Here is a 445,880-nt window from a genome sequence, read left to right as displayed (position 1 = left end):
CATCGGAGTTCCGGCGGGTCGCGCAACATAGCCGGCGAAGCTGCCCGTGCCGTCAAGAGTGTCGATCATGTCCGTCATGGCGTCCTCCGTGTCGTGCCTCATGGTCGAGGAGCCAGCGCTTCGTGATCAGGCCCTCACCGGCCGAGTAGTTGTCCCGCAAGCCGCTGGCCAGCACGCGATGGCACGGCACCACGATCGGGAACGGGTTGCGAGCACACAGCTGGCCGATCGCGCGTGCGCTGGAGTTGAGCCGTTGGGCAAGGACACCATAGGTGACGGTATGCCCGTAGCCGACCTGCACCAGTCCGTCGCGGAGTTCGGCGCCTCTTGGAGTACCAGGCATAGCAAGAGTCAGGTCAAAGTGCGCAAGGGTGCCGTCGAACCATGCCACTATCTGCTCGGCGGCCCTGCCGACCGCAGCAGCGGTGGCGGATTGCGGCGTCGCCAGTCCGGGATCGATCACGATGCGGTGCACGACAGCGTCGTCACCCTCGATCCGGATCGTGCCGATCGGCGTTGCGAGCAGGGCGATATCGCGCGCATAGAGCATCGGCGCGCACGATGAGGGGAACGTCCATGAAGATCAATGTCGAGATCGAGTGCACGCCCGAGGAGGCGCGCGCAGCCATGGGGCTGCCCGATCTGTCGCCGATCCATGAACGCTATGTCGGCATGATGCTGGAGACGATGCAAGGGGGAGCATCGCCCGAGATGATGGAGACGCTCGTGCGCAGCTGGGCGCCGATGGGGGAGGCCGGCATGGCTTTCTGGCGCCGGATGTTCGACGCCGCGCCGAAGGGATGACCGACACCATCTTCGCACTGTCCAGCGGTGTCGTGCCCGCGGCGATCGCGATCGTTCGGGTGAGCGGGCCCGTGGCGTTCGAGGCGGCGGAGGCGCTCGTCGGGCCGCTGCCGCCGCCACGCCGTGCAGGTTTGCGGGCGCTACGAGAGCCGTCATCCGGCGAGTTGCTGGATCGCGGGCTCGTGCTGGCGTTTCCGGCTGACGGCAGCGTTACCGGCGATGATCTGGTCGAGTTCCACCTTCATGGCGGACGCGCGGTGGTCCGCGCGGTCGAATCTGCATTGGCGGTGATCGACGGCGTTCGTCCGGCATTGGCAGGCGAGTTCACGCGCCGCTCGCTCGCGTCCGGGCGCCTGGACCTCACCGCCGCCGAGGGGCTTGCCGATCTGCTGAGTGCGGAGACGGAGGCGCAGCGGCGCGCAGCCCTGCGCAGTGCCGACGGGCTGATCCGCCGGCAGATCGAGCAGTGGAGCGCAGCGACGGTCGCCGCCGCCGCTCAGGTAGAGGCGGCGATCGACCATGAGGAGGAGGGTGATGTCGGTGCCGGCGACACGTTGGCCAGGGGCGTCGCTGATCAGATCGCCACCTTGGTTCGCGACATTGAGGTGGTGCTGTCACGACCATCGAGCGAGCGGTTGCACGACGGCCTGCGCGTAGTGTTGGCGGGCCCGCCCAACAGTGGAAAGTCGACGTTGATCAATGCGCTGGCTGAACGCGATGTTGCGATCGTCTCGCCGATCGCGGGCACGACTCGTGACCGGATCGATGCGCCGGTCGTGCGTGACGGACGTGCCTGGCTGTTCACCGACACGGCAGGCTTGACGGAGAGTGACGATCAGATCGAAGCTATCGGCGTTGCACGCGCGCGCGAAAGCATCGCAGCGGCGGACTTGGTGCTATGGCTCGGCGACGGGCCGCCACCGTCAAGCGAAATGATAGCCGTCCATGCTCGTGCGGACCTCCCGCACCGGCGTCACGTCCCGGAGGGACGGATCCCGGCATCGGGGACGAGCGTCAAGGGTACCGCTGCACTATGGGAGGCGCTGGGTCGGGCGGCGTCGACGCTGGTTCCAGCTGCGGATGAGTTAGCGCTCAACAATCGTCAGCGGGCACTGGCAAACGCGGCGGCAAGCGCGCTTCGTCATGCCGATGGTCAATCGGATTTGCTGATTGCCGCCGAGCAACTGCGGATCGCGCGTGAGTTGTTCGACCGAATCACAGCACGAGCATCGGTAGAGCACGTTCTTGATGCGCTGTTCGCACGATTCTGCATCGGCAAATAGGCGTTCCACGTGGAACAGCATTTTGACGCTGTTTGACTAACCGACTAGGTACCAACAATGCACAAGGTTGATGTGGTTGTCGTCGGAGGCGGGCACGCCGGCGTCGAGGCTGCTCTTGCAGCGGATAGGGTAGGTGCGCGCGTCGCACTCGTGACCTTTGATCCGGCGTTTATTGGTGCGATGTCGTGTAATCCGGCGATCGGTGGTGTCGGGAAGGGCCATCTCGTCCGCGAGATCGACGCGCTGGACGGTGTAATGGCGGCGGCTGCAGATGCGGCGGCTATTCACCACCGGATGCTCAACCTGAGCAAGGGCAAGGCCGTTCATGGCCCGCGCATCCAGGCGGATCGTGTCGAATATGCCCGTGCGGTGCAGCACGCCGTCGCGAGTTCGCGCATCCAGGTGATCGCGGATGAGGTCCGCTCGCTGAAGACGGAAGGCGGAAGGATATGCGGGGTCGATCTGTCGGGTGGAGCGGTTGTCACCTGTTCTGCTGTGATCCTCGCAACCGGGACCTTCCTTGGTGGCCGGCTGTTCCGTGGCGATGAGCGCGCGGACGGCGGGAGGGTAGCGGAGCGTGCCGCAACCCGGCTTGGCGTGGAGCTTCGCGCACTCGCTTTGCCGATTGGACGGCTGAAGACAGGCACGCCGCCACGACTCGACGGGCGTACGATCAATTGGGGTGCGCTAACTCCGCAGCCAAGTGATGCCGACCACTGGACGATGTCGCCGCTCACCGCGGAGCGTCGCTTGCCGCAGCTCGCCTGCGCAATCACGCGCACTAACGAGCGAACCCACGATATTATCCGCTCCGGCCTGTCGCGATCGCCGCTGTTCTCCGGAGAGATCAGCGGGCAGGGACCGCGTTACTGTCCGTCTATCGAGGACAAGGTGCACCGGTTCGCGGATCGGAAGGGGCACCAGCTGTTCCTTGAACCAGAAGGGCTAACCGATCCGCTGGTCTACCCGAACGGAATATCGACCTCGCTGCCGGTCGATGTGCAGGTCGCGATGATCAACTCGATTGCCGGTTTGGAGCAAGCCGTCATCACGGTGCCGGGCTACGCCGTCGAGTACGACCATATCGATCCGCGCGCACTCGATCACCGTTTGGAAGTCGGAGCGCTCCCCGGTCTCTTCTGTGCCGGACAGATCAACGGCACGACCGGCTATGAGGAAGCGGCGGGGCAGGGGCTCGTCGCGGGCGTCAACGCCGCGGCGCGTGCATTGGGACGCGCACCGCTGCTCCTCGATCGGGGCAGCAGCTATCTTGGCGTCATGATAGACGATCTGGTCCTGCAGGGCGTCACCGAGCCGTACCGAATGCTGACCGCGCGCGCGGAGTACCGCCTGACGCTGCGCAGTGACAATGCCCCGGCCAGGCTCCACGAGCAGGGGATGGCTGTCGGATGCATCGGTGAAGCGCGGCAGAGCTGGTATCGGCAGCGCGTGGCGGACCGTCACAAGCTGGACCAGGCGTTCGATGCTCAACTGACGGCCGACGACCTCCGCCGCAGCGGGATCAACGTGGCGCGAGACGGTAGTCGTCGCGCAGCTCGTGAGTGGCTTCGCTTGCCTGATGTCGCGCCCGAGCAGCTGGTGCAGGTGCCGGACGTACCCGCGGATGTGCTCGCCGAGTATGTCGAGGATGCGCGCTATGCACCGTATCTGGAGCGGCAAGCCGCCGAGATCGCTGCACGACGCGCGGCGGCAGTGACCCATCTGCCGGACGATCTTCGCTACGATACGGTTCCGGGTCTCTCCAGCGAGATGGTGCAGCGATTGTCGGCGGCGCGTCCGCGCACGCTGAACGATGCGGAGCGAGTGCGTGGTGTGTCGCCGGCCGCGCTCTCGGCCATCCTGCTTCACGTCCGACGTCGCGCGGCGTGAACGAGGAGGAGGCGCAGGGGTGGTGTGCGGCGCAGTTCGGCACACCGGCGCTCGATCGTCTACGTCGCTACGTAGATCTGCTGACCGCGGAAAGTGAGCGCCAGAACCTGATCGCTCCCTCAACCAAGGAGGCGATGTGGACCCGGCACATCGTCGACAGTGCGCAACTGCTGCGGCTTGCCGTTGAACCTAGTGCGGGGGCGACGTGGGTCGACATCGGCAGCGGCGCGGGCCTCCCAGGCCTTGTCATCGCGGCTGCGAGCAACTGGTCGGTTGTCCTTATCGAACCACGCCGCCTGCGAGTCGCTTTCCTCGAGGCCGCGGCAAAGGATCTGGATCTAGACCACCGTGTGACGATCATCGGACGTTCGGCCGACCGTGTGACCTTGCCGAAAGCCGCAATCGTCTCTGCTCGAGCCGTGGCCAAGACCGATCGCCTGTTCGCCGACGCACGCGGCTTCGCGGGACTATCCACGGTTTTTCTCCTACCCAAGGGCGCGTCGGCGTCCGTCGAACTGGAGAATGCGCGGCAGACGTGGCAAGGAGAGTTCCACGTGGAACACAGCCTAACCGATCCCGCTGCCGGCATCATCGTCGCGACCCAGGTGCGGCCGCGATGAAGGTGATCGCCATCGCGAACCAGAAGGGCGGTGTCGGCAAGACGACGACGGCGATCAACGTCGGCACCGCGCTGGCTGCGACGGGATCGCGGGTGCTGCTGATCGACCTCGATCCACAGGGCAATGCGTCTACCGGGTTGGGGATCGATCGCGCCAACCGCGAAGTGTCCAGCTACGATCTGCTGATCCGCGAGGCGACGCTCGACGAGGCTGCCGTGCGCACCGACGTTCCACGGCTGGATGTCGTGCCCGCGACGGTCGATCTGTCCGGGGCAGAGATCGAGCTTATCGAGTTCGACGCGCGTACCCATCGCCTCAACCAGGCGATCGAAGCGGGTAGCAGTCGCTGGGATGTGGTCCTGATCGATTGTCCGCCGTCGCTCGGTCTACTCACGATCAACGCGATGGTCGCCTCCGATGCCCTGCTGGTCCCGCTCCAGTGCGAGTTCTTCGCGCTTGAGGGATTGAGCCAGCTGCTCAGCACGGTCGAGCGGATCCGGTCCCGGTTCAATCCCGGGCTCTCGATCCTGGGGGTCGTGCTGACGATGTACGATCGTCGCAATCGCCTGACGGACCAAGTGTCGGACGACGTTCGCGCGGTGCTAGGGCCCGTGGTGTTCGACACCGTCATTCCCCGCAACGTGCGTCTGTCGGAGGCACCGAGCCATGGCATGCCGGCCCTGATCTACGATCATCGCTGCGCTGGATCGGAGGCGTATATGGCGTTGGCGCGCGAGGTGATCACCCGCCTGCCGCGAATCGCGCAGGCCGCATGAGCGATCAGCCGTCTTCCCCGCGGAAACCTCGCACCGGGCTTGGTCGCGGACTAAGTGCGCTCCTCGGTGACGTGCCGGAGCCGGCGGTTGCGGGTGAGAGCCCGGCGACTGGCATCCGGACGCTCCCGGTCAGCGCGATGCGGCCGCATCCGGATCAGCCGCGCCGGCACTTCGACGAGGAAGCGCTAGACGAGCTCGCCCGATCGATCGCGCAGCGCGGGCTGATCCAGCCAATCGTCGTCCGCCCGCACGGCCACGACTATCAGATCGTCGCCGGCGAGCGGCGCTGGCGGGCAGCGCAACGTGCCCGGCTCCACGAAGTGCCCGTCATCGTCCGGGAGCTTACCGACGCGGAGACGATGGAGATCGCGCTGGTCGAGAACATCCAGCGCGCCGACCTCAACGCGATCGAAGAGGCTGAGGCATACCGACGGCTGATCGATCAGTTTGGTCACACGCAGGAGGCGCTTGGCCGAATTGTGAACAAGTCGCGCAGCCATGTCGCCAATCTCCTTCGGCTGCTCGATCTGCCGCCGCCGGTCCGCACGCTGGTGGTCGAGGGTGCGATCGAAATGGGGCACGCACGGGCGCTGATCGGGGCGCGCGATGCCGAGGGGCTCGCTAGACGAGTCGTGGCCGAGCAGCTGACCGTCCGGGATACGGAGCGATTGGCGCGCGAGGCTAAGCCGTCGGCCGGCAAAGCGCGTGCCCCGACGCCTCCCGTTGCCGCGAACGAGAATGCCGACATCGCCGCGCTGGAGCGCCAGCTCGGTGATCTGCTCGGGCTCAACGTGCGGATCGCGCACGGCGAGAAGGGGGGCGTGCTGTCGCTCTCCTATTCCACGCTCGATCAGCTCGACATGGTCTGCCAGCGGCTGAGCGGCGAGGGCATCTAGCCGCGTCGGGCGGCCGCCCGCGCGAGCGTGACGAGCTCGTGCGCGCCGGTCACGCCCGCACCGCCGCCGCTCATGATCCCGCGCTCGGCGCGCCGTACGCGCGCCAGCGCCTGTGCGATCTGTGGACTGGTCCAGCTGCGAAGCAGCCGCACCGTGCTGTCGCGCTCACGGAAGAAGACGCGGTGGCGCTCGACCGCCACCTCCGGCGACTCGCCGTCGTCAACCGTGGCGCGCATCTCGGCCAGCGCGATCAACCGCCTCGCGAGCGCACGCATGGTCGGCACCATCGTACCGGCGGCGTCGAGCTCAATCAGGTCGGCTGCCAGCCGGTCGGGCCGGCCGCCGATCAGCGCTTCCACCGCCGCGCCGATCTCCGCGCCCTCCACATCCGCACTGATCCTGGCGAGCGTCTCCGCGTCGGCCTCGCGTGGCCGGTCGGGTGCGGCGTCGAGGAACAGGGCCAGCTTCTCGATTTCGCGCGTCAGGATCGCGCGGTCGCCCCCGGCCGCCGCGAACATCGTCGCCGCAGTTTCGCCGGTAAGCCTGACGCCGTGGGCGCGGGCGATGTCGGCGGCGAGCAGGGTGGCCGCCTTTCCCTCCGGCTGGTAGCAGGCGAGCGCCATCGCGGCGGGAGCGGCGACCGCTTCCTTCACCAGCTTGCCACTCGCCTTGACCGTCGGGGCGAGCGCGACCACCGGGTTGCCGCCGGCAGGCGCCGCGAGCAGCAGCTGCACCGCCTCCAGCGACTCCTCGCCCATGGCCGCGACCCGCACCCAGCGCTTGCCGCCGAAGAGGGACAGCGACGCCGCTTCGTCGGCGAGCAGCCCGGGGTTGGCCTTCAGCGCCGCCCCGTCGAGGTCTATGCGCTCGGCATCAGACCCGATCGCGCGGCCGAGCTGCGCGGCATGCTCGGCCGCGCCTGCATCATCGTTGCCGTGAAGCAGGATCAGCCGGACGTCGCCGCCGCCCTTGCCGATCCGGGTGATCGCGGACGCGAGCTGCGCCGCGGTCGCCTTCATGGTTGCGGCGCCGCGCCCGCGGTCCGCTGACCATAGAGCGCGATCCGCGCGACGATCTGATCGGCAACGATCCCGGAGAGACGCTCCAGCGCCGTCTGCTCGGCGGCGATCGTCGCATATTCGGAGCCGACGACATCGATCCCGGCATCGGATCCGGCAGCCGCGTCCAGCAGCGTGTTGCCGCTGGCGAGATCCACCAACTGGTAGCGTGCGCGCAGCGTCCGCCGCTCACGCGCGACGCTGTCATCGCGGCGAACGCCGAGCCCGGAAATGCGATCGTCCAGCCTGACGTCCAGGCGATAGCGCGGCGTTCCCGAGGCCGTCGCACTCAGCCGATCTCGCAGCGCGGTGGCGACCAGCCAACCCGACTGACCCTCGATCGGCGCGACCTCCACGCCCGACAAGGCCGTGCGCGCGGCACTGTCGACCCCGCCATAGAGCGGCCGCATCCCGCAGGCCGTGAGCAGCAGCAGCAGCGCGGCGAGGGGAAGCAGGCGCGTCATGCGACGATGTTGACCAGTCGGTCGGGCACCACAACCACTTTCTTCGGCTCCTTGCCCTCCAGCGTGCGTTGAACTGCGGGGGAGGCGAGCGCGGCCGCCTCCAGCGCGTCCTTCGCGGCACCCTTGGCGGCGGTGAGCGTGTCGCGGAGCTTGCCGTTGACCTGCACCGCGATCGTCACTTCGTCGTCGACCAGCAGCGCGGGATCGACCGTCGGCCAGGTTGCGTCGGCGATCAACCCGTCGTTGCCGCGCAGCGCCCAGGCCTCTTCGGCAAGGTGCGGCACCATCGGCGCGACCAGCTGGAGCAGGGTGGTGATGGCCGCCTCGCGGTCGGTCGAGGGCGCAGCCTTCTCGATCGCGCTGGTCAGCTCGTACAGCCGCGCAACCGCCTTGTTGAACTGCAGCGCCTCGATATCGCTGGCGACCGCCGCGGTGGTGCGGTGGACGCGCTTGGCGAGGTCGTGATCGGGCGAGTCGGTCACGGGTGCGCCGTCCGGCGTGGCGAGCCGCCACAGGCGTTGGACGAACCGCCATGCGCCCTCGATGCCCGCCTCGCTCCACGGCAGATCGCGCTCAGGAGGCGAGTCGGACAGCATGAACCAGCGCACGGCGTCCGCGCCGTAGCGATCGACGATGGGCGAGGGATCCACCGTGTTCTTCTTTGACTTGGACATCTTCTCGACCCGGCCGACCGTCACCGGCTCCCCGGTCGCGACGACACGGCCGTCCGCTACCTCGTCCGGCGACAGCCAGGCGCCGGCAGGGTCTTGATAGGTCTCGTGCGTCACCATTCCCTGCGTGAACAAACCCGCGAACGGCTCCGCTACGTCGATCCGCCCCACGCGCCGCAGCGCGCGCGTCCAGAAGCGGGCGTAGAGCAGGTGCAGGATCGCGTGCTCGACCCCGCCGATATACTGGCCGACCGGAAGCCACTGCTCGGCCACCGCCCGGTCGAACGGCTGGTCCTCCGGCTGGCTTGCGAAGCGGATGAAGTACCAGCTCGAGTTGACGAAAGTGTCGAGCGTGTCGGTCTCGCGCCGCGCGGCGCCGCCGCAGCTCGGGCAGGCGACGTGCTTCCAGCTCGGGTGGCGATCGAGCGGGTTGCCTGGCACGTCGAAGCTGACGTCCTCTGGCAGAACGACCGGCAGCTGCTCCTTCGGCACCGGCACGACGCCGCACGCCTCGCAGTGGATGATCGGGATCGGCGTGCCCCAGTAACGCTGACGGCTCACGCCCCAGTCGCGCAGGCGCCACACGGTGGAGCCTTGGCCCCAGCCGCCTGCTTCCGCACGCTCGATCACCGCGCGCTTGGCATCCGTGACGCTCAGCCCGTCTAGAAAGGCGGAGTTCACCAGGCGACCCGGGCCCGTGTAGGCCTCTTCGCCGGCGAACACCGGGTCAGCGGCGTCGTCGTCGGCGACCACGCGGCGTACCTCAAGCCCGTACTTGCGCGCGAAATCCAGGTCGCGCTGATCGTGCGCGGGCACGCCCATCACCGCGCCGGTGCCATAGTCCATCAGCACGAAGTTGGCGATGAAGACCGGCAGCATCCAGCCGCTGTCGAACGGATGCCGCACCTTCAGCCCGGTGTCGAAGCCGAGCTTCTCCTGCGTCTCCAGCTCGGCTGCGGTGGTGCCGCCGGCCTTGCACTGCTCGATGAAGCCGGCGGCGTCCGCGTTCACAGCGGCGAGCTCCAGCGCAATCGGGTGATCGGCCGCGACCGCCACGAAGCTCGCGCCGAAGATCGTGTCTGGACGCGTCGAGTAGACGGCGATCCGGCGCTCGTCAGCGATCGGCGATGTGGCGGACACGTCGTCGGCCACGGTGAAGCCGAAGGTCAGCCCCTCCGACTTGCCGATCCAGTTCTCCTGCATCAGCCGAACCTTATCGGGCCACTGGTCGAGCGTGGACAGCCCGTCGAGCAGCTCGTCGGCGAAGTCGGTGATCTTCAGGAACCACTGGCTGAGCTTACGCTTCTCGACCACCGCGGCCGATCGCCACCCGCGGCCGTCAATGACCTGCTCATTGGCCAGCACGGTCATGTCGACCGGGTCCCAGTTGACCGCCGACTCCTTGCGGTAGACGAGTCCGGCGGCGAGCAGGTCGAGGAACAGCGCCTGCTCGTGCCCGTAGTAGCCGGGGTCGCAGGTCGCGAGCTCGCGGCTCCAGTCGAGCGCGAAGCCCAGCCGCTTCAGCTGCGCCTTCATCGCGGCGATGTTCTGGTAGGTCCAGGCGCCGGGATGAACGCCCTTCTCCATCGCCGCATTCTCGGCCGGCATGCCGAACGCGTCCCAGCCCATCGGATGGAGCACCTCGTGCCCGGTCATTCGACGAAAGCGCGCGAGTACGTCGCCCATGGTGTAGTTGCGAACGTGGCCCATGTGGATCTTTCCCGACGGGTAGGGAAACATTTCCAGCACGTAGCTTTTCGGCTTGGGGCTCGCGTCGTCGGCCGCGAAGGTGGCGCGCTCATCCCACACCGCTTGCCACTTGGCATCGGCGGTCAGCGCGTTGAAACGCGACATGGCTGTGCTCCGTTCGGGGGCGCCCGGCCCCGCGCTGATCAGTTGACGATGGCCCCGCGGCGCAGGTCGCGCGCGCGGGTGAGGATGATGTCCTCGAGCTTCTGAACCGTCGCCGCCTGGACCGGCGCGGCGATCCACTGGCCGCCCTGATTGACCTGGCGCAGCGCCGCGACCCGAACCGCATCGGCGCGCAGATCCTGGTCGAGGATCGTGACCGTCACCTTCATCCGCTCGGTCGGTGAGTTGGGGTTGGTGTACCAGTCGGTGACGATCACGCCGCCGTTCGAATCGGTCTGAAGTAGCGGCATGAAGCTGACCGTGTCGAGGCTGGCGCGCCACAGATAGCTGTTCACGCCGATGGTCGTGACCTGCGACGCCGCGAGGTCGGCGTTCGGCCGGTTGCCGCCGCGGCCGCACGCAGCAAGGGCGAGCAGAGCGAGGCTGAGGACGGCGACACGCGGTGCGGTGAACATCAAGCAGGTCCTAAACAGGTCGACGCGAGTGGAGCGACACGCCTCTATAGATGGTGGCCGGTGTGCCGCAAGCGCCGGCTGCCCGGCGCGGCCACCTGTGGATAAGGTGCAACACTGTCAGGGGAAAAGATTCCCTGCGGTGGATAGGTGCAACCGAATCATGGTAGCGCTCTTTTCCGGGTGGAGGAGTCTTCGTGGTCGCAACGCGCACCATTGTCGGGATCGGTGTCGCTGCAGCGCTTGCTGTGGTGGCCGGCGTCGCGCCTGCGATCGGCGCGGACGAGGGCCGATTGACCGCGCGTGCCGCCCCCGCCGGCGTGGGAGGCGGGCTGGGCGGGTTCACGCCCTCCGCCGGTGATCCGAAGCTTGCCGCCGCCCTGGCGCGTGCGGGTCTCTCCGCATCCGGCTTCCGCTTCACGCCATCGGGCGCGACCGAGAAGGCATCGCGCGCGGTGACGGTGGCGGTTCGGGCGCGGTCCAACCGGACACCGGCGGCGCTTGGTGAGCGTGTCGCCGCGCCCTCGCCGGTCGCGTTGGCCCCGATCGCCTATAACCTGGGCGTCGCAGTTGGTTGGAAGCGGTTTGCGCTCTCCAGCGAGCTGACCAAGGTCGACCTTGCGGGTCAGCCGGGCAGCCGCGAGTCGGCTGACCTCGGGATCAGCTACACCGGTCGCAGCTTCGGCGCGCGGGTGAAGGCGGAGGCGGTCCGCCCGCTTGCCAACCAGCCGCGCCTGCTCGCCGAAACGCCGAGCTACTCGCTTGAAGCCGGCGGCGCGTACAAGATCACCCGCAATCTCGATGTCACGGCCGGCGTCCGTTACCGGTCCGATCGTGAGCGCCTGCCGCAGCTGACCGATGATCGCCGCGACAGCCAGTCGGTCTACGTCGGAACCGCGTTCCGGTTCTGAAATCGGCGAGCGTCTGGCGCTCGCTTCACCTGTCCGTCGTCCAAGCTAAGGCTCGATCTCTTGCGGCCGAGCTCCACTAAGGGCTGTCAGCGTTCGCTGGCCTGACGAACCGACCCACGCGTCGATTCCCGCCCAACCATGCGCGTCAGGTAGGCGTCGCCAACGCCGCTCGGTCATGCCGCCGAGCGCAATTACCGGGATCGCCGATCCGCGCGCCAGCCACGCGAACCCGTGCGGCCCCAGCACTGCCGCCTCCGGATGCGATCGGGTCGCGAACACCGGCGACACGAAGATCAGGTCGGCGATCGCTCGCCGCGCGGCCAGCAACTCGCGGCGATCGTGCACCGAACGCGACCGCAGCCCTGGTCCTAACCCATTATGTACGCCCGCGGCGCCCGCTCGTTTGCTGTCCGCGCTCAGCAGCACCAGCCGCCGCGCTCGCGCGATCCGGCGTACCCGGACGTAGCGTGCCTCACCCGCCCGATCACGCGCGCGGAACACGACGCCGCTCCCCGGCGGCAGGCGCCGCAGCGCGCACCAGAGGCCGTTACCCAGCCGGTCGTCGACGAACAGCCAGCGGCGCGGCACGGGGTGGCGGGATGGCATCGCCCTCGCCTATAGCGCGCGCGATGCTCCACGACGATGCCGCCGGTCGCCTCCATGCCGTTCAGGACCAGATCGCCCGCGCCACGCGGGTGGCCGGGCGCGCGGCCGAGGAAGTGACGCTGATCGCGGTGTCGAAGACTCACGACGCCGCGGCGATCCGTCCGCTGATCGCCGCGGGACAGCGGGTGTTCGGAGAGAACAGGGTGCAGGAGGCGCAGGGCAAGTGGCCGGCGCTCCGAGGCGAAACGGCGGGGATCGCGCTGCATCTGGTCGGGCAGCTGCAATCGAACAAGGCCGGCGATGCGGTCGCGCTGTTCGACGCGATCCACTCGGTCGATCGGTCATCGCTCGTGACCGCATTGGCGAAGGCGATGGACGCCGCGGATCGGCGGCCTCCCTGCTTCATCCAGGTCAACATCGGCGACGAACCACAAAAGGGCGGCTGCCCTACCGCGGACCTGCCGGCGCTGCTCGGTGAGGCGCGGCAAGCGGCGCTGCCGGTCGCTGGCTTGATGGCGGTGCCCCCGGCCGGCGTCGAGCCCGCGCCCTATTTCGCGTTGCTGGCCAAGCTGGCGCGGGATCATGGGCTGGCCGAGCTCAGCATGGGGATGTCGGGCGATGTCGAGACCGCGGTGACGATCGGCGCGACCCACGTGCGGGTAGGCACCGCGCTGTTTGGGGCTCGCTGATGCTGTTCAAGGCGATTCTGTTCGACTTCGACGGCGTGCTGATCGAGAGCGAGGCGGCCGGCAACCGCCACATCGCCGACTATCTGAGCGGCATCGGTCATCCTACCAGCGCCGAGGAGTCGATGGCGCACTTCATGGGACTGGCCGGCGCGGACTTCATCGGTGCGGTCGAGCGCTGGATCGGGCGGACGCTTCCGGACGATTTCGCCGCTGCGCGCAAGCTGGAGAACGATCGTACCATGCGCGAGGGGGTTGGCGAAGTGGCCGGCGCGGTCGCCTTCGTCCGCTCGCTGCCGCCGACGGTGCCGAAGGCGATCGTGTCGTCGAGCAGCACCGCATGGATCCGTGCGCACCTCGACCACATCGGCCTGCGCGCCGCGTTCGAGCCGCACATCTACTCGGGCAAGGAGCATGTCGCGCGCGGAAAGCCGGCGCCCGACCTGTACCTCTACGGGGCTGCCCAGCTCGGCATCGACATCGCGGATTGCGCCATCATCGAGGACTCGCCGGTTGGCGCGACGGGTGCGGTCGCGTCGGGTGCCTATGTCATCGGGCTGTGCGCCGGCAGCCACTGCGGCGTCGGGCATGCCGAGCGGCTGAAGGCAATCGGCGTGGACGCGGTCGCGGCCGACTTCGCCACGGTCAGCGACCTGCTCGTCTGAGCGCCCATAATCCCGCGACGAGGTCATAGGGCAGCGCCGCCGCCTCGCGTAGCGCCATCCGCCGGCGGTAGGTTGAAAGGCTCGCCAGATCGGCGCGCGCGAAGCGGAGTGGCTCAGCACGCAAGCCGCACAGGCGGAACAGCATCAGCACGCGTGGCAGATGGTACCGATCGGTGCAGGCGACGATCCGGTCGTGTCCACCGGCGTGCGCGTAGGCCGTGGCCGCAAGCACCGTCTGCAGCGTGTCGCGGCTCGCCTCATCCAGGTGCAGGCGGTCCGGCGGCACCGCATCGCCGATCAGTGACGCCATGACCCGCGCTTCGCTCGGGGGGAAGCGACCCTCCGCGCCCGACAGGAACAGCGCGCTTGAGGGATCGGCGCGTGCCGCGGCGAGCGCGTAGCGGGTCCGGCGGGCGAGCGTCGGACTGGCGCGTCCGCCTGCCCACACCGCCGCGCCGAACACGACGATCAGCGTGCGCACGTCACAGCTGGTGGCCGGTCCGGTCGCGCTTGGTCGCGAGATAGCGCTGGTTGTGCGGATTGGCGGCAAGCGCGATCGGCACGCGCTCGACCACTTCGATACCGTGGCTGGCGAGTGTCGCAGCCTTGGCCGGATTGTTGGTCAGCAATTGGATCCGTCGCTGTCCGAGCAGCGCGAGCATCTGCGCGGCGACCGCAAAGTCGCGCGCGTCGACCGCGAAGCCGAGCCGGATGTTGGCATCGACGGTGTCGAAGCCCTGGTCCTGCAGCGCATAGGCCCTGAGCTTGTTGACCAGTCCGATCCCGCGTCCTTCCTGGCGCAGGTAGAGCAGGATGCCCCAGCCCGCCCCCTCGATGCGGCGCAGCGCTTCGTGGAGCTGCGGCCCGCAGTCGCACTTCAGGCTGCCGAGCACGTCGCCGGTCAGACACTCGCTGTGGAGCCGGACGAGCGGCGGCGTCCCATCTGGCTGGCCGATAAGGAGCGCAACATGCTCGCCCGCGGCCTCCGGCGTGCGGAAGGCGACGATCTCCGCTGCTTCCGCCGCCGCGATCGGCAGGCGCGCGCGGGTCGCGATGCGGAGCCGCGACGCATCCTCGTGGGCGTCGATGTCGGCGACCGTCAGCGATACGTCCGCCGGGCCGTCCTCCCGAACGAAGAAGGCGGGAAGCAGCCCCGCAATGCGGGCGAAGCGCAGCGCCGCCTCAGCAGGTGCCGGCGGACCGACCGGGATCGCGCGGAAGGGTCCCTTGAGCGGCGTCGCAAGATCACGCTGCGGATCGGCGAGCGCGGTTGCGGCCGCGAAGTCGAGCCACGGTGCGCGTTCGAGAAGGACCGGGGCGTCGGGCGCGACCGCCGCGTCGAGCTGATTGCCGAGCTTCAGTGTCGCCGCGCGACCGGCCGACAGCAGCACCGCGGCGCGCTCCGCCGGATCGAAGTCGGCCAGCCGGACCGGATCGGCGGTCTCGATCGCGAGCATCGACAATCCGTCGATCGCGATTGGCCAACCGCGCCGCAGCGCATCGATTGCGCGGGCGGCTGCTCGCGGGTCGCTCACAGATCGAACTCGGTGACGAGCGGCACATGATCGCTCGGCTTCAGCCAGCTCCGGCACGGCTCGCATACGCGGTGCGCGACCGCCCTGTCGGCGATCGCCGGGCTCGCCCACATGTGGTCGAGCCGTCGCCCGCGGTCGGACAGCGCCCAGTCTTTGGCGCGGTAACTCCACCAGGTGTGGAGGCGCTGCGGCGCGGGGTAGAAGCGGCGGCCGAGATCGACCCACCCGTGCGCTGTCTGTAGCCGGGCAAGCGCCTCCACCTCGATCGGTGTGTGGCTGACGACATCGAGCAGCGCCTTGTGGTTCCAGACGTCCGATTCGAGCGGGGCGACGTTGAAGTCGCCCACCAGCAGCGTCGGCACGTCCAGCGCCGCCGACCAGGCGGTCATGCGCTCGAGGAAGTCGAGTTTCTGCCCGAACTTGGGGTTCAATTCGCGATCGGGCACGTCGCCGCCGGCCGGCACGTAGACATTCTCTAGCCTGAGCCCGTTCTCCAGTCGGACGCCGACGTGGCGCGCTTCCCCGTTCGCCTGCCAGTCGAGCCGGTCGTCGGCGCTGAGCGGCACCCGGCTGATGATCGCGACGCCGTGGTGCATCCGCTGGCCGTTGATGACCAAGTGCTCGTAGCCGAGCGCGCGAAAGGGTGCGGCAGGGAAATCGCCGTCGATCACCTTGGTCTCCTGCAGGCACAGGATGTCGGGTGACTCTTCCCGAAGGAAGCGCTCGACGGCATCGATGCGGAAGCGGACCGAGTTGATGTTCCAGGAGGCGATGGACAGCGTCATGCGCCGGGCGATGTAGCGGTCGCGCTGCCGCCGCGCAAAGGGCCGGACGTGAAAAGGCCCCCGCTCCGGGGGCATGGAGCGAGGGCCGACCTGGTGTTGGTCACGCAGGCGGGAACGGGAACCGGATCAATCCGGGCAACAGGGGGAAATCCCGAATACAGGGCCCCGCTCCGCACATATTGCCCTAGCACGCTAACCTGTCGCTCAGATGAACACGCCGCTCGATTCGGCTCAACCTTGGCGACCACTCCTCCGCGGATCGTTCCAGCGGAACGTTCCGTCGCTCACGGGCGCGCCGAACTGCTGGCGATTGAGGCGGATGGTGGTGCGGTTGTTCTGCGCATCGAGCGCAACCCAGCCCTGGAGAACCAATCCGGCCGGGCCGCTTGCCGCCTTGTTGAAGACCAGCGTGATGCGCCCGAACTCGGGATGCTTCGGGTCGCGCACCTCCACGCTCAGCACCTCGGGGTTGGCGGTCGGCTGGACGGTCGCGAAGCGTGAGATGTCCTTGGTCGGATCGAGCAGCACGCCCAGTGGCGAGTTGCCGATCGGCCAACGCGACACCTGACGTACCGAATAGTCGATAAAGTGGAGCGACTTGCCGTCGCCGACGATCAGGATCGGCACGCCCTTTTCGTACTGGAAGCGGATCTTGCCCGGGCGCTTCAGCGTCATCGTGCCGGTCAGCACCTTGCCCGCCCGGTCCGTCTGGGTGAACGCAGCCGTCATCGTCGTCACGCCTGCCAGGTGTCGCTGCACCTGTTGCAGGTCGGTTTGCGCAGACTGTGCCTGCACCGGCGCGGCAACGACGACCGCCGCGGCGGCGGCGGAAAACAAGCTCTTGATCATGGGCGTCCTGTGCTCGGGCCGGATTGAACGCGGCGTGAACCCGTGGCGTTCCGGCGTGGTCACGCCAGCGGGCGGCCGTCCTCGTCCATCAGCACCTCGCGGCGGCCGACGTGGTCGGGGCGGCCGACCAGGCCGTCAGTCTCCATTCGCTCGATCAGCCGCGCGGCGGAGTTGTAGCCGATCCGCATCTGGCGCTGGAGCCAGCTGGTCGATGCCTTCTGGCTCTGCGCGACGTGCTGGATCGCCTTGCGGTAGAGCTGGTCCTCCGGATTGTCGTCGCCGCTCGGCGCGCCTTCCAGGCTGAAGCCGCCGTCGCCGTCGGGCTCGTTGGTGACCGCGTCGATATAGTCGGGTTCGCCCTGCGCGCGCCAGAAGTCGGCGACGGCCTGGACTTCGTCGTCCGAAACGAAGGGCCCGTGGACGCGCGCGGTGCCCTTGCCGCCCGGCATGTAGAGCATGTCGCCCTTGCCCAGCAGCTGCTCGGCGCCCTGCTCGCCCAGGATCGTGCGGGAATCGATCTTGGACGTGACGTGGAAGGAGATGCGGGTCGGCAGGTTCGCCTTGATCACGCCGGTGATGACGTCGACCGATGGGCGCTGCGTTGCCATGATCAGGTGGATGCCCGCCGCGCGCGCCTTCTGCGCCAGGCGCTGGATCAGGAACTCGACCTCCTTGCCCGCGGTCATCATCAGGTCGGCGAGCTCGTCGACGATCACGACGATCTGCGGCAGCGGGGACAGGTCGAGCGTCTCCTCCTCGTACAGCGGCTTGCCGTTGTCGTCGTAGCCGACGTGGACCTTGCGCCCGAGCGTCTGGCCCTTGGCCTTGGCGGCGCGGACCTTCTCGTTGAAGCTGGCGAGCCCGCGGACGTTGACGCTCGCCATCATGCGGTAGCGGTCCTCCATCTGCTCGACGGCCCATTTCAGCGCGCGCACCGCCTTCGGCGGCTCGGTCACCACGTCGGCGAGCAGGTGGGGGATGCCCTTGTAGATGCTGAGCTCCAGCATCTTCGGGTCGATCATGATCAGGCGGCACTGGTCGGGCGTGAGCCGGTAGAGCAGCGACACGATCATCGAGTTGAGGCCCACCGACTTGCCCGACCCGGTCGTCCCCGCGACCAGCAGGTGCGGCATGGGCGCGAGATCGGCGACGACCGGGTCACCCGCGATGTTCTTGCCGAGCACGATCGGCAGGCCCTGCGCCTGGTCGAACGCGTCGGAACCGATCAGCTCGTGGAGCGACACCGCCTCACGCCGGGCATTGGGGAGCTCGATGCCGATCACTGTGCGACCCGGGATGGTCGCGACGCGGGCGGAAATCGCGGACATGTTGCGCGCGATATCGTCCGCGAGCGCGATCACGCGGGTCGCCTTGATGCCGGGCGCCGGCTCCAGCTCGTACATGGTGACGACCGGCCCCGGACGCACCTCCACGATCGCGCCCTTGACGTGAAAGTCGTCGAGCACGCTCTCGAGCAGCCGCGCATTGCGCTCCAGCGAGGCCTTGTCGACCGTCGGATTGGCGCTCGGCGGCGCGGGTTTGAGCAGGTCGAGCGGCGGCAGCTTGAAATTGTCGCGCAGATCGAGCGAGCTCTGCCGCTCTTCGCGCTTCGCCGGCGCGGGAGCGACCTGACGGTCGGCGATCACCGGGCCGGGACGGTCGTTCGGCACCGCGACCTTGCGCGGCAGCGGCGGCGGCGGGGCCGCCGGCGCGGTGTCGTCATCGTTCAGGTCGACCGGCACCGGACGCGGGGCGGGCGCATCCTCCTCCCGCTCGCGCCGCCCTAAGCGGGGCAAGGCGAGTCGTCGTTCTGGCAGGTCGATGTTGATGCCGCGGCCCCAAACAACGATGCCGCCGATGCCGAGCGCGAGGCCGACCACCCGCTCGATCCACCGCACCGCCGTTTCCTGTCCGATGAACGCGATTGCCCAGGTCGCCGCGTCGGCGACCGCCAGCCCGATGACGCCGCCCCATCCGCCGGGCAGCGACAGAACGGAGCTGGAGGAGATGAAGGCAAAGGCGCTCGCCATCAGCGCCACGCCGATCGCGGTAGTACGGGTCATCCGCACCCAGCGGCCGAGCGGCACGTCGCGCCACAGCCGGCTCGCGAAGACCAGCCCCAGCGGCAACATCAGCGCGATCGCGGGACCCGCCAGGGTCAGGAGCAGGTCGGCGAGCATCGCGCCCGGTGGCCCCATCAGGTTCCGAACCGGACCGGCCGCTGCGGTGTTGAGCGACGGATCGCTCGGATGATAGCTGGCGAGCGCAAGCGCGACCGCAAGCGTTGCCAGCAGGATCGCGACCGCGCCCAGCATCGCGCCGCTGCGCCGTGCGCCCGCCTTCATCGTGTCGCGCCACAGGAACGGCGCCGCGCGGCTTGCCATGTCAGTTCTCACCCCGGATGTTCGCGCATTGTCCCGATCCTACGGTGTGGCGTCAAGGCAGCGGCATTGTCGCGCGCGCCCGGCTAGGCTAGCGCGGATACATGGAACACGCAGACGTCCTGATCCTCGGCGGCGGACTGGTCGGCAGCAGCCTGGGTGTCGCGCTCGACGCGCACGGCCTCTCCTCCGTCATCATCGACATTGCCGATCGCGAGACGATTCTGGCGGCCGAGTTCGACGGCCGCGCCTCCGCGATCGCCAGCGCGCCGCACCGGATGCTGCAGGCGATCGGCGTGTGGCCGCGCCTCGCTGGCGTGACCTGCCCGATTGAGGGCATCCGGGTGTCCGACGGGCTGAAGCCCGGCGCGCTCGACTTCGAACCAGGCGAGGACGGCGACCCGCTCGGCCACATGGTCGAGAACCGGCACCTGCGCCGCGCGCTGATCGAGGCCGCCGACGCCGCGCCTCTCGTGGACCTGCGCATGAACACGCGCGCGCTGTCCGTTGATCGCGGCGCCGGCGGCGTGGTCGCGATGCTGAGCGACGGCACCACCGTCCGTGCGCCGCTGCTGATCGCGGCGGAGGGGCGGAACTCGCCGACGCGCGAGGCGGCCGGGCTCGCGGTGGCGCGCTGGACCTATGAGCACGCGGCGATGGTTTCGACCTTCCACCACGAGCACAGCCACGAGAACGTCGCGTACGAAATCTTCTACCCGACCGGGCCGTTCGCGCTGCTGCCGCTGGTCGACGACGCGGACGGGCACCGCTCGGCGATCGTGTGGTCGGTACCCGCGGCGCAAGCGGCGGGGCTGATGAAGCTGTCCGACCGCGGCTGGCTGCACGAGGCGGAGGTGCGCATGGGCGGGTTCCTCGGCCGCCTGTCCGGCCTGACCCGCCGGTCGAGCTACCCGATCGGCTTTCATCACGCCGCGACGATCACCGCCGAGCGGCTGGCGCTGGTCGGCGACGCCGCCCACGGTATTCATCCGATCGCAGGCCAGGGCGTTAACGTCGGCTTCCGCGACGTGGCGACGCTGGTGGAGGTGCTGGTCGAGGGCAAGCGGACCGGGCTCGATCTCGGCGACGCGCAACTGCTCGCGCGGTACGAGCGGTGGCGCAGCCTGGATACCTTCATGGTCGCGGTCGCGACCGACGGGCTGACCCGCCTGTTCGGCGTGCCCGGGCGAACCGCCAACGCGGTGCGCCGGTTCGGCTTGTCGGCGGTGCAGCGCCTGCCCGCACTCAAGGACCGCTTCATGGCGGAGGCCCGCGGCGAGAGCGGGCAGGTTCCCAGGCTGCTGTCGGGACTGCGGGTCTGATCCTCTGCGCGGACGTAAGTCGCGCGGCGCGACTTACTGAAGCGTCCCGCTCTCGTCGTCGTGGCGGCCGAAGAAGCTCATCAGCTGAATTGTCAGCTCGGCGCGGTCGGACAGCGTCTCGGCCTCGAGCAGGGCCTGTTTGGCCGCGGGATCAAAGGGCGCGATCTGGGCGATGCCGTTGACCAGCGACTCATCGTCCAGGCGGCTCACCGCCTCCCAGTCGACCGCGTAGCCGCCGGTGTCGGCGAAGCGTCGGGCCTCGCTCTCGACGGCGGCGCGTTCGCCCAGGCTGAGGGTTTCGGGCGCGGCGGCCGGCAGCAGCACCGCTTCGACCTGGCGGAACGGCGTGGTCACGTCGAGTTCGCGGACCATCCGGAACCGCGCCAATCCTTCCAGCACGATGTCGAAGCGGCCGTCCGGCAGCGCCTCGATCTCCGCGATCCGCCCGACGCAGCCGACCTCGAACAGCGGTGGAGGGTCGCCGGGCCCGCGCGGCTGAATCATCGCGATCCGCCGGTCGCGGGCGACCGCATCGGTCACCATCGCGCGGTAGCGCGGCTCGAAGATGTGGAGCGGCAGGTGCATGCGCGGGAACAGCAGCGCGCCGGGAAGCGGAAAGATCGACAGCCTGGTGGTGTCGGCGGTGCTCACCCGAACAGGATCGCAGACAATTTGCGACGTTGCGCCGAGACCCACGGATCCTCCAGCCCGACCGCCTCGAACAGCTTGAGCAGCTGCGTGCGCGCGGCCGCCTCGTTCCAGTCGCGGTCATCGGCGATCATCGCGAGCAGCGTCGCCGCCGCACCATCACGGTCACCCGCCGCCATCTGACCATTGGCGAGGCGGAGCCGCGCGTCCATGTCGCCCGGGTTGGCAGCGACCTCCTCCGTCAGCGCGGCGAGGTCGCCGACCGGTGCGGCGACCAGCGCAAGCTCGATGGCCGAGCGCGCCCGCACGACCTCTGGCAGCTTGGCCGCGTCCGCCGGCAGCCCGGCGATCGCCGCCTGCGCCTCCTCGTGTCGTCCCAGCGCGATCAGGGCTCGCGCGCGCCCCGCCGCGACCACGGCGTGGTCGGGTGCCATTTCCGTTAGCTGATCGAAGATGGAGAGCGCCCGCGCCGCGTCGCCGGCGCCCAGCACCTCTTCCGCCATCGCGATCAGCGGCTCGAGCTCCGCCTCCTGCGCGGCCGCATCGCTCTCGATCGGCAGCTGTTTCAACAACTGGTCGATGATCGCCTTCAGCTGCGATTCGGTGCGGGCGTTGGTCAGGTCGGCCGCCAGCTGGCCCTGGAACATCGCGTAGACGGTCGGGATCGAGCGGATCTGGAACTGGGACGCGATGAACTTGTTCGCGTCCACGTCGATCTTGGCGAGCACCACGCCGCGGTCGGCGTACTCGGCGGCGACCTTCTCCAGCACGGGCCCGAGCGCCTTGCACGGCCCGCACCACTCGGCCCAGAAGTCGATGATGACCAGCTTGGTCATCGACGGCTCGACCACGTCGCGGCGGAACTGCTCAACCGCCTCCTTGTCGTTGGGGGATAGACCAAGGGTCGCCAAGCTGCTGCTCCGATCGGATAGGAGCCGCCTATGTGGCGCGTCTCCGCCGCGACGCCAAGGGCCACCGCGCGCAGGAAAGGGGTTGCGGAGGCGAAAAGGCGTTGCTAATGGCCCGCCTCCACCCGCCCCGACCCTGATCGGGGCCACGCCAGAGCGGGCGTAGCTCAGGGGTAGAGCACAACCTTGCCAAGGTTGGGGTCGAGGGTTCGAATCCCTTCGCCCGCTCCAGCCGCTGCACGAGGTGCAGCGGCGTCAGCACCGATATAGTCGCAGCGGCCCGGCCGGCGGCGCTTCAGGCGCCCACCGGCGACATGGCTTCGCCGCGGCGCTTCGGCCTCGCTATACCCGCTCCATGACCTCTCCCATGATTCGCGTCGGCATCGGCGGCTGGACCTTCGAGCCGTGGCGCGGCGGCGCCTTCTATCCCGAGCACTGGCCAATCAAGCGCGAGCTCGAATACGCGTCACGCCACCTGACCGCGATCGAGATCAACGGTACCTACTACTCCGGCTTCAAGCCGGCGACGTTCGCCACCTGGCGCGACACTGCGCCTGAGGGTTTCGTCTTCACGCTCAAGGCATCCCGCTTCTGCACCAATCGCAAGGTGCTGGCGGAGGCGGGTCCGTCGGTCGAGAAGTTCGTGCGGCAGGGCATTGTCGAGCTCGGCGACAAGCTCGGGCCGATCCTGTGGCAGTTCATGGCGACCAAGAAGTTCGACGCGGACGATTTCGCCGCCTTCCTCCAGCTGCTGCCCAGCAGCGAGGCGGGGGTGGAGCTGCGCCACGCGGTGCAGGTCCGGCACGAGAGCTTCGCCGATCCGGTCTTCGTCGCCATGTGCCGCACGGCGGGCGTGGCGATCGTCTTCGCCGACTCCACCGAGTACCCGGCGATCGCGGACGTGACCGGCCCTTTCGTCTACGCGCGGATCGAGTCGGCGGTCGAGGAGGAGCCGCTCGGCTACGCGCCCGACGTGCTCGACGGGTGGGCGGCCATGGCGAAGGCGTGGGCGGCAGGCGGGGAGCCTGACGGCCTGCCCTATGTCTCGCGTGACGCCGCCGCCGTACCGCGCGACACCTTTATGTTCTTCATCAGCGGCGCCAAGGTGCGCAATCCAGCAGCCGCGCAGGCGCTGATCGGCCGGCTGTAGCGAACTGTGCTCCCGCAGCGGCGGGAGCCTAAGGCCGCAAGTGACGCGCAGGTGATCCTGGACTCCCGCCTACGCGGGAGTACGTGGTCGCTGTATCTCGTAGATGACGTGCGGCTTCAGTTCGCCGGCCATGAGCCGATCGACCGTGCCGGGCCGCACCCGCCCGCCGATCTTCTCCACCGCGCGGCGCGATCGGATGTTGTTGACGCCGACGGTGAAGACCACCGTGCCGACGTACTGAAGGATGTGGTCGAGCATCAGCCGCTTGACCTCCCGATTGTACGCCCCGCCCCAGTGCGAGCGCGCGAGATAGGTCCAGCCGATCTCGATTTCGTCCGCGTCCGCGTTCCAGTTGTCGAACCGCGACGACCCGATCACGGTGTCGCCCGCCCGATCGATGATCGTCAGTGCGCCGCCGCTGGCGATACCCGCCTCGAAGTAGGCGCGGAACACGGGCTCCTGCCAGCGATCGTGCGCCGGGTGTACAGCCCAGAGCAGCGGGTCGGCGGCTACGGTGAACAGGGCGCCCCAGTCGGCTCGCGTCGACGGACGGAGGCGCACCAGCGCGCCCTCCAGCACCGGCTGGCGATCGGGCTTGGTCAGAAGGCAGATAGCCCCGTGATCGCGCGGCCGAGGATCAGGCCGTGGACGTCGTGCGTGCCCTCATAAGTGTTGACGGTTTCCAGGTTGATCGCGTGGCGCATGACGTGGAACTCCGCCGAGATGCCGTTGCCGCCGTGCATGTCGCGCGCGACCCGGGCGATGTCGAGCGCCTTGCCGCAGTTGTTGCGCTTGATGATGGAGATGGCTTCCGGCGCCAGCGCGCCCTCGTCGAACAGCCGGCCGCAGCGCAGCGCCGCCTGCAGACCGAGCGCGATCTCTGTTTCCATGTTGGCGAGCTTCAGTTGAACCAGCTGCTTGGAGGCGAGCGGGACCCCAAACTGCTGGCGGTCGAGCGTGTAGCGCCGTGTCGCCTCCAGGCAGAACTCGGCCGCGCCCATCGTGCCCCAGGCGATGCCGTAGCGCGCGCGGTTGAGGCAGCCGAACGGCCCCTTCAGCCCCTCGACGTTCGGCAGCAGCGCGTCTTCGCCGACCTCCACCCCGTCCATCACGATCTCGCCCGTGACCGAGGCGCGGAGCGACAGCTTGCCTTCGATCGTCGGAGTGGAGAGCCCGGCCATGCCCCGCTCCAGCACGAAGCCGCGGATCTTGCCGTCGTGCGCGTCCGACTTCGCCCAGACGACGAACACGTCCGCGATCGGGGCGTTGGTGATCCACATCTTGGCGCCCGACAGGCGGTAGCCGCCATCGATCCGCTCCGCGCGGGTGCGCATGCCGCCGGGATCGGAGCCGGCATCGGGCTCGGTCAGGCCGAAGCAGCCGACCAGCTCGCCGCTCGCGAGCCCGGGCAGGTACTTCCGTCGCTGCTCCTCGCTGCCATAGGCGTGGATAGGGAACATGACGAGGCTCGACTGAACGCTCATCGCCGAGCGATAGCCGGAGTCGACCGCCTCCACCTCGCGCGCCACGAGCCCATAGGCGACATAGCCCAGGCCGGCGCCGCCGTACTCGGCAGGGATCGTCGCGCCGAGCAGGCCTAGCTCTCCCATCTCGCGCATGATCGCACGGTCGAACTGCTCGTCCAGAAAGGCACGGGTGACACGCGGCAGCAGGCGTTCGCGGGCGTAGGCGTGCGCGGCGTCGCGCACCATCCGCTCCTCGTCGGTCAGCTGCGCGTCAAGCGCGAACGGGTCCTGCCAGTCGAAGCGGGCGGTGCCTGCCATGGGTGATATCCTCAGAGGCCGGGAAGCGGTGCGACGGCGCTGGCACCCGCTGCCGCGACCGGGGGGGCGGCGGGCTGGATCGCACCGCCGCCCGAGATCGCGGCGAGTTCGAGCTGTTCGAGCGCGCGGCGCGCGGCGTTGTAGCGCTTGGCGGCGTCGATCCAGCTGGTCGCCGCGCCGGCGCCGGGCATCCGCGCGACTTCGGCGAGTGCCGCCTCGACATTGCCGGCATCAAGCAGGCGACGGGCGCGGGCGAGCCGGTCGGCGGCGCGGGGCGACGGCGTTGTCTCCTTGCGCAGCACGACCAGGTTGGAGAGTTCGCGGCGAAGCGCGGGCCAGATGCCGGCGTTCCTGCTCGATGACTGCAGGTCGGGCGCGATGGTGTCGAGCGCGAGCCGCAGATCTTCACGGGTAAGCGGTGCGTTGGCGGCCGCGATCACGGTCGCGACCGCCTGCGGCTGGTCGACGCCGAAGCGGGTGCGCAGCTGCCCCTCGACATAGCCGAGCGCCAGCCCGCGATCGAGCGCGCGGCGCGCGGCGAAGGCGATCATCAGCCCCTCAGCCCGGGTCGCGTAGCCGGCCGCGGTGCGCGAGCCCGCATCAGCGGTCGCGAGCCGCCCTTCGATCGCGCGGAGCTGCGCGTCGAGTGCGGCCTCGCGCGCGGCTAACCCCTCCAGCGTCAGCGGCACGCCGGCCGTAACCGTCGTCGGCTGGGCGGCCGTCGCCGCGACGGGCGCCGGCGCCGGGGCCTTCGATTCACGCCAGCGCTGCACGTAGGGCAGCAGCACGATGACCGTCGCGACACCGAGCAGGAAAGCGACGAGCGGCCATGCCCAGCGGCGTGATCGGCGAGGAGCGGTCGCGAAGGAAGGCGGCGGTGTCGGCACCGGCGGGGGATCGCCTGTCATGCGGGGCGTTATCCGCGCGCGCCGCGCGCCCGTCAATCGGCGAGGGTGAGCGCCGCCGCAATCGTCGCTACATCGTCTGGTCGGTCGGCCACCGCGATCGCGCGCCACCCGCTGCCGGCAGCAGCCGCGGCGGCGGGGCTGATCGCGGCCACCGCGATGCCGCGTCGTTCCGCCACCAGCTTGGCCAGGCGCGCGCCCGCCCGCGGCGAGTGAACCAGCGCAACGCCGTCGGAAAGGCCGGATAAATCGGGTGAGAGCGCCACGCTGTCATAGACGATCCGGGTGTCGGCTTCAGGTACGGCGTGATGCTCGCGTCCGGCGAGATGGAGGACGCGCGGCGGCAGCCTGAGCGCGGCGACGCCGGCCTCGCCGATCTGCGTGACGGTGAGACCAGCGTCCCGAGCCGCTCGCGCGGTCGCCGCGCCGACAGCGATGACCGGCAGCGCCCGTAGGCCTGCCAGCTGATCGCCGCCGTGCCGCACGGCGTTGGCGCTGGTGAGCAGCAGTGCGTCGAAGTCGCCCGGATCTGGTGCCTCCCAAGCGACAGGCGTGACCGCGAACAGGGGTAGTCGCAGCGTTCGGTGACCCAGGCCCGCGATCCGCGCCGCGGTCGCGGCGTTGCCCGGCTCGGGCCGCAGCACGCCGAGCGGTCGGCTCACCCGCCGAACAACGCCCGGATAGGCGGCGGCGCCAGAGCGAGCAGCTTGGCGGCGAGCACCCGCGCGACGGCCGGGTCAGTCGGGGCGCCGCTCTCCTGCGCGGCGACGTGCGCGCTGCCGTCCGCGGCATAGAGCGCGGCGTCGATGGTAAGGATCCCGCCTTCGATCCGGGCGAGCGCCGCGACCGGCGAGTGGCAGTCGGCGACCAGCGCGGCGAGCAGCGCGCGCTCGGCAAGCACGCAGGCGTGGGTTGGCAAATGGTCGATGGCCGCGAGCACGGCGCTGGTTCGCTCGTCGGCCGCCCGGCACTCGATCCCGACAGCGCCCTGCGCGGGTGCCGGAAGCATCTCCGCAATCGAGACCGGCACCCCGACGTCTTGGCGACCGAGCCGCTCCAGCCCGGCGGCGGCGAGCAGCGTCGCCTCCACCTCACCCGCCGCGAGCTTGGCGAGCCGCGTGTCGACGTTGCCGCGAAAGGTGACGGGGCAAAGGTCGGGGCGGATTGCGCGAACCTGCGCCGCGCGGCGCGGGCTGCTGGTGCCGATCCGCGCGCCGGGCGGCAGCGCCTCCAGCGACTCCGCCCCGACCAGCCGGTCGCGCACGTCCGCACGCGGCAGGGTCGCGGCGATGACGATGTCGTCCGGGCGGATCGTCTCGACATCCTTCATCGAGTGAACGGCAAGGTCGATCTCGCGTGCGAGCAGTGCGCGATCGAGCTCCTTGGTCCACAGCGCCTTGCCGCCGATCTCCGCCAGCGGACGATCCTGCACCCGGTCGCCGGTTGTGCGGATCGGCACCACCTCGACCATCTCGCGTGTCCAGCCGTGCGCCGCGATGAGCGCGTCGCGCACGAGTCCGGCCTGCACGAGCGCGAGCGGGGAACCACGAGTGCCGAGACGAAGCATCGCGCCCCTCTACCAAGGTGTCGCCCTTCGACAAGCCGCAGCCGAGAAGCTACGACGCGGTCGATGGTGATCCTGGGACTGGAATCGAGCTGCGACGAGACTGCGGCGGCGCTCGTCACCGCCGACCGGCGCGTGCTGGCGCACAAGCTGGCGGGGCAGGAGGCGGCGCACGCACCTTACGGCGGGGTGGTGCCGGAGATCGCGGCGCGGGCCCATGTGGAAGTGCTGGGGCCGCTCGTGCAGGCTGCCTTGGCCGAAGCCGACATGACCCTCGCCGACGTCGACGCGGTCGCCGCGACGGCAGGTCCCGGCCTGATCGGTGGCGTCATGGTGGGCCTGGTCACCGGCAAGGCGCTGGCGCACGCAGCCGCCAAGCCGCTGCTCGCGATCAATCACCTGGAGGGACACGCGCTGTCGCCGCGGCTGGCCGATCCGACGCTCGCCTTTCCCTACCTCCTGCTGCTCGTGTCGGGCGGACACTGCCAGCTGCTGCTGGTGGAGGGGGTCGCGCGCTATCGCCGGCTCGCGACCACGATCGACGATGCCGCGGGCGAGGCGTTCGACAAGACGGCGAAGCTGCTCGGCCTCGGCTTTCCCGGCGGTCCCGCGGTTGAGGCTGCCGCTCGCGACGGCAATCCCCAGGCGGTGCCGCTGCCTCGACCGCTGACCGGGTCGGCCGAGCCGCACTTCTCGTTTGCCGGGCTGAAGGCCGCGGTTGCGCGGGCGGTCGGGACAGCGAGCCCCGCCGATCTCGCCGCATCGTTCCAGCAGGCGGTGGTCGACTGCCTGATTGATCGCACCAGGCGCGCGCTGAAGACGGCACCTGTCGCAACTGCGCTGGTCGTGGCGGGTGGCGTCGCGGCGAACGGCGCGGTGCGCGCCGGGCTGGAGGCGCTCGCCGCGGAGCACCAACTGCGCTTCGTGGCGCCGCCGCTGTGGCTCTGCACCGACAACGCGGCGATGATCGCCTGGGCGGGCGTGGAGCGCTTCCAAGCCGGCTACACCGACCCGCTCGACACGGTTGCCCGCCCGCGCTGGCCGCTTGATCCGGTGGCGGAGCCGGTTCGGGGTGCGGGGGTGAAGGCATGAGGATCGGCGTGATCGGTGGGGGCGCGTGGGGCACCGCACTCGCCCAGGTTGCGGCGCGCGGCGGGCAGCCGGTGACGCTGTGGGCGCGCGAGCCGGAGGTGGTCGCCGCCATCAACGACGCGCGAGAGAACACGACCTTCCTGAAGGGCGCGGCGCTGTCCGACAGTATTCACGCGACCGGCGATCTCGCCGACCTGGCCTACCACGACGCTCTGCTGGTGGTCGCGCCCGCGCAGCACGTCCGCGCCGTCCTTGCCGCCGCGCCGGTCGGGGCGACCCCGCTCGTGCTGTGCGCCAAGGGGATCGAGGCGGGCACGCGGCTGCTGGTGGGCGAAGTCGCGCGCGCGGTCGCGCCCTCAGCGCCGGTCGCGGTGCTCTCGGGCCCGACCTTCGCGCATGAGGTGGCCGCGGGCAAGCCGACCGCGGTGACGCTCGCCTGCGCCGATCCTGGCTTGCGCGACCGGCTTGCCGCGCGGCTCGCCAGCCCGGCCTTCCGCCCCTACGCCAGCGACGACGTGGTCGGCGCGGAGATCGGCGGAGCGGTCAAGAATGTGCTCGCGATCGCCTGTGGCGTGGTGGAGGGCGCAGGCCTCGGGCAGAACGCGCGCGCCGCGCTGATCGCACGTGGTTTCGCCGAGATGACCCGTTTCGGCCTTGCGCGCGGTGCGCGGGCGGAGACGCTGGCCGGGCTGTCAGGGCTGGGTGACCTCGTCCTTACCTGCTCGTCGACCAGCTCGCGCAACTTCTCGCTCGGCGTCGGCCTTGGACAAGGGCGCTCCGCGGCCGAGCTGATGGCGGATCGGCGGACGGTGGCGGAGGGCGCGCATACCGCGCCGGTGCTGCGCGAGGCCGCAGCGGCGGCGAACGTCGACATGCCGGTCGTCGCGGCGGTCTGCGACCTGCTCGGCGGCGCGGCGGCGGCGGCGGTCGTGGAGCGACTGCTCGCCCGCCCCTTGCGCGCCGAATGAGGTGGGCGGCGCTGCTCCGCGGCGTCAACGTCGGCGGACGCAAGCTGCTGATGAGCGACCTGGCGGCGTTCGCGCGCGACCTGGGCTTCACGGAGGTGCGAACGCTGCTCGCGTCGGGGAACCTGATCTTCGAGAGCGAGGAAGGCGATGCCGCTGTGGTTGAGGCGCTGCTGGAGCGCGAGTCGGTGGCGCGGCTGGGGCTGGTCACCGAGTATCACCTGCGCAGCGCCGATGACCTGCGCCGCACGATCGCGGCCAATCCGTTCCCTCACCAGGCGGCGACCGCGCCCAACCACCTGTTCGTCCACTTCCATCGCGATCCCGTGCCGGACGAATGGCTCGCGGTGCTGCGCGCCGAGCACGTCGGGCCGGAGGAGATCGCCGTCGACGGGCGCGAGCTGTTCGTCGACCTGAAGGATCGCGCGGCGGCGGGTCCGAACGGATCGACGCTGCCGGCGCTCATGGGCAAGAAGCGGTTCGCGCGCGCGAACACCGCGCGGAACTGGAACACGGTGGGCAAGCTGTTGACGGCCCTCGAGGCGTAACGTCACCGCGGTCATGAGCCGGAAACCCGCTTTCGGCCTGGCCGCTTGGCAAGCGGGACACCTGATCAAGTTCGGGGTGACGACAGGAGGTTGCGCTTCCCATCGTTCCCGACCTGTTCTAAACGCCGGGGATGGCCACGCTTGCCGCCCCTCCCCTCGTCGCCGCCGACGTCGCGCGCGGCGTCTGCCGGCTGCTGCTCCGCCACGACATCGTCGCGATCGCGGAGGTGACGCTCGACGGTGGGCGCCGTGCCGACCTGATGGGTGTGGGGCCGAAGGGCGAGCTGGTGATCGTGGAGATCAAGGTGTCGCGCGCCGACCTACTCGGCGATGCCAAGTGGACCGACTACCTCGCGCACTGCGACCGCTTCTTCTGGGCGGTGCCGGCCGGGTTCGACGCGTCGCCGCTCGAGGGCGCGGCGTTCCTGCCCGAGCGTGCCGGCGTGATCGTCGCCGATCGCTACGATGCGGCGATCGTGCGGGAGGCGGCGGTGGTCGCGATGCCGGCGCCGGCGCGGCGGCGCTGCACGGTGGCGCTCGCCAGGCGCGCGGCACGGCGGCTGATCGGGCTGGTCGACCCGGACTCGCTGGCGGACCGGTAGCCGCCCGCGCGACTTACCGCAGTCGCGGCCCCGACACCGCCCGCGTGGTCGCCTTGGGCGCCTCCTCCAGCAGCTTGACCAACGCCGGCGAACGCGCGTCGCGGCGGGCATAGTCGCGCGCCGACATGCCGGCGAGCACGTCGGCCTGGTCGGGGTTGGCGCCGGCCGTCAGCAGCGTGCGCGCCAGGTCCAGGTTGCGCAGCTGCACCGCGCGGATCAGCGGTGTCTCGCCGGCCGAATTGCCCAAATTGACGTTCGCGCGCTTGGCGGTGAGCGCGTCGATGCACTCGCCGCAATTGTTGCCGACCGCCAGCAGCAACGGGGTGTTGCCCTGCTGATCCTGCACGTTCGGATTGGCCCCGCGCGACAGCAGGAAGCGGACATAGGTCGCGTCGCTGCGCTTCGTCACTATGTGGAGCGCGGTCTCGCCCGAGCCGCTGTCCTTGGTGTTGACGATGGTGGAGCCGGGCTTGTCCAGGATCTGCGTCACCTTGGTGCCGTCGGCATCGCGCACCGCCTTCAGGAACTCATAACTGTCCGACATGCGCTGCGCCGGCAGTGCGGCAGGAGCGGCGACCAGCAGGGCGAGAACGGAGAAGCGGAGAAGGTGACGCATCGGGGAACCCTGTGGCGGTGAGCTTGCGCGGCCGCGCCTATCAGATCATGGCTGGCGCCGCCATGAACAGAGTCATTCCCGCCGGCCTGCTCGCCGCGCTGCTGCTCGCCGGATGCGGCGGGCAGAGCGCCGCCCCGACCCAGCCGCCGCTCGCCGGCGCGCGGATCGGCGGGCCCTTCACGCTGATCAACCAGGATGGGCGACCGACAAGCGAGCGCGACTTCGCCGGCCGCTACCGCATCATGTACTTCGGCTACACCTTCTGCCCCGATGTGTGTCCGACCGACGTCCAGACGATCGGCGCGGGCCTGAAGGCGCTGGAGCAGCGCGACGCGGCCAAGGCGGCCAAGGCGGTCCCGATCTTCGTGTCGATCGATCCGGAGCGCGACACGCCTGTAGTCGTAAAGGAGTTCGTCGCGAACTTCCACCCGCGCATGGTCGGGCTGACCGGCCCGCTGGCCGCGATCACGCAGGTGGCCAAGAAGTACGGCGTCTACTTCGCCAAGCAGAAGCCGGGCGCAAGCGGCAGCTACTTGATGGACCACAGCCGCCAAGCCTATCTGATGAGTCCGGACGGCCAGCCAATGGCGCTGCTGCCGACGGAAGCGGGGCCGGAGAAGGTCGCCGACGAGCTCGAACGCTGGATCACGTGACCGACGACCGTTTCTGGGAAACCGTCAGCCTCGACCGCATGGACCGCGCGCAGTGGGAGGCGCTGTGCGACGGCTGCGGCAAGTGCTGCCTCCACAAGCTGGAGGACGAGGAAACAGGCGAGCTGCTCGCGACCAACGTCGCCTGCCGTCTGCTCGACCGGCGCCAGGCGCAGTGCGCCGACTACCGCCACCGCCACGCCTATGTCGCCGAATGCGTGCGGCTGACACCCAGGCTGGTGCGGACGCTCGAGTGGCTGCCCTCGACCTGCGCCTATCGCCTGCTGGACGAGGGCAAGCCGCTCCCCGCCTGGCATTATCTGGTGTCGGGTGACCGCGACGCGGTGCACGCCGCCGGCCAGTCGACGCGGGGCTGGACGGTCAGCGAGGACGATGCCGGCGACCTGGAGCACCACATCGTCGACCGCGACCTGTGAGCACCCAGCCCTTCGACGTGGTGCGCAGCCCGCGGGCGCGCCGCATGAAGCTGGCGGTCGATCCGGCGAGCGGGCGGGTGCGGCTGGTGCTGCCCAGGCGCGCGAAGCTCGCCGACGCGCTCGCCTGGGCCGACGGGCATCAGGCGTGGATCGCGGCCCAGCGCGCGCGATTGCCGGAGGCGCGACCGTTCGTGCCGGGTGCAGTGGTGCCGGTCGCGGGTGAGCCGCTGACGCTGGTGTGGCGCACAGGCGCGGCGCGGACGCCCGTATGCGACGGCGACACTTTGGTGGTCGGCGGTGACCCCGAGGGGTTCGCGGGCCGGGTCGAGCGCTGGCTGCGGCGCGAGGCGCTGCGCCTGCTCTCGGCGGAGACGGCGGAGTATGCCGCGCGCGCCGGCGTCACGGTCAGCAAGGTCGGGGTCGGCGACACCAGGAGCCGGTGGGGCAGCTGCTCGTCGTCGGGCGGGATCCGCTACAGCTGGCGACTGATCCTCGCCCCCCGCCACGTTCGCCGTGCGACCGTCGCGCACGAGGTCGCCCACCGCGTCCACATGAACCACTCGCCGCGCTTCCACGCGCTGGTGGCCGAGCTCTACGAGGGCGATGCGGATGCCGCCCGCCGCTGGCTGCGCAGCGACGGTGCCACGCTTCACTGGTTCGGGCGGACGTCCTGATCGCGCGCTAGTGGTCGCTCGGGCGGCGTGCGCCCGAAGTCGCGAACACCCGGGGGCTGGCGGATCGGCGACACCGTGACCCGCGGCGGCGTGCGGCCGGTCACCCGGTCGATAAATTCCTGGTCGAGCTGCGGTTCGTCATCGGGCGGCGGCGCTTCGTCTTGCTCGCGCGGCTCCTCCTGCTCGGCCGCGCGCGGCTGTTCCGGCACCTGCTCGACGGGGTTGCCGTCCGCATCGACGAACACGCCGTTGTCCGGCTCGCCGTAGTAGCTCTCCTCGTCCGGCTCGAGCTGCCATTCGGGGAGCGTCACCTCCGTCTCGAACTGCTCGACCGGCCGGCTGGCGACCGCGCGGCGCATGAAGCTTGCAAAGGCACGTGCCGGTGCGGTGCCGCCCTGCAGCCCCGGTACGGTGCGAGCGTCGTCGCGCCCCATCCAGACGCCGGTGGTCAGCCCGCTGGAGAAGCCGAGGAACCAGCCGTCCTTGTTGGAGGTGGTGGTGCCGGTCTTCCCCGCGGTCGGGCGCCCGATCTGCGCGGCGTTAGCGCTGCCGGTGTTGACCGCGGTCTGGAGCAGGTCGGTGATCCCGGCGGCGACATAGGGAGCGACCAGCACGCGGCTGGTATCGACCTCGTGGTTGTAAATGACCTGGTTGTTCGCGGTGACGCGGGTGATGCCGTACGGGGTCACCGCCACCCCCTTCTGCGAGATGCTGGCGAACGCGCGGGTCATGTCGAGGAGGCGCACGTCGGAGGTGCCGAGCACCATCGACGGATGCGTATTGATCGGGGTGGTGATCCCGAAGCGTCGCGCCATGTCGGCGACGGTGGAGAAGCCGACCTCCAGCCCCAGCTTCGCCGCGATAGTGTTGAGCGAGTAGGCGAAGGCGGTGCGCAGGTCGATCGACCCGGAAAAGCGCCGCGACGAGTTGCGCGGGCTCCAGCCCTCGATCGTTACCGGCTCATCGACGACCTGGTCGTCGGGCTTGTGCCCAGCCTCCAGCGCGGCGAGGTACACGAAGAGCTTGAACGCGGACCCGGGCTGACGCGTCGCCTGGGTCGCGCGATTGTAGATCGACGAGACATAGTCCTTGCCGCCGACCATCGCGCGCACCTCGCCGCCGCGATCAAGCGCGACCAGCGCGCCCTGCGCGCCGCTCGGCGCATTGGCGCGGATCGCCTCGTCCGCGGCGCGCTGCATCGACAGGTCGAGCGTGGTCCAGACGTCGATCGGCTCCACCGTCTCGTCGATCAGCATCTCGAGCTGGGGCAGCGCCCAGTCGGTGAAGTAGCGAACCGAGTTGCGCAAGGGCTCGGGCGCGAGCTTCACCGCCTGCACGTCGGCTTCGTCCACGCCCATCGCGGCCGGAACGCCCTGCTGCTGCATGAGCCGTAGCACCACGCGCCCGCGCTCCACCGCGGCGTCGGCGTCGGCGGTCGGCGAATAGTTGCTCGGCGCCTTCACCAGCCCGGCGATGATCGCCGCCTCCGACGTGCTGAGCGAGGTGGCGGCATGCGCGAAGAAGCGGCGGCTGGCCGCGTCGATGCCGTAGGCACCGCCACCGAAATAGGCCTTGTTCAGGTAGAGCTCGAGGATCTGGTCCTTGGTGAACTTGCGCTCGAGCGCCAGCGCCAGGATGCCCTCGCGCACCTTGCGACCGTAGGAGCGGCTGGACGAGAGGAAGACGTTGCGCGCCAGCTGCTGCGTGATCGTGGACACGCCCGCGACCCGGCGCTTCCGCTCCAGGCTGACCTGGATGCCGCGGGCGACCCCGATCGGATCGACGCCGATGTGGCTGCGAAAGCGGCGGTCCTCCACCGCGATCATGGCGTCGCGCATGACGGGCGGGATGTCGCGGTAGCGGATCCATTCGCCGTAGCTCGGGCCGAGCGACACGATCACCGTGCCGTCGGCGGCGTGGACGCGGATCATCTGGCCGTTCGGCGACGATTTCAGCTCATCGAAGCTCGGAAGCGAAGCACGCGCGGTGTAGACCGCGATCACGAGCGCGAGCAGCCCAAGGAGCGCGGCGCCCAGGCCGAGCCCGAACAGCCACTTGAGCACTGTCTTCCACCGCGCAGGGGGTGCGGACTTGGTTCGGGAACGGCTCGCCATCGCAGTCGTCTCAAGCGACTAGATGGTTAGCAATCCGTGAACAAGCGTTCCCGTCAGCCCTCGCGTGGGTGGAAGTCGAGCGCGACCGAGTTGATGCAGTAGCGCAGGCCGGTCGGTGGCGGGCCGTCCGGAAAGACGTGGCCCTGATGGCCATCGCACCGCGCGCAGCGTACCTCGATCCGGGTCATGCCGTGGCTGACGTCGCGGTGCTCGCTGATCCGGTCCTCGCCCGCCGGCTGGGTGAAGCTCGGCCAGCCGGAGCCGGAATCGAACTTGTCGATGCTGTCGAACAGGTCGAGGTCGCACCCGGCGCAATGATACACGCCGTCCGCCTTGTTGTTGTCGTAGGCGCCCGCGAACGGCCGCTCGGTGCCGGCCTGGCGCAGGACGTGGAACTGCTCGGGGGTCAGCTTCTCGCGCCACTCGCGCTCGGAAAGGGTGATGTGATCCATGACGCGAATGTGTGGTGGGCAGGGGCGGAGATCAACGCCCGATCCGCGTCAGCCGCGCGGCGAGGTCGGTGAGCGTGGCGGACCCGGCGAGCAGGGACATCACCCGTGCGCCGCCCGGTCGCTCCGCGACGCGCCACAGCAGGGCTGCGACGCCGACCGGGCGGCGCAGGCGGCGGGCGAAGGCCGGCTGGAAGCGCGCGGGCGGCTCACCGGCAAGCACCGCCTGCGCGGCCGCCATCCCGCTCGCGAGCGCGATCCCCATCCCCTCGCCGGCGAGCGACGGAATGACGCCAGCCTGGTCGCCGATCCGGTACACGCCGGGTACGGACGCCGTCGCGCGCCAGCCGTAGGGCACGTTGGCAACCGCATCGATCGCGGCAGCGCCGGTCAGCGACTCCATCCGCTCGCCGAGCGCGGGGTGATCACGCGCGAGTTCCCGTAGCAGGAGCGCAGGGCTACCCGCCGCCTGCAGGCGCGAGCGGCGCACCGCGAGGCAGAGGTTGGCGCTGCCGTCCTCCTGCCGTACCAGCCCGGCATAGCCGCCATGGAACAGGTGCAGCTCGATCGCGTCTCCGACGAGCCGGTCGAGTGCCGGTGTGCGGGTCAGACGGATGCGCAGCCCGATCGCCGGATCGGTGGCGACGCTCGGGCGGGGGAGGCCGCGCACGTCGTGCTTGCCGGTCGCGAGCAGCACCGCATCGCCGGTCAGGGCGCCGCCATCCCCGGTGATCGCGGCGTTGCCCTCGACCCGTCGAATCGCGATGCCGCGCTCCACGCCTGCGCCAAGCGCCAGCGCGCGGTCGAGCAGCAGCGTGTCGAGGCGTCGTCGCGAGACGGCGCGGGCGGGCGCGGGCAGCGGCGCCTCCGACACCCGCCCGCCGCCGAACAGGCGGACGCGGGTGATCGCCTCACGGTTGAGCGCTTCGGCCGCGATCCCGAGTCGCTCGAGCGTCCGGAGTGTCCGCCAGCTGAGGAACCCGCCGCACAGCGCGTCGCCGGTCTCGCGCGTGCGCTCGATCACCGTCCCGCGCACGCCGGCCTGCGCCAGCGCGATCGCGGCGGCGCTGCCCGCCGGCCCGCCGCCCAGGATCAGCGCAGCCGCTCGACGCATAGCCGGAACGGAAAGGCGCGGTAGACGCGGGCGTCGCTCACCCTCGCCTCCGCCAGGATCGGCGGCCACTCGGCCGGGCGATAGCTGCGTGCGATCGACAGGGTGCCGTCATGGCGTACGATCTCGTGCCAGTGCCACACGCGCGCGAGCAACGGGTAGCCGAGGTACGCGAACCGATGCCGGTGGAGGTCGTTGACGTGCCAGCCGACGCGGGCATGCGCCTCCATGAACCGCAGAAAGGTGACGAGCTCGGCGTGGCTCATGTGGTGCGCGACCAGGCTGGAGACGACGATGTCCCACGGCTCGCCGGCGAGGGCGGCATAGTCGCCGGTGCGGTACTCGATCGGCAGTCCGGGTGGCGTGTGGGCGCGGGCGGCGGGTGCGCTGTTGGGGTTGAGGTCGATCCCAATCAGCTCGGCCGCGATCCCGCGCTTCGCCGTCCAGCGGGCAATGCGGCGAAGCAGGTCGCCGTCGCCGAAGCCGACATCGAGCAGGCGGACGCTGGTCCGCCCCGACAAGGCGCGCGCGAGGAAGGTGAGCGTCGGTCGCGCCGCCAGCGTCACGCGGTTGACCTGCGCCAGGTCGCTCAGGACGGCGGCGAGCACGTCCGGCGGCAAATCCTCCGCATCCATCCGCTCCTCGGCCTGGACACGGTGGCGAAGGGTCATGCCGCCGACCGAAACCGGAAACCCTCGGCCGCGAGCCCGGGACCAAAGGCGAGCGCGACGCCGCGCGCCGCCGGCCGCTTCAGCAGATCGGCCAGCACGAACATCAGCGTGGCGGACGACATGTTGCCCTTCGCCTCCAGCACCGCACGCGATGCGGCGAGTGCGGACCGGGGCAGCGCAAGGGCGCTCTCCACCGCATCCAAAATCGATCGACCGCCGGCGTGCACCGCCCAGGCGTCGATCGCTTCCCTGCCCGTCACGCGCGTGATCAGGGTGTCGTCCGCGAGCGCTGCCGCGATCCGGGCCGGGACGGCGCCGGACAGGTGCATCGCGAAGCCCTGGTCCGTGATGTCCCAGCGGATCAGCTCGCCGCTGTCCGGCAGCGCGGCGGCGAACGGTGCCTCGATCGCGAAGCCGCCGGCCTCGGCGGTCACCAGCCCCGCTGCCGCGCCGTCGCCGAACTGCAGCATCGCAAGCAGCGGCTCCAGCGTGGTCGCCGCCTGAAGGTGAAGGGTCGACAGCTCGACGCAGACGACCAGCACTCGCGCGTCCGGCTGCGACCGCACGATGTGGTACGCGCTGCGCAGCGCCGCCACCGCGGCGTAGCAACCCATGAAGCCGACCAGCAGCCGCTCAACATCAGGCGCAAGGCCCAAGCGCCGCGCGATGATCTGGTCGATACCAGGCGCGACGAAGCCCGTGCAGCTGGCGGTGACCAGGTGCGTCACGCCGTCCAGCACCACCTGTTCCTCAAGTGCGCGGATCGCCGCCTCTGCGAGATCCGGTGCCGCCTGCGCGTAGAGCGCCATCCGCGCGGCCGTGCCCGGGTACGGTGCCGTGGCGTAGAATCCGCCGGCGTCGACCGGTGAGCCGCCGTCGGCGAGGCGCGGCAGCACCGACCAGCGATGCGCGATACCGGCGCGGGCCGCCATCCGGTCGAACACCGGCTGCTCGCGGGGGCCAAGCTGCGCGCGCGCCCAGCCGATGAATGGCTGGTGGATGTCGTGGTCCGGAACCGCGGTCCCGACCGCGTTAAGATAGGGGATGACCCTAGTCCTTCCATGCCCAGTAGAGCTGGGCCGGCGGCACGTTCCACCATTCCATGTCGTGGTCGATCCGCTCGAAATGCGGGGTGAGGAAATCGCGGACCTTGGGGCTGAACTGATACACCAGGAATGCGCCACCGGGGCGCAGCACCGCATGGGTCGCCGCCGCGATCTCCGCGCCGACGCCCGGCGGCAGGGTCGAGAAGGGCAGGCCCGATAGCACGAAGTCGGCCGCCTCGTGCCCGTGCGCGGCGACGATCGCCGCGACGTCCGCAGCCGATCCATGGACGGCGGAGAAGCGCGAATCGCGGATGCCGTCCTGAAGGTAGGCGACGAAGTCAGGATTGGTGTCGATCGCGATCAGCTGCGCGTCCGGTGCCATCCGCTCGAGGATCGGATTGCAGAAGGTGCCGACACCTGGACCGTATTCGACGAACAGCTTCGTGTCGGCCCAGTCGACGCGTCCCAGCATCTTGCCGATCAGCCGGTCGGAGGACGGGATGACCGAGCCGACCATCACCGGGTGCTTCAGAAAACCGCGAAAGAACATGCCCCATTGGGTCGACCGGCGGCTGCGCTTGCGTGATCCGGCAGCGGTGGTGGCCGAACTGTTCATGAAGGTCCTTGCTCTCTCAACGCGATAAGCGCCGGTGCGTCGCAACTTTGCCGCCAAGTTGCAAGCATCGCTGCCGAACCAAGCGCGCGGATCGGGCGAAAGGTTGCGTCGGCGGCCGACGGTACGGCAGGGTCGGCGCGGCATGGCTCGGCCCGATCGCACCTTCACGCTGATGTTCGTCGTCATGCTGACGATCGCCGCCGGGAACACCGCGCTGCAGAGCGTGCTGCCCGCGCTCGGGCGCTCGCTCGGGGTCGCCGACGCGGCGGTCGCCGCCGCCTTCTCCGTCAGCGCTTTGATGTGGGTGATCGCGGCACCGTTCTGGGCCAACCGGTCGGAGCGCTACGGTCACCGCCGCATGGTGCTGCTCGGCATGGCGGGGTTCACGCTGTCGCAGCTCGGCTGCGGCCTGTTCCTGCTGGCCGGGATCAACGGCTGGCTGAGCGGGGCGGCGGCGTTCGGCGCGTTCGTGGTGGCACGGATGATCTACGGCAGCTTCGGTGCGGCCGCGCCGCCGGCGGTGCAGGCGATCGTCGCCGGGCGGACCAGCCGGGAGGAGCGGACGCGCGCGCTGGCGCTGCTTGCCTCCGCCTTCGGCCTTGGCACGATCCTGGGGCCGGCGCTCGCGCCCTATCTGGTGGTCGGGCATGTCGGCCGGATCAACGTCGGCCTGTCCGGCCCCGCCTTTTTCGCGCTGGTGCTCGGCGCGGTGGTGCTGTTGCTCGTCGCGCGGATGCTGCACAACCCGGCCGCGGCGGCGCCCGGGCAGGGTGCCGTGAGCGCCTATCCCTCGATCGGTGGGCAGTCGAGCGGCGCCAGCGTGACGGCCGCGACCGCCGAGCGCGGCGAGACAGTGACTTTTCTCGACCAGCGGATCCGCGCCTGGGTGCTGATCGGGCTGGTCATGGGGCACGCACAGGCGATGACGGGGCAGGCGATCGGCTTTCTCATCATCGACCGGCTGGCACTCGCGCCGGCCGCTGCGCTGGAGCCGACGGGGCTCGTGCTGATGATGGGGGCTGGCGCAGCGCTGCTGGTGCAATGGGGACTGATCCCGCTGCTCGACCTACGCCCACGGACACTGACGATCGTCGGCCTGGTGCTCGCCGCCGTCGGTTGCGCGGCGATCGCGCTCGCCGACAGCCTGTACGGGATCGCGACCGCCTATGCGCTCTCCGCGATGGGCTTCGGCTTCGTGCGGCCGGGCTACACCGCCGGCGCGTCGCTTGCGGTGGGGCAGGCGGCGCAAGGGTCGGTCGCGGGCAAGATCACCTCGGTCAACGGCGCCTCCTTCGTGCTCGGCCCGTCGATCGGCGTGGCGCTCTACGGGATGGCGCAGCCGCTGCCGTATTTGACCGCGGCGGCTGCGCTCCTCGTGCTGCTCGTCTACGCGCTCCTCAGTCTTCGCCCTTCGGCCCGCGACCCTTGAGCGAGCCGGGCGCGATGAAGCCGATCGGCTGGATCGACACCGCGTCCTGCTTCAGCCGCGCCGACATCGCCCGGTACTCCTCCTCCATCTCGGCCGAGACGGAGGCGCGTGAGTCGTCGAGCGCCGCCTCGAAGTTGGCCATGGTGACGCTCGCCGCGCCCAGGTTGGTGCGCAGCGCGATCAGGCCGGCGCGGCGAACCACGTCTTCCAGGTCGGCACCCGTGAACCGTTCGGTCTGCGCGGCGACCCGGTCGAGGTCGACATCGGCGTCGAGCGGCATCTTCTGGGTCTGGATGCCCAGGATCCGCCGCCGCCCGGCCTGATCAGGCACGCCGACGTAGATCAGCTCGTCGAAGCGGCCGGGGCGGAGCAGCGCCGGGTCGATCAGGTTGGGGCGGTTGGTCGCCCCGATCACCACCACCGACTGCAGCTCCTCCAGCCCGTCCATCTCGGCCAGGATCGTGTTGACCACCCGCTCCGTCACCTGCGGCTCGCCCAGCCCGCCGCCGCGCGCGGGCACCAGCGAATCGAGCTCGTCGATGAAGATCACGCAGGGCGCAACCTGACGCGCGCGGGCGAACAGGCGGGCGATCTGCTGCTCGCTCTCGCCGTACCATTTGGAGAGAAGGTCGCTCGACTTGGTGGCGATGAAGTTCGCCTCCGCCTCGCGCGCGACTGCTTTCGCCAGCAGCGTCTTGCCGGTGCCCGGCGGACCGTAGAGCAGGAAGCCCTTGGCCGGGCGGATGCCGAGGCGCCGGAATGCGTCCGGGTCCTTGAGCGGCAGCTCGACGCCTTCCTTCATCCGATTCTGCGCATCGTCGAGCCCGCCGACATCCTCCCAGCGGACGGTCGGCGCCTGCACCATCACTTCGCGCATCGCCGACGGCTGGACGCGTTTCAGCGCCTCAAGGAAGTCGTCGCGGGTGACCGACAGCGTGTCGAGCACGTCGGCGGGAATCGAGCGCTCCTCCAGATTCAGGCGCGGCATGATCCGGCGCACCGCCTCGATCGCGGCCTCCCGGACCAGCGCCGCCATGTCGGCACCGACGAAGCCGTAGGTGGTGCGGGCCAGCTCGCGCAGATCGACCCCGCCGTCGAGCGGCATGCCGCGGGTGTGAATGCCCAGGATCTCGCGCCGACCCCGCTCGTCGGGGACGCCGACCACGATCTCGCGGTCGAACCGGCCCGGGCGACGCAGCGCCTCGTCGATCGCCTCCGGCCGGTTGGTGGCGGCAATGATGACGACGTTGGCGCGCGCCTCCAGCCCATCCATCAACGTGAGCAGCTGCGCAACCAGCCGTTTCTCCGCCTCGCCCGACACCTGCCCGCGCTTGGGCGCGATCGAATCGATCTCGTCGATGAAGACGATGGAGGGCGCGCTCGCGTTCGCCTCCTCGAACACCTCGCGCAGCCGCTTCTCCGATTCACCGTACGCGGAGCCCATGATCTCCGGTCCGTTGATGAGGAAGAAGGCGGCGTCGCTCTCGTTCGCGACCGCGCGCGCGAGGCGCGTCTTGCCGGTGCCGGGCGGACCGTGGAGCAGCACGCCCTTGGGCGGGTCGACGCCGAGTCGCTGGAACAGCTCGGGGTAGCGCAGCGGCAGCTCGACCATCTCGCGCAGCTGGTCGATGGTGCCCGCCATGCCGCCGATGTCGTCGTAGGTGACGTCGGCCCGGCGCGACTCCTTAGGCTCCTCGTAATCGGCGCGAAGCTCGATCTCCGTATTCTCGTCGATGTGGACCACGCCCTTGGGCGTCGTCGACACCACCGCCATGCGGATTTCCTGCAGCGCATAGGCCGGCGCGTTCAGCATCCGCGCGATGTTGGGTGGCAGGTCGCCGCCAGCGACGCGCTGCTGCCCGACGGTCGCGACCGTGTCCCCGGCCGTGATCGGGCGCCCCGCGAAACTGCGCTGGAGCGCGGCGGGCTGCCCCTGCAACCGCACGTTCTTTGCGGCGGGCGCGAAGACGACGCGACTCGCCGGCTTCGACTCGCCCTTGCGTACCTCCACGAAGTCGCCGGAGCCGACCCCGGCGTTGGCACGCTGGAGGCCGTCGATCCGCAGGATCTCCAGTCCTTCGTCCTCCGCATAGGGTAGGACCGCGGTCGCAGGGGTGGTGCGCTTGCCGACGATCTCGATTACGTCGCCCTGCGCAATGCCGAGCGCCGCCATCATGGAACGGGGAATATGGGCGAGCCCGCGCCCGCTATCCTCCGGCCGCGCGTTGGCGACCTGCAACTTCCTGACCGCGACGTCCGCTTCAGCCACCCGCTTGCTCCCTTGCCGATTGGGCACGAAGCGCGGGAGATAGGGAGCGGGTTCCCTCCGCGCGAGGGGCTGCCCGCTTAACGGAACGGCAAGAAAAAAGGCCGATCCTTTCGGACCGGCCCTGGAAAGTTTTAGGAGAGGATGCCTGAAAGGCACGCTTTAAGTGCGCTGCAGCGACTTTTTGTGCAAGTGCGAAATGATCTAGGTTGGTTGCATTCGCTGCAACTGGTAACGCTCCCAGCGTCCGCTTTTGACAATCTCGTTTGTTGCGGCGCACTATCAAGCCCGTGCGCCGGCTACCACCCCTCACTGCGATCGAGGCGTTCGTCCACGTCGCGCGGCTTGGCTCGATCAAGGCAGCCGCGGAGGAGCTTGCGCTCTCGTCGCCCGCGCTCAGCCGCCGCGTCCAGGCGCTGGAACGCTTCATCGGCAAGTCGCTGTTTGAGCGCCGGCACCAGGCGTTACGGCTGAACAGCGACGGCGAGCGGTTGCTCGCCGGCATCGCGCCCGCGCTCGACGCGATGAGCGACACGGTAGAGGCGATGACCAGCGGTGTGGAGCTGCTCCGCCTGCGACTCGGGGTACTGCCGCTGTTCGCGACACAGCGGCTGCTGCCGCGGCTGGGTGAGCTCAAGAAGCGGCATCCGCACCTTCACCTCGACGTCGACACCGGCGGCCACAGCACCAGCCGCCTCGGCGACGGGCTCGACGTCGCGATCGTGCTCGCGCGGGAGATCGATCCGGCCCTCTACGCGCGCCGGCTCGATCGCAACCGCGTCTACGTCATCGGCGCGCGCACGCTGGTGGAGGGAGCCGACCCGATCACCGACCCGGCGCAGCTCGCCGGTGAGACGGTGCTGCTGCACCGCGACATGCCGGAAACCTTTACCCAGTGGAAGGCGGCGGCCGGGCTGCCGAACCTGGAGCCGCTGGCGATCGACCACTTCGACTCAGGCTCGCTGATGCTGGAGGCGGCGGCGCAGGGCCTGGGTGTCGCCTTTATGCTGGAAACGCATTTCGAATCGGCCAACGACGATCGCATCGTCCACCTGTTCGATATCGCCGTCGACAGCGACTACAGCTACTGGTTCGTGTGTCGTCCTCGCGCGCTCGCGACCCGTCCCGTCCGCCTGTTCCACGACTGGCTGGTGGAGTCGGTCGCGAGCGCGTGAGGCCGGGCGTTACTCCGCCCGCGCGCTGACGATCTTGCCCGGCTGACGCGGCGGCTCGCCCTTGGGCAGCGCGTCGACGTGCTCCATCCCCGACGTCACCTCACCCCAGACCGTGTATTGCCGGTCGAGGAAGGTCGCGTCGTCCAGGCAGATGAAGAACTGGCTGTTGGCGGTGTCCGGGCTCATCGTCCGCGCCATGGAGCAAACGCCGCGTACGTGCGGCTCGGCGTTGAACTCGGCCTTGAGGTCGGGAAGCTTGGAGCCGCCGGTGCCGCGCCCGGTCGGGTCGCCGCCCTGGGCCATGAAGCCGTCGATCACGCGGTGAAACACCACGCCGTCGTAGAATCCCTCGTTGGCCAGCGTCGCGATGCGCTCGACATGGTTGGGGGCGAGGTCCGGGCGCAGGCGGATAACGACGTCGCCGGTCTCCTCCCCGCTCTGAAGCGTCAGGTTGAGGGTCGTGAAGGTGTCAGCCACGTCAGCGTGCTCCTGTTGATCGGAAGGCGGTCACCTAGGGTCGGGTGCGCGCGGTTGCAAATGCCGGACAAACTGCGGCAGAGGGTGCTGCGACTGCGAACGGGAGGCGGCAGATGAGCGAGACCGAGCTTCCCGACGCGCCGACCGCCGCCGAGACCAGCGAGCTGGACGAGGACGACCGCCTCAAGCCGGGCTTCGTCCGTGCGGTGCTGGACGCGGTGGAGGAGGGTGATCCGGAGCGGGCGCGGGCGCTGGTCGAGCCGCTCCACCCGGCCGACATCGCCGACCTGTTCGAGCTGGTCCCGGCCGATCAGCGCGCCGGCCTCGCCCACGCGGTCCATGACCTCCTCGACGCCGACGTCTTCGCGGAGCTGAACGACTGGGTCCGCGAGGAGCTGATCGACGCGCTGGAGCCGCACGAGGTCGCAGACATCGCCGCCGAGCTCGACACCGACGATGCGGTGGCGATCATCCAGGACCTGGATGTCGAGGACCAGCGCGAGGTCCTGCGCGCGATGGAGCCGGACGATCGCGCCGCGATCGAGGAAGCGCTCGCCTATCCCGAGGACTCGGCCGGGCGACTGATGCAGCGCGAGCTGATCGCGGTGCCAGAGCACTGGAGCGTCGGCGACGTGCTCGACTATCTGCGCGGCAACGAGGATCTCACCACCGATTTCTGGGAGATCTTCGTGGTCGACGGCCGGCACAAGCCGGTCGGATCGGTCGCATTGTCGTGGGTGCTGCGCACGCCGCGCGGCATCGCGATCAGCGACGTCATGAAGCGGGAGCAGACGCTGATCCCGGTCGACATGGACCAGGAGGAAGTTGCGCTCCGGTTTCAAAAGTACGCGCTGATCTCCGCCGCGGTCGTCGACGCGAGCGGGCGGCTGGTGGGCATGATCACCGTCGACGACGTCGTCCACATCATCCAGGAGGAGGCGGGCGAGGACGCGCTGCTGCTCTCGGGCGCGGGCGAAGGCGACATCAACGAGCCGATCCGCGATACGTACAAGGCGCGAGTGCGCTGGCTGATCGCGAACCTGTTCACCGCGCTGATCGCCGCCACCGTCATCGCGACGTTCGAGGGGACGATTGAGCGGCTGGTCGCACTCGCCGCGCTCGGCCCGATCGTCGCCGGGGTTGGCGGCAACGCGGGGACGCAGACCATGGCGGTCACGGTGCGCGCGCTCGCGACCAACCAGCTGACCCAGTCCAACACGCTGCGCTCGATCCTGCGGGAGATGCAGGTCGCGCTGCTCAACGGGTCGACGGTCGCGGCGCTGATCGGGACGGCCGTTGCGCTCTGGTACGGCAGTCCGATCCTGGGCGTGGTGATCGGCGGCGCGATGCTCGCCAACATCACCATCGCCGGGTTCGCGGGCGTGCTGGTGCCAGTCGCGCTTGAACGCTTCGACCAGGACCCCGCAGTCGCGTCCTCCATCTTCGTCACGATGATCACCGACTCGATCGGCTACCTCGCCTTCCTCGGCCTCGCGACGCTGGCGCTGTCCCGGCTGGCTTGACCGCGCCACCCGCGCGCCCACATGCCACAGGTGACGCTTCACCTGACCAAAGTCGCGTTTGGACACGACAGCCTCCCCTCGCTCCAGGAACGTGCGCGGCTGCGCGCGGCGGAAGGGAGCGGGCTGCTGCTGACCACCCGCTTCCTCCCCAAACGGCACGCGGAAGTGGCGGGCGCGGGATCGCTTTACTGGATCATCAAGCACCAGCTGGTCGCACGCTCCCCCATCATCGGCTTCGGGGAGGTGGAGGGCGGGCGCATCGCGATTCGCCTGGCGCCCGAGCTGATCGTGGTGGAGCCGCGCCGCAAGCGCGCCCACCAGGGCTGGCGCTACCTGGAGAAGGACGACGCGCCGCCCGACCTGGGCGGGGGCGCGGCGGGCCTCAGCGAGATGCCGGCCGAGCTGCTCAACCGGCTGAGTGCGCTGGCGCTGATCTGACACCCGCCACCCCGGCGCAGGCCGGGAAGACGGTTACTTTGCGAGTGCCGGATACGCCGCGCGGAACGCCGCGATCTTCGGCTTGTCCCACGTGACGATGTAGCCGTGGGTCGGGTTCCGCCGGGCGAAATCCTGGTGGTACGCCTCCGCCGGGTAGAAGGCGCCGCGCTCGATCCGCGTGGCGATCGGCTTGCCGAAGGCGCGCGTCCGGCCGAGCTGCACCACATATCGTTCGGCGACCAGCTGCTGCTGCGGCGTCTGCGGGAAGATCGCGGAACGGTAGCTCGGCCCGCTGTCCGGATGCTGGCCGTTCACCTGCGTGGGGTCGTGCGCGACCGAGAAATAGATGCGCAGCAGCGTGCCGTAGCTGACCACGCGCGGGTCATAGGTGATCCGGATCGCCTCGGCATGACGGGTACGCTCGGTGGAGACCTGAGCGTAGGTCGCCGTGTCGCGAGTGCCGCCGGCATAGCCGCTGATCACGTCGCGGACGCCCTTCACGCCCTCGAACACCGCTTCCATGCCCCAGAAGCAACCGCCCGCGAGAACCGCGGTCTGCAGCGCAGGTGCGGCGGGCACGTCACGGGCCGGCGCCGGGATGGCCACCGCCTTCGCGTGGCCCGCGCCGCCGACCAGCGGAAGGGCGGCAGCGAGCGCAACCGCGGGAATCAGGATCTTCAGCATCGGACTACCTCGTGGGCGGGGGAGGCAGCGACATTGATCAGCGAGTCTCCGCCTGCGCGGCGGGAACGAGCGGGTTGTGACCGGTCTCGATCGCCTGCACCGACACGAGCGTCGCCGCGCCGAGGGCGAAGCCGCCGACGAACAGGCGGATGAAGCTGGGCGGGTTCTTGCGCATGATGATTCTCTACGTTCGTCACTGCCACTGACGACGACGCGCCAGATCGGAAGCCGGATGCCCCGATACAATGTTCGGTACGGTGTGGGGGCTGAACGGTCGCTGGGCGGCCCGTTCACCTGATCGTCAGCGAAGCGCGGCGCACGCTTCCTGGATGCGCTCGCACGCCGCGGTCAGCAGCACCTCCGACGTCGCGTAGCTGATCCGCATGGCAGGCGACAGGCCGAAAGCGCCACCGTGCACCGCCGCGACCCGCGCGTCATCGAGGAAATAGCCGATCAGGTCCTCGTCCGTCTCGATCCGCTTGCCCTTTGGCGTGGTCTTGCCGATCGTGCCCCCGACGTCCGGATAGACGTAGAAGGCGCCTTCCGGCGTCGGGCAGGTGATCCCGTCCGCCGCGTTCAGCATCGCGACCACCAGGTCGCGGCGGACCTGGAAGGCGGCGGCACGCTCCTTCAGGAACGCCTGCGGGCCGGTCAGCGCCGCGACCGCCGCGGCCTGCGCGATCGAGCAGGGGTTGCTGGTCGACTGCGACTGGAGCTTCGCCATCGCCTTGATCAGCCACGGCGCACCGCCGGCAAACCCGATCCGCCAGCCGGTCATCGCATAACCCTTGGAACAGCCGTTCACCGTCAGCGTGCGCTCGTACAGGTCGGGGCAGACCTCGGCGATCGTGCGGAAGCGGAAGCCATCGTAGACGATGTGCTCGTACATGTCGTCGGCGAAGACCCAGACGTGGGGGTGGCGTGCCAGCACCTCGCCCAGTGCCTTCAGCTCGTCCTCGGTATAAGCGGCGCCGGTCGGGTTCGACGGCGAGTTGAGGATGACCCACTTGGTCTGCGGCGTGATCGCCGCTTCCAGCTGCTCCGGGCGCAGCTTGTAGCCCTGCGCGGCGCCGGCCGCGACGAACACCGGCGTGCCGCCCGCGAACTGCACCACGTCGGGGTAGCTGACCCAGTAGGGCGCGGGCACGATCACCTCGTCGCCCGGGTCGACCGTCGCGACCAGCGCGTTGAACAGCGTGTGCTTGCCGCCGACGTTGATGCTGATCTGGTCGGGGCTATAGGTCAGGCCGTTGTCGCGCGCGAACTTGGCGGCGACCGCCGCCTTCAGCTCGGGCGTGCCGTCGACGTTGGTGTACTTGGTCTTGCCGGCGCGGATCGCCGCGATCGCCGCTTCCTTGACGAAGTCCGGCGTGTCGAAGTCGGGTTCGCCCGCGCCCAGCCCGATCACGTCGACCCCTTGCGCCTTCAGCTCGAACACGCGGCTCGTCATGGCCAGCGTGGCGGAGGGCTGGATACGGCCGAGCGCGGCGGAGGGATGCATGATCGGAGGCCTTGGCTGACAGGGACGCGCGCCTATAGCCAGCGTCCGGGCGGCGGGGCAATTGTCGCGTTCGTTACGGCTACGATCAGGGCTGGGTCTCGACCGGCGTCACCTCGATCGCCAGCGCGCCGGTCGGCGACACCAGCAGCCGCACCGTGCTGGCGCCGCGCAGGCGAAAGGTCGCGGCCTGGAGCTCATTCCGCACTGCGTGCCGATCGAACGGGTAACCGCGCGCCGTCGCGTCCGCGCGGATGGTCGCGATATGATCCTCCAGGTCGACCAGCCCGGCAAGCGGATCAAAGGCCATGGTGGCCTCGAGGTCGGGCGAGCGATCGTCCATTGCCGCGGCATGGCCGCTCACGCCGCACGGAGCAAGGGCGTTGCCGCTGACGTGGAGCAGGCCTAGGCTCGGTGCACACGAAGGGGAAACACCATGCGCCTCGCCACCGCCGCCATCCTGCTTGCCGCTGTCGGCGCGCCCGCCGCAGCGCAGGTCGCCAAGCCGGCGGCGATCACCGCCGACGGGGTGCCGGCGCTGCCCGTCAGCCTAGCCGACGCGCTGCGCCCTTATGCCGAGACCCGCTCCGCCGCGCCGGTCGCGTGGAACCCGGTCGACAAGTCGCTGGTGATCACCACCCGCTTCGCCAATGTCGCGCAGCTTCACCAGGTGGCGAGGCCGATGATGGATCGCCGCCAGATCACCTTCGAGGCCGATCGCACCAGCCAGGCCTATTATTCGCCATCGGGCGACGTCATGCTGGTCCAGAAGGACGTCGGCGGAGGCGAGTTCTACCAGCTCTACGCGATGAAGGACGGCCGCCTCACGCTGCTGACCGACGGCAAGAGCCGGAACGGCTTCGGCGCCTTCTCCCGCGATGGCAAGCTGGTCGGTTATTCGTCGACCAAGCGCACGGGGACGGACAACGACCTTTACGTCATGGATCCGCGCGATCCCACCACTGCACGGATGGTCGCGCAGGTGAGCGGCGGCGGCTGGTCGTTCGTCGACTTCCTGCCGGGCGACAGCCGCGCCGTCGTGCTCAATCGCGCGTCCGTGCAGAAGAGCGACCTCTACGACCTCGACCTTGCGACCGGCACGATGACGCCCCTCAATGACCTTAAGCAGCAGGTCGCGTTCGGATCGGCGGAAGTCGCGCCGGACGGTACGTTGTGGGTGCTCGCGGACGCGGGCTCCGACTTCCAGCGGCTCGGCACGCTCAAGGACAACCGGTTCACACCGGTGTCGAAGGAGCCGCGCTGGGACGTCGAGGACTTCGCGATCGCGAAAGACGGCAGCTTTATCGCCTACGTCTTGAATGAGGATGGCACCAGCCGGCTGAAGCTGCTCGATCCCCGGACCGGGCAGGTCCGCGAGGCAGCCGTGCCCAAGGGCGTGATCGGCGGGCTGGAGGTCGCACCCTGGGGCGACGTCGCCTTCTCCGTGAGCGGCAGCACGGTCCCGGGCGACGTCTTCGTGCTCGATCCGAGGGCGATGAAGGTCACCCAGTGGACCGCAAGCGAGACCGGCGGGCTCGATCCGTCACGGAACGTCGCCGCCGAGCTGGTGCGGGTCAAGAGCTTCGACGGGCAGGAGGTCTCGGGCCTGCTCTATCGCCCCGATCCGGCGCGCTTTCCGGGCAAGCGCCCGCTGATCATCGATATCCACGGCGGACCGGAGGGGCAGACCACCGCCAGTTACCGCGGCGCGGCCAACTACTACGTCAACGAACTGGGCATCGCGCTCTTCTACCCGAACGTCCGCGGCTCGACCGGCTACGGCAAGCGGTTCGTCAGCCTCGACAACGGTCCCTTCAAGCGGGAAGACTCGGTCAGGGACATCGGCGCCTTCCTCGACCATTTCGCGCGTGACCCGGGAATCGATGCCGCGCGGATCGGGGAGCAGGGTGGCAGCTACGGTGGCTACATGTGCTACGCGGCTGCCATCCGCTACGGCGCGCGGCTCAAGGGTGCGAACTGCATCGTCGCCATCTCCAACTGGGTGACGTTCCTGGAGAACACGTCCGGCTACCGCCGCGACCTGCGCCGCGTCGAGTACGGCGACGAGCGCGATCCGAAGCAGAAGGCCAAGCTGCTCGAGATCTCGCCCATGACCCGGGTCAGCGAGCTGCGCATCCCGCTGATGGTGGTGACCGGCGCCAACGACCCGCGCGTGCCGGCGAGCGAGGCGGACCAGATGGTGAAGGCCGTCCGCGCGAACGGCGGCATCGCCTGGCACATCCTCGCCGCGGACGAGGGCCACGGCTTCGCCAAGAAGGAGAACCGCGACTACCAGAACTACGCGACGCTGTTTTTCTGGCAAGCCAACCTGCTCGGCACGGTGCCGAAGTGAGCGTCAGCTAGGCGGAACGGCGCGGGGGTCGCCGACGACGATGGTCGTCGGTCCTTTGGCATCCTCGATCGTCTGGAGCAGCCGGAGTTGCGCGAGCTCCGGATTGTCCCGCACCAGCCGCGCGGCATTGGCGAGCGAGCGCAGCGCCGCCTGCTCGCTGCGCGCCCGCTCCAGCGCGGCGAGCCCGCTGCGGCGCGCCCGCTCCACCTCCGTCAGCATGCGGCGGGTCTCCGGCGGCAGCTCCATGCGGGTGACCGCCACCGCCTCGAACGCGAAGCTGGTCGCGCCGGTCGCCAGGATCGCACGCACGGCGTCCCCGAGCGCGACCGGCGCGCCGAGCAGGTCATCAAGTTGGAGGGCACCGGTAGCGGCGAGCGCCGCCGCGGCGACGCGCTCCTGAAGCGGCGCAACCGTGTAGCTGGTGCTCTCCGGCACCTCCTGCGCCTCCCAAGCCGTGCGCGGATCAACGATCGTCCAGGTGACGGAGAGATGCAGGCGAAAGGCGAAGCGATCCGCGCTCAGCACATCGAGCGGACCGAAATTGCTGCGCTGGGCGTGCGCCGGCAGCCGCACGATCCGCACCCGCTGACGAAGGTCGGCGTAATGGTGGGTGCCGGGGTCGAGCGTACGCTCGAACACACCGCCACGGTAGAGCAGCGCCGTCTCCCACGCGTAGACGATCACGCGCCGGCGCAGCGACAGTGTCACCGCCACGACGATCATGATGGCTGTGAGAATTGCGGCAAACGGGCCGAGCACCTCGGTCAAGCCCGTATCACCCGCTCATCCCCGGATGCCACGGCAGCGCGGCGGGGGTGCGAGCACCCGCAAGGCCGCGCCACGGCTGCCCCGAAGGGCCGGCATCCGGAGACTTCATGTTGCGAGCAAATCCGAATTGCTTGTGACCAACCACGTGGCGACGCCTCATCTGTGCTGTCCGGGCCGCTTCCGACCTCGCGGTCGAGAACGTCGCCAATTACCGGAGGAGTCGAACCTCCGCTCACGAGGCTAGCAGCACCCGCCCGGCTGGCAAGCCTGTTGACCCCGTCGCCGCACCCGCCCACCTGTCGCGCCATGACCCAGCCGCCGCTTCGCGCCACCATCATTCCCGTGACCTCGCTCCAGCAGAACTGCACGCTGTTCTGGTGCACCGCGACCATGAAGGCGGCGGTGGTCGATCCGGGCGGTGACCTGCCGCGGATCAAGGCGGCAATTGCCGAGGCGGGTGTCTCGGTCGAGAAGATCCTGCTGACCCACGCCCACGCCGATCACTGCGCCGAGGCCGGAGTGCTGGCGAAGGAAGTCGGCGTGCCGATCGAGGGTCCGCACGAGGCGGACCGTTACTGGCTCGCGCGGCTGGAGAACGATTGTCGCCAATGGGGGCTGCGCGGCGAGGCGTTCGAGCCGACACGCTGGCTCGACGACGGCGACACGGTGAGCGTGGGCGACCTGACGCTCGACGTCTACCTGACCCCTGGGCACACGCCCGGCCACGTCGTCTTCCACCATCCACCCTCCAGGCTCGCGATCGTCGGTGACGTGCTGTTCCAGGGCTCGGTCGGGCGGACCGACTTCCCGCTCAGCGATTCCAACGCGCTCGTGACCTCGGTCGTGACCAAGCTTTGGCCGATGGGGGATGAGACGGTCTTCCTTCCCGGCCACGGCCCGGCGAGCACGATCGGGCACGAGCGGCAGAGCAATCCGTTCGTGGGCGATGCGGTGCTGGCGGGCAGGTGAGTCACGCCCCGTGCCAGACCGTTCGTGCTGAGTAGCGACTGAGTAGCTGCGTAGCAGCGTATCGAAGCATCTTCCCGCGCGTGACCTGTCCTTCGATACGCGCCTTCGTCTGCGCTCAGTCGCTACTCAGGACGAACGGTGTGCAACGAGGGCTCAGGCTGCGGGCACTTGCTCTATCTCGATCGCGTCTCCCCTGCCGGGCGCGGCCCCCTGGTAGGTGGTCCAAGTCGCCTCGCCGATCAGCAGCGCCAGAATCGCCCAGGTCACGAGGATGCCGACCATCCGGGCGCCGCGCGACCGTTCCATGCCGATGCCGTGCGCGACCCGCGCGAGCACGAACACGGCGCCGTACGCCCAGAGGTGCACCGCCGGTCCCTTGGCCAGTTCGACCAGCGCGAGCAGGATCAACACGAAGGGTGTGTACTCGACGAAGTTGGCGTGGGCGCGCATGCGGGCGAGCACCAGCGGGTCGCCGCCGTCGCCGACCAGCACCTTGTGCTTGACCCGCACCTGGCTGACCCGCAGCCCGAGCCAGATCGCGAGGAGCGCACAGGCGGCCGCGGTGGCGAGCGTCGCGGGCAGGAGGATCGTCATCGGCTCGTCATCCTTCCGCTTGGCCCGGCACGGCGGCCAGCCTGTCACCCCGCCGATCGGCTTGCAAGCGCGGCGGAAATCGCTATAGGCGCGCCTTCGCTTTCGCAGGCACCCGTCCGCGCGCTCGTCGCGCATCAAGGATTCCTGCGGAACAGATGATCCGTACACGAAAAGGTTGCCGACATGGCCGTCCCCAAGAGAAAGACCTCGCCGTCGCGGCGTGGCATGCGCCGCGCGCACGATGCGCTGAGCGTCGAAGCGTTCCAGGAATGCCCGAACTGCGGCGAGCTGCGCCGTCCGCACAACCTGTGCACCAGCTGCGGGCACTACAACGGCCGCGAGATCGTCTCGGTCGACGCCTGACACGGTACGGCCTGAAGGTCAGCCTGTATGAACGCTGACGCGCGGATTGCCGTCGATGCGATGGGTGGCGACGAGGGGCTGGCGGTCATGCTGGCTGGCGTCGCGCGGGCGCGGCGCCGGTTCGATGGGATGCGCTTCGCGCTGGTCGGCGACGAGGCGCAGATCCGCGACGGGCTGAAGAACCACCCCAACCTGACCGCCGCGTCCTCGATCGTCCACGCGAGCGAGGTCGTCGGTTCTAGCGACAAGCCGAGCCAGGCGATTCGCCGCGCCAAGAAGACGTCGATGGGCGTCGCGATCGACTTGGTGAAGCGTGGCGAGGCCGCCGCTGCCGTATCCGCCGGCAACACCGGGGCGCTGATGGCGATGGCCAAGCTGTCGCTGCGCACCATGCCGGGCATCGACCGGCCGGCGCTCGCCGCGTTGCTGCCGAGCCTCGGCCGAACCGACTTCGTGATGCTCGATCTCGGTGCCAACACCGAGTGCGACGCGCGCAACCTGGTGCAATTCGCGGTGATGGGCGCGGCCTATGCGCGCACCACGCTCGATCTCGCGAGCCCGCGGGTCGCGCTCCTCAACATCGGAACGGAGGAGCTGAAGGGCACGGACGAGGTCCGCGATGCGGCCGCGGCGCTGCGCGATGCGACTCACCTGCCGATGACATTCGCCGGCTATATCGAGGGCGACCGCCTATCGTTCGGCGACGTCGACGTGGTCGTGTGCGACGGCTTTTCCGGCAACGTCGCGCTGAAGACGGCGGAGGGGACGGCCCGCTTCGTCGGCGACCTGCTGAAGCGCGCGTTCCGCAGCTCGCTGCGCTCCAAGATCGGCTTCCTCATCTCCCGCCCCGCGACCGAGCTGCTGCGCGGGCACCTTGATCCCAACAACCACAATGGCGCTGTCTTCCTCGGCCTCAATGGCCTGGTGGTGAAGAGCCACGGCAGCGCGAACGAGGTCGGCGTCGCGCACGCGATCTCCGTCGCCGCCAAGATGGTCCGCGACGACCTGACTAGACGCATCACCGACGACCTCGCCCATTTCGAGCAGGAAGCGGTGGCGTGAGCGTCCGTTCCGTGATCCTCGGAACCGGATCGGCGCTGCCGGCCCGGCGCGTATCGAATGCGGAGCTGGCACAGACCGTCGACACCAGCGACGAGTGGATCGTCGAGCGCACCGGCATCCGCTTCCGCCACATCGCCGGTTCGGACGAGACCACGGCGACGCTTGCCACCGATGCCGCCAAGGCGGCACTCGCCGCGGCGGGGCTGAACGCCGCGGATATTGACCTGATCGTGCTGGCGACCGCGACGCCTGACCAGACCTTTCCGGCGACCGCCACCAAGGTTCAGGCGGCGCTCGGCACCGGCGACTGCGTCGCCTTCGACGTCGCGGCGGTATGCTCGGGTTTCCTCTACGCACTGCAGGTCGCCGACAGCATGATCCGCGCCGGTGCGCACACCAGGGCGCTGGTGATCGGGGCAGAGACCTTCAGTCGCCTGCTCGATTGGGAGGACCGGGCAACCTGCGTCCTGTTCGGCGATGGCGCGGGCGCGATCGTGCTGGCGGCGGAGGAGAACGGCGATCGTGGGGTGCTCGCGACGCGGCTTCACGCCGACGGTCGCCACAACGAGCTGCTCTACGTCGACGGCGGGCCCTCCACGACCGGAACGGTCGGCAAGCTGCGCATGAAGGGCCGCGAAGTGTTCCGTCACGCGGTCGTCAACCTGGCGGCGGTGATGGGCGAGTCGCTCGGCGTCGCGGGCCTCACCGCGGAGGACGTCGACTGGGTGGTGCCGCACCAGGCGAACGCCCGCATCCTGGATGCGACCGCGCGCAAGCTGGGGCTGCCGCCGGAAAAGGTGATCGTGACCGTCGACCAGCACGCCAACACCTCCGCCGCCTCCGTGCCGCTGGCGCTCGACGCCGGCGTGCGCGACGGCCGGGTCAAGCGGGGCGACCTGCTGGTGCTGGAGGCGATGGGAGGCGGCTTCACTTGGGGGGCGGCGGTGGTCCGTTACTGACCACGGGCGTACTTTGCGACGCCAACTGTCTGTGATAGCTTCACTTACGTACTGGGGGGATGAAATGGACGCGGGGACTCTGACGCGCGCCGACCTGGCGGAAGCGCTGCACCATCAGGTGGGCTTGTCCCGAACCGACTCGGCGCAATTCGTCGAGCAGATCCTGGCGCACATGTGCGCTGCGCTGTCCAACGGCGAGAATGTGAAGATCTCCGGCTTCGGCAGCTTCGTGCTGCGCGACAAGGGAGAGCGGGTCGGCCGCAATCCCAAGACCGGGGTTGAGGTGCCGATCGCGCCTAGGCGGGTGCTGACCTTCCGAGCCAGCCAGATGATGCGCGACCGCATCGTGGCGGGGAAGTAAGGGCCGGACCGGATGGGCGCCCCGGACAAGGCGGCGGGCGCCTTCCGGACGATCGGCGAGCTGTCGCGCGAGACGGGTGTCGCCCAGCATATCCTGCGCTACTGGGAGAGCCGCTTTCCCCAGCTCCGACCGCTCCAGCGGGCTGGCAACCGCCGCTACTACCGGCCGGAGGACGCCGCGCTGGTGCGCCGCATCCAGCTGCTGCTGGAGGAGCAGGGCTACACGATCCGCGGCGTGCAGAAGCTGCTCGCCGGGGAGGCGCCGGTCGCGGAGCCGGTCGGCGCCGACGACCGGCTGAGCGCGCTCCACCGCATCCGCGACACGCTGATCGCTGCGCTGCGTGAGGGTGGGGCGTAGCGTTCGAAGACCTCAGCCCTCGTCCGGCCCCAGTGTCGGGTCGAGATCGCGCGGACGGACGAAGTGGGTCAGGGTCGCGCCGCCGGGCGCCACGTCCGCCCAGTTGTCGACCGCGCACGTCAGCACCGCCACGCTCGCGGTCGGGAACTTGATCGCCACCTCGCCGCGCGCATCGTCGCCCTCCGGCACCAGCGCGAGCACCAGTTCCTCCAACCCCGGATTGTGCCCGGCGAGCAGCGCGGTGTTGGCCGCGGCGGGCAGCGCGTGGATGACCTCCAGCAGGGTCGCGACCGCCGCCAGGTAGAGCCGCCTGTCGAACGCGGGATCGATCGCCGCGCCATAGCCGTGCGCCACCTGGGCCAGCGTCTCCGCCACACGCACCGCAGGCGACGCCACGACGTGATCGAAGCTTAGGCCAAGCGCGCGCAGGTTGCGGCCGACCGTCGTCGCCGCGCGCTGACCCTTGACATTCAGCGGCCGGTCGAAGTCGCGCAGCAGCGGATCGTCCCAGCCGGACTTGGCGTGGCGGAGCAGCGTCAGCGTCTTCATGCTTCGGCCCCATGCCGGATCGGGCCCGCCGACGAAAGGGTGCGCACGGCGGTTTGCGCCTCTTCCAGCGTCATCCGCGCGATCGGCGTGCCCTCCGGAAAGGCCGACAGCAGTCGCGACGGCATGGCGGCGCTCAGCAGCACGAAGGCCCCGGTGTCGTCGGCGCGGCGGATCAGGCGTCCGAACGCCTGGGCGAGGCGCGCGCGGACGATTCGGTCGTCGTACGCGCTGCCGCCGCCGGCCAGGCGCCGCGCGGCGTGGAGCACGCTCGGCTTGGGCCAGGGCACGCCCTCCATCACCACCAATCGGAGCGACTCGCCCGGCACGTCGACTCCGTCGCGGAGCGCGTCGGTGCCGAGCAGCGAGGAGCGCGGATCGTCGCGAAAGATGTCGACCAGCGTGCCCGTGTCGATCGGATCGACGTGCTGGGCGTGGAGCGGCAGCCCTTCACGCGCCAGCCGGTCGGCGACGCGGGCGTGAACCGCGCGCAGGCGGCGGATCGCGGTGAACAGCCCGAGCGTGCCCCCGCCCGCCGCGACGATCAGCCGAGCATAGGCGTTGGCGAGGGCCGGCAGGTCGCCGCGCTTCACGTCGGTGACGATCAGGACGCGGGCGCGGCCAGCATAGTCGAACGGGCTGGGTGCGGCGAAGTGTTGCGGCGGCGACAGGAGGTGCGGCGCCCCGACCCGCGCCTCCGCCACGTCCCAGTCGCCGCCCGCGGTCAGCGTTGCGGAGGTGACGAGCGCACCGTGCGCCTGCCTGAGGACGGTGTCCGCGAACGGCCGGGTTGGATCGAGCCAGTGGCGGTGGAGTCCCACGTCCCACTCGCGCCCCTCCGCCCGGTCGACCGCCAGCCAGTCGACGAAGTCGGCGCTCGCCGGGCCGCCGATCCGGGCGATCAGCGCCAGCCAGGCGGCGACCGTCTCCGTCCGCCAGCCGATGGAGGCGATCGCGCCCTCGATCCGGGCCCGCGCGGCCGCGTCCATCCAGTCGGGTGCGTCCGCCAGCACCGCCTCCAGCCGGCGGCCGAGCACCACCAGCGGGCGGAGCAGCGCGTCGAGCGCCGCCGCTGCCGGTGCCGCCGCCTCGACCAGCTGCGGCGTCGGCTCGGCGAGTTCGGTCTCGAGCGCATAGCCGGCGTCCTCGTCTCCGGCCGCGCGCGCGTAGGTGAGCCCGCGGACCGCCGCCAGCAACGCCTCGACCGGACCGAACGGCGCGCCCTCGTTCAACCGCTGGAGCCAGCCGTCGGAGGGAAGCGCCCGCGCCGCCTCCACCGCGTCGGTGATCGCGCGGCCACCCTCCTCGTCGTAGCTCGCGACGTCGGACAAGCGCGCGGCGAGCCCGCGGCGCCGCCCGCGTGCGGTTCCCTCCGGCCCGGTGATCCAGCGGCGCAGCTCGATTGCCTCCGCTCCGGTCAGCGCGGCCGAGAACATGGCGTCGGCGGCGTCGAACAGGTGGTGCCCTTCGTCAAACACATAGCGGGTCGGCCGGGTCGCCGACTCCCGTCCGCGCGCGGCGTTGACCATCACCAGCGCGTGATTGGCGACGACGATGCTCGCCTGCGCGCTCGCCCGCGCCGCGCGCTCGATGAAGCACTTACGGTAGTGCGGGCAGCCGGCGTAGATGCACTCGCCGCGCCGGTCGGTGAGCGCCGTGGATCCGTTGCGGCGAAACAGCGTCGGCAGCCAGCCGGGCAGGTCACCCCCCACCATGTCGCCGTCGGCCGAGTAGGCCGCCCAGCGCGCGACCAGCTGCGCGAGGATCGCCGCGCGGCCCTGGAACCCGCCCTGCAACGCATCCTCCAGGTTGAGCAGGCATAGGTAGTTCTCGCGCCCCTTGCGGGTCACCACGCGCCGCTTGCGCTCGTCGGCGTCAGGGTAGAGCCGCCGGGTCTCGTGGTTGAGCTGACGCTGGAGCGCCTTGGTATAGGTCGAGACCCACACCGCGCCGTCCGCCCGCTCGCTCCACAGGCTGGCCGGCGCCAGATAGCCGAGCGTCTTGCCGATGCCCGTTCCCGCCTCCGCCAGCACCAGATTGGGTGTGTCGCGCATCGCCCGCGGTGCAAAGGCCGCGGTGGCGGCGGTTGCGTAGGCGGCCTGGCCGCTCCGCTGCTCGGCACCCGCGCCGGTCAGGCGGGTGAGGCGGCTCGCGACCTCGTCGGGCGGCAGCGTCACCGTCCGGGGCGCCGCGCGCGGCGGCTCCTCCGCCCACTCGGGCAGCTTGGCGAACAGCCAGCGCTCGGCGCGCTCGGGCTTGGCCAGGCGCTGGGTCACGGCGGGTCCCCAGGTCCAGCGCAGCCGAAACAGGCTCTGCGCGGCGTGCCACGCGCCCTCCCGCTCCGGCCAGTCGGTGGCGAGCAGGTCCAGCATCGCGTCGACCGCATCACGCAGGAAGGCCGCCACCTCGCGATCGTCGGACGGGACCGGCAGCCCGAGCGCCTCCGCCAGTCCCTTGGGCGTCGGAACCGCGAATACCGCCGGCCGCACAAAGGCGAACAGCTCCAGCAGGTCGAGCCCCGACAGGTCGGCGTGGCCCAGCCGCTGGCCGATCACCGGCGCGTTCAGCACGATCGTCGGCGTGTCCGCGACCAGCCGCACCGCCTCCGCCCGCCCGACCGCGCGCGTGCCCTCGCCGTCAGCGATCCAGGTGCCGCCGTGGCTGGCGTGGAGGGCGGGGTAGGGCAGCATCGGTCCGCTCTAGCGCGCGCGGAACGATTGCGGAACGGGTAGGCTGCCGCTACGCCCGGGCAGCGAACCTTTCGGGAGCCGTCCGATGCGTTACCTGCCCCTGCTGCTCGCCCTTTCCGCCACGCCCGCGGCGGCGGAGGACGGGCGGGTGGACGTCGTGCTGACCGGGGTGGAGGCACGCGGCGGCAAGGTGCTGGTCGCGCTCTTCGATGAAAAAACCTTCATGCGAGCGATGCCGCCGTTCACGGTCGAACTCGACCCGCCGGCCGACGGAACGCTGCGCGCGAGCTTCAGCAACGTGCCCGCCGGCGACTATGTGGTGAACGCGATCCACGATGAGAATGGCGACATGAAGCTCGGCATGGGCGCGGGCGGGATGCCGAGCGAGGGCTATTCGCTGTCCCGCGCCGAAGCGCTCCGCGCCATGCCGACCTTTGCGACGACCAAGGTCGCGGTGCCGGCGGCTGGCGCCCGTTTCGAGCAGAAGATGGTCTACCCGGCGAAGCGCTGAGCCGCGCTCACCACAGCACGTCGCGGTCGGGCTGGAGCGGTTCGGGGGCCGGATCGCCGATCGCCTCCAGCAGGTCGATCTCGATCGTCCGGCACATGGCGTCGAGCGGCACGTCGTGCACCGTGTTGGCGAAGGGGTCGGTCAGGTCGTCGCCGATCTGGAGCACCGCCAGGAACATCAGCCCAGCTACGGTCGACCCGAACGGCGTCGCCCAGCCGAGTGTCTCAACCAGTCCGATCGGCAGCAGGATGCAGAAGATGCGGGTGAACAGGCTGGGGAAGAAGCGGTACTGATTGGGAAGCGGCGTGTTCTTCAGCCGCTCCATGCCGCCTTGCAGGTTCAGGATGTCGGTCATCGTGCTCTCGAACCGCGCGTGCAGGATGGTATCGAGGTGGCCCTGCGCGCGTGCCTTGGCGATCCGCCCGGCGGTGCCATCGACGATGCCGTTGGCGACGTTGCGCCGCCCGAGCGGCCCGGCCGCTTCCTCCGGCGATAGGAACCGCAGGATCTCGGGCTTCGGATCCAGCCGGCGCAGCTGACAGCGCAGGACGTGGACATAGGCGATATGGCGCAGCACCAGTGTACGCTTGAGATCGTACAGCTCGCCGTCGCGCGTGTACGGGAGCAGCGTCACCACCTCGCGCGCGAACGAGCGCGAAGCGTTGATCATCCCGCCCCACAGCACTCTCCCCTCCCACCAGCGCTGGTAGGCGGAGTTGTCGCGAAAGCCGAGAAACAGCGCGAGTGCGGTACCGAACAGGGTCAGCGGCAGCGACGGCGCGCGGAACGGCAGGTAGAAGTACGCAACTGTGACGATGACGTCCCAGACGAACAGCGCGAGCAGCGGTTTCCAGACGTCGTTGAGGATGCGGGCGTAGCGGGGCGTGGCGGTGACGATCATGCGCCGCGGTACTCCTGATTGGCGTTAAGGTTGCGCCCGATACATTCTTTTACGTAAGCGCGAGGTAATGACCGACACAGCTTTGCGCGCCGCCGCGCTCGAATCCAAGGCCTGGCCCTATGAAGAGGCGCGCAAGCTCCTGAAGCGCTGGCCCGAGGGCAAGCCGGCGGGTGCGGCGATGGTGTTCGAGACCGGCTATGGTCCCTCCGGCCTGCCGCACATCGGCACCTTCAACGAGGTGCTGCGCACCACCATGGTCCGCAACGCCTTTCACGCGCTTTCCGACACGCCGACCCGGCTAATCGCGTTCAGCGACGACATGGACGGCTTCCGCAAGGTGCCGGACAACGTGCCCAACCGCGAGATGCTTGCTGAGCACCTCGGCAAGCCGCTGACCCAGGTGCCCGACCCGTTCGGTACCCATGAAAGCTTCGCGCACCACAACAATGCGCTGCTTCGCGCCTTTCTCGACCGCTTCGGCTTCGATTACGAATTCGCCTCCTCGACTGACTATTACACGTCCGGCCGCTTCGACGACGCGCTGCGGCTGGTGCTGCGCCAGTTCGACGCGATCCAGGGCGTGATGTTGCCGACCCTGCGCGATGAGCGCCGCGCGACCTATTCCCCCGTGCTGCCGGTCAGCCCGACGACCGGCGTCGTGCTGCAGGTCCCGGTCGAGGTGATCGACGCGGACGCCGGCGTCATCGCCTTCACCGATGCGAGCGGCGAGCGGATCGTGCAGTCGGCACTCGGCGGCAAGGCGAAGCTGCAGTGGAAGGTCGACTGGGCGATGCGCTGGGTCGCGCTCGGCGTCGACTATGAGATGGCGGGCAAGGACCTGATCGACTCGGTCGTGCAGTCGTCCAAGATCGCGCGCGTGCTCGGCGGGCGACCGCCGGAGGGCTTCAACTACGAGATGTTCCTGGACGAAAAGGGGGAGAAGATCTCCAAGTCCAAGGGCAATGGCCTGAGCCTGGATGAGTGGCTGACCTACGGTCCGGAGGAGAGCCTCGCCTTCTTCGCCTATCGCGAGCCAAAGAAGGCCAAGCAGCTCCACATGGGCGTGATCCCGCGCGCGGTGGACGAGTATTGGCAGTTCCGCGCCAACTATCCGGGTCAGGAGCTGAAGCAGCAGCTCGGCAACCCGGTCCACCACATCCACGATGGCAAGCTGCCCGCGGGCGAGCTGCCGGTCACCTTCGGCCTGCTCCTGAACCTCGTCGGCGTGATGGGCGACGCGACCAAGGATCAGGTGTGGGGCTATCTCGCCAACTACGTTCCCGACGCCACGCCCGAGACTCACCCGGAGCTCGACCGGCTGATCGGCCACGCGCTCGCCTACGCCCGCGATTTCGTCGCGCCGACGCTCCACAAGCGCGCGCCGGAGGACGCCGAGGTCGCCGCACTCCAGCGGCTCGACGCGGAACTCGCCGGGCTGGGTGAGGATGCCGCGGCCGAGGACATCCAGAACATCGTCTACGAGATCGGCAAGACCGGTGACTTCGCCGAGCTGCGCGACTGGTTCAAGGCGCTGTACGAGACACTGCTTGGGTCGAGCCAGGGCCCGCGGATGGGCAGCTTCATCAAGCTCTACGGCGTCGCGAACTCGCGGCGCTTGATCGCGGAGGCCTTGCGGCGATCGTCACCCCGGACTTGACCCGGGGTCCAGGGCGCCGCGGCCGCTGAGCTACCCGACCCGGCGGTGCGCTTGCCGCCAGGCCGGGAGGACAGGCGTGATGGAGCAGCGTTACTGCGCCCAGGCGACCCGAAGCGCCCCTCGCTCGCTTCCGCGCGTTGCGGTTACGCCAGCCTTCGCCAGCGCCTCGGTCACCGCCTCGCCGTTCGTCCCACTGACCTCTACCGCTGCGCCGCGCCGCTGCGCCGCCCAGATCACGCCGGAGAGCTGCGGCACGTCGTCCACCACCTGCACAGCGGGCAGCGGCAATGCCGGCGGCACGATCTGCACCGACCAGCCGCGCACCACCGACCCGACCCGCGCTTCGAGCGCGCGATAGGTGTCTAGCGTCGCTCCCGGCAGCGGTGCGGCCTGCACCACCGCGCGGTGCGCCTCCGGATCGATCGTGATGCGGTCGCGCCCGCCCCCGGCGGCGATCGACAGCGCGTCCGTGATCCGCTCGCTCTCGACGGCGACCGTGCGCGCGGCGGCGGCGCTCTCGCCTGCCTTCTGCAACTCGGCGGCTTCGGCATCGCCGACCCCGACGCGGTACTGCACGACGTTCACCGTTGCCTGGCGGCCTACCAGCCGGGCGAACTCGCGCGCGGCGACGCGGTTGGCGTCGCGGCGGTACTCCGGGGTCAGCACCGTCGCACTCACCCCGATCGGCTCGCGTTCGTAATTCATCTCCAGCTGGCTGATGCGCGCGTTGTCGGGAAAGGCGGCGGCGACCGCAGTCCGTGCCTGGCGCCCGGCCAGATTTTCCCAGGCGATCTGCCGGAGCGAGAAGCCGAGCGGCACGGCGAGCATCAGGAAGGTGACGATGATCGCCGCCGTCTGCCACCAGCTCTGCTTCGGCGACAGGGCGCTGGCGAAGCCGTACAACCGCGCCATCACGGCGGCGGTGATCGCGATGGTCACGAAGTTGGTGACGAACAACAGCAGCGCGCCGCCGAACACCGTGCCGTTCAGCGTCGCGAGCCCGAACCCGACGGTGGCGAGCGGCGGCATCAGCGCGGTCGCGATAGCGACTCCGACGATCGTCCCCGCGCGGCCCTTGATCGTCGCATAAGCGCCCGCGAGCGCGGAGAAGAGCGCCACCAGCAGGTCGAACAGGTTCGGCCGCGTGCGGGCCGCAATCTCGCTGGTGACGTTCTGGAGCGGCGACATCAGCGAGATGACGGCGCAGAACAGGATCGCGGCGACGCTGCCTGCCACCAGGGCGACGGCGGCACGCCGGATCTGCGGCGCGTCGGCGGTCGAGAGCGCGAAGCCCAGGCCGATGATCGGCCCCATCAGCGGCGAGATCAGCATCGCCCCGATAACGACCGCCGGAGACGACAGCAGCAGCCCCAGCACGGCGATGCCCGCCGACATCAGGATCATGAACAGGTAGCGCGGCGTCCAGCCGGCATCGTCGTGAACGCGCTCCAGCACCTCGACGTGGTTCACGTCCGCCATGACGTGCGCTCGCCACCAGCGGCCGAGAACCGCGGGGGTCGAGATGGCGGGCTCGGTGCGTTCGTCTTTGACCCGAGCGGTCGGATCATTAGTCAGGGTCATGGCCGAAACAACCAAGCAACCGCGCCGCGGCTCCCACTCCGCGTTGCGCGACTTCCTGCACAGCGAGGCGGCGGGCGGGATCGTGCTTATCGCCGCGGCCGTGCTGGCGATGATCGTGGCCAACCTGCCCGCCACCGCGCCCGCGTACTTCGCGGGGCTGCACATCATCACCGGGCCGACGCTGAACGATCATCTCGGCCCAATGACGCTGCACCTGTGGATCAACGACGGGCTGATGGCGATCTTCTTCCTGCTGGTCGGGCTGGAGATCAAGCGCGAGGTGGTCGATGGACGTCTGGCACGCGCCGACAAGCGGCGGCTGCCGGTGATCGCGGCGCTCGCCGGCATGGCAGTGCCGGCGCTGTTCTACCTGCTGATCGTCGGCGACGAGCCCGGCCTGCAGCGCGGCTGGGCGATCCCGGCGGCGACCGACATCGCCTTCGCGATCGGCGTGCTGGCCCTGCTCGGCAAGCGTGCGCCCTCGTCGCTCAAGCTTTTCCTGACCACGGTCGCGATCGTCGACGACATGGGTGCGGTCGCGATCATCGCGCTCGCCTACACCGACCACATCAACGTCGTCGCGCTGGCGCTCGCGACCGTCGTCTTCGCCGGCCTCTACGTGCTCAACCGGCGGGGGGAGCGACGGCTGTTGGTCTATCTCGCCGGGTTCGCCCCGCTGTGGCTGTTCACGCTGATGTCGGGCGTCCATGCGACGGTCGCGGGCGTGCTCGCCGCGCTGCTGATTCCGGTCACGTTGTCGCCGGCCGCGCCCGATGACGCAACGTCGCCGCTCCATCGGCTGGAGCACGCGCTGCATCCTTGGGTGGCGTTCGGGATCGTGCCGCTGTTCGGCTTCGCCAACGCGGGCGTGAACCTGGCCAATGCCAGCCTCGCCACGCTTGCCGACCCGCTGGTGATCGGCGTCGCCGCAGGGTTGCTCGGCGGCAAGCAGCTTGGCATCTTTGCCGCGGTGTGGCTGGCGGAGAAGCTCGGTGTTGCCAAGCGGCCCGGCAGCACCGGCTGGGCGCAAATCTACGGCGTCTCGCTGCTCGCCGGCATCGGCTTCACCATGAGCCTGTTCATCGGCGGCCTCGCCTTCCCGGGCAACGAGATGCTGATCGACCGGGTGAAGATCGGCGTGCTCGCGGGCTCGATCCTGTCGGCGGCGCTCGGCTATCTGGTGCTCCGACTCGCGTACAGGGCACCGGCATGAAGTGCTTCTTCGATCCCCGTCAGCTCGTCCACGCGCCGGCGCAGGAGCTGCACAACGGCGCCTGGACGCCCTACAACGAGGTGCCCGCGCGCGCCGAGGCGATCCTGGCCGCGATCGGGCCGGCGGAGCGCCCGCGCGACCACGGCGATGCGCCGATCCGCGCCGTGCATGATGCCGGCTACCTCAATTTCCTGCGCACCGCACCTGCCGCCTGGGCGGCGGCCGGGCGGCCGGGTGACGTGCTCGGCTATATCTGGCCGACCGTCCGACGACGTGCGCTGAACCTGTCGCGCATCGACGCGCTCGCCGGGCAGTACAGCATCGACGTTTCGACCCCGCTCACCGCGGCGACCTGGGACGCGACCTACTGGAGTGCGCAGACGGCGCTCTCCGCGCTCGACGCGGCGTTGGGCGATGGCCGCGGCTTCGCGCTGTGCCGCCCCCCGGGGCACCACGCCGGGGCCGACTATCTCGGTGGCTACTGTTACCTCAACACCGCCGCGATCGCGGCCGAGGCGGCGCGGGCGGCTGGATGCAGGCGGGTCGCTATCCTCGACATCGACTATCATCACGGCAACGGCACGCAGGATATCTTCTGGAGCCGCGGTGACGTGTTCTTCGCCTCGCTCCACGCCGATCCCGCGACCGACTATCCTTTCTACTGGGGGCACGCGGACGAGGTGGGCGAGGGCGATGGCCACGGCACCACGCTCAACCTGCCGCTGCCGCAGGGCACGGCGCTGGACGCCTTCCGCGCCGCACAGGGGCGCGCGCTGGAGGCAATCGCGCGGTTCGGGACCGAGCTGCTGATCGTCAGCTTCGGCGCCGACACCTGGGAGGGCGACCCGATCAGCCACTTCCGCCTGACCACGCGCGACTATGCCGTGCTGGCCCGCGACATCGCCGCGGCGGGCTGGCCGGTGCTGGTCCTCATGGAGGGCGGCTACGCGCTTGACGCGCTCGGCGCCAACGTCTCGAGCTTCCTCGACGGCTTCTAGGCTTCGCGGATCTCGCCCTTTTCGTCGGCGAGCAGCCAGGTCTGCGCCCGTCGCCGGACTCGCGGCAGTATCACGAAGGTCAGCAGCGTCGTCAGCACCGCCGCCGACAGCAGCAGCCGAAGCGGCAGCGGCCAATCGCCGATCAGTGCATTGGCAGTGACGCTGATCACCAGCAGCAGCGGATATACGGCGGCGAGCGTCATCAGCACCTGGCGCGGCTTGCTGGCGCTCGATTCTGAGGGCACCCGGAACCAGATCTGTGCACCCTCCTGCACCTGGCGCTGGCGGATCGAGAAGTCGGCGCCTTCCTCGATCAGCGCGTTGTACGCGTCCGACGATTCCCACGCCGCGAGCGCTGCTCGGTCACGGAACTGCAGGACCAGGTGGAAGATGCCACCCGGCTGCTCCAGCCGCACGCTGGCGCGGTGCCCGTCGATCCGCGCCGCGGCCGCGTCCGCCCGCTCCGCCCAGTCGCGGAACCGATCGACCTCGCCTGCCGACACGACCCGGGTCGCGAGCACGATGACATTCGTTTTCATGCCGCCGGGAACGCGCGAGGCGGTCGTCAGATGCCGAGCCACTCGAGGCCGCCGGTCAGATCGGCGGCGGCATAGTCGACCTGCAGCACGCGGCGCCTGCAATCCCCGACTGAGGCGGCGGAGGCGTGCAGGATTGGGGTGGCATAGGCCCAGAGGTCGCCCGCCGTCGCGAGGCAGGCGTAGGTGCCGCAGCGAGCGGCCACGGCAGGCACGTCAGGTTCGGCGATGCGCCCCATGCGGTGCGATCCGGGCGCGATCAGCAGCGGCGCGTTATCCTCGGGCACATCGTCCAGGTGTAGGCGCAGCGTTGCCATGCCCGCGAGTACCGACATCGGCGGTGCAACATGCTGCAGGCCCCGCTTGGTCGTCCACGGCCCGAAGCCGGGCACGTCGCGGCGCTCCCGTACCACGATTGTGCGATCCTGATGCCAGTCGAGCGACCAGTTCAGACCGGGCGTTTTGTCGAACAGCACCGCCCGGACCGGCCGCGCCGGCGCGCGCAGGTGTACGCTGGCGATCCGCGCGGTCACTCCCGCCTCTAGCAAGGCCGTAAGCGCAGGATTTCCATGGAGCCGAACACCGGGTACCGCCCGAGCCGCCCCGCTCAGCGCCTGCTCGATCGACGGCAGAAGCGACCGGACGGTACCGGCGTGCAGCGCGGCGCCGTCCCGATCGAAGGTCAGCGCCGCCGTCAGAGCTTCTCCGTCAGCTCCGGCACGATCTTGAACAGGTCGCCGACCAGGCCAAGGTCCGCGACCTGGAAGATCGGCGCGTCCTCGTCCTTGTTGATCGCGACGATAATCTTGCTGTCCTTCATGCCGGCGAGGTGCTGGATCGCGCCGGAGATGCCGACCGCGACGTACACTTCGGGCGCGACGATCTTGCCGGTCTGGCCGACCTGATAGTCGTTAGGGACGTAGCCGGCATCCACCGCCGCGCGGCTCGCGCCGACCGCGGCGCCGAGCTTGTCGGCGAGTGGCTCGATGAGGTCATGGAACGCCTCGCCCGAGCCGAGCGCGCGCCCGCCCGACACGATGATCTTGGCGCTTGTGAGCTCTGGCCGCGCCGACTGGGCGAGCTCCGAGCCGACGAAGCGCGACACGCCGGCGTCGTCCGTGGCGGCGCTCACCGCCTCGACCGTGCCGCTGCCGCCTTCAGCCGCCGCCTTCTCGAACGCGGTACCGCGAATGGTCAGCACCTTCTTCGCGTCGCTCGACTTGACCGTTGCGATCGCGTTGCCGGCGTAGATCGGGCGGGTAAACGTGTCCGGCCCCACGACCGACAGCACTTCGCTCACCTGCATGACGTCGAGCAGCGCGGCGACGCGTGGCGCGATGTTCTTGCCGGTGGTGGTCGCCGGCGCGACGAACGCGTCGTGGTCGGCCATCAGCGCGACCACCAGTGGCGCGACGTTCTCCGGGAGCGCGTGGGCGTAGAGCGCGCCGTCCGCGACGTGGACGGTGCCCACACCCGCGATCTTCGCCGCCGCATCCGCGACGCCGCCGACGTTCTCGCCCGCGACCAGCAGGTGTACCTCGCCCAGCTTCGCCGCGGCGGTCACCGCGGAGAGCGTCGCGTCCTTGACGGTGATGCCGTCGTGCTCGACCCAGACCAGCGTCTTCACTTCGCCACTCCCATCGCCTTGAGCTTCATCACCAGTTCGTCGACGTCGGCGACCTTGGCACCGGCCTGGCGCTTGCCCGGTTCGGCGACGCTCACCGTCGTCACGCGCGGAGTCGTGTCGACGCCGAAGTCAGCGGGCGTTTTCTGCGCCATCGGCTTCGATTTGGCCTTCATGATGTTGGGCAGCGAGGCATAGCGCGGCTCGTTCAGGCGCAGGTCGGTGGTGACGATCGCCGGCATGGTGAGCGAAACCGTTTCCAGCCCGCCATCGACCTCTCGGGTGACGGTTACGCTCCCGTCGGCCACCTCGACCTTAGACGCGAAGGTGCCCTGCGCCCAATCGGTCAGGGCCGCCAGCATCTGCCCGGTCTGGTTGTTGTCATCGTCGATCGCCTGCTTGCCGAGGATGACCAGTCCGGGCTGCTCCTCGTCCGCGATGGCCTTCAAGATTTTCGCCACGGCGAGCGGCTCGACCGGGCCGTCGGCGACCACCAGGATCGCGCGGTCGGCACCCATAGCGAGCGCGGTGCGGAGCGTTTCCTGCGCCTTCTGCTCGCCGATCGACACCGCCACGATCTCGGTCGCGGCGCCCTTTTCCTTCAGACGGATCGCTTCCTCGACTGCGATCTCGTCGAAGGGATTCATGCTCATCTTGACGTTGGCGAGGTCGACCCCGCTGCCGTCCGCCTTCACCCGCGGCTTGACGTTGTAGTCAAGCACGCGCTTGACTGGCACCAATACCTTCATGCCATCTCTCCGGCTCGCTCGTCGCCTGTCCGACGAGTGCAACGCCGGACGCCTGTTGAGGCTCCGATAGCGCCAACTTTACGTTTACGTCAACGTCGCGTGCGCCGGAGCGCCGCTGCCGGACGGTAGGGCCGTCCGGCAGCAACCGGCATCACGCCGCGTTCTTTACCTCGGCGACGATCTTTTGCGCGGCATCGCCCAGGTCGTTGGCGGGCACGATCGCCAAGCCGGAGTTGGCCAGGATGTCCTTGCCCTGCTGCACGTTGGTGCCTTCCAGCCGCACGACCAGCGGCACCTGCAGGTTCACTTCCTTCGCGGCGGCGACGATGCCCTCTGCGATGATGTCGCAGCGCATGATACCGCCGAAGATGTTGACCAGGATGCCCTTCACCGCGGGATCGGACAGGATGATCTTGAACGCCGCGGTCACCTTTTCCTTGTTGGCGCCGCCGCCGACGTCGAGAAAGTTCGCGGGGAACATGCCGTTCAGCTTGATGATGTCCATCGTCGCCATCGCGAGGCCCGCGCCGTTGACCATGCAGCCGATGTCACCGTCGAGCTTGATGTAGGCGAGGTCGTACTTCGACGCCTCGAGCTCCATCGCGTCCTCCTCGGTGGTGTCGCGAAGCTCCAAGAGGTCCTTGTGACGGAACATCGCATTGCCGTCGAAGCCGACCTTGGCGTCGAGCACCATCAGCTTGCCGTCCTCGGTCACGGCGAGCGGATTGATCTCGATCTGCTCGGCGTCGGTGCCGAGGAAAGCGTCGTACAGCTTGGATGCGACGTTGGCGGCCTGCTTGGCTAGATCGCCCTTCAGCTCCAGCGCGGCGGCGACCGCGCGGCCGTGGTGCGGCATGAAGCCGGTCGCGGTGTCGATGTCGATCGAGTGGATCTTCTCGGGCGTGTCGTGCGCCACCGTCTCGATGTCCATGCCGCCCTCGGTCGAGGCGACCATGGAGACACGGCCCGTCGCGCGATTGACCAGCAGCGCCAGGTAGAATTCCTTGGCGATGTCGACGCCGTCGGTCACGTACAGGCGGTTGACCTGCTTGCCGGCCTCGCCGGTCTGGATCGTCACCAGCGTGTTGCCGAGCATATCGGTCGCGGCTGCGCGTACCTCGTCGGCGGTCTTGGCCAGGCGGACGCCGCCCTTCGCGTCGGGGCCGAGCTCCTTGAACTTGCCCTTTCCGCGGCCGCCCGCGTGTATCTGAGCCTTCACCACAAAGAGCGGCCCGGGAAGCTTCGAGGCTGCCTCGACCGCCTCCTCGACACTCAGCGCGGCGAAGCCCGCGGGTACCGGGACGCCGAACTTCGCCAGCAGTTCCTTTGCCTGATACTCGTGAATGTTCATGGGCCTCGCCTTCAGCGCCAAAGAGGGACAGCGGGGCTAAAGCACAGGAACGCGCGTTTAGCCACCCTGAAGTCGGACAGGCAGCGGCTTGTTGCGACTACGTCGCAGTATCGGAAAGCCAGGTCTATGCCGGTCAACACCATGTTCTTCGCTGCCAGCGCGCCCGAATCATGAGGATCGTCGACTGGCTCGCGCGTACGACCATGCTGGTACTCGCGAGCATGGCGACCCTCGCCCTCATCGGGGCGCTCGCCAATGTATCGAACAGCCCGCTCGCAGAGACGCTGCCGGGCGCGAGCGTACGCCCGGGCGAGCTGCCCCCGATCGTCGGCGACGAGCCCGCTTCGGCGATATCGCGAGATCGGACCGGTCCGGATGCAGGCGTCGGGAACACGCAGGCGTCCCGGGCCGTCGCGCCCGCGCCATCCCCGCTCGAACGCGAGCAGGTGCGCTGGCTGCGCGCGCTCACCTATGCGGTGGTCGCGCTCGCCGCCTTCGCCGCGGCAGCCGTAGTGGCGCTGAACCGGATCGCGGCGCATCTGTCCCGCCTTGCCGCGCGCTGATTCACCAAGATCTCAGAAGCATCGGAGGCCGCCGCGCAGGTGGCCGCGGCGGCGGCTCGCGCATCTGGGTAACAAGCGCGGTAAATACCTGCAAACGCTCGATGCTTAGCGCTTTGGCAAGGATCAACCGCCTAAAGCAGCGCCATGGACACGGCACTCCGCAATGCCCGCGTCCCTGTTGGGTCGCATTCCGATAACCGGGCCACGCTGCGCAAGGCGGTGCAGCTTGACGCGCGCGTGCGCGACCGGGGATCGTCGCGCTTCAAGATCAAGGTGGTCGACCTGTCGATGACCGGCTTTCGCGCCGAGACCGCCTTCACCGTCCGGCCGGGCAGCCTGGTGTGGATCAACCTCCCCGGGCTGATGGGGCTGGAGGCGGAGATCGCGTGGCAGCGCGGCGAGCATATCGGCGCGGCCTTCCGCCAGGCGCTGCACCCGGCCGTGTTCGATCACATCGTGGCGCTGAGCCGCCAGGGGTGACGATCGATCCCCCAGATCGTCCCGCCAGCCTCTTTCAGTCGAACAGGCTGGATACCGAACTCTCATCCGCGATGCGCTGGATCGCCTCGGCGAGCAGCGGTGCGATGGTGAGATGGCGGACCTTGCTCGACTGCGCGATGGTCTCGTGGTTGCCGATCGAGTCGGTGATGACCAGCTCGCGCAGCGATGAATTGTCGACCCGGGCCAGCGCGCCGCCGGTCAGCACCCCGTGGCTGACATAGGCGACCACCTCGGCCGCGCCCGCTTCCTTGAGCGCCGCCGCAGCGTTGCACAGCGTGCCGGCCGAATCGACAATGTCGTCGATCAGGATGCAGAATCGACCCTCGACCTCGCCGATGATGTTCATGACTTCCGAGTCGCCCGCGCGCTCGCGACGCTTGTCGACGATCGCGAGCGGCGCGTTGTCGAGCCGCTTGGAGAGCGCGCGCGCGCGCACCACGCCGCCGACGTCCGGCGACACCACCATCCAGTTGTGATCGGGAAAGCGGCTGCGGATATCGGCCGACATCACGGGCGCGGCGAAGAGGTTGTCGGTGGGGATGTCGAAAAAGCCCTGGATCTGTCCGGCGTGGAGATCGACGGAGAGTACGCGGTTGGCGCCCGCCATGGTGATGAGGTTGGCGACCAGCTTGGCGGAGATCGGCGTGCGCGGACCGGGCTTTCGGTCCTGCCGCGCGTAGCCGAAATAGGGAAGCACCGCGGTGATCCGCCGAGCCGACGCGCGCCGCAGCGCGTCGATGATGATCAGCAGCTCCATCAGATTGTCGTTGACCGGGTAGGAGGTCGACTGGAGCACGAACATGTCCTCGCCGCGGACATTCTCCAGGATCTCGACAAAGATCTCCTCGTCGGCGAAGCGGCGCACGCTCGCCTGGGTGAGCGGCAGTTCGCAGTAGCGCGCAATCGCCTGGGCGAGCGGCGTGTTCGAATTGCCTGCGATCAGCTTCATAAGTCCTCCCCCGCCCGGTCGCGCGACCCTCTACTGTGACGAGTCCGTGACGGCTAGGCCCATTGCCGCTCCACCGGCCGCAACCTATGCGCCGGCACCATGACCGTCGTCACTCGCTTCGCGCCCTCGCCGACCGGCACGCTTCACGTCGGCAACATCCGCACCGCGCTCCACAATTGGCTTTGGGCGAAGCGGCACGGCGGACGCTTCCTGCTCCGCATCGACGACACGGACCAGGCGCGGTCGGAAGAGCGCTTCGTGGAGGCGATCCGCGCGGATCTCGCCTGGCTCGGGCTGCGGCCGGATGCGGAAGTGCGCCAGTCGGCCCGGTTCGAGCGCTACGAGGCGGTGTTCGCCGACCTGGTCGCGCGCGGCACGCTCTATCCCGCCTATGAGACGCCGGAGGAACTCGACCTTCGCCGCAAGGTGCTGCTCGGCCGCGGGCTGCCGCCGGTGTACGAGCGGACGGCGCTGGCGCTCTCCGACGCGGACCGCGCTGCGCTCGAGGCCGATGGCCGGCGCCCGCACTGGCGCTTCCGGCTGGAGCACGCGTCCATCGTCTGGGACGACCTGATCCGCGGACCGCAGCGGTTCGACGCGGCGACGATGAGCGACCCGGTGGTGCGCCGCGCCGACGGATCGTGGCTGTACCTGCTGCCGAGCGTGATCGACGACGTTGACCTGAGGATCACCCATGTGGTGCGCGGCGAGGATCACGTGTCCAACACGGCCGTCCAGCTGCAAATGTTCGAGAGCATGGGGGCGACACCGCCCGCCTTCGCGCACGGGGCGCTGCTGACCGGGAGCGAGGGCAAGCTGTCCAAGCGGCTCGGGTCGATGGGCGTGGCGCACTTCCGCGAGGCCGGGATCGAACCCGAAGCGCTCCGGGCGCTGCTGGCGCGGATCGGCACGAGCCAGCCGGTCGAGCCGATCGTCGACGCGGACGCGCTGACCGGGACATTTGACTTCGCGCAGTTCGGGCGCGCACCGGCGCGCTTCGATGAGACGGAACTCGCCGGCGTGAACGCGCGGATCGTTCACCAACTGCCCTTCGATCACGTCGCCCAGCGCCTGCCAGCGGGCATGGACGCTGCGGCGTGGGAGGCGATTCGTCCCAATCTGGAACGGGTCGCGGAAGCGGCGGACTGGTGGGCGGTGATCGCCGGCGAGATCGCGCCCGCGATCACCGACGATGATCGCGCGTTCCTAGTCCAGGCTGCAGAGCGGGCGGCGGCGATCGACTGGTCGGCCGATCCCTGGCACGCGCTGACGGACGCGTTGAAGCAGGCGAGCGGGCGCAAGGGGCGCGCGCTCTTTCTCCCGCTTCGCCTGGCGCTGACCGGTCGCGACCACGGGCCCGACATGGCGGTGCTGCTGCCGCTGATCGGGCGGGCGCGGGCGATAGAAAGGTTATCCGCCGCAGCTAATTGACGCTACGGAAACAAGGACTTGCGTGTCTCCTCTTTACAGGCGTAGCCTCATCGAAGCCGCATGAACGGCACCAGGAGCATCGCATCCGAGGAGAGGACCATGTACGCACGTCGTTACCAGCGTCCGAAGACACATCCGCTCGCCATCGCCGCCGCTGCCGCGGTCAACATCGGCATGGTCGCGCTGATCGCCACCTCCGCCCCGCACATCGGCCATGAGGTCGAGCGCACGCTGGAGGCCTGGAACGTGCCGATCGCGCCCCCGCCCGAGCCGACCCCGCCCGAGCCCGCCAAGCGCACGACCGAGACGCCGAGTGCGGAGAGCAAGGTCGTGGTGCCCGAGGCGGTGGTGCCGCTCCCCACGCCGACGACCACGCTCACGACCACCAACATTCCTGTCGAGCAGCCGCTGGTCAGCGATCCAATCCCGCTGACGCCCGGCCCAGCCAACGGTGCGGTCGCGGTCGCGGCGCCAAAGCCCCTGCCGGTGGTGGTCGCAGCCCAGGCCGATCCGCGCGCGACCTTCCAGCCCGACTACCCCGCCGCCGAGCGGCGCGCAGGCACGGAGGGCAGCGTCACCGTGCGCGTCCTGATCGGCACCGACGGGCGCGTGAAGGCGGTGGAGCAGGTCGGCTCCGCAAGCCCCGCCTTCTTCGAGGCGACGCGGCGCCAGGCGCTCGGCCGCTGGCGCTTCCGCCCGGCGACCCGCGACGGGGAGCCGGTGGAGAGCTGGCAGGTGAAGACCCTGCGCTTCGTGATGGAGAGCTGACCGGGGCGCCTGGCCTTGTGGCGCTGGGGTGACGGGTTAGCGGCGAGCTTGGCTGAGAGCGCTCGGGCGGTTCGCCCGATGCTCTTTCCGTCACTCCAGCGAACGCTGAAGTCTGTGTGCGGACATTGATCGGAAGCTCTCCATCTTTCGACAGATGGCAGCCTGCGCTGACATGAAGGACGCGGGCCAAGCGGTCCACCGAGTGGGTTGGTACTGCACACAGCAGACGGCGGGGCTGGTTCCTTGTCCGTCAACGCCTTATCTTCGCCGCATGCGCTATTTCTCGCGGTTCGCGCCAGTGCGCGCGGTCAACGACCTTCGGCTCTATCTGTCGCAGCGTCGCCCCTATGAGGTCGTGTTCCTGGTGGTCGCGATCATGCTGACGGTGACGGTGATTGCCGGCTTCGTGATCGATTCGCACGTCGAGCAGCCTTACAAGCGCGACATCGTGTACGTGCAGAACTGGCGCGCCGACCGCAGCGAGGCGGAGATTCGCGCCGCGCAGTTCCGTGACATGGCGATAAAGACCAAGCGCGACGCGGCGATCGAGAAGGCCAAGGTCGACCGCAAGGCGTCGTTCAAGCGGCTGGACGACAAGCTCGACAAATGGGGGATCTGACCGACGCCCGGTGGATGACGGCGGCATGCGGGCTGGCCGAGCGTGGCCGCGGACGGACCGCACGTAATCCGAGTGTCGGGTGTGTTATCGTGGCCGGCGGCGTGGTGGTCGGCCGCGGCTGGACCCAGCCCGGCGGGCGACCCCATGCCGAGGCGATGGCGTTGGAGCAGGCGGGCGCACGTGCCGCCGGCGCGACCGCCTATGTCACGCTGGAGCCTTGCGCTCACGAGTCGCTGCGCGGGCCGGCCTGTGCGGACCTGCTGGTCGCAGCCGGCGTCGCCCGCGTCGTCGCCGCGCTGGAGGACCCCGATCCGCGGACGGCCGGGCGGGGGTTCGCCCGTCTGCGATCGGTTGGCATCGCGCTGACCACTGACGTGATGGCGTCAGCGGCGCGCGACGTCATGGCGGGCTTTCTGTCGCGCGAGGCCCGGGGGCGGCCGCATGTCACGCTGAAGCTCGCGACCTCGCTCGACGGCTGCATCGCGCTGGCGGGCGGGGCGAGTCGCTGGATCACCGGTGCGCCCGCCCGCGCCCACGCGCACCTGGAGCGCAGCCGGCACGAGGCGATCCTGGTCGGGCGCGGGACCCTCGCGGCCGACGCGCCGAGTCTCGACGTGCGCCTGCCGGGACTGGAGGAGCGCGCACCGCGGCGGATCGTGCTGACCTCGGGCGAAGCGCCCGCGGGCTGGACGGCGATCGCCAGCCCGCACGACATCGCCGCGCTGGACGGGGTCGATCACCTGCTGGTGGAGGGGGGCGCGGCGGCGGCCGCCGCGTTCCTGCGCGCCGACCTGGTCGACCGGCTGCTCCTCTACCGCGCGCCGATCGTGATCGGGGGTGGACTGCCGCCGATCGCCGACATCGGCCTTGGCGCCCTGGGCGCGGCGCACGGGCGCTGGCGGCTCCTCGACGCGCGCGCGCTTGGCAGCGACCGGCTGGAGGTCTACGGCCGCGGCCCATGTTCACCGGCATAGTCTCCGACGTCGGCACGATCACCGCGGTCGAGGATCGCGGCGACCTGCATGTCACCATCGCCACCGCATACGACACCGCCGACGTCGATCTCGGCGCGTCGATCAGCTGCTCGGGCGTGTGCCTGACCGTGGTCGACAAGGCGCCGGGATGGTTCGCAGTCGACGTCTCGGGCGAGACCGTGCGCCGCACCGCCGACCAGTGGCAGGTCGGCCGCTCGCTCAACCTGGAGCGCGCGCTGCGGCTCGGTGAGGAACTCGGCGGGCACATCGTCACTGGCCACGTCGACGGGGTGGCGACCGTGACCTCGCTCGATCCAGAAGGCGAGTCGATCCGCGTCGGCTTCCGCGTCGACGGGGGCCTCGCCCCCTACCTCGCGGCCAAGGGATCGGTGACGGTCGACGGCGTCTCGCTGACCGTCAACGAGGTGCGCGACGAGGGCGACGCGACCCTGTTCGCGGTCAACATCATCCCTCACACACAGGCGGTCACGACGCTCAAGGACCTGGCACCGGGCGCGACCGTGAACATCGAGATCGACGTGCTCGCCCGCTACCTGCAGCGCATGGAGGCCTATCGTGGCAAAGCCGGCTGAGCTCGCGCGGCTCGCCCACGCCTTCCTCTCCTCGCCGGAGGAGATCATCGACGAGGCGCGCAACGGGCGCATGTTCATCCTGGTCGACGACGAGGACCGGGAGAATGAGGGCGACCTGGTCATCCCCGCCCAGATGGCGACGCCCGACGCGATCAACTTCATGGCGAAGTACGGCCGCGGGCTGATCTGCCTCGCGCTCACCAAGAGCCGGGTCGAGGCGCTCGGACTCGAGCTGATGACCCGTAACAACGGCACGCGGCACGAGACCGCCTTCACCGTCTCGATCGAGGCGCGCGAGGGGGTCACAACCGGCATCTCCGCCGCCGACCGCGCCCGCACGGTCGCGGTCGCGATCGACGCGGCAAAGGGTGCGGCCGAGATCGTGTCGCCGGGCCACGTCTTCCCGCTGGTCGCGCGCGACGGCGGCGTGCTGGTCCGCACCGGCCATACGGAAGCGGCGGTCGACGTCGCGCGGCTCGCCGGGCTCAATCCATCGGGCGTGATCTGCGAGATCATGAACGAGGACGGGACCATGGCGCGGATGGACGACCTGGTCGCCTTTGCCCAGTACCATCACCTGAAGATCGGGACGATCCGCGACCTGATCGCCTATCGCCGGCGCTACGACCACCTGGTCGTCAAGCGCGCGGAAGTGCGCTTCCAATCCGAGTGGGGCGGCGAGTGGACCGCCCACACCTTCTGGAACAAGGCGACCGAGACCGAGCAGCTGGTGCTGACCAAGGGCCGGGTCACGCCGGACAAGCCGACGTTGGTCCGGATGCACGCGCTTTCCCCGTTCGCCGACCTGCTGGGCGAAACGGGCAACCGCACCGGCCTGCTCAGCCGATCGATGGAGATCATCGGAGCGGAGGGCGCGGGGGTGATCGTGATCCTCGCCCGTGCCCGTGCTGACCAGTTCACCACCGCGCTCCGCATCAAGTCGGGCGAGGCGAGCGAGGCCGACATGGAGGAGCTGCGCGACTACGGCGTCGGCGCGACCGTGCTCGCGGAGCTCGGCGTGCGTGACATGGTGCTGCTGACCAATACTCATCACACGCTCGTCGGGCTGGAGGGTTACGGCCTGTCCATCGTCGGCGAGCGGCCGATCACTGAGGGGGACGCCTGACATGGCCAAGCTGCTGATCGTGGAGGCGCGCTTCTACGACCATCTGAACGACCTGCTGCTGGCGGGCGCCCGGGCTGAGATCGAGGCGGCGGGCCATACCCACGAGACGGTGACGGTGCCGGGCGCGCTGGAGGTGCCGGGGGCGGTCGCGCTGGCCAGCGACAGCGGGCGCTACGACGCCTATGTAGGCCTGGGCGTCGTGATCCGTGGCGAGACCTATCACTTCGAGATCGTGGCGGGCGAGAGCGCGCGCGGGCTGATGGCGCTGAGCATGGACGGGCTCGCGATCGGCAACGGCATTCTGACCGTCGAGAACGAGGCGCAGGCGCTCACCCGCGCTCGCCCGGACGAGAAGAACAAGGGCGGCGAGGCGGCGAAGGCGGCGCTCGCGATGCTGGCGCTGCGCGCGCGGTTCGCCTGATCGGCCCCGTCCTCTTCACGCCCCGGCTGATGCTGCGGGTGCCGGTCACGGCGGATTTCGACGCCTGGGCCGACTTCTGCGCCGATCCCGGGCAGGCCGCTTTCCTGGGCGGCGCGATGCCCCGCGAAGTCGCGTGGCGCGACTTTTCCATGCGGACCGGCATGTGGCTGACCCGCGGCTTCTCCATGTTCTCGGTGATCGAGCGGGCGACCGGCGCCTGGGTCGGCCGGATCGGGCCGTGGCAGCCCGACGGCTGGCCGGGGACGGAGGTCGGCTGGGGCGTCGCGCGCGCCTTTGCCGGCCAGGGTTACGCGTTCGAGGCGGCGTGCGCGGCGATGGACTATGCGGTCGACGTGCTCGGCTTCACCCGAGTCATCCACACGATCGATCCGGCGAACACGCCGTCGATCCGGCTGGCCGAGCGTCTCGGGTCTAGTAACGGCGGCCGTGTGCAGCTGCCGCCGCCCCTCAAGTCGCTCGCCGTCGACGCTTGGGGGCAGGATGCCGCGGCATGGAAGGCACGACGTGGCTAGCAGCCCGCCGCCGAGCCGCTACCGCGTGGTCGAGCGCGACCGGCGGCTGGTGGTGATCGATACCCGGACCGGCCAGCCGGCGAGTGGCGAGGCTGCGCCACTGCCCGCCAAGCGCGCGCTGCCGAGCCTGCCCGACAGGACCAGCTTCGACGGGCGGGCGACGCTGGTCACCCACCCGCTCTACGACGACAAGGGCCCACGCGAGCTGGTACTCGATCCCGCCGCCAGCACAATGCTCGGGCGGGCCGGGCTTGTGCTGGCGGTGGCGGCGATTGCGACCGTGATTGCCGCCGTCGCCTTTCCGCCGCTGCTGATCCTGGTCGTGCTGCTCCTCAACCCGCAACCGCGACGACGGCTGCGGGCGGCGATCACCCGCTGGCTCGACCGTTACGACGCGAGTTCGAGCGCCGGATAGTCGGTATAGCCCTCGGTTCCGCGCGTGTAGAAGGTGCGCTTGTCCGGCTCGTTGAGCGGGGCGCCGGTGCGCAGCCGCTCGACCAAGTCGGGGTTGGCGAGGAACGGCCGGCCAAAGCTGATCGCGTCCGCCACCCCGTCCAGCGCCGTCTGCGCCTTTGCCAGGTCGAAGTCCTGGTTGAGAATCAGCGGACCCGAGAATACCTCGCGAATCTTCGGGCTGAGCTTGGCGACCTGCGACTGGAGAAAGCTGTCGTCCGGGCCCGACTCACGCAGCTCCAGGAAGGCGGCCCCGACCGAGTCGAGGAACGCTGCCGCCGGCACGAACACCGCCTCCGGGTTCGAATCGTCGCAGCCTTGCACTTCGCCGTTGGGGGAGAAGCGGACGCCGGTCCGCTGCGCGCCCGCCTCGTCGAGCAGCCGGCCAACCACCTCGCGCAGCAGCCGCAGGCGGTTCTCGACCGGGCCGCCATAGTCGTCGTCGCGGTGGTTGGTGCCGTCGCGCATGAACTGGTCGATCAGATAACCGTTGGCGGCGTGGAGCTCGACACCATCGAAGCCGGCGCGGATCGCGTTACGCGCGGCGCGGGCGAAATCATCGAGCGTCCGCGCGATGTCGTCACCAGTCATCGCGCGCGCCGCGACGTTCGGGTTCTCGGTCGCGCCCGGCCGCGCCGGCGCCTGGGTCGCGGAGGACGAGAAGGGCGCCTGCCCCGTCACGTCCTGGCGGGCGAGGCGCCCCAGGTGCCACAGCTGGGTGACGATGCGGCCGCCGGCGTCGTGCACCGCGTCGGTGATCGGCTTCCACGCTTCGACCTGCTCGTCCGACCAGATCCCCGGTGCGTTCGGCCAGCCCAGCCCCTCGAAGCTGATCCCGGTTCCCTCGCTGATGATCAGCCCGGCCGTCGCGCGCTGACGATAGTATTCGGCCATGATCGGCGTGGGGACGTGATCGTCGGTCGCGCGCCCGCGGGTGAGCGGCGCCATGACCAGGCGATTGGGGGCGTCGATCGCGCCGTAGCTGATGGGATCGAACAGGCTGGGCATGATATCTCCGTGGGAGAGGGGAAGACGCGGGGGAGATAGGAGGCTACCGGGCGGCATGCACGCGCCCGCGTCCTCAAATCCTGCTTTGCACCCGCAAAGCAAAGCATGGCCGGTGGCGGCGCTGCTGCTCGGCAACGTCGCGCTGGCGTTCGGGCCATGGTTCGTGCGGCTGTCTGACGTGGGGCCGGTCGCTGCCGCCTTCTGGCGGCTGGCGCTCGCCGTGCCGGTCCTGCTCGGCGTCGCGATCGCGACCAGCGGCGGGTCAATCGCCGCGCAGGCGCGCGGGCTGTGGGGCGTGCTGGTGCTGAGCGGCTTCGCGTTCGCCGCCGATCTCGGCGCCTGGCATGCCGGCATCCACCATACCCAGCTCGCCAACGCGACGCTGTTCGGCAACGCCGCGACCTTCATCTTCCCGATCTACGGCTTCGTCGTCGCGCGTGCCTGGCCGTCGCGGACGCAGGGCGTGGCCCTCGGCATGGCGGCGGTCGGCGCTGCGTTGCTGATGGGGCGGTCGGCGCAGCTTTCCGCCGACAACCTGCTCGGCGACCTGCTGTGCCTATTGGCGGGGGTGCTCTACGCCCTCTACTTCATCCTGATGGCGCGCGCCCGCGTGACCATGGCGCCGGTGCCAGCTCTCGCACTCTCGTCGCTGATGGGCGTGCTGCCGCTGCTGGCGGGCGCGTTGCTGCTCGGTGAGCGGGTGCTGCCCGGTAACTGGTGGCCGCTCGTCGCGCTGGCGGTGGTCAGCCAGCTGATCGGACAAGGGCTGATGATCTACGCGCTCGGGCAGCTGTCCCCGCTAATCATCGGGCTCGCGCTGCTGGTCCAGCCGGTGGTCGCGGCGACGATCGGTTGGATTGGCTACGGCGAGCGCCTCGGCCCGCTCGATTTCACCGGTGCCGCACTGGTCGCGGCGGCGCTGGTGCTGGTACGCCGCGGGGCGGTTGCAAGCGGCGCCGCGGCTCCCCAAAAAGAAGCGTAATGGCACTCGAGGACGCTATCCTGGACGAGATCCGCGCCGCGCTGGCGCTCGACGTCGCGCGAAACGCGGCGTTTGACGGGTGGAGCGCGGAGGCCGTGACGATGGCGGCGGCCGCGCACGGGGTCGATCCGGACGTCGCCCGACTGGCGTTCCCCGACGCGGTCGAGATGATCGATGCCTGGTTCGCGCACGTCGACGCGGCGATGCTGGCCGAGCTGCCGCCCGAGCGGCTCGCGGCGATGAAGATCAGGGAGCGGATCACCGCGCTGGTCGAGGCGCGCCTTGCCCTGCTCGCACCGGATCGCGAGGCACTCCGCCGCGCGCTCGCGATCCTGGCGCTGCCACAGAACATCGCGCGCGCGGCGCGGCTCGGCTGGCGCGCGGCCGACGCGATGTGGCGCGCGGCGGGCGACACCGCGACCGACTACAACCACTACACCAAGCGCGCGATCCTGGCCGGGGTCTATGCCGCGACGGTGCAGGTCTTCCTGGGCGACGAGAGCCACGACTACGCTGACACCCGCGGCTTCCTCGCGCGGCGGATCGATGGGATCATGCGGTTCGAGAGGGTGAAGGGACAGTTGCTCGGCCGCGGGCGGGATCGCCTGAGCCTCAGCCGCTTCATCGGCCGGCTGCGCTACCCGTCGACGTGACGGACACGCGGTTTCGCTGGCTTTCTTCGATCGTTATTGATAATCAGTCGCGGAAATGACGATCGCGACTCACATTCCCCTGCCGCAGCCGCTCGCGTCGCTGCGCCGCCGCGCGCCCGGCACGGTCGCCGGCGTCGACTGGGCGCTGCTCTCCGACAGCGAGGCGCGGCGGCTGCGTGAGTTCGGGCTGGACGAGGGCGTGGAGGTCGAACTGCTCCACGCCGGCCGGTTCGGCAGTGGCCCGGTCGCGGCGCGGATCGGCCGAATGACCGTCACCTTTCGTCGTCACATCGCCCGCGCGATCCACGTCCAGCCCGTCTAGCTCGTGACCGCCATCCCGCTGGTGGCGCTGGTCGGCAATCCGAACGCCGGCAAATCGGCGTTGTTCAACGCGCTGACGGGTGCGCGCCAGAAGGTCGGCAACTATCCGGGCGTCACGGTCGAGCGCCACTCGGGCCGACTCGCCCTGGACGACGGCCGTCCGATCGAGCTGGTCGACCTGCCCGGCACCTACAGCCTCGATCCGTCGAGTCCCGACGAGGAGGTCACGCGCGACGTCGTGCTCGGCCGCCAAGCCGGGGAGCGGCGGCCGGACGCGCTGGTCGTCGTCGCCGACGCGACCAACCTAGACAACCACCTGCGCTTCGTCCTGCAGCTCAAGGGACTGGGGCTGCCGGCCGTGCTGGCGCTCAACATGGTCGACATGGCCAAGCGCGACGGGCTGGCCATCGATCCCGCGGCACTCGCGCGCGAGCTCGGGATGCCGGTGGTGGAAACGGTGGCGGTGCGCCGGCGGGGGCTGGACGATCTGCGCGCGGCGCTCACCGACGCGCTGACTACACGATCCGGCGTCGCGACCACCGTCGATCCCGACATCCGCCAATTTCAACGCGAGGCACGACGGATCGCCGCGGCCGCGATCGTGGCGCAGCCGCGCGGCCGGGCGGTCACGCGCTCGCTCGACTCGGTCGTGCTGCACCCGCTCGCCGGGCCGGTGATCCTGTTCACGCTGCTGTTCGTCATGTTCCAGGCGGTGTTCAGCTGGTCGGAAGCGCCGATCGGCTGGATCGAGGGCGCGCAGGGCTGGCTCGCCGAGCGCGCGATCGCGACGCTGCCCGACGGCTTCCTGCGCAGCCTGCTGGTCGAAGGCGTCATCAACGGCGTCGGATCGGTCGTCGTCTTCCTGCCGCAGATCATCATCCTGTTCCTGTTCATCTTGGTGCTGGAGGCGTCGGGCTACATGGTCCGCGCCGCGATGCTGATGGACCGGCTGATGGCGGGGCTGGGGCTATCGGGACGCGCCTTCATCCCGCTCCTCTCCTCTTTCGCCTGCGCGATCCCCGGGATCATGGCGACCCGGTCGATCAGCGACCCGCGCGAGCGGCTGACCACCATCCTGGTCGCGCCGCTGATGACGTGCTCGGCGCGGCTGCCGGTGTACGCGGTGATCATCGGCGCGTTCATCCCCGCGCGCGACCTGGCGCCGGGCATCGGGTTGCAGGGCGTCGTGCTGTTCGCGCTCTACCTGGCGGGGATCCTGAGCGCGATGCTCGCCTCCGTCCTGATCCGTCGCACGGTGACGCGCGGAGTCGGTGGCGGCTTCCTGATGGAGCTGCCGCGCTATCAGTGGCCGTCCCCGCGCGACGTGCTGATCGGCCTGTGGCAGCGCGCCTATGTTTTCCTGCGCCGGGCGGGCACGATCATCATGGGGGTGACCGTCGCGCTCTGGCTGCTGGCGAGCTACCCGGTCGCGCCAGCCGGTGTGAAGCAGAGCGAGTATTCGGTCGCCGGCCGCATCGCGAGCGGGCTGGAGGCCGTGCTCCGCCCGATCGGCTTCAACCATGAGATGAGCTTGGCGGTGATCCCGGCGATGGCGGCGCGGGAGGTCGCAGTGTCGGCGCTCCAGACCGTCTATGCGATCGATGCGGAGGACGAGGAGCAGGGCGCGACCGAGCTCGGCGGGCGGCTGGCCGGGCGCTGGAGCCTGGCGACGGCACTCGCCTTCCTCGCCTGGTTCGTGTTCGCGCCGCAGTGCCTGTCGACGATCGCCGTCATTCGACGCGAGACCAACGGCTGGCGCTGGCCGCTGTTCGCGGTCGCCTACCTGTTCGCGCTCGCCTATCTGGCGGCGGGCGCGACCTACTGGACCGCAGTCGCGGCTGGGCTGGGCTAGTCCTCGCGCTTCGCGCCGTGGAGAGCGGCGTCCTGTCTGGCGGCTGCCTGCGTGTCCGCCGCCTTCTCCGCCTTGGTCCGCCCGAACTTTCTGCGGTTGGCGTCGGCCTGCGCGGTCCGCTCAGCCTTGGCGCGGGCCTTTCGCGCGCGATTGAGATTGATGACTTCCGCCATGCGTCCGCCTATCGCTGTGCCATACACGTAGCAACGGAGCGGTTATGGCGGGCAGCGTCAACAAGGTCATTCTGGTCGGCAACCTCGGGCGCGATCCGGAGAGCCGCAGCTTCCAGAACGGCGGCAAGGTGGTGAACCTGCGCATCGCCACGTCGGAGAGCTGGAAGGACAAGGGCTCCGGCGAGCGCAAGGAGAAGACCGAGTGGCACTCGGTCGCGATCTTCAACGAGGGGCTGGCGAACGTCGCGGAGCGCTTCCTGCGCAAGGGCAGCAAGGTCTACATCGAGGGCGCGCTGCAGACCCGAAAGTGGCAGGACCAGCAGGGGCAGGACCGCTATTCGACCGAGATCGTGTTGCAAGGCTTCAACTCGGTGCTGACGATGCTCGATGGGCCCGGCGGCGGGCAGGGCGGCGGCGGTAGCCAGGGTGGCGGCAACTGGGGCGGCGACGACGACTTCGCCGGCCAGTCCTCGCGCGGGGGCAGCGGCGGCAACTTCAACTCGGGCGGACAGCGTTCGGGTGCGGCCAAGTCGAACGACTTCGGCGGCGGCTACGACGACCTGGACGATGATGTTCCGTTCTGACCGATGCGGCCGGCGGCGTGCCGCCGCCGGACTCGCACGGGAACGGCCGGCGGGCTGACCAGCCCGGCCGACGACATGGGCTTCGCCCGTGTCCGCCACCGGATATCACCGCTCCGCCGTCACCCAGCCCGGCCCGGCGGGCGTTAGCGTGCCCAAAAACGCCGCCGCCTGCGCGCGGATCAGGTCCTGCTCCGCGGGGGCGAAGCGGTCCCACGTCCGGTACATGTTGCGCATCCGCGGGTTGGCGCGGAACCGCTCCTCGTGGCGGGCGAGAAAGTCCCAGTAGAGCGCGTTGAACGGGCAGGCGTCCGGCCCGGTGCGCTGCTTCACGTCGTAGCGGCAGCGCCCGCAGTAATCGGACATGCGGTTGATGTAGGCGCCGCTGGAGGCGTACGGCTTGGTGCCGACGCGGCCGCCGTCGGCGTGCTGGCTCATGCCGATGACGTTGGGCAGTTCCACCCACTGATAGGCGTCGGCGTAGACCACCAGGAACCAGTCGTCGATTGCCTTGGGATCGATCCCGGCGATGAGCGCGAAGTTGCCGAGCACCATCAGCCGCTGGATGTGATGCGACCAGGCGTGGTCGCGGGTGTCGCGCACCGCGATGTGGAGGCAGCGCATGTCGGTCTCCGCTGTCCAGTAGAAGTTGGGCAGCGGCCGGGTCGCGCCGAGCTCGTTGGCGTCCGCGAACGCCGGCATGTCGACCCAGTACATGCCGCGGATGAACTCGCGCCAGCCTAGCACCTGGCGGACGAACCCCTCCACCGCGTTGATCGGCGCGTCGCCGCGGCGGTACGCGGCCTCGGCTGCCTCGCACAGTTCGCGCGGGAGCAGCAGCCCGCAGTTCAGCATCGGCGACAGCACCGAGTGATAGAGCGTGTCCTGCTCCGCCAGCATAGCGTCCTGATAGTCGCCGTAGCCAGGCAGCGCGGCCGCGACGAAATGATCGAGCGCCGCGAGCGCCTCGGCCCGGGTGACAGGCAGGTTGAAGCCGTCGAGTGAGCCGAAGTGATCGCCGAACCGCCGGCCGACCAGAGCGAGCACCGCCCGCGTGATCTCGTCCGGCGTGGTCCGAAGCGGCGCGGGGTAGTTGAGGCCACGCGGCGGCGTCTCGCGGTTCTCCTTGTCGAAGTTCCAGCGGCCGCCGGCCGGCTGCTTGCCGTCCATCAGCAGCCCGGTCTTCTGCCGCTGGTCACGGTAGAAGAACTCCATGACAGGGGAGCGCTTGCCCTTCGCCCAGGTCGTGAACTCGGCGACGCTGACGAAGAAGCGGGTGTCCTCTAGAATCGTGACGGGCAGCCCCAGCAACTGCTCCCACCCGAGCAGCATCTGCTGGACGCGCCACTCGCCCGCCTCCGTGACGCGGATCGCGGTCGCGGCGTGGCGGGCGGCGACGCGCGCGAGCTCGCCCGAGAAGCTGCCGGTGTTGCCGGGCGCTTCCAGCTCCACATAGTCGACGCGCCAGCCGTCGGCGCTGAGCTCGGCGGCGAAGTGGCGCATCGCGGAGAGGATCAGCGCGATCTTCTGCGGGTGATGACGGACGTAGGTGGTCTCCTCCACCACCTCCATCAGCAGCACGACCGCGTCGGCACGGTCGACGCCGTTCAGGCTCGAGAGCGAGTGGCTCAGCTGGTCGCCGAGCACGGGGATCAGGATCGTCATCGCCGCAGCAGGAACACCGCGTGCTCGGCGCGGAAGTTGGCGGCGGCGGCGCTCGTCGGCCGCCCGTCCGCCAGGAACCAGGCGCCCTCGACGGTAATGCCGCGGGCGCACACGAACGACCGGAAATCATCCACCGTCACGTGATGGATGTTCGGTGTCTCAAACCACTCAAGCGGCAGGAGCCGCGTCACCGGCATCCGCCCGCCCCACAGCAGCGACACCCGCACCCGCCAGTGCGCGAAGTTCGGGAAAGAGACAAAGGCGCGCTTGCCGATCCGTAGCAGATGGTCGAGCACCACGTGCGGGCGCTTGGTGGTCTGGAGCGTCTGGCTGAGGATCGCAAAGTCGAATGTGTCGGACGGGTAGTCGGCGAGGTCGGTATCGGCGTCGCCCTGCATGACGGAGAGGCCGCGGCCAAGCGCGGTGGCCACGGCGTCGGCATCCAGCTCTAGCCCACGCGCGTCGCAATGCTTGTGCGCTTCAAGTGTCTCCATCAGGTCGCCAGTTCCGCACCCAACATCCAGAACTCGCGCGCGCGCAGGGATGTTGTTGGCGATAACCTTGAGATCGGCTCGAAGCGTAGGGGCGTTGAGCGGGTTCACGGCGCCGCCCGCAGCATCGCGGCCGCTTCGGGCGAGAGCTGCTCCATGTAGCGGTCGGGACGCAGCGGCGCGTGAAAACCGAGTGCCTCGTACACGCCGTGCGCGTCGGCGGTGACCAGCGCCATGCGGCGTATGCCGGCGAAATCCGGATGGTGGACGAACCAGCCGACCAGCCGCCGCCCGATCCCCCCACCGCGGTGGCGCTCGTCCACCCATACGTCGGCGATCCAGGCGAAGGTCGCGTGGTCGGTGATCGCGCGGGCGAAGCCGACCTGTTCGTTCCCCAGAAAGGCGCCGAGCGGATGCGATCCCGCGATGGCGCGCTCTACGAGCGCGCGGCTGATACCGGGCGACCAGTAGCTGCCCGCAAGCCAGCCGTGAATGCGCGCGAGGTCGAGTCGGGCACGATCGTCGTCGAGCTCGATCACGCGCCCGCCCCCAGGAACCCGGCCATGACCCGGTCGAGCTCCGGCGAGTCGAGCAGGAACGCGTCGTGCCCGAAGGGCGAGCGCAACTCCACGAAGCTCGCCCGGGCGCCGGCAGCGTTGAGCGCGTGGACGATCGTGCGCGACTCGCTGGTGGGATACAGCCAGTCGGTGTCGAACCCGACGACGCAGAACCGCGTGGCGGTGCCGAGGAAGGCGTTGGCGAGCACGCCGCCATGTTCCTCCGCCAGATCGAAATAGTCGAGCGCGCGGGTGATATAGAGGTAGGAATTGGCATCGAACCGGTCGGTAAAGGCGAGCCCCTGGTGGCGGAGGTAGCTCTCTACCTGGAAGTCCGCGTCGAACCCGAACGTCTTGGCGTCACGGGCCTGCAGCTTGCGGCCGAACTTGGCGGTCAGCCCGGCCTCCGACAGGTAGGTGATGTGCGCCGCCATACGTGCCACGGCGAGACCCGCAGTCGGGGGCGTGCCGCCGTAGTAATCGCCGCCGCGCCAGTCGGGATCGGCCATGATCGCCTGACGCCCGACCTCGTGGAAGGCGATGTTCTGCGCCGAGTGGCGCGCGGCCGACGCTATCACGACGCAGGCGCGGACCCGCTCCGGATAGGTCGCCGCCCAGCTGAGCGCCTGCATTCCCCCCATCGATCCCCCGACCACCGCCGAGAGTCTGGCGATGCCGAGATGGTCCAGCAGCGCCGCCTGCGCGCGGACCATGTCGCGAATGGTAATGACCGGAAAGGTCATGGCGTAGGGGCGTCCGCTCGCCGGATCGATGCTCGCCGGCCCCGACGATCCCATGCAGCTGCCGAGCACGTTGGCGCAGATCACGAACAGCCGGTCGGTGTCGATAGGCTTGCCCGGCCCCACCATCCGCGCCCACCAGCCGGGCTTGCCGGTGCGCGGGTGGGTGGACGCGAGATACTGGTCGCCGGTCAGGGCGTGGCAGACCAGCACCGCATTGCCGCGGTCCGCAGCGAGCGTGCCATAGGTCTCGTACGCGACGTCGATCGTCGCCAGCTCGCCGCCGCCGTCGAGCGCGAAGGCGCCCGGCAGCGTCACCCGGGCATCCAGGCCAAAGCGCGCATCGGTCATCGCCTGCGCGATACGGAGGGTAGCGCCTATCGTCCAGCGCATCGCTTGCCAAGCGCGCGCGAAGCCGCCTAGGCGCTTGCCCCATGAACAAGCCCGCGCCCAAGCCCTGGATCATGGACATCGCCCCTTACATCCCGGGGCGGAGCACCACCGACGACGGCCGCACCGTCGCCAAGCTGTCGTCGAATGAGAACCCGCTCGGTACGTCACCGGCCGCGCGCGCCGCCTTCGCCGCGGCGGCGGGCAAGCTGGAGCGCTACCCGGACGCGAGCGCGACCGAGCTGCGCGACGCGATTGCCGCCGCGAACGGCTTGGATGCCGCGCGGATCATCTACGGCAACGGATCGGACGAGGTGCTGCACTTGGCCGCGGGCGCGTTCGCGGGACCGGGCGACGAGGTGATCCACGTCCGCTACGGCTTTGCGGTGTACGAGATCGCGACCCGCCGCGTGGGCGCGACTCCGGTGATTGCCCCCGACCGGGACTATGCGACCGACGTCGACGCCGTGCTCGCCTGCGTCACCGATGCCACGCGGATCGTCTACATCGCCAACCCCAACAACCCGACCGGCACCTATGCGGCGCGGGACGAGATCGCACGGTTGCACGCCGGGCTGCCGCCGCACGTGCTGCTGGTGCTCGACCACGCCTATGCCGAGTACATCGACGGCGCTGCCGCGGACGGCGGGATGGAGCTTGCCGAGCGAGCGTCCAACGTGCTGGTCACGCGGACCTTCTCCAAGCTCTACGGCCTCGCCGCCGAGCGAATCGGCTGGGGGTATGGCGCGCCCGAGCTGATCGAGGCGATGCACCGCATCCGCCTGCCCTTCTCCATCACCATCGCCGGTCAGAACGCGGCGATCGCGGCGCTCGCCGATACTGACTTCGTGACGCACACCCGCGACCACAATGCGCGCTGGCGGGCGTGGTTCGCGGACGAAATCGCGAAGCTCGGCAACGCCGGGCTGCGGGCGGTTCCCAGCCAAGCGAACTTCGTGCTGGTGGTGTTCGAAGGCGCGGTGACGGCCGAGGTCGCGTACAAGGGACTGATGGACGCCGGCTACATCGTCCGCTGGCTGCCGGGGCAGGGCCTGGCGCAGGGCCTGCGGATCACGATCGGAACGGAGGAGGAGACCCGCGGTGTCATCGCCGCGCTGCGGGGCATCGTCGGGGCCTGATGCTTCCTCCCTCGACTACGCTCGGGACAAGCTTCGCGCGCGTCACCGTCATCGGGCTGGGGCTGATCGGATCGTCGGTCGCCCATGCCGTGCGTGCGCAGATGCCGGGCGCGACGGTAACCGGCTATGACGCCGATCCGGAGGTCCGCGCCGTCGCACAGGCCATGCACCTGTGCAGCGACGTCGCAGACAGCGCCGGCGCGGCCGTGATCGATGCCGAGCTGGTGGTGCTGTGCGTGCCGGTCGGCGCGATGGGGAGCGCGGCCGCGGCCATCCGCGACGACCTGCCCGCCGAGGCGATCGTCACTGACGTCGGCTCGTGCAAGGCGAGCGTGCTCGCGGCGCTCACCGACGCGCTGCCGGGCGTCACGATCATCCCCGCGCACCCGGTCGCGGGGACGGAGCGGAGCGGGCCGGAGGCGGGCTTCGCGTCGCTCTTCCACAAGCGCTGGTGCATCGTGACTCCGCCCGACGGCGCGGACCCGGTCGCGATCGAGCGCGTGTCCGCCTTCTGGCGCCGCCTGGGCGCGGAGGTCGAGCTGATGGCCCCCGACCATCATGACCGCGTACTCGCGGTGACCAGCCATCTCCCCCACCTGATCGCCTACACCATCGTTGGCACCGCCTCCGACCTGGAGGAGGTGACCCGGTCGGAGGTGATCAAGTACTCGGCCGGGGGCTTTCGCGACTTCACCCGCATCGCCGCGTCCGACCCGACGATGTGGCGCGACGTGTTCCTGTCGAACAAGGAAGCGGTGCTGGAGATGCTCCAACGCTTCTCGGAGGACCTGTCGGAGCTGCAACGCGCGATCCGGTGGGACAAGGGCGACCAGCTGTTCGACGCCTTTACCCGCACCCGCGCCGTGCGGCGATCGATCATCGAACAGGGCCAGGATGACGCGCGCCCCGACTTCGGGCGCAGCGATCACTGATCGGGTGCGCGCTCCAGCACGTTGATCGCCCGGTGCGCGGCCTGCTCGATCACGTCGCGGGGCTGGCCGGCGGGAATGACCTCACCGAAGCGGAAGGTGATGGGGGTGTTCGGTCGCTTGGGGCCATGGCGCGGCCAGGCGATGCCGCTGTCGATCGCGACCGGCACGACCGGTAGGGCGAGCGCGCGGTAGAGCCCGGCGAAGCCGGGTTTGAGCGGCGGCGTCTCGCCCGGCGCGACTCGGGTCCCTTCCGGGAAGATCACCACCGAGCGCCCGGTCGCGGCCGTCGCCTTGGCCTCGCGCATCATCTCGCGCATCGCCGTGGCCGACGCCGAGCGGTCGACCACGATCATGCCGTAGCGCCGCGCCGCCCAGCCCCAGACCGGTATGCGGGCGAGTTCCTGCTTCATCACGATCGCCGGTGCGCGGAGCAGTGCGACCATTTCGAGCGTCTCGAACATCGCCTGGTGCTTGGCGACGTAGAGCGCGGGCCCGGTCGGGATGGCGCCGGTGATCCGCGGCCGGATGCCGAGCGTCACCGCGGCGCACCAGCGGTGATAGAGCGTCCAGAACAGCACCCAGCGCCGCAGCGGCCGCTCCCCGAACAGCGCGGCGACGGGCGCGAGCAGCACGATGACCAGCGAGCCGGCGTAGAACACGAGCTGGAACAGGAGGGTTCGAAGGCGCGCTGCCATCAGTAGCCCGCCAGCAGCGCCGCGCGCCGCACCAGATACTTGTTGTACTCGCGCACCAGCATGGCGAAGGGCGGGTTGGTCGGAACGGCATCGCCGATCACCTCCACCGCGTCGTTCGCGAGCGCGTAGCGCAGCTCCAGCTGCGAGCGCGGCATGTGCCAGTCGGCGGTTACCAGCCGGACGGAGCGGTAGCGGTGGGTGCGGACCCAGCGCGCGGTCTCCTCCGCGTTCGAGCGGGTGTCCACCGCCTCCGCCCCCAGATCGATGCAGCAGGCGAACAGCCGGGGCGGCACCCGGTACTCGGCGGCGAGCTCGCGCGGGCGAACGCTGGGATCGGCGCCCGAGATTAGCATCCGACCGGCCGCGCCGTCCTGCAGCAGCTGCAGCGCGTGAGGGATACGGCCGGGACCGCCCGTCAGCACCACGATGGCGTCGGTACGCCGCGCGTCGACCGCACTCGGCAGGGCCAGCATGAATACCGCAAAGCCGAGAAAATAGGCGAGCGACACCAGCGCCAGGACGCGGACGAGCCTCACAGCGTGCGCCTGAGGGCGGCGAGGATCGCCACCCGCGCGAACAGCATGGCCAGCCCGGTGAAGAGGAGCGGCAGCGCCGCGAGCAGCAGCCAGTCCACCGGACCAAGCGCGACCCCGCTCACCAGCACCGCGTCGAGTGCCTGTACCCGCGCGCTGATCAGCGCGATCGCGCCTGCCGCGGCGACCGTCCCGACCGCGCCGCCGACCAGCGTATCGAGCGCGATCCGCCGCTGGAACAGCCGCGATACCTGCACGTCGGTGGACCCGAGCATGTGGAGCACGTTGATCGTGTCGCGGTGGGTGTCCAGCCCCGAACGGGCGGTAAGCAGCGCGATCGATGCGGTGGCAGTCGCCATCAGCACCACGAGGGCGCCCGCCAGCCACGCCAGCGACACGATGAAGCTCCGGACCGGGCCGAGCCAGCGCGCCGCCCGGTCGATCCGGGCGTCCGGCGCGAGCGCACCGACCCGCGCCGTCACGGCGTCGCCGACGCTGCCGGTGTCGCCTGCGACATCGATGTCGATCACCACCGGGATCGGCAGGTCGGCGTCGAGCCCGGCATCCCCCAGCCACGGCTGGAGCAGCGCCGCCATCTCCGCCCGCGGCACCGCCCGCACCGCGCGGACGCCCGGCACCTGCTGTACCGCATCAACCACCGCGCGCACGGCCGGGTCGGTCGCGCCGAGCAGCTGCACCGTCATGCGCCCGGCGAGCTGCGAATCGAGCCCCGCCACCGCGCTCCAGGTGCCGAGCCCCAGCGCGCCGGCGAGCACCGTCAGGAACAGCATGACCGCCATGACCCACCGCATCGCGCGGGTCTGGCGCCCGTTGTCCAGCAGCCGGCGGCCGGCGCGCGAGGCGGTGGCGTCGCTCATGCGTCGCGCGGCGGGAAGCGTAGCGAGCCGGTCGGGTCGGACAGACGGCCCTGCTCGATCCGCATCATGTGGGCGCCCGCGATGCGGTTGATCAGCTGAAGGTCGTGGGTCGCGACGACCACGGTCGTGCCCAGCCGGTTGAGGCTGTCGAACAGGTGAAGCAGTCGTTCGGCCATCGCCGGATCGACGTTGCCGGTCGGCTCGTCCGCGACCAGCATCTCCGGCCGCCCGATCACGGCGCGCGCGATCGCGATCCGCTGCTGCTCGCCACCCGACAGCGTCGCGGGACGGGCGTGGGCGCGATCCGACAGCCCGACCCAGGCCAGCATCTCGCGCACTGGCGCCTCCACGTCGCTCTCCGGCACGCCCGAGACCCGCAACGGGAGCGCGACATTGTCCGCGGCCGACAGGTGGGGGACGAGCCGGAAATCCTGGAACACCACTCCGATCCGGCGGCGAAAGCCCGGCAGCCGCGCGCGTGGCAGGGTGACCGCATCCTCGCCGAACAGGCGGATCATGCCGCGGGTCGGGCGCTGCGCGAGGTAGAGCAGCTTCAGGAGCGAGGTTTTTCCCGCCCCGGATGCCCCGGTGAGGAAATAGAAAGAGCCCGCGCCGAGCGAGAAACTCACGTCGGACAGCGTTTCCGGTCCGGTGCCGTAGCGCAGGCCGACGTTCTCGAACTGGACGATGGTCGCCACGACGGCGCGGTCTGCCCCAACACGGTGGTAAAAAGGAGTGGATAAGTCATCGCACACCCCGGCTTTGTGCTCAAGCAGGGCCGCACGACTCTTGCCCGCGACTCGCGGTCGTGCTTAGATTCTTGGCACTTGGCCGAGCCCTTGCAAGGCTCCTTTGGATCGTTGGGCATATGATCCTCGAATGTACCCAGTGCACCGCGCGCTACCTGGTTCCGGACACCGCGATCGGGCCGGAGGGCCGGACCGTCCGCTGCGCCAATTGCCGCCACAGCTGGTTCCAGCCGCCTGCGCTGCTCGACCTGTCGACCCGCGCGCCGGAGCCGGTGCCCGCGCCCGCTGCGCGGAGCGCCGTACCGGAGCCAGCCCCGGCCGCACCGCCCCCGCCGGAGGTTCGCTCCTACGTCGATGACGGGATCAACCATCCGCCGTCCTACGACGCGTTTGCCCATCGCCCCCCGTTCAAGCCACGTCGCAACCCGGCAAAGCGCTGGACCGCGGCGGCGCTGGTTGCGGGTGTCTCCATGCTGGTCGGGGCGGGAGCGATCCTCTACTCGGGTGCGCCCGGCATCGCCGCGCAGCTCGGGCTGCCGATCGGACAGGCGGACACGCCGCTGCGCTTCACTGACAAGGCGATCGACCGCCGCGACATGGGGACGGGCAGCGAGCTGTTCGCGGTCAGCGGCAAGGTGATCAACCCGACCGGCGCGGCGCAGCGCGTGCCGGACATCCGGGTGGAGCTGCGCGACGCGCAAGGCCGGCTGGTCTACAACTGGATGATCACGCCCGAGCAGCGGACGCTGGGACCGAGCGGGACGCTCGCGTTCAACTCCGGCCGGGTCGACGTGCCGGCGAGCTCGCGCGTCCTGGTGCTGAGCTTCGCCAAGGGGCTGAGCTGACGAAAGCGCTGTTGCCAGCCGGGGAACGCCCTGCTAGGGGCGCACGCCTTACCAGCCGCCGGCACTCGTCCGGCGGATTTCACGTGCGGTCGTGGCGGAACTGGTAGACGCGCAACGTTGAGGTCGTTGTGGGCGAAAGCCCGTGGAAGTTCGAGTCTTCTCGACCGCACCATCACCTGATCGGCTGAACACTCTCCCCTGAAAGGGGCAGCGATGCTGTCCCTATTGGCGCACTCGCCCGTTGCCGCTACACCGATCGAAACAGATCGGGAGAGCGATGTGGCCGGCGACTTCGACTTCGCGCTGGGCGACAATGCGGACATGATCCGCGAGGTGACGGCACGGTTCGCGCGTGAGCGGATCCAGCCGCTCGCCGAGCGGGTCGACCGCGACGACTGGTTCCCGCGCGACGAGCTGTGGCCGGCGATGGGCGAGCTGGGGCTGCACGGCATCACGGTGCCGGAGGCGGACGGCGGCCTCGGCCTCGGCTATCTCGAGCATGTCATCGCCTGCGAAGAAGTTGCGCGCGCCTCCGCGTCGATCGGGCTCAGCTACGGCGCGCACTCCAACCTGTGCGTCAACCAGATCGCGCGCTGGGCCAATCCTGACCAGAAGGCGAAGTTCCTCCCTAAGCTGATCTCCGGGGAGCATGTCGGCAGCCTCGCGATGTCGGAGGCGGGCGCAGGGTCGGACGTCGTTTCCATGAAGCTGCGCGCGGAGAAGACCGACCGCGGCTACGTCCTGAACGGCACCAAGTTCTGGATCACCAACGCGGCCTACGCGGACACGCTGGTCGTCTACGCGAAGACGGGCGAGGGCAGCCGCGGCATTACCACCTTCCTGATCGAGGCGGGCATGCCCGGCTTCGCAATCGGGCAGAAGATCGGCAAGATGGGAATGCGCGGATCGCCGACCGCCGAACTGGTCTTCACCGACTGCGAGGTCGGGCAAGAGAACGTCATGGGGCCGCTGAACGGCGGTGTCGGCGTGCTAATGTCGGGACTGGACTATGAGCGCACGGTGCTCGCCGGCATCCAGCTCGGCATCATGCAGGCGTGCCTCGACGTCGTGCTGCCGTACCTGCGCGAGCGGCACCAGTTCGGCCAGCCGATCGGGGCGTTCCAGCTGATGCAGGCCAAGGTCGCAGACATGTACGTCGCGCTCAACTCGGCCCGCGCCTATGTCTACGCAGTCGCCAAGTCGTGCGACGCGGGGCGCACCACCCGCTTCGACGCGGCGGGCGCGATCCTGCTGGCGAGCGAGAACGCCTTCACCGTCGCGGGCGAAGCGGTGCAGGCGCTCGGCGGCGCCGGCTACACCACCGATTGGCCGGTCGAGCGCTTCCTGCGCGACGCCAAGCTGCTCGACATCGGGGCCGGCACCAACGAGATCCGCCGGATGCTGATCGGCCGCGAGCTGATCGGGGCGGCGGAGCGCGTCGCGCAGTGAGCGCGCCGATCCTCGACAGCAAGGTCGATCCCGGCTCCGAGACGTTCCGTGCTAATGCCGCGCACAATCGCGCGCTCGTCGACGATCTAAGCGCGCGGGTCGCGGCGGCATCGCTCGGCGGCTCCGAAGCGTCGCGGGAGCGTCACGCCGCGCGCGGCAAGCTGCTCCCGCGCGAGCGGGTCGAGCGGCTGCTCGATCCCGGCTCGCCGTTCCTGGAGGTGGGGCAGCTCGCCGCGAACGGCCTCTACGGTGACGAGGTGCCCGGCGCGGGGATGATCGCGGGGATCGGCCGCGTCTCCGGTCGGCAGGTCATGATTGCGTGCAACGACGCGACGGTGAAGGGCGGCACCTACTATCCGCTGACCGTCAAGAAGCACCTCCGCGCGCAGGAGATCGCGGCAGAGAACTGCCTGCCGTGCGTCTACCTGGTCGATTCGGGTGGCGCCAACCTGCCGCACCAGGCGGAGGTGTTTCCCGACCGCGAGCATTTCGGCCGGGTCTTCTTCAACCAGGCCAACATGTCGGCGCTCGGCGTGCCCCAGATCGCGTGCGTGATGGGGAGCTGCACCGCCGGCGGCGCCTATGTGCCGGCGATGTCGGATGAGACGGTGATCGTCCGCAACCAGGGCACCATCTTCCTCGCGGGGCCCCCGCTGGTGAAGGCGGCGACGGGTGAGGTGATCTCGGCCGAGGAGCTGGGCGGGGCGGAGACGCACGGGCGCAAGTCGGGCGTGGTCGACCATATCGCGGAGAACGACGCGCACGCGCTGACGATCGTTCGCGATATCGTCTCGACGCTCCCGCCGCAGCAACTGCCGGGCGTGAACCTGCGCGAGAGCCGCGCGCCCAAGTACGCGGCGGAGGAGCTCTACGGCATCGTCCCGCAGGACGTCCGCGCACCCTATGACGTGCATGAGGTGATCGCGCGGATCGTCGATGCCAGCGAGTTTCACGAGTTCAAGGCGCTCTACGGCAGTTCGCTGGTGTGCGGCTTCGCGCACATCCACGGGGCACCGGTCGCGATCCTCGCCAACAACGGCGTGCTGTTCAGCGAGAGCGCGCAGAAGGGCGCACACTTCATCGAGCTTGCCTGCCAGCGCCGCATTCCCCTCCTGTTCCTCCAGAATATTTCCGGCTTCATGGTCGGCGGCCGTTACGAGGCGGAGGGGATCGCCAAGCACGGGGCAAAGCTCGTCACCGCGGTCGCGACCGCCTCCGTGCCCAAGGTCACCGTGCTGATCGGCGGCAGCTTCGGCGCCGGCAACTACGGCATGTGCGGCCGTGCCTATTCTCCGCGGTTCCTGTTCACCTGGCCGAACGCGCGGATCAGCGTGATGGGGGGCGAGCAGGCGGCATCGGTCCTGGCGACCGTCCACCGCGACGCGGACAGCTGGACGCCCGAGCAGGCGGAAGCGTTCAGGGCGCCCGTACGCCAGAAGTACGAGGACGAGGGCAATCCCTATTACGCGACCGCGCGGCTGTGGGACGACGGCATCATCGATCCGGCGCAGACCCGCGACGTGCTGGGGCTGGCGCTCGCGGCCTGCCTGAACGCGCCAGTGCCGGAAAGCCCACGCTTCGGCGTGTTCCGGATGTGAGTAGGTCTACGGGCCGTCGCCCTGAATTCGGTTCAGGGCCCATCTTTCCGCGCACGCTGTCTGAGCGGCTCAAGTCCGAGCGTCGGGGCCAGGTCGTGCCAGTCTGGATTGTTCGACTCAATCAGGTTGATCTTCCAATCTCGGTGCCAGCGCTTGAGCTGCTTCTCGCGAGCGATCGCCGCCGGCATGTCACTGAACAACTCGTATCTGACAAGAAGGTGCACGCCGTAGGTTTTGACGAAGTCGGACCCGCTACCATCGCGGTGTTGATGGAGGCGACGGACCAGATCGCTGGTCACGCCGATGTACAATGTTCCCATACGTCGGCTCGCGACGCACGGCTGCCTCATCACTCGATCGCTAGCACATCGCCTGCTGCACCATAGATGCTGAAACAAGTTCAGCATGACGGGGAATAATCATGATCACCTCCCTCCTCATCGCCAATCGCGGCGAGATCGCGTGCCGGATCATCCGTACGGCGAACGCGCTCGGCATCCGCACGGTCGCGGTCTACTCGGACGCCGACGCGGGCGCGCTGCACGTGCGGCAGGCGGACGCGGCCGTCCACATCGGCGCAGCGCCTGCGCGGCAGAGCTATCTGGTCGGCGAGCGCATCATCGCCGCCGCGCGCGACAGCGGGGCGGAGGCGATCCACCCGGGCTACGGTTTCCTCAGCGAGAACGCCGATTTCGCGGAAAGCGTGATCGCCGCCGGGCTCGTCTGGGTCGGACCCAAGCCCGACAGCATTCGCGCCATGGGGCTGAAGGACGCGGCCAAGGCGCGGATGATCGCAGCGGGCGTGCCGGTCACGCCCGGCTACCAGGGCGAGGACCAGAGCCCGGAGCGGCTGGCGCGCGAGGCCGAAGTGGTCGGCTACCCCGTCCTCATCAAGGCGGTGGCGGGCGGCGGCGGCAAGGGGATGCGGCGGGTCGACGATGCGGCCGACTTCGCCGACCTGCTCCAGTCGTGCCAGCGCGAGGCGGCCTCGTCGTTCGGCGACGACCGGGTGCTGATCGAAAAGTACGTGCTCAACCCGCGCCACATCGAGGTGCAGGTGTTCGGCGACACTCACGGCCAAGTCGTCCACCTGTTCGAGCGCGACTGCTCGCTCCAGCGCCGCCATCAGAAGGTGATCGAGGAAGCGCCCGCCCCCGGCATGAGCGCGGAAACGCGCGCCGAGGTCTGCGCAGCGGCGGTGCGGGCAGCCCAGGCGGTCGACTATGTCGGCGCGGGCACGATCGAATTCATCGCCGACGCGTCTGACGGGCTTCGGGCCGACCGCATCTGGTTCATGGAGATGAACACGCGCCTGCAGGTCGAGCACCCGGTGACCGAGGCGATCACCGGAGTCGACCTGGTCGAGTGGCAGCTGCGGGTCGCCTCGGGCGAGCCGCTGCCGAAGCGGCAGGACGAGCTGTCGATCAGCGGCTGGGCGGCGGAGGGGCGACTCTACGCCGAGGACCCTGCGAAGGGGTTTCTGCCGTCGATCGGAAGGCTCGATCACCTCCAACTCGCACGACCCGCGTTCACCTGGTCCAACGCCGGACCGTCAATGGCGCCTCAGGGTGTACGCGTCGAAACGGGGGTGGAGGAGGGTTCCGACGTGTCGCCCTATTACGACCCGATGATCGCCAAGCTGATCTGCCACCGCGACACCCGCGAGGAGGCTCTCGCAGCCCTCGCCGACGTGTGCGCCGACGTGCAGGTCTGGCCGGTCCGCACCAACGCCGCCTTCCTGGCGCGGGTGCTCCGCGAGCCGGCGTTCGTGGCGGGCGAGGTCGACACCGGCTTCATCGGCAAGGAAGCCGAGCGGCTGGTCGCGACGGCGCCACTGTCGGCTGCGCGCGGCAGCTACGCGCTGTCCGTGCTCCAGGAACTCGCCGGTCCGGCGGCGCGGGTACAGGTGCCGGCCGGTTTCCGCTTGAACGCTGCGCCGCGCGGCGATGCCGTGGTGGTGATCGACGGCGCACCCGTCCGGGTACCGCTGCCGAGCGAGCGGTTCTTCCAAAGCGCTGATCCCGCCAGCTTCGCCCGCGCGGACGAAGGCGTCGTCGTGTTCGCGGGTGGATCGCCGCATCTGGTGACGCTCGCGACGCGACCATCGGCCGCGGGTGCCGGAGGCGACGGGGCGATACTCGCCCCCATGCCCGGACGAGTCACTGCGGTAGAAATTCTGGCCGGCGCATCGGTCACCAAGGGTCAGAAGCTGCTGACGCTGGAGGCGATGAAGATGGAGCACACGCTGGTTGCGCCGTTCGACGGGACGGTGGCGGAGCTCGAGGTGGAGGCGGGCGCGCAGGTGACGGAGGGCAGGCTGCTGGTGCGGGTCCAATCGTGACCCGTCACCCCAGCGCAGGCTGGGGTCCATGGCTGTTGCGATCAGCCGCGACATTACCTGCTCTCGGCGCAGACATGGATGCCCGCCTTCGCTGGCATGACGATTAGGCGAACGCCCACCTGAGCGTCCGCGCCAGCCCCAGCGTGCCGAGCCGCGTCAGCGGCCGGGCGAGCGGCGCGGGGCTGAGGCCGTGCATCGCGCGCGCCCACGACGGCAGCAGGTCGACACCCGCCGCCATGGCGAGCCGCTGCACCGGTTCGCCGACGCCCGTCGTCGCACGCTGCTCCAACACCAGGCGGCGGACCACCTCCACTCGCTCGTCGACCAGCAGCTCAGCCCGCATCGAGTGGATCAGCGCGTCGAGCGAGCGGCGATCGTGTGGTAGCGGATCGGCGCCAAGCGCCTCGCCCACCCGCGCGACCTCCGCGATGTAGCGATCGGCACCCGTGTCCGACATGCCGGGATCGCCGTAGCGCCGCCAACCGGCCAGAAAGCTCCACGTCTCGGTCGCATGGACCCAGGCGAGCAGGCGCGGATCGGCGGCGTGATAGGGCGTGCCGTCGGGCAGATGCCCGCGCACCGCATCGTGGATGCGGCGCACCCGCGCGATCGACGCCTCCGCATCCCCGCGGCTGCCATAGGTGGTGACGGCGATGAAGCGTGCGGTGCGACGCAGACGGCCGTGCATGTCGGCGCGGAAGTTCGAATGGTCCCACACGCCCGCGAGGACCGCGGGGTGGAGCATCTGAAGCAGCAGCGAGCACACGCCGCCGACCAGCATGGAGGTGACGTCGCCGTGAACGCGCCACGCGATCGTCTGCGGGCCGAACAGCCCGTCCGGCTGGCGTGTGACCGGCCGCTCGCCGCGCTTGGGATCATTGAAGACGCGCACGACCTGTCCCGCGATCGCGCGCTTCAGATTGCGTTCCAGCCCGTTCGTTGCTGCCATGCGACGCCAACGCGCCGCCGCGGGATCAGGTGCCGAAGCGGCCCGCTTTGTACAGTAGCGTGATCGCGACGCGGCGGTTGCGCGGGTCGGCGGCATCCTTGGCGATCATCGGCTCGCGGTCCGCGACGCCCTCGATCCGCTCGAACCGCCGCTCCGCGACGCCGCCGAGCGCGAGCCGCCGCCGCGTCGCCTCCGCGCGGCCGGAGGAGAGCATCCAGTTGTTCATCTGGCGCGGGTCGCCATAGGGCACGCTGTCGGTGTGGCCGCGGATCATGATCGGGCTGTCCGTGCCCTTGATTGCGTCTGCGACCAGCCCCACCAGGCTGGAGGCATCGGGCACCAGCGCGGTCGTGCCGAGCGCGAACATCGAATAGTCGGCATCGTCGACCAGGTCGATCCGCATGCCGTCCTGCGTCATCACAAAGCGGACGTGCTTGCCGAGCTTCGCCAGCTTGGCGTCGGACGCGATCTGCCGCTCCACGCTCTTCTTCAGCTGGTTGAATGCGGTTTTCTCCGCCTCTCGCGACTCGGCGCGCTTGATCGAACCCTTGTCGCCGCTGCCCTCCTTGTTGCCGCCGGTCGCGCCCATCGGAATGGTCAGCGTCCGGGTGCCGGTCTGCGCGGCCTTGTGCGGGTAATTGTCTTTGTCGGTGATCGACGAGCCGCCGAACATCCCGTTAGATCCGGCCGAGTTCTCGCGCAGCTCGATCATCGTCGGCGTGAAGTAATCCGCGATCGACTTGCGCTGCTTCTCCGTCGTCGCGCCGAGGATCCAGAGTAGCAGGAAGAACGCCATCATCGCCGTCACGAAATCGGCGTAGGCGACCTTCCAGGCACCGCCGTGATGGCCGCCGCCGTGATCGCCGACGATCTTCTTGACGATGATGATCTTGGGCGGCTGGTTGTTGCCGTGGGGAGCGCGGGCGGCGGCCATGACTTAGCGCCCGCGCAGCCCGTCGAAGACTTCGCCGAAGCCCGGCTGGTTGTTGTGCGCGATGCCGGAGCGCGCAGCTTCGATCACCAGCGGCTGCGGGTGGCCGTGGAGCGACGCGATGATGATCTGCTTGACCACGTGATAGATCGCGGCATCGGCGTCGATCACCTGCTTCAGCCGGTTGGCGAGCGGGCCGACGATTCCGTAGGCGAGCAGCACGCCCAGGAACGTGCCGACCAGCGCCGAGCCGATCATGCCGCCGAGGATCGACGGCGGCTTGTCGATCGATCCCATGGTCTTCACGACGCCGAGCACCGCCGCGACGATGCCGAGCGCGGGCAGCGCGTCGGCCAGGCTCTGCAGCGTGTGCTGCGGCCCCTCGACCTCGTGATGGTGGGTCTTGATCGCGTTGTCCATCACCTCTTCGACCGCGTGCACGTCGAGCGTGCCGGAGGAGACAACGACCAGCCGCAGCGTGTCGGCGATCAGGTTGATGAGCGTGTGGTCGGCCTGGAGGCGCGGGTATTCGCTGAACACGGCCGACGACTTCGGGTCCTCGACGTGCGGCTCGAGCGCGATGGGCCCGTCGGTGCGCAGCATCTTCATCAGCTTGCTGACCAGGAAGATGGTGTCGAGGTAATCCTGCTTCTTGTACTTCGGTCCTTTAAGCACCTTCATCACGCCGCCGCCGACGGCCTTCAGCTCCTTGCCCGAGTTGCCGATGATCAGCGCGCCCACTGCGGCGCCGCCGATGATCAACATTTCGTGCGGCACGGCGTGCAGCACGGGGCCGAGCGCGCCGCCGGTGATGGCGAAGCCGCCAAACACCATGGCGAGCAGGACGACGAGGCCGATGGCAGGAAACATTGGTGCTGGAGTCCCCGAACGCTTGAGCCCTGACAGGCCGATTCACCGCATCTTTTGCCGCCAAGGGATGGGAATCAGGTTAACGCGGCGGTTGCCGTGACTTTAACTTCTCCGGCCCGAGGAGGCTTTTACCGCAGATAGTCAAACAGCGACAGCGAGGTGAGCTTCGAGAAGCTCGCCTGGGTCGCCTGGAGCACGGTGAGCGTCTTCTGGAGCTCGGTGATCGTCGCGGTCACGTCGGTGTCCTCGATGGCCGAGCGCGCCTCCTCGCGGGTGAGCGCCAGGTCGGTGAGCCGCGATTCCTCCAGCTCCAGCCGCGCGCCGCGCGCGCCGATCGAGGCGCGGGCGTTGGTTACGCTGTTCAGGATGGCCTGGACGTCGCGACCGGCGTCGCCGACGGCCACGTCGTTGCGCAGGTTGTCGGCCATCCCCTCGATGATCGCGAACATGTCCTGCGTGCCGCCGGCCGAGACCGGAATGGCATTGAAGATCGCCGCACCGCTGGTCGTTGCGTTGATCGAGCGGCCGTCGCCGATCGGGATCGCGCCCGCTTCGCCGACGCCGGTGTAGGTCACCGTGCCGTTCACCCGCTCATAGGGCGGCTGGACGCTGGTGCCGCTGAACAGCGGGCCACCACGCGAATCCGACGTGTTGGCGATCCGCAGCAGATCCTCGACAATGACGTCGAGCTCGGTCGCGAGTGCCGTCTTCTGGTCGGGGCTGAGCGTCGCGCTGCCGGCGCTGACCGAAATCTCGCGCACGCGCACCAGCTGCGCCTCGATGCTGCCGAGCGCGGTCGAGGACGCCTCCAGCAGCGAGGTCGCCAGATCGATGTTGGTGAGCTCCGCCTGCGCGTCGGCGCCGGTCCGCTTGAGCAGCGACAGGGCGCGGTACCCGGCGGCGTCGTCTGACGGCGTCTGGATCCGCTTGTTGGTCGCGAGCTGGTTATTGAGCTGGTCCGCGCGGGCGCTGAGCGCACCCATGCGGTCGCGCAGGCGGTCATAGGTGAGCGAGGTGGCGACGCGCATGGCGGAGGTCCTCAGCGGATGTCGATAATGGTCTGGAGGATGTCGCGCGCGACCTGGATCACGCGGCTCGATGCCTGATAGGCCTGCTGAAAGCGGATCAGGTTGACCGCCTCCTCGTCCAGGTCGACGCCGACCGCCCCGTCCCGCGCGGCAACTGCGGCGCTGTGGATCGATCCCTGCGCCTCCGCGACGTTGCGGCGGGTCGCGAGCAGCGCCGCGTTCTCCGTCACCACATCGTCGAACGTGCCTTCCCAGTCGGCGGCGATGCGCAGATTGGCGAGCGCGGTCATGTTGCCGTTGCCGCGTGCGCCCTCGCCCACGGCCGCGGCGGCGATCCCACGCGCGTCGATCAGCGGGTTGACCAACATGGTCGTCGCATCGGTGCCGGTGATCTCGAACAGGGCGACACCCGGCGTGTTGTCGAGCGTGCGACCATTCGCCTGGAGCGCGGTTGTTTGGTCGGTGAAGTCCTTCGCCAGCACGTTCAGGCTCTCGCGCGCGGCCGCGATCCGCCCGGCGCCATCGATCAGCCCGGCGAGCATGCCGCCGCTCGGCTCGATCATGGACGTCGTGTCGGCGTGGCTGGCGGAGATCGCAACCGCACCCGTCGGGCTGGACGCGAAGCTGATCAGCGCCGCATTCTCCAGGTCGGCGATGACCGGACCGGTCGCGCCGCCCGCGCGTACGATTGCGCGGCCGTAATCGTCGAAGGCGACGTTGATGTTGGTGATGCCGGTCATCGCATCGAGCAGCCGGTCGCGCTCGTCGAGCAGCTGCGCCTGCGGCGCCGAGTTGGCGGACGCGCGGGTGAGCCCGCGATTGATCCGGACCAGCGACTGGGCGAGGTCGCCGAGCTCGGTGGCGGCATCCTTGCCCTGTGCGTCGAGCTCGGCCGCGGCGCTGTCGAGCGCGATCGCTGTGCTCGCGAAGCCGGCCGCGAGCGAGCGCGCATCCTCCAGCAGCACGGTGCGCGGCGCGGTGGCGGCGGGATCGGCTGCGAGATTCTTGGCGGAGGCGAAGAACTGCGATAGCCGGTCGCTCAGCTGATTGCCGACCAGCGCTCCCTCGATCCGGTCGATCCAGACGACCCCGGCCTCCGTCCGCGCGAGATCGGCGCCGCTGGAGCGCACCTCCGCCGATTTGAAGCTGTCGGACGCGCGCGTCACGCCGGTCACGTGCGAGCCGCTGCCGGACAGCTTCACCGTCTGGCCGATCGCGATGCTGTTGGTGCGCCCCACTTCGCGGATCAGGGCGGAGCGGCGCGAATAGCCCGGAGTCGCGGCGTTGGCGATGTTCTCCGACGCGACGCCGAGCGCGGTCTGGTAGGTGCGCGCGCCGCTCGCGCCAATCGACAGCAGGTCGCTCATGCCACCGATCCTTCAGTAGCCTGCGACTTGCGGAGGAAGTCGGTCATGGCGCGCCCGATGCCGAGCGGCGTGTGCGCGGCCATGCTCTCCGCGACCTTGGCGTCGGCCATGTCGCGGAACTGCTCGCCCGCCTTGTTGTCGAACAAGCCGTCGGCGAGCTTTGCCGAGCGCATCGACTTCAGCATCATGCCGGTGAAGATCGATTCGAACCGCTGGCCCGCCTTCTCCAGATTGCCCGCGGACGCCAGGCGCGACGCGTCGTTCGATACGCCGCCGGCGGTACCGATGAGCGGGGAGGTGGGGGCGAGCGGCGTCGTCACAGGACGATCAGCTCGGCCTTGAGCGCACCGGCCTGCTTCAGCGCTTCCAGGATCGCGACCAGGTCGGCCGGGGACGCGCCGATCGCGTTCACCGCCTTCACCACGTCGGCGAGCTTGGGGCCGGGATTGAGCAGGAACATCGGACGCCTTTCTTCCTCCACGCTGACCGCGCTCTGCTGCTCCACCGCCGTCTTCCCTTGCGAGAAGGGCGCCGGCTGCGACACGCGCTGGTTTTCATCAATACGAACGGTCAGTTTACCATGTGTTACCGCGGCAGGGCTGACCCGGACCGCAGAGTTGATAACGACCGTTCCCGTGCGGGCATTAACAATTACTTTTGCCGGTGCTTCGGCCGAGGTCACGTCCAGGTTCTCGATCGCGCTCATCGCCGATGCGCGGACGTCCGCGCCGGCGGGCGCGGTCACCGCGATGGAGACGCCGTCAATCGCACGCGCGGTGTTCGCGCCGTAGCGGCTGTTGATCGCGGCAGCGACGTTCTGCGCCGTGGTGAAGTCGGCGCGCGCGAGATTGAAGGTGAGGGTGGGCGCGGACGCGAAGCCCGTGTCGACCGCCCGCTCGACGGTCGCGCCTTCCGGAATACGGCCGGACGAAGGGACGTTGACGACGATCTTGGACCCGTCGGCCCCATCCGCACCAAGTCCACCGACCGCGAGGTTGCCCTGCGCCATCGCGTAGATCTGACCGTCCGCGCCGTAGAGCGGGGTCATGATCAGCGTGCCGCCGCGCAACGACTTGGCCTTGCCCATCGCGGACACGGTGATGTCGAGCTTCTGCCCTGGCTTGGCAAAGGCGGGCAGCTCGGCGGTGACGATCACCACCGCCGCGTTCTTGAGACCGGGGTTGGCACCCGGCGGCAGCTGCAGCCCGAAGCGCGAGGCGACGCCCTTCACCGATTGCACGGTGTATTCGAGATTGTCGTCGCCGGTGCCGGGCAGGCCGACCACCACGCCGTAGCCGGTTAGCTGGTTCGAGCGGATGCCCTGGAACGTGCCAAGGTCCTTGATCCGGTCGGCGTGCGCGGGTGTGGCAACCAGAAGGGCAGCCAGCGCAGCGAGGAGAGTACGAAGCATGGGACCGAACCTCAGAACGGGCTGACGACCTGGAAGAAGCGGCTGAGCCACCCCTGACGGCTGGCGCGGGCGACGTCGCCGCGGCCGGTGTAGGCGATGCGGGCGTCGGCGACGCGGGTGGAGAGGACGCGGTTGTTCGCGTCGATGTCGGCGGGCCGCACGATGCCGCGAATCTGGACGAACTCGTCGCCGCGATTGAGCGTCACCGTCTTCTGCCCCTGCACCACCATTGTGCCGTTCGGCAGCACTTCGGCGACGGTCACGCTGACCTCACCCGATAGGGCGTTCGACTGATCGGCGCTGCCGGTCCCGCCGAAGTTGCGGTTGCCGCTGATGCTGGCGTCGGTCTGGCGGAACAGGTTGAGCGCGCCGGTGGTCGGGGGCGTGATGGAGAAGCCGCCGTCCGAATCGAGCTTGGTGCCCGCCGACTTGGACGCGCTGGTGCGCTCCACCAGCACGATGGTCAGCGGGTCGCCGACCGCGCGGGCGCGGGCGCCCTCGTACAGCCCGGCATAGCCGTTCGACACCTGGAAGATCGCACCGTTGGCGGGCGCCGGAACCGGGGCGGGCGCCGCCGGCAGCACGGTCCGGAACTCGGGCGGAGGGACCGGCTTCTTGGAGCCGAACAGCCCGGCATCGGCCGGGGTGGCCGCCAGCGTGCCGATCGCGGCGCAGGCAAGGAGGAGGGTGCGGATCACGGCGGCGCTCATCAGATGTTCTGGTTGACGTACTTGAGCATCTCGTCGGTCGCCGAGATCATCTTGGAATTGACCTCGTAGGCGCGCTGGGTCTCGATCATGTCGACCAGCTCCTCCACGACGTTGACGTTCGATCCCTCCAGCATGCCTTGGCGGACCTGGCCGCGGCCGTCCTGGCCGGCGATGCCCATGTTGACTGCGCCGCTCGCGGCGGTCTCCATCAGGTAGTTGTCGCCCGCCGCCTGGAGCCCGCCCGGATTGGCGAAGCTCGCGACCTGGATCTGGCCGAGCTGCGTCGCTTCCGTCTGGCCGGCGACGGTCGCCGAGACGGTGCCGTCGCCGCCGATCGTGATCGCGGTCGTCCCCTCCGGCACGGTGATGCCGGGCTGCACCTGATAGCCCTCGCTCGTCACCAGCAGGCCCTCGGCCGAGCGGCTGAAGTTGCCGGCGCGCGTGTAGCCGAGCTGCCCGCCGGGCAGCTGCACCTGGAAATAGCCGTCGCCGTCGAGCGCGAGGTCGAGACTGTTGCCGGTGGTCTGGAGCGACCCTTGGGTGTCGATCCGCGCGGTGCCCTGGATGCGCACGCCGGTGCCGAGGTTGAGCCCGGTCGCGTAGCGCGTCTCCGCCGTGCTCTGCGCGCCCGGCGCGGTCACGACCTGATAGGCGAGCGTCTCGAACGCGGCGCGATCCTTCTTGAACCCGGTCGTGTTGACGTTCGCCAGGTTGTTCGAGATCACGCGCATCCGCGTGTCGTTGGCGTCGAGCCCGGTGCGGGCGATGTGGAGTGCGGCGGAACCCATGGTTCGTGTCCTTCGCTTTGGAGTTTAGCCGGGCAGGCGCATCAGGGAGGCGGAGCTCTCGTCGAGCGACTTCGCTTCCTTGAGCAGCGAGCCCTGGATCTCGTAGCTGCGCTGGTTCTCGATCATGTCGACCAGCGCCTCGGTCAGGTTGACGTTCGACTGTTCGAGCGCGCCGACCTGGACCTTGGCGTTCATGTCCTCGGGCAGCACGCCCCCGCCGCGCACGTGCAGCAGATTGTCCAGACCCTTGACCGTGTCGGTGCCCTCCGCACTCGCCAAGCGGATGCGGTCGATTACCTGCGCGGGTGCGCCCGGCTCCGCGCCCATCGGGATGATGGACAGGGTGCCGTCGTCGCTGATCATCACCTTCTGCGCGGGCGGGACGGTGATGGGGCCCCCCGACCCCATCACCGGGAACCCGTCGCCGGTTTCCAGCACGCCACTCTCGGTAATGCGCAGGTCGCCGCGGCGAGTGTAGGCTTCGGTGCCGTCGGTTGCCTGCACCGCCATCCACGACGCGCCAGGAATGGCGATGTCGAGATCGCGGCCGGTCTGCTGGATGGATCCGGCGCGCCGATCGGCGTCCTTCACCTCTTCGGAAGAAGCCGCGCGCGATTCGTGGCCGGTGCCGCCCTTCAGCATCATCTGCTGGAACGAGACCCGGTCCGCCCGGAAGCCGGTGGTGGCGGCGTTCGCGATGTTGTTCGCGATCGCCGCCTGCGCCGACATCTGGCTCTTGAGCCCCGACAGGGCGGTGTAGACCATCCGGTCCATCGCTTGGCGTTCCTACTCGGCCGTTTGGCTCAGTTGCGGATGTTGAGGATGGTCTGCGACGTCTGGCTGGACGTATCGAGCGCCTTGGCATTCGCCTGGAAGTTGCGCTGCGCGGCGATCAGGCCGACCAGTTCCTCCGTGATGTCGACGTTCGAGCGCTCGACCGCGCCGGACATCAGGCTGCCGAAGCCGTTCGCGCCGGCCTCACCCAGGCGCGCCTCGCCCGACACGCCGGTCGACGTCCAGTAACTGTTGCCGAGCTGGCGCAGGCCTGACGGGTTCGAGAAGTTCGCGAGCACCACCTTGCCCAGCGCCTGGGTGTCGCCGTTCGAGAAGCTCGCACGGACGATCCCGTCCTCGCCTACGCTCACGCCCTCGAGCTGACCCACCGCGCGGCCGTCCTGCGTTTCCATCAGCTTGGAGAAGGGCTGGCCGAGCTGGGTAGTCGCAGTGCCGAAGTCGAGCGTCACCTGCTGCGGCGTGGTGGTGCCGTTGGGCGTGAAGGCGTCGAACTGGATCGCGCTGGACGGCGCGACCTTCGCACCCGAGCTGTCGAAGGTCATGGTGGTCGGGTCGTTCGAGCCCGCGACCTGCATCTGGCGATCGCCGACAAAGGTATAGACCAGCCAGTTGCTGTTCGAACCCGCGCCCGTCGAGACGGTGTCGCGGATGTAGTAGTTGGTCATCGTGGTCGCGTTGCCCACCGCGTCGTACACGATGGTCTGTGACGAGTTGTTGTAGGTCGCCGGGTTGAAGCGATCGAAGGCGTAGGGGTTGGTCGTGGTGTTGAAGACCGGATTGTCCTTCGGCACCGTCGCGTTCGCCGACAGGTTCACGGCCAGGCTGACGACCTCGGTCGGCTTCGGCGTGCCGCTGGTCGGCGGCAGCTGCAGGTTGATGGTCGAATCAAGGCCGGTCGCGACCACCGTGCCCGATCCGTCCACCGGATAGACCTGCAGGTGGCCGCCGTTCGAGTCGGTCACGAAGCGATCCGCGTTGACGGAGAAGCCGCCGTTGCGGGTAAAGGCGACCTTGGCCGAGTCCGGATCGGGCTTCACCGCGAAGAACCCCTCGCCCGAGATCATCAGGTCGAGCGCGTTGGTCGACTGGATCGAGGCGCCCTGGCCGAACTGCTGGCGGATCGCCTTCACGATCGTGCCCGACCCGATCATCTGGGTCGGCGACATGCTGACGCTTGATGCCATGACGTCGGCGAACTCGGTGCGGCTCTTCTTGAAGCCGTTGGTCGCGACGTTCGCGAGGTTGTGGGAGATCGTCGACATTTCGGTCTGCGAGGCCTGGAGGCCGGAGAGCGAGGTGTAGAAGGACATGGACGTGCTCCTTGGAAGCTAGAGGTCGATTGAGTTCAGGCGATCGAGCGGACGGCGTCGGGCGCGACAGCGCCGTTGCCGAGAAGGGAGAGGGACGGGGTGCCGTCCTTGGGCATCGAAACGGAGGTGACGGCCGCCCACACCAGCGTGCGGCTCGCGACCGACTTGGCGCCGTCGCGTGCCTGGGCGGAGACGGTGAACGGGCCGTCGCCGGCGGGCTCGCCCTTGGCGTCGGTGCCGTCCCAGTCGAAGTTGACGGTCCCGGCCGCGTGGGCGCCCAGATCCACCGTCTTCACGATCTCACCATTCTGGTTAGTGATCGTGAGGTTGACCGCGGTCGCCGCCTTGTCGATCTCGACCCCGCCGGCGAAGCCGCCGCCGGTGCGCGGATAGGCGGTCTTGCCCTCCACCAGCACGGTCTTGCCGACGTAGGAGACGGCGTCGGACGTCGTCGCCGCGCCGAGCTTCGCGGCGATCGACTTCAGCGTCGTCGCCATCTCCGTCTGGCTCGACAGGCTGGTGAACTGCGCCATCTGGGCGACCATCTGGCTGTTGTCGACCGGCTCGAACGGGTCCTGGTTCTTCATCTGCGCGGTCATCAGCTTGACGAAGTCGCCCGCGTTCATCTCGCTGGCGTCCTTGCCGGCGCCCTGCACGGCGGTGGTCGAGCGCTTGATGCCGAGGTTGGCGAGGGTCGTGTCGAAGGAAGTGGCCATCTATCAGCGTCCCAGCTTGAGGGTGTCGACGATCAGCGACTTGGCGGTCTGCATGACCTCCACATTGTTCTGGTAGGTGCGGGTCGCCTCCAGCATGTCGACGAGCTCGCGGGTCTCATCGACCGCGTTCTCCCAGACATTGCCCTCGCCATCGGCCAGCGGATTGCCCGGGTCGTAGCGCTTGGTCGGCTCCTCGCCCGCGGTGACGACGCGCTCGACGTTCACGGTCGCCATGCCCGACGCCTGGTCAAACTGGGTGCGGAACACCGGCTTCATCGTGCGATAGGCGCTGGCCGCATCGCTCGCGACGCCGCCGGCGTTCGCGAGATTCGACGCGGTGGTGTTCATGCGGACGAGCTGCGCCGACATCGCGCGGCCCGCGACCTGGAAGATGTTCATGGGATTGTCGGCCATCGTCACTCGCCCTTCAGCGCGCGGGTGATCTGGCCGATGCGGCCGTTCAGGAACGACAGCGTCGTCTGATACGCGACGGCGTTCTCAGCGAAGGCGGTCTGCTCGGTCGCGAGCTCGACGGTGTTGCCGTCCATGCTCATCTGCAGCGGGACGCGGTACTTGGTCGCGTCGGCGATGCCACGGTCGAGCGGACCGGCCTCGGCCGAGCGGAGTGCGGCGGCGAAGTCGATGTCCTTGGCCTTGTAGCCCGGCGTCGAGGCGTTCGCGATATTGGAGGCGAGCATGCCCATGCGCTGCGAGCGCACGGCCAGCGCCTTCCCATGTACCCCGAAAAGATCGTCGATCGGCATCGTTGCCACATCCCGTGTTGGTTGCAGCGAGGTTCCTGCAACGCCCGTGCCAATTGCCGGATTTTGCGTTGGCGACCCGCACCGGCAAGCGCGACCGGCAAGATTTTGCCGCTGCCGGCAGAGGGCTGCCGCGCTGCCCGGGGTGCATCGGCAGCGCACGACCTGCAACCGTTTGGCACCCTAGTTGCAGGTGCGTACGCGATGACTCTCGCGACCACCCTTGCGCCCTTCCTCGATCCGACCGCCTTCGCCATCGTCGGCGGCGGCACCGCGCTCGCGGCCGCGCTGCGCACGCCAGTGCGCGATCTCGCCCGCGGGTTCGTCGCACTGCGGGTGCTGGGTCGGCAACCGTTCTCGGCCGACGCGCTGGTGACGCAGGTCGAGGCGCTCGCCCGCATCTCCGCGCGGCACGGCGTGATGCAGCTCGACCGCTCGGTAATCCGCGACGGCGACGTTGCCGCGGCGATCGCGCGCGTGGTCGACGGCGAGGGTCCGGCGCGCACCGCCGCGGCAATCGAGGAGCGTCGGCTCGCCCGCTACGAGCGGCAGCGCGCCGCCGCCGACATGTGGGCTGCCGCCGCGGAGATCGCGCCAGCGATGGGCATGGTCGGCACGCTGGTGGGGCTGGTGCGGCTCTTCACCAGCATGACTGATCCGGCCGCGATCGGTGGCGCGATGGCCGTTGCGGTGCTCGCCACGCTCTACGGCGCGCTGCTCGGCAACCTCCTGTTCCTGCCAATCGCGTCGCGCCTCAAGCGCCTCGCGCGCGCGGAATACTTGGAGCGCGGCCGCCTGGCCCGGCCGCTCGCGGCACTCGCGGAGCGCGAGGCGCCGCTGCTGCGCGAGCGGGCCGCATGACCCCCGAGCAGATCGTGGAGGACGAGGCGCGGCGGCCGATCTGGCTGATCACGCTCGCCGACGTCATGCTGCTGCTGGTCGGCTTCTTCGTCTACCTCCAGGCCAATCCCCAACTCGATCGGCGCGCGCTCTCCGACAGCCTGCGCGAAGGCTTCGGCGTCGAACAGCCGGTGCCGATGGCGGTCGACGCCAATGTCGTCACCGGCTTCGCGCCTGGCTCGGCCGCGCTGCCCGCCAGCGATGTCGCGCTCTGGGCGGAGGATGCGCTGCGAGACCCTCGCACGATCATCCGCGTGACCGGCGGTACCGACGGCACACCCGCCGACGTCGATCCCGTGACGGGGTCCGCGGCGATCCTTGCCGCCGACCGCGCCCGCGCCGTCGTCGCCACCCTATCCCGGGACGTGCCGCCGGCACGCCTCCTCATCGACACTCGCGTCGGCGCCGGCCGCGCGGTCCAGCTCAATCTCGCTTTCGCAGGGGAACACCCATGATCCGCCCGCTTCTGATCCTCGCCGCGCTGGTGCCGCTGCCGGCCGCCGCGCAGCTCCGCTTCCAGGACACGACCGCGATCGACGTCGCGGTGGCCGCCTTTACCGGCCACAAGGTGGGGGAGGAGGGCGGCGCCCGCACGCTCGTCGATCCGCGGCTGAAGCTCGCCGCCTGCCCGCTGCCCGAGCTGGACTGGCGCGGCACGCTCCAGGACGCGGTGGTGGTGCGCTGCGCTGCGCCCGCCTGGCGCATCTACGTGCCGGTGAAGCTCGCGCCGCAGCCGGTGCGCGCGCCCATAGCCGCCGCCGTCAGCGCCGCACCCCTCGCGGCCAAGCCGGAGCCGGTGATCCGCCGCGGCGATCCGATCACGGTGGAGGCGGGCACGGCGGGCTTCTCCATCACGCGTGACGGGGTCGCGATGGGCGACGCGGTCGCCGGCGGACGGCTGATGGTGCGGGTCGATCCGGCCAAACCGCCGATCCAAGCGGTGGCGGTCGAGACCGGCCGAGCGACGCTTCCCGGATGGGCGCAATAAAAAATGCTAAAGTCCCGTGTCGACCGGTCGTTTAGCCGTTCGCAGAAGCAATTCGAGGACGGAAGCCATGGTGGATCCGGTCGGTACAAAGGCCACAGCAAGCGTCGATCGGCGGTTAGCGCCGGTCGCACCGGTATCGGCCGTCAAGGCAGCCGAGCCGCAGGTGAATGTCGCCGGCACGCAGGCGGCATCGACGCTGCAGGCGCTGTCGCAGCCCGCAGCGGCGAGCGCACCGGTGGACGCGGACCGCGTCGCCAAGATCAAGAAGGCCATTCAGGACGGCAACTTCCCGCTGGTGCCATCCACGATCGCGGACCGGCTGCTCGCGCTCAAGCTCGAGTGGAAGCCGAATGACCCGGCGTGATGCGCTGATCGGGGTGATCGAGGCGCTGCACGCCGAGATCGCCGCGCTGAAGGCGAACGACATCGACGCGCTGGAGCGGGCGACCACGGCCAAGCTGTCCGGGATCGACGCGGTGGCGCAGGCCGGCAACGAGCCGCCGACCGCGGACGTCGAGGCGCTGGCGCGCGAGGCGCACCGCTTGAATGAAACATGCCGCATCTACGTCAACCTGATGGCGGCAAACGTCCGCCGCCGCCTGCAGGTTCTTGCCGGTTCGCCGGCCCAGTCCTACCGCCCGACCGGCAGCGCCGCCTTGGCGTGAGGTGATCGGGGGCATCTGGCACGCCCCTTGCTGATGACGTCCCGAACACAGGGACTTCATTTTGCCGATGACCATTCCGACGTTGGGGCGGATCGCCCAGGGCAGAGTCGGCGTGCAGAACGCCATTGCGCTCGCCGCCGACCGCACCGGGATCGACTTCAACTATCTGCTGGGTCAGGCGCAGGTCGAGAGCGGCCTGAACGCGTCCGCGCGCGCCGGCACCTCGACCGCGACCGGGCTGTACCAGTTCATCGAGCAGAGCTGGCTGGGCGTGGTGAAGAACCACGGGGCGGAGCACGGCATGGCCTGGGCCGCGGACTCGATCCGTAAGACGTCGTCGGGCCGCTACGTCGTCTCCGACCCCGGCGTCCGGCAGTCGATCCTGAACCTGCGCAACAACCCGACCGCGGCCTCGCTGATGGCGGCGGAGCACGCGTCCGACAACAAGGACGCGCTGTCCACCAGCCTCGGCCGGGATGTCACCGGGACTGACCTCTACATGGCGCACTTCCTCGGCATCGGTGGTGCCAAGAAGTTTCTGGGCGCGATGGAGGCGAACGGCGACCGCAGCGCCGCCGCGCTGTTCCCCGCCGCCGCCCGCGCCAATCGCGGCGTATTCTACACCGGCGACGGTCGCGCGCGGTCGCTAAGCGAGGTCTATGACCGGTTCGCCGCCAAGCTCGACAAGGGCGCGGCCGCGGGCGGCGCCACCGGGGGCGCGAGCGGCGCCATCGACGCGCTCGCCATCGATCCGGAGACCGAGGTAGTGCTGGGGAGCGAGGCGGCCGGCGGCGACCGCGCGTGGCTCGCCTCCACGCTCGACCGGTTCGGCAGCAAGCAGGTGACCCGCGCGGCGGCGGCGAGCATGATCCGCCCGACACCGCAGAATGCACGGCTCGCCTACATGATGCTCGCGCAGCTCGGCGGGCAGCTCTAGGCCATGGCGACCGCTTCGTTCATGCCCGCCAAGGCCGGTCCTTTCGCGCGCGGCGCGGCGCTGCCCGTCGCCATGCTGCTGCTCGTCATGCTGATGGTGGTGCCGATCCCGGCCTTCCTGCTCGACGTATTCTTCATCGTGAACATCATCATCAGCCTGGCGGTGCTGATGGTGGCGCTGAATGCGCAGAAGCCGCTCGACTTCTCCGCCTTTCCGACCGTGCTCCTGTTCGCGACGCTGTTCCGCCTGGCGCTGAACGTCGCCTCGACCCGCGTGGTGCTGGTCCACGGGCATGAGGGCGAGGCCGCGGCCGGCCACGTGATCGAGGCGTTCGGCACCTTTCTGATCGGCGGCGACTATGTCGTCGGCCTGTTCGTGTTCGCGATCCTGATCATCATCAACCTGATCGTGGTGACCAAGGGCGCAGGCCGCGTGTCGGAAGTGTCCGCCCGCTTCACCCTGGACGCCTTGCCCGGCAAGCAGATGGCGATCGACGCCGACCTGAACGCCGGCCTGATCACGCCCGACGAGGCGCGTGCCCGTCGGATGGATACGGCGACGGAGGCCGATTTCTACGGGTCGATGGACGGTTCGTCCAAGTTCGTGAAGGGCGACGCGGTCGCCGGCCTGCTGATCCTAGCGGTGAACATCGTCGGCGGCCTGATCCTGGGCGTGGTCAGCCACGGCATGGGCGTGAAGGACGCGGCGCAGACCTATGTCCTACTCGCGATCGGCGACGCGCTGGTTGCGCAGCTGCCGGGGCTGATGCTCTCGATCGCGGCGGCGTCGATCGTTACCCGCGTGACTTCCAGCCACGACCTGGCGGGCCAGATCGGCAGCCAGTTCGGCAGCTTCAAGACGTGGGCGCCGGTCGCCGCGATCCTGGCGCTGCTCGGCGTCATGCCGGGCATGCCCCACTTCATCATCCTGCCGATGGCGGCAGCGGCCGGCTACGCCGCCTATCGGCTGAAGAAGGCCGCTGACCGCCCCGCGCCCGCTCCGGTCGAGGCGCCGCCCGAACCCGCCGACCTGTCCAAGATCGGCTGGGACGAGGTGACCGACGCCAGCCAGGTCATGCTCGACATCGGCTACGGCCTCGTGCCGCTGGTCGACGAGCGCAAGGGTTCGCCGCTGATGGGGCGGATCACCGGCGTGCGCCGCCAGCTCAGCAAGGAGCTGGGCTTCGTCGTCCCACAGGTCCGCGTCCGCGACGACATCGGCCTGTCGCCTTACACCTATCGCATCCTGATCGGCGGCGTGGTGGTCGGCGAGGACCAGGTCTCGCCTGACGAGATGCTGGCGCTCGACACCGGTCAGGCGGTCGGCCGCCTATCGGGCAAGCCGGCCAAGGATCCGACCTTCGGCCTCGACGCGGTGTGGATCGCGCCTGCCGACGCCGATGCGGCGACCGGCGCTGGCTATCTGGTGGTCGATCCGGGCACCGTGATCGCCACCCACCTCAACCAGCAGCTGCTTCAGAACGCCTCCGACCTGCTCGGCCCGGACGAGGTTCAGGCGCTACTCGACGGACTGAAGGAGCGCGCGGGACAGCTCGTCGCGGCGCTCTGCCCGCAACCGGTGCCGCTCACCGTCCTGACTCAGGTGCTGCGCGGGCTGTTGGCGGAGGGCGTGCCGCTGAAGGAGTTCCGCCGCATCGCCGCCGCAATCGCGGTTGCCGCCGGGCGGACGCTCGACGCCGACGAGCTGATCGAGCTGATCCGTCCCGAGCTCGGCGCGCTGATCGTCCAAAAGCTGTGCGGCGTGCGCGAGCCGCTCCGCGTCATGACGCTGGAGGGGCATCTGGAGGCGCTGCTGGGCCAGGCGGTCCGTTCGGACCCGCAGCGGCGCCACACGATCGAGCCCGATCTCGGCCGCCGCATCTCCGATGCCATGCAGCGCGCCGCCGCCCCCCTGATCGCGGAGGCCAAGCCCTTCGCGCTCGTCGTCCAGCCGGCGATCCGCGTCGCCATGCGCAAACTCACCAAATCCATCCTGCCGGATACCCCCGTCATGAGCTTCTTCGAAGTCCCCGAGGACAAGTCGGTCGAGGTCATCGCCGTAATCGGCGCGCCCGAGGCGCCGCCGGCGCTCGGCCAGCAGCAGCAGGCGCTCGCCGCATGAGCTTTCACTCGCGCATCCAGCCCGCCGCGGGCGTGCCCCTGACCTACGGCGCGCGCCCGGCGCCCCGCCCCGATACGGAGGCGCTGGTCCGCAAGCACCTGCCGATGGTGCGCCGCGTCGCCTGGCACGTTCACGGATCGATGAGCACGATCGTGGAGGTCGAGGACCTGGTCCAGATCGGCCTGATCGCGCTGGTCGAGGCGGTCGGCGCGTTCGAGGACCGCGGGCAGGTGACGTTCGAACAATATCTGCTGACCCGCGTCCGCGGCTCAATGATCGACGAGCTGCGCCGCCAGGCGACGCTGACCCGCGGCGCGATGCGGCGGCGCCGCCAGTACAACGACGCGGTGACAGCGCTGACCGACGCCACCGGTCGTCGTCCGGACGAGGCGGCGGTCGCCGAGCGGCTGGGTGTCACCACCGAGAAGCTGCGCAGCGACTATGCGACGGCGGAGGCCGTGCGCTTCGAGAGCGTCGACGACGTCTACACCGACGAGGGCCCCTGGTTCATGTCGAACGAGCCGTCCCCCTTCGACCAGCTCGCCGACGCTGACCAACGCACCGCGCTGATCGCGGCGATTGCCGAGCTGCCCGAGCGTGAGCAGATGGTGATCCAGCTCTACTATGTGGAGGAACTGAACCTGGAGGAGATCGGCCAGGTGATCGGCGTCGGCGCCGCGCGCGTGTGTCAGATCAAGAAGGCCGCGCACGACCGGCTGAAGAAGGGGCTCATTCGCCGCCTGGGATAACGTCACCCCGGACTTGATCCGGGGTCCCGCTGTTGTGGATCCGGGTCAGAAGGAGCGAGACTCCGGGCCAAGCGCGGGGTGACGTTACTTGAGAGCACGGGGGTTGCCCTCCCCCAAGTTTTCGGGGTGGCTGCCGCCCCGCTCGCCGCCTAGTTCCGCGGCGATGACCGACGCGATCGCCGCGCTCACGGAGAAGGAGAAGCAGGCGCTGCGCCTGCTGGTGCGCGGGCACGACGCGAAGTCGATCGCGCGGGCGCTCGGCCTGTCGGTCCACACGGTCAACGAGCGGCTGCGCGACGCGCGCCGCAAGCTGTCCGTCTCCAGCAGCCGAGAGGCCGCACGCCTGCTGCTGGCCCGTGAGGACGCCCCCCAAAGATTTGGGGACAGCATGATCGGGGATGCGCCAGCGCCGCAGTCGGCCGATCCCGCAGCGACGCAGCCGGCATCCCGCCGCCTGCCGATCGTTGCCGGAGGTGTCCTGATGTCTTTTGCTGCTGCCCTGCTCGCCGCGCTGACTGTTCCCGGTAGCGCGCCGCCGCCCGCCCCGGCCTCCCAGACCGACCCCGCGATCGCGCGAACGGTGGAGACCGCGGCGCGCGACTGGCTGGCGCTGCTCGATCGCTCCGACTGGGCGGCGAGCTACGCCGCAACCGCGGCCTCGTTCCGACAGCTCAACACGCTGGAGGTCTGGACGGCAGCGTCCGAGAAGGTGCGCAGGCCACTTGGCGCGGTGCGGTCGCGCGCGCTGGTCGCGCAGGAAAGCGTGCCCGCGCCGCCGAACGGGGTGGAGATGGTCAAGTTCCGCACCAGCTACGCCAACCGCGCCGACGTGATCGAGACCGTGTCGCTGGCGAAGGAGGACGGCGCCTGGCGCGTGGTCGGCATCTACGCCGACTGACGAGGAAAACCCCGGCGGTCCGTGTCGGACCACCGGGGCATCCTTTCGCCCACCCGTGAGGGATAAGCGGTTCGCGGGAGAAGCGGCGTCGGTTAGGGGGGTGACGCCACCCCCGCAAACTTTACGGGTCCGCTACCCTTAGCGCAGCAGCTGGAGGACCGACTGCTGGCTCTGGTTCGCCTGCGCCAGCATCGCGGTCGAGGCCTGGCTCAGGATCTGCGACTTGGCGAGCGCGGCGGTCTCGGTCGAGAAGTCCGCGTCCTCGATCCGGCTGCGCGCGTCGGTCAGGTTGGTGACGTTGTTGGTCAGGTTGTTGACCACCGACTGCAGGCGGTTCTGGCTGGCACCGAGCGTGGCGCGCGCCGTGTTCACCGTGGTTAGCGCCGTGTCGATCGTGTCGAGCGCGGTCGAAGCGTCCGCCGCGTCGGAGATGTCGATCGCGACCGCGTCGGTCAGGTCGACCTCGGCGAGCGAGAGTTCAACGGTGTCCGCCGCATCCGCGCCGACCTGGATCGTGACGACGCCGGCGGTACCGGCAGTGCCGTCGAACAGGTTGACGTTGTTGAACTTGGAGTTGGTCAGGATGCTGGTGATCTGGCCGGTCAGCTCGCCCACTTCCGCCTGCAGGTTGGTGCGGTCGTCGTCCGAGTAGGTGCCCGATGCCGACTGCACCGCCAGCTCGCGGACGCGCTGCAGCATGTTGGTGATCTCGTCCAGGCCACCCTCGGCGACCTGCGCCATGCTGATGCCGTCGTTGGCGTTGCGGACGGCCTGGGTCATGCCCTTGATCTGCGCGGTCATCGACGAGGCGATGGCGAGGCCGGCGGCGTCGTCCTTGGCGGAGTTGATGCGCTTGCCGGTCGACAGGCGCTCCATCGCCGTGTTCAGGGCCAGGTTCGCCTTGGTGGACGCATTCGCCGCGCGCAGCGAGCCGATGTTGGTTCCGATAACGGTCATGTCAGTTCTCCATGTTGGCTGACGATCCCGCCACCCCCCCTATTGCGGAAGTCCGAGCCGTCAGCAGGAGTAACGGCCGCCGGCTCCGCGCTTTTAGAGCTTTGATGGCCGCGCCCGATTTTTCTGGTGACGCCCTCGCGGGCACGCCCGCGCATCGCGGGACCGGAGACTCCCGCGCCCATCGTGCGGGGGCACGCGCCCGGATGCTGTGGCAGGATCTTGCCGGCAGGCTGCCGCACTTTTAGAGGGCGTTAACCATTTGCGGCGCATGCACTCCCGGTCACAGGGGGTTCATTCGTCCATGGTCTCGCTCTTCCCGTCCGCTGCCGTGCTCCGCCAGAATTATGCGCTGGTATCGGGGCTGCGCGCGCAGGGCTTCGCGCTCGGCTCGTTCGAGACCGGGCGGCCGACGCCCGGCGACCTGTTCCTGATCGCCGATGGCGAGACCCCGCCAGTCGCCGGTCGCACGCTGATCATGGGCGAGGGGCCTGCGCGGGCGGTGCCGTTCCGGGATGGCCATCCGGCGCGTCTGTCGTTCACGGGTGAAGACGCGGCGCTCGGCGCTGGCTTCGCGACCGCGATGCTTCGCCCCGGAGCACCGGTCGCCGCCGATCCGGAGAGCCTGGCGCTTTACACGCTCGCCGAGCGAATCGCGCAGTCGGACATCACCGTACTGATCAACGGTCCCACCGGCACCGGCAAGGAAGTGCTCTCCCGCGCGATCCACAACGGCAGCCCCCGCGCGGCCGGCCCGTTCATCGCGATCAACTGCGCGGCGCTCCCCGAAACGATGCTGGAGGCGATGCTGTTCGGCCACGTGAAGGGCAGCTTCACCGGCGCCTCGTCGGGTGGCGAGGGCTTCTTCCGCGCGGCCAACGGCGGCACGCTGCTGCTCGACGAGATCGCGGAAATGCCGCTCGGCCTCCAGGCCAAGCTCCTGCGCGCGCTGCAGGAGCGGGAGGTGGTGCCGATCGGTGCCACAACCCCTGAAAAGATCGACGTCCGTGTCATTGCCTGCGCCAACCGCGACCTCCAGGCGGAAGTCGCCGCCGGCCGGTTTCGCGCCGACCTCTACTACCGCCTGTCCGTCTTCCCGCTCGCGACCCGCGCGCTGGCCGAGCGTGCAGGCGACATCCCCGCGCTCGCCGCGGCGATGATCGTCCGCCACGGTGAGGGGCGGCCTGAGCTGCCGTGGCTGTCGGCCGAGGCGCTCGACGCGCTCATCCGCCACGATTGGCCGGGCAACGTCCGCGAGCTTGAGAACGTGATCCAGCGCGCGATGCTGCTGGCGCGCGGCACCACCATCGAGATCGGCGACATCATCTTCGATCGCCCCGCCGCCATGCCCGAGCGCGTGTTCGAGCCCGCGAACGAGGGCGAGCGCACGCTCGGCAAAGTCGTGCAGATGAGCGAGTTCGCCGCGATCCGTGAGACGCTTGCCGCGTGCGGCGGCAGCCGGATCGAAACGGCGCGCCGCCTGGGCATCTCGGAGCGCACGCTCCGCTATCGCTTGGCGAAGGCGCGTGAGCAGGGCGACGTGATCGTCGGCCAGCATGATCGGAAGGCTTCGGCATGAGCATCGGCAAGATCGACGGCGGGGCGATGGGCATCGATCGGGTGATGGCGCTCCGCAGCCAGATCCTTGAGCGCAATCAGGCGCTCGCCCGTGCTGCGGCCGACGCGCCCGCGTCCGCCACCGCCACCTCCTCGGCCGCCAAGCCGACCAGCTTCGCCGACACCATGTCGGATGCGCTGAAGTCGGTGAACCAGAGCCAGGCCAAGGCGAGCGAGCTCAGCGCCCAGTACGAGCGCGGTGAGGAGATCGACATCGCGAAGGTGATGCTCGCCCGCCAGCAGGCGTCGGTCGGGTTCGAAGCCACCCTTCAGGTCCGCAACAAGCTCCTTGCCGCGTACAAGGACATCATGAGCATGCCGGTGTAATCCATGGCCACGCAACTCGCCCCCATCCCGACCGGTGCCGCGCCAGAGCGCTTCGCCAATCCGCTGAAGCAGATCGGCGGCTTAGTCGCGCAGCCGGCGGTCAAGCGGTCGCTGCCGCTGATCTTCATGCTCGGCCTCGTGATCGCCGCCGGGATCGCCTGGGCGACGCTCAGCACGCCGGCGCAGAAGGTGCTGTTCGCCGGACTGGCCGATGCCGACAAGCAGGCGGTGGTGAGCGCGCTCGACGCCGCCAACATCGACAATGCGGTCGACGGCACCGGCAACATCACCGTCGGCGAAGAGGACTACCACAAGGCGAAGATGCTGCTCGCCGGCCAGGACCTGCCCAAGGCGGCGCCGGGCGGCTACGCGCTGCTCGACCAGCTGCCGATGGGGGTGTCGCGCGCCGTCGAGGGTGAGCGCCTCAAGCAGGCGCGAGAGACGGAGATCGCCCGCTCGATCCAGGAGATCGACGCGGTGGCGGAGGCGCGCGTGCACCTCGCGACCCCAGAATCGACCGTGTTCGTCCGCGATCAGGCGCAGCCGACCGCGTCGGTGGTCGTGAAGCTCCAGCCCGGCCGCGCGCTCTCCGACGCGCAGGTGCGCTCGATCGTCAATCTCGTCGCCTCGTCGGTCCCCGGCATGAAGCCCGACGCCGTCACCATCGTCGACCAGATGGGCACGCTGCTCTCCAAGAGCGCGGACGGCCTGGGCGGCGCGGGCGAGACCGACAAGCGCATCGAGTTCCAGCGCCAGGTGGAGGACAAGGTTCGCCAGCAGGTCGCACAGCTGCTCACGCCCTTGCTCGGCGCCGGCAACTTTACCGCCGAGGTGCAGGCCGACGTCAACCTGGACGAGCGCCAGGCGACGCGCGAGAGCTACGAGAAGCAGGGCACCGTCCGCGCCGAGCAGGGCAGCTGGACCGGCAACCAGCCGAACGCCGGCACGCCCGGCGGCATACCCGGCGCGCTCAGCAACACCGTGCCGGCGCCCGGAACGCCGCAGACCCCGGCCCAGGGCGGGACCCAGCCGGGGCCGAACGGCCAGACGCCTGCAGGCCCGGTCACCGACGCCCTGAAGCAGTCGGACAGCTTCGCCCGCGCCTATGACCTCGGCAAAGAAGTGTCGGTCAGCCGCAGCGCGCCCGGCGACATTCGCCGCCTGTCGGTCGCGGTGCTGCTCCGCGAGCCGGAGAAGGGTCGCCGCACGGCGATGGAAATCCAGCAGATCACCGGGCTGGTGCAGGCCGCGGTCGGCTACAATGCCCAGCGCCAGGATCAGGTGACGGTCATCTCCAAGAAGTTCACCGGCACCGCCGACGCGCCGGTCGCACCCGCCTGGTACGAGGCGGCGTGGCTGCCGATGGTGGTCCGCAACGTGACCGCGCTGGTGATCGCGCTGCTCGTGCTGCTGCTCGGCGTCCGTCCGATCGCCAAGGCGCTGATGAAGAAGCGCGAGGATGCCGGTGCCGGCGCCAAGCTCGCCTTTTCCAATCCGGCGGCCAGTCCCGAGGAACAGGCGGCGATGGCCGCGGCTGCCGCGGCGAACGGCGGGGCGGGTCCGGTCTCGATCGAGATGCTCGACAACGCCCGCGGCTATGACGACCGGGTCGGCCTGGTCCGCGGCTTCACCCGCGAGAACCCGGCTCGCGCCGCTCTCGCCGTCCGCGACATGATCAAGGCGGAGAACGGCCAGTGACCGAGATCGCGACCGGCCCGGCGCGCGCCTACTCGGGCGTTGAGCGCGCGGCGGTGCTGATGATGCTGGTCGGCGACGAGGAGGCCGCCGCCATCCTCCAGAAGCTCGATCCGGAAGAGGTCCGCCTGCTCGGCAAGGCGATGTTCGCCGTCGCCGACGTAAGCGAAGCGGAGGTGGAGGGCGTGCTCGACGACTTCGTCGGCCACGCGCGCCAGCGCACCGCGATCGGCTTCGATCCGCGCCCCAAGATCGAGGGGATGATGACCAAGGCGCTCGGCCCCGACAAGGCCGACAGTGTGCTCGCGCGCATCACCCCGCCGGAGGCTGCGTGCCAGATCGATCTGCTCGACTGGCTCGACGCCAACGAGATCGCCTCGCTGATCGAGGAGGAGCACCCGCAGGTCGCCGCGATCATCATCGCGAACCTCGATTCGGGGGTCGCCGCGCAAGTACTGGAAATCCTGCCCGAGAGCGTCCAGCCCGAGATCCTGCACCGCATCGCCAAGCTGGAGCCGATCACGGCCGAAGCGGTCGAGACGCTCAAATCCATGCTGTCCTCGCGCGTCGGCAAGGGCGGCGGCGCGTCCGGTGCCGCGGTGCAGCTCGGCGGCACCAAGGAAGCGGCCAAGATCATGCAGTCGGCGCGCAAGGCGACCGAGGCGCGGGTCATGCCCAAGCTCCACAAGATCGACAAGGACGTCGCCAAGGCCATCGAGGAGGCGATGTTCGTCTTCGACAACCTCCTCGAGATGGACGACAAGAACCTGGGCGTGCTGATTCGCAACGTGGAAACCGACACGCTGGTCCGCGCGCTGAAGGGCGTGGACGAGAGCGTTCGCGGGCGCTTCCTCGGCTGCATGTCGAGTCGCGCCGCCGACGGCATCCGCGACGAGATGGAGAGCCGCGGGCCGATGCGCCTGTCCGAAGTGCTGGAGGCGCAGAAGGTCGTGATCGGCATCGCCCGCGGTCTCGCCAAGGACGGCACGATCATCATGGGCGGCGGCGAGGACGATTATGTCTGACGCCGCCCTGATCCATACTCTTCGTTAACCGTGATCCGCCAGAGTGGGTCCATGCGTTGCAGGACCTCCGCGGCATGACCGACTTCACGCCAGGCTTCGCCGCGCGCCACGATGCCGCCGCGGCCGTGCTCGGCCAGGCGTTCGCCGTGCCGGGTGCGTTCGAACCGCGTGATCTCCGGACCGGCGTGACGCCGAAGAGCTTCGCGCCGGCGCCCGAGGGCGGCCCGCGCCACTTCACCCCGCTCGATCCCGATGCCCGCGCCACCGAAGGCTGGGACCCGCTCGATCCCGCGCTCGACCAGGGCGAGGGTCCGTTCGTCGATCCGATCGCCGCCGCGCACAGCGCCGGCCACGCGGAGGGCTATGCTGCCGCGCTCGCGCAGATCGCCGCTGACGCCGGTCGCGACCGCGCGCTCGGCGATGCGCTCGGCGCCGCGCTGGGGCAGGGGATCAACTTCGATCGCGAGCGCCTCGCGCGTCAGCTGCGTCAGACGGTGCTGCTGCTGGTTTCGCGGCTGGTGGGGGAGGTCGGCGTCTCGGCCGAGCTGCTCGCCGGCCGGGTCGAGTCGGCGGTCGAGCTGCTCGCCGACTCGGCGGAGAGCGCGCTGCTGCGGCTCCACCCCGATGACGTCGCGCTGGTCGACGGACGCCTGCCCAAGACCTTGTTTCCGGTCGGAGACCCCGCGGTCGCGCGCGGCAGCTTCGTGCTGGAGAGCGCCTCGACCATCGTCGAGGACGGGCCCGACCAATGGCTGGAGCAGCTGTCGGGTGCGATCGAGCGGGTGGCCGTTCCGGCATGCTGACCCGCTTCGCAGAGGATTACCTGGGTGACCTGGGCGCCAGCGGCTTCACGCCGCGCGCGCGGGTGTCCGGGCGGCTGTCGTCCTACGACGGGCTGCTGATGGAGGCGGTCGGCCTGTCGCTGCCGGTCGGCACCGTGTGCGCGATCGGCGACACGGTGGAGGCGGAGGTGATCGGCTTCCGCAATGGCAAGACGCTGCTGATGAACCTGGGCGGCCCGGCCGCGCTCCTTCCCAACGCGCCCGTGCGCCCGCTTGGGCCCCCGGGTGAGGCGGAGGTCGGGGCGGCGCTGCTCGGCCGCGTGGTCAACGGCGCGGGCAAGCCGATCGACGGCCTCGGCCCGATCCGCGGCGCGGGCACCTGGCCGATCGCGGGCAAGCTCCAGTCGCCGCTCGACCGTGGCCGCGTGCTCGAGCCGATGGACGTCGGCGTTCGCGCGATCAACGGGCTGCTCACCATCGGCCAGGGCCAGCGCGTCGGCATCATGGCGGGGTCGGGCGTCGGCAAGTCGGTGCTGCTCGGCATGATCGTCCGCGCGGCAAAGGCCGACGTGGTGGTCGTCGGCCTGATCGGCGAGCGTAGTCGCGAAGTCGCCGACTTCCTCGAAACCAAGATCTCCGGCCCGGCCCGCGCGCGCTCCGTCGTCGTCGCGGTGCCAGCGAACCATTCCCCCGTGCTGCGCATCCGCGGCGCGCTGCGGGCGACCGCGATCGCGGAGGCGTTCCGCGCCGAGGGCAAGCGCGTGCTGCTAATCATGGATTCGCTCACCCGCGTCGCGCATGCGGGCCGCGAGATCGGGCTGGCGCTCGGCGAACCCGCGTCCGCACGCGGCTATCCGCCCTCTGCCATCGCGATGCTGCCGAACATCATCGAGCGCGCGGGCACCTGCGCGATCACCGGCGGATCGATCACCGCGATCTACACGGTGCTGGCCGACGGCGACGACGGCAACGATCCCGTGGTCGACTCGGCCCGCTCGATCCTCGACGGGCACATCGTCCTCAACCGCGCGCTGGCGGAGCGCGGCGTTTACCCTGCAATCGACATCGGCCCGTCGGTCAGCCGCGTGATGACCGACATCGCCGCGCGTCCTCACGTCCACGCCGCCCGCGTGCTGCGCCGCCACCTCTCCACCTACGAGGAGAACCGCGACCTGGTGCTGATGGGTGCCTATCGCGCCGGGGCTGACCCGGCGATCGACGCGGCCATCGCCTACCATCCCGCCGTCATGGACTATGTCCGGCAGGACGCCGATCAGGTCGTACCATTGGACGAGGCGATCACCGAACTGACCGCCGTTTTCGGCGATGGCTAGCCCCAAGCGCCTCGAACGCCTGCTCCGCGTCCGCACGCTGCAGCTCGGGCAGGTGCAGGGGCAGGAAGCGACCGCCGCGGCGAAGCTGACGCAGGAGACGCAGCTCTCCGCCCGCATCACCGCGCTTGCCGACAACATCACGCCGCGCGCCGCCGACACCGGCTTTGCCGCGAGCATGGCGGCCGCCGCCTATTATCGCGATCGGCTGCACGGATCGGCACAGGCGGCGCAGGGCCGGATCGCACAGGCCGAGGCCGGGCTTGCGCGCGCCCAGGAGGCGACGCGAGAGGCACGCCGGGACCAGTCCGCGATCGAGAAGCTGATGGTCCGCGCCGAGGCGCAAGCGGCGCTAAAGGAACTGCGCGCGATGGAAGACGCGCCCGTGTTCAAGAGAAATCGGCACGATCCTTGCTGATGTGACTGCCGAGATGTCTCGGATGAGTACCGCCTGCCCATGATCCAGCTTGCCACCGCCCTGTTGCCGACCGTGCCGACGATGCCGTCCGCGCCGGGCGCTGTCCTGTCGACCACCAGCGACTTCGCGCTGGCGCTGGCGCAGCTGAGCGCCAGTGTGATTGCGCCTGAGGCGGTAGGGGCGGCAACACTGGCGGTGCCGTCTGCGGCCATCCGCGTGGATGCCGCGGCTTCATCGGTGCGGCAGGCGCCCGACCCTGCCAGCGCCAGCCTAGTGGCGGACATCGGTACCGTGCCCCCGCCGGCCGTGCCGACGCTTACGGTAGCAGTCGCATCGATCGACCGGCAACCGCTTGCCGCTGCCGGCACGATCTTGCCGGAAACGGTGCCGCAGATCGAGCTGGCTGCCTCCACGCTCCCGGCATCGCCTGTCCGCGGTGCGGCGCTGCCGACCATCGGCCCAAGCGGGCAGCCGCTCCGCCCCGCTCCAGACATCGCGATTGTCGTGCCTGAGCAGCCATCATCTGCGCAGCCGGTCCGGCTGACACCAGCGAGCGTCGCTTCCGAAGTGTCACCGCTGGCTGCTCCGCGGATGGTTGTAGCCACCGCGACGCCCTCAAGTCCCGTCATGGAGCTAGAGACGCTACCGGTCGCCGAGCAGTCGGACCGCCGGCACGAGCAGCCGGTGCTCGCGCAGGCGACGCTCGTGCCACTGTCACTGCCGACGGCGACGCCGGTGGCTGACCCCGAAGCGCTTGCGGCGGAACCGAAGGCGGGCGAGCGTGCCGCCGATCAGCTGCCCATGGATGAGCCCCACTCCGAGCTGCCCGCCAGTCAGCCGCCGATCGTGCCGGTGACCGTCGTCGTGTCACCCCAGCCTGTGCTCAGCGCGTTGACGCGATCCGACGCGCCGGCCGGAGAGGCTCAGCCGCTGTCCGCACCGCCGGTCACGCCTGCGATGCTGCCCCGTCCGGCTGCGGCGCCGGCGCGTGACGAGGCTGCGTCGCCATCCGGCGGAACGCGCGTGAACGCGGAGAAGGGCGAGGCAGGCGCCTCCGTGCCGAAGTCGACCCTCCGAGCCGCGCCGTCGTCGCTGCTGCCGATCGAACCGGCGTCACGTCCGCCATCGGTGCAGGATGGCGACGTCGCTGCCGTCAATCCTCAGCCGAACGCGCGAGTTTTCACGCAGCCGACAACGACAATCGTGGCCGATCCCGCGGTGGCCGGGCTAGTACCTGCGGTCGCCCCCGAGCCCCTCGTCGGCGACCGACCAGCGCCGGTGATCCCCGTCATCCGCCCATCCCATCCGGTCCCGACGACACCGCCAGTCTTTGCCGAGCCAATGCTTGTCGCAGGACAGCGCCTCGACCTTGTCCTGCCTTCAAATTCGCTCGCCGATCGCCCGCAAGAACCTCAGATCGTGGCCGCAGCCGACCGCGTTGCGCGCACGCTGGTGGCAAGCCAACCCGAAACGGCACTCGTGACGCCACCGGCTCCATCGGTTGCGCCCTCGTCCGTTCTTGCTCCAGCGGGGCTTGCGCCGACCCAGCCACTCGCTGCCTCGACTCAAATTCCATTCCCGGCCGCGTGGAACCGCCCGAGCAGCGAAGTGCGCCGGGTGACGGTCGCCGTGACGCCGCTTCGCGCCGCCCAAGCCCGGCCGATCGCCGCGCCGGTCGAGCAGCCTGCCGCCGCCGCTTTCGCCGCTCAGCTGTTCGCCGCCGCCGCGCCGGCGCGGACCGACGCCGTGGCTGACCCGCTCGCAGAGCTCAGCGCCGCGTTTCCGCTTGCCGGGCTGACCGGCGCGGCGCCGGCGCCCGAGCAGGTCGCCGCGGCCGTGCCCGCGCAGGACGTGGCGCTCGACTTCGCCGACGACAGCTGGATGACCGGCATGATCGACCGCATCGAGACGCTGCGCGATGCGGGCGGTGCGCAAGGTGAGACCCGCATTCGCCTGACCCCCGACGCGCTCGGCGGGATCGACGTCGCGATCACCCGCGACGATGCGGGCACGCTCCAGGTGCAGCTGTCGACCGACACGCCGCAGGCACGTGCCGTGCTGGCCGAGGCCGCGCCGCGGCTCGCCGACATGGCGGAGGCACGCGGGCTGAAGCTCGGCGGCAGCGCGGTCGATACCGGCGCCGGCCAGCCCGGCGGCGAGCGCCGCGACTCGCACCAGCCGACGCCCGCCCGGCCGCGCCCGGCGAGCGCCCGCGCGGACACTCCATCTGAGACCACCGATCACCGAATCGCCTGACCCAAGAGGATTTGACCCATGAGTGACAAGAAGGACGAGGCCGCCGCGCCCAAGAAGAAGGGCAAGCTCGGCAAGCTGCTGGTGCTTGGGCTCGGCACGCTGCTGCTGGTCGGCGGCGGCGTCGGTGCGGGGCTGTATGCCGCGTCGAGCGGCATGATCGGTGGCGGCGGTCACGAAAAGGACGCCGACGCCGACACGCCCAAGCTGGTCCCGAAGTCCGAGCAGAAGCGCGCCGGCGCCGACGGGGGCGAGGGCGGCGATCACGGCGGCGGCGAGAGCGAGGGCGGCGAATCGGGCGAGAAGCACGAGGGGCTGCCGACGCCGGCTGGCGAAGGCGGGGACAAATACGCCTCCACCTACTTCACCATGGAGAAGGACTTCACCTCCAACCTGAAGGAGAGCGCGCACTTCATTCAGGTCGGGCTGGCGGTGTCGACGCCGTACGACGACCGGGTCATCTCCAACCTGAAAACCCATGAGATCGCGGTGCGTTCGGCCGTGCTGATGACGCTCGGCGACACGGCCGAGGACGACATCTTCACCAACACCGGCAAGGAGGCGCTGCAGAAGCGGCTCGTCCAGTCGATCAACGCGGTGCTGAAGCAGAAGGAGGGATTTGGCGGCGTTGGTAACGTCTACTTTACCAATTTTGTGGTTCAGTGACCGTGCATGGTTAACGGCACGGCAACCGAGACGATCGAGCGGCGCGAACGGCCCCGCGGCGCGGCAGAGCATGTCGCGTCGCTGGGCGTCGCCAATCTCAATCCGTTCGGTGATCTCCACACGCTGCAGCACCTGTCCGCGCGGCTCGCGCGGTCCTTGCGCGGCGTGTTCGAGCCGGTGCTGCGCCGCTCGCTCCGCACCTGGGCGGAGCCGCTGGTCGTTCAGCGCTTCGCCGATTACTCCGCGGAGCGCGACGGGCGCCTGACCGCCTGGCTGCCGATCGCGATGACCCCGGACTGCCGGGCGCTCGCGGTGTTCGACGGTTCCTTCGTGGTCGAGACGCTCGACCTGTTCTTCGGCGGCACCGGCGAGCCGCCCAAGACGCTGCCGAGCGAGTTCACCCCCGCGGCTGAGGCGATGATCCGCCGCCTGGGTCAGATGCTTGCGCGCCCGCTCGCGACCGCGTGGGAGCCGCTCGCGCGCCTGACCTTCACCCCCGGCAACCCGGAGGCGAGCCCCGCGATGCTCCAGGGCATCGACGGCGACGACGCGATGATCGTCACCCGCTTCGGCCTGGCGGTAAGCGAGGACGCGCTCGTCTACCTCGACATCGTCTATCCGGTCGCCGCGCTGAAGCCGTTCGCGCCGACGCTGACCGGCAAGGTGCTGGGCCGCTCCGCCGAGCCCGAGCCGAAGTGGCGCGCCGGCCTGACCCGCGCCGCCATGAACGTGAAGTTTCCGGTCCGCTCGGTGCTCGCCGAGCCGGTCATCTCGCTCGCGCAGCTGATGGAGCTGAAGGTTGGGGACGTGATCCCCGTCTCCTTTGGCGCCGACGTGCCCGTGATGGTCGGTGGCGACCGCCTGGGGACCGGCACCGTCGGCACGTCCAACGGCAAGGCCGCGATCCGCATCACCGAACTCACCCGTCTCGACGAAGAGGACTCCCAATGAACGACATGACCGGCGCCTTCCCGGTCGATGCCTCGGTAGCGGCCAACTTCCGGCTGCTCCAGGACGTCGATGTGAAGCTGACCGTGGAGATCGGCTCCACCCAGCTCAGCTTGCGCGAGCTGCTGGCGCTGGGCGAGGCGAGCGTGATCGAGCTCGATCGTCACGCCAACGAGCTGCTCGACGTGTTCGTCAACGGAACCCTGATCGGCCGCGGCGAAGTCGTGACCGTGGGCGAGAAGTTCGGCGTGCGGATGACCGAGCTGGTCAGCCCCGACAAGCGCGCGAGCCGCTGACGCCATGATGTGGTCCTATATTCTCAAGCTGGTCATCCTGCTGCCGCTGGTCTGCGGCCTGCTGGTCGGCTGTCTTTACCTGTGGCGCCGCCTGGAGGCGCGCATGCCCGGCAATCAGGGCGAGCGCCTGCTGAAGGTCAAGGAAACCATGATGATCTCGCCCGGCCTGCGCCTGGCGGTGGTCGATTTCGAGGGCCGTCGCCTGTTGGTCTCGGTCGGTCGCGGCGGCGTCAACCTCATCGACAAGGCTGACGCGCAGTGACCCTGTCCGGCCTGCTCCTCCCCGACGCGCGCAGCGCCTCGGGCCGCACGCTGCGCGGCCTGCTGGTCGTGTTCGCGGTGATGACGCTGCTGCTCGCCGCCTTTCCGGCGTTTGCGCAGGCCGCGCCCGCGGCGCCCGTGGTCGCGCCGCCCGCAGCGCCAGTGACGCCGGGCGTCGGCGACGCCATGGACCGCGCGCTCGGCCAGCTCGGCGGCGGTGAGGCCCCGCTGAGCCTGTCCCTGCAGGTTATCATCATCATGGGACTGCTGACGGTTTTGCCGGGCATCCTCCTCATGATGACCAGCTTCACACGCATCGTGATCGTGCTCGCGATCCTGCGCCAGGCGCTGGGTCTTCAGAACTCGCCGCCCAACCAGGTGATCGTCGGCCTGTCGCTGTTCCTCAGCTTCTTCGTGATGGCGCCGGTCGTGTCGGAAGTGAACGCCAACGCGATCCGTCCCTATGCGGCCGGCCAGATCACCTCGACCCAGCTGCTGGAGACCGGGGGCAAAAGCTTTCACGCGTTCATGCTGAAGCAGACCCGGGTCAAGGACGTGACGATGTTCGCCAAGATTGCGAAGGCGCCGCCGATCGCGCAGCCTGCCGACACGCCCTTCTCCATCCTGCTCCCCGCCTTCGTCACCTCGGAGCTGAAGACCGCGTTCCAGATCGGCTTCCTGATCTTCCTGCCGTTCATCGTCATCGATCTGGTGGTCGCAACGGTGCTGATGTCGCTCGGCATGATGATGCTCTCACCGCAGATCATCTCGCTGCCGTTCAAGCTGCTGCTGTTCGTCCTCGTCGACGGCTGGGCGCTGACGATGGGCAGCCTCGCCAACAGCTTCGTGAGTTGACGCGATGGACGCCGATTACTTCCTGACGATCGCGCGTGAGGCGATGTGGGTGCTGGCGCTCGCGTCCGCCCCGATCCTGATCCCCGCGCTGCTCTCCGGCCTGATCCTGGGCATGATCCAGGCGGCGACCTCGATCAACGAGCAGACGCTGTCGTTCGTCCCCAAGCTGATCGTCGTGGCGGTGAGCCTTGTCGTGTTCGGGGCGATGATCCTGGGCCTGCTCAGCGATTTTACGACCAGCATCTTCGAGCGCATTCCTGAATTGGTGAAGTAGGAATGTTGGGCTTCGGCCTCGCCATCGAGCCACAGCTCTGGGCGCTTCTCTTCACCATGGTGCGTGTCGGGGCGGCGTTCATCGCGGCACCCGTGTTCGGCGCCGTCGCGGTGCCGCTGCCGGTCCGGATCACGCTGTCGGGCGCGATCGGCATCCTGGCGATGAATGCGCAGAACATCACCGCGCCGTCCGAGGTGTTCGCGCTCACCACCTTCGTCGCGGTCGCGGGAGAGGCGCTGGTCGGGCTCGCGATCGGCTTCGTGCTTCAGATCGCGTTCGCCGCGCCGCTGGTCGCCTCCGAACTGATCGGGACGTCGATGGGGATCGGCTTCGCGCAGGCGATCGATCCGGTGAACGGCGCATCGTCGCCCGCTATTGGGCAGTTCCTGTCGATCCTTCTCACCCTCCTGTTCCTCTCCGTCGACGGGCACCTGATCCTGGTCGACCTGATCGTCCGCAGCTACGATGCGTTTCCGCCCGGTAACTGGGTCGCGCCGGAGCGGCTGCGCGCGATTGCCTTCTTCGGCGGCTATGCCTTCCTCGCCGGACTGCTGCTCGCGCTGCCGGTCGGCTTTCTGCTGCTGTGCCTCAACCTCGTCGTCGGCATGCTGTCGCGCTCGGCCCCGGCGCTCAACCTGTTCGCGGTCGGCCTGCCCGCCAGCCTCGCGGTCGGCGTCGTCGCGCTGATCGCCGCCATGCCCGCGATGGGCGACTACATGATGGTCATCGTCCACGAAGTGCTGGAGATGACCGCGAAGCTGGTGTTCGGTTGAGGCGCTGATGTCGGATTTCGGCGAAAAGACAGAAGCCCCAACGCCCAAGCGCCAGCAAAAGGCGCGCGACGAGGGGCAGATGCTGTCGTCGCGCGAGTTCGGCTCGGCGCTCTCCGTCCTGATCGGCTGCGCGTGGCTGGCGACGCTCGGCCCCGGGCTGATGGCGGCGTGCAAGGAAGTGATGGCGGCGGGCTTCACCTTCGGCCGCGCCGACGTCGAGCGGTTCGAGCCCTGGCGCCCGATCGCCGAGGCGGGCTGGAAGCTCGCGCCATCGCTCCTGATGCTGTTCGCGCTGTCGGTCGGCGCCGCGATCCTCAGCCAGGCGGGCCTCGGCTCGCTGCGCTTCAACCCCAAGCTGTGGGGCCCCAAGCCGTCCAAGCTCAATCCCGCGTCGGGCCTGAAGCGCATCTTCGGCGCAAACGGCTGGGTGGAGCTCGGCAAGTCGCTGCTGAAGGTCACCCTGCTCGGCTCCATCGGCGCGTACCTGCTGTGGTCGTCGGCACAGGGCTCGATCGCACTCGTCTCCTCCGACCTCGGCACCGCGGTCGACAGCCTTGGCGGCACGTTCCTGACGCTCCTCTTCGTGATGTCGGGCGGGCTCGTCCTGATCGCGATGATCGACGTGCCGCTGTCCGCCTTCCGCCTGAACAAGCAGCTCCGCATGTCCAAGGAGGAGATCAAGCAGGAGCACAAGGAGTCGGAAGGGTCACCGGAGAACAAGGCGCACATCCGTTCACGCCAGCGCGAGATCCTGAAGGGCGGCTTCCGCAAGGCGGTGGCGGAGGCGCACGTCGTGCTGACCAACCCGACCCACTTCGCGGTCGCGCTCCGCTACGATCAGGGCCGCGATCAGGTGCCGGTGGTGGTGGCGAAGGGCCGCGGGCAGACCGCGCTCGCGATCCGCGAGCTCGCCGCCGAGATGGCGGTGCCGGTGCTCGAATATCCGGCGCTTGCCCGCGGCGTCTACTACACCAGCAAGGAGGGTCAGGAGGTCCGCGACGACCTGTACCTCGCGATCGCGACCGTGCTCGCCTTCGTCTTCGGCGTGAACAAGGCGGCGGGCGGGCTGCAGCCGCTGGTCAGCGTGCCGGAAACCGCGCGCTTCGACGAAAATGGCGTGAAGCAGGGCTAAAGCCGGAGCGCGGGCGGCCGTTTGACGGGGAAAGGGGACGGCCGTGGTCGAATCGATTGCCAAAACGCTGGGAACGGGCTCGGGCGTGGACACCGCCGCGCTGGTCACCAGCCTGGTGGAGGCGCAGTTCGCCGCCAAGACCCAGCAGTACGAGCAGCGCACGGAGACGCTGACCAAGCAGATCTCTACCGTGTCCGAGCTGAAGAGCGCGATGACCGGCTTCAACAACGCGCTGCGCGCGCTGGTCGCGGGCGGCACGCTGTCGAGCCGCCTGACCAGCAGCGCGGAGGGCGTGCTGAAGGTGAGCGCCACCGGCACCGCGATCCCCGCGGTCAACAGCACGATCACGGTCAGCCAGCTCGCCTCCGCGCAGGTTTCGACCACCAACACGCCGATCGATGCGGCGACCGCGTTTGCCGAGGGCACGCTCACGATCCAGCTCGGCGCCGACGTCTACGACGCGGCCGGCACCGTGACCGGCTTCGCTCCCGTCGGCGGCGGCGTGGAGGTGACCGTCCCGGCGGGTGCGACGCTTGCCGACATTGCGGCGCAGATCAACGCGGCGGGCGCCGGCGTGACGGCCAGCGTGATCCAGGACGGCACCGGCCAGCGGCTGTCGATCCGCGGTGCCGACGGCGCTGCCAAGGCGTTCGAGATCGCCGCGGAGGACACCGGCCCGGGCGGCGCGTCGCTCGCGAGCCTCGCCGTCGGCCGCACGGCAACGGGCACCACCTCCGCCACCCGCGCCAACGACGCGCTGGTCGTGATCGACGGCGTCCGCTTCGCCCGCGCAACCAACAGCATCACCGATCTGGTCCCGAACGTGAAGCTCGACCTGGTCGCCCCGAGCACAACGCCGGTCAGGATCGGTCCGAGCCGCGACACCGCCGCGCTGACCCAGGCGGTGAACGACGTCGTCGCGACCTACAACGAACTCTACACCATGCTGCGCACCGCGACCGATCCGATGACGGGCACGCTCGCGCGCGACTCGGGTGCGCTAGAGATGAAACGAACGCTCGGACGGCTGACGCTAACCGACCTGACCGGCGCGACCGACGGTACGCCCAAGACGCTGGCGGAGATCGGCGTCGGCACCAACCGCGACGGCAGCCTCAGCGTCGATGCGACCAGGCTCGCCCGCGCGGTGCAGGCGAACCCGCAGGCGGTCGAGGCGATGTTCAGCGACAAGGTGACCGGCCGCGGCGTGTCGTCCGCGCTCAACGCCATGACGGTCCAGGTGACCAGCCGCAGCTTCGGCCTCGGCGCGTCGGAGAGCCGCTACACCCAGGCGCAGTCGCGCCTGACCGACGACAAGCTCGAGCTGACCGACCAGGCGGACAAGATGCGCACCCGCCTGACGCAGCAGTACGCGAGCATGGACGCGCGGGTTGCCGTGTATAAATCGACGCAGGCGTTCCTGACGCAGCAGATCGACGCCTGGAACGCCGACTGATGGCCCGCTACGCCACCGCCTTCGCGCCAGAGGCGACCTACCGCTCCGTCGACCTCGCCAGCCGCACCGGCGGGGCGGACGCCGGCGGGCTCGTCGCCGTGCTCTACGGCGAGGTTGTCCGCGCGCTGCGCTCGGCCGCCTGGGCGGCTCAGAACGCCCGGTTCGACATCAAGAGCGAGCGAGTCACCCGTGCGATCGCGGTGCTGTTCGCGCTGGAGAGCGGGCTCGACTTCGAGCGCGGCGGCGAGGTGTCGAAGACCCTCGCGCGGCTCTACCAGGGCGCGCGCGGCCAGTTGGTCGACGCGAGCCTCGGCAACGATCCCGCGCCGTTCCTCTCGGTTGCCGACACGCTGGAGGAGATCGGCGCCGCCTGGAACACCGCGCGCGGCGCCTGACGCTGGTCCCCGCACCGCTTTGCCGCTAGCGGTCGGGACCATGAGCCAGCCGCACTTCGTCGCCATCGGCGGAACCACCCGCGCCGCCTCCACCTCCGGGCGGCTGCTCGCGCGGGCGCTGGAGCTGGCGGAGGCGGCGGGCGCGCGCACCACGCTCCTGACCGGCGACGCGATCGACTTCCCGAACTTCGACCCCGGCAGCAACGGGGACGAGCCCGGCATCGCACGCTTCGTCGCGGCGCTGCGCGCGGCCGACGGGGTGATCATCGGATCGCCGGGCTATCACGGCACCTTCTCCGGCCTCGTCAAGAACGCGCTTGACCACGTCGAGCTGATGGCGGGCGACGCCCGGCCCTATTTTCACGGGTTGCCGGTTGGGCTGATCGCCTGCGCGGCCGGGTGGCAGGCGGCGGTCTCCACGCTTATCGGCCTGCGCTCGATCACCCACGCGCTGCGCGGCTGGCCCACCCCGCTCGGCGTCGCGGTCAACACCGCGGAGGGGCCGGAGGCGGTGGCGCGCGCCGACGGGCAGATCGCGCTGATGGTCGGGCAGATGCTGGAGTTCGCCCGCGCCCGCCCGCGTTGACGATCCGTTAACCATGCCGGCCCTAACCTGTGCCACGGCAAGGTGCGGAGGGCTGCGGTGACGGCACGAACGATCCTGGTGGTCGACGACCGCCCCATCAATCTCCGGGTCATGCAGGTGCGGCTGGCACAGGCGGGTCACCGCGTGCTGGCGGCCGGGGAGGGGCGGAGTGCGCTTGCCCTGCTCGCGGCCTGGCCCGTCGATCTCGTGCTGCTCGATGCGGTGATGCCCGGCCTCTCGGGGATCGACGTGCTGCTGACGCTCCGCCGCGATCCGGCAACTGCCGCGCTGCCCGTCATCGTCGTCACCGGCAGGTCGGAGCCGAGCGCCGCGGTGGAGGCACTGGCCGCGGGCGCGGACGACTGGATCGCCAAGCCCTTCTCCTTCGACCTCCTCATCGCCCGCATCGACCGGGTGCTCGCGCGAGCAGCCAAGCCGGGCACGGCTCGCGAGGACACCGGCCTGCTCGCCTCCGTCCAGGCACTCCAGCTGCAGGTCGCCCGGCTGGAGGGCTGAGGCGCTACCGCGTCCAGTGCCGCCGGATGAAGTAGCCGGCGACCGACGCGGCGATTAGCACGCACAGCCCGACGATCGCGTCGAAGGCCCAGGGCTCGTGCGCGAACCACAGCCCTTCGACGTTCATGCCGTAGAGGCCGGTCAGGAAGGTGAGCGGCAGGAACACCATTGCCGCGATCGCGATCACCAGGCTGCGCTGGTCGATCAGCTCGCTGCGCAGGTCCGTCAACGTCTCGTGCATCAGCCCCGCACGCTCGCGGATCGATTCGACCTCCTCCGCCATCCGCGCGGCGCGGTCGGCGGCCGCCGAGAGGTGGAGCCGGTCGTCCGCTTCCAGCCAGTCGGCGTCGAGTCCGGCCAGCTCCTCGATCGCCACGCGCTGGGGAAAGAGGAACCGGCGATAGGCGATCGCCTCGAACCGGACGCGGTTGACGCCGCGGCGCAGGTCGAATGCCTTCCTGGCGTCGAGCTCGCTCTCGCAGTCGTCGAGCTCGTCGCCGAGCTTGGCGACGACCGGATCGAGGCCCGCGGTGATGGCCGTGGCAAAGGCGGCGATCAGATCACCGGGATCGGCGACCTTGCCCTTGCCCACCTCCGCCCGCACGGCCTCCAGCGCCTTCAGCGGGAAGCGGGTGACGGAGATCACGCGCCCCTTGCGGGCGAAGAGCCGGACGGAGGCGAGCAGGTCACTGCCGACGCTGCCGTCCGACAGTCCGCGCATGTTGATCAGCGCGCCGTCGTCCATCGCCGTGCAGCGCGGCCGCGTCTCCGCCGCGGTCAGCCCCTCGATCACGTAATCGGGCAGGTGCGCGACCTCGTCCAGCCAGTGCTGCGCCTCCTCGTTGGTGACGTTGAGGTGCACCCAGACCAGCTCCGCCTCGCGGGTGAGCGCGGCATCGTGATCGACCTCTTCGACCTGCTTGCCCGTGACGACAAAGGCGAAACCGCTCATGCCGGACCCTCAACGCTGACCGATAATCCTGGCGGGAGCGCGGCCGGCGCCGCGCCGACGATGCGCGCGGCGTCGGCGCGGGCGCGGTCGAGGATGGCGGCAGGCACGGCCGCATCGTGATAGACGCGGTCGGCCTGCGCAAGCGCGCGCGCTTGCCGCAGCGTCAGGTCGTCGGGATCGGCGGAGGTAACGCGCACCACCACGAGTGCGGCCGCTGCCTGGTCATCGAGGTTGCGGAGCCAGCCGGCGACATCCGGGTCCGACCCCAGCGGATCGAGCGGACCGCCCGCGCGCAGGCCATCGCCGATCGCGCGGCGCCGGTCGTCGGCCTGCGGGAAACGTTCGCGCAGCACGGCCCGCGCGGCGTGCAGCCTCTCGGCCAGCCGCCCGAGACGAGCCGGCAGCAGCAGCTCCAGTCGCTGGCGCAGCGCGGCGGCGAGTCCGGCGGAAACGCCGCCGGTGCCGACCGCGACGATCACCGGCGAGCGGTCGACGATCGCGGGCAGGGTGAAGTCGCACAGCTCGGGCCGGTCGACCGCGTTGACCAGCACGCCGCGCGCCTTCAGCCGCGCCACCGCGTCCTCGTCGTCGACCACGATGGCGAGCGCCGCCTCTGCCTCCTCCCCGACGATCGTCGCGCCGGCGCGCTCCAGCAGCCGCCGCTTCGCCTCCGCCGCCTCACCCGCGCCCACCAGGATGACCGGGCGGCCGGCGAGTCGGACGAAGACGGGCAGGCTGGGGAGCGTCACAGCCAGTCGGGAACGCGTTCGGCCGCCATGATCGTGCCGGGATCGATCCGGTCGGCGACCACCGCGAACTTGTCGCCGCAGACCAGCACTTCCGGCACCAGCGCGCGGCTGTTGTAGGTCGACGCCATCGTCGCCCCGTACGCGCCGGCGGTGCGGAACACGGCGAGGTCGCCGGACGCGACCGCGTCGATGTCGCGGTTCTTGGCAAAGGTGTCGCCGCTCTCGCACACCGGCCCCGCAATGTTCGCGCTCATCCGCTCGCCCGATGGGCGGACCGCCGCGAAGTCGTGGAACGCGTCGTAGAGCGCCGGGCGGGCGAGGTCGTTCATCGCCGCGTCGACGATCACCCAAGGGTCGCCAACGCCCGGCTTCACCCACACCACCTTCGTCGCGAGCACGCCCGCGTTGCCGGCGATGACCCGGCCGGGCTCGAACATCAGCGTCACGTCCCAGTCCGCGGTGACCCGCGCGACCATCGCCCCGAGCTCGGCGGGGGACGGGAACACGTCGTCGGTGCGGTACGGCACGCCCAGCCCGCCGCCCAGGTCGACGTGGGTGATGACGTGCCCGGCGGCGCGCAGCTCCGCCACCAGCTCGCCGACGCGGGCGTAGGCTCGCTCCAAGGGGGCGAGGCTCTGGAGCTGGCTGCCGATGTGGATGGCGACGCCGCGCAGGTCCAGGCCCGGGAGCGGCGCCAGCCGGTCGAAGATCGCGCGCGCCTCGCTGATCGGCACGCCGAACTTGTTCTCCGCCTTGCCGGTCGAGATCTTGGCATGGGTGCCCGCGTCCACGTCCGGGTTGACCCGCAGCACGGCCGGCGCGCGGACGCCGCGATCGTGCGCCAGTCGCGCCAGGACGACGCCCTCCTCCTCCAGCTCCAGATTGAACTGGCCGATCCCGGCGGCGAGCGCGTCGCGGAGCTCCGCCACCGTCTTGCCGACGCCGGAGAATACGATGTCTGCGGCGCTCATGCCCGCGGCCAGCGCGCGCCGCATCTCGCCGCCCGACACCACGTCGGCGCCGTAGCCCTGGTTGGCGAGGACGCGCAGCACCGCGATATTGGGATTCGCCTTGATCGCATAGGCCAGGTGGACGTGCGGGATCGCGGCCATTCCCTCCCGGAACACGCGGGCGTGACGGGCAAAGGTCGCCTGCGAGTAGATGTACACCGGCGTGCCGACCGCCGCGGCGATGGCGGCGACGGGCACGTCCTCGACGTAGAGCTCGCCGTCGCGGTAGTGGAAATCGTCCATCGGGAACTCAGTTCGGCGGCAGGGTAAAGTCGTCGCGGGGGCGCTGCTCGCTCGATTTCAGCACCTCGTCGCTGCGCGCCGGGCGCGCCTGGATCGACGGGGTGAGCAGCGCCGCCGGCGTCGGCGTCGCCCGCGCGCCGACCGGCGCGACCGGCAGCGGGGTGTTCGACGCGGGCTTCAGGTCGCCGCGCTGACCGCAGCCGGCAAGCGCGACCAGCGCGATGGCCGCCAGGTATCGCGTCATGCTGCTCCTCCCCGCGCCGCGGCGATCGCCTCGCGCACCCTGACCGGGGCGGTGCCGCCGTAGCTCACCCGGCTGGCGACGGAGGCGTCGACGGTGAGCACGTCGTACACCTCTGCGGTGATCCGCCCATCGATCGCCGTCATCTCGCCCAGCGGCAGCGCATCTAGGCTCACCCCGAGCTCCTCCGCGCGCTTGACGACCCGCCCGGTGACATGATGCGCCTCGCGGAACGGCAGCCCGGCGGCGCGGACCAGCCAGTCGGCAAGGTCGGTCGCAGTTGCGAAGCCGCTCTCCGCCAGGCCGCGCATGCGATCGGTGCGGAAGGTCGCGCTCGCGACCATCCCCGTCATCGCCGCGAGCGACAGTTCGAGCAGCTGGTGGCACTCGAACACCGGCGGCTTGTCGTCCTGCATGTCCTTTGAATAGGCGAGCGGCAGGCCCTTCATCGTCACCATCAGCCCGGTCATCAGCCCGACGATCCGCCCGGCATGGCCGCGGACCAGCTCGGCGGCATCCGGGTTGCGCTTCTGCGGCATGATCGAGCTGCCGGTCGACCACTGGTCCGACAGGACGACGAATCCGAACGGCTGCGACGCCCACAGCACGAACTCCTCCGCCAGCCGACTGAGGTGCAGGCTCGTCTGCGTGGCGCTCGTCAGATACTCGATCGCGAAATCGCGGTCGCTGACCGAATCGAGGCTGTTGGTGGTCGGCGCGTCGAAGCCGAGCGCCGCCGCAGTCGCGTGGCGGTCGATGGGGAAGCTCGTGCCGGCGAGCGCCGCGGCGCCGAGCGGGCAGCGATTGGCGCGCGCGCGCGCGTCGCGGAACCGGCCGATGTCGCGCGCGACCATGTCGTGGTACGCCATCAAGTGGTGACCGAGCGTCACCGGCTGCGCGCTCTGGAGGTGAGTGAAGCCCGGCATCACCGCATCGGCATGCTGCTCCGCGCGCGCGAGCAGCGTCTGGCGCAGCGCCTCCAGCCCGCCCAGTGCATTGTCGATCGCGTCGCGCACCCACAGCCGGAAGTCGGTCGCGACCTGATCGTTGCGGCTGCGTGCGGTGTGGAGCCGGCCGGCGGGCGTGCCGATCGCGTCGGCGAGCCGCGCCTCCGTCACCATGTGGATGTCCTCGAGCGCGAGGTCCTCGGGCACACCACCAGCTTCGTAGCCGGCGGCGACCTGCTCCAGCCCGGCGCGGATCGCGGCGCCGTCGTCTGCGCCGATGATCCCCTGCGCCGCCAGCATCGCGGCATGCGCCTGCGATCCGGCGATATCCTGCCGCCACATTTGCTTGTCGAACGGGATGGAGGCATTGATCGCGCGCATCACGGCCGAGGGTCCCTCGGCGAACCGGCCGCCCCACATCGAATTGGAGGAAGTCATGCGCGTAGCGTCTATCCTGGTGCTCGGCGCCGCGCTCGCGGCTGGCGGCTGCGATAGGGCAGCGCCGCCGGCCCCGCAAGGCAACGCGACCGCTGCGGTCAGCGCCGACGAGGTCCAGCCGGACGAGGCCCGTGCCGACGCGCCGGTCGCCAAGCCGGGCGCGATCGATCGCAGCCATGCGGGCGAGGCGGCACCCGATCATCCCTTCGCCGACGCGGGCGGGAAGACGCGGCGCCTGGCCGATTTCCGCGGACGTCCGGTGCTGGTGAACCTCTGGGCCACCTGGTGCGCGCCGTGCATCCGCGAGCTGCCGACGCTCGACCGGTTGGCGGCGCGTGACGGCGCCAGGCTCCACGTACTGGCGATCAGCCAGGACATGGATGCGGCCAAGGTCGCGCCGTTCGTGGCCGCGCGTGGGCTGAAGTCGCTCGCGACCTACACCGATCCCAAGATGGCGTGGACGCCCGCGGTCACCGCGACGCTCCCCACCACGATCCTCTACGATTCGGCCGGGCGCGAGGCGTTCCGCGTCGTGGGCGAGCTCGACTGGGCAGGACCGGAGGCGGCCAAGGCGATCGCGGGCGTCCGCTGAGGTGCGCGTCGGCGTAGGTCGCGCCGCCACCGCGAATCGCGAGCGGTAAGGTGGCGATCGGCTCTACCGCATCGTAAGAAGTTGGCGAGATGCGCATGCCGAGCGTGCGGGAAATCGCGCCTGGACGGGCTTTGGATGCAGGTGGCTTGACCGGCTGGGGCGTCCGGCGGCTGTGGTGGCCCCGCCAGCCGCCGGCCTAAATTCTTGCCGGGTTGGAGAGTGAGATGAAGCTGGTGTTCGGCGAGAAGATTGTCCCTAAACCAGTCGATAGACGCAACGATGACGACAACGCGTGGGGTCAGGCGTGGCATGCCTGGCGCGAGGGCGGGTCGTTCGTGCTGGAATATGACAGCGGCGACATCGGTGGGCACTACCGCCGTGTCGCGCTCAGCGCGGCGGAGTTCCAGCAGCTCCATGCCGAGCCGGACAGTTTCCTGACGATCGTCCGCAATCACGGCGGCTGACGCCAGCGACGGGTTGCGAATCTGAGCTAGTCCGAAACGGCGGCTGCCGGCGCACGACGGTCCGCCGGCCTAGTGGAAGTCGCGCGACTTGATCGGAATGGCGTCCTCGGGGTCGCAGCCGGTGCGGAACGGCGGGTGGTAGTCGCTCCTGACCCGCGGCTCCCAGCCCGGGTCGCCGCGGTCGGGCGCGCCGGCGTGGGTGGCGCCATCGCCGCGGCTGACGAAGCGGGGCAGCTCGGCGTCCCCAACCTCACGCAGCAGGTGGCTGTAGTCGACGATCCGGTCGGTGATGACGTGGATCACCTTGCCCTCGCGCTGCACCCGGCCCTGGATGCCGATCATCGCCGCCGACATCACGGTGCGGCGCTGCGCCTCGAATCGGTCGGGCCACAGGATCGCGTTGGCGACGCCGGTCTCGTCCTCGATCGTGATGAACAGCACGCCCTTAGCGCTGCCCGGCTTCTGGCGGACCAGGATCACGCCCGCGACCTCCACCTTGCGCCCGTCGGGAATGTCGGCGAGCGCGGATGCGGGCACCACACCCAGCAGCGTCAGCCGGTCGCGCAGGAAGGTGAGCGGATGCGCGCGCAGCGACAGTTGCGTCGCGCGGTAATCCTCCACCACCTCGCGCCCCTCCGTCAGGGGCACGAGCGTGACCGGCTCTTCGTGGCCGTCGGCACCAGCCAGCAGCGGCAGCTGGCGCTCGCCCAGCGCTTTTACCGCCCAGAGCGCCTGACGCCGGTCGTGCCCGAAGCAGCGGAACGCATCCGCCCGCGCCAGCCGCTCCAGCGCGGCGACCTTCACGCCCGAACGCCGCCATGCGTCCGCCACCGACGCGAACGGGCCGCGCGCGCGGGCCGCAAGGATCGCCTCGGCATCGACTGTGGCAAGCCCGCCGACCACCTTCATGCCGAGCCGCAAGGGCCGCAGCCGCGCCCAGTCCTCGGCCGTCCCGGCGAAGCGCAGCGGCGCACGGCCTTGAGCGGCAGGCGGCAGCAGGATCGTGTCCCAGTCGCTGCGGTTGATGCAGACCGGCTCCACCTGCACCCCGTGCTCGCGCGCGTCGCGGACGATCTGCGCGGGCGCGTAGAAGCCCATCGGCTGCGCGTTGAGCAGGGCGGCGCAGAACACGTCCGGGTGGTGGCACTTCATCCACGCGGACGCGTACGCGATCTTGGCAAAGGACGCGGCGTGGCTCTCCGGAAAGCCGTAGGAGCCGAACCCCTCGATCTGCTTGACCAGCCGCTCGGCGAAGTCCTGCGCGATGCCGTTGTCGCGCATGCCGTTGATCAGCTTCTCGCGGAACTCGCCGACGCCGCCGGTCATCTTGAACGTCGCCATCGCGCGACGGAGCTGGTCCGCCTCGCCGGGAGAGAAGTTCGCGCCGATGATCGCGACCTGCATCGCCTGTTCCTGGAACAGCGGCACGCCCAGCGTCTTCTGGAGCACGTCCTTAAGCCGCGGGCTGGGGTACGCGATCGCGGCCTGCTGCCGCGGGCTCATGCCGCGCCGTTTCAGATAGGGGTGGACCATGTCGCCCTGGATCGGCCCCGGCCGGACGATCGCGACCTGGATCGCGATGTCGTAGAAGTTGCGCGGTTGCATGCGCGGCAGCATCGCCATCTGCGCGCGGCTCTCGATCTGGAAGGTGCCGAGCGTGTCCGCCTCGCGCATCATTGCAAAGGTCGCCTCGTCCTCCTGCTGCAGCTCGACGTCGTCGAGGCCCAGGCGGGTGCCGTGGTGCTCCGCCAGCAGGTCGAACGCCCGGCGCATGCAGCCGAGCATGCCGAGGCCCAGGATGTCGACCTTCATGAAGCCCAGCTCCTCGATGTCGAGCTTCTCCCACTCGATCACGTGACGGTCGAGCATGGCGGCGGGCTCGATCGGGACCAGGCTGTCGAGCCGGTCGCGGGTGAGGACGAAGCCGCCGGGGTGCTGCGACAGGTGGCGCGGCGTGCCGATCAGTTCCCGGGCGAGCTCGATGGTGAGCGCGATGCGGGGATCGCCGGCGTTGAGGTTGAGCGCCGCGACCTCGCGCTCGCCAACCCCCTCACTCGACCAGCCCCAGACCTGACCCGCGAGCGCCCCGGTCAGGTCCTCCGGCAGCCCCAGCGCCTTGCCGACCTCGCGCACCGCGCCGCGGGTGCGGAAGCGGCTGACAACCGCGGTCAGCGCCGCATGGTCGCGGCCGTAGGTTTCGTAGATCCATTGGATCACTTCCTCGCGCCGCTCGTGCTCGAAATCGATGTCAATGTCGGGCGGCTCGCGGCGCTCCTCCGACACGAAGCGTTCGAACAACAGCTGGTGCTTGATCGGGTCGATCGAGGTGATGCCGAGCACGAAGCAGATCACCGAATTGGCCGCCGACCCGCGGCCCTGGCACAGCACGTCGATCGATCGCGCGTAGCTGACGATCGAGTTCACCGTGAGGAAGTAGGGCGCGTATCCCATACGGCTGACGAGCCCGAGTTCGTGCTCCAGCTTCTCGGCGTAGGCGGGCGGCGGTGCGCCGCCGAAGCGCTGGGCGAGCGCGTTCCGCGACAGTCGCTCCAGCGCGTCCTGCGCGGTGCGGCCGCTCATCACGATCTCGTCGGGGTACTGATAGGCGAGCTGGCGCGGGCTGAACTGGCAGCGCTCGACGATCGCCTCCACCGCCATCAGGGCTTGCGGGTGATCGGCGAAGCGACGCGCCATCTCCTCGGGTGGCTTGAGGTGGCGGTCGACGCTGCGCTCGCGCCGAAAACCCAGCTCGTCGATCGTGCACTTGTGGCGGATCGCGGTGACCACGTCCTGGAGCATCCGCCGCTCGGGATGGTGATAGAGCACGTCGCCGGTCGCGAGCGGGGTGAGGCCGTGGCGGTGTGCAGCCTCCGCCGTCTCGTGCAGGCGCAGCGCATCGCCGGGGCGGCGCTGGTGAGTCAGGCAAACGTGGCCGTGGGTGGACCCGAACAGGTCGGCCATCCAGCGCAAGCGGCGGGCGTCCGGCACCTCGTCCGCGACGAGGGCGCCTACCAAACCTTGGCAGCGCTCGGCCAGATCCTCCCAGTGAAGAAAACAGCGGCCTTTCTCGCCGTGGGCGGTGTCGGCGCGCGCCTTTCCCTGGGTCAGCAGCGCGGTCAGGCGCCCCCAGGCGTCACGATCTTCCGGCCAGATCAGCACCGACGCACCATCGACCAGGTCGAGCCGGCAGCCCGGGATCGAGCGGACAGTGAGGCCCTGATCCTTGTACACCTGCTCGCTGGCGTAGAGCGCGCGCACCACGCCCGCGACCGAGTTGCGATCGACGATGCCGAGTGCGGGCATGCCCATCAGCGCCGCGTGCGCGAACAGCTCCTCGCAGCTCGACGCCCCGCGCAGGAACGAGAAGTGGGTGGTGACCTGCAGCTCGCTGTACGTCATGGCGCGACGTGACTATATGAACTGGTCACAAGGAGTCGCACCCATGAAGTACATCAGCGCCGCCGAGTTCAAGGCCAAGTGCCTGAAGCTGATGGACGAGGTCCAGGCGACCGGCGAACCGATCACGGTGACCAAGCGCGGCAAGCCGGTGGCGGTGCTGCAGCCGCCGGTCAGCGCTTCGCACGACGACGGTGCGCTGATCGGTTGTGCGACGTTGCCGACATATCGGTACGACGATCCGTTCGCACCGGCGGTCGATCCTTCAGAGTGGAATGCGCTCAATCCAGATAAGCGGGATGGCCTGTTTTGGTCCTGATCGACACGCACGTTCTGATCTGGTCGGTTCAGGATGACCCACGGCTCGGACCCAAGGCGCGCGCGGTGATCGCCGAAGAGCAAGAACGATCCGATGGCGCGGTGATGGTATCCGCGATCACGCCGTGGGAGATCGCGATGATGGCCGGTAAGGGGCGCCTGACGCTTGGTCGCGAGCTTCGCGAGTGGATGACGCTGGCGCTCAATCGCAAGCGCGTCCGCATCGCCCCGCTTGAACCCGAAATCGCGATAGATGCAGGCACGCTGCCAGGCGAACTGCACGGCGATCCGGCGGATCGGATCATCATCGCAACCGCGCGTACCTTGGTGTGTCCGCTCCTCACCATGGACGACAAGATCATCCGTTATGCCGAACAGGGACACCTGCGCGTGATACCGGCCGGCAAGTAACCCCCTCACGCGAACCACCCGTGGAGGAACCAGCGGCGGTCGCCCGTCTCCGCCCGCTCCGCATCGCCGCGGCGGTAGAGCCAGAAGCGGCTGCCGCCCTCGTCCTCCACCCGGAAGTAATCGCGTACGCCCGCGCGCTCGGCCGGGCGGCGCCACCATTCGCCGGCGATCCGCTCCGGTCCGTCGGCGCGGACCACCGCGTAGCTGCGCCCGCGCCAGGTGAAGCGGCGGGGCGCGCCGTCCGGCCACAGCGACACCACGTTGTCGAGCTGCTCGGGGCGGCGCAGCAGCCGGGCGGGACGGGGCCAGCGCGGCTGCCACGGGTGGGTCGGCGCGCGCTCGTCGAGGCGGCGGACGTCGTCGGCCTTGAGCGCGGGCGCGTCCGCCTCCGCCGGGTCGAGCGGCGGTACAGCGGCAACCGCACGCTCGGGGACGTCGCTCTCGACCGCGGCGGAGCGCCACAGCCGGTGCGCGCCGATGCGGTTGGCGATCGCGTCGACCAATGGCGCCAGATCTGGCGCGCTCTCCTCCGCCAGCTCGGGCGCAAGCGCCTCCGGCCCGAGCGGGTCGGCGCGGCGGACGTGGAGGGTGAGCGCGTCGATGCCGTAGCCGGGCTCGATCTCCTCGATCCGGCGGGCGAGCAGGCGCAGGAGGTGGCCGGGCTCGCGGGTCGGACGGGCGAGGCCGATCCGCAACCGCTGCACCGCATGGTCGACGCGGTCGGCGGCGAGCTCGAGGAGGCGCGCGCCCTGACCGACCCCGGCGAGCGCGGTGGCGAGCTTCGCCACCAGCCGCGCGAGGCTGGCGGCGATGGCTTCGGGCGTGGCGATCGGCTCGGCGAAGCGCTCCGCGACGACGACCGGCTCGGGCACGGGCACCGGCACCAGCGGCTCGGGCAGGCGGCCGAGCGCCTGGTCCAGGCGGCGGACCAGCGCGGTGCCGAAGCGGCGCACGAGCGGCCCGCGCGGCATGGCGGCGAGCGCCCCGACCCGGTCGATGCCTAATCGTGCCAGCAGTTCGCGCGCGACCGGGTCGAGCCGCAGCGCCGCGACGGGTAGCGGCGCGATCGCGTCGGCATGGGCGCCTGGTGGGCAGAGCTGCACTGGCTTGTCCGCGGGCCCGTGATGCGCCAGCGCCCAGGCCGCGCCCGCCGTGTCCGCCATCGCCATCCGCGCGCCCACGCCGTGGCGGGCGAGCAGCGCGCACAAGCGCCGCCCCAACCGCGCTTCGCCGCCGTGGAGGTGCGCGACTCCGGTCAGGTCGAGCAGCAGGGTCGCGTCGTCGGCGACCATCACGGTCGGCGTCCAGCGCCGTGCGAGCGTTAGCGCCAGCCGCTCCAGCGCCGCGCGGTCGCCCGCCGGATCGGCGTCGCGCACGTCCAGGTCGGGCACGGATGCGCGCGCCTGGGTGAGCGCCATCCCCGGCGTGAGCCCCATCGCGAGCGCCGTGGGCGAGGCGGCGGCGATCTCCACCCGGCTGCCGACTTTCTGCGCGGTGACCAGCGGCGGCTCGGTATCGGCCAAGGGGGCGGGGTCCCGCGGCGCGCCCTGCTCCGGGCAATTGCGTGCGACCACGTCGGCGGTGGTGCGCGCGGTGTCGAAGAAGGGGACGACGCCCGGCGGCTTGGCATGCGGATCGTTGGAGCCGCGCCGCTCCATCCGCTCGAGCTTGTTGGGGTGCGGCCCCTCACCCGGGTAGCGGATCGCCGGCATCGCATTCCACCGCGCGATTGCCCCCATCGCCCGCTCGTCGCCGTTGGGGTCGAGATCGCGGAACGGGGAGGGAGCGTGATCGATCATCCCGTTGGGGTTGCGCCAATGGCCCGCGGGCACGCGCGTCGGGGCGGGGGGCGCGGGCACGACCGGCCCGCCCTCGTCCGGGGGCATGGCGCGGAACGGATGCGCCGCCGCCTCGCTGCGCCGGCCGAGCTCGCGCATCGGCGGGCGCTGGTGGTACGGCAATGCCTCGATCGAGGCCTGGACATCCTCCCGCGCCCAGCGCGCACCGGGGCGCCAGCCGGTGTTGCGCGGCGCGTCGCACTGCACCGCCTGCTCGGCGGCGGCGCTCGCGCCGAGCGCGTCGAGGGTGACGGCGCGCGCGCCCTCAGGCGGCGTGGCGCGACGCGGCTCCGCCCGCCGCAGCAGGTCGATCGACCAGCTGGGCAGGAAGAGCGCAGCGACCCGTGTCATCGCATGCCTCCACGATCCATTCGCCGCCGGGTCCGCCCTTCTGGCGGGTGAGCTCCAGCCGCCAGCGCGCGCGGCCCACGCCCGCGACCGGCAGCGGCGCGGACGGCGCGCACGCCACCCGCCAGCGCGTCACCGCGGCCGACGGAGCACCCAGCGGATCGCCCTTGCCGTGGCGCTTCAGCAGCAGCGCGATTGTCCGCCCGCCCTCCGCCGCCAGCTGCAGCCGGCGGGTGGCGGAGAGCCCCGCGCGCTTCACCTCGCCGATCACCGCGCCCAGCCCGCGGTGACGCAGTCCTTCCTCCATGATCGCCAGCAGCTCGTCGTCGTCCGCCGCCTCGGCATAGATCACCCGCTCGGGCGCGAGTCCGGCCTGCATCAGCCCGGGTGCGAACAGGTCGCGGCGGCGCACCACCCACAGCACCGGCCCCCAGGCGCGCGCCGCCACCCCAGCCAGGAACAGCGTCGCGGCGGCATCATCGCCCATCGACGCCGACGCGCCCGCGACCTCGTGCAGCGCGTCGAGCCGCAAGCCCCCGCTCGCCAGCGCCTCGTCCACCGACGACAGCGCGAACGGCAGCGCCGGCCGCCGGCGAAACCCGCGGCCTTCGATGGCGCTCAGCTCCTCGCGCAGCTTGGCAATGACGGCGGTTTGGGACACGGACACGACTCGGACAACCAGAATGTTCCTATTCTGTTCCGGTGTGCTCCAGAGTCAAGCGGGCGACTCGCCCGCCGTTATCCGCGCACCTGCCCGTTCCCGCGCCCGACCCACTTGTAGGTCGTCAGCCCCTCCAGCGCGACCGGGCCGCGGGCGTGGAGGCGGCCGGTGGCGATGCCGATCTCCGCGCCCAGCCCGAACTCGCCCCCGTCGGCGAACTGGGTTGAGGCGTTCCACAGCACGATCGCCGAGTCGCACTGCGCCAGGAAGCGCTCGGCAACGCCTGTATCCTCGGTGACGATCGCGTCGGTGTGGTGGGAGCCATGCGCGGCGATGTGCGCGAGTGCCTCATCCACGCCGTCGACCACGCGGACGGAGGCGATCGCATCGAGATACTCGGTGTCCCAATCCGCCTCGCTCGCCGCGTCGTAGCCCATCGCCTGCACCGTTCCATCACCGCGGATCGCGCAGCCACGCGCGGCGAGCGCCGCTACCAGCGCCGCGATGTGCGGATAGGCGCGGTCGACCAGCAGCGTTTCCATCGCGCCGCAGATGCCGGTGCGCCGCATCTTGGCGTCGAGCACCACGGATTGCGCCATCGCATGGTCGGCCGCGGCGTGGACGAAGACGTGGTTGATCCCGTCGAGGTGCGCGAGCACGGGCACGCGCGCCTCCGCCTGGACCCGCGCGACCAGCCCCTTGCCGCCGCGCGGCACGACCAGGTCGACCAGCCCCTCCGCGGCGAGCAGCGCGCCGACCGCGGCGCGGTCGGTGGTCGGCACCAGTTGCACCGCGTCCGCCGGCATGCCGCCCGCGGAGAGTCCGGCGACCAGCGCGCCGTGGATCGCCCTGTTGCTTCGCGCCGCCTCGCTCCCGCCGCGCAGGATCGCGGCATTTCCCGCCATCGCTGCAAGCGCGCCTGCGTCGGCGGTGACGTTGGGCCGGCTCTCGTAGATGATGCCGATCACCCCGATCGGCACGCGGACGCGCTGCAGCTTCAGCCCGTTGGGACGGCTGCTCTCCGACACCAGCGTGCCGACCGGATCGTCGAGCCCTGCGATCGCCGCCACCCCGTCCGCCATGCCCGCGACCCGTGCGGGATCGAGCCGCAGCCGATCGAGCATCGCGCCGGACAGCCCACCCGCCTCCGCCGCCGCCATGTCCTCGGCGTTCGCCGCCAGGATCGCGTCCTCCGCCGCGCGCAGCGCATCCGCGGCCGCGCGCAGCGCCCCGGCCTTGCCCGCCGACGGCATGGTCGCGAGCACACCCGCGGCCGCTCGCGCCCGCTGCCCCATGCCGGCGATCAGCGCCGCTGCGTCCACCTGTTCGTCACCCATGCCGCAGACCATAGCACTGCGCGGGTGCACAAAACACGCTCGACCTGTCCCGACCCGTACGGCATGTAACGCGGGGGGAACGGGATGAACGACGCGGTCGACTCTGCGGGCATGATCGCCACCGGCGCGCTGCTGGCGCGCGAGGCGGAGCGCACGCACGCGCCGGGGCACGATGCCTCGCCCGACTGCGCCAACTGCGGCGCCCACCTGCTGGGCCCGCACTGCCACGTCTGCGGCCAGCACGGGCACGTCCACCGCACCGCCGGAGCCTTCGTCCACGACATCCTCCACGGCGTGTTCCACTTCGAGGGCAAGTTCTGGAAGACGCTCCCCATGCTCGCCTGGCGTCCGGGCGAGCTCACCCGCCGCTACGTGCACGGCGAGCGGGCGAAGTTCGTGTCGCCGATGGCGCTGTTTCTCTTCTCCGTGTTCCTGATGTTCGCCGTGGTCGCGAACCTGCCCGGTTGGGACTGGGGCGGCGACAAGCTGCTGACGCCCGGCGCTGCGACCCGCATCAACGAGGCACGTCGCGAGATCACCAAGGAGCGCAAGGACGGCCAGGCGGAGGTCGCGCGCCTCGCCGAGCGGCTGAAGGCGCGCCAGACCGAGGCGGAACCGGACGCGGAGGCGATTACCTCCGCCGAGAAACGTCTGCAACGCGCGCAGCAGCGCCTGCGCGAGGCGACGCAGGCGGAGCAGGCGCTCGCCCGGATCAGCCTGGACGGAGAGGAGACGCTCCCCGACATCAAGGCCGCGCCCGGATCGGCCGGCGGCAACTGGATCGAGGAGAAGTACCAGCACGCCAAGGAGAACCCGAAGCTGCTGCTCTACAAGGTCAAGACGTCCGCCTATAAGTTCAGCTGGGCGCTGATCCCGCTGTCGCTGCCGTTCATCTGGCTGCTGTTCCCCTTCCGGCGCGGGGTCGGCATGTACGACCACGCGGTGTTCGCGACCTATTCGCTGTCGTTCATGTCGCTGCTGGTCATCACGCTCGCGGTGCTCGGGGCAGTCGGGGTTCCCGGAGGGCTGCTCTTGATCGCATGGCTGCTGATCCCGCCGTTCCACATGTACCGCCAACTGAAGGGCGGCTACAGCCTGTCGCGAGCCGGCGCGCTGGTGCGCACGGCGGTGCTGCTGTTCTTCACGACGATCACGTCGACGCTGTTCATCCTGCTGCTCCTCTACCTCGGCGTCGCGGACTGAGCGTGTGAGCGCGACGCGGGAGGAGGCGAGCGCTCCCGCGCGCCTGCCGGGCGGCTGGGCGGATGCGCTCGGCGGCTATGCCTGGGCGCGCGACCGGGTGGGGGAGTCCGGTGCGGCGGTCTACCGATTGCACGGCCGGGCGGGCGCACCCGAGCTGTACCTGAAGCACGGTGCCGGGCCGACCGCCGACGATGTGGTGGACGAGGCCGTGCGCCTGCGATGGCTCGCGGCGCACCTGCCGGCGCCCGCAGTCGTGCGATTTGCAACCTCGGCGGATGAAGCCTGGCTACTCACGACGGCGCTGCCCGGCCGGACAGCGTACCAACTGCTTGAGACGGGAGGGGGCGAGGCGGCCGCCGTGGTCGATGCCCTCGCCGACCTGCTTGTCCGCCTTCACGCCGTGCCGGTCCACGCCTGTACCTTCATCAGCGATCACGCGCGCCGGCTCCTGCTCGCCCGCGCGCGGATCAACGCCGGGCTGGTCGACGAGGACGACTTCGATGAGGAGCGGGAGGGCTGGAGCGCCGAGCAGGTCTGGGACGCGCTGGATGAGCTCCTGCCTCTCGTGCCCGATCTCGTGGTGACCCACGGCGACTATTCGCTAGACAACATCCTGTTGCAGGACGAAGCCGTGACCGGCTGCATCGACGTTGGCCGGCTGGGCATCGCCGACCGCTATCAGGACCTCGCCGTGATGTGGAACTGCCTCGGCGAGTTCGGCTCGGACCTGCAGCAGCGGTTCCTCGCGCGGTACGGGATTGACCGGCTAAACGAGCGCAAGCTGCGCTTCCACCTGCTGCTCGACGAACTGTTCTGAGCGACGCGCCTCAACTGGGCCAGCCGACCCGGATCAGCGTGCCGTCGGGGTCGGAGACGGCGAACTCGCGCAGGCCCCACGGCTTGTGCTCGACCGATGCTCCCACTGCGGCTGCAAGTGTGTCGACGTCGCTGGCATAGAGGTACACGCCGAACGGATTGCGCGCGGGGTCTAGCCAGCCGGACGGCGCGAGCGTCAGGTGAAGTGAGGCGCCGTCCGCGTTGGCGAGGATCAGATAGCCGTGCGCCGGATAGCGCGATGCGACCGTGAAGCCGAGCCGCGCGTAGAAGGCTTCGCTCGCCGCCAGGTCGCTGCACGCGACGATCGCGACCGCCGCGGGTGCCGGCTCGGTCATGCGCCAGTCCCCTGAAGCAAGAAGGCGCCCCGACCGCCTGGTCGGAGCGCCTCCCCTTTCAGGCGCCCTGCGGGGCGGGGGTGCCGAAGGGCCCCTTGGGCCGCCGCGTCTTGGGGATGGAGGTTCCCGCGGCGCCGACCGGTCGGACGTTGGCGCCAGGCTCCGGCCGGTCGATGTCCTCGCCGGCGATCAGCCGCTTGATCTCATCACCCGTCAGCGTCTCGTACTCGAGCAGCGCGCCGGCCAGCGTGTGCAGCTGGTCAATGTGCTCGGTCAGCACGGTCCGCGCGCGCGTCAGCCCCCCTTCAACGGTCGCGCGGATTTCCGCGTCGATCAGCTGCGCCGTCTCGTTCGACATATGGCGCGGCTGCGTCGCCGAGTAGCCGAGGAAGCTCTCGCCCTCCGGCTGAGCGTACTCGACCGGGCCGACCTTGTCCGACATGCCCCACTTCGTGATCATGTCGCGGGCCAGGCCAGTCGCGTACTGGATGTCGCCGGACGCGCCGGACGAGACCTTGTCGTAGCCGAAGATGATCTCCTCCGCGACGCGCCCGCCCATCGACACCGCCAGGTTCGCGTACATCTTGTCACGGTGGTAGCTGTAGCTGTCCCGCTCCGGCAGGCGCATCACCATGCCGAGCGCGCGGCCGCGCGGGATGATCGTCGCCTTGTGGATCGGGTCGGACGCCGGCTCGTGAATGGAGACGATCGCGTGGCCCGCCTCATGGTACGCGGTCATCCGCTTCTCGTCCTCGGTCATCACCATGGAACGCCGCTCGGCGCCCATCATGACCTTGTCCTTGGCCTGCTCGAACTCGGCCATCGCCACCAGCCGCTTGGACTTGCGCGCCGCCATCAGCGCCGCCTCGTTGACCAGGTTGGCGAGGTCCGCGCCCGAGAAGCCGGGCGTGCCGCGAGCGATCACGCGCGCGTCGACGTCCGGTGCCAGCGGCACCTTCTTCATGTGAACCTGCAGGATCTTGATGCGGCCCTCGATGTCGGGGCGCGGCACCACGACCTGGCGGTCGAAGCGACCCGGACGCAGCAGCGCGGGGTCGAGCACGTCGGGGCGGTTGGTCGCGGCGACGATGATGATGCCCTCGTTCGCCTCGAACCCATCCATCTCGACCAGCAGCTGGTTCAGCGTCTGCTCGCGCTCGTCGTTGCCGTTGCCGAGGCCTGCGCCGCGGTGCCGGCCGACCGCGTCGATCTCGTCGATGAAGACGATGCACGGCGCCGACTTCTTGGCCTGCTCGAACATGTCACGGACGCGGCTGGCGCCGACGCCGACGAACATTTCGACGAAGTCGGAACCGGAAATGGTGAAGAACGGCACGCCAGCCTCACCCGCGATCGCGCGGGCGAGCAGCGTTTTGCCGGTGCCGGGTGACCCGACCAGCAGCGCGCCCTTCGGGATCTTGCCGCCGAGCCTAGCGAACTTGGTCGGATCCTTCAGGAACTCGACGACTTCCTCCAGCTCCTCGCGTGCCTCGTCGATGCCGGCGACGTCGTCGAAGGTCACGCGACCTTCCTTCTGGGTCAGCATCTTGGCGCGAGACTTGCCGAATCCCATCGCGCCGCCCGCGCCCGAGTTCTTCTGCATTTGACGCAGCACAAAGAAGGCGATGCCGAGGAAGAGCAGGAATGGCAGCGACTGGTAAAGCAGCACTAGCCAGATCGAGCTGCCCTCCTCCGGCCGCGCGGCGATGGTCACGCCCTTCTCACGAAGCGTCGGAACCAGCGTCGGATCGGCGATCGGATAGGTGCGGAACTTCTCGCCGGAGGTCAGCGTGCCCGAGATGATCTCACGGCTGACGTTCACCTCCCGCACGGTGCCCTCGTTCACCTTGTCGAGGAAGCTCGAATAGGCGATCGTGTTGCCGCTCCCGGTCGTCGTGCGGCTGTCGAACATGGTGACGAACAGCGCCAGGGCGAGCAGGATGCCGACCCAGATCAGCAGGCTCTTCATCCAGGGATTGCCGCCGGGGCCGCTCGGCTGCTTGTTGTCGTCGTTCATGCGAGTCGTGAACCTTTCTTGCGCCCGCAAGATAGGAGCACCCAGGTTAATGGCAATGGAACGAGTTGCCCCGTTCGCACCGATTCAGGGCGTCTCGCCCTCCGTCCGGCGCGGCGGCGCGGGGGCGAAGTGGAACAGCCGACCGCGCTCGCCGTGCGAGACGGATCCCTTGACCCCCGACAGGGTGGCAGCGAGGTCGGCGTCCAGGCGATCAACGAAGCTGTTGAAGCGATCGCTGCGCGGCGCGACGTGGCGGTCGATCAGCCGCAGGGAGCGCAGCGTCAGGCGCCGCAACAGCTCGTCGGGAAGCCGATCGGTGGCAAGCACCACCTGTCCGCCCACCTGCTCGATCAGGACGCCGGCCAGCATGTCGGCGCAGAACTCCAGCGCCTCGTCCGCCCGGCCGAGCGCCCGGGCGGATTGCGCGACCCGGTCGGCGTCGAGCAGGTCGCTGACCGCCAGGAGCTTGCGAAGCCGTGCCCGGTCATAGCGGTCGTCGTCGTTGGTCGGATCGGCGACGACGTCCAGCCCCGCTGCCTCGACGATCGCCAGCAGCTCGTGCCGCCGCCACTCGATGACCGGGCGGATCAGCCGTCCATTGGTCACCCGAATGCCCGCCAGCCCCGCCACCCCGGAGCCGCGATTGAGTCGCATGACTATCGTTTCGAGTTGATCGTCGGCGTGGTGTGCTGTCGCGATCCACTGCGCCCCGACTTCCCGCCGGTGCGCCTCCAGTAGCGACAGCCGCAGCGCGCGAGCCCGGGCGGAGAGGTTCGCCGATCCCTTGGCGCGGGCCGGCAACGGGCCGGACAGGATCGCGTGAGGAATGCCGCGGTTCTGGCAAAAGGCATGCGCGGCCTCGGCCTCGGCGGCCGACTCGGGCCTGAGCGCGTGATCGACGGTGGCGGCGCGGCAGCGGTCACCGAGCGCGGCTCGTGCGAGCAGCAGCAGCGCCGTGCTGTCCGGCCCACCGGAAAAGGCGACGACGACATGGTCGATCATCGCGCCGGTCATCGCGTGCCAGTCGGCGCGGAACCGTTCCACCAGCGCCGGTGGAATCAGCTCCGGCTCAGCCGCACTTCTGCGCGGCACGGCCCTTCTCGACGTCGACCTTCATGGTGGCGGTGAGCTTGTCGCCGTAGACCTCGGTCAGCTCGCCATAGACCTTGCAGACGTCGGCGGCGGGCTTCTTCAGCCGCACCAACGACTGGGCGAGATAGTAGAGGCTGTCCGGCGCGCGCGCGCCGTCCGGAAACTTCTTGTAGCTGTCGTAAAAGGCGAGACTGGCAAGACTCGGCTTGCCCTCGTCCAGATAGGCGCGACCGAGCAGGTTCTGCGCGTAGCTCGCCCGGCGATGCTTGGGATAGCGCTCCGCCACGCTTTTCAGCGCCGCCTGCGCCTCCGGGTACAGCTTCGCCTCCCACAGCCGATAGCCATAGGTGTAGCCGTCCTCCGCGGGATCGCCGGTGTCCGGCCGCGCCACCGCTGCGACCTCCGTCGCGCGGGCGCCGCTGGTCCCGGCGCGCGGCAGATCGGCGTCGATCTCGCTTGGTGCGGACCGGGTCGGGCGGACCGTGGGTGCGCGCGGCGGCGGCGCGGTGTCGCCGGACGCGGCGACCTGACCGGGCAGTGCGTCGGGCGTCGATGCGACGGCAACGCCGGCGCCTTCCAGCGCCTTCAGCCGGGTGTCGGTGGCGGCCTTGTAGGCGTTGAACGCTTCCTCAAGCTGACGAACCCGGAAGTTCGCCTGCTCAACCTGCCCGGTGACGCTGCGCACGCTCGCTTCCAGCGCGCTGACCCGCGCGGTGAGGTCGGTCAGTGCGCCGCCCGCGGGCACGCCGGGCACGGCGGTCTCGACCGGCGGGGCGGTGATCTGCGGCTCCAGCGTCTGCCCGGCACCGCCTGGAAAGACCTTGCGCTGCACCGCGCGCATTTCGCGCTCCAGCTTGTCGACCCGCGGCTCGATCGCGCTTTGCGCCGCGACCGGCACCGTCCACATCGCCGCCGTCGCGACCAGCGCGACCATTATCACTTTACGCATATGCCACCCCCGGTGTCGTTCCGGGGCCCTCCATTGCACGTTTGGCGGGAACCCGAACAGGCGTCCCGGATCACCCGTTCTACCCCGCTCAGTTGAACGCCGGCGGAACGGTACCGCTCGCGGTAGGCGTCGGGGTAGGCGTCGGTGCCGGCGTCCCCCCGGCCGCTCCGCGCGCGAGCAACGCGGCGGCACTGATCTTCACGTCCTTGATCGCGACCCGCCCGTCGCCGAGCGGGGGCACGGCCGATCCGTTGACGGTGACGCGCAGCTGGTCAGGGCGACCGACGTTGATCATGGGATCGTTGGCGCCCGGCGGCACGTCATAGCGTTCGCCCGCTGCCATCGTCTTCAGCAGCAGCGTAGTGTCCGCCGCATCGTAGATCCGCACCCAGACTTCATCGGTCGCGGTGAGGCTGACCTGGCCGCCCGCGACCGGGGTCGGGCTGGCGGCAGGGGCAGGCACCGGCACCACCGCCTGCTCGCTCGCGACCGCGGGCTCGGCGGGCGCGCCGCCGCGGAACAAGTCGGTCCCGTACCACAGCGCCACGCCGACGATCAGCAGCAGCGCGACGATCACGCCGCCCCACACGATCCCGCGCGGCGGGGTGCGAGAGGGATCCTCGACCTCGTAGACCGGGATGGTCACGTGGCGCTCGGGCGCGGTCACCGCCAGTTCGCGGCGTACGTCGGCGGCAATGCTGGCATCGTCGATGCCGACGGCGCGGGCATAGGCGCGCGCGAACCCGACCGCATAGGTGGTGGAGGGAAGCGCGGCATAGGCCCCGCCCTCGATCGATTCCAGATGGCGCTGCGGGATGCGGGTGCGCCCGGCGATGTCGCCGATGCTCAGGCCCGCGGACTCGCGTGCGGCGCGCAGGCGGGCGCCCGGCCCGTGGGGCGGGGAAGTCGCGTTGTCGCCTGCGCCGTCGTTCACTCGCTCATTCCTTCCGCCGGGCGGCCGGTGCCACTCGGCCGTGATCCCGTGTCCCACCGTGCGCGGACTCCTGTCAACGCAGGGCGCACACTTCCTGGCCCATGATCAGTCCAGTTCGACCCCCGCCGCGGCCGCCCAGGCGGTCAGCGTGCCGCGCAGGTCGGCCGGTGGGTCTGCGAGCCAACCCGCCATCGCGGCGGTGATTGCCGCGCGATCGAGCGTGCGCACCATTGCCTTGATCGGTCCGACCGCAGCCGGGGTGATCGACAGGCGGTCGATCCCGAGCCCGATCAGCGCCAGCGCCTCCAGCGGCCGGCCCCCCATCTCGCCGCAGACCGCAAGCGGAACGCCGGCCGCCCGCGCCGGCGCGGTCACCCGCGCAAGGAAGCGCAGGATCGACGGGCTCAGCCAGTCGTAGCGAACCGCGAGCTTGGGATGCGCCCGGTCCGCGGCGAACAGGAACTGGGTCAAGTCGTTGGTGCCGATCGACAGGAAGTCGAGCCGCGGCAGCAGCAGGTCGAGCACCTCGGCGAGCGCCGGCACCTCCAGCATCGCGCCGTAGCGGATCTGGTTGGGCAGCTTGCGTCCGCGATCGGCGAGCCAGGCGCGCTGCGTCTCGAAGATCGCGCGCGCCTCGTCAAACTCCCAGGGCTCGCTGACCATCGGGAACATGACGTTGAGCGTCCGGCCCGCACCCGCCTCGATCAGCGCGCGCGCCTGCGCCTTCATCAGGCCTTCGCGCTCCAGCGCGAGCCTGAGCGCGCGCCAGCCCATCGCCGGGTTCTCCTCCTCGCCCGCCTCGTCATGGTCGAGGTAGGGGAGCGCTTTGTCACCGCCGATGTCGACGGTGCGGAACACCACCGGCTTGTCGCCGGCCGCGTCCAGCACGTCGCGGTACAGCCGCTGCTGCCGTTCGCGCGCGGGGAGCGTGGCGGAGACCAGGAACTGGAACTCGGTGCGGAACAGCCCGATGCCGTCGGCGCCGGTCAGTTCGACCGCGGCCACATCGTCGCGCAGGCCGGCGTTGACCATCACGGTCACGCGGTGCCCGTCGGCCGTTACCGGCGGCTCCGTGCGAAGCGCGTTAAATGCCGCGCGGCGCTTCTGGGACAGCGCGAGCTTGGTCTCGAACGCCTCCTCCATCGCCTGTGTCGGGCGGACGAACAGCGTTTCGGACGTGACGTCGAGCAGCAGCGGATCGCCCTCCGCCACCTGGCGCTTGATGTCCTTGGCGCGGCCGAGCACCGGCACGCCCATCGCGCGTGCGACAATGGTGACGTGGGCGGTTAGCGACCCTTCCTCCAGCACCACGCCCTTCAGGCGACGGCGGTCGTACTCGAGCAGCTCGGCGGGCCCGAGGTTCTTGGCGATGAGGATGGAGTCCTCGCGCAGCCCGATCTGCGCCGCGGTGCCGAGCCTGCCCGACACGATCCGGATCAGCCGGTTGGACAGGTCCTCCAGGTCGTGCATCCGGTCGCGCAGCAGCGGATCGTCGATCTCGCGCATCCGCATCCGGGTGCGCTGCTGCACCCGCTCGATCGCAGCCTCCGCGGTCAGGCCGCTGTCGATCGCCTCGTTGATCCGCCGCGACCAGCCCTCGTCGTACGCGAACATCTTGTACATCTCGAGGATCTCGTCGTGCTCGCCGCCGACCCCGAACTCGGCCTGCTGCTGCATGCGCTCGATCTGGTCGCGCATCTTGTCGAACGCCGTGTAGACGCGGCGGCGCTCGGCCTCCGTATCCTCGGCGACGGTGTGCTCGATATGGATGCGCGGCTGGTGGTAGACGGCGACGCCCGCTCCCATGCCGTCGACCAGCCGGAACCCGGCGACGCGCGCGGTGGCGGTCGATTGCGTGCGGGTGGTCGCGACCGCCGCGGAGTCGACCAGCCCGGCGTTCGCGATCAGCTCCGAGAGCACCATGGCGACGGTCTGCAGCGCCTCGATCTCGATATCGGCGTAGCGGCGCGGCTCGGCATGCTGGACGGCGAGCACGCCCACCGCCCGCTCGCGGCGAATGATGGGCACGCCCGCGAAGCTGTGGAACTTGTCCTCGCCCGTTTCCGGCCGATAGGCGAAATCGGGGTGCGCCGCCGCTTCGTCCAGGTTCAGCGTTTCGACGTTCTGGGCGATCGTGCCGACCAGCCCCTCGCCCAGCGCCAGCGTGGTGACGTGGACCGCCGCCTGGTCAAGGCCGTGAGTCGCGTAGAGTTCCAGTACGCCCTCGCGCAGGAGGTAGATGGAGGCGACCTCGCTGGTCAGCCCGTCGGCGACGATCTCCGTCACCGCGTTCAGCTTCGCCTGCGCGCTGGTGCGGGCCGCCATCACGTCGTGGAGGCGGACCAGGATCTCGCGGGCGGCGGCGGCGGCGGTCAGGACCATGGCGCCACCGCTAACACGTCGCCCGCACCGGTGCGAGTGGGGTGAGGTCGCCGGCGCGCCCCCACCCGATCACGCCTACTCCGCGGCAACTCCGGCGGAGGCGAACATGTCGCCGCCGGTGTCGGCGTCCTCGTTCGCCGCCGGCGCCGCCTTTGCCTTGCGGCGCTTGTCGAAGCTGTCCCAGACGTCGTTCCACTGCCCGCGCGTCGCCGCCTTCGAATACTCGGTCGCGCGCTGCTCAAAGAAGTTGGCGTGCTCGACCCCGTTCAGCAGCGGCGTCAGCCAGGGGAGCGGATGCTCGTCGATCATGTAGATCGGCTTCAGGCCCAGCTGCGACAGCCGCCAGTCGGCGATGTAGCGGATGTACTTCTTGATCTCCTTGGGCGTCATGCCGTTGACCGGCCCCATCTCGAACGCGAGGTCGATGAAATTGTCCTCCAGGCGGATGGTCGTCTGGCAGACGTCGGCAATGTCGTCCTTGACCGCCTTGGTCAGGCAGTTCCGCTCCTTGGTGAAGGCGTGGAACAGGCGGGTGATCCCCTCGCAGTGCAGGCTCTCGTCGCGCACCGACCAGCTGACGATCTGGCCCATGCCCTTCATCTTGTTGAAGCGCGGGAAGTTCATCAGCATCGCGAATGACGCGAACAGCTGCACGCCTTCCGTAAAGCCGCCGAACATCGCGAGCGTGCGGGCGATATCCTCGTCCGAATCGACACCAAAGTTCTGGAGGTAGTCGTGCTTGTCCTTGAGCTCGCTGTACTCGAGGAACGCGCCATACTCGCTCTCGGGCATGCCGATCGTGTCGAGCAGGTGGCTGTACGCCGCGATGTGGACCGTCTCCATGTTGCTGAACGCGGTCAGCATCATCTTGATCTCGGTCGGCTTGAACACGCGGCCGTACTTCTCGTGGTAGCAGTCCTGCACCTCGACGTCGGCCTGGGTGAAGAAGCGGAAGATCTGGGTCAGCAGGTTGCGCTCGTGATCGCTGAGCTTCTGCGCCCAGTCGCGGCAGTCCTCGCCCAGCGGCACTTCCTCGGGCAGCCAGTGGACCTGCTGCTGACGCTTCCAGAACTCGAACGCCCAGGGGTATTCGAACGGCTTGTACTGCTTGGATGCTTGAAGAAGGGGCATGCGAGCTACTCCGTACGTCAGTTAGAATTTATATAGGAAGAAGAGGGCGAAAGCGGCACCGGCGATCACCGCGCCGCACTCCACTGCCACAGGAAGGTCGCGCTCATCGCGAGCACCACGCCGCCCGACAGCGCCATGATCCCGATCATGCGGAACGCGTAGACCTGTCCTTCGCTGCGGGGCCGGGCGAGTGCCAGCAGCAGCCCGGCGCCGAGCAGGATGAAGGCAGCCGCAACGCCGTACATGATGAGCGCCTGCCAGCTCACGACCGCACCCGCCTGGTCACGTAGACGGTCCGCGTCTTGCGTGCGCCGACGCCGAACACGACGATGCCGAGGAAGTAGCCGAAATCGTACCAGCCGCCGTTGTTGGGCACCGCGTACACTGCGACCTCCGGCATGAAGAGCGACAGCACCCAGGCAATCGGAAAGATGAAGCCGTGCCACAGCCCGGGGAGGAAGCCGGGCGACGTGGCGCCGGTGCTCACCGCGGATGACACCTGGGTGGCGCAGCCGGAGAGGATGAGGGCGGACGCAAGCGCCACCGTGCTCCCGCGCAGGGGCACCCCACGAAGTACTACTTCGCGTGGACTCCGAAGGCGGGAGTCCAGGGCGGCAAAGGACCGCACTCTCGACTCTAGGCTCCCGCCTGCGCGGGAGCACGGCATGCGCGCGGCACTCATGCAGCCAACTCGGCGCATGCGCGTTCAGCGGCCGAACCCCACACAGGAGTTGTACCATGGCCGACATCAGCCAGATCAAGGAACATGCCGAAGTGATCGGCGCGGACGGCGTCCACGTCGGCACCGTCGACAAGGTCGAGGGCGACCGCATCAAGCTGACCAAGAAGGACTCGGGTGCGGAGGTCGAGGGAGCGGACAACCCGCACGCCGGGCACCACCACTATATTTCGACCGGGCTGGTCGCGGACGTCGAGGGCGACACTGTCCGCCTGTCCGCCAACGCCGACGTCGCGGTCACCTTCGAAGAGGAAGAGGGCGGCCAGCCGCTCTGATCCGCTGACCGCGTGACGATCCGAGGCGCCGTTCCGCGATGCGCGGGGCGGCGCTTCGTCGTTCCGGGGCTGGTTGGTCGCGATCATCGGATCACCGTTCCTCTAAGTCGCCGCGACGTCGGACGGAGCGGCCGCGCCGCACCGCCGCCCGCCGCGGCATGCCCTAGGATTGCTGGCGCAATCCTAGGCTGCCCGCTTCACTGACACGCCAAACACTCATCGTAATCCGTGCTCTCGCCGAGCGAGAACTGCGGCTTGTCGAGCGTGTTGTCCGCCTCCACGCCGCCCTGGCCCTCGGCACCCGCGAAGCCGGCACGCTGCACCGACTTGGAGCGGAGATAGTAGAGCGACTTGATGCCGAGCTCCCACGCGCGGAAGTGGAGCATCAGCAGGTCCCACTTCTCGACATCGGCCGGGATGAACAGGTTCAGCGACTGCGCCTGGTCGATGTACGGCGTGCGGTCACCCGCGAGTTCGAGCAGCCAGCGCTGGTCGATCTCGAAGCTGGTCTTGAACACCGCCTTCTCCTCCTCGTCGAGGAAGTCGAGGTGCTGGACGGAGCCGCCGCGCTCCAGGATCGAGTTCCAGACCGCATCGGCGTTCTTGGCCTTCTCGATCAGCAGCCGCTCGAGGTGCGGATTTTTGACGCTGGTCGAGCCCGACAGCGTCTTGTGGGTGTAGATGTTGGCCGGGATCGGCTCGATGCACGCGCTGGTGCCGCCGCAGATGATGGAGATCGACGCAGTCGGCGCGATCGCCATCTTGCAGCTGAAGCGCTCCATCACGCCCATCTCGGCGGCGTCGGGGCAGGGCCCGCGCTCGACCGCGAGCTGCATCGACGCTTCGTCGACCTGGGCGCGGATGTGCTTGAACATCTTCATGTTCCACGACTTTGCCATCGCGCCTTCCATCGGCAGGCCGCGCGCCTGGAGAAAGGAGTGGAAGCCCATGACGCCGAGGCCGACCGAACGCTCGCGGCCCGCGGAATAGCGCGCCCGCGCCATCTCGTCGGGCGCGCGCTCGATATAGTCGGTCAGCACGTTGTCGAGGAAGCGCATCACGTCCTCGATGAAGCCCTTCTCGTCCTTCCACTGATCCCAGGTTTCGAGGTTCAGCGACGACAGGCAGCACACCGCGGTGCGATCGTTGCCCAGGTGGTCGCGGCCGGTCGGCAGCGTGATCTCGCTGCACAGGTTGGACGTCGACACCTTGAGGCCCAACTCGCGGTGGTGCTTGGGCATCGTCGAGTTCACGTGGTCGGAGAAGACGATATACGGCTCGCCGGTCGCGAGGCGGGTCTCCACCAGCTTCTGGAACAGTGCGCGCGCGTCCAACGTGCCGCGCGCCGACCCGTCCTTGGGGCTGCGCAGCGTCCACTCGGCGCCCTCGCGCACCGCCTCCATGAAGGCGTCGGGGATCAGCACGCCGTGGTGGAGGTTCAGCGCCTTGCGGTTGAAGTCGCCCGAGGGTTTCCGGATCTCCAGGAACTCCTCGATCTCCGGGTGGCTCACGTCGATGTAGCAGGCCGCCGACCCGCGGCGCAGCGAGCCCTGGCTGATCGCCAGCGTCAGCGAGTCCATAACCCGGACGAAGGGGATGATCCCGCTGGTCTTGCCGTTGAGGCCGACTGGCTCGCCGATCCCGCGCACGCCGCCCCAGTAGGTGCCGATCCCGCCGCCGCGGCTGGCGAGCCAGACGTTCTCGTTCCAGGTCTGGACGATGCCCTCCAGGCTGTCGGGCACCGAATTGAGGTAGCAGCTGATCGGCAGCCCGCGACCGGTGCCGCCGTTCGACAGCACCGGGGTCGCCGGCATGAACCACAGGCGGCTGATGTAGTCGTACAGCCGCTGCGCGTGCGCGGCATCGTCGGCATAGGCGGAGGCGACGCGGACGAACAGGTCCTGGAAGGTCTCGCCCGGCAGCAGATAACGATCCTTCAGCGTCTCCTTGCCGAAGTCGGTCAGCAGCGCGTCGCGGCCGTGATCGACCTCGACGGGATAGGGCTTGGCGATGCTACGCGAATCATTGAGATTCGCGGGACGAGCGGTCGCAGCGATCGTCGCCGTGGCCTCCGCGATCATGGTGGTTGCATCCGTCATCGCGCTCTCCGCACCGTCCCGAAAATCCATGCCACCCGTCCCTTGCTACGCTGAAGCGAACCCGACTCGGGTGTCCGCCCTATGTAATGCCTGTTTGCAGAACAAAACAGGATCATCGGCTCTGTCCGGGGCACCGGTCCCACCTTCGCGACGACCACCGGCCGAAGCGGAAGATCACCAATGCTGGGGTTGGTCCCCCGATCCAACCACAACAGCTTGTGGCCGATCGCGATCCGACGCAAGTCGGTAAATGTCGCGGCAACGCTGCCATCCGTCGCAAGCGAACGGATTGTGCAACCGGAACGAACCGGCGACGCGTGGACAATCCTCACCTCCTGAAAAGGCAAGTGGGGATGGCGGACAGCGAAAATATTTTGCCGTGGATCAAGCTGTGGATGATCGCCGTTGCCCGTCGCCGGACCGCCGCCTAGCCTTGTCCGTTCGTGAGCTTGGAAGGGACGGCGATGCGGTTGGTCGGGACGGTGACGGCGGCGGCACTGGCGGTGGCTCCTGCCGCGGCGCAGGACCGGGCGCGAGTGGAGGAACTCTCGCTCGCCGACCTGAGCACCCGGCTGGCGAGCCGCGCCACGACGTCGGAGGCGGCGACCCGCGCCTACCTCGACCGCATTGCCGCGCTCGACCGCAAAGGGCCGGCCTTGCGCAGCGTCATCGCGATCAACCCGGACGCGGTCGCGCAGGCCCGCGCGCTTGATGCCGAGCGGCGAGCCGGACGGGTGCGCGGCCCGCTCCACGGTGTGCCGATCCTGGTCAAGGACAATATCGAGACGGGCGATGCCGTCCCGACCACCGCCGGCAGCCTGGCGCTGAAGGAGAACATCACCCGCCGCGATGCGCCGGTGATCGCACGGCTGCGGGCGGCAGGCGCGGTGATCCTCGGCAAGACCAACCTCAGCGAATGGGCGAACATCCGCTCGACCCGGTCGATGAGCGGATGGAGTGCGGTCGGCGGGCAGGTGCGCAATCCTTACGCGCTCGATCGGACGCCATGCGGCTCCTCCTCGGGCACCGGCAGCGCGGTGGCCGCGAGCCTGGCGGCGGGGGGGCTGGGAACCGAAACCAACGGCTCGGTGGTGTGCCCGTCCTCGATCAACGGGCTGGTCGGGCTGAAGCCGACGGTGGGCGCGGTCAGCCGCACCCGGATCGTGCCGATCAGCCACAGCCAGGACACCGCCGGCCCGATGACCCGCAGCGTCCGCGACGCGGCGCTGCTGTTCTCCGCGATGGTCGGCAGCGATCCCGCCGACAAGGCGACGGGCGGCGCCGACGCGTACCGGCGCGACTATGCCGCCGGCCTGTCGGTCGATGCGCTCCGCGGCAAGCGGATCGCTGTGCTGCGCCAGGACTTGTCGCCCGACCTCCAGGCGCTCTACACGGCGGCTCTGGCGAAGCTGACCGCGGCGGGGGCGGTGCTGGTCGACGTCAAGGCGCCGCGCGCCGACCTGGGCGACGCACCGCTCACGATCCTGCTCACCGAGCTGAAGGCCGATCTCAACGCCTATCTCGCCGACGCCGCGCCCGCGGTCCGCACTCGCACGCTCGCGCAGGTGATCGCGTTCGACGAGGCGCAGGCCACCGCCGAGATGCCCTATTTCGGGCAGGAGCTGTTCGTGCGCGCCGAGGCGACGAAGGGCCTTGCCGACCCCGCCTACACGGCCGCACTCGCCAAGGCGCAGAAGGCCAGCCGCGACGCGATCGCCGCCATCCTCGCGGAAGCCAGGGCCGACCTGTACGTCGCGCCGACCACAGGTCCCGGCTGGCTGATCGATCCGGTTCACGGCGACAGCTACGACGGCCCGAGTGCGTCGAGCTTGCCCGCGATCGCCGGCTACCCGCACCTGACGGTGCCGATGGGGCTGATCGATTCGCTGCCCGCCGGTCTCAGCTTCATCGGGCGGCCCTGGTCGGAGCAGCAGCTGCTCGCCGCCGGTTACGCGTTCGAGCAGGCCGCGCGCGCGCGCGTGGCGCCGCGCTACCTGCCCACGGCCGACGCCGGACCGGGGATGGAGGGCGCGCGCTGACCGGTTTGGCCGCAGCTTCCGGGATGCCCGGGCGACGGTAAGGGCGCATCGCCCCGGCACACAGCCGGGAGCCGATCCGTATGACCTACCGCATCTCGGGCCTGTCGCCCGCCGCCTTTGCGCCGCTCTACGGCCTGCCTGACGCTCAGCTTGCCGTGCGCGGGGTGGAGCGGGTCCGGGTGTCGGAGCCGTTCAGCGCGCCTGACCGGGTCGCGTTGCGCGACGTCGAACCGGGTGAGACCGTGCTGCTGCTCAACCACGTCCACCAGCCGGCCCCGACGCCGTACCGATCCGCGCACGCGATCTTCGTGGCGGAGGGCGCGACCGAGCAGGCGGTCGTTGTCGGCCATATCCCCGACGTGCTGAGACGCCGTCCGATCTCGCTGCGTGCGTTCGATGTCGGGCACGCGATGATCGACGCCGACCTGGTCGAGGGCATCGTGCTGGAGGCGCTGATCACCCGCTTTCTGGCGGAGCCGCGCGTCGCCTATCTGCACGCGCACTATGCGCGGCGCGGCTGCTACGCCGCGCTGATCGAGCGCGCGTAGCGACGCGCCAGACGGGCCTGCCAGAGCATGAGCAGCGGCACGGCGCCCAGCTCGACCGCCAGGCCGAGCTGGTGGCCGATCGAGGGCACCCCGACGAGGACGAGGGACAGCAGCCGGCAGAGCCCGCCCACCACGACCATCGCGCCAAGCAGCCGAACCCGCGCCGCCTGGCGCTCGATGGCGGGGATCGTGCCGGCGAACAGGACAAGCAGCGCGAGGAAGAGACCCGACAGGTAGCGGAAGTGGCTGTCGAGATCGGCGGAGACGACAGGCGGGTGACCGAGGAAGCGCGGCCCCCCGATGATGCTCGGGATCACGGCGCTCGCCGGCAACAGCAGCACGACCGCCATGACCGCCTGGAGCAGCCGCTTTTCGGCATCGCGGCTCACCGCCGCTGCTCTTCCTCCAGCAGCTCGGCCCGCACGTGAATCGAGCGCAGCGAAATGCGCACCTCGTGCAGAAAGGCGAGCAGGCCGAGGGTCAGCAGGACCATGGCGATGATGAACAGCGCGGCGATCACGGGGCCGAACCGCCAGCTGACGAAGCGCGCGATGAACAACGCGACCACCACCATGCACACCGCAACCGCACTCGCGACGCAGAGGCTCAACGCCACGTTGATCACCGTGATCCGGCGGTCGAGGATGCGCAGCTCCCACACGTGCCGCTCATGCTCTGGACCCGTCGAGCGGGGGTGCAGCGCCTCCAGCGCCCGCACCCGATCGACGACTCGCGCGAGCCGCCCCGCCATGACGTTCAGCACGGCGCCGATCCCGGCGAGCAGGAAGACCGGGGCGATCGCGGTCTGGATCGTGGTGGACACGGTGACGAGACCGAGGGCGGGCGGCATGGCGGCGGTTATGCGGGGTCCGCCGCGTGGAGGCAACTGCACCGGTTGGTAACGCCTCAGCTGCTACACGCGCGGGCGATGACCAAGCCTGTCCCCGCCTCCGCCTTTCGCCGCGCCGCGGCCGCGACGATGGTCGACGGACTGGCGCCCGCAATCGACACGGTGGCAGCGCGCGGGCCGGAGAGCCACGCCTTCCTGCGCCGGCAGTGGTTCGCCGCCGCGCTCCACGCCTACGGCGGGACTGCGCGCACGCTGGTGGTGGAGGACGGAGACGAGCCGCGCCTGGCCATTCCAATTGTGCCGTTCGGTCCACGCGCGCTGGGGCTGGCGCAGGTTCCGGGCTGCTACTGGCCGTTCCGCGGCTTCCCGGCCGTGATCGACGCGGACGATCGCGACTATGGCGCGGCACTAATGGTGCTTGCCCGTTCGAACAGCGGCCTGCGGATTGGGCCGGTCTATGACGAGGACGCAGTGGTGGCGCCCCTGCTGGCGGCGGCGCGGGGGCGGGGCTGGTGCGTGATCGACCGCTTCGTGGCGGAAAGCTTCGTGCTCGACATGGCGGCGGCTGAGGACGGCGGCGGCTGGCCACGCGCATCCACGCTCAAGAAGAACCGCTTCCACGAGAAGCACCTGGCCGCGCACGGTGCGCTCGACTGGGCGTTCGTCACCGGCGCGGACTGGAACGACGCGGCCTTCGACTCACTCGCCCGGGTCGAGCAGCTCAGCTGGATCGCCGAGCGCACCGACGGGCGCGACGCCAAGTTCACGAACGGCGGTCATGGCGCGTTCTGGCGAGCCGCCGCGATCGATCCGGTGATCGCGGGGATGATGTGGGCGGCGGTGCTCCGCATCGACGGCGCGCCCGCCGCCTTCTCGTTCGATCTCAACGCCGGCGCGCTGAAGTACGCCATCGCCAACAGCTACGATCCGCGGGTCGGCAAGCATTCGCCAGGCAAGCTGCTCTACTACCGCAACCTCGTGCGGGCGCTGACGGAAGGGATCACCCGGGTTGATTGGGGCGCGGGTGACAGTGGGTACAAGCGCACGATCGGCGCCGAGGCCGGGCCGGCGATCCGCGACTGGCTGCTGCTGCGCCCCGGACTGCCGGCGCTGGCCGGTCGCCTGCTCGCGCGGGCGTGGCGACGGAGCGGTCACACGCCCGCCTGACGCCGACAGAAGGCGAACGATACGCCGCGCTTCGATCGCCGATCAACGACGCGGCAGGGAACGGCATCGCTGGATTGCGGTCTTGAGGCTCGCCAGACCGAGAACGTCAGGAGGCTCCATGTCATCGCTTCGGCGCTTCGCCATGCTCCTGGAGCATAGCCGTCAACAGACGCTCGACCGACTCACCCCTCGCGTGTCCCATTATCCGGCGGCGGATCGCCGCACCGGACCCGATCGCAAGCGGGCCGGTCGCGGCGAGTAGATCATCCGCCCTCCGGAAAGCGGGCGATGGCCTTCATCTCGACGTCGAAGCCTGCGAGCCAGGTGACGCCTACCGCCGTCCAGGTCGGATAGGGAGGCGTGCCGATCTCCTGCTCACGCAGCGCCATGAAGGTCTCGAACTGCCGCTCCGGATCGGTGTGGAAGGACGTCACGTCGATCACGTCGTGGAAACTGAGCCCGGCCGCGGCGAGCACGGCGTGGAGGTTGGCGAACGCCCGGCGGACCTGCGCGGCATAGTCCGGCTCGGGTGTCCCATCCTCCCGACTCCCGACCTGGCCGGACACGAACAACAGCTCTCCTGCGCGAACGGCGGGCGAGTAGCGGTGCGCATCGTAGAGTGCGTGGCGGTGAGTCAGGGTGACGGCATCACGGGTCGACATGGCTGAACCTTTCGCTGGCGCGCCACGCTGCCCGCAGGCAGCTGGCGCACCTTGATCACGACGCCTACATACGCGCCGTATGAAAGAGCAAATGGGAACATACGAGACGTATGTCAACGGAGAAGATCAAGCGTGATGGCACCGCGCGCCGCGCGGAGCGGGCGGCCGCCAATCGCGACCGGCTGATCGCTGCCGCGCGGGCTGCGTTCGCGAGTCAGGGCTATGCGGCTGCGTCTATGGACGAGCTGACCGCCGCGGCCGGGCTTACCCGCGGCGCGCTGTATCACGGATTCGGCGACAAGAAGGGGCTGCTCGCCGCGGTGATCGCGCAGCTCGACGGCGAGATGTCGGCTCGGCTGGCGGCGGCGCGCGCCGCCGCGCCCGACGCCTGGTCGGGGCTGATGGCGGAGAGCGTCGCCTATATCCGCATGGCGCTTGATCCGGAGGTGCAGCGGATCATGCTGCTCGACGGCCCCGCCGTACTCGGCAATCCGTCCACCTGGCCCGGCGAGCAGGCGTGCCTGGCGGTGACGATCGCCACGCTGTCGCAACTGCACGCGGACGGCGTCATAAAACCCGTCGACATCGAGGCGGCGGCGCGGCTGCTGAACGGCGCGGCGCTGACCGCGGCGTTGTGGGTGGCGGCGGCGGAGGAGCCGGCGGCGGTGCTCGACCGCGCGACGCTCGCCTTCCGGACGATGGCGGAAGGGCTGCTCGCGCCGCGATGACGCCGCTTCAGACCCGCACGTAGCGAAAGTACCAGACCTCGTGACCCTGGCGGCGGGCCTTGCGCTCGTAGCGGGTTTCCGGCCAGTCCGCTGGACGGGTGAGAAAGTCGGCGGCGCAGTCGGCAGTCCACACGAAGTCGCGCCGCCGGGTCATCACCATCATTGCCCAGCGGCAGTAGGTCGGATCGTCGGTTCCCAGCCGGAACTCGCCCCCGGGCTTCAGCTTGGCGGCGATCAGGTCGAGCGGGCCGTCGTTGACCATCCGCCGCTTGGCGTGGCGTGCCTTGGGCCAGGGATCGGGATGGAGCAGGTAGACTCGCTCCAGGCTGGTGTCCGGCAGCCGATCCAGCACCTCGATCGCATCGCCCATGTGGAGCCGCACGTTGCCGAGCGCCGCGTCTCGGACATGGTTCAGCGCCCCGACCACGCCGTTCAGGAACGGCTCGCACCCGATGAAGCCGTGGTCGGACCGCATCGCCGCCTGGGCCGCGAGATGTTCGCCACCGCCGAAGCCGATCTCCAGCTCGAGCGGCCGGTCATTCCCGAACAGCATGCGGGCGTCGAGCGGGCCGCTTTCGGGCACGGCGACGGTCGGCAGCAACTCCTCGACCAGCGCCGCCTGACCGGCACGCAGCTTGTGCCCCTGACGACGACCGTAGAGCTGGCGGTGGGTGGCGGGATCGATCATGGCGGAGGGGCGGATAGGCCGGGCGCCGCCTTGCCGCAACCGCCTGACGTGCCACCCGTTAGGTGCGGATGACCAAGGCAAAGCGTACCGCCAAGAAGCTCCACCACATCGACCGCGCGATGAGCGAGACGGCGGCGGCGGAGCGCCAGTCGGGGCCGATGCGGGTTCTGGCGGCCGTCAACGAACTGTCGGATCAGCCGCCGCTTATCGCGCTTTCGGCGGCGACGCTGGCGGCGGGGCTGGTGCTGCGACGCCCGGCGCTGACCCGCGGCGGCGCGCGGATGCTGGCGAGCCACCTCCTCGCCACCGCGATCAAGACCGCGGTGAAGCGCAGCGTCGACCGTACCCGGCCCCATTCGGTCGACGACGGCTATGATTACCGGCTGGAGAAGGGCGGCAGCCGGTCGCACCACTACAGCAGCTTCCCGTCCGGCCACACCGCCGGCGCAGTCGCCGTCGCGCGCGCGGCGGCGCGGACGTGGCCCGCCCACGCACCGGCGGCTGCCGTGAGCGCGACGGCGGTCGGGGCGATGCAGCTGCCGATCGGCAAGCATTACGCCGGTGACGTGATCGCCGGCGCGCTGATCGGCTATGCGGCGGAAGCGGCGGTCGGCGCGATCGAGGCTGCCGTCCTGCCAGCGATGACGAGGCGTAGCGCGTCCTAGCGCGACGACGGTAGCGTGATCTGGCGCTTTGGCCCGTGGGTCGACGTGCTCGACGCCGGCTTGGTGCGGAGCAGCGCCAACGCGCGTTCGGGCCGCGGCAGGCGATCCTGCGGTGCGAAGTTGATCGTCTGCCCGGGCAGCGCGAGGTCCACCGACCAGCTCGGCTTCGCTGTCTTGTCGAACAGCGGGCCGATCCCTGGACCGACCACGACCCCGCGTCCCGCGTCCGACAGCGCGATGAAGTAGCGGTCGCTCGCACCGTCGGGGCGATAGAGCCCGAACGCCTGATCCCGCTGCCCCTCACGGCAAAAGGTCGGGCGGGTTCCGGACGCGCCCTGGACCGCGAGGCTGCCGAGCGCGCCCGCCAGGGCCGTCTGCATCGACGCCGGCGCATCCTTGGCCGTGCCCTTGTAGCTAAGCTGGTCGGCGCAGGCCGCGATCGGCTGCGCCGCCGCCGTAGCCGGAATGACGGCAGGCCAGCCGAGCCCTGCAATCGCGGAACGGAGGACTTCAGCGACCGCCGCTCCGTCCCTGCTGGTCGAGGAATAGCGCAGCTTCACCAGCCACTCGCCCATGGGCATGATCGCGACGCCGGTTCCGCGATACGCCCCCTCGGTCGTCCAGGTTGCGATCAGACCGGCATCGACCGCTGCTCCCGGCACCCTCAAGGCCGCGGGGAGCTGCGCCGGAGTGAGCCGGCCGTAGACGGGGCGGGTCTCGATCGCCCAGGTCGCGCGATCGAACCAGACCGGCACCGACCCGGCCGTGCTGCGCGTGACATAGACGGTCAGCTCGTCGTCGTCGCGCTGCCATGTCCCGACCACGTCGAGTTCAGGCGCTTCGAACTCGCGGACCTGCGTGCGCGGAAAGCCGAACAGCGTCACCGGCATCGTCATGCCGCTGTTCGCGTGCCGCCAAGGCGCGTCGGCGGCAACGACAATGGGCCGGGGAGCCGGCGCCTGCGCCGCGACCGGCACGAAGGGGAGGAGGACCAGGAACATAGACGCGAGGACGTGCCGCACCGGACTTCTCCCTTGCTCGGCGGGGAGCGTGACCCGCGCGGGCGGCAAAGGCAAGCGGCGATCGGGCGCTGGTCCGGCGCCCAACACTGCTATATCGCGCCGGATATGGATCCAGTTACCCTCGCCGCCATCTGCCTGCTGTTCTGCCTCGGCGCGGCGCTCTATACCTCGGTGGGCCACGCGGGGGCGTCCGCCTATCTCGCGATCATGGCGCTGTTCGGCGTCGCGCCCGCGACGATGAAGCCGACCGCGCTGGTGCTCAACATCCTGGTCGCGAGCTTCACCTCCTGGCGCTACGTCCGCGCCGGGCAGTTCGACCGGCGGCTGATCGTGCCGCTCCTGCTCGGCGCGATGCCGCTCGCCTTTCTGGGCGGTAGTATCACGCTCGATGGCGCGATCTACCGGCCGCTGATCGGCGTCGTGTTGATGATCGCGGGCGTGCGGCTGCTGTGGCCCCGCCCACTCCGGCAGGCGCAGCTGCCTCATGCCGCACCCTGGCCCGGCGCGGCCGCGAGCGGCGCCGGGGTCGGGCTGCTGTCCGGACTGACCGGGACCGGCGGCGGCATCTTCGTCAGCCCGCTGCTGCTCTTCCTCGGCTGGTCGGATGCCCGTCGCGCGAGCGGCATCGCCGCCGTGTTCATCCTCGGCAACTCGCTCGCGGGGCTCGCCGGCAATCTGTCGAGCGTCGGCGCGCTGCCGGCGGCGCTGCCGTTGTTCGTGGTCGCGGTCGGGATCGGCGCGGTGATCGGCACCACGCTCGGGACGGTCAGACTGCCGACCGAGCGGCTGGTGCAGGCGATCGGCGCGGTGCTGCTGATCGCCGCGGCGAAGCTGATCCTGAGCTGACCCGCGCCGTCAGGCCGCGAGCGCGGCCTTCAGGTCGTCGACCAGGTCCGTGCGCTCCCAGGGAAAGAAGTCGCCTTCCGCCTGACGGCCGAAGTGGCCGTAGGCGGCGGTGCGGGCGTAGATCGGCTTGTTGAGCTGCAGGTGCGTGCGGATCGCGCGCGGCGTGAGGCCACCCAGCTTCTCGATGCGGCCGATCGCTTCCTCGATCTTGTCGTCGCCGACGGTGCCGGTCCCGTGGGTGTCGACGTAGAGCGACAAGGGCTTCGACACGCCGATCGCATAGGCGAGCTGGATCGTGCAGCGCTGGGCGAGACCAGCCGCGACGATGTTCTTGGCGAGGTAGCGGGTGATGTATGCGGCCGACCGATCGACCTTGGTGGGGTCCTTGCCGCTGAACGCGCCGCCGCCGTGGGGGGCCGCGCCGCCATAGGTGTCGACGATGATCTTGCGCCCGGTCAGCCCTGCGTCGCCGTCCGGCCCGCCGATCTCGAAGCTGCCGGTCGGGTTGATGTGGTACTCGGTTTCGTCGCCCAGCAGCTCGGCCGGGATCACGTCGGCGACCACCGACTTAACGTAGGCCTTGAGCTCGGCCTCCTGCTCGCCCTTGTCATAGCCCATGGCGTGCTGGGTGGAGACGACGATCGCGGTCGCGGCGATCGCCTTGCTTCCCTCGTAACGGAGCGTCACCTGGCTCTTGGCATCGGGCTCCAGGAACGGCGCGGTGCCGGCGTGGCGGTCGGCGGCCATGCGCTGCAGGATCTTGTGGCTGTAGTCGAGCGTCGCCGGCATCAGGTCCGGCGTGTCGTTCGCGGCATAGCCGAACATGATGCCCTGGTCGCCCGCGCCCTCGTCCTTGTTGCCGGACGCGTCCACGCCCTGCGCGATGTGCGCCGACTGCGGGTGGAGATTGTTCTCGAAGCGGAAGCTCTCCCAGTGGAAGCCGTCCTGCTCGTAACCGATCCGCTTAACCGTCTCGCGCACCGTGCGCTCGATCTCCTCCGGCACGCCCGGCGCCCAGTTACCGGCGGTGTCCATGATTCCCTCGCCGCGGATCTCGCCGGCCAGCACCACGAGCTGGGTGGTGGTAAGCGTCTCGCAAGCGACCCGCGCCTCCGGATCCTTGGAGAGGAACAGGTCGACGATCGCGTCGCTGATCTGGTCGGCGACCTTGTCGGGATGCCCCTCGCTGACGGACTCGGAAGTGAAGAGATAGGTGGAACGCATGAATGTCCTCTGGCCTGGAAGAAGCGGCGAGCAAGCCTCGGGCCGTTGCCATGCCCATATAAAGCTTGCTTTATACGAGGCCGCTTAGCGGCGGCGCGCCACCATCGCAAGCGCGAGCAGGATCAGCACCGCGGCGAGCGCCATCCAGTTGCCGGTACGCGCGAACGGCGTCGGCGGCGCGGCGGGCGGCAGCGGCAGCTCAACCGCGCCGGCGACGTGGCGCGGCACCTCCCCCAGGATCCGGCCGTCGGCGGCGATCACCGCGGAGATGCCGTTGGGGGTGGAGCGGACCACCGGCAGCCCCTCCTCGATCGCGCGCATCCGGGCCTGCGCGAGGTGCTGGGGCGGGCCCCAGCTGCCGAACCAGGCGTCGTTTGAGGGATTGAACAGCAGGCGCGGGCGAACGCCGCGACGGTCCACCACCTGGCCGGAGAAAATGATCTCGTAGCAGATCTGCATGGCGACCGGGCCGAAGCCGGGGACCTTGACGGCGCGCGGACCGGCGCCGGGCAGGAAGTCGATCTCGCCCGCGACGAGCCGTGACAGCCCGAGCGGCTCCAGCAGCTCGCGCATCGGCAGGTACTCGCCGTAGGGCACCAGATGCGCCTTGTCGTAGCGACCGCCCAGCCGTGCGTCGGGCCCGACCACGAAGATGGCGTTCGCCGCGCCCGTGATCTCGCCACGGCGATCGAAGGCGAGCGCGGTGCCGCCGACCAGCGCCCGATCATTCGGTCCCAGCACCCGCGCGATCCCGCCTCGCGTCAAAAGCGGCGAGCCGCGCCAGTACCAGGCGGGCGGGTAGCCGTCCTCCAGGTACGGATCGACGATCCCCTCCGGCCAGACCACCAGCCGCGGGGCGGGGCCCGGCCGGCCGGACAGGCTGGCCAGCCGGCGCAATACCGCCTGCGCGTGATCGGGCGACACATGGACCTGCTGCTCGACGTTGGGCTGCACCACCCGCACGCGGGCGGCGGTCGCGCCACCGGCCGTCACGAGCGGCGGGCGGACCGCGTGCGCGACCAGTAGCAGCGCGAGCACTGCGGCGACGCCGGCAGGCAGCGGCCAGCGCCGCCCGAGCAGCAGCACCAGCGCACCGCTGCACAGCACCAGCAGCCCGCTCATCGCGTAGGTCCCGGCGAAGCGCGCGCCCTCCGCGACCGGCAGCACCGCCAGCCACGCGGTGCCGAGCGGGTTCCAGGCATAGCCGGTGAACAGCGTCGCGCGGCCGTACTCCGTCACGATCCAGGCCGCCGCCGCGACCAGCACGAAGGACGGGCCGATCCGCGCGTCCGCTCCGACGCTGCGCGGGCTCGCCAGCCGCCAGGCGAGCCCGGCCGCCGCCATTGGGTAGACGGCAAGGTAGACCGCCAGCAGCACCACCGCGCCGTAGCCGAGCACTGGCGGCATCCGGTCCTGATAGTCGAAGGCGTGCTGTATCCAGTTGTTGTTGATCGTGAAGTGACCCAGCCCGAACAGCCACCCGGTCAGTAGCGCCTGCTTCAGGCTGGACGCTTGGTGGACGAGCACCAGCCACCAGGCGAACGCCAGGATCGTCGCCGGCAGCAGCGCGAGCGGCGCGAAGCCGGTCGCCGCAACTGCACCGAGCAGCAGGGGAAGGAGGAAGCGCATCGGCGCGCGCTGTAGCGCGTCGGTGTGACGTTGGGGAGGCTACGCGCAGGATCGATGTCCGGTCCGATCAGGAACATGGGCCGCGGCCAGGTCCAATAGTCCGATGCACGTCGCGGACCTCTCGAACGCAATCCGTCGGTGGAACAATAACCGAACTGAATCGTCTGCTTATATGATTCCTAAGCTGTGACGGAGTTCCAATATGAGTCGCGCCTTGTCCCAACCCGACCAGAGCTACGCAGAGGCTACGGCCAAGGTGGCCGACCTGATTGCCGGTACGAAGGTCGGCATGCTCACGACCAGTGACGGCGACGGTGGCTTCGTCTCGCGACCGATGGGCTCGGTCGAGCGCACGTTCGATGGAAGCTTGTGGTTCGTGTCGCGCGACGACAGCCGCAAGGCGGCGCAGATCGAGCGCGAGCCGCGTGTTAACGTCAGCTTCGCGTCGAGCAGCGCCTGGGTGTCGATCAGCGGCCACGCCGCCATCGTGCGCGATGCCGCCAAGCTGAAGGAGCTCTGGGGGCCGGGCGTGTCGGCCTGGTTTCCGGAAGGGCCTGAGGACCCGCACACCGTACTGATCCGGATCGATGCCGATGGTGCGGAATACTGGGACACGCCCGGTGGTCCGATCACCGCATCACTGCTGTCCCTCGTCAAGGCGAAGACGAGCGGCGAGCCATACAAGGTCGAGAACGACCGCGTCGATTTGTAACGACCGCGGCAAACCATGAAGCTGGCTGTGTTCGGGGCAAGTGGGCCGACCGGCCTGCAAGTCGTCCGGCAGGCGCTCGCCGCGGGGCACGACGTTTGCGCGGTGACGCGCCGGCCGGAGGCGTTCCCGATGCACGATCCGGGGCTGACGGTCGCCGCTGCCGACGTGACCGACCCGCGGGCGGTCGCGCGCGCGACGATGGGAGCCGAGGCGGTCATCTCGACCTACGGCGTGCCTTACGGCCGCAAGCCGATCAGCGTTTATTCGGACGGGGCCCGCAGCATCGTCGCCGCCATGCGAGAGCACGGCGGCGCCCGTCTGGTCTGCGTCAGCTCGACAACGCTAGCCGGTCCGCTCCCAGTTGAGAGCTGGTGGTGGCGGACAATAGTCATCCCGACCCTGCGCCAGGTGGTCGGACGAACGCTCTACGACGACATGGCGCGCATGGAGGCGATCGTCCGCGCAAGCGACCTGAACTGGACGATCGTGCGACCGGGCGGCCTCTACGACGTCGATGAGCCGACCGGCAGCGTCTCCGTCTCAAACGAGCGTCTCTCCGGCCGATACACGGCGCGCGCCGACCTGGCGCATGTCCTCATCGCGGAGGCGAGCGGGACGAACAGCCATCCGCGCCAGGTCGTAGAGGCGATTTCCGCGACCGGCCCGCCGTCGCCGCTCCGAACCTTCTGGCGCGAGGCGTTCGGACGCCGGTAAGCTGCGGCGATGGAGACCGGAACGAAGACACGGGGGCGCCCGCGTGATCCCGCCAAGCGCGAGGCGATGCTCGACGCAGCGCGGACGCTTTTCCTTCGACAGGGCGTCGACGCTGTCACCGTCGACCACGTTACTGCCGCTGCCCGGGTCTCGCGAGACACCTACTACAACAACTTCGAAAATCGCGACGCACTGCTTGCCGCGGTGATCGCGCGTGAGTCAGAGCGGATCGCGGGCGACGCTTTCTTGGATGACGATCACGCAGAAGGCGTCAGAGAGGCGCTGATCCGCTACGGCGAGCGCTTTCTTCGCTTTCTGGCCGATCCGGATGCCATGGGTTGGGAGCCGATGATCCTCCACCTCCACCGGCACCGCCCCGACCTTGCCCGATCCTTCTTCGACATCGGGCCGCGCCGCGCCTGGCGGGCGCTGGAGCAGATCATCACCGCAGGCCAGCGTCGGGGTGACCTCTCCCCCATCGACCCGGCTCAGGCCGTCAACGACCTGATCGGGCTCTGGCAGGGCAGCTGGCGTGTGGAGCTGGTGTACGGTTGTCGAGCGCCGCTGGACGAGGGTGAGGTGCAGCGGCGTGCGCGGCAAGGAGTCGACGTCTTCCTCGGAGCTGTCGGAACGAAAGGCGGCTGAGGCCTCCAGTGCCGTCGCGGCAGCAGGAAGGCGACTGATCGCGGTTGTTCATGGTGCAACAACGCTCCGAGTGGCCGTTCGGTATGGAACGAGCGCATCGGCGGTGACAGTGCAGCGCGATTGTGACCTGCAATCGATCGTCGTCGTCGCCAAGAAGCCTTCATCGTTCTGCCACGAACGGAAGCGACGGACCGTCACGCCGATCTGCTCTGGCCTCAGGTGGCTGTAGCCGCGCTGCCGTCGCGATGTCCGGACATAGTCCAGCTCCCGGGCGATCGCCGCCCTCGCCTCAGCCGGGTCGGCATGCTCCCGCGCCAGCCGGGCGACTGTCGAACTCGGCATGTAGCCGGACACGCCCAGGGCAAGGAACAGGAGCGGCACCTGCAAGGCCGACGCGAACATCGCGAGCGTGAACTTGGCCCCCGGCGACATCGGGGCTCACTGGCATGCGAAGGTGAAGAAACCGCCTCAGTCGGTCACGGACAGCGTCGTCGCGTACTTCCGGGCCTTGGCCACATAGACGTCCGCCGACATCCTGAGCTTCGCCACCGCTGCATCGTCAAGGGTGCGGATCGCGCGCGCCGGCGAGCCGACGATGAGGCTGCGCGGCGGGAAGCGCTTCCCCTCCGTGACCAGCGCGCCGGCGCCGACCAGGCTCTCGTCGCCGATTGTCGCGCCGTTCAGGATAATTGCACCCATGCCGATCAGCACCTGCCGCCCGAGCGTGCAGCCGTGCAGGATCGCGCGGTGACCGACCGTGCAGTCCTCGCCGAGCGCGAGCGGCGCTCCGGGATCGGAGTGGAGCACCGCGCCGTCCTGCACGTTGCTGCGCGCTCCGACGACGATCGGCGTGTTGTCGGCGCGGATCACCGCGGCGAACCACACGCTGGCGCCCGCGCCCAGCCGCACGTCGCCGATCAGGTCGGCGGTCGGCGCGATCCAGCAGTCCGCGGCAATCGACGGGGTCGCGTCGGCGAGGGCGTAGAGCGGCACTGCCTCACTGCCGATCGTAGATGAGCGTGACGACCTTCTCCGGCGCGGTCACGCGCCAGCTCCGCTCGGTGAAGGAACGGCCGTCGTCCGCCAGCGTGTTGATCCCGGCCACCCGCGGCGATCCCGCGACGGCGAACAGCCAGCGATAGCTGGTGGGCGATACGGCGGTGACCGCTAGGGTGCGTTCCGCTGCCGCCGCCTTGCCACCGACCGGGGCGGGTGTGCCGTCGAAGCGGGTGACGAGGATGCTGTTCTCCTCCACCGACTCCATCCGCATCGCGCCGCCGCCGGCATCGCTGTAGATCAGCGTCTCTGGCGGCTCGGCCGGGTTCGCCAGCCGCAGCTTCCACGTTCCGAACCACGGGGCTGGAGGGGGATCGGCCGCCGCGGCGAGGAGCAGCAGGAGAGAACAGGCGGCTAGGCGCAGGCTGGTCATCGCCGATCCTCCACGGACGTCCGCAATCGACCATGCGCCAGCGGGGCGACGCTGGCAATCGGACGAGGCGGCGGCGCGCTCTGACCGCGCCGCACCGTACGCGTCAGAAGACGGCCGTGACCGAGAAGACGACCTGCGGCCCGGCGATCGGGCCGCCGTCCTTGGTCGAGCTGAAGTTCGGCAGCAGGTAGGCGCTCTCCGCACGGCTGATGTCGGTATCGACATAGGCCGCACCGAAGGTGAGCGGCCCGACCACCAGATCGGCGCCCAGCAGCCAGTCCCAGTACTTGCCGGTCGGCGCGACGCTGGTCCCGTTGGGGCCGAGGCCAGGGTTGCCGTCCGAGTAGCCGATGTGGCCCTTCAGCGTCAGCGGGGTGCCCGGCACCGCGGTCGCGGCGTCACCCCACAAGTAGAGGTTGTCCTCGCTCTGCCCGCGGCTCTGCGGCGTGTTGGAGAAGTTGCCGAGCGCCTCCTGCTCGGGCGCGTACGCCACGCCGGCGAGCAGCGACACCGGCCCCGCGGTGCCGCTCAACTTCACGTACGGCTCGGCGAAGTCGGTATTATCGGCGCCGCCCGGATAGGTGTACCAGGTGAGCCCGACATCCAGCGCACCGCCGGAGATCGGCAGCTTGTAGCCGCCGATCAGGTCGAGCTCCAGGTTGGGGCCGCCGAACGTGCCCCAGCCGCCGAGGTTCGATCCCCACGCGCCCGCGTAGAAGCCGCTCTTGTGGGTCACGGTGACGCCGCCCTGCAGCGCCATTTCCTCGTCGCTCTGCGAGACGCCGCGAAAGCGGTAGTCGGAGACGAGCGCGACGCTGCCGCTGACCGTCAGGTCCTTAGGTGGATCGGTGTCCTGCGCCAGCGCCGGCGCCGTTGTCATGGTTGCCACCGCCAGGGCGATGGCCGTCTTCTTCAGGAACTTCATGCGCATATCCTCAGGCGGATGGTGAGCGAAGTTCCTCCTGCGCCGATGCCGCCGCCTTTCTCACGCATTCGCACGGAAGGCTGCTGGGAACCGGCGCGAAAACGCTACGCGACAGAAACAAGCGGTGCAAACGTCTTTTTCGATACGATCGTGCCTAGGAGCGGGCGACGGGTAGCCAGATCTCTGCGCTGAGCCCACCGGCAGGCAGGTTGCGGAGCGTCAGGCTGCCCCCTTCCAGTTCCACCGCGCGCACCACGATCGGCAGCCCGAGTCCGAACCCCGGCGTGTCGCGGGAGCGCGCGCCGTCCAGCCGGACGAACGGCTGAAGCACCTGGACCTGCTGGTCTTCGGGGATGCCGGGGCCGTCGTCCTCGACCCGTAGGCGGATCTGGGTGGCGGTCCGCTCCAGGCACAACCGCGCATTGCCGCCGTAGTGGAGTGCGTTGTCGACCAGGTTGACGATCGCGCGCTTCAGCCCCAGCGGCCGCACGGTCGCCTCCAGGTGGTCGGGGCCGTGATACTCGGCCGCCTGGCCCAGGTCGGTCGCGTGCTCCACCACCGTCGCGCAGATCACCGCGAGGTCGGTCCTGACCGGCGCCTCGTGATCCTCCTCCCCGCCGAGATAGGCGAGCAGCGAGGCGACCATCGCGTCCATCTCTACCACGTCGGCGAGCATCGCGTCGCGCAGCTCTTCGTCGCGAACCGCGTCGGCACGCAGCCGCAGCCGAGCGAGCGGGGTGCGGAAATCGTGGCCGACCGCCGCCAGCGCCTCCGTCCGCGCGGAGATCAGGCGGTGAATGCGCGACTGCATGTCGTTGAAGGCGTTGATCAGGCGGCGCACCTCGCTCGGCCCCTCCGCCGCGATCGGCTCCACCGTGCCGTGACCCAGCCGGTCCGCGGTGACCGCCAGCTGTCGGAGCGGGCGCAGGACGTTGCGCACCAGCAGACCGCCGATGAAGATCAGCGCGATCGCGGGGGTGAGCGCGAGCAGCAGCCGGCTGAGCGAGAAGCCGAGATGGTTGAGCGGCTCGCGTGTTTCGAAATACAGCCAGCTGCCGTCGTCCAGCGTCACGCCGCCTGTGATGTATGCGTTCCGACCGGGCGACTTCAGCCGGAGTTTCAGGTCGCGTCCGGCGAGTTCGGGCTCCCAGGTCACGATCTGGCCGCGCATCCGGTCGAGCGAGGGCGCGATGAACGGCGGCAGCGGCAGCTGGCGCTGCCAGCGGACCAGGTAGCGGGAGGTGGTGAGCTCCTCCGCGATCGCGGCGCGGGTCGGCACCGGTTCGTCGTTCACCACCTTGCGGGCGAGCACGATGTGCTCGGCCAGGCGGTTCGCCTCATCGTCGCGGATCGAGAACTGGTCGGCGCGCTCGTAGAGGAAGCTGGTGGCGCCATATTCGACCAGCAGCGCGAGCAGCAGGATCGCGAAGATCTGCCCGACGATGCCGATCGCGGGCCGGGTGAACAGCCTCAACTGCGCTCCACGGGCACGTTCAGCATGTAGCCGACGCCGCGCACGGTGACGATCGGCGCTGCTTCTCCGTCGCGGGACAGCTTGCGGCGCAGCCGGCTGATCAGCACGTCGACGCTGCGGTCCGAACTGTCGCCAAGCCGGGTGCGCGACAGCTCGATCAGCCGCTCGCGCGCGATCACGCGTTGAGCGTGCTCGCACAGCGCGACAAGCAGGTCGAACTCGGCCCCGGTCAGGTCGACCACCGCGTCGGTCGGTGACAGCAGCTCGCGGCGCGGCAGGTTGACCGTCCAGCCGGCGAACTGGAGCACGCCCTTCTCCCGCTCCGCCGGCGCGACTTCGCCCGAGCGTCGCCGCAGCACCGCGCGCACCCGCGCGACCAGCTCGCGGGTGCCGAACGGTTTCGCCAAGTAATCGTCGGCACCGAGCTCCAGCCCGACCACCCGGTCGGTCTCGCTTCCCTTGGCCGAAATGAAGATGATAGGTACGTCGCTTTCGCGCCGGAGCGCGCGGCACAGGTCGATGCCGCTGGTGCCGGGCAGCATGATGTCGAGCAGGACCAGGTCGACCGGCCCCGCCTCGAACGCCAGCCACATCTCGGGCGCAGAGCCGGCCGGGCGGACGAGGTATCCGTTTTCCTGCAGCGCGCGCGCGGTTAGCGTCCGCAGCGGCGGATCGTCCTCGACCAGCAGGATGGTGGGCGCGGTCACGGCGGTGGCGTAGGGGAGGGAACGCCCAACCGTCAACGGCTGGACACGATCGGCAACGATTCCGCGGGCGTAACGGAACCGACTCGGAGCGGAGTCCATTTGGACTCGCGCACTTCGCTCCAGGAGGAACCGGCCGATGGCGGCACGCGCATATTGGCAGGGACAGATCAGGCTCGCGCTGGTCTCCATCCCCGTCGAGATCTACTCCGCGACCAAGAGCGGGGCGAGCGTCTCGTTTCACCAGATCCACGAGCCGAGCGGCAAGCGCATCCACTATGAAAAGGTTGTGGACGGCATCGGCCCGGTCGATCGCGACGAGATCATGAAAGGGTACGAGTACGCCAAGGGCGAGTATGTCCTGCTCGACGAGGAGGAGATCGCGGGCGTCAAGCTGGAAAGCAAGAAGACGCTGGAACTGACCCAGTTCGTCGACATCGGCGAGGTGGACGCGATCTACTACGACAAGCCCTACTACGTCGTGCCTGCCGACGACCTGGCAGAGGAAGCGTTCATCGTGCTGCGCGAGGCGCTGCGGCGGGCGAAGAAGGTGGCACTCGGGCAGCTCGCGCTGCGCGGCCGCGAATATGTTGTGACGCTGAAGCCGTGCGGGCGCGGCATGGTGCTGGAGACGCTGCGCTACGCCGACGAGGTCAACAAGGCGCAGAGCTACTTCCGCGACATTCCCGACGACAAGCCGGACGAGGACCTGCTCGAGCTTGCGACGACGCTGATCGACAAGAAATCGGGCAAGTTCGACGCAACCGAGTTCCACGACCGCTACGTCGATGCGCTGAAGGAGCTGATCGAGCGCAAGCGCAAGTCGAAGTCGGGCAAGGTCACGCTCGACACGGACGATGCCAAACCGTCGCGCGGGTCAAACGTAGTGGACCTGATGGCCGCGCTCAAGAAGTCGCTCGACAAGCCGGGCGCGAGCACCGCCGCCGCCAAGACGGATGACGCGCCGGCCAAGAAGGCGCCGGCGCGCAAGGCTCCCGCGAAGAAGCCGGCGGCGGCACCGGCGCGCAAGCGCGCCTGAGGTGGCGCGCGCGGCCAAGAAGGTGGCCGAGCGGGTCGCGGCCGAGGCGGACGCGCTCGCCGACTATAACGCCAAGCGCGACTTCGCGCGCACCGCCGAACCCGCGGGCGAGCGCGGAGAGGCGGGCGGGCGGACCTTCATGGTGCAGAAGCACGACGCGACGCGGCTGCACTGGGACCTCCGGCTAGCGATGGAGGGCGTGCTGAAGAGCTGGGCGGTCACCCGTGGGCCCAGCCTCGACCCAAACGATAAGCGGCTGGCTGTGCGGACGGAGGACCACCCGCTCTCCTATGCGACGTTCGAGGGGACGATCCCCAAGGGCGAGTATGGCGGCGGCACGGTGATGCTGTGGGATCGGGGCACGTGGGAGCCGTACGGCGGCAAGGACCCGGTCAAGACGATCAAGGAGGGGCACGTCCACGTGATCCTCCACGGCGAGCGGATGAAGGGCGAGTGGCTGCTGATTCGCCTGAAGCCGCGCGCCGGCGAGAAGCGCGAGAACTGGCTGCTCCGCAAGATCGACGACGAGCATGCCGGCGCGTCGGGCGGGCTGGTCGACACCGCGCTGACCAGCGTCGCCACGGGCCGCACGATGGTGGAGATCGCAGAAGGTGCGGACGTGACCGTGTCCGCCAAGTCGCCGCAGAAGGCCAAGCCGAAGCCGAAGGCGACATGGTCGTCGCGCAAGAAGGGGGGCGCGCTGCCCGCCTTCCGCGACGTGCAGCTCGCGACGCTGGTCGACCACGTCCCGGGGGGGACGGGCTGGCTGCACGAGGTTAAGTACGACGGCTACCGCGCGCTGCTGAGCGTGAGCGGGGGCGAGGTGCGCGCCTACACGCGCCACGGGCTCGACTGGACCGATCGGTTCGGACCGGTGGTGGAGGCGGTGGCGGCGCTCGACCTGCCGCCGTGCCTCCTCGACGGCGAAGTGGTTGCGCTCGACAAGGATGGGCGGCCGAACTTCTCCGCGCTGCAGTCGGCGCTGAAGTCGGGGGCTCCGCTCCATTACTTCGCATTCGACCTGCTGGAGCAGGACGGCGAGGACCTGACCGGCCTGTCGAACCGCGACCGCAAGGAGCGGCTCGCGACGCTGCTGGAGGGCGCGTCCGAGCCGATCCACTATGCCGAGCACATCGAGACGAGCGGCGAGGCGCTGTACGAGTCGCTGTGCCGCGAGGGGTATGAGGGCATTGTGTCGAAGCGCGCCGATGCGCCCTACCGCGGCACCCGCTCGCGCAGCTGGCTCAAGACCAAGTGCACGCGCCGGCAGGAGTTCGTGATCTTGGGCTATGTCGAGAGCGACAAGAAGGGTCGCGACCTGCGCTCGCTCGCGCTGGGCGTGAACGAGGACGGTACGCTGCGCTACGCGGGCCGGGTCGGCACCGGCTTCGACGCCGACACGCGCGACATGCTGATGCGCGAATTCCGGCCGCTCGCGCGCAAGACCCCGGCGGGCGACGTCCCGCGGGCCGCCGCGCGCGGCGTCACTTGGCTGCGCCCGACGCTGGTCGCCGAGGTCGCCTACGCCGAGTTCACTGCCGACGGCGTGGTGCGCCACGCAAGCTTCCTCGGCCTGCGCGAGGACAAGGCGGCGAAGGAGGTCGTCGCCGAACGGCCCGTCAAGGCGCCGGACGCGAAGCCGTTCGGTGTCGCGATCACCCATCCCGACCGCGTCGTGTTTGCTGGTGATGGCAGCACCAAGGGCGATCTCGCCGCCTATTACGCGCAGGTTGCCGAACCGATGCTCGCCTGGCTCGGCAACCGTCCGGTCAGCCTGGTCCGCTGCCCGCAGGGGCGCGGCAAGCACTGTTTCTTTCAGAAGCACGACGCCGGCAATTTCGGCGGGAAGGTCGGCCACGTGCCGATCCGCGAGAAGGACGGCAGCACCGAGGACTATCTGGTCGTGGACGACGGCGAGGGGCTGCTGACTTGCGTCCAGATGGGAACGATCGAGTTCCACGGCTGGGGCGCGCCGGCGAGCGACGTCGAGCACCCCGACCGGCTGGTGTTCGACCTTGACCCCGACGAGGGCCTCGACTTCGCCGCGGTCCGCCACGCCGCGATCGAGCTGCGCGACCTGTTGGGGGAGCTCGGGCTCGCCAGTTTCCCGATGGTGTCGGGGGGCAAGGGCGTCCACGTCGTGGTGCCGCTCGACGGATCGCGGGACTGGGTGGCGGTCAAGGACTTCGCCGATCGCTTCTCCCGCGCAGTCGCGCAGGCGCACCCGGAACGCTACACCGCCAACATGCGCAAGTCGGAGCGCAAGGGGCGCATCTTCCTCGACTGGCTTCGCAATCAGCGCGGGGCGACCGCTGTGCTGCCCTATTCGGTCCGTGCGCGCGAGCGGCCGAGCGTCGCCGCGCCGGTGACTTGGGACGAGCTCGCGGCGTTGGAGCAGGCGGCGCCCTACACGATCGCCGACGTCGCCGAACTGCTGGTGCGGGCCGACGGCGCGGTGCTGCGCGACTGGGGACGCGCGGATCAGGCGCTCCCTGATCTATAGCGGCGCGCATGAGTGCCGACGACACGATCCATCCCGAGGCGGCAACGGCCCCGGGTTATCTCGCCAACCATGCCGCCCGCGTCTTCAACCGCAACGTCGACGCGCGCCTGCGCGAACATGGGCTGTCGCTGAGCCTGATCGGGCCGGTGCTGCTGCTCGCGTGGAAGGGGCCGATGCGGCAGCGGGACCTGGTCGCGCACTCCGCGGTGCGCCAGCCGGCGATGGTCGCGCTCCTCGACAAGCTGGAGGGCATGGGGCTGCTCACCCGGACCGCGCACCCCGACGACCGCCGCGCCGCGCTGATCACGCTGACGGCGGCGGGCGAGCGCATGGCGGCGCTCGGTGGCGAAGTGCTGCGCGCGGAGAACGCGCGCGGCGGTACCGGGCTGATGGCGGCGGAGCAGGCGACGCTGGTCGCGCTCCTCCAACGCTTCATTACCGCGCTGGAGGGAACATAAGCATCACGCATGATGTTTCTGCTGCGAAGGAGAACATGGTGGCCCGGCGGATCCTGATCAGCGGTGCGAGCATCGCCGGCAACGCGGTTGCCGCGCTGCTGGCGACCCGCGGTTTCGACGTCACGGTGGTCGAGCGTGCCCCGGCCTTCCGCGACGGCGGGCAGAACATCGACATCCGCGGCGTCGGGCGCGAGGTGCTGCGCCGGATGGGCCTGGAACAGGCGGCGCTTGACCGCGGCACGGGCGAGGAAGGCACCGTCTGGGTCAACGAGGATGGGTCCCCCGCCGCCAGCTTCATCACCGAGGAACTGGGGCAGGACGGCCCGACCGCCGAGATGGAGATCCTGCGCGGCGATCTCGCCCGCCTGCTCTACGATGCCGCTCGCGAGCGGGCTGGGTACCTGTTCGACGACCGGATCGAGAGGATCAATCAGGACGACGCCGGCGCCCGCGTCACTTTCGCCAGCGGTACCAGCGAGACGTTCGATGCGGTCGTGATCGCTGAGGGAGTCGGCTCCGCCACACGCGAGCAGGTCTTCGCGGGCGAGAACGACCCGCGCTGGATGGACATGACGATCGCCTATTTCACGATCCCGCGCGCGCCCGGCGACGATCGCACGTGGCGCTGGTACAATGCGCCGGGCAAGCGCAGCGTGTCGCTCCGCCCCGATCGCCACGGCACGACGCGGGCGATGCTGTGCCTTTCCCGGCAGGCGGAGGGTGAGCAGGACTGGTCGGCAGATCGGCAGAAGGCGTTCCTGCGTGAGCAGTTCGCCGGCGCCGGCTGGCAGACCGACCGTGTCCTCGCCGGCATGGCCGACACCGACGACTTCTACCTCGACGTGCTTCGCCAGGTCAGGATCCCGCGCTGGTCGCGGGGATGCGTTGTGCTGACGGGCGACGCGGCGTGGTGCGTCACCCCGCTCGGCGGCGTCGGATCGACGCTCGCCGTGACCGGCGCCTATGTGCTGGCCGGCGAGCTCTCGCGCCATGATCGGATCGAGGACGCCTTCACGGCTTATGAGGAGCAGATGCGGCCGATGGTGGCGGAGGGACAGGGCACACCCAAGTTCGCGCCGCGGCTGATGCACCCGGAGAGCCGGCTCGGCATCAAGCTGCTCCACGGGACGCTCGCGATCGCCAGCATGCCCGCAGTCCGCTCGGTCGCGACCAAATTGGTCGGCTCGCCGGGCAAGGAGCCGGACCTCTCGCGCTACGCCTGAGCGCGGGAGAGCAGTTCGTCCACCCACGCCGGCACCAGCACGCCTGCGGGCCCCATCCGGCTCTCGTCGAACCAGATGCTGCCGTCCGACGGATCGAGGTTCAGCTCGAGCGTCGCCGCACCGTGGTGGCGCGCGGTGCGGACGAACCCGGCCGCGGGGTAGACCGCGCCCGAGGTGCCGATTGAAACGAACAGGTCGGCCCGCGCCAGCGCCGCCTCGATCGCGTCGATGCCGTAGGGCATCTCGCCGAAGAAGACGATGTCGGGCCGGAGCGCGACCGCCTCGCATGCCGCACAAGCGGTTCCGGGCGGCAGCGCCCCCGCCCAGGCCGCGCGCGCTCCGCACCGGGCGCACAGTGCCGAGCGGAGCTTGCCGTGCATGTGGAGCAGGCGGGTCGATCCGGCACGCTCGTGCAGGTCGTCGACGTTCTGGGTGACGAGCAGCAGCTCGCCCGGCCAGGCGGCATCAAGCCGCGCGAGCGCCCGGTGGGCAGCGTTCGGCTGCACTCCGTCGAGCGCCGCGCGGCGAAGATCATAGAAGCGGTGCACAAGCGCGGGATCGCGTGCGAGCGCCTCGGGCGTGCACACGTCTTCCACCCGGTGCCCCTCCCACAAGCCGCCTGGCCCGCGGAAGGTCGCGATGCCACTCTCGGCAGAGACGCCCGCGCCGGTAAGGATGACGATGGAGGGGTGATCGGCCATGTCGCCGTGTTAGCCTCCGGCGGTACGCTGTGTCACCGTCGCGGGCGAAAGGTTGTAATACTCAACCTTCACACTCCCCATCGCGCCCGCTTTCTGCCAAGGCGCGACCGGCATGGAGAGGGCGGCATGGCGAGCATCGGTATTTACGGCAGCCTGGGGCGCATGGGTCAGGTGATCGCCGCCGAGATGGGCACGATGGGCGCCCGGCTGGCGGGCGGTGCGGACTCGCGCGACGATCCGCTGCCGGTCGCAGAGGCCGCGGACGTGCTTGTCGACTTCTCGACCCCCGCCGCGCTGACGCCGCACCTGGCGGCCGCGCGCGCAGCGGGCACGCCGATCGTGATCGGCACCACCGGGCTGTCGGGTGAGCACCACGCGCTGATCGACGCCGCGGCGGGCGAGATCGCGGTGCTGCAGACCGGCAACACCTCGCTCGGCGTGACGCTGCTCGCGCAACTGGTGAAGGAGGCCGCGGCGCGGCTCGACGCTGCCGACTGGGACATCGAGATCGTCGAGATGCACCACCGTCACAAGGTGGACGCGCCGTCCGGCACTGCGCTGCTTCTCGGCGCGGCGGCGGCGGACGGGCGCGACGTCACGCTGGCGGAGGCGGGCGTTCAGGACCGGGCCGGGCTGACAGGGGCGCGCAGCGAGGGGACGATCGGCTTTGCGTCGCTGCGCGGCGGATCGGTGATCGGCGACCACAGCGTGGTGTTCGCGGGCGAAGGCGAGCGGATCGAGCTCGTCCACCGCGCTGATGGTCGCGCGATCTTCGCACGCGGCGCGATCCGCGCCGCACTGTGGCTGCGCAGCCAGCCGCCGGGCCGTTACGCGATGGCGGAGGTGCTCGGCCTTTGAACCGTACCCAGCGCTTCGAGTTCTTCGAGCGCCTCGCTGCCGACAATCCGGTTCCCGAAACCGAGCTCGAGTACACCAACGCCTTTACCCTGCTGGTCGCGGTGGTGCTGTCCGCGCAGATGACCGACGCGGGCGTGAACAAGGCCACGCGCGCGCTGTTCGCCGTCGCCGACACGCCCGAGAAGATGGCCGCACTCGGGCTGGAGTCGATCCGCGCGTACGTCGCGACGATCAACTTCAACAATATCAAGGCCAAGAACGTCCTGGCGCTCAGCGAAGCGCTGATCCGCGATCACGGCGGCGTGGTGCCTGCCGACCGCTCGGCACTGGAGCAGCTGCCCGGGGTCGGTCGCAAGACCGCGAACGTGGTGCTTAACTCCGCCTTCGGGCAGGAGACGTTCGCGGTCGACACCCACATCTTCCGCGTCTGCAATCGAACCCGCCTGGCGCCCGGCAAAGACCCACTCGCCGTCGAGCTGAAGCTGGAAAAGGGCGTGCCCGCGCCTTTTCGTCTCCACGCGCATCACTGGCTGATCCTGCACGGCCGCTACACCTGCAAGGCGCGGCGGCCGGAATGCTGGCGCTGCGTCGTCGCCGACCTGTGCCCGTTCAAGCCCAAGACCCCACCGCCGGCGGCACATGCGAACGGGGCTGGCGCCGACGCCTAGCCGCTGCTAGGCACGGCCTCACGCGCCGGCACCCGTAGCTCAGCTGGATAGAGCGCTGCCCTCCGAAGGCAGAGGCCACAGGTTCGAATCCTGTCGGGTGCGCCATTCCCGTGTGATCCCATTGCTCCCGAGTTCGCCACGCCTGCTGAGGCATAAGCAGCGCTTCGGCTGTATTGCTAAGACCGCCGCGTCGTCGATCCAGACCATCGCCTTCGCCGGCTGCGCGTGCCGCGAAACCGCAACATGGATCAGGCGTTCACTGGCGAACTCAAGGAGTATCTTGTGACGAAGTTGCCGTTGATCGCCTTCACCACGCTGCTGCTCGCCTGCTCGGAGGCGCCGTCGGTTTCGCAGTCCGCGCCGGATACATCCGCCGCGGCGCCGGCGGCGGGCACGCTCCCGTTCACGGTCACGCCGGTCGCCGACTTCCAGGCCCCATGGGCGATGACCTTCCTGCCCGACGGCCGGATGCTGGTGACGGAGAAGGCCGGGCAGCTGCTGCTGGTCACCGCCGATGGACGTACCAGCCGGGCGATCGCAACGCTCCCGGTCGATGCGGCCGGGCAGGGCGGGCTGATGGACGTGGTGCTCGCACCCGGCTTTGCTCAGAACCGGCAGGTGTACCTCAGCTACTCGGCCACCGGCGCCGGCGGCAAGGGCGTGGTGCTGGCGCGCGGCACGCTGGCGGGTGCGTCGGGAGCGGAGACGCTGACCGGCGTCACTACCCTTTTCCAGGCGACGCCCTTCGTGGAGGGCGACGGCCATTATTCCGGGCGTATCGCCTTCTCGCCGGACGGCAGGTTCCTGTTCTTTACCAATGGCGAGCGTCAGAAGTTCGAGCCGGCGCAGGACCCGAAGGCGACGCTCGGCAAGGTGTTGCGGCTCACGCTCGACGGCAAGCCGGCCGGTGATCCGGCGCTGACCAGCCGCGGCTTCCATCCCGCGGTGTGGTCCTACGGCCACCGCAACCTCCTCGGGGTGACCTTTGACGAGGCCGGCAACCTGTGGGAGCAGGAGATGGGGCCGAAGGGCGGCGACGAGGTCAACCTGATCCGCGCCGGCGCCAACTACGGTTATCCGCGCGTGTCCAACGGCGACCATTACGACGGCCGACCGATCCCGGACCATGCCCCGGGCGATGGGTTCGAGGCACCCAAGGTGTCGTGGAATCCGGTGATCTCGCCGGGCGGGCTGATGCTCTATCACGGCGCGATGTTCCCGGAGTGGCGCGGCGACCTGTTCATTGGCGGACTCTCCAGCCAGGCACTGGTGCGCGTCGATGTGCAGGGTACCACGGCGAGCAAGGGCGATCAGTGGCCGATGGGCGCCCGCATCCGCGAGGTGGAGGAAGGGCCGGACGGCGCGATCTGGGTGCTGGAGGACGGCGGCCGCGGGTCGGCGGGCCGGCTGCTCAAGCTGACCAGGTCCTGAGGCCGTCGTCGGCTGACCGGTCGGTCAATCCGCCGGTCGCCTGAGCAGAAAGGTCAGCCGCGCCGCCGCGATCGGGCGTGACGCGTCCTCCTGCCACGCCGACACGTCGACGTTCGCGATACGGCTGCCGAGCCGCCGTATCGTCGCGGCGGCGTGGGTGTCGGCGTCGCGACCACCGCGCATATAGTCGACCGTCAGATTGATCGGCTTGATCGTGACCGCCGCGTCGTCGATCGCGGGGCGAAGCGCGACAATCGCGGCGACCTCCAGCAGTCCGCCGATGACGCCGCCGTGAAGGAAGCCCGGTCGTCCAAGGACCGATGGGCCGAACGGCATGACGATACCGGAACGGGCGCCGTCGCCCTCCAGCCGCATGCCAAGCCGCTCGGCATAGGGCGGCAGCCTCACCATGAGCCCGTGGTCATGAAGGTGCCGGCGACATGCGCGACGGGATCGCCGGGGTCGCCGTCGTGTGCCTGGCCGCGGACGAACGCGACGCTGCGGGTCAGGTGATAGCATTCGCCGCGGCCGATCACGGTACGGCCCGGCGCGGCTGGGCGGAGGTAGTCGATCCTGAGGTCCAGCGTCGCGTGCGGCAGGAAGGCGCCGCGTCGGATCCACACGGCCAAGCTGGCGGCCTGATCCATCAGGGTCAGGATCGGCCCGGACGCGAGCACGCCGCTCTCCTCCTCCCCGATCAGGTCGGCGCGGTAAGGCAGCGCGAACTCCGCCCAGTTCGCTCCATGCGCGTGGTAGGCGATGCCGAGGTGGGTGCCGTGGTGCGCGAGCGGCAGCCGCACGAAGGCGAGGGGATCGAACGCGGCGGGCATGACCGGCACGACTATCGCGCGCGATCGGGCATGACAAACGGCTCGCTTGTCGCTGCCTCGGACGGAGAAAGGCATAGGCGGCCGGTCCGGGTCAGCCTAGGTTGGGAAGATGACCGATCAGCGCGTGACCATTGCCGTGGACGCCGGCGTCGCCGACGTCCGCCTGAATCGGCCGGACAAGCTGAACGCGCTCGATCCGGCGATGTTTGCCGCGATCGTGGCGGCGATCGACACGCTGGCGGCGACGCCAGGCTTGCGGGCCGTGGTGCTGTCCGGGGAAGGCCGCGGCTTCTGCGCCGGGCTAGACATGGCGAGCATGGCGGCGGGCGGCGGCGACCTGGACCTCTCCACGCGCAGCCACGGCGCGGCCAATGCGCTGCAGCAGGTGGTGTGGGGGTGGCGGACGCTGGCGGTGCCGGTGATCGCGGCGGTGCACGGTGTGGCGCTGGGCGGCGGACTGCAGATCATGAGCGGTGCCGACGTGCGGCTGGTCCACCCGGCGACCCGCCTGGCGATCCTGGAGCTAAAGTGGGGCATCGTCCCCGACCTAGCCGGGTTCGCGCTGTGGCGCGGCAGCGTGCGCGACGACGTCGTCCGAGAGCTGACCTATACCGCGCGCGCGTTCGACGGGGTGGAGGCGGTGCGGCATGGCTTCGCGACGCGAGCGTCGGACGATCCGCTCGGCGAGTCGCTGGCGCTCGCCCGCGATATCGCCGCGCGCAACCCGCACGCGATCCGCGCCGCCAAGCGGCTGGCGAACCTGGAGGGCGACGCGGCGGCAATCCTAGCGGCCGAGAGTGCAGAACAGGCCGCGCTGCTGCGCTCCCCCAACCAGCTGGAGGCGGTCCGGGCCGCCTTCGAGAAGCGATCACCCGTCTTCCGGGACTGATTGCTGCCGAGCTGCTGATCGAGTAGCGCCATACCCGAAACTGGAAGTTCGGGAGAGTCGTTGGCGTGCGTGAAGCAGCGATCGTGTCCACTGCCCGTACCGGAATCGGCAAGGCGTATCGCGGCTACTTCAGCGCGACGGAGGCGCCGGTTCTCGCTGCTCACGCCATGACCGGCGCGATCGCACGCGCCGGAATCGATTCGAGGCGGATCGACGACATCTTCTGGGGCGTCGGCAATCAGTGGAGCGAGCAGGCCGGGAACGCCGGGCGGATGGCCGCATTCGCCGCCGGGCTGCCGCGCGGCGTCCCCGCGCTGACGCTTGATCGCAAGTGCGGCTCTGGGCTCACCACGCTGGCCCTCGCCGCGCGCTCGATCATCGCCGGCGACATCGACGTGGCGCTGTCGGGCGGGAGCGAGTCGATCAGCCACACGGTCGTGAAAGGCGCCGCTCGTGATGTTCCCGCGAGCGTCCTCGCGCAGGAGCCGAACGCGGCCATGGCGATGATCGAGACCGCGGAGGTGGTCGCCCAGCGCTACGGCATCAGCCGCGCGGCGCAGGACCGCTACGCCGCCGAGAGCCACCGGCGTGCCGCTGCCGCGGTCGCGCGCACGGCGGAGGAGATCGTGCCGCTGACCGTCCAGCGCGCACTGCTCGACACGGCCGGGCAGCCGATCGGCACGGAAGAGATCACCGTCATCGCCGACGAGGGGATCCGCCCCGACACCACCGAGCAGGCGCTGGCGGCGCTCCGGCCGGTCTGGTCGGGCGGCACGCTTATCGCGGAAGGACGCTGCGTCACCGCCGGCAACGCCAGCCAGCTGTCGGACGGCGCCGCCGCGCAGGTCGTCATGGCGCGCGACCTAGCGGAGGCGGAGGGCCGCGAGGTCCTGGGCGTGTACCGCGGCTTCCAGGTGGCGGGCTGCGCGCCGGAGGAGATGGGGATCGGGCCGGTGCTCGCCGTACCCAAGCTGCTCGCCCGTGCAGGGCTGAGCATCGCCGACATCGGCCTGTGGGAGCTGAACGAGGCGTTCGCCAGCCAGTGTCTCTACTGCCGCGACACGCTCGGCATTGATCCGACACGCTGCAACGTCAACGGCGGGGCGATTGCGATCGGGCACCCGTTCGGCATGACCGGTGCGCGGATGGTCGGCGCCGCGCTGCTGGAGGGGCGGCGGCGCGGCGTGCGCTTCGTCGTCGTCACCATGTGCACGGCCGGCGGCATGGGCGCGGCCGGCCTGTTGGAGCTGGTGTAGGGAACTCAGACCGTCGATGGCTCGGCATGCTCGCCCGGCGCATCGCGGTCGGGGTCGCGGCCCTGCTGGCGGTCGATCAGCCGCATGACCGGCGTGACCGTCAGTCCGTGGAGCACGACGGAGAGCAGGATCACCAGCGCGATAAACCCCCACAACCGGTCGGCGCCGGGCAGGTCGACGTGGTTGAGCCCGTAGGCGAGATAGTAGATCGAGCCGACGCCGCGGATGCCGAAGAAGGCAAGCGTCAGCTTCTCCGACCGGTCGGCCGTTACGCCCCACAGGCCGACGAGCCCGAACACCGGCCGAACGACCAGCAGCACGACGACCGCGATCACCACGTCGATCGGCTGAACGGCGCGGAGCACCCCGCTCATCAGCGCGCCGCCGAACAGCAGCAGCAGGACCATCATCGCCAGCCGCTCGATCTGTTCGGTGACGGCGTGCATGTCGGCGTGGAACTCGTGGTGGCGGTGTGAACTTCGCAGCGCCAGCGCGGTTACGAACACCGCGAGAAAGCCGTAGCAGTGGATCATCTCGGCGAGACCGTAGGACAGGCAGGTCGCGGCGAGCGCGATCAGCCCGTCGCCGGTCTGCGCCAGCTTCGATTCGGCGGGGACCTTGAAGGTCAGCCAGCCGAACGCGCGCCCGATCAGCCACCCGGCACCGACGCCGGCGCCGACTTCCCACAGCACGCGGTAGCTCAGCCACTCGCCGAGCCACGGCTTGCCCGCAGCGGCGACGGTCGCGAGCATGATCGCCAGATGGACGAAGGGAAAGGCGAGCCCGTCGTTCAGCCCAGCCTCCGACGTCAGGCCGAAGCGCACCTCGTCCTCGTCGCCCGACTTCGGCGGACCGACCTGAACATCGGCGGCGAGCACCGGATCGGTCGGAGCGAGCGCCGCGCCCAGCAGCAGCGCAGCGGCGAGCGACAGCCCCATGCCCCACATCGTCAGCCCGACGATCGCGAGGATGGTGAGCGGCATGGTGATCGCAAGCAGCCGCCAGGTGATGCCCCATTTGCGCCAGCGGAACGGACGGTCGATCTTCAGACCCGCGCCCATCAGCGCGATGATCACGACGAACTCGCTGAACCGCTCGGTGATGGTCGGGAAGTCGGTAGGCAGCGGTCGCAGCGTGACCTGCGGCAGCGCGAAGATCGCCGCGCCGATCGCGATGCAGATGATCGGGAGCGACAGCGGCAGCTTGCGAAGCGCGAGCGGCAACCACACGACAAGCGCCGTCAGCGCGCCGAACCCGGCGAGCATCAGGATATAGGGATCGGGTGGTGTAATCTCCGGCACGCGGGCGCAACGAGCCTGACCGCATATAGGATGCGTAGCGCTCGCATATAGTTGTGTGGCTCAGCGAGGAACCCTCGCGTGCTACTCCGATCTGACCGGCGCGGCGGCATCGTCGCCGACCACCGTAACCCAGCTGCGCACCTGCCACGCCGTCACCAGCCCGGCAGTCACATAGGGATCGGCTCGCGCGAACTGCTCGGCGACCCGAGCGTCGTCCGACGTGAACAGCAGCACCGCCCGGTCCGCCGGGTCGGCAAGTGCGCCGCCGAGGACCAGCTCACCGCGCGCGACCGCCGCTTCCGCATCAAGCAGGTGCGCGCTCCGCAGCACGCCGCGGCGCTCCAGATAGTCGGGCGCGAGGTCGTAGAGGAGCAGCCAGTGCGCCATCAGTCGGCGAACAGCAGCACCGGCGTCTCCAGCAGCTTGCGGACCGCCTGGACGTAGCTTGCCGCATCCCAGCCATCGACGACGCGGTGGTCGCAGCTGATCGACAGGTTCATGAGCTTCGCGCGCACGATCTCGTCGCCCTTGAACACAGGGCGCTCGACGATCTTGTTGGGGCCGATGATCGCAACTTCGGGACGGTTGATGACCGGGGTCGTCGCGATGCCGCCGAGCGGACCGAGCGAGGTGACGGTGAGGGTCGAGCCGCTCAGCTCCTCGGACTTCGCCTTGGAGGTCCGCGCCGCGTCGGCCAGTCGGGTGATCTCGGCGGCGAGCTGCCACACGTTCCTGTCCTGCGCGTCGCGGATCACGGGCACCATCAGCCCGGCGTCGGTCTGCGTCGCCATGCCCAGGTGCACGCTGCCGTGCCGCGTCACCACGCCGCCCTCGTCGTCGTAGCGAGCGTTGATCATGGGGAAGTCGGGCAGCGTCCGGCAGATCGCGACGATCAGGAACGGCAGCATGGTCAGCTTCGGCCGGTCGCCGCGGCTGGCGTTCAGCTGGCCCCGCATCTCCTCCAGCGCGGTCACGTCGATCTCGTCGACGTAGGTGAAGTGCGGGATCTGGCGCTTCGATGCCGCCATGTTCTCCGCGATGCGGCGGCGCATCCCGATCACCTTGACCGGTACGTCGTCGCGCGCGCGACTGGCGTGGGGCGCGTGATAGCCCTGGCCGCCGGCGTAGCGGAGGTAGGCGTCCAGGTCGGCGTGGCGGACGTGCAATCCTTCGTGCCGGACTTGGCTGAGGTCGACGCCCAGATCCTTGGCGCGCGCGCGGACAGCGGGAGAGGCGAGGACGGGGCGGGCCTGCTCCGCGCCGTGCTCTTGCGCAGGCGGGAGCCCAGCGTCGCTGACGGAAGCTGTGGGGCTCTCGGCTCCCGCCTGCGCTGGAGCACGGGCGGGCTGCGGGGCTGACGTCTCGACCACCTCCTCCACGCCTGGGTTCTCGGCCTCGATCTGCTCCTCGGTTGCCGCGCTCACCGGCATCGGTTCGGCCACGTCACCCGCGGCCTCCTCCGTCTCGATCACCACCAGCGTGGTGCCGATCGCGATCTGGTCGCCGACCTCGCCGGCGAGCGCCACCACCGTGCCGGCAACCGGCGATTCCATTTCGACCGTCGCCTTGTCGGTCATCATGTCGGCGAGCTGCGCGTCCTCTTCGATGTGGTCGCCGACCGCGACGTGCCAGGCGACGATCTCGGCCTCGGCGATGCCCTCGCCGATGTCGGGCAGACGAAATTCGAAGCGCGCCATAATCCTGATCCGTTCATGTCGAGCGAAGTCGAGACATCGTCAAAACCCCGTTTCTCGACTTCGCTCGAAGCGAACGGGGTAGGCAGGATCGGTCAGTCCTTCATGACTTTCTTTAGCGCCTCGCCGATGCGCACCGGCCCGGGGAAATAGGCCCACTCCAGGCTGTGGGGATAGGGCGTGTCGAAGCCGGTGACCCGTTCGACCGGCGCCTCGAGATGGTGGAAGCAGCGTTCCTGAACCAGCGCGGAGAGCTCCGCGCCGAAGCCGCTGGTGCGGGTCGCCTCGTGCACGATCACGCAGCGGCCGGTCTTCTTCACCGATGCCTCGATCGCCCCAATATCGAGGGGGACGAGCGTGCGCAGGTCAATCACCTCGGCGTCGATCCCGAGCTCCTCGATCGTGTTCAGCGCGACATGGACCATCGTGCCATAGGCGAGGATCGTCACATCGTTGCCCACCCGCACGGTGGCGGCAGTGCCCAGGTCGACGCGGTAATGATCCTCGGGCACCTCGCCCGCGGGATGGCTGCCCCAGTTCTTGGACGGGCGATCATAGTGGCCGTCGAAGGGGCCGTTGTAGATGCGCTTGGGCTCCAGGAAGAGGACGGGGTCGTTGTCCTCGATCGCGGCGATCAGCAGCCCCTTGGCGTCGTACGGCGTCGAGGGGATCACCGTCTTGATGCCCGACACGTGGGTGAAGATGCCCTCGGGCGACTGCGAGTGGGTCTGGCCGCCGAAGATGCCGCCGCCGTACGGGCTGCGAACCGTGATCGGCGCGGTGAAATCGCCGGCCGAGCGGTAGCGGAGCCGCGCCGCCTCGCTGACCAGCTGGTCGAGCGCGGGATAGATGTAATCGGCGAACTGGATCTCCGGTACGGGGCGCAAGCCGTAGGCACCCATCCCGATCGCGACTCCGACGATCCCGATCTCCGTGATCGGTGTGTCGAACACCCGAGTCTTCCCGTACTTGGCTTGCAACCCTGCGGTGGCCCGGAACACGCCGCCGAAATAGCCGACGTCCTCCCCCATCACGATCACGTCGGGATCGCGCGCCATGGTGACCTCCAGCGCGGAGTTGATCGCCTGGATCATGTTCATGCGGGCCATCGTCAGATCCCCGCCGCTTGGCGCTCGGCGATCATCTGCGCCTGCTGTTCCTTCAGGTGCCAGGGCGTTTGCTCGAACACGCCCTCGAACATCGTTTCGAACGGCTGGTGCATGCCGTGGCCGAGCACGCCGTTCTTCTCCGCTTCCTTCTGGGCGGCGCGGACTTCCTCGGCGAGCTCCCTGTCCATCTGGGCGTGACGCTCCTCGTCCCATTCACCAAGCGCGATCAGGTGGTCGCGCAGGCGCACGACCGGGTCGCCGAGCGGCCAGGCGTTGGGTTCCCCCGCCGAGCGATATTGGGTCGGGTCGTCGGAGGTGGAGTGCCCCTCCGCGCGGTAGGTGAAGTGCTCGATCAGCGTCGGCCCACCGTTGGTGCGCGCGCGCTCCGCCGCCCACTGGGTCGCGGCGTAGACGGCGAGCGCGTCGTTGCCGTCGACCCGGAGCCCGGCGATGCCATAGCCGATGGCGCGGGCGGCAAAGGTCGTCGCCTCCGCGCCGGCGAACCCTGAGAAGCTGGAGATCGCCCACTGATTGTTGACGACGTTGAAAATGACGGGGGCGCGGTAGACGCTGGCGAAGGTGCAGGCGGAGTGGAAGTCGCCCTCCGCGGTCGATCCCTCGCCGCACCAGGTCGCGGCGATGCGGGTGTCGCCCTTGGCCGCCGACGCCATCGCCCAGCCGACCGCCTGCGGGTACTGGGTGGTGAGGTTGCCCGAAATCGAGAAGAAGCCGAAGCGCTTCTCCGAGTACATGATCGGCAGCTGTCGACCCATCAGCTTGTCGCCGCGGTTCGAGTAGATCTGGTTCATCATGTCGACGAGCGGGCAGCCGCGCGAGAGCAGGATGCCCTGCTGCCGGTACGACGGGAAGCACATGTCGTCATCGGCGAGCGCGGCGGCGGCGCCGATCGACACTGCCTCCTCGCCCAGCGACTTCATGTAGAAGCTGGTCTTGCCCTGACGCTGAGCGCGGAACATGCGCTCGTCAAAGGCGCGGGTCAGCGCCATGTTGCGGAGCATGCGGCGCATCTGGTCGGGTGACAGCCGCGGGTTCCACTGTCCGCCGGCCGTCCCGTCGAGCTCCAGCACCCGGACCAGGCCAAAGGCGAGCTCGTGAAAGCTTCTCGGGTCGGCGGCGGTGTCCGGTCGGCGCGCGGCATCGACCGGCGGCACTGCGACATCGGCGAAGTCTACCGGGTCGCCCGGCCGGAATCGGGGTTCCGGCACGTGCAGGGACAGCGGCTGCAGGTTGGCGCGGGCGCGCTCGTCGGTCATGCTCTCTCCACCTCGCGTGCCCCGCCGTAACGCACGGGACCGCTGTCCGGTGCGTTGTTAGAAAGTTTCAAGCGCGGTGACAACAAGGTCAGCGATGCTGGCATATTCTTCTGCCCACTGGCGGGCCGGGACGGGACCGTTAAGGATGTCGGCATGACTCTTGACCATGACTTGATCCGTTCGCCTGGAGCAGGCCGCTGAGCCGGATCGGGCTGCTCGGCGGGTCGTTCAATCCCGCGCACCGCGCGCACCGCCGCATCTCGCTCGCCGTGCTGCACGAGATGCGCCTGGACGAGGTGTGGTGGCTGGTGTCGCCCGGCAATCCGCTGAAGGCCGGCGCGACCGACATGGCGCCGTTCGCCGCGCGGCTCGCCTCTGCCCGGCGGATGGCGCGGCATGCGCCCATCCGCGCGACCGGGATCGAGGCGGCGATGGGCACCCGCTACACGATCGACACACTTCGCGCCCTGCGGCGGCGATTCCCGCACCATCGGTTCGTCTGGATCATGGGGGCGGATAACCTCGCCGATTTTCATCGCTGGCGCGACTGGCGGGGGATCGCGCGCACGATGCCGATTGCGGCCGTGGCGCGGCCGGGGTATGAGAGTGCCGCCCTCGCGGGTCCGGCGATGGGCTGGCTGCGGCGCTGGGTGCGGCCCGCGGCCATGGCGACGAACTGGACCGAGTGGAGACTACCGGCGGTTGTGCGCTTGCGCTTTCGTCCCGATCCCACCTCCGCGACGCGGCTGCGCGCGGCTGACCCCGACTGGCATCGTCGCATGACCGTCCCTACCTGCGGACTCACGCACCGCAACCCGACATTGGAGTAACCTTGGCCACCCAACCCCATGCGATCCGCACCACCGGCACTGACGCCCAATCCGACGCGGCCGATCGGCTGCACGCGCTGGTGATGACCAGCCTGGAGGATGATCAGGCGGTCGACACCGTGACCATTCCGCTCGCCGGCAAGTCGTCGATCGCCGATCACATGGTGGTCGCGTCCGGTCGCTCGACCCGCCAGGTCGCGTCGATGGCGACCAAGCTCGCGGAGAAGATCAAGGCCGAGTTCGGCCGCACCGCGCGCGTGGAAGGGCTGCCCAACGCCGACTGGGTGCTGATCGACGCGGGCGACGTGATCGTCCACCTGTTTCGCCCGGAAGTCCGCACCTTCTACAATCTGGAGCGGATGTGGTCGTTTGGCGACGCGCCGGGCACCGGCGGCGGCGAGCCGCACTGAGCCGGGTCGGTCAAGCCGAATCATACGCGGGATGACCATACCCTGAGTTGGCGCAGGCATCCGAGCGTGCGACAGGAGCGTCATGTTCGTTCGGTCGACCTCCTGACATGCAGCTGCACATCGTCGCGCGGGGACGGATCGGGCGGAGCCCGGAAGCGGAGCTGGTTGAGCGCTACCTCAAACGGATCAGCTGGCCGGTGAAGGTGACCGAGCTGCCGGACACGGGCGGGCGCGTTCCGCCCGCCGACGGGGCGCGGATCGTGCTGCTCGACGAGACAGGCGAGACCCCGGGATCGAAGGCGTTCGCCGACCGGCTCGGGCGCTGGCGCGACGAGGGAGTCCGCGAGTGCCGCTTCCTGATCGGCGCCGCCGACGGCTTCGACGATGCGGCGCGAGCGCAGGCGGACTATCTGCTCTCGTTCGGCCGCCTGACCTGGCCGCACATGCTCGCGCGCGCAATGCTGGCGGAACAGCTGTGGCGCGCGACCTCCATCCTCGCCGGGCACCCGTACCACCGTGAGGGGTGATCTCCACGCGTTGCCGTTCGCCCCGAGCTTGTCGGCGGGCGTGGTGCGGGCACGTATCTCGACAAGCTCGGCACGAGCATTGGCGGGTGTGCTAAGCCTGTTTCTCCTCGGCGCTGCACCCGTCAGCGACCAGGCGCGGCTCGCGGCGGCCAAGCGGGCGGCGGCAGCGGCGGACGCGCGGGCGCGGCTGCTGGAGCGCGACGCCGACGAAGCACGCGACGCCGCCGATCGGGCCCGCGTGCGCGAGGCAGCGGTTGCCGAGCGGATCCGCGCGGCGGAGGCGGAGATCACCGCCGCGCGCGCCCAGGCGGCGCTGACCGCGCGGGCGCTGGGCAGTGCGCGGGAAACGCTCGCCGAGCGGCAGGCGCCGATCCAGCGGCTGGTCGCGGCGCTCCAGTCGCTCGCGCGGCGCCCGGCCGCGCTGTCGGTCGCGCAGCCGGGGTCGGTCGACGAGGTGGTCCACGTCCGCGCGGTGCTCGGCACCGTCCTCCCCGTCGTGCAGGCGCGCAGCCGCGCCGTGCGGGCCGAGATCGCCCGCGCCGAGCGCTTGCGAGCGAGCGCGGTCGCCGCTGCGCAGGCGCTCGCCGCCGGTCAGGCGCGGCTCCAGCGCGAGCGCCTCGCGCTCGTCCAGCTGCAGGGGGCGGAGCGGCTGCGCGGCGCGACGCTCGACCGCTCGGCTCTGGTCGAGAGCGACCGCGCGCTGGCGCTCGGCGAGCGGGCGCGCGAGCTCGTGGACCGGCTCGGCACCGCCGAGGATGCGGCGCAGGTCCGCGCGGCGCTGGCGGCGCTGCCCGGGCCGCTGCCCCGCCCGGAGCGCGGGATCGCCGAGCCGCGTGCGCGCTTCGGCACCGCGCCCTATCGGCTGCCGGCCGCCGGCCGGGTGGTGGAGGGGCTGGGCGAGCTTTCGACAAGCGGCGTGCGCGCCCGCGGCGTCACGCTGCTGGTGGCGCCGGGCGCGCTCGTCCGGGCACCGGCGGCGGGCCGGATCGTGTTCGCGCGGCCGTTCCGCGACTATGGCGGTGTCGTCATCATCGATCACGGTGACGGCTGGTCGAGTGCGGTGATCGGGCTGGATGCCATCGCGGCGACCGTCGGCGGCACGGTGGCATCCGGCGCGCCGCTTGGCCGGGCGGTGCTCGGTGACGAACCGCGGATCACGGTGGAGCTGCGCCGACGCGGGCAGGCGGTCGATCTCGCTCAGCTGATCGGCTGAGGCGCGCCCGCCAGTCAGCCGGCATTCAGCGCCGCCGTGTTTTGCACCTCCTCGCGAAACCGGTTAAAACCACGGCCTTACGCCTCCGTCAGGACCTGCCCCATGCCACGCCTGTTCCCTTCCCTGTTCCGCGCCGCGGCGCTGCTCGGCACGGTCGCGGCCGTGCCGCTGACCACCGCCGCGATGGCCCAGGTCGACAGCGGCGCCTACCGCGACCTCGACGTGTTCATGGACATCTACAACCGGGTAAAGGCGGATTACGTCGACAAGGTCGACGACAAGACGCTGGTCAAGGGCGCGATCCAGGGCATGTTGGCGGCGCTCGACCCGCACTCCAGCTACGTCGACGCGCTCGAGTTCGACAACATGCGGATCGCGACGGAGGGCAACTACGGCGGCCTAGGCCTCACCGTCAGCATGGAGGACGGCGCGGTCAAGGTGATCGCCCCGACGGAGGACACCCCCGCCTACCGCGCCGGAATCAAGTCCGGCGACTATATTACCCACATCAACGGCACGCTGATCTACGGCCAGAGCCTGGACGAGGCTATCGAGGGAATGCGCGGCCCGGCCGGCACCAAGGTGTCGATTACGCTGGTCCGCCCCGGTCGCGACAAGCCGCTGGACGTCACGCTGGTGCGCGAGATCATTGTCCAGAAGCCGGTCAAGTGGGAGGTGAAGAACGGCATCGGCGTCATCAACATCAACACCTTCAGCGCCAACACCGGGGCGGACACCCGCGCCGCGATCATGGCGATCGAGAAGTCGCTGGGGCGCGCGCCGCTCGGCTACGTCGTCGATCTGCGCGACAATGGCGGCGGGCTGCTGACCCAGGCGATCGAGGTCAGCGACGTGTTCCTGGACCACGGCGAGATCGTGTCGCAGCGCGGCCGGGCGAAGAGCGACATCGAGCGCTATTATGCCAAGCCCGGCGACCTGACCAAGGGCCTGCCGATCATCGTCCTGACCGATTCGGGCACGGCCTCCGCCTCGGAGATCGTCGCGGGCGCGCTCCAGGACCACCACCGCGCGCTGGTGATGGGTGAGCGCAGCTTCGGCAAGGGATCGGTGCAGACGCTGCTCCCGCTGTCGTCCAATTCGGCGCTCCGGCTCACCACCGCGCGCTACTACACGCCGTCCGGCCGCTCGGTGCAGGAGGGCGGGATCGAGCCCGACATCGCGGTGCCGCAGCTGAGCGATCCCGACTACAAGACCCGCCCCGTCTTCCGCGAGGCGGACCTGCGCCGTCACCTGATCAACACCGCCAAGGTCGACAACAAGGCGCTGGAGGAGGACACGAGCGACGATCCCCGCTTCACCGCGTCGGCCAAGGAGCTGGAGACGAAGGGGATCAAGGACTTCCAGCTCGACTATGCGCTGAAGACGATCGGTCGGCTCGGGCCGGCGGTCCAGACCGCCGCCGTCGCGCCGAAGCCCAAGGCGGCGGCGGTCCGCAAGGCACGCTGAGCGGCCGCTTGCGCCACGGGCTGCTCACCGCCAATCGCCTGGCGCTGCTGGTCCCGGCGGCGCTGATGGCGGGCGCGCTCGGCTCCCAGTATCTGGGCGGGCTTTATCCGTGCGAGATGTGCCACTGGCAGCGCTGGCCCCACTACGCAGCAATCGCGCTGGCGCTGCTCGCGTTCCTGCTGCCGGTGCCCGCGCGGCGCGCGCTGGTCTTGCTCGCGGCGGCCGCGATCGCCATTTCCGGTCTGATCGGCGTCTTCCACGCCGGCGTGGAATATGGCTGGTGGCCGGGAATCACCGGCTGCACCTCGACGGTTCGGATGGGCGGGAGCACGGAGGACATGCTGAAGAACATCCTGGCGGCTCCGATGGTGCGCTGCGACGTGGCGCAGTGGCGGCTCGTCGGCATCTCGCTTGCTGGATGGAATGCGCTGATCTCGCTGATCGGCGCCGTGACGGTCGCGCGGCTGGCGGTGAAGCGGTGAGGCGCTGGCGTCCCGGTGACCGACGCGAGCCGGTGGAGGCGATGATCCGCGTCGACCAGGCGGGGGAATTCGGCGCGACCCGGATCTATGCCGGGCAGCTCGCGGTGATGGGCGACCGCCACCCGATGGCGCGCAAGATCGCGCACATGGAGGCGCAGGAGGTGGTGCACCGCGCCTTCTTCGACGACATGATCGTGCGCCGCGGCGTCCGCCCGACGCTGTTCCAGCCGTTTTGGCACATCGCGGGCTACGCGCTCGGCGCGGTGACGGCGGCGATCGGGCCGGAGGCGGCGATGGCGTGCACCGCCGCGGTCGAGACCGAGATCGACGAGCACTATGCCCAGCAGCTTCGCGACCTGGGCGACGACGATCCCGAGTTGTCGGAGGCGATCGCGCGCTTCCAGGCTGAGGAGCTCGAGCACCGCGACCTGGCGCTGGAGCATGGCGCGGAGCGCGCGTTCGGCTATCCGGTGCTGTCCGCGCTGATCCGGTTCGGGTGCCGCGCGGCGATCGGCGTGGCAACGCGGATTTGAGGAGAATGGTGATGAAGGCCCTCTTGACCCTCGCTGCGCTCGCCGCGGCACCGCTGCCGGCACTGGCGCAGGATGCGCCGGTGAACGGCGTGACGATCGTCTACGGCGACCAGAAGTGCCCGACCAACGCCGAGGGCGACGAGATCGTCGTCTGTCAGCGCCGCGACGCGGGCGAGCAGTTCCGCGTGCCCAAGGAGTTGCGAAATCCCGAGATCAAGCCCGAGTACCAGGCCTGGGCGACCAAGGCGGAGGGCGCACTGTCGGTCGGCGCGACGGGGATCGGCAGTTGCTCGACGGTCGGCCCGGGTGGCGGCATCGGCTGCGCCAACCAGCAGTTCGGCGCCGCGCGGCGCGAGAACGCCGCGAAGGCACGCGCTGACCGCGCCTACGTCCCGAACTGAGCCGCGGGTCTGTCCGCCGGCCAGCGTAGCGCGTCGATCAGCGCGCGCAGCGCCGGCGTGACCTGCCGGTTCGGATAGTAGAGGTACAGGCCGGGGAACGGCACGCACCAGTCGTCCAGGACCTGGATCAGCCGCCCGTCGGCGATCTCCGCCGCCACGTCGACCTCGAACATATAGCCGAGACCGGCGCCGGCGCGGACCGCAGCGCCGGACAGCACCTCGTCCGTCGACACTAGCTGGCTGGACGGACGTACCTTGACCTCGCGACCGTCGCGCTCGAACTCCCACGGCAGCAGTCCGCCGTCGCCGCCTGACAGGCGGTAGTTGACGCAGCGGTGTTCCGACAGCTCGTCGGGTGAGCGCGGCTTCGGATGTCTGGAGAAATACTCGGGCGTGCCGACCACCACGGTCCTGAGGTCCGGGCCGACCCGGACCGCCACCATGTCGCGGTCGACCGTCTCGCCCAGTCGGATGCCGGCGTCGAACCCGCCCGCGACGAGGTCGCCCAGCCGCTCTTCCACAACCACCTCGACGGACACGTCGGGGTGGTCGCGCAGAAAACGTGGCAGCGCGGGCGCCAGCACCAGCCGCGCGCCCGAGCAGAAGGTGGTCAGCCGCAGCGTGCCCGACGGGGCGCCGCGCCAGTCGGCCAGTCCGGCAAGTCCCTGCGCCACCTGCGCGAGCGCCGGCCCCAGCGACTGCAGCAGCCGCTCCCCCGCCGTCGTCGGTGCGACGCTGCGTGTGGTGCGCGCGAGCAGGCGGACGCCGAGCCGCTGTTCCAGCGCGCGCATCGCATGGCTGAGCGCCGAAGGGGAAAGCCCGAGCTCGGCGGCGGCGCGGGTGAAGCTGCGCGCGCGGGCGACGGCCGCGAACGCCGCCAGGTCATCCAGATCGCCCCGTCTCATTGCTGCATCCTACTCACAAGCCCTTGCGGAAATCCCGTCCTAATCGGGTTGGACCGGCACCGCTATCTCGGGCGCAGTCACGCAGGAGATACAGCAATGGACCTCACCCACTATCGCACGCTCGGCCGCTCCGGGCTCGCCGTCAGCCCGCTCGCGCTCGGCACCATGACGTTCGGCGCGGGACGCTGGGGCGCGGACGAGGCGACCTCGCGCACCATCTTCGACGCCTATGTCGATGCCGGCGGCAACTTCATCGACACGGCCGATGTCTACTCCGGCGGCGATAGCGAGACCATGCTCGGCCGGTTCGTCGCGGCGCGCGGGCTCCGCGACCGGCTGGTGATCGCGACCAAGGCGGGCTTCGCGCGCACGCCCGGCAATCCGCTCGCGGGCGGCAACAGCGCGCGCAACATCCGGGACGGCATCGAAGGATCGCTGCGGCGGCTCGGCACCGATCGGATCGACCTGTTCTGGGGTCACGTCTGGGACCGGACAACGCCGGTCGAGGAGGTGCTGCGGGCGCTGACCGACGCGGTCGCACGGGGCGACATCCTCTACTACGGCTTCTCCAACGCGCCTGCCTGGTATGTCGCACAGGTCGCGACGCTGGCGCAGGCGCACGGCCTGCCCGCGCCGATCGGATTGCAGTACAGCTACAACCTGCTCGATCGCGGGGTCGAGCTCGACGTGGTGCCGGCGGGGCAGGCGCTCGGGCTCGGGCTGGTGCCGTGGAGCCCGCTCGCGGCCGGGCTGCTGACGGGCAAGTACGGGCGCGAGAAGCTGCGCGATGCAGGACCGGCGGGCGGCGTCCCCGATGCGGCGGGCGAGACGCCGACGGGCGGCAGCGACGGGCGGCTGAATGGCGACAATCCGTTCGGGGGCATGCTTTTCACGGAAGCGAACTTCGACGTGGTCGACGTGCTGCGCGCGGTGGCGGCGGAGCTCGGGCGGCCCATGGCGCAGGTCGCGCTCGCCTGGGTCGCAGGTCGACCCGGCGTGTCGTCGGTGCTGGTCGGCGCGAGCCGGGCAGAGCAGCTCCACGAGAACGTCGCCGCGCTCGACATTGCACTCGACGCGGACCAGCAGGGGCGGCTCGATGCCGCGGGCGCGCCGCCGCTGCTCAGCCCCTACTTCATCTTCGGCCTGCCTCGGCCGGTCATCTTCGGAAGCGAGGTGACGGTCTGGTCGCCGCAGTGAAGCGACTCGTTGCGCGCCCTTCGGCACCGCGATAGCGTGGCATCCGGGCTGTTCGGGGGGAACGCGCATGGCGACACTGGCGGAACCGACGATCGCACCGGCGCGGCGCGTGTCGCTCGCGCCCGACCGGTTCGAGCGGCTGCTCGGCATCGGGGCCGGCGTGCTGCTGGTGTTCGTCCTCGCCGCCTTGCTGCGCGGCCGCGCCGAATGGGGGCAGGTGCCCGCGGCGATTTGGCCACACATCGCGACGATCGTTGTTGCATTAGTGCTCACCGTGCCACTGATGCTGCGGCGCCGCGGTGATCGGTCGCACCGGGTGCTCGGGACGGTCTGGGTCGCGGCGATGATCGCAACCGCGCTCTTGTCGTTCCGCATCCACACGGTGAACGGCTCCTGGAGCTGGATCCACCTGCTTTCACTCTGGACGCTGGTGCAGGTGCCGCTGCTGTGGTGGCACGCGCGGCGGCACAACGTCGCGGGGCACCGCGCGGCCGTGCGGGGCATGGTCACGGGAGCGCTGCTGATCGCCGGCTTCTTCACCTTCCCCTTCAATCGGCTGCTTGGCCACTGGCTGTTCGGGTGAGCGAGGCAGCGCGGCCCGGCCGGGTGGCCGGGCTGATCCTGGTGCTGGTGTGGCTGTCGTGCGCGTGGTTCGGATCGTGGGAGTGGAACGCGAACAACGCGACGCGGCTGTTCGCTGCCATCACCATCGCGGAGGATGGCAGCGCGCGGATCGACCGCTTCGCCCCGCTGACCATCGACAAGGCGCAGTTCGGCGACCATTTCTACTCCGACAAGGCTCCGGGTACGACGCTGATGGCGCTGCCGGCGGTCTGGGCGGCGGAGGCCACGAGCGGCATGCGATCCGCCGATCTGTCCTTTTCCCCCTATGATCCGGCCGCCGACCGCTTCCTCCGCCTGCGCCTGAAGCTCGCCACCATGACCGGCGCGGCGCTGCTGACCGCGGCCGCGGCGGTGCTGCTGTTCGATCTGGGTACCGCCCTCGGCGGCTCTGCGGCGGCGGGCGTCTTCGCGAGCCTCGGCTTTGCGCTCGGATCGCCGATGTGGGGCTGGTCGACGACGCTGTTCGGGCACGCTCCGGTCGCGGCACTGTTCGTTGTCGCGATCTGGGCGGTGTGGCGGGGGACGGAAGGAACCGAATCGCGCGTGGGCCTGGCCGCCGTGGCCGGAGCAGCGCTCGGCTGGGCAGTTGTGATCGAATATCCTGCGGCGATCGGGGGTGCGGTGATCGGCGGCTGGGCGCTTGTGCGACTGTGGCGCTTTCCGCCCCCCGTCCGGGCCCGCGCGATCGGTGCCGCGGTGGCGCCGGCGCTGCTCGCGGGCGCGGTGCTGCTCGGCTACAACTGGCTGGCGCACGGTGCGCCCTTTCGGCTCGGCTACCAGGGCGTGGTCGGCTGGGACGGGATGCGCCAGGGGCTGTTCGGGCTGACCTACCCGCGTCCAGACGTGCTGTGGGAGGTGACGCTCGGCACGCGGCGGGGGCTGGTGTGGGTGGCGCCGGTCATGCTGACCGCGCTCGTCGGGATCGCACGGCTGATCCGGGCCCCGGCAACCCGCGACGTCGGCGTCATGGCGCTGGCGGGGGCGGTCGCCGCGATCGCGTACAACGCCGCCTATGTCTACTGGGACGGCGGCAACTCGACCGGCGCGCGCCACGCGGTGCCCGCGCTCGCCTTTCTCGCGGTCGGCCTCGCCCCCGCCTGGCAGGCGTTTCGCGCGACCGAGTGGCGGGTGCTGACGGTGGCGCTGCTCACGCTGTCGATCGCGGTCAACCTGGTGATCGCGGCGGCGGAGGTGACGAGCGGCGGCACCGGTGCCTTTCCGCTGTGGAGCGACGTGATCGTGGGGCGCTTCGCTGGCGGATACTTGCGCACCTTGCCGAACGAATGGTGGGGATGGTCAGCGTGGAGCGGGCTCGGGCTCTACCTGCTGATCGCCGGCGGGCTGCTCGTCACGCTGTTGCGGACGTTGCAGTCGATCGACGCAGGCGGCAACGGTCAGGTTGGCGCTCGCGCTCGGCACGGTGCGGGTCATGTCGAGCAGCCGGTCGAAGGGTAGCACCAGGCCGACGACGAGCGCGGTGCCCTCCGCCGACACGCCGACTGCGCCGAGCATCGCCGCGAGCATGAACAGGGACGCGGAGGGCACGGGCGCGGTGCCGAAAGCGGCAAGTGCGCCGGTCACCAGCATGGTCGCGAGCATCGCGCCGTCGGGCACGACGCCGAGCGCCTGGAGCGCGAACTGGCCGAGCAGCCCGACGTACATTGCCGTGCCGTCCTTGCCGATGCTCGCCCCGAGCGGCAGCACGGTGGAGGCGACCGCGCGGTCGAGGCCGAGCCGGGTCTGCGCGACCCTGAGCGCAACGGGGAGCGTCGCGGACGAGGACGCGGTGGAGAAGGCGACGGCGAGCGCCTCCACGATCCCGCGGTAGAAGCGCACTGGTCCTATTCGCGCGACGGCACGGAGCAGGGGGGCGTGAACCAGCGCCATCTGCGCGAGCGAGCCGATGACGACGCAGAGCGCGAGCCAGCCGATGTTGGTGAAGACGCCCAGGCCGGCCGTCGCGATTGCATTGGCGATCAGCGCGAGCACGCCGATCGGCGTGAACTCCATCACGATCCCGACGATGCGGAACAGCACCGCCGACAGGCCGGCGAGCAGGTCGGCGACCGGGCGTCCCGCCTCTCCGGCGGCGAGGGTGCCGATGCCGAGCAGGACGGCGGTGAAGATGATCGCGAGCATGTCGCCCTTCGCCAGTGCCTCCACAATGTTGACGGGCACGATGCCGACGAGTTGCTGGTAGGGCGTCACCGCCGGTCCGAGCGCGTGCGGGGCGACGCCGGCGAGTGCCGCGCCTTCGCCTGGGCGGAGTAGCAGCCCCGCCGCTATGCCGACCGCGACCGCGACAAGCGTGGTGAACGCGAACAGCGCAACCGTTCGCGCGCCCACGCTGCCCAGCCGGCGGACGTCGCCGAGTGCCGTGATCCCCGCGGCGATCGTGACCAGCACGACGGGCACGACCAGCATCCGGATCGCGCGGACGAACAGCTCGCCGAACACGGCCAGGTAAGGCGCCGCCGTGGGGGCGAACACGCCGATGAGGACTCCGAGCGCGAGGCCGCCGATGACACGCTGCCAAAGGGGATTGGCAAACCAGCGGCGGGTGAGCGTCATGCGGCAGAGTATGGACGAGTGAGGGAGCGGAGCAAGCGCCCAACTTCCCCTCACCCCGGACTTGACCCGGCACCTTCCCGTCACTCCGGCGAAGGCTGGGTCAATGTCTGTTGCGATCGTTCGATACGGCACCGCCAGTCGGGACAGACATGGATGCCAGCCTGCACTGGCATGACGGCTAGCTGTGCTTCTTGCCTTCAACCCGCGCGATCCACGCGCCCAGCCGCCAGCGGTGATAAGTCAGCGCCTCGTACAGGCGCAGGCTGGTGCGGGCCCAGCCGGTGTAGAGCGCGGGCACGCCGAGGATGCGTGCAGCGAGCGCCAGGCGGTGGCTCCACGCCGCGATGCCGTAGCGCAGCCGGTAGACGAGCTTGCGCCGCCAGCCGATCCCGGCGGCGGACGGCGCCACGCGCTTCCGCGGCCGTATGCCCCGTTTCCACCAGGTGAGACGGTAGGCGAGGCCCTGGCGGCGCTGACGAAAGCCGGCTTCCTGCGTGCCGGCGATGAAGGCGGCGTCGACTTCGGTGAGCGCGAGCCGGCCGTCGCCGATCGCCGCGCGCACCGCGGCCGCGAGCGCGGGCGAGCGGACGACCGCGACATTGGTGCCGCGCCCGTCGGACGAGTAGGGCTCGACCCAGGCATCGCCGAACGACACGTCGGCGGTTTCCGCGACCACGTCGTCGCACCAGTTGCAGGCGCTGTTCTGGAAGAAGCCCGCACCCCAGTCGCCGTCGGCCAGGTGCCACCAGTCCTGCCAGCGCGCGGTGCCGTCGGCGAGGGAGAGGTGCGCCGTGTACCAGTTGGCGGGGCGGTCCGGGTCCTTGCGGCGGTACTCCACCGCGCGGACGTCGGCCCGCGGCGCATCCAGCTGCCAGGCGAAGCTGTCGACGAACGCCGCGCTCTTCATGTGGCCGCAGAACAGCCCGAGCGTGTGGGTGACCCGCTCGGCGATCACCGGGTCAGTGGCGCGCAGTAGGTGCACCGCCTTGATGAAGCAGGGTATCCCGACGATTGCGTAGCGTCCCGGTGTCGCGCGGATCTCCTGGAGCACGTCGGCTAAGTCGACGGGGTAGTAGCGCGACTTGGATCCTTCCGCGATCTCGCCGGCGCTGCGCGAGATGCGGTAGCGGAACAGCCGCCCGTCGCGGTCGGTGGGCACGGTTGGGACGACGTGCGCGACGCCGTCGATTTGTCCGGTGCGGAGCAGCTCGGCCGCGACCCAGCTGACCATGCCGCCCGAGCTGCCGATCGCGCGAAAGTCGCCTTCGGCAACGTGACCGACGAACGCCGCCTCGAACCGGCCGAGCCGCTCGTCGGCGTGCGGCGCCGCCGGGAAGCGGGCGTCGGCGATCGCGCTCTCGTCGGAGGCGTGGGGACTGAACGGGCAGGTCTGCGCGAACGCCTCAGTGCGTTCCGACTGGCGCGCGCCCGCGGGCTTGCGCTGCCCGTAGCTGTCCCATTCCATGCGGCCATCAGGACGCGCGGCGCAGCTGCCGCAGCCGATGCAGAGCCCTGAGCGGGTAACGTCGCGCGGGGACAGCGCGACCGGATCAGCCAAGCGCCCGGTCCAAATAGGCGGCGGATTGGACGCGCAGCGCGGCGATACGCTGCCCGATTGCGGGAGCGAGCGGCTCGCCGATCAGCGCGTCGTACGCGTCGTCGGCGGTGGCTTCGTCGAGCAGGTGCGCACCCGCGTCCAGCTTGGCGGTGAGGTCGCGCAGCTTGTTGCGGCGATAGGGCGTGGAGGCGCAGACGAACGGCGTGCCGTTCACGAGCGCAAAGACGCAGCCGTGGAAGAAGTTGGTCGCAACCGCGCGCGCGCCCGCCATCATCCGGGCAAACTCGATCGGCCCGACGTCGAGCTGCTGCTCGTCGGCCCAGTCAGTGCGATAGCCAATCGAGACGAGGCGCGTGCCGGTCCGGTCGGCCCAGCCGCGAACGCGCATCTCGAACCAGTCCGGAAAATTGTGGCCGTAGACGACGGCGTAGTCGCCGGACGTCTTCGGCGCCTCGGCCGCGATCACCTCCGGGAACTGAAGGCAGGGATCGAGCACCAGCGTGGGCACCTCCCCCAGCGCTTCGGTCACCAGTCGCTCGGCATTGGCGTCGCGCACGGCGATCGCATCGAAGTTCCGCAGGCGCTCGGCCCAGTCCGCGCCCATGCCGCCGTCCGCGTCGTGGTTGCCGAAGCTGGCGGCGTAGCTGATCAGGCGATCGGTACGCAGGCCGTCGCCGAAGAACACCCGCTCGCCCGCGTACCAGGGGTGCGCAAAGTTCCATACCTCGTCGCTGCCGACCACGACCGTGTCGACCGGGTCCATCGCGGCCGGATCGTCTAGCGGGAAGGCGCGCGAGAGCGGCAGCGCGTCGATCGCCGCGACGAAGGCGCGGGTCTTGCGCCCGAACGCCGCGAGATCACTCGGCGCGGTGCGGCGCGGCAGCTGCGGCTGGAACGCGCAGCGCAACTCAGCGGCGGCGACGCGGCGGCTGTGATGATCAAGCAGCACCGCGTCAAACCCGCGGGCGCGCAACCCCTCCGTCAAGCAGCGCGCCTGCCAGTAGGAGCCATAGTTGATGCAGCGGTGAAAGGTGAGGACGCCGACGCGGCGCTGTTCGCCCATGCTCAGCGCCCGTAGATACGGTCGAGCACCTCGGCCGAGGCGGCGAACCAGCGTGCGGCGGAATCGAACGCGGTCGAGCGGGCGAGTTGCTCCGCCCACGCCGCCGCGGCGCGGCCGCCCCAGGCATCCGGGCCGCTGGTCAGCGCGGTCGCGCTGGTGCCCGCGAAATGCTGCGCGCTGAAATCGTAGAAACTGCCGTCGACGTTGCGGAGCGACGCGCCGCCGCCCGTGCCGTAGAAGTCGGCCGCTATTACCGCGTCCTGCCCGGCATTCAATCGCCAGGAGCAGGCGAGCCGCACGTCTGCCTCGCCGGCGCGGAAGCGGGCGCTGGCGTAATCCTCAACTGCGTCTGCGCCGAGCGGCGCGCCGTTTGCGAACAGCGCGGCCGAGACGTCGCTCACGGCCGGGAAGTCGAGCGCCCAGAGCGCCAGGTCGACCAGGTGAACGCCGAGGTCGATCACGCAGCCGCCGCCGGCCTGCGCCGGGTCGTAGAACCACGGCTTGTCGGGGCCGTAGGCGTTGTGGAAGGTCAAATCGACGGCGAAGATACGCCCGAGCGTGCCGCCGCGGATCAGCTCGGCGATCGCCTGCGTCCCCGCCGTGTGCCGATAGGACAGGTCGACGCCGAGCAGCTGGTCGGCGCGCTCGGCCGCGGCGATCACCGCGTTCACCTCCGCAGCGGTCCGGCCGAGCGGCTTCTGGCAGAACACCGCGACGCCGGCATCGAGCGCGCGGATCGACTGCTCCGCGTGCATTGCCGATGGGGTCGCGATGACGATCCCGTCGAGGTCGAGCGCGAGCATGGCGTCGAGATCGTCGACGACCTGCACGGCAGGCGCGTAGCCGGACGCTTCCTTGATGCAGGTCGGTGACGGATCGGCGATCGCCGCCGCCTCCACAGCCCCGGTCGCGAGCATCGCCTCCATCCGGTGGCGCCCGATCCAGCCGACGCCCAGGAACCCGACGCGCGGCTTCACGACAGCATCACCAATGCCTTGACGAAACCTTCCGGCTTGTCGCGGGTCGCATCGAGCGCTTCGCCCAGCTGGTCGAGCGTGTAGCGGTGCGTGTAGAGCGGCGCGGGGTCGAGCCTCCCGCTCGCGACCGCGTCTATCGCTTCCTGCACGCCGCGCAACTGCACCTCTGCGTCGCGCTCGTGCGCGTTGACGACGTCGATGCCCTTCCAGTTCCAGTTCTGCATGGAAACCTGGCGCGGGCCGTCCTGGTGGTAGCCGGCGATCACCAGCCGGCCGCCGAACGCGATCAGCTCGCCGGCGAGGTCGAGCGGCCACTGCTTGCCGACCGCCTCGATCACGCGCTCGCACATGGCGCCGTCGGTCAGCGCCTTGACCTGGTCGATGATGGCATAGTGATCGTGCATCGGGATCGTCTCGGCCGCGCCGTAATGGCGGGCGAGATCGAGCGATTCCTGCCGGCGCGAGATGGCGATCACGCGGGCACCCGCGTCGGTCGCGAGCCTGGTCAGCACCGCGCCCAGGAAGCCGATGCCAATGATCGCGACGGTCTGACCGGGCTGGATGTCCGAACGACGAAAGATGTTGAAGGCGCAGCCGAGCGGTTCGCCGGGGAAGGGCTGGCCGTCTAGTTGGGGCGGCAATTTCGCGACCATCGACGCCTTGGCGACGTCGGCGTCTGCGAAGCTGCGGTAAGACAGCGCCGCCACCCGGTCGCCGGGGGTGAGGTCGTCGATCTCGGCGCCGACCGCGTCGATCACGCCCCAGCCCTCATGGCCCAGACCGCCGGCGTCACCCGGGTAGGTCATCCAGTCGAGCCCGGCCCAGGGCTCCAGGTTCGACGCGCAGACGCCGCACCCTTCCAGGCGGATGCGGACCTCGTCGGCGGCGGGCTCGGGCGCGGGCACGTCGGCGATGGTGATGGTGCCGGGCGCGGAGAGGACGGCGGCGCGCATCAGCACGCGCCCGGGACGGTACAAGCGGACATGGGGACTTTCGCGGAGAAGAAGGGTGCGAGCGGTATTAGCCGTTTGCCGCAAGCGGGGCGCCGCGCGCAACCTCCATCGTCGCGGGCGACGCGGGGGCGTAGCGATCGATCATTTCCGCGCAGAAGTCGGCGAACTGCTGCGGGTCGCGCGCCGGGCTGGTGTGATGCGGCTGAACGCCGAGATGCTCGGGCGTGAAGCAGAAGGTCACGGTGACGTCGAAGTCGGCCAGCGCGTCCATCTGCCGGTCGAACCAGTCGCGCGCGTTCGGGCGGAAGCTGTCCGCCCAGCTGAGGCCGGTGCGCAGCTTGCGGGTGCCAAGCCGCTTCATCCAGGCGACCGCATCGTCCAGCCGCGGGTCCTGGTAGTGGAACCACTGCATCAGCCCCATCTCGCCCGCGACCTTGGCATATTCCTCGAGACCCGGCTTGGGGGTGCCGTCGGCGCGGATCAGCCCCATGTAGAAGTGGCGGTAGTAGCTCGATCCTTCCGCCTCGCGGTGGCGGGTGGTCGCGCCCCATTCCTGCGGCAGATCGAACAGCGAGTACCAGAAGATCTGCGGCACCCGCCCGATCAGCAGCTCGGCGGTGCGCTTGACGCCGAACACCTGCACCTCCTCTGCCCCGAACGAGCCGACGCCGACTTCCGTCACCCACACCGGCTTGTCCGGCACGGCCGCCTCGATCTCCGCGATCTTGTCCGGCCAGGCGTGGATCGACCACAAATTCCAGTCGAGCGGGAAGCCGTGCACCGCAACCACGTCGACGGCATCAAGCGCGCCGTGCCCACGCAGGCGGTTCACCCACAGGGGATCGATCGGCGACATGCCGCCCAGCACGCGCGTGATCGCGGGATTGATGGCGTGGATCGATGCGCCGGCGCGGATCACCGTGTCGGCGTAGATGCTCCAGTCAGGATCGAGATCGGGGTCCCAGTGCGACTTGTTGTTCGGCTCGTTCCAGATCATCGCCGCTTCGATCAACGCGCATCCCCTGTCTCAGTGCTGCCCCGCGCCGGATAGACGGCGTTCGGTCCGAAGCGTCCGTAGGGTAAATCGGTTACCGAACAAAGATATACCTCCGGCTCTGGCTGCGCCTCGATCCGGAACCCGGCGGAGCGGAGCATCGCGGCGCTGGCGGCGGCGTTGGGCGCCCACCAGTTGGTCCAGTCGTCGGCGAAGCGCTGCTCGATGAAGTGCAGCTTGGGAAAGGCGTGATCGTCGAACATCGGCGGCGGCGTCAGCGTGCCGGGCACGAAGAAGGGGTGGTTCTCCGGCGCCTCGTACGGCTCGAGCGCGCCCTGCTGCATCGTCTGGAACAGCAGGAGATCGCCCGCGACATGCTCGCGGATCAGGTCCAGCGCGAGCAGCGGGTGGCGCAGGTGGTAGAGCACGCCCATGAAGATCACGAGGTCGAACTTCTCGCCGAGCGCGCCGACGTCGTAGACCGACAGGTTGCGGAACTCGAGCTGGTTGAAGCCGAGTACTTCGCTCGCGAGCCGCGCCTGGGCGAGATAGCGCTCATCGCTGTCGATCCCAACGACCCGCACCGCGCCGCGCTTCGCCATCTCGACCGAGTAGAAGCCGGCATTGCAGCCGATATCGAGCACCGACTTGCCGGTTAGATCGGTCGGGATGACGTGAGCGAACTGCTGGTACTTGAAGGACGGATAGTCGCCCAGAAAGTGATCGGGCGCGGTCCGGATGCCGCCGAGATCAATGTTGTGGAACCAGGGGCCGAGCGCGTCGATGCGTGCGCGCAGGTCATCCTTGCTGATCAAATCCGCGGCGCTCATCCAATACCTTCCACGCAAAGTCGTTACGCGAACGATCGGACGCTGGCGCCGTTCCGCCGTAGTGGGCAGGGTTCGGCAGGGGAACCACCGGCACGAGCATGGATTTGCGCAACTGATGGACGGAATGGCGGCGTGGACGGCGGCGATGCGCGCCGAGCGGTGGACCGACGCGTGGGCGATCCAGTCGTGCTCGCTGGCCGAGCGCGATCCCACAACCCGAGACGACCCGCGCCGGCCATACCACCAGCGCTGGGTTTGGGACGGAACGCCGGTGGACGGGCGCGACGTGCTGGTGCGCTGCTATCACGGACTCGGCGACACCATCATGTTCGCACGTTACCTGCCGCTGCTGCTGCAGCGGGCGCGGTCCGTCACGTTGGAGGTGCAGGAACCGCTTCTGGAATTGCTTGCTCCAATAGCCGCGGGAGCGATGATCGTCCCGTTCGACGTCGCACGACCACTGCCGCCCGCCGACTGCGACGTCGAGGTGATGGAGCTCGGCTGGGCGCTGGCGGCAGCTCCGGACGCGGTCGCAATCCCGTATCTGCGCGCCGAGCCGGTAGCGTTGCCGCTCGGCACGCTCGGCCTCAATCACCTGACCAGCGCATGGGACCCGGACCGTGCCGTACCAGCCGAGCTGCTCGCGCCGCTCTGCGCGAAGCGGCCCTGCATCGTGCTGCGGCCGGAGGCGACGACGCTCCCGGTCCTCAATCCCGACGGCTGTCCAGGCGCCCTGGCGGACACGGCGGCGCTGATCGCGGGATCGGCGCTCGTCGTTACCGTGGACACGGTGATCGCGCATCTCGCCGGCGCTCTCGGGGTACCGACCTGGGTGCTGCTCAAGCACGAGTGCGACTGGCGCTGGAACCCTGAGGCGCGCACCAGCCCTTGGTACCCGTCGGTCCGGCTCTATGCGCAGCCGACGTCCGGCGATTGGTCGACAGTCGTGAAGCAGGTCCGTTCAGACCTGAGGCCGCTCGTTGATCGCGACGATGCGCGTGTCACCCGGCGCGAGTACGACCGTGCTGACCGACCCGGGATCGCAGCCGATCTGGAACATGCGGGCGAACGGCAGGCCGAGCAGTTGCGCGACGATCCCGCGGATCACGTCGCAGTGCGTCACGCACAGGACGGGCGATCCCGTGTCCGGTAGCGTCCACAGGTAATCGAGCGCGCGGGCGGCCGCCTCCCCCATCGTTTCGCCGCCGGGGCAGCGCGCGGTTTCGCGCTCGGCATTCCAGCGGTGCCAGTCAGTGTCGCTTTCCAGCGCTGCGAAACTCCGTCCCGTGAAATCGCCGAACTCGATCTCGTCAAGCGCCGGCGCGGTGATGACCGGACGTCCCAGCGCGGCGGCGGTCTCCCGGGTTCGGCGGCGCGGGCTCGCGTGGACCGCGGCGAGCGGACGCGCGCCGATCCACCGCGCAAGCGCGGCGGCCTCGGCGCGACCGCGCGCATCCAATGCGATCTCCGAACGGCCGCTCAGCACGCGTCCGACCTCCGCGTGGTTGCCGTGCCGGGCGAGCAGAATCATGGTCATGCCGCCGCTCTAGCCATTTGCGAGCAAGCTATATAGCTTGACCGCTTGCCGCACGCCGGAACAAAGATGAAGAAGAAGCATTGGACGTTCGGAACCGGAGCGTAACGAGCGCCCTATTGCAACGGTTTGGCAGTAAAAGGGGCAATGATGACGATCGACGCGGGGGGAAGAGCGTGAGCGAAACAGTACTGGTCACGGGAGGAGCCGGGTTCATCGGACGGTTCGTGACGCGCGAACTGCTGGCCCGCGGCAACAAGGTCCGCGTGCTCGACGCGCTGATCCCGCAGGTTCACGGCGATGGTGGTCGCCCCGCCGATCTGGCGAGCGACGCCGAACTGATCCACGCCGACATCCGCGATGGCGACGCGGTCGCCCGCGCGCTGAAGGGCGTGGACAGCGTCATCAACCTGGCCGCCGAAGTCGGCGTCGGCCAGTCGATGTACGAGGTCGAGCGCTATACCAGCGTCAACGACGTCGGCACCGCCGTGCTCTTTGAGCGGCTGATCGACCATCCGGTGCGCCGCGTCGTCACCGCATCGTCGATGAGCATATACGGCGAGGGGCTGTACGCCGACGCCGACGGCATCCTGGTGGAGAATGCCGAGCGCGGTATCGTCCGCGACGGGCAGCAGCAGTGGGATCCTGTCGATGCGCAGGGCCGCGTTCTGAAGCCGATCGCCACGCCCGAGTGGAAGCGCCCGAGCCTCGCGTCGATCTACGCACTCAACAAGTACGTGCAGGAGCGCACCACCCACATCATGGGCGCGCCGTACGGCATCGAGAGTGTCTGCCTGCGGCTGTTCAACGTCTACGGCCCCGGCCAGGCGCTTTCCAACCCGTACACCGGCGTGCTGGCGATCTTCGCCTCGCGCCTGCTGAACGGGCAGCAGCCGATGATCTTTGAGGACGGGGAGCAGCGCCGCGACTTCGTCCATGTGACGGACGTCGCCCGCGCCTTCGCCGACGCGCTGGTGCTGCCCGAGGCGGTCGGGCAGACCTTCAACATCGGCTCCGGCCAGGACCGCTCGGTGACCCAGGTTGCCGAGGCGCTGGCGCAGGCGATGAACAAGAACGAGATCGCGCCGGAGATCGTCGGCAAGGCGCGGATCGGCGACATCCGCCACTGCTTCTGCGACACCGCGCTCGCCGCCGAGCGGCTCGGCTTCACCGCACGGCAGGACTTCGTCGCGGGGCTCGCCGAGCTTGCTGAGTGGGTCGGGCAACAGACAGCGACGGACAACGTCAGCAAGGCGCGCGCCGAGCTCGAGCGCCGGGGGCTGGTCGCTTGAGCGGCGCGCCGATCCTCGTCACCGGCGGCGCGGGATTCATCGGGTCGAACCTGGCGGACACGCTCGCGGCGCAGGGCCGCGACGTGGTCGTCTATGACGCGCTGTCGCGGCCGGGAGTCGAGCGCAACCTCCAGTGGCTGCAGGAGCGGCACGGCGCGCGGATCACGCCGGTGATCGCCGACATTCGCGACCGCGACGCCCTGACGCGCGCCGTCGGGGAAGCCGACGCGGTGTTCCACATGGCGGCGCAGGTCGCGGTGACCACCAGCCTCGACAATCCGCGCGACGATTTCGAGATCAACATTGCCGCGACCTTCGACCTGCTGGAGGCGGTGCGCTCGACCGGTCGGCGCGTCCCGGTCGTGTTCGCGTCGACCAACAAGGTCTACGGCGACCTCACCGACCTCACCTTCGTACGCGGACTTCAGGGCTATGTGCCCGCTGAGCTGGAGATCGCGGCGCACGGCATCGGCGAGGACCGGCCGCTCGACTTCCACACGCCCTATGGTTGCTCCAAGGGCGCGGCCGACCAGTATGTGCTGGATTACGCGCGCAGCTACGGCGTGCCCGCGACCGTGCTGCGGATGAGCTGCATTTACGGCCAGCGCCAGATGGGGACGGAGGATCAGGGCTGGGTCGCGCACTTCCTGATCCGCGCGCTGACGGGAGAGGCGATCACGCTCTACGGCGACGGGCACCAGGTCCGCGACATCCTGGACGTGTCGAACGCGGTCGACGCGTACCTGTCAGCGTGGCGCAACATCGATGCGGTCGCGGGGCGCGCGCTCAATCTCGGCGGCGGGCCGGCGAACGCGGTCTCGCTGCGCGTGCTGCTCGACCACATCGGCACGCTGACCGGTCGCGACGTGGACGTTCACTTTTCCGACTGGCGCGCGGGCGACCAGCGCTACTTCGTCGCGGATACGCGCGCGGCCGAGGCGGCGCTCGGCCTGAAGCCGAAGGTCGCCTGGCGCGACGGTGTCGCGCAGCTCGCCGGCTGGCTCGCCGCAGAGCGTGGGCTCAGCCTGGCGCCAGTCGTCGAGCAGCCGGTCCGTCGCGCCGCGGCGCTGTGAGCGCGGGCACGGCGATGCGACTGCTGCTGACCGCGGATTCGGTGGGAGGCGTGTGGCAGTACGCGCTCGACCTCGCGCAGGCGCTCGGCGCCCACGGTGTCGCGACGACGCTCGCTCACATGGGTCCGGCACCGAGCGCGCATCAGCGCAGCGACGCAGGCGCCGCCGGCGTGACGCTGGTCGAGACGGGCCTGCCGCTCGACTGGCTCGTCGACACGCCCGGCCCGGTGCTGGCGGCGGGTACGACGATTGCCGCGCTCGCGGCGGAGAGCGGGGCCGACCTCCTCCAGGTCAACATGCCGAGCCTTGCCGCTGCGGCGGGCGCAGATGTGCCGGTGATCGCGGCGGCGCACGGTTGCGTCACCAGCTGGTGGGCGGCGGCGTACCCCGGCGAGCAGCTGCCGGCGAGCTTCGACTGGCATCGGCGGCTGACCGGCGAGGGTCTGCGCGCCGCCGACCTGGTGGTCGCGCCGACCGCCGCCTACGCGCGGATCGTCGCGCGCCATTACGGCCTGCCGCGCGTGCCCGCCGTGGTTCACAACGGCCGCCGCGCACTGGTCGCGTCGCCGGCCGCGCGGACGAGCGATCGGGCGTTCACCGCCGGGCGGCTTTGGGACCGGGTCAAGCGCACCGACCTGCTCGACGCGGTGGCGGCGCTGCTGCCCGTACCGTTTCTCGCGGCGGGGCCGGTTAGCGGGCCGCACGGCGAGACGGTCGCGCCGGCGCACCTGCAGCTGCTCGGCGTGATCGATGAGGCGAACCTCGCCGCCGAGCTCGCCGCGCGGCCGATCTTCGTGTCGGCGGCGGTGTTTGAGCCGTTCGGGCTCGCGGTGCTGGAGGCGGCGGCGGCGGGGTGCCCGCTGGTGCTCGCCGACCAGCCGGGCTTCCGCGAGCTGTGGGAGGGGGCGGCGGTGTTCGTGGGCGCGGACGACGCGAACGGCTATGCGCGAGCCGTTACGATGCTGCTCGACGACGCCGGTCTGCGCGACCGGCTGGGCGACGCGGCGCGCGCGCATGCCCGGCGCTACACGGCGGCGGCCATGGCGGAGGGGATGATGGCGCTGTACCGGCGCGCACTCACGGAGCGGCAGCCAGCGGGGCGGGCGGCATGAAGATCGCGTACTTCACCCACAGCCTCGCCTCGTGCTGGAACCACGGCAACGCGCACTTTGTCCGCGGCGTGCTGAGCGAGCTCCTCGCGCGCGGGCACGACGTGCGCGCCTTTGAGCCCGCGGGCGCATGGAGTCTCGCCAACCTGACCGGCGACCACGGCGACGCTGGGCTGGACGCCTACCGCACTGCTTACCCTGAGCTGTCCTCAACCGAGTTCGAGGCCGATGCCGATGTCGCCGACCTGATCGGCGATGCCGAGCTGGTGATCGTGCACGAGTGGAATGACCCTGCGCTGGTTGCCGCTGCTGGCCGGGTACGCGCGCTGGGCGGGCGCTTCCTGCTGCTGTTCCACGACACGCATCACCGCGCGGTCAGCGCCCCGCACGAGATGCAGGCGTTCGATCTTTCCGCGTACAACGGCGTGCTGGCATTCGGCGAGACGCTGTCGGCGGTGTACCGCGACTGGGGCTGGGAGGGTCGGGTCTGGACCTGGCACGAGGCCGCCGACCTGCGCCGCTTCCATCCGCCGAGCGAGGAAGGCGAGCGCGCCGGGCTGGTGTGGATCGGCAACTGGGGCGATGGCGAGCGCACTCGCGAGATCGAGGATTATCTGCTCCGCCCCGCAGCCGAAGCTGCCTTGGGCCTCGACATCTACGGCGTCCGCTACCCGGACGAGGCAAAGGCGATGCTCGCCCGGCACGGCGCGCGCTATCACGGCTGGGCGCCGAATGCCGCCGCTCCGGGCATCTTCGCGCGCCACCTCGCCACCGTCCATGTGCCGCGGCGCTATTACACGACGATCCTGCCCGGCATTCCGACCATACGCGTGTTCGAGGCGCTGTCCTGCGGCATCCCGCTCGTTTCCGCGCCGTGGGATGATGCGGAAGGCCTGTTCCGGCCCGGCACCGACTACCTGGTCGCGCCCGACGGCGCTGCGATGACGCGGCACCTGCGCGATCTGGCGAACGACGCCGACCTGCGCGTGGCGCTGGTCGCGAGCGGACTGGAGACGATCCACGCCCGGCACAGCTGCGCGCACCGCGTCGACGAACTGCTGGCGATCGTCGCCACGCTCAATCCTGCGCTCACCAAGGACGCTTCATGAAAATAGCCTTTTACGGCTCCAGCCTGCTGTCGTCCTACTGGAACGGCGCGGCGACCTACTACCGCGGCATCCTCAAGGCATTGGCGGGCCACGGCTACGACATCACCTTCTACGAACCCGACGCGTTTGACCGGCAGCAGCACCGCGACATCGATCCGCCGGCCTGGTGCCGGTCGGTCGTCTACCCGGCGACCGACGAAGGCCTGAGATCCGTGCTGGCGGAAGCGGGCGGTGCCGACATCGTCGTCAAGGCAAACGGTGTCGGCGTGTTCGACCGCGAGCTGCTGGAGGGCGTGGTCGCCGGCGCGCGGCCGGGCGCACTCAAGATCTTCTGGGACGTCGATGCGGCGGCGACGCTGGACGAAATGCGCGGCGACGCGTCGCACCCGGTGCTCGCGGCCCTGCCGGCGCTCGACTATGTCCTGACCTACGGCGGCGGGCCGCCGGTGATCGACGCCTACCAGGGTTTCGGCGCGGCGAGCTGCGTGCCGGTCTACAACGCGCTCGATCCCGACACTCACCACCCGGTACCGCGCGACGAGCGCTTTGCCTGCGACCTCGCCTTCCTCGGCAATCGCCTGCCCGACCGCGAGGCACGGGTCGAGGAGTTCTTCCTCAAGCCCGCCGCGGCGCTCGCCGACCAGTCGTTCCTGATCGGCGGCAACGGGTGGGAGACGAAGGACATGCCCGCCAACGTCCGCCACCGCGGTCACGTCTACACGGCCGAGCACAACGCCTTCAACTGCACGCCGCGCGCGGTGCTGAACGTCGCACGCGACTCGATGGCGCACATCGGCTTCTCCCCGGCCACGCGCGTGTTCGAGGCGGCGGGCGCGGCGGCGTGCCTGATCACCGATGCGTGGGAAGGGATCGAGCAGTTCCTGCAGCCCGACCACGAAGTGCTGGTCGCGCGTGATGGGCAGGACGTGGCGGAGCATCTTCGCGCGCTGACGCCCGAGCGGGCCGAAGCGATCGGCCGGGCGGCGCTCGCGCGCGTGCTGGCCGAGCACACCTATGCCCTGCGGGGCGAACAGGTCCACGCGCTATTCCAGGCGCATGTGGCTCGGGCGCGGGAGGCGGCATGAAGCTCGTCGTCCTCGGCCTAAGCCTCGGGTCGTCGTGGGGCAACGGCCACGCGACCACGTTCCGCGCGCTGCTGTCCGCCTTTACCGAGCGCGGCCACGAGGTGCTGTTCCTGGAGCGCGAAGTGCCCTGGTACGCCGGCGCGCACCGCGACCTAATTGATCCGGACTGGTGCCGGCTGGAGTACTATCCCGATCTCGCCGCGCTGGAGGACTGGCGGGGCGAGGTCGCCGGCGCCGATGCGGTGATGGTCGGCTCCTACGTGCCCGACGGTGTCGCCGTCGGTTGCTGGGTGCAGGACGTCGCCCGCGGCACCACCGCCTTCTACGACATCGACACGCCCGTCACGCTCGCGAAGCTGGCGCGCGCGGACTACGAGTACCTCTCGGCCGAGGTGATCCCCGGCTACGACCTGTACCTGTCGTTCACCGGCGGGCCAACGCTCGACCGGCTGGAGCGCGACTTCGGCTCGCCCGCGGCACGCGCGCTCTACTGCTCGGTCGATCCCGCCCGCTACCAGCCGCTCGACGTTCCGAAGAGGTGGCATCTCTCCTATCTTGGCACCTACAGCGACGATCGCCAGCCGACGCTGACCCGCCTGCTTCTCGATGTCGCGCGCGCCTGCCCGGAACGGCGGTTCGCTGTTGCGGGGCCGCAGTATCCTGTCGACATCGACTGGCCGGCGAACGTCGAGCGCATCGAGCACCTGCCGCCGGCCGAGCACGCCGCCTTCTATAGCGCCTCGCGCGCAACGCTGAACGTGACGCGCGCCGACATGATCGCGGCGGGCTGGTCACCATCGGTGCGGTTATTCGAGGCGGCGGCATGCGGCACGCCGATCGTCTCGGACCGCTGGAACGGGATCGAGGACGTGCTGACACCCGGCGAAGAGATCGTGCTCGCCGACACCACGTTGGACGTCGTGCGTGCCCTCGATAGCGACCTGGCCGCAATCGGTGCAGCGGCCCGTGCCCGCGTGCTCGGCGCCCACACCGCCGCTCACCGTGCCGCCGAACTAGAGCGCTATCTTGCCGAGTCCGCCGGTTCGCGCCGCGCCCTTGAGCGGGCCGGGGCGGAAGGCTAGATTGCCGCCAGATCGAATAACAGGAGCAGTGCGTGGCCGATCAGAGTGATATGAAGGCGCATGTGTCGACGTACAACAGCGTCATGGCCTTTCTGAAGTGGGGAACGGTCGCGTGCGCGATCGTCGCGGCCGCGGTGGTCTGGATTATCGCGAGCTGAGCGCCGAGCGGTGAAGATCGCGATCCTCCGCGAGCAGGCCGCGGGTGAGCGCCGGGTCGCGGGCACGCCCGAGACCGTCCGGAAGTTCGCCGCGCTCGGCGCCGAGATCGCGGTCGAGGCAGGCGCGGGCGAGGGTGCCGCGATCGCCGATGCCGCTTACGCCGAGGCCGGAGCGATCGTCAGCGACCGCACGGCAACCCTGGCCGGTGCTGATATCGTGCTCGGCGTCCAGGCGCCTGCCGCCGACACGCTGACCGGCGCCGCTCCGGGCGCGTGGGTGGCGGCGGTCTTCAATTCCTTTGGCGATCGCGCCCGCGTCGATGGCTATGCCGCCGCGGGGCTGGAGGCGCTGGCGATGGAGCTGATGCCGCGCATCACCCGCGCGCAGTCGATGGACGTGCTCTCGTCGCAGTCGAACCTCAGCGGCTACAAGGCGGTGCTCGACGCTGCCGCCGAGTACGGCCGCGCCTTTCCGATGATGATGACCGCGGCCGGCACGATCAGCGCCGCTCGCGTCTTCGTCATGGGCGTGGGCGTAGCGGGGCTGCAGGCGATTGCGACCGCGCGGCGGCTGGGCGCGCAGGTCTCGGCGACGGACGTGCGCTCCGCGACCCGCGAGCAGATCCTCTCGCTCGGCGCCAAGCCGATTTTCGTCGAGAAGGTCGCGGGCATCGAGGGCGAGGGCTCGGGCGGTTACGCGACCGAGATGACGCCCGAGTATCAGGCGGCGCAGGCGGAGCTCGTTTCCGGCCACCTCGCCAAGCAGGACATCGTCATTACCACCGCGCTGATCCCGGGGCGCGCCGCGCCGCGGCTGATCAGCGACGCGCAGCTCGCCACGATGCGCCCCGGCAGCGTGGTGGTCGACCTGGCGGTAGAGGCCGGCGGCAACGTCGAGGGCTCGGTCGTGGGTGACGTCGTGGAGCGCCACGGCGTCAGGATCGTCGGCCACCGCAACGTGCCCTCGCGTGTCGCCGCGGACGCCTCGGCACTGTTCGCGCGCAACCTCTACAACTTCCTGTCTGCCTTCTGGGACAAGGACGCCGGCCGGCCGGTGCTCGACGCCGAGATCGGCGACGCGATCCGCCTGACCAAAGGTGGGCAGATCGTCCACGCCAAGCTGCACTAAAGGGAGCGTCATGGGCCTGTTCAGTTCGCATGAGATCGATCCTGCACAGGTCGCCGAGCAGTTCGGATCCATCCTGCTGCCCGGCGAGCAGGTGCAGGCGGCGTTCCGGTCGATCCGCGACACGGTGTTCCTGACCGACCTGCGGTTCGTGCTGGTCGACGTGCAGGGGATCACCGGTTCCAAGACCTCGATCCAGAGCGTACCCTATCGCTCGATCTCGCGCTTCGCCGTGGAGACGGCGGGTACGCTCGACCTCGATAGCGATCTCAGCATCTGCGTGCCCGGCAGCTCGTCGCCGATCACCGTCAAGATCTCCCGCGACGCCGACCCACAGGCCATTCAGCGGCTGCTTGCAGAGCGGGTGCTGGCGGCCAAGCGCTAGGAGGCAAGCGATGGACTTCGTCTCGATCCTGTCGGTGTTCGTGCTGGCGTGCTTCGTCGGCTACTATGTCGTGTGGTCGGTCACGCCGGCGCTGCACACCCCGCTGATGGCGGTCACCAACGCGATTTCTTCCGTGATCATCGTCGGCGCGCTGATCGCGGCGGCGGCGGCGGGCGCGCCGGGGGCTAAGTGGCTCGGGCTGCTCGGCGTGGTGCTGGCGAGCGTCAACATCTTTGGCGGCTTCGCGGTCACTGCACGGATGCTGGCGATGTACAAGAAGAAGGACCGGCCGGCCGGAACTGTGCACAAGTGATCGTCACCCCAGCGCACGCTGGGGTCTCCCGGTTCTTGGGCGGGACAGGAGCCGCATGAGCCCCCAGCCTGCGCTGGGGTGACGGAGGGGGTCAGTAAGAAGATGGAACACGCGAACGCCGTCAGCCCCTGGGTGTCATTCGCCTATCTGGTCGCGGGCGTGTGCTTCATCTTGGCGCTGCGCGGCCTGTCGAGCCCGCGGACCAGCCAGCGCGGCAATCGCTTCGGCATGGCCGGCATGGCCATAGCGGTCGTGACGACGCTGGTGACGCACGTGCCGCAGCAGGCGTTGGGGCTGGTGCTGACGGGCCCGGACGGGGTGATCGCGTCGACCGGACCGGTGCTGGCGCGGCTCGACACGGTAACCCTGCTCGAGATCCTGGCCGCAATCGCGATCGGCGCGGTGATCGGCCTGGTCACCGCGCGCCGCATCGCGATGACGGCAATGCCGCAGCTCGTCGCCGCCTTCCACAGCCTCGTCGGGCTGGCGGCGGTGCTGGTCGCGATCGCCGCGTTCCTCAACCCGGTCGCGTTCGGGATCGCCGACATCGTGACGCCGATGATCGGCCAGCCGTTCGCGGTCATCAACCGGGTCAGCCGGATCGAGATGATCCTGGGGGTAGCGATCGGCGCGCTGACCTTCTCCGGATCGGTGATCGCGTTTCTGAAGCTCAACGGATCGATGTCGGGCAAGCCGATCCTGCTGCCGCAGCGCCACCTCCTCAACGCCGCGGTGGCTCTCGCCATCGTGTTCTTCGCGTTCGGTTTCTGGAGCGGGCAGCACGCGGTCGACTTCTGGCTGGTGGTCGCGCTCTCCTTCCTGATCGGCTTCCTGCTGATCATCCCGATCGGCGGCGCCGACATGCCGGTCGTCGTCTCGATGCTGAACAGCTACTCGGGCTGGGCGGCGGCGGCGATGGGGTTCACGCTCCACAATTCGGCGATGATCATCACCGGCGCACTGGTCGGATCGTCGGGCGCTATCCTGTCCTACATCATGTGCCGCGCGATGAACCGCAGCTTCATCAGCGTGATCGCCGGCGGCTTCGGCGCAGTCGAAGGGGGCGGCGCTGCCGCGGCGACCGACCGGGCGTGGAAACGCGGATCGGCGGAGGATGCGGCGTTCCTGATGAGGGAGGCCGCGCAGGTCGTGATCGTCCCCGGCTACGGCATGGCGGTCGCGCAGGCGCAGCACGTGCTGCGCGAGATGGCGGACAAGCTGAAGGAGGCGGGGGTGCGCGTCAAATACGCGATCCACCCGGTCGCCGGCCGCATGCCGGGGCACATGAACGTGCTGCTCGCCGAGGCCAACGTCCCCTATGACGAGGTGTTCGAGCTGGAGGACATCAACGCCGAGTTCGCGCAGACCGATGTCACCTTCGTCATCGGCGCGAACGACGTGACCAACCCGGCCGCCAAGACCGACAAGTCGTCGCCGATCTACGGCATGCCGGTGCTCGACGTCGAACGGGCGAAAACGGTGCTGTTCGTCAAGCGATCGATGGGCGGCGTCGGCTACGCCGGCGTCGACAACGACGTGTTCTACCGCGACAACACGATGATGCTGCTGGCGGACGCCAAGAAGATGGTCGAAGAGATCGTCAAGGCGCTTGATTGAGGTAAGTTACTCCGTTCTGGAGTGAAATCGATCGATCCGGTCCGGAACGAAAGCGGATCAAGTCGCCTTGGGACTCGTAGCATAGCATGTTTCGGCAGGCCGCCGCGGGGGAGACATTGGTGCTGATCGATCCGGACCAGAGCTATCAGAAGCCCGGCGAGTTGTTCTTGCTGGTGGCCGCGGACGTCGATGGTTCTGCCGCACGGGCCTCGCGGCGCGCGGTGGAGGCGAGCGGCGCACGGATCGGGGGCGTTACTCCGCTCAGCGAAGCCGTCGACCGGCTCGGTGCGCAAGCGGCACTCGACGGGGTCATTGTCGCGGCCGAAGGTGCCGATGTCGAGCTGCTCGACCGCACGATCGACTCTATCGGCCTGCTAGCGCGCGAGCGCTTGGCGCGGCTGATCGCGCATGGCGGCGAGCGGGAGATCGACCTGCTGTGGGCGCGGCTGGGCGGGGTGGCGCAGGCCATTCTGCTCGATCCCGCGCCCATCGATATCGCCACCGCGATCGCCCTCCCGCGCCAGCGCCGCGCCTGGCACGACGTCAGCCGTGACGAGGAGCAGCGGCTGCGCCAGCTCGATGCGGAGGTCGCACGCTTCGCGCAGACGCTCGCCCGGCTGAGCGATCCGGAGGCGCGCGGCGCGGCCAGCATGTTCGGCGAGAAGCGCCCCGATGACGCCGGAGAGGTGGATGGCGGCGCGCGCGTGCCGACCGCAGCGGAGGTCCGCAGCGTCATCCGCGCCCGCCGGCTGCGCGACGCGCACTTCCCACCCGACCTGTTCGCCGATCCGGCCTGGGACATGCTGCTCGACCTCTATGCCGCGGAGCTCGAGCATCGCCGGGTGTCGGTCTCCAGCCTGTGCATCGCCGCCGCTGTGCCCGGCACCACCGCGCTGCGCTGGATCGGCACAATGATGGACGCCGGCCTTTTCGAGCGGCACGCCGACCAGCACGATCGGCGACGCGCCTATGTCGCGCTGACCGATGCGGCGCGCGCCGGCCTGAACGGCTATTTCGATGCAGTCGGGCGCGCCGGACTGAACCCGGCCTGACCGGTCCGGCGCTGCCGCCGACCGACCCGCGGCTGGCAGCAACGGAGCGGGCGGATGCTTGAGCGTTGCAGCGCGCCGCAAAAAGCCCCTATGCGGTGCGGCTCACGCCTTTTCTCCCGCGATCGGAGCACCCGTTGCAGAACCAGCCTGTCGAGACGCCGCACGCCGACCATCTCATCCGCAAGCGCGTGCTCGTCACCGGCGGAGCGGGTTTTCTCGGCTCGCACCTGTGCGAGCGGCTGCTCGACCAGGGGCACGAGGTGCTGTGCGTCGACAATTACTACACGGGCCGCCGCTCCAACGTCGAGCACCTGCTCGACAATCCGCGGTTCGAGACGATGCGCCACGACATCACCTCGCCGCTGCTGGTCGAAGTGGACGAGATCTACAATCTCGCCTGCCCCGCCTCGCCGGTGCACTACCAGTTCGATCCGGTGCAGACGCTCAAGACCTGCGTCCACGGCTCGATCAACATGCTCGGGCTCGCCAAGCGAGTGAAGGCCAAGATCTTCCAGGCCTCGACCAGCGAGGTTTACGGCGACCCGCTCGTCCACCCGCAGCCGGAAAGCTACTGGGGCCACGTCAATCCGCTGGGCCTGCGCTCCTGCTACGACGAGGGCAAGCGCGCGGCGGAAACGCTGTTCTTCGACTATCATCGCCAGCACGGTGTCGAGATCCGGGTGGTCCGCATCTTCAACACCTACGGCCCCCGCATGCATCCGAACGACGGGCGGGTCGTGTCGAACTTCATCATCCAGGCGCTGAAGGGCAACAACATCTCGATGTACGGCGACGGATCGCAGACGCGCTCCTTCTGCTACGTCGACGATCTGGTTGAGGGTTTCCTGCGGCTGATGAACCAGGACGCGACGATGGGTCCGGTCAACATCGGCAACCCGGGCGAGTTCACGATCCGTCAGCTCGCCGAGATGGTGGTGGAGCTCACCGGTTCGTCGTCCAGGCTGGTCCAGCTGCCGCTGCCCGCCGACGATCCGCGCCAGCGTCGCCCCGACATCTCGCTGGCCAAGCAGCACCTCGACTGGGAGCCTAAGGTCCAGCTGCGCGAAGGGCTGGAGCGCACCATCGCCTATTTCGACCGGCTGCTGCGCGGCGACAACAAGATCTGACCCGGTGTCGCCATTTGCGCTCCGCGCCGACCTGACCCACATAGTCGCGGACGAACGACCACAGGGACACGATGGCTGATCCTTACACCACCCTCGGCGTGCAACGCGGCGCCAGCGCGGACGAGATCAAGTCTGCGTATCGCAAGCTCGCCAAGCAGCTGCACCCGGACCGCAACAAGGACAATCCGAAGGCCGCCGAGCGCTTTGGCCAGGTAACCCAGGCCTATGACCTGCTGAGCGACAAGGACAAGCGCGCCCGTTTTGACCGCGGCGAGATCGACGGCGACGGCAACCCCGCGATGCCGTTCGGCTATGGCGCGGGCCCGCGCGGTGGCGGACCGCGCGGGCCGGGCGGCACGCCCTTCGAGCAGGCGGGCGAGACCGACTTCTCCGACATCTTCGAGAGCATCTTCGGCGGCGCGGGTGCGCAGCGAGGCGGCGGTGGCTTCAGCAGCGGCTTCGGGCGCCGCCCGGCGGCGAAGGGCGCAAACGTGCCCTATCGGCTGCAGATATCGTTCGAGGACGCGGCCGCCCTCGCGCCGCAGCGGGTGACGCTGCGTGACGGCAAGACGCTCGACCTGAAGCTCCCCGCCGGCGTTGAAACGGGGACGCAGATGCGCCTGTCGGGGAAGGGCGAGGAGGGGCCGGGCGGCCCCGGCGACGCGATCATCTCGATCGAGGTCGCGCCGCACCGCTTCTTCACGCGCGACGGCGACGATGTCCGGCTCGACCTGCCGGTGACGCTCAAGGAGGCGGTGCTCGGGGCGCGAGTGCCGGTGCCGACCGTCGAGGGCACGGTGATGCTGACGGTGCCGAAGGTCGCCTCCTCAGGGAAAGTGCTGCGGCTCAAGGAGCGCGGCTTCCACCGCAAGGGCGGTGGACGCGGCGACCAGCTGGTCACGCTGCTGATCGATCTGCCGGACGACGACGCGGCGCTGGCGCGCTTCGTGGAGGACTGGACACCCGCCGACGGGAACCCGCGCGCGCGTCTGGGCGTCTGAGGCGGGTGACCGATACCGCGCTCACTCCCGAAGACCGCGCGCGGCATCACCGGCGCTTCCAGAAGGAGTGGGAGAAGCTGGGCCCCGGCAGCAAGTTCTGGGAAGTGGTGAAGCGCGCCGCGCTCGGCGTCTACAACGACGGCTTCATCCACGCCGGCAACCTCGCCTACCTCGCGCTCATGACCCTGTTCCCGTTCTTCATCACGGCGGCGTGGGTGCTGTCCGTGCTCGGCGAGAATGACGAAACGGTTCGCGCCGTCGCTTCCTTCCTCTCGGTGCTTCCGGGCGATGTCGCGGACCTGCTCCGCAAGCCGCTCGCCGACGTGCTGACGGCACGGACCGGGTCGCTTCTGTGGCTCGGCGGGATCGTCGGGCTGTGGACCGTGGGCAGCTTCGTAGAGACGATCCGCGACATCTTCCGCCGCGCCTACGGCACCAAGGCGAGCGCGTCGCTGCTGAAGTCGCGCATCCACCTTAGCCTCGCGATCGTCGGATCGGTGATCATCGCGCTGTTCTCGTTCCTGGTGCAGGGCGTGCTGACCGCGGCGGAGCAGTTCATCTATCGCCTGCTGCCCTGGGCTGAGGGTGTCGCCGGGTGGCTCGGCATCGCGCGGCTGATCCCGGCCGCGTTCATGTTCGGCGCGCTCTACATGCTGTTCTACTCGGTCACCCCGTCCAAGTACCGCCACTCCCACAGCCGCAAGTGGCCGGGCGCGCTGTTCACGACGCTGTGGTGGGTATCGATGACGGCGGGGCTGCCGCTCGTGCTCTCCAACCTTGGCGGCTATGACCTGACCTACGGCAGCCTCGCGGGCGTGGTCGTCATGCTGCTGTTCTTCTACCTTATCGGGCTCGGCCTCGTCTTCGGCGCGCACCTGAACGCGGCACTGGCGGAACCGGTGCAACCGACGCTAGAAGCCACGCCGGCAGAGGCGACGACGAAGGGCTGAGTGGCGTGACCGGACTGATGCAGGGCAAGCGCGGGCTGATCATGGGCCTGGCGAACGACCGTTCGCTTGCCTGGGGGATCGCCAAGCAGCTGGCGGAGCATGGCGCCGAGCTCGCCTTCAGCTACCAGGGCGAGGCGCTGGAGCGACGCGTCCGCCCGCTCGCGGAGCAGTTGGGGCAGGACTTCCTCATTGAGTGCGACGTCGCCGACATGGCCGCGCTCGACCAGGCGTTCGCGACCCTCAAAGCGCGCTGGGAGACGATCGACTTCGTCGTCCACGCGATCGGCTTCTCCGACAAGAACGAGCTGCGCGGCCGCTACTACGACACCAGCCTCGACAATTTTCTGATGACCATGAACATCAGCGTCTATTCCTTCACCGCCGTCGCGCAGCGCGCGCGGGCGATGATGACACCGTACGATCCAGAGACAGGGAAGGGCGGCGGAAGCCTTCTGACGCTGACCTACTACGGGTCGGAGAAGGTGGTGCCGCACTACAACGTCATGGGCGTCGCCAAGTCGGCGCTCGACACCTCGGTCAAGTATCTGGCGATGGACTTGGGTCCGGAGAACATCCGGGTAAACGCGATCTCGGCCGGGCCGATCAAGACGCTGGCGGCGTCGGGCATCGGTGACTTCCGCTATATCCTCAAGTGGAACGAGCTCAACTCGCCGCTCCGCCGCAACGTCACGATCGAGGACGTCGGCGGCGCCGGGCTCTACCTGCTGAGCGATCTCGCGTCGGGGGTGACGGGAGAAATCCACCACGTCGACGCCGGCTACAACGTCATCGGCATGAAGGCGGAGGACGCGCCGGACATCGCGCTGGCGTGAGCGTCGCGGTTCGCCCGGCGACCGGCGGCGACGTCGCGGTGATCGACGCGCTGCTCCACGCGACCTTTCCCAGCGCCGCCGAAGCCATGCTGGTGCGCGACCTGTGCATCGATGGCGACATGGTGCTGACCCTGGTGGCAGACGATGAGGCGACCGGCGGCCTCGTCGGCGTGATCGCCTTCAGCCGCATGGAAGTGACGGTGAACGACCGCCAGGTACCGGCCGTTGCGCTCGGCCCGCTCGCCGTCGCCGCGGATCACCGTGGGGAAGGCATCGCCGCGGCACTCGTTCGGACCGGGCTGCGTGACGTGGCGGCCGCCGGTGCGCTCCTGTGCTTCGTGCTCGGCGACGCCGGCCTCTACGCGCCCCACGGCTTTGCCGCCGACCTGGCGAGCGGCTTTGCCTCGCCCTACGCGGGCGAGCATTTGCTGGCGGTCGCGCTGCAGGACGGGGCGATCGCGTGCGGGGTGCGGGGCCGGGCCGACTACGCACCTGCCTTTGCGCGACTGGAGCGTGCGGCATGAGCTGGAACAGCTTTGGCCGGGTCTTCCGTTTCACGACCTGGGGCGAGAGCCACGGGCCCGCGATCGGGGTGGTGGTCGATGGCTGCCCGCCGGGGCTGCCGCTGAGCGAGGCCGACATCCAGCCGTGGCTCGACGCACGGCGGCCGGGGCAGTCGCGCTTCACGACCCAGCGGCAGGAGCCGGATCAGGTCCGCATCCTCTCCGGCGTGTTCGAGGGGCGGACCACCGGCACCCCGATCAGCCTCTTGATCGAGAACGTCGACCAGCGCTCCAAGGACTACAGCAACGTCGCGCAGGCCTATCGTCCCGGCCACGCCGACTATGCCTATGACGCGAAGTACGGCTTTCGCGACTATCGCGGCGGCGGGCGATCGTCGGCCAGGGAGACCGCCAGCCGCGTTGCGGCGGGGGCGGTCGCGCGCACGGTGCTGCCGGAGGTCACAATCCGCGCCTGGGTGGAGGCGATCGGCGGCGATGCGATCGATCCGGCGAAGATCGACCACGATCAGATTGCGCGTAACCCCTTCTTCTGCCCCGACGCGGACGCCGCGCTTCGGTGGGAGACGCTGGTCGACGCTGCGCGCAAGGACGGATCGTCGCTGGGCGCAGTGGTCGTCTGCGAGGCGACCGGGGTGCCGGCCGGCTGGGGTGCCCCGCTCTACGCCAAGCTCGACAGCGAGCTCGCCGCCGCCGCCATGTCGATCAATGCGGTCAAGGGGGTGGAGATCGGCGATGGCTTCGCCGCCGCGGCCCTCCGCGGCGAGGAGAATGCGGATGCGATGCGCCCGGGTGCCGACGGACCGGCGTTCCTCAGCAACCATGCCGGCGGGATCGCCGGTGGCATCGCGACGGGTCAGCCGATCCGCCTTCGGGTCGCGTTCAAACCGACCAGCTCGATCCTGACGCCGGTTCCGACGATCGACCGCGACGGGCAGGCTGCCGAGATTGCGACCAAGGGGCGTCACGATCCATGCGTCGGCATCCGCGGCGTCCCTGTTGTGGAAGCGATGATGGCGCTGGTGCTTGCCGACCAGAAGCTGTTGCACCGCGCACAGGTGGGATGAGCCGGAACGACGGCGAGTTGAGCAGCAATGATTCATGTTGCTGAAATTAGCCGATAGTCCGTGTCATTCAGCTGGCCGGCTGCGCAACATTGATGTGCGACTATCGTTGATGGCGTGAGTGACAGATCACTTGGAGAAACGCCATGCGCAAGTCTACTCTGGCCAGTGTCCTGATCCTGTGCGGCTCGACGGCCGCGATCGCCAACGTATCGGCAACCGCGCCGCAGGTCGTGACCAACAACACCACCGTCGACAACACGACTGGGCCGATCGTGGACAGCGCCCCGCCTGCGCCCGACACGACGCCGACCCCCGCGCCGACGCCGGACACGACCACCAACACGCAGGATCCACCGACCGAGTAACGCTGACGCCGTCGCGCCGGACCAATCGGCGCGGCGGCTCAGTCGGCGAAGGGATCGCGGACCAGGATCGTGTCGTCCCGCTCCGGGCTGGTCGAGACCAGCGCAACCGGGCATTGAACCAGTTCCTCGACACGCCGGATATACTTGATCGCCTGCGCCGGCAGCTCGGCCCAGCTTCGCGCTCCGGCCGTCGACTCCGACCAGCCGGGCATCTCCTCCCAGACGGGCTCGACCCGCGCCTGATCCGCGGCATGCGCCGGGAAATGGTCGAGCGCTTCACCATCCAGCCGGTAGCCGGTGCAGATCCGCACGATGTCGAAGCCGTCGAGCACGTCTAGCTTGGTGAGCGCCAGGCCGGTCACACCCGATACCGCCACGGATTGGCGGACCAGCACCGAATCGAACCAACCGCAGCGGCGCTTGCGCCCCGTTACCGTCCCGAACTCGTGACCGCGCGTGCCCAGCCGCTCGCCCGTCTCGTCCTCCAGCTCGGTCGGGAATGGGCCGGAGCCGACCCGCGTTGTATAGGCCTTGGCGATCCCCAGCACGAAACCGACCGCGCCCGGGCCGAGCCCGGATCCCGCCGCGGCGGTTCCCGCCACCGTATTGGAGGAGGTGACGAACGGGTAGGTGCCGTGATCGATGTCGAGCAGCACGCCCTGCGCGCCCTCGAACAGCATCCGCCGCCCGCGCGCCTTCGCCTCGGCAAGCAGCTTCCACGCCGGCTTGGCGAAGGGGAGCACGAAGGCGGAGATCGCCTCGAGCTCGGCGATGAGTTCCGCGCGGTCGATCGGCGGCTGCCCGAAGCCGGCGCGCAGCGCGTCGTGGTGGGCGAGCAGGCGATCGAGCTGGGGCGCGAGCGTGTCGAGATGCGCGAGGTCGCAGACCCGGAGCGCGCGGCGGCCGACCTTGTCCTCATACGCCGGGCCGATGCCGCGCCGCGTCGTGCCGATCTTGCCCGCGCCGCTCGCGTCCTCGCGCAGCGCGTCCAGGTCGCGGTGGAAGGGGAGGATCAGCGGGCAGGTGTCGGCGACCGTCAACACGTCCGGCGAGATCGTGACGCCCTGTTCGGCCAGCCGCGCGGTCTCGTCGCGCAGGTGCCAGGGATCGAGCACCACGCCGTTGCCGATCACGCTGGGCGTGCCGCGGACGATGCCGGACGGCAGCAGCGAGAGCTTGTAGGTCTTGTCGCCCACGACCAGCGTGTGCCCGGCGTTGTGCCCGCCCTGAAAGCGCACCACCAGGTCGGCGCGCTCGGCCAGCCAGTCGACGATCTTGCCCTTGCCCTCGTCGCCCCACTGGGCGCCGATCACCGCGACGTTGGCCACCCCTGATCCTTTAGATGGTTGGAAAAGTCGGGGAGGCCCTAGCCGCTCGCCGCCGGGCCGTCGAGCGCGGCGCGGATTCGGGTCGCGAGCGTCGCCACGTCGAACGGCTTGGCGAGCAGCGCATCGCCGGGCAGCGGTGCCAGCACGTCGCGGGTGTAGCCGCTGGTGTAGAGCACGCGCAGGTCGGGAAGCTGGCGAACCGCGCGGTCGGCAAGTTCGCGGCCGGTCATCTCCGGCATGACGACGTCCGTGAACAGCAGCGCGGCGCCCTGTCCCCCGTCGATCAGGCGCAGCGCGGCCGGCCCGTCGGCGGCGTGAACGACGGTGTAGCCGAGCTCGCGGAGCGCCTCGACGGAGAAGGTGCGGACCCGCTCCTCATCTTCCACGACCAGGATGATCTCGTCGGCGGAACCACGCGGCAGTGTCGCCACCGGCGCGCGGGCCGGCGTGGGCGCCGCGTCGCTCAGGTCGCGGGGCAGCAGGATCAGCACGGTGGTGCCCTGGTCTGGCCCGGTATCGATCGAGACATGGCCGCCCGACTGCCGGACGAACCCGAACACCTGCGACAGCCCGAGGCCGGTGCCCCGGCCGACCGACTTGGTGGTGAAAAACGGGTCGAACGCCTTGGCGGCGACCTCCGGGCTCATGCCCGATCCGCTGTCGGTCACCGCGATGCTGACATAATCGCCCGACGGGATCGCGCGGGCATCTGCATCGGCTTGCGACAGCGTGCAGGTCGCGGTGGTGATCCACAGCCGGCCGCCGCGCGGCATCGCGTCGCGGGCGTTGACCGCCAGATTGATGATCGCGTTCTCCAGCTGGCTCGCGTCCACGCGCGCCAGCCACGGCGCGGGCGCCAGGTTCACATCGATCGCGACATTCTCGCCGAGCGTCCGGGACAAGAGCTCGGTCATGCCGGCGACCATGGCGTTGAGGTCGATCGGACGCGCGTCGAGCGGGGTCTGTCGCGAGAAGCTGAGCAGCCGCTGGGTCAGCGCCGCCGCGCGGGTCGCGCCGTCGCGTGCCGCCTCCACGTAGCGGGTGACGTCGGTCCGCCCCTGCGTCAGCCGCCGCTCCATGAGGTCGAGCGCGCCGATCACCACCGCCAGCATGTTGTTGAAGTCGTGCGCGATGCCGCCGGTCAACTGGCCGAGCGCCTCCATCTTCTGCGACTGGCGCAGCTGCGCCTCCGCACTCATCAGCTGCTCGGTCCGCTCGATCACGGCCGCCTCCAGGTCGGCGCGGCTGCGCGCCAGCACCTCGCGCGCCTCCACGATCTCCTGGATGTCGGTGCAGGTCCCGAACCAGCGGGTGATCCGGCCGTCGTCGTCGCGGACCGGCTGCGCGCTGCCGAGCACCCACCGATAGGCGCCGCTCCGGTGGCGAAGGCGGTACTCGATGCGATAATGGTCGCCAGTTGCCAGGCTGTGCCGCCACATCGCCCAGGCGCGGTCCTGGTCGTCGGGATGGAAGACGCCGTTCCAGCCCTCGCCATCCGTCGAGCCCGCGGGGACGCCGGTGAACTCGTACCAGCGCTCGTTGAAATAGTCGTGCAGGCCGTCCGGGGTTGTCGACCACACCATCTGTTCGATGGAGTTGGCGATCGCCCGGAACTTGGCCTCGCTCTCGCGCAGCGCAACCGCGGCCTGCGCGCGCTCGACCGCGTCCCAGGTGATCTCGGCCACCGCCTCGACCAGCGACACCTCGTCCGCCGCCCAGTGCCGCGCATGCGCGTGGTTCGCGAACAGGACCGCCGCCCACTGTCCACCGCGCCTCAAGGGGACGCCGAGCCCCGCGCCGGCCGACAACGGGCTCTGACGAAAGCCGCTGCCCATCTGTGCGTAATCGTCGATGACGTTGGTCTCGCCCATACGAAACCGCTCGACCAATGCGGGATCGAGCCGGTCGAGCGGGATGGTGCCGGCGAGCTCGGGCAGCTGTTCGTTGTGCCAGCAGCTGATGAAGCGGACCTGCTCGTCAGCGCTAAGGCGGTAGAAGCCGACCCGGTCGCAGGCGAGCCGCCGGCCGAGCGCGGCGGTGCTGACACCGAGGATCGCGGCCGGCGTGTCGAGCCCGCGCAGCCGCTCGGCCAGTCGAAACACGAAGGCCTGGGTCTCGGTCGCGAGCTGAAGGTCAACCGCCGCGGTCCGGGCCGCCTCCTCCGCCATCCTCCGCTTGGTCACGTCGAAGCTGACGCCCGGGAAGCGCACCGCGCGGCCGGCGGCGTCGAAGTGCGCCCGTCCCTGCGCGGCGACCCACCGAACGGCGCGGTCGCTGTCGATCAGCCGGTATTCCTCGGCGAACGCTTCCCCCGTCGCCAGCGTCCGCTCGATCGCGCCCTGCACCCGGCCGACATCGTCCGGGTGGATCGCCGCAAAGAACTGGTCGATGGGAGCGCCGTCCAGCGCGACCTGAACGTCAACGCCGTACAATCGGGCAAAGCGATCGTCCGCGGTCACCCGATTGGCCTGTACGTCCCAGTCCCAGGTCCCCACCCCCGCCGACGCGTCGAGCGCGAGTTGCAGCCGCTCCTCGCTTTGCTGGAGCTTGCGCTGAGCGATTGCCCGGTCGGTCACGTCGTTCGCCACCAAGAAGATGTCGGCGACCGCGCCGCCGGCGTCCGTGATCGGCTGGTAGACGAAGTCGAGCAGCCGGGTCTCGATCGCGCCATCAGCCCGTGCCAGCGGCATCGGCGCGGCATCGGCGCGGTAGGTTTCGCCGGACCGCCGCACGCGGTGTAGCAGCTCCACGAAGCCCGCATCCGCCACCTCGGGCAGCGCCTGCGCGGCGGGGCGGCCGATCAACTCGCGATTGCCGACCAGGGCGCGGTATCTGGCGTTGGCGAATTCAAACACGAACTCGGGCCCGCGCAGCAGTGCAATCGCCCCCGGCGCCTGCTCGAACAGGTCGCGAAGGCGTTCGGTTTCGGCCTTCTGCGCGCGCTCGGCGAGCACCAGGCGCGTGGTCTCGTTCCCCTGGTTGAAGATCCCGACGATCTCGCCGCTCTCATCCCGGATCGCGGTCAGGCTGTAGTTCCACCAGGTTTCGACCGGCGCCCCGCCACGCTCAAAGGTGATGAGCTGGTCGTAGCTCACGATCCCCTCGCCAGTGGTCATCACCCGCTGAAGCTGCGGCTCCAGGAAGTCCCAGATGTCGTACCAGACCTCCTTGGCGGTGCGACCGAGGCTCCACGGATGGCGCTCGCCGGGGATCGGTGCCCACGCGTCGTTGTAGACCAGCCGCCAGTCGGGTCCCCAGTAGATGGACGTCGGCAGGCTGGAGGCGAGGCAGATTCCGAGCGCCGTGCGCAGTGCCGCCGGCCAGCCCTCCACGGGCCCGAGCGCCGAACCAGACCAGTCGTGGGCACGGATCATCCGCCCCATCTCCCCACCTTGGTCCAGAAAGCGCAACGCCATAGAGGAAGAGCCGTCGTTCACCCTAACCCACGTGTCAACAGTGCTCGACTTCGCGCCGGGTGGGCCGCATGAACGTGCGAAACAAGGGAGAAGGTGCCGATGAAAGTTGCGAGCCTGAAGCACGGGCGCGACGGCAAGCTCGTCGTGGTTTCCAGCGATCTAGCCTGGTACGCCGACGCCGGCCATATCGCCCCGACGCTGCAGGCGGCGCTCGATGACTGGGACAGGCTGCTCCCCGACCTTCAAAACCTCCAGACCGATCTCGACCACGCAGTCATCCCGCGCGCGCGTTTCCACGAGCATGAGGCCGCCTCTCCGCTGCCGCGGGCGTTTCAGTGGGCCGACGGATCGGCCTATGTGAACCACGTGGCGCTGGTCCGGCAGGCGCGGGGCGCGGAGATGCCGGAGAGTTTCTGGCACGATCCGCTGATGTACCAGGGCGGCTCCGACGGGTTCCTGGGGCCGCGCGATCCGATCCCGCTCGCCGACGAAAGCTGGGGCTGCGACCTGGAGGCGGAGGTGGTCGTGGTGACCGGCGACGTGCCGCTCGGCGCCACGCGGGAGCAGGCGCTGGCCGCGATCCGCCTGGTCGGGCTGACCAACGACGTGTCCCTGCGCAACCTGATCCCGGGCGAGCTCGCCAAGGGCTTCGGTTTCTTCCAGTCGAAGCCGGCGAGCGCCTTCTCGCCGGTGTTCGTGACGCCGGACGCGCTCGGTGGCTGGTGGCAGGGCGGCAAGCTCCACCGGACCCTGCGGGTCGACCTCAACGGACAGCCGTTCGGGCGGGCGGAGGCAGGCGAGGACATGACCTTCGACTTCGGCACGCTGATCGCCCACGCGGCGAAAACCCGGGCGCTGGGTGCCGGCACGATCATCGGCTCGGGTACGGTGTCGAACCGCGATGCGGCGGGCGGGCCGGGCAAGCCGATTGGGAACGGCGGGGTCGGCTATTCCTGCCTCGCCGAGCTGCGGACGGTGGAGACGATCCGCGATGGCGCCCCGTCCACGCCGTTCCTGCGGGCGGGCGACACGGTCAGGATCTGGGTAGAGGACGACCGCCACCATCCGGTGTTCGGCGTGATTGAGCAGGTTGTCGTTGCGTGAGCCTTCGACTTCGCTCAGCGGCTATTCGAACGAACGGGGAATGAGCGGTGCAAGCGTCACGCCGCCAGCGGAAACCGGAGCAGCCGGTCATCGAGCGGCACCAGCGCCTCCGCCCGGGGCCCAACCGCGCGGACGATCTCCGGGTGGTCGGGGTCGAGCCCGCCGGTCAACGCGCCGAACGCCGGCAGGATGAGCTTGGTCGCGGTCGCGACGAAGCAGCGCCGTGCGACCTGGCGGCCGCGGACGGTGACGCGCAGCTTGGGGTGAAAATGCCCGGACAGTTCGGGCCGTTGCTCGCCCGCCACCGCCTCGTGCCGCAGTACCAGGCCGTCCACAACCGCCTCCTCGACGATCTCGCCGCCGCAGCGATCGACCAGCGCGGCATCGTGGTTGCCGGTGATCCACGTCCAGCGGGTGGCGCCGGTCAGCCCGCGCAGCATGGCCTGCGCCGCGTCGGGCAGGCGGTCGCACCCGGCGCTGTCGTGGAAGCTGTCGCCCAGGCACCAGACCTCTTGCACCTGGTGCCGCTCGACCAGCGCAATCAGCGCCTCCAGCGTCGCCTGGCTGTCGTACGGCGGCAGCAGCTGCCCGCGGCCCGCGAACCAGCTCGCCTTCTCGAAGTGCAGGTCGGCGACCAGCAACGCCCGCCTGGCCGGCCAGTAGAGTGCGCCGTCGCGCAACGCACCGAAGTCGTGACCAGCGAACGAAAGCGGAACCATGTGCCGCCTATGCCGCCGGCCGCGACGCTGATCAACTGCCGCGGTGGTCAGTCCGCGCAGCGATCGTTGAGGCGAGTCCGACACGCGGCAGTCTGCGCGCCGCGCGGCAGGAGGAACCGGATCTCGCGATTGGCGAAATCAATGTCGACGCGGCGAAAGAACTTGAGCGCGTCCATCCCAAGCAGCATCGCCGGCCGCTTCGAGAGCCCGAACTGGTCGAACGGCGGCACGTCGGCGAACGCGATCGGCACGCCCGTGAAGGCGACCCCGCCGAGCCGTAGCCGCGATGCGGTGCCGTAGCGCGTCTGGACCGGCTCACCGATCACGCTGATCAGCTCGAGCGGGCGCAGCGCGCGCGAGTCGCGCCGCATCAGCCGCTGCAGCGGCGTGTTGCCGATCGTCAGCGCCGATCCGGTGTCGAGCACCACCCGCACTCGGCGCCCCTCGACGTCGGCATCCGTAACGATCAGCTGCCCGGTCTGGCTGCGCGCGCGCACCACGATTTCGCCGGGCTCGCGTCGTTCGCGGCGTGCGCGAGGGTCGGAGCGGCTGACCGTCATCACGCCGGCGTCGAAGTCGATCGAGACCTTGTGCCCCTGCAGCGTGTCGATCCCGAGCAGGCCCAGCCCGCCGAGGTTCGCCGCGTCGAGCGCCGGCGCCTCGATCGCGCCGATCGCGGGAATGCTGGACAGCTGGATCGAGGGCACGGTGACCGTCGCGACCCGCGCCGTGCCGCTCATCGCGATGACCTTTGCCCCGCGTCCCGCGGGCAGGCGCAGCGCGCGGGCGAGCTGCCGGGCGATCACCGTTCGCTCCGATCCGGTATCGATGATGAAGGGATAGGGCCCTGCGCCCGCGACCCGCACAGGTACCGTCATGCGATCGGCCACGCTGCCGAGCAGGATGGCGAGCGCGTCCGGCGGCAAAGCCTCGGGCGCGGCGCCGATCAGCGCGAGGGGGAGCAGCGCGGGCGGGAACGCCGGCATGACCGCCAACATGCTGCACCCATGCTGCTGCAGCAAGCGCGATCAGTCGAGCTGCATCGCCTCTGCCGCCAGCAGCTCGGCCTCCGCCAGCAACTGGTCGTCGGCACCCGACTGCGCAACGCTCTCGCGCCCGATCAGCACCAGCACGGGTACCGCGAGCGGGCTGATCCGGTCGAGCTGAACGTGCAGCATCGTGTCGGCCGCGCGGTCGAGCAGATGCGCGAGCCGGCCGATGTCGGTCATCCGCGCGCGCGCATCGTCCCACGCCGCTTGGAGCAGCAGGTGGGTCGGTTCGTACTTTCGCAGCACGTCGTAGATCAGGTCGGTGGAGAAGGTGACCTGCTTGCCGGTCTTGCGCTTGCCCGGGTGCTGACGCTCGACCAGCCCGCCGATCACCGCGACCTCGCGAAAGGCGCGCTTGAGCAGCGCGGAGCCCTGTACCCAGTCGACGAACTCATGCTCCAGGATGTCGGGGGAGAAGAGCGCCGCCGGATCGGTGATCGGCTCCAGGCCGTAGCAGGCGAGCGCATAGTCGTTGGACACGAAGCCGATCGGCTTCAGCCCCATCGCCTCCATCCGCCGCGTGATCAGCATGCCGAGCGACTGGTGCGCGTTCCACCCCTCGAAACTGTAGGCTACCATGTAGTGCCGCCCCTCGCGGTAGAAGGTCTCGACCAGCAGCTGCTCGGGTGAGGGCAGTGCCGAGCGACGGTCCTGCACCTCCAGCCAGTCGCGCACGTCGTCGGGAAAGCGCGACCACTGCGTCCGATCGTGCAGGAAGGTGCGGACCCGGTGCGCGAGGTTGGTCGAGAGCGCGAGCCGCGTGCCGACATAGGTCGGAATCCGCGCGGGACGGGTGGTCGCGCGGACGATCAGGTCGGCGACGTCGACCCGCTCGACCTCCACCGAGAGCCCGGCGAAGAAGAAGGTGTCGCCGACGGTGAGCGTGGACGCGAAATACTCCTCCACCGTGCCGAGCTTGCGCCCGTTCTTGAACCGCACGTCTAGCGTCACCGCATCGACGATGATCCCGGCGTTGAGGCGATGCTGCGCGACGAAGCGCGGATGACTGACCCGCCACAGCCCGTCCGGCCCCCTGGTCAGCCGCTTGAAGCGATCATAGGCGCGCAGGGCATAGCCGCCGTCGGCGATGAACTGGAGGACGCGCTCGAACGTCTCGCGCTCGAGCGCGGAGTAGGGCAGCGCCGCGCGCACCTCATCGAGCAGCGCTTCGCTGCTGAACGGCGCGGCGCAGGCGACCGCCATGACGTGCTGGGCCAGGACGTCGAGTGCGCCGGGGCGGAACAGGTCGGGGTCGAGTTCGCCCGCCTCCACCGCGTCGAGTGCGGCCTGTGCCTCCAGATATTCGAAACGGTTGCCGGGCACGAGCACCGCCTCCGACGCCTCGTCCAGCCGGTGGTTGGCGCGCCCGATCCGCTGGAGCATCCGGCTGGAGCCTTTCGGCGCGCCCATCTGGATAACGCAGTCGACGTCACCCCAGTCCACCCCCAGGTCGAGGCTGGCGGTGGCGACCAGCGCGCGGAGTTTGCCCGCCGCCATCGCCTCCTCGACCTTGCGCCGGGCCTCACGCGCCAGGCTGCCGTGATGGATACCGATCGGCAGCGCGAGATGGTTCTCCTTCCACAGATCCTGGAAGATCAGCTCCGCGAGACTGCGGGTGTTGCAGAAAACCAGGGTTGTGCGGTGCGTCTCGATCTCCGCCATCACCTGCGGCGCGGCGTAGCGGCCGGAGTGGCCGGACCAGGGCACGCGCCCCTCGGGCAGCAGGATCGCGACGTCGGGAGCCGCGCCTGCCTCCCCCACCACCAGATCGACCGCGTCGATGTCGCCGTACGGGCTCAGCCACGCGCGATAGCCGTCCGGATCGGCGACGGTCGCCGACAGTGCGACGCGGCGCAGGTCGGGAGCGATCCGCTGCAGTCGGGCAAGGCTCAGCGCCAGGAGGTCGCCGCGCTTGCCGATCGCGAAGGCGTGCACCTCGTCGATTACCACCGTCTTCAATCCCGCGAACAGCGTCTCGCTGTCCGGGTAGCTCAGCAACAGGCTGAGCGATTCGGGCGTGGTCAGCAGCAGGTGCGGCGGGCGCGCGCGCTGCCGCGCCTTGCGGTCGGACGGGGTGTCGCCGCTCCGCGACTCGACCGTGATGTCCAGGCCCATCTCCGCGATCGGCGTCATCAGGTTGCGCTGCACGTCCACCGCGAGCGCCTTCAGCGGCGAGATGTAGAGCGTGTGGAGGCCGTCGTGCGGCCGCTCGATCAGATCGGCGAGGCTCGGCAGGAAACCGGACAGCGTCTTGCCCGCGCCGGTCGGCGCCACGAGCAGCGCGTGGCGCCCGGCCCGCGCGGCGGCGACCATGGCGCGCTGGTGCCGTCGCGGTGCCCAGCCGCGCGCGGCGAACCAGTCCTGCAGGGCGGGGGGTAGGTCGGCTAGGTCACTCACTCAGGCGCAATATGGGGGAGGCGCCTGGTCAGCGCACCTCCTTTGCCTTGTCCTCGGCGTTCTGCTCCGCATACATCTGCCGCGTTGCCGCTTCCGTCCGGTCCTCGGCTGCCTTGCTGCGCCGATTGTTCAGAAGCGCCCAGGCGATCGCGACCGCCAGGACGATGGGTCCGAGGATCGTCATCAGGCTCCACCAGCCACCGCTCATCGCATCGCTCCGTCTCAGTTCGCGCGCTCAACGATTGCGGCGACGCTGGCGTTCCGCTGGCTAGGCCCCATATCGGCCGCATGGCACGACTGGGCGACTGGGTGGAGCCGCACCCGCAGGGCATCTACCTTCCCGCCGCCGACGCGTGGATCGATCCGTCACAGCCGGTGCCGCGCGCGCTCGTCACCCACGGCCACGCCGATCACGCCCGCGGCGGGCATGGCCAGGTGTGGGCGACGCCCGAGACGCTGGAGATCATGGGCGTTCGTTACGGCGACCAGAACGGCCGCGCGGTCGCGTATGGCGAAACGCTGAGCGTCGGCGACATCGAGGTGAGCTTCGTGCCCGCCGGCCATGTGCTCGGTTCCGCGCAGATCGTGCTTGACCATCGGGGCGAGCGAGTGGTGGTGTCGGGGGACTACAAGCGGCGCGAGGACCCGACCTGCGCCCGGTTCGAGCCCGTCAAGTGCGACGTGTTCGTGACGGAGGCGACCTTCGGCCTGCCGGTGTTCCGCCATCCCGAGACGCACGACGAGATGGACAAGCTGCTCGCCACGCTGCGCGCCAATCCGACCCGCTGCGTGCTGGTCGGCGCGTACGCACTGGGCAAGGCGCAGCGGGTGATCCGCGAGCTGCGGGTGATGGGCTTCGACGATCCGATCTACCTGCACGGCGCGCTGCAGCGGCTATGCGACCTCTATGTCGCGAACGGCATCGACTTGGGCGAGCTGCGCCCCGCGACCGGCGCCAGCAAGGCGGAGCTGCAGGGCCGCGTGGTGGTGGCGCCGCCCGGTGCGCTCAACGACCGCTGGTCACGCCGCCTGCCCGATCCGATCACCGCGATGGCGAGCGGGTGGATGACGGTGCGCCAGCGCGCACGGCAGAAGAACATCGAGCTGCCGCTGATCCTGTCCGATCACGCCGACTGGGATGAACTGACCGACACCATCCGCGAACTAGCCCCGCGCGAGGTGTGGGTGACTCATGGACGGGAAGATGCGCTGGTCCACTGGTGCGCGCTTCGCCAGATCAAGGCGCGTGCGCTCGACCTGGTCGGCTTCGAGGACGAAGACGACTAGGGGGTCACGCCGCGGCGCGTGCGTCCGCGAAGACCCAGGCTTCGGCGGCTGCGTGGGTGTCGAACACCTTGGCGCCGCGTCCGTCCAGCGCGCGCAGCAATTGCGTCCGCGCGAGCGTCGGAGCGGTCACGAAGGCCAGCCGGCGGGAGGTGTACGCCGGGTCGGCCAGCATCCGCTGGAACGCCTCCACCATGTCTTGGGACTGGATCTTCATTTCACGCACGTCGGTGATCGTGCAGTGCTCATTCGGGCCGCACGCGAGCCGGGCATGGGCCGCGCCCCGCGCCGCGACGAAGCCGGCGATCGTCTCGGGCGTGAAGAAGCCCGCAAGCGTGATGCGGACCAGGCTGCGTGCGACGTCGACGTCGATCGAATAGGTGGCTGCCATGACCTATTCAGGCGTACGGGAAAGCGCTTGCGAAACGCTTAAGGTCGTCGCCTAAGCCGTGCCTTCCAGCGCCTTCTGACGGCGGCGCTGGACCGAGCTGCCGATCCCCATCGCCTCCCGGTACTTGGCAACCGTGCGGCGCGCGATGTCGAACCCCTTGGCATTGAGCAGTTCGACCAGCGTGTCGTCGGAGAGGATCGCCTTCGGGTTTTCGGCCGCGATCAGGGCGCGGATCGCGCTCTTGACCGCCTCCGCCGACACCGCCTCGCCGCCGTCCGCCGCCTGGATCGCCGAGGTGAAGAAATATTTGAGCTCGAACACGCCGCGCGCGCAGCTCAGATACTTGTTGCTGGTGACGCGGCTGACGGTCGATTCGTGCATCTCGATCGCCTCGGCCACGCGCGCCAGGGTGAGCGGGCGCAGGTGGCTGACGCCGTGCCGGAAGAAGCCGTCCTGCTGCTTCACGATCTCGGTCGCGACCTTGATGATCGTGCGCTGGCGCTGGTCGAGCGCCTTGACCAGCCAGTTGGCGCTGGCGAGACAGTCGGCGAGCCACGCCTTTGATTGTCGATCTTTTCCGCCACCCTTCGCCAGTTCGGTGTAGTAGCGGCGGTTGACCAGCACGCGCGGCAGCGTCGCGCTGTTGATTTCGATCCCCCAGCCGCTGCCCCGCGCCGCGACGAAGATGTCGGGGACGATCCCGGTCGCGGGTTCCCCGCCGTAGCGACACCCGGGCTTGGGGTCATAGCCGCGCAGTTCGCGGATCATGTCGGCCATGTCTTCGTCATCAACCGCGCAGATCCGTTTTAGGCGGGTCAGCTCGCCGCGGGCGAGCAGGTCCAGGTTGGCGAGCAGTGCGGCCATGCATGGGTCGTAGCGGTCGGCCTCCTTTGCCTGGAGCGTCAGGCACTCGGCCAGATCGCGCGCCCCGACGCCGGTCGGGTCAAAGGTCTGGATGACCCTGAGCACCGACTCCACCCGGACGAGCGGCACGTTGAGCCGATTGGCGACGTCGAGCAGCGGCACGGTGAGATAGCCCGCCTCGTCGATCTGATCGATGAGGTGCGCGGCAACGAACATGTCGGCCGCGGCGATGCTCTCACCGGCCTGCTGAAGCAGATGGTCGGCCAGGCTGACGTCCGGATTGGCGAAGCTGTCGAAGTCCAGGCCATCCTCGCCGCCGACCCCGCCGGCCGAGGCCGAAGCCCCTGCACTCATGCTCCCGTCGAGCGGACCCGCACCGTCGGCCGGGCTGTCCTCGGCAAAGGCGCTCGCCGGGTCCATGTCCAGCGCCCCGTCACCGCCACCGCTCGCGGCGTCGGGCAGCACCATCTCCTCGCTTGCGACCGGCTCCGCGCGGTCGACCACCTCGGTCGCGCCGGCCTCAAGCAGCGGGTTCTTCTCGACTTCCTCGGCGATGAAGGCCTCGATCTCCAGGTTCGACAGCGCGAGCAGGCGGATCGCCTGCTGCAACTGCGGCGTCATCACCAGCGACTGCGACTGGCGCAGGTCCAGGCGTGGCGCGAGGCTCATCTGCTGATGTGCGGTGCCGGCCCACTCCCCCACCCGGCCTCCCAACCAGGATACGCTGTGGGAGGCCGGGTGGGGGAGTGGGCCGGCACCGCCTCGCAAGGCGAGCAGATCATAGCGAGAAGCCCTCGCCCAGGTACAGGCGGCGGACGTTGGCGTCGGCGACCAGCGCCTCAGGCGATCCGGTGAAGAGCACGCGGCCGTCGTAGATGATGTAGGCGCGATCGACGATGTCGAGCGTCTCGCGCACATTGTGGTCGGTGATCAGCACGCCGATCCCGCGGTTCTTGAGCGTCTTCACCAAGTCGCGGATGTCGGCGATGGAGATGGGGTCGATGCCGGCGAACGGCTCGTCCAGCAGCATGATCGAGGGATCGGCGGCGAGCGCACGCGCGATCTCCGCCCGGCGCCGCTCGCCGCCAGACAGCGCCATGGCGGACGCATCGCGCAGGCGGGTGAGCCCGAACTCGTCGAGCAACTGGTCGAGCTTCGCCATCCGCGCATCCTTGTTCGGCTCGGCGAGCTCCAGGACGGCGAGGATGTTCTTCTCGACGGACAGGCCGCGGAAGATGGAGGTTTCCTGTGGCAGATAGCCGAGCCCCAGGATCGCACGGCGGTACATCGGCAGCCCGGTGATGTCGTCCCCGTCGAGCAGGATGCGGCCCGAATCGGGCTTCACCAGGCCCATAACCGAGTAGAAGCAGGTCGTCTTGCCCGCGCCGTTGGGGCCGAGCAGTCCGATCACCTCGCCATGCCCGACGGTCACCGACACGTCGGAGAGGACGACACGCTTGTCGTACGACTTGGCGATCGAAACGACCGCCAGTCCGGTGCCGGTTTCCTCCGGCGGCAGTGGCGCCCGGTTGAGGGTGGCGGTGTCGGTCATCTGGGCGTCCGATCGCAGAACATGGTTACTGCAAAGCTAAACATCTTGATCTTGGCAAGCTTTGTGCATGAACAATGCGCAAGAAAAAAGACGGCGTGACGGCCGCCGCGCCGATCGGCCTTGCTGATGCGGCGAGCGACCGGCACCACGGCCTGCCTACAGATCGAAGGATCGAACCAATGCTCCACACCCTGATCCTCCCCGCGGTGTTGCTCGCGGGCGCGGCGGTACCGGCGTCGCAGCAGCCCGCCGGCGACGACGCCGCGGCGCGTGCGCTCGGGCAATGCCTGGTGCTGAAGACGACGGGAGCGGATCGGCTTACCGTGGCGCGCTGGATGCTCGCCGCGATGGCATCGGCGCCGCAGATGAGCGACGTGGTGACCGTCCAGCCGGGTCAGAAGGAACGCAACGACCGTGCAATGGCGGCGCTGTTCACCCGCCTGCTCGTGACGGACTGCGCCGAACGGTCGAAGGTCCTGTTCGGGATGGCGACCGTCAACGGCTTCGAAACCGCCGGCGAGGCGCTGGGCGGCGTCGCCATGAAGGAGTTGCTCTCCGACCCGAAGGCTTCCGCGGCGCTCGCGGCCTATGCCAGTTGTCTGGACAAGGAGGCGTTCAAGCCCGTTCTGCCGCGCTGATCCCGCTGGCCCGCCCGCGGTCAGTCGCGCTTGGGGACCGAGAACCGCCCGGTCACGCGGCCGCCCTGCGTGGTCACGCTGCCGCCGTCCGGCGCGCGTACCGTGCCGCCGACCGCCGACCCGTCGATCGTCGCGCGACCGGTATCGAGGTTGATCGTCAGCCGGCCGCCGTTCACGACGTTGCTGCCCTGCGCGAGGCTGACCCCTCCGAGCATGGTGATGACGCGGCGGTTGAGGTCGTAGATCGCGTACTGCGATCGCGCGCGCTGGTCGGGGCGCGTGACGGTGACGCCGCCCGACGCATCGAGCCTCGACACCTGCGGCGATCCGTCGACGACCTGGCCGGTGTAGTTGACCGTCATGCGCTGCGCGGTCAGCGTCATCTCCGCCTGACGCACGTTGACGTCGCCGGACAGGATGGCGCGGTTGGCGCGGTCCTGCAGTTCGATATAACCGGCGTTGAAGTCGATCGGCGCACTGGTGTTGTGCCGCGTCTGCGCCAGCGCGGGCGCGGCGATCGCGAGCATCAGCAGGGTGGCGAGCCGGGCCGTCATCGCGCCCCTTTCGCCCGCGCCGGATCGATCCGCAAGCGGGCATTTCCCTTGAGCGCGACGGTGCGCTTCTCCAGGTCGGCATTCATGCTGTTGCCGCTGAACGTGCCGAGCGGGGTCGATCCGGTCACTGCGGTGCCGCTCTGGAGGCGGCGGGTGCGCAGGTCGACCGTGGCGCCGGTCGTGTCCAGCCGATAGCCGTCGGCCGCGGTGAAGCGGATCGGACCGTCCACGGCGACGCGCTCCTGCTCCATGTCGTAGCGACCGCTGTCGGCCTTCAGCTGCGCGAGCCCGTCCTCCAGCGCGATCTGCGCGGCCAGGTCGCGCATCTGGACGACCTTCTCCGCCGAACTCTTCTGCACTGCGCTCCCGGCGGTCAGCTGGAACGCGCGGCCCCTGTCGTCGGCGCCCGAGTAGCGCGCGGTCTGAAGCTTCAGCCGCTCGGACGCAACGTCGACCTTGTTCTTGTCGAGCACGAAGCTGACGTCACCCGCCATGAACAGCGGCGCCATCACCAGGAACGCGGCGAGCACGCCGATCCCGACCGGCAGCGCGAACTGGAGCAGCGCAACCAACCGGTCGTGGCGGCTGCCGGGCGCGGCCCAGGTCTGACGGGCGGTGCGCTGGCGGGCGGCGGCGTGGCTCATCGCGCCGGCAGCTCAGGCATGCGCGAAGATGTCGACCTCGGCCCAGCCCGCGATGTCGAGCTCGGCGCGGGCAGGCAGGAAGTCGAAGCACGCCTGGGCGAGCGCGGTCCGCCCCTCGCGCGCGAGCCGGCGGTCGAGCTCCGCCTTCATGGCGTGAAGATAGCGGACGTCGGAGGCGGCGTACTCGCGCTGCGCGTCGCTCAGCTCGGGCGATCCCCAGTCGGAGGATTGCTGCGCCTTGGACAGCTCCTGCCCCAGCAGCTCGCGGACCAGCTCCTTCAAACCGTGCCGGTCGGTGTAGGTGCGGATCAGCCGCGACGCGATCTTGGTGCAGTAGACCGGGGCCGCGACCACGCCCAGATAGTAGCGGATCGCCGCGATATCGAACCGGCCGAAGTGATAGAGCTTCAGCCGGGCCGGGTCGGCGAGCAGCGCCCGGAGGTTGGGGGCGGCATAGTCGCTGCCGGCGGCGAAGCGGACCAGATGCTCGTCCGCGCCGCCGTCCGAGAGCTGCACGACGCACAGCCGGTCTCGCGGCGTGATCAGCCCCATGGTCTCGGTGTCGACGGCGATGCTGGCGCCGGGGGCGAACAGGTCGGCGGGGATGTCTTCTTCGTGCAGGTGAACGGTCATGGCCGGCACATAGGCGGTGGCGGGTGAACGCTCAACAACTAGTGGCCGGCGCGCCGCTCCCGTCGCCGCCGGGCGACGATGTTGAGGATCTCCACCCCCGCGGAGAAGGCCATGGCGGTGTAGATGTACCCTTTGGGCACGTGGACCCCGAACCCGTCGGCGATCAGCACCGCGCCGATCATCAGCAGGAAGCCGAGCGCCAGCATCACCACGGTCGGGTTCTTGTTGATGAAGTTGGCGAGCGGATCGGCCGCGAACAGCATCACCGCGACCGCGACGATCACCGCCGTAACCATGATCGGCAGGTGTTCGGTCATGCCGACAGCGGTCAGGATCGAATCGATTGAGAACACCATGTCGAGCAGCAGGATCTGCACGATCGCCGCGCCGAACCCGATCGCGCCCGCTTTCCCCTTATCGAGCAGGTCGTCCGATCCGTCGTGCTGGTCGACGTTGTGGTGGATCTCCTTGGTCGCCTTCCACACCAGAAACAGCCCGCCCGCAATCAGGATCAGGTCGCGCCAGGAGAACTGCGTCTCGAAGGTCGGCTCGCCGTGCGGACCCGGACCGCCCGCGAGGCCGAGGTTGAAGACCGGTGCGGTCAGCCCGACGATCCACGCGATCATCGACAAAAGCGCGAGGCGCATCACCAGCGCGAGCCCGATGCCGAGCCGCCGCGCCTTCTGCCGCTCGCCCTCCGGCAGCTTGTTCGAAAGGATCGAGATGAAGATGAGGTTGTCGATCCCGAGCACCACTTCCATCACGATCAGCGTGACGAGCGCGGCCCAGGCGGCGGGGTCGGCGAGCAGGCCGGGGATGCTGTCCATGGCGACAAAGATGTGCCGAATGGGCCACAGAAGCGCAAGGATCAGCATGAGCGCTGCCATAATTGCGTCGAAATCGTTCGCCGCTTGCCGTTAATTGAGCTATGCCCCCGAGTCTTCAGTGCGCAGACGTGCGTACGGGAACCGGCGTCCGCTGCTCGGCGTAATGGTTCTTGACGATGATGGGCGGCCCGGGAAGACGAACAGGGTATGAGTTTCGATAAAGGACGCCGCGGGGATCGTGGCGGTCGTGGGCGCGACAAGCGCGACGGTTTCGGCGGCGACGACAGCTTCGGCGGTGGTGACCGCGGTGGCTTCGGTGGCGGTGGCTTCGGCGGCGGCGGGTTCGGCGGCGGTGGTGGCGGCTACGGCGGCGGCGGCTTCGGTGGTGGCGGCTTCGGCGGCGGTGATCGCGGCGGCTTCGGCGGTGGCGGTGGTGACCGCGGCGGCTTCGGTGGCGGCGGCGGCGGGTTCCGCGGCGGCGGCGGTGGTGGCGGCTTCGGCGGTGGTGGCCGCGGCATGCCGCCCCAGGTCGTCGGCGAGGCGACGGGCGTGGTCAAGTTCTTCAACGCGCAGAAGGGCTTCGGCTTCGTGGTGCGCGATGACGGCGGCGAGGACGTGTTTGTGCACATCTCGGCCGTCGAGCAGGCCGGCCTGACCGGCCTGGCCGAGGGGCAGCCGATGGGCTTCACCCTGGTCGATCGCGGCGGCCGCATCTCGGCGACCGACCTCAAAATCGACGGCGAGCCGATGCCGGTGCAGGAGCGTGCGCCGCGCGAGGATCGTGACGCGGGTCCGCGCGGCGGTGCCGGCGGCGGCTTTGGTGGCGGGCCCCAGCGCCAGCTGACCGGGGAGAAGGCGACCGGCACGGTCAAGTTCTTCAACGCCATGAAGGGTTTCGGCTTCATTCAGCGCGATGACGGTCAGCCGGACGCGTTCGTTCACATTTCCGCCGTTGAGCGTGCGGGCATGTCGACCTTGAACGAGGGCGATCGCCTGTCGTTCGAGCTGGAGGTCGACCGGCGCGGCAAGCACGCAGCGGTCAACCTGCAGTCGTCGCAGTAAGCACGACCGCAACGATAACAGCGACGGGCGGTGCCGAGAGGCGCCGCCCGTTCTGTTTGGGGATGAAGCGCGTCATGTTCGTTCCTTTCGCGACGCGGCTCACCGGGACAGCGCTGGCGCTGCTCGCCACCGCATCAAGTCCGTTCCAGAGCGAACCGGCACCGAGCACACCGGCCGCGACCCGGCCGGTCGAAGCGATCGGCTACCGCGTCACCGCGACCTACCCGCACGATCGCACCGCCTTCACCGAAGGGCTGTTCTGGCACGACGGCGCGCTGTGGGAGAGCACGGGGCTGGAGGGCAGGTCGGACCTGCGCCGCGTGCGGCTGGAGGACGGTGCCGTCAAGCGCCGCGCGGTCGTGCCCGACCGGCTGTTCGGCGAAGGCATTGTGCGCTGGGGCGACGAGATCGTCAGCGTGACATGGAAGACCGGCGCCGGCTTCCGCTGGTCGCTCAAGGACCTGAAGCTGCGCAGCCGCTTTCGCTACCCGGGCGAGGGCTGGGGCCTGACCAGCGACACACGCAGCCTCATCCTGAGCGACGGCACGCCCAGCCTGCGCGTGCTCGATCCGAAGAGCTTCGCGGAGCAGCGGCGGATCGCGGTGACCGCGAACGGCCGGCCGCTCGCCAACCTCAACGAGCTCGAGTGGATCGATGGCGCGATCTGGGCGAACGTGTGGATGACCCGCTGGATCGTCCGCATCGATCCGGCGAGCGGGGCCGTCACCGGCGCGCTCGACGTGCAGGCGCTGATGGAGCAGGCGGGCGGCGACCTCCAGGCGGCGACGCCCAACGGCATCGCCTATGATCCCGCGACGCGGCGGGTGTTCGTCACCGGCAAGAACTGGTCCAAGCTGTTCGTCCTCTCGCTTGACCAGCCGGCGCGCTGACCGCTCCTCAGGTCACCAGCTTCAGCAGGGCCGGCAGCGTATCCGCCTCCGCCGCGGGCTTGTCGGCGCGGATGCGGTGGATCCGGGGAAAGCGCATCGCGACGCCGGACTTGTGCCGCTTGGATGCGTGGATCGAATCGAACGCGATCTCCAGCACCAGCGTCTTCTCGACTTCGCGCACCGGGCCGAAGCGTTTCACCGTGTGGTTGCGGACGAAGCGGTCGAGTTCGGCGATCTCCTGGTCGGTGATTCCCTGATAGGCCTTGCCGACCGGCAGCAGCTCGCCCTCCGCACTCCAGCAGCCGAAGGTATAGTCGGAGTACCAGGATGACCGGCGCCCGTTCCCGCGCTGCGCGTACATCATCACGCAGTCGGCGGTCAGCGGATCGCGCTTCCACTTGTACCAGAGGCCTGCGCGCCGCCCGGCGATATAGGCAGAATCGCGCCGTTTCAGCATCACGCCCTCGATCGACGCGTCGCGGGTGCCCGCGCGAATCTCCGCCAGTTCGTCGAAGTCCTTCGCCTCGATCACCGACGAGAGGTCGAAATGCTCGGCGGGCAGACGCGGCATGAACGCCTCCAGCCGTGCGCGGCGCTCGGTCCAGGTGAGCGCGCGCAGGTCCTCCGCCCCGTCGAACAGGATATCGTAGAGCCGGACAAAGGCGGGGTAATCGGCCAGCATCCGCGCCGAAACCTGCTTGCGCCCGAGCCGCTGCTGCAGCGCGTTGAAACTGGCGGTCGCATCGTCGCGCCCGGTCCCCTGCGCCTCCCCCTTCACCAGCAGCTCGCCGTCGAGCACGCCGGGGGTCCGGAACGCGGCGGCGACCTCCGGAAAGCTTGCGGTGATGTCGTCGCCCGCGCGGCTGTAGAGCCGTGTCTCGCCCGCGACATGAACCAGCTGCACGCGAATGCCGTCCCATTTCCACTCCGCGGCATAGTCGGCGAGATCGACGGAGCCGTCCTCCAGCGGGTGCGCGAGCATGAACGAGCGAAAGGTCGGCACATCGGCGGCGGTGGGCTGGGCACCGCGTCCCTCCACCCAGTCGAACAGTGGCGCGTAGGGCGGGGCAAGGCCGTGCCACACCTCCTCCACCGCGTCGACGTCCACCCCGAACGTCTCCGCGAGCGCGGTCTTCGCGAGCCGCGCCGAGACGCCGACGCGCAATGCGCCGGTCGCGAGCTTCAGCAGCGCGAAGCGCTCGTCCGCCTCCAGCCGGTCGAGCAGGCGCGAGAGCACTGCGGGCGTGTCCGACTTCGACAGTGAGGCGAGCCGGTCGACGACGGCCGCGAGCGTCAGGTCGTCGCCCGGCAGCGCGGCGGCGTGCGCGGCGTCCGGCTCCGGCCAGATCAGCGCCACCGTTTCCGCCGTGTCGCCGACGAAGTCGCGGCTCATCGCGAACAGCACCGGATCGACCCGTGCCTCCACCATCGCACGGATGGTCGCGGGCTTGACCGCAGGCAGGTCGAGGTCGCCGGTCAGCGCCGCCACCGCCCAGCCGCGATCGGGATCGGGTGTGGCGCGCAGATAGTCGCCGATCAGCTTCAGCTTGGCATTGCGCCCGCGCGTGTAGATCAGCGAGTCGAGCAGGTCGGCGAAGGCGCGCATGGGGCCGTAACGATCCGGCGGTCGGACTGCTCCGTCAAGGCGGTACTCCGTTCGTCCTGAGTAGCGGCTGAGCGCAGGCGAAGACGCGTATCGAAGGATGGTGTCGGGACTGTGCTTCGATACGCGTCCCCGATCCGCTACCGTCGGCAGCTTCTCGGTCGCTACTCGGCACGAACGGAGAAGTTCGCTCTGTTTCGGCGCTTCCACCAGCCACGTTGTAGAGCAATGCCACCGTCCGCTAAGCGCCAGCCATGCGGCGCCTGATCATCTCCGCCCTCCTGCTGCTCGGCATCGGTTTCGGCGTGCTCGCCTACGCCTTCGGGCAGGCGCGCGCCGATCCCGTCGTGCGGCGGGCGACCATCGCGCTTCCGGACTGGCCGCGCGGGGCGGCGTCGGTGCGGGTGGTGCTGCTGAGCGATATCCACATCGGCAGCCTGGCGATGGACGCGGGCCGGCTCACGCGTATCGTCGCGCAGGTGAACGCGCTTCGCCCCGATCTGGTGCTGATCGCGGGCGATTTCGTCTATGGCCATGATCCGCGACGCGGCGTCCGCTTCGCCGCAGAACTCGGCACGCCGCTCGCCGGCCTGCGCTCGCGACTCGGCACGATCGCCGTGCTCGGCAATCACGATTGGTGGAACGGTGAGCCCGCGGTTCGCGCGCAGCTCGCCCGCGCCGGCATCGCGGTTGTCGAGAATGGCGCGGTCACGCGCTGGCCGCTCGCGATCGCCGGGATCGGCGATGAGTACACCGATCACGACCGCATCGGTGCAGCCATGGCGGCGGTGCGACGGCTGCCGGGCGCGCGACTGGTGCTGACCCACTCGCCCGACCTGGTCCCGCGGCTCCCGCCCGACGCCCGGCTGGTGCTCGCCGGGCACACCCACTGCGGCCAGGTCAGCCTGCTCGGCTGGACTCCCGGGCCGCAGCCCTATGCGCCCCGCTATCGCTGCGGCATCATCCGCGAACATGGCCGTGCGATCGTGGTCGGGGCGGGGGTGGGCGCCAGCGTGGCGCCGATCCGGTTCGGCGTGCCGCCCGACCTGTGGCTGCTGACGCTGGGTCCGGCGGCAGCCTAGCCGCGTCGGCTCGCCTCGAACAGGAACCAGGCGCGCTCCTCGGCCTCGTCGGTCCAGTCGTCGACGATGCCGCTGGTCGCGTTGTCCTTGGCGCTGTCGGCGGCGTCCTTTACGACCCGGAAGCTCTCCACCAGCTTCAGATTGTCGTCGCGCAGCTCGGACAGCATCGCGTGCGGATCGACGAACTCGGCATCATTGTCGGCGATCGTCTGACGCCGCGCGATGTCGCCGATCGAGCGGAGCGTGAGGTTGCCGGTCTTGCGCACCCGCTCGGCGATCGCGTCGGTGACCGCCAGGATCTGCGTCGCCTGGTCGTCGAGCAGCAGGTGGTAGTCGCGGAAGTGCGGGCCGGACACGTGCCAGTGGAAGTTCTTGGTCTTTAGATACAGCGCGTAGCAGTCGGCAAGCGCGCTGTTGAGCGCGTCCGCGACGCTGCGCGTGTCGTTGCGGTTCAGGTCGGTCGGGGTTGCGAGCGGCGCCGGTTCGGCCATGGGGAAACTCTGCGGTTGGGGGTGTCGGATCGTCACTGTAACGACAGCCGCGGCGATTCGCTCCCGCCTTCAGATGAGGCGGACCGCACCGAGCGCGACGACGATCCCGGCGCCGAGCAGGATCGTTCCCGCGATTTGGCGGACCTGCGGCAGTCGCGCGGCGACCACCGGATCGGAGAGCGCGACCGCGCTCGCGGCGATGCTGCCCGCCGCCGCGCCGATCCCGGTCAGCCACGGCGTCGCACTGCTCGCAGCCAGCGCGAAGGTGATGAATGCGGCACGATCGGTGAGCGCGAGGCCGGCGAGCAGCAGTGCGGCGGAGAGCGGATGCCGCGGCAGCGCCGGCCGACCCTGCGGCAGCAGGGCGCCGCCGCCGGCCGCGACGAGCGCGATCCCGAGCAGCAGCGCGCGAGCGCCGTCCGCGAGCAGCGGCCGCATGAGCGCGCCGGCGAGCGTGCCTAGCATGGCGGCGGAGGCGTGGAGCGCGGCCAGCAGCAGGAGCACGCGGATGGCACCCCACCTGGCGCTCGCCACACCGGCGGCGGCCGCCGGTCGGTCGCCGACGCCGGCGAGCAGCGCCGCGATCAGCGCAGGGAGCAGCGCGTCCAGCGGGGTCAGCCGTTCAGGCGCAGGTGGCAGGCGGCGGCAAAGGTATCGCGTGCCTCGGCATCGCCGCGCCCGCAGGCGACCGAATCGCGCAGGATCTGCAGCCAGCCCTGGATCATCGCGCCAGCCTCGCCGCGACCGACCGCCGCGCGCAGGGCATGCGCAACCGTGATCGCGGGTCCGATGTTGTGGCGTCGGGCGAGGCTCAGGATCGTGTCGACCTCGTCGAGGAGCTGCGTGGCGCCCAGGCGGTCGAGTCGGCCGGCGACGGCGTCGATGCGGGATACCAGATCCGCCCGCGCGCCCGCTCCCCCTGCCTGCCACGCCGCTTGCGCCATGGGTCCGTGCGCCCTGTCCAGCGGAGCGCGCCCACCGCGCCCGACACGCCCACGGTACGCCCGCGTAGTTAACGCCGTCTAAAGCCTGCCCGGAGCCGCCGGACGTTGACAAGCGACGCGGTTTCGCCCATGCGCGCACCCCACGGGGCGGTCGCCGGCTGGCGGGCCGCCCGTTGTCTTTACAGAACACGAGAGTTTCGGGCCATGGCCAAGCCGACCACCGTCAAGATCAAGCTCGTCAGCACCGCGGACACCGGCTTCTTCTACGTCACCAAGAAGAACCCGCGGACGCAGACCGAGAAGTTCACCTTCAAGAAGTACGACCCGGTCGTGCGCAAGCACGTCGACTTCAAGGAAGCTAAGATCAAGTAAGCACGCGTCGGCGAACAGCCGGCGTCGTCCAAGGAGCCGCGGGGCACCGCCCTGGCGGCTCTTTTTTGTTGTCCGCGCTACAGCAGCGGCAGTGTCCGGTCGTCGACCGGCGGGTCGCTCGGCATCAGCGACCGGATTTCTTCCATGAAGCGCATGACCGAGATCGGCTTGGACACATAGGCGTTGGCGCCAGCGGCGCGGATCCGCTCCTCGTCCTCGCGCCCTGCGTAGGCGGTCACCGCCATGATCGGGATCGAACGGAGCTTCGGATCGCGCTTCATCTGTCCGATCAGCTCCAGCCCGCTGACGTGCGGCAGCTGGATGTCCATGACCACCAGGTGCGGTGCCACCGCGCGGGCCCGTGCCACCGCTTCCCGACCGTCGCGGACCGGCTCCGCGGCGAAGTCGTGCGCGCGCAGCAGATCGCAGAAGAGCTTCAGATTGAGTTCGTTGTCCTCGACAACGAGCACCCTTTTTGCCACGCGCGTCCGACCCCTTCTTGCAACCACAGCTTAGCGATGCCCGCCGCCGACACCAACGACGAAACGCTGGCGCTGCAGGCGCTGGTCTGGACCCTGGCCGAACCGGGCCGTGCGAATCGGCTGCTCGACGTGACCGGGCTGTCGCCCAACGCGCTGCGGGCATCGGCGGGCGACCGCGCGACGCTGATCGCGGCGCTGCAGTTCCTCGAATCGCACGAGCCGGACCTGCTGGCCTGCGCCGAGGGCATCGGCGTGCCGCCGACGGCACTGGTCGCGGCCCGCGCGCGGATGGAGGCGGCATGAGGCCGCTGCTGATCACCGACTGCGATGAGGTGCTGCTGCACATGGTGCGGCATTTCGGCACCTGGGTAGGGGAGGCGCACGACCTCGACTTCGCGTTGCAGGGCGGCGATTTCGCGACCGCGCTGAAGCGGCGCGACGGTACCGCACTGGCGTCGGGCGAGATGTGGGCGCTGCTCGACGGCTTCTTCCCGGCCGAGATGGCGCGCCAGACGCTGGTGCCGCACGCGCGCGAGGCGCTGGCGGAGCTCGCGACGGCCGCCGACATCGTCATCCTCACCAACCTGCAGGATCACTGCCGCGAACCGCGGATCGCGCAACTGGCCGATCACGGCATCGTCCACGAGGTCCGCTGCAACCAGGGCGGCAAGGGGGAACCGGTCGCCCGGCTGATCGCCGAATATGGCGCTAGCGTCGCGGTGTTCGTCGACGACCTGGCGGTCCACCACGCGTCGGTCGCGCAGGCTGCGCCCGGCGTCCACCGCCTCCACATGGTCAGCGAGCCCGCCCTCGCGCCGAACATCCCGCCCGCGGCCGACGCCCATGCCCGGATCGACGACTGGCGCGACGCGGTCGTCTGGATCGAACAGCGTTTCGCCGCCGGCGTGCCCGCGGCCTGAGAAGGAGACAGCAGCCTTGACCACCCACGTCGACCGCGCCCTTGCCGAACTGGGCCTGACCCTGCCGGAGGCCGCGGCCCCGGTCGCCTCCTACGTACCCACCGTCCAGGCGGGCGGGCTGCTCCACATCTCGGGCCAGATCCCATTCCGGGAGGACGGCTCGCTGATGCTCGGCCGGCTGGGGGAGGAGGGCTGCGATCTCGCCTACGGGCAGGAAGCCGCGCGGCGCTGCGCGCTGATGCTCGTCGCACAGGCCAAGGCCGCGCTCGGCGGGCTGGAGCGGGTGCAGCGGGTCGTGAAACTCGGCGTGTTCGTGAGCTCGGCTGCCGACTTCACGCAGCAGCCCGAGGTCGCGAACGGCGCGTCCAACCTGATGGTCGCGCTGTTCGGCGAAGCGGGCAAGCACGCCCGCAGCGCCGTCGGTGTCTCCGTCCTTCCGCGCGGGGTGGCGGTGGAAGTCGACGCCATCCTCGCGGTGGACTAATCATTGTGCTCCCGCCTGCGCGGGAGCACCGGTCACTGACCGCCGGCCGTCACGCGGGCTGCCTGACCGTCGCCCTCCGGCGCGGCGACGATATCGCGGGTGACCGATCCCTTGTCGACCACCGCGGTCCCCGGATCGCCGGCGGCGGAGCGGATGCCGGCTTCTGCGCTCTCGCGGCCAGCAGCCTGAAGCGCGCTGGTCTCGCTGGGGCTGCGCGGGGCGGTGCCGCCGAACAGCGCGTCGAGCGCCTGGGCCGACGGGCTGACGTCCTGCGGCCGCGCGGCACCCGGCTGCGGCGGGCGCAGCGCGTAGTCGGGCGGGATCACCAGCGGCGCCTGGCGGCCGACCGCGAACTCGTCCGGCCGCTCGCGGTTGAACCCGCCGCGGCCGCACGCCGCGGTGGTCGCGAGCAGGGCGAGGCCCACCGCCACGTTGAGAACCCTACGCATCTACTTTCTCCCGAGAAACCGCGGCGGCCGGCCGGTCACGCACGAACAGCGCGCGCAGCAGCAGGATCGCGACGCCGATCGTAATCGCGGCGTCGGCCACATTGAAGACCAAAAACGGGCGCCACTCCCCGAAGTGGAGGTCGGCGAAATCGACCACATAGCCGAAGCGGATGCGGTCGAGGATGTTGCCGAGCGCCCCGCCGAGTACGAGGCCGAGCGCCAGGATGTCGGCGCGCACCGTCTCGCGCGTCATCCACACGCCGACCCCGAACGCAATTGCCGCCGTGAGCGCGACCAGGCCCCAGCGCATCGCCGGGCTGTCGGCCGGCAGCAGCCCGAGCGAGATGCCGACGTTCGGCACGAAGCGCAGGTCAAAGAAGGAGACGACCTCCCGCACCGCGCCCAGGTGATCGAGCCCGAGCGGGCCGACGACCCACGCCTTCACGGCCTGATCGACGACGAAGAGGAGCGCAGCGAGTACGAAGCCGGTGGTGCGGGGGGTCATGCCGGCACCGCTACTACCGCCTCGCAGCGGTCGCACAAGCTGCCGTCGGTCGTGACCTCGGGCAGGTGCCGCCAGCAGCGCCCACACTTGTGGTAATCGGTGCGGCGCACGGCGAGCGCCGCGCCGCCGTCGACCTTCGCCGTGATGAACACCTCCGCGAGGGCGTGCGCGTCAAGCGGCAGCTCGGGGACGGTCACTTCCGCCTCCAGGCTGGAGCGGATCGTCTTCTCGCGGCGGAACGGCTCGATCGCTTCGGTCACCGCAGTGCGGAGCGCGCGGACGTCGGCCCAGTTGGTCGCGGTGGCCGCGTCACCCGGCAGCGTCGGCAGCTCGGGCCACTCGAGCAGGTGGACGGACTCGTCCTCGCTCGGGAAGCGTGCCTGCCACACTTCCTCGGCTGTGAAGGGGATGAGCGGCGCGGCATAGCGGACGAGGGCGTGGAACAGCGTGTCGAGCACGGTGCGGTAGGCGCGCCGCTTCGGATCGTCGTCCGCATCGCAGTAGAGCGAATCCTTGCGGATATCGAAGAAGAAGGCCGACAGATCCTCGTTCGCGAAATCGGAGAGCGCGCGGGCATAGCGGTTGAACTCGAACGCCTCCGCCGCGGCGCGCAGTTCCACGTCGAGGGTGCCAAGCCGGGCGAGCACGTAGCGCTCCAGCTCGGGCATGTCGGCGACGGCGAGCGCCTCCGCCTCCGTGTAGCCGTCCAATGCGCCGAGCAGGTAGCGAAAGGTATTGCGGAGCTTGCGATAGGTGTCCGACGTGCCGGCGAGCACTTCCTTGCCGATCCGCACGTCCTCGAAATAGTCGGTCTGCGCGACCCACAGGCGGAGGATGTCGGCGCCCGACTCGCCGATCACCTTGAGCGGATCGACGACGTTGCCCAGGCTCTTGGACATCTTGCGCCCATTGCCATCGAGCGCGAAGCCGTGGGTCAGCACCGCATCATAGGGCGCGCGGCCGCGGGTGCCGCAGCTCTCCAGCAGCGACGACTGGAACCAGCCGCGGTGCTGGTCCGACCCCTCGACGTAGAGGTTGGCGCGGACGCCTTCGCCGTAGCGCGCCTCCACGGTGAAGACGTGGGTCGAGCCTGAGTCGAACCACACATCAAGGATGTCGTTGACGGGCTCGTAATCGGCGATGTCGTAGTCCGCTCCGAGCAGTGCCTGGTGGTCGGCTCCGAACCACGCGTCCGCCCCGCCGGCGCGGAAAGCCTCCACGATGCGGGCGTTGACCGCCGGATCGGCGAGGTACTCGCCGGTCGCGCGGTTGACGTAGAGCGCGATCGGCACGCCCCAGGCGCGCTGGCGGCTGATGACCCAGTCGGGGCGCCCCTCCACCATCGATCGGATGCGGTTCTGCGCGCGGCCGGGCACCCAGCGGGTGTGCTCGATCGCGTCGAGCGCGACCTCGCGGAGGGTCGGGGCGTTGCCGAGGTTGAGACCGAGCAGCGGCGCGCCCGCGGTCGCGTATGCCAGCGGCTGCTGCGCGGCGGCAAGGACGGCGGCTTCCTCCGCAACCGTGCCTTGCGGGCGGTCCATGGGAATAAACCACTGCGGCGTCGCGCGGAAGATGATCTTGGCCTTCGACCGCCACGAGTGCGGGTAGCTGTGCTGGAAGTCGTCGGACGCCGCGAGCAGCGCGCCGGCCGCGCGCAGGTCCGAACAGATCGGCCCGTCGGCGGCAGTGAACTTCTTGTTGATGACGCTGCCTGCACGTGGGTCGGTACGGGGAAGCCAGGCCCAGTCGGCACGGTACCAACCGTCACCCTCGACTGCGAACACCGGGTCTAACCCATGCGCCTTGCACAGCGCGAAATCGTCCTCGCCGTGATCCGGCGCCATGTGGACGAGGCCGGTGCCCGCGTCGGTGGTGACGAAGTCGCCGGGAAGGAACGGGCGCGGCCTGGCAAAGAACGCCAGTGCCGCCTCACTCACCCCGTCACCCCGGACTTGATCCGGGGTCCCGCTACCTTCGCCGCCGTCCGCAGAAGAAGCGGGACCCCGGCCTTCGCCGGGGTGACGAAGGAGGTTAAAGATCGGATGGCGCGCCACAGCGCCGGCCAGCTTCTCGCCGGTGAGCGTCCGAACGACCGAGAAGTCGAGCGAGGTATCGCTGCGATCCATTGCTGCGGGGGAGTTCCGCAGGCGCGCGACGAAAGTCTCGATCAGCTCGGACGCGACTAGGAAATAGTTGCCGATCGTACTTGGCGACCAGATTACGTTCACCAGCGCGTACTCAATCTCCGGCCCATAAGCCAAAGCCTGATTCACCGGGATCGTCCACGGCGTGGTCGTCCAGATCACCGCGTGCGCGCCGACCAGCTCCGGCGCGTTCGGGGCCTCGACGATCTCGAACGCGACGTCGATCTGGGTCGAGGTGATGTCCTCATACTCCACCTCGGCCTCGGCCAGCGCGGTCTTCTCGACGGTGGACCACATCACCGGCTTGGCGCCGCGGTAGAGCTGGCCGCTTTCCGCGAACTTCAGCAGCTCGCCGACGATCGTCGCCTCTGCCGCATAGTTCATGGTGAGGTACGGGTCCTCCCAGTCGCCCTGCACGCCCAGCCGCTTGAACTGCTCGCGCTGCACGTCGACCCACTTGGCGGCATAGGCGCGGCACTGGGCGCGGAATTCGTGCGCCGGCACTTCGTCCTTGTTGCGCTTCTTGGCGCGGTACGCTTCCTCGATCTTCCACTCGATTGGCAGGCCGTGGCAGTCCCACCCCGGTACGTAGGGCGCGTCCTTGCCCATCAGCGTCTGGCTGCGGACGATGATGTCCTTCAGCACCTTGTTCATGGCGTGGCCCATGTGGATGTCGCCGTTGGCGTAGGGCGGCCCGTCATGGAGGATGAAGCGCTCCCGCCCCTGCCGCTCGCGGCGCAGGCGATCGTACAGGCCGATCCGCGCCCAGCGCTCGAGAATCGCGGGCTCCTTCTGCGCAAGGCCGGCCTTCATCGGGAAGTCCGTCTTGGGCAGGAAAACGGTGTCGCGCCAGTCGCGCTGGGTGTCGGCGGGTGTGTCGGTCATTGCGGGGCGACTTAGCGGAGGAGTGCGGCCGCGCAAAGGCGGCCGGGAAGGTTGTTCGCGCAGAGACGCGGAGGCGCAGAGATGGCGCGTTCGGGTCGCCGAATGCGAGTCCCCATCAACGCCCCTGTATATGTTGCTGCCGCGGACAGCTCGCCAGTTCAGCGACCTCTCTGCGCCTCCGCGTCTCTGCGCGAGCCTCTGCTAGCCTTCCAGTATCGCTCGGGCGCGCTGGCAGTCACGATCCATCTGCGCCTGCAGCGCGTCGAGGCCGTCAAACTTCTGCTCGGGGCGCAGGTACTCGATCAGCTCGACCTCGATTACTTGCCCGTACAGGTCTTCGGCAAAGTCGAAGAAATAGGGTTCGAGCAGCTCGACCGGTGGATCGAACGTGGGGCGGATCCCGAGGTTGGCGGCGCCCATCAGAACCCGCCCGTCCGCCAGTCGGCCCCGAACCGCATAGATGCCGTAGGCGGGCCGCAGGTATGGGCCGAGCACGAGGTTGGCGGTCGGATAGCCGATCGTCCGCCCGAGCTGCGCCCCCGGCTGCACGACGCCCTCGATCCGGAAGGGGCGGGTGAGCAGCGCCGCCGCCTCGCGCGGACGGCCCTCCCGCAGCGCCGTGCGGATCGCGGTGGATGACACGGTGGCGCCGTCGAGCGTGACCGGGCCGACCGTCTCGACGATGAAGCCGTGCGCCTCGCCCAAATGGTGCAGCACCGCGACGTCGCCGCCCTTGTTCTTGCCGAAGGTGAAGTCCGCGCCGGTCACTACCCCGCCAACACCGGCCAGTCGCTCACTCGCGAACGCCTCCGCCGACAGGCCGGCGAGTGCGGCGTCGAAGCCGAACACCAGCATCGCGTCCGCCCCCGCCTCGGCGAACAGCCGCTCGCGCTGGTCGAGCGTGGTGAGGCGGAACGGGGGCGTGTCGGGCCGGAAGAAGCGCACCGGATGCGGATCAAAGGTCGCGATCAGCGCCGGGCGACCGTCCGCACGCGCCCGCGCGATCGCGGCGCCGGCGACCGCCTGGTGGCCCAGGTGAAATCCATCGAAATTGCCGAGCGCGACGATGCCGCCGCGGAAGCGCGCCGGAATGGCCGCGCCGCCGTTGAGGCGCTCCATGCGCGCAGGCCTTAGCGCTCGGGGGCGGCGCGCACCAGCGTCACGAAGCTGAAGCCGTCGTGGTCCTCGCGCGTGTGCTCCGTCCAGCCGGTGAACGGGGGCACGACCGCGTCGCCTTCTGGCGACTGGTGCACCTCGGTCAGCTCGATGCGATCCGCGCGGGGCAGGAACAGGGCAAATACCTCCGCACCGCCGATCAAGGCGACCTCCGGCACGTCGCCGGCGAGCGCCAGCGCGGCAGCGGGATCATGCGCGACCTCGGCACCAGGTGCGCTCCAGTCGGGCGCGCGGGTCAGGACGATGTGGCGGCGGCCGGGCAGGGGGGCGGGAAAGCTCTCAAACGTCTTGCGGCCCATCACCATCGGCTTGCCCGTGGTCATCGCCTTGAAGCGGCGGAGGTCGGCGGGCAGGTGCCACGGCAGCGTGCCGTCACGGCCGATCACGCCGTTGGCGGCGCGGGCGAGATAGAAGACGATCTCCGTCACACCGCCACCGGCGCGGCAATGTGCGGATGCGGGTCGTAGCCGGCGACCGTGAAATCCTCGATCGCATAGTCGAAGATCGACGCGGGCCGGCGCGCGATCGCAAGCGTCGGTGCCCCGCGCGGTTCGCGCGCCAACTGCTCGCGCACCAGATGTTCGTGGTTGAGGTAGACGTGCGCGTCGCCGCAGCTCCACACCAGTTCGCCCGGCGCCAAATCGGCCTGCTGCGCAAGCATGCGGATCAGCAGCGCCGCGGAGAAGGCGTTGAACGCGAATCCGAGCCCGAGATCGCACGACCGCTGCCACAGCATGCCCGACAATCGCCCGTTCGCGACATGGTACTGGTACGTCATGTGGCAGGGCGGCAGCGCCATCTGGTCCAGTTCGGCGACATTCCAGCCGGTGAAGATCAGCCGGCGCGAGGCCGGGTTGGTGCGCAACGCCTCCACCAGCCCGGCGATCTGGTCGATGCCGCGCGCTGCCCGGCGGTAGAGCCCGTCGCCCGCCGGCTCGAAGCGCGGCCAGTCGACCCACTGCTTGCCGTACACCGGCCCAAGCTCGCCCCAGCGTGCTGCAAAGACGTCGTCGGCCAGAATACGCGCCTCGAACGCGTCGCGGTCGATCACCTCGCCCGAGTGGCGGCGGTAGGCGTCGAGCGGCCAGTCGGTCCAGATGTGGACGCCCTGCGCGACCAGCGGGCGGATGTTGGTCTCGCCCGACAGGAACCACAGCAGCTCGCGCGCTGCGGTCTTCCACGCCACCCGCTTGGTGGTGAGCAGCGGAATGCGGTCGTCGGAAAGGTCGAAGCGCAGCGTCGGCCCGAACAGCGATCGGGTGCCGACCCCGGTGCGGTCGCGGCGCTCGTCACCCCGCTCCCAAACATCGCGAAGCAGGTCGAGGTACTGGTGCTCGAAGTGGCGGGGCGCGGACATGAGGGGCGTTCTACCCGCGTCGCCATCACGCACAAGCGTCCGGGCGTCCGCACGCAACTGGCTCGATAATGGACCTAGCTCGGCTTGCGGCGTCGTCGCACGGCGTGGCTCCGTCCCTCGATGGGGGTCGCCGTTCCGCCAGTCGTTGCTGTCCACGGGCCGGACATGGCCCGGCGCCTGTTCGTCGGGCTGATCCATCCCGAGCGGGAGATGGCGGGCGTCGCCTATCTCGACGGCAGCGGCCGGCTGCTCGGGCTCCGGCACGTCGCGGGCGGGCGCGACTGGTCGGCGGTGCCGCCGCGCACGGTGGTCACCGACGCGCTGGCGTTCGATGCCCGGGCCGCCGTGGTCGCGCACAACCACCCCAGCGGCTGCGCGTGCCCCAGTGAAGCCGACCGCGCCTTCACCCGCGTGCTCGCGCAGGCGCTGGCGGCGGTCGAGGTGCGCCTGCACGACGCGCTGATCCTGACGGTGGAGGAGACCACCAGCTTCCGGGCATTGGGGCTGTTGTGACGCGCACGCGCTTACGCGCGGCTCACTTCGCCTTGTGGGCGGCCGGTCCGACCGGGACGGCCGCGCCCGACTGCTCGACGCGGCAGGGCCGGATCGCCTCGGGTGCGGGGCGCGGGCCGACCGGGCGGAACATGGCGAGATAGCCCCCGGCCGAGGGCATCGCCTCCTGGTGGATGCGCTGGTAGCCGACGGCGGCGAACTCGCATTCGAGCAGCGCGGGTGGGGTGCCGTGGTTCTGGGTCGTCCGGTTGGCATCGACCACCACCACCGCGCCGTCCGCCTTCACCGACGGGCGCAGATGCCAGAGGAACTCGTACGGCTGCTCGATCTCGTGGTACATGTGGACCATCAGCACGCGGTCGAAGCTGTTCCCCGGCAGCTTGGGGTCGTCCGCCTCCCCCAGCCGGACGCTGACGTTCGCCAGCTGCTCGCGCGCGACCCGGGCGGCCAGCGCATCGCGCACCTCCGGCACGATGTCCTCGGCCAGCACGCGGCCCTCCGCGCCGACCCGGCTTGCCAGGCGGATCGTGTAGTAACCCTCGCCTGCGCCGATGTCGGCGATCGTCATGCCCGGCGAAATTCGGGCGCGATCCATCACCCGCTCCGCCTCGTTCAGCCGGTCGCGCGTTTCCTCGTCCGACCAGCGCGGCGAGACGATCCGCGCGACCGGGCGGTCGGCGGCGGGAAAGCGCAGCTCCTCGCCCTGCGAGTTGGCGATGGGCAACGGCGCGCCCGAGCAGGCCGCGAGCAGCCCGGCCCAGGCCAGCAACAGGGCGGCGCGCGCGATCAATCGACGTCCTCGACCTCGACCGCCTCGCCCGTCACTCGCTGCGACAGCGCCGCCGCCATGAACGGGTCGAGCTCGCCGTCGAGCACGTCGCCGGGCGCGGTGGAGGTGACGCCGGTGCGCAGGTCCTTCACCAGCTGATACGGCTGGAGCACGTAGGAGCGGATCTGGTGACCCCAGCCGATGTCGGTCTTGGTCGCGTTGGTGGCATTCGCCGCCGCCTCGCGCTCGGCGAGCTCACGCTCGTACAGGCGCGCGCGGAGCTGGTTGAACGCTTCCGCCTTGTTCTTGTGCTGCGATCGCTGGTTCTGGCACTGCACCACGATGCCGGTTGGCAGGTGGGTGATGCGGACGGCCGAATCGGTCGTGTTGATGTGCTGTCCGCCGGCGCCGGACGCGCGGTAGGTGTCGATGCGCAGGTCGCTGTCGTTGACCTCCACCTCGATATTGTCGTCGATGACCGGATAGACCCACACGCTAGAGAAGCTGGTGTGGCGTCGCGCCGAGCTGTCGTAGGGGCTGATGCGGACCAGCCGGTGCACGCCGCTCTCGGTCTTGGCGTAGCCATAGGCGTTCTCGCCCTTGACCAGCATGGTCGCGGACTTGATTCCCGCCTGCTCGCCGGCGTGATAGTCGATCAGCTCGACCTTCATGCCGTGGCGCTCGGCCCATCGCGTGTACATGCGCTGGAGCATCTCGGCCCAGTCCTGGCTCTCCGTCCCGCCCGCGCCCGAGTTGATCTCGATATAGGTGTCGTTGGCGTCCGCCTCGCCGGCGAGCAGCGCCTTGACCTTATCGGCCTCCGCGCGCCGCGCGAGTTCGGCGAGCGCCTGGGTACCCTCCGCCGCCATCGCGTCGTCGCCCTCCGCTTCCGCCATCTCGATCAGCTCGGCGGTGTCGGAGAGTTCCTGCTGGATGTTGCGGGTGGCGGTGATCGCCTCGTCCAGGCGGCGACGCTCGCGCATCACCTCCTGCGCGGCCTTGGGATCGTTCCACAGCGCCTGATCCTCGACCCGCGCGTTGAGCTCGTCCAGCCGCCTGAGCGCCTGGTCCCAGTTGAGGAAGCGGCGCAGCAGCGACAGCGCGTCGTTGATCGTGTCGACATGTGCCTGCGCTTCGGCGCGCATGGTAGAACTCCAACCTAGAACTCGTCATCCCAGCGCGGGCTGGGATCCGGCGCCGCGACGGCACCCTGATGGTGAGCAATCCCGGCCTTCGCCGGGATGACGGACCGCCCTAATAGATTCCGCCCTCGCGCTGCAAGAAATCGCTGTCGCGCGGGCGCTCGGCGGGGCCGGCAGCCTTTGGCTGCACCGCCTTTGGCCGGGCGTCATCCGCGGCGGTGCGCCGCGGGCGGCGCGCCTCGCTCTGCGGCTTGAACGCTTCCCAGATCACCCCGGCCCTGGGATCGTCGGAGGTCGGAAAGGTTCCGAACACCGGCCGCCCGCTCGCGCGGTCGATCCGGACCATGCGGATGCCCGGCGGCGCGCGGAAGGGGAGGACCGGAAGGTCCTTGTACGCTTTTTCGGCAAAGGTCTTGAACATCGGCGCGGCGAAGGTGCCGCCCTGGATCCAGCCACCGAGCTTCTGGGGCGAATCATAGCCGATGTAGAGCCCGCCGATCATCTGCGGCGTGCCGCCGACGAACCACACGTCGGTCGGGCCGGTCGTCGTGCCGGTCTTGCCCATGATCGGCCGCTTCAGGTCGCGCAGCACGGTGGCGGTACCGCGCTGGATCACGCCTTCGGTGATGTGGACCATCTGGAACGCGGTCAGCGGATCGATCGCCTGGCGCCAGCGGGTCTGTGGGCGCGGCATCGCCCGCCCGTTCCAGTCGCGGGCGTTGCAGCCGTCGCACGCGCGCCAGTCGGCCGGCCAGATCACCTGACCGCGCCGGTTCTGGACATAGTCGATCAGCGTCGGATCGAGCGCGCGGCCGTGGTTCACCAGCATCGAATAGGCATTGACCATGCGCAGCACGGTCGTCTCGCCGGCACCCAGCGCATAGGAAAGATAGGGCGGGAACTTGTCCTTCGAGACCCCCAGCCGCTGGATGTAGTCGACCACCTTGGGCATCCCGACCGTGGCCGCGGTGCGGACGGTCATCAGGTTGCGCGACTGCTCGATGCCCCAGCGCATCGTCTTGGGGCCGGCTGCGCGCATGTTGCCGAAGTTGCGAAAGCACTTCTGCCCCAGCCGCGCGCCCTGGTAGACGCAGAACGAGCCGTCGACGATCAGCGTCGCCGGCGTCATCCCGCTCGCAAGCGCCGCCGAGTAGACGATCGGCTTGATGGTGGAGCCCGGCTGGCGCAGCGCCTGGGTCGCGCGGTTGAACGAGCCGAGCCGGCTGTCGAACCCGCCCTGCATCGCGAGCACGCGGCCGGTCGCCGGCTCCTCCACCACGAAGCCGCCCGAGATCTTGGGAACGGAGCGGAGCGCCCACTGCCCGCCCGACGGCGCGACCGCGATGATGTCGCCGACCTTGAGCGCCGGAAAGGCGGTACCGCCGACCCCGCGCACCGGCATCTGCGCGCCGGAGCGCGGCAAGGTACCGGTCGAGCCGTCCGCGAAGCCGAGCGTCGCTGCCGCGGCGCCCAGATCGGTCACGATCCCCGCGCGCCAGTCGCTGTAGTCGAGCCCGATGTTGCTGTTGAGCAGCGGCACCAGCCAGGTGTCGGTATCGACCCCGTCGACATGGGCGAGCGGCCCGGCCCAGCCGCGCCCACGGTCATAGCGTAGCAGCCCCTCGCGTAGCGCCTCCTGCGCGTAGCCCTGCAGCCGCCGGTCGAAGGAGGTGCGGACCCATAGCCCGCCGGCATAGACGCTGTACGGCCCATCCTCGCTGTTCTCGCCGAAGCGGTCGAGCAGCTCGCGGCGGACCTCTTCGACGAAATAGCCGGCGCTCCGCTCGAACCGCGGCGTGCGGCGGTTGGCGGTGCCGAGTGGCTGGACCACCGCGCCGTCGTGCTGGGCCTGGGTGATGAAGTTGTTGCGGAGCATCTCGCCCAGCACCCAGTTCCGTCGCCCCATCGCACGCTCGTAGTTGCGCTCCGGGCTGTAGTTCGCCGGCCCCTTGGGCAGGATCGCGAGATAGGCGAACTGCGCGAGGCTCAGCTCGTTCAGGTCCCTGTCGAAGTACGCGTGGGCCGCCGCCTCCACCCCGGCGGCGTTTCGCCCGAGCTCGATCTGGTTGAGGTAAAGCTCCAGGATCTGCTGCTTGGTCAGCGCGTCCTCGATCTTGTAGGCGAGCAGTGCCTCGCGCGCCTTGCGGACGTAGCTGACCTCGTTGCCGACCAGCAGGTTCTTGGCGACCTGCTGCGTGATCGTCGACGCACCGACCGGGCGGCGGTCGCTCCGGAGATTGGTGATGACCGCCGCGACGATGCCGGGATAGTCGACCCCCGAATGTTCGAAGAACGTCCGGTCCTCCGCCGCCAGGAAGGCGCGGACGAGGAGCGGCGGATATTCGTCAAAGGAGAGCTCGACCCGGCGCAGCCGTGCATAGCTATGGATCGGCAACCCGTCGCCGCCACGGACGTTGGTCGGCAGCGGCGATTCATACGCGCGAAGCTTGTCGACCGAGGGCAGGTCGCGCGCGACCGCATACCACAGCCCCGCAAGGCCGATCAGCCCGAGGATCGCCAAATAGGCGAGGATGCGGACCCAGCGCCGCGCCCAGGCGCGACCGATCGCTCCCCGTGCCGCCCCCCGCTCCCGCTGCAGGCGCAGCTTCAGGTCCGTGTCGTCGTCCGCCATGTCGGCGCGCGGTGTAGCAAATTGCGCGCCGAGGGAAAGCGTTACAGGCTCCGACCGGCGCCGCTGGCCTTCTGCCCGGCGCCGCCGCTGGCGGTCTGCTCGCGATCGAGCAGCCGGCGCGCGAAATGCAGCTCCACCGCGCGACGGATGCTTTCCGCCACCTTTCCGCGGCCCTCTCGCGAACGGAGGAAGGCGGCGTCCTCCGCACTGGAGAGATATCCCATCTCCAGCAGGATCGAGGGGAGGTCGGGCGCCTTCAGCACCACCAGCGACGCCATTCGGTGGAACAACGGCCGGGTCCGGATCAGCGGCTGCGCCTCCCGCCCGAGCAGGCGGGCGAAGCCGGCCGACGCGGTCATGGTCTCGCGCTGGGCCAAGTCGATCAGGATGGAGGAGATCGTCGCGTCCGACTGGCCGAGGTCTATGCCGGCGATTACGTGCGCCTTGTTCTCGCGCGCCGCGAGCCGCGCGGCCTCCTTGTCCGACGCGACCTCCGACAGGGTATAGGCGGTGGCGCCGGTCGCGAGCGGGTTGCCCGCGCTGTCGCAGTGGAGCGAGATGAACAGGTCCGCGCCCAGCCGGCGAGCGATGCCGAACCGCTCCTGGAGCACGAGGAAGCGATCGTCGCTGCGGGTCAGCGCCACCCGGACCCGCCCGCCGGCGAGCAGCCGGTCGCGCACCGCCATCGCCGCCTGGAGCGTCACGTCCTTCTCGCGCAGCGTGCCGTCGCCGGAGAGTGCGCCCGGGTCATGTCCGCCGTGACCCGCGTCGATCACCACCAGCGGACGTCCGGCCGGGCCCGCCACCGGTGGTAGCGGCAGGCGGCGGACGCGCAGCGGGACCGCCATCGTCTGCGCAGCGGCGCTCGCGGCGAGGGTCACGCGCCCACCCGCCGCCGGACGGGCGAAGCCCGCCTCGTCTGCGCGGCGGAACGAGAGCGTCAGCGCCCGTCCGTTCGGTCCGACGCGGCCATCAGCGAAGATCGCCGGCCGCGCGAGATCGACGGCGACGCTTGCGCCACCGTGCCGTCGGCCCGGGCGCACCGCGGTGACGCGACCCTCGTCACCCGCTGCGGGAAGCAGCAGCGCGCTGGCCTTGGCGACGCGCCCGTCGAAGCGGAGGATGATGGCACGGTCGCTCACCGAGACCCGGGCGATCGTCCCGGCCAAGTTCGGCAAGCCTGCGAACAGGTCGGTGAGAAGGGCGAGCACAATTAGCACGCCCAAGATATGCCGCGCGCGCTCCGTCGCGGTCCAGCCGAAAACGGTTAATGGCTGTCCCTCGACTTGTCGCGGCCGACGTATTTACGACGAGGATCTCCACCGAACACGCAAGTTGCAGGGTTAACGGCCTGTTTACCTTCACCGGTCAGCCTGCACGCGCCCGGCATGGTTGCCGGGCTGGTGCCGGAGTGCTAGGCACCGGATCGTCGGCCGGGGGCAGCCGTTCACGCCACGCCCTTCGTTCGACCAGTGCAGACCGCGGCGGCCATCCGGCCGGTCGCGCTAAATCAGGTTGACGCTGCCATGAGGCAAACACCGCCATTGTCGCACCGAGCCGCCCCCGGCGGCCGCGCGACGCGGGCGGTCGTCCTGGACCAAGTCTCCGGACGGGCTCTGGCAGCAGACGCATTCACCCACACCCGCCGCCGCACCGCCGCTTCGCCCAGCGAAGCCGGCCCGCGCGCGGCTTTATCGCGTGCGCCCCGCTCATTGGGCTGCCTGGCGCGCGCTCGGAGAACATCACATGACCACGCGTATGCTGATCGACGCACGCCACCGGGAGGAAACCCGGGTCGCCGTCGTCAAGGGTAACCGGATCGAGGAATTCGATTTCGAGAGTGCCGAGCGCAAGCAGCTCAAGGGCAACATCTATCTCGCCAAGGTGACCCGGGTCGAGCCGTCGCTCCAGGCGGCCTTCGTCGACTATGGCGGCAACCGCCACGGCTTCCTGGCATTTAGCGAGATTCACCCCGACTATTACCAGATCCCCAAGGAGGATCGCGAGGCGCTGCTGCGCGAGGAGGCCGAGCATGCCGCCGAGGAGGCGGCCCTGCGAGCCGAGCAGGACGCCGAGGACGACGAGGCGGAGGGAGACGAAGCCGACGAGCGCGACCCCGGTGACCGCGATCATGACGAAGACGACCACGACCACGACGGGGACGCCGACGACGAGGTCGCGCATGAGGAAGTGAGCGAGGGCGAGGACGCCCGTCCGCGCCGCAAGCGTCGCGGCGGCGGCGATGACGCGGCGGTCGAGGCGCTGCGTGAGCGTCGCATGTCGCTGCGCCGTCGCTACAAGATTCAGGACGTGATCCGCCGCCGCCAGGTGCTGCTGGTCCAGGTCGTCAAGGAAGAGCGCGGCAACAAGGGCGCGGCGCTGACCACCTACCTGAGCCTCGCCGGGCGCTACTGCGTGCTGATGCCCAACACCGCGCACGGTGGCGGGATCAGCCGCAAGATCAGCAACGCATCCGACCGCAAGCGGCTGAAGTCGATCATGGCGGACCTGAACCTGCCGTCGACCATGGGCTGCATCGTCCGTACCGCAGGCCTTCAGCGCACCAAGACCGAGATCAAGCGCGACTTCGACTATCTCGCCCGGCTGTGGGACGGCATCCGCGAGACGACATTGCAGTCGGCGGCGCCGGCGCTCGTGTATGGTGACAGCGACCTGCTGAAGCGTGCGATCCGCGACATCTACAACAAGGACATCGACGAGATCATCGTCGAGGGCGAGGACGGCTACCGCCAGGCCCGCGAGTTCATGAAGCTGCTGATGCCGAGCCACGCGCGCCGCATCAAGCACTACAGCGATCCCGTGCCGCTGTTCCAGCGCGCGCACGTCGAGGATCAGCTGTCGGCGATGTACCACCCGGTCGTCCAGCTGAAGTCAGGCGGCTACCTGGTCATCAACCCGACCGAGGCGCTCGTCAGCATCGACATCAACTCCGGGCGGTCGACCCGCGAGCACAACATCGAGCAGACCGCCACCGCGACCAACCTCGAGGCCGCGCAGGAGATCGCGCGCCAGCTGCGCCTGCGCGACATGGCGGGCCTAGTCGTCATCGACTTCATCGACATGGATCACGGATCCAACGTCCGAAAGGTCGAGAAGGCGATGAAGGAGGCGCTGAAGAACGATCGCGCCCGCATCCAGGTCGGCCGGATCAGCTCGTTCGGCCTCATGGAAATGAGCCGCCAGCGGCTGCGCACCGGCGTGCTGGAGGCATCGACCCGCCAGTGCCCGCACTGCGAGGGCACCGGGCTGGTCCGCACCGCTTCGTCCGCCGGGCTGAGTGCCCTGCGCCTGATCGAGGACGAGGCCGCGCGCGGCCGCGGCTCGCAGATCGTGCTACGCGCGAGCCAGGAGGCGGCCTTCTACCTCCTCAACCGCAAGCGCGCGGAACTTGCCGAGATCGAGGATCGCTACGGCGTGACCGTCGAGGTGACGGCCGATGGCGAGATCGAGGGCGCGCGCATGGCGGTGGAAGCCTCCGGCCCGCCGCCCGCGCACGCCCCGCGCTTCGACGCGCCCCTGCAGGAACTCGACGACGACCTGCCCGAGGAGGTCGAGGACGAGATCGAGGAGGAGCTGGAAGAGGACGCCGAGGTCGAGGACCGGCCGGCGCGTCGCGAGCGCGAGCGCAGCGATGGCGAAGGCGAGAGTCGCGGCCGCCGTCGTCGCCGTCGCGGGCGCCGCGGTCGCTCGCGCGAGGAAGGCGGCGCCGAGCAGGGCGAGGCCGCTGCTGCGGGTGACGACGTCGAGGACGGCGAAGCGGAGGCCGGCGAGGGCGACGAGGTCGCCGTCGAGGTGAGCGCCGATACCCGCGAGTCCGAGGGTGGCAGCGGGCGCAAGCGCCGTCGCCGGGGTCGCCGCGGCGGTCGCCGCGAGTTCGCGGGCGAAGCGCCGGTCTCGGCAGAGGACGCGGTCGAGCCGCAGCTCGACACCGCCGAGGCGGACGTCGACGACGGTGCGGCAGAAGGCGCGTCGGAGCCGCTCCTCCCCGTTGTCGCCGACGAGGCGCCGGCCAAGGCCGAGGCGGTCGCGGAGAAGCCGAAGCGCAGCCGCCGTCGCAAGGCGGACGCGGCGGCCGAGGCGACCGAGGCTGCACCGGCTGCCGAAGCGGTGTTCGAGGCCGTGGCCGGCACGCCGGCGGCGGACGTCCCGGCGGCCGAGGAGCCTGCCCCCAAGCCGAAGCGCACCCGCCGCCGCAAGGCCGACGCTGCGCCCGAGGCAGAAGAGGTGTTCGCAGCAGTTGCGGGTACGCCGGCCGAGCCGGACGCCGGGGATGCGACGCCCGCCCCCGTCGCCGCGAACGACGATGCGGCCGAGGAGAAGCCGAAGCCACGCCGCCGTACGTCCCGCAAGAAGGCGGAGGCCGAGGCAGCCGAGGCGGCACCAGCCGCGGACACCGCGCCGGCAGCGCCTGAAGCGGACGCCGTGGCCGAGTCCGACGCGCAGCCGGCGGACGATGCGGAGGCCGCGCCGGCCCGGCGCGGCTGGTGGCAGCGGACGTTCGGGAACTGAGGCCAGCTTAACCGGCGGTTCAGCCGCCGCGGGACAGGGCACGCGAGTGATGGCGGGCGGATCGGTTCTGGGTTGGGTGCGGCACGCGGCGACGGTGGTCGTCGCGAGTGCATCCCTTCTGGCCGCGCCGTCCGCCTCTGCCCAGTCGATCCTGCGCGACGCGGAGACGGAGGCGCTGTTCGCCGACATGTCGCGCGACATCATCGCGGCCGCCGGCCTCGCGCCTGCCAACGTGCGGATCGTCGTGATCAACGATCCGTCGATCAACGCCTTCGTCGCGGGCGGGCAGATCGTCTACGTCCACTCCGGCCTGATCGACGCGGCGGACAATGCGAACGAAGTGCAGGGCGTGATCGCGCATGAGCTCGGCCACGTCGCGAACGGGCATATCCCGCTCCAGGATCAGGGCTACAGCGGGGCGATGGGCCTCTCCATCGTCAGCCTGGTGCTCGGCATCGCGGCGATCGCGGCTGGCTCGGGAGAGGCGGGGGCCGGCATCCTCGCCGCCGGGCAGCGCGCGGCGCTCGGCAAGCTGCTCGCCTTCACGCGCGTCCAGGAATCGAGCGCCGACGCCGCGGGCGCGCGCTACCTCAACACCGCCGGGATCACCGGGCGAGGCATGCTCAGCTTCTTCAAGAAGCTGCAGAACATGGAATACCGCTACGGCATCTCGCAGAGCGAGGGCAGCTTCGAGCGGACCCACCCACTGACCGGTGAGCGGCTTGCCGCGCTCGACCAGGTGGTGCGGAGCGCCCCCACCTTCTCCAAGGCGGCCGACACCGGGATCGACGCTCGCTTCAAGCGCGTTCAGGCGAAGCTGCGCGGCTACGTCAACGAGCCGCGTCAGACGCTGGTCAAGTACCCGATGACCGACCAGTCGCTGCCGGCGCACTACGCCCGCGCCTACGCCTATCACCTGTCGGGCTATCCCGATCAGGCGGCGAAGGAGGCTGCGGCGCTGGTCAAGGCCGAGCCGAACGACCCTTATTTCCTGGAGCTGCAGGGCCAGATTTTGCTGGAGGGGGGCGATCCTGGCGCAGCGCTGCCGCCGCTGCGCGAGGCAACGGCGGCGTCGCGCAGCTCGCCGCTGATCGCCACCACCTTTGGCCACGCGCTACTCGCGACGGAGGACGCCGCGCACCTGGGTGAGGCGGAGAAGGTGCTCCGCCTGGCGGTGCAGCGCGACAACGACAATCCCTGGGCGTGGATGCAGCTCGGCACCGTGTACGAGCGCAAGGGTGATCAGCCGCGCACCGCGCTCGCGACCGCCGAGCGGGCGAGCCTGATGGGGGACGCGCGCACTGCGCTGTTCTCCGCCCGCGCGGCGATGGCGGGGCTGCCGCAGGGCAGCAGCGACTGGATCCGCGCGCAGGATATCCTGCTGGTGTCGCAGACCCAGATGGAAAAGGATCGCAAGGAACGCCGCCGGTGACGCTCCGGCCATGGGTGCTTGCCCTGCTGCTCATCGCTGCCGGCGCGGCGGGCGGCGGTGTCGCCGCGGCGGTGCAGGCGTGGCGCGCGCCGGCGGCCGGTGGTGACGTCCGCGCCTTCCTCCTCGCGCACCCGGACGTGATCCCGGAGGCGATGCAGCGCCTGCAGGAGCGTGAGAGCGGTAAGGCGATCGCCGCCAACCGGCCCGCGGTCGAGCAGCCCTTCGCCGGGGCGGTTGGCGGCAACCCGGCCGGCGACGTCACGATCGTCACCTACATGGACTATGCCTGCGGCTACTGCCGCTCCAGCCTGCCCGATCTGGCAAGCGTGGTGAAGGACGACGGCAAGGTCCGGATCGTCTACCGCGAGCTGCCGATCCTCTCGGCCGACAGCCGCACCGCCGCGCAGTGGGCGCTCGCCGCGGCCGAGCAGGGCAAGTACCTGCCCTTCCACGAAGCGCTGTTCGCCGCCGGCCGCCCGACGCCGGCGGCGGTCGCCGCTGCGGCGCAGGCGGCGGGGCTCGACCTCGCCCGCGCGCGCCGGGTCGCGGCCTCGCCGCAGGTCGCTGCCGAGCTCGGCAAGAACCTCCAGACCGCCGGCGCGCTCGGGATGACGGGCACGCCCGCCTGGGTCATCGGCGACCGCATCCTGTCCGGCGCGGTCGGGGCAGCGGCGCTCCGCGACGCGGTGGCAGCCGCGCGCGCGGCGTAACCTCGCTCAATCTACGTTGGTGCCGAGAAACCTGTAAGGCTTTAGGTGCGCTCATCGGACAGGCGTAGGCGCTACGGAAGGCCGGCATGGGGATCGACAACGAGAACGAGCAGCTTTCCGGTGACGCCAAGTTCCGCTGGATCCTGCGCAGCGGCTGGTACGGGCTCTGCCCGCGCTGCGGCAAGGGACGGATGTTCCGGTCGTGGCTCCGGATCACCGATCGCTGCGAATGCTGCGGCCTCGACTACCGGTTCGCGGCGCCGGACGATGGCCCGGCCTTCTTCTCGCTGTGCGTCATCGCGCTGCCGCTGATCGCGATCGTGGTGTGGATCGAGCTCGCGTTCGCGCCGCCCTGGTGGGTGCACCTGCTCACCTCCATGCCGATCATGGCGGCGGGCACGCTGCTGCCGCTCCGGCCCATCAAGGGCTGGCTGGTCGCGTCGCAATTCGTCAACCGCGCGCAGGAGGCGGGGACCCAGCGGCTGTGGGGTCAGTTGCACGGTACGGACCGGAACGACTTCGACCAGTGATCCCGCGGTTCGTGACGCTTGTGGAACGCGCCGGCGCTGCCTACGTCACGCGCCACACAAGGGGGCGCGCATGCACGATCCGATCCTGGCCGTGGCCGGCGTGTCGAAGACCTACAAGGGCGGCCACCGCGCGCTCGATACCGTCGATCTGGAGATCAGGCGCGGCGAGATCTTCGCGCTGCTCGGGCCCAATGGCGCCGGCAAGACGACGCTGATCAGCACGATCTGCGGCATCGTCACGCCGTCCTCCGGCACGATCACCGTCGACGGGCACGACGCGATCACCGACTTCAAGCGTGCCCGCGCCAAGATCGGGCTGGTACCGCAGGAGCTGTCGGTCGACATGTTCGAGACGGTGCTGGCGACCGTGAAATTCAGCCGCCGCCTGTTCGGGCGATCCGGCCACGACGCCTATATCGAGGAACTGCTGCGCGACCTGTCGCTGTGGGACAAGCGTTCCGCCAAGATCATGGAGCTCTCGGGCGGAATGAAGCGCCGGGTATTGATCGCGAAAGCACTCAGCCACGAACCCGACATCCTGTTCCTGGACGAGCCGACCGCGGGCGTCGACGTGTCGCTCCGGCGCGACATGTGGAAGCTGATCGGGCGGCTGCGTACCCGCGGCGTCACCATCATCCTGACTACCCACTATATCGAGGAAGCGGAGGAGATGGCCGATCGCGTCGGCGTGATCACGGGCGGCAAGCTGCTGCTGGTCGAGGAGAAGACCGCGCTCATGGCGAAACTCGGCAAGCGCGAGATGGACCTGGCGCTGGTAGAACCGATGGCGACGATCCCGCCGGACCTCGCGGAATGGCACCTGAGCCTGGAGAACGAGGGTCACACGCTCCGCTACGTCTTCGACGCGCAAGCGGAGCGGACCGGCATCCCCTCGCTGCTGCGCAAGCTCGGCGAGCTCGGCATCACCTTCAAGGACCTGGAAACGTCCAAGTCGAGCCTGGAGGACATCTTCGTCGACCTGGTGACCGAGCGGAGGGCGGCGTGATGCGCGCAGCCACTTCCGTTTGTCCGGAGCGTAGTCGAGGGACCCGATCCGACTACCCGTCCCCCGACTTCGCTCGGAACGAACCGTTGGGGAGGGGGCAGGCATGAACACGCACGGCGTCTGGGCGATCTACCGGTTCGAGATGGCGCGCGCGCTACGCACGCTGTGGCAGAGCCTGGTCACGCCCGTGATCACCACCAGCCTCTACTTCGTCGTGTTCGGCGGTGCGATCGGCAGCCGGATGCAGGAGGTCGGCGGCGTCGGCTACGGCAGCTTCATCGTGCCCGGGCTGATCATGCTCTCGCTGCTGACGCAGAGCATCGGCAACGCTTCGATCGGCATCTACTTCCCGAAGTTCACCGGCACGATCTTTGAGCTGCTGTCCGCGCCCGTCTCGGCGATGGAGATGGTGCTCGGCTACGTCGGGGCCGCGGCGACCAAATCGGTGGTGCTGGGGCTCATCATTCTCGCGACCTCGGCGCTGTTCGTGCCGCTCCGGATCGAGCATCCGCTCGCGATGGTCGCCTTCCTGATCCTGACCAGCGTCACTTTCAGCCTGTTCGGGTTCATCATCGGCGTGTGGGCAAAGGGGTTCGAGCAGCTGAACTTCGTGCCGGCACTGCTGGTCACGCCGCTCACCTTTCTCGGCGGCGCCTTCTACTCGATCGACATGCTGCCGCAGCCGTGGCGGACGGTCAGCCTGTTCAATCCGGTCGTCTACCTGGTCAGCGGCTTCCGCTGGAGCTTCTTCGGGCAGGGCGACGTCGATGTCGGCTACAGCCTGGCCTTCACGGCCGGGTTCATGGCGCTGTGCCTCGGCGTGATCGCCTGGATCTTCCGTACCGGTTACCGGCTGAAAAATTGAGGCGGCGCCAGTTCCTCGCGGTGGGTGCCGCGGCGCTGCTGCCGCGCGTCGCGCGGGCCGAGACCCCGCGCCCGAACGGGCGCTTCGCCTTCTCCTGCACGCCCGCGGGGCTTGCCGGGCTGGTGCTGGAGGGGGAGGACGGCGCCGTCCTCGACCCCACCTGGGCGTGGCACCTGGGATCGAACACCAAGGCGATGACCGCGGCGCTCTACGCCCGGCTGGTCGATCGGGGTCGTTGCCGCTGGGGCGCGACGCTGCCGCAGCTGTTCCCGGCGCTCGGCGTCCACCCCGCCTGGGCGGGCACGACCGTCGAGCAGCTGATGGGGCATGTCGCCGGGCTCACCGACGCACCCGTCACGCCGGCCTGGCTGATGGAGCGGCACACGGACCGGTCGTCCCCGCGGGCGCAGCGCCAGGCACTGGTGGCGGCGCTGCTCGCCGCGCCCCCTGCCGGTACGCCCGGCGCTTATGTCTATGGCAACCTCAACTTCGTCGTGGTCGGTGCGGCGATCGAGGCCGCGACAGGGTTGAGCTGGGAGGAGGCGATCGCGGCCGAGCTGTTCGCGCCGCTCGGTATTCGGGACGCGGGTGTCGGCGCGCCACGCCGCGGGCTGTGGGGCCGTGCCGGGCCGACGCTGATCCCGATCGATCCGGCGGGCTTCGCCGACAATCCGGCGGTGCTGGCGCCGGCCGGGGGCGTCCACATGCCCCCGGCGAGCTACGCCCGCTTCCTCCAGCTGTTCCTCGATGGGGGCAGACCGCTGCTGCGGTCGGAGACGCTGGCATGGCTGCTCGCCCCGCCGATCGCGGGCGCGCGCTACGCCGGCGGCTGGGCGCTGGAGGGCGGGACGCTGACTCACGACGGATCGAACACGCTGTGGTACGTGTCGGCGCAGATCGATCGCGCCGCCCGCCGCGCCTATGCCGCCGGCATCAATCGCGGAGGCGCGGAGGGGGCCCGGATCGCGCATGAGGGCATCGCGCGGCTCAAGAACGCAACGTCATCCCAGCTGAAGCTGGGTTCTGGTGCGGCAGGGGCGCACTTCGATGGCGAAAAACCCCAGCGTTCGCTGGGGTGACAGTACAAGCGAGGTACGGCCGGCGTTGTAATTCGGCCGGCGCTCAGCCCACGCGGTGCTCGCCCTTGACCCAGCGGACGGTGCCGGAGGACGCGCGCATCACCACGCTCTCCGTCGTCATCTTGGCACCCTTGCGCTTGACGCCGGCGAGCAGCGAGCCGTCGGTCACGCCGGTCGCGGCGAAGATGCAGTCGCCCTTGGCGAGCTCGGTCAGGTCGTAGATCTTGTCGAGGTCGGTCACGCCCCAGCGCGCCGCCCGCTCGCGTTCCGCATCGTTGCGGAACAACAACCGCCCCTTGAACTGCCCGCCGATGCAGCGGAGCGCCGCGCAGGCGAGCACGCCCTCCGGCGCGCCGCCCGATCCCATGTAGACATCAACGGTTGTGTCCGGATCGGTGGTGGCGATCACGCCCGCGACGTCGCCGTCGCCGATCAGCATCACCCCGCAGCCGAGCGCGCGCAGCTCCGCCACCAGCGCCTCGTGGCGGGGACGGTCGAGCACGCAGACGGTGATCTCGTGCGGCTCCACGCCCTTCGCCGCCGCCACCGCGCGGATGTTCTCGCTCGGCGATTTCGCCAGGTCGATCACGTCCGGCGGATAGCCGGGGCCGACCGCCAGTTTCTCCATGTACACGTCCGGCGCGTTGAGCAGCTGGCCCTCCTCTGCGATCGCCAGCACGGCGAGCGCGTTCGGCCCGGCCTTGGCGGTGATGGTCGTCCCCTCCAGCGGATCGAGCGCGATGTCGATCTTCGGCCCCTTGCCGATCGCCGCGCCGACCTTCTCGCCGATGAACAGCATCGGCGCCTCGTCACGCTCGCCCTCGCCGATCACGACCGTGCCGTCCATGTAGAGGGTGTTGAGTGCGGCGCGCATCGCCTCCACCGCGGCGGCGTCCGCTTCCTTCTCGTCGCCACGGCCGACCAGCCGCGCCGCCGCGATCGCCGCCGCCTCCGTCACGCGCACCATCTCGAGAACGAGCACCCGGTCGAGGACGGTGCTGGCGACGTCGGTCATGCTGTTCTCCGGGGGGCTGTGCTTTGTTGATGCCCCTACGGAGCGTCCGGGCGCTTGTCGAGGCTTGCGGGCGCCGGCGCGCCGGATCATGGTGAAACGGTGATGATCGCGCTCCTCCTGCTCGGCCTGGCGCCGCAAGACCTGGTCACGCAGGCTAAGGCGCTGACGCGGGCGGAGGTGCCGTGCCGCACGAGCGAGGCGGCCGACGACATCACCGTCTGCGCCCGTCGCGATGCGGACAAGCGCTACCGCATCACGTTCGTCCTGCCCGACACGCGCGACAACGTGCCGCGCGAACGCGATGCGCTGCTCCAGCCGAAGCTCGCGGGCTGCGGTCGGGTCGGCCCGTTCTTTGCTGACTGCGGTTTCGCCGGTGTCACGATGACGACGGGCGCGGGCGGCACACAGGTGAAGACCCGCAAGCTGGCGCCGTGACTTCCGCGTAGCCGCGGCTATTGAGGATGGAGCGGGGCTCGAGAAGCTCGGTCTGCGGAGCCGTCATGCCCGATCCTTTTGTCCGCTTTCCCCGAAGGACGCTGCTCGAAGGCGTAACGCCGATCCAGCGCCTGACCCGGCTCGAGCAGGCACTCGGCGGGCGGGGAGTCCCGGCGATCTTCGTCAAACGCGACGACCTGACGGGGTTGGGCGGGGGTGGCAACAAGCTGCGCAAGCTGGAGTACCTCCTCGGCGCAGCGCTGGCGGCGGGCTGCGACACGTTCATTACGACCGGCGCGCGCCAGTCCAACCATGCACGCCTGAGCGCGGCCGCAGCAGTGCGGGCGGGGCTCGCCTGCGAACTCGTGCTGACGGATCGGGTGCCACGCGACGATGAGGCGTATCGCCGAAACGGCAACGTGCTCCTCGACGACTTGTTGGGCGCTACGGTGCATCGCCTGCCCGCGACCGGCGATGCGCTGTCTGTCGCCAAGCAGCGGGTCCAGGCGCTTCAGGCACAGGGTCGACAAGCCTATGTGGTCGGTGCTGGCGGGTCCTCGCCGACCGGGTGCCTCGGCTACGCCAACTGCGCGGTCGAGATCACCAGGCAGGAGGTCGAGCTGGGTCTCCGCTTCGACCAGATCGTCGTGCCCAACGGCAGTTCAGGCACGCATGCCGGACTGCTGGCCGGTATGGTCGCAAGCGACGACGATCCGTGTCGCGTTTGCTCCTACACGGTGCTTGCCCCGCTCGCGGAGGCACGAGCGGACACGCGAACGTTGTCGCGTGAGGTGCTCGACCTATTCGGTGCGGATCACCGCGTGACGGATGACGACGTCGTCGTCGGCGGAGACGCGCTCGGCGAGGGGTACGGCATCCCGACGAAGGCGACGATCGACACGGTGCGGCTGGTCGCCCGGACGGAGGGGCTGCTCCTCGATCCGGTCTATGGCGGCAAGGCGATGGCCGGCCTTCTCGGTGACGTGCGGGCCGGCAGGTGGAGCGGCGGTCACAAGCTTCTCTTCGTCATGACCGGCGGTCTGCCGGGATTGTTCGCCTACGAGCCTGCGTTCAGGACCTGATCTTACCCCAGCAGGTGCATCCACATCGGCTCGCCCGCCAGGCTCTGCGAACCGCGCAGCTTCTCCAGCGCCTGGGCGATGCAGCGTTCCGGTCCGTCGTGGGTGACGATCGCGACCAGCACGGTGCCGTCCGCGCCCGCGCCGCGCTGGATCAGGCTCTCGATGGACACGCCCGCATCGCGCATCGCGGCGGCGATCTCCGCCAGAACGCCGACGCGGTCGACGACGGCGAAGCGGAGGTAGGCGCGGCCTCGGCGCTCGCCCGCAGGAGCGGGCGGCAAGGCGGTGAGCGACGCGGCGGGCATCGCATAGGGCGGGCCGAACTCGCCGCGTGCGATGTCGATCAGGTCGGCCACGACCGCCGATGCAGTTGGCCCGTCACCGGCTCCGCGCCCCTGAAAGAACAGCCGCCCGACGAAGTTGCCGTCGGCGACGACTGCGTTCAGCGAGCCGGTGGTGGTGGCGAGCGGGTGATCGACGGGGACGAGGTGCGGGTGGACGCGTTGGAACAGCCCGGCCGGCCCCGCCTCCGCGACCCCGACCAGACGCACGCGGTAGCCAAGCGCGGCCGCCTCCGCGATGTCGGCGGCCAGGATGTGGCGGATCCCGGTCACCGCCACGTCGCCAAACGCCGGCTGGGTGCCGAACGCGATGCTCGCCAGGATCGACAGCTTGTGCGCGGCGTCGACGCCGTCGATGTCGAAGCTCGGGTCGGCCTCCGCAAAGCCGAGCGCCTGTGCCTCGGCCAGCACCTCGGCGAAGTCGCGGCCCTCGCTCTCCATCTTGGACAGGATGAAATTGCAGGTGCCGTTGAGGATGCCGTAGACCCGCTCGATCGCGTTCGCGGCCGCGCCCTCGCGCAGGCCCTTGATGACGGGAATGCCGCCCGCGACCGCCGCCTCGAACTTGAGCGCGACGGACGCTCCCTCGGCCGCCTCGGCGAGCTCCAGTCCGTGATGCGCCAGCATCGCCTTGTTCGCGGTAACGAACGACTTGCCCGCGCCGAGCGTCCGGCGCGCCAAGGTCAGCGCGGGGCCGTCCGACCCGCCGATCAGCTCGACGACGACGTCCGCGCGCTCGTGCGTCGCCAGTGCCGAGGTGTCGTCCACCCAGTCGAACGGGATGAGATCGACGCCGCGGTCCTTGGCCCGGTCCCGCGCGGACACCGCCACCACCTCTATCGGCCGCCCGGCCCGCCTGGCGATCAGTTCGGCATTGGCATCGAGCAGCCGGATCACGCCGGCTCCGACCGTTCCCAGCCCGGCAAGCGCGATGCGCAGCGGTTCGGTCATGCAATCCCCCAAGTCACGCAAGTTCACGTTCGTTTCGAGTAGAGATCGAGCGGAGTCGAGAGTTCGTACTCGAGAAATCGCCCGATATGTTGACCCGATCTGGCTAGCCGGCAAGCCAACGCCCGCAGCGTGGTGGCCTATTTTTTGATCAGCCCGATCTCGACCAGCCGTTCGCGGAGGTAGTCGTGGGCGGTGATCGGCGTCTCGTAGCGGTTCGGGTTCGCCGCGCTGATCGTGCCGGGCAGCGTCTCGATCAGGAAATCGGGCGCGGGGTGGAGAAAGTAGGGCATCGAGTAGCGCGAGAAGCCGCGCCGCTCCGGCGCCGGATTGACCACGCGGTGCGTGGTCGACGGCAGAACGTGGTTGGTCAGCCGCTGGAGCATGTCGCCGACGTTGACGACCATCGCGCCTTCCGGCGGCTTGACCGGCAGCCAGCGGCCATCCTTTTCCAGTAGCTCCAGCCCCGCCTCCTCGGCGCCGAGCAGCAGCGTGATGAGATTGATGTCCTCATGCGCACCGGCGCGCACTTCCGGCGCGTCGGCCGGGACGGGCGGGTAGTGGAGCAGGCGCAGCACGGAATTGCCGTCCTCCACCGCGTGCTCGAACCAGTCGGGCGCGAGGCCGAGGTGGCGGGCGATGCCCGACAGCAGCCGAGAACCCGCTGTATCGAGCGCGGCGAACAGCTCGATGAACGTCTGGCGGAATCCCTCCGGGTGCTCGGGCCAGACGTTGGGCGCCATCGCCTGCTCGAAGCGGTGGCCGGCCGGCAGCTCGCGCCCGACATGCCAGAACTCCTTCAGGTCGACGTGGGTCGCGCCCTTGGCGATCTCCGTCTTGAACGGCGTGTAGCCGCGCGCGCCGCCGCCGCCTTCCAGAAAATAGCCGCGCTTCTCGTCCTCTGGCAGGTCGAAGAATGCCTTGGTCATTGCCCAGGCGCGTGCGACCAGCGCGTCCGGCACGCCGTGGTTGGAGACCATCGCGAAGCCGAACCGCTCGAACGACTGGCCGAGCGCGGCGGCGAACCCGTCGGGATCGTCGGCCTGGCGGCTCATGTCGAGCAGCGGCACCTGCGTCTGGGGCGTGTCGAGCATCGGTCTGGGTCCTGTGACTGGTTGCTGCGCCTCACATAGGACCGCAAGGGCGCGCGGACCAGCGCTGCGCTCAGAATGCGAGGTCGAACCCAAGCTGCAAGCTGCGCGGCACCAGCGCGTACTCGCCATATCGCGTTCGCTCCTCCACCCGGTTGTGGACGCCGGGGAGCGGGGAGCGCAAGCCCGGATCCCGCATCTGCCGGGCGACGCGCAATTCGATCAGGTTGGTGCCGCGTGCGCCCTCCGCCAGCGACAGGCGGTCGCCCTCGATCACCTGCGCGCCGCCGGCGTAGAGGTCGAGCGGCACGCCTCGCTTGGACGCCGTCACGACGATGTCGGCGGCGGCTGCTTCCTCATCGCCCGCGGGCGGAGCGGAGAGCGGGGAACGAGCGGTCGGCGTTGCGGCGATTTGGGCGCGCCGGGAGGCGCTCTCGATCACGAAGGTAGACGGGCGACGCGGCGCGCGCGCATGGCGGTGCCGCTCAGCAGTCGGTCTAGCGCGGCGATCGGAGTCAACGAGCCCCTGACCGCGCGAAGGGGCAGGCGGGTCAGCCTTGCGTCTCGAAAGCCGATGGAGACGCGGACCTGTCGCCCGAGCACGCGGATCGTTTCGCCCCCGCTACCCGCCGGCAGGTCAATCGCCGCCAGCCGGTCGCGGGCCTGCGCGGGCGCGGCCGACAAGGCAAGCAGGAGGATGGATTCCCTAGCAGAGGCGACCATAGCGCGCATCGACGTGCGCGCCGCAAACCAGCGGCCGCCGCGCCATGCCAGCGTCAACCGGACACGCACCGGCCGCGCGGCCGTCGACCTGGGCAATGTCGCGGCCGAGCGGCTCGCAAGCTGCCGAGCGGACGTCGCGGTGCTGGCGAACGCCGCGCGCTACCGGGCCGAGGCAGCACGCTTCCCGGCGCGCCAAGCGACCTACCACCGCTATCTAGCCGCCTACCGCCTCGCCGCCACTTCGGCCCTGAGGCGCAGCGGATCAAAGTATGGCTACGCCGCTAGTAAGAATGACTTGCAATAGCGGGTGACTCACCCTAGGGCTAGGGTTGTCACGACACAGGACCCCCTTCACCCATGCTGATGATCATGACGGCGGCTGCTGCACTCACGGCGGCGACGCTGCCGGACGAGAAGCCGGCCGACGTACCCGTGACCACCGCCACCGTCGCTCCGGTCGATCCGCAGGCGCAAGACATCATCGTCACCGGTGCGCAGACCGACGGCGACGAGGACTACACGATTGACGGTCAGACCACCGCGACCCGGCTGGCGCTCTCGCTACGCGAAACGCCTCAGTCGGTCAGCGTCGTGACGCGCGCCCAGATCGACGACTTCCAGCTCAACGACGTCAACCAGCTGCTGACCAGCGTGCCGGGCGTCAACGTGATCTTCTCGGACACCGACCGCGTCTATTATTCCGCGCGCGGCTTCGACATCCAGACCTTCCAGATTGACGGCATCGGCGTGCCGTTCGCGTTCGGGATTCAGACCGGATCGATCGACACCGCGATCTACGACCATATCGAGGTCGTGCGCGGGGCGCCGGGGCTGTTGTCCTCGACCGGCAACCCGTCCGCGGTGATCAACTTCATCCGCAAGCGCCCGACCCGCGAGTTCCGCGCATCGGCCAACGCGCAGTACGGGTCGTTCGAGAGCCTGCGCCTTGACGCCGACGTCAGCGTACCGCTGACCAGCGACGGCAGCATCCGCGCGCGAGCCGTCGGAGTCTACTTCGACACGGATAGTCACCTCGATCGCGGCGCGCTACGCCGCTGGACCGGCTACGGCATCGTCGAGGCCGACCTCGGCCCGGAAACGGTGCTCTCCGGCGGCTACGGCCATCAGGATCATCGCAGCCGCGGTGCCTTATGGGGCGCGCTGCCGCTGCTCTACGCCGACGGCACCCGCATTGCGTACGATCGCTCGGCGAGCACCGCGCCCGAGTGGTCGAGCTGGGGCGTGATCGACCGCCAAATCTTCGGCGATCTCACCCACAAGTTCAGCAACGGCTGGGTCGCGCGCGTCAGTGCAATCCGCCGCGCGACGGACGAGAACAACGAGCTGTTCTACGTCTACCAGAACCCCGATCGGACGACCGGCAACGGCCTGATCGACTATCCGGGAAAGTTCGCCGCCCCGACCCGCAACCTGACCGTCGAGGCGTATCTGACCGGCCCGTTCGCGCTGTTCGGGCGCACCCACGAGCTGATGGTCGGGGTCAATCGCAGCGCGCAGGAGTATCAGCAGTACGCCGCCTACGGTGCGATCGGCACGCCGGTGCGGCTGGAGGATCTGCTCGCCGGCCGCGCGGTGCGCCCGAACTTTCCGGCGTTCAGCGAGGATCCGGCGCTCGACCGTCACACGCGGCGTGAGACCGCCTACGGGCTGCTCCGCTTCAACCTTGCCGAGCCGCTCAAGCTGATGGTCGGCGGCAACGTCACCCACTCGAAGAGCGAGGGCGTTTCCTACGGCGTGCCAGTCAACTTCGACAGCACCCGCTTTCTGCCGTTCGTGGGCGCGGTGGCGGACCTGACCGCGAACCTCAGCGCCTACGCAAGCTACGCCACCATCTTCAACCCGCAGACGGAGGTGAACGCCGCCAACGAGGTGCTGTCGCCTATCACCGGCAACAACCTGGAGGCGGGGATCAAGGGCGCGTGGTTCGGCGGTCGGCTGAACGCCAGCGCCGCGGTGTTCCGCACGCGCCAGAACAACACCGCCGCCTATGCCGGTTTCGCCAACGGGATCAGCTTCTACAACGGCGTCGATGCGAAGAGCGAGGGAATTGAGCTCGACGTCGGCGGGCAACTCGCGCCGGGGCTCCAGCTCACCGGCGGCTACACCCTGATGCGCGTGGATGGTGAGGACGGCGATCCGGTCCGCACCTTCGTGCCGCGCAACACCGGGCGGTTGAACGTCAGCTATTCGCCGCCCGCACTCGACCGGCTGAAGCTCGGCGCCGCGCTCCAGTACCAGAGCCGCATCTACTTCGACGCGACCACCTCGGCCGGGGTCGCCGCCCGCATCCAGCAGGACGACTTCGCGCTCCTTGATCTGCTCGCGAGCTTCCGCGTGACCGACAGGGTGCAGCTGAGCGCCAACCTGCGCAACGTCACCAACGCGAAGTACCTGACCGGCCTCAGCTACGACCAGAGCTACTATGGCGCGCCGCGGACCGTGCTCGGCACGCTGAGCGTGCGGTACTGACGTGGTCGCGGTCGCGCTCCTGCTGATCGTCGCCGCGGTGGCGCTGGTCCGGTACGGCTGGGCCGGGCGGCCCGCGGCGGCCTGGGCAGGCTGGGGCGGGATCGCGGCGGCGCTGCTGCTGCTCGCGTTGAGCGATGGCGCCTGGGGCGTCGCGGTCGGCACGACGCTGGCGATGATGGCGGCGCTTGCAATAGTCCTCTACGCCGGGTGGCGAGAGCCCGCGCGCGCGCGCCGGGCGCCGCGGACCCCGCCCTCGGTCACGCTACCGCACGGTGGTGCCGAGTTCGGCCGCCGCGCCGCGGTGTTCGCCCTGGTCGTCCCCGTGGCCTTTGCCGCGACCCAGTGGCTCGCCTTCGCGCTCCAGGCGCTCGCGCGGTCCAGCGGCTGGAATGCGACGGATGCGACCGTGCTGATGCTGCTCGGCCAGCCGCTGCTCTGGGGCGTGCTGATGACGTGGCAGATGACGCGGAGCGGCCCCGCCGCGATGGTGGCGCCGCCCGTGCTGGCGGCGCTTGCCGGTACCTTGCTATGGAGCCTGTCGTGAGCACTGCCCCCGCCACCACGCTGGTTCAGCGCGCGCTCGGTGGTCACGCCGCGCTTGGCCTGCTCGCGAGCGCGCTGCTCTACATCATCGCGCTGACTGGCGCGATCGTGGTGATCCACGACCGCTGGCAGCGCTGGGAACAGCCGGACGTCGCCGAGTACCAGACGCTCGCTCCCGCCGCCGTCCAGACCGCGCTCGCCGCCGGCCTCGCCGCCGATCGCGGCAAGCCTGCGACCACCCACCTTTACGTCCGGATGCCGGACGAGGCGCTGCCCCGCGCGGTCATCACCAGCGACCATTCCGCCTGGTACGTGGGCGCGGACGGCCGCATCGTCGACCGCGAGGCGCACAGCTGGACGGAGATGGTGATCGGCCTGCACGAATACCTCCACCTGCCCGTGCTGTGGGGCATGGCGGTGGTCGGGGCGCTCGGCGTGGTGCTCGCCGCGCTGCTGCTGACCGGCGTGATCGCGCACCCGCGCATCATCCGCGACGCGTTCCGCCTGCGCACCCGTCATGATTCGCAGATCGCGCGCGCCGACTGGCACAACCGGCTGGGCGTGTGGACGCTCCCCTTCGCGCTCGCGATCACGCTGACGGGGGCGTTCATCGGGCTGGGCAGCGCCGGGTTCAGCGTGCTGGCGGGCGCCTATCACGGCGGCGACCTGGAGCAGGCCTATGCGCCGATCTTCGGCGACGAGCCCGCCCACGACGCGACGCGCGCGCCGCTCCCCAATATCGCCGCCGCGCTGACCACGCTCGGGCGGCAGGTGCCGGGCGTCACGCCGACCTATGTCATCGTCCACGATCCGGGCACGCGCGGCCAGCATGTGCAGGTGATCGCCGAGCATCCTCGCCGCCTGATCTACGGCGAGACCTACACCTTCGACGCGGCCGGGCGGATGACGGGCAAGGTCGGGCTGTCTGACGGGGAGCTCGGGCGCCAGCTCGCCGCCTCCACCTACAACCTTCATTTCGGCAACTACGCCGGGCTGCCTGTGGAAATCGCGTACACGCTGCTCGGCCTCGCGCTGTGCGTCATCACCTCGACCGGCACCACCTTGTGGCTCGGCAAGCGGCGGCGGCGCGGGCGCGGCAGCGCGCGGCTGGAGGCGAGCTGGACCGCGGTAATCTGGGGCACGCCGCTCGCGCTGGTCGCGACCGCCTGGCTGCGCGCGGGCGCCGGTCCGGACGCGCCGCTCGTCGCCGGCTTCTGGGGCGGGCTGCTGGTCGCGATCGTTGCGGCAGTGCTGCGGCCGGCGGCGGTTCAGCCGGGGCCGATGCGCGCGGCGACGTTCGTCGCGGTGGCGCTGACCGGGGCCGCCCACTTCGCCTGGTTCCAGCCGGCCGAGCAGGCGGTCCTCACGCTCGATCTGATCCTGGCGGGCGGCGGGCTGGCGGCGCTGGCCGCCCTCGGGCACTTACCGCGTCGCCGCCCGGCCGATTGCGACTTCGCCGCCCAGGCCGCGCCCGCCGAATAGCCGCTTGCCGCGCCCGCGGCGGCGCGGCACGGACGGGTACCATGAGGTTTGATGTCCTGATCGTCGGGGGCGGGCACGGTGGCGCGCAGGCGGCAATCGCGCTCCGCCAGGAGAAGTTCGCCGGCACGATCGCGATCGTCGGCGACGAGCCGGTGCTGCCGTACGAACGACCGCCGCTGTCAAAGGAGTACGCCGCCGGCGAGAAGTCGCGCGACCGACTGCTCATCCGCCCGGCCGCCTTCTGGACGGAGCGCGACGTCACGATGCTGCTCGGCCACCGCGTAATTGCGGTCGATCCGGTAGCGCACACCGTGACGACCGCCGACGGCAGCGCGATCGGCTACGGGCAGCTGATCTGGGCAGCCGGCGGCGCGGCGCGCCGGCTGACCTGCGACGGCGATGCGCTCGCCGGCGTCCACACGATCCGGACGCTCGCGGACGCCGACCGGATGATCGCCGAGCTGCCGGACGTCGCCCGCGCGGTGGTGATCGGCGGCGGCTACATCGGGCTGGAGGCGGCAGCGACGCTGCGCAAGTTCGGCAAGGCGGTGACGCTCGTCGAGGCGCAGCCGCGCGTGCTCGCGCGGGTGGCCGGCGAGGCGCTTTCGCGCTTCTTCGCGGACGAGCACCGCGCCCGCGGTGTCGACGTGCGGCTCGGCCAGAGCGTGGGGTGCCTTGAGGGCGAGCGGCGTGTGACCGGCGTCCGGCTGGCGGACGGTGCGCTGCTGCCGGCCGACATGGTCATCGTCGGGATCGGCATCGTGCCGGCGGTCCAGCCGCTGTCCGCGGCCGGCGCAGCAGGCGACGACGGCGTGGCGGTGGATGCGCGCTGCCTTACCAGCCTGCCCAACGTATTCGCGATCGGCGACTGCGCGCTCCACCACAACGATTTCGCCGAGGGGCCGGCGGTCCGCGTCGAGTCGGTCCAGAACGCCAACGATCAGGCCGCGGTGGTGGCGAAGCTGATCGCCGGCGACGACGCGCGCTACGCGGCGGTGCCGTGGTTCTGGTCCAACCAGTACGACCTGAAGCTCCAGACCGTCGGCCTCTCTACCGGCCACCACGCGGCGGTCACCCGCGGCGATCCGGCGAGCCGCAGCTTCTCGGTCGTGTACCTGCGCGGCGGCGCGGTGATCGCGCTCGACTGCGTCAACGCGATCAGGGACTATGTCCAGGGCCGCAAGCTGGTGGTCGACCGCGCGCGGATCGCGCCCGAGCGGCTCGCCGACGCGAGCGTGCCGCTCAAGGAGCTGTCGGCCTAGGCTACCGTCAGGTTCAGCCTGCCGTCGCCCTCGTCCACCCGGACGGTCGCGCCGTCGCGGACCTCGCCGCCCAGGATCAGATCGGCGAGCGGATCCTGCAGGTAGCGCTGTACGGCACGCTTCAGCGGCCGCGCACCGTACACCGGGTCGTACCCAACCCGACCCAGCCACGCCTTGGCGGCGTCGGTCAGCTCCACCGTGATCTTGCGATCGGCGAGCAGCTTGCCGAGTCGGCCGACCTGAATGTCGACGATCGGCGCCATGTGCTCGGCCGCCAGGCGGTGGAACAGGATGATCTCGTCCAGCCGGTTGAGGAACTCCGGGCGGAAGTGTGCGCGTACGATCTCCATCACCTGGGGCTCAACGGTTGCGACATCCTGACCATCGTCCAGCGTCGCCAGATACTGGCTGCCGAGGTTCGACGTCAGGATGATCAGCGTGTTGGAGAAATCGACCGTGCGTCCCTGACCATCGGTCAGTCGCCCGTCGTCCAGCACCTGGAGCAGCACGTTGAACACGTCGCCGTGCGCCTTCTCCACCTCGTCGAACAGCACGACCTGGTAAGGCCGTCGCCGCACCGCCTCCGTCAGCACGCCGCCCTCCTCGTACCCGACATAGCCCGGAGGGGCGCCGATCAGGCGGGCGACCGCGTGCTTCTCCATGAATTCGCTCATGTCGATGCGGACCATCGCAGACGGATCGTCGAACAGGAACTCGGCGAGCGCCTTGGTCAGCTCGGTCTTGCCGACGCCGGTCGGACCGAGGAACAGGAACGAGCCGAGCGGCCGGTTCGGGTCCTGCAAGCCTGCACGTGAGCGGCGGACGGCGGTGGACACGGCGCGCACCGCGTCGCTCTGGCCGATCACTCGCCGGCCGATCACCTCCTCCATGCGGAGCAGCTTCTCGCGCTCGCCGGTCAGCATCCGCTCCACCGGAATGCCGGTCCAGCGGCCGACCACGCCGGCGATGTCGTCGGCGGTAACTTCCTCGCGCAGCATCGCCGCACCGGTCTGCGCCTGCGCCTCGTCGAGCTGCTTCTGCAAAGCGGGAAGGGTGCCGTAGGAGAGCTCCGACATCTTGGCGAGGTCGCCCGAACGCTGCGCCTGCTCCAGCTCGAGCTTCGCCGCCTCCAGCTGCTCCTTGATCCGCGCCTCGCCGGCGATCTTGTCCTTCTCGCCCTGCCAGCGCGTCGTAAGCTCGGCGGACTGCTGCTCCAGGTTGGCGAGCTCACCCTCCAGCGTCTCCAGCCGGTCACGCGACGCCGCGTCGCTCTCGCGACGCAGCGCCTCGCGCTCGATCTTGAGTTGGATGATGCGGCGATCGAGCGTCTCGATCTCCTCCGGCTTCGACTCCACCTCCATGCGGATGCGGCTCGCGGCTTCGTCCATCAGGTCGATCGCCTTGTCGGGCAGGAAGCGGTCGGTGATGTAGCGGTTCGACAGCGTTGCCGCCGCCACGATCGCGCCATCGGTGATGCGGACGCCGTGGTGGAGCTCATACTTCTCCTTCAGACCGCGCAGGATCGAGATCGTGTCCTCGACCGTCGGCTCGTCGGCGTAGACCGGCTGGAACCGCCGCTGGAGCGCGGGGTCCTTCTCGACGTACTTGCGATACTCGTCGAGCGTGGTCGCGCCGATACAGTGGAGCTCGCCGCGGGCGAGCGCGGGCTTCAGCAGGTTGGACGCATCCATGGCGCCATCGGTCTTGCCGGCACCGACCAGCGTGTGCATTTCGTCGATGAACAGGATGATGTCGCCCTCGCCCGCCTTCACCTCGTCGAGTACGCCCTTCAGCCGCTCCTCGAACTCGCCGCGGTATTTGGCACCCGCGATGAGGGAGCCCATGTCGAGCGCCATCAGCTTGCGGTCTTTCAGCGTGTCCGGCACGTCGCCATTGGCGATGCGGAGCGCGAGGCCTTCCGCGATCGCCGTCTTGCCGACGCCCGGCTCGCCGATCAGCACGGGGTTGTTCTTGGTGCGACGCGCGAGGATCTGGACGGTGCGGCGGATCTCCTCGTCGCGGCCGATCACGGGATCGAGCTTGCCGTCCCGCGCCGCCTGCGTCAGGTCGCGCGCGAACTTCTTGAGCGCATCGTAGCGGTCCTCCGCACCGGCGGTATCGGCGGTGCGCCCGCCGCGCATCGCGTTGATCGCGGTGTTGAGCGCCTCCGGCGTGACGTTGGCGGTCTTGAGCGCCTTGCCGGCCGCGGTGTTGAGGCTGAGCGCGAGTGCCAGCAGCAGCCGCTCGACGGTGACGAAGCTGTCGCCCGCCTTCTGCGCGACCTGTTCGGCCTGATCGAGTACGCGCACGCTGTCGTTGTTAAGACCCGGCGCCGACTGCGCGCCCGATCCGGACACCGCTGGTACCTTGCTGAGCGCGAGGTCCGTCTCGCTCGCCGCCCGCTTCGCGTCAGCGCCAGCGGCGGCGATCAGGCCCGCGGCCATGCCCTGCTCGTCCTCCAGCAGCGCCTTCAGCAGATGCTCGGGCGCGATCTGCTGGTGGTTCATCCGGATGGCGACGGTCTGCGCCGACTGGAGGAAGCCCTTGGCGCGATCAGTGAATTTCTCGAGGTTCATGATGGTCACTGTTGTGTCTCACCGCAGAGATGGTGTGATATTAAGGCAACACAAGGGGGTCACTTGGCCGGACGTGGCGCCTTCGGCTGGTTGGGTGCGAACTGGTCACCGAAGGGGCTGCCGGTGTACCAGCGCGGACGGGCCGGCGCATCGGCCAGGTCGCGCGCAATCGCGTAATTCACTACCGCGAACTTGGCCGCCGACTCCCAATTGAACGGCAGATCGATCTGGTCGGCCGGGGAGTGGTACGTCTTGCCCAGGAACTCGCGGAAGATCCGCTCGCCGTCGTTCTTCACCCCCGTCGCCAGCATGACGGACGGCACGCCCTGCTTGACGAAGCTGTAGTGGTCGGAGCGGACGAAGACGTTCTCGTTTGGCATGAAGTCGGGCGAGAGCGTCAGGCCGCTCGCCGCCGCCGCGCGTGCGACCGCCTGCCCGACCTCCGAGTGCTCGGCCCCGAACGCGACCACGTCGTCGAGCATGTAGAGCAGCACCGGCATGTCGAGGTTGACGTTGGCGACTACGGTGCCGCCCGCCGGCACGACGGGGTGACGCGCGAGATAGTCTGAGCCGAGCAGCCCATCCTCCTCGCTCGTCACCGCGGCAAACATCACCGAGCGCTTCGGCGGCTTGCCCGACGCGGTGAAGGCGCGCGCCGCCTCCAGCATGACAGCGACGCCGGCGGCATTGTCCATCGCGCCGTTGAACACCTTGTCCGCACCGGGCGCGTCCGCGTGGATGCCGTTGTGATCGAGGTGGGCGGTGACGAGGACGTACTCGGTGTTGAGCGCCGGATCGCTGCCCGGCAGCACGCCGATGACGTTGGGGCTGCGGCTCTCGGAAACCGCCGTCGACTGCGCAATCGTGACCTCACCCGGTAACGCGAAGCGAGGAAGGGCCGCCTTCTTCTGATAGGCTGCGTCGATCGCCATAAAGGAGGAGCGGGTGCCCGCGAACAGCGCGGCTGCGGCGCCCTGTGCCACGGTGGCGCGCGCCTGGACGCCGGGCGCGCGGAGTCGCGGCTTGCCGTCGGGCTCGACCATCAGCGTGCGCGGCTCGCCCGATTGCGCAACGATCCGCGCCCACGGATAGGCCTTCAGCGTATCGGACGTGACCAATGTCACGATCCCGATCGCGCCCTTGCGCTCCGCCACTTCCGCCTTGGTGGCCGAGAGCGTCGCCGCCACATCGCTCGGGATGCCGGCAGGCGTGCCGCGCACCATCACCACGATCTTGCCGCGGACGTCCAGGCCAGCATAGTCGTCCGCCTTGTACTGCGGCGCGTCCAGGCCGTAGCCGACGAACACCGCCGGTGCGGTCAAAGCCTGGGTCGGGAACCGCGCGTCGGGGGTGACCAGCACGTCGTCTCCCTGCGCGAACCGCCTGCCGCCGATCGTCACGCCCGCAGGCTTCGTGGGATCGATCCGCGCCGCCTGAAAGCGGATCGTCTGGTACCAGCCGCCCTTGTCGCCGCCGGGCTTCAGCCCCAGCGCATCGAACTGGGTCGCGACGTAGCGTGCGGCGACGTCGTAGCCGCGGGTGCCCGCGTCGCGCCCTTCCAGCGCGTCGTCGGCCAGGAAGGAGACGTGCGCGCGGACCTGCTCCGGCCGGATCTGGGGCGCTGCCTGCTGCGCCAGGACGGAGGCGGTGGGCAAGCTGGCGAGCAGCAGGGCGAGAAGGGGGCGCATCGGCAAGTCTCTCCGGAACCAGGCGGGCCTAAGCGGTTTGGCGTCAAACTCCTGCCGGACGCAAGGTCGCGGATGCGAACTGCACCGGCCCGCCTTGTGCGCGGCCGGTCGCGCGCGGTAGCACGGCGGCAACCCTCCTTCGTCCGGGAAGCCTGCCTTCATGTACCGCACCGCCCTACGCCTGGCCGCCGCCGTTTCGCTCACCGCGCTCGCCGCTCCTGCACTCGCGCAAGGCACCGCGCGCACGTCATTGACCGACCTCGTGAACCAGGTGAACATCCCCTACGAGACCTTCACGCTGCCGAACGGCCTGCGCGTAATCGTCCACACCGACCGCAAGGCGCCGGTCGTCGCGGTGTCGGTCTGGTACCATATCGGATCCAAAAACGAGCCCGCGGGCAAGACCGGCTTCGCCCACCTGTTCGAGCACATGATGTTCTACGGGTCGGAGAATGCGCCGGGCGCCTTCTTCGGGCGGCTGGAGGAGATCGGCGCGACCGACTGGAACGGGACGACCTGGTTCGATCGCACCAACTACTTCCAGACCGTGCCGACCGGCGCGCTCGACCGCATGCTGTTCCTGGAAAGCGACCGCATGGGTCACCTGCTCGGCGCGGTGACGCAGGAGAAGCTCGATAACCAGCGCGGCGTCGTCCAGAACGAGAAGCGCATGGGCGAGAACGAGCCCGGCGGCCTGGTCGAGTATGCCGAACTCGCCGCGCTGCTGCCGGTGGGGCACCCGTACCGGCACTCGACAATCGGCTCGATGGCGGACCTGAACTCGGCGAGCCTGGAGGACGTGAAGAACTGGTTCCGCGAGCATTACGGCCCCAACAATGCGGTGCTTGTGCTCGCCGGCGACATCGACCTCGCAACCGCCAAGCAGAAGGTCACGCGCTACTTCGGCGATATCAAGCGCGGACCCGACACGCCGCGCCCCGCCGTTGCGATCCCGACGCTTCCCGCCCCGGTCGAAAAGGTGATGTTTGACCGCGTCGCGCAGACCCGCGTGCAACGCGAGTGGACCGCGCCTGGCGCCGTCGACCAGGAATCGAACCTGCTCGACCTTGCGCTCGACATCATCGGCGGGCTCGGCAGCTCGCGCCTCAACGACGCGCTGGTCCGCAACGAGAAGATCGCCGTCGGCGTGAGCGCCGGTCTCCAGGTGCAGGAGAACCTGTCGTTCGCGGAGATCAGCGCGCGGGTGAAGCCGGGCGGCGACGCCGCACAGGTCGGGCGCCGCGTGGACGAGATCGTCGCCGAGTTCCTGAAGAACGGCCCGACCGAGGACGAGGTGCGCCGCGCCGCGACCACCACGCTCGCCAACCGGGTCAAGGGGCTGGAGCAGGTCGGCGGCTTCGGCGGCAAGGCGGTCGCGCTCGCCGAAGGCGCGGTCTATTCGAACGATCCGGCCGAGTACAAGAAGGACCTGCAGACCATCGCGGCGGCGACCCCGGCCAGCGTGCTGGCGGCCGCGCGCAAGTGGCTCGCCCGCCCCGCCTTCCGCCTGACGCTGGCGCCGGGCGAGCGGTCCGCCGCCGATCAGGCGCTCGCCGGCAACGACACCGCGGCGGTCGAGGCGCCCGCGGTCAAGAACCAGGTCGCGGCGAACACGCCCGCGCCGACCCGCCCGCAGCCCGCGGTCGGCCAGCTCGCCGCGCTCCAGTTCCCCGCGGTCGAGCGCACGACGCTGTCAAACGGCATGAAGGTCGTGTTCGCGCGCCGCAGCACCGTGCCGGTGGTGCGCGTCGCTGCCGCCTTCGATGCCGGGAGTGCCGCCGACGACCGCGCGAAGCTCGGCACCCACGCGCTGATGGTCTCGCTGCTGGAGGAGGGGACCACCACCCGCTCGTCCGCGCAGATCGCCCAGGAAGAGGAGCGGCTTGGTGCGACCGTGTCGGCGTCGGGCGGGCTCGACTCGACCAGCGTCTCTGTTGCCGCGCTCAAGGCCAATCTGGCGCCCTCGCTCGACCTGCTCGCCGACATCGTCCGCAACCCGGCGTTCGCGCCCGGTGAGGTGGAGCGGCTGCGCACCGCCCAGCTCGCCCGGATCGCGTCGGAGATGACCCAGCCGCAGGGCATCGCGCTCCGCACCCTGCCGCCGCTGATCTACGGCACGCAGCACCCCTACGGCATCCCGCTGACCGGTTCGGGCTCGCCCGAGGGCGTGCGCGCCGCGACCCGCGACGATCTGGTCGCCTTCCATGCCAAGTGGATCCGGCCGGACAATGGCACGCTCTACGTTGTCGGCGACACCACGCTCGGCGAGATGAAGCCTCTGCTGGAGAGCCGTTTCGGCAGCTGGCGCGCGCCGGCTGTCCCGAAGGGTGTGAAGGCGTTCACCGCGCCCGTCCCCACGCCCCAGCCGCGCATCCTGCTAATCGACAAGCCGCAGAGTCCGCAGTCGATGATCATCGCCGGCGCCGTTACCCCGGTAAAGGGAACGGAGGACCCGATCGCCCTCAATATTGCCAACGACGTGATCGGCGGCTCTTCCACCTCGCGCCTGATCACCAACCTGCGCGAGACCAAGGGTTGGGCCTATTATGCCGGCACGTCGCTGCAGACCACGAAGGACCGGATGCCGCTGCTCGTGATCGCGCCGGTGCAGACCGACAAGACCGGGCCGGCGATCACGGAAGCGCGGAACGACCTGACCGCGTGGCTCTCCACCAAGGGGACGACTGCGGACGAGGCGGGCCGCGCGATCCGCAACTCTGTGCTGTCGCTGCCGGGCAGCTTCGAGACCGGCAGCGACCTGCTCGGCGCGTTGATCCGCAACGACCAGTACGGCCGGCCGGACAACTATTATGCGACGCTTGCCGGGCGGTACCAGGCGCTGACCCCAGCGGCACTAGACCAGGCAGCGCGCGGCGTGTTCGATCCCGCCAAGCTGACCTGGGTGGTGGTCGGCGACGCCGCCAAGGTGAAGCCGCAGCTTGACTCGATCGGCCTCCCCGTCGAGGTGGTCGGTGCAAGCCCGGCCGCCCCCGCGACTCCCGCGGCGGCGCCGCGGCCGACGGAGTGAGAGGATAGCATGGCAAACGTCGATGGCAGCTGGGACACGCTGGTGAAGTCGCCGATGGGCGACCAGCAGGCGACGCTGACGATCCAGAGCAATGGCGACACCTTCACCGGCCAGTACTCGGGCGCGATGGGCACGACCGAGATTAAGGAAGGGCGCGTGAACGGCGACACGCTGACCTGGAGCCTCGACATCAGCGTGCCGATGCCGATGACGCTGACCGCCGAAGCGACGGTCGACGGCGACACGCTCCGCGGCCAGGTGACCGCCGGCGCGTTCGGCAGCTTTCCGATGACGGGTAATCGGGTCGGCTGATCGCTTCGCAGCGGCAAAAAAGGGCGCGTCCGCGAGGGCGCGCCCTCTTTGTTTCTACGACGCTCCTGGTTTGAGAAGCAGGCTTTCAATGGAAGAAACATACCAGGCGCTCCGAAGCGATTGGTTCGGGGGGAGTCGCGACCGCGAAACCGCCTTGCACCTCCTCTTCCTCTCATGGTGGCACTGGGCGGAACCAGAGTTCCTCACCGGACTGACCTATGATCCAGCTTCCGCTGAGTTATGGCACGAGGTCTTCAACCATTTCGGCGGCCAAGCGTCAGAGGACGCCGAGTTCCTCTTTGTGGCGGCTATTATGGCTGGGATTACGCCTTGGGCCTTCGGTGACGAGAACGAGTGGACGGCCGCTGCCGCGGCGATGATGGCGCATGCGCGCAGCTTGCAGCCAGATGAGCTATCGCCTGGAGTGTTCGAGGGTCGCAGCGCTTACGGAGACTACTTCGCGCACCAGTCGCGGGTCCACTCTGGCGAGTACTGAACGTCCGCTTTTGGTGGGAAGCGGACGTTGCCCTTTAGCCGTAAACGAGGCAGCCTTGCAGAATGAGGCATCCAGAAGCGGCGTTCGTTGTGGAGGTCACCGCAGATGACGAGATTGTCTGCCGAGCGCCAGGACGGGCGGAGCAGCGCATGCGGATGATCGACGTCGCGGCAGTATACGTCGAGACCAACGAGAACGGACCGTGGGGCGTCGACGTCTGGTGGTTGCTGAAGGACGACACTGGGCAAACGCGAGTTGCGTTTCCGCAGTTGGCGACCGGGGAAGATGCTGCGCTCAAACGGCTAAGACAGCTGCCCGGCTTCGAAGTCCGCGGGATGAACTCGGTTGAGGATGCCCGGTACATGTGTTGGCCGACACCGATGCCTTGAACGTCCGCTATAGGGCGAGAGCGGACGTTCGGCCCCGGCCTGCATCGAGCGCTACCGCGGTACCCGCGTCACATGCCCCATCTTGCGCCTGGGGCGCGCCTCATGCTTGCCGTAGAGGTGAAGGTGCGCATTCGGGTCAGCCAGCAACTCCGGCCAGCGCGCGGCGTCGTCGCCGATCAGGTTTTCCATCACCGCGCCGGTGCCGACCGTGTCGGTACTGCCGAGCGGCAGTCCGCAGATCGCGCGGATGTGATTCTCGAACTGGCTGGTGACCGCGCCTTCGATCGTCCAGTGGCCGGAGTTGTGGACGCGAGGTGCCATCTCGTTGAACACCGGGCCGTCCGTGCCGACGAAGAACTCCAGCGTCAGCACGCCGACGTGGTCGAGCGCGTCGGCCACCCGACCGGCGAGGGTCGCGGCTTCCGTCCACTGCGCGGCGACCGCGGCGGGGGCAGGGATGGTGGAGGTCGCGAGGATGCCGTCGCGGTGGACGTTGACGGGCGGCGCGTAGCTGACGATCTGCCCATCGAGCCCGCGCACCAGCACGATCGAGAACTCGTGCTCGAACGCGACGAACGCCTCCAGGATCGCCGGGGCCGCGCCGATCCGGTCCCAGGCGGTCGCGGCATCGTCGGGTGACTTTAGCCGCGCCTGCCCGTGACCGTCGTAGCCGAAGCGCGATGTCTTGAGCACCGCCGGGCAGCCGATCTCGGCAATGGCGGTTTCCAGGTCGGCGAGGCTCAACACCTCACGCCACGGCGCCGGCCGGCCGCCCAGTCCCTCCACGAAGCGCTTCTCGTTCACCCGGTCCTGCGCGGTCGCGAGGCTCAAGGCGGAGGGGCGCACCGGGACCAGCGGCGCGAGCGCGGCGATTGGGGCGAAGGCGACATTCTCGAACTCATAGGTCACCACGTCGACACTGCGCGCGAAGGCGGAGAGTGCGCCCGCATCGTCGTAGCGTGCGCGGGTGAGCAGCGGCGAGACGTCGTTCGCCGGCCCCGTTTCCGGCGCGTAGATGTGGGTGCGGTAGCCGAGCTGCGCCGCCGCGATGCTCAGCATGCGCCCGAGCTGCCCTGAGCCGAGGATGCCGATCGTGCTGCCGGGGGGAAGGGGCTCAGCCAGCGGGCTGCTCCGCTACGCTGTCGGTCTGAGCGGCTCGCCACGCGATCAGCCGTTCCGCGAACAGATCGTCACTGGTCGCCAGGATCGCCGCCGCAAGCAGCCCGGCGTTGATTGCGCCGGCCTTGCCGATCGCAAGCGTGCCGACGGGAATGCCGCCCGGCATCTGGACGATCGACAGCAGGCTATCCATGCCCTTCAGCGCCTTGGATTCGACCGGCACCCCGAGCACGGGAAGGTGGGTCATCGCCGCGGTCATCCCGGGCAGGTGCGCCGCGCCACCGGCGCCCGCGATGATCACCTTCAGCCCGCGGCCGGCGGCACTCTTCGCGTAATCGACCAGCCGGTCGGGCGTGCGATGCGCGGAGACGATCCGGGTCTCGTGCGGGACGCCGAGCGCGTCCAGCGTCTCGCTCGCATGGCGCATCGTTTCCCAATCGGACTGCGAGCCCATGATGATGCCGACCAGCGTCATTTCCGCCGCCTAGCGAAGCGGCGGTGGGCTGTCACCCCACCTCGGGCAGGCCGCTTTCCAGCACCCGCGTCGCAAAGGCGCAGTGAAGCGCGATCCCCTTTGCCATGACGCTCTCGTCGATGGTCATTCGGGTATTGTGAAGCGACGGGTTGGTTGCGGGATCGCTGCCGGGCGCCGCGACGCCGATGAAGGCCATCGCGCCCGGCACCTCGCGCAGCACGTAGCTGAAGTCCTCACCCCCCATGATCGGCGCGGCCATGCTGTGCCAGCCGTCGGCGCCGCCGATCGCTTCCGCGATGTCGCGGATCAGCGCGGTCGCGCGCGGGTCGTTCTGCGTCACCGGATAGCCGTCGTCGATCCGGACCGTGCCGGTGCAGCCGTGCGCCGCCGCCACCGTCTCCACCACGCGGGTGAGGCCCGCGCGCGCCTTCTCGCGGGTCTCGGGCGAGAGGGTGCGCAGCGTGCCGAGCATCGTCACCTCGTCCGGCACGATGTTGTAGGCAGAGCCGCCGCTGATCTTGGTGATCGAGAGCACGGCGGGATCGTGGACCGGGATCGTCCGCGCGATCAGTGTCTGGAGGGCGCCGACGATCTCGCACGCAACGGGGATCGGATCGACGTTCTCGTGCGGCATCGCCGCGTGGCCGCCGCGCCCGCGCACCGCGATGTTGAGCGCGTCGGTGGAGGCGAGCAGCGGTCCCGCCCGGCTCGCGACCACGCCGCCGGGCACATTGGGGTGAATGTGAAGCGCGAAGGCCGCGTCGGGCCGCGCGACGTCGAGCAGCCCGTCGGCGATCATGGCCCTTGCGCCGTGGTAGCCCTCCTCACCGGGTTGGAACATGAACACCACCGTTCCGGGCAGTTCGTCCGCCCGCGCGCACAGCGCCCGCGCGGCCCCGACCAGCATCGCCGAGTGGCTGTCGTGCCCGCAGGCGTGCATCGCGCCGGGGATCGTGCTTGCGAAGTCGAGGCCCGTCTCCTCCGTCATCGGCAGCGCATCCATGTCGCCGCGCAGCAGCACGGTGCGCCCGTTGCCCCCGCCCCCGCGCAGGATCGCGACGAAGCCGGTGGTCGAGCCCGATTCGTGGATCTCGAGCGGAAGGCCCGCGAGCGCCGCCCGCAGCTTGGCGGTGGTCAGCGGGCAGTGCAGCCCGATCTCGGGCTCGGCGTGGATCGCGCGGCGCAGCGCGATCACCTGATCGAGCTCGGCGGCGCCGGCGGCGGTCCAGTCGGACAGGGGGGCGTTCATGAGGGCTCCTTCGTTACGGGTAGCCTACCCCAGCGGCCGCGAGGACCCAAGCACGCGCTCACGCGCGGCGTTGCGGCGGAGGCGCTCGGCGACGCCTTCCGCTGCGGCCAGCGTGTCGAGCTCGTCGGGACGCGCACCCCCACGGTTGATGATCTCGACCAGTCGCGGGAATGGGAAGGTGCCGTGCTCCTTGATCGTCACCGGGTCGCCTGCCGCAACAATACCCGGCCGCAGCACGCGGTAGTACCAGCCCGACCAGCCGCTCCGTACCATGTGCCTGCCCGCACGCGGTTCGCCGAGCTTGAGCGCGAGCTTGAAGCACGGCTGGCGCGGCTGGCAGACCTGGAGCAGTGCGGTGCCGACCGCGTGGACGTCGCCGACGCAAAGGTCGTCCTCGACCAGCCCGGTGATCGCCAGGTTCTCGCCCAGCGCGCCGGGAACCAGCGCATCGGCGAGCGCCGGGAACTGCGCCTGCCACCCGGCGTAGCGATCGGCCGGGTAGCCATAGACCGCCTTGTCCGGCCCGCCGTGGACGGACAGGTCCGCTTGCGCATCGCCGGCGAGTCCGAGCAGATCGACCGTGACCGACCCCGCGACCGGCGACTTCACGAACGCGCTCGGCACCTTTTCCGGCCCGAGCGCCGCGACGCCGCCGACATAGACGGCGAGCAGCCGCGCGCTCACCCGCGGAAAAGCCCGCCGAGCACGCCCCGCACCAGCCCGCCGAGCAACCCGCCGCTCGCGCGTCCCCGCCCGCGCCCCGAACCGAGCACCGCTTTGGTCACTTCGTTCGCGAGCGCGCGGCCGACGGTCGAGCTCGCCGAGCGGGTCGCGGAGGTCACCGCCTTGTTCCAAGGCGAGTTCGCCGCCTCTCGCGCCGCGTCACGTTCCGCCTTCTCGCGCAGCCGTGCCTCGCGGTCGGCCGCCTTCTGCGCGGCCAGCTCCGCGCGTGCCGCTTCCTTCGCCGCTGCGGCATCGGTCTTGGCCTGGAGCGCGGCCGCCTTCTCCGCTGCCGCCTGCGCCTCGGTCGCGGCGGCGGCGGCGGCTGCCTCGCTCGCTTTGGCCGACAGCAGCTCGGCCGCACTCTCGCGGTCGATCGCCTCGTCGTACTTGGCCCCGATCGCGTCCGTGCCGATCAGCACCGCGCGCTCCTGTGGGCTAACGGGACCGACGCGCGAGGCGGGCGGGCGGATCAGCGTGCGCTCGACCGGGGACGGCGCGCCGTCCGGCTGGAGCAGCGAGACGAGCGCCTCGCCGACCTTCAGCTCGGTAATGGCGGTCGCCACATCGACGCCGGGGTTGGCACGGAACGTCTCGGCCGCGGCGCGCACCGCCGCCTGGTCGCGGGGCGTGAAGGCGTTGAGCTTGTGCTGGATGCGATTGTTCAGCTGGCCTGCGACCTTGTCCGGGATGTCGATCGGATTCTGGGTGATGAAGTAGACGCCGACGCCCTTCGACCGGATCAGCCGCACAACCTGCTCGATCTTGTCGGTGAGCGCCGCCGGAGCATCGTCGAACAGCAGGTGCGCCTCGTCGAAGAAGAAGCACAGTACTGGTTTGTCCGAATCGCCGATCTCCGGGAGCGTCTCGAACAGCTCGGACAGCAGCCACAGCAGGAAGGTGGCGTAGAGCTTGGGCGACGCCATCAGCTTGGTCGCGTCGAGGATGTTGACGACGCCGTGCCCAGCATCGTCGGTCGCGATCAGGTCATGGATGTCGAGCGCGGGTTCGCCGAAGAAATGCTCACCGCCCTGTGACCGTAGCGAGAGCAGCGCGCGCTGGATCGCGCCCACCGACTGCTTGCTGACGTTGCCATAGCTGGTGGTCAGTTCCTCGGCACGCGCAGCGCACTCGGCGAGCATCGCGCCCAGATCGTCGAGGTCGAGCAGCAGCAGCCCGTCCTCGTCAGCGACGTGAAAGGCGATGTTGAGCACGCCCTCCTGCACCTCGTTCAGCCCGAGCAGCCGGGCGAGCAGCAGCGGGCCCATCTCGCTGACGGTGGTACGGACCGGGTGCCCGCCCTCGCCGAACAGGTCCCAGAACTGGACCGGCGTTCCCGCATAGGACCAGTCGGCCATGCCGATCTCGGCCGCGCGCGCCGCAAAGATGGCGTGGGGCTTGGCGGTGGGAGAGCCGGGCAGGGCGAGGCCGGACAGGTCGCCCTTCACGTCGGCGACGAAGCAGGGCACGCCGGCGGCGGACAGCCCCTCGATGATGCCCTGCAGCGTGACGGTCTTGCCGGTACCGGTCGCGCCGGCGATCAGACCGTGACGGTTGGCGCGGCGGAGCACCAGCTCCTGCCGCGATCCGCTCGCACTCGAACCGATGACTATCGCTTCGGTCATCCGCTATCCCTTCCCGTGATCGAGCTCGGGATAGCGGATGCCGAAACGTCTAACTAGCGCAGGCGGACGGCCACGTAGCCGCCGACACCGCGCGAGCGGGTGAAGTAGAGCGCCACCGAGTCGCGGCCGGCCGCCTTGGCCGCCGCTGCCGCCTGGTTCAGCGCCGCGGCGGACGTCACCGCAGTGCCGTTGACCGAGACGATCACGTCACCGCGGCGAAGGCCCTTGGCCGCCGCATCGCTCGACGGATCGGCCGAGACGATGACCACGCCGCGGGTCGCCGGATCGACGCCCAGGTTGCGTGCGATCTGCGGGGTGAGCGGCGTCACCTGGATGCCGAGCGGATTGCTGGCGGGCGCCGTCTGATTGCCGTCACCCTGCGGCAGGTCACCATCGTCGTCGCCCTCGCTGAACTGCGCCAGCTGGTCCTCCGGCGGGCGCGTACCGACGGTCGCCGTCAAGTTGATCCGGCGCCCGTCACGGATGACCTCCAACGGAACGCGCGTCCCCGGCGCCTGGTTCGCGACCAGGTAGCTGAGCGTCTGGTCCGGCGTGACTTCCTTGCCAGCGACGGAAACGACAACGTCACCCTGCCGGAGACCGGCCTTCTCGGCCGCCTGACCCGGCTCGACGCGACTGATGATCTCGCCGCGGTTAAGCGCCAGGCCCAGCGCTCCGGCTAGGTCGGACGTGACCGGCTGAATGCCGACGCCGAGATAGCCGCGCTGGACCGAGCGCCCCTTGAGCAGCGTGTCGATGACCGGCTTGGCCTCCTCCGCCGGAATCGCGAAACCGATGCCGACGTTGCCGCCAGTCGGCGAGAAGATCTGCGAATTGATGCCGATCACGTTGCCGTTCAGGTCGAACATCGGCCCGCCCGAGTTGCCCTGGTTGATCGACGCGTCCGTCTGGATGAAGCGGTCGCGCGCGCCGCCCTGCGGCACGCGGTGGACCGCCGAGACGATACCGGCGGTCACGGTCGAGCCGAGCCCGAACGGATTGCCGATCGCGACGACCCAGTCGCCGACGCGCGTCGCGGTCGAATCGCCGAAGCGGACGAACGGCAGGTTGGCGCCGTCGATCTTGAGCAGCGCGAGGTCGGACGCCGGATCGCGACCGATCAGCCGCGCCTTGAACTCGCGGCGGTCGGGCAGCGTCACCGTGATCGACTCAACAACCGCCGAATTGGTCGGACGGCTGCCGGGCGTCTGCCCGCCGCCGGCGGAGACGACGTGATTGTTCGTCACGACATAGCCGTCGGCGGAGATCAGGAAGCCCGACCCGAGCGACTGCGCCTGCCGCGTAACGGGCGCGCCGCCACCGCCCTGGCCGCCGAACCCGAACAGCTCGCCGAACGGCGTGCCCTGGAACGGGTTGGCCTGCTGGTTGACCGTAACCCGCTGCGTCGTGGAAATGTTAACCACTGCCGGCTGGAGCTTGGCGACCATGTCCGCGAAGCTCATCGGTGCGCCGGGGCGCGGCGCGGCGGCGGCGATGGTGCCGGGTTCGTTCTGGGCGGTCTGCGCGCCGGCCGGCGGCTGGATCGCGATGGACGCGGCGGTGCCGCCGAGGAGCAGGGCTGCGGTAAGGGCGTAGGCGTAACGCACGTTTCTGTTGTTCCTCTCAGCTCTGATTAGTCGAGCGACCCGGTCTCATGGCGTCGACTGGCTGAACGCCGACTGAAGCCGAAGGGTGCTTCAGTCGCGTCCAGCCCCACTGAATTCACGTAGGTAGCCGTTGCGCGGGCTCAAGATGATCGACGTACCCCCGCGACCATCCTCCGCGCTGCCGTCCGCCCCGAAGGTGTAGCGGTACGACTGCATCGCGCGATAGAAATCGTAGAAGTCGGCGTCCTTGCCGAAGCTGTCGGCATAGATCTTCGATGCCTGTGCGTCCGAATCGGCGCGGACGATCTGCGCGTTGCGCTGGCCCTGCGCGCGGATCGTCAGCGCCTGCTGCTGCCGCGCGGTCCGCATCCGGTTGAGCGCGCTCTCCAGCGGGGTACCGTCCGGCAGGTCGGCGTGCTTGATGCGCACGTCGACGATCTGCACGCCGTACTGGCTGGCGAGCCGCTGGAGCCGGTTCTGGATATTGTCCATTACTGCGCCGCGTTCGGGGCTGAGCAGCACCGCGAAGTCGCGCTTGCCGAGTTCCGCCCGCAGCGATGAGGAGAACAGCGGCCGAAGCGCGGAGATGACGCCGTCCTCCGTCCGCGCGGTGATCACCATCTTCAGCGGATCGACCACCCGGAACCGCGCGAACGCGTCGACCTGCAAGCGGAGCTGGTCGGTCGAGAGCACCTGCTGGTCCTCCAGGTCCACGCTCAGCACGCGCTTGTCGACCCACACGATCTTGTCGACGAAGGGGATGCGCGCGATCAGCCCGGCGCCGGTGCGGCCGAACTGCTGGCCGTCGGCCCAGCCGTTGATCGGGCGGCCGACCGGCTGCTCGAAGCGCAGGACCACCGCCTGGCGGGTCTCCGGCACGATGGTGAAGGTGCTGGCGAGCACAATCAGCAGCGCCAGCAGCGCGATGCCGAGCACCATGGGGTTGCGAAGCGAGATCATCGGTTCGCCTCCCCCTGGACGGCGGGTGCGGGCGTGGTCGGCTCCGGCAGGCTCTTCCGCGCCTCGGGGAGCGGCAGGTACGGGGTCACGCCCGGCGCCTCGACGATCGTCTTGTTCGACTTGGCCAGCACCTGCTCCATCGTCTCGTAGTACATTCGGCGGCGGGTCACTTCCGGCGCCAGGCGATACTGCTCGTACATCTTGTCGAACTGCGCGGCCTCGCCCTGCGCGCGGGCGATCACCTGCTGTGCATAGGCACGGGCGTTGTTGAGATCGGCCTGCGCCTGCTGCTGCGCGGCGGACACCGCCTTGAAGTCGTCGTTGACCTGCGCGGGCGGATCGGCCTTGCTGATCGCGACGCCCTGAATGCGGACGCCCGCATCGTAATCGTCGAGCAGTTGCTGGATACGCTCCTGCACCCGCGCCTCGATCAACGTGCGCCCGGCGCCGAGCGCCTGGTCGAGCGTCACCGACGAGACGACCTCGCGCATCGCGCTCTCCGCGGTTGCGCGCACCGTCTCCTCCGGATCGCGGATCTGGAAGACGTAATCCTGCAGATTGTCGATGTTCCAGCGGACGGAGTAGGCCAAGTCGATGACGTTCTGGTCACCGGTCAGCATCAGGTTCTCGCCATTCCCCTCGGGAAACGTCTCGGACCGGATGTTCTGTACGTCCTCCGTCTGCACCGAATTAAACGGCGCGGGCAGCGTCATTCGGATACCCGGCTCCAGCGTGCCGGCGTACCGGCCGAAGAAGGTCACGACGCCGCGCTCCTGCGGGCTGATGGAGTGAAAGCTCGTGAAGACGATCCAGATCGCGACGAGCAGCGCGATGCCGATCGCCCACAGCCGCCCGCCCGAGGCGCCGCCGAACGGCGAGCCGCCGCCCCCACCGCCACTGCGCGCCCGGCGCAGCAGCTCGTCCAGCGTGCTGGTGGCACCGTGCTTGGGACGGCGGCCTTCCGGCGGAAACGCCCAGGGGTTGCGAGCGCCATCGCCCGCCGGCTTGCCCGCGTCGTCACCGTTGCCGCTCTTGCCCCCCCACGGGCTCTTCGGCGGTTCGTTGAACAGCGCGCCCGCTGCGCGCCACCCGTCTGAAAGTCTCATGCAGTCTTTTATAAGTGTCTTACCGGGGAAAAACAGTGGCGAGGTACGCGCGGGGCCCTAAATCGCGCCGATGATCCCCGATCTTCCCCCCGGCGCGACGGCGCGCGTCGCCAACGGCCGCGCCAGCATCATCCTGGACGTGACCGGGCTTGCCCCGCACGAGGCCGACCTGCGCGAGGCGGCGGCGCGCGCCGCGGCGGCGGCGTTCGGGATCGCGGAGGTGCGGGTCGCACGGACGACGGCGCGGACCGGCCGGCGCCTTATCGCGGTGGCGAGCGGGAAGGGCGGTGTAGGGAAGTCGACGGTCTCGGCCAACCTGGCAGTGTCGCTGGCGCGCGGCGGGCGGCGAACCGGCGTGGTCGACGCCGACATCGCCGGCCCGTCGCAGCCGACGCTGTTCGGCGTGGCCGAGGCGCGTCCGGACGCGCGCGACAACCGCATGGTGCCGGTGGCGACGGCCGCCGGGGTATCGATCACGTCCGTCGGGATGCTGGTGCCGCCGGGCAAGGCGGTCGCGTGGCGCGGGCCGATGCTCGGCAATGCGCTCGGCCAGCTGCTCGATGCGCACTGGGGCGACACCGACACGCTGATCCTGGACCTGCCGCCAGGGACGGGGGACGTCCAGCTCACCATGATCCAGAAGCACCGGCCCGCGGGCGCGGTCATCGTGTCGACGCCGCAGGATTTAGCGCTGATCGATGCGCGCCGCGCGATCGACCTGTTCGCGCAGGCCGAAGTGCCGATCATCGGGCTGGTCGAGAACATGGCCGGCTACGCCTGCCCGCACTGCGGCGGCGTTTCCGACCCGTTCGGAGCGGGCGGAGCAGAGGAGGCGGCGGCCGGGCTCGGCATTCCCTTTCTCGGCCGCATCCCGCTGTCCATCGCGATCCGGAAGGCATCGGACGCGGGCACGCCCCCGGCGGCGGGGAACGGCCCCGACGGGGCTGCGTTCGATGCGGTAGCGGCACGAGTAGAGGACTGGCTCGCGCGCGCAGGAGGATAGCATGCCGCTCACCCGCGACGAGGACATCAGGGCGCTGCTTGAGAGCGCCCGCACGATCGCGGTTGTCGGCGCGTCCGACCGGCCGGACCGGCCATCGTGGGGCGTGATGCGGTTTCTGCAGGATCACGGCTACCGCACGATTCCAGTCAATCCCCAGATCACCGGCGAGCACATCCACGGCGAGTTCGTGTTCCGTGACCTCGCGCAGCTGGGCGATCCGATCGACATCGTCGACATCTTCCGCCGTCCGCAGGCAGCGGGCGAGGCGGTCGATGAGGCGATCGCGATCGGTGCCAAGGCGGTGTGGATGCAGATCGGCGTCGTCAACCACGAGGCGGCGGCGCGCGCCGAGGCGGCCGGGCTGCAGGTTGTGATGGATCGCTGTCCCGCGATCGACATTCCGCGCCTCGGAGTGCCGCCGATCCGCCGCGATTAGCGCCGGATCGGAACGGTAGCGCGCCGATCCGCTCGCATCGGCGGCAGCGTTACCGGCATCTTTACCGTTCGCGCGCAAGGGGGTGGCATGACAATGCCTGTCCTACCGGTTGCTGAAGCGGTGTGCCGACCCACGGCACGCTACCGCCTGCTCGCGGGACAGCTCGTCGCGGCGGTTGTCGGCGTGGCGGCGCTCCTCCTGTCACCACCTGTTACCGGAGCAATGCTGCTCATTCCGGTCGCTGGCGGCAACGAGGGCGACATGATCAGGTTCGCCTTCCTGCATGACGCCCAACTGATCGGGCGCGGACCGGTGGCGGGTTCTGTCATGGTTCGCGGCACGCGCGCGCGGCTGCTGCCTGCGGCGCTCGCCGCCGGGCTGCTGGTGATCGCGGGTGGCGGCGGCTGCGGCGCGGGAGGCTTGCGCTGACGATGGCGTTCGCCCGACCATCCTTCCCATCCTGGTCGTCGGCACCCCGCCCGACCGGAGCCGTCGATCGCCTGCGTGTCCGCGGCTTGGAACTGCTGGCCGCACTCGGCTGGCTGTGCCTCGTCATGATTCTGGTCGCTGGTGCCGTGCTGGAGCAGGGCGACGGCTTCGCGCTGCTCGCGGTCGGTGGCGCGATCCTCGCCGGGCCGACGTGGGTGGCGGCGCGCGGACGCTATGACGCGGAGGCGCGGCTGATCGCGGCGCCGCTGGTCGCGTTCATGCCGGCGCTGCTCGTCTTCGTCCTGCGCGGCCATCCGTGGCAGATGGACGCGCACATGTATTTCTTTGTCGCGCTCGCGTCGCTGACAATGCTGTGCGACTGGCGGCCGATTGCGCTCGCCTCCGGCCTGATCGCGGTGCACCACCTGTTACTCGAGTGGTCGGCGCCGAGCTGGGTCTTTGCCGATACCGGAAATCTCGGGCGCGTGCTGTTCCACGCTGGCGCCGTGGTGCTGCAATGCGCGATCCTGTCGTTCGTCGCCAACAAGCTGCTGCTGCTGATCGAGCGCCAGGACGCCGCCGTCGCGGAGACGGAGCGGCTGCTGCGCCAGGCGGAGGTCGAACAGGTCCGGGCCGCCACCGCGCTGACCGCGGCGGAGGCGTCGGACCGGGCTGCCGCCAGCGAGCGTGTGCAACGCGAGCGTGTGGAACTGCGCAGCGCCGCCGAGCGCCGGGCGGAGCTGATCACGCTCGCCAGCCAGTTCGAGGGATCGGTGCTCAGGATCGTCCGCTCCGTCGATGCCGCGATCGGCGCGCTGGCCGGGTCGGCTGGGTCGCTCGACCAGGTCGCGCGGGCGGCGGGGCAGGAGGCGCAGGACGTCGCCCGCAACGCTGACCGCGCGAGCGTGGAGATCCACCAGGTCGCGTCCGCGCTCCAGTCGCTCGGCCGGTCGGCGACGACGATCGGCACCGCCGCCGAGCAGCAGCGCATGGTGACCGGCGATGCACAGGCGCACGGGCGGCGCAGCGCCGACACGATCGCGCGGCTGGCGGATGAGGCGGATCAGATTGAGGCGTTCGTCGCCGACATCCGCAAGATCGCGGCGACAACCAACCTGCTCGCGCTAAACGCCACGATCGAGGCGGCTCGCGCGGGCGATGCCGGCCGCGGTTTCGCGGTGGTCGCCTCCGAGGTGAAGGCGCTGGCCGCGAGTTCCGAGCGCGCGAGCGACCAGATCGCGGTGCTGCTGGAATCGATCCGGGCGGGCATGGAGCGCTCGCGCGACCAGATTGGCGAGGTTTCGACCGCCATTGCGGAGGTCGCCGAGGCCGCCGACGCGGTCGCGACCGCCGTGTCCGAGCAGCGGACGGATGCGCGCGGGGTGGAGGCGAGCGCCACTCGCGCGGCCGACAGCGCGCAGGCGATCGAGCTCCGGATCGGCCATGTCGCTTCCGCCGCGGTTGCCGCGGCGACGCTGGCTGGGGAGGTGCGCTCGAGCATCGCCGCGCTGGGCGATGATGCCCGCGATCTGTCGGCCGCGACCGAGCGCTTCGTTTCCTTCCTGCGCGACACGGATGCCGCGCCGGCGGGCTAATCGCGCAGCAATTCGTTGATCCCGGTCTTGGAGCGGGTCTGCGCATCCACCGTCTTCACGATCACCGCGCAGTAGAGCTGCGGACCGTCAGGGTTCGCCGCCGACGGGGCGGTACCGGGCACCACCACGGCATAGGGCGGCACGTCGCCGCGGTATTCGCGGCCGCTCGCCCGGTCGATGATCCGGGTCGAGGCGCCGAGGTACACGCCCATCGACAGCACCGCGCCCTCGCCGACGCGCACGCCCTCCGCCACCTCCGACCGCGCACCGATGAAGGCGCCGTCGCCGATGATCACCGGATCGGCCTGGAGCGGCTCCAGCACCCCGCCGATCCCGGCGCCGCCCGACAGGTGGACATTGCGCCCGATCTGCGCGCAGCTCCCGACGGTCGCCCAGGTGTCGACCATCGTGCCCTCACCGACATAGGCGCCGATGTTGACGAAGCTCGGCATCAGGATCGCGCCGCGTCCGATAAAGGCGCCGCGCCGCACCACGCTGCCCGGCACCGCGCGGAAACCCGCGTCGTGAAAGCGCCCCTCGTCCCAGCCGGCGGTCTTCAGAGGCACCTTGTCGAAGGCGCCCGCCATCGCGGCATTGTCGTTGAGGCGAAAGGAGAGCAGCACCGCCTTCTTCAGCCACTGGTTGACCCGCCACCCGTCGCCGTCCGGTTCCGCCACCCGCGCCTCGCCCCGGTCGAGCAGGTCGAGTGCGGTGTCGACCGCGTCGCGCACCGCGCCGGTGGTCGCGGGGGAGAGGCTCGCGCGATCCTCCCACGCGGCCTCGATGGTCTGCGGCAGGTCGGTCACGCGTTCTCTCCCAAAAGGTCATGGAGCCAGCCGGTCAGGTCGCCGGTCCGATAGTCGATGAAGTCGTCGCGCTCGGGCGCCGGACCGCCGTTGTGTATCCACAGCGTCGTCATGCCGATCGCCTTGGCGGGCGCCAGGTTGCGCGCCATGTCGTCGGCGAAGAAGGCGGTCGTCGGATCGATCGCATAGGCCTCGCACAGGCTCCGGTACGCCGATGCGGCGGGTTTCGGGATCAGCGCCATCGCGTGAATGTCGTGCACCGCCTCGAAGCTTGCGCCCAATCCGAGCCGGTCCAGCACCCGCGTCGCATAGGGCAGGTCGCCGTTGGTGAAGACGAGCTTGCGCCCCGGCAGCCGCGCGATCAGGCCGCTCAGCGGTGCGTTCTCCTCCAGCACGTCCATCTCGACGTCGTGGACGTGCGCCAGGAACTCGTGCGGATCGACGTCGTGCTCGGCCATGAGCCCGGCAAGCGTCGCGCCGTGCGAGTTGAAGTAGCCTTCGCGCAGCTCGGCCGCCGCGGCCCCGTCCAGGTCGAGCAGCCGTGCTATATAGTCGGTCATCCGCTGTTCGACGGGCGCGAACAGGTTGGCGCTGGCAGGGTAGAGCGTGTTGTCCATGTCAAAGATCCAGGACCGGATGTGGGCAAGCTCGGCGCGCATCGCGCTGCGGTTAGGGGCGGGGCGGAGGCGTGGCAATTCCTTCCTTCGTCACGCCGGTCGTGAGCCGGAGTTCGTGGCCGTGTCACTGCTCATAGCGAAGCAAGACGTCGGATCAGGTCCGGGGTGACGGTGGTTTGCGCACTTGGCATCTCCGTGCCACTCACCGGCGATGATCGACACCAATCCCGCCCGCAGGCCGCGCGAACTCACCTTGCGCGGCGTCGTGCTCGGCGCGATCATCACCGTGCTGTTCACCGCCGCCAACGTCTATCTGGGGCTGAAGGTCGGGTTGACCTTCGCGACGTCGATCCCCGCTGCGGTCATCTCCATGGCGGTGCTGCGGCTGTTCCGCACCGGCACGATCCTCGAGAACAACATCGTTCAGACGATCGCGAGCGCGGCGGGTACGCTGGCGGCGATCATCTTCGTGCTGCCCGCTCTGGTGCTGGTCGGGTGGTGGTCGGGATTTCCGTATTGGACGACGGCGTTCGTCTGCGCGGTTGGCGGAATCCTGGGCGTCATGTTCTCCGTCCCCCTGCGTCGCGCACTGGTCACCGGCTCCGACCTGCCCTTTCCGGAAGGCGTGGCGGCGGCCGAAGTGCTCAAGGTCGGCGCCGAATCGCGCGAGGGCGGGGAGGAGAGTGCCCGCGGGCTCCGCGCGCTGCTGCTCGGCAGTCTGTTGTCGGCCGGCTTCGCGCTGCTCGTTCAGCTGCGGCTGGTGGCGGGCGAGGCGGCGCGCAATTTCAAGCTGTCCGCCGGGTCGGCGACGGGCGTGTCGACCAGCTTCTCGCTGGCGCTGATCGGGGTCGGGCACCTGGTCGGCCTGTCGGTCGGCGTGGCCATGCTGGTCGGACTGCTGATCAGCTGGGGCGTGCTGGTGCCGGTCCTGACCAGCTACCAGGCAGCGATCGATCCGATCGACACGGTCGTCGGCGCGGTCTTCCGCTCGGATGTGCGCTTCATCGGTGCCGGAACGATCGGGATCGCCGCATTGTGGACCCTGCTCAAGATCCTCGGCCCCATCATCGCAGGCATTCGCGGCGCGCTTGTCGCGTCGCGGGCGCGGCGCGGGGGTGAGCTGCTCGCGTTGACGGAGCGCGACCTGCCGATCGGCGTCGTTGCCGGGACCATCATCTGCTCGGCCCTGCCGATCGCGTGGCTGTTGTGGGACTTTGCCCGCGTTGGGCCGGTTGCCGCGCACCCCGCGCTCGTGATCGGGGGCACGCTGCTCTACATCTTCGTGGTCGGAGTCGTGATCGCGTCGGTGTGCGGCTACATGGCCGGGCTGATCGGCGCGTCCAACTCGCCGGTGTCGGGGGTGGGCATCCTCGCCGTGCTCGGCGCCGCGCTGCTGCTCGCGGCTGTCTTCGGCCACGGCGGCGATCCGGCCCGCGTCCAGGCGCTGGTCGCCTATGCGCTGTTCACCACCGCCATCGTCTTCTCGGTCGCGACCATCTCCAACGACAATCTCCAGGACCTGAAGACCGGACAGCTGGTCGGCGCGACGCCGTGGCGGCAGCAGCTCGCGTTGATCCTCGGAGTGATCTTCGGCAGCCTGGCGATCCCGCCGGTGCTCGACCTGCTCAACACCGCGTTCGGGTTCCAGGGCACGGCGAACGCCGGCGTCAACGCACTCGCCGCGCCGCAGGCGTCGCTGATTGCCGCACTGGCGCAGGGCGTGCTCGGTGGCGACATCGACTGGGGCCTGATCGGGATCGGTGCGGCGATCGGCGCAGGCGTGATCGCGATCGACGAGCTGCTCGGCCGGGTCGGGCACGTCCGCCTGCCGCCGCTCGGGGTCGGCATGGGCATCTACCTGCCAATGAGCCTGACGCTGCTGATCCCGGTTGGCGCGCTGATCGGCTGGTGGTATGAGCGCCGCGCCAGCCGCAGCGCCAACCCCGCCTTCGCGACGCGGCTGGGGGTGCTCGCCGCGACCGGGCTGATCGTGGGCGAGAGCCTGTTCGGCGTCGTCTTCGCCGGGATCGTCGCGGGAACCGGAAGCGACGCGCCGCTCGCGCTCGCTTCGCTCGGCGAAGCGGTGACGGTCCCGCTCGCCATTGCAGTCTTCGCCGGAGCGATCGCGTGGCTCTACGCCGCCACGCTCACATCAGGTCGAGCAGCTTCCTGATTTCGACAAACGCAAAGCCGATCGAGCTGTCGGCGATGCCGTAGGGAATGAACAGCCGGTCGCCGATCCGCGTCGCACCGCAAGTGTAAACGACGTTGGGCACATAGCCTTCGCGATCCTGGTCGGCGGCGGCCAGGATCGGCTCCTTGGTGCGGCCGATCACCTTGGTTGGATCGTCAAGGTCGAGCAGCGCGGCGCCGATCGAATACTTCCGCATCGCGCCCACGCCGTGGGTCAGCAGAATCCAACCCTCGTCCGTTTCGATCGGCGGGCCGCAATTGCCCATCTGGACCAGCTCCCACGGATAGTGCGGCCGCAGCAGCAGGTCGCCCTCGTCCCAGTTCTCCAGCGTGTCCGACGATATGATGAAAACGTTCTCACCGTCCTGGCGGCCGATCATCATGTACTTCCCACCGACCTTGCGCGGGAACAGCGCCATGCCCTTGTTGCGGCTGGCGCTGCCGGTCATCGGCACGAGATCAAAGGCGCGGAAATCCTTGGTCCGCATCAGTTCCGACTGGATCGCCGAGCCGTTATAGGCGGTGTAGGTACCGATCCACTCCTTGACTCCGTCGTCGTGGGTGAACTCGACCAGCCGCAGGTCCTCCAGTCCCTTGGACTGCTGGTCGGTGACTGGGAAGATCACGGTCCCCGACAGCGTCGAGTCGCGGTGGCGATAAACGGTGACCGGGCCGACCGGCAGCTCGTCGTCGCCTCCAACCGCATCCGCGGCGGTCGCGAACGGCGGTTCGGGGGCGAGCGTCAGCTCGTTGTCGTCGGTGATGATTCCTTCACGAAAGGCAACGGAACTGATGTGCCCCTCGCCCACCGCGCGCATCGACATGACGATCCGCTGCGCGCCCGGCGGCATGCCCGACTGATCGTGGTGGGGGACGACGCTGGGGTTCATCAGCGCGGCGGCGGCGTAGCTGTACTCGTGGCAGAAATAGGCGCCGATCAGCTGGCGCTTCTCGTCGCCGATCTTGCTGCCGTCGAGCCCGAGCTGCTGTTCGATCTCGTCGTAGCGGGTCATGAACACGCGCCGGGTCTGCCAGTGCCGCGCCTCGAAGTCCTTGAGGACGACCTCCAGCTGCGTGCGCGCCTGACCCGGACTCATCGCCAGCACCTCGCGGACCAGCCGCTCGGTCCGGCTGGGGCCCATGCGCGGGCCCGCCCAAGCGATGTGGAACGGGCGGACGACGACACGGGACGGGTCGGCGTGCAGCCGCAGCGCGTGGGTGAACAGGTCGAGCATGCGTTCCCCCCGGAACGGTGTAGCGGTTAGGTCAGGTGCGCAGCCCGCTCAGGCGGCGACCGCGCCGCCCTGCCCTGCCACGGCTCCGCTACGCTTTCCAAGAGCTGAAATCGCGACGGAAGCCAATTGTAACGCGAGGATCGATTCCGCACCCTGGTTGCGGTTAAGCCCGGCGGGGTTCAAGCCGTCGAAGCATCCGCCATCACCGAAGCTGGCGAGCGGAAGGTCCAGGTCGTTCGCGCCCAGGTACCAGCGGTAGGCGCGGTTCGCTCCCTCCACCCAGCGCGTGTCACCGGTCGCCTGGTAAGCGGCAGCACAGGCGTCGATCGTCGCCTGCGCTTCCAGCGGCTGCTGGTCGAACGGCAGCGGCTCGGCATATTCGCGCCCGAAGCTGTCGGTACCGACCGCGCGAAAGCGGCCGTCCGGACTAGTCTGGCGTGCCTCGATCCACTCCAGCGTCTCGAGCCCGGTCGCCACGAAGTCGTCGCGGCCGAGTGCGAGGCCGGATCGGATCAGCGCCTCCGGCAGGCGCGCGTTGTCGTAGGCCAGCACGATCTCGAACCAGCTCCACTCCGGGCGGCGGGCGGTGTCGAGCAGCACCAGCAACTCGTTGCCGAACCGCTCAAGCAGCTCGCGCGACAGCCGGTGGGTCGGCTGCACCTCCAGCATCGCCGCCGCGCCGAGCATGGCAAAGGCGTGGGCGCGCGGCGAGCCGAGCTTGAAGGCGAGCGCGGCGGTGTCGTCGAACAGGCGCGCGGCCCAGTCGCGATGCTTCTGCACCCGTGCGTCGCGGGCCGTCACACCCAGCGCCCAGAGCGCGCGACCGTTCGAGTCCTCGGAACCGGTTTCCTCGCACCAGCTACGGTCGAAGTTCATGAAGTTCCGAAACCGTCGCTTGTCCGGGTTCCAGGCATGCTGGACGAACGACGCGTAGATGCTCGTCCACTTGTCGCGAGTCGCATCGTCGATGTCGTCGATTGCGCAGAGCAGGATCAGCGCGCGGGCATTGTCGTCGATGCAGTAGCCGTGGCGGCGGTCGGGCACCGAGAAGATCGAGTGCTGGAGCATACCGGTCGAGTCGCTCATCCGTTCCACCGCCGACAGGTCCGGCTTGAGGTTGGAGAGCATGCCCCCCGTATTCAATCGTCGCGGCTGCGCCGTCACCATCACCTCGACCTCGCTCATCGCCTTCTCCGCCAGTCGGGGCCAGATCATCGTGCGACCGCGTGCATAGGCGCGCTCGGACAGTCTCAGGCGGTTGCGCTCGTTTCCGAGCAGGGCATTGATCTCGCGCCCGAACGCCGCGCTGTCGCCGAAGTCGACGAGCACGCCGTGCCCATCCGCCAGGATTTCGGTCGCGTGCACATAGGGGGTGGAGACCACCGCCTTGCCCACTCCGACCGCGTAGGAGAGCGTCCCGCTCGTGATCTGAGCGGGGTTGCTGTACGGCGTCGCGTAGATGTCGGCCGCCTGCAGATAGTCGAGCAGGTCGTCATGCTCGACGAAGCCGTCAATGAAGCGGATGTTGCCCGCAACGCCGAGGTCGGCCGCAAGGGTCGCGAGCCGCTCGCGGTACGCTTCGCCTTCGTGTGCGACGAGGTTCGGGTGAGTCGCGCCGAGTACCACGTAGAGTGCGCATGGGTGCTGTGCGGCAATCGCGGGCATTGCCTCGATCATCGTCTCGATCCCCTTGTTGGGGGCGAGCAGGCCGAAGGTCAGGATGACGTCGCGGCCGCTCCAGCCAAACGCGTGCTTGAGCGTGTTGGCGTTGACGAACGGGCGATCGGGCACACCGTGCGGGATCATCACGATCGAGCGCGGGCTCGCGCCGTAGACCCGGGTCAGGATCTCGCGCCCGCGGTCCGCCATCACGATCACGCGCGCGGCGCGGTGGAGCAGCGCGTCCATCACCCGGCGCTCCTCGGCGCTAGGCTTCTCCAGGATAGTGTGCAGCGTGACGATGACCGGAATGGTCAGCCGGTCAAGTAGGGCGAGCAGGTAGTCGCCGGCCGAGCCGCCATAGATGCCGTACTCGTGCTGGACCCACAGCGCCTGGGCGCCGCTTGCCTCGATCGCCTTCGCGGTCTCGAGATAGGCGCTCCGGTCGTCCTGCGGGATCGCGCCCGTGACGGCGGCGGGGTAGGCGTAGCGGCCGGGATGGTCGTCCATCGCATAGACGTCGACCTTGAGGTCGGGGAACCGGTTCCGCAGGGCGTCGTAAGTGTCGGTGGTGTAGGTCGCGAGGCCACACTGTCGCGGCAGATAATTCCCAAGCAAGGCAATATGACCGACCCGGGAACTTCCGCTCACCTCGACAACCCTCCGTTCGCGACTGCAGCGAGGGATGGTACACATCCGCTCACCGACACGCCCAACGTACGAGGATCAAGATGGTTGCACTTATATTGCAGCGCAACAAGAGAGGTGATGGTCAGCCGCGTCCGCGATAGGAGGCAACGCCCTGATCGGGCACCCACACGTCGGCCGGCGGCGGGCCCGACTGCCAGAACACGTCGATCGGGATGCCGCCGCGCGGATACCAGTAGCCGCCGATCCGCAGCCAGTGCGGCTGCATCTCCGCCGTCAGCCGCTCGCCGATTCCGACGGTACAGTCCTCGTGAAAGGCGGCGTGGTTCCGGAACGCGCCCAGGAACAGTTTCAGCGACTTTGATTCGACGATGGTGGCGGCCGGCACATAGTCGATCACCAGATGCGCGAAGTCGGGCTGGCCGGTGACCGGGCACAGCGAGGTGAACTCGGGCACCGCGAAGCGAACGAGATAGCGTGTGCCGGAACGCGGGTTCGGAACATAGTCGAGCACGGCCTCTTCCGGGGAGGCGGGCAGGCTGCTCGCCTGGCCAAGGTGGAGCGGGGTCATGCGCCGGCCTCTAGCCCGACCGGCTGCCGATTGCACGCGTGCGGCCGTTCGCTAGGGTAGCGCCATGCGCCAACTGCTCCTCGCCCTCGCTCTGTTCGCGACCCCCGCCCTCGCGCAGGAACCACCCGGCCGCCCCTCTCCGTCCAAGGCGGACGAGGTGCCGCCGCCGACCGTCTCGGTGACGCGGCACACCGGCACCTTTGGTGGTCAAACGATCCGCTACACCGCGACGGCGGGCGAAACCTACCTGAAGGCCGACGACGGCACCCCGCGCGCCGCGATCTTTTCCGTCGCCTATGTGAAGGAAGGCGCCGACCCGCGGCGGCCGGTCACCTTCCTGTTCAACGGCGGGCCCGGCTCCGGCTCCGTCTGGCTCCACATGGGTGCGTTCGGGCCCAAGCGGGTGGCGATCCCGTCGGACGCGCGCGACGACGGCGGCCCGCCCTATCCGATCCTCGACAATCCCGATTCGCTGCTCGACGTCACCGACCTCGTCTTCATCGATCCGGTCGGGACCGGCTACAGCCACGCCCTCGGCAAGACCGATCCCAAGGATTATTGGGGCGTCACCGCCGACGCGCGCTCGGTCGCGCAGTTCATCCGGCTGTGGCTGAACGCCAACGGTCGCTGGAATGCGCCCAAGTATCTGGGCGGGGAGAGCTATGGCACGACGCGCTCGGCGGCGGTGCTGAACCAGCTCGAGGGGTTGTACAACGACGTCTCGCTGAACGGCGTCATCCTGCTGTCCACCGTGCTCGATTTCGCGGCTGGCGCGGACACGCCGGGCAACGAACTGACCTTTGTTCTCAACCTGCCCTCGATGGCAGCGACCGCGCTTTACCACGGCAAGGCGACGCATCCCGGCGGCGTCCAGGCGTTCGTCGCGGAGGCGCGGGCGTGGGCGACCGGGCCTTATGCCGCCGCGCTGCTGAAGGGCAACGCGCTCGGTGCGGAGGAGCGCGCGACCGTGCGCCGCGATCTCGCCCGCTACACCGGGCTTGGCGAAACCTATCTGGAGCAGGCCGACCTTAGGGTAACGCCCGCGCGCTTCTACAAGGAGCTGCTGCGCGACCGCGGCCTCACGATCGGGCGGCTCGACAGCCGCTACACCGGCCGCGACTTCGACAATGCGGGCGAGACGCCGGACAACGATCCGAGCTTCTACGGGATCGACGGGGGCTACACCGCCGCGATCAACGCCTACACGCGCGGCGACCTGAAGTTCGCGACCGACCGCAGCTACGTGACGATCGGATCGGTTCAGCCATGGGACTGGCGGATCGGCGGTGGGCGCGACAACGACGTCTACCTGAACGTCGCGCCCTACATCGGCAAGGCGCTGCGCGAGAACAGCGGTCTTCGCATCTTCGTCGGCCAGGGCTGGTACGACTTCGCCACCCCCTTCTTCGCGGCCGAGTACGCGCTGTCGCGCACCGGCTACGACAAGCGCCGCATCCAGTTTGCCTATTATGACGCGGGACACATGATGTACGTCCGTGACGAGGACCGCGCGAAGCTCTCGCGCGACCTGCGCGCCTTCATCGGGCAGCGGTGATGGAGCCGCTCGTATCCGCCGACTGGCTCCGCGCGCACCTGCACGACGTCGTGGTGCTGGACGCCACCTGGTTTCTTCCCGAGCACGACCGCGACGCCGCTGCCGAGTACCGCGCCCGACACATTCCGGGTGCGCTGTTCCTCGATCTCCCGACGCTGAACGGCGCAGACGGTAATTTGGGGGACGGGTCGAGCTTCGGGCAGCGGCTGGGTGCGCTCGGCGTTTCCGACCGCGACCGCATCGTCGTGTACGACGACTCGCCGCTCCATTCGGCCGCACGCGCGTGGTGGGCGCTAGACACGATGGGGGCGCGAACGGTGGCGGTGCTCGACGGCGGGCTTGCCGCCTGGCAGGCGAGCGGCGGCGCGCTGGAGAGCGGCGTCGTCACTCGTGCGCCCGCGCAGTTCCGGGTGCTGGGCGATGCCGCGCTCGTCATGCATCTCGCCGACATGAAGGCCGCGGTCGCGCACCGGGAGCAGATCGTCGACGCCCGCTCGCCCGCGCGGTTCCGCGGCGAGGAGCCGGAGACCCGCCCCGGTGTCGCGTCCGGCCACATGCCCGGCGCGCTCAACCTCCACTACGCGCGGCTGTTCGACGCGGACGGTCGCTACAAGTCGCCGGCCGACCTTGCCGCCGCCTTCGAGGCCGCCGGGGTGGAGATCGATCACCAGATCATCGCCACCTGCGGGTCCGGCGTGACCGCGGCCTCCGTCGTGCTCGCGATGCGGCTGCTGGGGCAGGAGGCGAGCCTCTACGACGGCAGCTGGGCGGAGTGGGGCAGCGACCCGACCCTGCCCAAAGAGCTCGGTGCGTGAGCGGCGACGGCACCCGCGTCGTCCGTGCCGGTCGCCGCGCCGAGTGGACGCAGGGGATCGTCAACCCGCCGGTCTGGCGCGCGTCGACCATCCTCTACGATTCCGTGGCGGACCTGCGCGCGAACGGCGGACGCGACACCCACCACCGGCTGTTCTACGGTCGGCGGGGGACGCCCACCCAGTGGAGCCTGGCCGATGCCCTGACCGAGCTGGAGCCCGGCGCGGAGGCGACCTTCCTCTACCCGAGCGGGGTCGCGGCGATCGCGGCGGCGCTGCTGAGCGTCCTGTCGCCGGGCGACGAGCTGCTGCTGGTCGACAGCGCGTACGACCCGACCCGCAACCTCGCCAACGGCCTCCTCAAGCGGATGGGGATCGCCACCCGCTTCTACGATCCGCTGATCGGTGAGGAGATCGCCGAGCTGATCGGCCCGTCGACGCGCGCGATCTTTCTGGAAAGCCCGGGCAGCCTGACCTTCGAGGTGCAGGATATTCCCGCGATTGTCGCGGTGGCGAAGGAGCGGGGGATTGTCACGCTGCTCGACAACACCTGGGCGACGCCGCTCCGCTTGCCGGCGCTGGCGCTCGGCATCGACCTGTCGATCCTCGCCGGCACCAAATATGTCGGCGGTCACTCGGACGTCATGCTGGGGTCGGTCACCGCCACGCCCGCGCGCTGGCCCGCGCTGCGCGACACCAGCTACCAGCTCGGCCAGACGGTCTCGCCCGACGACGCCTTCCTCGGCAGCCGCGGCCTGCGGACCATGGCGCTTCGGCTCGACCGCCACGCCGAGAGTGCGCTCGCGGTCGCGCGCTGGCTCGCCGACCGGCCGGAGGTCGCCCGCGTGCTCCACCCGGCGCTGCCCGACTGTCCGGGCAGCTCCATCTTCCATCGCGACTTCCGCGGCGGCGCCGGGCTGTTCGCGTTCGAGCTGGCGGGCGGCGGGGAAGGGGCACGCGCGGCGCTGATCGACGCGCTCGCGCTGTTCGGAATCGGCTACAGCTGGGGCGGGTTCGAGAGCCTGGCGATCCCTGTCGATCCGGCGCGGTTGCGTACTGCGGTCCCCTGGCAGGGTCAGGGGCCGCTCGTCCGGCTGAGCATCGGGCTGGAGGATGCGGCCGACCTGATCGCCGACCTGGAACAGGGTCTTGCCGCCTGGCGTACGGCAACGGGGTGACCGGCGGCTTGGACACGCGCGGGCGCTCGCCTAGATAGGCGGGTGTGAGCTCCCCCACGGTCACCGCCCGCATCGCCAACGGCGTTGCCGCCGTTCCCCCGGCCGACTGGGACGCGTGCGCCGGTGACGGCAACCCGTTCACCAGCCACGCCTTCCTGTCGATCCTGGAGGAGTCGGGCTCGGCCACCGCGCGCGCGGGGTGGCAGCCGGTGCCGGTCATCGTCGACGGCGCCGACGGCCGGCCGGCGGCGGTCGCACCCGCCTATGCCAAGAGCCACAGCCAGGGCGAATATGTCTTCGACCACGCCTGGGCGGACGCGTGGGAGCGGGCGGGCGGGCGCTACTACCCGAAGCTGCAGGTAGCGATCCCCTTCTCGCCCGTTCCGGGCGAGCGGCTCCTGCTGCGCGATGCGGCCGCCGCGCCTGCGCTGATCGCCGCGATCGAAGCGGTGACCGAGCAGCACGACCTCTCCTCCGCCCACGCGACCTTCGTGACCGCGGAGCAAGTGCCGCTGTTCGAGGCGGCGGGCTGGCTGATTCGGCAAGGCACGCAGTTCCACTGGACGAACGACGGCTACGCGACCTTCGACGACTTCCTGGGCGCGCTGGCCAGCCGCAAGCGCAAGGCGATCCGGCGCGAGCGCGAGCGCGCCGTAGAGGGGCTGACGATCCGCCACCTGACCGGGGCCGACCTGACCGAAGCGGTCTGGGACGTCTTCTGGCGCTTCTACCAAGACACCGGCAGCCGCAAATGGGGGCGGCCTTACCTCACCCGCCGCTTCTTCTCGCTGCTCGGCGAGCGGATGGGATCGCGCGTGCTGCTGATCTTGGCCGAGCGCGACGGCGTGCCGATCGCGGGTGCGCTCAACCTGCTCGGCGCCGACACGCTCTACGGCCGCTACTGGGGCTGCACGGAGGACGTGCCGTTCCTCCACTTCGAGCTTTGTTATTACCAGGCGATCGACGCGGCGATCGCGCGCGGGCTCGCCCGGGTGGAGGCTGGCGCGCAGGGCGAGCACAAGCTTGCGCGCGGCTATGTGCCGGTGCCGACCTGGTCGGCGCACTACATCCCCGATCCGGGCTTCCGGCGCGCGATCGCCGACTTCCTGGTACGCGAGCGGCGGGCAGTGGAAGAGGAGCAGTCGTTCCTGGGCGAGCTCGCGCCCTTCAGGAAAGGCGGCGACGCCGCGCCTGCAGGCGACGCAGCATGATCTCGCGATACGGGCCGAGATCCTCGGGTGACAGCTGCGCGGCCGGGACGTCGTGCTCGACCTTGAACAGCGCGCTGCCCCCGCTGCGCCAGACCGGCGTGAGCCCTCGCTCCAGCCGCGGATCATAGGGCGGCGGGCTGATCAGCCAGACATAGTCGAAGGCGCCCCGCGGAAAGCGGACCAGCGAGATCGCGATCGGCCGCCACCACTCGGTCGGGCACTGGGTGCTTGTCGTGATCTGCGACGGATCATGCGCGAACGGTCGCGCGGCGCGGTAGCGCACGGTCAGCATCTGCGCGCCCTGCATCGACCACTGGTCGTTGGTGTAGGCGAGCCGCCGGGCGAGGGCGATCCCCGGCAGGTGCTGCAGCCGGGTCATGGTCCACTCGTTGTAGCAGGTCTCCCCCACGAAGCTGACCAGCCGCGCCCCGATCGGCAGCCGGTCGAGCGCGGCGAGCTCGCGATCGTACGACTGGTCGTACCGCCAGAAGCTGACGGTGGTGCCCGCGGTCCGAACCAGGAAGAACACGAGCCCCGCCGCTGCGAGCACCGCCGCACCGCGGATCGAGAGGCCGGGGCGCGGCCGGATCGCGATGATCGCGATCCCCATCATGTAGGGTGCAAGCCGCATGTCGGCGTAGGCCGAGCCGAACACGATCCGCGGCAGCAGCACGAACACCGCGCACAGGAACAGTGCCGATAGCCCCAGATTGCGTGAGTACTGGATGTTGGGGTCGCGCAGCCCCTTGAACAGGATCAGCAGCAGCACGCCGACGGAGGCGATGTCGAACGTCTCCCAACGGTCGCGCAGCACCATGGTCAGCCAGTTGATCTTGGCCCGCCAGTTGAACCAGTCGGTGGTCACCCCGCCGACGTGACCGCTGCGCCACATGATCATGAGCAGCGCCGGTGGTGCGAGCGGCAGGCAGTGGACGCCCGCCAGCAGCCACGGCACCAGCCAGCGCTCGACAAAGCCGGTCCGGTCGCGGCGCAGGTCGTGCTGGCGGATCAGTTCGGCCGAGAAGGCGAGCACGCCGAGCGCGCCCCAGCCATAGGTGTGGCAGAGCCACAGCAGCGCGCCGAGCGGCAGAAACAGGATCGCGCGCAGGCGCAGCTTGCCGAGCCGCGCGAGCCGCAGCCACAGCGCGAAGGCGTTGAGCGCGAGCGCCATCGACAGGGCGAAGTTCACGAACCCGAACTGGAACGGGTAGGAATAGGCGAGCGGCAGCGCGAACAGCGCCGGCGCGGGGATACGGCCGTGCACCTCCCGCGCTATCCACAGGAAACCGACCGCGGTGAGCGTCGGGATGCTCAGCACGATCAGCTTGACGGCGAGCTCCAGCCCGAACACCGGCGCCAGCGGCACGATCAGCAGGTCGACGCCCAGGTTGCCGATCAGCTGCCAGTCGAAATTGTACCAGTCGGCGAACCAGACGATCTCGCCGTGCGACAGCTGGACGCGGTAGCGCGCCATGTGCCCGGGAAGATCGACCAGCGGCGCGATGTCGGGTTTCAGCAGCGGGATCGCCGTGATCACCGCCACCGCGAGCACGAACAGGCGTGTTTGCCACCAGCGGAGCGGCTCGGCAGGAACCCCGGTCATCAGCGGGTCTTTACCGCAGTGGTGCTTGCCAGCAAGCGCTTCGCTCAGTCGCGGAGCGCAACTTCGAAGATCGTCGGTGCGACCGGGTGTAGCCAGGCGGGCGTCGCGCCAGCGCCGATCGTCCCCGAAGGCGCCTTTACCGCGCCGAACATGCCCGGGCAGCGCACGACGTAGCGGACCCGCCAACGCCGAGCGATCCCCCGCGCCGCCTGCTTGTCGCCCATGAAGAAGCGGTAGGCGGCGACGTTCCCAGCATTGTTGCGGTGATAGGGCGCGGCGACGAAGCTGTGCGGGGTGGCGGCGAGCCCCCAGCCACCAAGGTCCACGCCCGCCATCACGCGGCCGGCTGAAAGCTGTGCGAGCCGCGCGAGCGCCGCCGGGTCGGTGCAGTCGGGACCGGGCGGCGCAGCGAGCGCCTGCTTCGGCGCGACCAGTCCCGCGGCGAGCGGGTAGCTTAGGCCCGCGCCCGCGATCCACAGCGCCAGTACTGCGGATATTGCCCGCCGGCGTCGGGCGTGGGCGAGCAGCGCGGCGAGCGGCACCACCGCCAGGATCGCGCCCAAGTAGGCACCGCGCAGCTGCGCGAAGGTCAGCGCCAGCGACAGCGCCTGGTAGGGGAGCAGCAGGAGCCACGCGCCCCCGCGCTGCCACCACAGCCAGGTAGAGGCGAGCAGCCCCATGATGAGCAGCCCGGCATAGCCGATCGCCAGCGGGAGCGGGGTGGCGAGTAGCGGCTGCGCCTCCGCGACGTGTGCCAGCCACAGCCGCGCGACGAGCGAATCGACGGAGGCGTAGGGGCCGGCGAGGCACGGCTGCGCCGCCGGCCAGCCGAGCACGGCGAGCCCGACGCCGGTCGCGAGCAGGAGCAGGAGCCGCCCGCGCTCAATCCGCCCGAGCGCGGTAAGTGCGAGGCCGCCGGCGACCGTCACTCGCGCGAGCGGTACGATCGTGTCGCAGTCGCCGCCTCGGCCTGCGAGCGGCAGCAGCGACAGCAGGCCGAGCGCGAGCGCGAGGCCGAAGCCGCTCATCCGCTCCGGGCTGTCGCGCAGCCCGCCCGCCACGATCACTGCGGCGGTGACGAACGCGAACGGCAGCGTCTCCAGTCCGATCACGGCACCGGCGGCGACCAGCGCACCAGCGAGCGCTCCGCTGCGCAGCGTCGCGGGCGCGAGCAGCAGCCTGATTTGGCCCAGGACCAGCAGCAGCTGCAGGGCGTGATGATCGATGCGGCCCGGCATGAACAGGCCGGAAGCGGGATAGGCAAGCGCGGCCAGTACCAGCGCGGTGCCGGCGGCAGCAGGCGCGAGCCGGCGCGCGATCCCCGCGACAAGGCCGAGCAGCGCGGCGAACTGGACCAGCGGCCACAGGATGACGGCGGCAAGCTCCGCCGAAGGTTGGCCGAGCAGCGGCCGCAGCAGCAGGATGATCGCGCCCGGCACCAAATCTCCGATCCGCGACCAGTGCATGGCGAGCCCGTCGGCGATCCGGTGCTGGCTGAGGTCGGTCAGCGCCTGGCCGGCGAGCCAGTCGCGCACCTGCTGCAGCCGCACGGCGTCATCGGTATCGGGCAGCCGCAGGCCGGAAAGGTTGTGCCAGTCCGCCGCCGCCCACGCCGCCGACAACAGGCACGCGAGCAGGATCGCCCCGAACCACTGCGACCGAAGAGCCTGCCACGCCATGCCGAGAGGCTAGGCCGAGATGGTTAATGAAGTGCTACTCCCCTCCCCTGCAGGAAGAGGAGAAAGGCTTACCTATCTCGCCGGCCCAGCAACCTGAGCCTGAGCGCATTCAGCTTGATGAAGCCCGCCGCATCGCGCTGGTCGTAGGCACCCTGGTCGTCCTCAAACGTGACGACCTTCTCCGAGTAGAGCGTGTGCGGCGACTTGCGCCCGACGATGTGCGCCGCGCCCTTGTAGAGCTTCAGGCGAACGGTGCCGATCACCTTCTCCTGGCTGTGGTCGATCGCGGCCTGGAGCATCTCGCGCTCCGGCGAGAACCAGAAGCCGTTGTAGATCAGCTCGGCGTAGCGCGGCGCGAGCTCGTCCTTGAGGTGCGCCGCCCCGCGGTCGAGCGTGATCTGCTCGATGCCGCGGTGCGCCAGGTGATAGATGGTGCCGCCCGGCGTCTCGTACATGCCGCGGCTCTTCATGCCGACGAAGCGGTTCTCGACCAGATCGAGCCGCCCGATCCCGTGCGCGCGGCCAAGGTCGTTGAGGCGCGCGAGCAGCGTCGCCGGGCTCATCCCCTCGCCGTTCAGCGCGACGCCGTCGCCGCGCTCGAAATCGACCGTGATGAACTCGGGCGCGTCGGGCGCATCCTCCGGGTTGACGGTGCGCGAGTAGACATAGTCGGGCACCTCCTCCCACGGATCCTCCAGCACCAGCCCCTCGGACGAGGTGTGGAGCAGGTTCGCGTCGGTGGAGAACGGCGCCTCGCCGCGCTTGTTGTGCGGGATCGGAATCTGGTGCTGCTCGGCCCACTCAATCAGCCGGGTGCGGCTGGTCAGGTCCCACTCGCGCCACGGGGCGATCACCTTGATGTCGGGGGCGAGCGCGTAATAGCCGAGCTCGAAGCGGACCTGGTCGTTGCCCTTACCGGTCGCGCCGTGGCTGACCGCGTCGGCGTTCACCTGACGCGCGATCTCGATCTGGCGCTTGGCGATCAGTGGCCGCGCGATGGAGGTGCCGAGCAGGTACAGCCCCTCGTACAGCGCGTTCGACCGCATCATCGGGAACACGTAGTCGCGCACGAACTCCTCGCGGAGATCGTCGATGAAGATGTGCTCCGGCCTCACCCCCATCAGCTCGGCCTTGGCGCGCGCGGGCTCCAGCTCCTCGCCCTGGCCGAGGTCGGCGGTGAAGGTCACGACCTCGCACCCGTAGGTCTGCTGCAGCCACTTCAGGATGACGGAGGTGTCGAGGCCGCCGGAATAGGCGAGGACGACTTTCGAGACTCCGGCGTCGCCGGTTGGACGGTTGATTGATTCGCTCATGGCCGCGCGCTTAGGCTGCGCGTCGGAGAGCCGCAACCGGAGGGTTGGACGATGACCGGGAACAAGACGCAGTTCACCGACGCCTCCGTTGACGCCTTCATCGACGGCCTGCCTGACGAGCGCCGGCGCGAGGAGGCGCGGACGCTGCGCGACCTGATGGAGCGGGCGACCGGCGGACGCGCCGAGATGTACGGTACGTCGATCATCGGCTTCGGCCGATATCGATACCGCTACGCGAGCGGCCATGAGGGAAGCTCATGCCGCGTCGGCTTCTCGCCCCGCAAAGCAGAGCTGGTGCTCTACATCGGCGCCGGCCGTCCCGAACAGGCCGACGCGCTGGCGAAGCTCGGCAAGTACCGGCTCGGCAAGAGCTGCCTGTATCTGAAACGCCTCTCGCCCGAGCAACTCGGCCCCATCGAGGCGATGACGCGGTTCTGCTACGCGGCGCCCATCGCCGACGAGGTCACGACCTGAGCGCCGCCTCCGCCGCAACCATGTAGTCGCGCGTCAGCGGCAGCGTGTCGCGGTCGCGTGCGAACTGCAGCTGGTAGTTGACCATGCCGCCGTACTGGAAGCTGACAAAGGCCCCCGCGAGGTAGAAGGTCCACATGCGAAAGAAGCGCTCGTCGTACAGCGCCACGATCTGCTCCTTCGCGGCGACCGTGCGTCGGTACCAATGCTCCAGCGTCAGCGCATAGTGGAGCCGCAGCACCTCAATATCGGTGCAGTGCATCTTCAATCCCTCATAGCCTTGCGTGATCTCGCTCAGCGCGGGGATGTAGCCGCCGGGGAAGATGTACTTGGCGGTGAACGCGTCGGTGACGCCGGGCTTTCCCGCACGGCCGATAGTGTGGAGCAGCATGACGCCGCGCTCGTTGAGGAGCTCGCGGCACTTGGCGAAGAAGGTACGGTACTGCGGCACCCCGACATGCTCGAACATGCCGACCGAGACGATCCGGTCGAAGCTGCCGGTCACCGCGCGGTAGTCGATCAGCTCGAAGCGGACGTGATCGGCGACGCCTGCCGCCTCGGCTCGGGCGCGTGCGACCTTCAGCTGCTCCTCCGACAGCGTGATGCCGGTCACGTCGGCGCCGGTCTTCTCGTGCAGATAGAGCGCCATCCCGCCCCAGCCGCAGCCGATGTCGAGCACCCGCATACCCGATTCGATCGCCAGCTTGGCGGCGATATGCGCCTTTTTGTCGGCCTGCGTCTGTTCCAGGCTGTTGGCCGGGTGGGTGAAATAGGCGCAGCTGTACTGCAGGTCGCTGTCGAGAAAGAGGCTGTAGAGGCGCGAATCTAGGTCATAGTGGTGCGCGACGTTGCGGCGGGATGCCTGCGCCGCGTTGATCCGCGTCAGCCGGTATCTGAGCGCGGTCAGGGCGCGGTCGGTCAACCCTGGCTTCAGCGCGACCGAGCCCTGCTCCCAGCGATTGTTGGCCTTGAACAGCGAGAGCAGCGCGAGGATGTCGCCCTGTTCGATGGTGAGCCGTCCATCCATGAACGCCTCCGCCGCGCCGAGCGCCGGGCTGCGCGCGATCGCCGCGGCGGTACCGCGCGCGAGCCGCATGGTGACGGGGTCAAGCGCCGGGTCGGGCGCGCCGAAGCGCCGCTCGCGGCCGTCGGAGTAGATCACGGTGAGTTCGCCGCGGCGGACGGCGCGGGCGAAGAAGCGGTCAATCAGGGCCATCGCTGCGCGAAATAGTGGGCACAGGCGTTATTTGCAGCCCCCATCTCCTCTACCTCGCAGCGAGGAGAGAAGTCAGATTCCTGCGTACCACTCGTAATCGGCGACATCCTCCCAGTAGCCGCCCTTGCCGCCGCCGATCCCGGCGAGGCTCGGCACCGCCTCGATCCGCTCGATATACTTGGCATGCTTGTAGCCGAGCTGGCGCTCGACTCGCAGCCTAACCGGTGCGCCGTTCGGAACGGAGAGCACGCGGTCGTTCAGCACCCAGGCGAGGATCGTCTGCGGATGGAACGCGTCGACCAGGTCGATTGACTCATAATAGGGGCGCGTACCGAACCGGTCGGCGCAGTGAAAGACGATGTAGCGCGCGCGCTGCTGCAATCCCGCGCGCTCCAGGATCGGCCCGAGCCGCGGGCCGGACCACTTGCCGATCGCGCTCCATCCCTCGACACAGTCGTGACGCGTGATTTGGGTGCGCGCCGGCATCGCGCGGAGGTCCGCAAGGGAGAGGTCGACTGGTCGCGCGACCAGCCCGTCGATCCGGATTCGCCAGTCGGCGAAGTTCTGCGCGAGCGACGCGTTGTAGGTCGGCGTGTTCGGGTTGCGCGTCCCGTTCGCGCGAAAGATCGGTGAGCGCTGATCGGCGGAGAACTCGGGTGCGAGCGCGGTGCGGTCAATCAGGGCGCGCTGCAGCGCCTGCGTCGCTGGCTCACCCGACAGCAGCAGCTTGCGGCCGATGTCTGTCCCCTGCACCGCGTCACACCCGGCGAGCAGCCCGCCCGCACCTGCCGCCAGCCCGCCGACCAGCGCGCGCCTGCGCGTCAGGATCATCTGTCCTCCTCCGGCACGCGCCACCAGCCGGTTATGATCGATCGCAGCTCGTTGCCGACCCCGGCCAGGATCACCAGTGCGAGATGGACGATCGTGAAGCCGCCGAGCCACACCGCCGCGATGAAATGGATCGAGCGCGCCGACTGCCGCCCGCCGAACAGGTCGAGCAGCCACGGCCATGCGGCGTTAAGCCCCGGGGACATGGTCAACCCGGTCAGGATCACGAGCGGCAGGGCGACGAAGATCACCGACACGTAGCTGAGCTTCTGCAGCACATTGTAGGCGCCGGGATGGTCGGGATCGTGGAAGCGCAGCGCCAGGTGCGCGCGCAGGTCGGCCCACAGCGTGCGCGGGGCGAGGTCGCCGCGCCGCACACGCAGGTCGCGCTGGAAATGCCGGTTGACGAGGCTCGCGACCATGTAGGCAAGGAGCGCGAAGCCGAGCACCAGTGCGAACAGGAGGTGCCAGCGCCGCGCGAGCGCGAGGTTGTAGGTCTGCGGGATCGTCAGCCAGCCGGGAACGCGCCCGGCCTCGAACAGCCAGGCGACCCGGAACCAGGGCTGGTCGAAGTTCGCGCCAAAGCGTCCCCAGTAGAGCTGCGGATGCGCGTTCAGGATCATCAGCCCGGAACCGAGCAGGATCACGATCGCGACCGCGTTGATCGCGTGCCAGAGCCGAGTCGTCAGCCTGTGGCGGTACACCGTCTGCATCATGGGCGAGCCTAGCCGTTTAGGCGTAGGCGCGCCAGAAGAACACCGCGGTGGTGATGGCGGTGACGAGTAGCGTCCACCAGCGGATCGCGACCGGCGGCAGCACGCGCCCGAGCCGCGCGCCCGCGAACCCGCCGACGATCGCACCCGTCGCCATGGGCACCGCGAGCGCCCACCGGACCATCCCGAACGCTATAAAAACGATCGTCGCCGCGGCGTTCGCGACCGCCAGCATCAGCGTGCGGTGTGCCATCAGCTTGTGCGGCGGCTCGCCCGCGAGCAGCCCCCACGCCGCCGTCAGCATCAGCCCGACACCGCCGCCGAAATAGCCGCCGTAGACGCCGAGCAGCACCTGCGCGACGACCAGCGACGCGCGCCCCGGCGCGGCTTGGCTGGCGAGCGCCGCCGCCGCGCGCCGGCCGAGCGCAATCGCGATCGTCGCCGCGAGCAGCAGCCAAGGCACGATCACGTCGAACACCCGGCTCGGCGTTACCACCAGCAGCAGGCTGCCGACCAGTCCGGACACGAAGGTGAGCGCGCACAGGAACCGCACCGACAGCCCGCCGAGCGGGCGCAGCCCGTCCCGGAACGTCCACGCGCTCGCAATCGCCCCGGGCTGCACCGCGACGTTGCTGGTCGCGTTGGCGATAGTGGAGGGCGTGCCGAGCGCGATCAGCGTCGGCATGGTCGCGAACGATCCGCCGCCCGCCAGCGCGTTCATCGCGCCGCCCAAGAACCCGCCACCGGCGGCGAGCAGAAGGAGCAGGATGTCGGGCATGGGCCGCGCTTAGGTGAAGGGCGGTGCTTTGGCGAGCGGCAGGGCGGCCGCTCGCCGGGAACCACCCGCTTGACCAGCCCGTTTTTGATCGGCGTCAACAATCGAAAGGTACGGACATGGCGGTAATCAAGGGCACCAGCGAAGGCGACTTCATCGGCGGCCGGAACACCGACGACACCGTCTATGGCTATGGCGGCAACGATGCGCTGTTCGGTTCGGGCGGTCGGGACGTACTCTATGGAGGCGTTGGTAACGACGCGCTCTACGGTGGAAGCGGCGCAGACACGCTGTACGGCGGTGCCGGCAATGACGATCTGTTCGGCGGCGATGGCGCGGACCTGTTGTTCGGTGGCGTGGGTGTTGATCGCATGACCGGTGGCGCCGGCGCGGATCGCTTCGCCTTCGCCTCGGTGAACGATTATGCCAACCCTGGTTATGATGTGGTGACCGACTTCAGCCGGGCACAGGGCGATCGCATCGACTTGTCGCGTATTGACGCCAATTGGAACGTCGCAGGCGACCAGGCCTTCCGCTACATCGGAAGCAACGGCTTCACCGGGCGAGCCGGTGAGATCAGCATCACGCTGCGCAACAGCGACGGCGATCCGGTCACGATCGTCAGCGTCGACACCAACGGCGATCGTTCCGCCGACTTTCGAATGCAGATCGACGGCAACGTCCAGCTGACGGCCGCCGACTTCATCCTCTAACCGTATAACGCAGCCATAGGCCGATTGCTCAGGAGGTAATCGCGCCTATGGCCGTCGATCTAAGGGGCCGCACTCTCCGCCAATCGGTCGAGTTCGGCGCGGCTCTTCTTCTCGGCCGCAGTCTTCAGCTGGCCGCAGGCGGCGTCGATGTCGCGGCCGCGGGGGGTGCGGACGGGGGCGGAGATGCCGCTCTCGAATACGATGTTGCTGAAGGCGCGGATCCGCTCGGGGGTCGAGCACTCGTACGGTGCGCCGGGCCAGGGATTGAACGGGATCAGGTTGACCTTGGCCGGCAGCTGATAGTGCTTGAGCAACCGGACGAGCTCGCGCGCGTCATCGTCCGAATCGTTCTTGTCGCGCAGCATCACATACTCGAACGTGATCCGCCGCGCGTTGTTGGCACCGGGATAGTCGGCGCAGGCCTGCAGCAGCTCCTCGATCCCGTACTTCTTGTTGAGCGGCACGATCTCGTCGCGGACGTCCTTCGTTACCGCGTGCAGCGAGACCGCGAGGTTGACCCCGATCTCCTCGCCGGCGCGCGCCATCATCGGCACGACGCCGCTGGTCGACAGCGTGATGCGGCGCTTGGAAAGCGCCAGGCCATCCCCGTCCATGACCAGGCGCAGCGCATCGCGGACGTGGTCGAAATTGTAGAGCGGCTCGCCCATCCCCATCATGACGATGTTGGTCAGCATCCGCCCTTCGGGCTGCGACGGCCACTCGCCCAGCGCGTCGCGCGCGAGCATTACCTGGCCGACAATCTCGCCCGCGGTCAGGTTGCGAACCAGCCGCATCGTCCCGGTGTGGCAAAAACGGCAATTGAGCGTGCAGCCGACCTGCGAAGATACACACAGTGTGCCGCGGTCGGCATCAGGGATGAACACCGCCTCGTAATCCTGCCCGTCGTCGGAGCGGAGCAGCCACTTGCGGGTGCCGTCGGACGAAACCTGCGCCTCCACCACCTCCGGCCGGCTGATGACGAAGCGCTGCTCGAGCCACGGGCGCAGCTGCTTGGAGATGTCGGTCATCAGAGCGAAGTCGGTGACGCCGCGGTTGTAGATCCAGTGCCATAGCTGCTTGGCGCGCAGTTTAGCTTGGCGGGGCTCCAACTGCGATGTCTCGAGCGCAAGGCGGAGCTGGTCCTTGGACAGGCCGAGCAGGTCGATGCGGCCGTCGCTGCGCGGCGGCAGCGCGCGAGGAACGGGCACGGGATCGATGTGCCCGGGGATGGGCATTGGCGCGGCCGACAGTGTCTGCATGGCTGCGCATATAGCGGAAGCGGCGGCTATTTTCCACTCCGCCGGGTGAGCAAGCGCCACGCGCCACGCGCCGCGCCAGCCCGCCGACCAGGCCGGGCCGGTCATCCGCGCGAACCAGCGGGTGCCGCGGGCGAGGTCGCGGCCCAGCCGCCTGAAACACATAGGCCAGCCAGAGCAGGCCCGGCGTCAGCGCGGCCAGCGCCAGCGCGTTTCGGCCGTCGCCGCCCAGCCGCAGCGCGTCGGCGATCTGCTGCGCCGCCACGAGCAGCGGGAAGGCGGAGGCGACCGGTAGGGCGACCCACAGTCGCGCCCAGTTCTAGCGCTCGGGCGCGGACGCCCAGTCATAGTAGCGGCGGACCAGGCCCAGCCTGGGCTGTGTGACTAGCAGACGCCTCCCGATCACTCCATCGGCGCCGTGGGGTGCAATCGGCTGCCGCAGTCCCTATGTGGCAGTCATCGCCGGTACCCGCTCGTAAGCGCCGTCGACTGTGAGACATCCCGCGCTCCCGCTTACACGCCGGAGCCGCATCATGGACCTCAACTACCTCTTCGCACGTCATCAGGTGTCGCTGATGCGCGCCACGTCCGCCCGCTGCGAGCCGAGTCGCATCGCACATATCAAGCTTGCTCAGGGCTATGCCGGCCGTATCGACACGCTGCGGGGGCTCTCCGGCGCTACCGGCCGCATGCTCGCCGCGCCGGCGGTGGCCGCATGATCGAGGTCATTCCGCCGGCGGGCGTCGACAGTGACATCAGCAGGCCGCGACCGGCCAAGCGCCGCTTCCACCGTGCCTCTGGAGAACGCGCCTCGCCGGAGACGGTTGAGCGTCAGGCGGAAGCCGCGCGACTCGCCTTTACCAAATTCGACGGAGCGGAGGCGCGCGCCTTCCTCAACACCCATCACGTCGCGCTCGGCGGGCGGCCGATCGATGTCGCGGGTGCGGACGCTGCGGGACTGCGCCGGGTGGCGGATGTCCTGGTGGCAACGGCTGGTGGATGATGACTGTTTCGCCGCGCGGGTGGCGACGGCCTACCGGCGGCGCTTCGGCGAGCAGGCCGGTGTTCAGGCGGCGCGGCGGCTGACCCGCGCGCTCAACCGCGGCGACATCATCAAAATTGACCTGTTCGTCGCAGTCGGCGTGATCCTGCGCGACGAAGGGGGACAGTATCGCGCATCACGCGGCTATCCGCCGGCGCAGCGGATCGCAGCGGCGTCGATCGCGGTGGCGGCGCCGGTCAGCCGGTAGGTGTCGGCGAACGGCCGGCCGCGCGCGTCCACGCTCTCCACGCTCATGCTCCGCCCACCGCGCAGCGCCGCCACGATCGCGCGGTCGGTGCGCGCGTCCGGTGACCAGGCATCGCGCGGGCCGGCCAGCAGCTCGAACCGGCGCTCGCCGACCGACAGCGTGACGCGGGCACGCGCGCTCCGCTCGCGGCTCAGCCGGACATGCAGTTGGTTGCGCGCGCCCGTGCCCGGCCAGGTCGCGACGCTCGCGAAGGCGGCGGCGTCGCCGCCGCGCGTGCTGGGTGCGGCGAGCGCGTAGCAGCGCTGCGGCGCGCGGTCGCGGAACGCACCCCAGCCAGCGTGCACGCCGATCACCTCGCGGCCCTGCGCGGCCTGGAGCAGCAGCGCGAGCGCAAGGCTCACGTCGGCGTTTCCTTGCGACCCGTGCCCTCGAGCACCACGCGCTCCACACCGCCCTCGATCAGCGCGACCGACCCCTGCGGCAGCGCGGGCGCGACCGGCGCTGCGAACTGCGGCAGGACGTCGCTGTTCGTCATGACTCCGCGCAGCACCCGGCTCGACATCCCGTGCATCACCACCAGCCGGTCGCCGGCGTCGTCGTCCGTGTCGCGGACCCAGCCGGACACGCGCGCGGCGATCGCGTCGTACCACTCGCCGCCGTCGGGCGCGCGCGTGTAGAAGCCATGCGCGCGGTCGACGAACGGCCCGACCTCCGCCTCCACCTCGGCATAGTAGCGGCCGCTCCAGGCGCCCATCCCGATCTCGACCAGCCGGTCGTCGGTGCGCGTCGCGTGCCAGTCGAGCTCCAGGTGCTCGGCGATGATCGCGAGCGTCTGCAGCGCGCGTCCGGCCGACGACGACCAGAGCGTCAGCGGAGGTCTTGGTCCGAGCAGGCCGCGGAGTGCCGCCCCCATCCGCTCCGCCTGCGCGAAGCCCGCGCGCGTAAGCGGCGTGTGCAGGTGATTGCCCTGCATCCGCCCAACGGCATTGTAGACGGTCTCGCCGTGGCGGGCGACGAAGTCACGGCCCTTGCGCGTGGTCGGCATGGCCGCTGCTTTCAACCCCGTGTGGCGCAAAAGCAACGGTTTTCCGCGTTTATCTGCGGTTCATGCAACGTCGCTGGTGACCGCCCATTTACGCCGTCCCCGGGTCGCCCGGGCTGACAAGATGGAGTGATCTGATGCGTAAGACTGCCCTCGCCGCGCTGTTCGCGGCAACTGCGTTCGCCACCCCCGCCCTGGCCCAGGAAGCGGCCCCGTTCACCGGCCTGCGGGTCGAGGGTGTCGCGGGCTACGACAATCTGAGCGACGGCAGCAGCGACGATGACGCGGCGTCGAGCGAGGGCCTGCTGTATGGCACCCAGATCGGCTACGAATTCCAGGCCGGCCGGGCGATCTTGGGCGTGGAGGGCGAGATCACCGGCGCGACCACCGACGTGCGCGCGCCCGATGTGTTCGCCGCGGGCGACAGCTTCCAGGTCGACGCGGGCCGGGACCTCTACGTCGGCGGACGGGTCGGCATCGCCGTGTCGCCGCTCGCGATGGTCTATGCCAAGGCCGGCTACACCAACGCGCAGGTCGACGCCGAGTACCGGCTGAACAACACGCGCACGGGCTTTAAGGCCGAGCTCGACGGTTATCGCCTGGGCGCCGGCATCGAGTATCAGATCAACCCGCAGTTTTACGTGAAGGGCGAGTACCGCTATTCCAATTACAGCGAGGTAGAGGATTATGAGGCCGACCTCGACCGCCACCAGCTACTCGCCGGGGTTGGCGTCCGGTTCTGATACCGGCGCGCCGCAATAAGCTGTGCACAAGGGGGCCGGGGCGCTTGCTCCGGCCCTTTTCCGTCCGCTAGAACCCCGATTCAAATTGGGCCACCCGTCACCTGTGCGGGGCCGGCGGGGGTGGGACACGACATGAAGGCGACGATCGAACGCGCGACCCTGCTCAAGGGGCTGAGCCACGTTCAGTCCGTGGTTGAGCGCCGCAACACCATCCCGATCCTGTCCAACGTTCTGATAGAAGCGGTGGGCGACGGCGCGATCCGGCTGATGGCGACCGATCTCGACCTGCAGATCGACGAGACCGTCGCCGCCGCGGTCGACCAGGGCGGCGCCACCACCGTCAGCGCGCACACGCTGTTCGACATTGCCCGCAAGCTGCCGGAGGGAAGCCAGGTAGAGCTCCAGGCGGCCGAGGGACGGATGACGATCCGAGCCGGTCGCTACAACTCGTCGCTGCCGACGCTGCCGCGCGACGACTTCCCGGTGATCGCTGAGGGCGAACTCCCGACCACCTTCGAACTGCCCGCCGAGACGCTGAAGCAGATCATCGACAAGACCCGCTTCGCGATCTCCACGGAGGAGACGCGCTATTACCTCAACGGCATCTTCCTTCACGTCGCGGACGACACGCTGAAGGCGGCGGCGACCGACGGTCACCGACTTGCGCGCGTCACGGTCGCGCGGCCCGACGGGGCCGAGGCGATGCCGGACGTGATCGTGCCGCGCAAATGCGTGGGCGAACTTCGCAAGCTGCTCGACGAGGTCGACGGGTCGGTCGGCGTGTCGCTGTCGGGCAGCAAGATCCGCTTCGACCTGGGGCGCGCGATCCTCACCTCCAAGCTGATCGACGGCACCTTTCCCGATTATTCGCGGGTCATCCCGACGGCGAACGACAAGCTGCTTAAGCTTGATCCGCGCTCGTTCCAGGAAGGAGTCGACCGGGTCGCCACCATCGCCAGTGAGAAGACCCGCGCGGTCAAGATGGCACTCGACCGCGACAAGATTACGCTATCGGTGACCAGCCCGGAGAACGGCGCCGCCGTCGAAGAGGTGCCCGGCGACTACACGTCGCTACCGTTCGAGATCGGCTTCAACAGCCGCTATCTGCTCGACATCCTGGGTCAGATCGACGGCGATTCGGTTGAGGTTCACCTGGCCGACGCCGCCGCGCCGACGCTGATTCGCGAGAACGACAAGTCGCCGGCACTCTACGTCCTGATGCCGATGCGGGTGTGATCGCTTTTGCGATGAACACCTATAACTCTATACGAAGTCTTCACTTCTTGACGTTGGTCAAACTTTAACGCCGCGCCGCCTATAACTCCCGTCATTACCGGACGGGGGTCCCAATGCTGCATCGATTGCCTGTCGAGGATCTCCGACTTGGCATGTTCGTCGTCTCGCTGGAGTGCACGTGGCTGCAGAGCCCGTTCTGGCGCTCGCGCTTCCTGCTTCGCGACACCGACGACCTCGCGCGCATGGTCGCGGCGGGGATCGAGCATGTGACGATCGACGACCAGCTCGGGCTCGGTCCAACCGTCGCGGCGGCGGACGAGCCGACCGGTGTCGAGGTGATCGCGCAGGGCACGCCCGATGCTCCGTTGCTGGTTGAGCGCCGCACCGCCCGGCGACGCGGCGCCACCGACGTCGAGCGCGCTCGCGCCACCGTCGAAAAGGCCAAGGATGCGGTCGCGGCAATGTTCGGGGAGGCCCGGCTCGGCCGCGCGGTCCAGCTCGCGCAGGTGACCCCGCTGGTCGACGAGATCGCCACCGCGATGGAGCGCAATCGCTCCGCGATGCTGAGCGTCACGCGGCTGAAGACCAAGGACGAGTACACCTACCTCCACTCGGTCGCGGTCTGTGCGCTGATGATCAATCTCGCGCGGCAGGTCGGCTGTCCCGAGCTCGAGGTGCACGCACTCGGGATTGCCGGACTGCTCCACGACGTCGGCAAGATGGCGATGCCCCCGTCGGTGCTCGGCAAGGAGGGCGCGCTCGACGAGCAGGAGCGGCGGATCATCATGAGCCATCCGGAGATCGGCCATCGCTTCCTGCAGGCGAGCCCGGAGGTGACCGCGGTCGCGCTCGACGTCTGCCTGCACCACCACGAGCGGGTCGACGGTACCGGCTACCCGGAGGGGCTCTCGGGCGACGCGCTGTCGCGCGCGGCGCGCATGGGCGCGATCTGCGACGTGTACGACGCGATCACCAGCCAGCGGCCGTACAAGCGGCCGTGGTCCCCCTCCGACGCGCTCGCCCGGATGGCATCGTGGAGCGGGCATTTCGACGAGCAACTGTTCCGCGCCTTCGTCGCCAGTATCGGCATCCACCCGGTCGGCGCGCTGGTCCGGCTGCACAGCAATCGACTGGCGCTGGTGCTGCCGTGCGAGGATGAGGACCCGACCACGCCGCCGGTGCGCGCCTTCTACGATGTCCGTGACGCCCGCTTCGTGACGCCGCAGGATGTCGCGACCCGCAACAGCGAGGGCGGCGACCCGATCGTCCGGGCCGAGCGCGGCGACCACTGGTTCCGCGGCGACTGGGCGACGATCCGCGCGCGGGTGGAGGCGGCCGAGCCGGCCGGCACCGTGGCCGCGACCTTGGTCCAGGCGCAGGCGGCGGAGGCGCGCGCGTGAGCGCGCTCGCCCAGCCGCGCCCAGCCTACCGCCTGCCGGGATGGCTTGGCGGTCGCGCACCTGTCGCACCGGCCCCGGCGGTTCCGGCCCGCGAGCAGGCGCGGCGCAAGCTCTACGACGATGTCGGTGACCTGCTGATCGCGCACGAGCTGACGCTCAGCGACGTCAATTTCGCGGTGGCGCTCGCGCATCTGTCCGGCGATCCGCGCGTGACGCCGCGCGTAGAGGCGCTGCTGCGTGAGCGCGCGCCGCTGAGCGATGCCGCCTTTGCGGCGCTACACGACGAGCTCGACCACGCGATCCGGCCGGAGATGCTGGCCGATGTCGCCGAGCGGCTGACCGCGAAGCTCGAGGAGTGTCTCCGCATCGTCAGCCGCTCGGGCGAGAGCGCGAAGGATTTCGGCGCGGCGGTGACGCACGAGGTGGCAGGGTTCGAGCGCGACCCGCTCGGCGCCTTCACCCGGCTGCTGTCGCTGACCCGCAGCGTGGTCGACAACGCCCGCGCGATGGAGGAGCAGCTCGGCAGCACCCGGGCGGAGACGGAGCGGCTGCGCGGCAACCTTCAGCGCGCGCAGCGCGCCGCGGACCGCGACCACCTGACCGGGCTACCCAACCGGCGCTGCTTCGATTCAAGCCTGGCGGCGATCCACCCAGCGGCCGCTGGCGGGGCGGTGGCGCTGCTCGACATCGACGATTTCAAGCAGATCAACGATCGCCACGGGCACGAGGCGGGTGACCGCGTGCTGCGCTTCTTCGCGCGGCTGCTGAAAAGCGAGCTGGGTGAAGAAGTCGTGGTGGCGCGGCACGGCGGCGAGGAGTTCGCCGTGCTATTCCCGCACGGTGACCTCGGGGAAGCCCGAACGCAACTCGATGCGGCGCGCGAAACGCTGGTCGCGCGCTCGCTCGTCAATCAGGCGACTGGTGTCGCCTTCGGCCAGATCAGCTTCTCGGCCGGGATCGCTCGACTCGACGGCGACGGGCGCAAGGCACTGCGCGCCGCCGACAAGGCGCTGTACCAGGCCAAGCGCGACGGCAAGAACCGGGTGGTGACGCCCGCCTAGGTCCGCGCCGCCGCGCTGATGCGGTTCAGGCCTTTGCCTCCGGCTTCGCGCGGCCGCGCTTCATGCCGGGCTTGCGGCCGAGGCCGATCTTCTTCGCCATCTCGCGGCGCGCGTTCGAATAGCTCTCCGACACCATCGGGTAATCGGCCTTAAGGCCGAACCGCTCGCGGTACTGCTCGGGAGTCAGCCCGTGGCGGGCGAGGTGACGGCGCAGCGTCTTGTACGGCTTGCCGTCGATCATCGAGATGATGTGGTCCTTGGACGCGAGCGACTTGCGGACCGACACCGCGGGTGCCGCACTGGCCGCGGTGTCCTCCGCGACCGGCTCCTCCGCTTCGCCGCCGCCAAGCGCGCCCACCGCCTCGTACATCGCCCGCAGGAACGAGGGCACTTCCTCCGCCGACGCGCGGGTATTCGGATTGGCGAGCCATGCGATCGTCAGTTCGGTCGCAAGTTCGGCAATGTTGGTGGTCTGGGTCTCGTCGGCCATGCTATACTCCTTCAGGCCGGTCGCGCTATCACCTCTTGTTGTTCAGTCAAGTCACAACTGGCATAATTGCCGGAGTTGCACATCAGCAGTCGTGAACGACACGCTTCTTCGCCTAACATCGATAAAGATAACGAATGTTTTCTCGGTACGATTTTGCCGCGCGCGAGATCATTGCGTGGAGCAGTCGACGCGCTTAAAGCTCATGGCGACATGGGGGACATGCAGAGTCTTTTCTGGTTGCAGCCGGCGGCGGCGCTCGTCTTCGGCTATCTGCTCGGCTCGATCCCGTTCGGTGTGATCCTGACACGACTGGGCGGCGCGGGTGACCTGCGCACGATCGGATCGGGCAACATCGGGGCGACCAACGTACTGCGCACCGGGCGCAAGGGGCTGGCCGCCGCGACGCTGCTGCTCGACGGGCTGAAGGGCTGGCTGGCGGTGGTGCTGGTCGCGCAATGGTCGCCGATCGACGCGCCGGTCGCGGCGGTCGGCGCCTTCATCGGGCACCTTTATCCGGTATGGCTCGGCTTTCGTGGCGGAAAGGGCGTGGCGACGCTGATGGGCGTGGTGCTGGCGCTCAGCCCCTTGAGCGGACTGGTCTATGCGGTCGCCTGGCTGGGCACCCTTGCGCTGCTGCGGGTCTCGTCGCTTGCCGGTCTCGCTGCGGCGTTCAGCGCCCCGGTCGCGGCCGCGGTGTTCGATCAGTTCGACTATGTCTTTCTGTTTCTCGCCTTCGCGATCCTGGTGCTCTGGAAGCACCGCGCCAACGTCGACCGGCTGATGGCGGGAACGGAGCCGCGGATCGGCGGCGGCACCAAGGGTGGCTGACGCCGGGCGGGTCGCCCGGCTGCGGCTGATCCGCACGCCCGGGGTGGGGCCGGTCACCTATCGCCAGTTGCTGGCGCGCTTCGGCACAGCGGCGGCCGCGCTCGCCGCGCTGCCCGACCTCGCCCGGCGCGGCGGCGGCAAGGCGCCCGCGATCCCGTCCGAGGAGCAGGTGCTACGCGAGATCGCCGCTGTCGACCGGCTCGGCGCGACCCACTGGTTCAGCGATGATCCTGACTACCCGCCGCTGCTCGCCGAACTGGAGAGCGCGCCGCCGGTTGTGACGGTGCGCGGCGCGCGGGCGCTCGGCGCCACGCGGGTGGTGGCGATGGTCGGGGCGCGCAACGCCTCCGCCGCCGCCTGCCGGTTCGCGCGCCAGCTCGCCCATGCACTGGGGGAGGCGGGGGTGACCGTCGTGTCCGGCCTCGCCCGCGGGATCGACACGGAGGCGCATGTCGCGACGCTCGGGAGCGGCACCATCGGCGTGATCGCGAGCGGCATCGACATCGCCTTCCCGCCGGAGAATGCGCAATTGCAGGAGGAGGTCGCGACCCGTGGGCTGCTGATCGCCGAGCAACCGCCGGGCGCGGAGCCCCGCGCACGCCATTTTCCGCACCGAAATCGAATCATCGCCGGGCTGGCGCTCGGCACCGTGGTGGTGGAGGCGGCGCCCAAGTCGGGCTCGCTCATCACCGCGCGGCTGGCGGCGGAGGCCGGGCGTGAGGTGATGGCCGTGCCCGGCAGCCCGCTCGATCCCCGCGCGCAAGGGTGCAACCTCCTGATCCGAGAAGGCGCGACGCTGATCCAGTCGGCCGACGACATCCTGGAGGCGATCACGCCGATCGATCCGCGCCGGCTGCGCAGCCCGGCCACCCCGTTCGGCACCGAGCCGGCCGCCGAGCCGACCACGCGCGACCGCGACCAACTGACCGGGCTGCTCGGGCCGGTGCCCGTCGCCGTCGACGAATTGATCCGCCAGTCCGGCCTGGCCCCGGCGGCGGTGCAGATGCTGCTGCTGGAACTCGAGCTTGCCGGGCGGCTGGAGCGGCACGCCGGCGGGCGGGTCAGCAGCTACGGCGCATAGTCGATCCGCCACAGCCGCAGCGGCGAGCCCCTGGGCAGTGGCACCCGCACCAGCCACACCGGTACCTTCCCCCTGGCGAGCTGCCCGTAGAAGCCATCGCGCGCCCGGGCGCGGTACACGGTGGTCTCCGCCATGTTGGGGCAGGTCAGCAGGTACTGCGCCCCGTGCGCCCGGGCGATGCCGCGGAACTGCGCGGCGCTGCCGGTGAAGGCGTGATGGACGTCCAGGATCGCCTGGCCGTTGCGGTGGTACGGCCCGGTAATGCCGTTGTGGTGGGTGAGCGTGATCAGCCGCGGGCCGAGGTCGACATGGGTGAACATGGTCGCGGCCGGGAAGCGATCCAGCGCCGACAGCGCCGGGATGGTCGCGCAGCGGGCGTTCGCGCGATTGATGATCCGGGTGGTGCGGCTCGGCGGGTCGATCGGGAGCCAGCGGATCGCCAGCCCCGCGAACAGCCCGGAGATGACGAGGAACGCCGCCACCGACCCGATCACCCGGACGAGCATCAGCCGGTGGCCGAGGCACCAGGGCACGACGATCCAGGCGAGCGCGGTCGCGCCCGGCACGGCCAGCAGCTGCGCCGCCGGGCCGGCGCGAACCTGCCACAACAGCATCAGCACGGCGAACGCGGTGAACAGCGCGACCGGGATCCACGCCGCCACCACGCGTGTGCCGCGCGCGCGCCACGCCGCGACGAGGGCGCCGACCAGCCCCGCGATCGGCAGCGCCGCGATCGGGAAGGCGGTACGGAACGGGTGAGCGTAGATCGGCTTGGCTTCCCGCACATTATTGAGCCAGGTCTGCTGCAGTTCCGCCGACACGCCTTCCGGACGACCCAGGCACTGCGGAAACAACAGCGCGAACCCGCCGGCAATGATTGCCGCGACGATGACGGCGAGCACCAGGCGCAGCTCGCGTCGCCGCGGATTGATGCGCGCGAGCAGGAACACGAGCGCGCCGCCCGCGATCAGCACCGTCAGCCACACCGGGGTCAGCGCGTCGCAGCGCATCGCGTAATTGGCGCGCGAGGCGAACAGCGCGAAGCCGGCCGCGCTGCCTCCCGCCAGCGTGACGCCATAGGCGGCCAGCCGCGGGGCGGCGGGTGCGTCCCAGACCCAGCGCAGCGTGATGATCGCACCCGCCATCGCGGCGTAGGGCAGCATCTCCAGCCCGATCGTCAGCGAGCATGCGGTGGCTGCGCCGACGATCGCACCGCCGCGCGCCGCGCGTTCGTCGGCCAGGCCGGCGACCGTCAGGCTCAGCAGCGCGAGCTGCCAGCCGTGATGGTCGATCCGCATCGGCATGAACATCAGCATCGCCGCAGCGGCGCCAAACAGCACGAACAGCGCTAGCGGGTAGGCGGTGGGCGCAATCAGCCGCCGCGCGGTGAAGGCCAGCGCAGCCATCGCTAGCGCGAGCGGCAACGCCGGTGCAATCCCGCACGCCAGCCGCTCCGCCCAGGCGGTGCCGACCAGCGGCTTGAACAGGAGGATCAAGGCCGCGATCGGCAGGTCGACCAGCCGCGACCAGTGGATGTCGAGCCCGCCCGGCGGATTGAGGCGGTACTGGCGCAGGTCGTACCAATCCTGACCGGCGAGGAGCCCTCGGACCTGCATCAGGCGCATGTTGTCGTCGGTGTCCCCGAGCGCCAGCCAGTGGATCGCGCCCCAGCGGCTCCACAGCCACCAGCCGAGCACCACGGCCCAAGCAACGAGCGTCAGGCGCAGCCAGTTGCGGTCGAGCACGCTCTCGAACCGCCCTTCCGCTTCGTTCAAATCGCTTCCCTCACGCCCGCCAGCGCCCTACACGCGCTCCCTCAAGCGCCGGGCATAGCCGAGCGACGGTAAAGAACAAGCAGGGCTAGGGCGTTGGCTACGCTACTCCATCACCTCAATGCGAACACGATCCACGGCCAGCTGATCCGCTATGCGATCACCGGCGGGGGCGTCACGCTGGTGGGGGGCGGGCTCTATCTCGCACTGGTGCAGCTGACGACCGTCAACGAGCAGGTCGCGATGTTCGCCGCCTACCTGGTCTGCGTCGCGATCGGCTACGTCCTCCACAGCCGCTGGAGCTTTCGCGGACACGGGGAGCGCGACAACCCGGCAAAGACGACCACCCGCTTCGTCGCCGCCAGCCTGATCAGCTACGCGCTCAACGCCTTTTTTACCTGGGCGCTGGTGCGCGGGCTCGACCTGCCGCGCTGGACGCCGGTCATCACCACACTGTTCGTGACCCCCGTCATCATGTTCGTGGTCAACCGCCGCTGGGTGTTCGCCTGATGGACCGCGTCGTCTACGACCGCATGGCCGCGCATGACTCGACCCACTGGTGGTACCGCGCGCGTCGCGACATCCTGTCCGACTATCTCGCGCGCTACGCCGACCTGCCGGCGCAGGCGAAGGTGCTGGAGATCGGCTGCGGCACCGGCCACAACCTGCCGATGCTGGCGCGGTTCGGGGAGGTTGACGCGATCGAGATCGACGAGGCGGCGGGCGAGATCGCCAGCCAGCGCCTCGGCAAGCCGGTCGGCACCGCGCCGCTGCCCGAACTCGCCGGGGTGGCGCGTGGCGCCTACGATTTGGTCGCAGTGCTCGACGTGATCGAGCACATCGACGACGACGTCGCGGCGCTGAAGGCGATGGCCGACGCGTTGAAGCCCGGCGGCCGCATTCTGATCGCGGTGCCCGCGCACCAGTGGATGTGGAGCGCGCACGACGTGGTCAACCACCACAAGCGCCGCTACTCCAAGCAGACGCTCGACGCCGCGATCCGTGCCGCCGGGCTCACCCACAACGGCCTGCGCTGGTTCAATTCGCTGCTGTTCCCGGTCGCGGTCGCCGCGCGCGTTGCGGGCAAGCTGACCGGCAAGGACGACAGCGACGACTCGCCACCGCCCGCGCTGGTCAACACGGCGCTGGAGGCGGTGTTTCGGGTCGAGCGTTTCCTGCTCGGCCGCGTGCCGATGACGCCTGGGCTTTCGCTGATTACGCTGGCGGAGAAGGGGTGAGTGGCAGCTCGAAAGTCCGCTTTCGCCTAATTGCGGACGTCCGCGAAGCGGTTAAGCGGGCGCTATGGACTTACTTCGACTTCGATTTGAGCCCGAGGACCAGTGGCACGGCAAAGTCACTGCTGATGTGTCAGCGAAGGGTTTCGCGGGTCGGGGGAGCGGCTGGTTTGCGACCGCGGAACTGCGTAACTTTGTCGCCGCGATGTCCGCCTTTCCGCTCGACGCGGAAAACCTCCCTTCAATCACTGGAGGCTTCGGCGCCACCCAGGAGGCTCTCGAACAGGTGCACGTCGCGATTGCGTTTGCGCCACATGACGTACGAGGCAGCATCCGCGCAACCGTCCGGCTAGCGACCGAGGTGTGGAACGCCGACACGGCAGACTTAGCATCTAGCGTGCTTGTGCGTTTTCTCGTGACCTATGCCGATCTGGATAAGTTCGGCGCTGCAATCAGCGGCCTCTTGGATGGCGAAATTGCTGAAGCGACGCTTCAATCGTGGAACGCCTAGGAACGTCGCCTTCCACCACCACCACCACCACCTTACGCATTCACGCGAGACGCCAGCCCTCACTCCACCGGCGGCGCGACGAGCAAGCCTTCGGCCGGTTCCGGCCGGACCGGGCGGGGGCCGTCGCCGGCGCGGTAGCCGAGGCTCGCGCGGCCCTGCACCGGCCCCGCGATGTCGGCCACCAGGTAGAGTGGGCGGCGCTTCGATTCGACGTAGAGGCGGCCGAGATACTCGCCGATCATGCCGAGCACGAACATCTGGACCGAGCCGAGAAACAGCACCACCAGCATGGTGGAGGTCCAGCCCTGCACCGTGCGGCCGAGCACGAAGCTGCCGACGACGTACAGGAACATGACGACCGTCACGCCGGTCAGCGCGAGGCCGACGTGGCTCGCGAACCGCAGGGGCGCGGTGGAGAAGCCGGTGACCGCGTCGAGCGCGAAGGCGATCATCTTGGCGAGCGGGTATTTGCTGTCGCCGGCCAGCCGCTCGGCGCGGTCGTACATGAAGGGGACCTGGCGGAAGCCGACCCAGGCGACCATGCCGCGGATGAACCGCGCCTGTTCGGGGAGCGACAGCAGCGCATCCAGCGCACGCCTGCTCATCAGGCGGAAGTCGCCGGTGTCGAGCGGGATCGGGGTGTCGGTCACCCGGTCGAGCACGCGGTAGAAGGCGGACGCGGTCAGCCGCTTGAACAGCGTCTCGCCCTCGCGCTTGCGGCGGACGGCGTAGACCACGTCCGCCTCCTCACGCACCATCGCCTCGCGCATGTCGGCGAGCAGCTCGGGCGGGTCCTGCAGGTCGGCGTCGATGATCAGGATCTGCTCGCCGGCGCACAGGTCGAGCCCGGCGGTGAGCGCCAGCTGATGCCCGTGATTGCGCGACAGGTTGATCGCGATGACGCGGGGGTCGGCGGCGGCGAGCGCCTGCATCACGCGCCAGCTGCCGTCGCGCGAGCCGTCGTTGACCAGCACGATCTCATGATCGTCGCCGACCGCGGCATGCGCGACCGCGGACACGCGGGCGTGGAGCGCCTGGAGGCACCCCTCCTCATTGTAGCAGGGGACGACGATCGACAGGGCTGGCCGGCGCATGCCCGCGCTGTAGCGCGGGGCGGAGCGGCTATCCAGTCACGACCAGCTTGACGAGCTGCCCCGGCGTCAGCCGCGCCGACGCATCGAGACCGTTCAGGGTCAGGAAGCGTTCGCGCTGGAGGCTCGGATAGGCCATGTCGCGCGCCAGGCTGTCGACCGTGTCGTTGGCGCGAACGGTGCGGATGCGGATCACCTTGCCGCGGATCGCCGCTGCCTCCGCCTGGCTCAGCGAGGAGAAGCTCGCCAGCAGCGGCTCGAACGCGGCGCCGCCTCGGCCGGACGGCGTGATGATCGTCCAGGTATAGGTCTGCCCGCCGAGCGCGATCGCGATCACCGTCGCGTCGACGCGCTGGTTGTTGACGGCCGCGGCGATCGTGCCCGCCGCCGCGCGGTTGCCGCCGATCGTCGCGTCCTCGATCTCGCCCGGATCGAACTGCCCCCCGATCGCGCGGAAGCGTGCCGCAACGGCGTCGGCGAGCGAGCCGCCGGCGCCGGCGAGGTTCAGCTGCGCCTGACCGCTGCTGCCCTGGACGGTGACGGCGTCCGCCGCATTGTTGATCGTGTAGCCGGCGGGCGCGGTGAAGCGCAGGCGCAGCATCGGGTGGCGGAAGGTCTGACCGTCGATGACGCCCTGCGCCGGATCGTCGTCGTAGCGGAGGCCGTCGAGCATGCGGAGGAAGGCGGTGTCCTGCGCGGGTGCGGTGCCCGCCCGGCCGGTCGCCTGCGCCTGCTGGCGGGCGCGCGCCACCCGCGCGGCACTGCTCGGGTGGGTGGAGAGCCACGCCGGGACCGCCGTCGCATCGCGACCGCTCGCCCGTGCGCTGAGCGACGTGCTGGCGCCGAGCTGCCCCAGGATCAGCGGCGCAGCACCCGGATCATAGTTTGCGCCCGCGGCGTAGCGGATGCCGAGCGTGTCGGCCTGGTACTCCTGGTCGCGGCCGTATTTGAGCGTGAACAGCCCCGCCGCCTGCTGCGCGCCCGCGCCCACCAGCTGGCCGAGGGTCGAATTGCCCGCGACCGCGCCGAGCACGCTCGCGGCGATGCCCGCGATCCCCGAGGTGCGCTGCCGCCCCGCCGAGTGCCGCGCCGCGACGTGGCCGACCTCATGCCCCATGACAAAGGCGAGTTCGCTCTCGCTGTTCATCAGCGCGAGCAGCTGGCGGGTCACGTAGATGTAGCCGCCGGGGATCGCGAACGCGTTCTCCACCGGCGAGTTGAGCAGCTGCACGGTGAAGTCGCGCTCGCTGTTCGACAGCCCGGACTGGAGCGCGACGCGCTTGCCGACCCGCTCGACGTACGCCGACTGAGGTCCGGTGTAGCGCCCGCCGAACTGCGCCACGAGCTCCGGATTGGCCTGCGCGCCCTGCTGACGGTCGGACTGCGAGATCGCGCGCGCGCTCTGCGCGGCGATGGGTGCTGCCAGCGTCGGGCTGCAGGCGAGGAGGGCGGCGGAGACGAGCAGGCGGGCGCGGGGCAAGGGACTCTCCAGGATCGTTGCCTGTCGACAATGACCTGCCCCGCGCCGGGTTCCCTCAGGCGATGGCGCGGGCGCGTTCCTCCACCAGCCGCTCCAGGATGGTGAGCGGCACCGCGCCCGATTGCAGCACGTCGTGGAAATACTTCACGTCGTACTTGGCACCGGCGATCTTTTTCGCGTTCTCACGCGCGCGCAGCCAGGCGATGTGCCCGACCTTGTAGCTACACGCCTGCCCCGCCATCGTGCAGTAGCGCTCGACCTCGCGCTGCGAGCGCGGCCGGGCGAAGCCGGTGGTCGCGACCATGTAGTCGGTCGCCTGCTCGCGGGTCCACCGCTTGTGGTGGATGCCGGTGTCGACCACCAGCCGCGCAGCGCGGAACAGGAAGGACTGGAGGTAGCCCGCCTTCTCGAGCGGTGTGGCATAGCCGCCGAGCTCGTCCGCGACCTGCTCGGCGTAGAGCGCCCAGCCCTCGCTATACGCGCTGAACCCGCCGACCTTGCGCAGCAGCGGCTGATCGGACGCCTGCGCGATCGTGATCTGGAGGTGATGGCCGGGAACGCCCTCGTGGTAGGTGAGCGAGGGCAGCGTGTACTTGGGCCAGTCGGCGACCGACTTCAGGTTGATCCAGTAGATCGCCGGCCGCGAGCCATCCAGCGCGGCCCGGTTGTAGTAGCCGTTCGACGCGCCGTCCTGGATTTCGACCGGCACCGCGCGAATGTCGAGCGGGGCGTTGGGCGGATTGTTGAACGCCTGCGCGAGCTTCGCCTGCATCGCGGCATTGCCCTCGTTCAGCCCGCGGATCAGCTCCGCGCGGCCGGCCGGCGTGTCGGCGTAGAGCTGCGACGCCTGCGCGTTCAGTGCGGTCAGCCGGGCGCCGACCGTGCCCTGCGTCAGGCCCTGGCCCTTGAGGATCTGGTTGAGCTGGGCGGAGATCTCCGCGACCTGCGCCAGGCCGAGCTGGTGGACCTCGTCGGGCGTGAACTTGGTGGTGGTCGCCTGCTCCAGCGCGGCGGCATAGAGCGCCGCACCCTGCGGCACGTCCCACAGCCCGGCGGACGAACGCGCGCCCGCGCGCAGCTTCCGGACCAGCGCGATCTGCCGGTCGAGCGCAGGGTAGACGGCTTGCTCGACGATCTTCGTGCAGCGCGCGGCCCAGTCGCCCGCGAGCTTGCGCTCGGCGGTGCGGCGCGCGATCGACTGGGTCAGCGTGTTGTCGGCCGGCGCGGGACGCCGCAGCGCCGCCATCTGCCCGAGCGCCAGGTCGAGCGAGAAGTCGGGCGCGAGATAGCCGCGCGCGCCCTGCTCGGCCTGGACCTCGCTGTCCTGGTCGAGCGCGGTTGCGAACGCCTGCGTCCGCGCCAGATACGCCTCCGCATCCTCGGCGGTGATGATCGTGTGGGCGGAGTTGAGGAAGTCGGGCGTCGAGAAGTAGGAGCCGCCCTGCTGCGTGATGACGAACGGGCGCTGCGGCGAATCGACGCCGAAGCGGTCCTGTCCGACGGTCTGCGAGCGGAGCGAGTAGAGCACCACTTCGCGGTTGAGCTTTGCGTTCGGGGACAGCCCGGCCTCCGGCACGCCTTCGATCAGCGCGATCCCGGCCTTGGTCCGTGCGAGCCCGGCCTTGCGCGCGGCGAGGCTGCGGTCGCTGAGCTTGCGCTTGGCCGCGGCGTTCGGGCCCTTGTCGAAGCCGAGCGAGGTCGCGAGTTCCGGCGAGTAGGAGAGCGCGGTCTGGAAGACCTTGTCGAACGCGGCGTTCAGCTGCGCATCGCCGTTGGCGGCCGTTGCCTGCGCGTGCGTGGCAACGGGCAGGACCGAGAGTGCGCCGGTGGCGGTGCCGGCTGCGAGAAATTGACGACGATCCATGAACGCGAAGCTCCCTGACGCGATTGTGCTTGGCGGCAGTGTAGCCACGGTGGCGCGCGTCGCGGAAGCGGCTAATGCAGGCCGGATGACAATGGAGAGCGGGCGCATGAAGACGGTGGGCGTGATCGGGGCGGGGCAGATGGGCGCGGGCATCGCGCAGGTCGCCGCGCAGGCGGGCTACCGCGTGCTGCTGTCGGACGTCGACCAGGAACGGGCCGAGGCGGGCAAGGCCGGGATCGGCAAGGCACTCGACCGGCTGGTCGCCAAGGAGAAGATCACGGGCGACGTGCGCGACACGACGCTCGGCAACATCGCGTCCATCGGCGACGTGCGCGACATGGCCGAGTGCGAGCTGGTGATTGAGGCCGCGACCGAGCGCGAGGAGATCAAGCGCCGCATCTTCGAGACCGTCGGCGCCGTGCTGAGCGACACCGCGATCCTCGCGAGCAACACCTCGTCCATTCCGATCACGCGGCTCGCCCAGGCGTCGCCTGATCCGGCGCGGTTCATGGGCGTGCACTTCTTCAATCCGGTGCCGGTCATGGGACTGATCGAGCTGATCCGCGGCCTCGCCACCAGCGACGTGACGGTGCAGGCGGTCGAGCAGTTCGGCCAGACCCTCGGTAAGCGGATCGTTCACGCGAACGACGCACCGGGGTTCATCGTCAATCGCGTCCTGATGCCGTTCCTCAACGAGGCGTGCTTCGCGCTGGGGGAGGGGGTTGCGACCATCCCGGACATCGACGCCGCGATCCAGCTCGGGCTCAACCACCCGATGGGGCCGTTCACGCTGGCCGACTTCATCGGGCTCGACACCTGCCTAGAGATCACGCGGGTGCTGTTCGAGGGCACGGGCGACCCGAAGTTCCGCCCCGCGCCGCTGCTGGTGAAGTACGTCGAAGCGGGCTGGTACGGCCGCAAGACCGGGCGGGGCTTCTACGACTATGGCGGGCCTGAGCCGGTGCCGACGCGGTAAGGAGGAGCGCATGAGCCTGGACGACACGATCGTACAGACGCCGGACGGTCCGATGACCTATGGCGAGTGGAAGAAGAAGAACCCGGTGCAGGTTCCCTCGCGCCGGACCAAGGGCAAGGACCTGCCCAACAAGGTCAAGATCCGCACCGACGAGTAAACGCAGCGGGCGGTCGTCCCGCGCCGGGACGTGCCGAAATCGGCCCTTTTCAGCCACGCTGCGACGGGCGATCCTGGCAGTCATGGCAAGGGATCGAACAGCGTTGGCGAAGCGAGTCGCCCTTGGGGCAGGGTGTCTCGCGGCCTTCCTCGGCGCGGCGCACCTCGCCGAGCGCGCTGACCGCCCGGCGGTGCCGGCCGCCGCGCCGGTGACCGAGCGGCCGCTGCCGCCCGAGCTCCCGCGGCAGGCGCTGACCGCCGCGCTCGCCACCGCGGCCCCCGTGGCTCCTGCGCCGAAGCCGGTCGCGCCCTTGCCGGCGGCCTACACGGTCAAGTCGATCCTGCCGGTCAAGTCGCCCTTCGTCCACGGCGACTGGTACTGGGACGAGAGCGCGGCGCCGAGCACGGGCAAGATCGTTGTCACCGTCGACCTCAAGGCGCAGGTCCTGTCCGTCTTCCGCGATGGGCATGAGATCGGGACCGCGGTGATGATCTACGGTGCCGATGCGAAGCCGACGCCGCTGGGCGTGTTCAACGTCAGCTTTCGGAAGGCCCGCCACGTGTCCAGCATCTACGATGCGCCGATGCCCTACACGCTGCGCCTGACCAACGACGGCGTGTCGATTCATGGCAGTGAGAGCATGCGCCCGGATGCCGCCACCCACGGCTGCGTCGGCGTGCCGATCGCGTTTGCGAAGAAGCTGTTCGCCGTCGTGCAGCTCGGCGACACCGTGATCGTCTCCAACGGCGAGACGCTCAAGGCAGGCCAGCCGATCACCGCGGCATGAGCCAGTGCTCCCGCGGAGGCGGGAGCCTAGAGCCATGGATCGCCGCTTTCCAACCCTGGGCTCCCGCCTGCGCGGAAGCACGGCGCAGGCGGTTTGTCGCCTACGGGCTCCGGCGCTAGAGATTGGTCCCGGGGGGGTATGCCGTGACTGAAATCGTCGAGCGCCAGTCGATCGTGGGGGCGCGCTGGCCGTTGTTCTGGGGCGGTTGCGCGGCGATCGCGGCCGGCGTCGCGCTCCACCTGCCGATGCTCGCGATGGCGCACCAGATGGGCAACCACCTGGCCGGCATGCCGATGGACGGCTGGATGTACGCGGGCATGGCGCTCATCCTGCTGGGGGTTCCAGCTGCCATCATCGGCGCGCTTCCGCGGCACCGCGCGCGCGACCTGGCTGGTGACAACACCGTGTTCGAGGCGCCGGACGACACGCCGTTCGGCGCCGCCCACGCCGGCGTGCTGCTGGTGCTGACGCTCGGCCTGGTCATCGACACGATGAAGCCGGCGACGCTCGGTTTCGTGCTGCCGGGCATGCGCAGCTAATATGGCATCGTCCCCGCGACCGCCGCGCTGCTGCCGTTCGTCGCGCTGACCGGCACCACCGTCGGCTCGTTCCTTTGGGGCTGGCTCGCCGACATCTACGGCCGCCGCGTTTCCATCCTGCTCTCCACGATCCTGTTCGTCTCCACCTCCATCTGCGGCGCGATGCCGTCGTTCGAGTGGAATCTGGTCATGTGTTTCCTGATGGGCTGCTCGGCCGGCGGCATGCTGCCGGTGGTCTACACGCTGCTGGCGGAGATCATGCCGCCGCGGCACCGTAGCTGGGTGCTGGTGCTGGTCGGCGGCACCGGCCTCGTCGGCGGGTACCTGGCGGCGAGCGGTGCCGCCCACCTGTTCGAGCCCGCCTATGGCTGGCGCGCGCTGTGGCTGCAGGGCTTCCCGACCGGGCTGCTGCTGCTGGCGCTCGCCCGCTGGATCCCGGAAACGCCGCGCTTCCTGCTCGCGCAGGGCCGCGATGCCGAGCTTCAGGCGATGTCGGCGCGATTCGGGATCGTCCGGCGTTCGGCGCCCGCACGGACGGACGGCGCAGCCGGGATCGGCGGCGATCATCGCCGGCTGACCGCCGCGCTGGTGCTTACCGCGCTCGCCTGGAGCTTCGTCACCTTCGGGCTGCTGCTGTGGCTTCCCTCCGACCTTCAGGCGCGCGGCTACAGCGCCGGGCTGGCGAGCGGCATCATCGCGAGTTCGGCGCTGATCGCGCTGCCGACGATCATGCTCGCGGCCTGGTGCTACAGTCGTTGGAGCAGCAAGTGGACGCTGGTCGGCACGATCGTGCTGACGCTCGCCGGCCTCGCCGGCGCTCTGCTGCCCGCCCCGACGCTCGCCGCGCCGCCGCTGCTGATCGCGGTGATCGCGCTGCTGGTGGTCGGGAGCAACGGAATGATCGCGGTGCTGCTGCCCTATGCGGCCGAGAACTATCCGCTCGCGGTCAGGGGTCGCGCAACCGGGCTGATCGCGGCCAGCAGCAAGTTCGGCGGGGTTGCGGTGCAGGGCCTCGCGCTTCTCGGCCTCATCCCGACGCTCGGCGGCGCGGCGCTCGCGCTGGTGCTGCCGATGGCGGCGTCGGCGGCGCTGGTCGGGGTTGCGGGCCGCGAGACCCGCGGGCGCAGCCTGCGCGAACTGGAGGCAACGGGCTGACCGCGGAGCAGGTGCCAACAAGGGAGGGGACGCGATGAAGGATCAGCCGCTGGCGACTTTGCAGACCGAGTTTCGCGCAGGCAGCACGGCGTCGATGCCGATCGCGGGTGCGATCGTGTGGGCGGCGCTCGGGGCGGCGGCGCTGGTGCTCGACGACGGCACCGTCGGCACGCTCGCGCTCTACATTATGGCGGCGATCATGCCGCTCGCAATCCTGCTGGACCGGGTGCAGGGCCGCAACCTGTTCGCCGGAGGCGCGGACAACCCGCTGACGGTGCTGTTCCTGACCTCGGTCACCGGTATAGCGCTGATGGTGCCGATCGGCGTCATCGCGGCGCAGGCGACCGGCAGCGGCGTGCTGATGGTGCTCACCATGGCCATCCTCGCGGGTGTGATCTGGATACCCTATGGCTGGGCGGCGGACGATCCCGCGGGCCTGCGCCACGCGGTCGGCCGCGCGCTCGGCGCCTATGCGGCCTATGCGCTGGTGCCGGCGCCCTATACGGCAAGCGGGATCTGCGCGGTCGTGGTTGCCGCCTACGGCTACTCGCTCGTCGCCATGCGCCCGGTCGGCACGGCGGTGCCGGCCTAGCTGACCAGCAACCCGGCGAGGGCCGCCGACAGGAGGTTGCTGAGCGAGCCCGCGACCAGCGCCTTGATGCCGAGCCGCGCGATCACCGGGCGCTGGTTGGGGGCGAGGTTGCCGGTCACCGCCATCTGGATCGCGATGGAGGAGAAGTTGGCGAAGCCGCACAGCGAGAAGGTCGCAACGGCGACCGTCACCGGCGACAGCGTCGCCTGAATCTTCGACAGCTCGATGAACGACACGAACTCGTTGAGCACGATCTTCGTCCCGAACAGCCCGCCGGCCACGCCCGCTTCGTTCCACGGCACGCCCAGCACGAACATGACCGGCCGGAACAGGTAGCCGAGCAGCAGCTGGAACGAGAGATCGCCGCGTCCGAACCAGCTGCCGATCCCGGCCAGCAGGCCGTTGGCGAGCGCGACCAGCGCGACGAACGCGAGCACCATCGCGCCGACCGCGACCGCGAGCTTGACGCCGGTCTGCGCGCCCTGTGCGGCGGCCATGATGATGTTGGCGGGCCGCTCCTCGTCGTGGCTCGCCTCCGCGATCGGCACCGGCTCGACATCGGCGAGCAGGGGATCGTCGGGCATCATGATCTTGGCCATCAGAATGCCGCCCGGCGCCGACATGAAGCTGGCGGCGAGCAGGTACGGGAGCAGCTGTTCCCCGATCATGCTGGCATAGGCGCCCAGGATCGTGCCCGCGACTCCTGCCATGCCGACCGTCATCACCGTGAACAGCTGCGCCGGCGTGAGGCTCGCGAGATAGGGGCGGATCACCAGCGGGCTCTCCGACTGGCCGACGAAGATGTTGGCCGCCGCGCCCAGCGATTCTACCTTGGTGATGCCCGTGACCAGCTGGATCGCGCCGCCGACCCAGCGGATGATCAGCTGCATAACTCCGAGATAATAGAGGATGGAGATCAGCGAGGCGAAGAAGATGATGACCGGCAGCGCCGCGATCGCAAAGCTGTTCGCCCCCATCGCGGGCCCGGCGAGGGGCCCGAAGATGAAGTCGGTGCCGGCCTTTGCATAGCCGAGCAGGTTGGACACGCCGCGCGACATCGCGCCGATGATCCCGCGGCCCCACGGCGTCGCCAGCACCAGCACCGCGAACCCGGCCTGGAGCGCAAAGGCAGCGGCGACGACGCGGAGGCGGATCGCGCGACGGTTGCTCGACAGCGCAAAGGCGATGCCCAGGATCACGATGATGCCCACAACGCCGATCAGGTACCGCATTCAACCACCCCCACGCGCGCACCCGGCGGCCGCTTTCTGAGCGCGCGACCATACACACGCGTCGACCCGCCGCTAGGTGTGACGCACGGCGGGGCTGTCCCCCGCGTGGTTTTCCGCTAGCGTCGCCCCTGATGGAACACCCCAACCACGCGGTTCCCCGCGCGCTATTCGCCTTCTCGATCTTCTACGGCGGCATGGTCTGCATCGCGGGCGTGCTCGGCAACAAGCAGGTGGCGCTGGGGCCATTGGCGGTGGAGGCGGGGATCTTCGCCTTTCTGCTGCTGGTCGTCACGTCGAGTGCGGTGGCGGAGCTCTACGGTCGCGACCGGGCGAACGGGCTGGTCCGCCTCGGCTTCGTGCCGCTCATCACCTCGCTGCTGCTCTCGCTGATCGTCTGGGCGCTGCCCGCCTCCGCGGAGATGCAAGCCGATCGGCCGGAGGCGCTGGCCGCGGTGCAGGGGCTGCTGTTCTCCACCTGGCGGATCTGGATCGGCGGCATCGTCGCCTATGGCATTTCGCAGACGCTGAACGTCACCATCTTTTCCGCGCTGAAGGGGCGCGAGGGCAACGCGCTCCTGTGGCTCCGCTCGGCGGTGGCAGGCGTGCTCAGCCAGGTCGTCGACACGCTCGTCTTCATCGCCATCGCCTTCTACGGCGAGTTTCCGATCGGCAGCCTGCTCGCCGGGCAGCTGCTGGCGAAGGTGGTGCTCTCGGCCGTGCTGGTCCCGCCGCTGATCTACGCCATGGTGGCGCTCGGGCGGCGGCTGGATCGACCAAGCCCCATTCGTTCTGAGTAGCCGTTGAGTGACGTCGAAATGGGGTATCGAAGGATGTGCTTCGATACGGGTCTTCGACAAGCTCAGCCCCTACTCAGCACGAACGGTTGTGTTTAAGGCGCGCCCATGACCGACCACGCCCCCGATCCCGCGATGCTCGCCAAGGCGGAGACGCTGACGGAGGCGCTGCCGTATCTGCAGCGCTACGCCGGCAAGACCTTTGTCGTGAAGTACGGCGGCCACGCGATGGGCGATCCCGAGCTCGCGCGCGATTTCGCCGAGGATGTCGTGCTGTTGAAGATGGTGGGGATCAACGTCGTGGTGGTCCACGGCGGCGGCCCCCAGATCGGCGCGATGCTGAAGCGGCTGGGTGTCGAATCGCGCTTCCACGACGGCCTGCGGATCACCGACGCCGAGACTGCGCAGATCGCCGAGATGGTCCTCGCCGGATCGATCAACAAGGAGATCGTGGCCTGGATCGCCGCGGCCGGGGGCAAGGCGGTCGGTATCTCCGGCAAGGACGCCGGGCTTGTCCGGGCCGAGAAGGTGACGCGGACGGAAGCGGACAAGCTCCAGGGCATCGAGCGGCACGTCGATCTGGGCTTCGTCGGCGAGCCCGCGGCGGTACGCCCGACGATCCTCGACACGCTGTCGCGCGAGGGGTTCATCCCGGTCGTCGCGCCAATCGCGCTCGGCGGCGACGGACATACCTACAACGTCAACGCCGACACCATGGCAGGCGCGATCGCCGCGGCGACCGGCGCGTCGCGCTTCTTCCTGCTGACCGATGTGCCGGGCGTACTGAGCAAGGACAAGGAACTGCTGAGCGACCTTCGGCCCGTCGACATCGACGCGCTGAAGCTCGACGGCACGATCACCGGCGGCATGATCCCGAAGGTCGAGACCTGCGTCCAGGCGGTGCAGCGCGGCGTGGACGCCGCCGTGATCCTCGACGGGCGCATCCCGCACGGCATGCTGCTCGAGATCTTCACGGAGCGCGGCGTCGGCACCTTGGTGCGGCGCTGACGACGCGCTATATAGGCCTAACACACTTGAGGGTCCGGACTTGAACGCGCTTCTTCAAATCGTCCAACTGCTGCTGACGGTGGTCTGGTGGATCATCGTTGTGCAGGCGATCCTGTCCTGGCTGATCGCCTTCAACGTGGTGAACACCCACAACGATCTGGTGCGCAACATCTGGAATGCGCTCGGCACCATGACGGAGCCGATGTACCGCCCGATCCGCCGCATCCTGCCCGATTTCGGCGCGCTCGACCTGTCGCCGCTCGTCGTGCTGCTGATCCTCTACATTCTCATGAACATCGTGATCCCGTCGCTGTACCAGCCGGTCTACCCGGTCTGACGCTGGCGTAACCGCGGCGGCGTCGGTAAGCGATGCCGCATGACAGCAGAGATCATCGACGGAAAGGCGGCCGCGCAGCGGCTGCGGGAGCGCGTGGCGCTGCATGCGGCCGCATTCGAGCAGGCCGCCGGCCGCAAGGCCGGCCTAGCGGTGGTGCTGGTCGGCGAGGATCCGGCGTCGGCGGTCTATGTCCGCTCCAAGGGAAAGGCGACACTCGCCGCCGGTATGGCGAGTTTCGAGCATCGCCTGCCCGCCGACACGCCGCAAGCCGAGCTGCTGACGCTGGTCGACGCGCTCAACGCCGATGCGGCGGTCGACGGTATCCTGGTCCAGCTGCCGCTGCCCAGGCACATCGACGAGAGCGCGGTGCTGCTCCGGATCAGCCCGGACAAGGACGTCGACGGCTTTCACCCGGTCAACGCCGGGCGGCTCGCGACCGGGCTGCCGGGGTTCGTGCCGTGCACCCCGCTCGGCTGCCTGCTGCTGATGGAGGAGCGGCTGGGTTCGGTCGCGGGCAAGGACGCGGTGGTGATCGGCCGCTCCAACATCGTCGGCAAGCCGATGGCGGCGCTGCTGACGCGGGCGAGCGCAACGGTGACGATCGCGCACTCGCGAACGCAGGACCTGGCCGCGCACGTCGCCCGCGCGGACATCGTGGTCGCTGCGGTCGGGATACCGCAGTTCGTCAAGGGTGAGTGGATCAAGCCCGGCGCGACGGTGATCGACGTCGGTATCAACCGAACGGACGCAGGGCTGGTCGGCGATGTCGACTTCGCCGGCGCGGCAAGCGTCGCCGGTGCGATCACACCCGTGCCGGGCGGCGTCGGACCGATGACGATCGCCTGCCTGCTGCGCAACACGCTGGTCGCCGCGCACCGCGCCGCCGGCGTGCCGCTGGACGAGCGGGCGATCTGACGCAGGTGCTCGAGCTTTTCGTCTCCTCGCTGATCACCTTCTTCGTCGTCATCGATCCGCCCGGCTGCGCGCCGATCTACGCCGGGCTGACCGCGGGCGCCTCGGCCGCGCACGTCCGCGCGATGGCTGTGCGCGCGGTGGTGGTCGCCTCGCTGATCCTGCTCGTCTTTGCCCTGTTCGGCGAATCGCTGCTCCACGCGCTCGGCATCGGGCTCGATGCGTTCCGCATCGCCGGCGGGATCATGCTGTTCCTGATCGCGCTCGACATGGTGTTCGAACGCCGGACCCAGCGGCGCGAGGACCGCGCGCAGAAGATCATCGACACGCCGGAGGTGGAGGACGTCAGCATCTTCCCGATGGCGATGCCGATGATCGCGGGGCCGGGATCGATCGCCAGCGTCATGCTGCTGATGTCCAGGACGCAGGGGCTCGCCTCGTCGCTGATCGTGCTCGCTGCAATGGCGACGATCCTTGCGCTGACGCTTGTTGCGCTGCTTGCCGCCGGTCCGATCATGCGGGTGCTGGGCGCCAAGATCGAGGCGGTGATCACACGCCTGCTCGGTGTGCTACTGGCCGCGCTCGCCGCGCAATTCGTGATCGACGGACTGAAGGCGCAGCTGGCGGCTTGACGCTACGGTAAAGAGCCCGCCACCCTCGCGCGTACACGTAAGGCTCCCTAGCTAAGGCCCCCATGCAGCTCGTCATCGTCGAATCGCCCGCCAAGGCGAAAACCATCGAGAAGTACCTGGGCAAGGACTACCGCGTCCTCGCCTCCTACGGCCATGTCCGCGATCTGCCGGCGAAGGACGGCTCCGTCGATCCCGACCAGGGCTTTGCGATGGAGTGGGAGCCGTACGCCGACAAGTCCAAGCAGCTGAAGGCCATCGCCGACGAGGCGAAGAAGGCCGACCGGCTGATCCTGGCGACCGACCCCGACCGCGAGGGGGAGGCGATCAGCTGGCACGTGCAGGAGGTGCTGCGGCTCAAGAAGGCGCTGCCGAAGGAGGTCGAGCGTGTCACCTTCAACGCGATCACCAAGCCCGCCATCCTGAAGGCGATGGGCGAGCCGCGCGAGCTCGATACCGACCTGATCGACGCGTACCGGGCGCGCCGCGCGCTCGACTATCTCGTCGGCTTCACCCTGTCGCCGGTGCTGTGGCGCAAGCTGCCGGGCGCCAAGTCGGCCGGCCGTGTCCAGTCGGTCGCGCTACGCCTGATCGTCGATCGCGAGCGCGAGATCGAGGCATTCCGCGCGCAGGAATACTGGTCGGTCACCGCCGAGTTCGAGCATGACGGCACACCTTTCCAGGCGCGGCTGACGACGTGGGAGGGCAAGAAGCTCGACCGGTTGTCGATCGGCGACGAGGGAACGGCCGCACGCGCCAAGGCGGATGTGGAGGCCGGCCGCTTCTCGGTCGCGAGCGTCGAGACCAAGCCCGCGACGCGCAACCCGCCACCGCCTTTCACCACCTCCACGTTGCAGCAGGAGGCCGCGCGCAAGCTCGGCTTCTCGGCGAGCCACACGATGCGGGTGGCGCAAGGCCTCTACGAGGACGGCGCGATCACCTACATGCGGACCGACGGCGTCCAGATGGACGGCAGCGCCATCGACGCCGCACGCAAGGCAGTCGTCGACCGCTACTCGGGCGCGTACGTGCCCGAGAAGGCGCGCCAGTATCAGACCAAGGCCAAGAACGCGCAGGAAGCGCACGAGGCGATCCGCCCGACCGACTTCGGCAAGGACCGGGTCGGCGCGGGCGATCACGCGCGGCTCTATGAGCTGATCTGGAAGCGCGCGCTCGCCAGCCAGATGGCGGCGGCGCGGATGGAGCGCACCGCGGTGGAGCTGGAGGACGGCACCGGCCGCACCGGGCTGCGCGCGACTGGACAGGTGGTGCTCTTCCCAGGCTATCTCGCGCTCTACGAGGAAGGAGCGGACGACGCCGAGGGTGAGGACGGCCGCCGCCTGCCGCAGCTCCGAGCGGGCGATGCGCCCGCCAAGAAGGGCGTCGCGTCGGAGCAGCACTTCACCCAGCCGCCGCCGCGCTTCTCCGAGGCATCGCTGGTCAAGCGGCTGGAGGAGCTGGGCATTGGGCGCCCGTCGACCTACGCCTCAATCATCCAGGTGCTGAAGGACCGCAGCTACGTCCGCGTCGAGAAGAACCGATTCTTCGCGGAGGAGAGCGGGCGGCTGCTGACCGCGTTCCTGGAGCGGTTCTTCGAGAAATACGTCTCGTTCGACTTCACCGCCGAGCTGGAGGAGGAGCTGGACGACGTGTCGGGCGGCCGCGCCGAGTGGCAGACGGTGCTCGAGGCCTTCTGGCGCGACTTCAAGCCGCGGACGGAGGAGGTGAAGGAGCGCCAGCCGAGCGAGGTGACCGCCGCGCTCGACCAGTTTCTGGAGCCGTATCTGTTCCCGCCCAAGGAGGACGGCAGCGACCCGCGGGCCTGCCCGGCCTGCGGCGACGGTCGCCTGGCGCTCAGGGGCGGACGCTTCGGGGCATTCGTCGCCTGCTCCAATTACCCTGAGTGCAAGTACACCCGCCGCTTCGGCCAGGGTGGGGGTGACGGTGAGGCTCAGTCGGAAAACGAGACGCTTGGCAACGATCCGGACACGGGTCTGCCTGTCGAGCGCAAGTCCGGACGGTTCGGACCGTACATCCAGCTGGGCGAGGGCAAGGAGGCGAAGCGCGCTTCCATCCCCAAGGACATCGGCGAGCTCGATCTCGATTGGGCGCTTAAGCTCTTGAGCCTGCCGCGAACGGTCGGCACGCATCCCGAATCGGGTGAGCCGATCACCGCCTCGATCGGTCGCTACGGTCCGTATCTGGCGCACGCGGGCAAGTACGCGCGGCTGACCTCGACGGCGGAGGTGTTCGAAACGGGCATGAACGCGGCGGTAGTCAAGCTGGCGGAGGCTGCGGCTGGTGGCGGACGGCCGCAGCGCGGAGCGGCGCGCGCACCGCTCAAGGAGTTCGGGCCACACCCGCGCACCGGCGCCGAGATCAAGCTGATGGAGGGGCGCTACGGGCCCTATGTCACCGACGGCGAGACCAACGCGACCCTGCCCAAGTCGATCACGCCCGAGGCGCTGACGCTGGAGGAGGCGGCCCAGCTGATAGACGCGCGGGCGGCCGCTGCGCCGGTCAAGAAGGGGAAGAAGGCGGCGACGAAGAAGCCGGCCGCGAAGAAGGCAGCGCCGAAGAAGGCGCCGGCCAAGAAGGCCGCGCCGAAGACGGCGGCAAAGGCCTGATCGTCACCCCGGCGGACGCGGGGGTCGCTGGCCGCGAGGACGGGGTGCGTGGCTTGAGATGCCAGCGTTCGCTGGCATGACGGGGTGGCTTACGCAGCTGCCCGCGTCGTAATCTGGAGCCAGGCGCGTGCCGCCTTCTGCGCTTGGATGATCTCGCGGGCGCTCATCTCGTCGGCGATCTCGGCGCGGCATTCCTGCGCGCGCTCGTTGCCGGCGATCGCCGCCAGGTTGAACCATTTGTGCGCCTCGATCAGGTCGACGTCGACGCCTTCGGCGCCCGACGAGTAGACCATGCCGAGATCATAATAGGCTGACGGATTGCCCCGCGCCGCATCGCGCAGCCGGCTTTCCATCAGAAACGTCGCACTCTTCAGACTGCTGCCCATGACCCACCTCTGTTCGGGTAGGTGCACGAATGACGGCGAAGTGTTGGAGAATGGTTAACGCCCTTAAGCTAATGCGTTTACCGCGATATTATCGATGAGCCGGGTGCTGCCGAGCCGCACGGCGGCGAGCAGGCGACGGGGGTGTCTCGGCACAGGCGTGCCGAGCGTTGCCGAGTCGACCAGCTCGACATAGTCGACGCTGAATCCGGCCGCTGCGAGAGCCTCGCGCGCGGCCGCCAGCGTCTCCTCCACCGCCTGCCCCTTGGCGATCGCCTCCGCCGCATTCCCGAGCGCGCGGGGCAGCGCCACCGCCTTCACGCGTTCCTCCGGCGAGAGGTAGACGTTGCGTGAGGAGAGCGCGAGGCCGTCGTCCTCGCGCTGAGTCGGCACCCCGACGATCTCGACGGCCAAGTTCAGGTCGATCACCATGCGGCGGATCACCGCGAGCTGCTGGAAGTCCTTCTCGCCGAACAGCGCCACGTTCGGCTGGACCTGGTTGAACAGCTTCGTGACGACGGTCGCGACTCCGTCGAAGTGGCCGGGGCGGGCAGCGCCGTCGAGGCCTTCGCTGACTCCGCCGACCGAGATGTTGGTGGCGTACCCCGCCGGGTACATCTCCTCCGGTCCCGGCAGCCACAGCAGGTCCGCACCTGCCTCCGTCAGCAGTCGCGCGTCGGCGGCCTCTCTTCGGGGATAGCGGCCAAGGTCCTCGTTCGCCCCGAACTGCCGCGGATTGACGAAGATCGACACGGCGACGCGCTTCGCCGCGCGGCGCGCCTCCGCCACCAGCGCCAGGTGCCCGGCGTGGAGCGCCCCCATCGTCGGCACCAGCGCGAGGGTCTCTCCCGCTGCCCGGAACGCGGCAGTCGCGGCGCGCAGATCGGGCAGGTGACGGATGGTTTGCACGGCTGCGGAGCCTTGGGTAGAAGCGGGAGCGCGGCCTTTACGGGCCGGGCCACGATCGATCAACAAGGGGATGGGTCGCCACGGTGGCCGAGCTATCGAACAACCTCCACGTCATTGTTTTCGCCAATGAGAAGGGCGGAACGGGCAAGTCCACGACGGCCGTTCACGTCGCCATCGCGCTCGCCACGCGCGGCGCGCGGGTGGCCGCGTTCGACCTCGACCATCGCCAACGCACGATGGGCCGCTACCTGGACAATCGCGCGGCGACGGTGAAGCGCACGGGACGGCCGCTGGTCACGCCTGTGCACGCGACGCACGACGGCGAGAGTGACGACTACTTCGCCGAGACGCTCGACCGGCTGAGCGCGGGCGCCGACTATCTGGTGATCGACACGCCGGGCCGCGACGACAAGTTCGCGCGCCTCGCGGCCACCAACGCCGACACGCTGGTTACGCCGATGAACGACAGCTTTGTCGACTTCGACCTGATCGGCCAGGTCGATCCGGACACGTTCAAGGTGACGCGCCCGTCCTTCTACTCCGAGCTGATCTGGGACGCGCGCAAGACCCGCGCGCGGGCCGACGGCGCGACGATCGACTGGGTCGTGCTGCGCAACCGCCTCCAGTACGTCGAGGCCAAGAACATGCGCCGCGTGTCCGAGGCGATCGAGCAACTGTCCAAGCGCGTCGGCTTCCGCGTCATTCCGGGCCTCAGTGAACGCGTGATCTACCGCGAGCTTTTCCCGCAGGGACTCACCATGCTCGATTCGAAGGAGTTCGGCGGCATGGGCCTGGGTCACGTCGCCGCACGGCAGGAATTGCGCGAGATGCTGTCAGGCCTGGCGCTGCCCGAGCCTGCGCTGCCGATGTTTGCCGCATGATCTTCAAGCTGCTGATCGCCGCGCTGGTCGCGTACGGCGTGTGGCGATTGTGGCACGGCATTCGCAAGCCCGCGCCGCACCAGCAGCGCACGGTGGCTGCGCCCGACGATGCGCGGGCGCGGGAGGTGCTCGGGATCGGGGCGGGCGCGAGTGCGGAGGAGATTCGCGCCGCGCATCGCCGGCTCGTGACCGCCACCCATCCCGACCGCGGCGGATCGGCCGAGCTTACCCGACAGCTGAACGCCGCGCGCGACCAGCTGCTCAAGCGGGCGTCCTCGTAACGTACGTGCAACCAACCGCGGCCACAGGCTTTGTGTGGCGAGCATTTCCACGGAGGCCAATTTGACGCACCAGTTCGACCCCACGTCGCTGCGCGAGTACGACATCCGCGGCATCGTCGGAAAGACGCTCGGGCCGGACGATGCGCGCGCGATCGGCCGCGGCTTCGCGACCATCGTCCGTCGCGCTGGCGGCACCAGGGTGGCGGTTGGCCGCGACGGCCGCGTCTCGTCGGAGACGCTGGAGGCGGCGCTGGTCGAGGGGCTGACGACGAGCGGCGTCGATGTGGTGCGCACCGGGCTCGGCCCGACGCCGATGCTCTACTATGCGGAAGCGACGCTGGAGGTCGACGGCGGTATCCAGATCACCGGCAGCCACAATCCGGCCGACTACAACGGCTTCAAGATGGTGCTCCAGCACAAGCCGTTCTTCGGCGAGCAGATCCAGCAGCTGGGCAAGATGGCCGCCGAGGGCGACTGGGACGAGGGTGAGGGCACCGTCACCGACGCCGACATCGAGGACGATTACGTCGGCCGGCTGTTCGCGGGCTACGCGGGCGGCACCTACAAGATCGGCTGGGACGCCGGCAACGGCGCGGCGGGAACGGTCATCGAGAAGCTCGTCAAGCTGCTGCCCGGGGAGCACCACACGCTCTTCACCGACATTGACGGCACTTTCCCGAACCACCACCCGGACCCGACCGAGGAGAAGAACCTCGCGGACCTGAAGCAGCTGGTCGCCGACAAGGGCCTCGATTTCGGGCTGGCGTTCGACGGCGACGGCGACCGCGTCGGCGCGATCGACGGGCAGGGCCGCGTGGTCTGGGGCGATCAGCTGCTCTCCATCCTGGCGGTGCCGGTGCTCAAGAAGCAGCCGGGCGCGACCATCATCGCCGACGTGAAGGCGTCGCAGATGCTGTACGACCGGATCGCGGAACTGGGCGGCGAGCCGCTCATGTGGAAGACCGGCCACAGCCTGATCAAGACCAAGATGAAGGAAACCGGCGCGCCGCTCGCGGGCGAGATGTCCGGGCACATCTTCTTCGCGCAGGATTACTACGGCTTCGACGACGCGCAGTACGCCGCCGTCCAGCTGATCAATGCCGTCCATGTCACCGGCAAGTCGATGACCGAGCTGAAGGATGCGATGCCGGCGATGGTCAACACGCCCGAGATGCGCTTCCAGGTCGACGAGAGCCGCAAGTTCGCGGTGGTCGAGGAAGTGCTCGACCGGCTGGAGCAGGAAGGCGCCGACGTGAACCGCACCGACGGCGCGCGCGTCAACACCGCCGACGGCTGGTGGCTGCTGCGCGCCTCCAACACCCAGGACGTGCTGGTCGCCCGCGCCGAGGCGAAGGATCAGGCCGGTCTCGACCGACTGATGGCCCAGATCGACGCGCAGCTGGCGGCGAGCGGGCTGGAGCGCGGGCCGCAGGCGGCGCACTGATACGCCACTGCGACCTGACGGAGGAAGGTTGGTTCACGCGAAGGCGCGAAGGCGCGAAGATGATTCGCGCAGAGACGCGGAGACGCAGAGATAGCCTGTTAGCAGGTACGCGGCAGCTCTCATCGTCGCTGATCGGAACTTCGCTGCGTCTCTGCGTCTCTGCGCGATCAATCCTGAAGGCGCCTGACGGCGCGAGCGGGCGGCTATCCGCCGCCCACCTGCTTCGCGCCTTAGCGCCTTCTCTGAACCACTTACTTCCTTCTTCGCGTCTGAAGCCCCACATAGGCGGGATGCGACCCACGCCCAGCATCGTCCGTGTCATCGACCTGGAGACCACCGGAAGTGCGCCGCCAGCGCATCAGGTGGTGGAGATCGGCTGGCAGGACGTCGCGCTGCAGCCCGACGGTCGCTGGGAGCTGGAGGGCGAGGGTGGGCACGTCCTGGTCAACCCGAACCGCGCGATCCCGCCGCTCACCATGGCCGTCCACCACATCCGCGACGAGGACGTGGCGGACGCGCGCCAGTGGCACGACGTCGCGCGTCCGATCCTGGACCCCTACCCGCGCCGGGTTGCGCTGGCCGCCCACCGCGCCGCGTTCGAGGAGCAGTTCTGCACGGCGGCGCTGACCCGCGGCGCCAAGTGGATCTGCACCTGGAAGTGCGCGCTGCGCCTGTGGCCCGACTCGCCCGGCTTTTCCAACCAGATGCTCAGGTACTGGCGCAAGCCCGCCGGGCTGGTTCATGAGCGTGGGCTACCCGCGCACCGCGCCTTCCCCGACGCCTATGTCACCGCGCATCACCTGCGCGACCAGCTGAACGAAGCGAGTGTCGCCCAGCTGATCGAGTGGTCGGATGCGCCGGGCCTGCTGCCGCGGGTTCGTTTCGGGGCGGAGCGCGGCAAGGATTGGCGCGAGATCACCAACGAGAGCCTCGCCGGATTCCTCACCGACCGCGACCCCGACGTGCGATTCACGGCCGAAACCGAGCTGGCACGTCGGCGCGGCGGCGGGGAGATCGGGCGGGCGAGCGCGCAGGAGCTGTTGCTGTAGCCCACGAGCGGTAATCGTTGCGCTCTCGCATGGTTCGCCTATGGCACGCGGCGTGCCACTCAGGGCCCTTGTCCATGTTCGCGACGATGCGCGATCGTTCCGCCGGCTGCTGCTGGCGGCGCTGGCGCTCGGCTTCGTAGCGCTGATCGCGGCGGGGGTCGCGACCTGGAAAAGCACGGAACGGTCCGCCCGCTACAACGCGCTCGTCGACCATACCTATCAAGTGCGCGAATCGATCGCGGCCTTCCAGATCTTGCTAGAGCAGTCGGAGACGGCGCGGCGAGGTTTCATTCTCGATCCGGCACCGCTGTTCCTCCAGACCTATCGCGAGAACGCAGCCGCCCTCTACCCGCAGCTCATCCGCATCGAGGCGCTGGCCGCCGACAACCCGCGCCAGCAGCGTGCGGCGGCGCGGGTACGACGGCTGCTCGACCGCGTGACCGCCGACCGCGACCGCTCGATCGTTCTGGTCCAGAGCGGCCAGTTGGCGGAGGCGATCGTCGGCTTCAGCCGTGGCCAAACGGTCCTCAGCATGCGGGCGATCCGCATGCGTCTGCGGGCGATGCGGGCCGAGGAGGAGCGCCTGCTCACCATCCGCACCAACGATCAGGCGGTCAGCGCCACCGCGTTCCTGGCGTTGCTGGCGCTCGCGGGCGTGCTGGTGGTCGGGATCGCCGCCGTCTCCTTCCTCACCGTGCTGCGCTACACGCGCGATCTCGGACAATCGCGCGCGCGGTTGCAGGAGCTGAACGACACGCTGGAGGACCAGGTCGCGGAGCGGACCACCGACCTGACCCGCGCCAACGATGAGATCCAGCGCTTCGCGTACATCGTCAGCCACGACCTGCGCTCGCCGCTCGTCAACGTCATGGGCTTCACCGCCGAGCTGGAGACGGGCACCAGGGCGATGGCCGAGCTGGTTGACCGCGCGGAGGCGACCGCACCCGAGATCGTGACCGACGAGGCCCGCTTCGCCGCGCGCGAAGACCTGCCGGAGGCAATCGGGTTCATCCGCACCTCGACCGCGAAGATGGACCGGCTGATCAACGCGATCCTGAAGCTGTCGCGCGAGGGGCGCCGGACGATCACCCCCGAGCCGCTCGACATGGCGGCTCTGCTCGCCAGCATCGTCGCGACGCTCCAGCACCGCCTGGACGAGCGCGGGGCGACGATCACGATCGCGCCGGACCTGCCGCGGCTGACCAGCGACCGGCTGGCGATCGAGCAGGTCTTCGGCAACGTCATCGAGAATGCGGTCAAGTACCTCGATCCCGCGCGCGCCGGCCGCATCCAGGTGCGCGGGCGCGAGGCCGGCGGTCGCGCGATCTTCGAGATCGAGGACAATGGCCGCGGCATCGACCCGCGCGATCACGCCCGCGTGTTCGACCTGTTCCGGCGATCGGGCACGCAGGACCAGCCGGGCGAGGGCATCGGCCTGGCCCATGTCCGCGCCTTGACCTATCGCCTCGGCGGGACCATCGACGTCGAGTCGGTGCTCGGGCAGGGAGCGACGTTCCGCATCAACCTGCCGCTCCGCTTTTCGGACACCTCAGGATTAACGACATGAACGCGCACCAGTCCGTCACCATCGTGATGATCGAGGATGACGAGGGTCACGCCCGGCTGATCGAGAAGAACATCCGCCGCGCCGGCATCTCCAACGAGATCCGTCACTTCACCGACGGCACCACCGCGCTCGATTACATGTTCAACGATGCGACCGGGCCGGCGCTGAACGGCCCGGCGCTGATCCTGCTCGATCTCAACCTGCCCGACATGAGCGGGACCGACATCCTGGCCAGGGTCAAGGCGGAGGGTTCGGCCGTGCGCCGCACGCCGGTCGTGGTGCTGACCACCACCGACGACAAGGTGGAGATCCAGCGCTGCTACGACCTCGGCTGCAACGTCTACATCACCAAGCCGGTCAACTACGAGAACTTCGCCCAGGCGATCCGCCAGCTCGGCCTCTTCCTGTCGGTGATCCAGGTTCCGGATCAGGAGGACTGATGACCGCCGGCGCCCCGCGCGTCCTCTACATCGACGACGACGCCGCGCTGCGCCGCCTGGCAGAGCGCGGACTGACGCGGCGCGGCTTTGCGGTCAGCCTCGCCGATGGTGGCGCGGAGGGGCTCGCCATGGCGATGGCCGAACGGTTCGATCTGGTGGCGGTGGACCATTACATGCCCGGCATGGACGGGTTGCAGACGCTGGAGCGGCTCCGCGCGCTGCCGGATGCACCGCCCGTCATTTACGTCACCGGCTCGGAGGAAGGCCGCATCGCGATCGCCGCGATGAAGGCGGGCGCTGCGGACTATGTCGTGAAGACGGTCGGCGACGACTTCTTCGACCTGTTCGCCGCGGCGATCACCAATACGCTGGAAAAGGTGCAGCTCGCCCGCGCCAAGGACCGGGCGGAGGAGGAGCTGCGCGCATCCAACGCCCGGCTGGAGGCGCTGCTGCGCGAGGTCAATCACCGCGTCGCCAACTCGCTCCAGCTCGTGTCGGCGTTCGTGTCGCTCCAGTCGAATGCTCTTCCCGAAGGCGCGGCTAAGGCGGCGCTCAAGGACACCCAGCTGCGCATCGACGCGATCGGGCAGGTCCACCGCCGGCTCTACACGTCCAATGACGTCGAGGGGGTGGAGATGGCCGAGTATCTGGCGGCGCTGGTCGACGAGCTCGCGCAGACCTGGGCGACGTCGCGCGACCACCGCATCCTGGTGACGAGCGAGCCGCTGCGGCTCCCGACCGACCGCGCGGTTTCGGTCGGCGTGATCGTCAACGAGCTGGTCAGCAACGCGTGCAAATACGCCTATGGCGAGGGCACCGGTGGCGAGATCCGCGTCGCGCTGCGCCGCCAGGGCGAGGACCGGTTCGAACTTGCGGTCGAGGACGATGGCGTCGGCCTCATCCCCGGCGCCGCGGCGAAGGGCACGGGGCTTGGCACCAAGCTGGTCCGAGCGATGGCGCAGAGCCTGCAATCGAGCGTTACTTATGCGTCGCCAGGCGTCGGCCTGCGGGCAAGCCTGGTGGCGGGAGTGGCTTAGAGCACCCCGTCATGCCAGCGAAGGCTGGCATCCATGTCTGTTTCGTCCTGGGCCGGACGATAACACCTTGCACTGTCAGACATGGACCCCAGCCTTCGCTGGGGTGACGAATTGCTACGGCGCGCTTCGCTCCGGCTGCGCTTCGGCCAGGATCAGCGCGAACTTGTCCTCCGCGTCCGTCCATTCGGCGACGGGCGTCCAGCCGCCCCCGCGCAGCAGCAGGCGGGCGTCGCGCGGGCCGTACTTGTGACTGTTCTCCGTATGGATCGTCTCGCCCGCCCCGATCGAGAAAGGTCGGCCGTCGACCTCGAAGGCGACATCGCGGCTCGCCTCCAGATGCATCTCGATCCGCGCGCGGTCGTCGTTCCAGAGCGCGCGGTGGCGAAAGGCGTCGACCGGAATCGTGCCGCCGAGCTCGCGGTTGATCCGGTGCAGCAGGTTGAGGTTGAAGGCGGCGGTCACGCCCTGCGCGTCGTCGTAGGCCGGGATCAGCACCTCGACCGGCTTGATCCGATCAATCCCGATCAGCAGCAGTGCGGCGTCGCCGAGCGACGCCCGCATCGAGCGGAGCAGGTCGACCGCGCCGACCGCCAGCATGTTGCCGATGGTGGAGCCGGGAAAAAAGCCAAGCTTCGGCAGGTCGGCGACGGCGGGGGGCAGCTTCAGCGGGCGGGTGAAGTCCGCCTCGATCGGGGTCACCTGCACGCCCGGGAAGTCCGCGGCGATCCGGCCCGCACTCTCGCGCAGGAAGTCACCGGAAATGTCGACCGGCAGGTACGCCGCGGGTGCGAGGCAGCCGAGCAGCAGCGGCGTCTTGGTCGAAGAGCCGGAGCCGAACTCCACCACCGCCGCACCCGCGGGCACGCGGGCCGCGAGGGCGGAGCAGACATCCCGCAGGATCGCGATCTCCGTGCGGGTTGGATAATACTCCGGCAGCGCTGTGATTCCTTCGAACAGCTCGGATCCCCGCCGGTCATAGAACCAGCGCGCCGGGATCGCGCGCTGCGGCAGGGCGAGCCCGGTCAGCACGTCGCTGCGGAACTGCGGGTCGGCCAGACTCGCCTGACCGTCCTCGGCCTCCTGCTTCAGCATGTCAGATGTCCTTGGCCAGCCGGACGCCGGTGAACTGCCAGCGCTGGTGGGGATAGAAGAAGTTGCGGTAGCTCGCGCGCGCATGCCCGCGCGGCGTTGCGCAGCTGCCGCCGCGCAGCACGAATTGTCCGCTCATGAACTTGCCGTTGTACTCGCCGACCGCGCCGGCGGCGGCCACGAAGCCGGGGTAGGGGCGATAGGCGCTGCCGGTCCACTCCCACACGTCGCCGAAGAAGGCGGGGCCACTGGTCGAAGGGCGCGGCTCTACGGCGCCACCGCTGTCGAGAAAGTTGCCGGCGTGCGGATCGTGGGCAGACGCGGCGGCCTCCCACTCGGGCTCGGTCGGTAGGCGCGCGCCGGCCCAGCTGGCATAGGCATCCGCCTCGTAGAAGCTGACGTGGGTGACCGGTGCCGCCGGATCGATCGCGCGGCGTCCGTCGAGGCCGAAGCGGGTCCATCGGCCGTCACCCTCGCGCCAGTAGAGCGGAGCGGTGATCGCCTCCGCCTGCACCCAGGCCCAGCCGTCCGCCAGCCAGTGGCGCGGCTCCCGGTAGCCACCGTCGGCGATGAACGCGGCCCACTCGCCGTTGGTGACGGTCCGGTCGGCGAGCGCGTGGGCCGCCAACAGCGTGGCGTGACGCGGGCCCTCGCAGTCGAAAGCGAAACCGCGGCCGTCGTGACCGATCTCGACGATCCCGGAAGCGCCCTCGATCCAGCGTATCGGGGGCGGTACGGCGACCGGCTGCTTGGGGGCGGGCGCCCAGACGGCGGGTTCGAGCGGGTTGCAGGAGAACAGGTGAAGCAGGTCGGTGACGAGCAGTTCCTGATGCTGCTCCTCATGATGGCAGCCGAGCTCGACCAGCGCGATTGCCTCATTCGGCAGGTCGGGCAGCGCGCGGAGCACCGCCGCCGTGACTCCGGCACGGTAGGCCATCACCTCCGCCAATGTCGGGCGGGTGATGAGCCCGCGCGCGGCGCGGGCGTGGCGGCTGCCCTCCGCCTCGTAATAGCTGTTGAAGAGGAACGGAAAGCGCTCGTCGTGGAGGGTGTAGACGGCGACGTAATCGCGCAGCACGAACGTCTCGAAGAACCAGCTGGAGTGCGCCAGGTGCCACTTGGCCGGCGACGCATCGGGCATCGACTGCACGGTGGCGTCCGCGTCGGAGAGTTGCATGACGAGCGCCTCCGTCAGCGCGCGGACGGCGGCGAACCGCTCGCTCAGCAGGTCGCACGCCGGTTGGGAAGCAGGACGAGTCGACACCGGTTGTTCTCCCTCGCCCACACCGCGCTGGCCAATGAGACGCAACCTAGATCAGCAGTCCGCCCCGCTCCACCATAACGTGGGTTAAACCGCTTGGTTCAGCGTCGGTACGTTGCCCGGCTCAGGTCCGGCCCGCAGCGAACAGCAGCACGACGACGATCAGCACCGCCAGCGCCTGGAAGAAAATGCGGTACTGCATCATCTTGTTCGACTTCAGGGCCGACGCGCTCGGGCCGTCGCCGCCTTTCAGCTCTGCCTCCGTCGTCTTCAGGAAGGTGACAATGCCGCGCACCAGCGCGACCAGGGTCGCGATCATCGCCGCGATCAGGAGCAGGACGAGGAACGTGTTCATGGCAGTAATCTAGGCATTTTCGGTCGAGATACCAGTGCCGCGCAAGCGGTCCGCCAGCGCACGCCCGTCCTCGCCGCGGGCGCGCAGGTCGGCGAGCGACGGAGCGCCGGTGCGCTTCGCCAGCCGCTGCCCGCCGGCATCGGTCAGGAGCGGATGGTGGTGGTAGGCCGGTGTCGGCAGGTCGAGCAGCGCCTGCAGCAGTCGGTGGACATGGGTGCTGGCGAACAGGTCCTCTCCCCGGACAACGTCGGTTACGCCCGCCCACGCGTCGTCGACCGACACCGCCAGGTGGTAGCTCGCCGGCGCGTCCTTGCGGGCGAGCACCACGTCGCCGTGCGCCAGCGGATCGGCCGCAACGGTGCCCGCCCGGGCGTCATGCCAGGTGAGCGGCCCGGTGATGCGCACCGCGGCGGCCATGTCGATCCGCCAGGCGTGCGGCTCCGCCATGCGCCCGCCCGCATCGATCCCGCGGCAGGTGCCGGGGTACAGCGCGCCGCCGGGGCCGTGCGGGGCGCTCGCGCTCTGCGCGATGTCCGCGCGCGTACAGAAGCATGGGTAGAGGAGGCCCAGCCTGCGCAGTTGTTCGAGTGCGGCCTCGTACGCGCCGAGCCGCCTCGATTGCCGCACGACCGGGCCGTCCCAGTCTAGTCCGAGCCAGCGAAGGTCGTCCAAGATCGTCGCGACATGCTCGTCTCGGCTGCGAGTCCCGTCGATATCCTCGATCCGCAGCAGGAAGGAGCCGTCGGCGCCGCGGGCGAGATCGTGTGCGCGGACGGCGGAATAGCCATGGCCGAGATGCAGCCTGCCGGTGGGGCTCGGCGCGAAGCGGCTGACGACCGCGCTCATCCGGGTGCTTGACCGCGAGTCCGCGGGTATGCTGTCATGCGCGTGTCATCCTGTGCGGCAAAGGGTGGCGGCGTGAGTTGAGGGGGGTCCATGTTCCATCCCGACCTGATGCGGCACCCGGACAGTTGTCCGGCGCTGGTGCTCAACGCCGATTACACGCCGCTGTCCTACTACCCGTTGTCCATCTGGCCGTGGCAGACCGCGGTCAAGGCCGTGTTCCTCGACCGGGTCGACATCGTCTCCCACTACGAGCGGGAGGTGCGCAGCCCGACCCATGCGCTGAAACTGCCCTCCGTCATCGCGCTAAAGCAGTATGTGAAGCCGTCGGCGTTTCCGGCCTTCACCCGCTTCAACCTGTTCCTGCGCGACAAGTTCGCGTGTCAGTATTGCGGGACGCACAGCGACCTGACCTTCGACCACGTGGTTCCCCGCGCGTACGGCGGCCGGACGACGTGGGAGAATGTCGCCACCGCCTGCGCGCCGTGCAACCTGCGCAAGGGCGGGCGCACCCCGCGCGAGGCGAAGATGCCGCTCCACGTCCAGCCGATCCGTCCGACCAGCTGGCAATTGCAGGAGCATGGGCGGTCGTTCCCGCCCAACTACCTCCACGATACCTGGCGCGACTGGCTGTACTGGGACATCGAGCTCGAATCCTGAGGGCATTGCGGCCAGCGTATTAGGGTTCTAATACAGGCGCGATGAGCCTGGGGTCATTGTTCAGCCGGTCGGACCGGCACGCTGCCGAGACGCCCGACGAGCCGCTCGGCGGCTTCGAGCATCCGCGCTGGGGCGGACGGGGCGAGCAGCCGCACCCCACCGATCCGCCGCCACCCCCGGCGGGGCCGCCGCCGCGGCGCTTCCGTTGGGGACGCTGGATCATGCGCGTGGCGGGCGCGCTCATCATCCTGCTGGTGCTCGCGATCGGCTGGCTGGCGGTGACCGCGCCCTTGTCGCGCTCGCTCAAGCCACCCGCACCGCCCTCGATCACGCTGCTCGCCGCCGACGGGACACCGATCGCCCGGCGCGGCGCGATCATCGGCGATCCGGTCGACGTGACCAAGCTGCCGGAGCATGTGCCGCAGGCGTTCATGGCGATCGAGGACCGGCGCTTCTATCGTCACTGGGGGGTCAGCCCGCGCGGGATCACGCGGGCGATGTGGAACAACCTCCGCGCCGGCGGGATGCGCGAGGGCGGATCGACGATCACCCAGCAGCTCGCCAAGAACGCCTTCCTGTCGTCCGACCGCACCTTCGGCCGCAAGGCGCGCGAGCTGATGATCTCCTTTTGGCTGGAGGCGTGGCTGACCAAGGACGAGATCCTCAGCCGCTACCTGTCGAACGTCTACTTCGGCGACAATGTCTACGGGCTCGATGCCGCCTCGCGGCACTATTTCAGCCGTCCGCCTGCTCGCCTGACGATCGCGCAGGCGGCGCTGCTTGCCGGGCTCGTCAAGGCGCCCTCGCGCCTCGCGCCGACCGTCAACCTGTCCGGTGCGCGGGCGCGGCAGAAGCTGGTGGTCGCCGCGATGCGCGAGGAAGGCTATCTGACCGCCGCCGAGGCAGCCGACGTCGGTCCCGCGCGCTTGCGGGTCGAGAAGACCCGGACGCTGCCGACCGGCACCTATTTCGCTGACTGGGTGCTGCCGCAGGCGCGCGACCGATCGGGTGAGATCGCCAACGAGATCACCGTCACCACGACGCTCGACACCCGGCTCCAGCGTCTCGCCGAGCGCGCGGTGAGGCGCGCCGGGCTGCGCCAGGCACAGGCGGCGCTGGTCGCGATGCGCCCCGACGGCACCGTGGTCGCGATGGTCGGGGGGCGGAACTACAAGGAGTCGCCGTTCAACCGCGCGGTGCAGGCGCAGCGGCAGCCGGGCTCCACCTTCAAGCTGTTCGTCTACCTGGCCGCGCTACGGAGCGGGATGACGCCGGAGGACACCGTGCTCGACGAGCCGGTGACGATCGGTGAATGGAGCCCCAGGAACGACGGCGGCAGCTACGCCGGCGAGATCACGCTGGCGCGCGCCTTTGCCAAATCGTCCAACGTCGCCGCCGCGCGGCTGACCAAGGACGTCGGGGTCGCGAACGTGATCCGGGTCGCGCGCGACCTGGGCGTCACCTCGCCGATCGCCAACGAGGCGTCGATCGCGCTCGGCACCTCGACCATGTCGCTGCTCGAGCTGACCAGCGCCTATGCCGCGGTCGCCGCCGGGAGCTATCCGGTGCGGCCGCGGGGCTTGAGCGAGGAGGACGAGCCCAGTCTGATCGAGCGGTTTCGCGGACGGCAGACCGTGATGGGGGAGCGTGAGCGCGACGGCATGCGCGAGCTGCTCCAGCGCTCGATCGAGCGGGGTACCGGCCGCTCGGCCGCGATCTCCGTTCCCGCGTTCGGCAAGACCGGCACGACCCAGAACGCGCGCGATGCGCTGTTCGTCGGCTACGCGGGCGGTCTGGTCGTCGGCGTCTGGGTCGGCAACGACGACAACACGCCCAACCCCGGCCTGTCGGGCGGCGGCATCCCGGCGCGGCTGTGGCGCGACTTCATGGTCGACGCGCTCGGCGTCTCCCCGCCGCGCGCGCCGGTCGTCGATGATCCGGTCGGCAACCTGATCGAGGGGATCGGCGATGGCGCGGAGCCGGCGCTGGAGGACGGCCTGGCGGCGGAGGTCGAAGGCCTGGGTCTCAACCTGCGGCTCGACCGCGACGGCAACATCGACGTGCGCTCCAGCGGCGACCGGCCGCGCGACGAGCCGCCTGAACGGGAGGAGCGCCGCCCGCCCGAGGAGGACGAGAACGAGCCGCGCTGAGCGGTCATCCTAGACCATGGTCGTAGCGCCCCGGCGATTGCCACGGCGCGCGCCGCGCGGCACGCTTCCTCCTTGGCAAGGGCAGGAGCGGCGTATGTGGATCGGGGCAGGATGCAGGGCCGCCGCTGACGCGGCGCTCGGAGCGGTAGCGGGGCTGCTGATCGCCGGCTCTGTCCTCCTTGCCTCGCCCGCGCGCGCCGAGCCGCTGGCGATCGTCGACCGCAACGGCGCGATCGTCTCGGTCGAGCCCTACGGACCCAACATCGTCCGCGTCACGATCGCGCTCGACAAGGCGCTCGGTACGGCCGCGCCCGGCTACGGGATCAGCGGCAAGCCGGACCCTGCCGGCTGGCGCCACCGCAGCGATGCGACGGGTGACGTGTTCACCTCCTCCGCCGTGACGGTGACGGTCGATGCGAAGCCGTGGCCGGGCGCTCCGACCCAGATGCAGCGCTATTTCGCGCCGTCGCTGCCCGGCGTCTCGCTGACGCTTGCCCGGCCGGACGGGTCGCCGCTGCTGAGGATGACCGGCTGGGAGATGGCGCCGCATACGGTTAACGGCGAGAAGACGTTTCGCGTCGGCGCGCGCTTCGCCGCCGCGGCCGACGAGCACTTCTACGGCCTCGGTCAGAACCAGGAAGGTGTTCTCGACCTGCGCGGTCGCACCATCAGCTGCAAGCACTGGTACGACGCGCCCGCCGGCGAGACTGTGTGCGTGCCCTTCATGGTCTCGAGCAAAGGCTACGGGATCGTCTGGGACAATCCATCGGTCACCACCGTGTCGCCCGGGCTGCACAGCGCGACCCGGTGGCAGAGCGAGGTCGGCGAGCGCGTCTCGTTCTTCGTCATCGCCGGCGCCACCGCCGACGACCTCTACGCCGGCTATGCGCGGCTGACGGGCGCGACGCCGCTGCCACCCAAGGCGGCCTTCGGACTGATCCAGTCGAAGGCGCGCTACGCCTCGCAAGCCGAGCTGCTCGACGTGGCGGCGGGATACCGGAAGCGCGGCTACCCGCTCGACGTGATGGTGCTCGACTGGTTTCACTGGACGCGGATGGGCCAGATCGACATCGACCGGACCTTCTTCCCCGATCCCAGGGGCATGAACGACACGCTCCACGCGCAGGGTATGCGCTCGATCATCAGCGTGTGGCCGCGCTTCGAGCGGGAGAGCCGCTACTTCGACCTCCTCGACACCAAGGACTGGTTCCTCCGCGACAAGGACGGCAACACCGTCGACGGCCTGCCCGAACGGAGCGACCGCGCGGGCGCCCTCCTCGACACGACCAGCCCGGCGGTGCGCGCGTGGTTTTGGGGCAAGGTGCGCGACAATATCCTGGCGGAAGGCTTCGATTATACCTGGCTCGACGAGACCGAGCCCGATCTGGTGCCGGGCGGCCTGTTCTACTCGATCGGCTCGGGCGACCGGTTCCACAACGTCTATCCGCTGCTCCACACCTCCGCCGTCGCCGACGGGATGGCCCGCGACTTCCCCGACAAGCGCAGCATGATCCTGTGTCGCGCGGCCTATCTCGGCACGCAGCGGAACGGCTGCCTGTTCTGGTCATCGGACATCCAGTCGACGTGGGAGGCGCTGCGGCGGCAGGTGCCCGCCGGGCTCGGCTTCACCGCGTCGGGCATGGCCTATTGGTCGAGCGATACGGGCGGGTGGCAGTCGGCGGCGGGCCCCGCCGCGCCGCGGCCGGTGCTGCTCGATCCGGCCGGTGCCGTCTCGACCGCGCCCAACTACCCCGACTATCCGGAGCTGTTCGCGCGCTGGTTCGCCTACAACAGCTTCACGCCGACGCTGCGTATCCACGGCCAGCGGCCCGGCGGCGGCGCGATCTGGGACTATGGCGCGGCGGCCGAGCCGGTGCTCGCGGCGTTCCTCCGCTTCCGCTACCAACTGATCCCGTACCTCTACGCGCTCGGCTACCAGACCCATCGCAGCGGCGCGCCGTTCATGCGGGCGCTGTTCATGGACTTTCCCGCCGACCCGACGGTCGCGACGATCGGCGACCAATACATGTTCGGCCCGGCGCTGCTGGTCGCGCCGGTGACGGAACAGGGCGTCACCAGCCGCCAGGTCTATCTGCCGGCCGGCGCCGACTGGTATGATTACTGGACGGAGCAGCGCTATCCCGGCGGACAGTCGATCACCGCCGCCGCGCCGATCGACCGAATCCCGCTGTACGTCCGCGCAGGATCGATCCTGCCGTTGGGAGCAGCGGTGCCGAGCACGGCCACGCGCCAGCCGCTGGAATCGATCCGCGTCTACCCGGGCCGGGACGCCACGTTCACGCTCTACGACGACGACGGCGTCAGCAACGGCTACGCCCGCGGCAAGGACGGGCGCACCGCTGTGCTGCGCTGGGATGACACGGCCCGGCGGCTCTCGGCGAACGGCACGCTTCCGACCGGGCAGCGCGTCGACGCGCTGGTGCGGATCGTCGGCGCACCGCGCTGAGCATCGCCGCCCCGGCCGTTCGGGCCCGGGCGGCGATGCGGTCGTTCAGGCGTTGCCGCGCAGGTCCTCGAGCAGCTGGAGGTGCTCCTTGATCTGCCCACGGGCGAGCATCGCGACGTGGCGCATGTGCGGCTGGCGGCCGGCGGACAGGTAGCGCTCCTGCACCGCCAGCAGCTTCTGATGGCCGTCGATCTGCGCGGCGACATAGGCGGCATCGAAGGCGGAGCCGTTAGCCGCCGTGAGACGCGCCATGGCCGCGCGCTCCTCCGCGTCGGGCGGGGGTGGGTTCATGCCCGACGACTCGCGCAGGATCTGCGCGATCGTGGTCTGCTCCGCGACCTCGAAGCCGGCGAACTCCTTCACCTTGGCGCCGCTCGCCTTGGTCTGCGCAAGCTGGCTCGAGCGAAGCGCGAGACCGCCGATCTTCAGCGTGTTGGTCGCGTGCTCGCGCTCGGCGGCACACATCGGCTCGCGCGCCGCCTGGGCGAGCGCGGCGGTTGATGCACCCATGGCCACTGCGCCGCCGAGCAGCGACAGGCCGACTTCCCGTCTGTTCATCACGACTTCCTCCGGTTCGCCAAAGTTGACGCGCGCCGGGAAACGAGTGTTTGTAAGCCTTTGTTGCCATGGTTGATCGGTGTTAGGCGCTTTGTGCCGCACCGCCGGGCAACGCGCGAGTGTTGACGCCCCGCCGCCCGCCCGCCACTCGGCGGCCATGCGCTTCTTCTCCGACAACGCCGCCCCCGTCCACCCCGCCGTCCTGGACGCGCTCGCGGCGGCGAATACGCTCGACACCGCCTATGACGGCGATCGCTGGAGCGCGGCGCTGGACCGGCGCTTCGCCGAGCTGTTCGAGACCGAGTGCCGCGTGCTGTGGGTGCCGACGGGTACCGCCGCCAACTGCCTGGCGCTGGCGGCACTCTGCCCGCCCTACGGCGGCGTGATCTGCCACCGCGAGGCGCACATCCAGGTCGACGAGGCGGGAGCGCCGGAGTTCTACACGCACGGCGCCAAGCTGCTGCTGGCCGAGGGCGACGGCGCCAAGCTGACGCCCGCCGGGATCGCGGGTGTGCTCGCCGGCATACGCGGCGACGTGCATCAGGTGCCCGCGCATGCGGTCTCGATCACCAACGCGACCGAGTACGGGCTGATCTATACACCCGACGAGGTCGCGGCCATTGGGGAGCTTGCCCGCGCGCGCGGCCTCGGGCTCCACATGGATGGCGCGCGCTTCGCCAACGCTGTCGCGGCGCTCGGCTGCCACCCGGCGGACGTGACGTGGCGGGCAGGGGTGGACGCGCTGTCGTTCGGCTTCGTCAAGAACGGCGGCATGAACGCGGAGGCACTGGTGTTCTTCCGGCCGGAGCTCGCCGCGGCGAGCCTTCGGCGGCGCAAGCGCGCCGGACACCTCCAGTCCAAGGGGCGCTACCTCGCCGCGCAGATCCTGGCGATGCTGGACTCGGATCTGTGGCTGGCGAACGGCCGCGCGGCCAACGCCGGTGCACGGCTGCTCGCCGAGGCGGCGGGTACGCGGCTGGTCCATGCCGTGCAGGCGAACGAGGTGTTCCTGCGGCTGACGGCGGGCGAGGCGGCGCGGCTGCGCGGTGCCGGGTTCGATTTCTACGACTGGGGCGTGGGCGAGGCGCGGCTGGTGATCTCCTGGAACCAGACCGCCGCCGACATCCGGCCGCTCGCCGACGCGATCCGCGCCTTGTGAACGCCGCCGATCGCCCGCAGGCGACGCGCGCGGGCATCCTTATCCCGTTTGCGATCGTCACGCTGATCTGGGGATCGACCTGGCTGGTGATCACCGGGCAACTGGGCGTCGTGCCGCCGAGCTGGTCGGTCAGCTACCGCTTCGCGGTCGGTGGCGCGGCGATGCTCGGCTATGCGGCGTGGCGGGGCGAGCGCGCGCGGCTCGACGCGAGCGGATGGGCGTTCGCAGCCGCGCTCGGAATGCTGCAGTTCGTCTGCAACTTCAACTTCGTTTACCGGGCGGAGCAGTACATCACATCCGGCCTGGTCGCGGTCGTGTTCGCGCTGCTGCTGGTGCCGAACGCGCTGCTCGGCCGGCTCTTCCTCGGCCAGCGGCTCGGCACGCAGCTGCTGGTTGGATCGGCAATCGCGGTGTGTGGCGTCGCGCTGCTGTTCCTGCACGAGGTACGCGCGGACCCGGGCAATACCGCCGCGCTGCTCGCCGGGCTCGCGCTGACCGGCGCGGGGGTGCTCTCCGCCTCCTGCGCGAACGTGATGCAGGGGACCGCGCTTGCCCGGCGCTTCCCGATGATCCCGACCATCGGCGTCGCGATGCTGCTCGGCGCGCTGTTCGACGCGCTGTACGCCTGGGCGACGGTCGGCCCGCCGGTGTTCGATCCGCGCCCGTCCTACTGGCTGGGCGTCGTGTACCTGGGGGTGGCGGCGTCGGCGATCGCCTTTCCGCTCTACTTCGGGATCATCCGCGTGGTCGGTCCGGCCAAGGCCGCCTATTCCAGCGTGCTGGTGCCGGTGATCGCGATGCTGCTCTCAACGCTGTTCGAGGGCTATCGCTGGTCGCCGCTCGCGGCGGCGGGCGCACTGCTGGTGATCGGCGGGCTGGTGACCGCGCTCACCGCGCGCAGGCCGAACCGGTAGTCGGGGTAGCGCGGCCGCCAGCCGAGCACGCGCGCCGCCTTGCGGTTCGAGACGCGCCGGTTCTCCCCGTAGAACGCTTGCGCCGCCGGGCTGAGCGTGTCGAGGGCGACGATCGGCGGCGGTGGCACGCCGAGCAGCGCGGCGGCATAGTCGACCACATCGTCCTGCGACGCAGGCAGGTCGTCCGCTAGATTGAACGCGCCCGCCGGTCCGTCGATCGCGGCTGCGACGCCGTGCGCGATGTCGTCGACGTGGACGCGGCTGAACACCTGATCGCGGAGCCCGGTACGGTGGGCGGTACCTGCAGCCACCCGGTCGAGCGGCGAGCGGCCGTGGCCGTAGATGCCGGGCAGTCGCAGTACCCGCGCGCCCCGCGCGAGCCACGCCGCGTCGGCGGCGTTGCGCCCCGCGCGGCGGCCGCGGATGGGCGCGGTCTCGTCCACCCACGCGCCGCCCGCATCGCCGTAGACGCCGGTCGAGGACAGGTAACCGAGCCAGCGCCCGCCCAGCACGTCGCCGTAGCGGTCGAGCACCGGGTCGCGGTCGTCGGCTGGCGGGACGGAGGACAGGATGTTCGACGCCCGGCCGACCGCGGCCCGCACGGCTGCGTCATCGTCAAAGGCCAACGTGCCCGCACGGCCGGTGCTCTCGATCGTCCAGCCGGCCGCGGCGAACTGCCGGGCGATCGCGGACGCGGCGTAGCCCAGGCCGAAGATCAGGAGGTGCACCTACTTTCCTCCCTGCAAGGGAGGGGCTTGTTTCACCTCACTTCGCCCCGAACCCGCCGTACAGCGTCCCGAAAAAGTCGCCCTTGTTCCAGCGCGGCCGTTCCGCGCCATCGGCGATCTCGCGCGCGATCGCGTAGTTCACGTCGATGAAGCGGACGCCCTGGCTCCAGTCGAGCGCCGGCTGCCACGCTTCGTCCGACGGTTTGTGGTAGTGGTTCTTGAAGAAGTCCTCGACCGCGGCCTTGCCCGGCCCGGCCTGGCCCGGCCACAGGAACACGCTCGGCACGCCCTGCTGGACGAAGCGGTAGTGGTCGGAGCGGACGAACAGCCCCTGATCGGGCATCGGATCGGGGCCGAAGCCGACGCCGATGTTTGCCGCCGCGCGCTTGACGATCGACCCGAGCGTCGAGCGTTCCGCGCCGAACGCGATCACGTCCTCGAACTTGTAGGTGATGATCGGCATGTCGAGGTTGACGTTGGCGACCATCGCGCCCTTCGGCACGGTGGGATTGTTGGCGAAATACTCGGCGCCGACCAACCCCTTCTCCTCCGCGGTCACCGCGACGAACAGGATCGAGCGCTTGGGCGCCTGGCCGCTCGCCTTGAACTTCTTCGCCTCCTCGATCAGCGAGGCGATGCCGACCGCATTGTCCTCCGCCCCGTTGTAGATCGCGTCGCCGTTCACCGCGGTGCCGACCCCGACGTGGTCGAGGTGCGCGGAGAGCACGACATATTCGTTCCGCAGCTTCGGGTCGCTGCCCGGCAGCACCCCGACCACGTTGGAGGAGGGAAGCGGCGTCCACTCGGTGTTGATCGCGGCGGTCATGGTGCCGGGGATCGCGACGGCCTTGAAGCGGGTCTCGTCCGACTCCGCGCCCTTGGCGATTGCCGCCCAGCGCGCGCCGAACAGCCGGGCGGCAAACGCCTGGCTGACCGCCCCGAGCGCGGGCGCGCGCGGGCTGGGGTCGAAGCCGCTGCCCGCCTTCGTCGTCCAGGTGACGCGCGGACGGTCATAGCCCTCGGCCAGCCGCTTGAACCCGCCGGCCCGTGCGCTCGCCGGACCCTCGATCAGGATCACGCCCGCCGCGCCTTTCGCTTCCGCGATCTGGCGCTTGCTGGCTGCGCTGCCGAAGTGCGCGCGCAGTTCAGGGTGGAAGCTCTTGGGCGCGCCCGCGAACAGCAGCACGATCTTGCCGCGCACGTCGACGCCCGCGTAATCGTCGCGCTTGATCGTCGGCTCAACGATGCCGTAGCCGGCGAACACCACGCCCGCGCTGACGCTGGTCGCGGCCTTTGCCGGATTGGTGCCGGGCACGTAATCGGAGCAGAAGACGAGCGGCGTCGCCGCGCCGCCCGCCGGCGTCCAGGTAAAGCGCCCCTGATCCTTTGCCTTGACGGTGATCAGCGGCACCTGCTGCAGGTAGCTGCCGTTGTCGCCGCCAGGACGAAGACCGGCGGCGTAGAACTGCGAGGCGACATACTGCGCGGCGATGTCGTACTCGGGGCTGCCGGCGTCGCGGCCCTTCATAGCATCGGACGCGAGGAACATGACGTGCGCCTTCATCGCGGCCTCGGCAGGCGACAGCTCGGCGTTCAGGCGCGCGTTGCGCTCCGGATTGGTCGCGGTGGTGACCGCCGGCGCGGTCGTCTGCTGCTGCGCGGCGGCGGCGGCGGGGGCAAGGAGCATGAGCGCCGTCGACGCGGCGAGCCGGATGCTGGTCAAATCAGGTCCCTCAAGGAAATCAGCGTGATGGAGGCTCGCTAGCAGGCCGGTCCGCGGCGATGCAATTCGCTAGTCGCCCAAGTGCCGCACAGGGTATACGGACGGCATCATGGACGTCCTCGCCACCAACGCCGCACCACCCCCAATCATCCGCCGTGCCGACTATCAGGTGCCCGACTGGCTGGTGCCGACGATCACGCTCGACGTCGATCTCGATCCCGCCGCCACGCGGGTGCGCGCGACATTGGAAGTGGCGCGCAACGGCACCCACGCCCGCGCGCTGGTGCTCGACGGCGACGGGCTGGAGCCGCTTGCCGTGCGGGTCGACGGCGCGAATGCCGACTGGCACCTGCAGGACGGCGACCTAGTGGTGCAGCTGTCCGGCGACACCCACCTCGTGGAGACCGAGGTCGTGATCGCGCCGGAGCGCAACACCCAGCTGATGGGGCTGTACGCAAGCTCTGGGCTGCTCTGCACCCAGTGCGAGGCGCAAGGGTTCCGCCGCATCACCTTCTTCCCCGATCGGCCGGATGTGCTCAGCCGCTACCACGTCCGCATGGCCGCGGATGCCGAGCGCTTTCCCGTGCTGCTCGCCAACGGTGACCCGGTTGCCGCGGGCCTGCTCGACGACGGCCGCCATTGGGCGGAGTGGAACGATCCGTTTCCGAAGCCCTGCTACCTCTTCGCGCTCGTCGCGGGCGACCTCCAGGCGAATCGCGACACCTTCGTCACGCGGTCCGGCCGGGAGGTGGAGCTCGGCATCTGGGTTCGCGCGGCCGACCTGGCCAAGACCGATCACGCGCTGCACGCGCTCAAGACGTCGATGAAGTGGGACGAGGACGTCTACGGACGCGAGTACGACCTAGACGTGTTCAACATCGTCGCGGTCGACGACTTCAATTTCGGGGCGATGGAGAACAAGGGGCTGAACATTTTCAACAGCCGCTACATCTTGGCCGATCCCGATACCGCGACCGACTACGACTATGACGGGATCGCCGCCGTCGTCGCGCACGAGTATTTCCATAATTGGTCGGGCAACCGCGTCACCTGCCGCGACTGGTTCCAGCTCTCGCTGAAGGAAGGCTTCACCGTCTTCCGCGACCAGGGCTTCTCCGCCGACCAGGGCAGTGCCGCCGTCAAGCGGATCGAGGACGTGCGGGGCCTGCGCGCCGCGCAGTTCCCGGAGGATGCGGGGCCGCTCGCGCACCCGGTCCGCCCGGACGAGTATATCGAGATCAGCAACTTCTACACCGCCACCATCTACAACAAGGGGGCGGAGGTCATCCGGATGATGGCGACGCTGCTCGGCCCCCAGCGCTTTCGCGCCGGCAGCGACCTGTACTTCCAGCGCTTCGATGGCACGGCGGCGACCGTCGAGGACTTCGTGTCCTGCATGGAGGAAGCGGGCGACATCGACCTTGCCCAGTTCCGCCGCTGGTACACGCAGGCCGGCACCCCGCGCGTCACGGCGCAGCTCCGCCACGAGCCGGGCTCCGCGCGCGCCCAGCTCTCGCTTGCGCAGGCTGTGCCGCCAACCCCGGGGCAGCCGCACAAGGAGCCGATGGTGCTCCCACTGAGGCTGAAGCTGTTCGGCGGCGAGACCGGTCGCGCGCTCACGGAGGAGCAGCTCGTCACCCTGACCGACCCGGCGGCGGAGGTCACCTTCGACGGCCTTGCCGAGCGGCCGGTGCTGTCGATCAACCGCGGCTTCTCCGCGCCGGTCATCATCGACGCCGCGCGCACCCCCGCAGATCTTGCCTTTCTGTCGGCGCACGACGACGATCCGTTCGCCCGGTACGAGGCGATGCAGCAGCTGATGCTCGACACGCTGGTGCTCTCGGTCGCGACCGGCCGGGCGGACCACCGCGCGGTGGTGGAGGCGGTCGGCAACACCCTTCGCGATGCGGCGCTCGATCACGCCTTTGTCGCGGAAGCGGTGCTGCTGCCGTCGGAGAGCTTCATCGGCGACCAGCTGGCGCAGGTCGATCCGGATGCGATCTTCCGTGCGCGCGAGGCGTTGCGCGCCGAGCTCGGCACCGCGCTCGAGCGCGAGTGGCGCGCCGCCTACGACGCGACGGAGGCGAACCGCTTCGAGTACAGCCCGGCTGCGAAGGGCGACCGGCGGCTGCGCAGCGTTGCGCTTGGCTACATCGCGGCGAGTGGCGCGAACGATGCCGCCGCGCTCGCCTTTCGTCAGTTCGAGCGGGCCGACAACATGACCGATCGCCAGGGCGCGCTGGTCACGCTCGCGGGCGGCACATCCGACGAACGCGTCGCCGCGCTCGACATCTTCTACAATCGCTATTCCGACAATCCGCTGGTGCTCGACAAGTGGTTTCAGGTGCAGGCGCTGTCGCAGCGTGACGACACCGCCGACACGGTCGCGGAGCTGGCACGGCACCGCGACTTCACGCTCGCCAATCCGAACCGCGCGCGCGCCCTGGTCGGCGCGTTCTCGGTCAACCAGCGCGCGTTCCACGAACGGTCGGGTCGCGGTTACCGCTTCCTCGCCGACCAGCTGCTGGCCCTCGACAAGCTCAACCCGCAGACCGCGGCCAAGCTGCTCCCCCCGCTCGGCCGGTGGAAGCGCTTCGATCCGGCGCGCGCCGCCCTGATGCGCGCCGAGCTCGAGCGCCTGCTGGCGGTGCCGGGGCTGTCGAAGGACATGTTCGAGCAGGCGTCCAAGAGCCTCGACTGAGCCCGTGCGGATCGCCGTGCCCCGGCCGGCGCTCGCGGGCGCGGTGCTCCTCGCCGTGCTGGTGGCGCTCGCGTGGATGCGCGGGATCGACCATGACGAGAGCCAGTATGTCGCCGCGGCCCGGCTGACCGCGGCCGGGCTGCTCCCCTACCGCGACTACGCCTACCTCCAGACGCCGCTTCAGCCGTTCGCCTTCGCACCCTTAGTGTGGCTGTTCGGCCCGCTCGACCTCGCCTGGCCGGCGCTCCGCATCGCCAATGCGCTGCTTGGGGGCCTGACCGTCGCAGCGACGTGGCGGGCGATGCGAACGGCGGGCGTGGACGAACGCACCGCGACGATGTGCGCTGGGCTGTTCGCGACCTGCGACATCCTGCTGTTCTCGGCCGGGACGGCGCGGAACGACGCCTTGCCCGCGGCCCTTTTCGCGGTCGCGCTGGTGCCGATCCTGCGCGCGGAACGGGGTGACGGGACGATGGGCGGCGCGCTGCTCGCCGGACTGCTGTTGTCGGCGGCGGCGGCGGCGAAGGTCAGCTACGCGCTGCCCGCCGCGACCTACGGCATCTGGGCGCTCCTGCATCACCGCCACCGTCCCACCTCCGTGGCGCTCGGCGCGCTGCCGTCGATCGTGCTGGTCGCGGCACTCGCAGCGGCAGCGCCTGACGGGTTCGCCTTTGGCACACTGATCTTCCCCGCTCGAGCGCCCGCCGAATGGTATGCGGCGACGGGCCGGGCGTGGAAGCTCGGGCTCGCAATCAAGGCGATCGACACGGCCAAGTTCCTGGCGCTCGGCCCCGCGCTGCTCGCGCTCGTGCTGGTCGCGCGCTGGGGGCGGCCGTCACTGCTGGCGTGGCTGACGCTCGCGGGGGTTGCCTCGGCACTGCTGCCCTCGCCCACCTGGCGGCAGTACCTGCTGCCCGCGCTGCCGCCGCTGTTCGTCATGCTGGCGCTGCGCTTGGAGCGGCTGCCGCCTGCGCGCGGCTGGTACCGGGCGTTCGCCGGCTTCGCCGCGATCGGGCTGGTGCCATCGATCGTTGCCGTGACGAGCGGTACGGGCATGATCGTGGGCGTGGCCGAGACCCGGGCGCTTGCGGTCCAGAGCGTCGGCGGCACGGTGGCAACGCTGTCGCCTCAGTTCCTCCCGGACAATGCCCTCCCGGACCCCCGCTTCGCGACCGGCCCCTTCTACTTCCGCAGCCGCGCGTTGGTGACTGCGTCGCGTGAAGCGCGGCTGCACCTCGTCTCGCACCCGCGGCTCACTGCTTCGTTCGCGATGCGACCACCAGACTTCATCCTCGTGGGCGGGGAGGGGACATGGGCCAGCGGCACCGACGAGCTAGACCGGCTGCTGGAGCGCTGGGCAGTGACTCGCGGCTGGGGCCGGGTCGACACCGGCGGACGGCTGCGGCTCTACGCGCCGCCCGCTGCCCGCCGCGCCGCCTTGCCCGCGATCAGGCCGGAATAATAGTCGATCAGCGCGACCGCGTGGTCCTGATCGGTGCGCACCTTGTCCGCCGCGGCGAGGCTGGCGGCGCGCAGGACCCGCGGCTCGCGTGCGAACAGGCGGGCGATCGCCGCGGCGCAACTGCGCGCGTCGCGGGGCGCGTAGGTCTCGGCGAACGGCGGCTCCGCGATCTCCGCGGCACCGCCCTCGTTCGGCACGATCAGCGGCAGCCCGGAGGCGACCGCCTCCAGCGCGACCAGCCCGAACGGCTCGGCGTCCGATCCGTGGATCAGTGCGTCCGCGCTCGCCATGATGCGGGCGAAGCGCAGCCGATCGTAGACCGGGCGGAACAGCCGGATGTGCGGGCTCTCCGCCACCCGCGCCGCGAGCTTCTGGTGGTCGACGCCGTAGCCGAGCAGCATCAGCCCGATCGGCATCCGCTCGCCCGCGCACTCCACCGCGTCGATCACGGTCGGCCAGCGCTTCTCCGGGTGGTGCCGCCCGACCCCCAGCAGCAGCTTGCCGTCCGCGGGTAGCCCGCACTGACCGAGCAGCGCGACCCGCAAGCTCTCGTCGCGCAGGTCGGGCGAGAAGAAGCCGCGATCGATCCCGAGCGGCATGGCGGCATCGACGTGCAGCCCGCGCCGCTCGTGCCGCTTCGCGAGTGCCGGACCGTTGGTGACGAATGCGTCGAAATGGCGCAGGAACCGCCCCATGTAGCGGGTGTAGAACGCCAGCCAGCGCTCCACGGTCGGCAGATCGGCGACGCCTTCCAGCCAGCGCCCGGCGTAGGCCGCCATGTTGTCGTTGTGCGCGAAGAAGATCTTCAGCGCGCGGCCCTGCCAGGCACCGACCGTCCAGGCAGGCCGCCACGGCGAGCTCGTCTCCACCACATCCGGATCGAGCTGGTCGAGCAGCCGCACGATCGGCGCGTCCTGCCAGTAGAGTCCGTAGCTGCGGTCGAACGGCAGCCGCGGTGCCTTGACCCAGAAGATGCGCCCGCCGCCGGGGCGATCCTCCACCCCATCCTCGAACCCCGGCGCGATCACGATCAGCTCATGACCGAGGTCCGCCATGATCCCCATCTTGCGATCGAGATAGGTGCGCACGCCGCCGCCGGTCGGCGAGTAGAATTCGTTGACGTCGACGATCCGCATGCGCCGCGCGCCGGGCCTAGTTCGGGATCGGCGAGAACCCGCCGAGCCCGCGGAGATACTGGACGCGGATGCTGGTGCCGGTCACTCCGCCGCCGACCGCGATCACCGCCTGCGCGAGCTTGGGGCGGCTGCGGCCGAGCTTGGTGTTGCTCGGGAACCCCGCGCCGTCGCGCCAGAAGTTGAACTTGTTGCGGTTGTCGCGGTCGTGGGTGAGGAGCAGTGCATAGCGGCCGGGAGCGGGCGCCCTGATGCACATTTGGACGCTCCCACCCCCCGCCGGCGTCTGCGCCCAAACCCGGCGGAAGACCTTGCCCTCGCGGACCAGGTCGCGGTCGTCCTTCAGGAAATCACCCTCGTTGGCCGGATAGAGTTCCAGCTTCAGCCGCCCGGTGCGATCCTTCAGCCCCAGGATGCTGACCTGGATGGCGGGCACCGTGCCGGCGACACAGGCGGCCGCGTCCTCGCCGAGCGGCACCGCCTGCACCGGCACCGCGGCGAGCAGCAGCAGCGCGGCGACGCTCACGCCCCGAACCCTCACGCGCGCACCCGCGCGGCCAGCGCCTGCAGGCCGAAGCCCGCGATCAGCACGATGTGGGCGAGCAGGGTGAGCGCCGCGGTGAACGCCACCAGCTCCGACAGCGCCTCGCCCTGGCCGATCAGCAGGATCGCGAAATTGGCGAACAGCAGGTCCTTGTTGGGGACGAGCGGCAGGCGCGACACCAGCAGGCGGCCGGCCGCCAGGAACAGCCACATGCCGACCGACACCTCCGGCATTGCGAAGTGCCAAGCGAGCGCGATCATCGTCGACCCGAACACAAGCCGAGTGCAGTGCATCCAGAAGATCCACCACAGCGTCGCCCGATCGAGCGAGAAAACCCGGCGCGAGAAGATGAGAAAGGGCAACGACATCGCGATCGTCACGGCGACCGAGCCGACCAGCGTGTTGAACTGGGTCGGCGTCAGCAGGCCCTTGCCGAAGGGCAGGGCGATCGCGACCATCGCAAGCGTGATCGCATTGCCCGCGATCGCGGACAGGATCGACACGTCCTTCACTGCCCCGAATGGCGCGGTCACCATCTTCAGCCGGGCGCGCGCCCAGGCGTAGAAATATGCCTCTCCCGAGTAGCCGAACACTACCTCGTTCGCGATCCGCTTCTTGACCAGCGCGGCGAGTCCCGCGGGCGGCAAGCCCCACAGCCGCCGGAAGATCAGCCAGTCGAAGGTCGGCGGCGACATGTAGAGGAGCGCAAAGGCCACGTAGAAGACCGGCCGCTCGGGGACGGTCGCGCCGAGCGCGGCTAGCCCCTCCCCGAACAGTTCGCGGGCAAGGCCCGCCACCATCAGCAGCGTCAGCCCGGCCGCCAGCACCATCGGCCAGCGCCGCTTCATGCGCTCGATCGGCTCCAGCGCGGCGATCTCGCCGGGCGGCGGCAGCACGGGCGCGGTCAGGGGAGCGGGCGCGTCGCTCACGATGCCGGCGCCGGCCCCTGCAATCTCGTGTCCGTTCAAGAGGTTGTTCCATCAAGCGCCGGCGGACGGCGGGCCCGGCCGCAAGCATAGAGCGCTTCGCCGCCGCCGCCAATCGCGCCGACCGTCATCCTGCCCGCGTGCGCCGGCGCCTTGGCGCGCGATTGCGGCTGTAGCATGGCAGGCGACTGCCATGACCCGCGCCGCCCACATCCTCTCGGTCGTCCAGCACCTCGACGGAGGTGGCGTGGAGGCGGCGTTGCTGCGCCTCGCGGCGGGCTGGGTGGAGCGCGGGCGGCGGGTGACGCTGGTCGCCGGCGACGTGGCGGGCCCGCTCGCCGCCGCGCTCTCGCCGGGGATCGAGGTCGTGGCGATCGGGGACCGCCGCTACCATGCGCTCGCACGCGCGCTTCCTGCGATCGTGGCGGCGCGCGCGCCCGACGTCGTGTTCTGTCCGGGCAACCACTATACCGCGGTCGCGGCCTGGCTGCGGCTCCGGCTCGGCCGCCGCGCACCGCCGGTCGCCGGCAAGGTGTCAAACACGCTGACCCGCGGCGGCCCGGCCTACCGCGCGTGGCTGCGGCTCCACCCGGCCTTCCTCGACCATGTGGTCGCGATGACGCCCGGGATGGCGGACGAGGCCGCGGCGACGCTTGGCATCGCGTGGTCGCGGCTCCACGTCATCGCCAATCCTTCGCGAACTCCCGCGCCGGCGGAAGCTCAGGGGCGCTCGGTAGTTGACCCTGGGCTCCCGCTGTCGCGAGAGCACACCTATCTGGTCGGCGTTGGGCGCCTCGTACCGCAGAAGCGGTGGGACCGGGTGATCGCGGCGCTACCGCAGCTCGGCGACGTGCCGCTGCTGATCCTGGGTGAGGGGCCCGAGCGCGCCGCCCTGACGGCTCAGGCGGCGGCGCTGGAAGTGGCTGACCGGATCCATCTGCTCGGGCACGTCGCCGATCCGCTGCCGCTGATCGAAGGCGCCGCGGTCCTGGTCCTCGCCTCCGACTTCGAGGGAGTGCCCGGCGTGCTGCGCGAGGCGCTGTCGGTCGGGACGCCGGTGGTCGCGACCGATTCGAGCGTCGCGGTGCGCGAGCTGGTAACAGGTCCCGAGCTCGGCAGCGTCGTGCCGTGCGGCGACGCTGCGGCGCTGGTCGCGGCGCTGAACTGGTGGCTCACGCCCGGCCGTGCCCGGCCGCGACCGATCCTCGCCGCGGGCGATCCGGTCGGCGATTACCTGGCGCTGTTCGACTCGGTCGTCGCCACCTCATCCTCTTCCTGAGCGGTCTTCTCCGACCGCCGCTCGAGCGCCGCCTTCGCCATTGCGGTGATTGGATCGGCGAGCGCCAGACCCATGATGCCGAGCAGGGCGCTGGCGAGGATCTGCGTGCCAAGCGTCAGCGCGGGCGGCATGTCGACCGTCTTCTTGGCGACCAGCGGCAGCAGGACGTAGCCGTCGAACATCTGCACGATGACGTAGGTCAGGATCGCCCACACGCCCGTGTCGACCCCGGCGGAGAAGCCGACCGCGATCATCAGCACGCCCGAGATGAACGCGCCGATGTTGGGGATGAAGGCGAGCAGGCCGGTGAGGATGCCGAGGATAAGCGCCATCGGCACGCCGCCCAGCATCAGCGCGAGCCAGGTCAGCGCGCCTTCGAACACCATGCCGAGCAGCCGCCCTGCGAGGAGGCGGCGCAGCGTCTCCCCCATCCGCCGGATCGTGACCGCCACCTCATCGCGGTGCTCGCGCGGTATCAGCCACTGCAAGCCGCGTTCATAGACCAGCGGATCGATGGCGACGAACAGCCCGATGACCATGATCATGAACAGCGTGGTCAGCGCGCCGAGCGCCGTTCCGACCCAGGAGGTCAGCCGGCCGACCGAACTCATCGCCTGGCGTGCGATGCCGCTGATGTCGGAGGCGCCGGGCATGAGTCCCTGTTGGGTCAGCCAGGTGGTGACGCGCACCGCCTGCCCCTCGAGCGTCGAGCGGAGCTGCGTCACCTGCTCCGTCACCTGCACGCCCGTCAGGTAGAAGGTGCCGAGCAGGAAGGCGATCGTCAGCAGCACCACGATCAGCAGCCGCCACCCGCGCCCGATCGGCAGCACGCGCTTCAACAGCCGCACCCCGCCGTCGAGCATGGACGCGAAGACCAACCCTGCCAGAATGATGAGGAGCGGCTGGATCAGCAGCACCACCAGCGCGATTCCGCTCGCCATCCCGAGCCACACCGCGGCGCGGCGGATCTCGCGCCGGGTGGCCGGATCGCGGACCTCGTTGGGGCTGGCGTCGTCGATGACGTGGACGTTGTCGCTCACTTGGACCCTTCCTGCTGCGGGTGGAGCGAGGTGCCGGCGCGCCCGCTGCGGAACGAACGCGGCCAGGTCAGCGGGTTGAGCGTCGCCGTGCCGTCGAGCGAGAAGGTGATGAACTCCGCTCGCCCGCCGATATTCTCCCACGGCACCGCACCGCCCAGACCCAGGTCGGCTGTCGAAAATCGGCTGTCGGCCGAATTGTCGCGGTTGTCGCCCATCAGGAACACGTGCCGCGCCGGCACGGTGTAGGGGCCGAAACTGTCGCCCTCTGACCAGCCCATGTCGATGGTGTCGTAGCTGCGCCCGTTCGGCAGTGTCTCGCGGAACACGGGCAGACGGCACATCACTGCGCCGCCCGGACCGGCGACGCGGCGATCCTCGCGGCCCTGCGGCAGGCACTCGTTGTTGGCGTCGACCGGGATCATCCGGTCGCCGACCGCCACGCGGGGCACCGCGCGCCCGTTCAGGAACAGCACGCCGCCCTGCAACTGCACCCGGTCGCCGGGCAGCCCCACCGCACGCTTGATGTAGTCGGTCGTCGATCCCGGCGGCGTCACGATCACGACGTCGCCGCGCTCCGGCAGCGAACCGAACAGCCGCCCTCCGATAAAGGGCAGCAGGTGAAAGGTCGGGCTGACGTAGGAGAAGCCGTAGGGGAACTTGGTCACGACCAGCCGATCGCCGACCAGCAGCCCGGGCATCATCGACTCGCTCGGGATGTAGAAGGGCTTGGCGACCAGGCTGTGGAAGCCGAGCACTGCCAGCACCAGCCAGATCAGCCCCTTGATCTCCGCCCACCAGTCTGTGCCGGTCCGCGCCTCCTGCGAGTCGCCGCCGGCGGGATCGTGGTCGGAGCGCTCCAGCGCCAGGTCGTCGGCCATCATGCTTCCTTGATCGCCTCGATGACCACGAACGCCTGCGCCCAGGGATGATCGTCGGTGAGCGTCAGATGTATACGCGCGACGTGGCCGTCCGGTACCATCGCGTCAAGTCTTGCCTTGGCGCCGCCGGTAAGGTCGAGGGTCGGCGCGCCGGAGGGCGCATTGACCACCCCGATGTCGCGCATGAACACGCCGGCCTTGAACCCGGTCCCGACCGCCTTGGAGAAAGCCTCCTTGGCGGCGAAGCGCTTGGCGAGGGTGCCCGCCTTGGTGAAGGGGCGGCGATCGGCCCTGGCGCGCTCGACGTCGGTGAAACAACGCGCCTCGAAGCGCGCGCCGAACCGGTCGAGCGACGCCTGAATCCGCTCGATGCTGCACAGGTCGGAACCGAGCCCGATGATCATGGCCAGAGCACCCAGCCGAGGAAGGCAACGACCGGTACCGTCCCGATCACGGCCATCGATCCACCAAGGCGAGGGAAGCGTCCGCGTGCCAGCCACCACGCTGCCCCGTTCCACATCAGCGCGACCAGCAGCGGCACGACCGCAAAGGGAGCGGCTTGGGCGAGCGTGTCGCCGGTCGGGCCGTTCGCGAAGGCAAAGAACACCGCCAGGGTCAGCCAGGTGCCGAACGCACCGAAGCTCACCGACACAATCACGGCCGCGTAGAACCAGATCGGCAGCGAGCGGCCCAGTCCGGCCGTGATCAACGCGCCGCGTCCATCAGCGCGCGCATCCGGGCCACCACTGGACCGATCCCGTTGAAGATCGCCTCGCCGATCAGAAAATGCCCGATGTTGAGCTCGCGCAGCTGCGGGATGGCCGCGATCGGCTGGACATTGTCGAAGGTGAGGCCATGGCCGGCGTGCACCTCGATCCCGTTCTTGGCGGCGAGCGCGGCGGCGTCGGCGATGCGGCGGAGCTCGGCCACCTGTTCCTCGCCGTTCAGCTCGGCGTAGCGCCCGGTGTGGAGCTCCACGACCGGAGCGCCCAGCTGTACAGCGGCGGCGATCTGCCCAGGGTCGGGCTCGATGAACAGCGACACCCGCACCCGCGCCTCACTGAGCGCCCGAACCATCGGCGCCAGGTGGTTGTGCTGCCGGGCGGCGTCGAGCCCGCCCTCCGTCGTCCGCTCCTCGCGCTTCTCCGGCACGATGCAGGCGGCGTGCGGGCGATGGCGGAGCGCGATGCCGAGCATCTCGTCGGTTGCGGCCATCTCCAGGTTGAGCGGCACCGTCAGCTCGGCCGACAGGCGTGCGATGTCGTCGTCGGTAATGTGGCGGCGATCCTCGCGCAGGTGCGCGGTGATGCCGTCCGCTCCCGCCTCCGCCGCCAGCAGCGCGGCGCGGACCGGATCGGGGTAGCCGCTGCCGCGCGCGTTGCGGACGGTCGCGACATGATCGATGTTCACGCCGAGGCGCAAGTCGGTCATGGGCACGCCACTCGGGCGAGCAGGTCGTGGCTGAGGCCCTTGCCCTGCCAGATCTCGCCGAAGTCGAAGTCGCCGTCGGCGGTGAACAGCATGAGCACCTTGTTTTGCGAGAGAATCAGGATGTTGCGGACCTGGAAGCGCCCGATCCCGCCACGCCGCTCGATCAGCCGCACCGGCGCCGCACACCCTTTCAGCGGCGCGTCGAAGCTCCATTGCGCCAGCGCCATGTAGCCGAGCTTCGGGTCGCCCGCCCACATGGCGTCACGCGACGCAGGTGACAGAAGAGTGCCGGCCATCAGCGCACGGTCGATCGCGAGCAGGTCGAGCGGGGTGCCGATCAGCCCGCCCGCTGCGCCGAAGCGCTTGAAGATGGCGCGCTCCTTCTTGGTCAGCGTCACCGCCGTGCCGTCGTAACGCGGCGGTGCTGCCGACGATTCGAACGCGGTAGCCTCCAGCTGAAGCGGTCGAGCGATCTCGCGGTCGAACAACTCCGGCAGCGAGGTGTCTGCGACATTCTCCAGCACCGCGCCGAGCACCAGCGTATCGCAGTTATTGTAGCGCCAGTCGCCGCCCGTCGCCGTCCGCCCGGCCAGGCACCAGCCGAGCGCGTCGTCGCTCGCGGTGAACCAGGCCGGCCAGCCCTCGGCGTCCTTGGGCGTGTCCTCCGGATTGCGCAGGCCCGCGCGGTGCTGGAGCAGCTGGCGGATGGTGGGGGAGGGCGCGCCGGTCGCGAGCTGCGGCAGGTAGCGTGCGGCCGGCGCGTCGAGCGCCAGGCGGCCGCGATCGACCTGCTGCATCGTCAGCACCGCCACCACCTGCTTGGTTACCGATGCCCAGGGCCAGCGCTGGAAGGCAGGGTCGCTCGGGTGGCACAGGATGATCTCGCCGCCGGTCGGTGCCGGGCAGGGCGCGCGCGGCGTCTGCCACAGGATCGTGTCGGCGTCCGCGGCGAGCGCGAAGCCCTCGAACTTGTGCTCGGCGAGAACCGGCGCAAGGTCAGGGCGCGGCTGGGCAATCGCGGGCGTCGCCAGCAGCGCGGCGAGCAGCGCGGCAACCCGGGCGATCATGCCGCCCGGCTGCCCGGCTTGATCGCGGGGATCGCCGCCAGCTCGGGCGGCACCGCGTCCGCCTCGTAGCTCGGCACGTCCAGCCGTATCAACGGATAGAAGGGCACGTCGAAGCGGGCCGCCCCGTTCGAGCGGTCGACCAACGCCGCCGCTGCAACGACCTCACCGCCCGCCACGGCGATCGCGGCGGTCGCCTCGCGGCTCGAGAGGCCGGTGGTGACCACATCCTCCATCATCAGCACGCGCGTGCCCGGCTCCAGTCGAAAACCGCGGCGCAGCTCAAAGGTGCCGGTCGGGCGCTCAAGGAACATGGCCGGCACATTCAGAGCACGCCCCATCTCGTGCCCGACGATCACCCCGCCCATCGCGGGCGAGACCACCGCCGCGATCGCGAGATCGGCCGGGATTGTCGCCGCGAGCGCCTCGCACAGTCTGGCGGCGCGGCGCGCGTCCATCAGCACTCGCGCGCACTGGAGGTAGCGCGGGCTGTGCCGCCCGGAGGAGAGGATGAAGTGACCTTCCAGCAGCGCCTCGGCCGCGCGGAACTCGGACAGGATCTCGTCATCGGTCATGGTGGCGTGCGGTTTAGGGGCCGCGCCGCGCGCCCGCAACATGGGTGTACGAAAGGAAGCGGTCTGCGCTCTTGAGGCGCGCGCATCGCCCGCGTATAGGCCGGCGACGTTGGGCTCCTCGGGCCCTCTCGCGACGCGCGCACCGGCGTCGCATTGCTACAGGGGCTACGCCATCACGATGCGCATGACCGGTTTCTTGTCCATTCTCGCCGCGGCCGTGCTCGCGCTGACCGGCGCACCCGCGCTCGCGGCGACGGCGGCGGCCGCCAACACGGCCGAGCCGGTGCCGATGGCGAACACCACCAGCGATCCCGCGATCGCGCCGAAACCGACCCCTGCCGATCCGATCCTGACCGCCACCGGCGCGGCGCGCGCGCCGGTCGAGCATGTCGGCCAGCCGACCGACGGCTGGTACGGCGTCCAGACCCAGGTGACCAAGACCGGCGAGGAAGCACGCTCCTTCCACGACAACATCCTCGTGCCGCTGATCACGGTGGTGTCGCTGTTCGTGCTGGCGCTGCTCGCCTACACGGTGATCCGCTTCCGCGCGAAGGCGAACCCGGTTCCGTCCAAGACCAGCCACAACACACTGGTCGAGGTGATCTGGACGCTGGCGCCGGTGGCGATCCTGGTCGCGATCGCCGTGCCCTCGATCCGCCTCCTCGCCGCGCAGTTCGCGCCGCCGCCCAAGGGTGCGGTGACGCTGAAGGCGACCGGCAACCAGTGGTACTGGAGCTACGAGTACCCCGATCACGGCGGCGTGACGCTGACCGCGAACATGCTGAAGGAGCAGTCGGAGGTTCAGCCCGGCCAGCGCTATCGCACGCCCGCCGACGGCCCGCGTCTGCTCGCCGCCGACAACCGGGTGGTGCTGCCGGTCGGCGTGCCGATCCGCCTGATCTCCACCGCGGCCGACGTGATCCACAGCTGGGCGATGCCGGCGTTCTGGATCAAGCTCGACGCCGTGCCCGGCCGCCTGAACGAGACCAGCTTCACCATCGAAAAGCCGGGCGTCTACTTCGGCCAGTGTTCGGAGCTGTGCGGCGCCCGCCACGCTTATATGCCGATCGCGGTGGAGGCTGTGTCGCCGGCGCAGTTCGCCGCCTGGATCCGCGCCAAGGGCGGGACGATGCCGGGCGCCGCGGCGCAGACCGGCACCACGCCGCCCGCGGGCCTGCCGCAGATGTCGCCGGCGACCGTGCCGGCGGCGAAGACGGATGCGCCGTTCCAGCCCGCCCCCGACAACGCCACCACGCCGGTCGCCGTCAACGGCACCGCCCCCGCCAACGAGCGTCAGACCGGGAACACCGGCACGCTCAGTCAGCCGTCCGGACAGTAAGCTCATGACCGACTCCGCTCTCACCCCCAGCCACTTCGAGGCGCACGGGCACGACCATGCGCACGCGCATGACGCCGATCACAAGCCCGGCTTCTTCGCGCGCTGGTTCATGTCCACGAACCACAAGGACATCGGGACGCTCTACCTGATCTTCGCGATCATCGCGGGGATCATCGGCGGCGCGATCTCGGGCATGATGCGTGCCGAGCTGATGCACCCGGGCATCCAGTATCTCCCGACCTGGCTGGCGATGATGCCGGGGCACGAGAACCCGTCGTTCGACGACGCGCTCCACTTCTGGAATGTGCTGATCACCGCGCACGGCCTCATCATGGTGTTCTTCATGGTGATGCCGGCGATGATCGGCGGCTTCGGCAACTGGTTCGTGCCGATCATGATCGGCGCGCCCGACATGGCGTTCCCGCGCATGAACAACATCTCGTTCTGGCTGCTGGTCCCGGCCTTCACGCTGCTGCTCGCCTCGCCGTTCTTCGGCGGCGCCGGCAACGGCTGGACGCTCTACGCGCCGCTCTCCACCTACGGGGAGCCAGCGCCAGCGACCGACATGGCAATCCTGGCGCTTCACCTCGCCGGTGCCTCGTCGATCCTCGGCGCGATCAACTTCATCACGACCATCTTCAACATGCGCGCGCCGGGCATGACCCTGCACAAGATGCCGCTGTTCGTGTGGTCGGTGCTGGTCACCGCCTTCCTGCTACTGCTGGCGCTGCCGGTGCTCGCGGCCGCGATCACCATGCTGCTGACCGACCGCAACTTCGGCACGACCTTCTTCGATCCGGCCGGCGGCGGTAACCCGATCCTGTACCAGCACCTGTTCTGGTTCTTCGGCCACCCCGAAGTGTACATCATGATCCTGCCGGGCTTCGGCATCGTCAGCCAGATCGTGGCAACCTTCAGCCGCAAGCCGGTGTTCGGCTACCTCGGCATGGCCTACGCGATGGTCGCGATCGGCGTGGTCGGCTTCGTCGTGTGGGCGCACCACATGTTCACGACCGGCCTCGGCGTGAACACCAAGATGTACTTCACCGCCGCGACCATGGTCATTGCGGTGCCGACCGGCATCAAGATCTTCTCGTGGATCGCGACCATGTGGGGCGGCAGCTTGCGCTTCCCGACTCCGATGGTCTGGGCGATCGGCTTCATCTTCATGTTCACGGTCGGCGGCGTGACCGGCGTCGTGCTCGCGAACGGCGGCGTCGACGACTACATGCACGACACCTACTATGTCGTCGCGCACTTCCACTATGTGCTGTCGCTCGGCGCCGTGTTCGCGCTGTTCGCCGGCTTCTACTACTGGTTCCCGAAGATGTTCGGGCGAATGTACAGCGAGCTGCTCGGCCAGCTGCACTTCTGGGTGTTCTTTGTCGGCGTGAACATCCTGTTCTTCCCGATGCACTTCCTGGGCCTGCAGGGCATGCCGCGGCGCTACCCAGATTACCCGGACGCCTACGCCTTCTTCAACTCCATCGCGACCTATGGCTACATGATCATGGCCGCGGGTATGGCGATCTTCTTCATCAACCTGGTCTGGTCGCTGCTCGCCGGCCGCAAGGCGGAGGGCAATCCGTGGGGCGAGGGCGCGACGACGCTCGAGTGGACGCTCTCCTCGCCGCCGCCGTACCACCAGTTCGAGACGCTCCCGAAGGTCGACTGACCCGGCTTAGCGCCGGCAGGTTCCGAACAGCCGTTCGGACGCGGACACCAGAACGCCTCGACAGCGATGCCGGGGCGTTCTGCTTTGTTGGCGGATCGCGCCATTCTCGGTTTTGTGAATTGCCAACAATCAGCGAGCGGGCGGGCCTGAGGGGCAGCGAATTCGACGGAAGGCAGTGCCGAACAGTGTGTTAGTGACTTGGCACACCTTGTGCGAGGCGGGTGGCAGGTCGGCGATGGTGCCGACCGCCAGCACGAGGAACACCGCCATGATTCGTCTGCCCGTTCTCACCGTTGCCGCGGCCACGCTGGTCGCCCTCGCCGCTCCGGCCGCTGCCAAGCCGCGTGCCTTCGACCCGCTCACCGCCGGCTACACGCCTGCGTCCGGCATGATCTGCGTGAAAAGCGGCTGGGGGATCGCCACGCAGCAGACCGGCCGCCCGGTCCGCGCCGGCGACTGCCGCACCGCCGCCGGCTGGAAGAGCCGCGGCCTCGTCTTCGACCTGTCACCCGCCAGGCGCGACACGATCGAGATCGCCGCGCGGTGAAGCGCGGCACGTCTGCCGCGAAGCGACGGCGGCTCGGACGTGCTGTCCGAGCCGCTGGCTATTCTGTCGCGACCGCAATAAGCAGTCGGACTGTAGTGCAGCGAATGTCGGCTCTTGAGGGAGAGCGATCGTCCATCGAACCGGTCAGCAGCCGTGGGGAATCCCCTTTGCCTCTGCTACTTTTCGGCAAAGGACCGGGTAACTCTCCATCACCGCGCCGTACTCTACGGTGACAAGCTTTCCCTTGCCGAACCTGTAAGTAACGTGGCGAAGTGGATAGCTTGGATGGTAGATGATCGTTGCACCTGTCGGAGCAATCGGATAGGTGAACTCCCTAATTAGGATGCTCCCATCTGTTAATCTGCTATATTGGTCTCTACTTACGGAGAAGCCTTGCGGGTCGTCTGGGGACCTCCGCTCGTAAGATTGAAGCTCCTTGATCCAGGCGGCGCGATTATTATGTATCAAGGCACCGTCGCGGTAAACTTTCAAATCTTTGGCGACTGTACGCTCGAACTGCGCCGTGTCGGTGACCGGACGGCGGGTTGGAAGCAGCTTGAAGAAGGTTACTTGTGCATTCCAGACATCGGGTGGGGGAGGCGCGGTTTGGGCTGATCCGCTCGATGGGAGAATGTCGGCCACTGCCAACGGAATGCTTCCGAACCGCAAGCCGTCGATCTCCCTGGGAACGGCATCAACCAATCAGCGCCACACCTGACCCAAAGAAGGTGGCGGAAGGTCGTCGCCGAGGCAAGCCGAAGAGCCTCTGCCGCCTATTGGCGAGTGGGCGGAACCGCATGTCACATCCGCACCCGTCATCCCGGACTTGATCGGGGCCACCCTGCCGCTTGCGCTTCGCTCATCATCTATCCGCAGCCCTTGCTGCGCCATGGACTCCGGACCACGTCCGGGGTGACGCTGAGAAGGAGTGAGCGCTCCTCCGATGATGATCGGCGCGCAACCCGGACCTTTCGTTTGCGCGCCGGGCGGCCTATAGGCGCGAGCGTCCCATGAGCGTCGCTGACACCTCGGTTCGCCTGCCTGCCGAATGGCGTGACTTTCTCGCGCTGACGAAGCCGCGCGTCATGACGCTGGTCGTTTTCACCGGGATGTGCGGCCTGCTCGCGGCCCCCGCCTCGGTCGATCCGGTGATCGGTTTCACCGCGATCCTGTGCATCGCGCTCGGTGCCGGGGCGGCGGGCGCGCTAAACCAGTGGTACGAGGCCGACATCGACGCCGCCATGAAGCGCACCGCTGCCCGCCCGCTGCCGGCCGGCCGGATGGACCGGCAGTCGGCGCTGCACTTCGGCGTCGGGGTCGCGGCGTTCTCCGTGATCCTGATGGGGCTCGCGGTGAACGCGGTCGCGGCGGCGATCCTTGCCGTCTCCATCCTGTTCTACGTGCTGATCTACACCGTGTGGCTGAAGCGGCGGACGCCGCAGAACATCGTCATCGGCGGGGCGGCCGGTGCGTTCCCGCCGCTGATCGGCTGGGCGGCGGCGACCGGGCAGGTCGCGCTGCTCCCGTTCCTGCTGTTCTGCACCGTGTTCCTGTGGACGCCGCCGCACTTCTGGGCACTCGCGCTGTTCGTCGAGACCGACTACGCCAACGCCGGCGTGCCGATGCTGCCGGTGGTCGCGGGCGAGCGGACCACCCGCAACCAGATCGGGCTCTACACCGTGCCGATGGCGGTGGCCGCGATCGCGCCCTGGCCGCTCGGCCTGACGGGCGCGGTCTACGGCTGGAGCGCGCTGGTGCTGACCGCGGTGTTCGGCGTCCTCGCCGCGCAGGTGGCGTTCCGCCACACCCACGCGAACGACGCCATGGTGCCCGAAAAGCGGCTGTTCCGCTTCTCTCTCCTCTACCTCGCGCTTATCTTCGCCGCGGTGGTAATCGACCGGTGGATTGCATGACTCCCGACCAAGAAGCCGAACTGCGCGCCCGTCAGCGTAGCCGTTCCAAGGTGATGGCGCTGCTGCTCGGCGCCTTCTGCCTGCTGATGTTCTTCATCACCATTTCCAAGATCAAGGCGGGCATGGGATCGTGACCCGGACGCATCGCACCGCGCTGCTCGCGGCGCTCGGCGTGTGCGGGATGACGGGCCTGGGCTTTGCGAGCGTGCCGCTCTACCGCATGTTCTGCGAGGCGACCGGGCTCGACGGTACCACCAACCGGGCGGAGGATGCACCCGGCGCGGTCGGGCGCAAGATCACCGTCGCGTTCGACAGCAACGTGGGCAAGGGACTCGACTGGGCCTTTCGCCCCGAAGTCGAGCAGGACACGATCGACATCGGCGCGCGCGACATGGCGTTCTTCACCGCCACCAACCGCTCCGGCGCCCCCATCACCGGCACCGCGACCTTCAACGTGACGCCGGCGCAGGCCGGGCGCTACTTTACGAAGATCCAGTGCTTCTGTTTCACCGAGCAGACGCTCCAGCCCGGCGAGACGGTGCGGATGCCGGTCACCTACTTCGTCGATCCGAAGCTGCTCGACGATCCGGACGCGCGCGACATCGACACGATCACGCTCAGCTACACCTTCTACCCGATCAAGAAGCCGGCCTGAGCCGCGTACCGGGCATTGCCACGCTGGAGCACGCGTCCTAGAGTGGTACCCAAACACGCCTGACAGGGACGCATCATGGCCGGTGCCAAGAACCACGACTATCACATCCTTCCCCCCAGCCCCTGGCCGCTGATGGGGTCGCTGACCGCCGGCATCCTGGCGGTCGGCGGCATCTTGTGGATGAAGGATCACGCCTTCGGCCCGGCGGTGTTCGCGCTCGGCTTCGCGGGCGTGCTCGCGACCATGTATTTCTGGTGGGCGGATGTCGTGCGCGAGGCGCGCTCGGGTGACCATACGCCGGTGGTGCAGCTCCACCTGCGCTACGGCATGATCCTCTTCATCGCGTCGGAGGTCATGTTCTTCGTCGGCTGGTTCTGGGCCTATTTCGACTTCTCGCTGTTTCCGGCGCTGATCGGCTACACGCCCGGTGCCCACGGCGAGGCGGGCACCGTCGAGCTGCTGACGGAGGGCGTCGCGACCTGGCCGCCCAAGGGGCTGGAGGTGCTGAACGCGTTCGAGCTGCCGCTCCTCAACACCTTCATCCTGCTGCTCTCGGGCACCACCGTCACCTGGGCGCACCATGCGCTGATTCACGGCGATCGCGACGGGCTCAAGAAGGGACTGTGGTGCACCATCCTGCTGGGTGCTGTGTTCAGCTGCATCCAGGCCTATGAGTATGCTCACGCACCATTCCCGTTCGCCGGGATCAACTACGGCGCGTCCTTCTTCATGGCGACCGGCTTCCACGGCGTCCACGTCCTGATCGGCACCATCTTCCTCGCGGTCTGCCTCGTCCGCGCCTACCGCGGCGATTTCACGCCGCGCCAGCACTTCGGCTTCGAGGCGGCGGCCTGGTACTGGCACTTCGTTGACGTGGTGTGGCTGTTCCTGTTCGTCTCCATCTATGTCTGGGGCGGCTGGGGCGCGCCGGTCCACGGCTGATGGATGAGGCGGGCGGCGTCGCACCGGCGGCGCCCACCATCGTTCAGGCAGGATTGAAGGGTCTGTGCCCCCGCTGCGGGGCGCAGACCCTTTTCGCAGGCGTGGCGCACTTCGCTACCTCGTGCAGGGCGTGCGGGCTCGATTTCGCCGGCTTCAACGTGGGGGACGGACCGGCCGCGTTCCTGACGCTCGGAATAGGCACGATAGTGACGGTGCTGGCGCTCGCGCTCGACTTCGCGGTCCGCCCGCCCTTGTGGCTCCACCTCATGGTCTGGCCGCTGGTGACGCTCGGCGCAGTGATCGGCGGGCTGCGTGTCGCCAAGGCGGCGCTGCTCGCCGCCGAGTACCGCAATGCCGCGCGCGAGGGGCGGATCAGCGAGTGAAGCGCCTTCCCATCATCCCGACAATCATCGTGGCGATCGCGATCGCTGTGATGATCGGGCTGGGCGTCTGGCAGCTCCAGCGTCGCGGCGAGAAGGAGGCGGCGCTCACGCGTCTGGCCGCGAATGTCGAGCGGCCGCCGATCGCCTTCCCGGCGGCCGGGTCGGGCAACGCGGCGTTGTTCCGGCGCAGCAGCCTGACCTGCTCGCGAGCGACCAACCTGCGGCTTGAGGGCGGGCGCAGCGCCGACGGCGGCACCGGCTGGCGCGTGCTCGCCGACTGTCCGGTCGAGGCAGGGCGGGTTGCAGTGGTGCAGCTCGGCATCGCCGGCAAGCCCGATGCGCGGCCGGCTTGGGCAGGGGGCGTGGTCACCGGCCACATCAGCTACGCGCCCGATGCCCGGCCGCTGCTGAGCGCGCTCTACGATCGCCGGCCGCGCGCGCTGATGCTGGTCGCCAATCCGCCGCTTGCCGGGCTGCGCGCGAACCCGGGACCGGACCTGTCGGCGGTGCCGAACAACCACCTGGCCTATGCCGGGCAATGGTTCCTGTTTGCCGGAATCGCGGCGGTGATCTACGCGCTCGCGCTGCGCCGCCGGGCGCGAAGCTAAGCTTTCTTGCCCGTCCGCGACGCGCTCGCTACGCCCGCCGCCGTCATGCATTATGTCAGCACCCGGGGCGCCGCGACGCCGCTCGACTTCCGCGCCGCGACGCTTGCCGGTCTGGCGAGCGACGGCGGGCTCTACGTGCCGGAGGCGTGGCCGACGCTGAGCAAGCGGGAGATCGCTGCGCTCGCCGGACTGTCCTACGCCGAGACGGCGGTCTGGGTCATGACGCCGTTCGTGGGTGATGCACTGAGCCAAGACGAGCTGCGGACGATGTGCGAGGCGGCGTACGGCCGGTTCAGCCACGCGGCGGTCACACCGCTCAAGCAGCTCACCCACCAGCACTTCCTGCTGGAGCTGTTCCACGGCCCGACCCTCGCGTTCAAGGACGTGGCGCTACAGTTCCTGGGCTTGCTGTTCGAGCGGTTCCTGGCCGGCACCGACACCCACCTGACGGTAATCGGGGCGACCAGCGGCGACACCGGCTCGGCGGCGATCGATGCGCTGGCGGGCCGCGCGGGCGTCGATGTCTTCATGCTTCATCCGCAGGGCCGCGTGAGCGACGTCCAGCGGCGGCAGATGACGACGGTGCTGAGCCCCAACGTCCACAACATCGCCATCGAAGGGGACTTCGACACCGCGCAGGCGCTGGTGAAGGCGATGTTCAACGACCGCGACTTCGCGGATCGCTTCACCCTGTCGGCGGTGAACTCGATCAACTGGGCGCGACTGATGGCGCAGGTGGTCTATTATTTCTACGCCGCCGTCCGGCTCGGCGCGCCGGAACGAGCGGTCGCCTTCTCGGTCCCGACCGGCAACTTCGGCGACGTCTTCGCCGGCTATGTGGCGGCCCAAATGGGGCTGCCGGTCGCGCGGCTGATCGTCGCGACCAACGTCAACGACATCCTCCACCGCGCACTCTCCACCGGCGACTACAGCAGCGCGGCGGTGACTCCGACCGCGGCCCCATCGATGGACATCCAGGTATCGTCCAACTTTGAGCGGCTGCTGTTCGACCTCGGCGCACGCGATGGGGCCGCGCTCGCGGCGCAGATGCGCGGTTTCGAGACGAGCCGGGCGATGCGGCTGACCGACGCGCATGCGAGTGGCGCGGCCGCGCTGTTCACCAGCGACGCGGTAGACGCCGCCGACATGGCAGAGGCGATGCGCTGGGCGTGCGCGGAAACGGGCGAGCTGCTCGATCCGCACACCGCGATCGGCTTTGCGGCGGCGCGCCGCGCCGGGCTGCCCGCCGACGTGCCGGTGGTCACGCTCGCGACCGCGCATCCGGCCAAGTTCCGCGAGTCGGTGGAGCGCGCGACCGGGCTCCGCCCGACGCTGCCGAACCGGGTCGGCGACCTGTTCCAGCGCGAGGAGCGGTATGCGACGCTGCCTGCCACCTTTGACGCGGTGAGCGGTTACATCGCCGAGCGGGCGGTGTCGGCGGCGTGACCCCGATCACGCTCGTCGGCGAGCCCTGGGCCGATTACGGCCTGCTCGACTGCGGCCATGGCCGCAAGCTCGAGCGCTACGGCCGCTTTCGTTTTATCCGCCCCGAGCAGCAGGCGATGTGGGCGCCCGCCGCCGCGCACTGGGACGCCGACGGCGAGTTCGTGCCCGGCGCGGACGAGGAAGGCGGCGGACGCTGGCGCTTCGACCGGCCGGTCCCGCGCGAGGGCTGGCCGCTTGGCTGGCGCGAGGCGCGCTTTACCGCCAGCAACACGCCGTTCCGGCACCTCGGCTTCTTCCCCGACATGGCACCGGTGTGGGACTGGATGCGCGGGCGGATCGCTGGCGCCGAGTCGCCGGAGTGCCTCAACCTGTTCGGCTACACCGGCGTCGGGTCGCTGGCGTTGGCGGCGGCGGGCGCGCGCGTCGTCCACGTCGATGCCTCGAAGAAGTCGGTCGACGCCGCGCGCGGCAATGCCGAGCTCTCCGGCATGGCGGAGAAGCCGGTCCGCTGGCTGGTCGAGGACGCGGGCAAGTTCGTGGCGCGGGAGGTCAGGCGCGGTCGCCGCTACGACGGCATCATCCTCGATCCGCCCAAGTGGGGGCGGGGGCCGAACGGCGAGGTGTGGAAGCTGGAGGAGGGGCTGCCTGGGCTGGTCGCGGATTGCCGCCGGCTGATCGACGCCGACTCGCGCTTCCTGTTCCTCACCGTCTACGCCGTTCGCCTGTCGGCACTGGCGATCGGTGAGCTGGTCGCCCAGGCGTTCGGCGACCTGCCGGGCACCGTCGAGTGCGGCGAGCTCGGCGTGCGCGAGGAAGCACGCGGACTGGTGCTGCCAACCGCTATCTTCGCGCGCTGGAGCCGGTAGCGAGCGGGTCAATCCCGCCCTGCGCGGATCGCCGCGCCCGCGAGCGCCGGGGCGCCGGCAACGAGCAGCAGGCTGACTGCGCCGAGCAGCTGGAGCGCGCCCGCGCCGCCCGTCAGCGACCCCGCCCCGAAGATCAGCAGCGGCACCGCCACCGGCAGCATCAGCAGCCCCGCGATCGCTCCCGCGCCGCGCAGCCCCGCCACCAGCGCACCCGTCGCGACCGCGAGCGCGGCAAGCCCGGGTGTGCCGATCAGCAAGCTGATCTCGACCTGGAGCACCTGCTCCGCCGACAGCCCGAGCAGCCCGGCGGCGAGCACCGCCGCGGCGAGCAGCGGTGGCGTGAAGGCGAGCCAGTGGCCGAGCGTCTTGGCGAGCGCCACCGTGACCATCGACACGCCGCGCACTACCAGCTGATCGAGCACGCCGCTCTCCGCATCGGGCGCGACCAGCCGCTCGACGGGGAGCAGCGCGGCGAGCAGAGCTGCCGCCCAGATCACCCCGCCACCGACCCGGGCGAGCACCGCCGCATCGGGGCCGATGGCGAATGGGAAGAGCGTCGCGACCAGCAGGAAGAAGGCGACCGGCAGCAGCGCGCCGCCACCGACATAGCCTCGCTGCACCTCACGCCAGACGATGGCGACGAACGCGCTCACAGCGCCAGCCCGCCGGTGTTCGGCCAGTCGAGCGGCAGGTGCGTCGCCGCGAGCACGAGCCCGCCCGCCGCACGATGCGCGGCGACAAGGCCGGCCAGCATCGCCAGCCCGTCCGCGTCGAGGCCGTTGCCGGGCTCGTCCAGCAGCCAGATCGGCGCGCCCGCCGCGTGCAGCCGCGCGAGGCCGGCACGGCGACGCTGCCCGGTCGAAAGCCAGCGCACCGGAACGGCGGCGAGCGCCTCTAGTCCGGTAGCGGCGAGCGCCGCCGCCGGTGCGCCGCCGTCGATGCGTCCCCAGAAGCCGAGCGCGCGGCCGAGCGGCTGTTCCTCGTCGAGCGCGAGCGCGTCGTCGGCCAGGGCTACCTTGCCCTCGCGGGTGACCGTGCCCGCACTCGCGCGGAGCAGCCCGGCGGCGATCCGCAGCAGGCTCGACTTGCCGACGCCGTTCGGCCCGGTGACGACCAGCGCCTCGGCCGGCCCGAGCGTGACATCGACTCCTTCGAACAGCAGCCGGCCACCGCGCAGGCAGGCGACCCGCTCCAGCCGCAGCGCCGGGCTCACCCGGCCGCGGCCTCCAGCGCGTGCATGTCGTCGTCCGACAGGCCGAAGTGGTGCCCGACTTCGTGCACCACGATGTGGTGGACCAGCGTCGCCAGATCGTCACCGTTCGCGACCCACTCGTCAAGGATCGCGCGGCGGTAGAGGTGGATACGGTCGGGCAGCGCGCCGGTGTCAAAGGCCGACTTCTCCCCGATCGGACGGCCGGCGTAGAGGCCGGTGAGATCGTACGGGTCCTCGATCCCGAGCGCATCGAGCGTCTCGTCGTCGGCCCATTCCTCGACCAGCAGCACGACGCCGGCGAGGTGATCGGCGAAGGGTGCCGGAATGCGCCGGAGACTCGCCCGGGCGAGTGCCTCGATCTCCGCCGCGGTGGGCGCCAGCCGCTCTTGCCCGTTCATGGCCGTCGCCATAGGCTCGCGCGCGGTACCGCGGCAAGGGAGGGGACGTGATCGAGGCTCTGAACCAGGCGGAGCGCGCCGATGCGCTCGATACGCTAGCCGAGTGGGACTATGACGAGGCGCGCGATGCGATCACCCGCTCGTTCACCTTCGAGAACTTCGCGGAAGCATTCGCCTTCATGACCCAGGTCGCGCTGTTCGCGGAGAAGGCCGACCACCATCCCGAATGGTCCAACGTCTACAACCGGGTCGACATCCTGCTGACGACCCACGACGCAGGCGGGCTGTCGGCCAGCGACATCGACCTGGCGGGGCGGATCGACGCGTTGGTGGATTAGTCACCCCTCACCCCGGCTTTGCGCCAGGGTCGCGGTGCCTTACCGACCGCCGAACCCCTGCGGCGCGGGCGACACCGTCACCGTCTGGCCGCCGCGGATCTCCTGCACCTCCAGCGCGCGATCGGCGACGCCGTCCCGGCCGAAGCGGAACGCCCCATCGAGTCCGGCGAAGCCGTCGCGGTCGGACAGGCGGCCTTCCGGAAAATTATCACCGACCCGCCAGTCACGGGCGATCCGGACGGTGAGCAGCACCGCGTCGTAGCCGAGGCTGGAAAGCCGGTAGGGAGCGGCCCCGAAGCGGGTGCGGTAGCGCGTCGCATACTGGCGATAAAGGGCATCAGGCACGCTCGCGAACCACGCGCCGGCGAGCGCCGCGTTACCGCCGACACTGCTGTCGGTGTTCCACAGCTCGGTCCCCAGCACCCGGACGCCCGCGCCGCCACTCCGTCGCAGCGCCGGCACGGCGACGCTCGCGGTCCCGGCGCTGTCGGCGATCAGCACCGCCTGGTACCCGCTTGCCCGGCCGAGCCGCGCAACCGCCGCGGTGACGCCGCCAGGGCGCCGGTCATAGGTCTGGATCGCGGTGACGCTGCCGCCCGCCCCCTCGACCGCGCGCAGAAAGGCGGTGGAGGCGCGCTCCCCGTACAATCCCGTCGGCATCAGCCCGGCGAAGCGGGTGACCCCGCTGTTCTTTGCGTAGTCGACGACGCGCTCGATCGACTGCGCGGGCGAGTAGCCCATCAGATAGGCGCCCTGACCGGCGACGCTCGCGTCGTTGGAGAAGCTCACGACCGGCACCCGCGCACGGCGGGCGATCGGCGCAACCGCGCGGACATCCTCCGCCAGCAGTGGCCCCAGGATCAGCTGAGCACCTTCCGCGATCGCGCGCTGCGCCGCCGCCGCGGCACCCGGTGCCGTGTCGTAGGTGGTGATCCGCACCCGCTCGCTGCGGGTGTCGAGCAGCGCCAACTGGGTCGCGTTGGCGAGGCTGCGCCCGACCGCGCCGTTGGTGCCGGTGATCGGCACCAGCAGCGCGACGCGGTGCCGCTCCGTATCCTCGGGGATGCCCGACTGGACCGGGTGCGGCGCAGTCGGGCGAGGCGCGGTCGGCGCGGGCGGCGGCGGAGCGGGCCCGCGCGGCACCACCGTGGAGCAGGCACTCACCAGTGCCGCCACGGCAAACGTCAGCGCGCGCACGCCCCATCTGCGCGGTTGCAGCCGCGGTGCCGCCTCAGCCATAGCTATCCCCTCATGAACGCTGAACTTCCCCCCGGCCTCTACATCGTCGCGACCCCGATCGGCAATCTCGGTGACCTATCGCTGCGCGCCGGCGCTGTGCTGGCCGCAGCTGACGTGATCGCGGTGGAGGACAGCCGAGTGACGGCGCGGCTGCTCCAGCATCTGGGGATCAAGCGGCCGATGACTCCGTATCACGACCATAATGCGGAGGCTGTCCGTCCCGGGCTGGTCGCGCGGATGGGGAGCGAGGCGGTAGCGCTCGTTTCCGACGCGGGCACGCCGCTCATTTCCGATCCGGGCTACAAGCTGGTGCGCGACGCGCGCGCGGCGGGGCATCTGGTCGCGACGGTGCCTGGCCCGTGCGCGGCGGTGGCGGCGCTGACGCTGGCCGGGCTGCCGACCGACCGGTTCCTGTTTCTGGGATTTCTGCCGCCCAAGGCAGCGGCGAAGGCGAGTGCGATCGCGGAGGTCGCGGGTGTGCGTGCGACGCTGATCCTCTACGAATCGGGGCCGCGCCTCGCCGCGACGCTTTCGGCGCTTGCTGATGGGCTGGGCGATCGTGAGGCGGGAGTCGCGCGCGAGATCACGAAGCGCTTCGAGGAGTGCGTAACGGGCACGCTGTCGCAGCTGGCCGACCGCTATGCCGAGGCGCCGCCCAAGGGCGAGATCGTGGTGATCGTCGCCCCGCCGGGCGAGGTGTCGCCGAGTGGTGAGGGCGTCGACATCGACGCTGCGCTGCGCGACGCGATGGAGCGCTTGCCGGTGTCGAAGGCGGCGGCCGAGATCGCAAAGCGAACCGGACTCGACCGCCGCGAATTGTACGCGCGCGCGACGAAGTTGAAGACGACCGACTTCCCTCCCTGACAGGAGGGGTGGGTCGATGCACGCGGCACCGGAGTGGCCGCGTGCCTAGCCATCTACGTCCCCCCACCCGATCCCTGCTGGAGTGGGGAGATCTGCTCGCCTGCTACTCGGTATCGCTGGTCCGCACCGCGTCCTCGTCACCTTCCTGCTCCGGATCGATGCCGGTGGCCGGCGTGTCGGTGTTGTCGCCGTCCTCCATGCCGAAGCGGGTGGTAGCGGTCTCGCCAGGCTTCGGCGTGATCAGGTCGGGGTCGGTGTCGGGCATCGGTGATCTCCTCCTCGGCTGAACGATCGGACACGCGGACCGGTTCACTTGCGCTTGCCGCTGCGACGCGCGACGCTCCTTGGCATGAGCCGTCCGCCCAAGCCCCGCGCCCTTGCCGACCGCCGCGCCGCCGAAGCCGCGGGGCGCCGCGGCGAGCGGATCGCGGGCTGGTGGCTGCGCCTGAAGGGCTGGCGAATCCTCGACCGCCGGGTGCGCACGCCCGCGGGCGAGGTCGACCTGGTGGCAAAGCGGGGTGCGCTGATCGCCTTCGTGGAGGTGAAGACGCGGCGGACGGTCGGCGAACTCGACCTAGCGATCGACCAGCGCCGCCTGGCCCGCGTCGCGGCGGCGGCCGAGTATCTGATGCCGCGCTACGCGACCGCGGGCGAGGACATCCGCGTCGACGTGCTGCTCGTCGCACCCGGGCAGATGCCGCGGCACCTCGAGAATGCTTGGATCGGGTGACTTCCAGCCTACTCCGTCCTACTTGCCGTCCGTGCTGAGCCTGTCGAAGCACGTGCCTGGATCACGCCCTTAGACAGGCTCAGGGCGAACGGAGTTACATGGATGTCCCTCACCGTCGCCGTTCAGATGGACCCGCTCGAGTCGATCAACATCGCGGGCGATTCGACCTTTGCGCTGATGCTGTCCGCGCAGGCGCGCGGGCACCGGCTGTTCCACTATGCGGCGACCGATCTCAACTACGCCGACGGGCGCGTGTGGACGCGCGCGCACCCGGTTACCGTCCAGCAGGTTGAGGGCGACCACTTCCGCTTCGACGCGCCGGTGTCGCTCGACCTAGGGGCAGACGCCGACGTCGTGCTGATGCGCCAGGATCCGCCGTTCGACCTCGGCTACATCACCGCCACCCATCTGCTGGAGCGGGTCGCCGACCGCACGCTGGTGGTGAACGACCCGCGCGAGGTGCGGAACGCGCCGGAGAAGCTGTGGGTGCTCGACTTCGCGCGCTTCATGCCGCCGACGCTCGTCACCCGCAGCCTGGAGGAAGCGCGCGCGTTCCTCGCCGAGCACGGCGAAATCGTGATCAAGCCGCTCCACGGCAACGGCGGCAAGGCGATCTTCAAGGTCGGGAGCGACGGCGCCAACTTGTCGTCGTTGATCGAGGTGTTCAACACCGCCTACCGCGAGCCGCACATGGTGCAGGCGTTCCTTCCCGGCGTGGTGAAGGGCGACAAGCGGATCGTGCTGGTCGACGGCGAGATCGCCGGCGCAGTCAACCGCCTGCCCGGCGAGGGCGAGATCCGCTCCAACCTGGCGGTCGGGGGGACCGCGGCCAAGGCGGCGCTCACCCCACGCGAGGAGGAGATCTGCGCCGCGCTTTCGCCCGAGCTTAAGCGCCGCGGGCTGCTCTTCGTCGGGATCGACGTGATCGGCGGCGAGTGGCTGACGGAGATCAACGTCACCTCGCCCACCGGCATCGTCGCGATCGATCGCTTCAACGGCACGGACACGGCAGGCATGATCTGGGACGCGATCGAGGCCAAGGTGGCGGCGCGGACCGGCTGATCGCCGCTGCGACGCGCGACCGCGACAGGGAGCCTCCGGCGACGTCGTGAGTTTCGTCGCCGTCGTGACCGAATTCATACTCAACGCCATCGCTTGGGGCGGCTACATCGGCATCGTGCTGCTGATGGCGCTGGAGAATGTCGTTCCGCCGGTCCCGTCAGAGGTCATCATGGGACTGGGCGGGATGCTGGCCGCCCGCGGCGACATGGCGATGGTGCCGCTGGTGCTGTGGGGCACGCTCGGCACCACGATCGGCAATTACTTCTGGTACGCGATCGGGCGGCGCTTCGGCTATCAGGGCCTAAAGCCCTTCGTCGACCGGCATGGCCGCTGGCTGACGGTCGAGTGGGAGGATGTCGAGCGGCTCCACCGCTTCTTTCTGAAGCACGGTGGCAAGACCGTCTTCGTGTTCCGCTTCCTGCCAACGTTCCGGACCATGATCTCGCTACCCGCGGGGATGGCGCGGATGCCGCACTGGCGCTTCATACTGGCAACCTTCACCGGCAGCACGATCTGGAACAGCGTGCTGGCGGGTGCCGGCTTCTACCTCGGTCGAAACTTCGACCGGCTCGACGCCTATGTCGGCCCGGCGGCGATCGCGCTGACGGCCGCGATCGTCATCGGCTATCTTTACCGAGTGGCGACCTGGCGGCCCCGCGACCAGCGCTCATAAGCGAAATCGATCACGCGCGTGGATGCGCGTGGCGGTACACGTCCAGCAGATAGGCCGCGTCGACCGCGGTATAGACCTGGGTCGAGCTGAGGCTCGCGTGACCGAGCAGTTCCTGCAGCGCGCGCAGGTCCGCGCCTCGCCCGAGCAAGTGAGTGGCGAAGCTGTGCCGCAGTGCATGGGGCGTGGTCCGCTCGCCGAGCCCGAGCCGCGCCCGCGCGCCGCGGACGGAGCGGCGGATGACGCCGGCGGCGAGCGGGCCTCCCTTCGCTCCGCGAAAAAGCGGTGCGTTCGGCGACACTCCCCAGGGCTGAAGCGACAGGTAGCGCTCGATTGCCACGCGGACCTGCGGCAGCAGCGGGACGATTCGGGTCTTCGCGCGCTTGCCGGTGACCCGCAGGGTCGGGCCAAGCGGCAGCACTGCGCCCATCAGCGCCATCGCCTCCCCGATCCGCAATCCCGCGCCGTAGAGTAGTAGCAGCACCGCCCAGTCGCGCGCGGCGATCCACGCCGCCGCTGCCTCGTCCGCCACCTCTTCCGCCAGCGCGATTACCTCGGCGGGAGCGATCGGGCGCGGCACGCCCGACTTCACCCGGGGACCGCGGACCCGCGGCGAGGCGGACCCGGGTGCCGCCCAGCCCAGAAAGCCGCGCACCGCCGAGAGCTCCCGGGCGGCGGAGGCATTGCCGATCCCCTCGCCGCGGCGACGGGCGAGAAAGGCGCGCAGATCGGCGGCGGACAGCCGCGCGAGCCGTTCGACGGTGACCGGGCCGCCCCAATGGTCCTGGAGGAAGGACATCAGCCGCTCGGCACAGGCCTGGTAGGCGCGCACCGTGTGGGCCGAGCGGCGCCGGTCACGGAGGAGGTGCTGTGCATAGGCGGCAGGTAGGGGATGCATCGCTCGGCAGGCTCCTGATCCGGCTCATCTAATCGTCGCGGAACGATCCCGCATCCGGAAAAAATTAACCCTGCTTCCCGTAGCACCGCCGGCATGTTCGCGTCTGCTCAAACCACCGATCGGGATGCCGCGCGCCTGCGGGCGCTCGCTGCCTTGCAACTGCTCGATACGCCGCCGGAAGCGGAATTCGACGCGCTGGCCGCGCTTGCCGCGGAGATGCTCTCGTGCCCGGTGGGCGCGATCACGCTGATTGATCTCGAGCGCCAATGGATCAAGGCCGGCGTGGGCACACCGGCGCGCGAGCTGCCGCGCTCCGCCAGCTTCTGCACCCACACGATCGAGAGCACCGGGCCCCTGTTGATCAGGGATGCGCGCCGTGACGATCGGGTGGCGAACTCCTTCCTCGTGACGGAGGCGCCGCACTTCCGCGCCTATGCCGGCATGCCGATCCACGCGACCGATCCGGGCACGGGAACGACGGTGCCGATCGGCGCGGTGTGCGCGCTGGATACCGAAACCCGGACCTTCTCCCCCGAGCAGCAGGCCCGGCTCCGTCACCTCCAGACGCTGGCGGAGGCGCTGCTGCGCAGCCGCGCGCTGCGGCTCCAGGCGGAGCAGCAGTCGGCCGAGTTGCGGCGCGCCGACCAGACGTTTCGCCAGGCCGAGCGCATGGCGCAGATCGGATCGTGGCGAATGACGCTGGCCGACGAGCGCCTCTCCTGGTCGGAAGGGACCTTTCGCGTCCACGAGCTGCCGATCGGCGCGCCGCCGCCGCTCACCTCCGCGCTCGACTATTACCCGCCGCAGGCGCGCGCAGCCATTAGCGCGGCCATCGCCGCCACGCTGGAAACGGGTGCTCCGTTCGACGTCGAGGTCGACTTCTGCACCGCGCGCGGCAACCTGCGCCGGGTCCGCGCCGCCGGTGAGCTGGAGCGCGAGAATGGCGAGCCGCACGCACTGATCGGCGTGTTCCGCGACGTGACCGACCGGTACGCGCTGGAGCAGAGCCTGCGCCGCACGGCCAGCATCGATGCCCTGACCGGGATCGCCAACCGCGCGTCCTTCGCCGAGACGCTCGATCGCGAGCTCGCGGCGGCGTCGGATGAGGGCACGCCGCTCGCGCTGCTGATGATCGATCTCGATTACTTCAAGCAGATCAACGACACGCACGGGCACCTGACCGGCGACGACGTCCTGCGCGCCTTCGCCCGGCGGATCCGGCGGGTCGCGCCGGACGGCGGCTTCGCGGCGCGGCTGGGCGGCGACGAGTTCGCGCTGGTGCTGACCGGGCCGGTCGCGACGGACGTGGATGCGCTGCTCCCGCGCCTGCTCGACGACCTGCGCAAGCCGGTGCGGACGAGCGCCGGGCCGATCGCGGCGTCGGGAACGATCGGCGTGGCGGCGATGACGGCGGAGGTGCAGGACGCCCGCGCGCTGATCCACCGCTCCGACAGCGCGCTCTACCAGGCCAAGCGCAACGGGCGCGGGACAAGCGCGACCTGGGGTAGGATGCGCTCCGGCGACCGCGAGCAGCGCCGGAGCTAAGGAACGCGGTGCGGGGTCGGGCGGTTCTTCGGGCAAGGAGAACACCCATGACCGATGACGGCAAGCCGACCGAGACGCAGCCTGCGCCGAACATCTCGACCGAGCATCAGGAGAAAGGCGACGCGCGCCGGCCGGGCGACACGCTCGACCGAAACCAGCCGCCCGCCGACGATGACGGCGGGCGGAAGAGCAAGCTGACGGACGCGGGATGACCCGGGTTCCCCGACGGCCTGCGTCGGGGCACTGCCGGTCAGGTGAGGGTCACGCCGGGGCGGCGTCGACGCGACGGAGTTCGTCGGCCTGACCCTTGACCAGGGTCGGTGCCGGGCCGGTCGCGGGGCGCAATCCTTCGCGCTCGCTCTCGGGAACCGGTGCGGTCGGATCGGGTCGGAAGGCGTCGGGTGCACGGTTCGTGCCGGGACGCGGCGCATCAAGCGCGAGGTCGGGCGCGGCGTGCTCGGCATTGCCGGTCGTCGCCAGCCAGCCGCGGCGGTTCGCGAAGATCCCGAGCAGCGCGGCCCCGCCCGCGATCAGCGTGGTACCGATCCCGATCGCGGCCACCCGGCTCCATGACGTGTGCCCCTGATCCTTTGCCTTCCGCGGCGCTGGCCGGCGCTTGGCGGGCGTGCGGCGTCCCGTCGCGTTCGCTGGCTTGTCGGTGGTGGTGGTGCGGCGAGCGGCCATGAGTGAACCTTCGTTGATTGTGACGGCTGACCAACGACTCGGCGAGTGGCCTGTTCCTAGGCAGTTGCATCAAGCGTGCCGGGAGCTTTCTGCGCGGCGTCTACAGACCGCGACGGCCGCGCAGCGAGCGGCGGAAGCGGGCCGGCATCCAGCGTGCGGCAAAGGCGATGCGGCGCGCGGTCCTGCCGACCGGATAGTGGACGCGGGTGCCGTGCACTGCCGCCCAGGCGGCCTGCGCGACCTCCTCGACCGGCGTGAACTCCAGCCCGGCGGCGCGCACCCGGTCGCGCGTCGTCGCGTTGGAGCCAGTGGGCACCACGTCGAGCAGCGGCGTGTCGATGAAGCTCGGCAGCAGCGCCGCGACCGTGATCCCGTCACGCGCCCATTCGAGATCGAGCGACTCGGTCAGTCCGCGCACGCCGAACTTGGTCGCCGAGTAGACGGCGGCGTTGTTGACCCCGAACAGCCCGGCGGCCGACGCGGTGTTGAGCAGGCACGCACCGGGCGTCGCGGCCTTGAGGTAGCGATAGGCGGCATGCGCGCCGTGGATCACGCCGGTCAGGTTGATCGCGATCGCACGCTCGATGTCGGCGACGCTCGTCTCCGCGAACGGCCCGCCGACGTTGATGCCGGCGTTGTTGAACAGCACGTCGATCCCGCCGTCTGTACCGGCGAAATCGGCAAGCGCCGCGTCCCAGCCGGCACGATCCCGTACGTCGAGGCGGTGGAGCGAGTGGCCCGCACCTTCCAGCACCGCCCGCGTCTCGGCCAGGCCTGTGTCGTTCACGTCGGCGAGCCCGACGCGCCATCCGCGGTCCGCGAACAGGATCGCGGTCGCGCGGCCAATGCCCGACGCGCCGCCGGTGATGAAGATGCTGCGCATGATCCCCTCCGCTCTGGTCACTCCAGCGCAGGCTGGAGTCCAAGTCTGCTTGCCACAGTACGGAAGTCAGATTGCGGCGAAACGGCCATGGATGCCAGCCTGAGCTGGCATGACGGTCAGTCGAGTGGTTCGACGTCGACCGACACGTGCATGGCCTGCGCGCCCGATCCCAGGATCACGCCGTCGATCGGCGCAATATCGGCATAATCGCGGCCGATCGCCATGACGACATGGTCCTGCGCCATCCAAATGCCGTTAGTCGGATCGACCCCGACCCAGCCGAGCGCGTCGCCGCACCACAGCAGCACCCAGGCGTGGGTGGCATCCGCCCCGACCAGCCGCGGCTGCCCGAGCGGGGGCAGGGTCCGCAAATAGCCCGAGGCGTAGGCGGCGGGGAGCCCGGCGGCGCGCAGGCCGCCGATCATGATCTGCGCGAAGTCCTGGCACACGCCGCCGCGACGGTCGAATGCTTCGCGCGCGGGCGTGTCGACCAGCGTCGCGGTGGGATCGAAGGCGAAGTCGCGCTGGATCGCGCGCGCGAGGCCGATCGCCGCCTCCAGGCACGGCCGGTCGGGGGCGAGCTCGGCCGCGCACCACGCAGCGATCGCGGGATCGAGCGGGATGCGGGGCGAGGGGAAGAGATAGGCCGCCGGGCTCGCCGCGCCCATGTCGCGACTGACCCGCGCGGCCGCGGCGATCGTGGCGAGCGTCGGATCGCCGGGGTCGGGAATCGGGAGCAGCCGGTCGACCGTCACCCGCGCGCTGCTGGTGATGGTCAGCGTCCGAGCCGCCGTCTCCACCACCAAGCGGGTGACGTTGGCGAGTCCCGCCTCTGCCCGCGCCGGCGCGGTATCGCCCCCGGGCTCAACCGCCAGGTGGTAGTCCTCTAGTCGCTGGCCCGACCAGTGGATCGGCTTCAGGCGCAGGTTGCAGCGGGCGAAGCCTGCGGGCTCCGCATAGTCGAAGCGGGTGACGTGGCGTATCTGGTAGCGCATCGGCGTCACGCCAGGGTCAGGCCGGCGGCGCGGAGCGGCTCGGCGCCCTGCAGGAAGAAGCGGCGCGCGACCGCGTTGGACAGCGCGGCCAGCCGCACCTCCACGTCGCGCATCACCGCGTCGTCGATCTCGACCGCGCGGGTGGTCGAGATTACCGCCTGAAGCGCGGTGGCGAGCGCCTGCTGCGGTTCGGCCAGACCGTCGTCACCGAGCGTCGGCAGCCGCGCGAGATGCTCGCCGATGGTCGTGACCTGGAACGCCAGGCTGCGCGGATTGCCCGGATCGAGCGTGACCAGATCGACGACCGGCACCCGGGCCATCCCGGTCAGGTAACGCTGGCGATAGCTGATCTGGCTGTTGGCAAGATCGAGCAGGGTCGACAGGTCGTCCGCGCTGGCCCCGAGGGTGCCGAGCGTGCGTACCGCCGCCGCGGTCGCGGTCGCACGCTCGATCCGGCGGCCGAGGTCGTGGAATCGCCAACCGTCGGTGCGGCTCATGTGCTCCGCCGACAATCCGGCGAGCGCGGCGTAGCGCCGCTGGAGCGATCCGGCACGGTCGAGCATGTGGCCGCGAGTCGGGTAAGGCGCGTCGAGCAGCTGGAGCAGGTCGCCGGCCAGCCGGTCGCGCGACACTGCGCCGATCCCGCGCGCCTGGCGGTTGATCATCCGGACGCTGAACCCCTCCTCCGCCTCCAGCGCGGTCTTGGCAAATTGGGTCAGCTCCTGGCGCCGGATCGACGCGGGTGGCGGCGCCGCGCCGCTCGCGACAATCAGCCCGATCAGCCGCCACAAGGTGTCGGGGGCGAGCGCCGCGCCCGTGTCCGCGCCGATCGAGTGGCCGAGCAGCACGCGGATGGTACCGAGCAGCGCCTCGCCCCGCTCCAGATAGCGGCCGAGCCAGTAGAGATTGTCGGCGACCCGGCTGGGGAGGGTGCCCGGGTTGCGGCGGAGATTAACGGTGTCGACCGAAGGCAGCAGCGACACCTTGTCGACCGGCTCCGGCCCATGGACGCACACGTCGGCGGACCAGGTGCCGTCACCCATGACCACCGCGCGCTCGTCGGCATGCTCGCCGATCCGCGCGAAACCGCCGGGCAGCACCGTCCAGGCACCGTTCGCGTCACGCGCCGCGAACACCCGCACGGTGAACGGCCGCGGTGTCAGCCGACCGTCGCTCACCACCGGCATGGAGGACAGGCGCACGACCTCCTGCCCGACATAATCCTGCGGTCGACGATCGAGGTCGGCGAGCAGCGCAGTGCGCTCGTCGGGGGACAGCGCGGCCCCGACCACCGGGCGGCCGGCCGGCAGGCCGAGCGGCGCCTCGGCAAAGGCGGGAGCGATCACCATCCGGTCGATGTTCTCGATCACCTCCTGTCGCTCGGCCTCGCCGCCGCACCACCAGGTCGCGGCGTTGGGCAGGAGGAGCGACGCGCCGGTCAGCCGGGTCGCGAGCTGCGGCAGGAAGGCGTTGAGCGCCGCGCTCTCCACGACGCCGCTGCCGGGCGAGGAGGAGAGGACGACGTTCCCGGCCGCCATTGCGTCGACCAGCCCGGGCACCCCGATCGCTGAGGTCGAGTCGAACGCCAGCGGATCGAGGAAGCGCGGATCGACGCGGCGCCACAGCGCATCGACCCGCTTCAGCCCTGCGATCGTGCGGACGTAGAGCCGGTCCTCCAGCACCGACAGGTCGGCACCCTCCACCAGCAGAAAGCCGAGGTAGCGCGCGAGATGCGCCTGCTCCGCATAGCTCTGGTTCCAGCGCCCGGGGGTGAGCAGCCCGATCCGCGGTTCCGCCCGCCGGCAGACGGCGGCCAGCCCCTCCCGGAACGCGGCGAAGAACGGCGCGTGGCGTTCGATGTTGAGGCGGGACTGCAGCCCGCCGAGCGTCCGCGACACCGACAGCCGGTTCTCCAGCGCGTAACCGGCACCGACGGGCGCGCGTACCCCGTCGGCGAGCACCCGCCAGTCGCCGGCGGGCCCACGGCAGAGGTCGACCGCGTAGAAGTGGAGGTGAAAGCCGCCGGGTGGCTGCAATCCCATCATCGGGCGCAGGAACCACGGGCTGCCGGTCACCAGCGCGGCGGGCAGGTGGCCGTTCGCGACCAGCATCCCGGGCCCGTAGATGTCAGCGATGACCGCCTCGAGCAGCTCGGCGCGCTGCACCACGCCGGCGGCGATGCCCTGCCACTCCCCCGCACCGATCAGCAGCGGCAGCGGGGAGAGCGGCCACGGCCGCTCGGCCCGCTCGCCGGCGACCCGGAAGCCGGTACCGATGTCGCTGGCGTGGCGCTGCACCCGCTCGCGCGTGTCGTCCAGCGCCTCGCCGCCGACGCTCGCCAGTTCCTCCAGCGCGATGCGCCACGCGGCGCGGTCGTCGGGGCGGGCGGTGACCAGCACGTCGGCGAACGGCTTCGGCCCGCAATAGTCCGCCAGCCATCGATCGGCGATGGTCGCCGCGTCGAACAGGCTCGTCGGTACCGCTTTGCTCGCCACTCGTGCCCCAATCCGGCTTGCTGGCCGCGGTTCGATCATAAAGCCGCGGGCGGCGCAACCGTTCCTCAGGCCGGCTGTACCTCACCCTTGAACAGGATGTGGCTGCACAGCTGCGCCTCGGGCGTGTCGTGCGCTTCCAGCGCGGCGACCGTCACCCAGCCTTCACGGCGCAGCCGGGCGCCGTCGGCGGGATCGGTGCCGTGGGGCAGGAACAGCCGCCGCCGCTCCACCGCACCCGCCGTCGCGCCCAGGATCGGATCGACGTAGAGCGTGACGCCGACCGCCGGCTCCTCGCGTCCGTCGTCGTGGATGACGCCGTAGGTGCCACCGCGCCCGATCTGGTCGGAGGCGCCGGCGGCGAACAGCGAAAAACCGAACCAGTTCTGATATTCGAACCCGTGGCGCTCGGTCGGATCGAGCGTCAGCGAAACGCCCGGCGGTAGCGCGGCGGCGATCTGCTCCAAGCCGTCGAGCCGGCTGGCCAGCGCGGCATGGCTGCGCAGCTTGGCGACCGCTGCCGTGAACGGACCGGCGGCGGCGATCAGGGGCAGGAAGCTGCGGTCGATCGCGGCGACCGCGGCTGCATCCTTGGCGTCCAGCGCCTCGGCGAGCGCCGTGCTGCCGCCCATGGTCGCGACCAGATCGGGCAGGGTGAGGTCGACCGACAGGCCCGTGACGCCGGCCTCCGTCAGCGCCTCGACCGCGACCAAGACCACCTCGCGCGCGGCGGCGACGCTGTCGAGCCCGATGAGCTCGACCCCGATCTGCCGAAGCGCACGCTCAGGCTTCAGCTCGGACGCGCGGAGCTTCAGAACCGGCCCGGCGTAGCTGAGCCGGACGGGTCGGGGGTGGTGACCCATCCGCGTCGCGGCGATGCGCCCGACCTGCGCGGTGATGTCGGGGCGGATCGCCAGCGTGCGCTGCGACACCGGATCGACGAACCGTACCGCGCCCTGCGCCGCTCCCGCCTTCAGCCGCCGGGCGAGCGCATCCTCGAACTCGGCAAGCGGTGGATCGACCTGCTCGTAGCCATAGGCGCGCGCGGTATCGAGCACGCTCCGCTCCAGCCGCGCGGCCTGGTCGGCGAACGGCGGCAGGCGATCGTGAAAGCCCTCGGGCAGGAGACCGGTCATGCACGGTCCTTCGGTCAGCCGCGGCGCATTGGCAAGGTCGCCGTGCTTTCTCCCGTCCCTGCAAGGTTGGCGGTAAGAGTGGGTAGACGCCTGGACTAGGCTGACGGAGCACGCGGATGTGACCGTTGCGCGGACATCGACCCACCTCCGACCCTTTCCCTGCAGGGAGGGGAGTGCAGATGCGATCCGGGCCGAAGTACCACTTCGGCCCGCCGGTTCAGAACGCCAGTGCCATGGCGGTCCTGACCCCGCCCAGCGCCTTGACCCGGGCGAGGAGCTCCGCGCTGACCGCCTCGTCGACGGAGAGCAGCAGCACAGCCTCGCCGCCGGCGGCGCGGCGGCCGAGGTGAAAGGTGCCGATGTTGACGCCCGCTTCGCCGAGCAGCGAGCCCAGGCGCCCGATGAAGCCGGGTGCGTCCTCGTTGACGACGTAGAGCATGTGGCCGGCGAGGTCCGCCTCCACCTTGATCCCGAACAGCTCGACCAGGCGCGGCGCCTGGTTGCCGAACAGGGTGCCGGCGACCGAGCGCTCGCCCTCCGCCGTCTTGACCGAGACGCGTAGCAGCGCGTGATAGTCGCCCTCGCGCTCGGTGCGGACCTCGCGCACCTCCATGCCGCGTTCCTTGGCGAGGAACGGCGCGTTGACCATGTTGACGGTGTCGGTCTGGGTCCGCAGGAAACCCGCGAGCACGGCCGACACGATCGGCTTCTGGTTGACCTCCGCCGCGGCACCCTCGCTGTGGATCGAGATGCGCGGGATCGCGCCGGTCGAGAGCTGGCCGACCAGCGACCCGAGCTTCTCAGCGAGTGCCATGTACGGCTTTACCCGCGGCGCTTCCTCCGCCGAGATCGACGGCGAGTTGAGCGCGTTGGTGACCCCACCCGAGACGAGATAGTCGGCCATCTGCTCGGCGACCTGGATCGCAACATTGACCTGCGCCTCGCTGGTCGACGCGCCCAGGTGCGGGGTCGAGACGAAGTTGGGGGTGCCGAACAGCGGCGAGGCCTTGGCCGGCTCCTCCACGAACACGTCGAGCGCGGCGCCCGCGATGTGGCCGCTGTCGAGCCCCGCCTTCAGCGCCGCCTCGTCGATCAGCCCACCACGTGCACAGTTGATGATGCGTACGCCCTTCTTGGTCTTGGCCAGGTTCTCGGCCGATAGGATGTTGCGGGTCTGGTCGGTCAGCGGCGTGTGGAGGGTGATGAAGTCGGCGCGGGCGAGCAACTGGTCGAGCTCGACCTTTTCGACGCCCAGTTCGATCGCACGGTCGGGGCTGAGGAACGGATCGAACGCGATCACCTTCATCTTCAACCCGATTGCGCGGTCGGCGACGATCGAGCCGATGTTGCCCGCGCCGATCAGGCCCAGCGTCTTGCCGGTCAGCTCGACGCCCATGAAGCGGTTCTTCTCCCACTTGCCGGCCTGGGTGGAGGCGTCGGCTTCGGGGAGCTGGCGGGCAAGCGCGAACATCAGCGCGACCGCGTGCTCGGCGGTGGTGATCGAGTTGCCGAACGGCGTGTTCATGACGACCACGCCCTTGGCGGATGCCGCGGGGATGTCGACGTTGTCGACGCCGATCCCGGCGCGGCCGACCACCTTCAGGTTGGTCGCGTGGTCGAGGATGTCCCTCGTCACCTTGGTCGAGGAGCGGATGGCGAGGCCGTCGTAGGCACCGATGATCGCCTTCAGCTCGTCCGGCGTCTTGCCGGTGATCTCGTCCACTTCGACGCCGCGCTCACGGAAGATCTGCGCGGCCTTGGGGTCCATTTTGTCGGAAATGAGTACCTTGGGCATGTGTTGGTTCCTTGCCTCACGGCCGTCATCCCCGCGGAGGCGGGGATCCATTGCCGCTGACGCTGCGGCTCAAGCGACGACCTGCGTGTATGGACTCCCGCCTGCGCGGGCGTGACGGAGTAGGTTAGTTGGCGCCCCTCGCGCTCGCGTACGCCCAGTCGAGCCACGGCCCGAGCGCCTCGATGTCGGCGAGCTCCACGGTCGCGCCGCACCAGATGCGCAGCCCCGGCGGTGCGTCGCGGTAGCCCGCGACATCAAACGCCGCGCCCTCGGCCTCCAGCAGCGCCGCCATCTTCTTGATCAACGCTTCGTCCGCGCCCTCGACCGTCAGGCAGACGCTGGTGGTCGAGCGCGTGTCGATATCGGTGGCGAGATGGCCGAGCCACTGCCGATCCGCCACGATCTTGTCGAGTGCGCGGGCGTTGGCGGTCGAGCGTGCGATCAGGCCATCGGCACCGCCGATCGTCTTTGCCCACTCGAGCGCGGCGATGCAGTCCTCCACCGCCAGCATGGAGGGGGTGTTGATCGTCTCGCCCTTGAAGATGCCTTCGCTGAGCTTGCCCTTGGAGGTGAGGCGGAACACCTTGGGCAGCGGCCAGGCCGGCGTGTAGCTTTCCAGCCGCTCGACTGCGCGGGGGCCCAGGATCAGCACGCCGTGGCCGCCCTCACCGCCCAGCACCTTCTGCCAGCTGAAGGTCGCGACGTCGATCTTCGCCCAGTCGATGTCGTAGGCGAAGACGCCGGATGTCGCGTCGGCGAACGAGAGGCCCTCGCGGTCTGCCGGGATCCAGTCCGCATCAGGCACGCGCACGCCGCTCGTCGTCCCGTTCCAGGTGAACAGCACGTCGGTCGACCAGTCGACCTGCGAAAGGTCGGGCAGCTCGCCGTACGGCGCGCGGATCACAACCGGATCGATCTTCAGCTGCTTGACGGCATCGGTGACCCAACCCTCACCGAAGCTTTCCCAGGCGAGCGTCGTCACGCCGCGCGCGCCCAGCATCGTCCACATCGCCATCTCGAACGCGCCGGTGTCGCTACCGGGCACGATGCCGATGCGGTGGGTGTCGGGCAGGCGCAGCAGCTCGCGCATCAGGTCGATGCAGTAGCCGAGGCGCGCCTTGCCGATCTTCGAACGGTGCGAGCGCCCGAGCGATTCGGTGGCAAGTTTGTCGGGAGACCAGCCGGGCGGCTTGGCGCACGGGCCGGAGGAGAAATACGGGCGCGCCGGCTTGGTGGCCGGGACGGCGAGGTGTTCAGTCATGTCAGACTCTCCTTACAGAGAGCACGCGCGGCGTTGGGACCGCGTGGCCCGTCGGCGGCCCTATGGAGATGCGCTGCCGCCGTCAACTGCGCTTCGGCGCCACGCGGCGGACAGACCCGCGCTCGCGGCAAAGGGGTGTGACAAGGCGCGACCGCTGCGCGATGAAGGCGGCGTGTACCGGTACCTCGTCGTCTTCCTCGCCCTGTTGCTCGCCGCCTGCGGCTCCAGCCCGAGCGCGCCGCGCCTGCCCGAGCGGCCACGTAACGCACCGCCGATCACGCTCAATCGCCCGCCCGATGCCGACACCCGCGCCTGCTTCGCCGACCTGTCGCGCGAGGACGTGCGTTACTCACCGCTGCCCGACCGCGACTTCGGCGGCGGCTGCGTGCTGACCGGCACCGTGCAGCTGATCGACTACGGCGTCCCGACGACCAACCTGCGCGCGATGCGCTGCCCGCTGGCGCGCACCTTTGTCGCCTGGGTGCGCAACGGCGTGGTGCCCGCCGGGCGTGAGATCCTGGGGAGCGAGGTCCGCAAGGTCGAGAGCATGGGCACTTACGCGTGCCGCGGCATCGTCGGCGGGCGAACCAACCGCTTGTCGGAGCACGGGATCGCCAACGCGGTGGACGTGTCCGCCTTCGTGCTCGCCGACGGACGGCGGATCACGATCGAGCGCGACTGGCGGACCGGCGATCCGGCGATCCGCGAGTTCCTGCAGGTGATCCGCCGCTCGGCCTGCCGCCGCTACAAGACCGTGCTGTCGCCCGACTACAACGCCGCGCACTACAACCACCTCCACCTCGACCTGGGCGGCAGCGCATTGTGCCGGTAACAGTTCGCGCCTACCTCGGCGCGAATGAACGACACCAAGGTACCGACGCGCGTCTTTCCGCGCGCCAAGCAGGACGCCGAGACCGCCAAGGCCGGCGTTTCCACACCCCAGACCACCCATCCGGCATATACTCTCGCCTTCCAGGACATGGATTTCCTGCTCCGCGAGGACCTGCGGCCCGTCCGCTTCCAGCTCGAGCTGCTCAAGCCCGAGCTGATCATGGACGAGGCGAAGATCGCCTCCACCTTCGTCTTCTACGGCTCCGCGCGCATCCCGGAGCCGGAGAAGGCGCGCGCACTGCTCGATGCGGCGCCGGCGAGTGGCCAGCAGCGCCGCATCGCCGAGCGGCTGTTCGAGAAGTCACGCTACTACGACGTCGCACGCGAGCTCGCGCAGAAGGTCAGCAACTTCCCGCTGGATGAGGATGGCAAGCGCCACTTCGTGGTGTGTTCAGGGGGCGGACCGTCGATCATGGAGGCGGCGAACCGCGGCGCGGCGGACGTTGGTGCGGAGTCGATCGCGCTCAACATCGTGCTGCCGCACGAGCAGGCGCCGAACCCGTACGTCACTCCCGCGCTCTCGATGCAGTTCCACTATTTCGCGCTGCGTAAGATGCACTTTCTGCTCCGCGCCCGTGCGCTCGCCGCCTTTCCGGGTGGGTTCGGCACCTTCGACGAGCTGTTCGAGTTGCTGACTCTGATCCAGACCGGCAAGATCAAGCCAATGCCGGTCCTGCTCTACGGGCGGGAGTTCTGGGAGCGGGTCGTCAACTTCGAGGCGCTAGTGGAGGAAGGCGTGATCGCCGAGCGCGACCTGAAGCTCTTCACCTACTGCGAAACCGCCCAGGAGGGCTGGGACGTGGTCCGCAAGCATTACGAGCAGCACGACCCGACGATCGCGTGAGCGCGTCTGGGTGATCGGTCTCTCGACACCGCTCGAGATGAACGGAGCGGAGGGCGCCCGCGCCCTCAACCAGTCCGATTCGTGCCGAGCGAAGTCGAGAGTTCGGCGCCCGCCTCAGAAGTCCGCCGCGACCTGGACGAACCAGTTGCGGGGGCGCGCGAAGATGCGCTCGGCATAGCCCAGCGTCGCGAGGCTGGCGTTCCCCTGTATCAGGTAGCGCTCGTTCCACACGTTGTTGACGCCGCCGCTCAGCTCGATGCCGTTGCGCAGACGCAATCCGACCGAGGCATTGCCGGTCCAGTAGCCGTTCTCCTCGATCTCCGGGATGCTGCCGGTGATGAAGGTGATCTTGGACTGGTAGCTCGCGTCGAATCGCGGCGTCAGCGTCAGTCCGCCGCCCAGGTCGAAGCGCCAGCCGAGGCCGACGTTCGCCTGGAGGTCGGGGGTGAAGGGCAGGTCGTCGGCCGGGGTCACCGTCGCGGTCGCGCCGGGTACGGGCGTGATGCTCTTGATGTCGTCGTCGAGGATGCTCGCGCCAGCGTCGATCACCAGGCCAAACGGCGCTCGGTAGTTCGCCTCCGCCTCCAGCCCGCGGATCCGCGCCTCGCCCGCGTTGAACAGCAGCGGCACGACGCCCTGGCGGAAGATCAGCTGGATGTCCTGATACTCGGCCTGGAACGCGGCGAGGTTCAGGCGCAGGCGCCCGATGTTGCTCTTGATGCCGAGTTCGTAGCTGGTGACGCTTTCCTCGTCGAAGGGCACCGGAAGGTTGTTGGCGGTGGCGGCGTTGTAGCGGGTGTTGAACCCGCCCGACTTGAACGACCGGGCGTAGGAGGCATAGGTGCTGATCGCCGGGCTGAACCGGTACTGGATCGATGCGGAGCCGGTCAGCGCCGCGAAATCCTGCGTGAACGGGCGGTTGAAGATGAACAGCGGCCCGCCCTGCGTGGTCGCGAGCGTCGGCAGCGGGTTGGGATCGGGCTGGGTCGACGGGAACAGGTTCAGCACGGCACCGCGGTACGACTTGCGGTCGGAGGTGTAGCGCAGGCCCCCGGTCAGCTCGAGGCCGTCGAGCGGGCTCCAGCCGAGCTCCCCGAACACCGCAACCGAGTTGGTCTTCAGCCGCGAGACCTGGAGGTCGCGTGAGCCGGGCCCGCCGGCCAGCAGCGAGCCGATCACCGGCGGCGAGGGCGGGAAGGCGAGGAACACCGTCGCGCGCTCGTCGGTGACCTCGTCGAAATAGTAGCCGCCGAGGATCGCATTGACGCTGCCGAAGTCGAGCTGGAGCTGGACCTCCTGGCTGAACTGCGCCGACTGTGAGCCGACATCGGTGGTGATCAGCAGCAGCGGCGTGTTGTCGCCGTCGCGGACGCCGCGCGACGAGGTCTCGCGATAGGCTGTGATCAGCTTCACCGTCGCCTGCTCGGTGAGGTTGATGTTGGCGGTGCCGGCGACGCCCCACACCTCCGACTCGCTCATCACGGGCGCGGTGCCGCCGTTGACGAAGTCGCCGCGCGTCTGGAAGTCGTTGGCGCAGCGCACGTCGTTGATCTGCGGCACGTTGGGCGCACCGAAGCGCGGATTGCCTGGCGTCAGCGGCGCAAAGGGAATGGTCGCGCCCGGGCAGCCCGCCGCGACGCTGGCGATGGCGGCGACGGGTGCCTGCTCGTTGATCCCGGCGAACACGAACGGCGCGCCGTTCTCGTCCCGCTTTGAGTAGTCGGCGCGCAGGAACAGGTCGAAGTCGCTCGACGGCTCCCACTTGAGCGAGCCGTTAAAGGAATAGCCATCCTCGTTGCCGAGATCGAGGCCGTCCGCCTGGCGGATGACATAGCCGTCGCGCTTGCGGAAACCGCCGGAGACGCGCGCCGCCAGCGTGTTCCCGAGCGGCAGGTTGAGCGCGGCGAAGCCCTCTCGCAGATCGTACTCGCCGATCCGCAGGCGGCCGCGCGCGCTGAACCGGCCGAGCTCGGGCTGGCGGGTGCGGACCAGGATCGCGCCGCCGATAGTGTTGCGGCCGAACAGCGTGCCCTGCGGCCCGCGCAGCACCTCCACGCTCTGGATGTCGCCGAAGTCGATCGCTCCGCCGACCGCACGGCCGAGATAGACCTCGTCCAGGTAGATGCCGACGCCCGGATCGACCGCGGCGGTCGGATCGACCTGACCCACCCCGCGCAGGAAGACGACGGAAGACGCGCTGTTGCCGGAGAGCTGGCCGGCGGGCTTGAACTGCAGCGAGGGGGTGACCCGCTCCAGATCCTGGGTCTGAAGCACCTGGCGGTCCTGCAGCAGCTCGGCCGAGAAGGCGGAAATCGCGACCGGCGTATCCTGCAGGCTTTCCTCGCGCCGGCGGGCGGTGACGATGATCTCGCCCGATTCCTCCGGCTCCGACGTGGCCGGCGTGCTGTCCTGCGCGCGCGCCACGTCGGCACCACCGACGATCGCCGCCATGGCCAACGCCAGGTGCGATGCCACCTGGAACAGTTCTCGGTTGAACAGCCGCATGCCTCACCCCCTCCAATGCTGCACGAAGTCTCTGCTTCGTCGCGAGGACGAGTGGCTGTAGCGACCGCTATTGTCAATAACTTTGCTGAATAACTATACGCTGCAAAGCTAATCGTTGAACAATTAAGCGATCTCCAGCAGCGGCATGCCGTCGAAGTAGCGATGGGCGCGGACTCGGCGCGCGTTCTCCGCCCCGATCGCGGTGTCGTTGACCAGCCGGCTGCCGGCCACCGTCCGGTACAGCGCGACGGCGGTGTCGATCCGGTGGAAGCGCGCACCGGCGGCGGCCGCGCGGGTATAGAAGTCCCAGTCGTTGCAGTTGTGGAAGCTCGGGTCGAACCCGCCGACCGCGTACACCGCGGTGCGGCGCACCACCGACCATGATGGACCGATAACGCCGCCGCTGAGCAGGGCGGCGCGGATGTCGCCGCCGTCCCAGCCGCATTCCGGATCACCCGGCTCGCCGCCCTGTTCGACCCGCGCGAAGTGGCCGACGACGATGTCGGCGCCCGCTGTTGCCTGCGATCCGAGGAGCGCGCGGGCGGCACCGGGCAGCCACACGTCATCGCTGTCGAGGAATGCGATCCAGTCCGATCCGCACAGCCCCGCGCCGACGTTGCGGGCGTGAGAGGCGCCGGCGTTGCGCGGCATGGCGACCGCCTCCACCCGGCCCGGATTCGCCGCGGCAAGTCCGCGGACGATCGCGGCACTGCCGTCGCGCGATCCGTCATCCACCACCACGACGCGGGCCGGCGCATGGTCCTGCGCCAGCACGCTCGCCACCGCGTCGGCGACGACGTGCCCGCGGTTGTAGCAGGGGATCACCACGTCATAGTCGGCGTGGCGGGGCTCGATCGGAAAGGATTCGGTCAGGTGCTTCATGATCCGCAGCTATGTGCGGTGCAGCATGGCCGATCAAGCGGTGCTCACCGCCCGAGGTTCACCTTTGCGCCGAAGTACAGGAATCGACCGACGGGTGAGATCGGCACGTTGGTCTCGAACCCGATGTCGGGCTTCTGATCGGCCAAGTTGTTGACCCCGCCGTAGAAGGTGAAGCCGTCGCTGGTCGTGATCTGCGCCTGCACGTCGTGCTGCCACAATTCCTTGAAGCGGAAATAGCGCGGATCGACGAAGGTCGGGTTGTTGTCGGTCGCGAAGCGGCTGAAGCGCCGCACGCCGTTCTGCCAGCGCAGGTTGTAGGCGAGGGTGATCGGCCCGAACGCCCAGGTCGGCGAGAAGGTGAGGTTGTACTTTGGCCGGAACGGGCGATCGACGTTGTTCTCGACCTCCGCGCCCGGGGTCGCGAGCTGCTCCAGCTTGTGGAGATAGCCGCCGACCAGCCGGACGTCGAAGCGACCCAAGCTGCCCGCGTCGAAATTGTAGCTGACGTTGCCTTCCAAGCCGGCGGTGCGGAAGGCGGCGACGTTCTCCGGCTGGACGATGAAGCCGTTGATGTAACCGGTGCCCTGACGACGCGAGATCGTGTCGCAGAACGGATTGTCGGTGGTCGGCTGGTCGACGCACAGGGCCGCGATGGTCGACGGCGAGGCCTGGCTGATCGCATCCTTCAGGCGGATGTCGTACCAGTCGAGCGCGATCTGCAGCCGCGGCACGAAGCGCGGGCGCAGGACCACACCCGCGGTCCAGGTTCGCGCGACCTCCGGCCGGAGCAGCGCGTTGCCGCGCTGCGAGCCAGGGATGTTTACGTCGCGGTCGGGGTTGTTGATGTCGTTGAACGTCGCCGGATTGCCGCCCGCGGCCGAGATCAGCGCCTGGCAGTTCGCCTCGCGGTACTGGGTGCCCTGATTGCGCTGCCCAAGATAGCAGGGATCGCTGATGAAGTCGGCGAAGCCGGTCGTCGGGCGGAAGATCTCCGCGATGTTCGGCGCCCGGACCGAGCGGCCGTAGGAGCCGCGGAAGCTCACGTCCTCGACTGGCGCGTAGATGCCGTTGAACTGATAGGCGCGCGTGCTCCCGATCGTCGAATAGTCGGAGTAGCGGCCTGCCGCGCCCACCGATAGCAGGTAGGCGAACGGCCGCTCCTTCAGCAGCGGGGCGTTGAGCTCGCCGAACGCCTCCCAGACGTCGAAGCTGCCGGACGAGGGCGTCTGGACGACCGGCTCGTCGTAGATGCCGTCGTCGACCGAGTAGTAGGCCTGCGTCGCGAGCCCCGCGTCGGGGCGAAATCGGCTCGACTCGCGGCGGTATTCCCCGCCAACCGCGAATTGGATGGCGCCGCCGGGCAGTTCGAAGAACTGGCCGAAGTCGCCGGTGAGCGATGCATTGGCGACATGCTGCTCGACGCGGGCGTTGCTGACCGGATCGGTCAGGAAATAGTCGAACGCGCCGGTGTTGCCGGCGGCCGCGTTCGCGCCAAAGGTGTTGATCGGCACGCATCCCGCTGCGCGCGCCGCCGCCGAGCGGCACACGATCGCGCCGGACGCATCGCGCACCGCATCGACCGACGCCACGAAGTTGGCGACCAGCCGGTCGTTGAGCTTGGTCGCGCGCACGTCGGTGCGGCCGTAGGTGTAGTAGATGTCATAGCTTGCGTGGTCGGACAGCCGTCCGGTCGCGTCGATCACGCCGCGGTACGTGCGGCGCCGGTCGTCTTCGCCGCGGCGCGGAAAGTCAAAGTTGTTGCGGCTGATATAGACCGCGCTGTCGCCGTTCGCGCGCGCGGCGGCCAGGATGGTCGCGGGGATGAACGGATTGTCGAGCTGGATGGTCGATGGATAGGTGCCGCTGTAGCTGCCGAAGGTCCGCGCCTCCGCCTGGACGAACTTGCCCTCAATCGTCAGCTTGAAGGCGTCGGACGCGTCGAAGCGGGTCAGCAGGTTGACCGCGTGGCGCTCCGTCCGCGGGAAGATGTCGCCGATGTATCCCGCAACCTGGGTGTCGTCGCCACCGAGCGTGTAGCCGTCGTTCTGGAGCTGGCGTCCGGGCGTGTAAATGGCGCCGTCGCCGCGAAACACCTGATCGCCGATGTAGACCAGGCCGGCGGGCGAGCTGGCGGCGTAGCGGATGTCGGCGACCGGGCCCTGCTGGTAGCTGCCGGGGCGGGTCGGGTCGTAATTGTCGACGTTGACGAAGTTGAAGCGGTTCTCCGAGCGCAGGAAGGCGCGGTCGTCGTTGGCGAGCGGATCCTCGGCGTTGTACTCGTAGCCGAGCGTCACATTGGCGCGGCCATCGGCGAAGTTGCGGCCCGCGATGATCGACGCGAAGCGGTTGCCGGCGTCACCCTGGTCGGAGATGCCGACCTGTCCGCGCGCGGCGATCCCGTCGAAGTCGCGGCGCAGCACGAAATTGACGACGCCCGACACACCGTCCGCGCCGTAGACGGCGGACGCCGCGCCGGTCAGCACGTCGACTCGCTCGATCAGGTCGGTCGGGATCGCGTTGATGTCGACCGCAGCGGTGTCGAACTGGCTGGCGACGTGGCGCCGGCCGTTGACCAGCACCAGCGTGCGGTTGGTGCCGAGCCCGCGCAGGTCGAGCAGATTAAGCCCGGCGCTGCCGATCGATGCCTCCGTCTGCGAATTGCCTGCCGTCCGGGAATTGTCGAGCGAGTTGGTGAGCGCGGGCACCCGGCGGAGGAACTCGGTGACGTTAGTGTTGCCCGACTCCTGCAACTTGGCCGCGTCGAACGAGACGATCGGGTTGGGCGCTTCGTAATCCGGACGCTGGATGCGGGAGCCCGTGACGACGATCGCCTCAGAGTCGGAGCCCTCATCCGCTGGCGTACCCGAGGGAGCCGGTTGGTCCTGCGCCGCGGCCGGCACGGCCACGATGAGCGGCGCGGCGCCGCAGAGAAGCGCCACGCGCAGCAATTGTGTGATCGTCATCTACCCCGGAGTCCCTTTGATGGTCCCACCTCTTTCGGGCGGGCTGACTTGTGTTATCGTTGTCCGACAAGAAAGCGCGGCGGCGCGATTGGTTGCGGAACCTCAACAACCGCAACCGTACCGGAGGACGGGCGATCGACGGCTTGACGCCGCTGGAGGTGACGCGGCGCGGCTGGCTGGCGGGGGCGGGCGCGCTCGCTATCGCGGGCTGTCATCCGGCGGCGCGCGCCGACCTGCGGTTCTGGGCGACCAGCTACGAGGGGGATTACTCGCCGCACCTGACCGCCGCGTTTGAGCGGGCGACCGGCCTGTCGGTCGACGTCCAGTCGGTGCCGTCCACCGCCGCGCACGAGAAGATGCTGACTGCGTTCGCCGGCGGGGCGCTGCCCGACGTGTTCATGGTACCGTCGGGCTGGGTGCGCGAGTTCTGGTCGATCGGCGCGATCGCGCCCGTACCGTCGCCGGCGCTGATCGCAGACACCGTGCCGACCGCGCTCGCGCTCGCGCGGGTGGACGGGCGCGACGTCGCGGTGCCGTGGGCGATCGCGCCGCAGGTGCAGTACTACCGGCGCGACCTGCTCGCCGCGGCGGGGTACGCCGGCCCGCCGGACGACTGGGAAGCGTGGCGCGCGATGGGGCGGACACTTAAGCGCCGTCGACCCGACGACTACGTCTTCCTGATGCTGCTGAACTGGCCCGACACGCTGGTCAGCATGTTGTGGCAGTCGGGCGCGCGGCTGCTGCGGGAGGACGACACGCGCGGCAACTTCAGCCAGCCGGCGGCTGAGGCGGCGTTCGCCTTCTACAAGTCGCTGTTTGATGAAGGGCTGGCTCCGCGCGCGCTCTCGACGGAGGTGCAGGATCCGCTTGCGGCGCTTGCCGCAGGTTACTTCGCGATCTGGCCGAGCTGGCCGACGCTGCTGCTCGACCTGCGCCGCCGCGCCGCCGAACTGCCGCGGGAGCGCTGGGGCGTGGCGCGGCTGGCCGGACCGACGGGGCCGAGCGTCGCGTCAATGGTCAGTGCTAGCCTGTGCGTGTCGGCGACGACGCCGCGACCGCGGGAGGCCTGGGCGCTCGTCCGACACCTGACCTCGCGGTCGAGCGAGGTAAAGTTCCAGCAGATGATCGGCAACCTGCCGGCACGGGCGAGCGCGTGGAATGCGCTGTCGCTCGACCCGCAGGTGCTCGCCCCCTTCGCCGCGCAGCTTGCCGCGCCTGGGCTCGCGCCGCCGGTGATCGAATGGGAGCGTATTCAGATCGAGATCCAGTATGCGGCCGAGCGGGTCGTTCGCGGGCTTCAGACGATCCGCCAAGCGCTCGCCGGGCTCGACGCGCGCGCCGATCAGCTGCTCGCCAAGCGGCGCGAGCTTGTCCAGGCGGGCCAGATCGCATGACCCGGCAGGAGCGTGCCGCCTGGGGCTTCGTCGGCCCGGTGCTGCTGATTACGTCGCTCGTCTTCGTGCTGCCGGTCCTGCTCGCGATGGCGCTCGCCGTGACCGACTATAGCATCTACGCGATGGCGGCGTCCGACAACGTCCGCTTCGTCGGCGCGGCGAACTTCACGGAGCTGCTCCGCACCCCGCTGTTCTGGCGTGCGCTCGGCAACACCTTTCTGTTCGCCTGCCTAGGCGTGCCGATGGCGATCGGCGCATCACTGTTTGCAGCCCTGCTGCTCAACGATGCGACGGTGCGCTGGAAGCCGTTCTGGCGCGTCGCGCTGTTCGCGCCCTATGTCACCAGCGTCGTCGCGACCGCGATCGTCTGGCGCTTCGTCCTCAACACCCGCTTCGGCCTGCTCAACTATGCGCTGTCGTGGGTCGGGGTGGGTCCGGTCGACTGGCTGGGCGATCCGCGCGCATCGATCCCGGCGATCCTGCTGTTCGTGACCTGGAAGATCTTCGGCTACAACATGATCGTGTTCACCGCCGCGCTGTCAGCCGTTCCCGTCGAGCTGATGGAGGCGGCGCGATTGGACGGCGCGTCGCGGTGGGAGCGCTTCCGCCACGTGACGCTGCCGGCGATCGGCCCGACGCTGCTGCTCGCCGCGGTGATGAGCGTGGCGGGGTTCCTCCAGCTCTTCTCCGAACCCTATGTCATGACAATGGGCGGTCCCGCGCAGAGCACCGTCACCGTGCTCTACTTCATGTTCGACGAAGGCTTCAAATGGTGGAACTTGGGACAGGCCTCGGCGGTCGCGCTGATCCTGTTCGTGCTGATCCTGGCGCTCACCACGATCCAGACCCGCATAGGGCGGCGCTACGAATGGCTGTGAGGCGCCGCACCCTCCGCGCCGTCGCGCTCAACGCCGCGGTTGCGCTGCTGACGGCAGTGACGCTGCTGCCGCTCGTCTGGATGGTGCTGGTGTCGTTCATGCCGCGCTATGCGTCGAGCGCCTTTCCGCCGCCGTTCTGGCCGGCGCGCTGGACGGGGGAGAACTATTACGAGCTGCTGGTGCGACGCCAGTTCGAGGGGGCGTGGTTCGACTACAAGGTCGTGCCCGCGATCTGGAACAGCTTAGGGGTAGCCGCGGTTGCGACGCTGCTCGGGCTGCTGCTGACCGTCCCCGCCGGATACGCCTTTGCAAAGCTGCGCTTCACCGGACGCGAACGGCTGCTGAAGCTGCTGCTCGCGCTGCTGGTTGTGCCGGGGCAGGTGGCGATGCTGCCGCTGTTCCTGCTGCTGCGTGAGGTCGGACTGGTGAACAGCTATGCGGGCGTGATCCTCCCGAGCCTCGCCGGCATCTTCGCGATCCTCTTTGTGCGTCAGGCGGCGCTGTCGATTCCGGATGAGATGCTCGACGCCGCGCGGCTGGACGGGGCGAGCGAAGGACGCATCTTCGTCTCGATCGTGCTGCCGCTGCTCGCGCCGATCACCGTTACGCTCGCGCTGTTCATCTTTCTCGGCAGCTGGAACGATTTCCTGTGGCCGTTGATCGTGCTGTCGGACGCGCACAGGTACACGCTGCCGGTCGCGGTGGCCGCGATCGTGCGCGAACATGCCGCCGACGGCGAGCTGATGATGGCCGCCGCCGTGGTCACGACTCTGCCGGTGCTGCTGCTGTTCCTGTCGCTCCAGCGCTTCTACATCGGCGGGCTGCTCGGCGGCAGCGTCAAGGGCTGACGCGCGGCAGGGCGTTCCCGGCGGTGTTGAACAGGTGGATCTGCGCGGGCGGTGCGGCAAAGGTCAGCACCTCGCCCAGCGTCACCCGCCGGTCGCCCGGCAGCTGCGCGACCACCGTGTCCGCCGCGCCGCGGGTGCCAAGGTGCGCGAAGGACAGCGGGCCGAGCCGCTCGAACAGTTCCACCGCGCCGGTGAACGGGCCGGTGTCGCTCGGGTGGAGGTGCTCGGGGCGGACCCCCACCGTCACCACCTGCCCGAGCGCCGCCAATCGGCCAGCGCGCACCTGCTGCCCGTCGCTCAGCCGCACGGTCGCGCCCTCCGCAGCGACCTCCTCAACCGTTCCCGACACGACGTTCATGCCGGGCGAGCCGATTGCCCGCGCGACATGGAGCGTCGCCGGATCGTCGTAGAGCTCCAGCGGCGATCCGACCTGCTCGATCACGCCGGCGTTCATGACGACGATCCGATTGGCGAGCGTCATCGCCTCCAACTGGTCATGCGTCACGTAGATCATGGTCGCGCCGAGCGAACCGTGCAGCCGCGCGAACTCGTGCCGCATCCGCCCGCGCAGCTCCGCGTCCAGGTTCGACAGCGGCTCGTCGAGCAGCAGCACGTCGGGCTGGCGGACGATCGCGCGGGCGATGGACACGCGCTGGCGCTGCCCGCCCGATAGTGCTGCCGGACGCCTGCCGAGCAGCGCGGTGAGGTCGAGCGACGCGGCGACCTCCGCCACCCGCGCCCTGATCTCCGCTTTCGGACGTTTGGCGACCTTCAGCGGAAAACCGATGTTCTCGGCGACAGACAGGTGCGGGTAGAGCGCGTAGGACTGGAACACCATTGCCAGGCCGCGGTCGGCGGGCGCGGCGTCCGTCACGTCGCGGCCATCGATCAGGATGCGGCCGCTGGTCGGCGTCTCCAGCCCCGCGATCAGGCGCAGCAGCGTCGACTTGCCGCACCCGGACGGGCCGACGATCACCACGAACTCGCCGTCCTCGATCACGAGGTCGGTTGGGGCGAGTACCGCGGTGTCGCCGAAGCGCTTGGACACGCCGACAATGGCGACACTCGCCATCAGCGGGCGAGCAGGCGGGCGGCTTGGGTCAGGGTGGCGGCGATGCGGCGGGGCACGTCGGGGCTGGTGCAGACAAAGGTCGGGGAGGGATGGGGCATGGCGAGAATGTGAACGCCGGGTCGCGCCTGTGCAACCACGGCATCCGCCCGGGCCGCGACGCTACCGGACAGAACGACGACCCCCAGCCGCGGCAGCAACGCGAGCAACGGCGGCAGCCAGGTCAGGCCTTCGCGGATCTCGCCCACACGCAGCGCCCGGTTGCGCGCGCCATCGGCATGAACAATCCACGGCACCGCGTTCCAGATCACCGTGTCGGCGCGCGCGATCCCGGCATTGTCGAGGAAGCGGATCAGGTTGCGCGCCGTGCCCGTCGGATTGTCGCGGCTGACGTAACGCGGGCCGGCTCCGCCCGGCCCCGGCGTCTCGAGCAGCAGGAGCAGCCGCGCCCGATCACCACCGTCGAGCGGGTCGAAGTGCGGCACGCGCCGGTCGCCGCGGACGCGCTCCCGCCACTCCTCGAGTGCCAGCAGGTGCGGCGGGGTCACGCGGGGAGGTAGCTGGTGAGTTCCGCGCGCACGTCGACGCTCGCCTTCAGCCGCGCGCAGAGCAGCGCGGTGCCGCTGATCTTGCGCTGGACGAACAGCGTGTCGACCGGCGGTACGTGCCAGGTCGCGCGGTCCTGCGCCATGACC

General features: G+C 69.7%; 462 protein-coding genes and 3 tRNA genes (2 of these 465 cut by a window edge). 243 read left to right on the top strand and 222 right to left on the bottom strand.

Annotated features, from left to right (window positions below; translation table 11 throughout):
* Positions 1-78 carry the 5' portion of a dienelactone hydrolase family protein gene (locus tag CRO12_RS05165; RefSeq protein ID WP_097062877.1) on the bottom strand. It extends 615 nt beyond the left edge of the window, so only the first 78 of its 693 coding nucleotides appear in the window; it begins with the start codon at positions 76-78; its stop codon lies off the left edge, out of view.
* Entirely contained in the window at positions 53-550 is a 498-nt protein-coding gene (locus tag CRO12_RS05160; RefSeq protein ID WP_097062876.1) for a methylated-DNA--[protein]-cysteine S-methyltransferase, read from the bottom strand. Before CRO12_RS05160 ends, CRO12_RS05165 begins: the two co-directional genes overlap by 26 nt.
* 26 nt (positions 551-576) lie before the next feature.
* Here CRO12_RS05160 and CRO12_RS05155 point away from each other — a divergent pair, with 26 nt between their 5' ends.
* Genes CRO12_RS05155 through CRO12_RS05130 form a run of 6 tightly spaced genes read left to right on the top strand, consistent with a single transcriptional unit; the run spans position 577 to position 6,269 of the window.
* The gene (locus tag CRO12_RS05155) at positions 577-804 is read left to right on the top strand and encodes a DUF6489 family protein (RefSeq protein WP_097062875.1); all 228 of its coding nucleotides are present in this window, start codon (positions 577-579) and stop codon (positions 802-804) included.
* Positions 801-2,087 (top strand): tRNA uridine-5-carboxymethylaminomethyl(34) synthesis GTPase MnmE, encoded by a 1,287-nt coding sequence (gene mnmE, locus CRO12_RS05150; protein WP_097062874.1) that lies wholly within the window; start codon positions 801-803, stop codon positions 2,085-2,087. Before CRO12_RS05155 ends, mnmE begins: the two co-directional genes overlap by 4 nt.
* Positions 2,088-2,144: 57 nt before the next feature.
* Positions 2,145-3,977 (top strand): tRNA uridine-5-carboxymethylaminomethyl(34) synthesis enzyme MnmG, encoded by a 1,833-nt coding sequence (mnmG, locus tag CRO12_RS05145; protein WP_097062873.1) that lies wholly within the window; start codon positions 2,145-2,147, stop codon positions 3,975-3,977.
* The gene (rsmG, locus tag CRO12_RS05140) at positions 3,974-4,597 is read left to right on the top strand and encodes a 16S rRNA (guanine(527)-N(7))-methyltransferase RsmG (RefSeq protein ID WP_097062872.1); all 624 of its coding nucleotides are present in this window, start codon (positions 3,974-3,976) and stop codon (positions 4,595-4,597) included. Before mnmG ends, rsmG begins: the two co-directional genes overlap by 4 nt.
* Entirely contained in the window at positions 4,594-5,373 is a 780-nt protein-coding gene (locus tag CRO12_RS05135; RefSeq protein WP_097062871.1) for a ParA family protein, read from the top strand. Before rsmG ends, CRO12_RS05135 begins: the two co-directional genes overlap by 4 nt.
* On the top strand, positions 5,370-6,269 hold the full coding sequence (locus CRO12_RS05130) for a ParB/RepB/Spo0J family partition protein (protein ID WP_097062870.1): 900 nt from the start codon (positions 5,370-5,372) through the stop codon (positions 6,267-6,269). The genes CRO12_RS05135 and CRO12_RS05130 overlap by 4 nt, the downstream gene beginning before the upstream one ends.
* On the opposite strand, the gene holA is transcribed toward CRO12_RS05130, so the two are convergent.
* From holA to CRO12_RS05110, 4 genes are read right to left on the bottom strand one after another with little or no spacing between them, the layout of a single operon-like run.
* Positions 6,266-7,288, bottom strand: coding sequence for a DNA polymerase III subunit delta (holA, locus tag CRO12_RS05125; RefSeq protein ID WP_097062869.1), 1,023 nt, complete (start codon positions 7,286-7,288; stop codon positions 6,266-6,268). The genes CRO12_RS05130 and holA overlap by 4 nt on opposite strands.
* Positions 7,285-7,791, bottom strand: a complete 507-nt coding sequence (gene lptE, locus CRO12_RS05120) for an LPS assembly lipoprotein LptE (protein WP_097062868.1) — start codon at positions 7,789-7,791, stop codon at positions 7,285-7,287. The genes holA and lptE overlap by 4 nt, the downstream gene beginning before the upstream one ends.
* On the bottom strand, positions 7,788-10,316 hold the full coding sequence (leuS, locus tag CRO12_RS05115) for a leucine--tRNA ligase (protein ID WP_097062867.1): 2,529 nt from the start codon (positions 10,314-10,316) through the stop codon (positions 7,788-7,790). The genes lptE and leuS overlap by 4 nt, the downstream gene beginning before the upstream one ends.
* A 38-nt stretch (positions 10,317-10,354) precedes the next feature.
* Positions 10,355-10,789, bottom strand: a complete 435-nt coding sequence (locus CRO12_RS05110; protein ID WP_097062866.1) for a DUF3576 domain-containing protein — start codon at positions 10,787-10,789, stop codon at positions 10,355-10,357.
* A 194-nt stretch (positions 10,790-10,983) separates the two neighbouring features.
* Here CRO12_RS05110 and CRO12_RS05105 point away from each other — a divergent pair, with 194 nt between their 5' ends.
* Complete coding sequence (locus tag CRO12_RS05105) at positions 10,984-11,697, top strand: hypothetical protein (protein WP_245858214.1); 714 nt, start codon at positions 10,984-10,986, stop codon at positions 11,695-11,697.
* Between the two features lie 45 nt (positions 11,698-11,742).
* Here CRO12_RS05105 and CRO12_RS05100 read toward each other — a convergent pair whose 3' ends face one another.
* Entirely contained in the window at positions 11,743-12,303 is a 561-nt protein-coding gene (locus tag CRO12_RS05100) for a thiamine phosphate synthase (RefSeq protein WP_097062865.1), read from the bottom strand.
* Between the two features lie 23 nt (positions 12,304-12,326).
* Here CRO12_RS05100 and CRO12_RS05095 point away from each other — a divergent pair, with 23 nt between their 5' ends.
* A complete protein-coding gene (locus CRO12_RS05095; protein WP_097062864.1) occupies positions 12,327-12,992 on the top strand; it encodes a YggS family pyridoxal phosphate-dependent enzyme in 666 nt (221 codons plus the stop codon).
* Positions 12,992-13,654 (top strand): HAD family hydrolase, encoded by a 663-nt coding sequence (locus CRO12_RS05090; protein WP_097062863.1) that lies wholly within the window; start codon positions 12,992-12,994, stop codon positions 13,652-13,654. The genes CRO12_RS05095 and CRO12_RS05090 overlap by 1 nt, the downstream gene beginning before the upstream one ends.
* Here CRO12_RS05090 and CRO12_RS05085 read toward each other — a convergent pair.
* From CRO12_RS05085 to CRO12_RS05065, 5 genes are all read right to left on the bottom strand, one after another.
* On the bottom strand, positions 13,635-14,135 hold the full coding sequence (locus CRO12_RS05085) for a YdcF family protein (protein WP_179640866.1): 501 nt from the start codon (positions 14,133-14,135) through the stop codon (positions 13,635-13,637). The two genes, CRO12_RS05090 and CRO12_RS05085, sit on opposite strands and share 20 nt — an antisense overlap.
* A gap of 1 nt (position 14,136) precedes the next feature.
* On the bottom strand, positions 14,137-15,189 hold the full coding sequence (ribA, locus tag CRO12_RS05080) for a GTP cyclohydrolase II (RefSeq protein ID WP_245858213.1): 1,053 nt from the start codon (positions 15,187-15,189) through the stop codon (positions 14,137-14,139).
* Positions 15,186-15,974 carry an exodeoxyribonuclease III gene (locus CRO12_RS05075; protein ID WP_179640865.1) on the bottom strand — a complete coding sequence of 263 codons (789 nt, stop codon included), beginning with the start codon at positions 15,972-15,974 and terminating at the stop codon, positions 15,186-15,188. The genes ribA and CRO12_RS05075 overlap by 4 nt, the downstream gene beginning before the upstream one ends.
* Before the next feature lie 231 nt (positions 15,975-16,205).
* On the bottom strand, positions 16,206-16,823 hold the full coding sequence (locus CRO12_RS05070; protein WP_097062861.1) for a LolA family protein: 618 nt from the start codon (positions 16,821-16,823) through the stop codon (positions 16,206-16,208).
* Positions 16,824-16,882: 59 nt separating this feature from the next.
* Entirely contained in the window at positions 16,883-19,207 is a 2,325-nt protein-coding gene (locus tag CRO12_RS05065; protein ID WP_097062860.1) for an FtsK/SpoIIIE family DNA translocase, read from the bottom strand.
* A 101-nt stretch (positions 19,208-19,308) separates the two neighbouring features.
* Between CRO12_RS05065 and CRO12_RS05060 the strand changes: the two genes are divergently transcribed.
* Positions 19,309-20,526: a UbiH/UbiF/VisC/COQ6 family ubiquinone biosynthesis hydroxylase gene (locus CRO12_RS05060; protein WP_097062859.1), complete on the top strand. Its 1,218-nt coding sequence runs from the start codon at positions 19,309-19,311 to the stop codon at positions 20,524-20,526.
* A gap of 33 nt (positions 20,527-20,559) precedes the next feature.
* On the opposite strand, the gene CRO12_RS05055 is transcribed toward CRO12_RS05060, so the two are convergent.
* On the bottom strand, positions 20,560-21,177 hold the full coding sequence (locus CRO12_RS05055; protein WP_281253377.1) for an LON peptidase substrate-binding domain-containing protein: 618 nt from the start codon (positions 21,175-21,177) through the stop codon (positions 20,560-20,562).
* Complete coding sequence (locus CRO12_RS05050; protein ID WP_097062858.1) at positions 21,174-22,085, bottom strand: tetratricopeptide repeat protein; 912 nt, start codon at positions 22,083-22,085, stop codon at positions 21,174-21,176. The genes CRO12_RS05055 and CRO12_RS05050 overlap by 4 nt, the downstream gene beginning before the upstream one ends.
* 153 nt (positions 22,086-22,238) lie before the next feature.
* Here CRO12_RS05050 and CRO12_RS05045 point away from each other — a divergent pair.
* Positions 22,239-22,313, top strand: a tRNA-Gly gene (locus CRO12_RS05045).
* Between the two features lie 124 nt (positions 22,314-22,437).
* Positions 22,438-23,232: a DUF72 domain-containing protein gene (locus CRO12_RS05040; protein ID WP_097062857.1), complete on the top strand. Its 795-nt coding sequence runs from the start codon at positions 22,438-22,440 to the stop codon at positions 23,230-23,232.
* Between the two features lie 69 nt (positions 23,233-23,301).
* Here the strand turns inward: CRO12_RS05040 and CRO12_RS05035 are convergent, their stop codons facing one another.
* The 5 genes from CRO12_RS05035 to hemC are packed head-to-tail and all read right to left on the bottom strand — an operon-like array spanning position 23,302 to position 27,488.
* Positions 23,302-23,793, bottom strand: a complete 492-nt coding sequence (locus tag CRO12_RS05035) for a GNAT family N-acetyltransferase (protein ID WP_245858212.1) — start codon at positions 23,791-23,793, stop codon at positions 23,302-23,304.
* 38 nt (positions 23,794-23,831) lie between these two features.
* Positions 23,832-25,016, bottom strand: a complete 1,185-nt coding sequence (locus tag CRO12_RS05030) for an acyl-CoA dehydrogenase (RefSeq protein ID WP_097062855.1) — start codon at positions 25,014-25,016, stop codon at positions 23,832-23,834.
* 11 nt (positions 25,017-25,027) lie between these two features.
* On the bottom strand, positions 25,028-25,924 hold the full coding sequence (locus CRO12_RS05025) for a hypothetical protein (RefSeq protein WP_097062854.1): 897 nt from the start codon (positions 25,922-25,924) through the stop codon (positions 25,028-25,030).
* Between the two features lie 32 nt (positions 25,925-25,956).
* A complete protein-coding gene (locus CRO12_RS05020) occupies positions 25,957-26,583 on the bottom strand; it encodes a uroporphyrinogen-III synthase (RefSeq protein ID WP_097062853.1) in 627 nt (208 codons plus the stop codon).
* Entirely contained in the window at positions 26,580-27,488 is a 909-nt protein-coding gene (gene hemC, locus CRO12_RS05015; protein ID WP_097062852.1) for a hydroxymethylbilane synthase, read from the bottom strand. Before hemC ends, CRO12_RS05020 begins: the two co-directional genes overlap by 4 nt.
* A gap of 63 nt (positions 27,489-27,551) precedes the next feature.
* Between hemC and tsaD the strand changes: the two genes are divergently transcribed.
* The 4 genes from tsaD (at position 27,552) to CRO12_RS04995 (ending at position 30,692) form a co-directional block, all read left to right on the top strand.
* Entirely contained in the window at positions 27,552-28,577 is a 1,026-nt protein-coding gene (tsaD, locus tag CRO12_RS05010) for a tRNA (adenosine(37)-N6)-threonylcarbamoyltransferase complex transferase subunit TsaD (RefSeq protein WP_097062851.1), read from the top strand.
* Entirely contained in the window at positions 28,574-29,545 is a 972-nt protein-coding gene (locus CRO12_RS05005) for an NAD(P)H-dependent glycerol-3-phosphate dehydrogenase (RefSeq protein WP_097062850.1), read from the top strand. Before tsaD ends, CRO12_RS05005 begins: the two co-directional genes overlap by 4 nt.
* On the top strand, positions 29,542-30,090 hold the full coding sequence (locus CRO12_RS05000) for a DUF1697 domain-containing protein (protein ID WP_097062849.1): 549 nt from the start codon (positions 29,542-29,544) through the stop codon (positions 30,088-30,090). Before CRO12_RS05005 ends, CRO12_RS05000 begins: the two co-directional genes overlap by 4 nt.
* A 131-nt stretch (positions 30,091-30,221) precedes the next feature.
* Positions 30,222-30,692, top strand: a complete 471-nt coding sequence (locus CRO12_RS04995) for an MmcB family DNA repair protein (protein ID WP_097062848.1) — start codon at positions 30,222-30,224, stop codon at positions 30,690-30,692.
* Between the two features lie 13 nt (positions 30,693-30,705).
* Here CRO12_RS04995 and CRO12_RS04990 read toward each other — a convergent pair whose 3' ends face one another.
* Positions 30,706-31,308, bottom strand: a complete 603-nt coding sequence (locus tag CRO12_RS04990; RefSeq protein ID WP_097062847.1) for an ankyrin repeat domain-containing protein — start codon at positions 31,306-31,308, stop codon at positions 30,706-30,708.
* Between the two features lie 47 nt (positions 31,309-31,355).
* Here CRO12_RS04990 and CRO12_RS04985 point away from each other — a divergent pair, with 47 nt between their 5' ends.
* The 3 genes from CRO12_RS04985 to CRO12_RS04975 are packed head-to-tail and all read left to right on the top strand — an operon-like array spanning position 31,356 to position 33,069.
* Complete coding sequence (locus CRO12_RS04985) at positions 31,356-31,961, top strand: SCO family protein (protein WP_097063361.1); 606 nt, start codon at positions 31,356-31,358, stop codon at positions 31,959-31,961.
* A gap of 38 nt (positions 31,962-31,999) precedes the next feature.
* On the top strand, positions 32,000-32,395 hold the full coding sequence (locus CRO12_RS04980) for a YcgN family cysteine cluster protein (RefSeq protein WP_425442998.1): 396 nt from the start codon (positions 32,000-32,002) through the stop codon (positions 32,393-32,395).
* Between the two features lie 44 nt (positions 32,396-32,439).
* Complete coding sequence (locus CRO12_RS04975; RefSeq protein ID WP_179640915.1) at positions 32,440-33,069, top strand: M48 family metallopeptidase; 630 nt, start codon at positions 32,440-32,442, stop codon at positions 33,067-33,069.
* On the opposite strand, the gene CRO12_RS04970 is transcribed toward CRO12_RS04975, so the two are convergent.
* From CRO12_RS04970 to CRO12_RS04945, 6 genes are read right to left on the bottom strand one after another with little or no spacing between them, the layout of a single operon-like run.
* On the bottom strand, positions 33,045-35,183 hold the full coding sequence (locus CRO12_RS04970) for a transglycosylase domain-containing protein (protein WP_097062844.1): 2,139 nt from the start codon (positions 35,181-35,183) through the stop codon (positions 33,045-33,047). The two genes, CRO12_RS04975 and CRO12_RS04970, sit on opposite strands and share 25 nt — an antisense overlap.
* Positions 35,184-35,236: 53 nt before the next feature.
* Entirely contained in the window at positions 35,237-35,635 is a 399-nt protein-coding gene (gene msrB / locus CRO12_RS04965; RefSeq protein ID WP_097062843.1) for a peptide-methionine (R)-S-oxide reductase MsrB, read from the bottom strand.
* A 31-nt stretch (positions 35,636-35,666) separates the two neighbouring features.
* Positions 35,667-36,746, bottom strand: a complete 1,080-nt coding sequence (locus CRO12_RS04960) for an NAD(P)/FAD-dependent oxidoreductase (RefSeq protein WP_097062842.1) — start codon at positions 36,744-36,746, stop codon at positions 35,667-35,669.
* Complete coding sequence (locus CRO12_RS04955; protein ID WP_097062841.1) at positions 36,725-37,414, bottom strand: methyltransferase domain-containing protein; 690 nt, start codon at positions 37,412-37,414, stop codon at positions 36,725-36,727. The genes CRO12_RS04960 and CRO12_RS04955 overlap by 22 nt, the downstream gene beginning before the upstream one ends.
* Positions 37,411-38,460: a type III polyketide synthase gene (locus tag CRO12_RS04950; protein ID WP_179640914.1), complete on the bottom strand. Its 1,050-nt coding sequence runs from the start codon at positions 38,458-38,460 to the stop codon at positions 37,411-37,413. The genes CRO12_RS04955 and CRO12_RS04950 overlap by 4 nt, the downstream gene beginning before the upstream one ends.
* A gap of 4 nt (positions 38,461-38,464) precedes the next feature.
* Positions 38,465-39,076: a class I SAM-dependent methyltransferase gene (locus tag CRO12_RS04945; RefSeq protein WP_097062840.1), complete on the bottom strand. Its 612-nt coding sequence runs from the start codon at positions 39,074-39,076 to the stop codon at positions 38,465-38,467.
* Positions 39,077-39,218: 142 nt separating this feature from the next.
* Here CRO12_RS04945 and CRO12_RS04940 point away from each other — a divergent pair, with 142 nt between their 5' ends.
* Positions 39,219-40,505, top strand: coding sequence for an MFS transporter (locus tag CRO12_RS04940; protein ID WP_097062839.1), 1,287 nt, complete (start codon positions 39,219-39,221; stop codon positions 40,503-40,505).
* Here CRO12_RS04940 and CRO12_RS04935 read toward each other — a convergent pair.
* The gene (locus tag CRO12_RS04935; protein WP_097062838.1) at positions 40,474-42,774 is read right to left on the bottom strand and encodes a CDC48 family AAA ATPase; all 2,301 of its coding nucleotides are present in this window, start codon (positions 42,772-42,774) and stop codon (positions 40,474-40,476) included. The two genes, CRO12_RS04940 and CRO12_RS04935, sit on opposite strands and share 32 nt — an antisense overlap.
* A gap of 287 nt (positions 42,775-43,061) precedes the next feature.
* Between CRO12_RS04935 and CRO12_RS04930 the strand changes: the two genes are divergently transcribed.
* Entirely contained in the window at positions 43,062-43,946 is an 885-nt protein-coding gene (locus CRO12_RS04930) for a LysR substrate-binding domain-containing protein (RefSeq protein WP_097062837.1), read from the top strand.
* A 9-nt stretch (positions 43,947-43,955) separates the two neighbouring features.
* Here the strand turns inward: CRO12_RS04930 and CRO12_RS04925 are convergent, their stop codons facing one another.
* Entirely contained in the window at positions 43,956-44,423 is a 468-nt protein-coding gene (locus CRO12_RS04925) for a peptidylprolyl isomerase (RefSeq protein WP_097062836.1), read from the bottom strand.
* 113 nt (positions 44,424-44,536) lie between these two features.
* Between CRO12_RS04925 and mgtE the strand changes: the two genes are divergently transcribed.
* On the top strand, positions 44,537-45,946 hold the full coding sequence (mgtE, locus tag CRO12_RS04920; protein ID WP_097062835.1) for a magnesium transporter: 1,410 nt from the start codon (positions 44,537-44,539) through the stop codon (positions 45,944-45,946).
* Positions 45,947-45,967: 21 nt separating this feature from the next.
* Positions 45,968-46,384, top strand: coding sequence for a DUF1489 family protein (locus tag CRO12_RS04915; RefSeq protein ID WP_097062834.1), 417 nt, complete (start codon positions 45,968-45,970; stop codon positions 46,382-46,384).
* A gap of 33 nt (positions 46,385-46,417) precedes the next feature.
* Here the strand turns inward: CRO12_RS04915 and msrA are convergent, their stop codons facing one another.
* The 4 genes from msrA to CRO12_RS04900 form a co-directional block, all read right to left on the bottom strand.
* Positions 46,418-47,068, bottom strand: coding sequence for a peptide-methionine (S)-S-oxide reductase MsrA (gene msrA, locus CRO12_RS04910; protein ID WP_097062833.1), 651 nt, complete (start codon positions 47,066-47,068; stop codon positions 46,418-46,420).
* A gap of 37 nt (positions 47,069-47,105) precedes the next feature.
* Positions 47,106-47,243 (bottom strand): hypothetical protein, encoded by a 138-nt coding sequence (locus CRO12_RS17915; RefSeq protein ID WP_179640864.1) that lies wholly within the window; start codon positions 47,241-47,243, stop codon positions 47,106-47,108.
* A gap of 126 nt (positions 47,244-47,369) precedes the next feature.
* Positions 47,370-48,569, bottom strand: coding sequence for a pyridoxal phosphate-dependent aminotransferase (locus tag CRO12_RS04905; RefSeq protein ID WP_179640863.1), 1,200 nt, complete (start codon positions 48,567-48,569; stop codon positions 47,370-47,372).
* A gap of 85 nt (positions 48,570-48,654) precedes the next feature.
* Positions 48,655-48,930 (bottom strand): aminotransferase class IV, encoded by a 276-nt coding sequence (locus CRO12_RS04900; protein ID WP_144033520.1) that lies wholly within the window; start codon positions 48,928-48,930, stop codon positions 48,655-48,657.
* Between the two features lie 72 nt (positions 48,931-49,002).
* Here CRO12_RS04900 and CRO12_RS04895 point away from each other — a divergent pair, with 72 nt between their 5' ends.
* Entirely contained in the window at positions 49,003-50,919 is a 1,917-nt protein-coding gene (locus tag CRO12_RS04895; protein WP_097062830.1) for a S9 family peptidase, read from the top strand.
* A 3-nt stretch (positions 50,920-50,922) separates the two neighbouring features.
* On the opposite strand, the gene CRO12_RS04890 is transcribed toward CRO12_RS04895, so the two are convergent.
* On the bottom strand, positions 50,923-51,678 hold the full coding sequence (locus tag CRO12_RS04890) for an SPFH domain-containing protein (protein ID WP_245858282.1): 756 nt from the start codon (positions 51,676-51,678) through the stop codon (positions 50,923-50,925).
* A 315-nt stretch (positions 51,679-51,993) separates the two neighbouring features.
* Between CRO12_RS04890 and CRO12_RS04885 the strand changes: the two genes are divergently transcribed.
* Positions 51,994-52,656, top strand: a complete 663-nt coding sequence (locus CRO12_RS04885; RefSeq protein ID WP_097062828.1) for an MBL fold metallo-hydrolase — start codon at positions 51,994-51,996, stop codon at positions 52,654-52,656.
* A gap of 153 nt (positions 52,657-52,809) precedes the next feature.
* Here the strand turns inward: CRO12_RS04885 and CRO12_RS04880 are convergent, their stop codons facing one another.
* On the bottom strand, positions 52,810-53,250 hold the full coding sequence (locus tag CRO12_RS04880) for an MAPEG family protein (protein WP_097063359.1): 441 nt from the start codon (positions 53,248-53,250) through the stop codon (positions 52,810-52,812).
* 183 nt (positions 53,251-53,433) lie between these two features.
* Between CRO12_RS04880 and rpmF the strand changes: the two genes are divergently transcribed.
* From rpmF to CRO12_RS04855, 5 genes are all read left to right on the top strand, one after another.
* Complete coding sequence (rpmF, locus tag CRO12_RS04875) at positions 53,434-53,613, top strand: 50S ribosomal protein L32 (protein WP_097062827.1); 180 nt, start codon at positions 53,434-53,436, stop codon at positions 53,611-53,613.
* A gap of 27 nt (positions 53,614-53,640) precedes the next feature.
* Positions 53,641-54,675: a phosphate acyltransferase PlsX gene (plsX, locus tag CRO12_RS04870; protein ID WP_097062826.1), complete on the top strand. Its 1,035-nt coding sequence runs from the start codon at positions 53,641-53,643 to the stop codon at positions 54,673-54,675.
* Complete coding sequence (locus tag CRO12_RS04865) at positions 54,672-55,634, top strand: beta-ketoacyl-ACP synthase III (protein ID WP_097062825.1); 963 nt, start codon at positions 54,672-54,674, stop codon at positions 55,632-55,634. The genes plsX and CRO12_RS04865 overlap by 4 nt, the downstream gene beginning before the upstream one ends.
* Positions 55,635-55,698: 64 nt before the next feature.
* Positions 55,699-55,995 carry an integration host factor subunit alpha gene (locus CRO12_RS04860; RefSeq protein WP_097062824.1) on the top strand — a complete coding sequence of 99 codons (297 nt, stop codon included), beginning with the start codon at positions 55,699-55,701 and terminating at the stop codon, positions 55,993-55,995.
* Positions 55,996-56,007: 12 nt separating this feature from the next.
* Entirely contained in the window at positions 56,008-56,352 is a 345-nt protein-coding gene (locus CRO12_RS04855) for a MerR family transcriptional regulator (RefSeq protein ID WP_097062823.1), read from the top strand.
* A 12-nt stretch (positions 56,353-56,364) separates the two neighbouring features.
* On the opposite strand, the gene CRO12_RS04850 is transcribed toward CRO12_RS04855, so the two are convergent.
* Both CRO12_RS04850 and CRO12_RS04845 read right to left on the bottom strand, forming a co-directional pair.
* The gene (locus CRO12_RS04850; RefSeq protein WP_097062822.1) at positions 56,365-56,901 is read right to left on the bottom strand and encodes a SixA phosphatase family protein; all 537 of its coding nucleotides are present in this window, start codon (positions 56,899-56,901) and stop codon (positions 56,365-56,367) included.
* Positions 56,898-59,588 (bottom strand): ATP-dependent DNA helicase, encoded by a 2,691-nt coding sequence (locus CRO12_RS04845; protein ID WP_097062821.1) that lies wholly within the window; start codon positions 59,586-59,588, stop codon positions 56,898-56,900. The genes CRO12_RS04850 and CRO12_RS04845 overlap by 4 nt, the downstream gene beginning before the upstream one ends.
* An 85-nt stretch (positions 59,589-59,673) precedes the next feature.
* Between CRO12_RS04845 and CRO12_RS04840 the strand changes: the two genes are divergently transcribed.
* The gene (locus CRO12_RS04840) at positions 59,674-60,099 is read left to right on the top strand and encodes a DUF2141 domain-containing protein (protein ID WP_097062820.1); all 426 of its coding nucleotides are present in this window, start codon (positions 59,674-59,676) and stop codon (positions 60,097-60,099) included.
* A gap of 7 nt (positions 60,100-60,106) precedes the next feature.
* Here the strand turns inward: CRO12_RS04840 and CRO12_RS04835 are convergent, their stop codons facing one another.
* Positions 60,107-61,000: a bestrophin family protein gene (locus CRO12_RS04835; protein ID WP_097062819.1), complete on the bottom strand. Its 894-nt coding sequence runs from the start codon at positions 60,998-61,000 to the stop codon at positions 60,107-60,109.
* Positions 61,001-61,067: 67 nt separating this feature from the next.
* On the opposite strand from CRO12_RS04835, the gene CRO12_RS04830 reads away from it, so the two are divergent.
* The gene (locus CRO12_RS04830; RefSeq protein WP_097062818.1) at positions 61,068-62,657 is read left to right on the top strand and encodes a lysine--tRNA ligase; all 1,590 of its coding nucleotides are present in this window, start codon (positions 61,068-61,070) and stop codon (positions 62,655-62,657) included.
* 90 nt (positions 62,658-62,747) lie between these two features.
* On the opposite strand, the gene CRO12_RS04825 is transcribed toward CRO12_RS04830, so the two are convergent.
* Positions 62,748-64,238, bottom strand: a complete 1,491-nt coding sequence (locus tag CRO12_RS04825) for a DUF389 domain-containing protein (protein WP_097062817.1) — start codon at positions 64,236-64,238, stop codon at positions 62,748-62,750.
* Between CRO12_RS04825 and nhaA the strand changes: the two genes are divergently transcribed.
* Both nhaA and CRO12_RS04815 read left to right on the top strand, forming a co-directional pair.
* Entirely contained in the window at positions 64,237-65,451 is a 1,215-nt protein-coding gene (gene nhaA / locus CRO12_RS04820) for a Na+/H+ antiporter NhaA (RefSeq protein ID WP_097062816.1), read from the top strand. The genes CRO12_RS04825 and nhaA overlap by 2 nt on opposite strands.
* Complete coding sequence (locus tag CRO12_RS04815) at positions 65,448-66,449, top strand: histone deacetylase family protein (RefSeq protein WP_097062815.1); 1,002 nt, start codon at positions 65,448-65,450, stop codon at positions 66,447-66,449. Before nhaA ends, CRO12_RS04815 begins: the two co-directional genes overlap by 4 nt.
* Here the strand turns inward: CRO12_RS04815 and CRO12_RS04810 are convergent.
* The 5 genes from CRO12_RS04810 to sucC all read right to left on the bottom strand — a co-directional run bounded on the left by CRO12_RS04810 (position 66,446) and on the right by sucC (position 70,724).
* Positions 66,446-66,988 (bottom strand): antibiotic biosynthesis monooxygenase, encoded by a 543-nt coding sequence (locus CRO12_RS04810; RefSeq protein ID WP_097062814.1) that lies wholly within the window; start codon positions 66,986-66,988, stop codon positions 66,446-66,448. The two genes, CRO12_RS04815 and CRO12_RS04810, sit on opposite strands and share 4 nt — an antisense overlap.
* A 26-nt stretch (positions 66,989-67,014) precedes the next feature.
* Positions 67,015-67,518 carry a phytanoyl-CoA dioxygenase family protein gene (locus tag CRO12_RS04805; protein WP_342747199.1) on the bottom strand — a complete coding sequence of 168 codons (504 nt, stop codon included), beginning with the start codon at positions 67,516-67,518 and terminating at the stop codon, positions 67,015-67,017.
* Between the two features lie 161 nt (positions 67,519-67,679).
* Positions 67,680-68,612, bottom strand: a complete 933-nt coding sequence (locus CRO12_RS04800; protein WP_097062812.1) for an electron transfer flavoprotein subunit alpha/FixB family protein — start codon at positions 68,610-68,612, stop codon at positions 67,680-67,682.
* Positions 68,609-69,358: an electron transfer flavoprotein subunit beta/FixA family protein gene (locus CRO12_RS04795; protein ID WP_097062811.1), complete on the bottom strand. Its 750-nt coding sequence runs from the start codon at positions 69,356-69,358 to the stop codon at positions 68,609-68,611. The genes CRO12_RS04800 and CRO12_RS04795 overlap by 4 nt, the downstream gene beginning before the upstream one ends.
* A 151-nt stretch (positions 69,359-69,509) precedes the next feature.
* On the bottom strand, positions 69,510-70,724 hold the full coding sequence (gene sucC / locus CRO12_RS04790) for an ADP-forming succinate--CoA ligase subunit beta (RefSeq protein WP_281253388.1): 1,215 nt from the start codon (positions 70,722-70,724) through the stop codon (positions 69,510-69,512).
* Positions 70,725-70,879: 155 nt separating this feature from the next.
* On the opposite strand from sucC, the gene CRO12_RS04785 reads away from it, so the two are divergent.
* A complete protein-coding gene (locus CRO12_RS04785) occupies positions 70,880-71,272 on the top strand; it encodes a hypothetical protein (protein ID WP_097062809.1) in 393 nt (130 codons plus the stop codon).
* A gap of 144 nt (positions 71,273-71,416) precedes the next feature.
* Positions 71,417-71,752, top strand: coding sequence for a PilZ domain-containing protein (locus CRO12_RS04780; RefSeq protein ID WP_097062808.1), 336 nt, complete (start codon positions 71,417-71,419; stop codon positions 71,750-71,752).
* Positions 71,753-71,786: 34 nt separating this feature from the next.
* Here the strand turns inward: CRO12_RS04780 and CRO12_RS04775 are convergent, their stop codons facing one another.
* Positions 71,787-72,722, bottom strand: coding sequence for a ribose-phosphate pyrophosphokinase (locus tag CRO12_RS04775; protein WP_097062807.1), 936 nt, complete (start codon positions 72,720-72,722; stop codon positions 71,787-71,789).
* Positions 72,723-72,821: 99 nt separating this feature from the next.
* Here CRO12_RS04775 and gltX point away from each other — a divergent pair, with 99 nt between their 5' ends.
* From gltX to CRO12_RS04730, 9 genes are all read left to right on the top strand, one after another.
* Complete coding sequence (gene gltX, locus CRO12_RS04770) at positions 72,822-74,153, top strand: glutamate--tRNA ligase (RefSeq protein ID WP_097062806.1); 1,332 nt, start codon at positions 72,822-72,824, stop codon at positions 74,151-74,153.
* A gap of 99 nt (positions 74,154-74,252) precedes the next feature.
* On the top strand, positions 74,253-74,921 hold the full coding sequence (locus CRO12_RS04765; RefSeq protein WP_245858211.1) for an energy transducer TonB: 669 nt from the start codon (positions 74,253-74,255) through the stop codon (positions 74,919-74,921).
* A gap of 271 nt (positions 74,922-75,192) precedes the next feature.
* Positions 75,193-75,540, top strand: coding sequence for a hypothetical protein (locus CRO12_RS04760; RefSeq protein WP_097062805.1), 348 nt, complete (start codon positions 75,193-75,195; stop codon positions 75,538-75,540).
* A gap of 14 nt (positions 75,541-75,554) precedes the next feature.
* A complete protein-coding gene (gene ribD / locus CRO12_RS04755) occupies positions 75,555-76,514 on the top strand; it encodes a bifunctional diaminohydroxyphosphoribosylaminopyrimidine deaminase/5-amino-6-(5-phosphoribosylamino)uracil reductase RibD (protein WP_097063357.1) in 960 nt (319 codons plus the stop codon).
* A complete protein-coding gene (locus tag CRO12_RS04750) occupies positions 76,499-77,107 on the top strand; it encodes a riboflavin synthase (protein WP_097062804.1) in 609 nt (202 codons plus the stop codon). Before ribD ends, CRO12_RS04750 begins: the two co-directional genes overlap by 16 nt.
* Positions 77,091-78,233, top strand: coding sequence for a 3,4-dihydroxy-2-butanone-4-phosphate synthase (gene ribB, locus CRO12_RS04745; RefSeq protein WP_097062803.1), 1,143 nt, complete (start codon positions 77,091-77,093; stop codon positions 78,231-78,233). The genes CRO12_RS04750 and ribB overlap by 17 nt, the downstream gene beginning before the upstream one ends.
* 1 nt (position 78,234) lies before the next feature.
* Positions 78,235-78,654 carry a 6,7-dimethyl-8-ribityllumazine synthase gene (ribH, locus tag CRO12_RS04740; RefSeq protein WP_097062802.1) on the top strand — a complete coding sequence of 140 codons (420 nt, stop codon included), beginning with the start codon at positions 78,235-78,237 and terminating at the stop codon, positions 78,652-78,654.
* A gap of 29 nt (positions 78,655-78,683) precedes the next feature.
* Entirely contained in the window at positions 78,684-79,187 is a 504-nt protein-coding gene (locus CRO12_RS04735) for a GNAT family N-acetyltransferase (protein WP_097062801.1), read from the top strand.
* A complete protein-coding gene (locus CRO12_RS04730) occupies positions 79,180-79,602 on the top strand; it encodes a hypothetical protein (protein WP_097062800.1) in 423 nt (140 codons plus the stop codon). The genes CRO12_RS04735 and CRO12_RS04730 overlap by 8 nt, the downstream gene beginning before the upstream one ends.
* Here CRO12_RS04730 and CRO12_RS04725 read toward each other — a convergent pair.
* On the bottom strand, positions 79,575-80,648 hold the full coding sequence (locus tag CRO12_RS04725) for an alkene reductase (RefSeq protein WP_097062799.1): 1,074 nt from the start codon (positions 80,646-80,648) through the stop codon (positions 79,575-79,577). The two genes, CRO12_RS04730 and CRO12_RS04725, sit on opposite strands and share 28 nt — an antisense overlap.
* Positions 80,649-80,760: 112 nt before the next feature.
* Between CRO12_RS04725 and CRO12_RS04720 the strand changes: the two genes are divergently transcribed.
* From CRO12_RS04720 to feoB, 4 genes are read left to right on the top strand one after another with little or no spacing between them, the layout of a single operon-like run.
* Entirely contained in the window at positions 80,761-81,630 is an 870-nt protein-coding gene (locus CRO12_RS04720) for a DMT family transporter (RefSeq protein ID WP_425442986.1), read from the top strand.
* Positions 81,630-82,283 carry a COQ9 family protein gene (locus CRO12_RS04715; protein WP_097062797.1) on the top strand — a complete coding sequence of 218 codons (654 nt, stop codon included), beginning with the start codon at positions 81,630-81,632 and terminating at the stop codon, positions 82,281-82,283. Before CRO12_RS04720 ends, CRO12_RS04715 begins: the two co-directional genes overlap by 1 nt.
* A gap of 55 nt (positions 82,284-82,338) precedes the next feature.
* Positions 82,339-82,605, top strand: a complete 267-nt coding sequence (locus CRO12_RS04710) for a FeoA family protein (RefSeq protein WP_097062796.1) — start codon at positions 82,339-82,341, stop codon at positions 82,603-82,605.
* Between the two features lie 3 nt (positions 82,606-82,608).
* Complete coding sequence (gene feoB / locus CRO12_RS04705; protein ID WP_097062795.1) at positions 82,609-84,456, top strand: ferrous iron transporter B; 1,848 nt, start codon at positions 82,609-82,611, stop codon at positions 84,454-84,456.
* Here feoB and CRO12_RS04700 read toward each other — a convergent pair.
* Positions 84,453-84,629, bottom strand: coding sequence for a DUF4169 family protein (locus tag CRO12_RS04700; RefSeq protein ID WP_097062794.1), 177 nt, complete (start codon positions 84,627-84,629; stop codon positions 84,453-84,455). The genes feoB and CRO12_RS04700 overlap by 4 nt on opposite strands.
* A gap of 44 nt (positions 84,630-84,673) precedes the next feature.
* On the opposite strand from CRO12_RS04700, the gene ssb reads away from it, so the two are divergent.
* Entirely contained in the window at positions 84,674-85,213 is a 540-nt protein-coding gene (gene ssb / locus CRO12_RS04695) for a single-stranded DNA-binding protein (protein ID WP_097062793.1), read from the top strand.
* A 105-nt stretch (positions 85,214-85,318) separates the two neighbouring features.
* Here the strand turns inward: ssb and CRO12_RS04690 are convergent, their stop codons facing one another.
* Genes CRO12_RS04690 through metX form a run of 4 tightly spaced genes read right to left on the bottom strand, consistent with a single transcriptional unit; the run spans position 85,319 to position 89,014 of the window.
* Positions 85,319-86,875, bottom strand: a complete 1,557-nt coding sequence (locus CRO12_RS04690; protein ID WP_097062792.1) for a cryptochrome/photolyase family protein — start codon at positions 86,873-86,875, stop codon at positions 85,319-85,321.
* Positions 86,872-87,477: a methionine biosynthesis protein MetW gene (metW, locus tag CRO12_RS04685; RefSeq protein WP_218838854.1), complete on the bottom strand. Its 606-nt coding sequence runs from the start codon at positions 87,475-87,477 to the stop codon at positions 86,872-86,874. Before metW ends, CRO12_RS04690 begins: the two co-directional genes overlap by 4 nt.
* Complete coding sequence (locus tag CRO12_RS18100) at positions 87,474-87,905, bottom strand: GNAT family N-acetyltransferase (RefSeq protein ID WP_097062790.1); 432 nt, start codon at positions 87,903-87,905, stop codon at positions 87,474-87,476. The genes metW and CRO12_RS18100 overlap by 4 nt, the downstream gene beginning before the upstream one ends.
* Complete coding sequence (metX, locus tag CRO12_RS04675) at positions 87,902-89,014, bottom strand: homoserine O-acetyltransferase MetX (RefSeq protein WP_097063356.1); 1,113 nt, start codon at positions 89,012-89,014, stop codon at positions 87,902-87,904. The genes CRO12_RS18100 and metX overlap by 4 nt, the downstream gene beginning before the upstream one ends.
* Positions 89,015-89,097: 83 nt before the next feature.
* Here metX and hisC point away from each other — a divergent pair, with 83 nt between their 5' ends.
* Positions 89,098-90,192, top strand: coding sequence for a histidinol-phosphate transaminase (gene hisC, locus CRO12_RS04670; protein WP_097062789.1), 1,095 nt, complete (start codon positions 89,098-89,100; stop codon positions 90,190-90,192).
* Positions 90,192-91,124: a prephenate/arogenate dehydrogenase family protein gene (locus CRO12_RS04665; RefSeq protein ID WP_097062788.1), complete on the top strand. Its 933-nt coding sequence runs from the start codon at positions 90,192-90,194 to the stop codon at positions 91,122-91,124. The genes hisC and CRO12_RS04665 overlap by 1 nt, the downstream gene beginning before the upstream one ends.
* Here CRO12_RS04665 and CRO12_RS04660 read toward each other — a convergent pair.
* Genes CRO12_RS04660 through ftsE form a run of 4 tightly spaced genes read right to left on the bottom strand, consistent with a single transcriptional unit; the run spans position 91,118 to position 93,928 of the window.
* Positions 91,118-91,819, bottom strand: coding sequence for a lysophospholipid acyltransferase family protein (locus CRO12_RS04660; protein ID WP_097062787.1), 702 nt, complete (start codon positions 91,817-91,819; stop codon positions 91,118-91,120). The two genes, CRO12_RS04665 and CRO12_RS04660, sit on opposite strands and share 7 nt — an antisense overlap.
* Positions 91,819-92,292: a YdcF family protein gene (locus tag CRO12_RS04655; RefSeq protein ID WP_097063355.1), complete on the bottom strand. Its 474-nt coding sequence runs from the start codon at positions 92,290-92,292 to the stop codon at positions 91,819-91,821. Before CRO12_RS04655 ends, CRO12_RS04660 begins: the two co-directional genes overlap by 1 nt.
* Before the next feature lie 59 nt (positions 92,293-92,351).
* Positions 92,352-93,230: a cell division protein FtsX gene (locus tag CRO12_RS04650; RefSeq protein WP_097062786.1), complete on the bottom strand. Its 879-nt coding sequence runs from the start codon at positions 93,228-93,230 to the stop codon at positions 92,352-92,354.
* Positions 93,227-93,928: a cell division ATP-binding protein FtsE gene (gene ftsE / locus CRO12_RS04645; RefSeq protein ID WP_097062785.1), complete on the bottom strand. Its 702-nt coding sequence runs from the start codon at positions 93,926-93,928 to the stop codon at positions 93,227-93,229. Before ftsE ends, CRO12_RS04650 begins: the two co-directional genes overlap by 4 nt.
* 170 nt (positions 93,929-94,098) lie before the next feature.
* On the opposite strand from ftsE, the gene CRO12_RS04640 reads away from it, so the two are divergent.
* The 4 genes from CRO12_RS04640 (at position 94,099) to CRO12_RS04625 (ending at position 97,871) form a co-directional block, all read left to right on the top strand.
* Complete coding sequence (locus CRO12_RS04640) at positions 94,099-94,824, top strand: zinc-ribbon domain-containing protein (RefSeq protein ID WP_097062784.1); 726 nt, start codon at positions 94,099-94,101, stop codon at positions 94,822-94,824.
* A gap of 85 nt (positions 94,825-94,909) precedes the next feature.
* Positions 94,910-94,996: transfer RNA gene (locus tag CRO12_RS04635), tRNA-Leu, on the top strand.
* A gap of 149 nt (positions 94,997-95,145) precedes the next feature.
* Positions 95,146-96,273: an acyl-CoA dehydrogenase family protein gene (locus tag CRO12_RS04630; protein ID WP_218838871.1), complete on the top strand. Its 1,128-nt coding sequence runs from the start codon at positions 95,146-95,148 to the stop codon at positions 96,271-96,273.
* Positions 96,270-97,871, top strand: coding sequence for a carboxyl transferase domain-containing protein (locus CRO12_RS04625; protein WP_097062782.1), 1,602 nt, complete (start codon positions 96,270-96,272; stop codon positions 97,869-97,871). Before CRO12_RS04630 ends, CRO12_RS04625 begins: the two co-directional genes overlap by 4 nt.
* Positions 97,872-97,903: 32 nt before the next feature.
* On the opposite strand, the gene CRO12_RS04620 is transcribed toward CRO12_RS04625, so the two are convergent.
* The gene (locus CRO12_RS04620; protein ID WP_425442985.1) at positions 97,904-98,278 is read right to left on the bottom strand and encodes a GIY-YIG nuclease family protein; all 375 of its coding nucleotides are present in this window, start codon (positions 98,276-98,278) and stop codon (positions 97,904-97,906) included.
* Between the two features lie 14 nt (positions 98,279-98,292).
* Between CRO12_RS04620 and CRO12_RS04615 the strand changes: the two genes are divergently transcribed.
* A complete protein-coding gene (locus CRO12_RS04615; protein ID WP_097062780.1) occupies positions 98,293-100,212 on the top strand; it encodes an ATP-binding protein in 1,920 nt (639 codons plus the stop codon).
* Positions 100,213-100,315: 103 nt separating this feature from the next.
* Here CRO12_RS04615 and CRO12_RS04610 read toward each other — a convergent pair whose 3' ends face one another.
* The 14 genes from CRO12_RS04610 to flgB all read right to left on the bottom strand — a co-directional run bounded on the left by CRO12_RS04610 (position 100,316) and on the right by flgB (position 111,851).
* Positions 100,316-101,161, bottom strand: coding sequence for an oxygenase MpaB family protein (locus tag CRO12_RS04610; RefSeq protein ID WP_097062779.1), 846 nt, complete (start codon positions 101,159-101,161; stop codon positions 100,316-100,318).
* Between the two features lie 25 nt (positions 101,162-101,186).
* Entirely contained in the window at positions 101,187-102,095 is a 909-nt protein-coding gene (locus CRO12_RS04605) for a flagellar motor protein MotB (RefSeq protein ID WP_097062778.1), read from the bottom strand.
* Between the two features lie 3 nt (positions 102,096-102,098).
* The gene (gene motA / locus CRO12_RS04600; protein ID WP_097062777.1) at positions 102,099-102,962 is read right to left on the bottom strand and encodes a flagellar motor stator protein MotA; all 864 of its coding nucleotides are present in this window, start codon (positions 102,960-102,962) and stop codon (positions 102,099-102,101) included.
* Positions 102,963-103,090: 128 nt separating this feature from the next.
* Positions 103,091-103,990, bottom strand: a complete 900-nt coding sequence (gene flgL / locus CRO12_RS04595; protein WP_097062776.1) for a flagellar hook-associated protein FlgL — start codon at positions 103,988-103,990, stop codon at positions 103,091-103,093.
* Positions 103,991-104,001: 11 nt separating this feature from the next.
* Positions 104,002-105,357, bottom strand: a complete 1,356-nt coding sequence (gene flgK / locus CRO12_RS04590; RefSeq protein ID WP_097062775.1) for a flagellar hook-associated protein FlgK — start codon at positions 105,355-105,357, stop codon at positions 104,002-104,004.
* Positions 105,354-105,677: a rod-binding protein gene (locus CRO12_RS17515; protein ID WP_101750159.1), complete on the bottom strand. Its 324-nt coding sequence runs from the start codon at positions 105,675-105,677 to the stop codon at positions 105,354-105,356. Before CRO12_RS17515 ends, flgK begins: the two co-directional genes overlap by 4 nt.
* Positions 105,674-106,768 (bottom strand): flagellar basal body P-ring protein FlgI, encoded by a 1,095-nt coding sequence (locus CRO12_RS04580; protein WP_097062774.1) that lies wholly within the window; start codon positions 106,766-106,768, stop codon positions 105,674-105,676. Before CRO12_RS04580 ends, CRO12_RS17515 begins: the two co-directional genes overlap by 4 nt.
* An 11-nt stretch (positions 106,769-106,779) precedes the next feature.
* Positions 106,780-107,478 carry a flagellar basal body L-ring protein FlgH gene (locus CRO12_RS04575; protein ID WP_097062773.1) on the bottom strand — a complete coding sequence of 233 codons (699 nt, stop codon included), beginning with the start codon at positions 107,476-107,478 and terminating at the stop codon, positions 106,780-106,782.
* Positions 107,478-108,266 (bottom strand): flagellar basal-body rod protein FlgG, encoded by a 789-nt coding sequence (gene flgG, locus CRO12_RS04570; protein ID WP_097062772.1) that lies wholly within the window; start codon positions 108,264-108,266, stop codon positions 107,478-107,480. The genes CRO12_RS04575 and flgG overlap by 1 nt, the downstream gene beginning before the upstream one ends.
* Positions 108,267-108,290: 24 nt before the next feature.
* Positions 108,291-109,040 carry a flagellar basal-body rod protein FlgF gene (gene flgF, locus CRO12_RS04565; RefSeq protein WP_097062771.1) on the bottom strand — a complete coding sequence of 250 codons (750 nt, stop codon included), beginning with the start codon at positions 109,038-109,040 and terminating at the stop codon, positions 108,291-108,293.
* 29 nt (positions 109,041-109,069) lie between these two features.
* Complete coding sequence (locus CRO12_RS04560) at positions 109,070-110,371, bottom strand: flagellar hook protein FlgE (RefSeq protein WP_097062770.1); 1,302 nt, start codon at positions 110,369-110,371, stop codon at positions 109,070-109,072.
* A gap of 35 nt (positions 110,372-110,406) precedes the next feature.
* Positions 110,407-111,087 carry a flagellar hook assembly protein FlgD gene (locus tag CRO12_RS04555; protein WP_097062769.1) on the bottom strand — a complete coding sequence of 227 codons (681 nt, stop codon included), beginning with the start codon at positions 111,085-111,087 and terminating at the stop codon, positions 110,407-110,409.
* Positions 111,088-111,090: 3 nt separating this feature from the next.
* Entirely contained in the window at positions 111,091-111,501 is a 411-nt protein-coding gene (flgC, locus tag CRO12_RS04550; RefSeq protein ID WP_097062768.1) for a flagellar basal body rod protein FlgC, read from the bottom strand.
* A gap of 2 nt (positions 111,502-111,503) precedes the next feature.
* Complete coding sequence (gene flgB / locus CRO12_RS04545) at positions 111,504-111,851, bottom strand: flagellar basal body rod protein FlgB (RefSeq protein WP_097063353.1); 348 nt, start codon at positions 111,849-111,851, stop codon at positions 111,504-111,506.
* Between the two features lie 201 nt (positions 111,852-112,052).
* Here flgB and CRO12_RS04540 point away from each other — a divergent pair, with 201 nt between their 5' ends.
* The 9 genes from CRO12_RS04540 to CRO12_RS04500 all read left to right on the top strand — a co-directional run bounded on the left by CRO12_RS04540 (position 112,053) and on the right by CRO12_RS04500 (position 119,106).
* Entirely contained in the window at positions 112,053-112,709 is a 657-nt protein-coding gene (locus CRO12_RS04540; protein ID WP_097062767.1) for a motility protein A, read from the top strand.
* Entirely contained in the window at positions 112,706-113,203 is a 498-nt protein-coding gene (locus tag CRO12_RS04535) for a flagellar motor protein MotB (RefSeq protein WP_245858210.1), read from the top strand. The genes CRO12_RS04540 and CRO12_RS04535 overlap by 4 nt, the downstream gene beginning before the upstream one ends.
* Positions 113,200-113,736, top strand: a complete 537-nt coding sequence (locus tag CRO12_RS04530) for a flagella basal body P-ring formation protein FlgA (RefSeq protein ID WP_097062766.1) — start codon at positions 113,200-113,202, stop codon at positions 113,734-113,736. The genes CRO12_RS04535 and CRO12_RS04530 overlap by 4 nt, the downstream gene beginning before the upstream one ends.
* 67 nt (positions 113,737-113,803) lie before the next feature.
* Positions 113,804-114,100, top strand: coding sequence for a flagellar biosynthesis anti-sigma factor FlgM (gene flgM, locus CRO12_RS04525; protein WP_097062765.1), 297 nt, complete (start codon positions 113,804-113,806; stop codon positions 114,098-114,100).
* On the top strand, positions 114,087-114,401 hold the full coding sequence (locus tag CRO12_RS04520; RefSeq protein ID WP_097062764.1) for a flagellar protein FlgN: 315 nt from the start codon (positions 114,087-114,089) through the stop codon (positions 114,399-114,401). The genes flgM and CRO12_RS04520 overlap by 14 nt, the downstream gene beginning before the upstream one ends.
* Positions 114,402-114,468: 67 nt before the next feature.
* The gene (locus CRO12_RS04515; RefSeq protein ID WP_097062763.1) at positions 114,469-115,338 is read left to right on the top strand and encodes a flagellar biosynthesis protein FlgJ; all 870 of its coding nucleotides are present in this window, start codon (positions 114,469-114,471) and stop codon (positions 115,336-115,338) included.
* A 3-nt stretch (positions 115,339-115,341) separates the two neighbouring features.
* Entirely contained in the window at positions 115,342-117,459 is a 2,118-nt protein-coding gene (flhA, locus tag CRO12_RS04510; protein WP_245858209.1) for a flagellar biosynthesis protein FlhA, read from the top strand.
* A complete protein-coding gene (locus tag CRO12_RS04505) occupies positions 117,456-118,208 on the top strand; it encodes a sigma-70 family RNA polymerase sigma factor (protein WP_097062762.1) in 753 nt (250 codons plus the stop codon). The genes flhA and CRO12_RS04505 overlap by 4 nt, the downstream gene beginning before the upstream one ends.
* A 163-nt stretch (positions 118,209-118,371) precedes the next feature.
* The gene (locus CRO12_RS04500) at positions 118,372-119,106 is read left to right on the top strand and encodes a helix-turn-helix domain-containing protein (protein ID WP_097062761.1); all 735 of its coding nucleotides are present in this window, start codon (positions 118,372-118,374) and stop codon (positions 119,104-119,106) included.
* 138 nt (positions 119,107-119,244) lie between these two features.
* On the opposite strand, the gene CRO12_RS04495 is transcribed toward CRO12_RS04500, so the two are convergent.
* Positions 119,245-120,063, bottom strand: coding sequence for a flagellin N-terminal helical domain-containing protein (locus CRO12_RS04495; protein ID WP_097062760.1), 819 nt, complete (start codon positions 120,061-120,063; stop codon positions 119,245-119,247).
* 301 nt (positions 120,064-120,364) lie between these two features.
* On the opposite strand from CRO12_RS04495, the gene CRO12_RS04490 reads away from it, so the two are divergent.
* From CRO12_RS04490 to CRO12_RS04395, 20 genes are all read left to right on the top strand, one after another.
* On the top strand, positions 120,365-121,639 hold the full coding sequence (locus CRO12_RS04490; RefSeq protein ID WP_097062759.1) for a sigma-54 interaction domain-containing protein: 1,275 nt from the start codon (positions 120,365-120,367) through the stop codon (positions 121,637-121,639).
* The gene (fliE, locus tag CRO12_RS04485) at positions 121,636-122,004 is read left to right on the top strand and encodes a flagellar hook-basal body complex protein FliE (protein ID WP_097062758.1); all 369 of its coding nucleotides are present in this window, start codon (positions 121,636-121,638) and stop codon (positions 122,002-122,004) included. The genes CRO12_RS04490 and fliE overlap by 4 nt, the downstream gene beginning before the upstream one ends.
* Positions 122,005-122,007: 3 nt before the next feature.
* Positions 122,008-123,702, top strand: coding sequence for a flagellar basal-body MS-ring/collar protein FliF (gene fliF, locus CRO12_RS04480; protein WP_097062757.1), 1,695 nt, complete (start codon positions 122,008-122,010; stop codon positions 123,700-123,702).
* Entirely contained in the window at positions 123,699-124,724 is a 1,026-nt protein-coding gene (fliG, locus tag CRO12_RS04475) for a flagellar motor switch protein FliG (RefSeq protein WP_425442984.1), read from the top strand. Before fliF ends, fliG begins: the two co-directional genes overlap by 4 nt.
* A gap of 74 nt (positions 124,725-124,798) precedes the next feature.
* Positions 124,799-125,527 carry a FliH/SctL family protein gene (locus CRO12_RS04470; protein ID WP_097063349.1) on the top strand — a complete coding sequence of 243 codons (729 nt, stop codon included), beginning with the start codon at positions 124,799-124,801 and terminating at the stop codon, positions 125,525-125,527.
* Positions 125,521-126,840 (top strand): FliI/YscN family ATPase, encoded by a 1,320-nt coding sequence (locus CRO12_RS04465; RefSeq protein WP_097062756.1) that lies wholly within the window; start codon positions 125,521-125,523, stop codon positions 126,838-126,840. Before CRO12_RS04470 ends, CRO12_RS04465 begins: the two co-directional genes overlap by 7 nt.
* On the top strand, positions 126,833-127,255 hold the full coding sequence (locus CRO12_RS04460; protein ID WP_097062755.1) for a hypothetical protein: 423 nt from the start codon (positions 126,833-126,835) through the stop codon (positions 127,253-127,255). Before CRO12_RS04465 ends, CRO12_RS04460 begins: the two co-directional genes overlap by 8 nt.
* A gap of 39 nt (positions 127,256-127,294) precedes the next feature.
* Positions 127,295-129,511 (top strand): flagellar hook-length control protein FliK, encoded by a 2,217-nt coding sequence (locus CRO12_RS04455; RefSeq protein WP_097062754.1) that lies wholly within the window; start codon positions 127,295-127,297, stop codon positions 129,509-129,511.
* A gap of 18 nt (positions 129,512-129,529) precedes the next feature.
* Positions 129,530-130,174, top strand: a complete 645-nt coding sequence (locus tag CRO12_RS04450) for a flagellar basal body-associated FliL family protein (RefSeq protein WP_097062753.1) — start codon at positions 129,530-129,532, stop codon at positions 130,172-130,174.
* A 6-nt stretch (positions 130,175-130,180) separates the two neighbouring features.
* Complete coding sequence (locus tag CRO12_RS04445) at positions 130,181-131,125, top strand: flagellar motor switch protein FliM (RefSeq protein ID WP_097062752.1); 945 nt, start codon at positions 130,181-130,183, stop codon at positions 131,123-131,125.
* Positions 131,122-131,418, top strand: coding sequence for a flagellar motor switch protein FliN (gene fliN, locus CRO12_RS04440; RefSeq protein WP_097062751.1), 297 nt, complete (start codon positions 131,122-131,124; stop codon positions 131,416-131,418). Before CRO12_RS04445 ends, fliN begins: the two co-directional genes overlap by 4 nt.
* A gap of 4 nt (positions 131,419-131,422) precedes the next feature.
* Entirely contained in the window at positions 131,423-131,680 is a 258-nt protein-coding gene (locus CRO12_RS04435) for a FliO/MopB family protein (RefSeq protein ID WP_097062750.1), read from the top strand.
* 80 nt (positions 131,681-131,760) lie between these two features.
* Positions 131,761-132,534, top strand: coding sequence for a flagellar type III secretion system pore protein FliP (gene fliP / locus CRO12_RS04430; protein ID WP_097063348.1), 774 nt, complete (start codon positions 131,761-131,763; stop codon positions 132,532-132,534).
* A 4-nt stretch (positions 132,535-132,538) separates the two neighbouring features.
* Entirely contained in the window at positions 132,539-132,808 is a 270-nt protein-coding gene (fliQ, locus tag CRO12_RS04425; RefSeq protein WP_097062749.1) for a flagellar biosynthesis protein FliQ, read from the top strand.
* 2 nt (positions 132,809-132,810) lie between these two features.
* Positions 132,811-133,581, top strand: a complete 771-nt coding sequence (gene fliR, locus CRO12_RS04420; RefSeq protein ID WP_097062748.1) for a flagellar biosynthetic protein FliR — start codon at positions 132,811-132,813, stop codon at positions 133,579-133,581.
* Positions 133,582-133,588: 7 nt separating this feature from the next.
* Complete coding sequence (locus CRO12_RS04415; protein ID WP_097062747.1) at positions 133,589-134,713, top strand: EscU/YscU/HrcU family type III secretion system export apparatus switch protein; 1,125 nt, start codon at positions 133,589-133,591, stop codon at positions 134,711-134,713.
* 43 nt (positions 134,714-134,756) lie between these two features.
* Complete coding sequence (gene fliD / locus CRO12_RS04410) at positions 134,757-136,169, top strand: flagellar filament capping protein FliD (RefSeq protein WP_097062746.1); 1,413 nt, start codon at positions 134,757-134,759, stop codon at positions 136,167-136,169.
* Complete coding sequence (locus tag CRO12_RS04405) at positions 136,169-136,564, top strand: flagellar export chaperone FliS (protein ID WP_097062745.1); 396 nt, start codon at positions 136,169-136,171, stop codon at positions 136,562-136,564. The genes fliD and CRO12_RS04405 overlap by 1 nt, the downstream gene beginning before the upstream one ends.
* Positions 136,565-136,604: 40 nt before the next feature.
* The gene (locus CRO12_RS04400; RefSeq protein WP_097062744.1) at positions 136,605-137,150 is read left to right on the top strand and encodes an NADPH-dependent FMN reductase; all 546 of its coding nucleotides are present in this window, start codon (positions 136,605-136,607) and stop codon (positions 137,148-137,150) included.
* Positions 137,151-137,207: 57 nt separating this feature from the next.
* Positions 137,208-137,666 carry a response regulator gene (locus tag CRO12_RS04395; protein ID WP_097062743.1) on the top strand — a complete coding sequence of 153 codons (459 nt, stop codon included), beginning with the start codon at positions 137,208-137,210 and terminating at the stop codon, positions 137,664-137,666.
* A gap of 4 nt (positions 137,667-137,670) precedes the next feature.
* Here CRO12_RS04395 and CRO12_RS04390 read toward each other — a convergent pair whose 3' ends face one another.
* Genes CRO12_RS04390 through argH form a run of 5 tightly spaced genes read right to left on the bottom strand, consistent with a single transcriptional unit; the run spans position 137,671 to position 142,228 of the window.
* Positions 137,671-138,618, bottom strand: a complete 948-nt coding sequence (locus tag CRO12_RS04390; protein WP_097062742.1) for a CorA family divalent cation transporter — start codon at positions 138,616-138,618, stop codon at positions 137,671-137,673.
* Positions 138,615-139,367 carry a precorrin-2 dehydrogenase/sirohydrochlorin ferrochelatase family protein gene (locus CRO12_RS04385; protein WP_097062741.1) on the bottom strand — a complete coding sequence of 251 codons (753 nt, stop codon included), beginning with the start codon at positions 139,365-139,367 and terminating at the stop codon, positions 138,615-138,617. The genes CRO12_RS04390 and CRO12_RS04385 overlap by 4 nt, the downstream gene beginning before the upstream one ends.
* Positions 139,364-140,620: a diaminopimelate decarboxylase gene (lysA, locus tag CRO12_RS04380; protein WP_097062740.1), complete on the bottom strand. Its 1,257-nt coding sequence runs from the start codon at positions 140,618-140,620 to the stop codon at positions 139,364-139,366. The genes CRO12_RS04385 and lysA overlap by 4 nt, the downstream gene beginning before the upstream one ends.
* Positions 140,621-140,627: 7 nt before the next feature.
* Positions 140,628-140,864, bottom strand: a complete 237-nt coding sequence (gene lptM / locus CRO12_RS04375) for an LPS translocon maturation chaperone LptM (protein ID WP_097062739.1) — start codon at positions 140,862-140,864, stop codon at positions 140,628-140,630.
* Positions 140,861-142,228, bottom strand: a complete 1,368-nt coding sequence (gene argH / locus CRO12_RS04370; protein WP_097062738.1) for an argininosuccinate lyase — start codon at positions 142,226-142,228, stop codon at positions 140,861-140,863. The genes lptM and argH overlap by 4 nt, the downstream gene beginning before the upstream one ends.
* Positions 142,229-142,244: 16 nt before the next feature.
* Between argH and CRO12_RS04365 the strand changes: the two genes are divergently transcribed.
* The gene (locus tag CRO12_RS04365) at positions 142,245-142,838 is read left to right on the top strand and encodes a TlpA family protein disulfide reductase (protein WP_097063347.1); all 594 of its coding nucleotides are present in this window, start codon (positions 142,245-142,247) and stop codon (positions 142,836-142,838) included.
* Between the two features lie 224 nt (positions 142,839-143,062).
* Positions 143,063-143,302, top strand: a complete 240-nt coding sequence (locus tag CRO12_RS04360; protein ID WP_097062737.1) for a hypothetical protein — start codon at positions 143,063-143,065, stop codon at positions 143,300-143,302.
* Between the two features lie 69 nt (positions 143,303-143,371).
* Here CRO12_RS04360 and CRO12_RS04355 read toward each other — a convergent pair whose 3' ends face one another.
* Complete coding sequence (locus tag CRO12_RS04355; protein WP_097062736.1) at positions 143,372-146,701, bottom strand: error-prone DNA polymerase; 3,330 nt, start codon at positions 146,699-146,701, stop codon at positions 143,372-143,374.
* A gap of 43 nt (positions 146,702-146,744) precedes the next feature.
* Between CRO12_RS04355 and CRO12_RS04350 the strand changes: the two genes are divergently transcribed.
* Together CRO12_RS04350 and CRO12_RS04345 are read left to right on the top strand one after the other, a co-directional pair.
* Positions 146,745-147,017 (top strand): type II toxin-antitoxin system Phd/YefM family antitoxin, encoded by a 273-nt coding sequence (locus tag CRO12_RS04350; protein WP_097062735.1) that lies wholly within the window; start codon positions 146,745-146,747, stop codon positions 147,015-147,017.
* On the top strand, positions 147,008-147,427 hold the full coding sequence (locus CRO12_RS04345; RefSeq protein WP_097062734.1) for a type II toxin-antitoxin system VapC family toxin: 420 nt from the start codon (positions 147,008-147,010) through the stop codon (positions 147,425-147,427). The genes CRO12_RS04350 and CRO12_RS04345 overlap by 10 nt, the downstream gene beginning before the upstream one ends.
* 5 nt (positions 147,428-147,432) lie before the next feature.
* Here the strand turns inward: CRO12_RS04345 and CRO12_RS04340 are convergent, their stop codons facing one another.
* The 3 genes from CRO12_RS04340 to CRO12_RS04330 all read right to left on the bottom strand — a co-directional run bounded on the left by CRO12_RS04340 (position 147,433) and on the right by CRO12_RS04330 (position 151,611).
* Positions 147,433-149,616, bottom strand: a complete 2,184-nt coding sequence (locus tag CRO12_RS04340) for a DUF6504 family protein (RefSeq protein ID WP_245858207.1) — start codon at positions 149,614-149,616, stop codon at positions 147,433-147,435.
* On the bottom strand, positions 149,531-150,274 hold the full coding sequence (locus CRO12_RS04335; protein ID WP_218838853.1) for an ImuA family protein: 744 nt from the start codon (positions 150,272-150,274) through the stop codon (positions 149,531-149,533). The genes CRO12_RS04340 and CRO12_RS04335 overlap by 86 nt, the downstream gene beginning before the upstream one ends.
* A 77-nt stretch (positions 150,275-150,351) precedes the next feature.
* On the bottom strand, positions 150,352-151,611 hold the full coding sequence (locus CRO12_RS04330) for a glutamate-5-semialdehyde dehydrogenase (RefSeq protein WP_097063344.1): 1,260 nt from the start codon (positions 151,609-151,611) through the stop codon (positions 150,352-150,354).
* Between the two features lie 84 nt (positions 151,612-151,695).
* Between CRO12_RS04330 and CRO12_RS04325 the strand changes: the two genes are divergently transcribed.
* The gene (locus CRO12_RS04325) at positions 151,696-152,814 is read left to right on the top strand and encodes a DUF3667 domain-containing protein (RefSeq protein ID WP_097062733.1); all 1,119 of its coding nucleotides are present in this window, start codon (positions 151,696-151,698) and stop codon (positions 152,812-152,814) included.
* 4 nt (positions 152,815-152,818) lie between these two features.
* On the top strand, positions 152,819-153,631 hold the full coding sequence (locus CRO12_RS04320) for an APH(3')-I family aminoglycoside O-phosphotransferase (RefSeq protein WP_097062732.1): 813 nt from the start codon (positions 152,819-152,821) through the stop codon (positions 153,629-153,631).
* 10 nt (positions 153,632-153,641) lie between these two features.
* Here CRO12_RS04320 and CRO12_RS04315 read toward each other — a convergent pair whose 3' ends face one another.
* The 9 genes from CRO12_RS04315 to CRO12_RS04275 all read right to left on the bottom strand — a co-directional run bounded on the left by CRO12_RS04315 (position 153,642) and on the right by CRO12_RS04275 (position 163,035).
* On the bottom strand, positions 153,642-153,986 hold the full coding sequence (locus tag CRO12_RS04315) for a VOC family protein (RefSeq protein ID WP_097062731.1): 345 nt from the start codon (positions 153,984-153,986) through the stop codon (positions 153,642-153,644).
* A gap of 58 nt (positions 153,987-154,044) precedes the next feature.
* Positions 154,045-156,003, bottom strand: a complete 1,959-nt coding sequence (gene ftsH, locus CRO12_RS04310; protein ID WP_097062730.1) for an ATP-dependent zinc metalloprotease FtsH — start codon at positions 156,001-156,003, stop codon at positions 154,045-154,047.
* Between the two features lie 84 nt (positions 156,004-156,087).
* Entirely contained in the window at positions 156,088-157,095 is a 1,008-nt protein-coding gene (gene tilS / locus CRO12_RS04305; protein ID WP_097062729.1) for a tRNA lysidine(34) synthetase TilS, read from the bottom strand.
* Positions 157,073-158,044: a hypothetical protein gene (locus CRO12_RS04300; RefSeq protein WP_097062728.1), complete on the bottom strand. Its 972-nt coding sequence runs from the start codon at positions 158,042-158,044 to the stop codon at positions 157,073-157,075. The genes tilS and CRO12_RS04300 overlap by 23 nt, the downstream gene beginning before the upstream one ends.
* 88 nt (positions 158,045-158,132) lie before the next feature.
* Positions 158,133-158,978, bottom strand: a complete 846-nt coding sequence (locus CRO12_RS04295; RefSeq protein ID WP_179640862.1) for a helix-turn-helix domain-containing protein — start codon at positions 158,976-158,978, stop codon at positions 158,133-158,135.
* A gap of 105 nt (positions 158,979-159,083) precedes the next feature.
* Entirely contained in the window at positions 159,084-161,360 is a 2,277-nt protein-coding gene (gene ptsP, locus CRO12_RS04290) for a phosphoenolpyruvate--protein phosphotransferase (protein ID WP_097062726.1), read from the bottom strand.
* 75 nt (positions 161,361-161,435) lie between these two features.
* A complete protein-coding gene (locus CRO12_RS04285; protein WP_097062725.1) occupies positions 161,436-162,491 on the bottom strand; it encodes a ribonucleotide-diphosphate reductase subunit beta in 1,056 nt (351 codons plus the stop codon).
* 65 nt (positions 162,492-162,556) lie between these two features.
* Positions 162,557-162,757 (bottom strand): hypothetical protein, encoded by a 201-nt coding sequence (locus tag CRO12_RS04280; RefSeq protein WP_245858205.1) that lies wholly within the window; start codon positions 162,755-162,757, stop codon positions 162,557-162,559.
* Positions 162,754-163,035: a hypothetical protein gene (locus CRO12_RS04275; protein ID WP_245858203.1), complete on the bottom strand. Its 282-nt coding sequence runs from the start codon at positions 163,033-163,035 to the stop codon at positions 162,754-162,756. The genes CRO12_RS04280 and CRO12_RS04275 overlap by 4 nt, the downstream gene beginning before the upstream one ends.
* Before the next feature lie 194 nt (positions 163,036-163,229).
* Between CRO12_RS04275 and CRO12_RS04270 the strand changes: the two genes are divergently transcribed.
* Positions 163,230-163,505 carry a DUF2171 domain-containing protein gene (locus CRO12_RS04270; RefSeq protein ID WP_097062723.1) on the top strand — a complete coding sequence of 92 codons (276 nt, stop codon included), beginning with the start codon at positions 163,230-163,232 and terminating at the stop codon, positions 163,503-163,505.
* A 197-nt stretch (positions 163,506-163,702) separates the two neighbouring features.
* On the opposite strand, the gene CRO12_RS04265 is transcribed toward CRO12_RS04270, so the two are convergent.
* Positions 163,703-165,634, bottom strand: a complete 1,932-nt coding sequence (locus tag CRO12_RS04265; protein ID WP_097062722.1) for a ribonucleoside-diphosphate reductase subunit alpha — start codon at positions 165,632-165,634, stop codon at positions 163,703-163,705.
* Between the two features lie 434 nt (positions 165,635-166,068).
* Between CRO12_RS04265 and CRO12_RS04260 the strand changes: the two genes are divergently transcribed.
* Both CRO12_RS04260 and CRO12_RS04255 read left to right on the top strand, forming a co-directional pair.
* A complete protein-coding gene (locus CRO12_RS04260) occupies positions 166,069-167,643 on the top strand; it encodes an amidase (RefSeq protein WP_097062721.1) in 1,575 nt (524 codons plus the stop codon).
* 80 nt (positions 167,644-167,723) lie between these two features.
* Positions 167,724-168,191 carry a DUF1203 domain-containing protein gene (locus tag CRO12_RS04255; RefSeq protein WP_097062720.1) on the top strand — a complete coding sequence of 156 codons (468 nt, stop codon included), beginning with the start codon at positions 167,724-167,726 and terminating at the stop codon, positions 168,189-168,191.
* Here CRO12_RS04255 and CRO12_RS04250 read toward each other — a convergent pair.
* Together CRO12_RS04250 and CRO12_RS04245 are read right to left on the bottom strand one after the other, a co-directional pair.
* On the bottom strand, positions 168,164-168,580 hold the full coding sequence (locus tag CRO12_RS04250; protein WP_245858202.1) for a DUF4345 domain-containing protein: 417 nt from the start codon (positions 168,578-168,580) through the stop codon (positions 168,164-168,166). The genes CRO12_RS04255 and CRO12_RS04250 overlap by 28 nt on opposite strands.
* Positions 168,577-169,041 (bottom strand): DUF2721 domain-containing protein, encoded by a 465-nt coding sequence (locus tag CRO12_RS04245; RefSeq protein ID WP_097062719.1) that lies wholly within the window; start codon positions 169,039-169,041, stop codon positions 168,577-168,579. The genes CRO12_RS04250 and CRO12_RS04245 overlap by 4 nt, the downstream gene beginning before the upstream one ends.
* 78 nt (positions 169,042-169,119) lie before the next feature.
* On the opposite strand from CRO12_RS04245, the gene CRO12_RS04240 reads away from it, so the two are divergent.
* Complete coding sequence (locus CRO12_RS04240; RefSeq protein WP_097062718.1) at positions 169,120-170,208, top strand: GNAT family N-acetyltransferase; 1,089 nt, start codon at positions 169,120-169,122, stop codon at positions 170,206-170,208.
* A 263-nt stretch (positions 170,209-170,471) separates the two neighbouring features.
* Here the strand turns inward: CRO12_RS04240 and CRO12_RS04235 are convergent, their stop codons facing one another.
* On the bottom strand, positions 170,472-170,870 hold the full coding sequence (locus CRO12_RS04235) for a RidA family protein (RefSeq protein WP_097062717.1): 399 nt from the start codon (positions 170,868-170,870) through the stop codon (positions 170,472-170,474).
* Positions 170,871-170,980: 110 nt separating this feature from the next.
* Between CRO12_RS04235 and CRO12_RS04230 the strand changes: the two genes are divergently transcribed.
* Entirely contained in the window at positions 170,981-171,598 is a 618-nt protein-coding gene (locus tag CRO12_RS04230) for a TetR/AcrR family transcriptional regulator (protein WP_097062716.1), read from the top strand.
* Between the two features lie 7 nt (positions 171,599-171,605).
* On the opposite strand, the gene trmB is transcribed toward CRO12_RS04230, so the two are convergent.
* Positions 171,606-172,286: a tRNA (guanosine(46)-N7)-methyltransferase TrmB gene (gene trmB, locus CRO12_RS04225; RefSeq protein WP_097062715.1), complete on the bottom strand. Its 681-nt coding sequence runs from the start codon at positions 172,284-172,286 to the stop codon at positions 171,606-171,608.
* 68 nt (positions 172,287-172,354) lie between these two features.
* Between trmB and CRO12_RS04220 the strand changes: the two genes are divergently transcribed.
* The gene (locus CRO12_RS04220) at positions 172,355-172,951 is read left to right on the top strand and encodes a phosphatase PAP2 family protein (protein WP_097062714.1); all 597 of its coding nucleotides are present in this window, start codon (positions 172,355-172,357) and stop codon (positions 172,949-172,951) included.
* Here the strand turns inward: CRO12_RS04220 and CRO12_RS04215 are convergent.
* The gene (locus CRO12_RS04215) at positions 172,948-173,973 is read right to left on the bottom strand and encodes a hypothetical protein (RefSeq protein ID WP_144033519.1); all 1,026 of its coding nucleotides are present in this window, start codon (positions 173,971-173,973) and stop codon (positions 172,948-172,950) included. The two genes, CRO12_RS04220 and CRO12_RS04215, sit on opposite strands and share 4 nt — an antisense overlap.
* A 105-nt stretch (positions 173,974-174,078) precedes the next feature.
* Here CRO12_RS04215 and CRO12_RS04210 point away from each other — a divergent pair, with 105 nt between their 5' ends.
* The gene (locus CRO12_RS04210; RefSeq protein WP_097062712.1) at positions 174,079-174,819 is read left to right on the top strand and encodes a sulfite exporter TauE/SafE family protein; all 741 of its coding nucleotides are present in this window, start codon (positions 174,079-174,081) and stop codon (positions 174,817-174,819) included.
* A gap of 9 nt (positions 174,820-174,828) precedes the next feature.
* Here CRO12_RS04210 and metK read toward each other — a convergent pair whose 3' ends face one another.
* Positions 174,829-176,043: a methionine adenosyltransferase gene (gene metK, locus CRO12_RS04205; RefSeq protein ID WP_097062711.1), complete on the bottom strand. Its 1,215-nt coding sequence runs from the start codon at positions 176,041-176,043 to the stop codon at positions 174,829-174,831.
* 84 nt (positions 176,044-176,127) lie between these two features.
* Positions 176,128-177,672: an apolipoprotein N-acyltransferase gene (gene lnt / locus CRO12_RS04200; protein ID WP_097062710.1), complete on the bottom strand. Its 1,545-nt coding sequence runs from the start codon at positions 177,670-177,672 to the stop codon at positions 176,128-176,130.
* Between the two features lie 202 nt (positions 177,673-177,874).
* On the opposite strand from lnt, the gene CRO12_RS04195 reads away from it, so the two are divergent.
* From CRO12_RS04195 to CRO12_RS04185, 3 genes are read left to right on the top strand one after another with little or no spacing between them, the layout of a single operon-like run.
* Entirely contained in the window at positions 177,875-178,384 is a 510-nt protein-coding gene (locus CRO12_RS04195; RefSeq protein WP_097062709.1) for a pyridoxamine 5'-phosphate oxidase family protein, read from the top strand.
* Positions 178,385-178,399: 15 nt separating this feature from the next.
* A complete protein-coding gene (locus CRO12_RS04190) occupies positions 178,400-179,098 on the top strand; it encodes an NAD(P)-dependent oxidoreductase (protein WP_097062708.1) in 699 nt (232 codons plus the stop codon).
* 9 nt (positions 179,099-179,107) lie between these two features.
* On the top strand, positions 179,108-179,743 hold the full coding sequence (locus CRO12_RS04185) for a TetR/AcrR family transcriptional regulator (protein ID WP_097062707.1): 636 nt from the start codon (positions 179,108-179,110) through the stop codon (positions 179,741-179,743).
* Between the two features lie 48 nt (positions 179,744-179,791).
* On the opposite strand, the gene CRO12_RS04180 is transcribed toward CRO12_RS04185, so the two are convergent.
* The 6 genes from CRO12_RS04180 to CRO12_RS04155 all read right to left on the bottom strand — a co-directional run bounded on the left by CRO12_RS04180 (position 179,792) and on the right by CRO12_RS04155 (position 184,278).
* Complete coding sequence (locus CRO12_RS04180) at positions 179,792-180,175, bottom strand: hypothetical protein (protein WP_097062706.1); 384 nt, start codon at positions 180,173-180,175, stop codon at positions 179,792-179,794.
* A gap of 36 nt (positions 180,176-180,211) precedes the next feature.
* Entirely contained in the window at positions 180,212-180,736 is a 525-nt protein-coding gene (locus CRO12_RS04175; protein WP_097062705.1) for a gamma carbonic anhydrase family protein, read from the bottom strand.
* A gap of 4 nt (positions 180,737-180,740) precedes the next feature.
* Positions 180,741-181,172 (bottom strand): hypothetical protein, encoded by a 432-nt coding sequence (locus tag CRO12_RS04170; protein ID WP_097062704.1) that lies wholly within the window; start codon positions 181,170-181,172, stop codon positions 180,741-180,743.
* A 103-nt stretch (positions 181,173-181,275) separates the two neighbouring features.
* Positions 181,276-182,097 carry a TorF family putative porin gene (locus CRO12_RS04165; protein ID WP_097063341.1) on the bottom strand — a complete coding sequence of 274 codons (822 nt, stop codon included), beginning with the start codon at positions 182,095-182,097 and terminating at the stop codon, positions 181,276-181,278.
* A 154-nt stretch (positions 182,098-182,251) separates the two neighbouring features.
* Entirely contained in the window at positions 182,252-183,571 is a 1,320-nt protein-coding gene (locus CRO12_RS04160; RefSeq protein WP_097062703.1) for an ATP-binding protein, read from the bottom strand.
* Positions 183,568-184,278: a response regulator gene (locus tag CRO12_RS04155; protein ID WP_097063340.1), complete on the bottom strand. Its 711-nt coding sequence runs from the start codon at positions 184,276-184,278 to the stop codon at positions 183,568-183,570. Before CRO12_RS04155 ends, CRO12_RS04160 begins: the two co-directional genes overlap by 4 nt.
* 136 nt (positions 184,279-184,414) lie before the next feature.
* Here CRO12_RS04155 and ku point away from each other — a divergent pair, with 136 nt between their 5' ends.
* The 4 genes from ku to CRO12_RS04135 are packed head-to-tail and all read left to right on the top strand — an operon-like array spanning position 184,415 to position 189,498.
* Entirely contained in the window at positions 184,415-185,314 is a 900-nt protein-coding gene (gene ku, locus CRO12_RS04150) for a non-homologous end joining protein Ku (protein WP_097062702.1), read from the top strand.
* A 1-nt stretch (position 185,315) separates the two neighbouring features.
* Positions 185,316-187,817, top strand: a complete 2,502-nt coding sequence (ligD, locus tag CRO12_RS04145) for a DNA ligase D (RefSeq protein WP_245858199.1) — start codon at positions 185,316-185,318, stop codon at positions 187,815-187,817.
* 8 nt (positions 187,818-187,825) lie between these two features.
* On the top strand, positions 187,826-188,275 hold the full coding sequence (locus CRO12_RS04140; RefSeq protein WP_097062700.1) for a MarR family winged helix-turn-helix transcriptional regulator: 450 nt from the start codon (positions 187,826-187,828) through the stop codon (positions 188,273-188,275).
* A 38-nt stretch (positions 188,276-188,313) separates the two neighbouring features.
* Positions 188,314-189,498: an FAD-dependent monooxygenase gene (locus tag CRO12_RS04135; RefSeq protein WP_097063339.1), complete on the top strand. Its 1,185-nt coding sequence runs from the start codon at positions 188,314-188,316 to the stop codon at positions 189,496-189,498.
* Here CRO12_RS04135 and CRO12_RS04130 read toward each other — a convergent pair.
* Positions 189,489-190,199: an NAD-dependent deacylase gene (locus CRO12_RS04130; RefSeq protein ID WP_097062699.1), complete on the bottom strand. Its 711-nt coding sequence runs from the start codon at positions 190,197-190,199 to the stop codon at positions 189,489-189,491. The two genes, CRO12_RS04135 and CRO12_RS04130, sit on opposite strands and share 10 nt — an antisense overlap.
* Positions 190,200-190,325: 126 nt before the next feature.
* On the opposite strand from CRO12_RS04130, the gene dapB reads away from it, so the two are divergent.
* From dapB to CRO12_RS04110, 4 genes are all read left to right on the top strand, one after another.
* On the top strand, positions 190,326-191,057 hold the full coding sequence (gene dapB, locus CRO12_RS04125) for a 4-hydroxy-tetrahydrodipicolinate reductase (RefSeq protein ID WP_097062698.1): 732 nt from the start codon (positions 190,326-190,328) through the stop codon (positions 191,055-191,057).
* Entirely contained in the window at positions 191,054-191,725 is a 672-nt protein-coding gene (gene nth / locus CRO12_RS04120) for an endonuclease III (protein ID WP_097062697.1), read from the top strand. Before dapB ends, nth begins: the two co-directional genes overlap by 4 nt.
* A gap of 28 nt (positions 191,726-191,753) precedes the next feature.
* Positions 191,754-191,830: transfer RNA gene (locus CRO12_RS04115), tRNA-Arg, on the top strand.
* A gap of 177 nt (positions 191,831-192,007) precedes the next feature.
* Positions 192,008-193,156, top strand: a complete 1,149-nt coding sequence (locus CRO12_RS04110; protein WP_245858197.1) for a PQQ-dependent sugar dehydrogenase — start codon at positions 192,008-192,010, stop codon at positions 193,154-193,156.
* A 24-nt stretch (positions 193,157-193,180) separates the two neighbouring features.
* On the opposite strand, the gene CRO12_RS04105 is transcribed toward CRO12_RS04110, so the two are convergent.
* Both CRO12_RS04105 and CRO12_RS04100 read right to left on the bottom strand, forming a co-directional pair.
* Positions 193,181-193,567, bottom strand: coding sequence for a PaaI family thioesterase (locus CRO12_RS04105; protein WP_097062695.1), 387 nt, complete (start codon positions 193,565-193,567; stop codon positions 193,181-193,183).
* Entirely contained in the window at positions 193,561-193,986 is a 426-nt protein-coding gene (locus CRO12_RS04100; RefSeq protein ID WP_097062694.1) for a PaaI family thioesterase, read from the bottom strand. The genes CRO12_RS04105 and CRO12_RS04100 overlap by 7 nt, the downstream gene beginning before the upstream one ends.
* Before the next feature lie 109 nt (positions 193,987-194,095).
* Here CRO12_RS04100 and CRO12_RS04095 point away from each other — a divergent pair, with 109 nt between their 5' ends.
* Entirely contained in the window at positions 194,096-194,875 is a 780-nt protein-coding gene (locus tag CRO12_RS04095) for a crotonase/enoyl-CoA hydratase family protein (RefSeq protein WP_097062693.1), read from the top strand.
* Positions 194,876-194,940: 65 nt separating this feature from the next.
* Positions 194,941-196,131, top strand: a complete 1,191-nt coding sequence (locus tag CRO12_RS04090) for an acetyl-CoA C-acyltransferase (RefSeq protein WP_097062692.1) — start codon at positions 194,941-194,943, stop codon at positions 196,129-196,131.
* Between the two features lie 5 nt (positions 196,132-196,136).
* On the opposite strand, the gene CRO12_RS04085 is transcribed toward CRO12_RS04090, so the two are convergent.
* The 5 genes from CRO12_RS04085 to CRO12_RS04065 form a co-directional block, all read right to left on the bottom strand.
* Positions 196,137-197,432, bottom strand: coding sequence for a cation:proton antiporter (locus CRO12_RS04085; RefSeq protein ID WP_245858195.1), 1,296 nt, complete (start codon positions 197,430-197,432; stop codon positions 196,137-196,139).
* A gap of 81 nt (positions 197,433-197,513) precedes the next feature.
* Complete coding sequence (locus tag CRO12_RS04080) at positions 197,514-197,819, bottom strand: YciI-like protein (protein WP_097062690.1); 306 nt, start codon at positions 197,817-197,819, stop codon at positions 197,514-197,516.
* Positions 197,819-199,129 carry a dihydrolipoamide acetyltransferase family protein gene (locus CRO12_RS04075; RefSeq protein WP_097062689.1) on the bottom strand — a complete coding sequence of 437 codons (1,311 nt, stop codon included), beginning with the start codon at positions 199,127-199,129 and terminating at the stop codon, positions 197,819-197,821. The genes CRO12_RS04080 and CRO12_RS04075 overlap by 1 nt, the downstream gene beginning before the upstream one ends.
* A 92-nt stretch (positions 199,130-199,221) precedes the next feature.
* Positions 199,222-200,226: an alpha-ketoacid dehydrogenase subunit beta gene (locus tag CRO12_RS04070; protein ID WP_097063338.1), complete on the bottom strand. Its 1,005-nt coding sequence runs from the start codon at positions 200,224-200,226 to the stop codon at positions 199,222-199,224.
* A gap of 11 nt (positions 200,227-200,237) precedes the next feature.
* Positions 200,238-201,509 (bottom strand): 3-methyl-2-oxobutanoate dehydrogenase (2-methylpropanoyl-transferring) subunit alpha, encoded by a 1,272-nt coding sequence (locus tag CRO12_RS04065; protein ID WP_097062688.1) that lies wholly within the window; start codon positions 201,507-201,509, stop codon positions 200,238-200,240.
* Positions 201,510-201,706: 197 nt separating this feature from the next.
* Here CRO12_RS04065 and CRO12_RS04060 point away from each other — a divergent pair, with 197 nt between their 5' ends.
* The 8 genes from CRO12_RS04060 to CRO12_RS04025 all read left to right on the top strand — a co-directional run bounded on the left by CRO12_RS04060 (position 201,707) and on the right by CRO12_RS04025 (position 207,372).
* Positions 201,707-202,339: a nicotinate-nucleotide adenylyltransferase gene (locus tag CRO12_RS04060; protein ID WP_097062687.1), complete on the top strand. Its 633-nt coding sequence runs from the start codon at positions 201,707-201,709 to the stop codon at positions 202,337-202,339.
* 83 nt (positions 202,340-202,422) lie between these two features.
* Positions 202,423-202,749, top strand: coding sequence for a ribosome silencing factor (gene rsfS, locus CRO12_RS04055; RefSeq protein WP_097063337.1), 327 nt, complete (start codon positions 202,423-202,425; stop codon positions 202,747-202,749).
* A gap of 107 nt (positions 202,750-202,856) precedes the next feature.
* On the top strand, positions 202,857-203,276 hold the full coding sequence (locus tag CRO12_RS04050; RefSeq protein WP_097062686.1) for a 23S rRNA (pseudouridine(1915)-N(3))-methyltransferase RlmH: 420 nt from the start codon (positions 202,857-202,859) through the stop codon (positions 203,274-203,276).
* Positions 203,266-204,489, top strand: a complete 1,224-nt coding sequence (locus CRO12_RS04045; RefSeq protein ID WP_245858193.1) for a murein hydrolase activator EnvC family protein — start codon at positions 203,266-203,268, stop codon at positions 204,487-204,489. Before CRO12_RS04050 ends, CRO12_RS04045 begins: the two co-directional genes overlap by 11 nt.
* 102 nt (positions 204,490-204,591) lie before the next feature.
* Positions 204,592-205,956, top strand: coding sequence for a S41 family peptidase (locus CRO12_RS04040; protein ID WP_097062684.1), 1,365 nt, complete (start codon positions 204,592-204,594; stop codon positions 205,954-205,956).
* An 8-nt stretch (positions 205,957-205,964) separates the two neighbouring features.
* On the top strand, positions 205,965-206,438 hold the full coding sequence (locus CRO12_RS04035; RefSeq protein ID WP_281253375.1) for a disulfide bond formation protein B: 474 nt from the start codon (positions 205,965-205,967) through the stop codon (positions 206,436-206,438).
* Positions 206,439-206,479: 41 nt separating this feature from the next.
* Positions 206,480-206,971 carry a demethoxyubiquinone hydroxylase family protein gene (locus CRO12_RS04030; protein WP_245858276.1) on the top strand — a complete coding sequence of 164 codons (492 nt, stop codon included), beginning with the start codon at positions 206,480-206,482 and terminating at the stop codon, positions 206,969-206,971.
* 11 nt (positions 206,972-206,982) lie between these two features.
* Positions 206,983-207,372 (top strand): hypothetical protein, encoded by a 390-nt coding sequence (locus CRO12_RS04025; RefSeq protein WP_245858191.1) that lies wholly within the window; start codon positions 206,983-206,985, stop codon positions 207,370-207,372.
* Here the strand turns inward: CRO12_RS04025 and CRO12_RS04020 are convergent.
* Positions 207,357-208,277, bottom strand: coding sequence for a LysR family transcriptional regulator (locus CRO12_RS04020; RefSeq protein WP_097062682.1), 921 nt, complete (start codon positions 208,275-208,277; stop codon positions 207,357-207,359). The genes CRO12_RS04025 and CRO12_RS04020 overlap by 16 nt on opposite strands.
* A 96-nt stretch (positions 208,278-208,373) precedes the next feature.
* On the opposite strand from CRO12_RS04020, the gene CRO12_RS04015 reads away from it, so the two are divergent.
* Both CRO12_RS04015 and CRO12_RS04010 read left to right on the top strand, forming a co-directional pair.
* Positions 208,374-209,474, top strand: coding sequence for an aldo/keto reductase (locus tag CRO12_RS04015; protein WP_097062681.1), 1,101 nt, complete (start codon positions 208,374-208,376; stop codon positions 209,472-209,474).
* 67 nt (positions 209,475-209,541) lie between these two features.
* Entirely contained in the window at positions 209,542-210,057 is a 516-nt protein-coding gene (locus CRO12_RS04010; protein WP_097062680.1) for a DUF2306 domain-containing protein, read from the top strand.
* Positions 210,058-211,394: 1,337 nt separating this feature from the next.
* Here the strand turns inward: CRO12_RS04010 and CRO12_RS04000 are convergent.
* From CRO12_RS04000 to CRO12_RS03960, 8 genes are all read right to left on the bottom strand, one after another.
* Entirely contained in the window at positions 211,395-212,669 is a 1,275-nt protein-coding gene (locus CRO12_RS04000) for a dicarboxylate/amino acid:cation symporter (protein ID WP_097062679.1), read from the bottom strand.
* 178 nt (positions 212,670-212,847) lie between these two features.
* Positions 212,848-214,227, bottom strand: coding sequence for a Coenzyme F420 hydrogenase/dehydrogenase, beta subunit C-terminal domain (locus CRO12_RS03995; protein ID WP_245858189.1), 1,380 nt, complete (start codon positions 214,225-214,227; stop codon positions 212,848-212,850).
* A complete protein-coding gene (locus tag CRO12_RS03990; protein WP_097062677.1) occupies positions 214,220-215,290 on the bottom strand; it encodes a polysaccharide pyruvyl transferase family protein in 1,071 nt (356 codons plus the stop codon). The genes CRO12_RS03995 and CRO12_RS03990 overlap by 8 nt, the downstream gene beginning before the upstream one ends.
* Positions 215,291-215,292: 2 nt before the next feature.
* Positions 215,293-216,267, bottom strand: coding sequence for a Gfo/Idh/MocA family protein (locus tag CRO12_RS03985; protein WP_097062676.1), 975 nt, complete (start codon positions 216,265-216,267; stop codon positions 215,293-215,295).
* Positions 216,264-217,220 carry an MDR/zinc-dependent alcohol dehydrogenase-like family protein gene (locus CRO12_RS03980; RefSeq protein WP_097063334.1) on the bottom strand — a complete coding sequence of 319 codons (957 nt, stop codon included), beginning with the start codon at positions 217,218-217,220 and terminating at the stop codon, positions 216,264-216,266. The genes CRO12_RS03985 and CRO12_RS03980 overlap by 4 nt, the downstream gene beginning before the upstream one ends.
* Positions 217,221-217,287: 67 nt before the next feature.
* Complete coding sequence (locus CRO12_RS03975) at positions 217,288-218,232, bottom strand: glycoside hydrolase 5 family protein (protein ID WP_097062675.1); 945 nt, start codon at positions 218,230-218,232, stop codon at positions 217,288-217,290.
* On the bottom strand, positions 218,229-219,044 hold the full coding sequence (locus CRO12_RS03970) for a TIGR04290 family methyltransferase (RefSeq protein WP_097062674.1): 816 nt from the start codon (positions 219,042-219,044) through the stop codon (positions 218,229-218,231). Before CRO12_RS03970 ends, CRO12_RS03975 begins: the two co-directional genes overlap by 4 nt.
* Positions 219,045-220,005: 961 nt before the next feature.
* Positions 220,006-220,581 carry a histidine phosphatase family protein gene (locus CRO12_RS03960; protein WP_097062673.1) on the bottom strand — a complete coding sequence of 192 codons (576 nt, stop codon included), beginning with the start codon at positions 220,579-220,581 and terminating at the stop codon, positions 220,006-220,008.
* 173 nt (positions 220,582-220,754) lie between these two features.
* Between CRO12_RS03960 and CRO12_RS03955 the strand changes: the two genes are divergently transcribed.
* From CRO12_RS03955 to CRO12_RS03865, 19 genes are all read left to right on the top strand, one after another.
* On the top strand, positions 220,755-221,870 hold the full coding sequence (locus CRO12_RS03955; protein ID WP_097062672.1) for an NAD-dependent epimerase/dehydratase family protein: 1,116 nt from the start codon (positions 220,755-220,757) through the stop codon (positions 221,868-221,870).
* Entirely contained in the window at positions 221,867-222,943 is a 1,077-nt protein-coding gene (locus CRO12_RS03950; protein ID WP_097062671.1) for an SDR family NAD(P)-dependent oxidoreductase, read from the top strand. Before CRO12_RS03955 ends, CRO12_RS03950 begins: the two co-directional genes overlap by 4 nt.
* Positions 222,940-224,055, top strand: a complete 1,116-nt coding sequence (locus tag CRO12_RS03945) for a glycosyltransferase family 4 protein (protein ID WP_245858187.1) — start codon at positions 222,940-222,942, stop codon at positions 224,053-224,055. Before CRO12_RS03950 ends, CRO12_RS03945 begins: the two co-directional genes overlap by 4 nt.
* Entirely contained in the window at positions 224,052-225,161 is a 1,110-nt protein-coding gene (locus CRO12_RS03940) for a CgeB family protein (RefSeq protein ID WP_097062670.1), read from the top strand. The genes CRO12_RS03945 and CRO12_RS03940 overlap by 4 nt, the downstream gene beginning before the upstream one ends.
* Positions 225,158-226,246, top strand: coding sequence for a CgeB family protein (locus CRO12_RS03935; protein WP_097062669.1), 1,089 nt, complete (start codon positions 225,158-225,160; stop codon positions 226,244-226,246). The genes CRO12_RS03940 and CRO12_RS03935 overlap by 4 nt, the downstream gene beginning before the upstream one ends.
* Positions 226,243-227,328, top strand: a complete 1,086-nt coding sequence (locus CRO12_RS03930) for a CgeB family protein (RefSeq protein ID WP_097062668.1) — start codon at positions 226,243-226,245, stop codon at positions 227,326-227,328. Before CRO12_RS03935 ends, CRO12_RS03930 begins: the two co-directional genes overlap by 4 nt.
* A gap of 32 nt (positions 227,329-227,360) precedes the next feature.
* Positions 227,361-227,486 (top strand): aa3-type cytochrome c oxidase subunit IV, encoded by a 126-nt coding sequence (locus CRO12_RS03925; RefSeq protein ID WP_245858185.1) that lies wholly within the window; start codon positions 227,361-227,363, stop codon positions 227,484-227,486.
* Positions 227,487-227,496: 10 nt separating this feature from the next.
* Entirely contained in the window at positions 227,497-228,615 is a 1,119-nt protein-coding gene (locus CRO12_RS03920) for an NAD(P) transhydrogenase subunit alpha (RefSeq protein WP_097062666.1), read from the top strand.
* 10 nt (positions 228,616-228,625) lie between these two features.
* On the top strand, positions 228,626-228,997 hold the full coding sequence (locus CRO12_RS03915; protein ID WP_097062665.1) for a PH domain-containing protein: 372 nt from the start codon (positions 228,626-228,628) through the stop codon (positions 228,995-228,997).
* A gap of 10 nt (positions 228,998-229,007) precedes the next feature.
* Positions 229,008-229,310 (top strand): NAD(P) transhydrogenase subunit alpha part 2, encoded by a 303-nt coding sequence (locus tag CRO12_RS03910; RefSeq protein ID WP_097062664.1) that lies wholly within the window; start codon positions 229,008-229,010, stop codon positions 229,308-229,310.
* A 102-nt stretch (positions 229,311-229,412) separates the two neighbouring features.
* Positions 229,413-230,927 (top strand): NAD(P)(+) transhydrogenase (Re/Si-specific) subunit beta, encoded by a 1,515-nt coding sequence (locus tag CRO12_RS03905; protein ID WP_097062663.1) that lies wholly within the window; start codon positions 229,413-229,415, stop codon positions 230,925-230,927.
* Between the two features lie 119 nt (positions 230,928-231,046).
* Positions 231,047-231,979 carry a MarR family winged helix-turn-helix transcriptional regulator gene (locus CRO12_RS03900; RefSeq protein WP_179640861.1) on the top strand — a complete coding sequence of 311 codons (933 nt, stop codon included), beginning with the start codon at positions 231,047-231,049 and terminating at the stop codon, positions 231,977-231,979.
* Between the two features lie 134 nt (positions 231,980-232,113).
* Positions 232,114-233,106: a UDP-glucuronic acid decarboxylase family protein gene (locus tag CRO12_RS03895; RefSeq protein ID WP_245858183.1), complete on the top strand. Its 993-nt coding sequence runs from the start codon at positions 232,114-232,116 to the stop codon at positions 233,104-233,106.
* 71 nt (positions 233,107-233,177) lie between these two features.
* Complete coding sequence (locus tag CRO12_RS03890) at positions 233,178-234,107, top strand: DnaJ C-terminal domain-containing protein (RefSeq protein WP_097062661.1); 930 nt, start codon at positions 233,178-233,180, stop codon at positions 234,105-234,107.
* Positions 234,108-234,112: 5 nt separating this feature from the next.
* Positions 234,113-235,057 (top strand): YihY/virulence factor BrkB family protein, encoded by a 945-nt coding sequence (locus CRO12_RS03885; RefSeq protein ID WP_179640860.1) that lies wholly within the window; start codon positions 234,113-234,115, stop codon positions 235,055-235,057.
* Between the two features lie 5 nt (positions 235,058-235,062).
* Positions 235,063-235,890 carry an enoyl-ACP reductase FabI gene (gene fabI / locus CRO12_RS03880; RefSeq protein ID WP_097062659.1) on the top strand — a complete coding sequence of 276 codons (828 nt, stop codon included), beginning with the start codon at positions 235,063-235,065 and terminating at the stop codon, positions 235,888-235,890.
* A complete protein-coding gene (locus CRO12_RS03875; protein WP_097062658.1) occupies positions 235,887-236,414 on the top strand; it encodes a GNAT family N-acetyltransferase in 528 nt (175 codons plus the stop codon). Before fabI ends, CRO12_RS03875 begins: the two co-directional genes overlap by 4 nt.
* The gene (gene aroC / locus CRO12_RS03870; RefSeq protein WP_097062657.1) at positions 236,411-237,478 is read left to right on the top strand and encodes a chorismate synthase; all 1,068 of its coding nucleotides are present in this window, start codon (positions 236,411-236,413) and stop codon (positions 237,476-237,478) included. Before CRO12_RS03875 ends, aroC begins: the two co-directional genes overlap by 4 nt.
* 143 nt (positions 237,479-237,621) lie before the next feature.
* A complete protein-coding gene (locus CRO12_RS03865; protein ID WP_097062656.1) occupies positions 237,622-237,843 on the top strand; it encodes a hypothetical protein in 222 nt (73 codons plus the stop codon).
* A 38-nt stretch (positions 237,844-237,881) separates the two neighbouring features.
* On the opposite strand, the gene CRO12_RS03860 is transcribed toward CRO12_RS03865, so the two are convergent.
* Both CRO12_RS03860 and CRO12_RS03855 read right to left on the bottom strand, forming a co-directional pair.
* Entirely contained in the window at positions 237,882-239,171 is a 1,290-nt protein-coding gene (locus tag CRO12_RS03860) for an adenylosuccinate synthase (protein WP_097062655.1), read from the bottom strand.
* Positions 239,172-239,209: 38 nt separating this feature from the next.
* Positions 239,210-242,545: a PAS domain-containing protein gene (locus tag CRO12_RS03855; protein ID WP_245858180.1), complete on the bottom strand. Its 3,336-nt coding sequence runs from the start codon at positions 242,543-242,545 to the stop codon at positions 239,210-239,212.
* Positions 242,546-242,686: 141 nt separating this feature from the next.
* On the opposite strand from CRO12_RS03855, the gene CRO12_RS03850 reads away from it, so the two are divergent.
* Positions 242,687-243,691, top strand: a complete 1,005-nt coding sequence (locus CRO12_RS03850) for a fumarylacetoacetate hydrolase family protein (RefSeq protein WP_097062654.1) — start codon at positions 242,687-242,689, stop codon at positions 243,689-243,691.
* Positions 243,692-243,747: 56 nt separating this feature from the next.
* On the opposite strand, the gene pdeM is transcribed toward CRO12_RS03850, so the two are convergent.
* Genes pdeM through CRO12_RS03830 form a run of 4 tightly spaced genes read right to left on the bottom strand, consistent with a single transcriptional unit; the run spans position 243,748 to position 248,064 of the window.
* Positions 243,748-244,410, bottom strand: a complete 663-nt coding sequence (gene pdeM, locus CRO12_RS03845; RefSeq protein WP_097062653.1) for a ligase-associated DNA damage response endonuclease PdeM — start codon at positions 244,408-244,410, stop codon at positions 243,748-243,750.
* Positions 244,411-244,457: 47 nt separating this feature from the next.
* On the bottom strand, positions 244,458-245,408 hold the full coding sequence (locus CRO12_RS03840; protein ID WP_097062652.1) for a retroviral-like aspartic protease family protein: 951 nt from the start codon (positions 245,406-245,408) through the stop codon (positions 244,458-244,460).
* A gap of 30 nt (positions 245,409-245,438) precedes the next feature.
* Positions 245,439-247,826, bottom strand: coding sequence for a ligase-associated DNA damage response DEXH box helicase (locus CRO12_RS03835; protein ID WP_097063330.1), 2,388 nt, complete (start codon positions 247,824-247,826; stop codon positions 245,439-245,441).
* Between the two features lie 58 nt (positions 247,827-247,884).
* Complete coding sequence (locus CRO12_RS03830; RefSeq protein WP_097062651.1) at positions 247,885-248,064, bottom strand: hypothetical protein; 180 nt, start codon at positions 248,062-248,064, stop codon at positions 247,885-247,887.
* 80 nt (positions 248,065-248,144) lie between these two features.
* Between CRO12_RS03830 and CRO12_RS03825 the strand changes: the two genes are divergently transcribed.
* Positions 248,145-249,143 carry a ligase-associated DNA damage response exonuclease gene (locus CRO12_RS03825; RefSeq protein WP_097062650.1) on the top strand — a complete coding sequence of 333 codons (999 nt, stop codon included), beginning with the start codon at positions 248,145-248,147 and terminating at the stop codon, positions 249,141-249,143.
* Positions 249,144-249,147: 4 nt separating this feature from the next.
* On the opposite strand, the gene CRO12_RS03820 is transcribed toward CRO12_RS03825, so the two are convergent.
* The 3 genes from CRO12_RS03820 to lptB all read right to left on the bottom strand — a co-directional run bounded on the left by CRO12_RS03820 (position 249,148) and on the right by lptB (position 251,947).
* The gene (locus tag CRO12_RS03820) at positions 249,148-249,531 is read right to left on the bottom strand and encodes a hypothetical protein (RefSeq protein ID WP_097062649.1); all 384 of its coding nucleotides are present in this window, start codon (positions 249,529-249,531) and stop codon (positions 249,148-249,150) included.
* Positions 249,532-249,582: 51 nt separating this feature from the next.
* Positions 249,583-251,064: an RNA polymerase factor sigma-54 gene (gene rpoN, locus CRO12_RS03815; RefSeq protein WP_097062648.1), complete on the bottom strand. Its 1,482-nt coding sequence runs from the start codon at positions 251,062-251,064 to the stop codon at positions 249,583-249,585.
* A 109-nt stretch (positions 251,065-251,173) separates the two neighbouring features.
* Positions 251,174-251,947, bottom strand: a complete 774-nt coding sequence (gene lptB / locus CRO12_RS03810) for an LPS export ABC transporter ATP-binding protein (RefSeq protein WP_097062647.1) — start codon at positions 251,945-251,947, stop codon at positions 251,174-251,176.
* Between the two features lie 179 nt (positions 251,948-252,126).
* On the opposite strand from lptB, the gene CRO12_RS03805 reads away from it, so the two are divergent.
* Positions 252,127-252,585 carry a hypothetical protein gene (locus CRO12_RS03805; RefSeq protein WP_144033518.1) on the top strand — a complete coding sequence of 153 codons (459 nt, stop codon included), beginning with the start codon at positions 252,127-252,129 and terminating at the stop codon, positions 252,583-252,585.
* A 20-nt stretch (positions 252,586-252,605) separates the two neighbouring features.
* Here the strand turns inward: CRO12_RS03805 and CRO12_RS03800 are convergent, their stop codons facing one another.
* The 4 genes from CRO12_RS03800 to CRO12_RS03785 are packed head-to-tail and all read right to left on the bottom strand — an operon-like array spanning position 252,606 to position 255,243.
* Positions 252,606-253,139 carry an LptA/OstA family protein gene (locus CRO12_RS03800; protein WP_097062645.1) on the bottom strand — a complete coding sequence of 178 codons (534 nt, stop codon included), beginning with the start codon at positions 253,137-253,139 and terminating at the stop codon, positions 252,606-252,608.
* Complete coding sequence (gene lptC / locus CRO12_RS03795; protein ID WP_097062644.1) at positions 253,136-253,783, bottom strand: LPS export ABC transporter periplasmic protein LptC; 648 nt, start codon at positions 253,781-253,783, stop codon at positions 253,136-253,138. The genes CRO12_RS03800 and lptC overlap by 4 nt, the downstream gene beginning before the upstream one ends.
* A gap of 12 nt (positions 253,784-253,795) precedes the next feature.
* Complete coding sequence (locus tag CRO12_RS03790) at positions 253,796-254,416, bottom strand: ribonuclease D (protein WP_097062643.1); 621 nt, start codon at positions 254,414-254,416, stop codon at positions 253,796-253,798.
* A gap of 38 nt (positions 254,417-254,454) precedes the next feature.
* The gene (locus CRO12_RS03785) at positions 254,455-255,243 is read right to left on the bottom strand and encodes a TerC family protein (RefSeq protein WP_097063329.1); all 789 of its coding nucleotides are present in this window, start codon (positions 255,241-255,243) and stop codon (positions 254,455-254,457) included.
* Between the two features lie 207 nt (positions 255,244-255,450).
* Here CRO12_RS03785 and CRO12_RS18450 point away from each other — a divergent pair, with 207 nt between their 5' ends.
* Both CRO12_RS18450 and CRO12_RS03775 read left to right on the top strand, forming a co-directional pair.
* Positions 255,451-256,305, top strand: coding sequence for a cold-shock protein (locus CRO12_RS18450; RefSeq protein WP_097062642.1), 855 nt, complete (start codon positions 255,451-255,453; stop codon positions 256,303-256,305).
* A gap of 74 nt (positions 256,306-256,379) precedes the next feature.
* Positions 256,380-257,195, top strand: coding sequence for a glutaminyl-peptide cyclotransferase (locus tag CRO12_RS03775; RefSeq protein ID WP_097063328.1), 816 nt, complete (start codon positions 256,380-256,382; stop codon positions 257,193-257,195).
* Between the two features lie 7 nt (positions 257,196-257,202).
* Here the strand turns inward: CRO12_RS03775 and CRO12_RS03770 are convergent, their stop codons facing one another.
* Positions 257,203-258,801, bottom strand: coding sequence for a cisplatin damage response ATP-dependent DNA ligase (locus CRO12_RS03770; protein WP_097062641.1), 1,599 nt, complete (start codon positions 258,799-258,801; stop codon positions 257,203-257,205).
* Between the two features lie 251 nt (positions 258,802-259,052).
* On the opposite strand from CRO12_RS03770, the gene CRO12_RS03765 reads away from it, so the two are divergent.
* Positions 259,053-259,880: a metallophosphoesterase gene (locus tag CRO12_RS03765; protein WP_097062640.1), complete on the top strand. Its 828-nt coding sequence runs from the start codon at positions 259,053-259,055 to the stop codon at positions 259,878-259,880.
* Here the strand turns inward: CRO12_RS03765 and CRO12_RS03760 are convergent.
* From CRO12_RS03760 to CRO12_RS03750, 3 genes are all read right to left on the bottom strand, one after another.
* Positions 259,877-260,371: a Dps family protein gene (locus CRO12_RS03760; RefSeq protein WP_097062639.1), complete on the bottom strand. Its 495-nt coding sequence runs from the start codon at positions 260,369-260,371 to the stop codon at positions 259,877-259,879. The two genes, CRO12_RS03765 and CRO12_RS03760, sit on opposite strands and share 4 nt — an antisense overlap.
* A gap of 69 nt (positions 260,372-260,440) precedes the next feature.
* Positions 260,441-260,875: a hypothetical protein gene (locus CRO12_RS03755; protein ID WP_097062638.1), complete on the bottom strand. Its 435-nt coding sequence runs from the start codon at positions 260,873-260,875 to the stop codon at positions 260,441-260,443.
* Between the two features lie 110 nt (positions 260,876-260,985).
* Positions 260,986-261,315 (bottom strand): hypothetical protein, encoded by a 330-nt coding sequence (locus CRO12_RS03750; RefSeq protein ID WP_097062637.1) that lies wholly within the window; start codon positions 261,313-261,315, stop codon positions 260,986-260,988.
* A 204-nt stretch (positions 261,316-261,519) separates the two neighbouring features.
* Here CRO12_RS03750 and rpmG point away from each other — a divergent pair, with 204 nt between their 5' ends.
* Positions 261,520-261,687, top strand: coding sequence for a 50S ribosomal protein L33 (gene rpmG / locus CRO12_RS03745; protein WP_097062636.1), 168 nt, complete (start codon positions 261,520-261,522; stop codon positions 261,685-261,687).
* A gap of 77 nt (positions 261,688-261,764) precedes the next feature.
* Here the strand turns inward: rpmG and CRO12_RS03740 are convergent, their stop codons facing one another.
* Positions 261,765-262,169, bottom strand: coding sequence for a response regulator (locus CRO12_RS03740; RefSeq protein WP_097062635.1), 405 nt, complete (start codon positions 262,167-262,169; stop codon positions 261,765-261,767).
* A gap of 36 nt (positions 262,170-262,205) precedes the next feature.
* On the opposite strand from CRO12_RS03740, the gene CRO12_RS03735 reads away from it, so the two are divergent.
* The 3 genes from CRO12_RS03735 to CRO12_RS03725 are packed head-to-tail and all read left to right on the top strand — an operon-like array spanning position 262,206 to position 263,573.
* Positions 262,206-262,472 carry a DUF3572 family protein gene (locus CRO12_RS03735; RefSeq protein WP_097062634.1) on the top strand — a complete coding sequence of 89 codons (267 nt, stop codon included), beginning with the start codon at positions 262,206-262,208 and terminating at the stop codon, positions 262,470-262,472.
* Entirely contained in the window at positions 262,469-263,089 is a 621-nt protein-coding gene (locus CRO12_RS03730; RefSeq protein ID WP_097062633.1) for a hypothetical protein, read from the top strand. The genes CRO12_RS03735 and CRO12_RS03730 overlap by 4 nt, the downstream gene beginning before the upstream one ends.
* A gap of 16 nt (positions 263,090-263,105) precedes the next feature.
* The gene (locus CRO12_RS03725) at positions 263,106-263,573 is read left to right on the top strand and encodes a RidA family protein (protein ID WP_097062632.1); all 468 of its coding nucleotides are present in this window, start codon (positions 263,106-263,108) and stop codon (positions 263,571-263,573) included.
* A 32-nt stretch (positions 263,574-263,605) separates the two neighbouring features.
* Here CRO12_RS03725 and CRO12_RS03720 read toward each other — a convergent pair whose 3' ends face one another.
* The 6 genes from CRO12_RS03720 to thyA all read right to left on the bottom strand — a co-directional run bounded on the left by CRO12_RS03720 (position 263,606) and on the right by thyA (position 270,089).
* Positions 263,606-264,022 (bottom strand): DUF3035 domain-containing protein, encoded by a 417-nt coding sequence (locus CRO12_RS03720; protein WP_097062631.1) that lies wholly within the window; start codon positions 264,020-264,022, stop codon positions 263,606-263,608.
* Positions 264,015-264,527: a signal peptidase II gene (lspA, locus tag CRO12_RS03715; RefSeq protein WP_097062630.1), complete on the bottom strand. Its 513-nt coding sequence runs from the start codon at positions 264,525-264,527 to the stop codon at positions 264,015-264,017. The genes CRO12_RS03720 and lspA overlap by 8 nt, the downstream gene beginning before the upstream one ends.
* A complete protein-coding gene (gene ileS / locus CRO12_RS03710) occupies positions 264,524-267,556 on the bottom strand; it encodes an isoleucine--tRNA ligase (RefSeq protein ID WP_097062629.1) in 3,033 nt (1,010 codons plus the stop codon). The genes lspA and ileS overlap by 4 nt, the downstream gene beginning before the upstream one ends.
* A 201-nt stretch (positions 267,557-267,757) precedes the next feature.
* Positions 267,758-268,675: a bifunctional riboflavin kinase/FAD synthetase gene (locus CRO12_RS03705; RefSeq protein ID WP_097062628.1), complete on the bottom strand. Its 918-nt coding sequence runs from the start codon at positions 268,673-268,675 to the stop codon at positions 267,758-267,760.
* An 11-nt stretch (positions 268,676-268,686) separates the two neighbouring features.
* Positions 268,687-269,160 carry a dihydrofolate reductase gene (locus CRO12_RS03700; protein WP_097062627.1) on the bottom strand — a complete coding sequence of 158 codons (474 nt, stop codon included), beginning with the start codon at positions 269,158-269,160 and terminating at the stop codon, positions 268,687-268,689.
* The gene (thyA, locus tag CRO12_RS03695; protein ID WP_097062626.1) at positions 269,157-270,089 is read right to left on the bottom strand and encodes a thymidylate synthase; all 933 of its coding nucleotides are present in this window, start codon (positions 270,087-270,089) and stop codon (positions 269,157-269,159) included. The genes CRO12_RS03700 and thyA overlap by 4 nt, the downstream gene beginning before the upstream one ends.
* Before the next feature lie 165 nt (positions 270,090-270,254).
* On the opposite strand from thyA, the gene CRO12_RS03690 reads away from it, so the two are divergent.
* On the top strand, positions 270,255-270,602 hold the full coding sequence (locus tag CRO12_RS03690; protein ID WP_097062625.1) for a JAB domain-containing protein: 348 nt from the start codon (positions 270,255-270,257) through the stop codon (positions 270,600-270,602).
* 22 nt (positions 270,603-270,624) lie between these two features.
* Here the strand turns inward: CRO12_RS03690 and CRO12_RS03685 are convergent, their stop codons facing one another.
* The 4 genes from CRO12_RS03685 to CRO12_RS03670 all read right to left on the bottom strand — a co-directional run bounded on the left by CRO12_RS03685 (position 270,625) and on the right by CRO12_RS03670 (position 276,365).
* Positions 270,625-271,389 (bottom strand): class I SAM-dependent methyltransferase, encoded by a 765-nt coding sequence (locus CRO12_RS03685; protein WP_425442997.1) that lies wholly within the window; start codon positions 271,387-271,389, stop codon positions 270,625-270,627.
* Positions 271,389-272,516, bottom strand: a complete 1,128-nt coding sequence (gene prfB, locus CRO12_RS03680; RefSeq protein WP_097062623.1) for a peptide chain release factor 2 — start codon at positions 272,514-272,516, stop codon at positions 271,389-271,391. The genes CRO12_RS03685 and prfB overlap by 1 nt, the downstream gene beginning before the upstream one ends.
* 109 nt (positions 272,517-272,625) lie before the next feature.
* Positions 272,626-275,145: a penicillin-binding protein 1A gene (locus tag CRO12_RS03675; RefSeq protein ID WP_097062622.1), complete on the bottom strand. Its 2,520-nt coding sequence runs from the start codon at positions 275,143-275,145 to the stop codon at positions 272,626-272,628.
* Between the two features lie 41 nt (positions 275,146-275,186).
* On the bottom strand, positions 275,187-276,365 hold the full coding sequence (locus tag CRO12_RS03670) for an N-acetylmuramoyl-L-alanine amidase family protein (RefSeq protein ID WP_097062621.1): 1,179 nt from the start codon (positions 276,363-276,365) through the stop codon (positions 275,187-275,189).
* 526 nt (positions 276,366-276,891) lie between these two features.
* Between CRO12_RS03670 and CRO12_RS03665 the strand changes: the two genes are divergently transcribed.
* The 7 genes from CRO12_RS03665 (at position 276,892) to CRO12_RS03635 (ending at position 285,297) form a co-directional block, all read left to right on the top strand.
* Positions 276,892-279,675 (top strand): Rne/Rng family ribonuclease, encoded by a 2,784-nt coding sequence (locus CRO12_RS03665; RefSeq protein WP_245858178.1) that lies wholly within the window; start codon positions 276,892-276,894, stop codon positions 279,673-279,675.
* Positions 279,676-279,724: 49 nt separating this feature from the next.
* Entirely contained in the window at positions 279,725-281,107 is a 1,383-nt protein-coding gene (locus CRO12_RS03660; RefSeq protein WP_097062620.1) for a M48 family metalloprotease, read from the top strand.
* Entirely contained in the window at positions 281,104-281,817 is a 714-nt protein-coding gene (locus tag CRO12_RS03655) for a DsbA family protein (protein WP_097062619.1), read from the top strand. Before CRO12_RS03660 ends, CRO12_RS03655 begins: the two co-directional genes overlap by 4 nt.
* A gap of 86 nt (positions 281,818-281,903) precedes the next feature.
* Positions 281,904-282,347, top strand: a complete 444-nt coding sequence (locus CRO12_RS03650) for a DUF983 domain-containing protein (RefSeq protein ID WP_097062618.1) — start codon at positions 281,904-281,906, stop codon at positions 282,345-282,347.
* Positions 282,348-282,417: 70 nt separating this feature from the next.
* A complete protein-coding gene (locus CRO12_RS03645) occupies positions 282,418-283,353 on the top strand; it encodes an ABC transporter ATP-binding protein (RefSeq protein WP_097062617.1) in 936 nt (311 codons plus the stop codon).
* Positions 283,354-283,456: 103 nt separating this feature from the next.
* On the top strand, positions 283,457-284,218 hold the full coding sequence (locus CRO12_RS03640; protein ID WP_097062616.1) for an ABC transporter permease: 762 nt from the start codon (positions 283,457-283,459) through the stop codon (positions 284,216-284,218).
* Positions 284,215-285,297, top strand: coding sequence for a serine hydrolase domain-containing protein (locus tag CRO12_RS03635; protein ID WP_144033517.1), 1,083 nt, complete (start codon positions 284,215-284,217; stop codon positions 285,295-285,297). The genes CRO12_RS03640 and CRO12_RS03635 overlap by 4 nt, the downstream gene beginning before the upstream one ends.
* A 43-nt stretch (positions 285,298-285,340) precedes the next feature.
* Here the strand turns inward: CRO12_RS03635 and glpX are convergent, their stop codons facing one another.
* Positions 285,341-286,312 (bottom strand): class II fructose-bisphosphatase, encoded by a 972-nt coding sequence (glpX, locus tag CRO12_RS03630; protein ID WP_097062614.1) that lies wholly within the window; start codon positions 286,310-286,312, stop codon positions 285,341-285,343.
* A 102-nt stretch (positions 286,313-286,414) separates the two neighbouring features.
* Here glpX and CRO12_RS03625 point away from each other — a divergent pair, with 102 nt between their 5' ends.
* Positions 286,415-286,747, top strand: coding sequence for a hypothetical protein (locus CRO12_RS03625; protein WP_144033516.1), 333 nt, complete (start codon positions 286,415-286,417; stop codon positions 286,745-286,747).
* A 65-nt stretch (positions 286,748-286,812) separates the two neighbouring features.
* The gene (locus tag CRO12_RS03620; protein ID WP_097062612.1) at positions 286,813-287,829 is read left to right on the top strand and encodes a D-cysteine desulfhydrase family protein; all 1,017 of its coding nucleotides are present in this window, start codon (positions 286,813-286,815) and stop codon (positions 287,827-287,829) included.
* 2 nt (positions 287,830-287,831) lie between these two features.
* Here the strand turns inward: CRO12_RS03620 and CRO12_RS03615 are convergent, their stop codons facing one another.
* From CRO12_RS03615 to CRO12_RS03600, 4 genes are all read right to left on the bottom strand, one after another.
* Complete coding sequence (locus CRO12_RS03615) at positions 287,832-289,121, bottom strand: homoserine dehydrogenase (RefSeq protein ID WP_097062611.1); 1,290 nt, start codon at positions 289,119-289,121, stop codon at positions 287,832-287,834.
* Positions 289,122-289,258: 137 nt separating this feature from the next.
* Positions 289,259-290,212, bottom strand: coding sequence for an isopenicillin N synthase family dioxygenase (locus tag CRO12_RS03610; RefSeq protein WP_097062610.1), 954 nt, complete (start codon positions 290,210-290,212; stop codon positions 289,259-289,261).
* 70 nt (positions 290,213-290,282) lie between these two features.
* Positions 290,283-290,651: a hypothetical protein gene (locus CRO12_RS03605; RefSeq protein WP_097062609.1), complete on the bottom strand. Its 369-nt coding sequence runs from the start codon at positions 290,649-290,651 to the stop codon at positions 290,283-290,285.
* Positions 290,648-290,893, bottom strand: coding sequence for a hypothetical protein (locus CRO12_RS03600; RefSeq protein ID WP_144033515.1), 246 nt, complete (start codon positions 290,891-290,893; stop codon positions 290,648-290,650). The genes CRO12_RS03605 and CRO12_RS03600 overlap by 4 nt, the downstream gene beginning before the upstream one ends.
* 13 nt (positions 290,894-290,906) lie before the next feature.
* On the opposite strand from CRO12_RS03600, the gene CRO12_RS03595 reads away from it, so the two are divergent.
* Genes CRO12_RS03595 through CRO12_RS03575 form a run of 5 tightly spaced genes read left to right on the top strand, consistent with a single transcriptional unit; the run spans position 290,907 to position 296,709 of the window.
* Entirely contained in the window at positions 290,907-291,236 is a 330-nt protein-coding gene (locus CRO12_RS03595; RefSeq protein WP_144033514.1) for a hypothetical protein, read from the top strand.
* A 53-nt stretch (positions 291,237-291,289) separates the two neighbouring features.
* Positions 291,290-293,422, top strand: a complete 2,133-nt coding sequence (locus CRO12_RS03590; RefSeq protein ID WP_097062606.1) for a TonB-dependent siderophore receptor — start codon at positions 291,290-291,292, stop codon at positions 293,420-293,422.
* Between the two features lies 1 nt (position 293,423).
* Positions 293,424-293,966, top strand: a complete 543-nt coding sequence (locus tag CRO12_RS03585) for a hypothetical protein (RefSeq protein WP_097062605.1) — start codon at positions 293,424-293,426, stop codon at positions 293,964-293,966.
* A complete protein-coding gene (locus CRO12_RS03580) occupies positions 293,963-295,447 on the top strand; it encodes a PepSY-associated TM helix domain-containing protein (protein WP_245858176.1) in 1,485 nt (494 codons plus the stop codon). Before CRO12_RS03585 ends, CRO12_RS03580 begins: the two co-directional genes overlap by 4 nt.
* 41 nt (positions 295,448-295,488) lie before the next feature.
* Entirely contained in the window at positions 295,489-296,709 is a 1,221-nt protein-coding gene (locus CRO12_RS03575; protein ID WP_097062603.1) for an NAD(P)/FAD-dependent oxidoreductase, read from the top strand.
* On the opposite strand, the gene clpB is transcribed toward CRO12_RS03575, so the two are convergent.
* Together clpB and CRO12_RS03565 are read right to left on the bottom strand one after the other, a co-directional pair.
* The gene (clpB, locus tag CRO12_RS03570; RefSeq protein WP_097063326.1) at positions 296,706-299,285 is read right to left on the bottom strand and encodes an ATP-dependent chaperone ClpB; all 2,580 of its coding nucleotides are present in this window, start codon (positions 299,283-299,285) and stop codon (positions 296,706-296,708) included. The two genes, CRO12_RS03575 and clpB, sit on opposite strands and share 4 nt — an antisense overlap.
* A gap of 59 nt (positions 299,286-299,344) precedes the next feature.
* On the bottom strand, positions 299,345-300,973 hold the full coding sequence (locus CRO12_RS03565; protein WP_097062602.1) for a M28 family metallopeptidase: 1,629 nt from the start codon (positions 300,971-300,973) through the stop codon (positions 299,345-299,347).
* A gap of 160 nt (positions 300,974-301,133) precedes the next feature.
* On the opposite strand from CRO12_RS03565, the gene CRO12_RS03560 reads away from it, so the two are divergent.
* The 4 genes from CRO12_RS03560 (at position 301,134) to CRO12_RS03545 (ending at position 305,198) form a co-directional block, all read left to right on the top strand.
* The gene (locus CRO12_RS03560; protein ID WP_097062601.1) at positions 301,134-304,001 is read left to right on the top strand and encodes a M16 family metallopeptidase; all 2,868 of its coding nucleotides are present in this window, start codon (positions 301,134-301,136) and stop codon (positions 303,999-304,001) included.
* 9 nt (positions 304,002-304,010) lie between these two features.
* Positions 304,011-304,313 (top strand): hypothetical protein, encoded by a 303-nt coding sequence (locus tag CRO12_RS03555; RefSeq protein WP_097062600.1) that lies wholly within the window; start codon positions 304,011-304,013, stop codon positions 304,311-304,313.
* An 88-nt stretch (positions 304,314-304,401) separates the two neighbouring features.
* Positions 304,402-304,809, top strand: a complete 408-nt coding sequence (locus tag CRO12_RS03550) for a hypothetical protein (protein WP_097062599.1) — start codon at positions 304,402-304,404, stop codon at positions 304,807-304,809.
* 149 nt (positions 304,810-304,958) lie between these two features.
* The gene (locus tag CRO12_RS03545; RefSeq protein ID WP_097062598.1) at positions 304,959-305,198 is read left to right on the top strand and encodes a hypothetical protein; all 240 of its coding nucleotides are present in this window, start codon (positions 304,959-304,961) and stop codon (positions 305,196-305,198) included.
* 51 nt (positions 305,199-305,249) lie between these two features.
* Here the strand turns inward: CRO12_RS03545 and CRO12_RS03540 are convergent, their stop codons facing one another.
* The 8 genes from CRO12_RS03540 to hflK all read right to left on the bottom strand — a co-directional run bounded on the left by CRO12_RS03540 (position 305,250) and on the right by hflK (position 314,059).
* Positions 305,250-306,320 (bottom strand): 5-(carboxyamino)imidazole ribonucleotide synthase, encoded by a 1,071-nt coding sequence (locus CRO12_RS03540; protein WP_097062597.1) that lies wholly within the window; start codon positions 306,318-306,320, stop codon positions 305,250-305,252.
* Entirely contained in the window at positions 306,313-306,792 is a 480-nt protein-coding gene (gene purE / locus CRO12_RS03535) for a 5-(carboxyamino)imidazole ribonucleotide mutase (protein WP_097062596.1), read from the bottom strand. Before purE ends, CRO12_RS03540 begins: the two co-directional genes overlap by 8 nt.
* A 31-nt stretch (positions 306,793-306,823) precedes the next feature.
* Complete coding sequence (locus CRO12_RS03530) at positions 306,824-308,041, bottom strand: M20 metallopeptidase family protein (protein WP_097062595.1); 1,218 nt, start codon at positions 308,039-308,041, stop codon at positions 306,824-306,826.
* Between the two features lie 24 nt (positions 308,042-308,065).
* Positions 308,066-308,725, bottom strand: a complete 660-nt coding sequence (locus CRO12_RS03525) for an MOSC domain-containing protein (RefSeq protein WP_218838852.1) — start codon at positions 308,723-308,725, stop codon at positions 308,066-308,068.
* Positions 308,722-310,386 carry a helicase HerA-like domain-containing protein gene (locus CRO12_RS03520; RefSeq protein ID WP_097062594.1) on the bottom strand — a complete coding sequence of 555 codons (1,665 nt, stop codon included), beginning with the start codon at positions 310,384-310,386 and terminating at the stop codon, positions 308,722-308,724. The genes CRO12_RS03525 and CRO12_RS03520 overlap by 4 nt, the downstream gene beginning before the upstream one ends.
* Positions 310,387-310,439: 53 nt before the next feature.
* On the bottom strand, positions 310,440-311,993 hold the full coding sequence (locus CRO12_RS03515; protein WP_097062593.1) for a Do family serine endopeptidase: 1,554 nt from the start codon (positions 311,991-311,993) through the stop codon (positions 310,440-310,442).
* Positions 311,994-312,083: 90 nt separating this feature from the next.
* A complete protein-coding gene (gene hflC / locus CRO12_RS03510) occupies positions 312,084-312,953 on the bottom strand; it encodes a protease modulator HflC (RefSeq protein WP_097062592.1) in 870 nt (289 codons plus the stop codon).
* The gene (hflK, locus tag CRO12_RS03505) at positions 312,950-314,059 is read right to left on the bottom strand and encodes a protease modulator HflK (RefSeq protein WP_097062591.1); all 1,110 of its coding nucleotides are present in this window, start codon (positions 314,057-314,059) and stop codon (positions 312,950-312,952) included. The genes hflC and hflK overlap by 4 nt, the downstream gene beginning before the upstream one ends.
* A 70-nt stretch (positions 314,060-314,129) precedes the next feature.
* On the opposite strand from hflK, the gene CRO12_RS03500 reads away from it, so the two are divergent.
* The 4 genes from CRO12_RS03500 (at position 314,130) to CRO12_RS03485 (ending at position 317,522) form a co-directional block, all read left to right on the top strand.
* Complete coding sequence (locus tag CRO12_RS03500; protein WP_097062590.1) at positions 314,130-315,062, top strand: Mrp/NBP35 family ATP-binding protein; 933 nt, start codon at positions 314,130-314,132, stop codon at positions 315,060-315,062.
* 1 nt (position 315,063) lies between these two features.
* Positions 315,064-315,498, top strand: a complete 435-nt coding sequence (locus CRO12_RS03495) for a CoA-binding protein (protein ID WP_097062589.1) — start codon at positions 315,064-315,066, stop codon at positions 315,496-315,498.
* A gap of 87 nt (positions 315,499-315,585) precedes the next feature.
* Positions 315,586-315,927, top strand: a complete 342-nt coding sequence (locus CRO12_RS17655) for a hypothetical protein (RefSeq protein WP_144033513.1) — start codon at positions 315,586-315,588, stop codon at positions 315,925-315,927.
* A gap of 2 nt (positions 315,928-315,929) precedes the next feature.
* Entirely contained in the window at positions 315,930-317,522 is a 1,593-nt protein-coding gene (locus tag CRO12_RS03485; protein ID WP_097062587.1) for a methyl-accepting chemotaxis protein, read from the top strand.
* Here the strand turns inward: CRO12_RS03485 and CRO12_RS03480 are convergent.
* Together CRO12_RS03480 and CRO12_RS03475 are read right to left on the bottom strand one after the other, a co-directional pair.
* A complete protein-coding gene (locus CRO12_RS03480) occupies positions 317,519-318,328 on the bottom strand; it encodes a 2,3,4,5-tetrahydropyridine-2,6-dicarboxylate N-succinyltransferase (protein ID WP_097062586.1) in 810 nt (269 codons plus the stop codon). The genes CRO12_RS03485 and CRO12_RS03480 overlap by 4 nt on opposite strands.
* The gene (locus CRO12_RS03475) at positions 318,325-318,987 is read right to left on the bottom strand and encodes a pyrimidine 5'-nucleotidase (protein ID WP_097062585.1); all 663 of its coding nucleotides are present in this window, start codon (positions 318,985-318,987) and stop codon (positions 318,325-318,327) included. The genes CRO12_RS03480 and CRO12_RS03475 overlap by 4 nt, the downstream gene beginning before the upstream one ends.
* A gap of 169 nt (positions 318,988-319,156) precedes the next feature.
* On the opposite strand from CRO12_RS03475, the gene CRO12_RS03470 reads away from it, so the two are divergent.
* Complete coding sequence (locus CRO12_RS03470; protein ID WP_097062584.1) at positions 319,157-321,118, top strand: OPT family oligopeptide transporter; 1,962 nt, start codon at positions 319,157-319,159, stop codon at positions 321,116-321,118.
* On the opposite strand, the gene CRO12_RS03465 is transcribed toward CRO12_RS03470, so the two are convergent.
* The 3 genes from CRO12_RS03465 to queF all read right to left on the bottom strand — a co-directional run bounded on the left by CRO12_RS03465 (position 321,093) and on the right by queF (position 325,251).
* Positions 321,093-322,373: a glycoside hydrolase family 130 protein gene (locus tag CRO12_RS03465; RefSeq protein WP_097062583.1), complete on the bottom strand. Its 1,281-nt coding sequence runs from the start codon at positions 322,371-322,373 to the stop codon at positions 321,093-321,095. The two genes, CRO12_RS03470 and CRO12_RS03465, sit on opposite strands and share 26 nt — an antisense overlap.
* Positions 322,374-322,421: 48 nt before the next feature.
* Entirely contained in the window at positions 322,422-324,728 is a 2,307-nt protein-coding gene (locus CRO12_RS03460; protein ID WP_097062582.1) for a glycosyltransferase family 4 protein, read from the bottom strand.
* 76 nt (positions 324,729-324,804) lie between these two features.
* On the bottom strand, positions 324,805-325,251 hold the full coding sequence (gene queF, locus CRO12_RS03455; RefSeq protein ID WP_097062581.1) for a preQ(1) synthase: 447 nt from the start codon (positions 325,249-325,251) through the stop codon (positions 324,805-324,807).
* Positions 325,252-325,315: 64 nt separating this feature from the next.
* On the opposite strand from queF, the gene CRO12_RS03450 reads away from it, so the two are divergent.
* The 4 genes from CRO12_RS03450 to CRO12_RS03435 are packed head-to-tail and all read left to right on the top strand — an operon-like array spanning position 325,316 to position 330,007.
* The gene (locus CRO12_RS03450; RefSeq protein WP_097062580.1) at positions 325,316-326,806 is read left to right on the top strand and encodes a S10 family peptidase; all 1,491 of its coding nucleotides are present in this window, start codon (positions 325,316-325,318) and stop codon (positions 326,804-326,806) included.
* On the top strand, positions 326,806-327,621 hold the full coding sequence (locus CRO12_RS03445; protein WP_097062579.1) for a sulfurtransferase: 816 nt from the start codon (positions 326,806-326,808) through the stop codon (positions 327,619-327,621). Before CRO12_RS03450 ends, CRO12_RS03445 begins: the two co-directional genes overlap by 1 nt.
* Positions 327,618-328,796, top strand: a complete 1,179-nt coding sequence (metC, locus tag CRO12_RS03440; protein ID WP_097062578.1) for a cystathionine beta-lyase — start codon at positions 327,618-327,620, stop codon at positions 328,794-328,796. Before CRO12_RS03445 ends, metC begins: the two co-directional genes overlap by 4 nt.
* 44 nt (positions 328,797-328,840) lie before the next feature.
* The gene (locus tag CRO12_RS03435) at positions 328,841-330,007 is read left to right on the top strand and encodes a GNAT family N-acetyltransferase (protein WP_097062577.1); all 1,167 of its coding nucleotides are present in this window, start codon (positions 328,841-328,843) and stop codon (positions 330,005-330,007) included.
* Here the strand turns inward: CRO12_RS03435 and CRO12_RS03430 are convergent.
* The 3 genes from CRO12_RS03430 to CRO12_RS03420 form a co-directional block, all read right to left on the bottom strand.
* Positions 329,964-331,610 (bottom strand): hypothetical protein, encoded by a 1,647-nt coding sequence (locus CRO12_RS03430; protein ID WP_097062576.1) that lies wholly within the window; start codon positions 331,608-331,610, stop codon positions 329,964-329,966. The two genes, CRO12_RS03435 and CRO12_RS03430, sit on opposite strands and share 44 nt — an antisense overlap.
* Positions 331,611-331,654: 44 nt before the next feature.
* The gene (locus tag CRO12_RS03425) at positions 331,655-333,289 is read right to left on the bottom strand and encodes a hypothetical protein (RefSeq protein ID WP_097062575.1); all 1,635 of its coding nucleotides are present in this window, start codon (positions 333,287-333,289) and stop codon (positions 331,655-331,657) included.
* 68 nt (positions 333,290-333,357) lie between these two features.
* Positions 333,358-334,602 (bottom strand): argininosuccinate synthase, encoded by a 1,245-nt coding sequence (locus CRO12_RS03420; protein WP_097062574.1) that lies wholly within the window; start codon positions 334,600-334,602, stop codon positions 333,358-333,360.
* A gap of 51 nt (positions 334,603-334,653) precedes the next feature.
* On the opposite strand from CRO12_RS03420, the gene CRO12_RS03415 reads away from it, so the two are divergent.
* Complete coding sequence (locus tag CRO12_RS03415; RefSeq protein ID WP_097062573.1) at positions 334,654-335,076, top strand: DUF1801 domain-containing protein; 423 nt, start codon at positions 334,654-334,656, stop codon at positions 335,074-335,076.
* On the opposite strand, the gene CRO12_RS03410 is transcribed toward CRO12_RS03415, so the two are convergent.
* From CRO12_RS03410 to CRO12_RS03395, 4 genes are all read right to left on the bottom strand, one after another.
* Positions 335,066-336,289 carry an SAM-dependent methyltransferase gene (locus CRO12_RS03410; RefSeq protein ID WP_097062572.1) on the bottom strand — a complete coding sequence of 408 codons (1,224 nt, stop codon included), beginning with the start codon at positions 336,287-336,289 and terminating at the stop codon, positions 335,066-335,068. The genes CRO12_RS03415 and CRO12_RS03410 overlap by 11 nt on opposite strands.
* A 72-nt stretch (positions 336,290-336,361) precedes the next feature.
* Positions 336,362-337,120, bottom strand: a complete 759-nt coding sequence (locus CRO12_RS03405) for a molybdopterin-dependent oxidoreductase (protein ID WP_097062571.1) — start codon at positions 337,118-337,120, stop codon at positions 336,362-336,364.
* Complete coding sequence (locus CRO12_RS03400; RefSeq protein WP_097062570.1) at positions 337,117-337,833, bottom strand: cytochrome b/b6 domain-containing protein; 717 nt, start codon at positions 337,831-337,833, stop codon at positions 337,117-337,119. The genes CRO12_RS03405 and CRO12_RS03400 overlap by 4 nt, the downstream gene beginning before the upstream one ends.
* Before the next feature lie 16 nt (positions 337,834-337,849).
* Positions 337,850-338,608 carry a sulfite exporter TauE/SafE family protein gene (locus CRO12_RS03395; RefSeq protein WP_097062569.1) on the bottom strand — a complete coding sequence of 253 codons (759 nt, stop codon included), beginning with the start codon at positions 338,606-338,608 and terminating at the stop codon, positions 337,850-337,852.
* 116 nt (positions 338,609-338,724) lie between these two features.
* Between CRO12_RS03395 and CRO12_RS03390 the strand changes: the two genes are divergently transcribed.
* Complete coding sequence (locus tag CRO12_RS03390) at positions 338,725-339,318, top strand: calcium-binding protein (protein ID WP_097062568.1); 594 nt, start codon at positions 338,725-338,727, stop codon at positions 339,316-339,318.
* Between the two features lie 59 nt (positions 339,319-339,377).
* On the opposite strand, the gene rlmN is transcribed toward CRO12_RS03390, so the two are convergent.
* A complete protein-coding gene (gene rlmN, locus CRO12_RS03385; RefSeq protein WP_097063324.1) occupies positions 339,378-340,553 on the bottom strand; it encodes a dual-specificity RNA methyltransferase RlmN in 1,176 nt (391 codons plus the stop codon).
* Between the two features lie 554 nt (positions 340,554-341,107).
* Here rlmN and CRO12_RS03380 point away from each other — a divergent pair.
* From CRO12_RS03380 to CRO12_RS03370, 3 genes are read left to right on the top strand one after another with little or no spacing between them, the layout of a single operon-like run.
* On the top strand, positions 341,108-341,293 hold the full coding sequence (locus tag CRO12_RS03380; RefSeq protein WP_097062567.1) for a hypothetical protein: 186 nt from the start codon (positions 341,108-341,110) through the stop codon (positions 341,291-341,293).
* Entirely contained in the window at positions 341,290-341,577 is a 288-nt protein-coding gene (locus CRO12_RS03375) for an antitoxin Xre/MbcA/ParS toxin-binding domain-containing protein (protein WP_097062566.1), read from the top strand. Before CRO12_RS03380 ends, CRO12_RS03375 begins: the two co-directional genes overlap by 4 nt.
* On the top strand, positions 341,570-341,824 hold the full coding sequence (locus CRO12_RS03370; RefSeq protein ID WP_097062565.1) for a hypothetical protein: 255 nt from the start codon (positions 341,570-341,572) through the stop codon (positions 341,822-341,824). Before CRO12_RS03375 ends, CRO12_RS03370 begins: the two co-directional genes overlap by 8 nt.
* Here the strand turns inward: CRO12_RS03370 and CRO12_RS03365 are convergent.
* Complete coding sequence (locus tag CRO12_RS03365; RefSeq protein ID WP_097062564.1) at positions 341,761-342,225, bottom strand: invasion associated locus B family protein; 465 nt, start codon at positions 342,223-342,225, stop codon at positions 341,761-341,763. The genes CRO12_RS03370 and CRO12_RS03365 overlap by 64 nt on opposite strands.
* Positions 342,222-342,869 carry a histidine phosphatase family protein gene (locus CRO12_RS03360; protein ID WP_097062563.1) on the bottom strand — a complete coding sequence of 216 codons (648 nt, stop codon included), beginning with the start codon at positions 342,867-342,869 and terminating at the stop codon, positions 342,222-342,224. Before CRO12_RS03360 ends, CRO12_RS03365 begins: the two co-directional genes overlap by 4 nt.
* Before the next feature lie 134 nt (positions 342,870-343,003).
* Between CRO12_RS03360 and CRO12_RS03355 the strand changes: the two genes are divergently transcribed.
* The 4 genes from CRO12_RS03355 to CRO12_RS03340 all read left to right on the top strand — a co-directional run bounded on the left by CRO12_RS03355 (position 343,004) and on the right by CRO12_RS03340 (position 347,306).
* Positions 343,004-343,609, top strand: coding sequence for an outer membrane protein (locus CRO12_RS03355; protein WP_097062562.1), 606 nt, complete (start codon positions 343,004-343,006; stop codon positions 343,607-343,609).
* A gap of 132 nt (positions 343,610-343,741) precedes the next feature.
* Positions 343,742-344,845, top strand: a complete 1,104-nt coding sequence (gene dnaN / locus CRO12_RS03350; protein ID WP_097062561.1) for a DNA polymerase III subunit beta — start codon at positions 343,742-343,744, stop codon at positions 344,843-344,845.
* A 113-nt stretch (positions 344,846-344,958) separates the two neighbouring features.
* Positions 344,959-346,245 (top strand): HD-GYP domain-containing protein, encoded by a 1,287-nt coding sequence (locus CRO12_RS03345; RefSeq protein WP_097062560.1) that lies wholly within the window; start codon positions 344,959-344,961, stop codon positions 346,243-346,245.
* Complete coding sequence (locus CRO12_RS03340) at positions 346,242-347,306, top strand: GGDEF domain-containing protein (protein ID WP_097062559.1); 1,065 nt, start codon at positions 346,242-346,244, stop codon at positions 347,304-347,306. Before CRO12_RS03345 ends, CRO12_RS03340 begins: the two co-directional genes overlap by 4 nt.
* 25 nt (positions 347,307-347,331) lie before the next feature.
* Here CRO12_RS03340 and CRO12_RS03335 read toward each other — a convergent pair whose 3' ends face one another.
* Entirely contained in the window at positions 347,332-347,796 is a 465-nt protein-coding gene (locus tag CRO12_RS03335) for a Ros/MucR family transcriptional regulator (RefSeq protein ID WP_097062558.1), read from the bottom strand.
* Between the two features lie 219 nt (positions 347,797-348,015).
* On the opposite strand from CRO12_RS03335, the gene plsY reads away from it, so the two are divergent.
* Positions 348,016-348,624: a glycerol-3-phosphate 1-O-acyltransferase PlsY gene (plsY, locus tag CRO12_RS03330; RefSeq protein ID WP_097063323.1), complete on the top strand. Its 609-nt coding sequence runs from the start codon at positions 348,016-348,018 to the stop codon at positions 348,622-348,624.
* The gene (gene dprA / locus CRO12_RS03325; RefSeq protein WP_097062557.1) at positions 348,617-349,705 is read left to right on the top strand and encodes a DNA-processing protein DprA; all 1,089 of its coding nucleotides are present in this window, start codon (positions 348,617-348,619) and stop codon (positions 349,703-349,705) included. Before plsY ends, dprA begins: the two co-directional genes overlap by 8 nt.
* Here dprA and CRO12_RS03320 read toward each other — a convergent pair.
* Positions 349,693-351,480 carry a hypothetical protein gene (locus tag CRO12_RS03320; RefSeq protein ID WP_097062556.1) on the bottom strand — a complete coding sequence of 596 codons (1,788 nt, stop codon included), beginning with the start codon at positions 351,478-351,480 and terminating at the stop codon, positions 349,693-349,695. The two genes, dprA and CRO12_RS03320, sit on opposite strands and share 13 nt — an antisense overlap.
* Before the next feature lie 93 nt (positions 351,481-351,573).
* Between CRO12_RS03320 and CRO12_RS03315 the strand changes: the two genes are divergently transcribed.
* The 3 genes from CRO12_RS03315 (at position 351,574) to CRO12_RS03305 (ending at position 353,223) form a co-directional block, all read left to right on the top strand.
* Positions 351,574-351,987: a GtrA family protein gene (locus tag CRO12_RS03315; protein ID WP_097062555.1), complete on the top strand. Its 414-nt coding sequence runs from the start codon at positions 351,574-351,576 to the stop codon at positions 351,985-351,987.
* Entirely contained in the window at positions 351,987-352,715 is a 729-nt protein-coding gene (locus CRO12_RS03310) for a class I SAM-dependent methyltransferase (RefSeq protein ID WP_097062554.1), read from the top strand. Before CRO12_RS03315 ends, CRO12_RS03310 begins: the two co-directional genes overlap by 1 nt.
* A gap of 64 nt (positions 352,716-352,779) precedes the next feature.
* Positions 352,780-353,223 carry a hypothetical protein gene (locus tag CRO12_RS03305; protein WP_144033512.1) on the top strand — a complete coding sequence of 148 codons (444 nt, stop codon included), beginning with the start codon at positions 352,780-352,782 and terminating at the stop codon, positions 353,221-353,223.
* 59 nt (positions 353,224-353,282) lie between these two features.
* Here the strand turns inward: CRO12_RS03305 and CRO12_RS03300 are convergent, their stop codons facing one another.
* From CRO12_RS03300 to CRO12_RS03290, 3 genes are read right to left on the bottom strand one after another with little or no spacing between them, the layout of a single operon-like run.
* Entirely contained in the window at positions 353,283-354,317 is a 1,035-nt protein-coding gene (locus CRO12_RS03300) for a glycosyltransferase family 2 protein (RefSeq protein WP_097062552.1), read from the bottom strand.
* 28 nt (positions 354,318-354,345) lie between these two features.
* On the bottom strand, positions 354,346-355,794 hold the full coding sequence (locus CRO12_RS03295) for a M48 family metalloprotease (RefSeq protein ID WP_245858169.1): 1,449 nt from the start codon (positions 355,792-355,794) through the stop codon (positions 354,346-354,348).
* Between the two features lie 55 nt (positions 355,795-355,849).
* On the bottom strand, positions 355,850-357,658 hold the full coding sequence (locus CRO12_RS03290) for a DUF885 domain-containing protein (protein WP_097062551.1): 1,809 nt from the start codon (positions 357,656-357,658) through the stop codon (positions 355,850-355,852).
* Positions 357,659-357,764: 106 nt separating this feature from the next.
* On the opposite strand from CRO12_RS03290, the gene CRO12_RS03285 reads away from it, so the two are divergent.
* From CRO12_RS03285 to CRO12_RS03270, 6 genes are all read left to right on the top strand, one after another.
* Positions 357,765-358,634 (top strand): 3-hydroxybutyryl-CoA dehydrogenase, encoded by an 870-nt coding sequence (locus CRO12_RS03285; protein ID WP_097063321.1) that lies wholly within the window; start codon positions 357,765-357,767, stop codon positions 358,632-358,634.
* A 10-nt stretch (positions 358,635-358,644) separates the two neighbouring features.
* Positions 358,645-358,791, top strand: coding sequence for a hypothetical protein (locus CRO12_RS17910; RefSeq protein ID WP_179640859.1), 147 nt, complete (start codon positions 358,645-358,647; stop codon positions 358,789-358,791).
* Between the two features lie 103 nt (positions 358,792-358,894).
* Complete coding sequence (locus CRO12_RS03280; RefSeq protein ID WP_245858167.1) at positions 358,895-359,578, top strand: L,D-transpeptidase family protein; 684 nt, start codon at positions 358,895-358,897, stop codon at positions 359,576-359,578.
* A 143-nt stretch (positions 359,579-359,721) separates the two neighbouring features.
* Positions 359,722-360,117: a hypothetical protein gene (locus tag CRO12_RS18265; RefSeq protein WP_245858165.1), complete on the top strand. Its 396-nt coding sequence runs from the start codon at positions 359,722-359,724 to the stop codon at positions 360,115-360,117.
* Between the two features lie 6 nt (positions 360,118-360,123).
* Positions 360,124-361,272, top strand: coding sequence for an MFS transporter (locus CRO12_RS03275; RefSeq protein ID WP_342747207.1), 1,149 nt, complete (start codon positions 360,124-360,126; stop codon positions 361,270-361,272).
* Positions 361,273-361,306: 34 nt separating this feature from the next.
* The gene (locus CRO12_RS03270) at positions 361,307-361,864 is read left to right on the top strand and encodes a DUF7010 family protein (RefSeq protein ID WP_097062549.1); all 558 of its coding nucleotides are present in this window, start codon (positions 361,307-361,309) and stop codon (positions 361,862-361,864) included.
* Here the strand turns inward: CRO12_RS03270 and CRO12_RS03265 are convergent.
* Positions 361,861-363,096 (bottom strand): NupC/NupG family nucleoside CNT transporter, encoded by a 1,236-nt coding sequence (locus tag CRO12_RS03265; RefSeq protein ID WP_097062548.1) that lies wholly within the window; start codon positions 363,094-363,096, stop codon positions 361,861-361,863. The genes CRO12_RS03270 and CRO12_RS03265 overlap by 4 nt on opposite strands.
* A 131-nt stretch (positions 363,097-363,227) precedes the next feature.
* On the opposite strand from CRO12_RS03265, the gene CRO12_RS03260 reads away from it, so the two are divergent.
* From CRO12_RS03260 to topA, 6 genes are all read left to right on the top strand, one after another.
* Positions 363,228-363,893 carry a queuosine precursor transporter gene (locus tag CRO12_RS03260; RefSeq protein WP_097062547.1) on the top strand — a complete coding sequence of 222 codons (666 nt, stop codon included), beginning with the start codon at positions 363,228-363,230 and terminating at the stop codon, positions 363,891-363,893.
* Positions 363,894-363,998: 105 nt separating this feature from the next.
* Positions 363,999-364,898 (top strand): acetylglutamate kinase, encoded by a 900-nt coding sequence (argB, locus tag CRO12_RS03255; protein ID WP_097062546.1) that lies wholly within the window; start codon positions 363,999-364,001, stop codon positions 364,896-364,898.
* Between the two features lie 40 nt (positions 364,899-364,938).
* Positions 364,939-365,235 carry a YggT family protein gene (locus CRO12_RS03250; protein WP_097062545.1) on the top strand — a complete coding sequence of 99 codons (297 nt, stop codon included), beginning with the start codon at positions 364,939-364,941 and terminating at the stop codon, positions 365,233-365,235.
* Between the two features lie 39 nt (positions 365,236-365,274).
* Positions 365,275-366,150: a bifunctional methylenetetrahydrofolate dehydrogenase/methenyltetrahydrofolate cyclohydrolase FolD gene (folD, locus tag CRO12_RS03245; RefSeq protein ID WP_097062544.1), complete on the top strand. Its 876-nt coding sequence runs from the start codon at positions 365,275-365,277 to the stop codon at positions 366,148-366,150.
* Positions 366,151-366,155: 5 nt separating this feature from the next.
* Positions 366,156-366,779 (top strand): MarC family protein, encoded by a 624-nt coding sequence (locus CRO12_RS03240; protein WP_097062543.1) that lies wholly within the window; start codon positions 366,156-366,158, stop codon positions 366,777-366,779.
* 62 nt (positions 366,780-366,841) lie between these two features.
* Positions 366,842-369,403 (top strand): type I DNA topoisomerase, encoded by a 2,562-nt coding sequence (topA, locus tag CRO12_RS03235; protein WP_097062542.1) that lies wholly within the window; start codon positions 366,842-366,844, stop codon positions 369,401-369,403.
* An 89-nt stretch (positions 369,404-369,492) separates the two neighbouring features.
* On the opposite strand, the gene CRO12_RS03230 is transcribed toward topA, so the two are convergent.
* Positions 369,493-369,789, bottom strand: coding sequence for an SEL1-like repeat protein (locus CRO12_RS03230; protein WP_097062541.1), 297 nt, complete (start codon positions 369,787-369,789; stop codon positions 369,493-369,495).
* Between the two features lie 63 nt (positions 369,790-369,852).
* Complete coding sequence (panC, locus tag CRO12_RS03225; protein WP_097062540.1) at positions 369,853-370,695, bottom strand: pantoate--beta-alanine ligase; 843 nt, start codon at positions 370,693-370,695, stop codon at positions 369,853-369,855.
* Positions 370,696-370,778: 83 nt separating this feature from the next.
* On the opposite strand from panC, the gene CRO12_RS03220 reads away from it, so the two are divergent.
* The 7 genes from CRO12_RS03220 to CRO12_RS03190 all read left to right on the top strand — a co-directional run bounded on the left by CRO12_RS03220 (position 370,779) and on the right by CRO12_RS03190 (position 377,394).
* A complete protein-coding gene (locus CRO12_RS03220) occupies positions 370,779-371,576 on the top strand; it encodes a division plane positioning ATPase MipZ (protein WP_097062539.1) in 798 nt (265 codons plus the stop codon).
* Positions 371,573-371,857, top strand: coding sequence for a J domain-containing protein (locus CRO12_RS03215; protein WP_179640858.1), 285 nt, complete (start codon positions 371,573-371,575; stop codon positions 371,855-371,857). Before CRO12_RS03220 ends, CRO12_RS03215 begins: the two co-directional genes overlap by 4 nt.
* 61 nt (positions 371,858-371,918) lie before the next feature.
* Positions 371,919-373,301, top strand: a complete 1,383-nt coding sequence (pgmG, locus tag CRO12_RS03210) for a phosphoglucomutase/phosphomannomutase PgmG (RefSeq protein WP_097062538.1) — start codon at positions 371,919-371,921, stop codon at positions 373,299-373,301.
* 290 nt (positions 373,302-373,591) lie between these two features.
* Complete coding sequence (locus CRO12_RS03205; protein WP_097062537.1) at positions 373,592-374,350, top strand: 3'-5' exonuclease; 759 nt, start codon at positions 373,592-373,594, stop codon at positions 374,348-374,350.
* 52 nt (positions 374,351-374,402) lie between these two features.
* Complete coding sequence (locus tag CRO12_RS03200; RefSeq protein WP_245858163.1) at positions 374,403-375,917, top strand: sensor histidine kinase; 1,515 nt, start codon at positions 374,403-374,405, stop codon at positions 375,915-375,917.
* Positions 375,914-376,357 carry a response regulator gene (locus tag CRO12_RS03195; RefSeq protein ID WP_097062535.1) on the top strand — a complete coding sequence of 148 codons (444 nt, stop codon included), beginning with the start codon at positions 375,914-375,916 and terminating at the stop codon, positions 376,355-376,357. Before CRO12_RS03200 ends, CRO12_RS03195 begins: the two co-directional genes overlap by 4 nt.
* Complete coding sequence (locus tag CRO12_RS03190) at positions 376,357-377,394, top strand: sensor histidine kinase (protein ID WP_097062534.1); 1,038 nt, start codon at positions 376,357-376,359, stop codon at positions 377,392-377,394. The genes CRO12_RS03195 and CRO12_RS03190 overlap by 1 nt, the downstream gene beginning before the upstream one ends.
* 114 nt (positions 377,395-377,508) lie before the next feature.
* On the opposite strand, the gene egtD is transcribed toward CRO12_RS03190, so the two are convergent.
* From egtD to gluQRS, 4 genes are all read right to left on the bottom strand, one after another.
* Positions 377,509-378,486, bottom strand: a complete 978-nt coding sequence (gene egtD / locus CRO12_RS03185; RefSeq protein WP_097062533.1) for an L-histidine N(alpha)-methyltransferase — start codon at positions 378,484-378,486, stop codon at positions 377,509-377,511.
* A gap of 1 nt (position 378,487) precedes the next feature.
* Positions 378,488-379,747, bottom strand: coding sequence for an ergothioneine biosynthesis protein EgtB (egtB, locus tag CRO12_RS03180; RefSeq protein ID WP_281253371.1), 1,260 nt, complete (start codon positions 379,745-379,747; stop codon positions 378,488-378,490).
* Positions 379,748-379,868: 121 nt separating this feature from the next.
* Positions 379,869-380,099 carry a twin transmembrane helix small protein gene (locus tag CRO12_RS03175; protein WP_097062532.1) on the bottom strand — a complete coding sequence of 77 codons (231 nt, stop codon included), beginning with the start codon at positions 380,097-380,099 and terminating at the stop codon, positions 379,869-379,871.
* Positions 380,100-380,108: 9 nt separating this feature from the next.
* Positions 380,109-380,945, bottom strand: a complete 837-nt coding sequence (gene gluQRS, locus CRO12_RS03170; RefSeq protein ID WP_097062531.1) for a tRNA glutamyl-Q(34) synthetase GluQRS — start codon at positions 380,943-380,945, stop codon at positions 380,109-380,111.
* A gap of 90 nt (positions 380,946-381,035) precedes the next feature.
* On the opposite strand from gluQRS, the gene CRO12_RS03165 reads away from it, so the two are divergent.
* The 3 genes from CRO12_RS03165 to CRO12_RS03155 all read left to right on the top strand — a co-directional run bounded on the left by CRO12_RS03165 (position 381,036) and on the right by CRO12_RS03155 (position 386,219).
* The gene (locus CRO12_RS03165) at positions 381,036-381,602 is read left to right on the top strand and encodes an HNH endonuclease (protein ID WP_097062530.1); all 567 of its coding nucleotides are present in this window, start codon (positions 381,036-381,038) and stop codon (positions 381,600-381,602) included.
* A 41-nt stretch (positions 381,603-381,643) separates the two neighbouring features.
* Positions 381,644-383,752, top strand: a complete 2,109-nt coding sequence (locus CRO12_RS03160) for a transglycosylase domain-containing protein (RefSeq protein WP_097062529.1) — start codon at positions 381,644-381,646, stop codon at positions 383,750-383,752.
* Between the two features lie 94 nt (positions 383,753-383,846).
* Positions 383,847-386,219 carry a glycoside hydrolase family 31 protein gene (locus CRO12_RS03155; protein ID WP_097062528.1) on the top strand — a complete coding sequence of 791 codons (2,373 nt, stop codon included), beginning with the start codon at positions 383,847-383,849 and terminating at the stop codon, positions 386,217-386,219.
* A 45-nt stretch (positions 386,220-386,264) separates the two neighbouring features.
* Here CRO12_RS03155 and CRO12_RS03150 read toward each other — a convergent pair whose 3' ends face one another.
* Positions 386,265-386,777, bottom strand: a complete 513-nt coding sequence (locus tag CRO12_RS03150; RefSeq protein WP_179640857.1) for a DUF4142 domain-containing protein — start codon at positions 386,775-386,777, stop codon at positions 386,265-386,267.
* 157 nt (positions 386,778-386,934) lie between these two features.
* Between CRO12_RS03150 and CRO12_RS03145 the strand changes: the two genes are divergently transcribed.
* A complete protein-coding gene (locus CRO12_RS03145; RefSeq protein WP_097062526.1) occupies positions 386,935-387,936 on the top strand; it encodes a threonine aldolase family protein in 1,002 nt (333 codons plus the stop codon).
* On the top strand, positions 387,933-388,850 hold the full coding sequence (locus CRO12_RS03140) for a DMT family transporter (protein WP_097062525.1): 918 nt from the start codon (positions 387,933-387,935) through the stop codon (positions 388,848-388,850). Before CRO12_RS03145 ends, CRO12_RS03140 begins: the two co-directional genes overlap by 4 nt.
* On the opposite strand, the gene CRO12_RS03135 is transcribed toward CRO12_RS03140, so the two are convergent.
* Both CRO12_RS03135 and CRO12_RS03130 read right to left on the bottom strand, forming a co-directional pair.
* Positions 388,760-389,578, bottom strand: a complete 819-nt coding sequence (locus CRO12_RS03135) for a Rossmann-fold NAD(P)-binding domain-containing protein (protein WP_097062524.1) — start codon at positions 389,576-389,578, stop codon at positions 388,760-388,762. The genes CRO12_RS03140 and CRO12_RS03135 overlap by 91 nt on opposite strands.
* 37 nt (positions 389,579-389,615) lie before the next feature.
* The gene (locus CRO12_RS03130; protein ID WP_342747195.1) at positions 389,616-391,301 is read right to left on the bottom strand and encodes a M28 family metallopeptidase; all 1,686 of its coding nucleotides are present in this window, start codon (positions 391,299-391,301) and stop codon (positions 389,616-389,618) included.
* Between the two features lie 109 nt (positions 391,302-391,410).
* Between CRO12_RS03130 and pepN the strand changes: the two genes are divergently transcribed.
* Both pepN and CRO12_RS03120 read left to right on the top strand, forming a co-directional pair.
* Positions 391,411-394,002: an aminopeptidase N gene (pepN, locus tag CRO12_RS03125; RefSeq protein ID WP_097062523.1), complete on the top strand. Its 2,592-nt coding sequence runs from the start codon at positions 391,411-391,413 to the stop codon at positions 394,000-394,002.
* A gap of 4 nt (positions 394,003-394,006) precedes the next feature.
* Positions 394,007-395,464 (top strand): DUF2029 domain-containing protein, encoded by a 1,458-nt coding sequence (locus CRO12_RS03120; RefSeq protein ID WP_179640856.1) that lies wholly within the window; start codon positions 394,007-394,009, stop codon positions 395,462-395,464.
* Here CRO12_RS03120 and CRO12_RS03115 read toward each other — a convergent pair.
* Genes CRO12_RS03115 through CRO12_RS18255 form a run of 3 tightly spaced genes read right to left on the bottom strand, consistent with a single transcriptional unit; the run spans position 395,410 to position 398,109 of the window.
* Positions 395,410-396,600, bottom strand: coding sequence for a glycosyltransferase (locus tag CRO12_RS03115; RefSeq protein WP_097062522.1), 1,191 nt, complete (start codon positions 396,598-396,600; stop codon positions 395,410-395,412). The genes CRO12_RS03120 and CRO12_RS03115 overlap by 55 nt on opposite strands.
* Positions 396,601-396,616: 16 nt before the next feature.
* On the bottom strand, positions 396,617-397,123 hold the full coding sequence (locus tag CRO12_RS18260; RefSeq protein WP_245858160.1) for a DUF2141 domain-containing protein: 507 nt from the start codon (positions 397,121-397,123) through the stop codon (positions 396,617-396,619).
* Positions 397,124-397,134: 11 nt separating this feature from the next.
* A complete protein-coding gene (locus CRO12_RS18255; RefSeq protein ID WP_425442980.1) occupies positions 397,135-398,109 on the bottom strand; it encodes a hypothetical protein in 975 nt (324 codons plus the stop codon).
* A 151-nt stretch (positions 398,110-398,260) separates the two neighbouring features.
* Here CRO12_RS18255 and CRO12_RS03105 point away from each other — a divergent pair, with 151 nt between their 5' ends.
* Positions 398,261-399,346, top strand: a complete 1,086-nt coding sequence (locus CRO12_RS03105; RefSeq protein ID WP_097062521.1) for a glycosyltransferase — start codon at positions 398,261-398,263, stop codon at positions 399,344-399,346.
* Here CRO12_RS03105 and CRO12_RS03100 read toward each other — a convergent pair.
* From CRO12_RS03100 to pyrE, 7 genes are read right to left on the bottom strand one after another with little or no spacing between them, the layout of a single operon-like run.
* Entirely contained in the window at positions 399,298-400,386 is a 1,089-nt protein-coding gene (locus tag CRO12_RS03100) for an AI-2E family transporter (RefSeq protein WP_245858158.1), read from the bottom strand. The two genes, CRO12_RS03105 and CRO12_RS03100, sit on opposite strands and share 49 nt — an antisense overlap.
* Positions 400,383-401,264 carry a signal peptidase I gene (gene lepB, locus CRO12_RS03095; protein ID WP_097062520.1) on the bottom strand — a complete coding sequence of 294 codons (882 nt, stop codon included), beginning with the start codon at positions 401,262-401,264 and terminating at the stop codon, positions 400,383-400,385. The genes CRO12_RS03100 and lepB overlap by 4 nt, the downstream gene beginning before the upstream one ends.
* On the bottom strand, positions 401,264-401,668 hold the full coding sequence (gene acpS, locus CRO12_RS03090; RefSeq protein ID WP_097062519.1) for a holo-ACP synthase: 405 nt from the start codon (positions 401,666-401,668) through the stop codon (positions 401,264-401,266). Before acpS ends, lepB begins: the two co-directional genes overlap by 1 nt.
* Positions 401,665-401,973: a hypothetical protein gene (locus CRO12_RS03085; RefSeq protein ID WP_097062518.1), complete on the bottom strand. Its 309-nt coding sequence runs from the start codon at positions 401,971-401,973 to the stop codon at positions 401,665-401,667. The genes acpS and CRO12_RS03085 overlap by 4 nt, the downstream gene beginning before the upstream one ends.
* Positions 401,970-402,695, bottom strand: coding sequence for a pyridoxine 5'-phosphate synthase (locus tag CRO12_RS03080; protein ID WP_097062517.1), 726 nt, complete (start codon positions 402,693-402,695; stop codon positions 401,970-401,972). Before CRO12_RS03080 ends, CRO12_RS03085 begins: the two co-directional genes overlap by 4 nt.
* Positions 402,692-403,762, bottom strand: coding sequence for a serine hydrolase domain-containing protein (locus tag CRO12_RS03075; protein WP_097062516.1), 1,071 nt, complete (start codon positions 403,760-403,762; stop codon positions 402,692-402,694). The genes CRO12_RS03080 and CRO12_RS03075 overlap by 4 nt, the downstream gene beginning before the upstream one ends.
* The gene (gene pyrE, locus CRO12_RS03070; RefSeq protein WP_097062515.1) at positions 403,759-404,334 is read right to left on the bottom strand and encodes an orotate phosphoribosyltransferase; all 576 of its coding nucleotides are present in this window, start codon (positions 404,332-404,334) and stop codon (positions 403,759-403,761) included. Before pyrE ends, CRO12_RS03075 begins: the two co-directional genes overlap by 4 nt.
* 184 nt (positions 404,335-404,518) lie before the next feature.
* Between pyrE and coxB the strand changes: the two genes are divergently transcribed.
* The 3 genes from coxB (at position 404,519) to CRO12_RS03055 (ending at position 407,895) form a co-directional block, all read left to right on the top strand.
* Positions 404,519-405,673, top strand: a complete 1,155-nt coding sequence (gene coxB / locus CRO12_RS03065) for a cytochrome c oxidase subunit II (RefSeq protein WP_425442979.1) — start codon at positions 404,519-404,521, stop codon at positions 405,671-405,673.
* A gap of 4 nt (positions 405,674-405,677) precedes the next feature.
* Entirely contained in the window at positions 405,678-407,348 is a 1,671-nt protein-coding gene (gene ctaD, locus CRO12_RS03060) for a cytochrome c oxidase subunit I (protein WP_097062513.1), read from the top strand.
* A 268-nt stretch (positions 407,349-407,616) separates the two neighbouring features.
* On the top strand, positions 407,617-407,895 hold the full coding sequence (locus CRO12_RS03055) for a hypothetical protein (RefSeq protein ID WP_144033511.1): 279 nt from the start codon (positions 407,617-407,619) through the stop codon (positions 407,893-407,895).
* A 144-nt stretch (positions 407,896-408,039) separates the two neighbouring features.
* On the opposite strand, the gene CRO12_RS17650 is transcribed toward CRO12_RS03055, so the two are convergent.
* Positions 408,040-408,537 (bottom strand): hypothetical protein, encoded by a 498-nt coding sequence (locus tag CRO12_RS17650; protein WP_144033510.1) that lies wholly within the window; start codon positions 408,535-408,537, stop codon positions 408,040-408,042.
* A 368-nt stretch (positions 408,538-408,905) separates the two neighbouring features.
* Here CRO12_RS17650 and CRO12_RS03050 point away from each other — a divergent pair, with 368 nt between their 5' ends.
* The 8 genes from CRO12_RS03050 to CRO12_RS03020 all read left to right on the top strand — a co-directional run bounded on the left by CRO12_RS03050 (position 408,906) and on the right by CRO12_RS03020 (position 414,708).
* On the top strand, positions 408,906-409,808 hold the full coding sequence (locus tag CRO12_RS03050) for a heme o synthase (protein WP_097062511.1): 903 nt from the start codon (positions 408,906-408,908) through the stop codon (positions 409,806-409,808).
* Positions 409,805-409,942: a hypothetical protein gene (locus CRO12_RS17905; protein WP_179640855.1), complete on the top strand. Its 138-nt coding sequence runs from the start codon at positions 409,805-409,807 to the stop codon at positions 409,940-409,942. The genes CRO12_RS03050 and CRO12_RS17905 overlap by 4 nt, the downstream gene beginning before the upstream one ends.
* Positions 409,936-410,463, top strand: coding sequence for a cytochrome c oxidase assembly protein (locus CRO12_RS03045; protein ID WP_425442996.1), 528 nt, complete (start codon positions 409,936-409,938; stop codon positions 410,461-410,463). The genes CRO12_RS17905 and CRO12_RS03045 overlap by 7 nt, the downstream gene beginning before the upstream one ends.
* A 75-nt stretch (positions 410,464-410,538) precedes the next feature.
* Complete coding sequence (locus CRO12_RS03040) at positions 410,539-411,405, top strand: cytochrome c oxidase subunit 3 (RefSeq protein WP_097062510.1); 867 nt, start codon at positions 410,539-410,541, stop codon at positions 411,403-411,405.
* Positions 411,405-411,788: a DUF983 domain-containing protein gene (locus CRO12_RS03035; protein ID WP_097062509.1), complete on the top strand. Its 384-nt coding sequence runs from the start codon at positions 411,405-411,407 to the stop codon at positions 411,786-411,788. Before CRO12_RS03040 ends, CRO12_RS03035 begins: the two co-directional genes overlap by 1 nt.
* Positions 411,785-412,396, top strand: coding sequence for an SURF1 family protein (locus CRO12_RS03030; RefSeq protein WP_097062508.1), 612 nt, complete (start codon positions 411,785-411,787; stop codon positions 412,394-412,396). The genes CRO12_RS03035 and CRO12_RS03030 overlap by 4 nt, the downstream gene beginning before the upstream one ends.
* Positions 412,397-412,441: 45 nt before the next feature.
* Positions 412,442-413,842, top strand: coding sequence for a threonine synthase (gene thrC / locus CRO12_RS03025; RefSeq protein WP_097063314.1), 1,401 nt, complete (start codon positions 412,442-412,444; stop codon positions 413,840-413,842).
* Positions 413,839-414,708 carry a class I SAM-dependent methyltransferase gene (locus CRO12_RS03020; protein ID WP_097062507.1) on the top strand — a complete coding sequence of 290 codons (870 nt, stop codon included), beginning with the start codon at positions 413,839-413,841 and terminating at the stop codon, positions 414,706-414,708. Before thrC ends, CRO12_RS03020 begins: the two co-directional genes overlap by 4 nt.
* A gap of 8 nt (positions 414,709-414,716) precedes the next feature.
* Here the strand turns inward: CRO12_RS03020 and CRO12_RS03015 are convergent, their stop codons facing one another.
* Genes CRO12_RS03015 through CRO12_RS03005 form a run of 3 tightly spaced genes read right to left on the bottom strand, consistent with a single transcriptional unit; the run spans position 414,717 to position 416,319 of the window.
* Positions 414,717-415,361 carry a heme exporter protein CcmB gene (locus CRO12_RS03015; protein ID WP_097062506.1) on the bottom strand — a complete coding sequence of 215 codons (645 nt, stop codon included), beginning with the start codon at positions 415,359-415,361 and terminating at the stop codon, positions 414,717-414,719.
* The gene (ccmA, locus tag CRO12_RS03010) at positions 415,358-415,921 is read right to left on the bottom strand and encodes a heme ABC exporter ATP-binding protein CcmA (RefSeq protein ID WP_097062505.1); all 564 of its coding nucleotides are present in this window, start codon (positions 415,919-415,921) and stop codon (positions 415,358-415,360) included. Before ccmA ends, CRO12_RS03015 begins: the two co-directional genes overlap by 4 nt.
* Positions 415,918-416,319, bottom strand: coding sequence for a metallopeptidase family protein (locus CRO12_RS03005; protein WP_097063313.1), 402 nt, complete (start codon positions 416,317-416,319; stop codon positions 415,918-415,920). Before CRO12_RS03005 ends, ccmA begins: the two co-directional genes overlap by 4 nt.
* A gap of 47 nt (positions 416,320-416,366) precedes the next feature.
* Between CRO12_RS03005 and CRO12_RS03000 the strand changes: the two genes are divergently transcribed.
* The gene (locus tag CRO12_RS03000; RefSeq protein WP_097062504.1) at positions 416,367-416,657 is read left to right on the top strand and encodes a 4a-hydroxytetrahydrobiopterin dehydratase; all 291 of its coding nucleotides are present in this window, start codon (positions 416,367-416,369) and stop codon (positions 416,655-416,657) included.
* Between the two features lie 39 nt (positions 416,658-416,696).
* On the opposite strand, the gene CRO12_RS02995 is transcribed toward CRO12_RS03000, so the two are convergent.
* A complete protein-coding gene (locus tag CRO12_RS02995; protein WP_097062503.1) occupies positions 416,697-417,896 on the bottom strand; it encodes a penicillin-binding protein activator in 1,200 nt (399 codons plus the stop codon).
* A gap of 12 nt (positions 417,897-417,908) precedes the next feature.
* Here CRO12_RS02995 and rsmI point away from each other — a divergent pair, with 12 nt between their 5' ends.
* A complete protein-coding gene (gene rsmI, locus CRO12_RS02990) occupies positions 417,909-418,760 on the top strand; it encodes a 16S rRNA (cytidine(1402)-2'-O)-methyltransferase (protein WP_097062502.1) in 852 nt (283 codons plus the stop codon).
* Positions 418,761-418,863: 103 nt separating this feature from the next.
* Here rsmI and CRO12_RS17900 read toward each other — a convergent pair whose 3' ends face one another.
* Complete coding sequence (locus tag CRO12_RS17900) at positions 418,864-419,025, bottom strand: hypothetical protein (RefSeq protein WP_179640854.1); 162 nt, start codon at positions 419,023-419,025, stop codon at positions 418,864-418,866.
* A gap of 84 nt (positions 419,026-419,109) precedes the next feature.
* Between CRO12_RS17900 and CRO12_RS02985 the strand changes: the two genes are divergently transcribed.
* The 3 genes from CRO12_RS02985 (at position 419,110) to CRO12_RS02975 (ending at position 421,225) form a co-directional block, all read left to right on the top strand.
* Positions 419,110-419,490, top strand: coding sequence for a YraN family protein (locus CRO12_RS02985; protein ID WP_097063312.1), 381 nt, complete (start codon positions 419,110-419,112; stop codon positions 419,488-419,490).
* A 102-nt stretch (positions 419,491-419,592) separates the two neighbouring features.
* The gene (gshB, locus tag CRO12_RS02980) at positions 419,593-420,552 is read left to right on the top strand and encodes a glutathione synthase (RefSeq protein WP_097062501.1); all 960 of its coding nucleotides are present in this window, start codon (positions 419,593-419,595) and stop codon (positions 420,550-420,552) included.
* 64 nt (positions 420,553-420,616) lie between these two features.
* Positions 420,617-421,225 carry a DedA family protein gene (locus CRO12_RS02975; protein ID WP_097063311.1) on the top strand — a complete coding sequence of 203 codons (609 nt, stop codon included), beginning with the start codon at positions 420,617-420,619 and terminating at the stop codon, positions 421,223-421,225.
* A gap of 10 nt (positions 421,226-421,235) precedes the next feature.
* On the opposite strand, the gene CRO12_RS02970 is transcribed toward CRO12_RS02975, so the two are convergent.
* Positions 421,236-422,120 (bottom strand): tyrosine-type recombinase/integrase, encoded by an 885-nt coding sequence (locus CRO12_RS02970; RefSeq protein ID WP_097062500.1) that lies wholly within the window; start codon positions 422,118-422,120, stop codon positions 421,236-421,238.
* 93 nt (positions 422,121-422,213) lie between these two features.
* Between CRO12_RS02970 and CRO12_RS02965 the strand changes: the two genes are divergently transcribed.
* Both CRO12_RS02965 and CRO12_RS17895 read left to right on the top strand, forming a co-directional pair.
* On the top strand, positions 422,214-423,665 hold the full coding sequence (locus tag CRO12_RS02965) for a sensor domain-containing diguanylate cyclase (protein ID WP_097062499.1): 1,452 nt from the start codon (positions 422,214-422,216) through the stop codon (positions 423,663-423,665).
* A 47-nt stretch (positions 423,666-423,712) separates the two neighbouring features.
* Positions 423,713-423,877: a hypothetical protein gene (locus CRO12_RS17895; protein WP_179640853.1), complete on the top strand. Its 165-nt coding sequence runs from the start codon at positions 423,713-423,715 to the stop codon at positions 423,875-423,877.
* A gap of 49 nt (positions 423,878-423,926) precedes the next feature.
* Here the strand turns inward: CRO12_RS17895 and CRO12_RS02960 are convergent, their stop codons facing one another.
* The 7 genes from CRO12_RS02960 to CRO12_RS02930 form a co-directional block, all read right to left on the bottom strand.
* Positions 423,927-424,349, bottom strand: a complete 423-nt coding sequence (locus tag CRO12_RS02960; protein ID WP_097062498.1) for a hypothetical protein — start codon at positions 424,347-424,349, stop codon at positions 423,927-423,929.
* 100 nt (positions 424,350-424,449) lie between these two features.
* On the bottom strand, positions 424,450-425,232 hold the full coding sequence (locus tag CRO12_RS02955; RefSeq protein WP_097062497.1) for an SDR family oxidoreductase: 783 nt from the start codon (positions 425,230-425,232) through the stop codon (positions 424,450-424,452).
* Positions 425,233-425,348: 116 nt separating this feature from the next.
* On the bottom strand, positions 425,349-426,227 hold the full coding sequence (locus tag CRO12_RS02950) for a transglutaminase family protein (RefSeq protein ID WP_097063310.1): 879 nt from the start codon (positions 426,225-426,227) through the stop codon (positions 425,349-425,351).
* Between the two features lie 5 nt (positions 426,228-426,232).
* Entirely contained in the window at positions 426,233-428,722 is a 2,490-nt protein-coding gene (locus tag CRO12_RS02945; protein WP_097062496.1) for a circularly permuted type 2 ATP-grasp protein, read from the bottom strand.
* A 65-nt stretch (positions 428,723-428,787) separates the two neighbouring features.
* Positions 428,788-429,855, bottom strand: a complete 1,068-nt coding sequence (locus tag CRO12_RS02940; RefSeq protein ID WP_097062495.1) for an ATP phosphoribosyltransferase regulatory subunit — start codon at positions 429,853-429,855, stop codon at positions 428,788-428,790.
* A 217-nt stretch (positions 429,856-430,072) separates the two neighbouring features.
* A complete protein-coding gene (serA, locus tag CRO12_RS02935) occupies positions 430,073-431,650 on the bottom strand; it encodes a phosphoglycerate dehydrogenase (RefSeq protein ID WP_097062494.1) in 1,578 nt (525 codons plus the stop codon).
* A gap of 124 nt (positions 431,651-431,774) precedes the next feature.
* Positions 431,775-432,911 carry a phosphoserine transaminase gene (locus tag CRO12_RS02930; RefSeq protein ID WP_097062493.1) on the bottom strand — a complete coding sequence of 379 codons (1,137 nt, stop codon included), beginning with the start codon at positions 432,909-432,911 and terminating at the stop codon, positions 431,775-431,777.
* 172 nt (positions 432,912-433,083) lie between these two features.
* On the opposite strand from CRO12_RS02930, the gene CRO12_RS02925 reads away from it, so the two are divergent.
* Both CRO12_RS02925 and CRO12_RS02920 read left to right on the top strand, forming a co-directional pair.
* The gene (locus CRO12_RS02925; RefSeq protein ID WP_097062492.1) at positions 433,084-433,743 is read left to right on the top strand and encodes an extensin family protein; all 660 of its coding nucleotides are present in this window, start codon (positions 433,084-433,086) and stop codon (positions 433,741-433,743) included.
* Between the two features lie 24 nt (positions 433,744-433,767).
* On the top strand, positions 433,768-434,646 hold the full coding sequence (locus CRO12_RS02920; RefSeq protein ID WP_097062491.1) for an LOG family protein: 879 nt from the start codon (positions 433,768-433,770) through the stop codon (positions 434,644-434,646).
* Positions 434,647-434,760: 114 nt separating this feature from the next.
* Here CRO12_RS02920 and CRO12_RS02915 read toward each other — a convergent pair whose 3' ends face one another.
* The 3 genes from CRO12_RS02915 to CRO12_RS02905 all read right to left on the bottom strand — a co-directional run bounded on the left by CRO12_RS02915 (position 434,761) and on the right by CRO12_RS02905 (position 440,996).
* A complete protein-coding gene (locus CRO12_RS02915; RefSeq protein WP_097062490.1) occupies positions 434,761-437,151 on the bottom strand; it encodes a TonB-dependent receptor in 2,391 nt (796 codons plus the stop codon).
* Positions 437,152-437,274: 123 nt separating this feature from the next.
* Entirely contained in the window at positions 437,275-438,033 is a 759-nt protein-coding gene (locus CRO12_RS02910) for a glycosyltransferase family 2 protein (RefSeq protein ID WP_097062489.1), read from the bottom strand.
* A 44-nt stretch (positions 438,034-438,077) separates the two neighbouring features.
* Positions 438,078-440,996, bottom strand: a complete 2,919-nt coding sequence (locus tag CRO12_RS02905; protein WP_097062488.1) for a TonB-dependent receptor plug domain-containing protein — start codon at positions 440,994-440,996, stop codon at positions 438,078-438,080.
* Between the two features lie 59 nt (positions 440,997-441,055).
* Here CRO12_RS02905 and CRO12_RS02900 point away from each other — a divergent pair, with 59 nt between their 5' ends.
* The 3 genes from CRO12_RS02900 to CRO12_RS02890 are packed head-to-tail and all read left to right on the top strand — an operon-like array spanning position 441,056 to position 444,116.
* Positions 441,056-442,390, top strand: a complete 1,335-nt coding sequence (locus tag CRO12_RS02900) for an extracellular solute-binding protein (protein ID WP_179640847.1) — start codon at positions 441,056-441,058, stop codon at positions 442,388-442,390.
* Positions 442,387-443,268: a carbohydrate ABC transporter permease gene (locus CRO12_RS02895; protein ID WP_097062486.1), complete on the top strand. Its 882-nt coding sequence runs from the start codon at positions 442,387-442,389 to the stop codon at positions 443,266-443,268. Before CRO12_RS02900 ends, CRO12_RS02895 begins: the two co-directional genes overlap by 4 nt.
* Entirely contained in the window at positions 443,265-444,116 is an 852-nt protein-coding gene (locus CRO12_RS02890; protein ID WP_245858156.1) for a carbohydrate ABC transporter permease, read from the top strand. The genes CRO12_RS02895 and CRO12_RS02890 overlap by 4 nt, the downstream gene beginning before the upstream one ends.
* Here the strand turns inward: CRO12_RS02890 and CRO12_RS18445 are convergent.
* The 3 genes in view from CRO12_RS18445 to CRO12_RS02875 are tightly spaced (each overlapping or abutting the next) and all read right to left on the bottom strand, a layout consistent with a single transcriptional unit that may run on beyond the window.
* Positions 444,106-445,188, bottom strand: a complete 1,083-nt coding sequence (locus CRO12_RS18445; protein WP_097062485.1) for an ABC transporter ATP-binding protein — start codon at positions 445,186-445,188, stop codon at positions 444,106-444,108. The genes CRO12_RS02890 and CRO12_RS18445 overlap by 11 nt on opposite strands.
* Positions 445,188-445,733: a uracil-DNA glycosylase family protein gene (locus CRO12_RS02880; RefSeq protein WP_218838850.1), complete on the bottom strand. Its 546-nt coding sequence runs from the start codon at positions 445,731-445,733 to the stop codon at positions 445,188-445,190. Before CRO12_RS02880 ends, CRO12_RS18445 begins: the two co-directional genes overlap by 1 nt.
* Positions 445,730-445,880, bottom strand: the 3' end of a protein-coding gene (locus tag CRO12_RS02875; protein WP_097062483.1) for an ABC1 kinase family protein. The gene runs 1,169 nt beyond the window's last position; only the last 151 of its 1,320 coding nucleotides appear in the window; the start codon falls outside the window, past its right edge — the gene reads right to left on this strand; it ends in the stop codon at positions 445,730-445,732. The genes CRO12_RS02880 and CRO12_RS02875 overlap by 4 nt, the downstream gene beginning before the upstream one ends.

The sequence above is a fragment of the Sphingomonas guangdongensis genome (assembly GCF_900199185.1).
In the GTDB taxonomy this organism is placed as follows: domain Bacteria; phylum Pseudomonadota; class Alphaproteobacteria; order Sphingomonadales; family Sphingomonadaceae; genus Sphingomonas; species Sphingomonas guangdongensis.
Note: the sequence above shows the minus strand (reverse complement) of the source record. Positions and strands in the feature narration are given on the sequence as shown.

Coding starts and splice junctions, on each gene's coding strand:
- CRO12_RS05100 (WP_097062865.1), bottom strand. CDS start 12,303: ATGCCATCCCGCCACCCCGTGCCGCGCCGCTGGCTGTTCGTCGACGAC.
- CRO12_RS03980 (WP_097063334.1), bottom strand. CDS start 217,220: ATGCGCGCCGCCGTCCTCTCCGCGCCCGGCACCATCACCATCGCCGAC.
- CRO12_RS05070 (WP_097062861.1), bottom strand. CDS start 16,823: ATGATCAAGAGCTTGTTTTCCGCCGCCGCCGCGGCGGTCGTCGTTGCC.
- CRO12_RS02940 (WP_097062495.1), bottom strand. CDS start 429,855: ATGACCGGTCTCCTGCCCGAGGGCTTTCACGATCGCCTGCCGCCGTTC.
- CRO12_RS04355 (WP_097062736.1), bottom strand. CDS start 146,701: ATGACGTACAGCGAGCTGCAGGTCACCACCCACTTCTCGTTCCTGCGC.
- CRO12_RS04265 (WP_097062722.1), bottom strand. CDS start 165,634: ATGGATTTTCGGGACGGTGCGGAGAGCGCGATGACGGATGCAACCACC.
- CRO12_RS04460 (WP_097062755.1), top strand. CDS start 126,833: ATGGCTAGCCCCAAGCGCCTCGAACGCCTGCTCCGCGTCCGCACGCTG.
- CRO12_RS02915 (WP_097062490.1), bottom strand. CDS start 437,151: ATGCGGCTGTTCAACCGAGAACTGTTCCAGGTGGCATCGCACCTGGCG.
- CRO12_RS03775 (WP_097063328.1), top strand. CDS start 256,380: ATGTTCGTTCCTTTCGCGACGCGGCTCACCGGGACAGCGCTGGCGCTG.
- CRO12_RS04765 (WP_245858211.1), top strand. CDS start 74,253: ATGTACGCACGTCGTTACCAGCGTCCGAAGACACATCCGCTCGCCATC.
- CRO12_RS03195 (WP_097062535.1), top strand. CDS start 375,914: ATGAACGCGCACCAGTCCGTCACCATCGTGATGATCGAGGATGACGAG.
- CRO12_RS03005 (WP_097063313.1), bottom strand. CDS start 416,319: ATGAACGGGCAAGAGCGGCTGGCGCCCACCGCGGCGGAGATCGAGGCA.
- CRO12_RS17895 (WP_179640853.1), top strand. CDS start 423,713: ATGACCGATGACGGCAAGCCGACCGAGACGCAGCCTGCGCCGAACATC.
- CRO12_RS02965 (WP_097062499.1), top strand. CDS start 422,214: ATGTTCGCGTCTGCTCAAACCACCGATCGGGATGCCGCGCGCCTGCGG.
- CRO12_RS03205 (WP_097062537.1), top strand. CDS start 373,592: ATGCGACCCACGCCCAGCATCGTCCGTGTCATCGACCTGGAGACCACC.
- CRO12_RS03050 (WP_097062511.1), top strand. CDS start 408,906: ATGAGCGTCGCTGACACCTCGGTTCGCCTGCCTGCCGAATGGCGTGAC.
- CRO12_RS04555 (WP_097062769.1), bottom strand. CDS start 111,087: ATGGCCACTTCCTTCGACACGACCCTCGCCAACCTCGGCATCAAGCGC.
- CRO12_RS05030 (WP_097062855.1), bottom strand. CDS start 25,016: ATGGCAGGCACCGCCCGCTTCGACTGGCAGGACCCGTTCGCGCTTGAC.
- CRO12_RS04080 (WP_097062690.1), bottom strand. CDS start 197,819: ATGGCGCACTGGCTGCTCCTCTACGACCTCGCGCCCGACTATCTGGAG.
- CRO12_RS03565 (WP_097062602.1), bottom strand. CDS start 300,973: ATGCGCCCCCTTCTCGCCCTGCTGCTCGCCAGCTTGCCCACCGCCTCC.
- lptE (WP_097062868.1), bottom strand. CDS start 7,791: ATGACGCGCCTGCTTCCCCTCGCCGCGCTGCTGCTGCTGCTCACGGCC.
- CRO12_RS03545 (WP_097062598.1), top strand. CDS start 304,959: ATGCGGATGATCGACGTCGCGGCAGTATACGTCGAGACCAACGAGAAC.
- CRO12_RS03865 (WP_097062656.1), top strand. CDS start 237,622: ATGCGCAAGTCTACTCTGGCCAGTGTCCTGATCCTGTGCGGCTCGACG.
- CRO12_RS04780 (WP_097062808.1), top strand. CDS start 71,417: ATGGACACGGCACTCCGCAATGCCCGCGTCCCTGTTGGGTCGCATTCC.
- CRO12_RS04270 (WP_097062723.1), top strand. CDS start 163,230: ATGGCCGACATCAGCCAGATCAAGGAACATGCCGAAGTGATCGGCGCG.
- CRO12_RS04885 (WP_097062828.1), top strand. CDS start 51,994: ATGACCCAGCCGCCGCTTCGCGCCACCATCATTCCCGTGACCTCGCTC.
- CRO12_RS04230 (WP_097062716.1), top strand. CDS start 170,981: ATGTCAACGGAGAAGATCAAGCGTGATGGCACCGCGCGCCGCGCGGAG.
- trmB (WP_097062715.1), bottom strand. CDS start 172,286: ATGATCGATCCCGCCACCCACCGCCAGCTCTACGGTCGTCGTCAGGGG.
- CRO12_RS04520 (WP_097062764.1), top strand. CDS start 114,087: ATGACCCGGCGTGATGCGCTGATCGGGGTGATCGAGGCGCTGCACGCC.
- lptM (WP_097062739.1), bottom strand. CDS start 140,864: ATGACGCGATACCTGGCGGCCATCGCGCTGGTCGCGCTTGCCGGCTGC.
- CRO12_RS04580 (WP_097062774.1), bottom strand. CDS start 106,768: ATGCTTCGTACTCTCCTCGCTGCGCTGGCTGCCCTTCTGGTTGCCACA.
- CRO12_RS04750 (WP_097062804.1), top strand. CDS start 76,499: ATGTTCACCGGCATAGTCTCCGACGTCGGCACGATCACCGCGGTCGAG.
- CRO12_RS03675 (WP_097062622.1), bottom strand. CDS start 275,145: ATGGCGGACGACGACACGGACCTGAAGCTGCGCCTGCAGCGGGAGCGG.
- CRO12_RS05090 (WP_097062863.1), top strand. CDS start 12,992: ATGCTGTTCAAGGCGATTCTGTTCGACTTCGACGGCGTGCTGATCGAG.
- gshB (WP_097062501.1), top strand. CDS start 419,593: ATGTCCCTCACCGTCGCCGTTCAGATGGACCCGCTCGAGTCGATCAAC.
- CRO12_RS04985 (WP_097063361.1), top strand. CDS start 31,356: ATGGCTGGCGCCGCCATGAACAGAGTCATTCCCGCCGGCCTGCTCGCC.
- CRO12_RS02930 (WP_097062493.1), bottom strand. CDS start 432,911: ATGACTGAACACCTCGCCGTCCCGGCCACCAAGCCGGCGCGCCCGTAT.
- gltX (WP_097062806.1), top strand. CDS start 72,822: ATGACCGTCGTCACTCGCTTCGCGCCCTCGCCGACCGGCACGCTTCAC.
- folD (WP_097062544.1), top strand. CDS start 365,275: ATGACAGCAGAGATCATCGACGGAAAGGCGGCCGCGCAGCGGCTGCGG.
- CRO12_RS04825 (WP_097062817.1), bottom strand. CDS start 64,238: ATGACCCTGACTAATGATCCGACCGCTCGGGTCAAAGACGAACGCACC.
- CRO12_RS04620 (WP_425442985.1), bottom strand. CDS start 98,278: ATGCTGAACTTGTTTCAGCATCTATGGTGCAGCAGGCGATGTGCTAGC.
- CRO12_RS02920 (WP_097062491.1), top strand. CDS start 433,768: ATGAACGACACCAAGGTACCGACGCGCGTCTTTCCGCGCGCCAAGCAG.
- CRO12_RS03475 (WP_097062585.1), bottom strand. CDS start 318,987: ATGCGCGCCGAGCTTGCCCACATCCGGTCCTGGATCTTTGACATGGAC.
- CRO12_RS04605 (WP_097062778.1), bottom strand. CDS start 102,095: ATGGCCGCCGCCCGCGCTCCCCACGGCAACAACCAGCCGCCCAAGATC.
- CRO12_RS05005 (WP_097062850.1), top strand. CDS start 28,574: ATGAGGATCGGCGTGATCGGTGGGGGCGCGTGGGGCACCGCACTCGCC.
- flgF (WP_097062771.1), bottom strand. CDS start 109,040: ATGGACCGGATGGTCTACACCGCCCTGTCGGGGCTCAAGAGCCAGATG.
- CRO12_RS04970 (WP_097062844.1), bottom strand. CDS start 35,183: ATGGCGAGCCGTTCCCGAACCAAGTCCGCACCCCCTGCGCGGTGGAAG.
- dapB (WP_097062698.1), top strand. CDS start 190,326: ATGGCGAGCATCGGTATTTACGGCAGCCTGGGGCGCATGGGTCAGGTG.
- CRO12_RS03970 (WP_097062674.1), bottom strand. CDS start 219,044: ATGAGCGCCGCGGATTTGATCAGCAAGGATGACCTGCGCGCACGCATC.
- CRO12_RS04415 (WP_097062747.1), top strand. CDS start 133,589: ATGTCGGATTTCGGCGAAAAGACAGAAGCCCCAACGCCCAAGCGCCAG.
- CRO12_RS04795 (WP_097062811.1), bottom strand. CDS start 69,358: ATGAAGGTATTGGTGCCAGTCAAGCGCGTGCTTGACTACAACGTCAAG.
- CRO12_RS05065 (WP_097062860.1), bottom strand. CDS start 19,207: ATGGCAAGCCGCGCGGCGCCGTTCCTGTGGCGCGACACGATGAAGGCG.
- CRO12_RS03345 (WP_097062560.1), top strand. CDS start 344,959: ATGCTGCATCGATTGCCTGTCGAGGATCTCCGACTTGGCATGTTCGTC.
- CRO12_RS03560 (WP_097062601.1), top strand. CDS start 301,134: ATGTACCGCACCGCCCTACGCCTGGCCGCCGCCGTTTCGCTCACCGCG.
- CRO12_RS03165 (WP_097062530.1), top strand. CDS start 381,036: ATGTTCCATCCCGACCTGATGCGGCACCCGGACAGTTGTCCGGCGCTG.
- CRO12_RS17915 (WP_179640864.1), bottom strand. CDS start 47,243: ATGCGCAAGAACCCGCCCAGCTTCATCCGCCTGTTCGTCGGCGGCTTC.
- pepN (WP_097062523.1), top strand. CDS start 391,411: ATGGACGTCCTCGCCACCAACGCCGCACCACCCCCAATCATCCGCCGT.
- CRO12_RS05110 (WP_097062866.1), bottom strand. CDS start 10,789: ATGTTCACCGCACCGCGTGTCGCCGTCCTCAGCCTCGCTCTGCTCGCC.
- CRO12_RS03055 (WP_144033511.1), top strand. CDS start 407,617: ATGATTCGTCTGCCCGTTCTCACCGTTGCCGCGGCCACGCTGGTCGCC.
- flgG (WP_097062772.1), bottom strand. CDS start 108,266: ATGGGTTCCGCCGCACTCCACATCGCCCGCACCGGGCTCGACGCCAAC.
- CRO12_RS03400 (WP_097062570.1), bottom strand. CDS start 337,833: ATGATGCAGACGGTGTACCGCCACAGGCTGACGACTCGGCTCTGGCAC.
- CRO12_RS03300 (WP_097062552.1), bottom strand. CDS start 354,317: ATGCGCCGGCCAGCCCTGTCGATCGTCGTCCCCTGCTACAATGAGGAG.
- CRO12_RS03215 (WP_179640858.1), top strand. CDS start 371,573: ATGATCTTCAAGCTGCTGATCGCCGCGCTGGTCGCGTACGGCGTGTGG.
- CRO12_RS04830 (WP_097062818.1), top strand. CDS start 61,068: ATGACCGACACAGCTTTGCGCGCCGCCGCGCTCGAATCCAAGGCCTGG.
- CRO12_RS03355 (WP_097062562.1), top strand. CDS start 343,004: ATGCGTAAGACTGCCCTCGCCGCGCTGTTCGCGGCAACTGCGTTCGCC.
- plsX (WP_097062826.1), top strand. CDS start 53,641: ATGAACGCTGACGCGCGGATTGCCGTCGATGCGATGGGTGGCGACGAG.
- CRO12_RS04990 (WP_097062847.1), bottom strand. CDS start 31,308: ATGCGTCACCTTCTCCGCTTCTCCGTTCTCGCCCTGCTGGTCGCCGCT.
- CRO12_RS04025 (WP_245858191.1), top strand. CDS start 206,983: ATGAAGGCCCTCTTGACCCTCGCTGCGCTCGCCGCGGCACCGCTGCCG.
- CRO12_RS02970 (WP_097062500.1), bottom strand. CDS start 422,120: ATGCATCCCCTACCTGCCGCCTATGCACAGCACCTCCTCCGTGACCGG.
- CRO12_RS05160 (WP_097062876.1), bottom strand. CDS start 550: ATGCTCTATGCGCGCGATATCGCCCTGCTCGCAACGCCGATCGGCACG.
- CRO12_RS05095 (WP_097062864.1), top strand. CDS start 12,327: ATGCTCCACGACGATGCCGCCGGTCGCCTCCATGCCGTTCAGGACCAG.
- CRO12_RS04095 (WP_097062693.1), top strand. CDS start 194,096: ATGACCGATCAGCGCGTGACCATTGCCGTGGACGCCGGCGTCGCCGAC.
- CRO12_RS04470 (WP_097063349.1), top strand. CDS start 124,799: ATGACCGACTTCACGCCAGGCTTCGCCGCGCGCCACGATGCCGCCGCG.
- CRO12_RS04325 (WP_097062733.1), top strand. CDS start 151,696: ATGAACGACGCGGTCGACTCTGCGGGCATGATCGCCACCGGCGCGCTG.
- flgM (WP_097062765.1), top strand. CDS start 113,804: ATGGTGGATCCGGTCGGTACAAAGGCCACAGCAAGCGTCGATCGGCGG.
- CRO12_RS04710 (WP_097062796.1), top strand. CDS start 82,339: ATGACGATCGCGACTCACATTCCCCTGCCGCAGCCGCTCGCGTCGCTG.
- CRO12_RS04725 (WP_097062799.1), bottom strand. CDS start 80,648: ATGCCCAGCCTGTTCGATCCCATCAGCTACGGCGCGATCGACGCCCCC.
- CRO12_RS04860 (WP_097062824.1), top strand. CDS start 55,699: ATGGACGCGGGGACTCTGACGCGCGCCGACCTGGCGGAAGCGCTGCAC.
- CRO12_RS04300 (WP_097062728.1), bottom strand. CDS start 158,044: ATGCGTAAAGTGATAATGGTCGCGCTGGTCGCGACGGCGGCGATGTGG.
- CRO12_RS04180 (WP_097062706.1), bottom strand. CDS start 180,175: ATGTCGCCGGGGGCCAAGTTCACGCTCGCGATGTTCGCGTCGGCCTTG.
- CRO12_RS04170 (WP_097062704.1), bottom strand. CDS start 181,172: ATGACCAGCCTGCGCCTAGCCGCCTGTTCTCTCCTGCTGCTCCTCGCC.
- CRO12_RS03855 (WP_245858180.1), bottom strand. CDS start 242,545: ATGATCCGTGCCCACGACTGGTCTGGTTCGGCGCTCGGGCCCGTGGAG.
- CRO12_RS03150 (WP_179640857.1), bottom strand. CDS start 386,777: ATGAACAGACGGGAAGTCGGCCTGTCGCTGCTCGGCGGCGCAGTGGCC.
- CRO12_RS04070 (WP_097063338.1), bottom strand. CDS start 200,226: ATGAACATGATCCAGGCGATCAACTCCGCGCTGGAGGTCACCATGGCG.
- CRO12_RS17910 (WP_179640859.1), top strand. CDS start 358,645: ATGAGCCTGGACGACACGATCGTACAGACGCCGGACGGTCCGATGACC.
- CRO12_RS04515 (WP_097062763.1), top strand. CDS start 114,469: ATGACCATTCCGACGTTGGGGCGGATCGCCCAGGGCAGAGTCGGCGTG.
- CRO12_RS03305 (WP_144033512.1), top strand. CDS start 352,780: ATGGACTTACTTCGACTTCGATTTGAGCCCGAGGACCAGTGGCACGGC.
- CRO12_RS04535 (WP_245858210.1), top strand. CDS start 112,706: ATGACCCCCGAGCAGATCGTGGAGGACGAGGCGCGGCGGCCGATCTGG.
- CRO12_RS03450 (WP_097062580.1), top strand. CDS start 325,316: ATGCGCCAACTGCTCCTCGCCCTCGCTCTGTTCGCGACCCCCGCCCTC.
- CRO12_RS03830 (WP_097062651.1), bottom strand. CDS start 248,064: ATGAGCGGTGGCTGGTGGAGCCTGATGACGATCCTCGGACCCATCGTC.
- CRO12_RS03575 (WP_097062603.1), top strand. CDS start 295,489: ATGAGGTTTGATGTCCTGATCGTCGGGGGCGGGCACGGTGGCGCGCAG.
- CRO12_RS03785 (WP_097063329.1), bottom strand. CDS start 255,243: ATGGACAGCATCCCCGGCCTGCTCGCCGACCCCGCCGCCTGGGCCGCG.
- argH (WP_097062738.1), bottom strand. CDS start 142,228: ATGTGGGGCGGCCGGTTCGCCGAGGGACCCTCGGCCGTGATGCGCGCG.
- CRO12_RS03800 (WP_097062645.1), bottom strand. CDS start 253,139: ATGACGGCCCGGCTCGCCACCCTGCTGATGCTCGCGATCGCCGCGCCC.
- CRO12_RS04130 (WP_097062699.1), bottom strand. CDS start 190,199: ATGGCCGATCACCCCTCCATCGTCATCCTTACCGGCGCGGGCGTCTCT.
- CRO12_RS03270 (WP_097062549.1), top strand. CDS start 361,307: ATGAAGGATCAGCCGCTGGCGACTTTGCAGACCGAGTTTCGCGCAGGC.
- CRO12_RS04945 (WP_097062840.1), bottom strand. CDS start 39,076: ATGAACAGTTCGGCCACCACCGCTGCCGGATCACGCAAGCGCAGCCGC.
- CRO12_RS04340 (WP_245858207.1), bottom strand. CDS start 149,616: ATGACACGGGTCGCTGCGCTCTTCCTGCCCAGCTGGTCGATCGACCTG.
- CRO12_RS04165 (WP_097063341.1), bottom strand. CDS start 182,097: ATGAAGTTCCTGAAGAAGACGGCCATCGCCCTGGCGGTGGCAACCATG.
- CRO12_RS05025 (WP_097062854.1), bottom strand. CDS start 25,924: ATGACAGGCGATCCCCCGCCGGTGCCGACACCGCCGCCTTCCTTCGCG.
- CRO12_RS04775 (WP_097062807.1), bottom strand. CDS start 72,722: ATGAAGCTGATCGCAGGCAATTCGAACACGCCGCTCGCCCAGGCGATT.
- CRO12_RS04285 (WP_097062725.1), bottom strand. CDS start 162,491: ATGCCCCTTCTTCAAGCATCCAAGCAGTACAAGCCGTTCGAATACCCC.
- CRO12_RS04050 (WP_097062686.1), top strand. CDS start 202,857: ATGCAGCTGCACATCGTCGCGCGGGGACGGATCGGGCGGAGCCCGGAA.
- CRO12_RS03040 (WP_097062510.1), top strand. CDS start 410,539: ATGGCCGGTGCCAAGAACCACGACTATCACATCCTTCCCCCCAGCCCC.
- CRO12_RS03705 (WP_097062628.1), bottom strand. CDS start 268,675: ATGGAGCGCCTCAACGGCGGCGCGGCCATTCCGGCGCGCTTCCGCGGC.
- CRO12_RS03770 (WP_097062641.1), bottom strand. CDS start 258,801: ATGCGCGCCTTCGCCGACCTGCTCGACTCGCTGATCTACACGCGCGGG.
- CRO12_RS02985 (WP_097063312.1), top strand. CDS start 419,110: ATGAGCCGTCCGCCCAAGCCCCGCGCCCTTGCCGACCGCCGCGCCGCC.
- CRO12_RS04940 (WP_097062839.1), top strand. CDS start 39,219: ATGGCTCGGCCCGATCGCACCTTCACGCTGATGTTCGTCGTCATGCTG.
- CRO12_RS04815 (WP_097062815.1), top strand. CDS start 65,448: ATGAAGTGCTTCTTCGATCCCCGTCAGCTCGTCCACGCGCCGGCGCAG.
- CRO12_RS03660 (WP_097062620.1), top strand. CDS start 279,725: ATGGCGGGCGGATCGGTTCTGGGTTGGGTGCGGCACGCGGCGACGGTG.
- CRO12_RS05155 (WP_097062875.1), top strand. CDS start 577: ATGAAGATCAATGTCGAGATCGAGTGCACGCCCGAGGAGGCGCGCGCA.
- acpS (WP_097062519.1), bottom strand. CDS start 401,668: ATGATCATCGGGCTCGGTTCCGACCTGTGCAGCATCGAGCGGATTCAG.
- CRO12_RS02960 (WP_097062498.1), bottom strand. CDS start 424,349: ATGGCCGCTCGCCGCACCACCACCACCGACAAGCCAGCGAACGCGACG.
- ribH (WP_097062802.1), top strand. CDS start 78,235: ATGGCCAAGCTGCTGATCGTGGAGGCGCGCTTCTACGACCATCTGAAC.
- CRO12_RS03265 (WP_097062548.1), bottom strand. CDS start 363,096: ATGCGGTACCTGATCGGCGTTGTGGGCATCATCGTGATCCTGGGCATC.
- dnaN (WP_097062561.1), top strand. CDS start 343,742: ATGAAGGCGACGATCGAACGCGCGACCCTGCTCAAGGGGCTGAGCCAC.
- CRO12_RS04665 (WP_097062788.1), top strand. CDS start 90,192: ATGCTTCCTCCCTCGACTACGCTCGGGACAAGCTTCGCGCGCGTCACC.
- CRO12_RS04615 (WP_097062780.1), top strand. CDS start 98,293: ATGATCACCTCCCTCCTCATCGCCAATCGCGGCGAGATCGCGTGCCGG.
- ssb (WP_097062793.1), top strand. CDS start 84,674: ATGGCGGGCAGCGTCAACAAGGTCATTCTGGTCGGCAACCTCGGGCGC.
- CRO12_RS18450 (WP_097062642.1), top strand. CDS start 255,451: ATGAGTTTCGATAAAGGACGCCGCGGGGATCGTGGCGGTCGTGGGCGC.
- CRO12_RS02995 (WP_097062503.1), bottom strand. CDS start 417,896: ATGGCTGAGGCGGCACCGCGGCTGCAACCGCGCAGATGGGGCGTGCGC.
- prfB (WP_097062623.1), bottom strand. CDS start 272,516: ATGCGCGCCGAAGCGCAGGCACATGTCGACACGATCAACGACGCGCTG.
- aroC (WP_097062657.1), top strand. CDS start 236,411: ATGAGCTGGAACAGCTTTGGCCGGGTCTTCCGTTTCACGACCTGGGGC.
- msrA (WP_097062833.1), bottom strand. CDS start 47,068: ATGCTGAAGATCCTGATTCCCGCGGTTGCGCTCGCTGCCGCCCTTCCG.
- CRO12_RS05130 (WP_097062870.1), top strand. CDS start 5,370: ATGAGCGATCAGCCGTCTTCCCCGCGGAAACCTCGCACCGGGCTTGGT.
- egtD (WP_097062533.1), bottom strand. CDS start 378,486: ATGCTGAAGCAGGAGGCCGAGGACGGTCAGGCGAGTCTGGCCGACCCG.
- CRO12_RS04845 (WP_097062821.1), bottom strand. CDS start 59,588: ATGCTGCCCTACCCCGCCCTCCACGCCAGCCACGGCGGCACCTGGATC.
- rsmI (WP_097062502.1), top strand. CDS start 417,909: ATGAACGCTGAACTTCCCCCCGGCCTCTACATCGTCGCGACCCCGATC.
- clpB (WP_097063326.1), bottom strand. CDS start 299,285: ATGAACCTCGAGAAATTCACTGATCGCGCCAAGGGCTTCCTCCAGTCG.
- coxB (WP_425442979.1), top strand. CDS start 404,519: ATGACCGGTTTCTTGTCCATTCTCGCCGCGGCCGTGCTCGCGCTGACC.
- CRO12_RS04235 (WP_097062717.1), bottom strand. CDS start 170,870: ATGTCGACCCGTGATGCCGTCACCCTGACTCACCGCCACGCACTCTAC.
- CRO12_RS03640 (WP_097062616.1), top strand. CDS start 283,457: ATGAACACGCACGGCGTCTGGGCGATCTACCGGTTCGAGATGGCGCGC.
- CRO12_RS03380 (WP_097062567.1), top strand. CDS start 341,108: ATGGACCTCAACTACCTCTTCGCACGTCATCAGGTGTCGCTGATGCGC.
- CRO12_RS04350 (WP_097062735.1), top strand. CDS start 146,745: ATGAAGTACATCAGCGCCGCCGAGTTCAAGGCCAAGTGCCTGAAGCTG.
- CRO12_RS04390 (WP_097062742.1), bottom strand. CDS start 138,618: ATGAGCGGTTTCGCCTTTGTCGTCACGGGCAAGCAGGTCGAAGAGGTC.
- CRO12_RS04465 (WP_097062756.1), top strand. CDS start 125,521: ATGCTGACCCGCTTCGCAGAGGATTACCTGGGTGACCTGGGCGCCAGC.
- mgtE (WP_097062835.1), top strand. CDS start 44,537: ATGAGCGAGACCGAGCTTCCCGACGCGCCGACCGCCGCCGAGACCAGC.
- CRO12_RS03805 (WP_144033518.1), top strand. CDS start 252,127: ATGCTCCACACCCTGATCCTCCCCGCGGTGTTGCTCGCGGGCGCGGCG.
- CRO12_RS04660 (WP_097062787.1), bottom strand. CDS start 91,819: ATGGCAGCGCGCCTTCGAACCCTCCTGTTCCAGCTCGTGTTCTACGCC.
- CRO12_RS04735 (WP_097062801.1), top strand. CDS start 78,684: ATGCTGCGGGTGCCGGTCACGGCGGATTTCGACGCCTGGGCCGACTTC.
- CRO12_RS03550 (WP_097062599.1), top strand. CDS start 304,402: ATGGAAGAAACATACCAGGCGCTCCGAAGCGATTGGTTCGGGGGGAGT.
- CRO12_RS04195 (WP_097062709.1), top strand. CDS start 177,875: ATGAGTCGCGCCTTGTCCCAACCCGACCAGAGCTACGCAGAGGCTACG.
- CRO12_RS05000 (WP_097062849.1), top strand. CDS start 29,542: ATGAGGTGGGCGGCGCTGCTCCGCGGCGTCAACGTCGGCGGACGCAAG.
- CRO12_RS03430 (WP_097062576.1), bottom strand. CDS start 331,610: ATGACCGGGGTTCCTGCCGAGCCGCTCCGCTGGTGGCAAACACGCCTG.
- CRO12_RS03465 (WP_097062583.1), bottom strand. CDS start 322,373: ATGCTCGACCTGTTCACCCACGCGCTGCGGCTGCACGCCGACCCGTCC.
- CRO12_RS04540 (WP_097062767.1), top strand. CDS start 112,053: ATGACTCTCGCGACCACCCTTGCGCCCTTCCTCGATCCGACCGCCTTC.
- CRO12_RS03825 (WP_097062650.1), top strand. CDS start 248,145: ATGGCACGACTGGGCGACTGGGTGGAGCCGCACCCGCAGGGCATCTAC.
- CRO12_RS04835 (WP_097062819.1), bottom strand. CDS start 61,000: ATGATCGTCACCGCCACGCCCCGCTACGCCCGCATCCTCAACGACGTC.
- CRO12_RS03935 (WP_097062669.1), top strand. CDS start 225,158: ATGAAAATAGCCTTTTACGGCTCCAGCCTGCTGTCGTCCTACTGGAAC.
- flgK (WP_097062775.1), bottom strand. CDS start 105,357: ATGAGCGACCTGCTGTCGATTGGCGCGAGCGGCGCGCGCACCTACCAG.
- argB (WP_097062546.1), top strand. CDS start 363,999: ATGACCGACCACGCCCCCGATCCCGCGATGCTCGCCAAGGCGGAGACG.
- CRO12_RS04530 (WP_097062766.1), top strand. CDS start 113,200: ATGATCCGCCCGCTTCTGATCCTCGCCGCGCTGGTGCCGCTGCCGGCC.
- mnmG (WP_097062873.1), top strand. CDS start 2,145: ATGCACAAGGTTGATGTGGTTGTCGTCGGAGGCGGGCACGCCGGCGTC.
- lptC (WP_097062644.1), bottom strand. CDS start 253,783: ATGAGCCACGCCGCCGCCCGCCAGCGCACCGCCCGTCAGACCTGGGCC.
- CRO12_RS03615 (WP_097062611.1), bottom strand. CDS start 289,121: ATGACCGAACCGCTGCGCATCGCGCTTGCCGGGCTGGGAACGGTCGGA.
- CRO12_RS04500 (WP_097062761.1), top strand. CDS start 118,372: ATGACCGACGCGATCGCCGCGCTCACGGAGAAGGAGAAGCAGGCGCTG.
- CRO12_RS02955 (WP_097062497.1), bottom strand. CDS start 425,232: ATGCGCAGCATCTTCATCACCGGCGGCGCGTCGGGCATTGGCCGCGCG.
- hflK (WP_097062591.1), bottom strand. CDS start 314,059: ATGAGACTTTCAGACGGGTGGCGCGCAGCGGGCGCGCTGTTCAACGAA.
- CRO12_RS03650 (WP_097062618.1), top strand. CDS start 281,904: ATGGGGATCGACAACGAGAACGAGCAGCTTTCCGGTGACGCCAAGTTC.
- CRO12_RS02950 (WP_097063310.1), bottom strand. CDS start 426,227: ATGCGCTACCAGATACGCCACGTCACCCGCTTCGACTATGCGGAGCCC.
- CRO12_RS04245 (WP_097062719.1), bottom strand. CDS start 169,041: ATGCCGCCCGCCCTCGGTCTCGTCACCGTGTCCACCACGATCCAGACC.
- CRO12_RS03390 (WP_097062568.1), top strand. CDS start 338,725: ATGGCGGTAATCAAGGGCACCAGCGAAGGCGACTTCATCGGCGGCCGG.
- CRO12_RS03500 (WP_097062590.1), top strand. CDS start 314,130: ATGATCCCCGATCTTCCCCCCGGCGCGACGGCGCGCGTCGCCAACGGC.
- lnt (WP_097062710.1), bottom strand. CDS start 177,672: ATGCGCTTCCTCCTTCCCCTGCTGCTCGGTGCAGTTGCGGCGACCGGC.
- CRO12_RS03285 (WP_097063321.1), top strand. CDS start 357,765: ATGAAGACGGTGGGCGTGATCGGGGCGGGGCAGATGGGCGCGGGCATC.
- hemC (WP_097062852.1), bottom strand. CDS start 27,488: ATGCTTCGTCTCGGCACTCGTGGTTCCCCGCTCGCGCTCGTGCAGGCC.
- CRO12_RS04905 (WP_179640863.1), bottom strand. CDS start 48,569: ATGCATCCCTCCGCCGCGCTCGGCCGTATCCAGCCCTCCGCCACGCTG.
- CRO12_RS02910 (WP_097062489.1), bottom strand. CDS start 438,033: ATGAAGCACCTGACCGAATCCTTTCCGATCGAGCCCCGCCACGCCGAC.
- leuS (WP_097062867.1), bottom strand. CDS start 10,316: ATGTCGCGTTTCAACGCGCTGACCGCCGATGCCAAGTGGCAAGCGGTG.
- CRO12_RS18445 (WP_097062485.1), bottom strand. CDS start 445,188: ATGGCGAGTGTCGCCATTGTCGGCGTGTCCAAGCGCTTCGGCGACACC.
- CRO12_RS04810 (WP_097062814.1), bottom strand. CDS start 66,988: ATGAAAACGAATGTCATCGTGCTCGCGACCCGGGTCGTGTCGGCAGGC.
- CRO12_RS03910 (WP_097062664.1), top strand. CDS start 229,008: ATGGACTTCGTCTCGATCCTGTCGGTGTTCGTGCTGGCGTGCTTCGTC.
- CRO12_RS05075 (WP_179640865.1), bottom strand. CDS start 15,974: ATGACGCTGTCCATCGCCTCCTGGAACATCAACTCGGTCCGCTTCCGC.
- flhA (WP_245858209.1), top strand. CDS start 115,342: ATGGCGACCGCTTCGTTCATGCCCGCCAAGGCCGGTCCTTTCGCGCGC.
- CRO12_RS02905 (WP_097062488.1), bottom strand. CDS start 440,996: ATGACGATCACACAATTGCTGCGCGTGGCGCTTCTCTGCGGCGCCGCG.
- CRO12_RS03735 (WP_097062634.1), top strand. CDS start 262,206: ATGCCCGCCGCCGACACCAACGACGAAACGCTGGCGCTGCAGGCGCTG.
- CRO12_RS03160 (WP_097062529.1), top strand. CDS start 381,644: ATGAGCCTGGGGTCATTGTTCAGCCGGTCGGACCGGCACGCTGCCGAG.
- nhaA (WP_097062816.1), top strand. CDS start 64,237: ATGGCCGAAACAACCAAGCAACCGCGCCGCGGCTCCCACTCCGCGTTG.
- CRO12_RS04650 (WP_097062786.1), bottom strand. CDS start 93,230: ATGAGCGACGCCACCGCCTCGCGCGCCGGCCGCCGGCTGCTGGACAAC.
- pyrE (WP_097062515.1), bottom strand. CDS start 404,334: ATGACCGATGACGAGATCCTGTCCGAGTTCCGCGCGGCCGAGGCGCTG.
- CRO12_RS03760 (WP_097062639.1), bottom strand. CDS start 260,371: ATGGCCGAACCGGCGCCGCTCGCAACCCCGACCGACCTGAACCGCAAC.
- lysA (WP_097062740.1), bottom strand. CDS start 140,620: ATGGACGATTTCCACTACCGCGACGGCGAGCTCTACGTCGAGGACGTG.
- CRO12_RS04690 (WP_097062792.1), bottom strand. CDS start 86,875: ATGACGATCCTGATCCCCGTGCTCGGCGACCAGCTGAGCCACTCGCTC.
- hisC (WP_097062789.1), top strand. CDS start 89,098: ATGAACAAGCCCGCGCCCAAGCCCTGGATCATGGACATCGCCCCTTAC.
- CRO12_RS03115 (WP_097062522.1), bottom strand. CDS start 396,600: ATGCGGATCGTCGACGTCAACGAATTCTACTCGCCGACCGGCGGCGGC.
- CRO12_RS03075 (WP_097062516.1), bottom strand. CDS start 403,762: ATGATCGCCCGGGTTGCCGCGCTGCTCGCCGCGCTGCTGGCGACGCCC.
- CRO12_RS04955 (WP_097062841.1), bottom strand. CDS start 37,414: ATGACCCTTCGCCACCGTGTCCAGGCCGAGGAGCGGATGGATGCGGAG.
- CRO12_RS03035 (WP_097062509.1), top strand. CDS start 411,405: ATGGATGAGGCGGGCGGCGTCGCACCGGCGGCGCCCACCATCGTTCAG.
- CRO12_RS04760 (WP_097062805.1), top strand. CDS start 75,193: ATGCGCTATTTCTCGCGGTTCGCGCCAGTGCGCGCGGTCAACGACCTT.
- CRO12_RS03460 (WP_097062582.1), bottom strand. CDS start 324,728: ATGTGTACCATCCCTCGCTGCAGTCGCGAACGGAGGGTTGTCGAGGTG.
- rpmF (WP_097062827.1), top strand. CDS start 53,434: ATGGCCGTCCCCAAGAGAAAGACCTCGCCGTCGCGGCGTGGCATGCGC.
- CRO12_RS03420 (WP_097062574.1), bottom strand. CDS start 334,602: ATGAGCGAATCAATCAACCGTCCAACCGGCGACGCCGGAGTCTCGAAA.
- CRO12_RS03395 (WP_097062569.1), bottom strand. CDS start 338,608: ATGCCCGACATCCTGCTCCTTCTGCTCGCCGCCGGTGGCGGGTTCTTG.
- rpmG (WP_097062636.1), top strand. CDS start 261,520: ATGGCCAAGCCGACCACCGTCAAGATCAAGCTCGTCAGCACCGCGGAC.
- CRO12_RS03840 (WP_097062652.1), bottom strand. CDS start 245,408: ATGTTGGCGGTCATGCCGGCGTTCCCGCCCGCGCTGCTCCCCCTCGCG.
- CRO12_RS04020 (WP_097062682.1), bottom strand. CDS start 208,277: ATGAGACGGGGCGATCTGGATGACCTGGCGGCGTTCGCGGCCGTCGCC.
- CRO12_RS03310 (WP_097062554.1), top strand. CDS start 351,987: ATGGACCGCGTCGTCTACGACCGCATGGCCGCGCATGACTCGACCCAC.
- hflC (WP_097062592.1), bottom strand. CDS start 312,953: ATGATCTCGCTTCGCAACCCCATGGTGCTCGGCATCGCGCTGCTGGCG.
- glpX (WP_097062614.1), bottom strand. CDS start 286,312: ATGACCGACGTCGCCAGCACCGTCCTCGACCGGGTGCTCGTTCTCGAG.
- CRO12_RS03555 (WP_097062600.1), top strand. CDS start 304,011: ATGGCAAACGTCGATGGCAGCTGGGACACGCTGGTGAAGTCGCCGATG.
- CRO12_RS03595 (WP_144033514.1), top strand. CDS start 290,907: ATGGATTCCCTAGCAGAGGCGACCATAGCGCGCATCGACGTGCGCGCC.
- CRO12_RS03290 (WP_097062551.1), bottom strand. CDS start 357,658: ATGGATCGTCGTCAATTTCTCGCAGCCGGCACCGCCACCGGCGCACTC.
- CRO12_RS03485 (WP_097062587.1), top strand. CDS start 315,930: ATGGCGTTCGCCCGACCATCCTTCCCATCCTGGTCGTCGGCACCCCGC.
- metX (WP_097063356.1), bottom strand. CDS start 89,014: ATGACCGATGCGCGCTTTGGCCTGGATGCCCGGGTGACGCTGCCGGGC.
- CRO12_RS04560 (WP_097062770.1), bottom strand. CDS start 110,371: ATGTCCTTCTACACCTCGCTCTCCGGCCTCCAGGCCTCGCAGACCGAA.
- pdeM (WP_097062653.1), bottom strand. CDS start 244,410: ATGGTTCCGCTTTCGTTCGCTGGTCACGACTTCGGTGCGTTGCGCGAC.
- CRO12_RS03145 (WP_097062526.1), top strand. CDS start 386,935: ATGCGCTTCTTCTCCGACAACGCCGCCCCCGTCCACCCCGCCGTCCTG.
- CRO12_RS04855 (WP_097062823.1), top strand. CDS start 56,008: ATGGGCGCCCCGGACAAGGCGGCGGGCGCCTTCCGGACGATCGGCGAG.
- CRO12_RS04030 (WP_245858276.1), top strand. CDS start 206,480: ATGATCCGCGTCGACCAGGCGGGGGAATTCGGCGCGACCCGGATCTAT.
- CRO12_RS04995 (WP_097062848.1), top strand. CDS start 30,222: ATGGCCACGCTTGCCGCCCCTCCCCTCGTCGCCGCCGACGTCGCGCGC.
- CRO12_RS03445 (WP_097062579.1), top strand. CDS start 326,806: ATGGAGCCGCTCGTATCCGCCGACTGGCTCCGCGCGCACCTGCACGAC.
- ku (WP_097062702.1), top strand. CDS start 184,415: ATGGCGGCACGCGCATATTGGCAGGGACAGATCAGGCTCGCGCTGGTC.
- CRO12_RS04880 (WP_097063359.1), bottom strand. CDS start 53,250: ATGACGATCCTCCTGCCCGCGACGCTCGCCACCGCGGCCGCCTGTGCG.
- CRO12_RS04785 (WP_097062809.1), top strand. CDS start 70,880: ATGAGGATCGTCGACTGGCTCGCGCGTACGACCATGCTGGTACTCGCG.
- fliE (WP_097062758.1), top strand. CDS start 121,636: ATGAGCATCGGCAAGATCGACGGCGGGGCGATGGGCATCGATCGGGTG.
- CRO12_RS04495 (WP_097062760.1), bottom strand. CDS start 120,063: ATGACCGTTATCGGAACCAACATCGGCTCGCTGCGCGCGGCGAATGCG.
- CRO12_RS03850 (WP_097062654.1), top strand. CDS start 242,687: ATGAAAGTTGCGAGCCTGAAGCACGGGCGCGACGGCAAGCTCGTCGTG.
- CRO12_RS04715 (WP_097062797.1), top strand. CDS start 81,630: ATGGCACTCGAGGACGCTATCCTGGACGAGATCCGCGCCGCGCTGGCG.
- CRO12_RS04630 (WP_218838871.1), top strand. CDS start 95,146: ATGATCCGCGAGGTGACGGCACGGTTCGCGCGTGAGCGGATCCAGCCG.
- CRO12_RS04360 (WP_097062737.1), top strand. CDS start 143,063: ATGAAGCTGGTGTTCGGCGAGAAGATTGTCCCTAAACCAGTCGATAGA.
- CRO12_RS04975 (WP_179640915.1), top strand. CDS start 32,440: ATGAAGCTGGCGGTCGATCCGGCGAGCGGGCGGGTGCGGCTGGTGCTG.
- CRO12_RS04240 (WP_097062718.1), top strand. CDS start 169,120: ATGACCAAGCCTGTCCCCGCCTCCGCCTTTCGCCGCGCCGCGGCCGCG.
- CRO12_RS04010 (WP_097062680.1), top strand. CDS start 209,542: ATGGCGACACTGGCGGAACCGACGATCGCACCGGCGCGGCGCGTGTCG.
- fliP (WP_097063348.1), top strand. CDS start 131,761: ATGACGCTGCTGCTCGCCGCCTTTCCGGCGTTTGCGCAGGCCGCGCCC.
- CRO12_RS17900 (WP_179640854.1), bottom strand. CDS start 419,025: ATGCCCGACACCGACCCCGACCTGATCACGCCGAAGCCTGGCGAGACC.
- CRO12_RS04575 (WP_097062773.1), bottom strand. CDS start 107,478: ATGAGCGCCGCCGTGATCCGCACCCTCCTCCTTGCCTGCGCCGCGATC.
- plsY (WP_097063323.1), top strand. CDS start 348,016: ATGCAGAGTCTTTTCTGGTTGCAGCCGGCGGCGGCGCTCGTCTTCGGC.
- ileS (WP_097062629.1), bottom strand. CDS start 267,556: ATGACCGACACACCCGCCGACACCCAGCGCGACTGGCGCGACACCGTT.
- CRO12_RS03665 (WP_245858178.1), top strand. CDS start 276,892: ATGACCACGCGTATGCTGATCGACGCACGCCACCGGGAGGAAACCCGG.
- CRO12_RS04445 (WP_097062752.1), top strand. CDS start 130,181: ATGGTTAACGGCACGGCAACCGAGACGATCGAGCGGCGCGAACGGCCC.
- CRO12_RS03690 (WP_097062625.1), top strand. CDS start 270,255: ATGGCCCGGCGCCTGTTCGTCGGGCTGATCCATCCCGAGCGGGAGATG.
- CRO12_RS17655 (WP_144033513.1), top strand. CDS start 315,586: ATGACAATGCCTGTCCTACCGGTTGCTGAAGCGGTGTGCCGACCCACG.
- CRO12_RS04915 (WP_097062834.1), top strand. CDS start 45,968: ATGCCACAGGTGACGCTTCACCTGACCAAAGTCGCGTTTGGACACGAC.
- CRO12_RS04190 (WP_097062708.1), top strand. CDS start 178,400: ATGAAGCTGGCTGTGTTCGGGGCAAGTGGGCCGACCGGCCTGCAAGTC.
- flgC (WP_097062768.1), bottom strand. CDS start 111,501: ATGGCCGACAATCCCATGAACATCTTCCAGGTCGCGGGCCGCGCGATG.
- CRO12_RS03530 (WP_097062595.1), bottom strand. CDS start 308,041: ATGAACGCCCCCCTGTCCGACTGGACCGCCGCCGGCGCCGCCGAGCTC.
- CRO12_RS04840 (WP_097062820.1), top strand. CDS start 59,674: ATGCGTTACCTGCCCCTGCTGCTCGCCCTTTCCGCCACGCCCGCGGCG.
- CRO12_RS04655 (WP_097063355.1), bottom strand. CDS start 92,292: ATGCTGGCCCTGCCGAGTGCGGTCGACGCGCGGCGTACCGACGCCATC.
- CRO12_RS04960 (WP_097062842.1), bottom strand. CDS start 36,746: ATGCGTCGAGCGGCTGCGCTGATCCTGGGCGGCGGGCCGGCGGGCAGC.
- lepB (WP_097062520.1), bottom strand. CDS start 401,264: ATGGCCGACGACCTGGCGCTGGAGCGCTCCGACCACGATCCCGCCGGC.
- fliF (WP_097062757.1), top strand. CDS start 122,008: ATGGCCACGCAACTCGCCCCCATCCCGACCGGTGCCGCGCCAGAGCGC.
- ftsH (WP_097062730.1), bottom strand. CDS start 156,003: ATGAACGACGACAACAAGCAGCCGAGCGGCCCCGGCGGCAATCCCTGG.
- CRO12_RS03990 (WP_097062677.1), bottom strand. CDS start 215,290: ATGGGCGAACAGCGCCGCGTCGGCGTCCTCACCTTTCACCGCTGCATC.
- CRO12_RS03890 (WP_097062661.1), top strand. CDS start 233,178: ATGGCTGATCCTTACACCACCCTCGGCGTGCAACGCGGCGCCAGCGCG.
- lspA (WP_097062630.1), bottom strand. CDS start 264,527: ATGACCCCCCGCACCACCGGCTTCGTACTCGCTGCGCTCCTCTTCGTC.
- CRO12_RS03190 (WP_097062534.1), top strand. CDS start 376,357: ATGACCGCCGGCGCCCCGCGCGTCCTCTACATCGACGACGACGCCGCG.
- CRO12_RS04365 (WP_097063347.1), top strand. CDS start 142,245: ATGCGCGTAGCGTCTATCCTGGTGCTCGGCGCCGCGCTCGCGGCTGGC.
- fliQ (WP_097062749.1), top strand. CDS start 132,539: ATGGACGCCGATTACTTCCTGACGATCGCGCGTGAGGCGATGTGGGTG.
- CRO12_RS03520 (WP_097062594.1), bottom strand. CDS start 310,386: ATGACCGAAGCGATAGTCATCGGTTCGAGTGCGAGCGGATCGCGGCAG.
- CRO12_RS04455 (WP_097062754.1), top strand. CDS start 127,295: ATGATCCAGCTTGCCACCGCCCTGTTGCCGACCGTGCCGACGATGCCG.
- CRO12_RS04450 (WP_097062753.1), top strand. CDS start 129,530: ATGAGTGACAAGAAGGACGAGGCCGCCGCGCCCAAGAAGAAGGGCAAG.
- CRO12_RS03730 (WP_097062633.1), top strand. CDS start 262,469: ATGAGGCCGCTGCTGATCACCGACTGCGATGAGGTGCTGCTGCACATG.
- CRO12_RS03080 (WP_097062517.1), bottom strand. CDS start 402,695: ATGACCGACTTGCGCCTCGGCGTGAACATCGATCATGTCGCGACCGTC.
- CRO12_RS03375 (WP_097062566.1), top strand. CDS start 341,290: ATGATCGAGGTCATTCCGCCGGCGGGCGTCGACAGTGACATCAGCAGG.
- gluQRS (WP_097062531.1), bottom strand. CDS start 380,945: ATGAGCGCGGTCGTCAGCCGCTTCGCGCCGAGCCCCACCGGCAGGCTG.
- holA (WP_097062869.1), bottom strand. CDS start 7,288: ATGAAGGCGACCGCGGCGCAGCTCGCGTCCGCGATCACCCGGATCGGC.
- CRO12_RS04640 (WP_097062784.1), top strand. CDS start 94,099: ATGATCCTCGAATGTACCCAGTGCACCGCGCGCTACCTGGTTCCGGAC.
- CRO12_RS04065 (WP_097062688.1), bottom strand. CDS start 201,509: ATGACCGACGAGCGCGCCCGCGCCAACCTGCAGCCGCTGTCCCTGCAC.
- CRO12_RS03915 (WP_097062665.1), top strand. CDS start 228,626: ATGGGCCTGTTCAGTTCGCATGAGATCGATCCTGCACAGGTCGCCGAG.
- rlmN (WP_097063324.1), bottom strand. CDS start 340,553: ATGCCCATCCCCGGGCACATCGATCCCGTGCCCGTTCCTCGCGCGCTG.
- lptB (WP_097062647.1), bottom strand. CDS start 251,947: ATGACCGACACCGCCACCCTCAACCGGGCGCCACTGCCGCCGGAGGAA.
- CRO12_RS04980 (WP_425442998.1), top strand. CDS start 32,000: ATGGACCGCGCGCAGTGGGAGGCGCTGTGCGACGGCTGCGGCAAGTGC.
- CRO12_RS03940 (WP_097062670.1), top strand. CDS start 224,052: ATGAAGATCGCGTACTTCACCCACAGCCTCGCCTCGTGCTGGAACCAC.
- CRO12_RS04315 (WP_097062731.1), bottom strand. CDS start 153,986: ATGACCGAGCCGGCACCCGCGGCGGTCGCGATCGTCGCGTGCAGCGAC.
- msrB (WP_097062843.1), bottom strand. CDS start 35,635: ATGGATCACATCACCCTTTCCGAGCGCGAGTGGCGCGAGAAGCTGACC.
- CRO12_RS03495 (WP_097062589.1), top strand. CDS start 315,064: ATGCCGCTCACCCGCGACGAGGACATCAGGGCGCTGCTTGAGAGCGCC.
- CRO12_RS03230 (WP_097062541.1), bottom strand. CDS start 369,789: ATGGGCAGCAGTCTGAAGAGTGCGACGTTTCTGATGGAAAGCCGGCTG.
- CRO12_RS04015 (WP_097062681.1), top strand. CDS start 208,374: ATGGACCTCACCCACTATCGCACGCTCGGCCGCTCCGGGCTCGCCGTC.
- metK (WP_097062711.1), bottom strand. CDS start 176,043: ATGCGTTCCACCTATCTCTTCACTTCCGAGTCCGTCAGCGAGGGGCAT.
- CRO12_RS03905 (WP_097062663.1), top strand. CDS start 229,413: ATGGAACACGCGAACGCCGTCAGCCCCTGGGTGTCATTCGCCTATCTG.
- CRO12_RS04210 (WP_097062712.1), top strand. CDS start 174,079: ATGGATCCAGTTACCCTCGCCGCCATCTGCCTGCTGTTCTGCCTCGGC.
- CRO12_RS04700 (WP_097062794.1), bottom strand. CDS start 84,629: ATGGCGGAAGTCATCAATCTCAATCGCGCGCGAAAGGCCCGCGCCAAG.
- CRO12_RS04435 (WP_097062750.1), top strand. CDS start 131,423: ATGATGTGGTCCTATATTCTCAAGCTGGTCATCCTGCTGCCGCTGGTC.
- CRO12_RS03425 (WP_097062575.1), bottom strand. CDS start 333,289: ATGGCGTGGCAGGCTCTTCGGTCGCAGTGGTTCGGGGCGATCCTGCTC.
- mnmE (WP_097062874.1), top strand. CDS start 801: ATGACCGACACCATCTTCGCACTGTCCAGCGGTGTCGTGCCCGCGGCG.
- CRO12_RS04220 (WP_097062714.1), top strand. CDS start 172,355: ATGACCAAGGCAAAGCGTACCGCCAAGAAGCTCCACCACATCGACCGC.
- CRO12_RS03410 (WP_097062572.1), bottom strand. CDS start 336,289: ATGGCCCTGATTGACCGCTTCTTCGCCCGCGCCGTCCGCCGCGGCGAA.
- CRO12_RS03820 (WP_097062649.1), bottom strand. CDS start 249,531: ATGGCAGCCACCTATTCGATCGACGTCGACGTCGCACGCAGCCTGGTC.
- CRO12_RS03590 (WP_097062606.1), top strand. CDS start 291,290: ATGCTGATGATCATGACGGCGGCTGCTGCACTCACGGCGGCGACGCTG.
- CRO12_RS03470 (WP_097062584.1), top strand. CDS start 319,157: ATGATCGACACCAATCCCGCCCGCAGGCCGCGCGAACTCACCTTGCGC.
- CRO12_RS03360 (WP_097062563.1), bottom strand. CDS start 342,869: ATGCCGACCACGCGCAAGGGCCGTGACTTCGTCGCCCGCCACGGCGAG.
- CRO12_RS03790 (WP_097062643.1), bottom strand. CDS start 254,416: ATGACCGTTCACCTGCACGAAGAAGACATCCCCGCCGACCTGTTCGCC.
- CRO12_RS04405 (WP_097062745.1), top strand. CDS start 136,169: ATGGCCCGCTACGCCACCGCCTTCGCGCCAGAGGCGACCTACCGCTCC.
- thyA (WP_097062626.1), bottom strand. CDS start 270,089: ATGTCCGCGCCCCGCCACTTCGAGCACCAGTACCTCGACCTGCTTCGC.
- ribD (WP_097063357.1), top strand. CDS start 75,555: ATGACGGCGGCATGCGGGCTGGCCGAGCGTGGCCGCGGACGGACCGCA.
- queF (WP_097062581.1), bottom strand. CDS start 325,251: ATGACCCCGCTCCACCTTGGCCAGGCGAGCAGCCTGCCCGCCTCCCCG.
- topA (WP_097062542.1), top strand. CDS start 366,842: ATGCAGCTCGTCATCGTCGAATCGCCCGCCAAGGCGAAAACCATCGAG.
- serA (WP_097062494.1), bottom strand. CDS start 431,650: ATGCCCAAGGTACTCATTTCCGACAAAATGGACCCCAAGGCCGCGCAG.
- CRO12_RS04040 (WP_097062684.1), top strand. CDS start 204,592: ATGCCACGCCTGTTCCCTTCCCTGTTCCGCGCCGCGGCGCTGCTCGGC.
- CRO12_RS04185 (WP_097062707.1), top strand. CDS start 179,108: ATGGAGACCGGAACGAAGACACGGGGGCGCCCGCGTGATCCCGCCAAG.
- fliR (WP_097062748.1), top strand. CDS start 132,811: ATGTTGGGCTTCGGCCTCGCCATCGAGCCACAGCTCTGGGCGCTTCTC.
- flgB (WP_097063353.1), bottom strand. CDS start 111,851: ATGCCGATCGACGATCTTTTCGGGGTACATGGGAAGGCGCTGGCCGTG.
- thrC (WP_097063314.1), top strand. CDS start 412,442: ATGCATTATGTCAGCACCCGGGGCGCCGCGACGCCGCTCGACTTCCGC.
- CRO12_RS03645 (WP_097062617.1), top strand. CDS start 282,418: ATGCACGATCCGATCCTGGCCGTGGCCGGCGTGTCGAAGACCTACAAG.
- CRO12_RS04260 (WP_097062721.1), top strand. CDS start 166,069: ATGCGGTTGGTCGGGACGGTGACGGCGGCGGCACTGGCGGTGGCTCCT.
- CRO12_RS03610 (WP_097062610.1), bottom strand. CDS start 290,212: ATGCTCGACACGCCCCAGACGCAGGTGCCGCTGCTCGACATGAGCCGC.
- CRO12_RS04075 (WP_097062689.1), bottom strand. CDS start 199,129: ATGGCGCGCTTCGAATTTCGTCTGCCCGACATCGGCGAGGGCATCGCC.
- rsfS (WP_097063337.1), top strand. CDS start 202,423: ATGACCAGCCTGGAGGATGATCAGGCGGTCGACACCGTGACCATTCCG.
- CRO12_RS03335 (WP_097062558.1), bottom strand. CDS start 347,796: ATGGCCGACGAGACCCAGACCACCAACATTGCCGAACTTGCGACCGAA.
- CRO12_RS04400 (WP_097062744.1), top strand. CDS start 136,605: ATGAGCCAGCCGCACTTCGTCGCCATCGGCGGAACCACCCGCGCCGCC.
- CRO12_RS05040 (WP_097062857.1), top strand. CDS start 22,438: ATGACCTCTCCCATGATTCGCGTCGGCATCGGCGGCTGGACCTTCGAG.
- CRO12_RS03750 (WP_097062637.1), bottom strand. CDS start 261,315: ATGGCGCAAGCGGCGTGGCAGGCAGGGGGAGCGGGCGCGCGGGCGGAT.
- CRO12_RS04105 (WP_097062695.1), bottom strand. CDS start 193,567: ATGGTGAGGCTGCCGCCCTATGCCGAGCGGCTTGGCATGCGGCTGGAG.
- rpoN (WP_097062648.1), bottom strand. CDS start 251,064: ATGAGCCTCGCGCCACGCCTGGACCTGCGCCAGTCGCAGTCGCTGGTG.
- CRO12_RS03960 (WP_097062673.1), bottom strand. CDS start 220,581: ATGACCATGATTCTGCTCGCCCGGCACGGCAACCACGCGGAGGTCGGA.
- CRO12_RS03155 (WP_097062528.1), top strand. CDS start 383,847: ATGTGGATCGGGGCAGGATGCAGGGCCGCCGCTGACGCGGCGCTCGGA.
- CRO12_RS04100 (WP_097062694.1), bottom strand. CDS start 193,986: ATGCCCGCCGCGTTCGATCCCCTCGCCTTCGTGCGGCTGCCGCTCGCG.
- ctaD (WP_097062513.1), top strand. CDS start 405,678: ATGACCGACTCCGCTCTCACCCCCAGCCACTTCGAGGCGCACGGGCAC.
- CRO12_RS04140 (WP_097062700.1), top strand. CDS start 187,826: ATGAGTGCCGACGACACGATCCATCCCGAGGCGGCAACGGCCCCGGGT.
- CRO12_RS03930 (WP_097062668.1), top strand. CDS start 226,243: ATGAAGCTCGTCGTCCTCGGCCTAAGCCTCGGGTCGTCGTGGGGCAAC.
- fliN (WP_097062751.1), top strand. CDS start 131,122: ATGAACGACATGACCGGCGCCTTCCCGGTCGATGCCTCGGTAGCGGCC.
- CRO12_RS04850 (WP_097062822.1), bottom strand. CDS start 56,901: ATGAAGACGCTGACGCTGCTCCGCCACGCCAAGTCCGGCTGGGACGAT.
- CRO12_RS03620 (WP_097062612.1), top strand. CDS start 286,813: ATGCCCGATCCTTTTGTCCGCTTTCCCCGAAGGACGCTGCTCGAAGGC.
- CRO12_RS17905 (WP_179640855.1), top strand. CDS start 409,805: ATGACTCCCGACCAAGAAGCCGAACTGCGCGCCCGTCAGCGTAGCCGT.
- purE (WP_097062596.1), bottom strand. CDS start 306,792: ATGACGCTGGTCGGCATCATCATGGGCTCGCAGTCCGATTGGGAAACG.
- CRO12_RS04330 (WP_097063344.1), bottom strand. CDS start 151,611: ATGGGTGACGAACAGGTGGACGCAGCGGCGCTGATCGCCGGCATGGGG.
- CRO12_RS03175 (WP_097062532.1), bottom strand. CDS start 380,099: ATGAACACGTTCCTCGTCCTGCTCCTGATCGCGGCGATGATCGCGACC.
- flgL (WP_097062776.1), bottom strand. CDS start 103,990: ATGCGCGTCGCCACCTCGCTCACCTATGACCGCCTGCGCGACCGCATG.
- CRO12_RS03405 (WP_097062571.1), bottom strand. CDS start 337,120: ATGATCCTGACGCGCAGGCGCGCGCTGGTCGGCGGGCTGGCGGCAGGT.
- CRO12_RS03765 (WP_097062640.1), top strand. CDS start 259,053: ATGCGGCGCCTGATCATCTCCGCCCTCCTGCTGCTCGGCATCGGTTTC.
- tsaD (WP_097062851.1), top strand. CDS start 27,552: ATGGTGATCCTGGGACTGGAATCGAGCTGCGACGAGACTGCGGCGGCG.
- CRO12_RS05060 (WP_097062859.1), top strand. CDS start 19,309: ATGGAACACGCAGACGTCCTGATCCTCGGCGGCGGACTGGTCGGCAGC.
- CRO12_RS04255 (WP_097062720.1), top strand. CDS start 167,724: ATGACCTACCGCATCTCGGGCCTGTCGCCCGCCGCCTTTGCGCCGCTC.
- CRO12_RS04490 (WP_097062759.1), top strand. CDS start 120,365: ATGGTCTCGCTCTTCCCGTCCGCTGCCGTGCTCCGCCAGAATTATGCG.
- CRO12_RS02895 (WP_097062486.1), top strand. CDS start 442,387: ATGACCCGGCAGGAGCGTGCCGCCTGGGGCTTCGTCGGCCCGGTGCTG.
- CRO12_RS03105 (WP_097062521.1), top strand. CDS start 398,261: ATGACCCGCGCCGCCCACATCCTCTCGGTCGTCCAGCACCTCGACGGA.
- CRO12_RS04610 (WP_097062779.1), bottom strand. CDS start 101,161: ATGGCAGCAACGAACGGGCTGGAACGCAATCTGAAGCGCGCGATCGCG.
- motA (WP_097062777.1), bottom strand. CDS start 102,962: ATGTTTCCTGCCATCGGCCTCGTCGTCCTGCTCGCCATGGTGTTTGGC.
- CRO12_RS05135 (WP_097062871.1), top strand. CDS start 4,594: ATGAAGGTGATCGCCATCGCGAACCAGAAGGGCGGTGTCGGCAAGACG.
- CRO12_RS03720 (WP_097062631.1), bottom strand. CDS start 264,022: ATGCGTAGGGTTCTCAACGTGGCGGTGGGCCTCGCCCTGCTCGCGACC.
- CRO12_RS04505 (WP_097062762.1), top strand. CDS start 117,456: ATGAGCTTTCACTCGCGCATCCAGCCCGCCGCGGGCGTGCCCCTGACC.
- CRO12_RS03260 (WP_097062547.1), top strand. CDS start 363,228: ATGGAACACCCCAACCACGCGGTTCCCCGCGCGCTATTCGCCTTCTCG.
- ptsP (WP_097062726.1), bottom strand. CDS start 161,360: ATGGTCCTGACCGCCGCCGCCGCCGCCCGCGAGATCCTGGTCCGCCTC.
- CRO12_RS03625 (WP_144033516.1), top strand. CDS start 286,415: ATGATCGCGCTCCTCCTGCTCGGCCTGGCGCCGCAAGACCTGGTCACG.
- CRO12_RS04000 (WP_097062679.1), bottom strand. CDS start 212,669: ATGACGCTCACCCGCCGCTGGTTTGCCAATCCCCTTTGGCAGCGTGTC.
- CRO12_RS04895 (WP_097062830.1), top strand. CDS start 49,003: ATGCGCCTCGCCACCGCCGCCATCCTGCTTGCCGCTGTCGGCGCGCCC.
- CRO12_RS03415 (WP_097062573.1), top strand. CDS start 334,654: ATGACCGGGAACAAGACGCAGTTCACCGACGCCTCCGTTGACGCCTTC.